Raw genomic sequence first — 459,073 nt, 5'->3', positions numbered from 1 at the left:
GGCAGGGCGCGCCCAGGCTGGGCACGTCATCCGGCGGCCGGCCGGTATGTCTCTCACCGGATTGATCCGGTCACGTCTTCGCCGGACGGCGGAGACTGAACGCAGCGCGGACAGATCACGAGCTTGGTGCCGAGGGTCCTGTCGTTCTCCGCTTCGATCTCGTCGTGGACGGCCCACCACGCCTCGGAGTACGGACGCAAGGTGGCGAGCACCTTCTCCCGCTCCTGATTGGGATTGTCCTGCGCAGGTGCGGGACTGGCAGCGCGCCGCTTTGTGGCGTGAGTGCGATTCGGATCCTTGCCGAGGCCGTCCCATGCGATCGGACGACGCTCCTGCGCCGGTGCGACCGCGCACCCAATGAGCGCTGCGCAAAAAGTGAGCAAGAAGAAGCCGTGTCGCATCATGCCGGGGCCTTTGGAGCGGTACGCGACACGCAAATTCCGCTTGGGAAGTATCGCATCGCGCCAGTTAAATGGAACTTAAGGGAAACGACGGCCGGCATGGCCGAATAAGGGATCATGATCTCGCATCACTTTGCGGGAGCAGTGAGGCCGCTTCGTGGAGAGGTGCGGCCCGCATCGCACAACAACTGGCGCAATAATAGGCTGTGAACTCAGCGTCAGAATCGCTAATCATTTCTTCATAAATTCTACAAACTGGGATGGGCGTGACTTGGAAGGGGAGCGACCGATGGCAGCGGCGCTACAGATCAACTTTGCACTCTGGGGTATGCTCATCTGCGCGAGCATGGAACTGGCGCAGATGATCCAGCGGTTCTTCTAGAACCGACGAAGCGTGTGACCGGCGCAATGTCGCCGGCGCGCTTGCCCGTCAGCTCACGAGCAATGCGATGAGCGTGAAGCTGACACTTGCGATGACGAGCATCGAGACGATGTAGTTGCGCGGTCGCGCCGTCCGGGAGGGCGTAGGTCGCCGCGGCTCTACGCCGTGCCGGTCGGGTTGCGACGGCGCGAGCGCGGCGTCTGCGCCCGAGCCGACATATTTCACATAGAGCTCGAGCAGCCGCAGCTCGGATGCGAGGTCCATCAGGCCCTCGCGGTCGCGTCGCGACAGCAATTCGAACTCGACGGTTTCCTCGGAGCTCAGTTGACCGAGAACGATCCGGCCCTGGTCCGACAGGCGGTAGCGAAAATCGATGGGTTGCATGGCGTGCGACCCGCTTGAAAATGAGCAATCTTGAAAAGGCAAAACCATACTAGTCTGTGACCACTGCTGAGATTGTGACGCCGCCGCGGCCTCAGTCTGGCCAAATTCATCATAGTCAGCAGGGAAATGCTGCAAACCGCGTAAATTGTGCAGCCATTGCAAAGCGCTTGAGCGGATTCAGCGGCCTCGGAGGGGGATTTTCACCGAACTGCCTAATCGCCGGACAATGGCGGGCTGATCGCGGTCACGCGCCGCCCGGGCGTCACCGGCAGCGCGGATAGATCGCGGCGAGGTCGCGCCCCTTCAGCAGCAGCAACCGCGAGGTGAGACCGCCGCGGCGGCTGATCCAGTCGCGCACCGGGCCGGGATAGGCGGCGAGCACCGCTTCGGATGCTTCCGGCTCGGCATAGATGCGCCCGCGCCGGTCGATCGAGCGCGCGGCGTGGAAGCCGAACACGGCGCGTTTGGTGACGCAGATGCGCTCGCCCGGCACGATGCTCAGCACCAGCGTGCAGGCGGACAGGCAGGGACCGTCGATCACCACGCGCTCGCCGCTCTCGCGCACCTTCTCGAACAGGTCGAGGAACGGCCCGACCTGTCCGCCCGGCGACTGGATGATGCGGATTTCGGCGGCAGCGGGCGTGGCGGCGACGAGCGCGGATGCGAGCATCAGGGCTTTGAGGGAGGTGACGCGTCGCATGAACTCTCCACCAACTCGGTTTCGTAGGGTGGGCAAAGCGTAGCGTGCCCACCGTCGGCACCGCAAATCCGGAAGAAGGTGGTGGGCCCGGCGCTTCGCGCCTTTGCCCACCCTACAAGGTTCTACCCGTTCCGCCGTTGCCCGCGCAGCGTCGGCAGGCCGATGCCGGCCGCATCGAAACCGCCATCGACGGCCAAAATTTGGCCGGTGATGTAGCTCGCGCGGCCTGAGCACAGGAAATAGATCGCGTCCGCGAGTTCCTCTTCCAGGCCGTAACGGTTGAGCGGAATGGCGTCGTGATAGTCGGCGCGGATCTCTTTGGTATGCACCTGCTTGGCCATCGCGGTGTCGACCGGCCCGGGAGCGACCGCGTTGACGCGGATGTTGAGCGAGGCAAGCTCGACCGCGAGCTGCTTCGTTAGATGGGCAAGGCCGGCCTTGCTGGTACCGTAGGCCGAGCGTAGCGTCGAGGCGCGCACCGCCGAGATCGAGGTGATGTTGACGATGGCGCCGCCGCCCTGCTCGCGCATCAGCGGCGCGGCCGCCTTGGTGCACAGGAACGGGCCGGAGAGATTGACCGCCATGATCCTGCTCCAGTCGGCGTCGCTGGTCTCCAGCACGGGCGCGAACACGGCGACGCCGGCATTGTTGACGAGGGCATCGAGCCGGCCGAAGCGGCTCATGACCGCGGCCATCGCAGCGCCCACGGCCGCTGCGTCGGATACGTCGCAGGTGATCGCCAGCGTGTTGTCGGGATCGTTCAGCGCGGCGGCCGCGCTCGCCTGTAGCTCGCCCTCGATGTCGAGCAGCGCCACGCGCCACCCTTCGGCGAGAAAGCGCCTCGCCGTCGCCAGACCGATGCCGCGCGCAGCTCCGGTGATGAGGGCGACTTTGGCGGAGGAGGAGGTCATGGTGCGGTCCTTTGCTCGGGACTGCGGCATGACAGTTTAGCCGACCCCGCGCAAGGGATCAGAACAAGGGATCAGGGCTTGGCGCCGACATATCTGAGGCGGTTTATGTCGGATTGTCCCTGCTCCGGGAATTCGAGCGTCGGCGTGACATGGCCGACGAGGATGCCGGGCGTCACGGCCGTCTTGATGTATTTCGTCTCGCCCGCGGCCAACTGGAACGTCACCGCGTTTTCGACCTCGGTTGCGGTCGTCACGGCGTATTTTCCCGGAGGGCGGTCGACAAAAGAGAACCCGCCTGGCACAGACCTGCCGACGACTTCATTGTTCATCCGGATCTCAGGCTGGACAGCCGACCCCGCAAATTCGCCCGGCCGGACGAAGTAGACGCGGCCAAAACCCGGCTTCAATGGCGGAAGCTGCGTGGGCGGTTCATCGAGGCCGCGCGGGCTCGCGCAACTTGCCAACAAAAATCCGACCAGCAAAAGGGGCAGCGCCCCAATCTTTGCTCTCATAGTGCCCCACCCCAAATCGACGGCAAACCACGAGCAATTGGCTCGCTGCTTCGTCATCCCCGGCGTCTATAGGCCATACACGTATTGATTGTGCAACCGTTTTTCGGTCGACAGGCACAGCAATGATGGATTGTCGATTGGGCACCTTGACGCGCTCGGGAGAGCATCGTGCACCTCCATCGTCACCCTGAGGCGCTTGCTCTGCGGCGCATCGCGCCGCAGAGCAAGCCTCGAAGGATGACGGGGAGAGAGGGGGTAGATCGAGCCTACGCCAGCTCCGCCGAGGCGCGCTGCATGTTGGTCGACATGTCCGCCGTCACGATGCTCTGCTCCTCGACCGCGGCGGCGGTGGAGGCGATGAACTCGTTGACGGCGGCGATCGCGACCTTGATCGCGGTCAGGGAGGTCGCGACGTCGCCGGAGATGGTGTTCAGCGCGTCGATCTCGGTCGTGATCGTATCGGTCGCCTGCTTGGCCTGGTTGGCGAGGCTTTTCACCTCGGAGGCGACCACGGCGAAGCCGCGGCCGGCTTCGCCCGCGCGGGCCGATTCGATCGTGGCGTTGAGCGCGAGCAGATTGATCTGGCTGGTGATGCCGGAGATCATCTCGACGATGCCGCTCATGGCCTGTGCGGCCGCGGTCAGCTTCTGGGCCTGGAGGTCGGCGGATTCGACCCTGGTCGTCGCGGCCTTGGACGTCTCGCGCGACTTCGCCATGGTCTCGGAGATCTCGCGGATCGAGGCGCTCATCTCTTCGCTGCCGGCGGCGACCGCATCGATCAGCCCGCGCGCATTGTCGGCTTTCTTGCGGCCGATCGCCTGCGCGGTGATGTCGGTGGCGTATTTCACCACCTTGTACGGCTTGCCGTTGAGGTCGAAGATCGGGTTGTAGGAAGCCTGGATCCAGATCTCGCGGCCGCCCTTGGCGATCCGCTTGTATTCGGCGGCCTGGTATTCGCCGCGATTGAGCGTGTCCCAGAACTGGCGGTAGGCGGCCGAGTTCTTCTCGTTCGGCTCGACGAACATGGAATGGTGCTGGTCCTTGATCTCGGCCAGCGAATAGCCCATCGCCTTCAGGAAATTCTCGTTGGCGGTGCGGATCGTGCCGTCCATGTTGAACTCGATCACCGCCTGCGACTTCTGGATCGCGGCGAGCTGGCCGTCATTGTCGGCCGCCTTCATCTTCTGCGCGGTGACGTCGGTCGCGAACTTCACGACCTTGAACGGCTTGCCGTTCTCGTCGAGGATCGGGTTGTAGGTCGCGAGAATCCAGACCTCCTTGGCGCCCTTGCCGAGCCGCTTGTATTCGGCGGCCTCGAACTCGCCGCGGTTCAGCTTGGCCCAGAACGCCGCATAGGCCGGGCTCGCGCGGTCCTCGGGCGTCACGAACATGGAGTGGTGCTTGCCCATGATCTCGTCGAGCGAATAGCCCATCGCGCCCAGGAAATTCTCGTTGGCGGTGACGATGGTGCCGTCCATGTTGAACTCGATCACGGCCTGCGCGCGATTGATCGCGGCGATCTTGCCGGAATCCTCCATGGTCTTGATCTTGTACGCCGTGATGTCGGTGGCGAACTTGATGAAGCTGACCACCTTGCCGTTCTCGTCGCGCAGCGGCGCGTAGGAGGCGTGGACCCAGACTTCCTTGCCGCCCTTGCCGAAACGCTTGTACTGCGTGGTCTGGAACTCGCCGCGGTTCAGGCTGGCCCAGAAGTCGCGATAGCGGGCGCTCTCGCGCTCCGCCGGGCTGACGAAGATGCTGTGATGCTTGCCCTTGATCTCGGCGAGCGTGTAGCCGCTCATCTTGAGCAGGTTCTCATTGGCATCGAGGATGGTGCCGTCGAGATCGAATTCGATCACCGCCTGCGACCGGTCGAGCGCCTCGACCTCTGCGATCGCATGTCTGACTTTCTTGCTTTGAAAATTGAACACGTGAGCTCCGCAATGTTTTTCGGTGGCAATTGGGAGAATCTGTTTCCCCTCAGGGAAAAAGTTGCATGCTCTTCTTGAGCATCTGTAAACCGTAGGAAAAACCTGTCTCGGCTCCGAAGCTCCACGTGCGTTTGCCATGTCTTTCAACTGACAGGCGTTCCCGTTTCATGTGCACGGCGAAGTTCATAGACGGGGCCGTATTTGTACGGAATGCATGCGAATTATTTTCCGCGTCCTGTTGCCGCAGTCCGCATGCGGTGTCGGCGCGGCCGTTCGGGAATCGTCTTGCATCAGGGGATGCTCGCCGCGGAGATGACGATGTCTGATGACCATGAGCGCGTGATCCGGAACCTGTTTGCCGCCTATCTCGCCAACGACCGGCAACGGGTGAGCGATGCGCTCGCCGACGATTTCCGCTTCACCAGCCCGTTCGACCACGACCTCGACAAGGCGGCGTATTTCGAACGCTGCTGGAGGGACACGGGCTGGATCGCGCGGCATGACATCGAGCGGATCTTCGTCCGGGGTGACGAGGCCTTTGTCACCTATTGCTGCCTGGCAACGGATGGCAGGAGCTTTCGCAACACCGAGTTCTTCACCTTCGCCGGCGGCAAGGTCCGGCGCATCGAGGTCTATTTCGGCGCCGCCCGGCAGGATGGCCGTTTCCTGCCGCAGCCGCGCTAGCGCGGCGGCCTTCCCGAATAATTTTCGTCACCATGTCGGTTCCTCGGACGTTCATTCGTCTTGGAGGTGAGGGCGGGCGGCTCTGCCGCCGCTCTCCCGACAGTGAAAAGTAGGGAACACCATGCGATTCATGATGCTGATGATTCCGCTCGGCTACGAGAGCGCCCCGGCGGACGTCCAACTCGATCCCGAGCGCGTCGCCGCGATGATGCGCTACAACGAGGCGCTGAAGGATGCCGGCGTGCTGATCACGCTGGACGGCCTGCATCCGCCCTCGATGGGCGCGCGCGTCTCGTTTGCGACCGGCGAGCCTGTCGTGACCGACGGTCCCTTCGCTGAGGCCAAGGAAGTTCTGGGCGGTTACTGGATGATCGAGGTCGCCTCGCGCGCCGAGGCGATCGCGTGGGCCAAGAAGTGCCCGGCCTCGCCGAACGAAATCATCGAGATCCGGCAAGTGCAGGAGATGAGCGACTTTCCGCCGGAGGTGCAGGTGGCCGCCGCCGGCTTCGACGATCTGAAGAAGTAGTCACAGCGGTCGCGAAGACATCGCGGCCGTCGTCAATCGATCAACAAGGAGAGAACCGATGAGCACCGAACACAAATTCCTCGCCGTCTATCTCGGCAGCGTGAGCGGCGAGAAAATGAAGGCCTGGCACGCGATGCCCGAGGCGGAGCGGAAGGCCCGGGAGCGCGAGGGCATGGCCGCCTGGACCGGCTGGGTCGAGAAGCACAAGGACGTCATCGTCGAGATGGGCGGCCCGCTCGGCAAGACCCGCAGGATCGACGGACGCGGCATCACCGAGATCAGCAACGCGCTGACCGGCTTCACCGTGGTGCGGGCCGCCTCGCAGGAGGACGCTGCAAAGCTGTTCGAGAACCACCCGCATTTTGCGATCTTCCCGGGCGAGGCGGTCGAGGTCATGCCCGTGCTGCCGATTCCGCAGATGTAGCCTTCCCGTGACCGTCATTCCGGGGCGGCTCGAAGAGCCGAACCCGGAATGACTGCGGAAAATACGGGTTAATCAAACCCGGCCTGCGCTAGTGACCTTCACGCCCGGCTCATGTAAAAGCCGTTCACATGAGCTGGCGCAAGGAGCAGCGCCGCGCCGAGCGCGGCTACCACCACGGAAATCTGAAGGAAGCCCTGTTGCAGGCCGCCCTCGGGCTGATCGCCGAGAAGGGGGCGGCCGGCTTCACCTTCGCCGATGCCGCGCGCATGGCCGGTGTCAGTGCGGCGGCGCCTTACCGGCATTTCCGCGATCGCGACGAGCTCTTGTCCTCGATCGCCCAGCGCGGCTTCGAGCAGTTCGAGGCGCGCCTCACTGCAGCCTGGGACGACGGCCGTCCCGATACGGTCACCGCGTTCGAGCGCGTCGGCAAGGCCTATCTCGCCTTCGCCCGCGAGGAGCCGGCGTTCTACAACGCGATGTTCGAATCGGGCCTGCCGGTCGATGCCAATCCGGCACTGCAGGCCGCCAGCGAACGCGCCTTCAACATCATCCGCGCCGCCGCCGAACGGCTTGCTGCGCTGGCTCCGCCCGGCACGCCGCGGCCGCCGGCGATGATGATGGCGCTGCACATCTGGTCGATGGCGCATGGCGTCGCCTCGTTGTTCTCGCGTGGCGATGCCGCGCGGCGAAAGCTGCCGATGTCGCCGGACGAGCTGCTCGAGGCCGAGGTCCTGATCTATCTGCGCGGGCTCGGCTTCCCGACCGACCGCCGACCGCCGGCCAACGGCGCCGAGCCGCCGCCGGTGCCGCCGGAGGCCTCCTCCGCTTCGGGGGTGCCACCCGGTGGTCCCTGGGGCAAGCCGAAATAAAGTTGCGCAAATAATCACGCGGGCGTGTCAGGCGGCCAGCTTGACAAAATCGCGGGATCGTCTAGCTATGTAAATGTTATTTACATTCACAACGGCGCTGGTGCCGTGATGGAGATGGGAAATGGCCTACACCGCTGATGTCAATCGATGGCGCGGCCCTTCGGATCAATACCAACAGTACGAGCGTCCCCGCATGCTCGACACGCCCTGGCATCCCGGCTGGATCGCCGTGACCATTCTCGGCTTCATCATCTGGTGGCCGATCGGACTTGCCCTTCTCTTTTTCACACTCGGGAGCAGAAGAATGTCGTGCTGGAGCCACCAGGATCGCTGGCAGAACAAGATGGAAAAGATGCAGTACAGGATGGACCGCATGCGCGACCGCATGGAGCGCCGCGGCTTCGGCTTCGGCTTTGGCTTCGGCCCGCCGTCCTCCGGCAACCGCGCCTTCGACGAATACCGCACCGAGACCCTGCAGCGGCTCGAGGAAGAGCAGCGCGAGTTCAAGGATTTCCTGACCCGTCTGCGTCACGCCAAGGACAAGGAAGAGTTCGACCAGTTCATGGCGCAGCACAAGACGCGCCCGACCCCGCCGCCGACCGACCAGCAGCAAGGCTGATCCGACGGTTCGCACCTCTCAAAGCCTTCAGGCGCATGCCCCCAAAGTCCTGATGGCCCCGAGCCGCCCGTCTGCGCAACCCGCAGGCGGGCGGTTTGGTTTTTAACCTCTCCCCGCTTGCGGGGAGAGGTCGACGCGCGGCGGGTGAGGGGGTACAGGTCTCTCGACGACCTCGCGTGCGGAGAGAGGTCCATCACCCGACCCTCCCAGCGCGAGCGAAGCTCGTCGCGGCCCCGTAAGAACGGGGAGAGGGAGTAGATCGACTCCCCGAACCGTCACACGGTTCACCGACACCAAAGACGCATGGATCTCCGCACCCGCCTGCTGATCGGCGTGACCGCCTTCGCGGTGCTCGGCTATGTCAGCTTCGTCTATGGCAGCTGCGCGCTCGATCCCGATTGCCACTTCCGCCTCTGCCCCGGCGGGCGCTCGCTCTGTGGTGTCGATCACGCACACGTGCAGGACCGCTAGAACCGATTTCGCGCCCGGCCCGACCAAGCCCTGACAGCGCCAACGGGCACCGCCATGACGAACGAAGGCAAGGAGATCATCCGGGACACTGCGCGACTTGAGCGCGCGGCGACGCTGTTCGATCGGTTCGGGGACTATATTCCGCTGACGATCGCATTCGTCAATCACTGGCCGACCGAGATCAAGTTCTATCCCGAATTCGTGGTCGGAAATGCCTGGAAGGTCCTTCTCAGCCTCGGCCTCTATCAACTCGCCGCGTTCGCGCTGCGGCGCGCCGTCAAGTTTGCGACAGCGGAGCTTGCCCCATGATCTTGCTGCGCGATTTCTTGCTCTTCGTCCTTCCGGCCCTCGTCGCGGCGGGCGGCTGGCTTTATACGCTCAGACTGCGCAGGCGGGCGCGGCCGGGCCGCGCGCGCGAGGGCACGCGTCCCGGCGGCAGCAGCGGTGCCGAAAAGTTCAGCGCACCGTGACGAGCTGCGCGCGAACCGACGTCAGGAAGTGCTCGTAGGCGTGGTCGACGATCTCGTTGAGTGATCGCGTCCGCGCGAACATCGCCCTGGCCTCGGTGAGAAACTCGTCGCGGGTCGGGATCTTCGGCAGGTGCAGATGCGTCAGCGCATCGACACCTTCGTGGGCGCGATTGAAGATGTCGTGCAGCGTCGGCAGTTGCAGCTGGGCGAGGTCAGCGCGGTGCAGCGCCGACGAGATCGCGTGCGCCAGAGCGTGAGCATCGAATCGTCCGGCAAGCTGGTGGGCCGCCCGATTGATGACCCGTGCGCCGAGCGGCTGCTCGTTGCGCAGCACCAGTTCGGGCGGCGCCTTCATGTTCCAGACGATGCCGAACCAGGACAGGACCTTCAGGATGTAATAGGTCACGTCGACTTCCCACCAGCGAAAGCCTTGTCGCACGCTGCTCTGGTAGGCGTGGTGATTGTTATGCCAGCCCTCTCCCAGGGTGAGTAACGCCAGCAGCCAGTTGTTGCGGGAATCGTCGCCCGTCACGTAGCGCTTGCGTCCGTGCACATGGGCGAGGGAGTTGATGCAGAAGGTGGCGTGATACACCAGCACCGTGCTCCACAGGAAGCCGACGATCAGACCCGACCACCCCGCAACCAGGAAGCAGAGCGCTGAAAGCACAACGGCCGGCAGCAGCTCCAGCCGATGCAGCCACATCAGCTCCGGATAGACCGTGAGATCACCGACTTTCACGAGGTCGGTGGCGTCATGCTGCCGGTAGAAAATCCAGCCGACATGGCTGTACAGGAAGCCGCGTTGGCGCGGCGAATGCACGTCCAATTCGGTATCGGAATGCAGGTGATGATGCCGATGCTTGGCCGCCCACCACAAGACGCTCTTCTGCGCGGTGCTTTGTGCGAGAACGGCCAGGACGAACTGAAACACCCGGCTGGTGGCAAAAGCCTTGTGCGAGAAATAGCGGTGGTAACCTGCTCCGATTGCGAACATGCGCACGACGTACAGCGAACCGCAGATCGCGACGGCCTGCCAGGTGACGCCCGACCAGATGGCGGCGAAGCAGCCGAGATGGACCAGCACGAACGGTATGGCGGAGGGGTACATGACGTCGTCGTGATGGTCGTCGGCGGGAGCGTTGGGCGACATGCTTCGGTGTGACCTCGAGTGGGGGGATCTCTGGAATTTGTCTCGGCAGCGCAGGAGGACGCCGGGTATGAAAAACCCGCGGATGGCGGACCACCGCGGGGGCTGGGACAGGATGCCTTGCGCGGACATCCCCGGCCGAAGCAGCGTCGGCCGAAACGCGATGGACTATATGGTTGCGGGTGCCTGGCATGCAAGCTCGTAGCCTCACGGGGACCTGCGGCATGTTGCGAGGCGTGTCACGCCTGCCGCCGGCGCGGCGTGGCGCGCGGGCTGCCCACGGCCTATATTCGACAGGTGAGAAGGATGGGGCGGCGATGATGGCGGCTGCGACCTCGATGAGCGACAGTCTCTGGCAGGACATACGCGATGAAGCGCGGCGCACGATGGCGGCCGATCCCGTCTTCGGCAAGTCCCTTGCCGATACAGTCCTGATCCATGGCGATTTTGCTGCCGCCCTGGCCGATCTGATCGGACGCAGGCTTGGCGGCTCCGCGGCGGAGCGGGCGCGTTTCACCACCTTTTCCCTTGACGCCTTTCGCAGCCAGCCGGACCTGATCGAGACCGCTGGCCGCGACTTGCAGGGCATCGCGCGTCGCGATCCCGCCATCGCCGAGCTGTTGCCGCCATTGCTGCATTACAAGGGCTACGTCGCGCTGCAAGCCTGGCGCGTCTCGCACTGGCTCTGGCATCGCGGCCATATCGATGCGGCGCTGCTGTTCCAGAACGAGGCCTCGAACGCCTTGCAGGTCAGCATCCACCCCGCCGCCAGCATCGGATCGGCGGTCTATCTCGACCACGCCACCGGCATCGTGATCGGCGCGAATGTGGTGATCGGCGACGACGTCACCATCCTGCAGAACGTCAGCATCGGCCGTCGCAGCGAGCTGCCGGCGCGTTCACCCCGCATCGGCCGCGGCGTCTACATCAGCGGCGGTGCGACCATCCTCGGCGACATCAGCATCGGCGATTTCGCCAAGATCGGCGCCGGCACGCTTCTGACGTCGGACGTTCCCGCCGGCTGCACCGCGGTCGGCAATCCCGCGCGATTGACCAACTGCCCCGAACCGGCCTCCGCGGCTTGAGGCGCCATCACGCCATCAGGCGGCGCGGCGATGGCTCTCGCCGCCATGGGGCGGCGTGACCGGCTCCGAGCTGGTCTGGCCCGGTGCATCCAGCACCGCAACGTGATGGCGATAGACCATCTCCCAGCCCTTCCATCCCGTGAACAGCAGGATGCTGACCACGATCAGCGACAGCACCACGCCCCAGGGCTTGATCGCGGCCTCGCTGCCTTGCGCATAGCGCAGATAGAAGTTGACCAGCGCCAGCACCACCGCCGCAAGATTGCCGACCATGTGGTACCAGGCATCGTTGAGACGGCGGATGCGGGGTTCATTCAGGAAATCGGTAAAGCCGGCAGCGGCGGCAACCAGCGCCATGATGATGCCGGCGCCGATCAGCCACATTGCAGCCCTGGCCCAGAAACCGTCGCCGGTTCCAATAAAGGCCAGATCGGCAATGGGCGCGCCGACCAGGAAGGCGACGGGGAACGGGATGATCATGGGGTGGAGCGGGTGATCGCCGATGGCGGCGGTCGTCTTGGGGTTGATGCTCATGGCAATGCCTCGCCAAAAGTGATTTTCCGGACAATTTTTGGGACGAGGGGAGGTTCCTCCGGTTGCACGGTGCACGCGGAACCGTCGTGCCCCGGGCGCAGCGCAGCGTCCCTTCGACAATGCGCTGCTGAGCCGGGGCCCATCTCGCCGCAGGTCGCGCGGTGCTCCCGCAGGGGGCAAAGCACTCCGCTTCGCGCCTTTGCCCACCCTGCGAGGTCTCTCAATACCCGGCCGCCAGCCCGCTGTTGCGGCGCGGATCGTTCGCACCGTAGTAGCGATTGTTGCCGACCTGCTTGCCGTCGAGCGACGGCGCGCCGACGATGATGACCGCGAGATGGTTCGCAGGTTGCGGCGGCCCGAATTTGTGGCCCATGCCCGCCAGAATCTTGCGCGTGTCCGGCGACAGCGCGTAGTTCTCGACATTGGTCAGGTCAGGCAGCCACTGCTGGTGGATGCGCGGCATGTCGACGGCTTCCTGCGCGTTCATGCCGTAGTCGATGGCGTTGATCATGGTTTGCAGCACGGCCGTGATGATGCGGCTGCCGCCGGGCGTGCCCACCACCATCACCGGCTTGCCGTCCTTGCTGACGATGGTCGGGCTCATCGAGGAGAGCGGCCGCTTGCCGGGCGCGATGGCGTTGGCCTCGCCCTGCACCAGTCCATACAGGTTCGGAACGCCAACCTTGGCGGTGAAGTCATCCATTTCATCATTGAGCAGCACGCCGGTCTTTGCCGCCGTGACCTTGGCGCCGAACCAGTCGTTCAGCGTGTAGGTGACGGACACGGCGTTGCCGTCCTTGTCCGCGATTGAATAGTGCGTGGTGTTGCTGCCCTCGTGCGGCTCTGTGCCCGGCTTGATGTCCTTGGAGACGCCGGCCTTGTTCGGGTCGATCACGGCGCGGATCTTGGCCGCGTAAGCCTTGTCGAGCAGGCGGTCGAGCGGATTCTTCACGAAGTCGGGGTCGCCGAGATAGCTGTTGCGGTCGACATAAGCGTGCCGCATCGCTTCGATCTGCACGTGCATGGCAGCTGCGGAGTGATAGCCCAGCTCCTTGAGCGGATAGCCTTCCAGGATATTCAGGATTTCGCAGATGATGACGCCGCCCGAGCTCGGCGGCGGTGCGGAAACCACGTGATAGCCGCGATAGTCGCATTCGACAGGTGCGAGCTCGCGCGTCTTGTAGCCGTCGAGGTCGTCCTGCGTCAGCAGGCCTTTGCCGGCCTGGCTGGATGCCACGATGGCGCTGCCGACCCAGCCCTTATAGAAGCCGTCGGTGCCCTTGGTGCTGATCTCGCGCAGGGTTTTCGCCAGCTCGGATTGCATCAGCCTGTCGCCCACGCCGAACGGCTGGCCGTTGTTGAGGAAGATGGCGCTGGATGCCGGGTCGTCCTTGAAATCGTCGGTTGCCGTGCGCAGCAGGTCGATGTCGCCCTGGTCGAGCACAAATCCCTGTTCGGCGAGCTGGATCGCGGGAGCGAGCAGGTCGGCGCGCTTCATGGTGCCTTATTTTTCGCGCGCATATTCCATACCCGAGACGGACCCCGGCACGCCCACGGCCAGATGGCCCTTGGTCGAGATGCCCTTGATGACGTTGCCGTCCTTGTCGAGATACATATTGGCCGTCGCCCCCTTGGGAGCCGTCTCGCGAAAATCGAGGAAGGTTTTGCGGCCGTCGGCGAGCTGAATCGTCATGAAGCCGCCACCGCCGAGATTGCCGGCCGCCGGATAGACGACGGCAAGGGCATAACCGACGGCCACAGCAGCATCGACGGCATTGCCGCCGCGCTTGAGCACCTCGACGCCCACCTGTGTCGCCAGATGCTGCGCGGACACCACCATGCCGTTTTCCGCGGCGACAGGCGCAACCGATGCCGCGCGCGCGGGACCGGATGTGACGAGACAGATCGATACGACCGCGGCGGTCATCCACCGCAGATTTGTTTGTGGCTTCGGCATGGGGAGTTCCTCAGGGCTGGCCGGTGCTGTCGGCACGTTGTTGTCCGCGCACGGACCCTATCAGCTCGCGGGCGCAGAGGGAGCACGAGGAGTGGTGACGCACGATGTCCGCCAAGGCGCACCCTGCGCTCCCTCCCCCCTTGCGGGGGAGGGCGGGGGAGAGGGGTGGCCCGGGAAACGGTGTTTATCGTGCGCCCGATTTCTTCGTCACACGAGGAGTCCCCGTGGGAACCCCTCTCCCTAACCCTCCCCCGCAAGGGGAGGGAACCGACCCTATTCGGGGCGGGCAGCTTTCACCCCGGCAACGCCACGCGGCATCCTGTCCCGCCCCGCCAGCCCCCATCCCCCTGCGCCGCCAGCCTTTCCCGCGGCCAAATTCGCCGCCGGTAACCCCGCATTAACCATCGGCGGGCTCTGGTAAGGGTGGACAGGCGTGCCCGGAGCCCGAAGTCAAGGCGTGGGGCCAAGGCCCCTTAGTTTTGACATCTTGGCAGGGAATGCAGGCGGCCGGCTTTGGACGAGCCCTGCACCCCAGAAAGACAAGGCTTTGAGCGGGCTTGCCGGCTGCGCGGTTGGCGCGGCGGTTGGGGAACCGGCAGTCATTTGCTGGCCGGGACATGAGGTTTAGAGATCGCCTTGAGAGGATACTGCTTATGAATCCGGCCGACGTGGCTCAGTCAGCCCTTCCGGTTGCCGCTTCCGCGGACGTATCGCTGATCGCGCTGTTCTGGCAGGCTCACTGGATCGTGAAAGCGGTGATGCTGGGACTTCTGTCCTGCTCGGTCTGGGTCTGGGCGATCGCCATCGACAAGATCTTCCTGTTTGCCCGTACCCGCCGCTCGATGGACCGGTTCGAGCAGGCCTTCTGGTCGGGCGAGTCGATCGAGGAGCTCTATCGCACGCTCTCGGCCAAGCCGACGCATTCCATGGCGGCCTGCTTCGTGGCGGCGATGCGCGAGTGGAAGCGCTCGTTCGAGAGCCATGCCCGCTCGGTCGCGGGCCTGCAGATGCGGATCGACAAGGTCATGAACGTCTCGATCGCCCGCGAGGTCGAGCGGCTGGAACGCCGCCTCCTGGTGCTCGCCACCGTCGGCTCCGCCGGCCCCTTCGTCGGCCTGTTCGGCACTGTTTGGGGCATCATGTCGAGCTTCCAGTCGATCGCGGCGTCGAAAAATACCTCCCTTGCGGTGGTAGCCCCCGGTATTGCCGAGGCGCTGTTTGCGACCGCCGTCGGCCTTATCGCCGCCATTCCTGCCACTATTTTCTACAATAAGTTCACGTCCGAGGTGAACCGGCAGGCCCAGCGGCTCGAGGGCTTCGCTGATGAATTTTCAGCCATTTTGTCCCGTCAGATCGACGAGCGGGGCTGACGGACGGCATGTATAGTGTGAAGGGCAATTTGGGCACGCGATCATGGCCATGAACGTTGCGAGTTCGTCCGGAGGCGGCGGGCGCCGTGGCCGGCGCAAGCCCGTCGTGGCCGAGATCAACGTCACGCCGATGGTCGACGTGATGCTGGTGCTGCTCATCATCTTCATGGTGTCGGCGCCGATGCTGACGGTCGGCGTGCCGCTCGACCTGCCGCAGACCCAAGCCAAGAGCCTCGAAAACAACGACCAGAAGCCGCTGCAGATGTCGGTCGACATCAAGGGCAAGGTCTTCATCAACGACGCCGAGATCGCGATCAACGAGCTGGTGCCCAAGCTGAAGGCGATCACGGACGCGCGCGGCGGGCTCGAGGAGCGCATCTATCTGCGCGCCGACAAGAAGGCGGATTACGGCACGGTGGCCAAGGTAATGGGCCTGTTGTCCGGTGCCGGATTCAAGAAGCTCGCCCTCGTCACGGAAGCGGATCAGGGGTCCTAGGCCGGTGAAGGTGAACGTCGACAAGACACTCGTTGCGTCGATTGCCCTCCACGTCCTCGTGCTTGGATGGGGGCTCGTCACCTTTAGCAGCAAGGCCTACATCGCTCCGGAGGAGTCGCTTCCGGTCGACATCATCTCCACCGATCAGCTCGCCAAGATGATGGCCGGGCAGAAGACCGGCAAGAAGGAAGAGCTGAAGCCCAAGGTCGAGAAGATCGCCGAGGCCAAGCCCGAAGAGGATGCCGTCGGCAAGGTCACCGAGAAGAAAGAGCTGATCAAGACCAACTCGCAGCCGGAGCCGCCGCCGAAGCCCGTCGAGAAGCCGGTCGAGAAGAAGCCCGAGCCGCCGAAGCCGGTTGCCGAGGCCAAGCCGAAGGAAGAGCCGAAGCCGCAGGAAAAGAAGCCTGATCCGGCCAAGGAAGATCCGATCGCCGAGCTCCAGAAGAAGCTGGACACCAAGAAGCCGCCGCCGAAGCCGGTCGAGCAGAAGGTTGCGGCGGTGCAGCCGCAACAGCAGCCGAAGCCCAAGGAGCGCAGCTTCGATCCCGCGCAGATCCAGCGTGACCTCGACAAGCGCGCCGCGACCCGGCACGAGCAGATCGGCTCGGCGCTGAATGCGTCGGCCTCGCTGGGAGCGGCGACCGGGACCGCGTCCAACAACGTCGCGACCTGGCGCGGTGCATTCCAGGGCGCGGTCAAGCGCTGCTTCACGCCCACCTATAACGGCCAGGACGCCGATCAATACGAGGCTGACATCGACATTCCCATGAAGATCGATGGATCGCTCGCATCCGAGCCCATCGTCGTTGCGGTGAGGGGACCGTCGCGGTCGATCGCCCAGGCGGTAGCCGAGAGCGCCAAGCGCGCCATCGTGCAGTGCCAGGTCTATTCGTTCATGCCGAAGCAACAGTACGAGAGCTGGAAGCTCATTCCGATGACTTTCGGCCTGAAAGATATGTTGTGACATCCGAACAAAAGAATTTTGCAATGAATGACGCCCTGTCGATCACCCGCCGCCGCTTCATGACGCTCACCGGATCGGCGCTTGCCATGCTCGGGGGCGGACATGCGTTCGCTCAAGGCCAGCCGCGACTGCGCATCGATCCCACCGAATTCCAGCCGATCCCGATCGCGATCTCCGGTTTCGTGCCGGGCTCGCCGTCCGACGGCGACGTCGGCAACGGCGTCACCCAGGTCATCACCAACAACCTGAAGCGCTCGGGCCTGTTCGCACCGATCGACCAGGCCGCCTTCATCGAGCGCATCAGCAATATCGACGTCGCGCCCCAATTCCAGAACTGGAAGACCATCAACGCGCAGGCCCTCGTCACCGGCCGCATGACGCGGCAGCCGGACGGCCGCCTCAAGGCCGAATTCCGCCTGTGGGACGTCGTCACCGGCCAGCAGCTCGCGGGACAGCAATATTTCACGTCGCCGGAATATTGGCGCCGCATCGCCCACATCATCTCCGACCAGATCTACGAGCGCATGACCGGCGAGAAGGGCTATTTCGACAGCCGCGTCGTGTTCGTCGACGAGACCGGCCCGAAGGAGCGCCGCGTCAAGCGGCTTGCGATGATGGACCAGGACGGCGCCAATGTGCGCTATCTGACCCGTGGCTCCGACCTCGTGCTGACGCCGCGCTTCTCGCCGAACTCGCAAGAGATCACCTACATGGAGTTCGGCCAGGGTGATCCGAAGGTCTATCTCTTCAACATCGAGACCGGCCAGCGCGAAATCGTCGGCAACTTCCCCGGCATGACCTTTGCGCCGCGCTTCTCGCCGGACGGCCAGCGCGTCATCATGAGCCTGCAGCAGGGCGGCAATTCCAACCTGTTCGTGATGGATCTGCGCTCGCGCTCGACCACGCGCCTCACCGACACGCCGGCGATCGACACGTCTCCGTCCTACTCGCCGGATGGCACCCGCATCTGCTTCGAGTCCGATCGCGGTGGCAGGTCGCAGATCTACGTGATGGCCGCGGGCGGGGGACAGGCGCAGCGCATCTCCTTCTCCAAGGACGACACCAACGCCAGCTATTCGACACCGGTGTGGTCGCCGAAGGGCGATTACATCGCCTTCACCAGACAGGGCGGCGGGCAGTTCTCGATCGGCGTCATGAAGCCTGACGGCAGCGGCGAGCGGCTGCTCACCTCCGGCTTCCACAACGAGGGTCCGACCTTCTCGCCGAACGGCCGCGTGTTGATGTTCTTCCGCGATCCCGGCGGCAACGGCGGACCGTCGCTGTACTCGGTCGACATCTCCGGACGCAACGAGCTGAAGGTGCCGACGCCGGGCTTCGCCTCCGACCCGGCATGGTCGCCGCTATTGTCCTCGACGGCTGGCCAATAAATCGCGCCTTCAGACGCGAGATGTTTCCGAAAAAAAGCGCCGATTTTTTCGCGTTCGGTGGGGAAAGCAAGCTTTCCTTCACCTTGTGCCCGGCAACGCTTGCCTAGTTGCTTGATATTTCAGCGGAATCGAGTTCGCAATTGCCGAAAAACAACTCGACTTTAACGATGTTCCCTCAGAAAGGCTTCACCTGGGCTGGGTAAAAGTACGCTCTAAACAGGACGCGTAATTAGCCAATGCAGCTGGCCGACCAGAAGCAGAGCGATCGAGACGAGCTGGAGCCGATACTCTACGCCGCTCTGATCAACTCTATGGTGCAGAATTTCTGGGCGATCTTCCTCGGCTCGGCCTCCGCGGCCGTGGCCGCGGTCATGACTGCGCTGAAGACCGGCGACGTCTGGCTGTGGCCGCTCGCATTTCTGCTGATCGCCATCGGCACTGCGCGCGCGTTCCAGATGCGCGGATACGAGAACCGCGCGCACCCGCTGTCGTTCGAAGAAGCCAAGCATCTGGAGCCGCGCTACTGGTTCGGCGCGCTCAGCTATGCGGCGGTACTCGGCATATGGTCCTTCGTCGTCATCTACAACAACGAGGATCCGGTGGCCGACATGCTCGCTGTCGCCATCGGCATCGGCTACACCGCCGGCGGCGCCGCCCGCAATTACGGCCAGCCCCGGGTGATCCAATGGCACGTCGCGCTCGCCTGCGGTCCGATGTCGCTCGGGCTGCTGCTGCACGGCGGCCCCTACCACGTCGGTCTTGCGATCCTGCTCATGTTCTTCTTCATCGGCTTGAAGAACATCAACCTCAGCCTGCATGCGATCTTCGTCAAGGCGCTGACCTCGAGCTTCCGCGAATCCGCGCTGGCGAGCCAGTTCGACACCGCGCTCAACAACATGCCGCATGGCCTGTGCATGTTTCGCGCCGACCGGCGCCTCGCGGTGATGAACCATCGCTTCGGCGAGCTGATGGGCCTGCCCGAGGACCTGGTCAAGCGCGGCGCCACCGCGGCCGACATCGTGTCGGCCTGCATCGCCGCCGGCTCCATCTCGGCGGAGAGCGGCAACCAGATCCTGGCCGAGATCGCCCATGCGCGGATCTGCGAGATCGTCACCGCCGATCCGGATCTTTCGCGCGGCCGTACCCTGGCCTGGACGTTCCAGCCGATGACCGGCGGCGGCACCGTGCTGCTGCTGGAAGACATCACCGAGCGCACCAACGCAGAAGCCCGCATCAGCCATCTCGCCCGCTATGACGAGCTCACCGCACTGCCCAACCGGGTCTCGTTCCGCGACGAGATCGAACGGCTGCTGGCCTTTGCCCACCACGCCGAACGGCTCTCGGCGCTGCTGTTCGTCGACCTCGACCAGTTCAAGCAGGTCAACGACACGCTCGGCCACCCCTGCGGCGACCAGCTCCTGTGCGCGGTCGCCAATCGCCTGCGCGAGATGCTGCGGCCCGAGGATTTCGTCGCCCGCTTCGGCGGCGACGAGTTCGTCGTGTTCCAGCAGAACATCTCGTCGGCCGAGGACGCCGCGAGCCTCGCCCGCCGCATCGTCGAGCGCCTGAGCGAGCGCTACCGCATCGACAATCACCTGGTCGAGATCGGCGCCAGCGTCGGCATCGCGCTGACCTCGCCGGACGGCAAGGTCAGCGCCGACACGCTGCTCAAGAATGCCGACATGGCGCTGTACCGCGCCAAGGCCGACGGCCGCGGCACCTTCTGCTTCTTCCGCGACGAGATGGCGGCGACCGTCGAGGCGCGCCGCATCCTCGAGCTCGACCTGCGCAAGGCGCTCGCCAACGAGGAGTTCGAGCTGTTCTACCAGCCGCTGGTCAACCTCAAGTCCGGCAAGATCACGACCTGCGAGGCGCTGCTGCGCTGGAATCATCCGGTGCGCGGCACGGTTTCGCCAGTCGACATCATCCCGGTCGCCGAGGACATGGGCCTGATCGTCGATCTCGGCCGCTGGATCCTGCGCCGCGCCTGCATGGAATGCATGAAGTGGCCGGAGAGCGTCAGCGTCGCCGTCAACTTCTCGCCGCAGCAATTCCACCAGCGCGACGTGCTGAGCGAGATCCGCTACGCGCTGGAGGTCTCGGGGCTTCCGGCGCATCGCCTCGAGATCGAGATCACCGAGTCCTCGCTGCTGCGCAACACCCAGCTCACCCACGATATCCTGTCGCAGCTGCATGCGCTCGGCGTGCGCATCTCGCTCGACGATTTCGGCACCGGCTATTCCAGCCTCAGCTACCTGCACAATTTCCCGATGCAGAAGGTGAAGATCGACCGCTCCTTCCTGGAAGGAATCGACACCGACCGGCCGCTGACGCTGCTGCGCGGCGTGGCACGCCTGTCGGCCGATCTCGGCATGGCGGTCGTGGTCGAGGGCATCGAGACCAACGAGCAGCTCGAGCTGATCAGCGCCGACGGCACCGTGTCCGAGGCGCAAGGTTATCTGTTCAGCCGTCCGGTCCCCGCCGTGCGGATGCGCCAGCTCCTCAACGCCTCGCATGGACGGCGCGGCGAGAGCCTGCTCCAGGTCGTGGGCTCGCGCTCCTTCGCCTGATTCCGCTTCCCGAAATCTCCCGTTGTTTCAACCTGTTGCCGCTACCGTAGTGCTACGGGGGTTAACCCTAACACTTCGATTGCTTTGCTTCATTGTTAAGAAGCTGTTAATAAACCATCACGCGCGTGGAAGTTGTCCCGCGCGGATGCGGTGTGCGGTGGCGGGTAAGGAGTTGGAATGCAGTCCTCAGCCAGAGCGATCATTTCGGCTGTTGGACGGGGTGCCGAGCTCCTGACCGACGTCGACTATCATCTTGCGGAAACGGCCGCGGAGAAGGAGGAGATCTACAATCTCCGCTACCGCGCCTATCTGCGCGAGGGTGCCGTCAAGGAATCTCCTGATACGCGCGTCACCGACCAGTACGACGAATTGCCGAACGCGTGGACCTTCGGCGTCTATCTCCGGGGCAAGCTCTGCAGCTCGGTGCGCATCAGCGTGCTGACCTCGGAATGGCGCCAGTCCACTTCGGCCGACGTCTTTCCCGATATCCTGCTGCCGCGGCTCGATCGCGGCGAGATCATGATCGACCCGACCCGGTTCGTCGCCGATCCCGACCAGGTCAAGCGCGTCCCCGAATTGCCCTATCTGACGACCCGGCTCGCCTACATGGCCTGCGAGCACTTCCATGCCGATCTCGGCCTTGCGATCGTGCGTCCGGAGCATCAGGCCTTCTACCGGCGGGTGTTCCTGCACGAGACCATTGCCGAGCCGCGGCTGGTCCCCGGTCTCACCAAGCCGTTCGGACTGATGGCGGCGGACTTCCCGACCTTCCGCAGGAAGGTGTTCGAGCGCTATCCGATCATGCGCTCCACCGCCTTCGAGCGGCGGATGCTGTTCGGGCGCGGCGGCCAGCGTCAGGTCCCGCAGCGGCGCGCGCTGGTCGCGGACGCCGTTCACGCCTGACCGAAGCACTCCGGCAGCGCAGGGCTCAGGCCCAAAATTCAAGCAAAGCCAGCGATTTTGCCGGCTAACGCGGCTTGCCTTCACCCTCGCGCCACATTTACAACCCATTAACCATGACGGTTGCTTTTCGCTGGTTGGGGGCATTTGACCGGCTGTGGCAAGGTTCCGTCAAGGTTGACGGAACGTTCGCTTAACCAACCCCCTGTAGACCGGACAGCAGTGGACTAACGTGAGCGTGGAGGCTCCGGAATGAAACATCCTATGCGTATCCTCCAGGGATTGAAGCTGGCCGCGGTGCTTGCCGTCGCGCTGTCGATGGGCGCCTGCGCCAACAAGAATGCTGCGACGGATGCGATGGCCAATGCGGCGACGCCGGGCAGCCAGCAGGACTTCGTCGTGAACGTGGGCGACCGCGTGTTCTTCGAGAGCGACCAGACCGATCTGACCCCGCAGGCGATCGTGACCCTGGAGAAGCAGGCGCAGTGGCTCCAGACCTATCCGCGCTACTCTTTCACCATCGAAGGTCATGCCGACGAGCGCGGCACCCGCGAATACAACATCGCGCTCGGCGCCCGCCGTGCCCAGTCGGTGCGTTCGTTCCTCGCCTCGCGCGGCATCGACCCGAACCGCATGCGCACGATCTCCTACGGCAAGGAGCGGCCGGTGGCCGTCTGTAACGACATCTCCTGCTGGTCGCAGAACCGTCGCGCCGTCACCGTGCTGAACGCGAGCTCCTGACGCTTCAGTCAGCCGCCGTTCATCTCCGGGAATAGATCATGCCGGCGCCCTCACGGGCGCCGGTTTCGTTTCAGCGATCTGTGACAGAAACCCCTTTGTAGCAGTCACATTTTTGGCGTACTCCACTTCAATGTGTGGCGCGTCGAAGGTTCCGTCGCAGGCCATTTCGCTTTCGTCGTCAGGGCAAGATGTCATCCAGATTTAAGGTTCTTACCGGCTCCGTGGCGACCGCCGCGCTGCTCTCCCTGTGCGCGCCCGTCCTGGCTCAATCGATCTTGGCTCAGACGGATGACGATCCCGAGATGCGGATCGAGCGGCTGGAGAACCAGCTGCGCCAGCTCACCGGCCAGAACGAGGAACTGCAATACCGCAACCGGCAGCTCGAGGAGCGCCTGCGCGCACTCGAGGGTGGCGCGCAAGGAGCGCCAGGGCAGCAGCCGGTCCAGCCCGGCGTCGCGGCCGTGCCGCCGGCGCAAGTTTCACCCTCTCAGGCCGCGCCGCCCTATCGCCAGCAGCAGGCCGTGCAGCCAGGCTACGAGCAGCCGCAGACCGCAGGCCCCGCGCCGATCGTTCAGGAGCAGCCGGCGCCCGGCGCGCCCGGTACGCGCCGCCGCGGCGATGCCTTCGATCCGAACCAGAATCCGAACGCGCCCGGCGCGCCCCGCGCCCTTGGCGGCGGACAGCAGCCGATGTCGGCGGGAGCCGGCGCGCCCGGCGGCCGCAACGCCGGCGACCCGCTCGATCTCGCCAATACCAGCCCGCGCTACCAGCAAGGCGTGCCGCCCGCGGCCCAGCCGGGCCATCCGCCGGCCCAGCAGGGCTATCCGGCGCAGGGTGGCGGCGCTGGCCTCACGACCTTGCCGCCCTCGGCGACGCCGCGCGACGAGTTCGACCTCGGCATCGGCTACATGCAGCGCAAGGACTATGCGCTGGCCGAGCAGACCATGAAGAACTTTGCGCAGAAATATCCGAACGACCCGCTGCTCGGCGACGCGCAATACTGGCTCGGCGAGAGCTACTTCCAGCGCCAGCAATATCGCGATTCCGCCGAAGCCTTCCTCGCCGTCACCACCAAATACGACAAATCGGCCAAGGCGCCCGATGCGCTGCTGCGGCTCGGCCAGTCGCTCGCCGCGCTGAAGGAGAAGGAGGCCGCCTGCGCCGCCTTCGGCGAGATCGGCCGCAAATATCCGCGCGCCTCCGCCGGCGTCAAAGCCGCGGTCGACCGCGAGCAGAAGCGGGTGAAGTGCTGACATCAGACGTTTGAGCCCTGCCAATGCGGATGGTGCTGCGCTAAACATCGCAACCATCCGCTGGCGATTGCTGGGCAGCGTCATGTCAGACGACGACAATTCACCGATCTCGGCGCGCGCGGCGAAGCAGCTTTTCGCCGGGTTGAAAAGCGCGCCGGCCCTGGTGCTCGCGGTCTCCGGCGGGCCCGATTCCGTCGCGCTGATGTGGCTCGCGGCACGCTGGCAGCGCAGCCTTGCGCGCGGCCCGCGTCTCACCGTCGTCACTGTGGACCACGGCCTGCGTCCGGAGGCGGCGCGCGAGGCGCGCGAGGTCAAGCGGCTCGCGGCCGAACTCGGCCTGCCGCACCGGACCCTGCGCTGGCGCGGCGCCAAGCCGAAGACGGGACTGCCTGCCGCCGCGCGCGAAGCCCGCTACCTGCTCCTCGCACAAGCGGCGCGCGCCGCCGGCGCGAGCCATGTGGTGACCGCCCACACCCGCGATGACCAGGCCGAGACGCTGTTGATGCGCATGCTTCGCGGCAGCGGGCTTGCGGGACTGTCGGCGATGGCACAGCTGACGGAACGCGACGGCATCGCGCTGGCGCGTCCGCTGCTCGACATCCCGAAGTCGCAGCTGATCGCGACCTTGAAGCGGGCGAAGATCGCCTTCGCCGACGATCCCACCAACCGCGACACCGCCTTTACCCGGCCGCGGCTGCGGGCGTTGCTGCCGCAGCTCGCGGCCGAGGGCGGCGACGCCAGAAACCTGGCGCGGCTCGCAGGCCGGCTGGCGCGCGCCAATGCGGCGGTGGAGGTGCTGACTGACGGTGCCGAGCGCTTCCTCCGCTTGAGGGATCGCGACGATGCGCCGCATGGGCCGGGCGTGCGAAGTTTCGACGGGACCGCCTTCGCCAGCCTGCCGGAGGAGGTCCGGCTGCGGCTCCTGCTGCGGGCCATCAACGCCCTCGGCCATGAAGGGCCGGCGGAACTCGGCAAGGTCGAAACTTTGCTGTCCGCGCTCGATCAGGCCTTGGCCGCGGGCTCCCGCGCAGCCGCAAATGGCCGCCCGGTCCTGAAGCAGACCCTTGCGGGAGCCTTGATCAGCCTTGCCCGCGGGCGTATTCACATCGCGCCTGCGCCGGCGCGGCGGTCCCAAAAGGGGACTTGAAGGGCGGAGAGGGCGGATCATGACACCGGCCGCTTCCGCATGCCACCGTCAGGACACCTTAACCAGGCAGGAAAAACCCCGCTTCGGGCGCCATTATTTCAGCGGGAATCGCTCTAAGATGGGCTAAATAGTCCCATCTCGTTCCCTTGGCAGCGACCGGGGCGGCACCTAAATTGTATGCGTCTAACGATGAGGATTCCTTGGGGATTTCCTCGAATAGCCCCAAGTAACTGGGTCGAGTAACTCCTGAAGGATCAGGGCCGCGATCCGCGCGACCACGAAGGAAGATCGATGAACGCCAATCTGCGCAACTTCGCCCTCTGGGTCATCATTGTCTTGTTGCTGTTGGCGTTGTTCACGCTCTTCCAGAATCCGGGTCAGCGCGCCTCCTCGCAGGACATCGCCTTCTCCCAGCTGCTGAGCGAAGTTGATCGCGGCAATGTGCGCGACGTCGTGATCCAGGGCCCGGATATCCACGGCACCTTCACCAACGGCTCCAGCTTCCAGACCTATGCGCCGAACGACCCGACGCTGGTGAAGCGCCTCTATGACAGCAAGGTCCAGATCACCGCGAAGCCGCCGGGCGACAATGTCCCCTGGTTCGTCTCGCTGCTGGTCTCCTGGCTGCCGTTCATCGCGCTGATCGGTGTCTGGATCTTCCTGTCGCGGCAGATGCAGGGCGGCGCCGGCAAGGCCATGGGCTTTGGCAAGTCGCGTGCAAAAATGCTGACCGAGGCGCATGGCCGCGTCACCTTCGAGGACGTCGCCGGCGTCGACGAGGCCAAGCAGGACCTGCAGGAGATCGTCGAGTTCCTGCGCGACCCCGGCAAATTCCAGCGCCTCGGCGGCCGCATTCCGCGCGGCGTGCTGCTGGTCGGCCCTCCCGGCACCGGTAAGACCCTGATCGCGCGTGCGGTCGCGGGCGAAGCCAACGTGCCCTTCTTCACCATCTCCGGTTCGGACTTCGTCGAGATGTTCGTCGGCGTCGGTGCCAGCCGCGTCCGCGACATGTTCGAGCAGGCCAAGAAGAACGCGCCCTGCATCATCTTCATCGACGAAATCGATGCGGTCGGTCGTCACCGCGGCGCCGGTCTCGGCGGCGGCAATGACGAGCGCGAGCAGACGCTGAACCAGCTGCTGGTCGAGATGGACGGCTTCGAGGCCAACGAGGGCGTGATCCTGATCGCCGCGACCAACCGTCCCGACGTGCTCGATCCCGCGCTGCTGCGTCCGGGCCGCTTCGACCGTCAGGTCGTGGTGCCGAACCCCGACGTCGTCGGCCGCGAGCAGATCCTGAAGGTCCACGTCCGCAAGGTGCCGCTGGCGCCCGATATCAACCTCAAGACCATCGCGCGCGGCACCCCGGGCTTCTCCGGCGCCGACCTGATGAACCTCGTCAACGAGGCTGCCCTGACCGCCGCCCGCCGCAACAAGCGGATGGTGACGCAGGCCGAGTTCGAGGAGGCCAAGGACAAGGTGATGATGGGCGCCGAGCGCAAGTCGCTCGTCATGACCGAGGAAGAGAAGCTGTTGACGGCCTATCACGAGGGCGGCCACGCCATCGTCGGCCTCAACGTGCCCGCGACCGATCCGATCCACAAGGCGACCATCATTCCGCGCGGCCGTGCGCTGGGCATGGTCATGCAGCTGCCCGAACGCGACAAGCTGTCGATGTCGCTGGAGCAGATGACCTCGCGCCTCGCCATCATGATGGGCGGCCGCGTCGCCGAAGAGCTGATCTTCGGCCGCGAGAAGGTGACCTCCGGTGCTGCCTCCGACATCGAGCAGGCCACGCGCCTCGCCCGGATGATGGTGACGCGGTGGGGCCTGTCGGAAGAGCTCGGTACGGTCTCCTACGGCGAGAACCAGGACGAGGTGTTCTTAGGGATGTCGGTCTCGCGCACGCAGAACGCGTCCGAGGCGACCGTCCAGAAGATCGACTCCGAGATCCGCCGCCTGGTCGAGGAAGGCTACAAGGAAGCGACCCGCATCCTCACCGAGAAGCATGCCGACCTCGAAGCGCTGGCCAAGGGCCTGCTCGAGTTCGAAACGCTCTCCGGCGACGAGATCGTCGACCTGCTCAAGGGCAAGAAGCCGAACCGCGAGTCCGTGCTCGAGCCGACCACCCCGCGCGCCTCCGCCGTGCCCCCGGCCGGCAAGTCGCGCCCGCGGCCCGATCCGGATCCCGGCCTGGAGCCGCAGCCGCAGGCCTGATAGCAGCGGCAGAAGACATCGAAAAACGCGGCGGCAACGCCGCGTTTTTTGTTTGTGGTGGCGCTTCCGGCTAGGGCAACCGAGCTATACTCGCCGCCAATTCCGTCATCCTGAGGTGCGAGGCATGGGACGCAGCGCGTCCCATGGGGAGCCTCGAAGGATGAACGGCCCCGATGCAGCTGGGCCGTCGCCCTTCGAGGGCCGCTGAAGGAGCGGCCACCTCAGGGTGACGGTGATAGATAGAAGCCTCGCTGCACGATCCGGTCATTGCGAGCGGAGCGAAGCAATCCAGGCTGCCTCCGCGGAAAGACTCTGGATTGCTTCGCTGCGCTCGCGATGACGCCGCAGCTAACGCGCCAGCGCGTGTGAATCCGGGCAGCCGACGAACGCATGCCAGGTCCGCCTGTTTTCATTTTCCTCGCACACCGGCTTGTCAACGTTGTTGACGGTAATTGCCCGGGATTGCTGTTCCGCGAACTTTTGGATGGAGTCTTCCAGCAACCAGCGAAGACCATCTTGAATGGTCCGTCGCAGAATAGGTTGGCCTTCGGCGCATGTGTGGCCGGCTGCACGAGCGGTGTCACTGCGCGCGATATGGACTCCCAAGGTGAATGGCGCCGTTGAAATTGCCATCGCCTGTACCGAATCCCTAACGACCGACAGCCGGCTACAGCGCGACGGCGACGATATCGTTGTGGCGGTGGAAGCCCGTCCGCCGCAGACGACCGGATCGATTGACTGAGCAATCGAGAAGATTGGGGGGGTGAAGTGCGTTAATCCAGCAGAGGAGTATCCCATGAAGTTGGCTCAAATATCAGCATTAGTCTTTTGCTTGCTCGGCGCTCCCGGGGTTGCGTTGGCCGCTGATGCCAAGGGCGACGTGGAGAAGGCTTACGCGGCTTGGGATGCCGCATTCAACAAGCACGACGCAAAAGCCATCGGTGCCTCCTATGTCGCGACGGCCAAACTGATGCCGCCGACACATCAGGTCGCATCGGGTCCTGCGGAGATCGAGAAGTTCTTTGACGGACTCTTCGCGAACGGTGTGACGGGTCACAAGTTGGAGGTGATCGATGCCGGCGGAGATGACAAGGTCGTGTTCGGCACAGCCAAGTGGAGTGCCACAGGCAAGGACAAAGAGGGCAAGCCCTCTCCTCTCGGCGGTTTAGCAATGCACGTATTCGAACGCCAAGCCGACGGATCGCTGAAATTGCGGTTGCAAACCTTCAACTAGGGTGATTGAGGCCAAATCGATCCGGCGGGGCGGTGGCCCTGCCGGACGCGATGGAAGCGTGGGCATGCCGACGCTTGCACCCCATGATTTCGTCATCTGGCCGCGGCCCCCCGCGCCGCGCCCGCATCCCGTCGCTCCAGAAAACGCAGCACATCCTCGTTGAACTGCTCCGGATCCTGCAGGAACGAGAAGTGGCTGACCTCCGGCTGGATCAGCAAACCGGCCCCCGGAATGTTCGCCGCCATGAACTCGGTGTTCTCGCGCTTGATCGCCTCGTCATGGTCGCCGTCCACGATCCAGGTCGGCACCTTGATCGCCGCGAGGTCCGAGGCCGTCCATTTCGGCTGGCTCTCCCACATCTTGGTGATCTCGTCGACGAAGCTCTTGTACTGCGTCGGCGTCGGCGAGAGGCGCTTGTATTCTTCGCCCGCCCGCGCGATGTAGGCGTTGAAGACTTCGCTCGCCGCAATGTCGGCAACGCCTGACGGATCGGAGTTCGCCGCGAAGGCGAACAGCCTGCTCACCCGTTCCGGATGCTTCATGGCGATGTCGAGGCCGATGATCGCGCCGTCGCTCCAGCCGACGATCGCCGCCTTCCTGATCTTCAGATGGTCGAGCAGTCCGATCACGTCCGAGGCCATCAGATCGTAGCCATAGGGCTCCTGGTTGCGGCTGCTGCGCCCGTGTCCGCGGCTCTCCATGACGATGACCTGATAATGCCGTTGCAGCGCGCGGACCTGGTGCCCCCAGTAATTGGCGTTGGCGAGACCGCCATGCAGCAACAGCACGGGCTCGCCCCGGCCGAACACCGCGTACCAGACCTTGATGCCGTTGACCGGCGCAAAGCCGCTCTGCGCCGCCTTGGGCAAGGTCGGCGTCGGCGGCAGGTTCAGCCATCGCGGCGCCGCGTGCGCCGCGCTGATCGAGACGGCGACGAGAAGTGCGACGAAGAGATTGCGAAATATCATGATGCGCCTTCCTGTTCGATCGTCGGATATTAGCGCATTGCGACGCCAGCGCGTCAGTCTCGAGGCAGCGTCGCACCGAGACGTGAAGACGGCAGCGCTCGCGGCCTTGCGGAGATGGATCATTCGTCGCGTTCCGCAAACAAACGACTCTTTCTGCATTTGAACGGCGACATCGCGTCGGGCCGCGCGTATCGGGCGCGTCGGGCTTGTCCGGCGCACCATGTCGATCCACTTCCTGCCGCACCGGCCGCCCGATGCACCGGCCCACATGATGGAGATCGACCATGACTGGATTCAAGACATTCGCTGCCGTGGCCTTGTTGTCGGCCCTGACCGCAACCAGCGCTTACGCGCAATCCGGTTTTGCGAGCAGTCACCCGGATACGTACGAGGCGGAGAACCCCAATCGCAACCTGAATGGCACGTTGACGCCGGCAGGCCGGCTGGGCCTCGAGTTGCCGGACGGCGCAGCTCCTGCGCAAGGCGTGGACAACGTGGTGGCTCGCGCGGATGGGTCGCGGTCCTGCGCCGAGCGCTATCGCTCCTTCGATCCGGCAACGGGCACCTATCTGGGCTTCGACGGCAGCCGCCATCCTTGCAGGTGATGAGACGCGCAAGTCACCGATCCGGATAGCAGGACGGAAGGTGGGCAATGGCGCTCTTGCGCCGTGCCCGCCATCTCCCGGCAATCGAGACAGATGTGATGGACACGCTGGCGCCTTGCCCATCCTCCGACCGCGACGGGCGTGCTTTGGCGAGTTGCAGACGGGACATTGGCCTGTCCGGAGCGGGGCGACCATGTCGCGGGCCTTTGCCCGGCATTTACCATCAGCCAATGTGCCAATTCCGGAACGCCGATTCATCCGCCATTAGCGTTTGTGGTTTAGCTCTGCTGCTGTCCGTCTTCATCGCTCCGTGCGGGCGAGCCGGGCAGGCGCTTCAGGACGGATAGCCGGCACGGCGCTCACCCAATGCTGATACGCAGCGGTCGCTTTCACCGGCTCTCGAATGGCAGACGTCAACGTCACCTCTGACATGATCGGCCGCGATCGCGCGGTCGGCGCGTCGAATTTCTGGGTCGAGATATTTTCGGTCGCCGTCTTCGCGTCGGCGGTGTCGGTGTTGCGGACGGGATTCGTCTTCGGTCTCACCAACAACCTCTACCATCTGCCGATCGTTGCCGGGCTCTACAACGAGCCACAGTATGCGGATGACGCATTCATCCAGTCGCTGCGCTATTTTGCGTCCGGTGTCTGGCTGATCCTGGGCGGCGTCGAGCGATATTTTGACAACGTTCCGCTGCTGTTCCTGATTCTGTTTCTCCTGTCCCGGCTGCTCAGCTTCGTCGGATTCCTGTGCTGTGCTTCGCTGCTGGGGATCACGGAACAACGCGACAGGATCGTCTTCAGCCTGATCCTCTGCTTCACCGCCTTTCTCGACGGCTACAGCTACGCCGGCTCCGGTGGCCTGTTCATCAACACCTTCACCCATTCGGAGATGGCGAATGGCGTGGCCCTGCTGGCGATCTATTTTGCCGCCCGGGGCCGCTTCACCGCGGCGGCGATTGCCGTTGGGATCACGTTCTTCATCAACGCCTTCTTTGCCGTCTGGCTCGTGCTGCCGCTCGGACTGATCGGGATACGTTTCCTGTCGCAGCGGAAGACGACAATCGGCGAGATATCGTCCCGCGTGCTGATCGGTCTCGTGCTGTGCCTGCCGCTCGCGTTCGCCGTGCTTTACGGGTTCCTCGCCAATCCGGAGTTCGGCCGTCCGTTCGGTATCGATTATGCCGACTTCCTCCGTCAGTACTTTCCTGGCCACATGTTGATCGACTCGCTGGCGCCAGGCGAAATCGTCGGCCTCCTGGGCGTCACCGCCATCGGAGCGCTCGCGTTGTTCTCGCTGAGACGGACCGCCGCGGAATTGCGGGTGGCCTGTTTGGGCGCAATCCTGGTCTATCTGATCGGCGTCGTCGTTCCCTTCGTCACGAGATCGCCGCTCATCCTCAACCTTCATTTCCTGCGATCGAGTACGGTCATTCATCTTCTGGCCGCGCTTGCGATCGCGGCATTGCTGACGAAGTGGTTGCGACGGGACAAGGAGGCGACCTTCCTTCCCGCTTGTCTCATCGTGCTGTTCCTGAGCTTCGACGGCTGGGCGGGCCTCGCCTTCGTCATTGCTGCCTTGACTTATGTTCTTCGGGCGGCGGGCTCGGGACCGGCGCCATCCCATCAGCGCACCATGGGTCATCTGGTGCTCGCCGCGACTGTTGTCCTCGCCTGGCCGCTCGCGATCCGGACCGACTTCAACTTCAACCGGATCTGCAACGAGGCCATCGAAGAGTGGGGCGCCGTCGGCGCATGGGCGCGCAACAACACGCCTTTGAACGCAATCTTCCTCACCCCAAGGCGGCCGGGACTTGACGGCTCGGAGGTGAGCACCGCCGACATGGCGCTCGATCGCGCCAGCGTCTTTGAATACGTCTCGCACCGCCGCATCTGGATCGATCACAAGCGCGGCGGAAGCTCGATGTGGATGCCTTCGTATTACCAGACGTGGCGAAGCAGGTTGACGGAAGCTGACAGCCTGAAGTCGCTCGACGAACGGCTGGCCTATGCGTCGCGCAATGGCATCGGTTATGTCATCGATATCTGCCAGAGTCCGGAAGTGCAGAGCGGCGCGCTCTATCGAACGAAGCGGCTCTGCGTATTTTCCGTGGGCGCGAGCGAGCCGGCTGCGCGGAAGGACGCTTCGTCGGTGACAGAGCGATCTCCCGGTTGAGCAGCCGGGCGTCGGGCGAGCCGAGGCGGCGAGCTTAACGGCGGATCAACGCGCAGCCCGTGGATATACACGTCACGGAGCCGTGGCGTCCTCGCGCACATGGATCACCGCGATATTGTCCGCATAGATCCGCTTCCAGCCCTTGAGGTGATCGAGGATCTGGGGTCCCGGTGCATCGGCGGCCAGCAGCGTCGCGTCGATCTTGTACTCCTCGAGCAGGCGGGGCAGCAGCTCGGGCTTCTTCCCTTCGGTCGCCTTGAAGAAGTCCATCACGAATTTCTCGCCATAGAGCTCGGCGCGGCCGTCGACGAACACCGGGATGTCGCGCCCGATCAGGTAGCCGCCGAACCTGTAGGCGTTGAAGATACGCTGCGCTCCACGCTTCTCGAGCAGGTCGGTCGCCGCGACCGGCGTCTGGTCCATCGTGAAGGTGAAGCGGTGGTGCGACATGAAGATCGAGGTCGAGGTCCAGCTTGCTGCCACGATCATCAACGCGCCCGCTGCAGTTACATACCGGGCAGGCCAGCTCTCACCCGTCTGCGCATCGGCTTGCTGCAGGGACGATGTCTCGCCGAGCGGCTTGGCCAGCACCAGCGGGACCAGGAAGGCAAAGGCCTCGATGCTCCGGACATGGCTGAGCGCCATCCAGGTCAGCAGCAGGATCATCAGGATGCGCGGCGGCGATAGTGTCAGGCCGCGATAGAGCCCGAGCGCGATCAGGCCGAGCAGCGCGCCTTCGAACGCGGTGAAGGATGCGAAGTTCGCGGGCGACCATTCGGAGATGACCGTCAGCAGCTCGCCGAGATTGAGGATGTTGGTCGCACCCAGCAATGTGCGCCAGCCATAGGGCGTGACACAGCACGCGGCCAGTGCGGCAACGCCGAACAGGAACCAGCGCAGCAGCAGCCGGACCTGCTTGCCGGATTCCAGGCCCCACAGCGCCACGAACGACATCGGGCCGATCAGCGCGAGGCCCAGCACGAAGCCGCCATGCAGGTTCGCCCACAGCGACATCAGCGGCAGCCAGTACCATGACGGCGTGCCCTTGCGATCGGCTGCCGCCATCAGCATGCCGACCCATGCGATCATCACGGGCAGCGCCAGCATGTGCGGGCGCGCCAGGATGTGGTGCAGCGACAGCACGACCGCCAGCATCGCGAACAGCACCGAGCGCGGCATCTCCAGATGCGCGTCGAGTAGATAGACGAGGATCGCCGCCGACAATGCGACCGCGGCCGCGGTGAGGATCACCGGACCAGCCCAGCCCCATTGCGTATAGGACAGCGCGAACGCGACCTGCGACAACCATGACGTCGAAACCCAGGGCGCCCCGGACCGCGTGAAGGAATAGAAGTCGGCGTAGGGGAGGGCGTGGTGGTCGAGGATCCATTGCCCGATCTTGATCTGCCAGAACGAGTCGGAGTCCTGAAGCAGCGTGTCGCCGACACAGAGGAAGAAGAGATAGGCGCCCGCTCCGACGCAGAGCGGCACCAGCGCACGCGCGCGGTTCTGTACTGCGATGCTGTTGGCAAAGGAAAGGGACATGCCGCCTCGTCGTCCTGCTTGTTCTTGTCGGATTGGCGAGCGGCATTGGACCACGGCGGTCATAACTTCGGGTAAACCGCGACCACTGTGTGAGGTCGTTACAAATTTAACGGATTGTTTTCAATTCCGATTTACCATCGGCGAATACTCGCAAACCGCTGTTTGTTTCCGCAGTCGAATTAACTGCGGCGCAATTCTTTGTCCCTAGGTTCGGTTCCATGGTCGGGCGGCGCTGGGAAGCCGAAGAGACCAGACCACTTGTAGCCTTGTGTACTTTTTGGGAGCACTCTATGAAGAACCTCGTTGCACGTTTCGTGAAGGATGAATCCGGCGCCACCGCCATCGAATACGGCCTGATCGCTGCCGGCATCGCGCTCGCGATCATCACCGTCGTCAACAACCTCGGCAGCACGCTGAACACCAAGTTCGGCTCGATCTCGTCCAGCCTCAAGTAAGGCCGAACGACCTGGGAATTCTGAGAGCCTCGTCTTCGACGGGGCTCTTTTCTTTTGGGGCGGAGATTTTGCGAGAGCTCGGCCTCAGCGATCAGGTCTCGTAGGGTGGGCAAAGCGCAGCCTGCCCACCATTACATGCGCGCCGCATGAGCACGCTGCATTCACAACGTCATTGCGAGCGCAGCGAAGCAATCCAGACTGCCGCGGCGGAAAGACTCTGGATTGCTTCGCTGCGCTCGCAATGACGCGGAGGCGTCAGATACTCGCAAGCTCTATCGCGGTTGCGGAGAGATGGTGGGCACGGCGCTATGTGCCTTTGCCCACCCTACGGCAGTTGCCCCGCTATTCCGCGAGGCTGGGCTGCCAGACCGGCGGCAGCGCGGCTGCGGCGGGCGCGGGCGCCGTGCGGGCGAGCCGTTCAACCCAGAACTTCGTCACCCAGATCGAGGCTGCGGCGAGCGCGATGCCGCCGGCGACGTCGATGAGGTAATGCGCGCCGATCGCCGGCGTCGCCGCGATCATCAACAGATTGAGCGCCGCCGCGATGCCGCCGATGCCGCGCACCGGCCACAGCGCCCACATGTAGAGCACGGCGGATGCGGCGTGAAAGCTTGGAAACGAGACGATGCCGGAGAGGAAGAACAGCCGCAGCTCGTGCAGGCTGCCGTCGCGCAGCGCGAGGATGTCGCGCAACTGACCGGCATAGACTGCGGTGTTGATCTCGGGGAAATGCGCGGCCGGCAATTGCAGCCCGTAATAGGTCCCGATCGCCGGCACCATTGCGGAGATGGCGATGGTGACCGCGAGCGCGAGGCTCATCGCGAGCATGAACACCTGCAGCCGCACATAACGTGCCGTCAGCGTCAGCACGACGGGCACGCCGAGCAGCGGCCATTTGATCAGTCCGTAGCCGCGGGCCAGGACGTCCGCCAGCCAGGGATGGTCGTTGACGAAGCGCGCGATCGGTTCGGGATCGAGGCCGAGCGCGCGGTCGATCGCCAGCAGCGCCTCGTCCTGGAGCGGCCAGTTCATCTTGCCCGCGACGTAGCTCAAAGGTCCGACGATGGCGCAGGTGAGAATGACCTGTCCGATCGTGCCGAGCGAGAACACCAGTTTCGGATCGGCAAGCTCGCCCTTGGTCAACTGGTGGCCACAGGCGATGCCGACCAGGATGGCCGCGATCGCCAGCGTGATGCTGTAGGCGACGGGCTCGAGGCTCAGACCGGTCGCGGGGAGGCCGATCGCCAGCAGGCCGCCCATGGCAACGATGGGAAGCCAGTTCAGGTTGAAGAGCCGCCAGGCGGTTCGGGCGTCCGAATCGAGCATGCTGCACCGAGCTGGGATCGCAGTCGGCGGTAAGGTCGCGGACCTGCTTTAAGATGACGGTAACAATCGTGGTTAGCCGTCTATCAACCCGCTCTCGCACTTTGCGCATTTGTCGCCTGCGGCTTTGGCGTGACGCTTTACGCAAATGCATCTTGTCTTCCTTCCTGAATAGTTGTTCAGTCCTTGCGGGGCGATTTGCAAGCGAATTGCGTGACGAAGCGTTCGGCCGCAGGGCGTGCGGACGGCGTGTGTGGGACAGGAAGCGCGCCATGGTTTATCGGCGGACGCATCAAGTGGTTAAGCGCCTTGCGGCCCGGCGCAGTGCGATACTGGCGGCGGCACGGGAGGCGGCGGCGGAAGGCGGGATGGCGGCGGTGCAGATCGCGCCGGTCGCGGTCCGGGCCAATGTCGCGGCCGGCACCGTCTATCGCTACTTCCCCTCCAAGGCCGAGCTGATCTCCGAATTGATCGCCGAGGTCTCCCGCGACGAGCTCGCGGCGATCCGCCGGGCGGCCGACGCCGCGCCGGGCCCGTCCTCGGCACTCGCGGCCGCGGTCACCACGGTGGCGGTCCATACCCTGTCGCAGCGGCGGCTGGCCTGGGGCATCCTGGCCGAGCCTGTCGATGTCGATGTCAGCGCCTCCCGGCTTGCCAGCCGGCGTGAGATCGCTGGCGAGATCGCGGCGAGGATCGATGCGGCTGTGCGTGCCGGTCATCTGCCGGCGCAGGATACCGCCCTTGCCGCCACCGCGCTGCTGGGGGCGCTGCATGAGGCTCTGGTCGGGCCGCTCGCGCCCGACAATCTCGAAGATCCCGTCAAGATGCGCGATGCGGTGCAGACCGTGACCCTGCTGGCGCTGCGCGCCGTCGGCGTCATGGACGCCCGCGCCCGTGGCCTCGTGGTCCAGCAGACGCTGCTGCCGACGACGAAGGCGCTGGTTGGGGCGTAAAATCGCGCTGCGACAGAGATGGCGCGCCGATCGCGCTCAGGTCATTGCCTGAGCGTGCCTTTTCGTGAAGCCCCAGCATGTCAGCCGGACCGGCCGGCTACTGTGCATGGGGTTGTTTTCCGACTTTTTTGTTTTGACCGCGCTGGCGGGCCTAAATGTTCGCGTCGCCCTCGGGGCCGACCGAGGCGATGCGCACCATGTTGGTGGTGCCGGGGATGCCCAGCGGCACGCCGGCGACGATGATCACGCGCTGGCCGGCGCGGACGAAACCGTCCCGGAACGCGATCTGGCCGGCGCGGCTGACCATATCGTCCTGGTCGCGCGCGTCCTCCGCCACCACGCAATGCACACCCCAGACGACGGCGAGCCGGCGGCCGGCGGCAATGTTCGGCGTGATCGCCACGACCGGCGGCTTCGGCCGCTCGCGCGCCACCCGCACCGCGGTCGAGCCCGAACTGGTCCAGCAGATCAGGGCCGGCAGGTCCAGCGTCTCGGCGATCTGCCGCGCGGCGTCGGCGATGGCATCGCCTGCGGTCGATTCCGGCGTCGGGCGCTGGGCGGTGATCACCGAGCGATAGGTCGGGTCGCGCTCGACCTCCTCGCCGATGCGGTTCATGGTCGAGACCGCCTCGACCGGGAATTTGCCGGCGGCCGATTCCGCCGACAGCATGATGGCGTCGGCGCCCTCATAGACGGCGGTGGCGACGTCGGAGACTTCGGCGCGGGTCGGCACTGGCGACTGGATCATTGATTCCAGCATCTGGGTCGCGATCACCACCGGCTTGCCGGCGCGGCGCGCCATCCGCGTCATCTGCTTCTGCAGGCTCGGCACGCGCTCCAGCGGCAGCTCGACGCCGAGGTCGCCGCGCGCCACCATCAGCGCATCGGAGGCCTCGATGATGTCGGCGAGGCGGTCGATCGCCTGCGGCTTCTCGATCTTGGCCATCACGGCGGCGCGGCCGCGGATCATCTTCTTGGCCTCGATCACGTCGTCGGCGCGCTGCACGAAGGACAGCGCGATCCAGTCGACGCCGGTGACCAGGGCAGCCTCGAGGTCGGCGCGGTCCTTGGGCGTCATCGCCGAGACCGGCAGGTCGGTGTCGGGCAGGCTGACGCCCTTGCGGTCGCTCATCTTGCCGCCGACCACGACGCGCGTCACCGCGTGCTCCTTCGAGGTCTCCTCCGCGATCAGCCGCACCTTGCCGTCGTCGAGCAGCAGCGCGTGGCCGGGCCTGAGCGCGGCCAGGATCTCCGGATGCGGAAGATGGACGCGCGTGGCATCGCCCGGCGCCTTGTCGGAATCGAGGGTAAAGGTCTGGCCGTTCTGGAGCTGGACCGCGCCTTCGGCGAAGGCGCCGAGCCGGAGCTTGGGGCCTTGAAGATCGACCAGGATGCCGATCGGGCGGCCGTAGCTGCTCTCGACATTGCGGATCGTCGCCACCAGCTCCCGCATCTTGTCATGCGGGGTGTGGCTCATGTTGATGCGGAACAGGTCGGCGCCGGCCTCGAACAGGCGGCGGATCATTGCGAGATCTGAAGAGGCAGGTCCCAGGGTCGCAAGAATCTTGATACGGCGAAGACGCCTCATGGCTTATTTCCGGAAGGGGGTGGCAGGCCGGGCGAGCCCGGGGGCGTAGCACCGGGCGGGACATTGGGCAAACCCGGAACGCCGCCCGGGCCAACCGGTCCGGGCAGGCCAGGCACGCGCTGCTGCGCCGGCTGTTCGTTGGCATCGGTGAGCTGCACCGTCCAGGCGCGCTGCTCGCCGGTATCGACTTCGAAATAGCCGGTGCGGTCATAGCCGCGTGCCAGGCAATCCTCGGTGCCGCGGATGGTGAATTCCTTGTCGCGCGAGCACATGAAGGCCTGGCCCGACCATTCGCCGCCGCGGTCATAGTCGATGGCGTAGATGTAGTAATAGCGGGCGACCAGCGTGCCCCGCAGCAGCGTCTCGCAGGAGCGGGACGAGATGTTCCACCAGCCCTCCGTGGTCCAGCCTTCGGCGTCCTTGTAGCCGAGCGCGATGCCGACCCGGCTCGAGGTGTTGTTGCAGAGGCGGAAATCGGCGGACGCCGGGCTGGCCCAGAGGCACAGCAGGGCGACCGCCAGCACCGGGACCAACCGGGCGAGCAGGCGAAGCGGGAAGCGGGGAGATTCGGCAATCATTGTTGCGGAAGGTATACCAGATCATTGACGATTTGGCGTAGGGCCGGGGAACTGCCCCAGGCCGCGCTTTGGCCCGTTTGCACCGCGATGTGGCAAAATCTGTGACAGGACCCCACCTGATCCCGTAAGGGTGACGATGTCTAAGGGCGAGCCGAGGGATCCAGCTATGGCAATCGACGACAAAACCAGAACGGAGCTCGAGGCGGCCGCTTTCCGGCGCCTGGTCGATCATTTGCGGAGCCGGACGGACGTCCAGAACATCGACCTGATGAATCTGGCCGGCTTCTGCCGCAACTGCCTGTCCAACTGGCTGAAGGACGCCGCAGACGCGCAAGGGGTCGCCCTGAGCAAGGACGAGAGCCGGGAGGCCGTCTACGGCATGCCCTACGAGACCTGGAAGGCGAAGCACCAGGGCACGGCCACGCCCGAGCAGCTCGAGGCGATGAAGAAGGCCCATCCGCACGGTCACTGAGAGGCCCCGGTCCGCATCGCCTGAGTCGCACCACACAACAGCTTTCTTCGAGCCGCCGCAGGAAGGTGTGGGCGCGCTGTGGACGAGCGCGATGCTTGCTTGAACGCAGGGGGGACGAACCCTAAGGGTTTTGCCAGCACGCGCGGTGGATGCCGGCGTCACCTCGTTTTGCCAGTTCCATTGGGAGTACCAAGATGGCCACCTCCGCCGCCGTCCGCGACGACGAACCCGCGACGAAATTTGCCAAGGACCAGCTCAAATCCATCATCGAGCGCATCGAGCGGCTGGAGGAAGAGAAGAAGGCGATCTCCGACGACATCCGCGACGTCTATGCCGAGAGCAAGGGCAACGGCTATGACGTCAAGGCGCTGCGCACCATCGTGCGCCTGCGCAAGCAGGACCCCAACGAGCGCGCCGAGGCCGAGACCATCCTCGAGACCTACATGCAGGCGCTGGGGATGCTCTGAAGGCGACGGGACCGCGCCTCACCCGTAAGAGTGCCTCGCCGGGCCGCAATTTGCGGAGGCCCGCGCTTGGGCAAAATCCGCGGGTCTGCTAGAGTGCTCGGTGAAGGGACCGAGCTATGGATGTGCCTGGACCAGAGCGCAGGCTCGCCGCGGTCCTCGCGGCTGACATGGTCGGCTTTAGTCGGCTCATGGAGGTCGACGAGGGTGGCACGCTCGCGCGCCTCAAGACCCACCGGATCGAGCTCATCGATCCGGCGATTGCCAAAAATCACGGCCGCATCATCAAGACGACGGGCGACGGCCTGCTCGTCGAATTCCATAGCGTCGTCGACGCCGTGTTGTGCGCTGCTGAAATTCAGAGCCGGATGGGGCGTCGCAACGCCGATGTCCCGCCGCCGCGATGGATACAATTCCGCATCGGTATCAATCTGGGCGACGTGATCGTCGATCAGAACGACATTTTCGGCGACGGTGTCAACGTCGCGGCACGGTTGGAGGCACTGGCCGAGCCTGGAGGCATTTGCATCTCCAGCGCAGTGCGTGACCAGCTGGGCCAGCGCCTCGATGGTGTCGCATTCGAGGACATCGGCGAGCAGAACGTCAAGAACATCGCGCGCGCCATCCGCGTCTACCGGATTCGATTGGAGGATGGGTCGGCAAGCGCGCCAGCCGGCACGACGGCCGCTGCAAAGGTGACCGGCAAGTCGAAGAAACCGTCAATCGCCGTGCTGCCCTTCGCCAACATGAGCGGCGATCCGGAGCAGGAGTTCTTTGCAGACGGTTTGACCGAGGACATCATCACCGAGCTTTCACGCTTCCACGACCTGCTGGTGATCTCGCGCAACTCGACCTTCGTGTACAAGGGAAAGTCGGTTAAGGTACAGGACGTCGGCCGCGAATTCGGTGTCGACTACGTCATCGAGGGAAGCGTGCGAAAGGCCGGGGATCGCGTCCGCGTCACCGTGCAGCTGATCGATGCGGAGACGGATCGGCATATCTGGGCCGAGCGCTATGACGGCGAGCTCAAGGACATCTTCGCCATCCAGGACGAGATGACCCGGGCGATCGCCGCCACGTTGCCCGGCCGTGTCGAGGCGGCGACGCACGATCGCGCGAACCGCAAGCCGACGGACAACATGGCGGCCTATGAATGCGTGCTGGCCGCGAAGGTCTTGCACCATCGCTCCAATCGCGAAGACAATGCGCGGGCGCAGCTTCTGCTCGACCGGGCGCTCGAGCTCGACGCGAACTATGCTCACGCGCATGCGTGGAAGGCGTGCGTCCTGGGCCAGACCTGGGTCTATAGCTGGTGCGCGGATCGCGACGCTACCTTTGAGCAGGTGGCTTCAGAGCTGGAAACCGCGCTGGGCCTCGATGACAATGACAGCGACGTCCATCGCATCCTCGCGGCACTCAATCTGAACCGCGACGATCATGATAAGGCCACTTACCATCAGGAACGCGCGCTCGCGCTCAACCCGAATTATGACCTCGTGGTGGTGCAGCAGGGCGAACTGCTGACCTGGCTGGGGAGGCCGGAGGAGGGCATCGACTGGATCAAGAAGGCGATGCGGCTCAACCCGTATCATCCGGAACGCTTCTGGAGCCATCTCGGGCGTGCCTATTACTGTGCCGAGAAATACGCCGAAGCCGCCGAAGCGTTCTCGCGGATCTCACGCCCCGATCACACCCATCATGCGTTCCTCGCCGGGATATTCGCGCAGATGGGCAATGCAGTGGCTGCCGGCGCGCACGCGGCCGAAGTTCTCAAGCGTGAGCCGGCATTTTCCGTCGCCAATCATCTTGCGACCCAGCATTACAAGCGGGAGGTCGATCGTCAGCGCTATGAGGCTGGCCTTCTCCGGGCGGGCCTGCCGACTTGATCTGGCGCACGGCGGAGACCGATTGCCGATCCATCGAGAGTGAGACTGTGACCGAGCCGATATTGCCGCGCGAGGTGAGCCGGGCCTTCGACGCCTTTCCGGCGCCGATGCGCAAGCGGCTCCTTCAGGTGCGCGATCTGATCTTTGCGACCGCCGCAGAGCATGAGGAGGTCGGCCGGCTCAGCGAAACCCTGAAATGGGGCGAGCCCGCCTATCTGACCGAAGAGACGGGCAGCGGCTCAACGATCAGGCTCGGCCGCCTGAAGGATTCCGATCACGCCGCCGTTCTGTTCAACTGCAAGACGACGCTGGTCGACACCTTTCGCGAGCGCTTTCCAGATCAGTTCGAGTATCGGCAGACGAGGGCTTTGCTGTTGCCGGTGGCGGGCAAATTGCCAAAGCGGGAGCTCGCCGTCTGCTTGTCGCTGGCGCTGACCTATCATCTGGATCGGCGGGGCGGGAAAGCGAAAATAGAAGCTGTGAACCTGTAGCCCGGATGAGCGAAGCGATATCCGGGATGTCGCAGCGCGCGCCGCTTTCCCGGATGTCGCTGCGCTCATCCGGGCTACGAGGCTAAGGTCGTGGATAGAGCGAGGGCTAACAGCCTCAGCGCAGCGCGGCCGTGCGCATGACGAACGACGTCGTCTCGAGCTTCGCGGTCGCGCTGCCCGAGAAGCTGTCGCAGGACAGGCCCGGCATGGGGTCCTCGGTGAAGCCCATCGCGATCACCGTCTGCGGCTTGACGAAATAGCCGCGCAGCGCCGCCGTATCGAGCTCGCCCATCAGCGTGACCGACATCGCGCGGCTGGCGCTCGGCGACAGCATCACGATCTTGAGCCAGATGCTCTCGTTCTTGGCCGCGGACAGGCGGGTCGCGGTCGCGACCATGCCGTCGACGCTCTTGCCGACCACACTGTTGATCTCGGTGGCGGGTGCCGCGCCGCGCGTGCCCGGACGGGCGGAGCGCGGGATCGGCGCGGAGGCGGCGACAACGTTGCTGCGGTCGACCGGGGAGGCGGCCGGCGCGTAAGCCAGCGCCTGAAGAGTTGCGCTAGACACGCTTGCGGTTGGCTGCGGATCGCTCGCTGAGGCAAGCGCCTGGCGGGCCTTCAGCGCCGCGACCTGGGCGGGCGTGGCCTGCTGCGGCGTGGCGGGGGCATCCCAGAAGCCGCGGGCATTGATGATGTCGGCCGGGGTCTCCGGCTTGGCCTCGGCAGGTTTGGCGGCGGGCTTGTCAGCCACGGGCGCGGGCTTCGGCTTGGGCGGCGCAACGAGCTGCGCATCGGCCGAGGCGAGCTGGAGGGTGGCGGCGACCTGCGGCTTGGCGCGCGGGGTCGGGACCGGGTCGGCCGGCTTGGCTGCGGCGGCGACCACCGTCGGCCCGGACGACTTCGCGGCCGGGGCCGGCGCGCCCTCGTCATCCTCGTCGCTGCTGCTGGCGGCGGGCGGCGCCGACTTGCTCTTGAACAGAGCGGCGAAGAAGTTCGGCTTGCTGGCGCCGTCATCGCCGCTGCCGCGACGCTCGATCTCGGCCCTGGCGAGCTCATAACCCTTCAGCGGCGTGCCGTCGGTCGGCAGATGCACCGTCTTCCCGTCCGGGAAGACGCGGGCGAGCTGGTCATGCGTCATGCGCGGCCAGTGCCGGATGCTGCCGGTGTCCAGATGCACGAAGGGCGAGCCCGAGGTCGGATAGAAACCGACGCCGCCGCGCTGCAGGCGCAGGCCGGCGAAGCGGATCTGCTCCAGCGGCACGCCCGGGATGTAGAAGTCCATCGCATGGCCCAGCATGTGCTGGCTGAAGCGCGCCACGCCCGAGGAGCGGCGGCGGAGCATGGCGTTGGTGGCGGGGGAGCGGTAGGAGGAGATGATCTGGATCGGCTGCTTGCCGTCGACGTCGCGGTAGACTTCCCAGAGGATGTCGAAGAGGTGACGGTCCATGACCGTCTCGTCCTGGGTGCGCCAGTCGCGCAGGAAATGGTTGAGCTGCTTCAGCGCGGCTTCGTCATAGCGCCCGTCGCGCTTGAAGGTGACCGTGAGGTCTTCGCCGGAATGGGTGTGGTGGAAGGAGAGGGTCTTGGTCTCGTTCAGCGCGGCGGCGTTATGGACCGAGCCGGCGGCAGCCAGCAGCAATACGGAAGCGAGGCCGATCCGAGATCCGACCTTCACTCCCGCATGGGACAACGACAGCACAGCAAGTTGGCGTGCAAGACCAGTCAGCACGAATGAGCCCACCCAGTCGACGAGCGTTCAAATGGACTCTCCCGCCAACCCCGTTAGCGCGCGAAAGAGGATGAACGCTTTCTTAAAGCAAGAAGGTTAATTCGAGGTTGACCTTCCCGCCCCCAAACCAAGTCAGGCTACAATCCTAAACGGTTGACTGTGGCAAAAAAACGCCCGCTGCCTGAGGGCAGGTCGGAGAATGGTTAACGTTAAGCGCCCCCATCTGGGGATGAGGGCGCTGATTTCATTGCAGAATTTCAGGAAATGAGGCGCCGGGCGGGCCTCAGCGGGTGAACACCCGCTGCGGCCGGCGGCCGACCGGAGCCGGCGGCGGGGTCGGGGCTCCGAACAGCCGCTCGAAGAAGTTCGGACCGGACGAGCCGAAGCCGCCGCCATTGTTGGCCACCGCAACGCCCGAGGGCAGGGTGGTCGCCGGGCGCGAATAGCTCGGCTGCGAGTGCGCGACGACGTTCTCGAGATCCTTGCCGCGGCCGTTCTTCAGGATGTTGATCATGGTCGCGTCGCGGCCATAGACGTCCTTGCGGATTTGCAGCTTGCCGGCGTCGTCCACGAACGCGGTCTGATAGGTGATGTTGACCGGGATCGGGGTGGGGAATTTCAGGTCGATCTCGCTCTTGCCGTACATGCTGCGCACGCGCTCGGGCGTGTACTTGTCGTTCGGCATCGCGATGTTGAGCAGCACGGAGGCGTACTGATCCGGGTTCTGGACGCGCATGCAGCCATGGCTGAAGGCGCGGTCTTCCCGGGCGAACAGGTTCTTGTCCGGCGTGTCGTGCTGATAGACCAGGAACTTGTTCGGGAAGTTGAAGCGGATGCGGCCGAGCGCGTTGGCTTCACCGGGCGGCTGCGAGATGTGCACCGAGCCGTCGCGGTTCTGCTCGAGCTTGAGGCCCATGCGCTGGAGCACGGTCGGGTCCTGCTGAAGCGCCGGCAGATACTCGTTGTAGACGATCGACGGCGGCACGTTCCAGGTCGGGTTGACCGTGATGTACTTCATCGTCTCGGTCAGCAACGGGGTGGCGTGCTGGCCGGGCTTGCCGGTGACGACGCGGGTGGTCCAGACCTGCTGGCCGCGCTGCATCACCTTCAGCGTGTAGTCGGGAATGTTGAGGATGACATAGGCATCGCCCAGCGCGGGCACGCCGAGGTCGCGCGGCAGCCAACGCCAGCGCTCCATGTTCACCAGCACGGTGTCGATCTGCTTGTCGCGCTTGGGGGTGTTGAGCGCCTTGACGGTCTTGTCGTCGAGGATGCCGGTCGGCTTCATCTCGGCGCCGCTCTGGAATTTGCGCACGGCTTCGGCGACCGCAGCGTCATAGCGGCTGTCGCTGGCGTTCTCGGCGATGCCGAGCTTGGCGCGCAGCTGCGGGACGCGCGGATCGTCCACGACGATCTCCGCCTGCTTCTTGCCGGCCGGGGTGTACTTCAGCGCAGGACCGTCGGCGATCTCGATCACCGGGCCGCTGCCCTGGCCGCGGAGCTCCGCGAGCTTGGCCTTCAGCTCCTTGTAGAGCTTGTGCGGCGGGTTGTAGCTGTCGAGCGCGGCGGACGCGTCAGTCGCGGTCGTGACCTTGGTGAGCACCTCGCTCGGATCGACCGGATGCTCGGGATAGAGGATGTCGCCGCTGACCTGCGACCAGTGCATGCGGCCGCTCTGGGCCTGGCGCGCATAGTCGAACATGCTGGCGGTGAGCTTCAGCTCGGCGTCGGCGAGCGCATCGGGCGTCGTGGCGGCGGCGAAATCCGGCGCCGGATAGTCGGCGGGATTGAGACCGTCGGAGGCCGCATCTTTGAGCCGCGCGATCACGCCCTTGGCAGCGGCAGTCAGGCTGCCGCCTTGTGTCCACACCGGCGCGAAGTCGCGGGCGCCATAAAACTTCTCGATCGCCGCGCGCTCGTTCTTGCGGTCGAAATGGCGCGAGGTCTTGGCGCCGATGATGTCCTTGAGCTTGTCGGCGACCGGCTGGTCGGCGGCGGGAACGTTGCTGGCAGCCTTGACCGGCTCGGCGGCCGGAGCCGCCGCAGTGGCAGGCGCTGCGGGAGCCGGCGGTGCTGTCGCAGTGTCAGCCTTGGCAGGCTCGGTTTTGGCAGGCTCAGATTTGGCCGTCTCGCTCTTCGGCGCCTCAGGTGCGGGCGTGGCGGCGACGTCGGACGGCTTGGTCTCGACCTTGTCGGGCGCGGGCGCGGCGTCCGCCTTGACGGGCTCTTTGGCAGTTTCCTTGGCAGGATCCTGCACCGTGGCGGTGGTGTCGAGCTTGATGTCGGAAGCGGTCGGGGGCGGAACGTTGGCGGGCTCGGGGCGCGGGATCGCGGCTTCGATCGCGAGTTCGGCAGCGCTGCTGCGCGCCTGATCCTGCGCCAGCGCCGAGCCGGCCGACACCGTGAGGAAGGTTGCCGCGACCGTCATCAAGACACGGTCAAAGCCTGCACGGTGGTTCAAACAGTCACGCATTGTGTCACACCCCTCGGGTGAACTGTTCCTCGTGGAACAGCTTCGTTATCGCCTAATTGAGTTTCGGCTAATCGCGCCGGCCTCTCGAAAGTCGCACGCCTGCACGCAACGATTCCCTACGCCAGACGATATACAGGCCCCGATTTTGCAGCCAGCGCTACCCGGGACAACTCACGACAAACTGACTTCAAGGGAGCCTCTTGGCAACGGATTGTGCGCTGGCCGCACGCGCTTTTCCCTCTGTCTGTCACTTCCAAGTCACGGTTCAAGCCGCCGTCGAATTTTGCCGTAATTCAACGGCTTGCGGTCGCTTCCCGGCCTCGCGCGAACGTGCGTTCGCATAAGGCTCAGTGCGTCTCCTCACCGCTTTTCCCGCCATGGCCGGGAACCCCGGCTTCGTCGAGTTTCCGGTAGAGGGTGGACCGGCCGATTTTGAGGCGGCGGGCGACTTCCGACATCTGTCCGCGATAGTGCGAGATGGCGAAACGGATGATCTCGTTCTCCATGTCCTCGAGCGGGCGGACGTCGCCGGTCGGCGTCAGCATCGACAGGTTTCCCGCCAGGGGAAGCGGCGCGATTGGTATGTCGCTACCCGACACCACCGAAGGCGCGGCGATCGGCTCCAGTATCAGCGGAGCGGTCGGGATGTCCGTTGCGCCATGCGGCTGGGCGGTGAGCAGGGGGAAGTCCGCGAGGCCAAGCTGGTCGCCGTCGCTCATCACCACGGCGCGGTAGACTGCGTTCTCGAGCTGGCGGATGTTGCCGGGCCAGTCGAGCTGGGCGAGATGCGCCACGGCCTCGCCGCTGATGCCGGTGATGGGGCGGCTCTCCTCGGCGGCAAAGCGCGCGAGGAAATGCCGCAGCAGATGCGGGACGTCCTCGCGCCGGGCGCGGAGCGAGGGGATCGTCAGCGGCAGCACGTGCAGGCGATAGAACAGGTCTTCGCGGAAGTGGCCCTGCTTCACCCGCTCCAGCAGCTTGCGGTTGGTCGCCGAGACGATGCGGACGTCGACCTTGACGGGCTTGCGGCCGCCGACCGCCTCGACCGCGCCTTCCTGGAGTGCGCGCAGCAGCTTGACCTGAGCGGTCAGCGGCAGCTCGCTGACCTCGTCCAGGAACAGCGTGCCGCCATGGGCCTCGACGAACTTGCCGGTGTGGCGTTCGGTGGCGCCGGTGAAGGCGCCCTTCTCGTGGCCGAACAGGATGGACTCGACGAGATTGTCGGGGATTGCGCCGCAATTGACCGCGACGAAGGGCTTCGCCTTGCGCTCGCCGCTGCCATGGATGGCGCGCGCGAACATCTCCTTGCCGACGCCGGACTCGCCTTCGATCAGCACGGGGATCGAGGAATTCGCCGCCTTCTGCGCCGCGCGCATGACCGGTGCCATCGCCTCGGCGCGGGTGATGATGTCGGAGAAGGTCAGCCGTCCTTCGCGGCTGTGACGGATGCGCTGCAATTCGCCTTTGAGCGCGGAGGTGTTGAGCGCGTTGCGCAAGCTGACTTGAAGCCGCTCCATGCCGACCGGCTTGACCACGAAATCGGCGGCGCCTGCGCGCATCGCCGAGATCACATTGTCGATGCCGCCATGGGCGGTCTGTACGATGACGGGTACGGAGAGGCCCGCTTCGCGGATCTTCGCCAGCACGCCCATGCCGTCGAGGCCGGGCATCACGAGATCGAGGATGACGCCGTCGATGGCGGGTGCGTCGGGGGCGGTGAGGGCGGCGATTGCGGCATCGCCAGACTCCACGACAATCGTTTCATAGCCGCATTTCTGCACCATGTTCTCGACCAGCCGGCGGGCTACAGCGTCGTCGTCGGCGATCAAAATACAGGCAGCCATGGTGTTCCCCGCACGCTACTACTATCTGTCTCGAATCGGGTCACTCTGGCCGAAGCCGATTAACGCACTCTTAAACCTTGATGCCCCAGCCCGTCGTCGCGATTGTTGAACACAGGTTTCCCACACAATGAATTCGCGCTCCAAGTCTGCCTTGAACAAGAAGTCTGCCTTGAACAAGCCCGCTCTCAAAAAGCCAGCCCTTCGCAAGTCAGCTACCAAGACATCCGTCGCCAAGAAATCGGCCGCCAAGGCAAAACCCTCCAAAGCTGCGAGCAAGACCGGCAAGCTTCCGGAGTGGAACCTCGCCGATCTCTATTCCGGGATCGATGCGCCGGAAGTGGCGCGCGACCTCGAAAAGATGGATGCCGATTGCGTCGCGTTCGAGACCGACTACAAGGGCAAGCTCGCGACAGGGACAGCAAACGAAGATGGCGGAAAATGGCTCGCCGAAGCCGTGCGGCGCTATGAGGCGATCGACGATCTCGCCGGCCGCCTCGGCTCCTATGCCGGTCTCGTCCATGCCGGCGACAGCGTTGATCCCAAGATTTCAAAGTTTTACGGCGATGTGTCCGAACGCCTGACGGCGGCGTCGACGCATCTTCTGTTCTTCGCGCTCGAGCTCAACCGCATCGATGACGATATTTTGACCCGCGCGATGCAGGCCCCGGAGCTCGCGTATTACCGTCCGTGGATCGAGGATCTGCGCAAGGAGAAGCCGTACCAGCTCGATGACAAGCTCGAACAGCTCTTCCTGGAGAAGGCGCAGACCGGCTATTCCGCCTTCAACCGCCTGTTCGACCAGACCATTTCCAGCCTGCGTTTCAAGGTCGGTGCGAAAGAACTGGCAATCGAGCCGACGCTCAATTTCCTGCAGGACCGCGACGGCGCCAAGCGCAAGGCAGCGGCCGAAGCGCTGGCAAAAACCTTCAAGGCCAATGAGCGCACCTTCGCGCTGATCACCAACACGCTCGCCAAGGACAAGGACATCTCCGACCGCTGGCGCGGTTTCAAGGACGTCGCGGATTCCCGCCATCTGAACAACCGCGTCGAGCGCGAAGTGGTGGATGCGCTAGTCGCCTCGGTCCGTGCCGCCTATCCAAAGCTGTCGCATCGCTATTACGCGCTGAAAGCGAAGTGGTTCGGTAAGAAGCGGCTGGCCTATTGGGATCGCAATGCGCCGCTGCCTTTTGCGGCGACCGACGTCATCGGCTGGCCCGATGCGCGCAACATGGTGTTGACGGCATATCGCGGCTTCTCGCCCGAGATGGCCGACATCGCGGAGCGCTTCTTCACCGATCGCTGGATCGATGCGCCGGTGCGTCCGGGCAAGGTGCCGGGCGCGTTCTCGCATCCGACCACGCCGTCGGCGCACCCCTACGTGCTGATGAACTACCAGGGCAAGCCGCGCGACGTGATGACGCTCGCCCATGAGCTCGGCCACGGCGTGCACCAGGTCCTGGCGGCGAAGAACGGCGCGCTGATGGCGCCGACGCCGCTGACGCTGGCGGAGACCGCAAGCGTGTTCGGCGAGATGCTCACCTTCAAGCGGCTGCTGGCCCAGACCAAAAACGCAAAACAGCGTCAGGCGATGCTCGCCGGCAAGGTCGAGGACATGATCAACACCGTGGTGCGGCAGATCGCGTTCTATTCCTTCGAGCGCGCGGTCCACACCGAGCGCAAGAATGGCGAGCTCACCGCGACGCGGCTCGGCGAGATCTGGCTGTCGGTGCAGGGGGAGAGCCTGGGGCCCGCGATCGAGATCAAGGCGGGCTACGAGAACTACTGGATGTACATCCCGCACTTCATCCATTCGCCGTTCTACGTCTACGCCTACGCCTTCGGCGATTGCCTCGTGAATTCGCTCTATGCCGTCTACGAGCACGCGGCCGAGGGCTTTGCCGAGCGCTATCTCGATATGCTCGCCGCCGGTGGCACCAAGCACTATTCCGAGCTGCTGCGGCCGTTCGGGCTCGATGCCAAGGATCCCAAATTCTGGGATGGCGGGCTCTCGGTCATCGCCGGGATGATCGACGAGCTGGAGGCGATGGGCTGAGAGGCGCGGGGTGCCTGAATTCAGGGCAGGATCGGCGCGCGGTATCTGCTGAACCCCGGTTTAGCAAAGCCAATTCCGCGCGCCGGATCCGCGATAATCGGGATTCCAAATGAGCCTATTTGCTGGGAAACCGGCCCTTCGTGCCGTTGCCCTGCCCGAAGCTTTGCGGTATCCCAGCCTAAGAATTGGACTTTCGACTGGGGACAATCCATGGCTGACCATAGCGAAGTGGCGTACACCACCGCCGACGGCAACGACTACGTTGCCCACGAGCAGACCTACGAGGGCTTCATCAAGCTCGTGAAGTACGGCACGGCCTCGGTCGCGCTCATCGTCATTCTGATGGCGATCTTCCTCACCTAAATCGACTTTTGGTGGCTGCCTCCATCTGCGGCGGCAGCTGCCCACAAATTTTGCAAACAAGCCGGTTTTAAAGCCGGTATGCAACGTTGCGGGAGTAACGCTACTTTTTTGTGCGTGCGCTGTCCCGCGCCGCCGGAGGACCTATGAAGATCGCCGTTGCCAAGGAAATTGATCCGTCAGAGCCGCGCGTTGCCGCTTCGCCTGATACGGTGAAGAAATTCAAGGCGTTGGGCGCCGAGATCGCCGTCGAGCCGGGCGCCGGCATCAAGTCGGGCCTGCCGGATTCCGAATTCACCGCCGTGGGTGCCACGGTCAGCGCCGATGCGCTGAAGGACGCCGACATCATCATCAAGGTGAAGCGCCCCGAGGCCTCAGAGCTTTCGCAGTACAAGCGCGGCGCGCTGGTCATCGCCATCATGGACCCCTATGGCAACGAGGCCGCGCTGAAGACGATGGCCGACGCCGGCGTCGCCGCTTTCGCGATGGAACTGATGCCGCGCATCACCCGCGCGCAGGTGATGGACGTGCTGTCCTCGCAGGCCAACCTCGCCGGCTACCGCGCCGTAATCGAGGGCGCCGAGGCCTTCGGCCGCGCCTTTCCGATGATGATGACTGCGGCCGGCACCGTGCCCGCCGCAAAAGTGTTCGTGATGGGCGTCGGCGTCGCCGGCCTCCAGGCGATCGCGACCGCGCGCCGCCTCGGCGCCGTCGTGACCGCGACCGACGTTCGGCCCGCGACGAAGGAGCAGGTGGAATCGCTCGGTGCGAAATTCCTCGCCGTCGAGGACGAGGAGTTCAAGAACGCGCAGACCGCTGGCGGCTACGCCAAGGAAATGTCCAAGGAGTACCAGGCCAAGCAGGCCGCGCTCACCGCCGAGCACATCAAGAAGCAGGACATCGTGATCACCACGGCGCTGATTCCGGGCCGGCCGGCGCCGAAGCTCGTCAGTGCCGAGATGGTCAGGTCGATGAAGCCGGGTTCGGTGCTGGTCGATCTCGCCGTCGAGCGCGGCGGCAATGTCGAGGGCGCCAAGGCCGGTGAGGTCGTCGACCTCGATGGCATCAAGATCGTCGGCTACACCAACGTCGCCGGCCGCGTCGCGGCCTCGGCCTCCAGCCTCTATGCGCGCAATCTGTTCTCCTTCATCGAGACCATGGTCGACAAGAAGGAGAAGAAGCTCGCCGTCAACTGGGACGACGAGCTGGTCAAGGCGACTGCACTGACCAAGGACGGCGCCGTCGTCCACCCGAATTTCCAGCCGAAGGTTTGAGGAGAGCCGTCATGGAGCATGCTGCACAGGTCGTCGACCCCTTCATCTTCCGGCTGTCGATCTTCGTTCTCGCCGTCTTCGTCGGCTATTTCGTGGTGTGGTCGGTGACCCCGGCGCTGCATACGCCGCTGATGAGCGTGACCAACGCGATCTCCTCGGTGATCGTGGTCGGTGCGCTGCTGGCCGGCGGCGTCGCCAATGTTTCGAGCGGCTCGGGCTGGGCGCGCGCCTTCGGCTTCGTTGCGCTGATCTTTGCCTGCATCAACATCTTCGGCGGCTTCCTTGTCACCCAGCGCATGCTGGCGATGTACAAGAAGAAGGCCAAGTAAGCGGCCACCTCGGGCTGATGGGATCAATGGGGACCTGAGATGAGCGCCAACCTCTCTGCATTTCTGTATCTCGTGGCGGGAGTGCTGTTCATCCTGTCGCTGCGCGGGCTGTCGAGCCCGGCTTCGTCGCGCCAGGGCAATCTGTTCGGCATGATCGGCATGGCGATCGCGGTCGCCACCACGCTGGCCAACCATCCGCCGGCGGACGGTCTCGCCTGGGTGCTGGTGATCGTCGGCATCGCGATCGGTGCTGCGATCGGCGCGGTGATCGCGCGGCGCGTGCCGATGACCTCGATGCCGGAGCTCGTCGCCGCCTTCCACTCGCTGGTCGGCATGGCCGCGGTGCTGGTCGCCGCCGGCGCGTTCTACGCGCCCGAGGCTTTCGACATCGGTACGCCGGGCAATATTCATCCGCAGAGCCTGGTGGAGATGTCGCTCGGCGTCGCCATCGGCGCGCTGACCTTCACCGGCTCGGTGATCGCGTTCCTCAAGCTGTCCGCGCGCATGAGCGGCGCACCGATCATCCTGCCGTTCCGCCACGGCATCAACATCGCGCTCGCATTGGCGCTGGTGTTCTTCATCGTCCGGCTCGTGCTCACCGGCGGCGCGTTCGACTTCTGGATGATCGTCATCCTGGCGCTGGCCCTCGGTGTGCTCATGATCATCCCGATCGGCGGCGCCGACATGCCGGTCGTGATCTCGATGCTGAACTCCTATTCGGGCTGGGCCGCGGCCGGCATCGGCTTCACGCTTGGCAACTCGGCGCTGATCATCACCGGCGCGCTGGTCGGCTCGTCGGGCGCGATCCTGTCCTACATCATGTGCCACGCGATGAACCGGTCCTTCATCTCGGTCATCCTCGGCGGCTTCGGCGGTGAAACCGCTGCGGCCGGCGGTGGCACCGGCGAGCAGAAGCCCGCCAAGCTCGGCTCGGCGGACGATGCCGCCTTCATCATGAAGAACGCCTCCAAGGTCATCATCGTGCCTGGCTACGGCATGGCGGTGGCGCAGGCCCAGCACGCGCTGCGCGAGATGGCCGACATCCTGAAGAAGGAAGGCGTCGAGGTGAAGTACGCCATCCACCCGGTCGCGGGCCGCATGCCCGGCCACATGAACGTGCTGCTCGCCGAAGCCAACGTGCCCTATGACGAGGTGTTCGAGCTCGAGGACATCAACTCGGAGTTCGCGCAGGCCGACATCGCCTTCGTGATCGGCGCCAACGACGTCACCAACCCGGCCGCCGAAGAGGACAAGACCTCGCCGATCTACGGCATGCCGGTGCTTCAGGTCTGGAAGGCCGGCACGGTGATGTTCATCAAGCGCTCGCTGGCGTCGGGCTATGCCGGCATCGACAATCCGCTGTTCTACCGGGACAACACCATGATGCTGCTCGGCGACGCCAAGAAGGTCACCGAGAACATCGTCAAGGCGATGTAATGCGGGAGGGACCGTGGCCATCAACAAGGAATGGCACCGGTCCCATCGCATGCCGCCCAAGGCAACGCGCGAGCAGCGCATCGCCTGGCACGCAGCCCACAAGGCGGCGTGCGGCTGCCGCGACGTTCCCGCCAGCATCCGGCCCGACGTCATGAAATTGCTGCGGAGCCAACGCAAGCCCTAGTCTGGATCGGGGGCCGGCCGCGCACATGATGACCATCGTCAAATGGACCCTCATCCTGCTCGTGACCGTCTATCTTGCCGGTCTCGTCATGCTGTATATCCGCCAGCGCGAGATGCTGTTTCCGATCCCGCCCGTCGGCCGCACCGCGCCCGATGCCGCAGGTCTGCCCGAGGCGGAAGAGCATGTCCTGACCACGTCCGATGGCGAAAAGGTCATCGTCTGGCACGTGCCGGCGAGGCCCGGCCGTCCCGTGATCCTGTTCTTTCCGGGCAATGGCGATTACCTCGCCGGCCGCATCGATCGCTTCAAGGCGATGACGGCTGACGGCACCGGTCTCGTCGCGCTGTCCTATCGCGGCTATGCCGGCTCGAGCGGCGCGCCGAGCGAAGAGGGGCTGCTGCGCGATGCCGCTTCCGCCTACGCCTTCACCACCGCCCGCTATGCCGCGGACCGAATCGTCGCATGGGGCTTCTCGCTGGGGACGGGCGTCGCGGTTGCAACCGCCTCCGAACATCCCGTCGGCAAATTGATCCTGGAGGCGCCGTACACCTCGACCGTCGACGTGGCCGCCGCGGCGTTCCGCTTTGTTCCGGTCCGCCTCCTGATGCGCGATCAGTTTCGCTCCGACCAGCGGATCGCGCGCGTCACGGTGCCGCTCTTGGTCATGCATGGCACCAATGACCTTGCCATTTCGATGGTGTTCGGGGAGCGTCTGTTCGCGCTCGCGCATGAACCGAAGCAGTTCGTTCGCTTTGCGGGCGGCGGACACGACAATCTCGATGCGTTCGGCGCGATCGAGACAGCGAGGCGCTTCATTGCTCCCTAGACGGTTTGCGACCTGGCGGGGCTGCGTGGTCATCGCCGCGCTTCTCGCGCTGGTGCCGCAGCCCGCATGGGCGGCGTCGGGGATCGACGGCGCGGCGATGCGCTGGCCCTATGCGCTGCCCTTTGCCGGCCTGTTGCTGTCGATCGCGCTCGGGCCGCTGCTGTTCGCAAAATTCTGGCACCATCACTACGGCAAGATCGCCGCGATCTGGTCGCTGCTGGCGCTCGGCTCGCTCGTGATCTTTGCTGGAAGCATGGCGACGCTGGCCGCGCTGGTCCACGCCATGCTTGCGGAATATCTCGGTTTCATCGTGCTGCTGTTCTCGCTCTATGTCGTGGCCGGCGGCATTCTCATCACGGGCGACATCAAGGGCACGCCGGCGGCGAATACCGGCATCCTCGCGCTCGGCACGCTGATGGCGAGCGTCGTCGGCACCACCGGGGCGGCGATGATCCTGATCCGTCCCTTGATCCGCGCCAACCGGCCGCGGCGCCACAATGCTCATGTCGTCATCTTCTTCATCATCCTGGTCGCCAATGTCGGCGGCGCGCTGACCCCGCTCGGCGATCCCCCGCTGTTCGTCGGCTTCCTGCACGGCGTCGACTTCTTCTGGACCACGCGGAACATCTGGTTGCAGACGGTGATCGTTGCCGGACTTCTGCTCGTGATCTTTGTCGCCGTCGACGTCTGGCGTTTCAGGAGCGAGCCGCAACTCAGCGACGCGGGGCCTGCCAAGGTGCGGATCCGCGGCCTCGTCAATCTGGTGCTGATCGCGGCGATCGTCGCCAGTCTATTGGTGTCGGCGATGTGGAAGTCCGGCATCGCCTTCGACCTTCTCGGAACGAAGCTGGAGCTGGAAGACCTCGCCCGCAACGCGGCGCTGCTGGCGATTGCGGCGCTGTCGGTGTGGCTGACGCCGGACGAGCACAGGCAGGCCAACGGCTTCACCTGGGAGCCGATCCGCGAGGTCGCAAAGCTGTTCGCGGGCATCTTCGTCGCCATCATTCCGGTCATTGCCATGCTCGATGCCGGCCATCACGGCGCCTTCGCCTGGCTGCTGTCGGCGGTCACGGCGCCGGACGGCACGCCGCGCGAGGTCGCCTATTTCTGGTGCACCGGGCTGATGTCGGCATTCCTCGACAATGCGCCGACCTATCTCTTGTTCTTCGAGCTGGCCGGCGGCGACCCGCAAGTGCTGATGCATGACCTGTCAGGCACGCTCGCCTCCATCTCCATGGGCGCGGTCTACATGGGCGCGCTCACCTATATCGGCAATGCGCCGAACTTCATGGTCAGCAGCATCGCCAGCGAGAACGGCATCGAGATGCCGAGCTTCTTCGGCTATCTGCTGCGCGCCGGCGCCGTGCTGATCCCGCTGTTCTTGCTGCTGACGGTCCTGCCAGTCGCGCCGATCCTGCACTGGCATTGAATCTGACTGGCGATTTGCTACTGCTGCGGTTGCACAACTGGAGCCAGTGGATGAGCGCGCATAGTCCGATGCCCCGGTCGGCCTGGATTTTCCCGGCGCTGGCCGTGCTGTTGTTCGTAGCCGTCAGCGCGACGGATTACGTCTTCACGCTGTCGCTGCCCGGGCTCGTCTTCGCCATCGTGCTTCTGGTCATCCTGTTCGGCACGGTGTTCGCCGCCGTTCATCATGCCGAGGTGATCGCCGAACGGGTCGGGGAGCCCTATGGCACGCTGGTGCTGACGCTCTCGGTGACCATCATCGAGGTGGCTCTGATCACCACCATCATGCTGGGCGAAAAGCCGGCGCCGGAACTGGCGCGCGACACCGTGTTCGCCGTGGTCATGATCGTCTGCAACGGCCTCGTTGGGCTCTGCATCTTCATCGGCGGGCTGCGCTATCGCGAGCAGGGCTTTCAGCTCTCCGGCGCCAACGTCTATCTCAGCGTCCTGTTCGCACTCGCGACCATCACCCTGATCATGCCGAATTACACGACCACCACGCCGGGGCCGGTCTATTCGAGCGTTCAGCTCGGCTTCGTCGATGTGGTCACGCTCGCGCTTTACGCGGTGTTCCTCTACACCCAGACTGTCCTGCACAAGGATTACTTCGTTGATGAACGGGCGGAGGGCGAGGGCGGGGCGGTGCACCTGTCGGTCGGAGCGCTCGCGCTCACCGTGGCGCTGCTCCTGGTCTCGCTGTTGGCGGTCGTGCTGCTGGCCAAGAAATTCTCGCTGGTGGTCGATGCGGTCGGCGCCAGGATCGGCGCGCCACCGGCCTTCGCCGGCCTTCTGGTCGCGCTGCTGATCCTGATGCCGGAGGGCGTCGCGGCCATCGCGGCGGCGCGCAAGAACGATCTCCAGAAGAGCATCAATCTCGCCCTCGGGTCCTCGCTGGCGACCATCGGCCTGACCATCCCCGCCGTCGGCGTCGCCACCTACGCGTTCGACAAGGAGCTCGAGCTCGGCCTCAGCGCCCAGGGCAGCGTGCTGTTGCTGCTGACCTTCTTCCTGAGCATGCTGACCTTCGGCACAGGCAGGACCAATGTCCTGTTCGGCCTGGTCCATATGGTGGTATTTGCCGTCTACGTGTTCATGGTTTTCGTGCCCTGAAGTGCTCCGTCCCAGGAAAGGTTCCCGATGCTTGCCGCCAAGTCCGACGTCCAGATCGACAACGAAGAGGTCCGGGTGACCGAGTGGCGGCTCGCCCCGGGCAGCGCGACCGGCCACCACACCCACGGGATGGATTATGTGATTGTTCCCGTCGTCGCCGGCGAAATGACCATCGTGGCGCCCGGCGGCGAGCGCTCGAAGGCGCAGCTTGCGGCCGGAAAATCCTATTTCCGCAAGGCCGGCGTCCAGCACGACGTACTTAACGAAACCTCAACTGAGATCGTGTTCCTTGAGATCGAGCTGAAGGCGTAGGATTACCCTTTGCCATCGATCCGTCGCAGTTGATCCCTTACAATTGCCCCAAAGTTCCCGCATCTGGTCGCGCGGGGAGTGGCCGAGAAATGCTGAAATACCTCGCTAAAATCTCGATGGATATCTTCCCCTCGGTGCTCGCGACGATCATCGGGGCCTACATCGTTAACCACTACATCAATGCCAAGCCGGCGGCGGATACCCCCACGGCCGTCGTTGCGCCTGCCGAGGCCGGCAAGGACGCCAAGCCGGCGGATACCGCCAGCCTTCCCGCACCCGGCGTCAAGGCCAAGGGTGTCTCCGAGAAGAGCGTCTCCGAGAAGAGTGTGACGGACAAGGCTGCGGCCGAGAAGCCTGCCGACAAGCCTGAGACCAAGGCTGCGGACACAGCTCCCGCCGAGACCGCCTCGCATGGCCGCCCGGCGCGCGAGAAGGCGGCCGCGAAGTCGACCCCGGCAGCCACCACCCCAGTGGTGGAGGCCAGTTCCGCGCCGGCCGCCGCATCTCCGGCTGCAGCCCCCGACGCCAACGATCTGGCGCGTGCCGCCATCGAGCGTCTTCGCAAGTCGCCTGAGGGCAAGGCTGCCGAAAAGGCTGCCGAAGCCAAGGCTGCCGAGACCAAAGCTGCCGAGACCAAGCCGGTCGAGCGGACCCCTGAGCCCGCGGTGCGCGAAGCCACCCGCGTCCCCGAGGCCCCGCGTGTCGTCACGACGGAGCCGTCCGCGGTCCGTCCGCTGCCGCCGCCGATCACAGTGTCTACGCCCTCACCCGAGGCGTATGGCAATGCCGGCTCGCCGCCGTCCTACACGGCCTCGGTTGGCAACGACGACCCGAACCGGATCACGCCGCCGGCTGACATTCCCGTGCCGGTGATCGCGCCGCCGCTCGACCTGCGCGCCGATGCCGGTGGGGCCATGCCTCGGCCGAAGAAGACCAACGTCGCGGACGAGATGCTGTCGGGCATGAAGTCGATGTTCCACTCCGTCCTGCCGAAGAGCTCCACTCCCGATTAAGCTGGCGCCTTCGCCGGGCTTGTCAGCCGCCGACGCGGGCGAGGCCGCTGCGGGCGGCGTCGTCGCGTGGACGCAGGGCAACCGCCTTGTTGTAGGACGCTACCGCCTTGGCCCTGTCGCCGAGCCGCTCATAGGCCTGTCCGCGCGCGGTCCAGACCTGGGCATTGTGCGGATCGGCCTCGGAGGCTTCATCCAGGTCGGCTGCGGCTTCCTTGACCTTGCCGAGCGCCAGATAGCTGGTGGCGCGGCCGAGCAGCGGCTCGGCCTTTTGCGGGTTGAGCCCGCTTGCCGCGCTGAAATCGGCGATGGCGAAATCGTGCTGGTTGTTGCCCTGGTAGATCAGCGCGCGGCCATAGAGCGCCTGCGCATTGTAGGGATCGAGCCCGACGGCGCGGTTGTACTCGTCCAGCGCGGCCGCGGTCTCGCCTGACTTGGCGAGCGACTGGGCTTTTGCCGTATGGGCCTGGGCTTCGGTGACGTTGCCGGCGCTGACCGCGCTCTCGGCGGTCGCCGCCGCCTTCGGCGCCTCCTGCGGCTTCTCCTTCTCCGGCATCAAGGATCCCAGGTCGAAGGAGCAGCCGCAGAGCGCAATTCCCATCAAAGTCAGCGCGAGCGGCTGGCGCAAGATCAGGCGTCGTCGCGCCAAGCGGCGCTCGGGGAGAGGGGAGGCCATCTACGGTTCGCTCGCGCTGGTTCCGCATCGGTAGTGCCCCATCCCAGAAAGGCACCGCTACAAAATAATAACGCGGGCTCTGGGCCCGCGTCATCGAAAACTGAAGTCTGGTAAATCCCGAAAGATCAGCGCGGTCCGCGCGGACCTGCACCCGGGCCGCCACGACCACCACGCTCGCCACCGGGGCCGGCGCCGAACACCGGCTTCGGCTTCATCGGCAGCAGGCCTTCGCGCTGCAGCTTCTTGCGGGCCAGCTTGCGCGCGCGGCGCACAGCCTCGGCCTTTTCACGGGCCTTCTTCTCGGAGGGCTTTTCGTAGTGACCGCGGAGCTTCATCTCGCGGAAAATCCCCTCGCGCTGCATCTTCTTCTTCAGCGCCTTGAGGGCTTGATCAACATTGTTATCGCGAACGAGAACCTGCACGCGGCATCCTCTTCAGTGGATCGGATTTGAATTCTGGTAAGTCAAAGGGGATGGCAAAAAGCCCGACGCCCTTAACCTTGAGCGCGCGGATGTATCAGACAAAACCTGAGATGTCCACCTGCCAAGAGGTCTTTCGGGCCAAGTTCAGCCATTAAATGAGGCGAAAATAGCCCTGCGTGGCCCTGATTTGGGCGGTTTGACGCCCTTGGCGGGGCCGCGACCGGAGCTTTGTTCCGGAATCTTTGAAATCAGGGGACGACAATGGATATGAAAAAATATGCGGCCGAAGCTATCGGCACCTTCTGGCTCACATTCGCAGGTTGTGGCAGCGCGGTGATCGCGGCCGGCTTCCCGCAGGTCGGAATCGGTCTGGTCGGCGTGTCCCTGGCTTTCGGCCTGAGCGTGGTCACCATGGCTTACGCCATCGGCCACATCTCGGGCTGCCATCTCAATCCGGCGGTCACGGTCGGTCTTGCAGCGGGTGGCCGGTTTCCAACCGGACAGATCCTGCCCTACATCGTCGCGCAGGTCGTCGGTGCGATCGTTGCAGCTGCGCTGCTCTATGTGATCGCCAGCGGCGCCCCGGGCTTCGACGTCACCAAGGGCTTCGCGTCCAACGGCTACGATGCCCATTCGCCCGGTCAGTACAGCATGATGGTCTGCTTCCTCACCGAGGTGGTGATGACGATGATGTTCCTGTTCATCATCATGGGCGCCACGCACGGAAGGGCACCTGCGGGCTTCGCGCCGCTCGCGATCGGGCTCGCGCTGGTGATGATCCATCTCGTCAGCATTCCCGTCACCAACACGTCGGTGAACCCGGCGCGCAGCACCGGCCCTGCGCTGTTCGTCGGCGGCTGGGCGCTGGCGCAGCTCTGGCTGTTCTGGGTTGCGCCGCTGATCGGCGGTGCGCTCGGCGGGGTGATCTATCGCTGGCTCAGCGAAGAGCCCACCGGCGTCGTCGCGGGCGTGAAGCCGGCGTGATCGCCAAGCGGGATTGCGGCCTTTGCTGCGGTCCCGCTCACTTCTCCTTGGCGGGCCGAACTTCGGTGACGTGGCCCATCTTGCGGCCGGGGCGCGGCGTGCCCTTGCCGTAGATGTGCACCGTGGCGCCCGGGACGGTCAGCCACTTCTCGTAGTCGTTGATCTCGTCGCCGATCAGATTGGTCATGGTGACGATCTCGCCGTGGCGCACCGGTTTGCCGAGCGGCCAGCCGGCAATGGCGCGGATGTGCTGCTCGAACTGCGAGACCGAGGCGCCGTCCAGCGTCCAGTGCCCGGAATTGTGCACGCGCGGGGCGATCTCGTTGACCAGCACCTTCGGTCCGGTGCCGTTGGCAAGCACGAACATCTCCACCGCCAGCACGCCGACATAGTCGAGCGCAGTCGCGATCTTGCTCGCGACGTTGCGCGCCTCATCCGCGAGCGCGTCCGGGATCGGTGCGGGCGCGCGCGATATTTTCAGGATGTGGTCGCGGTGCTCGTTCTCGGTCACGTCGAAACACTCGACGTCACCTGTGGCCGAGCGCGCGGCGATAACGGAGATCTCGCGCTCGTACGGGATGAAGGCTTCCAGGATCGCCGATTTGGTGGCAAGGCTGGTCCACACCTTGGCGATGTCGTCGCCGTCGCGGATGATGGCCTGGCCCTTGCCGTCATAGCCGAAGCGGCGGGTCTTCAGCACCGCCGGGAGGCCGATCCTCAGGATCGCCTCGCGCAGCGAGGTGACGGAGGTGACGTCAGCATAGGCCGCAGTGCCGATGCCGAGCCGCGTAACGAAATCCTTCTCGGCGAGCCGGTCCTGGGTGGTCTCGAGGATCTTGCGATTGGGCAGCACTGGGCGGCGCGCGTCCAGCACCATCGCGGCGGCCGCCGGCACGTTCTCGAATTCGTAGGTGATGACGTCGACGTCGTGGGCGAACAGCTCCAGCGCTTCGACGTCGGCATATTCGGCGCAAGTCGCGTTCAGCACGACGTCGAAGGCCGGCGAATCCGGATCGGGCGAGAACACCTGGCAGCGCAGGCCGAGCCGCGCCGCAGCCATCGCCAGCATCCGCCCCAATTGTCCGCCGCCGAGGATACCGATGGTGTCGCCGGGCTTCAGCTTCACCTGCTTTGCGTCAGTCACGCCTTGTCCTCCGGACGCTCGGCAACCGCGTCGGTCTGCGCCTTGCGCCAGGCGGCGAGGCGGCCGGACAGGGCCGGGTCGGACAATGCCAGCACGGCGGCCGCAAGCAGCGCCGCGTTGATCGCGCCGGCCTTGCCGATCGCGAGGGTGCCGACCGGGATGCCCGCGGGCATCTGCACGATCGAATAAAGCGAATCGAGGCCCTTGAGTGTCTTCGATTCGACGGGAACGCCGAACACCGGCAGTTCCGTCAGTGCCGCCGCCATGCCCGGCAGATGCGCAGCGCCGCCGGCGCCGGCGATGATGACCTTGTAACCCGCCGCCTTGGCGCCCTTGGCGAAGGCAAATAGCCGGTCGGGAGTACGGTGGGCCGAAACGATGCGGGTCTCGGCGGCGACGCCGAGCGCTTGAAGCGTCTCGGCGGCATGCCGCATCGTGTCCCAATCCGACTGGCTTCCCATGATGATGGCGATCGGCGCGGTCATGACGTCAATTGTGCTCGGGAAAACAGAAACATAGGCCAGATTAACGGTTCCGGCCGGCGGCTCGCAAGGCGGTGGCAAGGAGAAGGGAATGCACTATCCTGTCTTGGTGAATCCCCGCAAGCCTTCATTGAGCAGGATGCCCATGAAGAAACCAAAAAGGGCGAGCGCTGCGAAGGCCAAAAAGGGCCGGAAGACCAGCGCCGGCCGATCCAAAGCCGTCTCGAATCGCCCGGCCAGGCTGGCCTCGCGCAGCGCGCCGGCTGCCAATGACAGCAAAGCGACCATCCGAAACCTCAGGGGCAAGCTCAAGGCGGCCCTGCTGCGGGTCTCGGAACTCGAGGCGGCCGCCGACACCGACTTCCTGCTCGAGATTCCCAACCGGCGCGGCTTCGAGCGCGAGCTCACGCGCGCCATTGCCTACATGAAGCGGTATCGCGCCAGCGGCGCGCTGATCGTGCTCGATGTCGACCGGCTGAAGCCGATCAACGATTCCTTCGGCCATGCCGCCGGCGATAAGGTGCTCAAGGCGATCGTCGCGACGCTGACGCGGCAGGTCCGCGCCTCCGACGTGGTCGGCCGGCTCGGCGGCGACGAGTTCGCGCTGCTGTTGTGGAATCTCAATGAGACCGATGCCAAGGCGAAGGCCGCAACCTTCGAGCAGGCGATCGACGAATTGTCCTTCGACTTCCGCGGGCAGCAGGTGATGGCGGGCGCCTCCGCCGGAATCGCCTTGCTCGGTCCGCATTCCGATGCAGGCCGCGCCCTGGAGGAGGCCGATGCCGCCATGTATGTGCGCAAGGCGCGTCGCCGACACGAGCCGCGGATCAGGCTCATCAGCAGCTAGAGCATGATCCGGAAAAGTGTGAAGCGGTTTTCCGAAAAGATCATGCTCGAACAATAATTCCTTACAGCGTGGCGAGATCTTCCGGCACGTTGCCGAATTTGCGCAGCAGCGTCGCGTCGCCGAATTCGCCGGTCATGGGATCGCCGCTGCGACTGAAGGCGACCGCGCCGATATGGCCGGCACCGCGCGCCAGAATCTCGGCGCGCCGTAGCGCTGCCGATGAGGACTGACACTCCTCCGCCGCGCCTGCGACGGGGGATCCGTCGGCATCGATCAAAAAGGGCATTGCAACGTAATAGGTCACATCCGACATGGCGTTGCTCCAATGTTGAAAGTTAAGCGGCGCTGCTCTTGCTCCGCACCTTGCTGCGCGTGGTCTCGGGAATGCAGCCGGCGGAAATTGCCGCCTGCAATTCTTCGAGCTCCGCCTCCAGATATTCGTTGGCCATGATCAGCGCCTTGATGGTGCTGCGCAGATTGCCGTCGCACATCGCGATCGCTTGATCGCAGGCCTGTTCATAGTGGCTGTTGTCCAAAAGGGCGGGTGCCGGCATCTGCGTTGTCCTCGTGAGTTTTCCTTGGGCGTTTCCTGGGGGCGTCGGTCGCAGGAATGTTCCTATTTTGTTCTTTTTGAGTCAAGTGGATTCAGACGCGCGGGGAGGCGTCACGACAGTGCGGGACGCGATCAGGCGATGATGTCGGGCGTGATCTGGTCTTCGATGAACGCGATGCGGTCGCGCAACAACAGCTTGCGCTTCTTCAGCCGCTGTAACCGCAATAGGTCGGGGGCAGGCGATTGATGCAGTGCATCGATCGCGGCATCGAGATCTCGGTGTTCCTGCTGCAACCGGGTGAGCTCGGCTTCGAGCTCACGCTCGTCTTCATGGGTCATGTCTGCGGTGGCCGAAAACCGATAGGCGTGTGATCTGGGCTGTGGATGCCCTGTGGAAATTATCGTCCTTGCGCGGCGTGACCGCAAGCGATCTGCGACCATCGACCGCCGATCTCCCGCAACATATTTCTGCAAGTCGCTACGGCGCCGCGCAAGCGCATTGATATCATGGATTTTTTCCGCGCGGTTCCGTACTCACGCTTCATTACATATGTATTTTCAAAAATGACGGGGCGACGACGGATATCCATCGACAGAACGAATCGGTGATGTAGACTTCGCCGTCCGGATCGAATCCTGAGGTTCAACCCTACCGAGGAGGTTTCGAATGACAATTCAGGCACATCTTGTTGAATTGGAGCGGAAACACAAACTTCTCGAAAACGAATTGCACGAAGCTCTCGTGCACCTTTCAACAGACGACCTGCAAATTGTTGAGTTGAAGCGCCGGAAGTTGATGGTCAAGGACCAGATTGAGCGTCTGAAGCAAGGCGATACGCTCCACTAGTAACCCCCGTAACAGTGTTGAGTTGATCGCACCCTTTCAGGCAGGGATGAGAGCCTTTGCGCTCATCCCTGCTGCAAGGTGCGAGACCTCGCGCAATCATCGTTGCGCGTGGCCTAGATCTCTGCGAGCTCGGCAACGTGATCGGCGATCGCGAGCGAGGACGTCAGTCCCGGCGATTCGATGCCGAACAGATTGATCAGGCCTGCGACGCCATGATCGCGCGGCCCTTGCATCAAAAAATCCTGCGTGGCGACCGCCGGTGGCACGATCTTCGGACGGATGCCCGAATAGCTCGGCATCAACGCGCCGTCGGGCAGCGTCGGCCAGTACTTGCGGATCGCCGGATAGAAGCGCTCGGCGCGTGACGGGTCGACCTCGTAGTTGATCGTCTCGATCCACTCGACATCAGGACCGAAACGCGCCTGCCCTGCCATGTCCAGCGTCAAATGCACCCCCAGCCCACCGGGCTCGGGCACCGGATAGATCAGGCGCGAGAACGGCGCCCTGGCGCTGCAGCTGAAGTAGTTTCCCTTGGCGAGATAGGCCGGCGGAATCCGGTCCAGCGGCATACCCTCGATGTTGCGCGCGACCGTCGTCGCCGAGAGTCCCGCAGCGTTGACGAGGAGGCTGCATTGCAGCGTCATCGGCGCCTCGCCGCCGGCCTCGACTTCGATCACGCCAGCCGCCGCCTTGGCGCGGACCAGCGGGGTGTGAAACGCGAACGCCGCGCCGGCTTCCTCGGCCTCGCCGCGCAGCGAGAGCATGTAGGCGTGGCTGTCGATGATGCCGGTCGAGGGTGAGAGCAGCGCGGCGTCACAGGCCAGCGCAGGCTCCAGCGCGCGTGCGGCCTCGCCCGTGAGCAGCTGCATGTCGAGCACGCCATTGGCCTCGGCGTGCGCCTTGATCGATTGCAGCTTCTCGGTTTCCTTCGCGTTGGTCGCGACGATCAGCTTGCCGCAGTTCTTGTGGGGGATGCCGCGCTCGCCGCAGTAGCGGTAGAGCGCGTGCTTGCCGCTGACGCACATCCGCGCCATCCAGCTTCCGGCGCGGTAGTAGATGCCGGCATGGATGACCTCGCTGTTGCGCGAGGAGGTGATGGTGCCGATGGCCTCGGCTTCCTCGAGCACGATGACCTCGCGCCCGGCCTGCGCAAGCCGCCGGGCCACCGCAAGCCCGACGACGCCGGCTCCGATGACGATGCAGTCGACCTTATCCATGGTTGTGCAGGACGTCCGCTGGAAGCGCCGGTGGAATTGGACCTGAGAACGAAGGCTTGGGGCCGTTTTCCGTTAAGGAAGCATTTATCATGTCAGGGCAATTGCCGTATTTGGCGTCACATTTTTCTGTTGCACGTACAGGCGTTTACCCGATCCAAACCCGCGAGGCCAGACAATCCGACGTTGAAATCGCGGGTGGCTGATGGCTGAGAAGAACTGGCACGTGGGCAGCACGCTTCCGATTGCTGTGCAGGCCGTCGTGTGCCTGGCCAGCGCGGTCGCGCCTGCGCGCGCCTTTGCGCTCTCGGACGGACTCGCCCCGCCGAGCTACATCGGCCAGCTCGATCCCAACCTGATCTGGGAAGTCCTGATCGCGGGCATCGTCGTCTGTGCGTTCCTGGCCTCCGTCGCCTTGTGGGTCCATTCGGCGCTGCGCCGGACGAGGCGGCTGCAATTGCGGCGCAACGCCTTCGTCTCCTCCGCCATGAACAATCTCAACCAGGGCGTGGTGATGACCGATGCGCAGCGGCGCATCATCTTCTGCAACGACCGCTATCTCGATATTTACGGCCTGACCCGCTCGGACCTGTGGGCCGGCATGAACGGCTACGACATCCTCGAGCTCAGGCGCAAGCGGGGCGTCCTCGGCGGCATCTCGGACGACGAATTCTACGAGAAGGCGGCAAGCCCCAACGGCCTGATCACCGAGCTGCCCGACGGGCGGGCCATCCTGGTGAAATATTTCATCCTGCCGAACGGCGGATCGGTCGCAACTCATCTCGACGTCAGCGACCAGCGCAAGCTGTCGCGGCAGCTCGCCTCCACCAAGCAATTCCTGGAATCGGTGCTCGACCATGTGCCGGCCTGCGTGGCCGCCAAGAACATCGACGACGGTTGCTACATCTTCGCGAACAGCGCCTATGAGCGGTTCTGGGGACTGTCGCGGGACTACGCCGTCGGCAGGAATGCGCGGGAGCTGTTTGCGCCGGGCTCGGCAGCGAGCATCGAGGCGGCCGACCGGGCGGCGCTGGCGGCGCCGGATGGTCAATTCCGCAATGAATTCGACGTCGACCGCAGCGGCGAGCGGCGCATGGTGGCCTCGATCCGGATCGTGGTCCGCAACGAGAGCAACAAGCCGGAATTCCTGCTGCTGGTGTTCGAGGACATCACCGACCGCCGCTCGTTGTCGCAGGAGCTGGAGAGCACCAAGAAGTTCCTCGAGCTCGTCGTCGACAACATCCCGGTCGCGCTGATCGTGGAGCAGGTCAAGGACGGCCGCTATCTGCTCGCCAACCGCAGCGCCGAGACGATCCTCAACCGCCGGCGCGAGGAAGCCACGGGCCTGACCGCGTCCGACATCTTCAATCCCAAGGAAGCCAAGCTGATCATCGCCCGCGACGAGGCGGCGATCAAGAAGCGCGGGATGATCACCGAGGAGCATCCGATCTCCACCAAGGACGGCCTGCGGCTGTTCCTGACCCGCCGCGCCACCGTGCTCAGCGATGCCGGCGAGCCGCAATATCTGATCAAGACCCATGAAGACGTCACCGACCGCCGGCAGACCGAGTCGCGCATGGCGCACATGGCCTATCACGACGGCCTCACCGATCTGCCCAACCGCGCCGCCTTCCTGCAGGCGCTGACCCAGATGATCGAGGCCTGCGAAGGCACCGGCGAGGAGTTCGCCGTGCTTTGCGTCGACCTCGACGGGCTCAAGGAAGTGAATGACGTCTTCGGCCATGCGCTCGGCGACAAGCTCCTGGTCGAGGTGGCCCAGCGGCTGCAGGATTCCGCCCGCGGCGGCGTGGTGGCGCGCCTGTCCGGCGACGAGTTCGGCCTGATCATCGACGGCAAGCAGCCGGAAGCGGGCCTCGCACTGGCCCAGCAGCTCGGCGAAGCCGTCGCGCAGGAATTCCAGATCGACGGCCGGCCGGTCCGCGCCGGCGTCACCACCGGCATGTCGATCTTCCCGCACAATGGGGCTGATGGCGCCTCGCTGCTGGCCAATGCCGGCGCGGCGCTGTTCCGCGCCAAGCAGAAGTCGCGCGGCACCATCAGCCTCTACCAGCCGGAGATGGACCAGCAGATCCGCGATCGCCGCGTGCTGCACCAGGACCTCTCGATGGCGATCAAGAACGGAGAGCTTTCGCTCGCCTTCCAGCCGCAGGGGGCCGCGGGCCACAGCGTCGCCGAGAGCGAGATCATCGGCTTCGAGGCGCTGGCGCGCTGGCAGCATCCGGTGCGCGGCCAGGTCTCGCCGGCCGAATTCATCCCGATCGCCGAGGAGAGCGGCCTGATCGTCGAAATGGGCGAGTGGATCCTGCGCGAGGCCTGCCGCGAGGCGGCGTCCTGGCCGAAGCCGCTCCAGGTCGCGGTCAATCTGTCGCCGGCGCAGTTCATGCACGGCGACGTGGTCGGGCTGGTCCACTCGATCCTGATCGAGACCGGCCTTGCGCCCGGCCGGCTCGAGCTGGAAATCACCGAGGGCGTGCTGATCGAGGACTTCGACCGGGGTCTTGCCCTGCTGCGCCGCTTGAAGGCGCTGGGCGTGCGCATCTCCATGGACGATTTCGGCAGCGGCTATTCCTCGCTGAGCTATCTCCAGGCGTTCCCGTTCGACAAGATCAAGATCGACCGCGCCTTCATCACCAATCTCGGCCGCAACCCGCAATCGGCGGCGATCGTCCGCGCCGTGATCGACCTCGGCCACGGCCTCGAAATGTCGATCATCGCCGAGGGCGTCGAGACGCTCGAACAGCTTGCCTTCCTCGCCAAGGAGGGCTGCGACGGCGTGCAGGGCTATCTGCTCGGCAAGCCGCTGCCGATCGGTAAATATGCCGATCTCGTCGGCCGCGCTGAGACCATGGAGCTTGCGCTCAAGACCGGCTAGAGCGTCCTCGAGCAAAGTGGATGCCGGTTCGCGTCAAGAAAACGCGCCGAAACAAAAATCTGGAGCCCGTTCCGATTTCATCGGAGCGGAAATGGCTCTAGTGATGAGAGGGCTTCGCTCCTTCTCGACGGCTTCATGGCGGACTATGACCTTGCGATCATCGGCGGCGGCCTGAACGGTGTCAGCCTCGCGCGCGATGCGGCCGGCCGCGGCCTGCGCGTGATTGTGTTCGAGCAGGGCGATCTCGCCGGCGCCGCGTCGTCGGCGACACCGCGGCTGATCCACGGCGACCTCTCGGTGCTGGAGCGCCGCGGCTTCTGGCGGGTGCGCCGCGCGCTCGCCGAGCGCCGGATCTGGCTCGCCATCGCGCCCCACTTGGTCCGGCCGATGCGCTTCGTGATCCCCGCGCATTCCGAGGAGCGTCCGCCATGGCTGTTGCGCGCCGGCCTGTATGTTTATGACGGCCTCACGAACCGGGGCGGCCTGCCGCCGTCAGCGACCCTCGACATCACGCATCATCCGGTCGGCAACGCGCTGAAACGTCCGTTCGGCACGGCGTTCGAATATTGGGACTGCGTCGTCGACGATTCCCGCCTGGTGGTGCTCACGGCGCTGGATGCCGCCGAACGTGGCGCTGCGATCCGGACCGGGGCGCGCTGCGTGCGTGCCGATCGAACCGATACCTGGCGGCTCGCCGTGGTCGATCGCGGCTATCGGCGTATCGTCACGGCGCGGGCGCTGGCCAACGCCACCGGCGCCTGGACCTCGATCGTCGCGGACACCGTGCTGCGGCAGCCGCAGCCGGCGATGGTGGCCATGCAGATGAGCCAGATCGTCGTGCCGCGCCTGTTCGATTCTGAAAACGTCTACGTCTTCCAGCACACTGACGGGCGGCTGATCTTCGCCCGGCCCTTCGAACGCGACTTCACGCTGATCGGCACGGTCACCCATGCTTTCACCGGCGATCCCGCCATCGTCGCGATGCCCGGTGCCGAGGTCAGCTATCTCTGCGAGGCCGCCAGCCGCTATTTCCGTGAGCGCGTTGCACCGACCGACGTGGTCCGCACCGTCTCCGGCGTCAATCTGGCGCTGGCGTCCGCGCGCGGGCGCGAGGGCACGACGCTGTTCCATGCGCGCCGGCGCAAGGCGCCGCTGCTGACAATGTTCGGCGGCGATGTCACCACCTCGCGCCTCCGCGCAGCGCGGGCGGTGACGAAGCTGACCCCGTTCTACCCGATGTCGCCGCCCTGGACCGCCGGCGCTGCGCTGCCCGGTGGCGATTTCGCCTGGGACCGTTTCGACACGGAGATCGACCTCGCGCGTGACCGCTGGCGGTTTCTCTCGGAGCCGGAGGCCCAGCGCCTGGTTGCCGCCTATGGCTCGCGGTTGCCGGCGGTGCTGGGCGAGGCGAAGACCCGTGACGAGCTCGGCCCCGCTTTCGGCCCCGAGTTGACCGGCGCCGAGGTGCGCTATCTGATGACCCACGAATGGGCGCGTTTTCCGGATGACGTTCTGTGGCGCCGCTCCAAGCTCGGCCTGACCATGCCGACGGCGGATCGTGACGCGCTGGCGGCGTTCATGGCGAGGGTGAGCTAGGCAGTGCCGTAGCCCGGATGGAGCGAAGCGCAATCCGGGAAAGTCTTGCCAACGATGGACCGTCCCGGATTACGCTGACGCTCCATCCGGCTACAGGGCTGCAATGTACGAACGCCTATCTGGGACGATCTTCCCCTGTAACGGTTGAGCTAGGGCCAATCGGCCGCTAGCGTGCGGCGGAATCGGGGTTGGCAGGGACTATGGCGGAAGAGTTACCCGGAACGGACGTCGCGGCTCGAGCAGCCGCCGGAGATGCATATCCCGCGGCGGGGCAGCCGCTGCTGCGCATCGAGGGCGTCGCCAAGACCTTCGGGACGTTCCGGGCCGTCGATGGCGTGTCGCTCGATATCAAGGCCGGCGAGTTCTTCGCGCTGCTGGGCCCCAGCGGTTGCGGCAAGACCACGTTGCTGCGCATGCTTGCCGGCTTCGAGGCGCCGGACGGGGGACGCATCCTGCTCGGTGGCAAGGATATCGCGCAGGCGCTGCCGCACGAGCGCCCGATCAACATGATGTTCCAGAACTACGCGCTGTTTCCGCACCTGTCGGTGCGCGACAACATCGCCTTCGGCCTGAAGCGTGCCGGCATGACGCGCGCCGACATCGCCACGCGCGTTGCGGAAATGGTCGCGCTGGTGAAGCTCGGGGGCCTGGAGAAGCGCAAGCCCGACCAGCTGTCCGGCGGCCAGCGCCAGCGCGTGGCGCTCGCCCGCGCCCTGGCGCGCCGGCCGCAACTCCTGCTGCTCGACGAGCCGCTCGCAGCCCTCGACAAGAAGCTGCGCGAGAGCACGCAAGGCGAGCTGATGGAGCTGCAGCGCCGGCTCGGCATGACCTTCATCATCGTCACCCACGACCAGGAGGAGGCGATGACGATGGCGAGCCGGATCGGGGTGATGAAATCAGGCAAGCTCGCCCAGGTCGCGAGCCCGCGCGAGCTTTACGAAGCGCCGCGCTCGCGCTGGATCGCGGAGTTCGTCGGCGACATCAATCTGTTCGACGGCGAGTCCAAATTGCGCGACGGCCATCGTCTGGTCATTGGCACGCGTGATGCGGGTGCGCTGGTGGTGGCTGAACCGCGCGAGCCGGTCGGTGCGGGAAGGTTCGCGGTCGCGATCCGCCCCGAGAAGGTCAAGCTGTCGCGTCGCGGCCCGGTGAGCGAAGCCGGTCGTGAGACGGCGCTCAACCGGCTCGACGGCGTCATCGCCGACATCTGCTATCTCGGCGGCACCACCACCTACAAGGTGAAGCTCGATACCGGCGGGATGCTGCAGGCTTCGGTCGCCAACAGCGCACGCACCGACGTCGACGCGTACAGCCTGAATCAGAACGTCGTCGCCTGGTTCACGCCCGACGACTGCGTGGTGCTGCCGTCATGAGCTCCCGCCGTATCTTCGCACGGCCGGCGCGCTTCGCTGCGATCGTGCCCTATGTCTGGATGGCGCTGTTCTTCCTGGTGCCGTTCGCCTTCGTGCTCAAGATCAGCCTGTCGCAGACCGCGATCGCGCAGCCGCCTTACGAGCCCGTGTTCGACCTGACGGCGGGATGGGAGGCGTTGAAGGCAGCATTCGCTTCGTTGTCGGTCGACAATTTCAAACTGCTCGGTTCCGACGACATCTACGTGTTTGCCTATGTGCGCAGCCTGACCGTCGCCATCACGGCTACCGCCCTGCTGCTCCTGATCGGCTATCCCATCGCCTATGGCATGGCGCGATTGCCAAAACGCTGGCAGGCGGTGGCGATGGTGCTGGTGATCGTGCCGTTCTGGACCTCGTTCCTGATCCGCATCTATGCCTGGATCAACATCCTCCAGCACGACGGCCTGCTCAATCAGATCCTGCTGGCGCTGCATCTGGTCAGCCAGCCCGTGGTGTGGCTCTCCACCGACACCGCGATGTATATCGGCATCGTCTATTCGTATCTGCCGTTCATGATCCTGCCGCTCTACGCCACGCTCGCGAAGATGGAGCCGGCGCTGGAGGAGGCGGCCTCCGATCTCGGCGCGCCGCCGTGGCAGGTGTTCTGGCTCGTCACCTTTCCACTGTCGCTGCCCGGCGTCGGTGCCGGCGTGCTCTTGTGCTTCATCCCCATCGTCGGTGAGTTCGTGATCCCTGACCTCTTGGCGGGCTCCAGTTCGCTGATGATCGGCCAGACCCTGTGGCTCGAATTCTTCACCAACAAGGACTGGCCGGTCGCTTCCGCCGCAGCCATCGTGCTGCTGGTCGTGCTGCTGGTGCCGCTGCTCTTGTACGAGCGGCTGCAGAAGCGGCAGCTCGAACAGGGAAGGTAGGGCGATGCGCAAGGTCTTCCGCCTGTCCCGCTTCAACATCGCCTCGCTGGCGCTCGGGCTGGCGTTTCTCTATTTGCCCATCCTGATCCTCGTTCTCTACTCCTTCAACGCCTCGCGCCTGGTGACGGTGTGGGGCGGCTGGTCGCTGCGCTGGTATCGCGAGTTCTTCAATGACCGCGCCATGATCGAGGCGGCCTGGATGAGCCTGCGGGTCGCGGTCGCCTCCGCGACCATCGCCACGCTGCTCGGCACGCTTGCAGCCGTGGCGCTGTCGCGCGGCGAGCGGTTCCGCGGCCGCACCCTGTTCTCCAGCATGCTCTATGCGCCGCTGGTGATGCCGGAGGTGATCACCGGATTGTCGCTGCTCCTGCTGTTCGTGGCACTGAACGCCGAGCGCGGCTTCTGGACGGTGACGATCGCCCACACCACGCTGACGATGTGCTTCGTCGCGGTGGTCGTGCAGTCCCGTCTCGGCTCGCTCGATCGCTCGCTGGAGGAGGCGGCGATGGACCTCGGCTGCAACCCGGTCCGCGCATTCGTCGCCGTCACCCTGCCGCTGATCGCGCCCGCGATCGTCGCCGGCTGGATGCTGGCGTTCACGCTGTCGCTGGACGATCTCGTGATCGCGAGCTTCACCACCGGCCCCGGCTCGGCGACCTTGCCGATCCGGATCTATTCGGAGGTGCGGCTGGGAGTGAAGCCCGAGATCAACGCGATCTGTACGCTGGTGATCGCCCTGATCGCGGTCGTCATCGTCATCGCCTCGCTGGCTTCAAAGCTGTCGAGCTCGCAGGGCGAGAGCGCCGCGCCGCTGGAGCCGTCCGACGGACATGTGTGGTGCTCAGGCACCACCCGACATAGTTAACATTTCATATAGCTTATCTGGCTATCGTCGCCTCGCTTGGGGAAGAGGGGCGATGAAGCGGCTTTATATTGGTGTGGCCAGCACGGTTCTGGCGTTGCTCTGTCTTGCTGTTCGGCCGTCGGCCGGTGCGACGCAGATGGTGGCATTGCTGTACAACGGCTCGCCGCAGTCGCCGCAACAGATTGGCTCCGACGAATTCCGCCGCAAGCTCGGCGAGCTCGCACAGGGCCGCATCATTCTCGATGCACGCGCCGGCAACGCGCTGGGCAGTGAAACGGCGATCCTTGCCGCCATGCGCAGTGGTGTGGTCGACATGGCGACGCTGTCGGGCTCGGTGGTCAGCTCGGCCGTGCCGGAATTCGGCGTGTTCGACGTGCCGTTCCTGTTCCGCGATGCCGCGCAGGCCAAGGCGGTCGCAGAGGGGCCGGTCGGCGCTCTGTTCGCCAAGCATTTCGCCGACAAGGGATTGGTGCTGCTCGCGATCGGCAAGCAGGGCTTTCGCAACGTCACCAACTCGAAGCGGCCGATTCATTCGCCTGCGGACCTCCGCGGCCTGAAGATCCGCGTCCTGCCCAACGAGGTCTATCAGATGACCTTCAAGGCGCTGGGCGCCGAGGTCGTGCCGATGGAGTTCACGCAGGTGTACGCTGCGCTGAAGGATGGCCGCATCGACGGGCAGGAGAACCCGGTCATGACGATTGCCACCAGCCATCTCGAGGAGGTGCAGAAATACGCCAGCCTGACCGGGCATTTCTTCGCGCCGATCGCCTTCGTCGCCAACCGCGACGTGTTCCAGGCCCTGAAGCCCGCCGACCAGGCCGCCATCATCGCCGCGGCCAAGGCCGGTGCGGAAGCGACCTGGCAGAGTGGCGTCGCGGAGGAGACGAAGAAGCTCGAGGAGCTGCGCAAGGCCGGCATGGAGATCATCGAAAAGGTCGATCGCCAGCCCTTCATCGATGCCGTGAAGCCCCTGGAGCCGGAATTCGAGAAGCGCTTCGGCAAGGATCTGCTCGCCCGGATTCGGGCTACGCCGTAATCGTGCGGGAAACATCATGAACCTGTCATTGCTCCTGTCGCGCATCGGCATCCGCCCGCGCATCTTCGGCGGCTTCGCGCTGGTCCTGGGTTTCCTCTGCGTGCTGGCGCTGCTTGCCGTCATGCGGCTGTCCGAGATCGGCGGCACCGTCGGAGAGCTCGTCACCAGCGCCGATGGCGATGCCGGCATGGCGAGGGTGCACGCCGCGCTGCTCTCGTCGAATGTCACCGTCGAGAAATTCGTCCGCACGCGCAATATCGGCGATCGCGATAGCGCGATGAAGGCGATCGACGGCTTTGGCCAGACCTTTGATCAGGTCGATCAGCAATTCGCCCGCCTGCCGGCGATTGCCGCCGGCCGGAGCGCGCTGGTGGATGCGCTCGGGACCTATCGAAAATCCTTCACGGCGGTCGCCGCCGCCGTCGATCGTCTGCGCACCGCAAGCACCAAGAGCGAGGGACTCGGCGCCTCGGCAGGCCTCGACGTCGGCGCGATCAACGTCGCGCTTGCGAACCATCCCGACCGTCTGCTCCAGCCGCTGCGTCTGGCCGGCACGGTGGATGCGATGCGTGTCTCGGTGCTGCGTTTCACCATCACCCAGGCCCAGGTCGATGCCGACGATGCCGGGATGACGATCGGCTATGCGCTGGCTGCGGTCGCCGATAGCGAGGCGGAGATCGCCGATGCCGAGGCGCCGCGCCTGAAGAGTCTGATCGCGGCCCTGAAGAAGGTGCTTGCCGATCAATCGGCGACGCTGACGGAGCTGTCCGCCGCGATGAGCGAGCTGCGCAAGGCGCAGGCCGATCTCGTCAAATCCAGCAGCGCGATCGATGGCAAGGCGGCAGAGATCAGCCGGGCCCTCGGCGCGACGCGCACCGAGCAGAGCCGGCTGACGGCCGGATCGGTCGATCAGACCCGCAATCTCGTGTTCACGGTGGCCACTGCCGCGCTCGTCCTGGGCGCATTGCTGGCCTGGCTGATCGGACGCAGCGTGTCGCGCCCCATCGGCCAGATGACCTTGCGCATGCAGAGCCTCGCGGCGGGTGAGCTCGATGAGGCGATCCCGGGCGGCGAGCGCGGCGACGAAATTGGTCACATGGCCGGCGCGGTCGAGGTGTTCCGCCAGAGCGCGCAGACCGTCCGGCGCATGGAGCAGGACGCTGCCGCGCAGCGTGCCGCAGCCGAGACGGAACGCGCGGTGATGATGACGCAGCTCGCCGACCGCTTCGATCGCGGCATGGAGGGCGTCATTGGCGGCGTCTCGAGCCGTGCCGAGGAGATGGGGCAGAGCGCCGGAAGCCTCGCCCGCGTCGCCGAGCGCGGGCGCTCGCTTGCCGAGCAGGTCGCCGCGACATCGGCCCAGGCGTCCTCGAATGTGCAGACCGTTGCGGCGGCGACGCATCAATTGGCGGCCTCGATCAGGGAGATTTCCAGCCAGGTCGCACGCTCCGTATCGGTATCGGATCAGGCCAAGGAAGAGGCCTCACGGACCGAAGCGCTGATGCGGGCGCTGTCGGATTCCGCCGAGCGGATCGGTACGGTGGTTCAGCTGATCCAGGCGATCGCGAGCCAAACCAACCTCCTTGCGCTCAACGCCACGATCGAATCGGCGCGGGCCGGCGATGCCGGCAAGGGTTTTGCCGTGGTCGCCAACGAGGTGAAGAGCCTCGCAACCCAGACCGCGCGCGCCACCGAGGAGATCGCGGGCCTCGTCGCAGAGATCCAGGGCTCGACCGGACAGTCGGTTGCTGCGATCGGCCAGATCGGAAGAACCATCGCCGAGATGACGGAGATCGCGACGACGATTGCCTCTGCCGTCGAGGAGCAGGGGGCCGCAACCAGCGAGATCGCGCGCAATGTCGAGCAGGCCGCGAACGGGACAGCGGCGGTGACCGACCAGGTCGGCGCCGTCCGCACCGTGGCCGGCGAGACCGATGCCGGCGCCGAAGCCGCACTCACGGCCGCCTCGGCCTTGCAGGATCAGGCACGTGCGCTCAAGAAGGACGTGGCGGAGTTCCTGCAGACCGTGCGCAAGGCCGGATGATCAGCGCGACCGGGGGGCTCGTTTCGAGGCCTTTGTGCCGGTAGAGCGCGACCGCGTCGTGGTGACCGCGACGGGCCCGGCGTAGCGCGCGCGCACTGTGTCCTGGATAGCGGATCCAAGCTGGCGCAGCGCGAGGCTGTTGAGCGGAAACTCCAGCAGGATATGGATCAGGCTCAGCGCCAGCAGGAAGGTGAAGCCGAACGCATAGTCGTAGAAGTAGAGTGCGGTGGCCGCCGCGCTGGCGGCGGCCATTGCCGCCAGCCGCGCCTTCGGCACCTCGGCCCAGCGGATCACGTCGGCTTTGATGAACCAGTTGAGGTAGTGATAGGTGTAGACGAAGGCGAGCAGGCTGGTCAGCCTGGTGTCGAGCACGAGGCCGGGCACGCCGAACAGCCGGCCCAATGCCGGGCCGACATTGCCGAAATAGTCCTGCCCGACGCGGGCAAAGCTCGCGATCCGGATTTCGGCGGCCGGCGGCAGCAGCAGGATCGTGGCGATTGCGACGAGGTAGACCACCACCAGGACGGCCTGCACGCGGCTGCCGGACCGATAGGCGCCGAGCACCATGAAGATCAGCGTGAACAGCGAGACGTGGATCAGCGTCGGGATCAGGATTCCGATGACGGCGAGCGACGATCCGCTCGAATACATGATCGCGGACAGCGCGATCGCCACCATGAACAGCAGCATGCTCTCGATCGCCGTGGCGGTCGCCGCCAGCATGGCGCAGACGACCAGCGCGCCCCACATCGCGAAGCCGAACCACGAGGCGTTGTCGATCAGCGCCGCGACCACGGCGACGATGGCCAGGACCACCGCAATCCCGCGGTGAGGCAGATAGTACTTGCGATCGTGCAGCCACGAGATCTCGGTGAAATAATGCGCAGGGCCGAGCACGACATAGGCCAGCAGCAACAGCTCGAACGGCACCAGATAGGCGGCCGCGAGCGCCAGCAGCATCAGGCCGAGATGGATCGCGTCGTTGCTGCGCATGCTGCCGTGCCCCGTAACATTGGGGCACGGACGTTAGAGCAAGCGTGAACAACCCGCAATTGCCCGCCTTGTCGCTCAACCGCTGTGCTTGCGGCGACCCGATGCGTCCTGTCGCGTCAGGACTTCACCGCACCCGCCGTGAGCCCGCCCACCATGTAGCGCTTGAAGGCGTAATAGATCGCGGCCGGCGGCAGGGCGTAGATGAAGCCGGTGGTCATCAAGAGCTCCCACGGCGAGTCGTCGGCGGCGAGGAAGTTGCCGAGGGCCACGGGCAGCGTGATGTTGGTGTCCTTGGAGAGGAGCAGGAATGCGTAGAGATACTCGTTCCAGGCGAGCAGCACCGCATAGGTGCCGATCGCGACCAGCGACGGCATCATCAGCGGCACATAGACCAGGCGGAACAATTGCAGCGTGGTCGCGCCGTCCATGGTCGCGGCCTCGTCGAGCTCGACCGGCAGCTTGTCGGACGCCTGCTTCAGCACCCAGATCGCGTAAGGCGAGGCGATCGTCACCATGGCCAGTATCAGCGACCAGTGATTGTTGAGCAGGCCGTAATTGCCCATGGTCCGATACATCGGCACGGCGAGGAACGCCGCCGGGATGAAGTAGGTGAACAGCGCCAGATTCATCACCCAGCGGCCGCCCGGCACCTTGAGCCGCGAGATCGAGAACGCGGCGGCGGTCGCGATGAACAATGTCAGCGCGCCGGCCGACAGCGCGATCACGGTCGAATTCCAGAACTGGATCCAGAAGTCGCGCAGGAAGTAATGCTCCTGGTAGAACACAATGTGGAAGTTGTGCAGCGTCGGATGATCCGGCCACAGCTTGCCCGAGAACGCGTCCTCCTTCGGTGAGATCGCGAACAGGAACATGTGGTAGATCGGAATCATGGTCCAGATGAAGACCGGGATGCCGATCAGCAGCAGCTTGGCCTCGTTGCCAACTTCGCGGAGGGTGGGAAGCTTCATCGCGACAACCGTTTCATCATGAAATAGACCAGCGGCAGCACCAGTGGCATCGCGACGACGATGGAAGCCATCGCGAGCGAGAGCTGGTCGAGCCGGAGATAGCGGATGCCGAGCGTCGACAGCACATGCGTCAGGTCAGCCGGGCCGCCGCCAGTGAGCAGATAGACGCTATTGAAGTCCCCTAGCGTCCAGATCATCGAGAGCAGCGTGCAGGTGACATAGAGCGTCTGCATCGACGGCCAGGTGATGAAGCGGAATTTCTGCCACCAGCTCGCGCCATCCACCTCGGCGGCCTCGAACAGATCGTGCGGTATCGCAAGGCGTCCGGTGATCAGGATCAGCGTCCAGAACGGCAGCGATTTCCAGATGTGGACGCCGATCGCCATGGTCAGCGCCACCGTCGGGTCGTTCAGCCAGTTCGGGCCGTCGTCACCGGTGAACGAGAAGATGAGGTGGTTGATCACGCCCCATTCGGGATTGAGCATGAAGCGCACCGACAGGATGGTCGGGATCGACGGCACCGCCCAGGGCAGGATGAAGATCACCGAGAGCCATTTGATCCAGGTGCGCTGCTGGGCGAAGAAGCCAGACAGGAACAGCGCGATCAGCATCTTGATGTTGATGCCGATGACCAGGAAGATCAGCGTGTTGACAGCGGCGCGCGCGAAGATCGGGTCGTTGTAGAGTGCGACATAGTTCGCCGGCGCCCGCGCCAGCCACAGCCCGTAGCAGACGGGATAGACGACGAAGGCGAGGAAAACCAGCAGATAGGGCGCGAGCAGCAAGATGCCCCAGACCTGCGCCGGGGTCAGCCGCGACGACAGGGGCGGGCCGGGGAGTGCCTGATCGCCAGAGAGCGTGATCGCCATTCTTTTCGAACTCTTCAAAGAGATGCCGGCCGCGAAACGCGGCCGGTGTTGTTCTTATACCTCTCCCCGCAAAGCGGGGAGAGGGGAAGGATGATTTAGCCAGCGACCTGCTTGATGCGGGCGATCAGCTCGTCGACCGCCTTGTCCACCGGCACCTTCTCGCTGACCACGCGGTTCATCGCCTTGGCCCAGACGTTTTCGTTGTTCAGGATGGTGAACTTCCAGTTCTTGGTGAAGTCGAACGCGGCGGTGCCACCCTTGAACTGCGCATAGACCGCCTTGCGATGCCTGTCGGCCTGCCAGAACGGGCTTTCCTGGCTTTCCTTGGTCACCGGGAACCAGCGGCCAAGCGCACCCTCGATATAGGGCCGGATGTTCTCTTCCTGGAGCAGGAAGGCGATGAACTGCTTGGCCTCAGGCTTGTTCTTGGCCACGTTGAAGACCAGCCCGGTCTTGACGTCGGAGCGGTAGCGGATCGTCGTGCCGTCGGGCGCCTTCGGGAAGGAGGCGGTGATGATGTCTTCCTCATACGCCTTCTTGCCGGCCGCGCGCTGTTCGGGCGTTAGCGTCTGGTTGTTGGAGTCCTCGAACCATTTCGCCGCGATCGAGATCGTGAAGTTGTGGGTCATCACGATGGTCTTGTTGTGGAACGCGACGTTGTTGTCCGGATCCTTCCAGGTTGTGGAGGAGGGCGGGGTGCAGCCCTTGATGTAGGTGTCGGTGTAGTCCTTCATCGCCTTGATCAGGTTCTCGCGAACCGTGGGATCATCGACCAGCAGCTTGCCGTCGTCGTCGACCAGCTTGACGTGGTAGGCGTCCATGAAGGTGTAGAACGACTGGAAGGCGTCGGTGGATTCCACGCCCATCGGCTGGCCGACGGCGTAGATGCGCTGGCCGGTGGCCTTGCGGATCGCCGGCTGTACCTTGTCGCACCAGAACGTCCAATAGCCCGTCCAGTCGTTCGGGATGTCGCTCTGCTTGAAGCCGGCCTTGTCCAGCATGTCGTTCCAGATCTGGACGTGCATGCTCTGCTGCTTCAGCGGGAAGCCGTAATAGGCCTTCTTCTTGGTGACGTCGTTATAGAGGATCGACGCATCCAGCGTGTTCTGCACGAACCGATCCTTGATCGGTTCCATGACTTCCGAGAGGTCCTCGAGCTTGCCCTCATAGGCCCACTTGCCCTGCACCTGCACGTCGTAGGTGTCGGCATAGGCAACGTCCGGCACGGTCCCCGAATCGAGCGCGGCGACCGTCTTCGGAATCATGTCCTGGATCGCGTACTGCGACAATTCGACCTTGATGCCGGTCTTGGCCTCGAACTTCTTGATCGTCTCGATGAGCGCGTCGTCTTCGGACCGATAAAATCCCTTGCCCCACCAGACCGTAATCGTCTTCTGCTGCGCAAATGCGGGTGCAGCGGCTGCGAACAGCCCCGCCGCAGCGACCGCCAGTGTAACTGCGCCAATAACCTTGGATCTCACGTTTTTCTCCCTCAAACGGCCGGTGTTTTTAACCGGTCGTATAAAACACTAGCGCATGGCCGTCAGCCGATCTAGCGGCATGTTGTCAGACCTAGGTCGTGGGGTGTCGGGCGCGCGGAGATGCTTAATATATGCATCGATCCAATCGCCGCATCAATTCGCGGCAATCAATTCGGGTTCTGCGTTCCGGCATCGCCTGACCATATGCAACTCCGTACCTGCTTGCGACTGGCGAAGGCCCGGCTTGTAGGCGGTATGAGGACTGAACGCAACGCAGCCGGCTGGCCACACCACGCTGCTGCGGCCGCAGGACCCGAAATGCCTCTGAAAACGGCGGGGCTGATCCGAGGAACTCCCGGTCCGAAAGGGCAAGGTCTTGCACCGCTGCGCCGCCGAGCTATCAGCGTTTCGCCTTCCGGCCCGCCGAAACGACATTCGAATTTGCCTGAGTGGATCGGGACCGCGGCTTGCCTTGGCCGCTCGTCCGGGAAGGCGAGCGCCATGCCTCGAGCAGCATCTTGAGAAATTGGCTGGCATGAGGAGATAGTGTCGCCCCGCGCCTGCGCACGATTCCGATCGTCCGCGACACTTCCGGCTCGATCAGCCGAACCGTGTGAATGATCGGATGACCGGCTGCGGGCGTCGCGAGCCTCGGCAGCACGGCGATGCCGAGCCCCTCTTCAACCAGGCCAAGCGAGCCGGAGAGGTGGGCGACTTCATAGGACCAGTTCAGCTGCAGGCCCTGTCGCGCCAGCGCATTGTCGATCAACGCGCGGTTGCCGCTGTTGCGACCGACGGTGATGATTCGGTGCGACACAATCTCCGACCAACTGACCTGTTTGCGCGACGCCAGCGGATGGTCGTGACGGCAGGCGAGGACGAAAGGATCCTCAACCAGTTTCTCGAATTCAATTTCGGCATGCGAAGCACCGATGAAATTAATGCCGAAGTCGGCTTCTCCGCGCGCGACCGCTTCCAATCCCTCGTTGGCACCGATGTCCAGAATCCGGATGCGAATGCGCGGATACGCCTCGGCAAACCGGCCGATCGCACGCGGCAGGAAATAGAACACCGCTGTCGGCACCGCAGCCACCGAGACCAGGCCTGAACTTCGCGCGCCGATATCGTGGATGGCGAGCACCGAGGTCTCGAACTCGTCGATGAGGCGGCGCACCTTCGGCAGGAAGTCGCGGCCCGTCATGGTGAGATTGACGTGGCGCGTCGACCGTTCGAGCAACGGCGCACCGAGGCCTTCTTCCAGTTTCTGAATGCGCCGGCTCAGCGCCGGCTGCGACAGGTTCAGCGCCCTGGCGGTGCGGACGAAACTTCCCGTCTCCGCCACGGTGATGAACGCCTTGAGGTCGAGCAGTTCCGCATTCATGGCAGGCTCCATTATATCGATAACTGGAATAATACCTCAGATATTTGCATTTCACAAAAGAGTTCTGGCGGAGGATGCTCTGGTGCGAGCGAAGTTGTCGCCGAACGGAAGAACCCCATGAACGATCAGATTGCCATTCCCTGTGTGGTCATGCGCGGGGGCACCTCGCGCGGGCCGTTTTTCCTGGCCCGTGATCTACCAGCCGACCCCAAACTGCGTGACGCGATCCTGTTGTCCGTGATGGGCGGGGGACACGACCTTGGAATCGACGGGATCGGCGGCGCCAATGCCGTCGTCAACAAGGTCGCGATCGTTGGTCCGGCATCGGTGCCCGGCGCCGATGTTGATTACCTGTTTGCCCAGGTGCGGGTTCGTGAAGGCATCGTCGATACCTCGCCCAACTGCGGAAACATGCTGGCGGCGGTGGGGCCGTTCGCAATTGAAGCCGGGCTGATCGCCGCCGCCGCAGATCGCACTCATGTGCGCATCCACAATGTCAACACCGGCAAGCTGATCGATGCGACCGTTCCGACCCCCGCAGGGCGCGTGACTTACGACGGCGAGGCGCGGATCGACGGTGTACCGGGAACGGCCGCGCCCATCGAACTGTCGTTTCCCAACGCGGCCGGCGCACGCACCGGTCGTCTCCTGCCCACTGGACGGCCGGTCGATTGCATCGACGGGGTCGATGTGACCTGCATCGACGCGGCGATGCCCGTCATGCTGGTCCGCGCGGCGGATCTGGGACGGACCGGCCGTGAGGCTCCCTCGGACTTCGCCGACAGCGGCTTCCGCGCGCGTCTCGAAACTTTGCGCATCGAGGCCGGACGCCGGATGGGCTTTCCAGATTCCGCGACAATGGTGATCCCGAAGCCGGTTCTGATTGCGCGCGGGGGCGAGGCGACGCTGAACACCAGGTATTTCATGCCGCATGACTGTCACAACGCGCTGGCGGTGACCGGCGCTGTCGCGATCGCGACGGCATGCGTCACGCCCGGGACGATCGCGGCGGAGATGGTCGGACCACTGGCACCACCGGTGCCGATCACCCTCGTCCATCCCTCCGGCCAACTCGTGGTTCGGCTGGAGCCCGGCCCGGTTGCCAGGGTGCTGCGGACAGCTCGGCGCATCTTCGAGGGCCACGTCTTCGCCCGTCGATCGCACGTGCCTCATTCGGTGCTGGCGGCCTGAATCCCGCCGCTTCCGAAGCCATCACAAAAAATCAGAGCCATGGGAGAAATGAGAATGCACAAGGAAGCACTGGCAGGGCACCCGAACACCGAGGCTGGGAAGCCGTTCTACCGGATTCTCTATGTCCAGGTGCTGATTGGCCTCATGCTGGGTGTCCTTACGGGCCATTTCTGGCCCGAATTCGGTGCCGCGCTGAAGCCCTTTGGCGACGGCTTCGTCAAGCTGGTCAAGATGATGATCGCGCCGATCGTATTCTGCACCATCGTGAGCGGCATCAACAGCATCAGCGATTCCCGCGAGGTCGGCCGCACGCTGGTGAAGTCCATGGCGCTGTTCTACATGCTGACCGTGCTCGCCTTGCTGGCAGGGCTGATCGCCGTGTCGCTGATCCAGCCGGGCGTTGGCATGCACGTTGCGGTCAGCACGTTGGATCCGTCGGTGGCCGCGAAATTCACCAAGCAGGCAGGTGCGACCGGATTTGCGGACTTCATGCTGCACATCATCCCGCATTCGTTCTTTGGAGCGTTCGCCGATGGTGAAGTGCTGCCGGTGTTGCTGGTTTCCATCCTGATCGCCTTTGGCCTGAGCCGTGCCGGCGATGGCGGTGTTGTGGTGACGAAGGCGGTCGATTCGTTCTCACAGGTGCTGTTTGTGTCGTTCGGCTTCATCATGAAGCTCGCTCCGCTCGGCGCCTTTGGCGCCATGGCGTTCACGGTGGGCCGCTACGGCATCCGATCGATCGGCTCGCTCGGCCTGCTGATCCTGACATTCTATCTCGCCTGTTCGGTCTTCGTGGTCGTCGTGCTTGGCACGCTGGCACGGCTGAATGGCTTCAGCTTGTGGAAGACCATCCGCTACTTCAAGGAAGAACTGCTGATCGTGCTCGGCACGTCGTCGTCGGAGCCGGCGCTGCCTGGCGCGCTGCGCAAGCTGGAGCAGCTCGGATGCCGGAAAGGCGTGTCAGGACTCGTGCTACCGATGGGATACTCGTTCAATCTGGACGGCAGCGCCATCTATCTCACTTTGGCATCCATCTTCATCGCGCAGGCCTGCGACATTCATCTGTCGTGGGGGCAGATCGCGGCGATGCTCGGACTGATGCTGCTGACGTCCAAGGGGGCGGCAGGTGTCACCGGCAGCGGCTTCGTCGCGCTTGTCGCGACCCTCTCCGTCATGCCGGATCTGCCCGTGACCGGCGTGGCGCTGCTCGTCGGCATCGACCGCTTCATGTCGGAAGCGCGGGCGCTGACCAGCATGATCAGCAACTGTGTGGCGGCCATCACCATTTCGCTGTGGGAGGACGCCTGTGACCGCGAGGTGCTGGCCCGTGAACTCGGACAGAGTGGCACTCTCGAGGTCGCGGCCGGGGCGACGATCGGCGGAGAACCGGTGCTGCAGGAGAACAAGAGCTGGATTTCGACGCAATCGGCCGCTTGACCCCGAAGGGAGTGACATCGATCACTCTAGTTCGACTTGGCGTTTTCTTTGGCGTTCTCCGCCGTCGGCGATTCTGCCGGTGTGGGACGCTTGCCTGCGCCGGTGATGCGCTCGATCGCGGAGCGCACGGCATCGCTCCCCTTGCGGTCCTTCAGCATGTCGAGCAGGGGCGCGGAAGCCGGCGAGCGGCGGATCAGGCTTTCCGGATCGGGGAAGATCAGGGGATCATCCCAGGGCCCCTGCACCACGAAGGGCAATTCGAAGCCCGACGAACTGTTGAGGCTCGCCACGCCCTTCATGTCGTATTCGCGCGTCGGTACCGATGCGGTGCCGGTGAGCGTGATCTTCGCTGCCGGCCCCTCGACGCGGATGTCTTCGGCGGTGGCGACGCCGTCGGAGAATTTCACCGCGATGGTGAGCTTGTCGTAAGGGGTCGAGCCGCTACGGAAATTGCCGCCGCCCGACAGCGGCCGCCGCTCCAGCCGCTTCAGGAGCTGCTCGGCGTTGAAGCCCGCGATCGCGCCGTCATGTCCGGTGACCGTGGCACTGCCGTCGAGCGACTGCACGAGGCCGAACGGGCTCGAGCCGGAGGCAAGGAGGGAGACGTTGATGTTGCCGCGCCCGGACAGCTTGTTGAGGCCGAACAGCTCGGTTGCGCAGGCCTGCAGGTCGACGTCGGTGAACTGAAACTGCGCCTTGATGTCGGCGACGGTATCGGTGCGGGCGATGCCGAACGAACCCTTGGCGATGCCGCCATAGACCTGGGCCTCGCCCACCGAGAGCGCCAGCGTGCCGTTGCGCAAATTGGCGCCGATCGCGGTGCGGCCGAGCTTCGTCGGTCCGACGGTCAGCCGCGCCGCCGACAGGCGCATGTCGAGGTCGGTGGTCGACAGCCCGTTGAGATCGAACAGCTGCCTGTTCCAGTCGCGGGCGCCGCTCGCGAGTAGGCGGAAGGTCGAGATATAAGGTGTGAAGTCGAGCGCGTCGGCGGCGAGCGTCGCCTGCAGCGTCTGCCTTCCGTTATTGGCGTAGGTCATGACGCCCTCGGCGGTGTTGCCGTCGAGCTCGACATTGACATTGGTGAGCGCGATCGAGGCGCCCACCACATTGGCGCGCGCTTTCAGCGCGAAGCGGCCAAAGCCGCCACTGGCCGGCTGCGGCTGTCCGGTCCAGCGCAGCGCGTTGCGCAGGGACGGGCTGTCGATGGTGAGCGTGCCCTCCATCATCGGGCTGGTGCGGTTGGCGACGCTGCCGTCGAAGGCGAGCTTGAGCGGCGCGCTGGCGATCCGCGCCTTCAGGCCGGACCGGTCGCCCGAGAGGGCGGCGACGAAATCGGAGAAGCTGATCGAACCGTCGACCCGCTCGCCGCGCCAGTCGAACTGCCCGGTTGCGGCAAACGAGCGCGAGATCGACGGCCAGGCCAGCGACAGGTCGATGTCCTCGAACTTCTCGGTGGCGTGGGTGGCGGCGTCCTCGTAATTGAGCACGCCGTCCTGGATCCTGATCTCGGAGAACGACACCTGGTTGTCGGCCCCGGGCTTCATGGTGCGGGCAATGGTCTGGATGAAGGGCGTCCAGTTGCTCTCGCCGTCCGGCTTGAGGCTGACATGGATGCGCGGCCTGAGCAGCGTCAGGTCGGCGATCTCGAACCGTTGCAGCAGCAGCGGCAACAGCCGCAGATTGGCGGTGAGCACGTCGACATGGAGCGCGGGATCGCTGGTGCCGCCACCCTTCAGGCCGACGTCATGGAAGGAGATGTAGCTCGCCGGCAGCACCGAAATGTCGATGCTGCCTGCGACATTGAGCTCCAGGCCCGTGACGTCGCGGATCTGCGCCTCCACCGCCTTGCGCAGCGCGTCGCGGTTGATGAGCCATGAGGTCGCGACCAGGGCGATCAGCGCGACGCCGAGCAGCGCCGCGATCGGCGTCCCGAGGCGCTTCATTCCTTGGGCCATGGTCAATGGCATGTCCTGATCGGGTTGGTTGTTGGGTCCAGAAGGGCGGCCGGGAAACCTGCGCGCCCCACGCCCAAGGTCTGTTAGGCTACAAGTTTGGTCAGGTTACAAGTCTTGTTAGGTTGCAAGCCCTGATACGTTAAGTGCCGCAACTTGATGGGTTTTCTTGTCGCTTTCAAGGCCGCGGGCGGTTCTGCCCACGCCGTGGGCAGCTTCTACCACCGCCCCGCGGAGCGGAGAACCCCGTATCATTGACGGCTTTGGAGGATTTCGCCTAATAATCGCCGCCAATAAGGTGCGGCGGCTGCAAGCCGAAGGTTCAGTCGAGGTTTTTTGCATGAACAAGGTCTATCCCGACGCCAAGTCGGCGCTCGACGGCATTCTGAAAGACAACATGATGATCATGTCGGGAGGCTTCGGCCTCTGCGGCATTGCCGAGGAGCTGTCGGACGCGATCCGCGAATCGGGCGTCAAGGGGCTGACGGTCGTCTCCAACAATGCCGGCGTCGACGGCATCGGGCTCAGCCGCCTGTTGGAAACCCGGCAGATCAAGAAGATGATCTCGTCCTATGTGGGCGAGAACAAGCTGTTCGCCCAGCAATTCCTCGCCGGCGAGCTGGAACTCGAATTCAACCCGCAGGGCACGCTGGCCGAGCGCATCCGCGCCGGCGGCGCCGGCATTCCGGCCTTCTACACCAAGACCGGCGTCGGCACGCTGATCGCCGAAGGCAAGGAAGTGAAGGAGTTCGACGGCGAGAAGTACCTGATGGAGCGCGGCCTGTTCGCCGACCTCGCCATCGTGCACGCCTGGAAGGGCGACACCGCCGGCAACCTCATCTACCGCAAGACCGCGCGCAACTTTAACCCGATGATGGCGACCGCCGCCAAGATCACGGTGGCCGAGGTCGAGCACCTGGTTCCGGCCGGCGAACTCAATCCCGACCACATCCACACGCCCGGCATCTTCGTGAAGCGCATCGTCGAGGTCGGCACGGCCAAGAAGCGCATCGAATTCCGCAACACCCGCCCGCGCCCGAGCGCATGATCCGGAAAAGTGGACACCGGTTTTCCGATCAGATCATGCGCCGCTAGAGAATCGACTGGAGCTCAACAATGGCCTGGACCCGTGAACAGATGGCTGCGCGCGCCGCGAAGGAATTGCGCGACGGCTACTACGTCAATCTCGGCATCGGCATCCCGACGCTGGTCTCGAACTACATCCCCGACGGCATGGACGTCTCCTTGCAGAGCGAGAACGGCATGCTCGGCATGGGCCCGTTCCCCTATGAAGACGAGGTGGACGCGGACCTGATCAACGCCGGCAAGCAGACCGTGAGCGAGCTGCCCTCGACCTCGTATTTTTCGAGCGCGGATTCCTTCGGCATGATCCGCGGCGGCCACATGGACCTCTCGATCCTCGGCGCCATGCAGGTGGCCCAGAACGGCGACCTCGCCAACTGGATGATCCCCGGCAAGATGGTCAAGGGCATGGGCGGCGCGATGGATCTCGTCGCCGGCGTCAAGCGCGTCGTCGTGGTGATGGAGCATTCGGCCAAGGACGGCCCGAAGCTGCTGAAGCAGTGCAACCTGCCGCTGACCGGCGAGCGCGTGGTCGACATGGTCGTCACCGATCTCGCGGTCTTCACCATTGACAAGCACGGTGACGGCGGCATGGCCCTGATCGAGCTCGCCGACGGCGTCTCGCTCGACGAGGTCAAGTCCAAGACCGAAGCCGAATTCCGCGTCGCGCTGAAGAATACCTGAGAGAGTTGAAAGCAGCTGCCAAATGGCCGGGCTCGCCCGGCCATTTTCGTTTGACCTACGGGTGATCCACGATGAGCGCTCCTAAGAGTCGGTGAGGCAGGAGGTTCTCTCCTCATCCTCGGTGTCGTCCTGGCGAAGGCCAGGACCCATACCGCGAGGTCCATTGTTTCGCGGGCGGTGATCGTCCCGAACGACCAGCCTTCGCCAAACCTTGTTCGGTGGCTATGGGTCCTGGCCTTCGCCAGGACGACGTTAGAGAGGCTTGGCGCGCTGCCTCCACGTCGTCATTGCGAGGAGCTCTTGCGACGAAGCAATCCAGGCTGTTTCCGCGGAGAGATTCTGGATTGCTTCGCTGCGCTCGCAATGACGAAGCATGAGGCGCTGCCGTCGTTTTTCCAATTCAGGTGGCGGCCCCGCTACGACCTCGCCCGCACCTTGCCCCATCGCGCCGACACGTTCGCCATCCACGTCCGCTCCTCCCGCACCAGGCGGAAGCCGAGATTGGCGGGCGGCACGCCTTGAGCGCAGCCGCCGGCGCGGGCGTCGCGGATGAAGTCGGTGACATAGGCGCGGTGCGCGCCTTCGGCGACGCGCACGCCGCAATTCACGGTCGGCCGGCCGGCATGGCCGGCCTCGTCGACGCGCGAGCGCACGAAGCAGGTCGAGGTCCACTCCCAGACATTGCCGGCGAGATCTTCAATGCCGTGCTCGTTCACGCCGAACTTGCCGAACGGATAGGCCGCGGTGTCGAAGGGATCGCGCTCGGACTCGCGCTCATAGCGGCTGATCCAGCGCTTCGAGGGGTTGTCTGCGTCCACCGGCGCACCATCGTCCTTGAATCTGGAGCCCGCCGCAAACGCCCATTCCTCGTCACTGGGCAGGCGGTAGTGCTGGCCGGTCTTGCGTGACAGCCAGCCGGCATAGGCCTCGGCATCGTGCCAGCTCACCTGCACGGCGGGACGATCGATCGCGACCGTCACCCCGCGATCGAGCGCGCGGCAGGCGCCGTCCTGCACGCAAAGCTGATAGTCGAATGAGGAGACCTGGTTGCGCATGATATGCAGCGGCCTCGTGAACCGCATCGCGCGCAGCGGTGCTTCCGCCTGCTGCCCGCCACGCGTGAAATCGCCGGCCTCGCGATAGGAGGCATTGCTAGGCGCGATCCTGACGATCGCGGGCTCCGTCGCCGTGCCGTGGACCGCCATGTCCGAGACCAGGGGTGCCATCGCGATCGGCCCTGCGAGCCCGGCGGCGCAGGCGAGCAGCAGTTTCAGCTTGAATGCGATCAGCATGGTCGTCCCCCGAAAGGAAGAAGGGGCCGGTGATCACCGGCCCCTTTGTCGCGTCTAGTTGGTGGCGGCCGGGATTTCCGCAGGCGCCTTCACCTGCATCATCAGATCGTCGTTCCACTTGCCTTCGACCTTGAAGTGCGCGGTGGCGCCGAGATCGGCGGCTTCGATCAGATTATGCGTGACGTAGGCGTAGATGCCGGGCTGCTGGAATTTGTACAGCGCAGCTCCCGCCGAGCCGCCGCGGATGAACCAGGTCTCGAGCCCGACCTCGGGCGCATTGCCGAACTTGCCGGTCTCCCAGACATAGTCGCCATGACCGCCGATCAAATGCGGACGGCTGTCGCGATTGGCCTGCGAGTGCACGATCAGCACGTTCTCGCCGACATTGGCCGTCAGCGCGTTCTTGCCGGTGAGTGCGCCGACCTTGCCGTTGAACACGACATGGGAGGGCGTCAGCTTCTTCATCACCTCTTCGGTCTCGGTGAAGGCCTCGCCCGGCGACTCATAGGACTTGAAATTGCCCTTCTCGTCGCGCGGCACGTACATGTCCTGCTCGCCGATATAGTAGACCTTGTCGTACTTCAGCGCGTGGCCCTTGCCGTCATTCAGTCCCTCACGCGGCAGCACCATCACGGCACCGTTCATGCCGGAGACGACGTGCCAGGGGATCATCGGGCCGCCCGGCGCGCAGTGATAGACGAACACGCCGGTCTTGGTCGCCTTCCAGCGCAGCACGACCTGCTCGCCGGGATTGATCAGGGTGAGCGCGCCGCCGCCGAGCGCGCCGGTCGCGGAGTGGAAGTCGATGTTGTGCGGCATGGTGTTGGTCGCGGGATTGACCAGCGTCGTCTCGACGTAATCGCCCTCATGCACCACCATCAGCGGGCCCGGCATCGAGCCGTTGAAGGTCATGGCCTGGAAGGTCGTGCCCTTCTCGTCGATGACGACCTTCTTCTCCTCGATCGTCAGCTTGAACTCGATGATCTTGGGAGCCTGCTTGGTCGCTTGCTCGTGCGCATGCACGAACGGCGGAGCGACCAGCTCGACCTTCTGACGCGGCAGTTTGAGATCATCGGCGGCCAGGGTGGGTGTCGCCAGCATCAGGGCGGTCGCGGCGGCGCTGATCAATGCGGCTCTGCGGGTGAACATCGGAAGCATCCTTCATCTGAAATGGTCTTGATGACGGATGCAGTGTGCGCCTGTTGCGGCAAGAGTGTTTGCGCTGCGACAAGCTTCTGCCGGATTGGCCTCCGGTAAATTCCTTAAGAGGTGCACCGAAGCCGCATCGACGATGGCTAACGATCTCGCTGCGTCAGCGGCGCAAGCGGCAAGTCGTTCGCATGTTCAGTTGCATTCGGTCGTGAACGTATGGATGTGCTCGATCAGAGCAGGCGTATCGCCATCCAGACCGTGCCCCAGACCGCGAGCGACAACGCGGCAAAGACGGTGGCCATGATTGCCAGAACGCGCGCGAGATGATTTGCGCCGGTTGCGGGCGCAACAGGGACGGGACGGAAATCGTCGAAGCGCGGGATATGGCCGCGAATGCCGGCGAGCCAAAGAACGAGATCGAGCGCGAACGACGCCATGGCCTGTCTCCCAAGGGGGCGATGATTGAACGTCATCATCGACCAAATCAGGCGCCGGAACTTTGAGCGAGCGCAAGGTCGCTTGCCCGAAAACGGGTAATCCAATGCCATCCGGGATTTGCCGCGCCACGCTGCGGCATCGATTTACGAATGGGTAAGACATGAGATTAGATCTCGCAGCGAGCTACGGCGAAGAGAGATTGCCGCGCTATACGAGCTATCCGACCGCGCCGCACTTCTCGCCTGCGATCGGCGCCGATGCCTACGCCCGATGGCTGTCCGAGCTCCCTGCCGGTGCCAGCGCGTCGCTCTATCTGCACGTGCCGTTCTGCCGCGAGATGTGCTGGTATTGCGGTTGCCATACCCAGATCGTGCGGCGTGACGACTTGATTGCGGCCTATCAGCGGACGTTGCACAGCGAGATCTCCCAGGTCGCCGAAACCATCGGCCGCCGCATCAAGGTCGAGCACATCCATTTCGGCGGCGGCACGCCGACGATCATGGCGCCGGAGGCCTTTGCCGAGTTGATGGCGACCATGCGCCAGGCGTTCTTCGTGCTGCCGTCGGCGGAGATCGCGGTCGAGATCGACCCCAGGACCCTGACCGCCGACATGGTCGAGGCCATGCGGCTCTCCGGCGTCAACCGCGCCAGCCTGGGGGTGCAGAGTTTCGACCCCGTCGTGCAGCGCGCGATCAACCGCGTGCAGAGCTTTGAGCAGACGGCGTCTGTCGTCGACATGCTCCGGCGTGCGGGCATCGCAGGGATCAATTTCGACCTGATCTACGGGCTGCCGCATCAGACCGTCGCCTCCTGCCTCGAAACCGTGCGGCGTGCGCTCGAGCTCGCACCCGACCGCTTCTCGGTGTTCGGCTATGCGCACGTGCCGGCGTTCAAGAAGCACCAGCGCATGATCAACGAGGCGGTGCTGCCCGACGGCCTGGCGCGTCACGACCAGGCCTGCGCGATCGCCAATGCGCTGAAGGAGGCCGGCTATGTGCAGATCGGGCTCGATCATTTCGCCCGACCCGACGATGCCATGGCCGTGGCTTTCGAGGACCGGACCCTGCGGCGCAATTTCCAGGGCTATACCACCGACAAGGGCGAAGTCCTGCTCGGCTTCGGCGCCAGCGCGATCGGGCACTTGCCGCAAGGCTATGTCCAGAACGAGGTGCAGATCGGCGCCTATGCGCAAAACATCACCAGCGGCCGTCTCGCCACCGCCAAGGGCTACGGGCTCACCGACGACGACCGGCTGCGTGCCGACATCATCGAGCGCATCATGTGTGAGTTCAGCGCCGATCTCGGCGACATCTGCGCGCGCCATGGTGTCGAGGCCGGCCCGATGCTCAAATCGGCGTCGCGTCTGAAGCCGCTGATCTCGGACGGCGTCGTGAGGCTGGACGGCGACCGGCTCGCAGTCGCAAGCGACTCGCGCTTCCTGGTCCGCAGCGTCGCCGCCGCGTTCGACGCGCATCTGGATCCGGGAAAGCAGCTGCACAGCAGGGCGGTGTAGTTCGCCTCTGCCCGTAAGAACGGGGAGAGGGAGAAGCAGCAACCCAGCTTGCGCTCCAACAAAGAAACCGCCACCCGCTCCGCTATCGTCGCATCGGAACGGAGTTGTCCATGCCTTTTGGATCCGACGACCTGGTCGATGACATCATGCGCACGGCGCCGCACACTATCCGCGTGTTTCTTGCTTTCCGGCTGGCCTGCGTCGGCTGCCCGATCGCAACCTTCCACACGGTGGAAGACGCCTGCCGCGAGCACGGTGTCGACCGCGACAAATTCCTCGCTGCGCTCTGCGACTGCGTGCCGGCGTGAGAGATCCGGAGTTCGCGCGGGCGCGTGCGGATTCCCGGGTGAGGGTCAAGCTTCTGCCGCGAGCGGAAGCGCCCTCACCCCTATGCTCAGCGACAGCGGTGCGGCGCTCACGCCCCGCCGCTGTCGGGAGTCCGCTCCGCCAGCACGACGATCTTGTGCGGCTCGCGCAGGATGATGCGCTGACGGCCGCTCTCGACGAGACCCTGGCTCTCCCAGCCGCTCAGGATGCGGCTCACGGTGTGCAGGGTGGTGCCGGTCATCTGCGCGATGTCCTGGCGGCTGATCGGGAAGTCGATCTCGATGCCCTGGTCGAGCTTCTTGCCGGACTGCTTGGCGAGGCGCAGCAGGGCATGGGCGATGCGCTGCTCGACCTGCTGGGTCGACATTTCCAGGATGCGGGTATGGCTCTCCTGCAACCGCGCCCCGACGGTCTGGAGCGTATTGGCGGCGAGCGAGGGAAACCGCTCGATCAGCCGTGGCCAGGCCGAGGTCGGCCAGATCAGCACCACGCTGTCGTCGACAGCCATCGCGGTTGCCGGATAGCGCGTGGCTCCGATCGCCATCGCGAGCCCGAAGGTCTCGCCGGGTGCCACATAGCGCACCACGATCTGCTCGCCGGTCGGTGTGGTCTTGGCCGCGCGGACATGGCCGTGCAGCAGCAGGAAGAACGACTGCGCGTCTGCGCCCTGCTCGAAGATGGCGGTGTTCTTCGGGTAGCGCGCCGAACGGGCCTCGCGCAGGATCTCGTCCAGGGCGTCCGGCGCGACCCCGGCAAACAGCGGCAAATGCGCAACCAGCGATGTGTCGACCTTGGCCATTCTGCCTCCTTGGCGCTCCGAAGTGTGATGGCACCTGCAATCGTCCTGCAATTTGCGATAGCGCAAAACCGGCCGCCCGGGACGGCAGTATTTTTCCAAACGACGATCTGAATTGACAGGAGTTGCCCCATGGCTGGCGCCCGATCCCGCAATTTTGCGGGCTGGCCGCTGTTTGCGAACAGTTTTCGGCCTTTTTTCCTGCTCGCTGCCATCCAGGCCGGGCTGTCGATTCTGGCCTGGCTGCCGATGTTCTACGGTGAATTGTCGGTGACCTCGGCCTTCGCGCCGCGCGACTGGCACGTCCACGAGATGCTCTATGGCTTCCTGCCGGCTGTCATCACCGGGTTCCTGTTCACGGCGATCCCGAACTGGACCGGGCGGCTGCCGATCCAGGGGACCTCGCTCGGCGCGCTGCTGGTGGTCTGGCTGGCCGGACGCCTTGCCGTGACCTTGTCGGCCGATATCGGATGGGCCTTTGCGCTTGTCGTCGATGCCGCTTTCCTGGCGCTGGTCGTTGCGGCGGCGACGCGCGAGATCATCGCGGGCGGGAACTGGCGCAATCTGCCGGTGGTGGTGCTCGTGCTCATGCTGCTGGCCGGCAATGTCGGCTTTCATCTCGAAGCGCATTTCGAAGGCGCGGCCGATCTCAGCATCCGCGTCGGTGTCGGCGTGGTGATGCTGCTGATCGCGCTGATCGGCGGCCGCATCATTCCGAGCTTCACCCGCAACTGGCTGGTCAAGTTCAATCCTGGACGCCTGCCGGTGCCGTTCGGACGTTTTGACGGTGCGGTGATCGGAGCGAGCGCGCTGGCGCTGATCGCGTGGATCGCGGCGCCGCTGAACACGGTCACCGGTGTCGTGATGGCGGTGGTCGGCGTGCTGCATCTGGTTCGGCTTGCACGCTGGGCCGGCGACCGCACCACGCGCGAGCGGCTGCTGCTGATCCTCCATGTCGGTTACGTCTTCGTGCCGCTCGGCTTCATCCTGAATGCCCTGGCCGCCTTCGGCGAACTGCCGCCGAGCGCGGGCATTCATGCCTGGATGGCGGGCGCGGCCGGAACCATGACGCTGGCGGTGATGACGCGTGCGAGCCTCGGTCACACCGGGCAGGCGCTGACGGCTTCACCGGCTACGCAAGCCATCTATGTCGCGATCGTCGTCGCGGCGCTGGCGCGGGTCTGCGCAGTGGTCGTGCCTGCGCATGGTGATGTGCTGCTGCATGTCGCAGCCTTCGGCTGGGTCGCGGCATTCCTCGGCTTTGCGATCGCGTTCGGCCCACTGCTCGCCGGCAGCCGGTGGCGTGCCCTTGCCATCATGGGCGTGCCAGCTCCGGCACGCTGAACCTAAGCCGCGCTCGCCGAGGGGATATCCGCTGGCTCGGCCAGCGGCCGCACGCCCTTGCGCCATGCGGTGATGGTGCAGCCGAAGCGGCCGCGGAACCAGCGGGCCATCGCGCTTTGCGCGGAGAAGCCGAGCTGCGCGGCGATATCGGCCAGCGGCCGGTCGGGATCGTCGATCAGCTGGATCACGAGATCGGCGCGCTGCGCGTCGAGGATGGCCGAGAAGCTGGTGCCTGACGCGGCGAGGTGGCGGTGGATGGTGCGGCGGGTGCAGGCCAGATGCTCGGCCACGCGCTCGACGGTGCAGTCGCCACTGGCGAGCAGGGTCCGCACCACCTCGTCGACCTTTCCCTCCCAGCTTGCCGGCCGGGTCTCGATCGCCTCGATCCGCTTGCGCAGGTAATTCGCGATGAGGGGATGCGCGCTCGGGATGCGGCGCTCCATGTCGTGCGCCGACAGCAGGATCGCATTGTCATCGGCATTGAAGGTCACGCGGCAGCCGAAGAAGTCGCGGTAGCGCTTGCGGTCGTGCGGCGGCGGATAGTGCAGGTGCACTTCCTGCGGCCGCCAATCGCTGCCGAACAGCGACTGGATGATGCGGTGGACGCTGCCGAGCGCCATGTCGATCGATTGCCGCGGCGCGGTCGGCTGCCGGCCGCGCAAATGCAGCGTGACTTTCACCGTCTGCTTGTCGCTGGTGACGTCGAGCTTCATGCCGTCGTGATGGACATGGATGAAGCGCGAGAACGCCTTGATGGCTTCACCGACAGTCGCTTGTTCGCGCACGATCAGGCCGACCGCTCCGAAATTGGTGAGCCCGCCGCGCTCGGCGAGCCGCAAGCCGAAATCTTCAGCACCCGAGGCCTCTGCCGACAATTCGAGCAGACGGCGCAGGCTGGTCACGGCAATCGGCGTATCGGGCTTGTCCAGCACGGCCAGCGGCAGCCGCACCTTGCGCATCGTCTGCTTGGGGTCGAGCCCGACCGACCGGGCGACCTCCGCGTAATAACTCAAGCTTGCGCTGCGAATGAGGTCGGTCATGCGAACCGTTCCTGCCAGCCATTCCCGCAGATGTCCCCAAATGTAAAGTTTCTGTCCCCATCCGTCAAATCCCGGAACAGGACGGAACATACATAAGAGAAACCGAAGCACGGGCGTGAATGCCGTGCGTATGACGGCGGGCGCGACGGGGCCCCCGGCCGTCTCGGACCATTTGACCAAGACATTGCTGGATCGGGACTATGCCGGGGAACATGCTTTCCAAGGGTGAGGTATTCGTCATTGAAACTGACGCCGCCTCCCGCGAACAACTTTCCATCGCGCTCCAACAGAGCGCCTATGACGTGATCTGCTTCGCCGACGGGGCGTCCCTGCTCTCGGAAGCCAAGGCGCGGATGCCGGCCTGCGTGCTGCTGGAGATGCCGCCGGATCGCTCCGCCCTCGATGTGCTCAAGCGGCTGCGCGAGGAGAATTGCATGGCGCCGGTGCTGGTGACGTCTGCAAACGGCAGCATCGCCATGGCCGTCGATGCAATCAAGAGCGGCGCGACCGACTTCATCGAGAAGCCGTTCCGCACCCACGATATCGTTGACCGGATCGATGCCGCCATCGACGAGGTCGCGCAGCCCGGCGCGAGCCGGCAACGCTGGTTGCCTGGCTGCGAGCCCCTGACCGGGCGCGAAGGCGACGTGCTCGAGCATCTTGCCGCCGGTCTCACCAACAAGGAGATCGCCCGGCGCATGCACTTGAGCGCCCGGACGGTCGAAGGCTATCGCGCCAGCATCCTGAAGAAGGCCGGCGCCAAGAACGTGACCGATCTGCTTCGCCGAATCTTCGGCCAGGGCTCGCCCGCTCAGGTCTGACGGCCTCCGCCGCGGGGCGATGATACGTTCCGCGGCCATGGTGCCGCCGCAGCGGCGCCCCACGGAAACCCCAATCGAACCGGTTCCTTCGCTGCCGCGTCCAACCATGTTGGCGAGGCATTTGATCGCGCGTCCGGCTGGCGGCGCGGCGATATGGCAGGAGGGACTTTATGCGCATCACCGCAAGATGTTTGGCAACGACGAGCCTGGTTCTGGTGACCATGGCGGCGTCGTCGCCGTCATGGGCCGCCGATCTCGACGCCAATTCGGCGATCGACACGGTCACCGTCTATCCCGATGGCGCCACCGTCACCCGCGTCATCACGGTCGATTTGCCGTCCGGTGACTCGACGCTGGTGGCCAAGGACTTCCCGCTCGGTCTCGATGCCTCCTCCATCCGCGTCGAGGGGGAGGGGGGCGCAAAGCTCACCATCGGCACCATCGACGCGCGCCCGCCGCGCGCGGCGCCGGTCAATCTGCCCGAACTGGAAAAGCGCATCGAGGCCCTGAACGACCAGCGCGCCGATCTGCAGGGCGCAATCGACTCGGCCAACGCACGGCGCAAGTTTGCGGAGCATTTTGCGGAAGCCGCCCCCGTCGGCATCGGCGAGAAGGGCGAGGCGCGGCCGATCGCTGAATGGCGTACGGCCTTTACCGCAGTCGGCGACGAAATTGCGAGCGCCGATACCACAATCCGTGACGCCACGCGCAAGATGCGCGAGATCGACCGGCAGATCGCCCAGCTCGACGTCGAACGCAAGGCCAAGCCGCCGAGCAAGCTCGAGGTTCGCATGGACGTTGCCGCTACAGCCGCGACCAAGGCGACGTTGCGGGTGACTTACAATGTGCGCAATGCGCGCTGGCTGCCGCTCTACGACGCGCGGCTCGATACCGGCGCCAAGGACCGCAAGCCGCAGCTGGAGCTGGTCCGCCGCGCCGAGATCACGCAATCGACCGGCGAGGACTGGTCGAACGTGACGCTCGGCGTCTCCACGGTCCGCATCAGCCGCGGCGGCAGCGCGCCGGAGCTGAACTCGCTGGTCGCGCAATATCCGCAACCGCCGAGGCCGACGGCGCTCGGCACGGCATCGGACCTGGCGCGGCCCGCTCCGGTACAGCGTCAGATGCAGATTCCATCCTTCGCGGCCAAGGTCGCGGAGTCACCTGAGCCGCGCGAGCGTGCCGACGAACAGCAGGCTGTCGCCGAGATCGGCGACTTCCAGGCCACCTTCAAGATTCCCGGCCGCGTCAGCCTCGGCGCCGCCGAAGGGGCCAAGAGCCTGCGCATCGCTACGATGACCGTGCCCGCCGATCTCGCGGTGCGGGCGGCACCGGTGATGGATCCGACCGCCTTCCTCGAAGCCAGCTTCAAGCAGACTGACGACACCACGCTGCTGCCGGGCAAGGTCGCGATCTATCGCGACGGCGTCTTCGTCGGCCGCGGCAAGATCTCGGCGTCGGCCAAGGACGACATCGTGCGGCTCGGCTTCGGCGCCGACGACAAGGTCAGAATCGAACGCGCCGTGCTCAAGCGCAACGAAGGCTCGGCCGGTCTCTTGGTCACGACGTCGAAGACCGACGAACGTTCGTTCAAGACCACGATCCGCAACGGCCACGACTTCCCGATCAAGGTCGCGATCGAGGATCAGCTGCCGGTCAGCGAGAACGAGGACATCGTCGTCGAGATGTTGCCCTCGACCACGGCGCCGACCGCGAACAACATCCGCGACAAGCGCGGCGTGCTGGAGTGGTCGTTCGACGCCAAGCCCGGCGAGGCCCGCGACATCAACTTCGCCTGGCGCATCCGCTGGCCGAAGGACAAGGGCATGGTGATCGTGCCGGCGGGGTAGGGCGCTAGCCGCGAAGGAAGTGCGCTCCCTCTCCCGCTTGCGGGAGAGGGAGCGCACCTTCACCGGGGTGGCGCCGCCGCGCGCATCGACTGCGGCAGCACATAAGGCACGCCGTCGGCCTGATGGACGACGGCGTCGATCTCGAAAATATCGCGGATGATCTCGCGCGTGACGACCTCGGTGCGCGGGCCGTCGGCTGCGAGCCTGCCGCCGTTCAGCACGACCAGCCGGTCGGCGAAGCGGATCGCGAGATTGAGGTCGTGCAGGATCGCGATCACGGCGGTGCCGCTGCCGGCGCGGCGGCGCGAGGCTTCGACGAGGTCGATCTGGTGGCGCAGGTCGAGGCTCGAGGTCGGCTCGTCCAGCAGCAGAAGTCCCGGTCCATGCTTGGCCTCGCCGCAGGCAAGCTGCACCAGCACGCGCGCGAAATGGGCGCGCTGTTGCTCGCCGCCCGACAGCGTCGGCAATTGCCGCTCGCGGAAATGCGCCAGGCCCACCTCGTCCAGCGCGGCCTCGACGAGCCGGCCTGCCTCGCGCGGGCTGCGCTCGCCGGCGCCCATCAGCACGATTTCCTCGACTGTGAATGGGAAAGTGACGTTGATGTGCTGGGACAGCATGGCGCGGCGCGCGGCGAGCTCGCGCGGCGTGTAGCTGCCGATGTCGTGCTGCTTCAGCCGCACCTCGCCCGCGCTCGGACGGAGGTCGCCGGAGAGCAGCCGCAGCAGCGTCGACTTGCCGGCGCCGTTCGGGCCGACGATGGCGACCATCTCGCCGGCTTCAACCGTCAGGCCGACACCATCGAGCAATGTCGCGCGGCCGGCGCGCTTGCTTAAGGAGCGCGCCTCGATCACGGTGCTCATAGCGCGGCGAGCCTGCGCTGCCGCAGCAGGATGCCCAGGAAGACCGGTGCGCCGACGGCGGCGGTCAAAATGCCGATCGGCATCTCCGCCGGTGCCACGATGGTGCGCGCCAGCGTGTCGGCGCCGACCATCAGGATCGCGCCGAGCAGCACCGAGGCCGGCAGCAGTAGCCGATGCGCAGGACCAATGACGAGGCGCAGCAGATGCGGCACCACGATGCCGACGAAGCCGATCACGCCGCTGATCGACACGGCAACGCCGGTCATGGCGGAGACCATGACGATCGAGATCTTCTTGAGGCGCTCGACATCGACGCCGCCGTGAAAGGCGTCGGCTTCGCCAAGCACCAGCAGATCGAGACCGCGCGCGATGAAGGCGAAGGCTCCGAGCCCGATGACGAGAACCGGCGCGAGCACGGCGGCCTTGGTCCAGGTCGCGCCGCTCATGGAGCCCAGCATCCAGAACGTGATGTCACGCAGCTGGCGGTCGTCGGCGATGAACACGAGAAGCCCGATGCCTGCGTTGCCGATCGCGGTGATGGCGACACCCGCAAGCAGGAAGATCGCGATCGAGGTCCGCCCCGAGCGGCTGGAGATGCCGTAGAGAATGGCGGTGGTCGCCAGCGAGCCCGCGAAGGCGGCGAGCGGCAGCAGCTCGGTCTGCAGGAAGCGCAACGCCTCACCGAAGCGTGAATCCGTGAACACGATCGCGCTCGCGGCGGCGAGCGCGCCGCCGCTGGAGACGCCGACCAGGGCGGGATCGGCCAGCGGATTACGAAACAGTCCTTGCATGATCGCGCCGGCCGCTGCGAGCAAGCCGCCGACCATCGCGGTCGCGGCGATGCGGGGGATGCGGATCGACCACAGCACGAGCTGGTCGCGCGCGGTCATGGCATCGGCGGTCGTGTTGCTGGTGAAGCCCAGCGCGGCAGGCAGCCTGGAGAGCGGAATGCCGGCTGCGCCGACCGTCAGGGCGACGATGGCGGTGGCGAACAGCACCGCAAGCAGAAGAGGGATCGCGAACGATGCGGACCGACGTCCTGCATGTCGTCGCAGGCTCCGTGCCTCGGTCCCGACCGCCACGCTCATTGCCGGCAGTTCGCCGCCGACAGAGCCGACGTGAATGCGCCGCCCTCGGCCAGGGCCGGATAGAGCTTGACCGAGAGATCGCGCGCCGCCGCCGCCGTCCGCGGCCCGAAGCCGAGCAGATAGAGCCCGTCCATCGTGATGAAGCTCTTGTTGGCCGCGACCGGCGTCAACGCGAAGCCAGGATGCGTGTAGACCGCATCGGCCTGCAGCGAATCCTTGCCGCGCTCGATCGACAGCACGAATTCAGGCTTTGCGGCCACGATCGCCTCGTCGCCGATCACCTTGTAGCCGTCGTAATCATCGACCGCGTTGGCGGCGCCCGCGAGCTGGATGATCTCATCGGCCGCGGTCTTGTGGCCGGCGACCATCGCCCGCCCGTTCTGGAGCGACATCACGAACATCACGCGCACCGGCTTTTTCACCTTGGCGCGCAACGCGCGGAGCTGAGCGAGATCGGCACCGACCGCGGCGCTGAGGCACTCGGCGCGCGCATCGACGCCCATGGCGTGGCCGACCAGCTTGATCTTCTCGATCAATCCTTCCTCGGAGAAGGTCTCGGGCACCAGCACCAGCGGCACCTTCGCCGTCTCCAGAATGTCCATGGTCTCGCGCGGGCCCGATCCCTGGATCGCGAGGATCAGCGTCGGGTTGAGGCCGAGCACGCCCTCGGCCGAGATCTGGCGCATGTAGCCGACGTTGGGTTTGTCGTGCAGCGCGGCCGCCGGATAAAGGCTCGTGGTGTCGACGCCGACCAGCCGGTTTTCCAGTCCAAGCGCATAGAGGATTTCGGTGATGGCGCCGCCGATCGAGACCGTGCGCGCGAAGTCGGCGACAGTGACGTCGCGGTTGCGCGCGTCATGCACCGTGATGCCTGCGGCGTGCGCGCTGGACGCAAGCGCGAGGGTGCCAGTGAGCACGAGGTTTGCAAGGGTGCGACAAAATGTCATTGCAGGTTACTTCGTCAGGATCAGCTTGTTCTGCGAGGTCAGGCGAAGCCGATAGTTGTCCTCGCCATGTGCGATGATGATCTCGCGCTCATGCGCAAACAGCTCGCGGCTGTCGATCCGGCTTCCGCGCATGGTGAGAGTTCTCGTTGTTGCAGAAGGGCTTTGCGTCGGCCCTGCCGCATCGCCGCCATCGTCTCCTGATGTTGCCGACATATTGGGTGTGATGCGCTTTCGTAAATTCAGATGCTGCCTGCTTGTATAGGCGGCATCAGGCGCATTCCAACGGCGGCAATTTACAATTGATATAAACTGCAACCCGGCGTCATTGACCGTCAGAGTGTTGCCACGTAACCAAATATGGCAGCGGACGGCTTGTCCGCGCCTTGAGAAAATCAGCCAGCCAGTCGCCGCTTTAAGCGGGGCACGCCAGCCAGAAGACACCGAAACAAAAGTGAAGTGCAGGCTGGGGCTGATATGGCTGACGGGGCTAGGTATTCGCGCGCCCTGATTTTGGGCGCGTCGGTGGTTTCAATTGCGGCAGTGCTGCCGGCAAGCGGGTTTGCGCAGACCGCATCGCCGCAGGCTGAAAACGCGTCCCCGAAGCAGGCCAAGCGCAAGCCGTCCAAGCCGCAAGCCGCCCAGCAAGCAACGCCTGAAGTCCTGAATGCCCGCGCGCAGGCCGGTGGCGCTGCACCCGTTCAGACGCTCGACGCGATTACGGTTGCGGCAACGAAGATCGAGGAGCGTGCGATCGACTCGCTCGCGCCGGTCAGCACCGTGACGCTCGAGAAGATCCAGGGGCTCCAGCCGAACCGGCTGTCGGATATCTTCTACGCCATTCCCGGCGTGTCGTTCCAGGAGCGCGGCGACGATCCGGCGACAGTCATCAATATCCGCGGCTTGCAGGAGTTCGGGCGCGTTGCGGTGGTCGTCGACGGCGCGCGGCAGAACTATCAGCGCACCGGTCACAACGCCAACGGCTCCTTCTTCCTCGATCCTGAATTGATCGGCGGCGTCGACGTGGTGCGGGGCCCGACCGCGAACATCTACGGCTCCGGCGCGATCGGCGGCCTGGTCTCGTTCCGCACCAAGGACATCGAGGACGTGCTGCGTCCCGGCGAGCGCTGGGGCGTCGATCTCTCGGGTTCCTACGGCTCCAACAACAATCGCGGTCTCGGCTCGGTGTTCGGCGGCGTGCGCGCCACGCCCGACGTCGATATCTTCGGCGGCGCGGTCTACCGCACGCAAGGCAATTACAAGGACGGCAACGGCACCGAGATCGGCAATACCGGCAACCAGGTCGAGGCCGGCCTGATGAAGCTCAACGTCCGGCCCGCGCTCGGCCACGAGGTCAAGTTCGGCGCTATCTTCCAGGACTATCAATACGATATCGGCCAGTTCAACAGAGGGCCGGTGGCGACCGCAGCCCAGCGCGCGCTCTATCAGGGCTCGTCGGTCTACGCCTCCGACGCCAAGAACTACACCGGCACGATCACCTGGAATTACGCGCTGCCGAGCGACAATCTGTTCGACTGGCACATGTCGGTCTACGGCAATCGCGTCGATAACGACCAGACCAAGACCTATCACTATTCGACGTCGGGCGCGGCCTTGTGCGGCACCGGCAATTTCGGCAACAACATCTCCGGCTGTGTCGGCGACAAGCGTGGCTATGTCCTCAATACGTACGGCATCGACGCGAACAACACCACGCGCTTCAACGTCGGCGACTGGCGCAATGCACTCACCGTGGGCTTCGATGCCTTCCAGGATGACGTGATCACGACCGACAGCCGCGGCAACTCCAACATCACCACGCCGAGCGGCATCCGCACCGTGTCGGGCGGCTTCCTTCAGCTGAAGCAGAACTACGGCACCTGGTTCGAGGCAGTGAGCGCGATTCGCTACGACCGCTACGACCTGGAATCGGGCAAGACCAATGGCAGCGGCGACCGCTTCTCGCCGAAGATCACGCTCGGCGTCACGCCGGTCCCGGGCTTCCAGCCTTATGTGAGTTATGCCGAAGGCTATCGTGCCCCGTCGATCACCGAGACCGTGATCTCCGGCGCTCACGCGACCGGTGGCGGACCGGCTCTCTTCCCCTGTCCCGACGGCACCGTCGGCCTGTTCTGCTTCCTGCCCAACCCGAACCTCCGTCCCGAGGTCGGCAAAAACAAGGAAGTCGGCTTCAATCTGAAGTACGACAACATCTTCACCGCGTCCGACTCTTTCCGCGGCAAGATCAACCTGTTCCGCAACGACGTCAGCGACTACATCGACCTCGTCTCGTTCGGATTCGTGACGTTCCCGGGCGTCGGCTCGTTCGCGCAGTACTACCAGTATCAGAACATCGCGCAGGCCCGCATCCAGGGCTTCGAGGCGGAGACGATGTACGACGCCGGCAACTGGTTCGTCGGTGTCGCCGGCCACTACATCCAGGGCAAGAATGCAGTCACCAATGTCGGGCTCGCGACCATCACCCCGCGCAAGGTCGTCACGACCGGCGGTGTCCGCCTGCTCGATCGCACGCTGATCCTCACGGCGCAGTGGGCCTCGTTCGGTCCCAACAACGATGTGCCCGCTGGCTATCTGCCGGCGACCGGGTACGAGCTCGTCAACCTGTACCTGACCTACAACGCGACCAAGGACATCGTGCTCTCGGCGTCGATCGACAATCTCCTGAACCAGTACTACCGGCCTTATGCCATTCCCGGCGCCTCGGCCGACGGCACCACGCAGAACGACGTGCTGTGGTCGAGCCCGGGACCGGGCAGGGTCTACAAGGCCGGCATGAAGATCCACTTCGGAGGTGCGTAGGCCGGAAGGCGCCGCCACACCATGAACTTGCGCCGGGCCGCGCTGATGCTCCAGCGCGGCCTCAGTGCGTTTTCGTCTTGATAACGCGTTCGTCTTGATAACAAGGAGAGACCTTTATGTTCATCGCCATGAATCGTTTCCAGGTGAAGCTCGGCTCGGAAGCCGCGTTCGAGACCGTCTGGCGCACCCGCGAATCCTATCTCGGCAGCATGGCCGGCTTCGTCGAATTCCATCTGCTCAAGGGGCCGGTCGCCGAGGACCATACGCTGTATTCCTCGCACACGGTGTGGATCGACAAGGCGGCCTTCGAGGCCTGGACGCGTTCGGAGGAATTCCGCCGCGCGCATGCGCGTGCAGACAACAAGACCGGCGAAAGCCTCTATCTCGGCCATCCCAAGTTCGAAGGGTTCGAGGTCATCATGACCGAGCGCAAGGCGAACGCAGCCGCTTGAGACCGCGGCCGATCACGAAAGGAAGCCGGACATGCTGAGCACCGATCTCGCCGATCTCAAGGCATACATGGCCGACAATCCCGGCGCGGTGATTGAGGACGTTGCGCGCGAGCGCAAGGTCACACCGCGTGCGGTGATCGAGGCGCTGCCGCCGTCCATGGTGCGCATCGGCAGCGGCGAGCATTTCGCCGCTGCCATGCAGGACATCGCGGAATGGGGCGAGGTGACGCTGATCGTCCACACGGATGACGCGATCTTCGAGTTCACGGGCGCAATTCCCACGGGCGAGATCGGTCGCGGCTATTTCAACCTGATGCAGCCGAAGGGATTGCACGGTCATCTCCGCCACGAGCGTTGCGCGGCCGTTGCGTTCGTCGAGCGGCCCTTCATGGGCAAGACGTCCGCCTTCATCGCCTTCGTCAATGCCGCCGGCGGCATCATGTTCAAGGTGTTCGTCGGCCGCGACGAGACCCGCGCGCTGCGCAGCGACCAGCTGCTGCGGTTCCGTCAGCTCGCAGATCGGATCGTGGCGTAGTTTCTTTCTGTCGGGAGATCAGGATGCAAAGCAAGTCCAGACTTCGGCACGTGATCCTAACAGCCGCGCTGACGTTCGCGCCGGCACCGGCCTTCGCCATCGACGAGGCGTTGCTGCCGCGCAATCTGTCGCCCTGGGGCATGTTTCTCGGCGCCGACATCGTCGTGAAGACGGTGATGGTCGGCCTCGCCGTCGCCTCGCTGGTGACGTGGACGGTGTGGCTCGCCAAGAGCGTCGAGCTGCGCCGCAAGAGCACGCTCGCCGTAGCGCGCACGCGCGCGCTCGCAGGCAGGATGAAGCTCGCTGAGGCAGCGGAGCGGACCGGAGATGCGCACGATGCCGTCGCCCAGCTCATCCAGTCCTGCGCGAAGGAGGCGGAGCTCTGCGGCGGCATCATCGACGACGGCCTTCAGGAACGCGTGGCGCTGCGGCTGGAGCGCGTCGAGGCGGCGATGTCGCGGCAGATCGCGCGCGGCACCGGCGTGCTCGCGACCATTGGCGCCACCGCGCCCTTCGTCGGCCTGTTCGGCACGGTCTGGGGCATCATGAACGCCTTCATCGGCATCTCCGAGAGCCACACCACGAGCCTCGCCGTGGTCGCACCCGGCATCGCGGAGGCGCTGCTTGCCACCGCGCTCGGCCTCGTTGCCGCGATCCCGGCAGTGGTGATCTACAACCATCTGGTCCGCGGCATCGCCAATTATCGCGCGCTGCTCGGCGACGCCTCGGCGCAGCTCATGCTGCTGGTCAGCCGGCAGCGCGACCATAGGGAGTTCCGCCTGGCGCGGGCGGCGGAGTAGGCCATGGCTGCGAAGCTCGGCGCACGTTCGCTGCTCAAGCGCGGCGACCCCGGTGATCTCGACGTCACCCATGAGATCAACGTCACGCCGTTCATCGACGTGATGCTGGTGCTGCTGATCATCTTCATGGTGGCAGCTCCGCTCGCCACCGTCGACATCGGCGTCGAGCTGCCCGCGACCGCGGCCGAACCGCAGCCGCGGCCGGACAAGCCGACCTTCGTGACGGTGAAGCCGGATCTCACCGTTGCAGTCGGCGAGGACAGAATGACCCGCGATGGTCTCGTCAACGCGCTCGACGCCGCAACCAGGGGCCGTAAGGACGAACGCATCTATCTCCGCGCCGACAAGGCCGTGAGCTATGGCGACCTGATGGAGGTGATGAACACCTTGCGCAATGCCGGCTATCTCAAGGTCGCTCTGGTCGGCCTCGACGGACGCAGCTGATGGCCGCGAACGCCTTTGCCTTGCACGAACCGCCCGGCGGACGCGAAACCGCGCGCTGGGGCATGTCGGCGATGGTGATCGTGGCGTTGCATCTTGCTGTCGCACTGCTTGCGATGAATTGGCTGAAGCAGGTGCCGGACCAGGGCGTCAACATGCCGGCGATCCTCATCGACATGACGCCGGAGACGTCGGCGCCGCAATCGACGCCGCTGGATATCGCGCCGGGACCGGTGATGGAGCAGGCGGATGCGTCGCCGCCCGAGCCGGTGCAGCAGCAGGCGGTCGAAGAGATGCTTGCACCGACACCGCCGCAGGAAAAGCCGGATGTGGTTGCGCCGCCGGAGCAGAAGCTCGAGCCAAGTCCGCCGAAGCCTGAGCCTGCGAAAATTGAGCCCGTGGAGAAGCCGGCGCCGGTAAAGCCCAGGGTGGTGCGCCCCGACGCTCGGAAGCCGTCGGAGGCGCCGCCCGCTCCCCGCACCAGCGCGCCGCCGCGTGCGGAACGCCAGGCCCCGCTGGCCTCCGCCGTGAGTGCGGGCGCGGTCGCTTCCGCGATGGCGACCTATTACCAGCGCGTCCGGGCGCACCTGATGCGCTTCCACCAGTATCCGGCAAGTGCCAATGGTCAGAAAGGTGTCGTCAGGCTGGGCTTCACGCTCGGCCGCGGCGGCCAGGTGCTGTCCAGCCGCGTCAGCGGATCGTCGGGCGTTGCGGCGCTCGACGCCCAGGCCTCGGCAATGATGCGTCAGGCGCAACCATTTCCGGCGATGCCGCCCGAGATCACCTATGCGACGGTCCCCATCAACATCCCGGTGATCTTCGGGAGGTGACCGGGCTCCTCCCCCGCGCAAGGCGGGAGAGGAGAGAGCGGCGCCTTACTTCGCCTTCAGGAAGTCGGCGACTTCGAGCAGCATGAACTCGTCGTCATCGGCCTTGTTGGGGTCGCGGCTGGACGAGAACGGCAGATTGTTGTCGTTGCCGACGATGATGTGGGTGTCGTCGACGCGATCGACGTTCTCGATGGTGAAGAACGGGAAGGTGTAGACGCCGTCATTCAGCGGCTTCTTCGCCTTCTTGTCGGGGTCCTGGATCTTCATCAGGTCGATATAGCCGATCTTGCGCACGGGCTTGCCGACATTGGCGTCGGAGAGCTCGATCTTGTAGACGCGCTTGAACTTGGCGAGGTCGGGGAAGCAGTTCTCGCCGCGCTGGCCTTGCGGACAGGCCTTGTCGGCGGTGCCTTCGCCATTGTCGCGCTCGATGATGAGGCCAGCCGTCGGGTCGATCATGTTGAAGTCGCCGATGGCGTTGCCGTTCTGCTCGAACACATATTGCCAGTAGCGGCCGGTGAACTTCTCGGCAGCGACGTCGAATTCCAGGATGCGGGAAGCTTCCTTGCCGTCGACCTTCTCCCAGTCCTTCTTGTCGGCATCCCACAGCGGCCCCTCGAGCAGGCCGTAGAGGAACTTGCCGTCCTTCGACGCGGCGAAGCCCTCATAGCCCTTGGAGCGGCGGAGATTGACGTTGGTGTAGGTCGCGCCGGGCGCGCCCGGCGTCGCGACGGCCCAGTTGTCCGGCGAGCGCACCGGCTTGCCGTCGGCAACCGTCTCGAACACGGCGAGGATTTTTCCGGTCTTGTCCGCCTTCAGGATGTAGGGGCCGAACTCGTCGCCGATCCAGAATGTGTCGCCGATGATCTGAAAACCCTCGGTGTCGAAGTCCGAGCCGGTGAGGTAACGCTTCTGGGTGTCCTCATGCACGATGCGGAAGGGGACCTTCTTGTCGGGGTCGTGCAGGAAGATGGTCTCCTGGCGCTCGATCTTGCTGTTCGCCCAGTCCATCTTGTAGCGGTTCAGGTACAGCATCGAATCCGGCGAGTTCGCGCGTGCGCCCATGCCGTTGTCGGTGATGACCCAGTAGCTGCCGTCGGGCATGTGCTTGATGCCGGAATGGCCCTGCAGCGGCTGGCCCTTGAACGGCAGCGACACGCCGGTCGGACGCTCATAGGACTTGCCCATGACGGTGCCGAGCGCGTCGACGCGTTTTCCCGTGGTGTACTTGCCCGATGTCTTGAGATCGGCGGGCGCATCCGCCGGCGCGTCGATGAAGGTGGCGGCCGGCATCACCACGTGGCCGGCGAGCTTGGCCGGGAATTCGCCCTCGCTCTGCGCGAGCGCGCTGCTCGCGGTGAGAATGATCGTTGCGACGGTGCTGAGAAAAGTCGCGCGCATGTGCGTCTCCTGTTAGCGGACGCACGCCTTATGCGGATGGCATATTGCAGTTTTGTGAAACCGGGCGAAAGGCCGCAGGGCCCGGTTACTCCCTTACCGCGCGAGTGAGCCGCAGCGCACCGCAAGCGCTACAGCCGGCATCACACGCCCTCATAGACCAGCCTGGTGAAGTAGCCGGGATCGACTAAGAACTGCCCCCATATCGCGTCGAATGCGGCCGTGGGCTTGGCGGCAACAATCTCGTCGCGCGACTTTCCCTGTTTCTTGAGATTGCCGACATTGTCCCTGATCGCGACCAGCATGTCGCGGAATGCCTGCAGCTCCGCCTTGTTGCTGACGGGCTTGCCGTGACCGGGAATGATGATGGTGTCGTTGTTGGCCGCCGCCAGATTGGCGTCGGAGGCCGCGATCATGCCGTTGATGCTGCCGCCGGTCGAATAGTCGATGAACGGATAGATGCGGTTCCAGTAGGTGTCACCGGCATGCAGGACGTTCGCCTCGGTAAACATCACCGAAATGTCGCCATCGGTATGTGCCGGCCCATAGTAATTCATTGCAATCGATGCGCCGTTGACCTTGAGATGATGCTCCTTGGCGAACACCTGGGCCGGGACGGCGCTGGCGGGCAGGGCGAGGAAATTATAGTCCCAGTCCTCGACGCGCTGAACGACGGAGAGGTGCTTGCGGGTATTTTCGTGGGCGATGATCTTGGCGCCGGCCGCCTGCAGCCATTCATTGCCGTCGGCGTGGTCGAAGTGCCAGTGCGTATTGATGAGGTGCGCGATCGGCTCCTTGCCGAGCTCGGCCAGCGCCTTGCTGAGCTGAGGGCGCGAGACGCCGATGCCGGCGTCGACCAGAAGCTTGCCGTCAGCTCCCGTGAGGACGGCGATGTTGCCGCCGGATCCTTCCAGCACGCTGATATTGTTGCGCAGCTTGTAGGTCGTGATCGGGGACGTTGCTGCACTGTCCTTGATCACGCTGACGAGGCCTCGCGCCTCTGCGAAGGCCTGTCGCGGCGTGAGCCAGCCGGCGGTGGCAGCGAAAGCGCCGCCGACACAGCACAGACAAAAGCCCCGTCGGGACAACGAAGGAAGCTCTGGCGAATCCATGCAGTACTCGCTTTCCTCGATGCTTATTGGCGGCGCCAATGACCGAGCCGGCCGCAGCGACGGCTGGTAACACCAAAGAAGGCAAGCGATCTACCAAGATAGCACGATAAGCCGTGGTCGCGCGGACGCTGCTACTCCTTTACCGCACCTGTCAGGGACGACACATAGTAGTCCACGAACAGCGAGTAGAAGATCGCGACCGGCAGCGAGCCGAGCAGCGAGCCCGCCATCAGCGCACCCCATTGGTAGACGTCGCCGGTGACGAGCTCGGTCAGGATCGCGACCGGCACGGTCTTGTTGGCGCCGCTCTGGATGAAGGCGAGCGCGTAGATGAACTCGTTCCAGGACAGTGTGAAGGAGAAGATGCCGGCCGAGATCAGGCCGGGCACCGCCAGCGGCAGCGTGATCCGGCGCAGGATCTGGAGGCGCGTCGCGCCATCGACCAGCGCGCATTCCTCGAGCTCGTAGGGGATCGACTTGAAATAGCCGATCAGGAGCCAGGTGCAGAACGGCACCAGGAAGGTTGGATAGACCAGGATCAGGGCCAGCGGCGAGTCGAACAGACCGAACTGCACCACGACGGTGGCGAGCGGAATGAACAGGATCGAGGGCGGCACGAGATAGGCGAGATAGATGCCGAGGCCGACATAGGGACTGCCGCGGAAACGCAGGCGTTCGATCGCATAGGCCGCAAGCGTGCTCGCGATCAGCGACAGCGTGGTCGAGCCGATCGCGACCAGCATCGTCGTTTTCAGCCAGTGCGGATAGGCGGTGTTGAACAGCAGATGCTTGATATGGGCGAGCGTCGGCGAGGAGATCCAGAACGGGTTGTTATCCCGGTAGTTCATCAGCTCCGCGTTCGGCTTGAACGAGGTGATCGCCATCCAGTAGAACGGGAACAGCAGGATCAGCACGAAGCAGCCGAGCGGCAGATAGATCATCATCAGCCGCCGCAGCCCGGAATCCCAGGCCATGGTGTCGGGAGGGGCCTTGGCGACGGCGGAGCCTTGCGCGACGGTGTCAGTCATTGGCCTCTCCCTGTTGCCATTTGCGGCGCGCCAGGCCGAAATAGGAGAACAGCGTCGCGAACACCAGGAACGGGATCATCGACACCGCGATCGCGGCGCCTTCGCCGAGCTCGCCGCCGGCGATGCCGCGCTGGAACGCCAGCGTCGCCAAGAGGTGCGTCGAGTTCACCGGACCGCCGCGGGTGATGGCGTAGACGAGCTGGAAGTCGGTGAAGGTGAAGATGATCGAGAACGTCATGACGATGGCGAGGATCGGCATCATCATCGGGAAGGTGATGTAGCGGAAGCGTTGCCAGGCGCTGGCGCCGTCGAGCATCGCGGCCTCGTAGAGCGAGGGCGAGATGGTCTGCAGGCCCGCCAGCAGCGAGATCGCGACGAAGGGAATGCCGCGCCAGATATTGGCGGCGATCAGCGAGAACCGCGCCGGCCAGGGCGAGCCGAGGAAGTCGATATTGCTCGACTTCCAGTGCAGCACGTCGACCAGCAGATACGAGATGATCGAGAACTGCGGATCGTAGATCCACCAGAACGCCAGTGCCGAGAGCACCGTCGGCACGATCCAGGGCAGCAGCACGATGGCGCGCAGCACGCTCTTGAACGGGAAATGGTTGTTGAGCAGCAGCGCGAGCCAGAAGCCGAGCGCGAACTTCCCGAAGGTCGCGATCCCCGTGTAGAACACGCTGTAGAACACCGCGTTCCACCACAAGGGATCGGTCAGCAGATACTGGAAATTCTCGAGGCCGACGAAGATGCCGCGCCGGCCGATCGTGGTGTCGGTGAAGGCGAGCCAGACGCCGAGGCCGAGCGGATAGGTGAGGAAGACGGCGAGCAGCCCGAGCGCCGGTGCAAGGCACATCACGATCAGGAACGGCTTGTAGTCGAACAGCCGCACGATCCAGTTCGGCTGCCGCTGCGCCAGGGCGGGGGAGGAGAGGGTGGTCACGGACATCAGTGTGTTGCCCTGTTCTAGGCTTTCACCACGTCGTCATTGCGAGGAGCTCGCGACAAAATTGCGTAGCAATTTTGCGCTGTAGCGACGAAGCAATCCAGGCTGTCGCTGCTGGGACGGACTGGATTGCTTCGCTTCGCTCGCAATGACGGTCTCTATCTCTGCCGCCGGAAGTACCGCTTGCAGCGCTGCTCGGCTTCCGCAGCCGCGGCTTCCGGCGTGGCAGCGCCGGTGGCGACGGACGCGCACATCTGAATCAGCACATAATCGGCGCTGACCGCACCGGTCGCCGTCGAGATCGGGCCCTTGTAGCCGTCGTAGTAAGTGCTGTTCATCGTGTCCTTGAACAGCCTCACCTTGGGATCCTGCGACCACACGGCGGCCTCGGCATAGGCGGCCAGCGGCTGCGACCAGTAGCCCGAATTGGCATTGAGCCACGGCTCGTACTGGTCCTTCTCCAGCATGTATTGCAGGAAGGCCTTCGCGGCGTTGGGGTACGGGCTGTGCTTGAACACCATGGCGTTCAGCGTCAGGCCCGCCATCGGCGAGACTTTGGCCAGGCCCTTGGGCAACAGCTGATGCTCGCTGTCCTCGGCAATCGCCTTCGTCGCCGGGTCGTTCTTCAGCGAGAAATACAGCGAGACGCCGTTGGCGGTCAGGAAGATCTCCTGCGAGGAATAGGCGCGGTTGTTGCTGACGTCGTTCCACGATGGCGTTCCGGCGATGAAGGTCGGGTATACCTCCTTGACCCAGTTCAGGGCGGCGATCGTCTCCTTGCTGTTGATGATGACGTTACCTTCCTCGTCGAGCAGCGAGGCGTTGTGCGACCACAGCGCCCAGTTGGCGAAGCCGTTGCCGTCGCCCTTGGCGTTGCCGAGCGCGAAACCGGCCGGCTTGCCGGCCTTGTGCAGCTTGCGGCACAGGTCGAGAATTCCGGCATGGTCTTCCGGCACCTTGTCGAAGCCGACCGATTGCAGGGCCGATTTGCGGTAGATCAGGGGACCTGCGGTGGCGCCGAACGGCAGCCCGATCCAGGCATCGCTCTTGTTCTTCTTGCCGTAGCGTTGCGCCAGTGGCAGCCATCCCCCGTAGCGCTTGCCGAGATAGTCGGCGACGTCGGTGAGCTCGATCAGCTTGTCGATGTAGATGTGAGGCGCGTCGGAGAAGCCGATGATGATGTCGGGGCCGGCGCCGGAATTCGAGGTCACCGCGGTTTGCTGGTTGATGTCTTCCCAGCCGACGAAGTCGACCTTGACCTCGACCCCGGTGTCCTTGGTGAACTTCGCCGCATTGGCGCGGAACACGTCCTCGTCGGCCTGGACGAAGCGTACCGGGCGCAGCATGCGTAGCGATGCGCCCTTCTCGATGTCGAGCTTGGGAGCCGTGACATCGGCCGCTTTGATATTGGATGTTTGCGCTGCAGCACCGGTGGCCGCGAGCGTTGCAGCGGACAGGCCCAGCGCCAAGGCATCACGACGTGTGATGTCGCTCCTCATCAGTACCTCCCTATGTGTTCCCTTCCCGGCGTTGATCGCCGGTGAAGGGCCGTTTCGGTCTTCGGCGCTTGTTGCGCCGGCCGCCTAGCTGTTCGGTCCGCGGTCCATGCTGACGGGCTGCCAGCGGCGGAGCGCGGTGTTCTGCAGCACCGACGGGTTGACGCAGCTTACCGGCCACATGCCCTGAAGCACCAGTGACAATTCGTAGCCCACGCGGCGCTTGCGCGCCTCGTCGAACCGTGCCGAGGCCGAGGCGACATGGGCGGTCAGGGTCACGTTCTCCATGCCGAGCAGCGGATTGTTGTGCGAGGGCGGTTCCTTCTCCAGCACGTCGAGGGCGGCGTGCGCGATCCACCCCTCCTGCAGCGCCTTGATCAGGCTCTCCTCGTCCACCGTGGCGCCGCGACCGGTGTTGATGAAGATCGAGCCCTTCTTCATCTGCCGAAAATGCTTCTCGGTCAGCATGTGGTGCACCTCGGGTCGCGCGGGTGCGTGCATCGAGACGAAGTCGGATTGCGACAGCACTTCGTTGAGTGTCGCTGGGATCACGCCGTGGTCGTACATCAGCGTTTCCTGGATGAAGGGATCGTAGGCCATCATGCGCAGGCCGAAGGGCGCCGCGCGTTTCGCAACCGCACGCGCGACGCGGCCGAACGAGATGAAGCCGAGCGTCTGGCCCATCAGCCTCGGGATCTTGAGCAGCGCCGGCCGGCCCTCGGCCCAGCGGCCGTCGCGCGCCATGCGGTCCTGCTCGACCAGGCGGCGGAAGCCGGCGAGCAGCAGCATCATGGCGTGGTCGGCGACCTCCTCGATGAAAGTGTCGGGAATGTTGGTGACGGGAATTCCGCGGGCGGTGGCGGCCTTCACGTCGACGCTGTCCACGCCGACCGAGCCGAGCGTGATGACCTTGCAGCTCTGCAGGCTGTCGATGATGGTCTTGGTGATCGGGATGCCCTTGGCATAGATGGCATCGGCATCCTTGGCGGCGGCGATGAATTCGGCCTCGCTCGCGGGGGCTTCGACGATCTCGGCATCGATCGGATCGAGCGCTTCGCGCTCAAAGGAATAATCGCTGCCCGCGACCGTGAAGCTCGCGCCCTTCGGCGTCACCACCCTGTATTTCGGCATTTCCTGCTCCCGATTTGGTTTCTTGTTGTGACCCGGCCTTCTCCCGGGCGTTTGCGTCTTTTACGCGAAATCGAGGCAGGTGCGTACAATTGCCGGTTGTCCACACCGATGAAAATTGCCGGTTTTGCCGGCATCGTCAGGGCTTCTACGGAGGCACGTAAGTAACTTGCTAAGGGGTCTCACACTAAAGGTTGATTCAATTTCGATCGATTCACTCGCGTGCCCGTATCCTTTTTTGCCGGAGCTATCCCGTGAAGTTGAGCAATCTGAAGATCGCCCCCAAGCTTGGCATCCTTGTCGGCGTCACCTTGTTCGGCCTGTGCATCTCCGGAGTTCTCGCCGGTTATCTGATGAAGCGCGAGATGGTGAATGCGCGCATCGACCAGACCAAGGCGATCGTCGAACTGGCCCGCAACTACGCCGCGACGCTGATGAAGCGGGTCAATGCGGGCGAGATGACCAAGGACGCCGCGTTTGCGGAACTGCGCCGCTACGGCAACGCGATGACTTACGACAAGGGCTCCGGCTATCTGTTCGGCACCAGCTATGACGGCATCACGCAGCTTGCGCCCGATCCGAAGGTGATCGGCCAGAACCGCATGGATGTGGAGACGAACGGCCGCAAGCTGTCCCGCGAGATCATGGACGGCGTCAAGGCCAACGGTGAACTCCTGCTCTTCTACGAATACATGAAGCCCGGCCAGGAGAAGCCGATCCGCAAGCTCGGCTACGCGGTCGCCGTCCCCGGCTTCGAGATGTATCTCGGCACCGGCGCCTATCTCGAGGACATCGACGAGAAGATGGGTCCGGTCTACTGGCTGCTCGGCCTCGCCATGCTCGGCATCGTCATCGTCGCCGGCAGCGTCGCCTGGATGATCGGTCGCAGCATCAGCCGTCCGCTGGCGCTGCTCGGCACGCGCATGAAGGATCTCGCCGACGGCAAGCTCGAGGGTGAGATTCCCGGCGTCGGCCGTGGCGACGAAGTCGGCGCGATGGCCGCGACCGTCCAGATCTTCAAGGACAACGCGGTCCGCATCCGCGACCTCGAGAAGACCGAGGCGGACGCCAAGGAACGCGCCGCGGCGGAACGTCGCAGCGCGATGGAGGAGATCGCCAGCGACTTCGAGCGCAGCGTCAACGGCATCGTCCGCTCGGTCTCTTCGGCCGCAGCCGGCATGCAGAGCACGGCGCAGTCGATGACCGCGACCGCCAGCGACGCCTCCTCGCGTGCGGCAACGGTCGGCGCGGCTTCGTCCAAGGCCTCCGGCAACGTCGGCACGGTTGCCGCGGCGGCCGAAGAGCTGTCGAGTTCGGTTGCGGAAATCTCCCGCCAGGTGACGCGCTCGACCGAAGTTGCGAGCCGCGCCGTCAGCGACGCCGAGCGTACCAACGCCACGGTGCAGGAGCTCTCCACCGGCGCCGAGAAGATCGGCGAGGTGGTCAAGCTCATTCACTCGATCGCGGCGCAGACCAATCTGCTCGCGCTCAACGCCACCATCGAGGCGGCGCGTGCCGGCGAGTCCGGCCGCGGCTTCGCCGTCGTCGCCTCCGAGGTCAAGGCGCTCGCCAACCAGACCGCCAAGGCCACCGAGGAAATCTCCGCCCAGGTCGCCGCGATGCAGACCTCGACCAGCGATGCGGTCGCGGCGATCGGCGGCATCACCCAGACCATCGCGGAGATGAGCGAGATCACGGCGGGCATTTCCGCCTCGATCGAGCAGCAGGGCGAGGCGACCCGCGAGATCGCCCGCAACATCCAGTCGGTCGCCGCCGGCTCGAGCGAGATCAACGCCAATATCGGCAGCGTCACCTCGGCCGCGGAAGCGACCGGAGCGGCGGCCGGCGACGTGCTGACCAACGCCCGCGAGCTGGACAGCCAATCCGGCGCGCTGCGCAATGCGGTGGATGGCTTCCTCGCCAAGGTCCGCGCGGCGTAATTTCTTGCACTGAATTCGTAGGGTGGGCAAAGACGCGAAGCGTCGTGCCCACCTTTTCTTTTTGAGTTCGTCGCGACGTTTCCGTGGGCACGCTGCGCTTTGCCCACCCTACGAGACCTGTGCCCCCGGGGACAGTCATTCCGGGGCGATGCGAAGCATCGAACCCGGAATCTCGAGATTCCGGGTTCGCGCTGCGCGCGCCCCGGAATGACGGATCTCACTGCTTCTCGATCTTCGCGTTGGTGATCAGCCGTTCCCACAGCACCAGCTGCTCGTTCACGAACGTGCCGAGCTGCTCCGGCGTGCCCGAAAACGCATCCATGCCGAGCGTCGCGAGCTGGGCCTTGATCTCCGGCTTCTCGACGATCTTGCGGATCTCGGCGTTGAGCCGCGTCACGATCTCCTTCGGCATGCCGGCGGGGCCGAAATAGCCTTGCCACGACGAGATGTCGAAATCGGGCACGCCGGCCTCCTGCATCGAGGGCAGGTTCGGCACCAGCGGCGAGCGGTCCTTGGTGGTGACGGCGAGCGCGCGCAGCGCGTTGCCTTGAACGTGCGGCAGGCCGGTCAGGATGTCCACGAACATCATCGAGACGCGGCCGCCCATGACGTCGTTGAGCGCCGGCGGCGAGCTCTTGTAGGGCACATGCAAGAGGTCGAGCCCGGCATTATGCGCAAAGGTCGCGCCCGACACGATCGCCGAGGACGAACCCGAGGCGTAGCTCAGCTTGCCCGGATTGGCCTTGCCGTAGGCGACCAGCTCGCCGACGGTTTTGGCCGGGACGTCGGGATGAATGACCAGCATGAAGGGCAGGTCGCCGGTGCGCGCGATCGGGGTGAAATCCTTCACCGGATCGTACGTCAGGCTCTTGAGCAGATAGGGATTGGCCGAATGCGTGGTGTTGGTGGTCACCAGCAGCGTGTAGCCGTCGGGGGCGGCGCGCGCGACAAAGGTCGCGGCGATCATGCCGTTGGCGCCGGCCTTGTTCTCGATCACGATGCCGACGCCGAGCGCCTGCGACAGATGCTGCGAGATCAGCCGCGTCGTGGTGTCGGTGCCGCTGCCGGCCGCGAACGGCAGCACCAGCGTGATGTTGCGGCTGGGGTAATTGTCGGCCTGCGCGGTGGATGCGGCGGCGAGGCAGAGCGCGGCCGTGCCGATGATGCGCAGATTTCGGATCAACGCTGAAAGCATGTCTGGTCGTTCCCTCTTTTTTCGTTGGCGGGGAACCTAGCTTCTCTTCGCTGAAATCGGAAGGCGGGAGTTTGTCGTCCGCGCTGCGGAATTACTTCGCCGCCGCGCCCTGCCGCGAGGCGATCACGACGCCGGCGAGCACCAGGGCGTAGCCGATCAAGTGAAACGGCTGCAGCTTCTCGCCGAGCAGGACGATCGCCATCGCCGAGCCGAACACCGGCACCAGATGGAAGAACGGTGCGGCCCGGTTCGGGCCGATCAGCGCGACGCCGCGGTTGAAGAAGAGATAAGCCAGCGTCGACGGGAAGATCAGGATGTAGCCCAGCGTTGCCAGCGTCAGTGCGTCGAAATGCATGACACGGCCGCTCATTGCTTCCCAGATCGCGGTGGGCAGCAGCATCATCGCGCCGCAGCAGGTGGTGAAGGACAGAAAGGACAGCTGGTGGATCTTGGGCCGGCGCGGGATGACGGCGGAGTAGAGGCCGAACGCGATCAGCGAGTAGGCGAACATGAGATCGCCCCGGTTGAAGCTGATGCTCGCCAGCGTCGCGAGATCGCCGCGCAGGATGATGATCAGCACGCCGAGCAGCGAGATCGTGATGCCGGCGAGCTGCCCGCCGGTCAGCCGCACGCCGAACAGCACCAGCGACCACAGCGCCACGAACAGGGGACCTGCCGACTGGATCAGCAGCGCATTCAGCGCCTCGGTGTATTGCATCGCCCAGTACGAGATCGCGTTGTTGAAGGCGAAGCCCACCAGCGACAGGAACAGCATCAGCGGCAGGCTCCTGCGCAAAGCGGGCCAGTCGCGCTTCAGATGCGGCCAGGCGAACGGCAACAGGATCAGGAACACGCCGAACCAGCGGATCGTGGTCATCGTCAGCGGCGGCACATGCGCGCCGACATGCCGCGCGAGCACGATGTTGCCGGCCCAGAACAGCGAGCTCAGGCTGAGCAGCAGATAAGGCTGGTTGTTGAGCCAGCTGGCCGGATTGGCGGCCGGTGGCGCGGGCGAAGCGATCGTCATTGGTGTCGGATACAACTTGCGCCCGATCGCCGCCGTGGCACAAGTCACAGGGCCGCAATGCTACAATGCGCGAGTGAGCCGCGGAGCAGCGCCAGCGGTTAATATGTTGGACGCGTTCTTGATGCAGTGCGCTGATTCCCTCTCCCCCTTGTGGGCCTGTTGCGCTACGGCCTTTTGAGGCAGGAGACGTAGGGAGAGAGGGCTGTGTTGACGCCGATTGTCAGGCCGAGATCTGTACTTGGTGCCCTTGGCGGGCGTCTCAGGCGGCGAGCGCGGCCCAGCGCCTCATGTTGAACGCGATGGAGGCAAGCAGGACCTGCCCGCTTGCCTTCATGAGACCGACATAGCGGATGCAGGTCAGCCGCATGCGGCGTTTGAGAGTGGCGAAGGTGGTCTCGACCTGGGCTCGTCGGCGCGCGATGAGGAGGTTGTAGCGTTTGAGCCGAGGCGGTAGCTCCGGGTGATGTCGGTTGGGACGACGGGCGATGCGGGGCTTCTTGCCTTCCGCTTTCAGCCGAGCCCGTCGGGCATGGGTGTCGTAGGCTGCATCGGCCCACACCACGGCTTCATCGCCACGGATCAGTTCGTCGGCCGGCGTTGTGTCGTTGACATTGGCGGGCGTGGTCAGGACTGCGCGGATCAGGCCGGATCCCTCGTCGACACCCATGTGAGCCTTGTAGCCGAAGGTCGAACCACCCTTGCCCTGCCGCTTGGTAAACCGGGCATCTGGGTCGTTTGAGGGACGATCCTGCTTCGGAGGGGTTGACACCGCCTGGATCAAGGTCGCATCCAGCATCGTGCCGCGCTTGAGGATGACCCCGGCATTCTCGAGCTGGCGATCCAGCTCGCCAAACAGCTTCTCCAACAGCCCTTGTTCGACGAGCTGGTTCCGGAAGCGGTTCAGAACCGTGTGGTCGGGCGTCGCATCTTCGAGGCTCAAACCGACGAAGCGCTTGAACGACAACCGGTCGCCCAACGCTTCCTCGAGTTCGCGTTCCGAAAGACCATAGAGCGACTGCAACAGCACCGCACGAAACAGCACCAGCACCGGATAGCCTGGACGACCGGGGCTCCCTTCATCCCGCAGATGGCCGATCAGCTTCTCGAACCGGTACCACTTGACCAGGCCAGCCAGCCGATCCAGCGCTGCATTGGCGCCGGCCCCCTTCGGCATCAGTGCTTCCACAAAGCTCGGCTGTCCCGTCCGCTTAACCGCCATCGTCATCCCCTCAAGGCTTTGCCCTAGGGAATCACAACTGGCGAATTACGCAACAGGCCCCCTTGTGGGAGAGGGTGGCTCGCCGCGTAAGCGGCGAGACGGGTGAGGGGTCTCTCTCCGCGAATCCAATTCTCACTTGAGTGTGTGGATGGATACCCCTCATCCGGCGCTTCGCGCCACCTTCTCCCACAAGGGGAGAAGGAAGAGCAGAGCGCGCTTGTCGTGAGAGCTACGCCGCCTGCTTCCGCGACGCCGCGAACACGCCTGATAGCACCAGCGCGAAGCCGATGAAGTGGAAGGCCTGCGGGTGCTCGCCCAGAAACACCATCGCCATGATCGAGCCGAACACCGGCACGACGTGGAAGAACGGTGCGGCGCGGTTGGCGCCGATCAGGCGCACGCCGCGATTGAAGCAGAGATAGGCGAGGGTCGACGGGAACACCGCGACGTAGAGCAGGGTGAGCAGGTTCTGCGCATCGAGCTTCATCACCGGACGCGCGGAGAGCTCCCAGATCTCCAGCGGGATGAGGCATGCGGCGCCGGCACCGAAGGTGAAGGCGAGGAACGACAGGCCGTGCATCGCCGGCCGCTTCAGGCTCAGCACCGAATAGAGCGCGAAGATCAGAAGCGCGAGCAGGAAGATCAGATCGCCCTTGTTGAACTCGATGTTCGACAGCGTGGTGAAGTCGCCATGCAGGAGGATGGTCAGCACGCCGCACATCGACAGCAGCACGCCGAACGCCTGCGCTGCGGTGAGGCGGATGCCGAGGATGACCAGCGACCACAGCGCCACCAGCAGCGGCGCGGCCGACTGCAGCAGCAGGGTGTTGAGCGCCTGCGTGTGCTCCAGCGCCCAATATTGCAGCGTGTTGAAGGCGCCGATGCCGGTGATCGAGAGCGTGACCATCAGGCCGAGCCGCCCACGGATCGCGGGCCAATCCTGCACCAGGTGCTTCCAGGCGAACGGCAGCACCAGCAGGAAGGCGAGCAGCCAGCGCAGGAACGACAGCGTCACCGGCGGGATATGGCCGGCGGCGAGCCGTCCGACGATGGCGTTGCCGGCCCAGCACAGCGCGGTGACGCTGAGCAGCAGATAGGGCTGGTTGGCGACCCAGTTGTGACCGGATGTGTCGGCGCTCGTGGTCTGGCCGGTGGCGGACATAGCGGTTGTTGTGGCCCCATGCGCCGAGGCCCCGGCCCGGCGATGTCCGGGCCGGCTTCAATCGCCCGGCACGGTCCAAAGACACGGAAATCGCGGTTGCATCAACGGGGGGCGGATGCATCGCGCCCATGCCGTGGCGAAGGCGGCTTCTCACGCTTTGGTCGAAGCCCTGGCGCCGGCGGCAAAGGTTGCGAGATTTTAAGGGGATATCAAAGGCTTGGACCGGCCCCCGGACCTCGAAAAAGCCCCGTTCTTGCTTGCCTAGAGGGGCCGCTTCCTTTATCCGGTTGGCTGCCTTGCGTGCGAGCGGTCCTGGGCCGCGGATCGGCTGGGCGTCAGGCATGATCCCGGAAAAGTGGGCACCGGTTTTCCGCGAGGATCATGCCTCCTAAAGACAGATTGAACAGGGATTACCCGCGAATGGCCAACGTTGTCGTCGTCGGCGCCCAGTGGGGCGACGAAGGAAAGGGCAAGATCGTCGACTGGTTGTCGGAGCAGGCGGACATCGTCGTCCGCTTCCAGGGCGGCCATAACGCCGGCCACACGCTGGTGATCAACGGCAAGACCTACAAGCTTGCGCTGCTGCCCTCCGGCGTGCTGCGCGAGGGCAAGCTGTCGGTGATCGGCAACGGTGTGGTGTTCGATCCCGCCGCGTTCCTCGACGAGGTCACCAAGCTGCGCTCGCAGGGCGTCGCGGTCTCCCCGGACAATCTTCGCGTCGCCGAGAACGTCACCCTGATCCTGCCGCTGCACCGCGAGCTCGACGCCCTGCGCGAGTCCTCGAACGCGGCAACCGCGATCGGCACCACCCGCCGCGGCATCGGTCCGGCTTACGAGGACAAGGTCGGCCGCCGCGCCATCCGCCTGATGGATCTCGCCGACCTCAACACCCTGCCGCACAAGATCGACCGGCTGCTGGCGCACCACAATGCGCTGCGCCGCGGTCTCAACCTGCCGGAGTTCGACGGCAAGGAGATCCTGAAGGAATTGAGCGCGCTGGCGCCGCAGCTGCTGCCCTATGTCGAGACGGTGTGGCGCCTGCTCGACATCGAGCGGCGCGCCGGCAAGCGCATGCTGTTCGAGGGCGCGCAGGGCGCGCTGCTCGACGTCGACCACGGCACCTATCCCTACGTCACCTCGTCCAACACGGTGGCGGCGCAGGCGGCGACCGGCGCCGGCCTCGGACCGGGCGCGGTCGGCTATGTGCTCGGCCTGTGCAAGGCCTACACGACCCGCGTCGGGCAGGGCCCGTTCCCGACCGAGCAGGACAACGAGATCGGCCGCAAGATCGGCGAGCGCGGCCGCGAGTTCGGCACCAATACCGGGCGGCCCCGCCGCTGCGGCTGGTTCGACGCCGTGCTGGTCCGCCAGGCGGTCCGCACCTGCGGCATCAACGGTCTCGCGCTGACCAAGCTCGACATCCTCGACGGCTTCGATTCGATCGAGGTCTGCACTGGCTACAAGCTCGACGGCAAGGAGATCGACCATTTCCCGGCCGGCGAGGGCGCCCAGGCCCGGGTCGAGCCGATCTACGAGACCATCGAGGGCTGGAAGGAGCCGACCGCCAATGCACGGTCCTGGGCCCAGCTGCCCGCCCAGGCCATCAAATATGTCCGCCGGATCGAGGAATTGGTTGGGTGTCCGGTCGCGCTGCTTTCCACCAGCCCCGAACGCGAGGATACTATCCTGGTGCAAAATCCGTTTGAGGCTTAACGAAATCTTACCGGGACGCGCGTATAGTTGAGTAGAAATGGCTGATTACTATCCGCTGATCGCCCGCGCTATTGCCGCCCTGGACCCCAACGCTCCCGGCGAAAGCCGTCGCGCGCTCTATGAGCGGGCGCGCACGGCACTGATCGCGCAGCTCCGCAGCGTGCAGCCGCCGCTCTCCGAATCCGAGATCACCCGCGAACGGCTGTCGCTGGAAGAGGCCGTCCGCAAGGTCGAATCGGAGGCCGCCCAGCGCGCCCGCGACGCCTCGCGCCCCGGTGGTGGCGGCGGCCGCAGCGGCGGCAGCGGCAGCGGCGATGCCTTCCGCCGCGCCAGCACCCGTGCCACCGAGGCGGGCCCGCCCCCGTCCCAGCCGCGCACCCGTCCGGCCCCGACCCCGCCGCGGGCCGACCGCCCGTCCTTCAACGTCGATGACCAGGGCGATGCCCAGCGTCCGCCGCGCGCGCCGCGTTTCGACGCGCCGCGTCAGCCGGGGCCGCCTGCGCCGCCGTCGATGCCGGAGCCGCCGGCGCCGCCACCGGCCGGCCGCGATCGTGCGGGTGGGCGCCGTCCGCCTGATATCGGCCCCCCGCCGGCGCTGCCGCCGGCCCCAGGCGTGCGCGGCTTCCGCGACATCACGGCCGATGCCAACGATCTCGGCGGCGCGGCCGCACAGGCCAACCGCGCCGCGCGCCGCACCTACGCCAACGTGCCCTCGCCCTCGCCGGAATTCGACCGGCTCGAGCCGAGCCTGGAGAACCGCGCCGGCGAGCAGGACGCGCCCTATTCCTATGACGAGTCGATCGAGGAGGCCGAGCGCTACACGCCGCAGCCGCCTTCGCCGCGCCCGCACATCCCCGTCCTCGACCGCGACGCCAAGAAGCCCAAGCGCCGCGGCTCCGCGTTCCCGTTCAAGAGCGCGATCGGCGTCGGCATCGTGCTGATCCTGATCGGTGCCGGCATCCTCTGGGGCAGGCCGCTGCTCCAGACCGCCACCAACCTGTTCAAGTCCTCGCCGACCCAGGTGGTGGAGGCGCCCAAGGATAGCTCGCAGCCGCAGAGCAAGCCCAAGATCCCCGACCGCGTCGGCCAGCCCTCGGCGAGCGACCAGCCGGTTGCGCCGGTGGCGCAGAAGGTCGTGCTCTATGACGAGGATCCGTCCGATCCGAAGGGCAAGCAATATGTCGGCTCGGTGGTGTGGCGGCTCGAGCCGATCAAGGCGTCGGGCAACCAGAAGGCCGACGTTGCCGTGCGCGCCGAGATCGAGATCCCCGACCGCAAGTTCAAGATGACGATGTCGTTCCGCCGCAATACCGACTCCTCGCTGCCGGCGAGCCACACCGCGGAACTGACCTTCATCCTGCCGCCGGATTTTCCGGGCGGCAGCGTCTCCAACGTGCCGGGCATCCTGATGAAGTCGAACGAGCAGGCCCGCGGCACGCCGCTCGCCGGCCTCGCGGTCAAGGTCACCGACGGCTTCTTCCTGGTCGGCCTCTCCAATGTCGACGCCGACCGCGCCCGCAACGTCCAGCTCCTGAAGGAGCGTTCCTGGTTCGACGTGCCGCTGGTCTACGCCAACCAGCGCCGCGCCATCATCGCCATCGAGAAGGGCGCCCCCGGCGAGCGCGCCTTCAACGACGCCTTCGCGCAGTGGGGCGATTAGGTTTGCTCCGAGAGACCGCGGCCTGCATGGCCGGAGGCGTCGCCACACACTCCGTCATTGCGAGCGAAGCGAAGCAATCCAGAGTCTTTCCACGGTGACAGTTCTGGATTGCTTCGTCGCAAGCGCTCCTCGCAATGACGGCGGAGCGGCAGGCGTCGCCACCCCTCTTACTGCGCCGCCGCTTCCCGCTTCCGTGCCGCCGTAGCGGCCGCGTGCTCGCGGTCCATCACGGCGCGGCAGCCGGGGCTGACTTGGGCCTTTTTCCGCACCATGCAGGCGGTGATCCTGGGGATGTCAGGGATTTCACTCGAGCACAGCCGCATCGCATCGCCCGAGCACATCTGCTGGGCTTCTTGCGAGAAGGCGAGACTGGGTGATGTCTGGAGCGCGAAGGTGGTGGCGAGCGCGACGAGCGAAGCGATGGTCTGATAGCGTGTCATGAAGGATGGGTCCCCGAGTTCCGTAGGGCTTGAGCCGCTTGGTTTTGGGGCGCCGCACGCGGCTTGACCTGCCGCATGTCACAGCCTTCACGCCGGGATCCTGATCCCGCATGTGGTCGCTCGATTACTTGATGTCGAATCGAAAGTGCTGCGCCGCCCGAGCGAAGTATGCGCCATTGTCACGGGCCTGCAATGGTCATCGCAAAGGAATTCGCGATTGTTGCGCGCACGTCACGCAGCAAACGAGGTGGCGCGATCAGATCAGCCGGTCTGATGATGCGCTCGCCTGTTCCGCATCATCAGCACCGAGCGAAGCGGCATGTTCCTGGACCGCCGTGACGCCCTTCGCGGTGAGCTCGAACAGATCGCCGTCCTTCATCACATAGCCGTCGGCGATCAACTCGCCGATCTTGCCCTGCCTGTCGTCGGCGAAGGCGACGGACTGGCTGATGTCCCTGAGGATCGAGAGTTGTTCGTCGCGCAGCATGGCTTCACTCTCCGTTCGCAGGGGCGTTTTCGATCCTCACATGCCGTGGCTGGCGAACACCTTGCTGCATGCTTTCGACAGCTTGGCCCGGTTGGCCTGCAGGCAGCTCTGCACCGCGCCGTCATTGCCGAGTTCCTTGCGGCACAGCCGCGACGCATCGCGCGAGCAGGCGTTCTGCTCCTGCGGCGTGCCCATGTGGCCCTGGGCGAAAGCGGGCGCGCCCGGCAGGCCGCTCAGGGCGACCAGCGTGATCGTCGCCAGAATGAATTTATGGGACATCGGCGGCTCCAGTCCGACTGGGATGCTTCAGATCCCTGTCTGAACTCGTCGCCTTGCTACTTTGTTCCCCCTTCGAGGCGGCCGGCGCCCGCTGTTCAAGGTTCCCGCCGCGCTGCTATAACGGGGCGATGTGTGAGGGTATCTGATGAAACGCTATCTGGTGTTTGCGCTGGTCGGACCGTTCGTCGGCGGGTTCCTGCTGCTGCTGACGACGACGTATCAATCCGGCTATTGGACCCAGACCACACTCGGCGAGGTCGGCAAGCTGTTCGTGGTGTTCTTCAAGACCCTGCAATACAGCTATCTGTTCGGCTTCCTGCCCTCGCTGATGATCGGTGCGGTCGACGACATCCTGATCCACATCCGCCGGATCGGCCCCACCTTGCGGATGCTCCTCGTTGGCCTGTTCGCCTTCGTGCTGGCCTCGCTGACCTACAGCTCGCGCGGGCCGGATTCGGGTGTGGTGCAGTTCATTCTGTACGGCATGGTCGGCTTCGTGCCGTCGGTGATTTCCTCCTGGCTCGTGCATAGATATGTCGAGGAGCCGCAATCCGCGGCGGCACCGACCTGAACGCGCGGCGTTCGGGCGCGGCGCAGCAACCCCCGCGGCGTTGGCGCGTTTCCCTCAGGTTATGACCATGTCTGACGACGATATCCTTGCGCCCCGCAAATCCCGTTCCGGGAGCCATTCGCGCGCGACCTTTTCAGGCGCCGAGGCGCGCGGACCGATCATCGATCAGGAAGGGCACGAGATCCGGCCCGAGACGCTGGAGCAGGGATTTCGCGAGTTTCGCTTCGAGTTCGGCAAGGACAATCCATTCGCCGGAAATCCGTTCGGCAATCTGACGCGCGAGCAGCGCATCGCGCGGCTCGAGGCCATCGCAAAACTGCTCGACGTCGCCTTCATCCTGCCCGGCACCAAGATCCGCTACGGTATCGACGGGCTGATCGGGTTGATCCCCGTGGTCGGCGACATCATCACGACCGCGATCTCGCTATGGCTGGTGCGCGAGGCGAGGGCGCTGGGGGCGCCCTGGTACATCACCGCGCGCATGCTCGGCAATGTCGCGGTCGACGGCGTGGTCGGCATGGTCCCGTTCGCAGGCGATGCCTTCGACGTCATGTTCCGCGCCAACATGCGCAACGTCCGTCTGCTCCGCCGCTGGCTCGACAAGCAGCCGCGGATGTAAGAGGGCTCGCCACGATTCCATCTGGTCGACGATGCGCCGGATTTCTCTGCGCTCGCAATGACGGGGGAGAGAGGCAGCCCAAAAGCAAAAAGCGCGACAGCCTTTCGGCCATCGCGCCTTCAGCGCACATCGGAGTTTTGCGAAAACTTACGCCGCGTCGGCGTCGGTCTCGGCGGCCGGGGCCGGCCGGGGGCGGCGCGGCAGCGGGAAGGCTTCGCTCTCGTAGAGCGAGCGGATGCCGTTCTGGTCGAAGCGCGCTTCCTCGACCTGGAGATAGGCGCCGTTCAGCGAATCCGTCGGCAACTGCTCCATCGCGAACTGCACGGCTTCGGCCGCGGTGCCGAACCGGCGATAGGTGAAGCCGGCGCGCTTCTTCTTGCGGATCGCAGCGGGGAAGAGTTCGGCGGAAGTGTTGAAGTTGAACGGACGCAGTGGACGCATGGTCAAAGACCTCGTGATCTCTCTGGGGCTTTAAGCGCGTGGGGTTTGGGAGGGCAGCGGCCGCACTCGAGCGGGCCCGCCGCACATGTCATTTTCGCCCCCTAATATAGGCCGTTTTGACAGAAATGCGACCCCCGCGATGCGAGATGATGAATCAACGCATGGCAGCCCCGCAGCCGCATAAACATAAGTTATTTCAATGGCTTATATGGTTCAAACTTTGCCGGCAAGCAGCAGCACGATCAGCACCACCAGAACGACCCCGCCAATACCCATGCCGGAATGGCCGAGGCCATAGCCGTAGCCGCCGAACCGGCCGGACAGGCCGCCGACGAGATAGATGATCACCAGGATGATCAGGACGGTCCCAAGGGTCATGGCATCCTCCCTGGCGGCCCGCCGAAATGCGCTAATCGGCGCACCGCCAGGGGAGAAAAGCACATCGCGCCGCCGGGTTCCATGGGGGAACCCGGCGGCGCGCTGGGTTATTTAGGCTCGAGCTTCAGCGCCGCGGAGTTGATGCAGTAGCGCAGGCCGGTCGGCCCGGGGCCGTCGGGGAAGACGTGGCCGAGGTGGCCGCTGCACTTGGAGCAGAGCACCTCGGTGCGGATCATGCCGTGGCTGACATCCCGCTCCTCGTCGATATGGCTTTCGACCGCAGGCGCGGTGAAGCTCGGCCAGCCGCAGCCGGAATCGAATTTGGCGTCGGAATCGAACAGCACGTTGCCGCAGCCGGCGCAGACATAGGTGCCGGCTCGGTGGTCGTGCTCATATTCGCCCGTGAAGGGACGCTCGGTCGCCTTCTCGCGCAGCACCGCGTACTGCATCGGCGACAGCTCGCGCCGCCACTGCTCTTCGCTCTTGATGACTTTGTCGTCGGTGGTTTTCGCCTTGGTGTCGGGCATGGGTCTCCCGTTTCTTCGATGATCTTGCTTTCGATGATCTCGCGATCAGTTGGTGGCCTTGCTGGCATTCACCAGCGTCGGCTTCTCAATGTAGTTATCCGCGAACAGCTTTTTCAGGTTCTCGACCTTGGGCAGGTCGTTATAGGCGATGTAGGGCTGGTTCGGGTGCAGCGTCAGGTAATCCTGGTGATAGGCCTCCGCCGGATAGAACGCCTCCAGCGCGCCGACCTTGGTCACGATCGGCTTGCCGAACACCTTCGCGCCGTTGAGCTGGGCGATATAGGCATCCGCCACCTTCTTCTGCTCGTCGGAGGTGGTGAAGATCGCCGAGCGATATTGCGTGCCGATGTCGGGGCCCTGGCGGTTGAGCTGGGTCGGGTCGTGCACCACCGAGAAGTAGATCTGGAGGATCTTTCCGTAAGAGATCTTCTTCGGGTCGTACTTGATCTCGACCGATTCCGCATGGCCGGTCCGGCCGCCCGAGACCGTCTGGTAGTCGGCGGTCGCCTTGGTGCCGCCGGCATAGCCGGAGACCGCGTTGACGACGCCGGCGGTGTGCTGGAAGACGCCCTGCACGCCCCAGAAGCAGCCGCCGGCGACCACCGCGGTCTGGATGCCGCTCGCGGGCGCCGCGTCCACGGCCGGGGCGGGGATCACGACGGCTTCCTCGGCGGCCCGGGACGGCACGGCAAAGGCCAGTGTCGCGGCGGCGGTGGCGGCGAGCAGGGTCAGAAGGGCGGGACGACGCATGGCGGAGCCTCTTTGGCGGAAGGTTGCGACAGTCTAGGTCGGTTGGCACCGGGCGAACAGCCTGCCCGGCCGCATTCCAGTCACTGGAGATACGGGGATAGGGACCGATTGTTACGCCGGGATGGACACGAGTCTGTGAAAGCGTCTGCTTCAGACAGCCCGCTTGGCGAGGTGGGAACTCCGCGCTAGATGAAGCCGCGCGATCGACGATCGACCTGGAAAAATGGTGGCTGGAGCTGGCCTGATAACATGCTGCGCGTCGTTTCCCTGACCCTCGTCACCCTGATCGCCACCGTCGCGATCGCCCATGCAGATCAAGTCAGCGACGATCTCGCCCTCTGCCGCGACCGCCAGGCGGACATGCAGGCCCGCGCACCGGCCTGCGACAATCTGCTCAACGCCGATCGCCTGACCGGCAAGGACAAGGCCGTCGCGCTGTCCGTGCGCGGCAACACCCTGATCAACAAGCGCGACTACGTCCACGCCATCGAGACCCTGTCCATGGCCGTCGATCTCGATCCTGACTACGTCATTGCGCTCAACCTGCGCGGCCTCGCCTATGAGCGCAAGGGCCAGGACGACCTCGCGATGGCCGACTACAACCTCGCGCTCCAGAAGCGGCCGACCTACGGTGTCCCCTACAACAATCGCGGCGTGATCCAGCTGCGCCGGGGCGCCCTGCAAAGCGCGCTCGACGATTTCAACCTGTCGATCAGGTACACGCCGAAATTCCTGCTCGGCTGGACCAATCGTGCCCGCGTACGGACGCTGATGAAGGATTTCAACGGCGCGATCGCCGACTTTGCGGAAGCCGAGAAGATCGATCCGGCCGCGCCTCAGATCGTGAGCAACCGCTGCATCACCTGGGGCATGATGGGCAAGTTTGAGCAGGCCTTCGCCGACTGCAACGGCCTGATCCAGAAGCAGCCCCGCAACGTCTTCGCGATCAACAATCGCGCCGACGTTGCCATGATGAAGGGCGACCTCGATGCTGCGCTGAAGGACTACAACACGGCGATCGAGATCAATCCGAACAATATTCGTGCTCATTCCGGCCGCGGCCAGATCTACGAGCGGAAGAAGGATCTCGCCCAGGCGCGCGCCGATTACCGCGCAGCCGCCTATTCGCTGACGAAGTTCGACGAACCCGACGTGGCGCGCGCCCGCGCCATCGCGCAGGAGCGGCTCGCCGCGCTGACGCCGCAGGCCCCAGTGGGCGCGCCCAGCGGGCGCCGCGTCGCGCTGGTGATCGGCAACGGTGCCTACAAGAACGTGCACGCCTTGCCCAATCCGCCGCGCGACTCGAAATTGATCGCGAGCGTGCTGAAGGATGTCGGTTTCCAGACCGTGATCTCCGTCAGCGATCTCACCCGCGACAAGTTCTTCGACGCGCTGAAGACCTTCGCGGAGGAGGCGGAGAAGGCCGACTGGGCCGTGGTCTATTACGCCGGCCACGGCTTTGAGATCGGCGGCGTGAACTATCTCGTCCCCGTCGATGCCAAGCTTGCCGCCGACAAGGACGCCGAGACGCAGGCGGTCGCGCTCGAGCAGGTCATCGCCGCAGTCGGTGCCGCGCGAAAAATGCGTCTCGTGGTGCTCGATGCCTGTCGCGACAATCCGTTCGCGCCGGCCATGCAGCGCACGCTGTCGCTGAAGCTCGTCGACAAGGGCTTTTCCAACATCGAGCCCGGCGCCGGCTACATGGTGGTCTATGCCGCCAAGCACGGCGAGACCGCGATGGACGGCGACGGTGCCGCCAACAGCCCGTTCGCCACCGCGCTCGCCCGCGAGATCAAGGAACCGAAGGTCGAGATCCGAAAGCTGTTCGACATCGTCCGCGACGACGTCTGGGCCGCGACCAAGCACGAGCAGCAGCCGTTCACGTATGGCTCGCCGCCGGGACGGGAGGATTTCTATTTTGTTGCGGGGAAGTGAGGAATTGAGTTGCGGAGCAACAATTCGTCATTCCGGGGCGATGCGAAGCATCGAACCCGGAATCTCGAGATTCCGGGTTCGGCTCTTCGAGCCGCCCCGGAATGACGGGGTAGTGCCGTAGGGTGGGCAAAGCGAAGCGTGCCCACGCGTTTTTTGCTTAGGGAGAGAGATGGTGGGCACGGCGCGTTGCGCCTTTGCCCACCCTACGGCAGCGGCGCTTTAAACGACGATACTCAACCTTTTCGCCGCCCGCGTAATCCCCGTGTACAGCCACCTTGCCCGGCTCTCCCCAAACGCAAAACTCTCGTCGAACAGCACGACGTCGTCCCATTGCGAGCCCTGCGATTTGTGCACGGTCAGCACGTAGCCATAGTCGAACTCGTCATAGGGCTTGCGCTGCTCCCAGGCGATCTGCTCGATGCCACCCTCGAAGCAGTCGGCGCGCACGGACACCTTCGTCACCTTGTGCCCGAAATCCTCGTCCGGCGACAGCCGCATGGAGAGGATGCGCGATTTCGAGCGCGAGGTGTTGCGCGACTTCACGCGCCACAGGCCGCCGTTGAACAGGCCCTTCTTGCGGTTGTTGCGCAGGCACACCAGCTTGTCGCCGGCGACCGGGAACTGGTCCTCGATGTTCTGGCGCTGGCGCACCCGCATGTTGTACGCGCGTCGCGTGTTGTTGCGGCCGACCAGGACCTGGTCGGCGCCCATGACGCGGTCGGGGTCGAGCTCCTTCCGCGACACCACCTCGCTCTCGCCGTAGCGGCCGATGTCGAGCTCGCGGCCCTCGCGTACGTCCATCGACATCCGCACGATCGGATCGTCCTGGGCCTGGCGATGCACCTCGGTCAGCATCGCGTCGGGCTCCGAATTGGTGAAGAAGCCGCCGCCCTGGATCGGCGGCAGCTGCGCAGGGTCGCCCAGCACCAGCAGCGGACAGTCGAACGACATCAGGTCGCGGCCGAGCTCGGCATCGACCATGGAGCATTCGTCGATCACGATCAGCTTGGCTTTCGATGCCGGCGCGTCGTCCCACAATTCGAAGCTCGGCTGCTCCTCGCCGGATTCGCGGGCGCGGTAGATCAGCGAATGGATCGTGGAGGCCTCGTCGCAGCCCTTGTTGCGCATCACGAGGGCCGCCTTGCCGGTGAAGGCGGCGAATTTCACCTCGCCGTCCACGCCCTCGGCGATATGCCGCGCCAGCGTGGTCTTGCCGGTGCCGGCAAAGCCGAACAGGCGGAAGACCGGCGGCGTGCCGCCCCGTCCGGGCTTGGCTTTGAGCCAGTCACCGACGGCCTTGAGCGCGGCATCCTGATGCGGGGTGAAAGTGGCCATAGCTGTCTTGAGGAGGGGCGAAATCGGGGCGATTCGCCGTCCCCCAAAACTAACCATTCGCCCCAAGGGTTCAAGCGGGGCGAATCGAGTTGCCTGCGCCCCTACTGCCAGCCGGGAACGCCACGCATATCCGGCAGCTGGTGGGCGATGCCCTTGTGGCAGTCGATGCAGGTCTTTTCCTTGGTGAACAGGAAGCGCTGGTGCGCGACCGAGGCCCGCGGCGACTGTTTGGTGATGTCCATGGAATCGGCGCTGTGGCAGTTGCGGCATTCCAGGGAGTCATTGGCCTTGAAGCGCGCCCATTCATGCGCGGCGAGCTCGAGCCGGTGATCCAGGAATTTCTCCCGTGTATCGATCGTGCCGAAGATCTTGCCCCAGACCTCCTTGGAGGCCTGCATCTTGCGCGCGATCTTGTCGGTCCAGTTGTGCGGCACGTGGCAGTCCGGGCAGGTCGCGCGCACGCCGGAGCGGTTGGTGAAGTGGATGGTCGACTTCAGCTCCGCGAAGACGTTGTCCTTCATCTCGTGGCAGCCTGTGCAGAATTTTTCGGTGTTGGTGATTTCCAGCGCGGTGTTGAAGCCGCCCCAGAAGATCACGCCGGCCACGAAGCCCGCCAGCACCAGCGTGCCGAGCGCGAACACCGAGCTCGGCCGGGTCAGCACGCCCCAGAGCTCGAGCAGGAAATCCCAGCTTCGCGCGATGAAGCCGCGCTTGGACTCCAGCTTCTCCTTGGGCTCGTCAGCGGTCGTCGTCATCGCCGGCCACCCGGGCTTGCGCGCGACAGCAGCGTGTCGATGTCGGTAAAATCGTTGCTGACGGGCGGATTGGCGGTGTTCTGCGGCACGTGGCACTCGGTGCAGAAGAAGCGGCGCGGCGAGATCGAGGCCAGGAACTGGCCGTCGCGGTCCATGAAATGCGTGATCGACACCATCGGCGCCTGCGATTCCGCCGTGCGCGCCCGCGCGTGGCAGGACAGGCATTTGTTGCCGTTGAGGTCGATCTGGTAGCCGTCGATCGTGTGCGGGATGACGGGCGGCTGCTCCGGATAGTTGCGCACCTCCTTCTCGGACGTGTTGCGGTTGGGTAGCATCGGCGGCGCCGGGCCCTCGTCGTTGAGCGGCGCCGCGCCGCGCAGTCCCGAGGTCACCGTCTGCGCAGTCAGCGAGCTCGTGCCGGCGGCAATCGCGACCGCGAGCAGGGCGATACCAAATCGTTTCATCATGACAGGTTCACCCGCTCGATGCGCACGGCGCATTTCTTGAAATCGGTTTGCAGCGAGATCGGATCGGTGGCGTCCAGCGTCACCTTGTTGATCAGCTTGGATTCGTCGAACCAGGGCACGAACACCAGACCGCGCGGCGGCCGGTCGCGGCCGCGCGTCTCGACGCGGGCGCGGATGAAGCCGCGGCGCGAGACCACCTTCACCTCGTCGCCGCGCCGCAGCTTCATGTCCTGCGCGTCGTCGGGATGCATGAAGCAGACGGCCTCCGGGAACGCCTTGTACAGCTCGGGCACGCGGCGCGTCATGGTGCCGGAATGCCAGTGCTCCAGCACGCGGCCGGTCGAGAGCCAGTAGGGATAGTCGTTGTCGGGCGATTCCGCCGCCGGCTCGAACGGAAGCGCGAAGATGCGCGCCTTGCCGTCGGGATAGCCGTAGAACTGCACGTCGGTGCCCTGCTTGACGTAGGGGTCGCTGCCCTCGCGGAAGCGCCACTTCGTCTCCTGGCCGTTGACGACGGGCCAGCGCAGGCCGCGCTCTCGGTGATAGGTGTCGAACGGCGCGAGGTCGTGGCCGTGGCCGCGGCCGAACTGGGCATATTCCTCGAACAGCCCCTTCTGCACGTAGAAGCCGAACGCCTTGGCTTCCTCGTTGGAATAGCCGGCCTCGATCTCGGTCACGGGGAATTTGTCGACCTGGCCGTTCCTGTAGAGCACGTCGAACAGCGTCTTGCCGCGAACGTCCGGCTTCTTGGCGATCAGCTCCTCGGGCCAGACCTCCTCGATCTTGAAGCGTTTTGAAAATTCCATGAGCTGCCAGAGATCGGATTTGGCTTCGCCCGGCGCGGTGACGAGCTGGTGCCAGAACTGGGTGCGCCGCTCGGCGTTGCCATAGGCGCCTTCCTTCTCCACCCACATCGCGGTCGGCAGGATCAGATCGGCGGCGAGCGCCGTCACGGTCGGATAGGCATCCGACACCACGATGAAATTGTCGGGGTTGCGGAAGCCCGGATAGGTCTCCTCGTTGACGTTGGGGCCGGCCTGCAGGTTGTTGTTGACCTGCACCCAATAGGCGTTGATCAGGCCGTCCTTCAGCATCCGGCTCTGCAGCACGGCGTGTGCGCCGTTCTTGTCGGGAATGGTGCCTTCGGGCAGCTGCCAGATGTGCTCGGCATGATCGCGATGCGCCTTGTTGGTCACGACCATGTCGGCGGGCAGGCGGTGCGAGAAGGTGCCGACCTCGCGCGCGGTGCCGCAGGCCGAGGGCTGGCCGGTCAGCGAGAACGGGCTGTTGCCGGGCGAGGAGATCTTTCCGGTCAGAAGATGGATGTTGTAGACGAGGTTGTTGGCCCAGACGCCGCGGGTGTGCTGGTTGAACCCCATGGTCCAGAACGAGATCACCTTGGTCTTGGGATCGGCATAGAGCTCCGCCAGCGCCTCGAGCCGGTTCAGCGGCACGCCGGACATTTTTGCAGCCTTCTCCAGCGTGTAGTCCGAGACGAACTTGACGTACTCGTCATAGCTCATGTCGGTGGAGTCGTTGGCCTTGGCCGCGCCGGTCGCCTTCTTCTGCAGCGGATGCTCGGGCCTCAAACCATAGCCGATGTCGGTCTGCCCGCGCCTGAAGATGGCATGGGCGTTGACGAAGTCCTTGTTGACGCGGCCGGTCGTGATGATGTGGTTGGCGATGGCGTTGAGGATGTAGAGATCGGTTTGCGGCACGAACACCATGCCGATATCGGCGAGGTCGAACGAGCGGTGCTCGAAGGTCGAGAGCACGGCGACGCGGACATGCGGCGCGGACAGCCGGCGGTCGGTCAGGCGCGTCCACAGGATCGGGTGCATCTCCGCCATGTTGGAGCCCCACAGCACGAAGGCGTCGGTCGCCTCGATGTCGTCATAGCAGCCCGCCGGCTCGTCGATGCCGAAGGTGCGCATCATGCCGGCGACGGCGGAGGCCATGCAGTGCCGCGCATTGGGGTCGATGTTGTTGGTGCGGAAGCCGGCCTTGAACAGCTTTGACGCCGCATAGCCTTCCCAGATCGTCCACTGGCCGGAGCCGAACATGGCGACGCCGTTCGGCCCGCGCTTCTTGATCGCCTCCTTCCACTTCTGCTCCATGATGTCGAAGGCTTCGGTCCAGGACACAGGCGTGAAGTCGCCGTTCTTGTCGTACTTGCCGTCTCTCTTGCGCAGCATCGGCTGGGTCAGGCGGTCGTGGCCGTACATGATCTTGGAGAGGAAGTAGCCCTTGACGCAGTTCAGGCCGCGATTGACCTCGGCCTTGATGTCGCCATGGGTGGCGACGACGCGGTTGTCCTTGGTCGCGACCATCACCGAGCAGCCGGTGCCGCAGAAGCGGCAGGCGGCCTTGTCCCATTTCAATTCGCTCACCTCGCGCTCGGCGGCGAGGTTGGCGGCGAGCGCCGGCGCCGGGAGCCCGGCGGCGGCCGCGGCGATCGCGGCAGCCTCGAGCTTCAGCATCTGGCGGCGGTCGAGCTTCGGCGATGTCATGATGGCTCTTCCTGACTCAGGCGGTTTCGATGGCGTGGAAGACCAGCGCCGCGGAATAGACGTGCTGCAGCGACTGGATGGTGTTGAGCATGGTGCCGAGGCTGCCGGCATCGGGCGCTTCGGTGACCACGATAAGCTTGCCACGCGGATCGCGGGCGTGGATCTCGCAGCCGGGCATCGCCGCGATCTCGGCTTCCACCTCGGCGAGCCGCTCGGGGCGCGCCTGCACGATGATGCTGGCGATCTCGCAGCCCGGCGGCGACACGATGCGGTCGGCGCTGAGCACGCGGCCCGTGATCAGTGCACGGCGGTTGAGTTTGGCTCTGGTGACTCTGGCTTGGGCCATGATGCCTGTCTTTCGCTTGTCGAACGATCAATGCGCGGAGGTCGGCGGGCCGGGAGGGCCGGCAAACATCTGGTAGATCCAGACGCCGAGCCCATAGGAGCCGACCGTTCCGACCGCGAGGACGGGCATCACGACCGCGGTCAGGAACAGGAACGCAAAAATCTCCATGCGCTTACGGCGCACGCGCGAAGTCGTGTCGTCAGGGGCCGACATATTCGGTCTCTTCGGGATGGTATGGGAATCATCGGGACGGCATCCGGGCCGTTGCCTTGCAGCACTTTTGCTGCAATTGGGCCGCCGCGGCGTTGATCTGGATCAATCTCTCGACTTGCGCGGATGTCGCAGCGGCAGTGCCGGGACGTAGCGCGCCGCTCTGCGCGGGCGGGGAATCGTTCTCCCACGCCGCGGAATTGCGACCGCGTAGACAGCGCCGGATCACGCTCTAAGATGCGGTTAACAAGAACAATGCGGGAGAGGCGTCATGAAGTTCGGCATCTTCTACGAGCTGCAGCTGCCACGGCCCTGGGTGGCCGGCGACGAGCTCGCCCTCTACCAGAATGCCCTCTCGCAGATGGAACTCGCCGACAAGCTCGGCTACGACCACGCCTGGGTGGTCGAGCACCACTTCCTCGAGGAATACTCGCACTCGCCTTCGCCGGAATCCTTCCTCGCCGCCGCCAGCCAGCGCACGAAGCGCATCCGCCTCGGCCACGGCATCCTCCAGCTCACCACTAACCATCCGGCGCGCGTCGCCGAGCGTGTCGCGGTGCTCGACCTGCTCAGTAACGGCCGCTGCGAGTTCGGCATGGGCGAGAGCGCGTCCATCACCGAGCTCACCCCGTTCGGCCGCGACATGGAGACCAAGAAGGAGGTGTTCGAGGAGGCCGTCGCCGCGATCTTCCCGATGTTCAAGGACGCAGGCAGCGAGCATCACGGCAGGTATTTCGACATCCCCTTGCGCAACGTCGTGCCCAAGCCCGTGCAGAAGCCGCATCCGCCGCTGTGGATGGCCTGCTCGCAGCTGCCGACCATCGAGCGCGCCGGCCGCCACGGTTTTGGTGCGCTCGGTTTTCAGTTCGTCAGCGCCGATGCCGCGCATGCCTGGGTGCACGCCTATTACAACGCCATGACCAAGCGTCTGCGCAGATTGGCGGACTACGAGATCAACCCGAACATGGCGCTGGTCTCGTTCTTCATGTGCGCGAAGACGGATGAAGAGGCGCGCGCCCGCGCCGACGGCGCCACCTTCTTCCAGTTCGCGCTGCGCTACTACGGCGCCGCGCAAAATCGCCAGCGTCCCGCGCCCTACACCGTCAACATGTGGGACGAGTATAACAAGTGGAAGCGCGACAACCCGGAAGCGCAGGAGGCCGCGCTGCGCGGCGGCCTCATCGGCTCGCCCGAGACGATCCGAAAGAAGCTGAAGCGCTTCCAGTCTTCGCATATCGATCAAGTCATCTTGCTAAATCAAGCGGGCAAGAACAGTCACGAGCACATCTGCGAATCGCTGGAGCTGTTCGGCCGCGAGGTGATGCCGGAGTTCCAGAACGATCCGGCGCAGGCCGCGTGGAAACAGGGCGTGATGAGCGGAGAGATCAAGCTGGAAGAGATCGACACCGTGGCTTTTACGGATCGCTACGGCAAGCTCGCGATCAATGTCGCCCCAGTAAAAGCGGTGGCGGGATAGGCTGTTCGTTAAGTCATGCTGCTGACGCAATCTCTGTCTTAACCGGCGACAACGTAAAACACTGCGTGGGAACCAGTTTGGTTCGCACGACGGTTCCATGCCAAGGGGTTGGCGCGAACCCGTAAAAATCCGGTGCAAGCTTCATGAACGCGTGCGCGTTCGCTTGCGCTGTTTGCGGTGTCGGGAACCGGCGATCTAAAAAATCACAGGAGTTATGATGTTGTTCCGCTCGAGCGCCGCGCTTTGCGGCGCCCTGGTTGCGCTTGCCGTTTCTGTCAATGTTGCTCGAAGTGAAACGCGTGGGGGTCACGCAAACGCCGTCGTCGATGCCGCCTCCGGGGAGGCGGTCGTTGGCGCTGCATCCACCTACAATCCGTTCAAACCCGGCAAGGAGGAGGGCGGTCCGAAGACAGCCTCCGGCGAGCGCTATGATCCCTCCGACTGGGCGGCCGCGATCAAGACGACCTTGCGTCGGAAATTCGGTGGGGTGCTATTTGGTGCGAGGCCGAAATTTGCACTGGTCGAAGCCGTCGGCAAGAAGGTCATCGTCAAGATCAATGACGTGGGACCACTCAGGCCCGGCCGCATCATCGACTTCAACGAGCGGACGATGCGCCATTTCGATCCAAGCCTGGAGCGCGGAGTCATCAAGGACGTGAAAGTCAGCCCGCTTGCAGGGGACAACTGGACACTGGGGCCGGTGGGCTGATCATCCTGCGCGGAAGAGGTCGTGTACGTCGATCAGCGGGGCCACTTTGATGGCTCCCGCACCGCGGGTGACTTCCGACCCGCAACGGATGTGGCAGACATGAAAAGCTGGACGCGGGCGGTCTCGAGTCCTGAGCTTCGATGGCTCTGACAATCGCATCACGGACTGACGCGGTCGCCTCTAGCTCCTGCCGTACTGGTCTTGATCGTAGGACTGCAGGATCCGGACAAAATCAGCCATGCTGGATCGATCCAGGTTTTCGGCAAAAGCCGCAACCTCGGTATGGGATGTGGACTGGCTCCCTTGCCAAAACCGCATCAGGAGATCGGCGATGTTTCTCATGGCGTACTCTCTGCAGTTAGCCGTGCAGTTAGCTGTGGCAGTCCGCCTGGTCGAGGAAGGCCGGCGGGCATTACGCCGCCGACCCTGCTCCGCAACTGCCGGCCCGCGAGACCGGTTCCGTTGCCTTTCACTCTGGACTTATTGGTAGCATCGGGCCCTCGATTGGCGCCATTGCGCAGGGGTATGAAGGGGACATACCTAGGTAGGCTTAGGCTTGGACTGGTGAATCGGAATGGGTCGACCAGCTGCTTCCGTTGATGGCTCGCAGCCCACCTGCCAACCGCTTCTCAATGTTGGAAGCTCCGAACTCCTTTTGGGGGCCGCAAAAGAAGATGCATCGCGTTGCTACCGGGGCGCTGCTGGGCGGGCTTTGCATTCGGCCCACGGTTCCTCGCGACTCGCGCACAATGAATCCATGGCTCCGCCAGATTTGGGCCGCATGGCGGCCCATCTCGCCGAGAAGGGTCATGCCGGTGGGGGGCGCAACACCGGGAGTTTTCGATGTCCGGTCATTTGCGACTTTGTCAGGCGAGTTTAGTTCTCGTTGGGGTTCTGGCAGCGCAACCTGCGTTCTCCGACCCATTTGCCGATCTTTTCAATAGCCCGGCGCGCGAGCCGGCGGCGACCGCTCCGGCGCAGGCCGAATGCTTGTCGCGGCCCGGTAACTCGGCCGGTGCGGACCAGCACTGGGTCTATCGGCGAGACCAGGGCCGCAGATGCTGGTTCCTGACCGAGCGTGTCACCACGGTGAAAAAGCCGGCTCATCGTCGCGTGGCCCATCGCCGCGCCAATCCTGTCGAGAACGAAACTGCGCCGCCCAGGCGGCGGATCTCGGTCGTTGATGCGCGGGCCGAGTTGGAGCGCTCCACACCGGCAGCGAGCGTCGAGCCGCCGCAGCCTCCACGCGAGATCAAGGTCGCTGATGCTGCTTTCAATGTCGGTACGAGCACGACGCCCTTGATGCCGGCCGCTGCCGCTGCCCCTCTTCCAGCCGGCCAGCTCACGCCCGAGAACGCCGTGCCCGCCATGGGGGATGTGCAAAAGCTTGTAGCGCCCGCAAGCGACGCGGCCTCTATCCAGGTGCCACCGGTGAGCATCCGCGTTGCGGAGGCGGCCGACGAGGGCGGCTGGATGGCAACCTGGGTGGGCTTGCTGCTGATGGCCTTGGGTATTGGCTCTGTCTTAAGCTCGAGCCGCGCGCTGCGCGATATCGTGCTGTTGCGCCACTGAGCGAATTCGCGGCCCGGCGCTCGGTCTTCGGCGGACACTTGTCACGCCCGTCATCTCGTTTGCCGCATCCTGCATCTCGTCAATATTGCTTACGGTAATCCTCCGGAGTTGCTGTTTCGTCAAACGCGGTCTGGGATGCGGCATTCAACGCATCTCCTGTGGAGCAACGGCCGCGCTGCATTCGAGTCACAGATTGAGTTGGAGATGATCATGCGCAACATCGCACTGGTGATTGTATTCGTGAGCTCGCTGGCGGCTCCGGCATTGGCACAGAAGCCCGAGATTGAAGCGATCAATGCCAAATTTGTTGAATTGTTCAACAAGGGCGATTTCTCTGGCATTGCGTCGCTCTATAGCGCCGATGCGATCGTGCTGCCGCCCGGTTCTTCGATGGTGCAGGGTCGAGCAGCCATCGAGGGAATGTGGAAAAGCATGGCGGAGCAGGTCGGCGATCCCAAGCTCGCGACTGTTGACGTGAAGGCGCTTGGCCCTTTGGCGGCGCGCGAGATCGGCACGTTTGCTCTGAAGACCAAGGCGCCGACGCCGCAGGAAGTGACCGGGAAGTACGTCGTTGTTTGGGAAAAGGTCGAAAATGACTGGAAGCTCACCACCGACATATGGAACGAGGGCAAGTAGGCCGCTCGTAGGCGGGCTTGAGGCTGTGCCGACTTCCGTCGAAATCCCGTTGCTGCTATCCTTTCGCAAAACAACGGCTTGCGGGGGAAACGATGCGGTCTCGCGACACAGGCTCAGGCTTGGCGACGGGTGATGTCACGTCCGCGGTGCTCGCCATCGATCGCTCCGATTTCCCGAAAATCCTGATCGACACGCTGCGCCGGCAGGCGGATGTCGGCCATTGCATGGTGTTCGCGCTGGGCCGCGCGGGCGCCGCACGCTGCCTGCTCGATGCCGGCAACATCCCGATCGGCGGTGATCTCGGCGCGGCCTATGCCGGCCAGTTCCACGAATCCGATCCCAACCGCGACGCGTTGTTCGAAGGCGAGGGCGGCGCGCCGATCATGCTGCCGGCGTTCGCGCCGCGCATGTACGGCGCGCGTTACCGCAAAATCTTCTTCCAGGATTCCGGCATCGTCGACAAATGCGCGACCGCGATCTGGACCGGCGACACCTGCTTCTACGTCAACTTTTATCGCATCGCCGCGCAGGGCCGCTTCAGCGCCGCGCAGCGTGACCGGCTTGGGGCCATCGCGCCTGCGATCGCGGCGAGCGTCGCCCGCCATTTTCAGGAGACGGCAGCGCCGGATCAATCCCTCGCTGCCCTGTTCGCAACCCGCGCGCCGCTCACCGCTCTCACGCCGCGTGAGCGGGAGGTCTGCTGCCGCATCCTCGCAGGCTTCAGCTCCGAGGCGATCTCGCAAGGACTCGGTATCAGCCTGCATTCGACCCTGACCTACCGCAAGCGCGCCTATGAGCGGCTCGGCATCTCCTCGCAGAGCGAGCTGTTCGCGATTGTGCTGCGGCTGCTGACGCGCAGCCTGAACTAGGGCACTGGCAACCCTGCAGCCTCGATGAGCGCCTTGCTATACCGAAAGTCGCGACCGATAGGGCGCGGTCAGCAGCAGCATGAAAAGCGCTCTTTCGGCCTGGTACTTTGCGGCAGGTCGACTGGATTCCCGGCCCTGCATCACGACCGCGCCCTGGACGGTACAGACGTTCCAGGCCCATGTTCTTCGCCTGCGCCGCGCCAGGGTCACTTCGAAAATCGGAAATTCCGGTTTCACCATCCCCGCCGCTTCTCGTCAGGCGTCCAATCTGGGCGGAGTTGAACCCGGAGGGCTGCCTTGTGTCTTCACCCATTTGGGTGAAGAGAAGCCCTGCTCATACAAAGCAAAGCCGGTCTGGCCGGATAAGGTTGGATTCAATCTTTAAGAGGCAGCTTAGGGATGGCACCGAAGAGCGCAGCTGCGCTCTTCTGGTTGCGCGATCCCGTCTTGGCAAGCACTGCCTTGATCTGCGTGCGGATCGTTTCGCGACTTAGTCCGTGATGCGCCGCGATGTCGCCGATCGTCTGCCCTTGCGCGATTCCGCGCGCAACGCGCGCCTCGCTGGGGGTGAGATCGAACAGGCCACGAATGAGCGCCAGGCTCGGCGCCTGGGAGGCGGTGACCGGCGTCGCAACAAGGAGGCCAACCGCCCCATCGAACAGATCGCGCGCTTCACCCGGCATCGGAACGAGATGAAGGACCACCCGGTCAAGATCGCTTGTGCGACGCGCGGCGAAGGAGCACACGGCCTTGTCCGGCGAATCCAGTTGGGCGAGGCCAGCGCGCAGCAGGGTGTCGGCCGCGCGGTCCCTGATGGCGATCCGATCCTTCGGCAGCCAGTTCAGAACGTCCGTCATGGCTTCGATCAAGGCGTTCGCTGCCAGAACCCGTCCGGAGCGCGCAATCGCGAGGGCTGGCAAGCCGACAAGCGACAACGCCTCGGTCGCCGCCCGCATCCGGGTGAGACGCCAGCGCGTCGACAGCAGAGCTGCCCGCGCGAGATGGGGGCGAAACCGGTCGAGAAAATCGAGATCCTGCCGCGAAAAGGCGGGTCGGCCGGCCAGTCTTTCCATATGGAAGACGATGATCTCACCGGACGGGCTGCGGACCGCCGTCGCGCAGGCATGCTCGAAGCCCCACTTCTTGTTCCACTCCACCCGATAGGGATCGCGCTCCCATTCTTCCGGCGAAAACGCCTCATGCTCGCCGACGAAGCCGGGATGATCAAGCGCCAGGAGTCTCGGGGTCGTCTCCGTCCGGCTGGAGAGGTCGCTACGCAGGAATGCCGAGAATGCCTCACGGATCGACGGCGACGTCACGACACCATTCCAGACACCGGACCACTGATCGGAGTCCGAGGTGATCATGACCATGCCGTGCGCACCTGCGGCATGGGCGATATCTTCCAGAATGTCCGGCCAGAGCTCGGGAGCAGTCGCAGCCTCATGGATGCGGTCCACAATCTGCTCGAAATCGATGCCCGTCATTGTCCGCGACCCATCAGATTCGACCGGTTTTTCAGACGCGCGGCGCGTTTCCGTTCGAGCCTTAGCGCTTTGCTCGTCCAAAGCCCTTGATACCAACCCCCTTCAGCGGAACTCAATTGCTACTTTTTCCCGAACAGACCCTCGCAGAAGTCATGGTCATATTTTAACTATTTGAGAATCACAGGTTTTTCCCGGCGGCGCGCGATCCCGGGTCTGGAGGCACGGTCGCCGGTTAAGAATGGTTTGCAGCTAGCGAGCCGGCCTGTCCCAATCGCTGGGGACAGACGGCGGCCTCCGAAGGGGCTAGCCTTGGTGTCGAGGAGACGACAAGGGAGCCAGCCTTGAGCACCGCGCCGCGCATCGACATCGATCCTGCGTCGTTCTGGGCCGACCCCTATCCGATGCTCGCGAAGATGCGAAAAGAAGCGCCGATCGCCTTCGTGCCGCAGCTCGGCTCGACGCTGCTGACGAGCCGCGACGACATCTCGATTTCCGAGAAGCAGATCGACGTGTTTTCCTCGCACCAGCCCGCCGGCCTGATGAACCGGCTGATGGGCCACAACATGATGCGCAAGGACGGTGAGGCGCATCAGGTCGAGCGTCGCGCGATGTTTCCGACGATCTCGCCGAAGACGGTGAAGGTGCATTGGACCGCGCTGTTCCAGGCCCATGCCGACCGCATCATCGATCGCATCGAACCGGGCCGCATCGACTTCATGCGCGATTTCGCGCTGCCGTTCTCCGGGGAATGCCTGAAGTCGATCACCGGCCTCACCAATATCGGCTTTGAGGACATGGACGCGTGGTCGCAGGGCATGATCGAGGGCATCGCGAACTATGCCGGAGATCCCGCGGTCGAGGCGCGCTGCCACGCCGCGACATCGGGCATCGATGCCGCGATCGACGACATTTTGCCGGTGATGCGCAAGCATCCCGACCAGAGCATTTTGGGCGTGCTCCTTAGCTCGGGCATGCCGATGGAGAGCGTACGGGCGAATGTCAAACTCGCGATCTCGGGCGGCCAGAACGAGCCGCGCAAGGCGATTGCCGGCACGGTGTGGGCGCTGCTCACCCATCCCGACCAGCTCGATCTGGTCCTGCGCGGCGAAGTGTCCTGGCTGCAGGCCTTCGAGGAATATGCCCGCTGGATCTCGCCGATCGGCATGTCGCCGCGTCGCATCGCAAAGCCGTGGACTATCCGCGATGTCGCATTCGAAACCGACGAGCGCGTGTTCCTGATGTTCGGCTCCGCCAACCGCGACGAGAACCATTTTGAGCGCGCCGACCAGTTCGACGTGCGGCGTGACACCACCAAGAGCGTCGCCTTCGGCGCCGGCCCGCACTTCTGCGCCGGCGCCTTCGCTTCGCGTGCCATGATCGCCGACGTCGCGCTGCCGACATTGTTCGCGCGTGAGGGGCGTATCGAGATCGCCGATGACGAGCCTGTGCGGATCGGCGGCTGGGCGTTCCGCGGACTGCAGAATTTGCCGATGAGGTGGTCGCAATAGACCGGCTGGTGCCCTCCGTCCCGAGCACCCCGATCATGCCATTATGCTCCTGTTTTGCCCGACGGGTCAAACGAGCTTCGGATAATGCGTAAGTCATTGTCTTTGCATGCCCCGGCTACTGTGCATGGGGTTGTTTTGCGACTTTTTTGTTCAGGCCGTCAGGGCCTCGGACCGAATCCGGGCGGCTCTCACATTCGCGTGCGGAAAAATTCCGTCTGCATCGTCGCGGCCGCTTGAAAGATTAATCATGCACTCGGCCACACGCGCAGTGCTCGCATCGCTATTTTTCCGCATGTCTCGACACCTCCGGTAAGGAGCACCATCATTCCCGAACGCAGATGAACGGACGGCCGCATGCGGCCGGGAGTGTGGAATGCAGCGTCGGGACTTTCTGAAACTGTCGATTGGAACAGCAGCCGCCGCTGCCGTCGCGTCACCCGCCATCGCGCAAGGCGCGGTGAAGGAAATTCGTATCGGCTACCAGAAGAACGGCGTGCTGGTCATCACGCGCCAGCAGGCCGCACTGGAAAAGCATTTCGCGGCCCAGGGCATCGAGGTGAAATGGGTCGAGTTCTCCTCGGGCCCGCCGATGATGGAGGCGATGAATGTCGGCAGCGTCGATTACGGCGCCGTCGGCGATTCCCCGCCGGTGTTCGCCCAGGCCGCGGGCGCGGCGATCGTCTATGCCGCGGGACAGCCGATCACCAACGGCCAGGGCATCCTGGTGTCGAAGGATTCGCCGATCCGCTCCATCGCTGAACTGAAGGGCAAGCGCGTCGGCTTCACCAAGGGGTCCAGCGCCCACAACATCGTGGTGCAGACGCTGGAGAAGGCCGGCCTCACCTATGCCGACATCACGCCGGTCTATCTGACGCCGCCGGATGCCGGTCCCGCCTTCGCCAATGGCAGCATCGAGGCCTGGGCCATCTGGGATCCTTACTTCGCGATCGGCGAGACCAGGCAGAACGGCCGCATCCTGATCAATGCGCGCGAGGTCACCAAGGCCAACTCGTTCTACATCGCCAATCGCGACTTTGCGAAGAACCACGGCGCCATCCTGCAGCAGATCGTCGACGTCACCACCGCGACCGCCAAATGGGCCGAGCAGCATCGCGATGAAGTAGCAAAGTCCCTCGCCGCAGTCACCGGCATCCCCCTGGATATCCAGACCATCGCGGCCAACCGCTCGTCCTTCGTGGTCGGTCCCGTCACCGACGACATCGTCGCGACCCAGCAGGGCGTCGCCGATCGCTTCCACAAGCTCGGCCTGATCCCGAAGCCGATCGTCATCCGCGACATCGTCTGGCGCAACCCGGCAGCCTGATCGTGCCGACCGATCTTCCCGTCCAAAAAGGTCTGAACATGAAGCGCATCGTTCAACGCGTGATCGCAGCCATCGTCATGTCGATCGGTATCGTCGCGGCCGCCGTCGGCACGACCTACGGCTAGGGGCACATCCATGAGCCAATCCAGCGCCAACATCCTCTGGTTCCTGCCGACCCACGGTGACGGCCGCTATCTCGGCACCGGCATCGGCGGCCGCGAGGTCAATTTCAACTATCTGCGCCAGGTCGCGCAGGCCGCCGATCAGCTCGGCTATTTCGGCGTGCTGTTGCCGACAGGACGGTCCTGCGAGGATTCCTGGATCGTTGCTTCCGCAGTCGCGCCGTTCACCGAGCGGCTGCGCTACCTCGTGGCTGTGCGCCCTGGCCTGCAATCGCCGAGCGTGGCCGCGCGCATGACGGCGACGCTCGACCGCGTCACGGGCGGCCGGCTGCTGATCAATGTCGTCACCGGCGGGGATCCCGTCGAGAACAAGGGCGACGGCATCTTCCTCGCCCACGATGAGCGCTACGAGGTCACCCGCGAGTTCCTCAACGTCTATAGCGACCTGCTCGCCGGCAAGACCGTCAATGTCGAGGGCAAGCACATCCACGTCGAGGGCGGCAAGCTGTTGTTTCCCCCCGTGCAGTCGCCGCGCCCGCCGCTCTATTTCGGCGGCTCGTCCGATGCCGGCATCGACGTCGCCGTCGACGCCGTCGACAAATATCTGACCTGGGGCGAGCCGCCGGCCCTGGTTGCGGAGAAGGTCGCCAAGGTGAGGGAGGTCGCCGGCGCACGTGGCCGAAAACTCTCCTTCGGCATCCGTCTTCACGTCATCGTCCGCGAGACCAATGAAGAGGCCTGGCGCGCCGCGAATGAGCTGATCAAGCATGTCAGCGACGACACCATCGCCACCGCGCAGAAGAACTTTGCCCGCATGGACTCCGTCGGCCAGCAGCGCATGGCGCAGCTCCATGGCGGCAAGCGCGACAAGCTCGAGATCGCACCGAACCTGTGGGCGGGTGTCGGCCTCGTCCGCGGCGGCGCCGGCACGGCGCTGGTTGGTGACGCCCAGACGGTCGCGGCGCGGATCAAGGAGTATCAGGACATCGGCATCGATACCTTCATCATGTCGGGTTACCCGCATCTGGAGGAAGCCTATCGCTTCGCCGAGCTGGTGTTCCCGCTGCTCTCGCTGGAGCAGCCCAGCAACGTGACCAGATTGCACTTCAACGGCGGTCCCTTCGGCGAGACCGTCGGCAACGACTTCCGCCCGCATAAACAGGCATCGCAATCATGAGCCTCATCGGCAGCATCTCTACCCCGCGCAGCGTCCGCCTGCCGCGGGTTGACGGCCTGGTCCAGTGGATCGTGCCGCTCACCATCATCGCGATCTGGCAAATCGCCTGCGTCACCGGCTTCGTGCCGACGCGCGTGCTGCCGGCACCGAGCGATGTCGCGCTCGCCGGCTGGAAGCTGCTGCTCTCGGGCGAGCTCGTCCGCAACATCTGGGTGTCGTTCTGGCGCGCCTCGATCGGCTTTTTGATCGGCGGCAGCATCGGCTTCGCCTTCGGGCTCGCCAACGGCCTGTCGCAGCTCTCGGCCAAGCTCACCGACACCACGCTGCAGATGGTGCGCAACGTGCCGCATCTGGCGCTGATCCCGCTGGTCATCCTCTGGTTCGGCATCGACGAGAGCGCCAAGCTCTTCCTGGTGGCGCTGGGCGTGTTCTTCCCGATCTACCTCAACACGCTGCACGGCATCCGCACGGTCGATCCGCAGCTGATCGAGATGGGCCGGATCTACGGCATGACCGACGGCGAACTGTTCCGCCGCGTCATCTTCCCGGGCGCGCTGCCCTCGATCTTCGTCGGCATCCGCTTCGCGCTCGGCATCATGTGGCTGACGCTGATCGTGGCCGAGACCATCGCGGCATCATCGGGCCTTGGCTACATGGCGATGCAGGCGCGCGAGTTCATGCTGATCGACGTCGTCGTGCTCTCGATCCTGATCTACGCCCTGCTCGGCAAGCTCGCCGACAGCGCCTCCCGCGTGCTGGAGCGGGCGACGCTCTCCTGGCACCCCGCCTTCCAGAAACGTTGAGCAGAAATACTGGGAATCACATGCAGACAGCGCTTCGTACGTCCCTTCCCGAGACCGAGCTCGCCAGCCGCGCCAGTTTCGCCCCTCACGCCCGCGTCGTGCGCGAGGAGCGCCAAGAAGAACGCCAGGTGCAGACCAGCGGCCTGCCGCTCAGCATTCGCGGCCTGCGCAAATCGTTCGGCAGCAACGAGGTGCTGCGCGGCATCGACCTGCACATCCCCGCCGGCCAGTTCGTCGCCATCGTCGGCAAGAGTGGCTGCGGCAAGAGCACGCTGCTGCGCCTCATCGCCGGCCTGGACAAGATCGATGCCGGCAGCATCAGCTTCGGCCAGGATGTGCAGCCGGAGGACATCCGTGTGATGTTCCAGGAGCCGCGGCTCTTGCCCTGGGCCCGCGTGCTCGCCAATGTCGAGGTCGGCCTCGGCCGCGATCGCGCCTCAAAAGATGCGCATGCCCGCGCTGAGCAGGCGTTGACCGAGGTCGGTCTCGCCGACAAGCGCGACCAGTGGCCTTCGGTGCTCTCGGGCGGCCAGAAGCAGCGCGTCGCGCTCGGCCGCGCGCTGGTCTCCCGTCCGCGCGTGCTCGCCTTCGACGAGCCGCTCGGCGCGCTCGATGCCCTGACCCGCATCTCGATGCAGCGCCTCCTGGAGCGGGTCTGGCGCGACCAGGGCTTTACCGCGATCCTGGTCACCCACGACGTCTCCGAGGCGGTCGCCCTGGCCGACCGGGTGCTGGTGATCGAGGAGGGCCGGATCGCCCACGATGTCGTGGTTAACGCCGCCCGGCCTCGCGAACGGGGCTCGGCCGAGCTCGCGGGCCTCGAAGGCTCGATCCTGAGCCACCTTTTGTCGGCGGACGATCGTACCTAAATACAGGGGAACCCCATTTCGGGGACCATGCCATGAATGTAGTGCCCCGCGATCTCATGACTGAAATCCCCGTTTCGCCCGCCGATTTCCGCGGCGCCATGCGCCACCTCACCGGCGGGGTCAGCGTCATCACCGCCGGGCGGGGCAAGGACATCACCGGCATGACGGTGACATCCGTCACCTCGCTGTCGGTCGAGCCGCCGACCCTGCTGGTCAGCATCAACCGCGATGCCTCGTCCTTCCCGCTGATCAAGCGTCACGGCGCCTTCGGCGTGAACATCCTCAATGCCGACCAGCTCGACATTGCCGAGCGCTTTGCCGGCAAGGGCGGGCTGAAGGGTGCTGACCGCTTCGCCGGCGCCAAATGGGTGACGGCGGTCTCAGGCGTTCCGCTCCTCGTCGGTGCGTTGTCGGTGTTTGACTGCGAGGTCGAGGAGATCGTCGAGCGGCACTCGCACGGCATCGTCATCGGCCGTGTCAGGGACGTCAGGAACTCAACGCGCAACGCGGCGCTCGCTTATTGGCACGGCCAGTATGTGGCGGTCGACCAGGACGAGGACGCCGCAAGGCTCGCCGACGTCAGCGTTCCCGCGCGCACCCGGCGCGGCATTTGATCGCCGCCCGCAGGCGCCGGCTGGCCTTTTCGGCCTCATCGCTCTAGAAGCGCTGCTTCAGCCGTCCCGCCGGGACGGCCATGGAGCGGATCGATGAAGCGCGTCGCGACCCTAGCCTTCTACGCCATCGGCGCGCTCGCGGTCGCCTATCTCGCACTCTATGCCTACGCGATGTTCTCGGGACAGCCGATCGTGCCGGGCGATCCCATCCACATCTTCCGCAAGCCCGACGCGCCGAGTTATTCGTAGAACTCGGCAGGTCTCGTAGGGTGGGCGAAGGCGCGTCTGCGCCGTGCCCACGATTTTTACATGATGAGAGAGTTGGTGGGCACGCTTCGCTTTGCCCACCCTACGGCACTGAGTGTGTGGCGCTACCCCCTTAAAATCGCCAGCGCCAGCGCCTGCGCGCGCGGCACGATGCTGTCGATCTCGAGATATTCCTCCGGCGTGTGCGCGAGCCCGCCGACCGGGCCGAGGCCGCAGATGGTCGGCGTGCCCACCGCGGCGGTGAAGCCGGAATCGGCGCAGCCGCCGGAGAACTCGCCCTGCAGCGTAGTGAGGCCCACCTGTCTTGCGGCGGCCTGATAGCCTTCGAACAGCGTCTTCGACTCCGCGCTCTGCACCACCGGCACGAACTCGCCCTTGATCGTCAGCGTCGCGCTGGTGCCCGGCACGTAGGAGGTCGCGACGATTTTTTCGATCGCACCCATGATCCGCGCGCGGTCGGCCGGATCGATATAGCGCAGGTCGATCTGGCCTTCGGCGTAAGGCGCCGTCGTGTTGACGGACTGCCCGCCCGAGACGAGGCCGACATTGAGCGTGATGCCCTTGTCGAGATCGGTCAGTGCGTGGATCTGGACGATCTTTTGCGCGAGCTCGCCGATCGCGCTGACGCCCGCGGCGAAATTGGCGCCGGAATGCGCGGCCTTGCCGGTGATGGCCATGTGCATGAAGATGCCGCCCTTGCGCCCCGTCACGACATTGCCTGTGGGGCGACCCGGCTCGGAGTTGAACACGGCGCGCGCGGCCCGTCCCTCGCGCTCGATGATGGGGCGGCAGGCGGGCGAGCCGATCTCCTCGTCCGAAGTGATCAGCACCTTGATGGGATGCGGCGAGCCGCCGAATTTATGGAAGGCGGTCGCCACGAACACGTTCATGACGAGGCCCGATTTCATGTCGGCGACGCCCGGCCCATAGGCGCGACCATCTCGAATCGTGAACGGACGCCGCCCGGCCTCGCCCTTGCCGAACACGGTGTCGCGATGACCCATCAACAGCACCGGCTTCTCGTTGCTGCCGGGCTTTGCCACCTCGGCATGGATCGCATCGCCGAAAGTGGTGTTGGCCTCGCGCCGGACCGGAATGCCGTGCTCGGCAAAATGTCGCTCGAACCGCGCACCGACCGCATCGACGCCTTCCTTGTCATAGGATCCGGAATCGATGTTCACGACATCGCGCAAGAGATCGATCATCGCCTGCTTCTGCGATGCCAGCCAGTCCGTGATTTGAGCTTCAGACATATGTACCCTCGTGGTTCTCACGCAGGGTTATAGGACCTTGCGCAGGCGTGACATAGTCGCCGGATGCGGTGCGGCTATGTGTTCGGTGCTCCAAAAAGGCCGCTGGCCTAGCGGCTTGGCTGCGCCATTGCCTCCACACCGCGAAGCTGCGTCGCGAGGGTCAGCGCACCGATCTTCCGCCCCATGTCCTTGCCGACTTCGGTCGAGAAGCGGTAGTGAAAGCCGGCCCAGATGCGCGCATTGGAGACTTCGTCGCTATAGTCCTGCAGCCGTGACCATTTGCGCGTGACCCCGGGTGCCGTCGGGCTGGTCAGGGAGAACTCGCCAAAATCTCCGACCACGGTCTGGAGCACGGTCGAAATCGCGGCCGAGACGATGCAGTGCGCGCAGGGATATTCCGGATGCATCGGTGTGTCCCCGAGCGGCAGCCAGGAGGGATCGCGAGGCGTCGCGGCATTCGACGTCAGATCGGCGTTGCGTATGGCCGTGATCGGGCGCCAGAAATTGTAGTGATACTTCGCGTCGAACACGGCGACGATGGCATCGTTGCCGGTGATCGACGTCAGGGCGAACAGGCGGGCGCAGTCGACGAGATCCATTCCCTTGGCCGAAGCGGCCTGCCTCACGATGGGATTGTAGGTGCGGGCGCCGACGAAGAACCAGAATCGACCGATCGTCGTTTGCTCGGGCGTCCGGGTCGCGCTGCCTCGGCCGCCGACCTCGCGGATTTCGTTGACGTCCCTGGTCCAGACCTCTGAATCGAGCGCGGGCGGCGGTCCGGGGCGGAACTGCGATCCCGACGTCATGACCCAGGGCGTTGTCGCACCCGTGGTCGAGAAAAGCGGGACCACGGTTGGAACATAGGCGCCCGGCGTGGTCAGGGGCCGGTACGTTTCCACGGCGGCGCTGCCATCGTTCGCGCGAAGCTGGATGATCTGCACTGCCGCCTCTTTCCCGAGGGCGATGCCGGCGGTCTTGGACTCGCCATCGGCAATCGGCGCCAGCGCGTTCGTCAGTGTCGCATCCAGGTCCGGCTTGAGGTTCGGATAGATCGACAGCAGTACGTCGTGAGCCGCAACTGCCGCTGCAGCTTCCCGCGACGTCGAACGATCTGCGGACAACGAGATCTTGTATGGCGCATAGCGGTGCTCAATCGCGTTGACCGCCTCGAACATTGCAACGTGCATCAAGGACAAGGCGCGGCTGTGCGGCGCCGGAGGAATCTGTTTCTCGGCAGCAATCGCGTCGGCCTTGGCATTCCAGTCCATGATCACGTCGGCGCGCGCCAGCGGCGCCGAGGCTGTGATCAGCGTTGCAATCAGCGACAGGCGGGAGATCGTCCACAAAGGGTATTTCATGACTTGCCCTTTCGATTTGAAGGCCTTTCGCGAAGGCGGACGCGGCATCCAGCCGACATCTCACTCCAGAATTCTACCGATCCCGATGCGCATCGATAGTGAACTGCTTCACTCGCGGCGGCGCGATAATCGCGCTCCAAATGGGTAGGCTTGGCTTACCGTTCGCGCCGCATTACGGAGTTGGATATAGTCGAAACTAGCTGCCAGTTGGACGTGCCGAGGTCCGCAGCTCCATTTTCAAGGCAGCTCGCGCGCTGTCGGCAGGCTGTGCCTTGCTCTCGCTCGGAGAGCTCCGTCCAAAACTACAGGTGTTGTCGCTCTAACTTCGACGGAGAGAAACCATGCCGCTGTTCATCTCGTACGTCTCATACTCAAACGCGGGCATCAAGGGAATGGTCGACAAGCCGATCGATCGTACCTCAGTCATCGGTGCGCTGGTCGAAAAAGCCGGCGGAAAGCTCCAGGGAGCTTTCATGACGACTGGTCAGCACGACGCAGTGCTCGTCACAGAGTTTCCCGACGGCTCCGATGCAATTGCGATTGGAATGGTTGCCGCCGCCAGTGGCGCTGTCTCCAAGATCGAAACCGTGCGCGCCTGGAAGATGGGTGAATTCAAGAGCATCGCGGAAAAGGCCGCGAAGCTTGCAAGCTCCTACGTCCCGCCGGGCAAATAGTTCGGACAGATCGCGACATGATCGGGCCCGGAACGCTTGCGGCGCTCCGGGCCTTTTCGCAGACGTCGAGCTTGAAGATCAGGGCTCACCCCATCATCGGCACGCGCGGATACTCACCCGGCGTGCCCGCGGGCGGGATCGGGATGCCGCCGTCGGCGTATTCGTTGAGCTTGTTGCGCAGCGTGCGGATCGAGATGCCGAGGATATTGGCGGCATGGGTGCGGTTGCCCAGGCAGTGCTTCAGCGTCTCCAGGATCAGGTCGCGCTCGACGTCGGCGACGGTGCGCCCCACGAGCGCGCGCGTCACCTGCTCGGCGGCCATGGTCGCGTGCGCCACGGCCGGCGCGGTCTTGGCGAGATCGAGCCGGTCGCCGTCCGGGGTGATGATCGCGTCCGAGCCGATCTCGTCGCCCTGCGCCATCAGCACGGCGCGGTGCATGGTGTTCTCGAGCTCGCGGACGTTGCCCTGCCAGCGGTTGGTGGAGAGCACGCGGCGCGCCTCCGCCGAGAGCGGGCGCATCGGCACGCCGTTGGCCTCGGCATATTTCTTCACGAAGTGCTGGGCGAGCTCGAGGATGTCGGCGGGACGCTCGCGCAGCGGCGGAATCTTCAAGTTCACGACGTTGAGGCGGAACAGCAAGTCCTCGCGGAACGTGCCCTCACGCACGGCCTCAGCCAGGTTGCGGTTCGAGGTCGCGATGATGCGGATGTCCACTGGAACCGGCTTGGTGCCGCCGACGCGGTCGATCACGCGCTCCTGGATGGCGCGCAGAAGTTTTGATTGCAGGCGGACGTCCATTTCGGAGATTTCGTCCAGCAGCAGCGTGCCGCCGGTCGCTTCCTCGAACTTGCCGATGCGGCGGGCAACGGCACCGGTGAAGGCGCCCTTCTCGTGGCCGAACAGCTCGGACTCCAGCAGGTGCTCGGGGATCGCGGCGCAATTGATCGAGATGAACGGACGCTTGGCGCGGGCCGAGCGGGTGTGGACGTAGCGCGCCAGCACTTCCTTGCCCGTGCCGGACTCGCCGGTGATCATCACCGAGGCGTCGGAGCCCGCGATCTGCTGCGCGAGCTTGATCACCCTGGCCATGGCTTCGTCGCGATAGACCAGCTCGCGGGAATCGTTGGCGACGGCGGCCAGCACCGCAGCGATCAGCTCCGGATCCGGCGGCAGCGGGATGTATTCCTTGGCGCCGGCGTGGATCGCGGCGACCGCGGCGCGGGCGTCGTTGGTGATGCCGCAGGCGACGATCGGAGCGTGGATGTGCTCGGCTTCCAGCCGCATCACGAGGTCGCGGATGTCGAGGGCGACATCGACCAGCAGCAGGTCGGCGCCCTTGCCGCCGCGCAGCACGCGCATCGCCTGCTCGTGATCCTCGGCATGGGTCACGGTGGCGCCGTTCTCCATCGCGATCTTGGTGGCGGTGGTGAGCTGGCCCTTCAATGTGCCAACGATGAGAAGCCGCATGTCAGTCTCCTGTCCGTCTGGTCGCGCTATTGCGCGTCATCACGTGCGTTCGGTCTTGATGATTTCGGTCATGGTCACGCCGAGCTTGTCCTCGACCAGGACGACCTCGCCGCGGGCGACCAGCTTGTTGTTGACGTAGATATCGATGGCCTCGCCGACGCGGCGGTCGAGCTCGAGCACGGTGCCGGGTCCGAGCTTCAAGAGCTCGCTGACGTCCATCTTGGAGCGACCGAGCACGGCCGAGACCTGCACCGGCACGTCGAACACGGCTTCGAGGTCGGCCGCGGCGCGCGCCGCATATTCGTCCTCGGTGTAGCCGACATCGGTGCCGGCAGGCGGCATCGGGCCGTTGAGATCGGGTAGCGGGACCTGTCCGTCGGTGTCGCTCATGGCTTAGCTCCCCCTCCGGGACGCGATATAGCGTCCGACCATGTCGTCGATCTTGGCCGCGATGGCGCCGCGCTCCAGCACGACACCGCCATCGGCCCATTCGATCCGGCAGTCGCCGGTGGCAATTTCCGGCTCGGCCAGGATCACCAGCCGGCCTTCGAAGCCGCTCTGCTTGGCGAGCCGCTCGATCTTCTCGCGCGCGTTGTCGTAGAGCGAATCGTTGATACGGACGACGAGATGCGGCGTCGCGACCAAATGCGAGAAGCAGTCCTTGACCAGCGCGACGATCTCGCCGAGCGGCTCGGCGGCGACGAGGTCGGCGCACAGCTTGCGCGCCACCGCGACCGCGACGTCGACCGCCTCGGTCTCCATCTTGGATTCGATGTTGCCGATGCCGGATGCGATGCCCCGGATCGCGATGTTGATCTCCTCCATGGCGAGCGCGACGCGGCGGTCGCTCTCGGCCTTGGCCTCGCGCTGGCCGGCGGCAAAGCCGTCCTGATAGGCGCGCGCCTCGGCTTCCGCGATCTTCTGGGCGATCTCGGCGGCGGTCGCGGACTTCTCGCGCATCGTCCGCTCGGGCGCCGCGAAGTCGGTATCGAACAGGAATTTTGCCGGAGCGGCCATCAGTACACCAGCTCGTCGTCGGCGCGGTTCTTGGTCAGCATGATCTCGCCCTTGGCGGCGAGGTCCTTGGCGAGGTTGACCAGCAGCGCCTGGGCCTCGTCGACGTCGCGCAGGCGGACCGGGCCCATTGCCGCCATGTCGTCCTGGAGCATCTTGGCCGCGCGCGAGGACATGTTGCCGAAGAAGAAGTTGCGGACGTCCTCGTTGGCGCTCTTGAGCGCGACGCCGAGCTTGTCCTTGTCGACGTTGCGCATCAAGGTCTGGGCCGAGCCGGAATCCAGCTTCACGAGGTCGTCGAAGGTGAACATCAGTGCCTTGATGCGCTCGGCCGATTCCCGGTTCTCCTCTTCCAGCGAGGTGATGAAGCGGGTTTCGGTCTGGCGGTCGAAATTGTTGAAGATCTCCGCCATCACCTCGTGGGCGTCGCGCCGGCGGGTCTGCGACAGGTTGGACATGAACTCGGTGCGCAGCGTCTTCTCCACGCTCTCGATCACCTCCTTCTGGACCGCCTCCATCTTCAGCATGCGGTTGACGACGTCGAGTGCGAGTTCCTCGGGGAAGATGCCGAGCACGCGGGCGGCGTGCTCCGGCTTCAGCTTCGACAGTACCACCGCGATGGTCTGCGGATATTCGTTCTTCAGATAATTGGCGAGGACCTCTTCCTGCACGTTGGAGAGCTTCTCCCACATGTTGCGGCCGGCGGGGCCGCGGATCTCGTCCATGATGCCGTTGACGCGCTCGGGCGCCAGATATTGCTGGAGCAGCCGCTCGGTGGCGTCGAAATTGCCCATCAGCGCGCCGGAGGCCGACATGCGCGAGACGAACTCGAGCAGCATGTCCTCGACGGTGTCGACCTCGACGGTACCGAGCGTCGACATCTCCAGCGAGAGCTGTCGCACCTCGTCGTCGTCGAGCAGCGACCAGATCTTGCCGCCATATTGCTCGCCGAGCGCCAGCATCAGGATCGCGGCGCGCTTCGGTCCCGCCACCGTTTCGGCCTTGCCCGTGCGGCTGCCGGCACGCTGGCCGAGCGTGGAGATCACGCTGGTGATGTCGTTGGAGTTGGCGTTCTGCAGATTGCCGGCCATGTCAGTTCACTTCTCGATTATTTTGCGGGTTCGGTCAGCCACTGGCGAATGATGGCGACGGTTTCGTTCGGGTTGCGCTCGGCGAGCTCGCCGACGCGATGAACTGACTGGGCGTGGACCTGGCCCTGAATGGTGGCGACGTCGATCGCGCTCGCGGCGCCGCTCGGCAGGAGCGGCTGGCCGGCCGGCGCGGCCTCTTCCGAGGCGGAGGGGCCGGCGAGGACGCCGGAGATGGCGGCGGCAACTTCGTCAGAGGCGAGGATGCGCTTGACCAGCGGGCGGATCACCATGAACATCACGACGAGGCCGAGCAGCATCATTACGCCGAGCTCGAAGAAGTACATGACGTCGTCCTTGGTGAACTGCAGCATGCCGAGGAAGCCTGAGGGTTCACCGATCGGGGCGGTGGAGGGGGCGTCGGCGAAGCGCAAATTGACGACCTCGACCTGGTCGCCGCGCTTCTGGTCGAAGCCGATCGCCGAGCGCACCAGGGTGGCGATGCGGTCGAGCTGCTCCTTGGTGCGGTCCGTGTAGGCGAGCTCGCCCTTGTCGTTCTTGGTGTAGATGCCGTCGACCAGCACCGCGACCGAGATGCGGTTGACCCGGCCGGCCTCGGTCACCTCGGTCTTGGTGGTGCGGGAGATCTCGTAATTGTTGGTCTCCTCGGTCTTCTTGCTCTGGTCCTTGGCCGCGACGCCGTTGTTCTGCTGGTTGCCGGGCAGCTCGTTGTTGACGGTGACCTGGCCGTTGTTGTCGGCGGTCATGCTGCTTTCTTCGCGAGTCTGGCTCGAGCGCAGCACGCGGCCCTCGGGGTCGAACTTGTCCGAGGTCTGGGTGATCTTGTTGAAGTCGAAATCGGCGGAGAGCTGGACGCGGGCGCGACCCGAACCGACCACCGAGGAGACGATGTCCTCGACCTGCTTGCGCATCCGCTTCTCGAAGGCGGTGCGGCGTTCGTCGCCGAGCGCCTGCTCCGGATCGGTCTGGGCGCCGTCGGCGAGCAGCTGGCCGGCCTCGTCGACGATCGAGACGCGCTGCGGCTTCAGGCCGTTGACGGCGGAGGCGACGAGGTGGCGGATGGCGCGGATCTGCTGGGCTTCGAGCGAGCCGCGGACCCGGACCACGATCGAAGCCGACGGCTCCGGCGCCTCGCGGGCGAACAGCGGCCGCTCCGGCAGCACGAGGTGGACGCGGGCGGCCTGGATGCGGTCGATGGCGCGGATGGTGCGGGCGAGCTCGCCTTCCAGCGCGCGCAGATGATTGATGTTCTGGACGAAGGAGGTCGTGCCGAGCGCGTCCGACTTGTCGAACACCTCGTAGCCGACGCCGCCGCCCTTGGGCAGGCCGCCCTCGGCGAGCTTCATCCGCAGACGCGTGACCTTGTCCTTGGGCACCATGATGATGGAGCCCTCATTGCGGATCTCGAACTGGATGCCCTGGCGTTCCAGGTCCTTGATAATACTGGAGGAATCTTCGACGCTGAGGTCCGTGAACAGCGTCGTCATCTGCGGCGTCGTGACCCGCATGATGACGAACGCGAAGAAGCCGATGAGCGCGGCGGTGACCGCGATCATCGCCCCGAACCGGGCGGCACCGATACTTTTTAAGAAGTCCGCAAGACCTTGCAAGCAACCGCCCCGAAGCTTCGACCCGCTACCGAGCGGCCGACTGGGCAATTATTGCCTAGGGGATGGTTTCGATATGGTTAACGAAGGTTAAGAGGTCGGACAAAAGTCGCCCCAAAAGCAAACATGAAAAAAATCGGCCTCGCTGGGCGAGGCCGATTTTCGTCAAAAGCCGCAGATTTCCGGATCGCTTACTGGCGATATTGCTGGATGCGGGTGGTGCGAAGACCCGCCAGACCGTGCTGGTCGATGGAAAACTGCCAGGAGAGGAATTCGTCGACCGTCAGGGTGTAACGGCTGCAGGCCTCCTCGAGGGAGAGAAGTCCGCCACGCACAGCGGCGACGACCTCGGCCTTGCGGCGGATGACCCAGCGTTTGGTGCCGGGTGCGGGCAGATCTGCGATCGTCAGCGGACTGCCGTCCGGCCCGATGACGTATTTTACCCTCGGGCGATGGGGTTCTGTCATGGCGTACTCACAAACTCTCAACCACTGAACTCACGCAGTAACCGTAACCCCCGCGGCTTAAAAATCCGCTAAGCCTAAGGCTTCAATACAATTCTCGTTGAAACTTGCGGGAACGCGGCCGGCCTGGCGGGCGAAACAGCATGGTTCGGGCCGGCCAGGCGGGCAGAAGATAAATACTTTACTAACAAACTGGGGCTGCGCGGGACGTCGCGGGACCCCTCAACCGTCGTCCTGGCGAAAGCCAGGACCCATTACCCCAGGGAGTAGTTGCTGCGAAGACTCGGGGTCACGTCCTCGCGTTAAAAACGACTTTCGGTGGCTATGGGTCCTGGCTTTCGCCAGGACGACACCGAGAATGTGCTAACGGCCGTACCCTCAATTGCTCGTCGCAATAATGCTCTTCACCTGGCTCAGCGTGTAGCTGGCGCCGTCGATGGTGAGCAGCGGCGGCGACTGCGTCAGGTCGACCGACGACACCGTGCCCTGCACCTGCGCGGCGATGCCGACATTGTTGTTCGCGACGTCCTTGCCGGTGGCCGAGATCGTGTACTTGCCGTCGGGCCATTGCGTGCCGTCATTGCCCATGCCGTTCCAGGTGAAGGGAATGTCGGTGCCGGCGGAGGCGGTGTATTTGCCGGTGAACACGGTCTGGCCGCTGGCATTGGCGACGGTGATGTCGACGGTGGAATCGGACGGCACGTTGAGATGCCAGGTCGCCGACGAGTTCTTCATGGTCGCGGTCGAGCCGTCGACCAGCGCGGTCTTGCCGACGAAGCCCAGCGCCTGGGTGGCCTGCGTGGTCTGCTGCAGGGTGACGAGCTGGGCCAGCGAATCGTTGGTCTTGAGCTGCTGCTCGACGCCGGCGAACTGCACCAGCTGCTGCGTGAACTGGTTGGTGTCGAGCGGATCGAGCGGGTTCTGGTTCTGCAGCTGCGTCGTCAGCAGCGTCAGGAAGGTCTGGAAGTTGCCGGCGAGCGTCGAGCCCGTGCTCGAGCTCAGGCTCGAGTTCGAGGACGATTTCGGGATGTCGGTCGTGCCGGAGACGACGGCGGGCGCGGTGGCGGCATTCGTGGTGGTCATTGGCGAATACTCCTCACACTCTGATGTCGACGCCGCTGCTCGATCCGAGCATGCGGCCGTAGCCGCGCCCCACGGGCGCTGCGGGAACGCTGTCGTCCTCGCTGATGATCAGCCGGCGGGCATTGCCGCTATTGTCGTTGTTCTGGCCGGACTGCTGGCCCGACGAATTCTGGTCGCGCAGGCTGAAGGAGAGCCCGTTGCTGCTGGTCTTGAAGCCGGCATCGTCGAGCGCGCGCTGCAATTGCGGCGCGTCCTGCCGCAGCATCTGCAAGGTCTCCGGCTTCTCGACGGTGAGATGCGAGGTGACCTGGCCGTTGCGGTCGACATTGATGCGGACGTCGATACGGCCCAAGTCGACCGGATCGAGGCTGATGTCGAAGCGCGTTTTTCCGGCACGCGCGGCCGCCGCGATCTCGATCGGGACGGCGTTGATCGGCACCGCCGCGGAGGTCGCCGCGGTCGCGGTCAACGTTGCGGTCGAGGCGGTCGCGGCCGAGGTCGTCGTGGTCAGCGGGGCCTGCACCGCGGAGGCGGCCTGCGCGCTCGTGTCGACCTGCGCCGCGACAGCCTGAGCGCCCGCATGCGCGTGCGTGTTCGTCGCCGCGGGCGCCGCGTCGATCGAGCCGGCCTTCAGGTCGGCCTTCGTCTCGGTTGCGCCGCCATCGGCCTGCGGCTTGGCGGCCTGTGCATGCGCGGCGTTGGCGGCTGTCGCACTCGCCGGCGTGAGCGCGGCGTTCGCCTTGCCCGCGTCCTGGCCGATATTGGAGACGTCGCTTGCGCCGGCGGCGGTCGCGGCAGCCTTGAACGAGGTCTTTGGCGTGCCCTGGTCCACCGCGGCGATCAGCCCGCCATTGGTCTTGGCCTCCGTCGCGGTGCCCTCGGTGCCGTCAGTCGCGCCGGTGGCGGCGCCGGCCAGCGTCGCCGAAGTGTCGGCATCGACTTTCGCGCCGGCGGTCTTGGCGCTCTTGTCGCCGGGCGTCGCGGTGTCGGTCTTGGTGCCGGCGATCTGCGCCGCGGTGGAGGCGCTGGCGGCGATGCCGGCGGCGGCGATCGTCAGCGGCGAGGCGGCGGCATCGCTGGCCTGGCTTGCGGCCGCATTCGGATCGACCGGCACGACAGGCGCGGGTGCCGCCACCACGATCGCATTGGGATCTGGCGCAGCAACTTGCGTCGCGTCGACTTGCGCGGCGGCCGCCGCGCCTGCGGCTGCGAGCGCGTCGGTGGCATCCGCCTTGTCGCCCTTGGTCTCCTCGGACTTGTCGGCCGATTTGGCGTCGGAGGCCTCTAGCTTGTCCTTGGTCTTGCCCGTCTTGGCGGGATCCTTGACCTGATCGTCCGTGGCCTCGCTCTTCGCGGGCGCGGACGAATCGGTGTCGTCGCTGGCCTTGCTCTGCGCGGAGGCGTCTGTGGAGGCGGTGTCGCGCGAGCTGCGGTCGGAGGCGGAGGACGACGAGGTGGAATCGGTCCGGCGCGGCGCGGTGTCCTGGGCCGGCGCGTTGTTGCTGATCGCCTGGGTGTTGCTGTCGACCAGCGAGCCAAAGGAGTCGCTCGGGGACGTGTCGTTGTGCCCTTGCGAGCGCGCAGGCTTCTGTTGCGCGCTCGAAACCTGGACGCTGGCAGCTATATCTGACGAAACACCGACCACAGGCGACCTCTCGGAAACATCTTCGGCTTGAGGGTAGCAAGGAGCGGGCCAGCCTCCTGAATGCAGATTTAATGTAATGAAATCAATATATTGTCAGATTGGTGCCTGCGCTGCGAGGAGCGCAAAAGCCCCGCCATTTCTGCCGCCCCGGCAAGAATTGCCCTAAGCTTGAGGCCGGCGTGATTGCTTCACCGGAATGCGGCCTATATTAAAGAGGCAGCTCTCAGCCGCTTTCGACCGGGCAAGTCGCGCCCCCGCGGGAACCGAAGTTCCCCGGGACCGTTCATGCCCCGGTCAAAGGCAAATTGCGGATCGCCGAACGCCGCCGTCACAGCTTAAGAACCCATGCTCAACAGTCTGGATCTCGAAGGTCGTCCTGAGGACACCAGGGTCGTCGTCGCCATGTCGGGCGGTGTCGATTCCTCGACCACGGCTGCGCTGTTGAAGGCTGAAGGCTACGACGTCGTCGGCATCACGCTCCAGCTCTACGACCACGGCGCGGCCACCCACCGCAAGGGCGCCTGCTGCGCCGGCCAGGACATCCACGACGCCCGCGACGTCGCGGCCAAGCTCGGCATTCCCCATTACGTGCTCGACTACGAGGACCGTTTTCGCGAGTCGGTCATCGACAATTTCGCCGACTCCTATGCTCTTGGCGAAACGCCGGTGCCGTGCATCGAGTGCAACCGCAGCGTCAAGTTCCGCGATCTCCTCAAGACCGCGCGCGAGTTGGGGGCGCAGGCCCTCGCCACCGGCCATTACGTCGCCTCGCGCCGGCGCGACGACGGCTCGCGCGCTCTGGTCTGCGCGGCCGATGCCGACCGCGACCAGAGCTATTTCCTGTTCGCGACCACGCAAGAGCAGCTCGACTTCCTGCGCTTCCCGCTCGGCGACATGACCAAGCCCGAGACGCGCGAGCTCGCGCGACGCTTTGGCCTGTCCGTCGCCGACAAGCACGACAGCCAGGACATCTGCTTCGTGCCGACCGGCCGCTACACCGACATCATCACCCGCCTGCGGCCGAACGCGATGGACCCCGGCGACATCGTCGATCTCGACGGTCGCGTGCTCGGCCAGCATCACGGCATCGCCAATTTCACCGTCGGCCAGCGCCGCGGCCTCGGCATCGCCTCCGGCTCGCCGCTGTTCGTGGTGCGGCTCGACGCCGCCAATCGCCGCGTCGTCGTCGGCCCGCGCGATGCGTTGAAGATGCACAGCATCAGCTTGCGCGACGTCAACTGGATCGGCGGCGGCGACATCGACCGCGCGATCGGCAATGGCCTGGAGATGTTCGTGCGCGTGCGCTCGACCCGCTCGCCGCAGCCGGCCTGGCTGCGCGGCGGCAATGGCCATTACGAGGTCGAGCTCGTCGCCGGCGAAGAGGGCGTCTCGCCCGGCCAGGCCTGCGTGTTCTACGATGCGCCCTCGGGCCAGGCCCGCGTGCTCGGCGGCGGTTTTATTCAGAGCGCCGCGGCGAAGGTCGCAGGCCACACGTCACGCCCGCTCGCGGAAGCCGTGCGCGGCTGAACTTGCCGAGATCGGCCCCGCCTGCTACCGCGAAGGCAGTGCACCCCCTCTCCCGCTTGCGGGGGAGGGTTGGGGAGTGGGTCTCTCCACCGGCGATATTTCGCGAGCGGCAAGAACCCTCACCCGGCACTGCGTACCGACCTCTCCCGCAAGCGGGAGAGGCGCTAGACCAATTTCGGGCTGACTCCGATCTCACCAATGATCATTTCTCTTGAGAGTTTCGCGTAAGGGCAGGGGGCATGGCAGCAGACATCTCGCGGGCCGGGGTCGAGAAGGCCTATGGCCGCTGGGCGCCGGTCTATGATCTCGTGTTCGGCAAGGTCTTCGACGCCGGACGGCAGTCGACCATTGCGGAAGCCGACCGTATCGGCGGCCGCATCCTCGACGTCGGCGTCGGCACCGGCCTGTCGCTCTCCGACTACGCGCGCACCACGAAGATCTGCGGCGTCGACATCTCCGAGCCGATGCTGCGCCGCGCGATCAAGCGCGTGCGCGAGGAGAAGCTCGACAATGTCGAGGTGCTCTCGGTGATGGACGCGAAGAACCTCGCCTTTCCCGACAATTTCTTCGACGCGGTGGTCGCGCAATATGTCATCACCGCCGTGCCCGATCCGGAAGGAACGCTCGACGAGTTCGTGCGCGTGCTCAAGCACGGCGGCGAGCTGATCCTCGTCAACCACATCGGCGCCGAGAAGGGTCTTCGCAAGCTCTCCGAGCTCGCCTTCGCCCCCATCGCCCGCCGCCTCGGCTGGCGCCCGGAATTCCCGTGGGCCCGGCTCGTCAACTGGGCCGCCAAACACGGCGGGGTCACGCTCACCGAGCGCAGGCCGATGCCCCCGATGGGGCATTTCTCGCTGATCCGCTACCGCAAATCGTGATCGCGCCGCGGGAACACGCGCCAAGGCCGGCGCGTTTTCCTCCCATGCGCACGACATCAAACATCATATTGGCGGGCCTCCTGATCGCTGCCGCAGGCAGCGCGATCGCGCAGGCCCCGCCGCTACCTGCGACGCCGCCGCAACAGACCGCGCCGCCATCCCCGCAACATGCGGCCAACTGCACCCCGCAGGACCGCCCGAACCGTCAAGCCGACGGCACCACCACCGGCCAGTCCCGGGAACCGCTCGGCGACAAGCTGGCCAAATCCGATGGCGTGCTCTGCCCGCCCGCCGGCGTCGACCCCGACATGCACGCCCCGGCCCCCGACTCCGGCGCCAACACCCCGGTGATCCCGCCCCCGGCAGCCCCGGCGGCGACCCGAATGTGAGGCCGAAATAGGCGGTTTCCTCCTTCATCTCTCCCCGCCTGCGGTGAGAAGGCCGGAGCGCATCGCAGATGCGATCCGGGTGAGGGGACTCTCCGCGAGTCTGGTGCCGGAAATTCCACGAATCTGGCGAAAAACCGTCGTTTCCCGCCGACTTGTCCCGCCGAAGCCTCGGCGAAAGCGGAAGCTTTTAGCGAAGGCGGATTGACTTCCCGCCGCCCCCTTCCTTATATGCCGCGCGTTCGCGAGATCGGCTTTATTCGCCGCCGCGATCCCTGTGGCGGGGTAGCTCAGCTGGTTAGAGCACGGGAATCATAATCCTGGGGTCGGGGGTTCGAGTCCCTCCCCCGCTACCATTGAAAAACAATCCTTTTTGCCCCTTTTTCAATCTCAGAAAAACTTCGTACCACGTTTGGTACCACGTAATTCCGCTTCCTCATCGCCATCCGCGCGGATAACCGCTTGCTTCCTCAGAGGCTTGGCAAAAGTACGTTCTACCCCCTAGAGGGGTTGTCCGACGGATTCGGACAGAGCGATCGCTGGGGGGGTGAATCATGACTGATGTTTGGTTGGTGCGCCGCAGTCCTTGGGGGCAACAACAGGACGACGCCAGAGGCGAGTTTGACATCGACTACGGTCGCGTCGTCCACTCGGGATCCTTCCGGCGCCTTCAGGGCAAGACCCAGATTCTCAATCTCGGTGACAGCGATTTCTACCGCACCCGACTGACCCACTCGCTGGAAGTCGCTCAGATCGCCGGTGGGGTCAGCCGTCAGCTCGCCAAAACATACCCTGATCACCCAGCCATCCCGCATCTGCCGCCGCTGAGCCTCATCCAGACCGCGGGCTTCTGCCACGATCTCGGGCACCCCCCCTTCGGACACGGTGGGGAAGTGGCGCTGAACTATTGCATGCGCAGCGCCGGCGGCTTCGAAGGCAACGGACAAACTTTAAGAATCCTTGCGAGGCTGGAGAACTTCTCGCGCGAGCAGGGGGCTGATCTCACGCGCCGATCCTTGCTGTCCATCCTCAAATACCCCGCGCCGTTTTCGAAGGTTTCGAACGGAGAGATCAAGCCCACTCTCGACGAGAGAGCGACCACGATCCGGATTCTCGACCGGACCAGTTGTAAGCCACCCAAATGCTACTTCGATTGCGAAAACGACGTTGTCGACTGGATTCTGGAGCCGTTGCCACCTGGCGATCGCATGTTGTTTCGAGAGTTCGATCCGGTGCAGGGCAAGCACGGGAAGGCGCGGCATAAGTCGTTCGATTGCAGCATCATGGACCAATCGGACGACATCGCCTACGGCGTGCACGACCTTGAGGACGCAGTCGCGCTCGGGCTCGTAGACGAGAGGGACTTCCGCGAACACGTCAGCGAAGAGGCGAGCGCCCCGTTTCTGGAAGCCTTGAAGCTCAAATACGGCGAGGAATGCGGCAACGACGTATACGGTTATTTCGTTTCGAAGCTGTTCTCCGGCGGCAATTGGCGAAAGCGCTTCATCGGTCGCCTGGTGCATCACTTCGTGACGAACGTCGAGATCGTGACGCTCGAACAGTTCGCCGAGCCTCTCGTTCGATATCGCGCGCGTATCAAGGCACCACAACGCAAATTCCTGGACGCCTTGCAGGATCTCATCGAAAAGAAAGTGATCTTCAGCGCGAACGTCCAGCACTTGGAGTACAAGGGACAGAAGCTTGTGGTTTCGGTATTCGAAGCGTTTCAATCCGACCCGAAGCAGCTGCTTCCGTCGGACGTCTATGCACGCTACGAGCCCGAGAAGAACGTACGCGTGATTTGCGACTACGTCGCCGGAATGACCGACGATTTCCTCCTGAAAACCTATGACCGATTGTTCAGTCCCCGGATGGGATCCGTCTTCGACAGGCTTTGAGGGGTAGGTCCTTAGGCCCTATTGACCGCAGTCGCCGTCATGACGGGCGCTACCGCCAAAAGGTCCAGCGAGAACGGTCATGCATATTTTTGAATAATCTTCGCAATCGCTTCCATGGCCCATCGGGCGCGCGATGTCGTTGCCGCCCGGCGGATGTTTTCTAACCAAGGCTCGAGGGAGGTATCCCGCACGTCGGCGTAGGCCTTTTCGATTTGGGCTCTAAGCTTCCTGTGGTCGAACAATATTACGGTCTGGGAATCCCGCTCAGCGCACTCGGGCCGGAGCTGTTAGTCCCCCGTCGAGCCAACTGAGGCCATCCCGTCGGAGAAAAGGCTGTCTCCAGACGTATCTAAGGCCGATAGCGTCGGTGGGACGCCCCCAAGGCAATCCGTGCCTCGCCGATCGCCGCTAACGCCGACGGCGGCAGGCCGATGTCAGAAACCCGGCTGTCGCCGGCAGCTAGGACACGTCCACGGCCGACGCAGCTGCCTCGAAACGCTCCCGAGTGGATGCGGCAAGACGACCGAGGCGGAAGTGCTCCTGCATTCCGCGGATGACGTCTTCGATATCCTCCAATCCGCCGTTTCGGAGCGCTGCGGCCAGGCCGGCCAGTTCGGGGAGCGGGATGTCGCCATGGTCGCGTCCCTCCGGTCCTCTGTAGGGCGCTTTGTCGCCGGCGACGGCATCCTGCGGCCAGACGATCTGGCGGGCTCCTTCCTTCGTCGTCGGAAACCGCTCGCGGCCTAGCGATGCGAGCACGATCTTCTGGACCGTTTCGCCCGATCTCATGAAGCCGTGCGCCCGCGCGATCCGATCGACGAGAACGTCAAGATAGATCGGACCTTCGATTGCCACGACGTGATCGACCATGCTCCGTAAGGTTCCGCGGTAGCCGACATCGTAGAAACGGTCTCGATCGGGGGTGGCCACCGCGCTTGGGTCGGCCTTTGCGTAGCTCGTCAAAGGCGTCGGCTCGGCAATCCTTTGCGCACCGGATGGACCACGCGCGTAAAGTTTAGCGGGCTCTGTCTCTTGGCGGTCGTCGTTCGCCGGTTCCGGTGGCATTTCGCTTTCGCTGGTTGTTGTTTCAGCTTCCCCACTCGGTATTTCCGCGCGATTCGCTTCGCGCGATTCATTCTCCAGGGGAGCTGGCTCCGTCCGCGAAGAGGATACTTCCTCGAGCTCGACGATCGGCCGCGAAGCGCGATCCGCCTCGAGATCCGCTAACAGTTTTGCGTGGATTTTCTCCGCCGCCGTGCTCGAATCCATCCACCATTCAGTGCTCCAGATACGACGGATTCGCCACCCTAGATCCGTCAACACCATTTCGCGCAGACGGTCGCGATCCCGAGCGGTGGCCGATCGATGATATGCCGCGCCATCGCATTCGACGCCCGCGAGGTACCGTCCCGGGAAATCGGGATGAACGACGCCGAGGTCGATCCGGAAGAAGGACACGCCCACCTGGGGATGGATTTCCCAACCTCTCTCCTGCAGGGCCCGCATCACGGCGTCTTCGAACGGCGATTCGGTATCTCCTCCCGTCGGAGAGAATGCCTCTGCGATAGCCCGCGCGCCGTTCTCGGCGAATTCGAGGAAGTGCTTGAAATCGATCACGCCCTTCGCCCCCGTGCGACCGAGGTCGATTTGCTCCGGGCGCAGCGTCGCAAACACCAGCAGTTCTCGTCGTGCGCGGGTCACGGCGACATTGAGCCGACGGTGACCGCCCTCGCTGTTCAACGAAGAGATCTGGGCGGTGACGCGCCCGGCCTTGTCCGGCCCTACTGCCACGGAAAATATGATCACATCCCGTTCGTCGCCCTGTACGTTCTCGATGTTTTTAACCAGGATGGGCTCCCTGGTTAGGTTTCGGTCGAAATGCGGCTCGAGCGACGGGTCGGAGCGACGCGCTTGATCGAGGAGGTTTTCGATCAACCGCTGCTGCTCGCCGTTGAACGTGACGACACCGATCGAATGGGTTGATGTCCTGAGGCGTCGGACGACCTCGGCTACCACAGACTCGGCCTCCTTCCGATTGACCTTCGCGCCACCGCGTTCGTACACGCCGCCCTCCACGTGAACGTACCGAACCGCCGTGTCGCGTGTGACGGGGGAGGGGAATGTCGTCAATTCCCCGCGGTAATACTTGACGTTCGAGAAAGCGATCAGGCTTTCGTGTCGACTCCGATAGTGCCACGACAGACGCATGCTTGGAATGTTCGACGCGAGGCACTCGTCGAGTATGCTTTGCTGGCTTTGTACGACAGATCCGTCGTCGTCCTCGTCATCGACCCCGCGTTGTCCGACATTGGTCGGCGGAAGTTGTTCCGGGTCGCCTACGATGACGACCTGACGGGCGCGCGCGATCGCGCCGATCGCGTCCCAGACGGGGATCTGCGAGGCTTCGTCGAATATGACGACGTCGAACGGCTTGGCGTCCGCAGGCAGATATTGCGCGATCGAGAGCGGGCTCATCATTACGCAGGGCGCGAGCTGGGTGAGCACCGTCGGCAAGCGACCGAACAGCTGCCGCAGGGGCATGTGTCGAGCTTTCTTGTTGATCTCACGCGCCAGCGTGCCCCACTCGGGATCCTTTCCGAAATTCGTCTGTGTCGGAACCGCGGCGCCGATGCGAGCCTTCACGATGTCTCTGGCGAGCTCTCCGATTTTCTTGTCGGCCGCGATAAACGCCTCGATCGTCGCTTCGTGCTTCTCGGCCAGAAAGCCGCTAAGAACCTCGTCTTCATTCACTATGGTTTCGGCAACCCAACGCGCGTAGGCGTAATCGAAGACACCGGTGAGGGCATCGCCTTCAACGGCTCCGTTCTCAACCGCGTCGACGAGAGGGGACAATCCAGCTGCGCGGGCCGTACGGGCAGCCCACCTCCAGGTCGCCCATTGGGGCGTCTTGACGGTATTGGATTTCCAATTGGCGGTCTTCCGACGAAGTGCCTCGATCCAGCCGGTTTCGATCGCGACGATGTCTTCCGGCTCGTCGAGCCCGATGCACGTCCCCAGCTCCTTGGACGTCCGATGCATGAGCGGAAACGCTTTGTACATCGCTTCGAACGCATGCCGCACATGACCACTCGGCCGAAAGCGTGAGCCGTCGCGCAGCAGCAGGTCCTGTACATGCGAAAGCAGCCGGTCCGATGTCATGCCTTCGACGGGGTAGGCATCCGCAGCACTCCGGACACTACTGGACCAGTCGATCAACGCTTGAAAACGAGTCGCGTCGGTTTGTGGACCGCGCCAGAGGCGTTCCATGCCGCGGAAGCGAGGCTTGATGTCGTCTATTTCGCGTAGCAACAGCGCGATTTCCTGAAGCACCACGATGTCTCGCCCGATGTCATCGGGTACTTCGACGGGGCAGTACGACTTCAGCGTCAGCCTGACCTTCCTTTTGCGGCTGCCTCGAACGATGACGTTGGAGGCGCAGGCCTCCGTCCAATCGCGTTCGAGAGTCGACAAATCCAGCAGCGCTGCCCTCAGGTCGTATTGAACCGTCAGCTCGGACCTTTTCCCCTCGAAGCGAGCCAGGACATCGGCGAGATCGTAGAGCGCGCTCACGCGTTCGGGCGCATCTGCCGAAAGAAGAAGCGACCCGTCCGCGGCATCGGCGTGCAGCAACAGAGAGACCAACTTGATCAAGTGCGGCAGCAGACCGTCGTCGTTCGCGGCGGCGTCCAGCCCCAGAGAAGTCGCTAGATCGTCGGCCGCCGTCTGCACTTCCTGGAGCGCGAGATGGAGCCGGTCGACCAACTGATGAAGCGACTGAACCCAGGCCGGGCTCCATTTGGTCTGCTCGATCCCCTGGAGAGGATGACCGACGGGATCTCCGACGGCCTCGAGTGCGGTTCTGATGTCCGAACAAAGCTCTCGCATACGAGCGAGATCTTCCGGCGAATGTACCGTGCCGGCCGGCCATGCCAGCCCGACGTCCGGGAAGCGCTCGCGATCGGCGATGACCCGTCCGAAGGCTTCGTAAGCCGTCATTCCGTTCTCTCGGCGGCGGTGGAGCGCAGAGACCAACTTGTTCAGTTGGTCCCGTCTCCGTTTCAGCTCGCCGGCGGCAGCCGACCAATGTTCCTCGGTGACGAGATTGCGTTCGCGCCAGGCCGTAGCAAGCTGCTCGAGCACGCTCGATTTCTGCGCCTTGGTCGAATGAACCTCGAGACAGTAGTGGCCCAGCCCGATCGCCTGCATGCGCTGCCTCACGACCTCGAGTGCCGCGGTCTTCTGCGATACGAAGAGCACAGTCTTCTGGTGTGCCAGACAGTTCGTGATCATGTTCGCGATAGTTTGGCTCTTGCCCGTGCCCGGCGGCCCGAAAAGCACGAAATCACCGCCGCGCTGAGCCGCGACGACGGCCGCGGTCTGGGAGGAATCAGCCGACAGCGGCGTAAAAAGCTCGGCCGGTTCCACGACCCGATCGATATCCTTGCCGGCGACGAACGTCGTTCCTGAGCCTTCGTAGGTGTGGGTGGGTGTATCTATCAGGTGCCTGACCACCGGATTGCGCTTCAACATTTCCGACCGGTCGACCAGGTCCTTCCACATCAGGTATTTCGTGAAGGACAGTGTCGCCAAGGTCACCTGCTCCGTGACCTCCCATCCCTTGATGCTTTTGGTGTGTCGCCTGATCGTTTTCCAGATGCCAGTGACGTCCACGCCGGTCGCGTCCTCCGGCAAATCTTCCTCGACTTCCGGAATCGGAAGGTCGAAATCCTGTTGCAACATCTGCAACAGGGTGGGGTTGAACCGGGCTTCGTCCTCGTGCAGTGCCAGCCGAAAGCCGGAACGCACGCTCTTTCTCTCGAGTTGCACGGGGACGAGGATCAGCGGCGCGCGGTAAGGACCCGCGCCGTCCTGAGGAGTCCATTTCAGGAAACCGAGGCAAAGGTAGAGGATGTTGGCGCCGCCTTCTTCGAAGGCAAGGCGGGTCGCCCTGTACAGGTCTGTCAGTCGGCCTTCCAGCTCCGTCTCGGCAACGGCCGCGTGCAGTTCGCCGCGCATCAAGGCATCGCGGATGAACTCCTTGCGGGCGTCGTCCTGAAGGCGCTGGGCGAGCAGAGCGGGATCGCGCCCGTCGCTACCGTCCAGCACCTCGGACCGTCCGAGCAACTTGAAGCGATCGCCGATCGAAAGCTTGTCCTCGAGCGCCGCCGCGTCCGGACATTCGATCGTTACCGTCGATTTCGTATCCTTGAAGTTCAGAAGGCGGTTTCTCAGCGTGAGATCCAGAAGGTTGCGCTTCCAGAGCTCGAGCCGGTCCAAGTTCCTTTCTGCCAGGGGCTCGCGCGGCTTATCCAGGTCTTCTTCGAACTTGGGGATCTCTCCGACTTCATGCGAAACGGTCGGAGCGCCCTCGGCGGGCGTGATCGACTCGCCCGAAATCGACAGATCGAGCGGTCGTATCTTCGCGCTTCGCGCACGCTTGACGTCGATGGCGAGCTCGAACTGCGAGGACGCGTCTTCGGTGACGAGTTTCGCGCCGGCGTCGACCGCTTGTTTGAAACGGCCGGGGTTCGATCCGGTCAGGAGCGTCGGCTCGATCAGCACCATTTCTTCGAGCTGCACGCGCTTGCGCAGCATCTGCGGATCGTCGACGACCAGACTCGAAAAGTCCTCATCTAAGAGCCACAGACCGACGAAAGCATGGCCTTCGATCAAAACCAGGACTGGATTCAGGCCGGCTTGCTCCAGACAAGACGCGTAGAGCAAACTTAGATCGAGGCACGTCCCGACCTTGCGAGATAGAATCTCGCTCGGCCCGCGGATCTGCTGACCCGATCGTTCGAAGCTCCGTGGAGGCAGAACGTAGGCGATAGAGTGGGACACCAGAGCGGCCCAGATCGCGTCGGCCATCTCCCAGGCTCTTGCCTTAGTTTTCTTGCGATAACCATCCAACGCATCGTCCCGACCTGCCGCCGCGAGCTTGCCGGAGGCTTCCCGCAAAATGACGTCGACACTCGGGTCGGTCGCTCTGACGAACGCGGCCAACAGTTCCGGCGCGGTATTGACGCCACCCCAATGCGAAGGCGGAAGCAGGTTAAGCTCGACGATCTCCTCCGCGAGCGTTTCGCCGCCGGACTCGACCCGGAAACGTAGCTGCGCCCGACGCGACGCGTTGACGTTGGCCAAGAAGCCCGGATCGAGCTTCACATCCAGGCCGCGGAGGTGATGGGTAGCCCCGTCGGGGATGCGGTCGATCCGCCATACGCCGGGCGTCAAGAATGCTGGTTCCGCTACAAGATGCACGGAGAGATCGGACAAATCACGCCCGGCACTGTTACCGATTGCAAGCTCACGAACGATCGGAACGGCATTCTGATAGAAAGCAATGTTCGCGTTGTCGGAGGCCGTGCAATCGATCTTCAGTTTGCCGACGGCATCACGCTCGATTTCAATCCCGTCCATTCACCGCCCCCCGCAGCACCCGCGTCTTGAATCACTCTCCTGGAAATCCAGCGATTCGGTCGATACGCCGGTCACCTCCGGCTCCAACACCGGAATATAAGCGAGATCGGCTGCGGAATTCGAGCAAAACTAAAGACTTAGGTCTCGTTTCTAGGCCGGTTTTGCACCGGAACGAGCCCGGAGCAGAGTAGAGAGAAGCACTGCCGATGTGCGTCGCAAGATTTGCTCGACGTCGTCATCGTTCCCGACGGCATTCCATCTGCCGAATTCGCGCGTGTAGCGAACCTATCAGGATTCACGGACGCGTCTGGCAGACCCGAAAACTTCGACCGGGCAGTACATCTCGGGTCTTGGCTTGCACCGCCAGGAGGATCGATGGCCTACGCTCGTTTCCTACGCGACTCTCGCGGTGACCTTGATCGCCAGTTCCCTTACGCCCTTAATCGTACCGTCGGTGCCGCTCCGCATCATGGTCACCGTGTCTCCCATGGCGAGCCGATCGAGATGGTCTTCCCGGATATTAAACGAGGCCCTCCTATCGGATCTTTGCACACCTAGCGGAACTATGCACAGAAGACGCCACCGCCAAGTTGGCGCTCGTACTCCCGTTTGATCAAGCGCCAGCAAGGACAAGAGGTCTGTGCCAATCTGGGTGCATCCCGAATGAGGATGTGAGCCCGCTTCATTTCGATGAGTCCCTCCCTCCTGAGTAGAACCAGGCAATCCGTCACTCCCGCACGACGAACTCCGAGAAGCTGGGACAACACCTGGTGGGTGAGCGGGACGTCGTCAGATTGAAGAGCATCACGTGCAAGCAGAAGCCATCGCGAGAGGCGCTGCTTCAACTGATGAGCGCTATTGCATGCGCCTGATTGAACCGTCTGAACGAACACCAACCCGACATAGGTGTGCACCACGGTGCGAAAGTGTGGCAAGTCAGCAAGGGCGCGCCGGAACTGGTCCACCCCCAACCGATATGCTGCACCTGAAACAAGCACACTACGGCGGTGCAATGGCTGCGCGTTACGCGTCAATGCGAGGGGAGCTCCGACGAATCCTTCTGAGCCGGTCAGCCATACCTCGACGAACCTTTGGGGGCCCACCTTGGCCCCGACCGCGACAAGCCCAGTCTCCACAAAATAGATGTGCTGCATGCGAACGCCGTATCGGTGGAGCACTTGGCGTTTCGTGAGAAGCACCTCTTCTGACAGCGATAGAACGTGGTCAAGTTCGTCACCTGGAAGTAGACGCAGCAATCTGTTGCGAATCTTGTCTGGCATCGAGCGTACGTTAATAGCCATGATTCATCTGTGTGCGCCCAAGTGTACGTTTTCGTACAAACAGATGAAAGCACCCTGCGGCATTTGGGCCGATCTGCCGCCCCGATGATGTTACATGAATCGCGCTTGCCAGCGTTCAATTTCGGCGAATAAGCATTCTCGTTGAGCCGGAATACTAACGTGAGGTAGTTTTCGATGCCGATTTCCCGTGACGCGATCGCGCTCTTCATTGATGGTGCCAGCCTTCACCTAACCTCGACAACGTTAGGGTTCGACATCGACTACAAGCGTCTACTCAGTGAGTTCCAGAGCCGCGGAACGCTGCTTAGGGCTTTTTATTACACAGTGGTTACTCAGGACGAATCCTCTCCTATCCGCCAGTTGATCGATTGGCTGGACTATAATGGCTACACTGTCGTCACCAAACCGACCAAGGATTTCGTGGACGCGTCCGGCCGCCGCAGGCTCAAGGGCAGCATGGCGGTCGAGTTGACGGTCGACGCTATGGAGCTTTCTGCCCATATCGATGAAATGGTCCTCTTCTCAGGCGACGGCGACTTTCGCTACTTGGTGCAAGCGATGCAGCGTCGCGGTATCCGTGTGACGGTCGCATCCACTATCAGCACTCAGCCTTCCATTGTCGCCGATGAGCTGCGGCGGCAGGCGACATCGTTTCTCGACCTGAGGGAAATACGGACCAGGATCAGTCGCGTTTCTTTGTACGCGAAGCCAGCGCGAGCCTAGAGCGAGTCGGTTGGGTAACTGGCGGCGGCAGCCGCCTCTCGGTCAGGCTGAACTAGTCGTAAAAGCCTACGGGCCGGTTCGCCAAGGCTTTTACGTCCAGTCCACGGCGACGGCTGCGCGAGGTGCTCGGCATGGATGTCGGCCCTCCGAGGCGGAGACGTTCTGGACGGCGTTCCTGCGCAACCTGGCGCGGCGGGGGATTGCGCGGCGTCAAGCTCGTCGTCTCCGACGCCCATGAGGGATCAAAGCCACGGTCGGAAGGGTTCTCAATGCCACCTGGCGGCGCTGCCGCGTCCACTTCATGCGCAACGCGCTGGCGCATGTCGGCAAGAGCGGACGGCGCGTCGTCTACGCCTTCATCGCCACTGCGTTTGCCAGGACGATGTGGAGGCCGCACGAGAGCTGTGGCGGCGCATCGCCGACCAGCTACGCCCCAAACTAAGCTCGCGGCGTTCCTCGACGAGCCAGAGACCGCTCGCCTACATGAGCTTCCCGGGCGCGCACCGCGCGAAGCTACTCGACCGATCCGCTCGCGCTGCGGCTGCACCAATCGTCGCCGCATTCCAAGGAGGCGGGTTGAACTTGCCGGGAAAATCCGATCTGCTCCACGGATGGGACGGTGCTCGCAATCGCGAACGCGGTTCGGCATTTGGATGTTCTTCGCGAGAGGTCGAGCGCCTCGCCTTTACGCGCCGCCTTTTAACTTCGCCGCCAGAACGGTTCAAAGTGAACCTTGGTCATCCGAGGAGTCTGGTTCGGCCCGCTGCTGCGCGGAAAGGCGAACGACCGGTAGATGCCAACCATGTCTGATCGCCATGAAGCGGAGTCCGAAACATAAAGCCGCTCCGCTCAACGCCGTGAAGCTATAGGGGAGTCTCAGCATATCGCCAAGGACGACAATCGACCCGCCCGCAAGCGCTGCAACGGCATACAGATCAGAACGCAGCACCTGTGGAATCTCGGCGAGAAGAACATCGCGCATCATGCCTCCGCCGATGCCGGTCAACATGCCCAGAAGAGCAGCCGTGAGAGGGTTAAGTCCGAAATCGATCGCCTTCTGCGCACCGGAGACCGCGAAGAGCGACAGCCCCGCTGCATCAAAAAGGAGGACGGGACTGCGCAGCTTGTCGACGCCGGCATACCAGAAGAAAGTGATGAGCCCAGCCAAGACCGAAACCATCAAATATCGTCCATCTATCAAGGCAGCCGGCGGCACCGCACCGATCAGGAGGTCGCGAGTAATCCCGCCGAAATTGCCGGCAACGAAGGAAAGGACGAGAATGCCGAAAATGTCGAGGCGGCGATTGACCGCCGCTACCGCTCCACTGATTGCAAAGACGAAAGTCCCAACCAGATCGAGGATATGCACGAAGGTTTCGACGGCGATCATGCGGCTACCACTCGAGAAAGATAAAACATCGAATTGCAGGCTTCAACCGACTCCACAAGCGCGCTGCGCAAGCAAGAAGCGGGCGCACACCGCAACGTTCCCGCGGCCTTTCGCGGACCTCCGACCAAACGACGTCAGGGTGCGCCGAGCCAGGCCAACGCGCCGACGACCAGCGCCTCGACGCCGGTTTCCAGAGTTGGATGCACGACCGGCGCGAATTGCGGGCTGTGATTGACCGGCAGTTCATTCAGCTTGCCCGCCGCCCTGGCCTCGGCATAGAGTTTTGGATCGTCGCCGCCTACGAACCAGAACACTGAGGGCACCTGCCATGCGGTGCCGAAGCAGCCAAAATCCTCGCTCGCCGGCGCGGGCCCCGTGTGCCTCACCCGATCGGCAGAAAAATAGTCGCGAAACGCCTCGGCAATGCGGTTACTCGCGGTTTCGTCATTCACGTTGAGCGGGTAGCGGTCGAGCGGCGTGATCTCCGGCTTGCGCAGGGCGCCCGAGGCTTCGGCCTCTGCATTGACGATCCGTTCGATCGCAGCAAGAACGTGCTTACGCACGCCGGCATCGAACGTCCGTACATTGAGTTTGATGACGGCGTCGCCCGGAATGACATTTTCTTTCGTGCCGGCTTGCAACACGCCTACGGTGACCACCGCCGCGTCGTTTGCGGCAACCTCGCGGGACACAACCGTCTGGAGCCGCAGGACGACGGATGCCGCCATGACGACGGGATCGATGCTTGCCTGCGGCATCGAGCCATGCGCACCGCGGCCGAACAGACGGATTTGTAGACTGTCTGCCGCGGACGTGATCGGTCCGGCGCTTCCAGCGACGGTGCCGGCCGCGCCGACCATGACATGCTGACCAAGCACGACATCGGGTGTGGGGAAGCGTTTAAGCAGGCCATCGTCGATCATCGCCTGGGCGCCTTGCGCGGTTTCCTCGCCCGGTTGGAAGACAGCCATCAACGTGCCCTTCCATGCATCCCGGGCCTGTGACAGCAATGTCGGCGCTCCGACGAGCCAGGCTACATGCATGTCGTGGCCGCACATATGGCCGACCGGGCACTGCATTCCCTTCGGCATCCTTCGCCTTGACCTTGCTGGCATAGGCAAGCCCAGTGCTCTCCGCGATGGGCAGCGCATCCATGTCGGCGCGCAGCATCACTGTCGGCCCTTTGCCGTTGCGAAGCAGCCCAACCACACCCGTCCCGCCCACTCCTTCCGTTACCTCGAAGCCTGCTTTCCTGAGTCTGTCGGCGGCCATACCGGCCGTTCGCTTCTCCTGCATCGACAGTTCGGGATGGGCGTGAATGTCTTTGTAGAGAGCTTCAAGATCGGGCAGCAACGGACCTGTATCCGCGAGAACGACGGAAGCTCTTTTCGGGTGGGTATGCGCCATCATGACGGGGCCTGTTCACGATTGGCGATTCCCGAACGTGGAACCGCGGGGACCGACAGCAATCATGATCGGTGATGGCAGGCGGCGGTGGCAAGATAGAATCCGCCGATCAACTGATCGTGTGATCTACGCACCAGTCGCCCGCCTTAGTTCAGATGACAAACGGTTTTCCCTGGCAAATGATACGGCGCTCGTCGCATGGCTATTGGCTGGCCATTTCGTCGAAACAGGAGAGCTCCATGACCAGACACAAGGTCGGCTATCTCATCGGCAGCCTCGCCAAGCAATCGATCAACCGCAAACTCGCCAAAGCGCTGGTGCGACTGGCCCCGCCTGAACTCGAAATGTCAGAAATCTCCTTCAAGGAGCTTCCGCTCTATAGCTATGACTATGATGCTGACTATCCGCCGGTCGGCAAGACGTTCAAGGATGCCATCGCGGCTGTCGATGCGGTGCTGTTCGTTACGCCGGAATACAATCGCTCGATACCGGGCGGGTTGAAGAATGCGATCGATTGGGCGAGCCGCCCTTACGGCACCAATTCATTTGCTCGGAAACCGTCGGCAGTGATCGGTACGTCGCCAGGGGCCATCGGCACCGCTGTCGCCCAGCAGAACCTGCGCAGCGTGCTCAGTTTCTGCAATTCACCTCAGATGAACGCCCCGGAGGCTTACATCCAGTTCACGCCGGGCTTGATCGGCGACGATGGCGAAGTCACCAATGATGCGACTGCCGAATTCTTACGAAATTTCATGGCGGAATTCCATGCCTTCATTGCCAGGGTCCGTTCCGTTTTGCCAAGAGACGCGTAGGCTCCTGCTGTCGTCAACGACATCTAAGGTGCGCCAATCTGCATTCGGAGGTGGCTGAACCGGACGCCCAAAAGTCCTTATTCTTGGCAACGGAGGAGGCGGCAAGTGTCTGGCTTGGCATCTGGCAAGATCGGCCAGCACGCGCGGTTGTGGAACAACGCAATGGCGGGATCACGTCCTACTCGGTATGAGCGATGCCATCCTGAGCCGACCACGGCAGAAGGCCTGGTCACATAAACTGTTCTCGGAGTGCCGAGCGTCGAATGGATGGGCGCGAGTCAGGAGGGAGCGTTATATCGGTCGATGAAATCCGGAGCATTGAAAGTCTGCGATAGGAAATGGATAGAGGCCAGATAGAACGCCAGTAACAAGACGTGGGCGACATAGATTTGTCCCGCGCGTCGCATGATCCGCGCTGCTCCGAAACCGAAACCGCGCTCACAGCTTCGCCTGGCATAGACGGTAACGGACGTATAGCCGAGAATGAGAACAAACAAGTCGGCGCCGTCGCTGAAGCCGTACTTTCGGAATGTCAGCCAGGCGAGCACACTGCTCGGAATATGCCCGAGTTACATCGCCCAGTTTGTGGGCCCGCGAAATAGGTCCAGGCGCAAATCCCGCTGCGCAGGTGGGGAGAAATGGCGACGACCCGCGCTGACGTCCGTGCCGCGTCTCCAAGATCGCGCTCGCCTCTTCGACCTGCGGCATCAGCCGATGATAGTCCTGCGACAATGTCAACCGCCATGTCAAAAGACTGCTGGCCGTAAAATTAGCTTCCGCACCGCCTTGGCGAATCCATCATCCTCATTGCTATCCGTAACTGCGTTTGCTTGAGATTTCACCTCGTCGCTAGAATTCCCCATCGCAATGGAAAAGCCGCTCTCGCGAAACATGAATACATCATTCGGCATGTCCCCGATCGTGGCAATCTGGCGAGGCTCAATATCGAAGAATTTGGACAAGGTGATCACGACCATTCCCTTGTTGGCCTTCGGGTGAGTCACATCAAGATAGTAGGGCTGAGAACGAGCGGCGCTTGCAGTCTTGCTCAGAGCCCGTTGAGCCAATTCTTCGCAATCGGCCACCAGTTTAAGATCATCGGAGACGCCAACGATCTTCACAGCCCGAGCCAAATGTTCGTTGCTAAAGGATGCCACGACTGTCGCATCAAATTGTATCGTCGACGTCTCCCGCGCAACATGGGGAGCGTTCTTGTCGCGGATGAACCAGCCATCGGCCGTGTAGATCCAAGCATCGAGATGATGGTCGAGCATCAATTGGAGGGTCTGCCTCGCTGTCGCGCCATCGATCGTGTGGCTCTCGATGAGGGAGAGATCGGGGTTAACGAACACGCCGCCGTTGAAGCCCGCAATTGGTCCCTGCAGATTGAGCGGTTCGATAAGCATGCTCATTCCGCGTGGGGGGCGCCCGCTGGTGATGGCAAGCACAAGGCCGGCATCATGCAGCTCCGCAGCTGCTGCTTTTGTCGCTTCGGTGAGCTTCTTGTCGCGGGTAACCAGTGTCCCGTCTACGTCGGCCAATAGCAGACGGATGTCGCGCTGCCCGTTCACAACATCTGTTCCGATGGCTTGACGTTCTAGACGCTCGTTTCGGTCGAGTAGGGGTAGTCGTTTGGTCTGCTGGAACAACATATGGCAGCGGGCCCCGTCGGCGTTGAGGTTTGCGCGCGTGATCAATTTTCGCTGGTCGCTGCTTATCGCCATCCGCGCGTCGCCTTGTTAGGCTTTAGGATCTCTCCTGCATGGACGTTAGACAAACGAATTATACTGACACCTAAATGCAGTTTTTCGGTTGAATGGATGGGCGTATGTCAAAACCATCGTTACCATCGTTCGCATTGGCGAAGCTGGAGAATGTGCCTATCGCGGCAGTCGACGGGATCATCATGCCGAAGGAGCAGGGGTTCATCGCCGCGTGCAAGGTCGGCAGCGAGCAGCTACTTTTCTTCAGCGCAACCGACTACCAGAAGCGCGACGGTCGAGACAGCCACGCTCAGCATCAGCAGGATCAACCCCAGCCCAAGCGCCAGCGGAAGGTCGCCCTTGCTGGTTTCGAGCACTATCGCGGTCGTCATCGTGCGAGTGAAACCGTGTATGTTGCCGCCCACGATGATGATGGCGCCGACCTCGGCGATGGCACGCCCGAATGCGGCTAGGAAGGCTGTCAGCAGCGATGGTCTTCCGAGTGCGAACAGCAAGGCGACGCTGCGCAGGACCGACAAACCGTCGGTACGTGCGAGGTCGCCGTACTCCGCCCAGAGCAATGTGGACGATCGGTGCACGAGCGCGACCACGATCGGCGCGCCAAGCAGCGTTTGGGCGATCACCATGGCAGTAGGCGTGAATAGTAGCCCCGCAGTTCCCAAGGGCCCCGAGCGCGAAAGGAATAAGTAGAGCCCGAGACCCACCACGACCGGAGGCAAACCGAGTAGCGCGTTGGCAAAGACGATGAACACCTGCCTGCCCGGGAAGCGGGCGATTGCAAGCCAGGCGCCGACGGGAGCGCCGATCGCCAGCGCGACGATGCTGGCCGTTAGGCTGACGCGCACCGACAGAGCGACAATGTCGAGAAGCTCAGGATTGGTCTCGCCGATCAGCGAGGCGGCGGCGCGGATCGATCGTGCGAAGTCGTTCATCCCTCGCGCTTCAATGCTTGCCAGAACGTGTCTGCGCCGGTGAATGCGGCATCTCCCGCGGATCGTTGCGGTTCGACGAAGGGCTGCACCGCTCCGCTCTGTTTTTCGCCGCCGCAGACATCCTCCCCGGCGACCACAATGGTGTCGAGGTCAGTGGCGAGCCTTGGCGTGGATTCATTCTCGATTTCGATTGCGACACCGACGGCAATCGAAGTGACGCAATGGTTGCGGAGCGCCATCGAAAGGGGCGTACTCTCTTCGCCGGACATGGTGAGTTGATCGAGGGTCGTCTCGCATCCACGCGGCCTGGGCTCGGGCGTGATCTGGAAGCTCAGCGAGCGCCGCCTGAACGAAGGATCGCCCCTCTCCGGTTCGGCGGTACGCCGGCAAGCCATCGTCATTCGATAGCAGAGCGCGCCCGTCACCTGCTTCGGCAGCGAGATGTGACATGAAGGAGATCCGGAACGGACCGGTGAGGGCGGCAGCGAGCACACAAGAGACCTTCGCCACGATCTTCTCCCTGGCCCAATGTGACGTCGCCGCAACACCCACCTTCATTTCATTGAGCCAATCTCGACCGATCAGCGTCCGCCTCGATCGCGAACGACGACGATCTATCTTCCAGTGACGTTAGACAAACGAATTTTGTTGCCAGTTCAGTGCATTGTTATCGAGCGTAAGTTGCTGCGTTATCCTTAGGGATTTCGCAGCACGCGTGCATCGAGCCAGATTATTGCATTCGAGGTTCAAAGGCGCGATGATTGAGATCAGATCTCGCAACGTTCGCGTGAGGGTGAATGAAAGACTTTTGGCTTTCTTGCGGTCACCACTTGACGGATAGAGACGGCGGTGGCGGCTTGCTCATAACTGATGAGCTTTTGAAGGCTTATCTGGCGCGACCGGAACTGATTCCGCCGCCCGAGGCATGTCTGGCTGAACATACCTTGTATGCCGCGGTACTTTCCGATCCGCGCCGCCGCGTCAGAGACGAAGAAATTGCAGCGCTGCTCGACGCCGACGCGCGAGAGAACTGGAGCCTCATCATCGGCTTTCGCGATCGTCTTCTGCAGCAGAGAACGCTGGAAGCTGCCTACTTGGATCTTGTCCGTCGCGACGTCGGCAAGACGCCACCCCTGTTTCTAAACCAGCTGGTTCAGCTGATCCTCCGCAACGCCCTCGACGGTTGCAATGATCCATTTGTGCTTCGAGCCGCTGAATTGTTGTTTCGTCGGCAACGGCTGACGGTACGTGAAGGTGCGTTGATCGCCGCCGATGAGGAGACCATCGCCGGTACCGAAAGCGCACCGTTGTCGCCGCTGATAGCCATGCTCGAGTCCGCGGCGGAATCGTCGATCGACGTCATGGCTGAGGAGTCTGCGCATACTTACTGGGAGCGTAGCGATGCTTTTGACATGGCGCTCGACCTTACCGGTGGTCGGTCCGGATTGGCAAAACTCGGTGAGGTGATGGTGAGCTGGATCAAGCATATGCTCGCGATCGACGTCGAGATCGAGCCGCTGACGGAACTGCACGACGTCAGATTTAGTTGGTATCTTGGTCTTGATGCGGTGGGGACGCAAGTTGGCGATACCTTGTGGAATGCCGGTTCGCTTGACCCGAGGAGCGAAGCGAGCATCGTCGGCCTGTACCGGCTGACGTTCCACGACCGCACGATGATCGTCGACAACATCGGGTCGGAGCCCGTCTATCTGATCCTGGCCATGACACCCGATAAAATGCTCCATATGAAACCGCAGAACCTGCTGGTCGGCCTGCCGATCCGACATCTCGAACCGACAAGTTGAGCCAATTTGAGGTTTCCGGCCACGAGGTTCGGGCCGTTGCCAGCCCGGTCGGCCAGGCACCAGCGGTGGACTCACGCAATATTCATTCGATGACGATACGCGGTGCGGGCTTATTGGCCCGTCCCGTCGACAGCGCCAGCCAGACGTGACGGGCGATCCCGATGTAGAGCTTGGCGTGGACGCTCTCGGGTTCCGTTGCAACGATCGGGCGCCCCTCATCCGACGTCATACGAATTCGAATGTCCAGGGGTATCTCTCCCAGGAAGGGCACACCGATCCGTTCGGCCTCGATCCGTGCGCCGCCATGGCCAAAGATCGGCGATACGTGGCCACAATCGGGACAGCAAAAGCTCGACATGTTCTCGATAATGCCGAGCAATGGCACATTGACCTTCCGAAACATTGCGACGCTGCGCCTTGTATCGATTAACGCAATGTCCTGCGGCGTCGAAACGATAACCGCGCCTGCGAGCGGCGTCTGTTGTGCGATCGTGAGTGACGCATCGCCGGTGCCGGGCGGCAGATCGATGACGAGCACATCTAGATCTCCCCATGCGACTTCGTCCAGCATCTGGGTGATGGCCGATATCACCATCGGCCCACGCCAGATCATTGCGAGGGCTTCTTCGACGAGAAAGCCGACCGACATGACTTTCACGCCGAACCTCTCCATCGGCTCCAGTGTGCGCGCCCCGATCAGCCGCGGCTTGCCACGCAGCCCGAATAGTTTTGGCTGCGAAGGACCGTAGATGTCCGCATCGAGTATGCCGACCTTCAGCCCGTGCGCGGCGAATCCAAGCGCGAGGTTGCACGACGTCGTGGACTTTCCGACACCGCCCTTACCGGAAGCGACTGCAACAATATGTTTGATACCTGGAATACCGATTGGCTTCGAAGTCGCGCGTCCCCTTGCTTGGGTCTCGGTAACGGACATGCCGATTCTCCTGACGGACCGGCAGCCTATTTGAAGGCCTTGTTGGTCGGATTGTCCTTCCCCGCCTCGGGACGCAAATAATCATCGGTGGTCACGGTCGGCGGGCGCGGCGCCGCGTGAGGGTCGAAACTTTCGTTGACGACGGCTTCGACGCGGCAGTTCTCGCACATCTTCACGACATCAATCCGCCGTGCATTGACGCCGGCAAACATCCAATGCGTTTGCTCAAGTTTGGCGACCACGCGTTCGATTGTGCTTTTCGTGCCGAAGGGCTTGCCACAAGCGATGCATTGGAACGGATCCTCTTCCTTCAACACCCGCTTCGGAGCGTTCCAGGCACGGAAATCCAGTTGCGGTTGCAGTGTTATGGCGTCCTCTGGACATGTCGCCTCACACAGCCCACATTGAACGCAGATGCTCTCGGTGAAAAGGAGCATTGCGCGGTCCGGATTGTCCGACAGTGCGCTGGTCGGGCAAGCGGCCACACAGGAGTGACAGAGTGTGCAGCTCTCATCATTTAGCAGCACGCTCCCGAACGGGGCAAGGGGCGCAAGGGCCACGGTATCGACCGGCATTGGTGCCGCGAAATGCAGCTCGCGAAAAACCGTTTCGATCAGGCTACGCTTGGCGCCACGCGGAATAAAGCTTGGAGGCTTTTGGCTTGCAACACCAACAGGCGCTGCATCCAGCGCCGATCGGAGTTGATCGGGGTCATCGGACTCGATGATGCGCACCAGACCATCACCGAAGCCGAGCGCTGCGACGATAGTCTCCGACGTCTCGACAACCCGTCGCAGGCCAAGAGAATCGTGACGAGCCCGTGCACGTGTCAGCAACGCGACGCCGACTGCGCCGTAAGCGAACGACGCAGCGATCGTCTCGGTCCCGACCTGCGTGACTTCGTTGACCCGGAGTGGAAGCACGTTCGCCGGCAGGCCGTCGCCAAAGCGCGCCAGCGCGTCGATGAGCGGCGCGCCGTGATCAGCATCGTGAAACAGCACGACGGCATTGACGCCGCCAGCCTTGCGGTAGACTTGCACCAGCGTGCGTAATCGTCGGATCAGCGCATCTGCGGCCGGCAGTGCATAGGATGCCGCTCCCGTTGGGCACGCCGCGGCGCAGGACCCACAGCCTGCGCAGATGGCGGGGTCGATTGCCACCGCGTTGCCGTCTGTCGTGATCGCGCCAGTGGGGCACAGGTCGAGGCAGCGGGTACAGCCTGTAATTCCGGAGCGCGAATGGGCACAGAGCGAATCGTCAAACTCGATGAAGCGCGGCTTTTCGAAACTGCCGACCAGATGGCCGGCGTCCGCGATCACTTTTTCGACCGCGGCGCGATCACGGGGATCGGCTCGCAAATAGCCCGGCCGCAATTCGTGGGCGGGAAACATCGGCGGGTCACCGCTCAGATCCAGCACGAGGTCGCAGGTCGAAACTGCGCCATCTCGCGGAACTCCGAATTCCAGCCGGCGGCGCGACGAAGGCGCAGGGAATGCATAGTCGTCGATCGTGAGCTCGAATTGACCAAGATGCCCACGCCCATTGCGCACCCTTCCCCTCACGATCGGAAACTCGTTTGAGGGGGGAGGTGGCGCGTCCGCAGGCTCAGTCAGGACCACTGTGATGTCGAGGCGGTCGGCGAGCCGGCGCCCCACCTCGATCGCCACTTCGTCGCGGCCGTAGATCAGAGCGACGCCGTTGCTCTCGAGCATCACCGCCGCGACCGGTGACCAGTCTTCGGCTGCCGCCGCAATCAACGCTGCGGTCTTCGGACCAGCCGCGGCCGCATCCTTCGACCACCCCGCGGTTTCTCGAATATTGACGAAGGTAAGCGCTGATGAGGAAGCTAGATATTCGGCAATCTCGCGGAACAACGATGCTTCCTGGGTGCAGGCGACGGTAACAGGTACACCATCAATGATCGCCGCCTTGAACCGGTCGATCTCGAGGCCGCAGAGTTGGTTCGCCTGAGCAATCTGGCCCGCACAGCCGCGGCCAATTGCCTGCGCGTCGAGCGGCATGGTCTTCTCGCAGGTGCAGATCATCAGATGAGGTGTGGTATCACCCATCATTTCCTCGCGCGGTGCCGGTCCTTACAACGGACATGGCTAGACATCCATGACCTGATGAGACCTTTTTGGGGAGCTCGTCTGCTTGACGTCGGTATCTTACCTGCCCAGATAAAGCCCACAGGACGTTTTGCAATGGAGCCGCGACGTTTGCGACTATCGATCAATTGGCACCAAGTAGGATGGATCGCATGATGTTGCGAGTCAACGAGGCGGAGCGGGTGCTCGACCTGCCTCCCGGTTTTAATTCCGTCTTGTTGCGTGAGAGTGGTGACGCGTTTGCCCATGGCCTCGCGATTGCGGCCCAAGCCGGCGCTGGAACGCTGATTTCGGTCGGGCGCTACGATCTCGTTGAACTTGGCGTCGTGCTGGAACCTTCCGAACCACTCCTATCGGCGCGGCGTGCGCTGTTTGTCGGAATGAATGCGATCGCGGACGCCATCGCGGCGTATTGTCCGCCCCAGCGGGAGGTCACTTTTACCTGGCCCGATTCAATTTTCTTCGCTGATGGACTGTTGGGGGGACTGCGTCTCGGTTGGCCCAAAGACTGCGCCGAAACCGACGTGCCGGCCTGGCTGGTGCTAGGCGTCATGCTGCGCGCGGTCGATCTCAGTGTCGAGCCCGGGGCGATGCCAACCACGGTGTCGCTGATGGGAGAAGGTTTCGAGATGCTTCACACCGATGCAATCGTAGGAAGTTTTGCGCGACATTTACTGATTGGCTTCGATCAATGGACCGAAACTGGCTTTGATTCTGTCGCCAGCGCCTATCTTGCCCGTCTATCCAAGCGCAAAGCCGGCGAGCGGCGAAGCATCGATCGCAATGGCGACCTTCTCGTTAACGCACCGCTCGATATGGGCGCCGCGGATCGGGTCAGTCTTCTTGACGGGCTCGCGCGCGTAGCGTGGTATGATCCCGGCCTTCGCAGCCCCAAAGCTTGCTTGAGAATAAAATGCTGAAGCTTCCGCGCACCATCAGGCTCGACCCTTCGGATGACTTTGTGTTTGAACGCGCAGCCGGCCCAGGTGAGTGGGCGGTGTCAGGGGCCTTCGTGTTCGGGGACTGCGATGATCCAACCGCTCTCGGCCAGAAACAAAGGGTAGCTCTGCGCTCGGGCTTCCTTGGTATCGAAAGCCTCGGCTGGTCGACGCTCGCAGTCGTAACCGAGGCCACCGAAGCGGAAATGCAAGATGCTGTTGACCGACTCGCCACGCATCTCCTGGTCCAATTCGGCGCGCCAGATCTTTCGGCAGCTCTCATTGCGGCCGAAGAGGAGGTCGCGTTTGCAGCGTCGCTCTGCGATCATTCGCCGCAGACGCTGCTCGCTGTCCAGCGAAGCGTCGAGAATGGCGAACTGCGGGAGCGGTTCCGCACATTGAAGCCGCGGCAGTCAGCGCCGGGAGCCGATCGGCTGCATGCGTATACGCGCCCCTTCACTTTCCTGGAGATCGAAGACGAAGAGGTATCCACCGACAAAGTTGATCTTGTCGCTTTGATGAAAACCGATCGCACTTGAGAAGCGCCACCGATTTCAACGGCGTAAAACACCTCAAACGTTTTCACGCTCACGAGGGTTCTCGGTGAACATCCCGTCAAACAATCGAACCGCTCGCGCCGGCGCTACACTTGCCTTGAACTAGTTCATCCCGACGAGATTGTATCCGGGGTCGCCGACGCGTGCGCCGCTCGTCGAGAATGCGACATCGACCGTCTTCTGCTGCGCATGGAGGACATAGAACGCTCCAACTCCGATCGCTGCCGTGCAAATCACTGCCGCAATAAAAGCCTTCATGACGCTACCTCCAGAGATGATACTTCAACAAGGTAGTGCGAGCAGGATGCAACGCAAGAGAGGTTAATTGTCATCCTTGCCTGCTTCGAAAAGCTTGCCCGTCCTGACTGTTGTCGGAGCTGCGATATGACCCAGACGATTACTGATCCGCCTAGACCCGTTGAAATACGCCTTGCGAAGGATCGGCGAACGTTAATTGTTGTGTTCGACGATGGTGCATCGTTCGAGCTTTCCGCCGAATTATTGCGCGTGACAAGTCCCTCTGCCGAAGTCCAGGGTCATTCTGAGCCCGAGCGCAAGACGATCGGCGGCAAGCGAAACGTTGGCATCCTTTCAGTCGATCCTGTCGGCAACTATGCGATACGCCTTGGCTTCGACGACATGCACACGACGGGATTATTTTCTTGGACATTCTTGCATGAACTAGGGCGAGATGCCGGTCGGCTATTCCAGGCGTATCTGGATGACCTTGCGGCGAAGGGGCTCAACCGTGACACGCCGGACGTCCGTTAGCTGTTCGGTTGCGAGTCTCTAGCCCACCTTTGCAAATTTGCTTGTCCCACCCCATTTGGGGATAATTCGCTCCGGAACAGGAGACAAGCATGCCGGACATCGCATCTCAGTCGAGCACGCGGGAACTCGCACAAAGACGCAGGGACTTATCACCGAGCGCTGAAGTGGCGTTCCAAAATTTCAGCCAAACCGTTTTCGCGGACGGCGCACTGTCTGCCAAGGTCAAGCAGATCATCGCCGTCACAGTGGCCCATGTCACGCAGTGCCCCTATTGTATCAAGGGACATACGAAGGTGGCGCTACGGCACGGCGCCTCGCAAGAAGAATTGATGGAGGCGATCTGGGTCGCCGCTGAAATGCGAGCGGGAGCGGCTTACGCCCACTCGGTTCTGGCAATCGAGGAAATGAAAGATGAAGAGGGCCGGGACAAGAAACCTGGGACGGCAGCGGGTGTTTGAGGGGCGCGCGGAGTTGGATTGTCGGTATGTCACTGATCGACCGCCGCCCTGCTCGCCACGAGATTCCAGCAAGATCCCATTGATTGACATTCCAAGGATGCGAACGTTGTAACCGAGAAATCGACGATGTCGTTCTCGTCTTGGTGGTCACGCTTGGAAAGGTGCCGGTATGGAATCTCAGTATCCTGATCGAGCCTCCGCTCCCGAATCTGGAAGCTGCCGCGTCAACGGGCTGCCGCCGCTCCTGCGGATCCCCGTCGGCATCGTTGTCGAACGATCCAAGGCAAATTCGCAGTGGAGCGAATTTATCTGGCGCCCGATTGCCGTGCTTGGCGGCGTCCCGGACGTAGATCCGTGGACGCAGCTTGGGAGCGGGGAAGAGACCGTCACCCTCTACGCCGGTGCGGCCGAGATCGAGCTTTACCGCACTGAAACGGAAAACTACCGCAATAATCTTGCCTCCTCGTCTCCCTCAGTATGGGTTGCGCTGCTCTCAACCGCCGGGGCCCCCCCGTATGAGATTGCCGCCGTCACGGCGGATCCCGCTGAGGGGGAGGCTTTGACAGAGCCGGGCCAGGGGATCGTGGAAGCCGTACCGATGCCCGGCTCGGTGCGAGATGCCATTGCTTCGTTTGTCGCCGAGCATCATGTCGAGCGGGCCTTCGTGAAACGCAAGCGCAATCGTCCGGATCCGGAAGCGCTGGCACGACCCGGGCCGCAACCCGGGAGCGGCGATGAGTAACGATCAGAATTTTCTGGCGCGGTGGTCGCGTCGCAAGCGGGGCGTGGCTTCGGACCAGGGCAAGCAATCAAAGCAGATCGATTTCTCTGATGATGTGACGCCCGAAGCCGCGTCCGCCTCTGTTGCGTCGGGCGAAAACAGATTGCCATTCGATCCTGCGAGTTTGCCGGCAATTCAATCCATTGGTGTCGAATCCGATATCCGTGCGTTTCTCGAAGCGAGGGTGCCTGACGACATGGCACGTGCGGCGCTTCGTCGCGTGTGGTCATTAGATCCTGCGATCCGCGACTTCGTGGGCCTGTCGGAGAACTCGTGGGACTTCAACGCACCTGGCGCGATCGCTGGCTTCGGACCAATCGACGGGAAGGACGTGGGACGGCTTTTGTCTCGGCTCTTGGAAGAACCCGATACCAATATCGTTTCGGTGCATCCACCTGTCATCTCAGCGTCGACGGATGATTTGCCGGAGTCGGCAGACGTATCCAGTCCGGCCGGGCGTCACGCAACAACCAATGCGGAAGCGCTGGCATCCGTTTCGCCCAAAGCTCAGGCGTCGGACTTCGAAGAGATCGACGTCTCGAACGAACCGGCCCGTCCCGGCAGAGACGTTGCTCCGAAAGCGGAGTTGTCACCATCAGAAGGTCTTTCGCAAATCTCGCGCCGAGGTCATGGCGGCGCTTTGCCGCAGCTGCGGAAGAAGCGGACGGACACACTCGACAGCGAGTGAACCCGCAATCCCTGGAGCGAGCGGCAATAGCCGCCAGGCCGCGATCGCAAGCCGTCATCTGAGAGCTTCGGCGGATCCGTATCAAGAGCTCACGAGCATCTTCAGCGTCTTCGATAGTTCGCCGGCACTCCCCTGCCGGGCAATGCGCGTGAAAAGCGGCAGGCTCGGCGCATTGGAGCTCGGTTCTTCGCTAACAACAAGGAAACTGTACTCAATTCTCAATAAAATTCGATTGTCCGATGTGTTTCTTGATGAGACGTTCGCCGGCGTCGAATTGCTACGCATGCCAATCATGCAAGATGATTTGCAGAAGCGGGCTGCGGGACGGGCGCACTCCGCATTTGATGAGAGGCTAACGAGATGGTCGTACATGCCCACTCCGGCGCACCGACGAAGGGAAATGAAAGCGATGATTCGAGGCGTCCAGGAGGTGTGGGAGCCGTTGGTGGTGCTCTCGCATCCTCAGAGCTGATCGTGGCGCCTCATTCTCCCGCACCGAATTCGTCTCATGCTCGGCAGCGTCCGTTGTCGGTCGAGTCCGTGATGGATCTAGCAGGCAAGATCTTGTGGCCGGAAACGAGTAGCGAACAGCCCGTGAAGATCGACGACGTCGATGCGAGCCGCGCTCAAGAATATCTACTCCTCGCCACGTTGCTGAGCCATCCGCCGGACGAAGCCATGCTCGCCCGAATTTCCAGCCTCAGCGGTGATACCACCTCGCTTGGCCTCGCGCATCTCGCGCTTGCGCAGGCGGCGGGCAACGCAAGTGCGGAGCGGATCGCGCGCGAATACTTCACTCTCTTCATCGGCGTTGGACGCGGTGAACTGCTGCCCTACGGCTCATACTATCTCACAGGTTTTCTCAACGAGCGTCCGCTGGCTCGGCTGCGCGAGGATCTCCGTGCGTACGGCGTCGAACGCGCCGAAGGACAGACGGAGCCGGAAGACTACGCTGCCACGCTTTGCGAGATCATGGCCGGGATGGTCAGCTATCAGTTCCCGGTAACCGATAGAATGCAACAGCAATTCTTCGAGAAGCATCTCGGCCCCTGGATTGGTCGCTTCTTCGCTGATTTGGAGTGCGCCGAGGCAGCTGAGTTCTATCGTCATTTGGGTGCGCTCGGTCGGCTCTTCATGGAGACCGAGGCAGAAGCGTTCACGCTGCTCGCGTGATCGGAAGTGCGAAAAAGGAGGACGTGGTGATGCGGACGATTGACAAAATGTCGCTCGGACGTCGTCGATTCCTTCAAGCGCTTGGCGCCGGAGTTGCGGTCGGCGCCGCGCCGCCATTTGCTCTAGAGGCGAAGGCCGATAGCGAGAGCAACGATGAGAAACGGAAGTCGCGCTACAAGAACAGCGATCACGTGAAGACCTATTATCGCGTCAACCGATATCCAGGCTAAGGGAGGCGACCGTGCTGATCAAGAGAACCGAACGCGAAAAGCGCCGCGGCTCGCTCGCCGACTTCGGTGGATCGAACGAGCATCTCGATCGTCGCACCTTCCTGCGCCGCTCGGGCCTAGCCGCTAGTGGTCTCGCTGCCTTGGGCGCCTTGCCGCTCACGGGCGTGCGCCAAGCGAAAGCCGGTCCGCCGGCCGCACCGGGCGCTGCGGTCACCATCCACAAGAACATCTGTACGCATTGCGCCGTTGGCTGCACGGTTACTGCGGAAGTATCCAACGGCGTATGGATCGGCCAGGAACCGAGTTGGGATAGCCCGATCAACAGAGGTTCGCATTGCGCCAAAGGCGCTTCGGTCCGTGAGCTGGTGCACAGCGAGCGCCGGCTGAAATACCCGATGAAACTTGTCAATGGTGAGTGGACTCGCATCAACTGGGATCAGGCCATTGACGAGATCGGCAACAAGATGCTGGAAATTCGCCGAAAATCCGGACCGGAATCACTCTATTGGATGGGCTCGGCGAAATTCTCCAACGAAGGCGCGTATCTCTTCCGAAAGATCGCGGCGTTCTGGGGCACCAACAACAACGACCATCAAGCGCGTATCTGTCATTCGACCACCGTCACCGGTGTAGCCAACACCTGGGGCTACGGCGCGATGACCAACAGCTTCAATGACATCCGCAACTCCAAGACCATGGTTTTCATGGGCTGCAATCCGGCGGAGGCACACCCGGTCTCGCTGCAGCACATGCTTGAAGGCAAGGAGCTCAACAGGGCGAACTTCATCGTCATCGACCCACGGCTGACGCGCACCGCCGCTCATGCGAACGAGTATGTCCGCATTCGTCCCGGCACCGATATTCCCGTTCTGATGGGAATGATGTGGCACATCTTCAAGAACGGCTGGGAGGACAAGGAATTCATCAAGCAGCGTGTCCACGGTTTCGAAGATGCACGCAAGGAAATTGAAAAGTGGAATCCGGAAGAAGTCGAACGCGTCAGCGGGGTGCCCGGCGCGCAGCTTGAGCGCGTTGCAAAGTTGTTTGCGACCGAAAAGCCGTCGACCCTGCTCTGGTCCATGGGCCAGACTCATCACACGGTCGGTACCGCGAACGTTCGCGCCAGCTGCATGTTATTGTTGGCGACCGGTAACGTCGGCAAGCCGGGGACCGGCGCCAACATTATCCGCGGCCATGACAATGTGCAGGGCGCGACCGACATTGGTGTCGATACCGTAACGACGCCGTTTTATTACGGTCTCAGCGAAGGTGCATGGAAACATTGGAGCCGTGTCTGGGAGGTCGACTACGACTATTTGGTCTCCCGCTTCGATTCAAAAAAGATGATGGAAACTGCGGGCATTCCCCTGACGCGCTGGTTTGATGCCGTTCTTCTGCCCAGGGATCAGGTTGATCAGAAGGACAACGTGCGAGGCATGTTCGTGCAAGGACACGCGAGCAACAGCATCACGCGTATCCCGGAATCAATGAAGGCGTTGCCGCAGCTCGATCTACTGGTCGTCGCCGATCCGCATCCCACCACCTGGGCTTCGCTCGCTGTGGGCGCCGGGCGCAAGGATGACATGTACCTCCTGCCGGTTTGCACCCAGTTCGAAACCTCCGGCTCGCGCGTTGCCTCCAATCGCTCGCTGCAGTGGGGCGAACCGATCGTCAAACCCAGCTTCGAGTCCAAGGATGATTATCAGGTTCTGTACTTAATCGCGAAGAAGCTCGGCTTCGCCGACCAAATGTTCAAGAACATCAAGGTTGAAGGCGACCGTCCGATTCCCGAGGACGTCCTGCGCGAAATGAATCGGGGAAGCTGGAGCACGGGCTACACCGGCCAATCGCCGGAGCGGCTGAAGGCGCACATGAGGAACCAGCACAAGTTCGATCTGGTGACGCTGCGAGCGCCCAAGGACGATCCGGAGGTCGGCGGCGACTTCTACGGTCTGCCCTGGCCATGTTGGGGCACGCCGGAGCTCAGGCATCCCGGCTCCCCCATCCTCTACAACAGCGACGCTGCCGTCATGGACGGCGGAAATGGATTCCGTGCGCGTTTTGGAGTGGAGCGCAACGGCCAGACGCTGCTTGCCGAAGGTTCATATCTGCCGGGTTCGGAGATTAAGGACGGCTATCCGGAATTCACGATGGGCGTTTTCAAGAAATTGGGCTGGGACAAGGATCTTACGGCTGAGGAACTGGCGACCATCGAAAAAGTCGCAGGCAGCCCCGGCAATATTGATTCGGTGTCATGGTCGACCGATCTTTCCGGCGGCATCCAGCGCGTCGCGATCAAGCACGGTTGCTCGCCTTACGGCAACGCGAAGGCGCGGACGGTCGCCTGGAATTTGCCGGATCCGATCCCGGTGCACCGCGAGCCGATTTATTCGCCGCGCGTCGATTTGATCGCGCAATATCCGACGTTGCCTGACGCGAAGCAGTTCAGACTGCCGAATATCGGGTTCTCGGTACAAAAGAGCGCGGTCGACAGGGGCATTGCCAAGGCGTTCCCGCTGATCGTTTCCTCGGGGCGCCTGGTCGAGTACGAAGGCGGCGGCGAGGAGACCCGCTCCAACAGGTGGCTCGCCGAGTTGCAGCAAGACATGTTCATCGAGATCAGCCCCGCGGATGCGGCCGAACGGGGAATCAAGGATGGCGGCTGGGTCTGGGTCACGGGAGCCGAGAACAGCGCCAAGGCGAAGATGAGAGCGCTGGTGACCGAGCGCGTCGGCAAAGGCGTGACCTGGATGCCCTTCCATTTCGGTGGCTGGTTCGCCGGCGAGGATCTGCGATCGAGATACCCGCAGGGCTCCGATCCGATCGTGCTCGGCGAAAGTGCCAACACGATCATGACCTACGGCTATGACCCCGCAACCGGCATGCAGGAGCCCAAGGTCAGTTTGTGTCAGATCAGTGCGGCTTAAGGAGACGATGCCATGGCTCGTATGAAATTCCTCTGCGACGCCGACCGTTGCATCGAGTGCAACGCCTGCGTGACCGCTTGCAAGAACGAGCACGATGTCCCGTGGGGAATTAACCGCCGGCGCGTCGTGACCATCAACGACGGCAAACCGGGCGAGAGGTCCGTCTCGATGGCCTGCATGCATTGTACGGATGCCCCATGCCAGGCGGTATGCCCGGTGAACTGCTTTGTCACCACTGATGATGGCGTCGTCCTACACTCCAAGGATCTCTGCATCGGTTGTGGTTATTGCTTCTACGCTTGCCCGTTCGGCGCGCCGCAATATCCCCGCGTCGGCAACTTCGGCTCGCGCGGCAAGATGGACAAGTGTACCTACTGTGCCGGAGGCCCCGAAGCGGACGGCTCGAAGGAAGAGTATGCGAAGTACGGGGCCAATCGGTTGGCCGAAGGCAAACTGCCGCTTTGCGCCGAGATGTGCTCGACAAAATCGCTGCTCGCCGGTGATGGCGAGATCATCGCGCAGATCTACAAAGAACGCGTGATGAAACGCGGTTACGGCTCTGGCGCCTGGGGCTGGAAGACCGCGTATCGCGAGACCGTCGCATCTTGATCCTAGCGCGGCGGTCACGGCTTGGCTGCGTTCGAGACGAGCCTCAGGAGGATATGAGATGATGGTTGTTGCCACCAAATTCCGCGTCATCGTTGGAGCGCTGGCATTCCTCGTAATAGCGTTTGGCGCGCAGTCCGCGAGCGCACAGCAACCAACGTCGGTCAACCCTCAGGCGAGCGCAGTGAAGGAAGGTCAACTATTCCAAGAGCAGAATCGTATCTCTGGTCGCTGTACCATACCTGATCAGAAGGCCTGCACGATCGAGCAGCCTGCCGGTCGAGATTGGCGCCATTTCCACGAGGTGACGCTGCGCTGGATCGGGAGCCTCGTCATCATCGGTATTCTGGCCGTTCTCGTTGGCTTCTATCTCTGGCGCGGCATGGTGAAGATCGAGAGTGGGCGATCGGGCCGTACCGTCGTGCGGTTCAATGGCTTTGAACGGTTCGTGCACTGGGTGACGGCCACCTGTTTCATCATTCTCGCCCTTTCGGGGCTCAACATAACCTTCGGCAAGCCGCTACTGTTGCCTCTCATCGGCCCGGAGCCGTTTACAGCCTGGTCGCAATCGGCAAAGTATGCCCATAACTATCTAAGCTTTCCATTCACGATCGGTGTATTCTTGATATTTCTCATGTGGATCGCGGGAAATATCCCCAATCGGGTCGATGTGGAATGGCTGAGGAGGGGTGGCGGCATCGTCGGTCATGATCATCCGCCGGCTTACCGGTTCAACGCTGGTCAGAAGATGATCTATTGGATCGTCGTTCTCGGTGGCGCCGCTGTGGCTGCTAGTGGCTATGTCTTGATGTTTCCATTCTATGGGACCGACGTCGCCAGCATGCAGGTCGCTCAGATTGCTCACGCCATCGTCGCCGTGTTTTTCGTGGCTGCTATGATCGGGCACATCTATATCGGTACAGTGGGCATGGAAGGTGCGTTCGAAGCGATGGGAAGTGGCACCGTCGATGTAAATTGGGCCAAGGAACACCACAATCTGTGGCTTGAGGAAGAGCAGGCGCGAACCGGACCGAACGAGAGCCAGCGGCAGTCGGCCGCCACTCCGGCGGAATAGCCGCGAGAAGAACGTTGCGGCCCTCATAGGTCTTAGCGCAACGCCGTCGAATACTGCGGCCGTCGACTACTCGGTTGAAGCCGCGAAGAGATCGAGGGCGACGAGCCTCTAGAAGGACCAAGGGACCATGACCGTGACGAAGACTACGACGGATGTCTCTGCCGTCAAACAGCTTTGGCGTCGGAAAGGAGTTCCTCAAGCCACTGATCGAGGCCGCTGTGCAGGAGATGCCCAAAGCCGATGTTTGAGCGCTATCAGCCGTCGGAGAAGGCGCTGGTTGCGGCTTTCGCCGAGATGTACGTGCAGGGGCGTCTCGACCCGGAAGGAAGCAGGTCATCGAAGACCTGGTCGGCCAAGCCTTCTTGTCAGCGATCAGCGCGATCGACAAGCGGCTGGATGCCTCTGAAAGCCTCCTACGAACGCGGGCTGAGAGAGCCATTTCCCTATCTGATCCTAGACGCCCGTTACGAGCAGATCCGGGAAGATAGGATCATTGCCAGCCACGCGGTGCTGATCGCGATCGGCGTCGACGGGGAAGGCCGGTCCACGTGCTCGCGGTCGACCTCGCCAGCCGGAGAGCTCGATCGAGCTGGAAAGAGTTTTTGGAAGGGCTTGATTCTCGTGGCCTTGCATGAGTCGAGTTCGTCGTCTCCGAAGACCATTTGCTTATGGAAGGCAATCCCCGAAGTTCTCACCGGTGTGTTCTGGCAGCGCGGTTATGTTTCGTCGACCTTGCGCGGCACATAGTTGAGCGCATTGCGCAGGAAGTGCGCCGGCTGACGCCTCGATCAATTCGCCATCGACGAAGGCTCAATGACGATTGCCTGCTCGAGTTGCACTGGATGTACGATCGGCGCGACCTCTCGGAGGTGCGGCGCGATATGGCGGCTTGGCTCGCCAAATGGGGAGGCAAATCCCCCAAGCTCACCGGCTGGGTAAGAGAACATCGGCGAGGCTCTCACCTACTTCCGGCCTGCCGCCAGCGCACCGCAGGCACATGAAGTCGACCAACATGTTGGAGCGCTTCAATGAGGAGATCCGGCGGCGGACCTACGTGGTTCGGCCTTCCCCAATGCCGAGAGTTGCTTGCGGCTGGTGCGCGCTTCACCGCCGAGCACCACAAGACCTGGCTCGAGGATCATCGCTGCCTAACATGAACCTGCTGAAGGAACACAAGGAGGCACTACGCCAGGCGGCCTGACAACGCTCAGGCCCACCAAGGGGATGCGCGCCAGCCCTTCCGCCGCAGTCGCTCACCCGGTGCGCTTCTGGGTGAGGCCAGCGACGGCGGCTCCGAGGGAATGACTCAACCGGCCCCATGATCGATTTTGCTGAACTTGACGCACAGAACTGCTCGGTCATTTCTTCGGAGTGACGCCGTCGTTACGATCGTTGGGGCGAGGCTGCATTCCGGGCGGCGAATCCCCCTGGGGGCTCGATGCCGGCGTACCGCCGGACGTCGTATCAATAGGCCCAGGATGACCTTGTGGCTGAGGTTGGTTCGGCGCAGCTGTAGTCGGGTTACTGGCGGCCGAGTTAGCGGCCGGATTGTCGGTGGGATCAGAATTGGAAGATGACGTTTGTGCAAGCGCGACATCTCCAATAAGCGCAGCGCCTACCACCAGTATCGCTGTTCCGCGCATATCGTTCCTTCCTCCTTGGTTGTTATGACAACCGTTGCGGCAGCCTCACGTTCCGTGTCTCGTCTCGCTTCGGGTGTGCTGGCTTGACCAATGCCTCAATGCCCTTTGTCGATTTGCTGAATTGTGGAGGCCAGCATGCCGTCGATCAAGCGGAAGCCGGCGATGCCGCGGTTCAGCCATCAGCCGCTCCTTCCCTTTTTCATTTTGCCCCCGAAACGTTCAAGGGTGCGAGGTGAGACAACTTGACAATAACTTTCTCACGCGTGGCGCGACGAGGCCACCCACCATGTCACCTTGAGCCTCGCCAATGGTCTCAGGCGAGACATATGTTGCTCGCGGCACGGTAGTCTTCGGCGGCTCGTATATTCGCAAAGCCGCCGCCAAGCGCTTCGGTCGCCGCCACCTCCGTTGGCGAGTAAACTTAGTTCGGATCGGTAGAATCCAGATTCTAACGTTCGCCATTCCCTGCTGAAGATCGTTCCCGGTCGTGAACACGCGGATCGCTTCGCCGAAGGTGTCTGGCTGCTGATCCATGGCTGGTTCTTTCCTTTAAGGACCAAGTAAGTCGCGGGACCCTCCCACGCGGATCGATCATCGGCTAACCTGCTTGCCATCTGCGGCGAATTGTTTCAGGTATGCGATGACGTCCGATATTTCCTGACTTTTCTTCAGGCCAGAGAAGATCATCTTTGTGCCAGGCACGACTGTGGTCGGCGCCCGGAGATAAGCGGCTAACGTCCGCTCGTCCCACACCAACCCTGAGTTCTTATTCGCCGATGAATAGCTATAGTTTGGGTATTGCCCGGCCGGCCGGCCAACGACTCCATTCAGCACTGGCGCAATTCCATTTTGAGCGTTAGGGCCGATCTGATGACAGGCCATGCATTTCTTAAAGACCAATGCACCGGCGTCCGGGCTGCCCGAAGGGGGGATGGCAGCAGCCTGGCCTCGCGCTGACGCGGCTGCGATAAACATAAGCGTAAGCACCAGCGTCGAGATTGGGTTCAACTTCTTCGTCCTCGACAGTCCCGACCGCCAACCTTTATTGCGCGGATTGAGTGTCTGTTGCCGGCTAGTCAGGGCCGCGCGCGGTCGCTCGTTTGGTGAGCGCTACCCTCCCATTGAGTAGTAGAGCAGACAAACGAATTTCATTGACATTTGTCCTCATTGATTATGCTATGAAACCATGGACATCGAGCTCGCCAGAACTTTCATAGAGATCGTCTCCACGGGGAGCTTCATCAAAGCTGCCGACCGGTTGCATGTCGCACAAACTACGGTTAGTGCACGTGTGCGCCTCCTTGAGCAGCAGCTCGGACGCCCCCTTTTCGTTCGCAATAAGGCCGGCGCAAGCCTTACCCCGGCCGGTGAACAGTTCCTCCGCTACGCTCCGACATTCGTACAGTTGTGGCAGCGCGCAAAACAGCAGGTCGCGGTACCTGAAGGACACCGCGCAGTTCTGACGGTTGGAAGCGAGGTCAGTTTGTGGCAGCCGCTTCTGCTCGAATGGGTCAGAAAGATGCGGCGCTCACACCCAGACATTGCGCTTCGCGTGCACGTTGACGTTCCTCAAGATCTAATCACGCACGTAGCGGCCGGACTCGTGGACATCGCGATCATGTACGCGCCGCAGCATCGACCTGGTCTGGAGATCGACCTGCTAATCGAGGAAGAGCTCGTACTGGTAACAACCGACCCCAGAACATATCGCGCAGATGATCCCGGATATGTCCACGTCGAATGGGGACCGGATTTTTCGCTTCATCACGCGGTAAGTTTTCCGGATACGACCCCCAGCATGGTGGCCAACCTTGGTCCTCTGGCCCTTGACTATGTTCTGCGGGAGGGGGGGTCCGGCTACTTCCGAATGCATGCCGTTCAGCCTCATCTAGCAACAGGGAAACTCCATCTGGTCCCTGGTGCGCCTCACTTCTCTTTCCCGGTCTATGCAACGCACTCGACGAACGTGGATGCGGCTACATTGGGTGCAGCGCTCACAGTGTTGCGCTCGGTCGCAAAATTGGAAGCAAAATAACCGACGCTTGCCTGATAGTCATCCTCAGCTCGAGATGATCAAAGACATCTTTCGTGTTGCGCCAGTCGAGGATATTCGCAGTGTGAGCAGCGTGGACGACAACGAGCGCGGTCTCTTCAACCGGCGCATCCGCCGTCCGGCGATGGGTGCGGCTCTCAGCCAATAGTCTTTTCCAAGGTCGCGCCTGTGCATTGCGATGTGGTTCGTCTTACCGCGTTGGATCTCGTATACGGTACATCCTGGTCGGCGCGGTATACCGCGATCAAGCGAATCAGAGAGCGATTGTAAGCCGAGGCGCCGGCGAGCACCGGAAGCGGGGTCACCCCGATCAGCAATTCGTCGCGGTTTCTGCGGTCACGGTGACGCTGTCAGCTGGTCACATCCAGGGATCGATCATCGTCAGACCGGCGGCATTGCACGCACTCCTGTCGCGCGGTACTACGGCGAACCATGCGCGGCGGCGTCGCGGCGAGGTAGCCCTCGGGTGTGGGCAAGCCTCTTCTGGCGCGCGCCTTCGGCGAGTTTGGCATAGCGCCGCGCCGCGGCGGGTTCGAAGGGCAGAATGCGGACGGCGAACAGATCCAGCACGCCGTCGAGCGCAGCTGCCAGCCTGTCCTTACACCGCGCCACACAGAACGCATCAGTAAGAGATCGTGCTGGACTTCCGCGACAATTTCCAAACATGGAGCATGAACGTTGTCCTCAAGTCACAGGCAAATTCGTTTGTCTGGAGTAATCGTTCGGCTCACGATGGGCAGAGCCTAAGGCCAGTTGATCTTCAATGAGGTCCAAAGGTGTTTCGCGGCCGAAGCTCTCTCGCTAAACGGCAGCGGTCCGAAACAACCGAGTGAGAGGATCGACTTGTCGATTGCCGGTGCATCTTGCGAGACGTGACCTCATCATTCTGCACCGCTCGTCAGTCTACGTAAGTTCGGGAACTTTTGTGCTCACGGACCATCCAATGAACTCCATCATGTGAGCCAAGGCCTCGCTTCGACCGCCTTAGAGGGAATGCCGATGAATCCAAAGGTGCATATTCTGAACCGAGAAGTGCCGCAACCGGAGACCCAAAGGCCAAGTCGAGCGGAAGTCGAGGCAGCGGTACGGACCATCATCCGATGGACCGGCGAGGATCCCGACCGAAACGGCCTGGTCGAAACGCCGGCTCGCGTGACCCGTTCGTTGGAGGAATCCTTCTCGGGCTATGGCCAGGATCCGGCCGAGATTCTGGAGAAGACCTTCGAGGAGATCGAGGGGTACGACGAGATGATCGTCCTGCGGGACATTCGCTTCGAAAGTCATTGCGAGCACCACATTGCACCTATCATCGGCCGGGCCTGGGTGGCCTATATCCCGGATGGGCGCGTGGTCGGGATCTCCAAGCTCGCCCGCGTAATCGACGTATATGCCAAGCGCCTGCAGATTCAGGAGCGGATGACGGCGCAAATCGCCAACACCATAAACGATGTGCTTAAGCCGCGGGGCCTTGGCGTAATCATCAAGGCAACGCATCACTGCATGACCACCCGCGGCGTGCACAAGCCCGGCACCGATCTGGTCACCAGCCGAATGTTGGGCTGCTTCCGCGACAGCACCCTGACACGCCGGGAGTTTCTCGGCATGGCCGCTTGATGGCGGCCTTTGAAGGAGCGAAACTGGTGGAAGAAAGAGCAAAGCCCATTGGGCCAGACCTTACGGAAGGCATCGCGCTGAGCATGTTCACGAGGGAGACCCTGCTCGGGCATGTAGGCGATCAGGATGTTTTGTTAGTACGCTCCGGCATAGAGATATTTGCCATCGACGCCCATTGCAGTCACTATCACGGACCCTTGGCCGAAGGGCTCGTGGTCGGCGAGAGCGTCCGCTGCCCCTGGCACCATGCCTGTTTCGATTTGCGGACCGGCGAAGCAATCCGCGCGCCGGCACTCACCCCGGTCATGGTCTGGCAGGTCGACTACGAGGGAGATCGCATTTTCGTTCGGAGAAAGCGCGAACAGTCTAAGGCGCGCGGTAAGGGACCCGTTGATACACCGGACCGGATCGTGATCGTCGGAGGCGGCGCGGCCGGCTTCGGTGCGGCGGAGATGCTGAGGCGGCAGGAGTTCCGCGGCAGCATTGTCATGCTGAGCAACGATACCGTGTCGCCAGTCGATCGCCCGAACCTATCAAAGGAATATCTCGCTGGCAGCGCGCCCGAAGAATGGTTGCCGTTGGGTTCAGGCAGCTTCTATGCTGAAGCCGGTATCGATCTGCGGCTCAATACGGAGGTTCTCTCGATCGATACCAAGGCGCGCTCCGTCGTCGTCGCAGGTGGCGACGATATTCCCTTCGACCGCTTACTGCTCGCGACAGGTGCGGAGCCGATGAAGCTTCCGATCCCGGGCGCTGACCAACCGCACGTCCATACGCTGCGTTCGCTTGCGGATTGCCGGGGGATCATTGCATCTCTGAACGCCGCACGCCGCGCAATCGTGATCGGTGCGAGCTTCATCGGCCTCGAGGTTGCGGCGGCATTGCGTGCAAGAGATGTCGAGGTCCACGTGGTCGCGCCGGAGCGACGGCCGATGGAGCGCGTGCTTGGACCCGATATGGGGGAGTTCATACGCGCGCTGCACGAAGCGAAGGGCGTTATCTTCCATCTCGGTGATACCGTAGCCGAGATCGATGGCAATTGCGCGAAACTGAAAAGCGGCGGCGTGTTGGAGGCCGATGTTGTGGTCGTCGGCGTCGGCGTGCGCCCGCGACTCGATCTAGCTGAACGGGCTCGTCTTTCGCTGGAGCGCGGAGTTAGGGTGAACGCCTATCTTGAAACCAGCGTTGCGGGCATCTATGCGGCGGGTGATATCGCGCGCTGGCCCGATCCGCATTCGGGCGAAAATATCCGGGTTGAGCATTGGGTAGTGGCGGAGCGTCAAGGGCAAACCGCTGCTCGGAACATGCTAGGACAGCGTGAGGCATTTGAGGCGGTGCCGTTCTTTTGGAGTACGCATTACGACGTGAGGATCAACTACGTGGGACATGCCGAGACGTGGGATGAGATTGCTCTCGACGGTAGCATCGCTGCAAGGGACTGCCTATTGCGATACAAACGCAGAGACCGCGTGCTTGCGGTCGCTTCGATGTGCCGCGACCTTGTCAGCCTACAGGCTGAACTAGCCATGGAGCGAAACGAGATGCCCTGACACGACCTGGCCTGTTACCGCCACCATCTCCGCTGTGCCGCGCTTCAAGCCGTTTCAGGGCCATTCAGCTTGTAGAGCTTCGCGCAAAGATGTTTCTAATCCGCGACTTTGCGGCCGCGCAATGCCGCAGCTAACCCTTTCCGACCGTAGGAGCCGGCATCGGTGGCCAGCCACGAGCGATCAAGATCCGCATTTGTGTTCGCAGGCGGGGGCAGCTTGGGTGCCATTCACGTCGGCATGCTGCACTCGCTGCGAGTCGTGGCATTGCCGCCGACATGGTCGTTGGCTCAAGCGTCGGCGCGCTAAATGGCGCCTATTATGCGGGTAATCCAACGGTCGAAGGGATTCAACGACTGGATACGATCTGGCGTGGATTGCGCCGGAGCGATGTATTTCCGCTAACGTGGCGGACCACGATGGGTCTTCTGTATCGGAGGGACTTCCTTGTTTCGTCGGATGCGCTGCGCCAGCTGGTCGACGACAATCTCGGCTACCGCAATCTGGAGGATGCAAAGATCCCGCTGCACATCGTTGCGACCGACATCTTGACGGGCGGGACCGTCGTGATGTCGGACGGTCCAGCAGCGCGAGCCATCATCGCAAGCGCCGCCATTCCGGCGGCTTTTGAGCCAGTGTACTTCAACGGCCTCCATCTTGCAGATGGGGCAATATCGAGTAACACGCCGGTCACCGTAGCGGTTGCGAGGGGCGCGAGGCGCCTGATCGTTCTTCCTACCGGCTACGCCTGCGCTCTGCAGCAGCCGCCAGCCGGGGCCGTCGCAAATGCCTTGCATGCACTGACCTTGCTGATCGGGCGCCAACTAACGAACGAGTTACAGGGCCTTGATCATAGCATTGATTATTTTGTGGTGCCGCCGCTTTGTCCGCTGACCCAAACGCCGTATGATTTCTCGAAGGCCAGCGAGCTGATCGAACGGGCCGCGATGAGCACCGAAACTTGGCTTTCCGAAGGAGGTCTCGACCGTCCCCGCGTTCATGCCCAATTGAGCACGCACAAGCATGAGCACCGGCATAGGCACAGGCATTAGGTCACCGAATGCGGCCGCCCGAGAAAGAGAACCGAGTCATAGTCCTCGTCGTCGCGGTTTACCAAAGAGCGATCACGGACTGGCGAGATCTGGTCGTTTCACTTTCGGGGAACGCCCTCACGTTCTGCTGCTGATCGACGTGACGATGGTGCCCCTCAGTCCTTTTGGTCGATGCCGCGGAACTGGTGCTCTTCGCAGGATCAGCTACTCAAAAGACGCTGAGGTTTGGCGTCTCTTGTCGGGGCGGCGCTGCTAGGTAGCGTGACGAGAATAGGCGGAGGCATGTATGTGATGTACTCTTTGCTGGGATCTCCACCGCGCTGCGCCGCTTCTTACACTGCCGCTGCCATGGCCCGTGCGACGGTGGCGACTGCAGGTAGCCTGCTGCATGTACCCTCATCCGCGCCCGCGATTGCCGGGTGGCACTTTGTTTCGGACTACGCCAGATGGCCATACGCCGGGAATGAGGTGGCGCCAAGATGCGACGCGGGAGGGCAGTTCAGTCTACAGTCGCAGAATTTACCGACTTGTTCCAAGAGCAAAACAACGCGGTATTCTCACCCGCGCAAGGGGAAGTGCATAAGAGATCTACGATCAAGATCACAGGGCGATTGATTGCGGCCGCGCGCGGTCTCGCGGGAGTCAGTCGGGAGGAGTTTGCCGGAGCTGCTGGGATCCCGGTTGAATGGATAGCCCTCATGGAGGTGAGCGGCAGCGCCTGGCTCAACTCAGAAAGCGATGCCGAAGCTGTAATCCGCGCCTTCGAGAGGTTTGGGGTCGTTGTTATCGATGAGGATGCCAGTATGGGGGCCGGCGTTCGATTGAAATTCACTCGCCAGGACGTGAAACAGATCAGTCGGCTGGAAAGCGAAGGTGGTATCGTGCGCTCAGACGACGCGCCATGACAATTCAGATGGATAATCTGGGCTGCGGGGCTGTGATTCCAGCCGAAGATCCGATGGCGGCGCCTGGTTCAACTCCGGCCGCGCGAGCGGTTCGAGACTTTCTGACGTCAGGCAGCGTCATCATTAGCTTATCAACGGCAAAACTTCGCTCATCCCGCGCCAGATCATATCGACGGCGACATACAGGATGACGAGTAATCCCGCATACGCGATCCATCGATGCCTGTGCAGGAGCCGGGCTATATAACCCGCCGCAATGCCCATCAAGGCAACTGATAGAGAAAGTCCAATGATCAGAACGGTGAGATGCTCTCGAGCGGCGCCTGCAACAGCCAGCACGTTATCGAGAGACATTGATACGTCGGCCACGATGATCTGACTTGCAGCCTGAGCAAAGGACTTGCGCGGAGCACGATCGGAAATTGTCCTGTCATCGTTGACGTCCATAGTGCTCATTGTTTCGATTGCGTCTTTAGCGGAGAACCGCAATTCTCGGAACACCTTCCAGCTCACCCAGAGCAGAAGAATGCCGCCAGGGAGCACGATTCCTACGATCTGAAGCAATTGAGACGCCGCCGCAGCCAGTGCTATGCGCAGGATTGTCGCCGCGATTATACCGACCAGCACAGCTTTCGTGCGTTGCTGCAGCGGCAATCCCGCCGCGACCAATCCGATGACTATGGCGTTGTCACCGGCCAAGACCAAGTCGATCACTACGACTTGAAGAAGTGCCATGACCTCGTTTGAAATGAAGTGGAGCATGGCCGCGGTTTCTGACTTCCGAATGAGGAAGGCGCGATCAGGTCTGTTGGACTGGTTGATGCGTCACAACGATCGAATAGCTACGATGAGAATGATCAGAGCTCCAGCACTCGTTGAGGCTCGCTAAGCCAGCCGCAAATCCGATGAACGCAAACGCGCCCGAAGCATCCCACATGGTAATGTCGGCACCCTGACGATCGGATGACAAGCGCCAGGCGGCCAATGCGACGATGGCCGAGTTCGCAACCGCGATTACACTCATCGATCCCAGCCTAAGAGGTTTCGAGTCACAGGCGCAAGGCCGCCAAGTGGAATCGCGACCGCGAGCAAAAGAACCGCGGGGACAAGATACTGGAGCTTGGTCTGCAGGATCGTTGCGAGACGGCCGCCATTCTGCTTGGTAGACATGATGCCTCCGCAACGCTCTCATCGCCGATGATGCCCAGATCGAGGAGAAGCGTTAGGAGAGAGGTAGGTGTGATGCGTAACTCAGACAAAGGAATTCAATTGACGCTTTGCTGCAACTATATTGTTCTTGGAAAAGGCGAGGCAGGATAATGCAGCGTGCCGTCTGGCAGTAGGACAGCGCCTCGAGTCAGAGATGCTTGCACGACCCGATAGTTCGTCAAAATATGGAACACCGTCTCGCCCTCCGTGATGAGATAGTCGGCAATGATCCTTCGATGGCACCGCCACCAGACGGCCTCGGCACACATTATTGCAGATGTGGTGCAATGTCCAAGTTTGCGCAGCCTGGCGAGGCCGCACCGAAATTCATCGCTCATCGCATAGTCTGCAAAATTGTGAAAGCTACGATTGTTCCAAAATGCATTCACGGTCGCCGCAACGTCTAGTCTTTTGCCGCGGAGGCCCCCGAGCCCGGCGATATGTTCATAGCCGATATCCAGTTCGGACAACGCGCGAGCAAGGCGCGCGGCATTGTACTGCGGGTTGCAAAGGGAACGTGGAACGCTTCGAACATCGACGACGAGCCTGACCTCTTGCGATCTCAACAGGCTCACGAACTCGCCGAGGGAGCGCGTCGAGTGCCCGATTGTAAAAAAACGATGCGCCATGCTCAATATCTTCGGTCCCGATTACTCCACTCCTTCAACTTTCATCGCGCGCAGTTGACAGCCTCCTCGCTTGCACTTCAAGAACCGCGAGGCTGCGCTCCTTTCCCTGCTCGGTCCATTGGATCGACTGTCCCGGCCCAAGACCAATCAGCGCAATTCCAACTGGACTTAGCACTGAAATGCAGTGGCTGTCTTGAGCCTCCTCCGGGAAGACAAGTCGAGCTTTGCGAATTCGTGCATCTCGATGATCCACGAATTTCACGTCACAGCCGAGCCTTACGACCGAACTCGGAGCAACATCGTCTGGCGCAGCATCCGCGCGCTCGATCTCCTCGCGAAGAAAGCAAGCAACTTCTGTCGCCGGCGCGGAGCCAATCAACGCGAACAAACGCTCTCTGTCCGAAGCCGTCAATAGGATGGAGGGCCTTTGCTTAACGCGATCGCGCTGGAAGTCGTCCATGATTGTCGCTCCACCACGTTTTCAAGCGTCTTCCGGACCCCGCGAAGGTGACGAACTCCACTTACACAAGATCCAACCGATAGATGACGTTCGCCCAGCGAAGATGTGGTCGGCCACCGTGGTAGGAAGGCGACCGAGAACGAGACGCTCATGGGATGCGTCGGCCAAGCAAGATCTCTCTCAGAACGACAGCGTCGTTATGAGCTCTATCATGAGCTGCAAAGACGAGTGTAATCCGCCCTCCTTGGGCGAGAGCGCGCAGTTCGCCGAGCCGATCGCGGTGCTGATGTAGCTCTTCGGAGTAGCGGCGCCGAAACTCGTGCCATCGAGCGGGGTCGTGCCCGAACCACCTCCGCAGGGCAGTGCTCGGTGCGATGTCCTTGGCCCACAGATCAATCGCGGCATCCACTTTCCTGATACCGCGGGGCCAAAGTCGGTCGATCAGTATTCGAGTGCCGTCACGGGGGAGAGCGGTATCGTATGCCCGCTTCATCTTGATGTTCTGCGCAGCAATCGTCCTGCCCATCGATCCTCCTCCCGCATCTCAATTAATCTGTTGCCATCCCGCGCGATGATCGTGTAACGGCCGGGTTCTGTGCAGCTTCGCTGACTACATCTATCGGAGCGCCGGAGTTCTTGATCTCCCGCTGCATGCTGTTTCCCGAAATGGCGATTGACATAAATAGGATTCCCGCGACGACCCAAAACGTCAATCTGCCGCTACCGTCGTGCGCCCAGGGTGGGGTAGGGCGGCGACGAGCATGTGACGGCAGAAGATCGATCAAACGAACCGCTATGATGCTCGCCTCCGACGGGGACCATTGCGCGCTATCCGACTTCCAGATCGTGGCAGCAAGGCTGTTTGCTGCCTGAGCCCTAGACAGCTGGGACAGACGGGACGCCTCCTGCCAGGGATCGATGTTCTGACGCGCGAGCAGGGACACGACGCTCAATGTCATCTCATCGGTCTCGCAAACCGAAGCGAACAAGAAAGCGTCATACTGGGATTCGCGACGAGATAGTTCAGTCATACTACGCTCCCACTTTTCGAAAAAATACCCAATTGACGAAGGGCGCGACGTCGCGGCGCTATAGAGCCTCTGATACTGCGCGCGCCATCAGCAGCGCCTGACAAATGAGACTCGTGACAATTCATATTCATAGAATTGTCTAGCTCCGTTGAGCCTTCGATGCTGAAGCATCTCTCCTTGTCCGCTCCGGGAGGCCGAACGAGCTTGCTGAGCGAGTAATCTTGGGGGGATCGCTTGCTGGAAATGTACCCTCCAGCTCCTCATCCAATTCGTGGTCGATTTCTCGCTTTGTTCGCTGTGTGAAGGAGTCTCTTGCAGTCATCACGAAATCTCCGTCGTCTTCATGCATGCGGGCGCACGATTTGGGGGGCCTTCGGCGCCGATTGTTCGATCCAACATTGCCTGAAGCGTTTGCCTTTGCAGATCCACGCGGAAGATTCGAGGAATCATGAAGGTGGACTGATCGAGCTAGGTGACCAACGTTTCGAGCTGCTCGACTTGCTTGCGATGTAGCAACAGCAAATACATAAGCTTCGCATTGAGTTTTGAATCGAAGATGTTCAGGATGGCTTCCTCGATCATGTCCGCCAACCTAGCCTGATTGTGACTTGCAAAACCGATCCGTCTTCGGAGGCTGCAATCGGTGCTGGGAAGAGCGGTTGTCGTGTTGCGAGGAAGTATGTTAGCTGCTCCTCTGGCGACAAGTTCCTTCTTGAGGAGGACGCAAATTGCCCCCTGACCCAATTCGGCTTCGAGGGCGATGTCTGCAACATGCGAATCTGCCGCGTGTCCGATCGCCGCATATGCAGTGATGCCGATGCGTTCACTTTCAAGAAGAAGCTTGAGGAAATTTATTATCTCCTCTTTGGACCAATAGCCAAAATATCTGGGGTCGGCGTCGCTCATCCTTCGAGGAGTTGGCGCGAATTGTTGGATCGTGTCGTCTGAGTGCGCTTGTTGGGGTAACCGAGAGTTCGGCATGATTTTTTGTTTCCCTGCGAGAAGAGATGAGGATCTTCAGTCTTTTGACTCTTTGGATTGTCTATTTCATCGCCTGCCGTGCACAACTACGCGTCATTCGCTCAGTTTCTACAAGCGAAAGTTATTGTCATTTTGCATCAAGAATGTTGGTGGCGTTGGAGGAGTTATAGTGCAGTTCGCGAGCAGCCCTCTTCGACCGCATACGCGAATGAACATTGCACCGGACCTTCGCTCCCATTCTTTGGACGGTCTACTCGCGGCCTGAGCCGGGTGGAGGCATGACGCCTGATCACTCGTTGAATGTTCGTCCAACAATGAGCAGTCAGGGCTTTTGATTTGTTGGCAACAGCGCCGATGAGGTTTCACGTCGGATCGATCTGGGTCAAGAAAGAAGACCAAGCCTGGCTATAGAACCAAGATCGTCGCTGCAGAAACTGACAGGGTGGGCTTCTCCAGCAGGCGAACCACGCCGCCGCCGGGCGGACGTGTAACGCACGCGCTAAGCGGATCGAGTAGGCGGTATTGCAAATCGGCATCGGAAAGGCGACTTTCCGGCTTGTCGCAGGCCCGCTCGAGATTGCAAGCGATGCGCCGTTAGACATCGTCGATCAACGAGCGACGTCTGCGATCAGAACGTCGAATTTCCCTCGGACGCCCTCAGTGTTCGTCGCAACAAGGACGATCACGACGACGAGCAGCACTTCACTCATACGCTCGTCGTCCGTGTCGAAGGTCAGGAAAACTTCTCCGCAAACTGCTTTGCTAAAGCATCGGCAGTAGCATCTGCGATCTGATAGATGTGGCTTTTCATTTCTTCCCAAGTGTGAGCCTCGGCATCATACTTGTGATCCTTCAGCTGCTGGATCTGCTGGATGTGATGACCGCCGTGCGCCAAAAGAAGATTGTTCACTGCGTCCTTCGGTAAATAGGGGTTTGCTTTGCTCAGGAGGGTGGCAATCTCCTCGGCGTTCGACGTCAGTGTCTGAGTTGCCGCGCCTTGCTTGGCAGCGTCGCTTGCGACGGTCGCCACAAGATAGGCCTTTACGGCACTATAATGCCCCGCGAGGAGCTTGAAGAAGGCGTCCTTGGCCCCCGCTCCGTAGAATGGCTCGATGCTTGCGGCGATGGACCGGGCGTTGGCCACGGCTTGTTGCTCTGCAGTTTTTGCGACATCGTCCTGCTTTTCGATCGTGGCGAGTGAGACCGCCCTTACCCAGAAGATGTGCCCGATCCAAAGATCTCGAAGCATCGCTGCGGTCTCGAACGTTTTATCGGTTCGAGCCTTTCTCTTGGCGGCGTGAGAATGTCTGCTCGCCGCGGATGCGCTTCCGGAGAGCGGCACGAGCGCTGCGATAGCGGCACCGACGGCTAAAAGCTCCCGACGATCGGCGACCTGTCGTACTACGTTTCGTGACATTGAAGCCTCCTTGGGCGATTCTGTACCGCTTTGCTTGTTTGTTTGAAGGCTTGTATTTCATCAGAGATGAGATCCCGCAAACGAATTTCATTGTCATTTCAATACAAGATCCGTGCAGTTCTGATGCAAAAGCACGTCGCTGAAGCCTTCAGTTGTGTCGTTTCGAAATGCGACCGCAACGCAGACGTGCTGAGTATCGCAGCGGGTGCAAAATCGAGATCGGCATTGCATGAAGGGCTGCATAAGGCTCGCTCACTGGGCAGCACAGCGATCCGCGACGGCACTGAGGCGCGACGGGCCGATCGGTCGCTAGGCCCACCTCTTCGACACGACCGCCTAGCCGGCGGTACCGCCGGTCGCAAACCCGGGGAACAGCATCATGCCACCGTCGATGAACAGGGCCAGGCCCGTGACGTAGTCGGCCGCATCGGAGACGCGCCAAGCGACTGCCTGGGCAACATCGTCGGGCTCGCCTATGCGCTTGTAGGGCACAAGCGTCATCGGATTTTCGCAGGCCTCCTTGGTCTCCCAGGCGGACCGATTGATGAGCGTCCGAATGGCGCCCGGCGCCACGCCGTTGACGCGGATGACACTCCTGGGCGACGCTTCGCATCATCTGCATGACGCCGCCTTTGGATGCCGCACAGTTCGCGTGCCCAGCCCAGGGTATCTCCTGGTGGGCAGAGGTCATGCGAAAGAGCTTGCCGGCGGCCGAGATGTCCTTCACGACACCGCGTCTCCTGAACTCGCGGACGGATTCCCGGGCACAGAGGAACTGGCCGGTGAGATTGACGCTGAACCTTATTCCACTGCTCGATGGTCATGTCGTGAAAGGGTTCGTCGCGCTGCAATCCGGCGTTGTTCACCACGATGTGCAGCGTCCCGAAATGATCAATCGCCCGAGCGAACATCGAGCGGACATCCTCCTCGTTGCTGACGTCCGCATTAATCGCGATCGCTTTCCGGCCACCGGCCTCGATTTCATGGACGACCTTATCAGGCGCGGCGGGATCCACGACGTAATGACGACAACATCCGCGCCCGAGGCGGCCAGTCCGAGCGCGACCGCGCCGCCGATCCCGGAGTTTGCGCCCGTCACCAGCGCAGGCTGGCCCTCCAGCACAACCGGAAGCGTACGTGTGGGCGCGAGCGCTCGCCAGGACCGACTGGAGCGGTCGCGGCGGTCGAGTTCACTACCATCGCTACCTTCTGAGCGGAGCCCGCCCTTCCTTGCCCTTATCGGGAAGGGCCTTTTTGCCGCCGCGGTGCTCCGACGGCTTTTCGCAGTGCGTGAGGTTGTGGGCGGTGTTGAACAGCGCGATGTGGGAGAAGGCCTGCGGAAAGTTGCCGACGAGGCGCCGCCGCGAGGTGTCGTACTCCTCGGAGAGCAGGCCGACGTCGTTGCGGAGCGCAAGAAGCCGCTTGAACAGCGTCTTGGCATCCGCGTCACGGCCGATTAGATGATACGCATCTGCCCAGCCAGAAACTGCAAGCCAAGTACATGACTTCGCCGGGCGGGAGACCGTCCTTCGTCGCACCCGTATCGTACCGCCGCACCAAGCCGTCCGCGAGCAGCTCGCGTTCTATCGCGTAGATGGTCGCGATCACGCGCGGATCCTCGGGCGGCAAGAAGCCGACGGCCGGTACCAGCAGCAGGCTCGCATCGAGCTGCGGTTCGCGGTAGACCTCGACGAACGTCTGGCGCCCTTCATCGTAGCCGTGCCGGCATACGTCTTCGTGGATCGCGGCGCGCTGCGGCCTCCCACTCCTGAACGGCCCATGCATGTCGAATTCGGCGGCCGATTTGATCGCCCGATCGAAGGCGACCCACGCCATGATCTTCGAAAAGGTGAAGTGCTTTGCTCCGCCCCGAACCTCCCAGAGGCCTTCATCCGGCTCTCTCCAGATACGCTTGAGATGGTCGAGCAAGGCGCATTGGATCGCCCAGGCCCGCTTGTTCTCGCGGAGTCCGCCGCGGCGAGCCTGGTACAAGGCGTCCACAGACATCGAGCTGAAGCTGAGTTTGCGCCACGTTTCCGATCCGGACTGGTTTCGTCATTGCCCGACAGCCACGGGATCTCCCATTCGGTCAGGCGGCGCTCGCCGGTGACCACGTACATGATCTGAAGTTGCTTGGGACTTCCCGCGACAGCCCAGACGAGCCAATCCCGCCAGGCGCGCGCCTCGTCGTAGTAATCAGCTCCCCCGAGAGCCAAGAGCGTCAGCGTGCCGGTCGCGAACCCAGCAGAAGCGGTAATCCCAGTTTCTTGGCCCCCCGATCTGCTCCGGGAGGGGCTTCGTCGCCGCGGCAACGATGCCGCCGCTCGGCCCGAACGTCAGCGCCTTCAGCGTGATGAGGGATCGCAGAACCGCCTCCGAATACGGCCCCGCTGCCTTGCAGCGGCTGGACCAGTCGCGCCAGAGGGCTCCGCCTGTTTCAGGAGGGCCGCGGGGTCTTCCCGGGTGTTAGGATCCTGGTAGGAAATTTGGTGCGAGAGAACGAAAGCCACGCGCTGGGGCCGGTGTGACTGAAAAGGAGCCGACGGTCTTCATCGCTTCGCCGCGCATGGTCACGTCGGTCCTGAGGATCAGCATCGACTCCCCGACGACCATGCTGACCGCGCCATCCTCAAGCCGGCTCACCCATGGCACGCCGGCCCCGTAGTCGAAGCGCGCCACCAGCTCGCTGTGCATCTCGACCTTGCCCTTGATGCCTTCGACTGATCTGACGACCTTAGACAGGTCGGTTTTCGGCGGCATGAAATCGCTGATGCGGACGCTGCCTTGGTCAGTCTCGAAGATTGTTTCCAGGATCAGAGTGCCGGGGCGATAACGCCGCTCGGCCGCAGAGCGGCCGGCCGGAGACAGTTTCCAGTAGCCGTTCTGCCCATCGCCGAGCAGCTTCGCGAAGCAGCTATCCGAATCGAACCGGTGAAGACTCAGCCAATCGATCGAACCGTCGCGCCCGACCAGAGCTGCAGTCTTGCAATCGCCGAGCAACGCATAGTCTTCAATCTTGGCCATTTGGACACCCGATACCCCAAATGGATGTCCTGTCCTCCGGTTCCATTCCCCGCCTGCACTTTCGACGGGAGAATCATCAGAACGCGTCAGGGACAGGGGTGACGCTCTCCATCGTATCCCAGATAGGTGCCTGAGCCCGGATCGTAGGAGCGATAGCGCTGCGCGCAGTAGGCGTCGGCATTTGCACGCGCTTGGCTATTTGCGATCGCGCTGCCGACGATCGCGCCGGCGGCCAGCCCGCCCAGGACGGCCGCGCCGTTACCGTAGTAGCGGGGTCCGTGCCAATGATGGTGCCGGTACGGCCCGTGCCAATGCCGATACTGAATCTGCTGCACGCTCGGCCCAGGACCGGTTGTCGCTGTCGGCATCAGGGGGGCGGCGATTGTCGATGAAGCAGCCGACGAGAGCATCGCCCCGGCGGCCGCAACGACGATGAAAGTTCTGCGTCGCGTCATGTCGGGCTCCGTGTTGTTGAGGATGTTGGAGCAACAGCGGGTTGCCCGCTCCGTTCCGAAAACACGGGGCCCGGCGTCAGAGAGTCGCAGAAAATGAAATCTTCGTAAGGCGCGCACACCACACCGCTCGCTCCGCAGCCCGACGTCTAGCTGCTTCTCTGCAGAGAGCTACGGCGCCGACCAAAAGTCAGTCATGATGTCTCGCCCTCCTTCTCCTTGCGCATTGACGTCCAGTTGGTCCATTGGCCGGCAGGCGTGAGCCATTGTGCCAGCCTTGTTCGAGTGCGCAGCCACGTTGATCCTCGAGCGCGTTGATCGGCATTGAGCTCACTGGCTGCGTCAAGCCGGCCATCCGCGCTGACGAAGTGTCCACTCGTGGCCTGATTGCCAGCTCATTTTCCCGGCGAGGCCTCACATCAAAAATATCGATATTAAGTGGTGGTACTTTTCGTTTGTCAAAAATGATCTCGGGCATACGTTGCTAACAACGTTAGCGTATCGATCGTTGCATCGGCGAGGCGCGAATAGGCGGAGGCCGAGATGATAAAAGAATCGGGGAAACTTGAGCTGGTGACTTCCATGCTCAGAACGCTAAGCCAAGTCGTGGACGCTCGGTTGCTGTTGACTAATTCAGAGAGTCTCGACAGCGATCGGTTGTCGCTACTGCCGCGAGTTGTCAATGAAGGACGCCTGCAGCCACAGCCAATACCTGTTCGCCGATGGCTTGGAGGATGCACCCGTCATCGCGCCTGACGCATTCCAGGCGGCCGGCTTCGGGCGAGTGCCTGTGCGTGAACGTGTTCCATAATGGCCGGTGCAGGCGGCGCCTCAGACCTTGGCAGTCAATGCACTAGCCGAGCAGCGTACCAACCAGGGAGATTGCGCCATGTTTCAAAAATTGCTCCTGGCCTTCGACGGCTCACCCGATGGTCGCGAAGCTCTGGCCCAAGCCGAAACGTTGGCATCAGCTTGCGGGGCGACCGTTCATCTCCTTGCGATCATAGACCCGACCGAAAGCATGCTGATCGTGGAGGCAATGTCTTACATTCCAGACAATCAACGTTTTGTACTCCAGTCAGTGCTTGACGAAGGCGTAAGGCGTTTGCGACGCGCTGGATGCACTGCAACCAGCGAAATTAAGTATGGCAAGCCAGCGGAACAGATAATTCTGTCCGCCAGAGAAATGAACGCGAACTTGATTGTCGTGGGTCACCGAGACCAAGGGACGCTTGCACGTTGGTTGAATGGATCGGTCGGCGAATCCATCTTGCATCAACCGCCATGCAGCGTCCTCATCGCGGTAAAGCCTGAGCAACCGGCGATTAACGTCACCCCGATTCGGCAACTGAAGGCGCGGGGGAAGGGATGAACGCTATACCGAAAGTCCCTGGTCTCGCAGCTCTTTTGCTGGTTGCTGCAGCCTTTACGATGCCATCGGACAGGGGCGTTGCAAAGGACATCGCCCTAGGGGCCTCTGTACAGCTGACGGGGCCCGTGGCCAACACGGGCCGCTACTATCGAGACGCCTATCAACTTGCGATCGATCGAATTAATGCCCTCGGCGGCGTCAAGGTCGGCAATGAAGCGCACAAACTCACGCTCAAGCTTTACGACAATCAGTCTGACGTGAACCTCAGCGTGCGCCAGTACACTCAGTTAGTTTCTCAGGACAAGGTCGATTTTCTGCTGGGACCATTCGCCAGCAATTTCGCAATAGCGGATTCCGCAGTGTCCGAGAAATACAAGATTCCAATGGTCCAGGGCGGCGGTGCGTCTGACCAGATCTTCTCGCGCAAGTTCAAGTACATCTTTGGAACGCTTGCACCGGCCAGCAACTATTTTGGTTCGACAGTAGAGATCTTGAAGGGACTTGATCCCGCGCCTAAATCCGTCGCGCTGCTATATGCGGACGACGCTTTCGACGTTTCGGTGGCGGAGGGTACTCGGCCGAAATTGAAAAAAGCAGGTCTGACGTTAGTCATGGATGAGCGCTACAGCACAAACGCTACGGATTTCAGTTCTCTCTTGTCGCAGATCAGGAGCAAGAACATCGATGCGGTGCTGGTCGCCGGCCACGAAACCGAGATCCTGAATTTCGTGCGGCAGGCGAAGAGCCTTGCGGTCGCGCCGAAGATGTATTCCTTCACGGTTGGCGTTCCGAGCGAGGATTTCCGCAAGGCGTTGGGCAAGGATGCCGATTACGCTTTTGGCATGACGGCCTGGCTGCCTTCGACAGACCTGAAGGACCGCTGGTTCGGCGATGCCGCGCAGTTTGCCGCCGTCTACAAGGCGAAGTTCGGATATGACCCGGATTATCATGCCGCCTCCGGCGTCGCCGACGTGGAAGCTTTGGTACAGGCCGTCGAAATGGCAGGCACGATCGACCCGGAGAAGGTGCGGAACGCACTCTCGAAAGTGAAGTTCGACAGCCTGTATGGCCCGATTGCGTTCAATGAGAACGGCCAGATCGATCTCCCCCAGACGGTCATCCAGGTCCAGGGCGACGGCTTGGCCGCGATTTACGGCGTCAATGGCAAGATCGCGCAGCCACGATATCCGATGCCGGCCTGGAACGCGCGTTAGGCAGATTGCACGAGCGGTCGGCAGAGAAGAGGACGATGTGGACCTGCTCGCACAAGTGTTGGTCAACGGAATACTCTTAGGCGGTTTGTACGCCGTAATGGCGCTCGGTCTCGCCCTGGTCTGGGGCGTGCTCAATATCGTCAACCTTGCGCATGGCGCATTCATCATGCTCGGCGGCTATGTATCCTGGTACCTGTACACTTATGCCGGCATCGACCCCTTTCTGGGGTTGCCGCTGACTGCCGTGGTGATGTTCGCGGTAGGGTACGGCGTGCAGCGGGGTCTTTTGAACCTGATCGTCAGGGCCCCGATGTTCAACACTCTGCTGGTGACCTTCGGGATCGAGGTCGTGCTCACCTATTTGGCTCAGTTGGCGTTTTCAGCCGACTTTCGCGCCATCAACCCGTCCTCTGCCGGCAACAGCATCGCCTTGGGAACGGTGGTGCTGCCGGTGTCGCGTCTTCTGGCGTTCGGCATTGCCATCGTGTTGACGGTCGGCATGTGGCTCTTCTTGCTGCGCACACGGCTCGGACGTGCGATCCGCGCCACCGCGCAAAATCTGGTTGCGGCCCGGCTCTACGGCGTGGAGCCCCGACACCTCTACGCCATGACGTTTGGAATCGGGATTGCGCTGGCTGGCGCCGCCGGAGGCCTCTACGGAACGGTGTCGCAAATCAACCCATATATCGGCGCGGCGCTGACGGCCAAATCCTTTGCCATCTCGATCGTCGGCGGACTGGACAATCCGATCGGCGTGATCGTCGGCGGCTTGTTCCTGGGAATCCTGGAGTCGCTGACCGCGCTCTATATCGGATCGACTTTCTCCGACGTGGCAAGCTTCGGCGTGCTGGTGTTGGTGCTGATCGTGCGCCCCAACGGCCTGCTCGGGAAGGCGGCATGAAGATGGCACGCACCATGCTACTTGTGGCCGCGCTTGCCGTCTTGGCGGCGGTGCCGTGGTTCGGTTCGGACGTGCTCATCCAGTTCGGCATCAATGCCCTGCTTCTGGCGGTTCTGGCGCAGGGCTGGAACGTCATTGGGGGCTATGCGGGCTATGCCTCCTTCGGCAATTCGGTTTTCTACGGGCTCGGCAGCTACGGCGTGGCCATCGCGATGGCGCAGTGGCAATTGCCTTTCGGGGTCGGCCTCCCGTTCGGCGCGGCGCTTGCGGTTGTGTTTGCCGTGCTCATCGGGATGCCGGTGCTGCGGCTGAGGGGGCACTACTTCGCGATCGCGACGCTGGCGCTCGCCCAGGTCATGGCCGCGATCGTCTCCAACGTGAAACTGGCCGGGCGGAACGTCGGACTCGTCTTGCCGCCCCTCAACAACGACCCGCTGTTTTACGAGTTGTCGCTGCTGCTGCTCGTGCTCGCGACGCTGACCGTCTACTGGCTGACGCGCAGCCGCTTCGGCTTTGGATTGATCGCTATCCGCGAAAACGAGGAAGGCGCGGCGGTGATGGGTGTCAATACGACCCTCTACAAAACCGTGGCTTTCGCCATCTCTGGCGTATTCAGTGCGCTGGCGGGCGGCATTCACGCCTACTGGGTTACGTTCATCGACCCGGAAAGCGCATTCGATATCGGCCTGAACGTCAAGATGATCATCATGGCGGTATTTGGCGGCCCCGGGACGGTTTTCGGCCCCGTCGTCGGGGCGCTTTCGCTTTCGGCGGTCTCCGAGCTTCTGTCGAGCGAGATCACCAGTCTCGCGGGCCTGTTCTTCGGCGTTGTGGTCGTCGCCGCGGTCGTCTTGATGCCGCGGGGCCTGGCCGACGTGCTGCGGCGCTTTCGCAGCACGGGCTGGCGTTACTTCGCCGAAAATATTCGGAGCCACCAGCTATGACGGCGATGCTCGAAATCAGCCACGTCACCCGGCGCTTTGAGGGCCTGGTCGCCGTCGACGACGTCAGCTTCATGCTGCTGCGTGGCGAGATCCTCGGCCTGATCGGTCCGAACGGTGCAGGCAAATCCACGCTGGTCAGCCTGATAAGCGGAACGCTGGCTCCTAGCTCCGGCGACGTCCTCTTCGAAGGAAGGTCCATTGTCCGCTTGCCTGCATATCGCCGTGCGAGACTGGGGATAGGCCGAACCTTCCAGATCATGCGTCCCTTTCCCGGTTTATCGGTTCTGGACAACGTCGCCGTGGGGGCACTGTTCGGACGGAGAGGCGGACAGATCCAAATGTCGAAAGCCCGCGAGCAGGCTCGCGCTCAGTTGGATTTCGTCGGACTGGCCAAAAATATCGATCAGCGCGCCGACGAATTGGGGGGGGGCGGCCGCAAGCGGCTCGAGCTGGCAAAGGCGTTGGCAATGAAGCCGAAGGTTCTTCTGTGCGATGAGGTCATGGCGGGTCTCAATCAGGTAGAGATCGAAGACGTGATCGAAGTGATCCGCAAAGTTCGCGACGAGGGGATCAGCGTCCTTGTCATCGAGCACGTCATCAAGGCAATCAGGACTCTGTCGGATCGGCTGCTGGTGCTGAATCATGGCGTGAAGATCGCCGAGGGCGATCCGGGCCGCGTTCTGTCGAACCAAACGGTCGTCGAGGCCTATCTCGGCAAGAGGCGGGCATGAAATTGGACCCGGCAGCAGTCCCGCTGCTTGACGTGCGCGGAGTAAGTGCGGGCTACGGCGGAATGCCGGTCTTGCAGGATGTAACCCTGAAGATCTACACGGCCGAGGTCGTGGCGCTGGTCGGCAGCAACGGAGCGGGCAAGACAACTCTGCTGCGCGCGCTCTCGCGCGTGCTTCCCTGCCAGGGTGGCATGACCTTTAATGCCCGGGACCTCTTGCCGATGACGTCCGACGGTGCTTTTAGAGCCGGCCTCGTGCAGGTTCCTGAAGGTCGTCAGCTCTTCGACCGCATGAGCGTACGGGACAATCTGTTGATGGGCGCTTTCATCCGTGATGACAAGGCTGCAATAGGTCGTGACTTGGACAAGATGTACGCACTATTTCCGCGCCTGGCGGAGCGGCGCCGTCAGCTCGCTGGTAGCTTGTCGGGAGGCGAACAGCAGATGTGCGCGATGGCTCGCGGATTGATGGCCGCTCCAACCCTCCTCATGATCGACGAGATGAGTTTAGGACTGGCGCCCGTCATCGTAGAGCAGTTGATGGAGGTGCTGGCGACGATCCGCAGGGAGGGCGTGACGATTCTATTGGTTGAACAGGACGTCAACCTGGCTCTGTCGATTGCCGATCGAGGTTACGTCATGGAAACCGGTCATATCGTTCGCAGCGGACTTAGCGAAAAACTCATAGGCGATCCTGAAGTCCGACGTGCCTATCTCGGGCTTTGAGGCGTAGCTCGGGACGGAAAGCCGTCCGGATTAGCGTCTGTCCGATTCATGTCGGCCGCGTGGACACACGCATCAAGTATGAGGAAGGCAGGTAGAGTGGCTGGTCCTGCCTAAACGGGAAATCGAGATGACTAAAGAAGACGCGATCAATAAACTTAAGTCACTTCAACTAGGCGGCGATGGTTGCAATGTGCACGCGAACGCTGAGACCGTTCTCTGCGAATTCCTCGATGCAGCCGGCCATGGAGAGATCGCGCGCGAGTTCCGGAAGATTCGTGAGATGTATCCGGTGGTGACCCCTAGATACGTCAAGCCGTCTTGGCGATCATAGAGATAGGCAAACGGCCGAGCAAGAATCGTCTGTGCCGGAATTGTCGGCTGTCAAACAATCATCACCAGCCGTTGACGCCAACCGCATCCGGTTGCCGGCGCAATGATCCATAGGCGAACTGTTTCAGTTTATGGTCGTGCCTGAAGTCGCGTTGCGTGGTACCTGCAACGGCTCGTTTAGACTGAGCATCAGGTGCGGTTCGCCGATGACGCGAGGGGCAGCATCGCTTTTATATGCCGCGAAGCCAAGCGTGTTCTGGCGCGATGCTGAGACATGTCTTTAGACCCTTCCAAGGCACAATCGGTGTTGATTCGTAAATAGGTAGCGGACATGGCAGCGCCGGTCCGATGATCAGGAATCGTGCACTCAAACGACAATTAAATTCGTTTGTCGCGAGCATCCTTCGATGAGACAGAGACAGCAGGGTTGCTGTGGCAGCCGATGTGACGGTCATCGAGCTGAGATCCTTCGTCTGAAGCGCCATTGCAGCATTCGATCCTTGTATCAGTCGCGGGTGAACCGCTTGATTGGAGCTGGTGATCCGACCATGTCGAGAGTTGCCGACGCGCGCGAGAGAGATCACGCATATCCAAGCGGCTGGCGCCGCTACCTTTACTCAACCAATCACAAAGACATCGGCACGATGTACTTCGTGCTCTCAATCTGCGCAGGTCTGATCGGCGGACTCATTTCAGTTATGATTCGGATCGAATTGCAGCAGACCGGCCTGCAGATTTTTACGAATTCGCATACCTACAACGTATTCGTGACCGGCCACGGCCTCATTATGATTTTTTTCACGCTCATGCCGGCGATGATGGGTGGATTCGGAAACTGGATGGTGCCGCTGATGATTGGCGCGCCGGACATGGCGTTTCCGCGCATGAACAACATATCATTTTGGCTGCTGCCGTCGTCGTTTGCGTTACTTATAGTCTCGATGTTCGTCGAAGGTGCCCCTGGCTCGGACGGAGCTGGTACTGGATGGACGCTCTACGCGCCATTGTCGACCTCTGGCCACCCGGGGCCAGCCGTCGATTTCGTGATCCTGTCCATGCATCTCGCGGGCGCCTCGTCCATCCTCGGCTCGATAAATTTCATCACCACGATTTTCAATATGCGGGCGCCGGGCATGACCTTGCATAAGATGCCGCTGTTCGTATGGTCGGTCCTCGTGACGGCGTTCCTGTTGTTGCTGTCGCTGCCTGTACTCGCCGGCGCCATCACAATGCTTCTCACTGACCGCAATTTTGGAACGACCTTCTTTGCGCCCGAGGGCGGCGGAGACCCGGTATTGTATCAACATTTGTTCTGGTTCTTCGGTCATCCCGAGGTTTACATAATGATCCTGCCGGGCTTCGGCATCATTAGTCACGTCGTTTCCACATTCAGCCGAAAGCCGATCTTCGGTTATCTAGGAATGGTTTATGCACTGCTTGCTATTGGGGTTATCGGATTTCTAGTCTGGGCCCATCATATGTATACCGTCGGGATGTCCAGTAGCGCCCAAGCGTATTTTGCTTTGGCCAGCATGGTGATCGCTGTTCCAACCGGCATCAAGATCTTTTCGTGGATAGCCACCATGTGGGGCGGCTCCATAACGTTTAGAACGCCGATGCTGTGGGCAATAGGTTTCATCTTTGTGTTCACGGTCGGTGGGGTGACCGGTGTTGTACTCGCCAATCCCGGCATCGACAGGACGTTACAGGATACATACTACGTTGTTGCGCATTTCCATTACGTGCTGTCGCTTGGCGCGGTGTTCGCCATCTTTGCGGGCTGGTATTACTGGTTTCCGAAGATGACCGGATACATGTACTCGGAGGCTCTTGGCAATCTGCACTTCTTGCTGACATTCGTCGGCGTCAATTTGGCATTTTTTCCGATGCATTTCCTCGGCTTGTCGGGAATGCCGAGACGAATTGCAGATTATCCCGATGCATTTGCAGCCTTCAACCAGATCGCGTCGATCGGGTCGTATATCTCCGCAGCTGGATTGGTCACGTTCTTCGTTGGCATGATCTTAGCGTTCGTCCGGAAAGAGAAGGCTGCTGGCAATCCGTGGGGACTTGGCGCGACCACGCTGGAGTGGACGTTATCTTCTCCGCCGCCGTTTCATCAGTTTGAGGTCTTGCCCCGAATTGAATAAGAGGATTCACGAGCGCTGCAAATGATCCTTTCCGAGGAGCAATTTGCGTCGAAGACTCCTCGAACCCAAGTCAACGATGCCCTGTCATTGCGTCTAACCGCCGACCGTTTAGCTGTTAGTCAAGAGCGCGCGCCAGTGCGATGGACAAGGCGAGACCATGTCCCACTCATGCAACGTGAAAAATGCAATCAAGCGTCAATAGATTTCGTTTGTCTAATGGCCTTGCAAGAGGGAGCTTCAAGCCCTGCCGAGATGCGAAGCCGCATACGCGAAGACAAGTGGAGAGTAACGTGATCAAGGACGTTCTGGTGACCATTCCGCCGCGCGATGTGCCATCGCCCGCACTGGACTATGCCGTAACGTTAGCCAAAACGTTCGATGCGCACCTCACTGGCGTTGCATTTGTGCAGGACGCCGCCTTCGCTGGAGCGTTGTTTGATTGGGCTCCGGCGATTGTTCTGGAGGAGTATCGCCGAGAAATGGAAGCCGCCGCTGAAGTCGCCAAAATCCGGTTTGAGGAAACATGCCAGCGGGAGGGCCTCTCCGCCGAGCCGATAGTTCTAAGTGCAGGAGCGGTCAGCCTGCCTGAACGCCTTGCGTACGCGGCGCGAAGGTTCGATCTGACGATCCTCCCTCAGGCTAACGATGAGGACGAACGGTCAGGAGACGCGATGATCGAGGCGGCCTTGCTGGGATCCGGCCGTCCGGTCTTGATCGTTCCCTGTTTCCAGGACGGCGAAGTCAAGTTCGATCGGATTCTTGTTTGCTGGGACGGCAGCCGCAACGCCGCGCGCGCTATAGCCGACGCGATGCCGTTCCTGACAAGGGCCAGACGGGTTGAAGTGGTAACCGTTGCAGCGAATGGGAAACGAGACGACGGCATCGCCGGATCACACATAGCGCATCATCTTTCTCGACATGATGTAATTGTCGAAGTAGGGAATATTGTTGCTAATGGGCAAGATGTGTCGCGCAGGATCCGTTCTCACGCGGCACAACAGTCGGCAGATCTGATTGTTATGGGTGGCTATGGTCATTCGCGGCTGCGCGAGTTCATTTTAGGCGGGGTGACGCGCGACATGCTCAGTTCGGCCAATGTTCCAACCCTAATGTCGCATTGAACTGCTGCAATCTGGGCGGCTGATCAAATGTTTCAGGAGTTCGCGTCGGACTGAAAGTGCGTTTCTCGAGGGTCTCGACACGTGTGTTACGCCGGCGGATTGCGCGCGCTTTTCGATGGAAGTCAGGGGTGGTCACGCGCGTGGCGAATGGCCCGACCCATGGAGTGGGCGCACTTCACTGGCGGCCCGACTCCTCAGCGGCTGGTTTGATCTCCGCTTAGCGGCCGCAAGCTCCGAATAGGAGCCTGCCATCATCCCGCGCCGTCTGATAAACGTATTGAATTCCAGGCAAAGGCTTGGCTTCATATTCAAGCGTCTCGTGCTCTCTCATTGAGCAACGTCACCAGACTGGCCTGCTCTAAGGCAGCGTTCGAATGTGATCAATTTGAGGGCTCAGCTTCACCGGTGCCGATACTCGGCTCTTTCGACCGAGAGGAAACTCAAATGAAAACTGTAGTGTCAACCCGGCAAGTACATCCGCGGGACCGACTTCGATTTTTTGGCACAGCGTGGCGTGCAAGCAGATCGTGGATTACGATTGTTGGCCAGAGACCCGGATAGGCTTCAACGCCGAAGTTCGAGTCGGCTCGCTTGGTCGCCTGAACCTTGTGCAATTCCATAATTCGCCGGCAACCATTGGCGGAGCGGTGCAATTGTGTAAACGACACGCGGATGCCCCTCCGCTGCATCGCCTTGACGAAGGGCTGGAACGCGGCGTTGCCTTAAAGGAGCATTATCTCATCCTGCTGCTCCGCGAAAAGCCATTGCGTCGACTGCGAGGTCAACGTGGAAACTGCCGCCTCTGACCTTGCGTTGTCCATTGGCGTCCAGACCAGCAGTCGCCGAATGCGGACCCATGCCTGATTGCCCTAAAGCAAAGGGCGAAACTAGTGCCGCTGCGCTCAGGGCCAAGACGCTCTAGGAAAGGCTGGGCAAATCGCCAATGACGTCAATAGATGCGGCCACGAGCGCTGCAACGGGATACAGATCCGAACGCCGAGGTCTCTTCCGGCTTCGCCGAGAGACGGGTAGGCTCCCAAAGTGTCGGTCGAAGATATCTGCGGAGCACTACCACGTTCGGAAGAACCTTTTTCAAGTTTCAGCACGAAATTTGGGACAGCTATCTTTTGTGTCGCGTCTGAAGCTTTTTCACTTCAGCCAAAGTCGGATCCCGTAACCAAGCGTGGCCGCGGTGGTTACACCGGCCATCCATAACATCACGAACCATAGCAAGCGCTTCCAAAACGGATCGTCGGTCAATGGTAGCCCTCGTGATCCACCTTGCCCCGAAAAGTCCAGTACGAATAGGCAGTGTAAGCAAGGATTGTTGGAATCAGAATGCCTGCTCCTATCAGCATGAAAAGGAGGCTGGACCTTGGTGCAGCCGCGTCATCGATACTGACCCGACTAGGAACGATATTAGGGAAAATGCTTATGCCAAGTCCCGCCATGCTTAGTGCGAACAATGAAAGCCCCAAGACGAAGGGGAGGCGTTCGTACCTTCGTGTCAGGCTCACCGCGAGCGCTACCGTTACGATGGCAACGAGTAGCGGGACCTGGGCGGTGAATAGCACATTCGGCCAAGCAAACCAGTGTTCGTAGTATGCCTCTTCGAGGAATGGAGTGGCGAGACTGACGGCGCCAATGCAGATGACCGTTACGATCCCGGATATCCGGGCATGCCGGAAAGCGTGTTCCTGCAGCGATCCTTCCGTTTTCATAATCAGCCACGTCGAGCCAAGCAGGGCATACCCAGCGACGAGGCTAACGCCAGTTAGAACGCTGAAGGGAGATAGCCAGTCCCACCAGCCGCCTGAATACTGACGTCCCTCCACAGCAACGCCCTGCAGGAGCGCTCCTAGCGCGATACCCTGCGCGAAAGCGGCCAGCATCGAACCACCCGCGAATGAGAAGTCCCAGATCTTCTGATGACGAACGTCGCGCCAACGGAATTCAAACGCGACGCCGCGAAAGATCAGCGCGAGCAGCATTGCAACGATGGGAGCATAGAGGGCGGGCATGATGATGGCATATGCAAGTGGAAATGCGGCCAAAAGTGCGCCGCCCCCCAGCACCAGCCACGTCTCGTTGCCATCCCATACTGGAGCCACCGAATTCATTGCCAGATCGCGGTGGCGTCCTGGCTGAAGAAACGGAAACAGAATTCCTATTCCAAGATCAAACCCGTCTAGTACGACGTACGTGAATATCGCAAAGGCGAGGATGAATGCCCAGAGCGTCGCAAGATCCATGGTCAAATCCTCTTTGCTCCGATGGTGCGGTCTGGGTCTATCGCCGAAGCTGGCGTTATGCCTGCAGTTCGGATAGGCACATCGCCGCTTTCCAGGCCGGGCTCGGCCATTGCAGGCGCATGTGACATCAACCGCAGAATATACCAGGCCCCTACGGAGAACACGGCGAAATAAACCACAATGAATGCGAGCAATGAGGAGGCAACCGCGGGTGCATCAAGCGGTGATGCAGATTCGGCGGTTCGGAGAAGCCGGTACACGGTATAAGGCTGCCGTCCGACCTCGGTGGTCACCCAGCCGGCGATGACCGCCACGAAGCCGGCCGGTCCCATTGCGACCGCGAAAAGCAGAAGGATGCGCCACTCGTAAAGGCGGCCGCGTATTCGTGCGAGAAGCGCAAGGCCTCCGAGCGCTATCATCAACAGCCCGAGGCCGACCATGACGCGAAACGACCAGAAGACGATGCCCACCGGCGGCCACTCCTCGCGGGCAACCGTTTTCAAGCCCTCAATGGGCGCAGTAAAACTGTGGTGCAGAATGAGGGAGCCGAGCTTTGGAATGGCCAATGGGTATCGCACCGCTGCCGCCTCCCGGTCGGGAAAGCCGAAGAGGTACAATGGCGCCCCACCTGGATAGCTCTCAAAATGACCTTCGATCGCCATAATCTTCGTTGGTTGATGCTTGAGAGTGTTGAGGCCATGAAAGTCGCCCATAACAGCTTGGATCGGAGCAACGCTGACAACCATACCCATCGCCATCGAGAACATCACCCGGGCACCCGCATTGTTCGGCGCCCGCAGGAGGTGCCAAGCACCCACTGCGCCTACGACCAATGCGGTGGTAAGGTAAGCGCCCAGTACAGTATGAATGAGGCGGTACGGAAAGGATGGATTAAAGATGATTTGCCACCAGTCCGTCGGTACGAACTGCCCCGAGCTGCTGATTGAATGTCCGACTGGGGTCTGCATCCAAGAATTGGCGGCTATTATCCAAAACGCAGAAAAAAGCGTGCCGGCAGCGACCGCCAATGTAGCCGCGAAGTGTAGCCCTTTACCGACCCGAGTCATGCCGAATAGCATGATTCCAAGAAAGCCCGCCTCCAGGAAGAAGGCCGTCAGCACCTCGTAGGCCATCAGTGGCCCGACGATGGGGCCCGCACGGTCGGAGAAGACCGACCAGTTGGTTCCGAATTGATATGTTAGCACAATACCGGAAACCACGCCCATTGCGAAGGAAAGTGCGAATATCTTGATCCAGTAGTGAAAAAGGTCGAGAAAAATCGCGCGCCCGCTCCATAGCCACAGCCCCTCGAGCACAGCTAGATAGCTCGCCAGCCCGATAGTGAACGCCGGGAAGATAAAGTGAAACGATACGGTGAAAGCGAACTGGATGCGGGCCAGCAGGAGTGCATCGAAGCCCTCAAACATAGCGATCTCCGTTCATGTGCAGCCGGGGCATTTCAATGTAGCACAACCTGTGTTGCTCACCCAGATGAGTCCTTCTTCAAACCTTACGTCAACGCAAGCGGCACGAGCATAACGCCGAAGGGACCAACGGCAGGCGATTGGTGCTGGAATCGCCTTCTCGTTCAATGTGAATGTGCATCCGCTATAAAGCGCGAGTCTACGGACTGACTGATGCAATGCGCTCGCAGCTTCGCCATCTTGATTGTTCCACAACCGGGGAACTGAAAGCGTATGAGAAGGTCCCATCCAGATCAGGCTCACTGAGTGTTCACCACCAATTTCGCTCGGAGTTGATTTATAATGCGGCTACTGTGACCCCGCTGGTGTTGATTGAGAGCGAGCGACCGATCATCGCTTGCGATCGCCAAAAGCGGAGATTTCGTGATGCCAAGGGAAAGTGAGACGCGCGAGCAGCGCGAAAAGCGAGAACTCGACGAAGAGTTGGATCGACAGCTGGAGCAGACCTTTCCGGCGAGCGATCCACCCAAAATCACGCGCAGTCGACCCAGACAAGCAGCGCCAAAGCTAAGCGACAAGGAGCGGGGAAGCGGCTAAAGCCTGCGGACCGTCATGACCTTTTTGCGGCACAACATATCGCCGCCGCAAGTTGTTCAGGGAAGTTGCGCTCGAACCGCTTTGAACGCCTAAACGAATTGTCGCACTGGATGCCTCGGATGTTACGCTCCGCGACAACTTTGATCAGCATGGTGCGAGCTGGCTCGGATCAAGGGCGTATTGGCAGTTGGGGAGCGTCAGCGAGCATGATGCCGAGGAATTCGACCTATCGACGACATGCCGGCCGCTCGCGATGTCGCCAGAGGAATGCAAGTGGCGTCAGCGGCGCCAGCGGATCGCGAGCCAATTAGTGCGTGCTTTCGCCGCAATGGATGCGTTGCCACCAAGGCCTATATTTGACTTACCATGATCTACGCGGTCGAGCTAACGTTGAGCGGCCGGCGGACGCTCGCACTCAAGCATCTGGCTGGACGATAGAACACGATGCCGTCCGGATGCTCCTCTTCATCAGATTGACTGCTTGATAGCTTCCATCCGAAGCTCGCCTCGCCTTATCCAACAAAGGAGTGTGGTGATGCCTCTACCTTTCATCTCCTTGACCGCGTCCGACCATCCGCGCCTTAAGAAGCTCGCGTGCCTCAGTGCGGAGCGAGGCGAGAATAATGCAACATTTCTGCTTGCTGAGATCAAACGTGCTAACGTCGTCTCGGATGACGCTCGTCAGATTCAATCACTTGTGACAATGGGATCTTGGGTTACGTACTGGACCAATCGTGGTATTCGACGAAGGACGGTTCAATTGGTTTGGCCTGAAGACCTCACCTCCGATCCAAGTCAAGTCTCCGTTCTGTCGAGCTTAGGCGCGGCGCTGGTCGGCCTTCGGACGGGAGACCAAATGCCATACTTCGCCGCGGGAGACATGGATATCATCAGAATCGAGAACGTCACCCGACCGGAGCCGAGTTCTGGTCGCTGCGGTGGTCCGCCCTCAAGCGTTGATGGACCAATCCTTCGATGACGATTCGAGATGGATGGCGTAAGCCAAAAAGAGAGGATCCGATCGAAGGACTGCGATAGGCACTTGTCGCGGCGCCGTTCATTCTCATCAAATCGTCTGGCGGTCGCCAGCCGGCGTCCGTCTTGCAGAATCGGATAAGCACATGCTTGCTTCGAAAGAGGCGCCTGCAGAACTAGTCCGCAGTGCTCCTCGCGCTGTCGGTGGGTCCGCTCTTTGAAGTGACCGTCGCTCCTGAGTGAATAACAGAGACCTCGTCCACCTTGTCCTTGTAGTTTGAGAATACAGCGGTTGCGAGCAGAAAGCCCCACCAAAGTACAAGGCAGAACAGCATTCGCCCGTGGGTCTCCGAAACGCGGATCGGAAAAGAGTCCCGTTCGGGCGAGGGAAGTAGCTCAATCAGCCGCCGCGCGACCGCGTCTTTCTGCGAGGAATTCCAATTCTGTGCGGATGCTCGGTCGAGCATCGCCATCAATCGCGCCTTTGCGTCCGTCTCCTTCATTGTCTCAAGACGGGTTGCCTCCGCCCAAGGATCAACATCCAATCGTGTCAACGCGGAAATGACGCTAACCTGAGTTCCATTGCGATCTTCGCAGATCACTGCATAAAGGAAGTCGTCGTATCTAGACGATGGCGCGACGGTGGTGCGGCTCTCCATCTGGACCCTCATTAAAGATCATCCGAAGTAAGTCGGATGTCATTCCGCTTTGCGGCGGACGCGAACAAGCATGCTTTGCTCGACGCACGGAGCCCTCGCCTAGTTCTGCTTGGCCTAGCCTGCGATGGCCGTCGCGCCCCTCCTTGCTCAGTGTCCTTCTTCTGCTATCAAGGACAAGCGAAAATAGTTGCCAGGTCGCATCAAAGAAATTGATAGAGCTAAAACTAGGGCGTCGATCAAAGCGATTAGGTGTTCTGCTTGCTGCATGGAAGGGCAGGTAGTGTTCGGTCCGTCCGCCCAAATAGGAAAAGTCGCGCGTGGCGTGACCCGTCCTCGTCCATTCGATGCAATTGGCGCCGAGATAGCCGTCCATTTTGATTGGTGCCAAATCAACGGTTAGTCTGCGAAACGATCGTCGACGAACCTAATGTCTATCACAGCGCATGCTGGGCCAGTTCTGAGTGTAGAGCTTAGCGGGAGGAACCACCAGAACGTTCGCGTCCGCTGCGGCAGTTGCTCGCAGAATCCGTCAAACGGGCAGCCTTTAACCACGATGGGACTGCATCCAAACTCTCGCAGCTCCGACATAGAGCGATCTGCTCAGTTAACACTCGTCGTGCCTCGCGCTCGTCTATGCTGACCAGGTCTGTTGGCTGATCGTCATCCACAACATGGACGAGATGCAGCTGATCACCGCCGAGCGCGCTAGATGGCCTGCCGCAACGCGCGGTTCGAACAGGTCGAGAAATCGGTCGCAGCAACGACGTTCAGAACAGGATCCTCATTTATGAGAACGTGTCCTCTGCAACGCCGATTTCTTTGCCAAAGCACGATCGGCTGAGCAGACGTTCAGGCTGCGCCGTTAGCTCGCGTGCGTCCTGCGGAAATCCTGGCTCGGACTGCCGCTAAGGCCATCCAATCGCGAAGAAGTCCTTTGTCATGCCTCGAATAGGAGGTCCTGCGCCGAAGGTCTTCAAGTGTATCGCTGGGATGACTGCGCTCAAAGTCCTCGCGGATCAAGCTTTCGAGGAAGGCACGTTCAGGTTCGTCCACCGGATCTACATACTGATGGGAAGTGCTCAACACGTCGCAGGTCACCAATCTTCGTCGGCGTGACTTGTCCATCGACGCCGGCGAGCGAAGGCCTCCCGGAATCCGTCGGGATCGGATAACCAGACGAACAATACCCACAAAGTTAGAATTACGAGCGTTACAAATACAGACATGCGGATCTCCGGCCTGAGCTGTTGGAATCATGAGTGTCGAGCCCGGACGAATATTCACTAGTCCGGACAATCGGACCGATTTTGCGACTGACCCCCGGTCAACTCGTTCTCGTAGCGCGTTCGCCATCAATAGCTCTATCGGGAAGAAACAACGCGGTCTCAAGCAAGCTGGGGCTCGCGGACCCTAAGGACGGTCAATTGCCGAAGCTCGCCGGTTCGTGTCTCCCACGTGATTGAGTTTCCGGCGCTAAGACCGATCAGGGCGGCGCCGACGGGTGTCAAAACCGAGATCCTTCGAAGGGAGATGTCCGCATCGCCCGGATAAACCAGCGTCATCACCTGAACGCTCCCGGTGGCGTCGTCGCGGAACTGCACCTCGGAGCCCATGCAAACGGTCTGTTTAGGACGACCGTCAGCAAGGACGTGTGCGCGAGCAAGCTCATCCGCAAGTACAGAGGCTGCGTCCGGCGTCTTGTTCTCTACCGCTCGCACGAGTAGCGAAAGCCGTTCGAAATCGTTGGCTGTAAGCGTTATTGGCGGCTTGATCTCAACGCTCATCGTCGCCTTTGGCAGTGTTGACGTCATGTTTCATCTCCGTTTTTGCAACTAGCACTTCAAGCAGTGGCCAGACCCAGATCTATCGTTGCCGCCTAGCGCTGGCGCTGCCTAGTCTCCACTTGCCGTGGGACCGCCGGCAGGACCAATGTTATGCAGTTCGTCCGCGAGTTGGGGAAATCATGGAGTCGATCGTGCAGAACGCTCGATTTGCTCATGAGTGTGTGACGCGAGTTCTCTGTTCATGGCCTACTGCGTCTCCCAGCGGATTGATCGGATTGGAGTGGGCGCACGCGCCAGGCCTCGGAAGGAAAACTCGCCAGGCATCTGCGGCTCGCCACCGTAGGGCATCCGCTTTGCTCCACCTGCCCCGAGCTCGAGCGCGGTGGCACGGCACCGAGCTCGGGGCTAATTTCCCGCGATTAGATGACCTGCGTAACGCAGGCCTCTACGAACTCTTGCACAGCTCAATGTCATACACACAGACCTAGGCATTCGCTGCACGAAGTCAAATGCGGCATTTCGCCAGGACAAGGTGCTCTCGAACGGACGCGGTGATGCTACGCTCTGTAATCAAAAGAATCTCCTGTCGTTCGACGGTTCGCCCGATCTCCGCCAAGCGCTGGCTCAAGCGAAAAGCCGAGCTGTGATAGGAATGTTTATCTGCTTGCGATGATAGTCCCGTCCAACAGCAAGTCTACCGCCGAAGCCATGTCTGTCATTCCCCGACGATCAAAGAGTTGTAGTCCATACGGGCGAAGCGCGAAGCGTTGTAGATAGACAGCGGGCGAACTCAATACGGCAAACTAGCGGAACAGCGAATTTCGTCGGTAAGGAAGATGAATACCGGTCTTATCGCGGTTGCCCATACGCATCAGGACGGGCGCGCTTCTTCACGGATCGCTTGGTGAATAGATCATGCACGAACCTCCGGGCAGCCTGCTGATCGCCGTAAAGTCCGAGCGTAGCGCGACCAGCGTCAGGTTAATTCGGTCTGAAGGAGAGAGGTGCCATCACTCCCGCGGAAGGTGCGGACGTGTTGAGGGCACGGCGGTCAAGCGCGAACGACGCTCCGTTGATGAGTTGTTCGGCTGAAGTTGGAACTGGACAGCTTGAAGCCGCTCAGAGACAATCCACTCGGTCTTAGGGCTCGTGCCGTTTCCTGAAGGGATCGGCCGCATCGTCGTGACCGCTGCGACTGCTGAAAAACATTAGTGCCATCAAGCCGCATCCCACGAGAAGCGAAAAGAATGTGCCGAGGCCCAAGGCGATCCAACCGTGCTTATCCATCACGACGTCGCCAGGGGCGTTCCATACTGCCATCGCCCACCCGCCCGTCAGGATAAGCAAGGCGGCCAGAGCTACGATAAGAGCGATCCGGCCAAGACTAAGGCTTTGCATTGGTGGCCCATTTCCATTCCAGCACCGCCAGGTGAGCTGAAACATCAAGCGAACGATGCGTTCTTCAGGCGTGCGCACTCAACAACGGCGTCTGACGACCTCAGTTTCTCGCGCATGGATGCAACACGCAAACGAATTTTATTGGAGTATGAGTGCAAGTTTCATGATCGATAGATCGTCTATATCCTATTGGTCCGGACCTTCGTGAGGATCGTCCCAACGCGAAGATGAGCTCAATACATCAATTGTTTTGATCCTGATGGGCAAATCTTTTCGCTTGTAGAACGCGCGCGTGATGCGAAAATTGCGCAGCCGGATAGGACAGGACTCCGAGAAGATGAATATCTTTGATGATCAGCACCAAGCAGCACTTCCACCGATCACTATCTCAGAGGCCGATCGGGAGAAGCTGTATGCCGTTGCAACTACCGCCCTGGCGAATAGTCGCGGGACGGCCGCCGCTTCAAACGTACTAAGGGAAATCGAGCGAGCGACAATTGTCCCTGATGATCAACTTCCACCAAATGTTGTGGCCGTCAACTCACATGTGGAAGTACGCGACAACATCGCCGGCGCCAAGAGGCGAATAGTCCTTGTGCTCCCAGGCGACCGGTCTAACCAACCAAACGCCGTTTCGGTGCTGAGCCCGCTTGGGGCAGCCTTGATCGGACTATCGGAAGGCTCCTCGGCCGAATGGTGTACCGCAAGCGGAGACCGAAGCAGCATAACTGTCCTTGGTTGCGAGCCAGGTCCGGAGCGATCGTCTGTCTCTCAATTCGCATGGGCATTTCCCCAACAGAACTGACTAGAAATCATCGGGGAGCTGCGCGGCCGATGAGTGCAATGCAGAATGTTTAGGGGTCGGTCGGCGCATTGGACATTAAGGCAAGCATCACGTGATGGTGCAGCTCGTTGTACCCATTCGTTCGTCACCAGCCGGTGCGACAAAGGGTGAACCGGATACGGATTGACACCGATGCCTAGCTGTCCTTTTCTCTATTATTGATGCTAATCATCGGCGAATAAAGTCGAAAGTTGCGTAATGGCAAATGTCTCCGGCATACCTCAACCGACACGGCCGGCGGGTGTCCTAATTTCAGCTCTCGTCACCCTAGCGACGGGAGCTGCGGCCGAGCCAGTGTTTCCCGATCTTCCGGCCACTATCCTGTGCTACGCTCAAGCAGATCAGAGTTGGCGAGTTGGGTATCTCTCCAGGGTCGACAAAAGTGGCGATGCTCTTTATGTCACGGCCGACAGAAGGCTAAGCATTACGGTCCATGCCAATGGCGTCGTAGCGGTTCCCACTAACAGGCCGCCGGTCACCGACTGCTATGGCAAGACCTTGGATGAGTTGCGCTCTAGCGGTCGGCTCACAGAGCCTCAGCGCGCCAAGTAAGATGACGTCGTCACTGCGCTGAGCTCTGAGCCGGCACCGCTGGTCGCGCAAATCGGCTTGGTGCCGTTAGCGAACGGCCGCGAGGTCGCTGATCTTGTGCAAACGCTCGGCGCCGAACATAATTAGAGCCTTCGCGGCTGTCACCGCAACAAACGCGCGTGACAAGACCCGCCCCTCCGAGCAGTATTGGTGCAGCCACGCGGTGAAATTTGGCCTGAATGGCGGCACCCAGCGCGCAAGTGCGCGCTGGTCATCGCCGGGCTGCCGCCGCTGCCCGGGTTCATCGCCAAATTCGCACTACTGCAGCCCTGATGATGGGGCTGCTATTTCCGGTGTAACTGGCACCCTCGTCGGGACATAAAAGAGTGAGACGGAATCCGCAGGGCCGCATTTTCGATATCCGAGGTTGTCAAGCCGTGATCGAGCCGAGCCTTACGTATTGATCCGCAATCCATGCGGAGGCGCAAGGTCCAGATCATGGACCGCAACTTCCTATTCAGGTGCCCTCGCATCGGCAGACGGATCACAAGGGGGAGTTTCGCACGTCTGTGTGGCGGGTCTTGCCTGGTCCATTTCGTCAACAGCGCCACCGGCAAGCTGCTGGCTGATGACAGCTTCGACCGCTTGGCGCGAGCGCCTGCGGGTCGGAGGAACGACGAGAACGTCCACGTTCACGGACCGCAACACTTCTTCTGTGACGCTGCCAATCAACGCTCGGAGCAACCCAGATCGGCCGTGAGTACCCAGTACGAGAATGTCCGGCCGCTTTTCCGCTAAAGCGCGCGAGATTACCTGCATGGGCGCGCCCTCGTCGACCCTGAGCGACCATCGCTGGGTGGCGAACTCATTGGCCACGAGAAAAGCGCTCATGTCCTCCATCGCGCCGTGACGCTGGCTATCGACATATCCACTGATGACCTCGGCGCTCGCACCAGAGCTGAGCAATCGTCTCTTCGCCACCGGCGAGAAGGCGTGAAGAAGCGTCGCTCCGTCTTCCAAAAGCCCGGCGGACAGGCCGAAGCGGATCGCATCGGCCGATGTCTCCGACATGTCGACCGGCACCAGAACCCGTTCGTAGCGCCGCTGGGCTTCGTTGTTCACCATCAGCACGGGATACTTTCCTCCGCGGATGACGCGCTCGATGGTGGTGCCCGTAAAGATGTCGCGCAGAAACTGCTTGCGATGGGCGCCCATGACGATGAGATCGGCGCCGACTGAGGCGCTCGCGCGCAAGATCCCATCGAAAGGGTGCCCCCTGATCACAGTCGCATGGCAACGCGTGTCGGGCAGCTCGGGCATCGACCCGATCTGCTCTGTCAGGACGCGCTGAGCCTCGCGCTCTTCCATGCGGGCCAGCTCGGCGGGCAGGTCTTCATCGACGACGTGAACGAGGTGCAGCTCGGCACGGCGGGCGCGAGCGATAAGCCCGGCCTGGCGCAGAGCGCGATGAGAACGCGTGGAAAAATCCGTCGCAGCGACGATGATCATGTCAGAACCCTTGTATTGGCCCACCTAGCCGAGGCGGTCTCGACGAGGCGGCGATTTGATTGCTTAGGCCCGCTCATGACGCGGCCACGCACAGGCGGCCCCGAGATCCGGAGTGCAGCAGCGTGTCGCGGTCGAAAACCGTAGGAGCGGGAGCGCGAGGTGACGAAGCACCTTTCAGCATCACCCTTCCGGATGATGCGGTATCGGGGGCGGACGGCGCGCAAAGGCTGTGCGGAATCCGTCCGGATCACAGATCCAGATGAACAGGATCCACGAGGTCAGGACGAGCAGTGCGAAAAAGACAGACATGAAGAACTCCCGGCTTGCTTGGAATCGCTGAGTTGCCGCGCCCGGGCGATACACATCGCCCGGGTCACATGCCGATTTGCAGCCGGTTCTCCTGAATGTCTGGTCGCACTTTGGTCATCATGTCCTCTATTGGGAATACCGCAGATCTTCGAGCGGCACCGCAAGATCAGTTCGCCGGCGCATGCCGACGACCGGCCTGCTGAAGTCGCGGCGATGTGCACGCGGTCCAGCATCATGCCTACAATGGACCTAAGCATGCCCCGCGGCAGATCAATTGCGACATTTAGCCGGCCTTGCCGGTGGGAGCGTCGCCCGGAACCCTCGCGTGGGGCTGCACCCGGCCTGCGGGTTCGCCCAGCTGTGCCCCTTCCGCGGTGTCGCGAAAGCGGGCTGCGCCGACCAGAATGGTCAGCGCCATCGGAGTAGTGACGGCGCCGAGCACAACGATCAGGATCTCGTGCAGCACCGGCCTGCTCTCCAGGACCGAAAAGTACACCATCGAAGCGGCCGCGATGAAGACGGTGCCGAGCGTTGTTCCGAGCGTCGGCGCATGGACCCGCTCGTAGAACGTGCCGAGCCGCAAAAGGCCCAGCGAGCCGATGAGCGTGAAGGCAGCGCCGGTCAAAAGGAAGACCGCTGTGAGGACGGCAGCCCAAGGCGGCAAGTGCTCGATGCCGTTCATTCTATCACCTCGCCGCGAAGGAGGAACTTGGCGAGCGCCACCGTCCCAACGAACCCGAACAGGGCCATGGCCAGGGCAGCCTCGAAATAGAGCGCCTCGCCGGTTCGAATCCCGACCGTCAGAAGCAACAACATCGCGTTGACGGACAACGTGTCGAACCCGAGAACGCGATCCTGCGCGCGCGGTCCAAGGAAGATGCGCAAAGCGCCGCAACCGATCGCCAATCCCAGCAACACCTGTGCGCCCAGGAGCGAGTAGGTTAGCATGAGCTGGCTCATTCGAGTATCTCCAGCAGATGACGTTCGTAACGGTCCTTTATGGTGCGGATCCACTCCTCTTCATCGACGAGGTCCAGAACGTGGATGGTCAGCGCCCCTCTTTGGGCGTCGAAATGCACCCACAACGTCCCCGGGGTCGACGTAATGATGCAGGCGAGCGAGGCCAGCCCGTAGGGGTCGCGCATGTCGAGCGGAATCTCGACAAAACCCGATCTGCGCTGTGGCCGTCCGAAACCGAGAACGATCCGTCCCACCGCCAGGTTCGAGCGGACGATGTCCATCGCAACCAGTTGCAGCAGCCGCAGAATGACGCCGGGTCGCCTGACCCGCACAGTCGGCAATTCCAAGATGGTCAGAATCCGTCCGCCGACGAGCGCGAACACGCAGCCAAGCAGGATGTGCCCGAAGGTGACCGCTTGATTGAGCAGCAGCCACAGCGCGAGCAGGCAGAAGCTGACAATGGGAAAGGGCAGCAAGCGTGTCATTTGCCCTCCGCTTGTCGGCTGCTAGAGCCGGTGTGCAGGACGTCGCTGATGTAGTCGGCCGGCGAGTGGAGGGAATGCGCCGCGGCCTGCATGAAGCGGATCACGGGGCCGGCCCAGACGGTTTGCGCAGCACAGATGAACAGCAGGAACATGATCGGCGCCATCTCGATCACGCGCACGCGCGGCACAGTGCGATCGGGCGAGGCCCAGAAGATGCGGAGTCCCGCGCGTGCCATCGCGACCAAGGTCGCGAAACCCGAGAGGATCAGCACCGCGAGCAGAGCCCATCCGCTGCCGGGAATGGCGCCCCCCGGCTGACCGGGCGGATGCAGCGCCGCCGCGAGCAGCGCAAACTTGGCGATGAATCCGGACAGCGGCGGCAGGCCGGCGATCACCAGCGCACAGCCGATGAAAGCGAGGCCGAGCAATCCCATGGTGGCCACGATCGCGATGCCGACGTCCCCTTCGGCTTCGTCTGTCTCGTCCTCCTCTCCATAAGCTTCCCGCGTGACAGCGATCATGTCCGCTCCAGCTTCACGGCCGCGCTCGACGAGCTCGACGAGGAGGAAGAATGCGCTGATGCCGACCGTCGAGCTGACCAGGTAGAAGAGCGCTCCACTGGTGACGCCGACCTGTCCCATCCCCGTGGCGGCGAGCACCGTTCCAGAGGATATCAGCACTGAGAAGCCTCCGAGTCGGCCGGTGTCTTGCGAGGCCAGTGTGCCGATGGCTCCGAACAGGATCGTCGCCAAGCCGGCCAACAACAAGAACTCCCTGCCGAAGCCGGCCGATGCGCCGGCGTCCTCGCCGAAAAGCAAGAGCGACAGGCGCAGCACGACGTAGACGCCAACCTTCGTCATGATCGCAAAGATCGACGCCACCGGCGGACTTGCGGCTGCATAGGCGGTCGGCAGCCAGAAGTTCAGGGGCCACATTCCGGCCTTGAGCAGGAAGGCGACCGCCAACACGCCCGCACCTGCTTCGAGCAAGCCGCGGCTCTCCGCTGCGACCGCCGGCACGCGTGCCGCGAGATCGGCCATGTTGAGCGTTCCGGTCACGCCGTAGATCAGGCTGACCCCGATCAGAAACAGCAGCGAGGCGGCGAGGTTGACGACAATGTAGTGCAGCCCTGCCTTTACCCGTGCAAGGCCGGATCCGTGCAGCAGAAGCCCGTATGACGCCGCCAGCAACAACTCGAAGAACACGAACAGGTTGAAGAGATCGCCCGTGAGGAAGGCGCCGTTGAGGCCCATCAGCAGGAACTGAAACAGCGGATGGAAATGCGCGCCTGCGCGGTGCCAGCGTGCGAGGGAGTACACAACTGAGGCCAGCGCGAGGACATTGGTCAGCAGCAGCATTAAAGCCGACAGCCGATCGAGCACGAGAACAATTCCGAACGGCGCAGGCCAATTTCCCAGACGATAGACGTCCCTTGTGCCGGCATCGGAGATTCCGAGCAGGATGGTGGCAATGCAAACGAGGGCAACGGTTGCGCCGACGTTGAGACCAGCGACGATCGAGCGGTGCTTCTCTCCATTGAGCAGCAGCATGCCGGCACCTGCCAGCAGGGGCAGGATGATCGGCGCGATGACGAGACCCGAGACGCCGCTCACGCTTCCGGCTCCTGGCCGTCGACATGATCGGTCCGGGCCAGGCCGCGGGATGCCAGCAGCACGACCAGGAAGAGCGCGGTGGTCGCGAAACTGATGACGATTGCAGTCAGTACAAGCGCCTGCGGGAGCGGATCGGCATACCGCGCAGGATCTCCGGCCTCCTTTGCGATGAGCACCGGAGCCCCCGTCCGCACTCGCCCCATGGCCACGATGAAAAGATTAACCGAGTAGGAAAGCAACGACAGCCCGATGATAACCTGAAAGGTGCGCGGCCTGAGGATCAGCCAAACGCCGGACGCGGCAAGCGTACCGATACCGATTGCGAGCACGAACTCCATCAGACCAGTTCCTCCTTCGATGGCTCACTGGCCAAGCCTCGGCCGCTCTGAGGCGGAACTGCGTAGCGACGCAGGGATTGATGCGCGATCGCGATGAGCATCAGCACCGTGGCGCCGATCACGAGTGAGAACACGCCGACGTCGAAAAGGAATGCGCTCGCCGTGGGGACGCGGCCAACCAGCGGCAGCTCGGCATACGCAAAGTACGAGGTCAGAAACGGATATCCGAAAACGCAGGCGGCTGCCCCCGTGCACCCAGCGAGCAGAAGCCCGATCCCCATCCAGCGTACCGGTATGACGTGCAGACGAGTTTCCACCCATGTCGTGCCGCGAGCCACGTACTGCAGGATAAACGCAGTCGCCATGGCGACGCCGGCCACGAAGCCTCCGCCCGGAAGATCGTGTCCGCGCAACAGCAGGAAGACCGCCACGACACCGATCACGGGAAACATCAGCCTCATCATCAGCGACGCGGTCTCCGTGGTGTCCTTGGCGGTGTCACCCTTCTGTCGGTCGGGACGCGCCTCGTCGTGGCTGTCCTGGGCGTGCTGCTGTTCGGGAACGGGGATGCTCTCCGGCGCCGGACGGAAGCGGCGCAACAGCGCGTAGACGGTGAGCGCAACGACGGCGAGGACTGTGATCTCACCCATTGTGTCGAATCCGCGGAAGTCCACCAAGATGACATTGACCACGTTGGTTCCGCCACCTTTGGTATAGGCGTTCTCGACGAAGTATCGCGATATGCTGTTCGTATCGTGATGCTGCATGGCTGCAAACGCGAGCGTCGCCAGCCCGACGCCGACGGAGAGCGCGGTCGCGAAGTCGCGCACGCGGTGCCATCGAATCCTGCCGGCTGGCGCTTGCGGCCCGGCCGGCGCGATACGTTTTGGCAACCATCGCAAGCCGAGTAGCAGGAGCACTGTCGTGACCGTCTCGACGACGATCTGCGTCAGCGCGACGTCGGGAGCCGACAGCCATACGAAGGTGACGCAGGTCACGAGACCGGCAGACCCGAGCAGGATCAGCGCGACGACGCGATGGAATTTGGCCTCGATCGCGGCGCCGACCGCGCAGGCGGCGCCGACCGTCCAAAGCAAAGCGAACGCAAGGTCAAATGTAGCCCGCATGGGATCCGCCAGCGGGACGCCGCGCGAATAGAGCGGCAGCAAGGCGGCGAAGAACGCCGTACCGGCCAGGACTCTCAATTGTGGCTGGAGACGTCGCGTCCCGAGCTTGCTCTCGAGCCAGCGTGCAAGACGCCAGGATAACGTCACCATCATCCAGTCGAAGATCTGCTTACCGCTGAACCGGCCGAGCAGGGGCGGCCCCTCGTTGGCGAGAAGGTAGGAGCGCAGCATCACATAGACGACGACTCCGCCGACCATTGCCAGGATGCTCATCAGCAATTCGGGCGTGAAGCCGTGCCAGATCCTGAGACTGTACTCCGGCATGTTGGAACCGAGCACCGCGCCAGCAGCGGTGTCGAGGACCGGTGCCACGGTCAGCGCAGGAACGATGCCAACCACGACACATACCAGCACGAGAAGCTCGGCCGGGAGCCGCATCAGGAGGGGCGGCTCGTGGGGGGTGCGCGGAAGACCGACGGGAGGGGGTCCGAAGAATACGTCACGAATGAACCGGAGAGAATAGGCAACGGTGAAGGTGCTCGCCGCGGTGACGATGTAGGGAAGCGCTTGATCGACCAGTGAATTGTCATGGACTTCGATTGTTTCGGCGAAGAACATCTCTTTCGAGAGAAAGCCATTCAGCAGCGGCACGCCGGCCATCGACCCGGCCGCGACCATGGCCAGCGTCGCCGTGATCGGCATGAATGCGTAGAGACCGCTCAAGCGCCGAATGTCGCGCGTGCCGGTTTCGTGGTCGATGATGCCGGCAGCCATGAACAGCGACGCCTTGAAGGTGGCATGGTTCATGATGTGAAAGATCGCTGCTATTTGCCCGAACGGCGTGTCCAGTCCCGTCAAGAGCGTGATCAAGCCGAGATGGCTGATGGTCGAGTAGGCCAGGAGCCCCTTCAGATCCTGCTGGAACACTGCGAGGAATGCGCCAAGGAGAAACGTGATCAAACCGGCCGATCCCACCAGCCATAACCACTCGTTCGTTCCGCCCAAGGCGGGCCAGAGACGGACCAGAAGAAAGACGCCCGCCTTCACCATCGTTGCCGAGTGCAGATAAGCGGATACCGGAGTCGGGGCCGCCATCGCGTGCGGCAGCCAAAAATGGAAGGGAAATTGTGCGCTCTTGGTGAGGGCGCCGAGCAGAACCAGCACGAGCGCGGGAACATAGAGCGGATGCGAACGAATCGCCTCTCCTGACGCCAACACCTTGTCCAGGTCGTAGCTGCCGACGATGTAACCGATCAGCAGGACACCGGCAAAGAGACAGAGTCCGCCACTCGAGGTGATCACCAGCGCCATCCGTGCGCCGTCCCTCGCAGCCGAATTGTGATGCCAGTAGCTGATCAGCAAGAACGAAAACAAGCTGGTCAGCTCCCAGAAGAAAACGAGCTGGAGCAGATTGCCGGAGAGCACGATGCCCAACATCGCCCCCATGAAGGCGAGCAGAAGGGAATAGAACCGCGGAACGGGATCGCTAGGCGACATGTAATAGCGGGCATACAGCACCACCAGAAAGCCGATCCCCGTGACCAGCATCGCGAAAGCCCAGGCGAAGCCATCAAGTCTTAGTGCGAATGCAAGCCCAAGTTCGGCAATCCACTCCGTGCGCCAATCGACGATGCCTCCATTCGTCACGCTCGGATAAGCCGCAGCCATGAGGCAAAAAACGGTGAGTGCGACGCCGCCGGCGAGCCATGCCTCGGCGGTGCGCGCATTGACCCGCAGGAATGCCGCAATGAAACTTCCGGCGAACGGAAGGACGAGAACGGCAAGGAGGAACATTTGCGTTCGTTGCCCCCAGCGCGAGGTGAAGGGTTTACACTCGTTGCTTAGCCGAGGCGGATGAATATCTCTACTGTCATGTGGCGTTCATGCGGATCTGACGTGGAAGCTGCCTGACGACTGCCCGGCGTTCGCTCTGTATCTGGCGGCTCAGATCCAATGTGGGAAAGTGCCGACCAAGGCGGCAACTGCGGCCGCGAGAGCACCAAGCAAAGCGTAGAAGCCGCAGAGGGCAATTATCCGCAAGGCATTTATCCCGACGGCCTGAGTCTCCTGGGCTTGGTTGAACTCGGAGCAGGGGGGCACGTAAGGCGGCCCTTCGTGGTTCCAACGTGGCTGAAAGGGATCGAATATAACTAATCCCTGCCGAAATTCGTCTCACATCCACGTCAATTCAGTGCCCAGACGGACAGACGTGGGACTTCGCTGATGCGCGTCTTAGAAAATTTGACTATTCCGAGGCCGACAGTTTCAAAGCGAACCGCCCTCGAGTGCACATTTGTCAGCGTTCCACCTACCACTATTATCGATGAGAACTGATAACATTTTTCGTTTGCAACACTCGCACAATGGACGACAACTCAGGAGGCTCCATAGAGACCCCGAACGCGGACAATCGCAAAGAACGCAATGCCTCTGCCGCTCGAAGATTTCACCAAGCATGCGATGGGTGCCCCCACACTCACCGCGCCCCAACTGACATTCCTCCTTTTGGCAGTCATTGTCTGCCTAGGCATTGCCCTCGTGTGGATCCTTTGGGAGATCGAGCACGGTGCGACTCCGCGACACAATAGACATCGGTCGGATTAGGCTACAGCCAATCGCAACCCGGCAACGAGCTGATTGGATACATGGGGGAGCGATGGCACCCCGTCGCACCCGCGCTCTCTCTTCGGTGCCCGACTAGTCTTCGCGCCCGACCTTGAGCACGGTGAGCTCGCGCCTTTCGCCCGCTCTGGTACGGAACGAAATCGTCTGATTGACCGAAAGTCCCAGAAGTGCGGCCCCGACGGGCGTCAGCACGGACACACGTCGGCGTGCAATATCGGCATCAAGCGGGTAAACGAGAACTATTTCTCGAATCTTTCCGGTCTGTTCATCCCGAAATTTCAGCTTACTGCCGAAACTGACGATATCGGGACGCAATTTATCTGCCGGAAGGACATGCGCTCGGTCGAGTTCCTCGCGAAGATATTCGCATACCTTGGCCATCGGCCCGCTTGCCATTGACGAGAGCGCCGATAGTCTGGCGAAATGATCGGCATCGATGGCAATCGGCGGTCTCATCTCAGCTGTTCTGTCGCGCTGCATTCCCACTCCTTGATCGAACGATCCAGCTCTGCCAGCACATCGCTCCTAAGCCGCGTGAGGGCCGCCGTCATCGGGCTCCCGAGAGCCAGTGGAAGCCCGACCGACGATGCGGCGGGGGCGCAGCGGAAACAACAAGGGTGCGCCGGCCGGTGCCAGGACGCCCTCGACAATGACGGAATGAAGCCCGCCCTCGATACTGAAGAACTTCATACGCTGTCCAACGCTCATTCCGAGAAGCGCCGCACCAAGCGGCGAGAGGACCGATAGTTCTATCAGCCCGTTCCTAAGGTCGCGCGGGCACACCAAGATTTTGCTTTCAGACTGCCGACTACCATCGACTCTGTAGGTTACCCACTCGTTGAGACACACGGCACCGTCCGGTACCTGGTTGATTTCGAACACGACGGCCCGACGAATCTCCGACATCAAGAAGCTTCCGACCGGGTGACGTTCTTTCACCGCATCACCGGCCAAGCGTTCAAGGCGCGCATGGTCTCGTCGCGGTATTACGATCGAAGGCAAGTGCTCGGTGGTATCGACTCCGATGTTTGACATCGCACAAATTCCTCAGTTTTCATGAGTGGGTGAGACGCCTTGGTCCACGTCTTGGCGCTCAGAAGAGGCCAGACAGATGGTTCGCATCCTACGGGTGAGATCGATCAGATTATTCGCGTGCTGCCCCAGCGCGCCGAGCTGATTTCGATAGTACGCGTCTGAAACCTCGATCGCCTCCATTCCGGTTTTGGCGCCTGCAAGTCGGACAAGATATGCAAATGACTGCAGCATGTTGTTGCCGGCCAGTTGCACCGTTTTGCGACTATGGTCCGCAATGGTCGCAACTGCGTCGTTCGCGGTGGTCATGTACAATCGCCCGATCTCTCTCGCCTCTATCATCGCCTGACTCCTTGTTAGCTCGATCGTACGACCAGCTTCTGGTCGCCAACTGAGCAAGCTTCGTATCGAGGCACACCTTCGCCACAGGCTCATGTAAACGAGCGCGGCGCGTGCTACGCAGGATGGATTGTTATGAAAATAGTTATGCCCGGGCAGCCATTAAGGCCGCCCGGGTCACTTGCCAATTTGCAAGTGGTCCTCGACGCAATACCGTTGATCTAGCGCAATGATAATCATGCCAACATACTTGGCGCGACGCTCCGCGAAATCAAGATACTGCGCTGCTGCGCGCCGTTTTGTCGCGAACTGCTTCGTGCAGTCGTACCTAGACAGCTCAACCTCAGCGAAATGAGCCGCGATGAGATACGGGCTTGAATTCCCATCGCGGATCATCTCTTTCTGCCCGCTTACGGGCTGTATCAACAACCAACGAGACTGCTCCTGTCTGACATCCAGACAGAAAAAGGGCCGGTCGATATCATGCGAACTTGCGACAAACAGCTTCACTTGCTTTGGCCGAACTCAATCTTAGGCACGCATGCGACTTCTGCCCCGCTGCCGCATTGGATCTGAGTCGCCCAACCCAGCGTTTTCATTGCATCGAATGGTCAAATAAGATCGTTTGTCGTCGAGGGCGGCCCAGCTTTCCGGGGGAAGAGCACCATGACCAACTCTGGACAGAGGGGTCCTGAGCGACCGTCCATAGTTCTAACGAGAATGGACCGACAAAAGCTGCTCAGGCTGCTTCAAGACTTGCCTACGAGGAGCGTCGATACGGACCTCCTCGAGAGGAGAGTGATCGCGCCGATATAGTTTCAGACACCGCCGCATGGAATTCGGCCGTTAGGCTCGGATGCCAGGTGAAGTTCGCGAGTTTGGAACCTCACATCTTCGTCGCCGCCGTCTCGTTCTTCCGGACGAAACCAGAACCCTCACTGCATCTCGGTTCTAAGTCCGATCGGCACCGCCCTCATTGGACTTGGACCTGGGCAGTCAATTCAATGGACCGAGCGTCGTCGGGAACGAAGCCTCGCGGTGCTTGAAGTGGTGCAGAACGCGAGCGAGGTCGCGATCCGGTTTTCCTAGGGTTAAACGACGCGTGTCGAGATTTTCGGCACGGCGCGCCGAATTACGACCTCGCCGTACTGCGCATCAGAAGCGCGCGCATTTTGCCGCCAGCAGTCGCGATCGACAGCTCCGCTGATCTCAAGGTCGGCCAGTTTGCGTTCGCGATAGGCAACCCCTTCGGGCTCGAGCAGTCGATGTCCAGCGGCATTATCAGCGCGCTTAAGCGGCGCCTACCGACCAGCAGCGGGCGCGAGATCGCGAACGTGATCCAGACCGATACCGCCATCAACCCCGGCATTCGCGGCCCACTGCTCGATTCCGCCGGCCGCTTGATAGGGGTAACGACCGCGATCTGTCGCCATCGGGGGGTCCAAGGCCGGCATCGGCTTTGCCGTTCCGGTCGACATAGTCAACCGGGCTGTCCCCCGAACTAATTCGCTATGGCCGTCACCGCTGCTCACGGCAAGCTGGTGTGTCGCCTCTCTGACCTCACCGATCGGATTGAGCAGATCGGGATCGGCAAGACCGTGCACCTCAGCCTGAGACGTGATGGCGAGCGCGCGATGCCAATATCGACGTCGTCGACATCGGCATCAGTAAATTGTGATAATCGGGCGGACATGACGAGCCTGTTCTTCCATGTGAGCCGCGTAGTTGGAGAGTAGCGGCTCCCCTCCGCGTCAATTTCAGTCGGAGTGACGATACGAGAACACAAAGATGGCTAGACTCTTAGTGCGCGCTTTCGCCGCAATGTTGGCCCCGCGATCCGGGACTATCTTAACACCATGACGATTTTATTCGACATCGATCCGCGCATAGCGCGGCTCTGTCCCCACGCTGGTCGCCTGCAAGCACGCGTTTAGCCGGACGGCAAATCGCGCCGTCCGGGCTCTCTTCTCATCAAAATTGTGGTTTTGCGGCTTTCTCTCCGGGGGCCCAACTTGCCATAGCAGGAGTGCGCCGTGCTGCCTCTTCCGAAGATCGCCTTGTCTGCCGCCGATCATCCTCGTCTCGAGCAACTCGCGCGCGTAGCCACTCAGCGAGGCGATATCAGTGCGATGCTCCTGATGCTGGAGATCAACCGCGCTGAGATTGTCCCAGGCGATGCCATCGATCTGCAGTCAGTCGTAACGATCGGATCCTGGATCACCTATTGGACGAATTGGGCCGTCCCGCGAAAGACGGTCCAATTAGTCTGGCCGGAAGACTGCACGTCCGACCTTGCCCAGGTATCCGTTCTATCGCCATTGGGGGCTGCATTGATCGGCCTCCACGTCGGCGACCAGATGCCGTACTTCGTCTCGGGCTGCATGAACGTAGTCAGGATCGAAAGCGTAACAGGCCCCGATACCAACGTAGTACCGCTGGTTCGTCCAGGCAGGTCCGATGACAATGAGCCAATGGATGATGATCCAGGGCCTACCGCCGCCTGATCGAGGAGTCACCATGTGTCAGAATGAGCGCAGGATTGATCACGGTACAGCACGCGGCGGAAGGTCTTCCGGTTGGCACCATATGATAATGTTCTCGATAGGTCTGCGCATATCGCGGCGATGCTTGCATACAGGCCGCGTCCGAGCAGAAGCTTAGCCGGACGGTCCTCCGGATACCTTCATCAAGCAGCTCTAGTGTGTGGCTCTCCCACGCGGCGAGTTCAAACAAGGAGGCATGTTGTGAATAACCACTATATCGCAGACATCACCCTTCCCGCGTCCGACCACAGTCGCTTGGGACGACTCGCGCGTGCGGGTGCAGATCGAGGCGACGTGGACGCACGTTTCTTGCTGAGCGAGATCGACCGTGCGGAAATCGTCCCTGATCGCGCAGCCAGATTGGACAGCATCGTCACCATGGGTTCGTGGGTGACGTTCCGCATCGACTGGAGCTTCCCTCGCGAGACGAGGCAACTGGTGTATCCCGAAGACTACACGTCCGAGCGAAGCCAAATCAACGTGATGTCACCGTTGGGCGCCGCGATGGTGGGGCTGAAGGTCGGAAGCGAAATCCCCTTCCTTACCAATGGGCGGACCAAAGTCGTCAGAATTGAAAGCGTCCGTCGAGCTGATCCGAATGATGTTGTGGGGGTCCTGTTTAGCAATCCAGTCTTCCGGGGCAAGAAGCTCTTTGATGACGATGACCCCGGACCACCAGCAGCTTGGGAAAGGAGAGAAGGCAATGTCCAAGACTAATCGCAAGGACAAGCCTGGAATCGGGTTGCCAGCCATCACGGTGTTGGAGGATGAGGCCAGGCGCCTAAACGCTCTGGCCAGTTCGAGCTCGGCACTCTTCCCGCGCGTGGCGCATTTCCTTGCTCGGGAGATGGAGCGTGCAAGCGTGGTGACGGACAATTCCGATCTGCGCGGCGTTGTCCGCATGGGCTCACAGGTGCGCTATTGCGATAATACCACGGGTGATGTGCGGGAGGTGGTGTTGGTGTACCCGCACGAAGCAGACATAACATTAAAGCGCATCTCGGTCCTTACGCCGGTCGGAGCTGCGTTGATCGGCCTGTCGGTTGGTCAAAGCATCGAGTTTCAAACCCCAGGCAATAGCAAGCGGTCCCTGACCATACTAAGTGTGTCCCACTGAAGGAAGCATGATGTGCGTGACGTTTCAACTAAGCAGGCCGCGCTAACGGTCATCAGTATCACAATCGTTCTTGCTGCGCTGCTCTACCTTGCGACTTTTTTCAAGGCTTGAAGGTCCAACCGCTAAGGTGGTCGTCGCCTCTCTCGACTTCATGATCGAGTTGAGACACCCGCCGTCACGAATTGTGCCAACTGCGGTTTTCCGGCGCCGGATGGGAAGAATGAGCGATCCGAAATATGACGATAACCATTCCGAATCCGCTTGTTCGAAAGCAGGAGCTTCCGAAGAACTTGAATGATAGGCACTGCCCGAGCATTCCGTGTTCGCTCGCGCTCATTTCCAGAGCCGCTCACTTCAAAGCCGAAGCCGCGCCTTTTCCATCGTCTCGGCATATGTGCAGCGGATGGATGTGTTCCCGAGGCCTGAACTGACGCGAAAGGATGGCGAGGCCCGGAGTGCCTAGGAGTCCGGGACCTCGCGACCGGAACGACGCGGAGGCCGTTCGGTGTGAGCAAGACACTAACGATGTTCGTTCTGTTCGCCTTGAGGCAGCTCAAATTCCCGCGACGTGTCCACCGCGGCGACCGCCGTCGCTCGGTCGTGCTGGAGATTCACGGCTTGCGTCACGCCGAACAGCTCGCCGGTCAGCTCCGCGGGAGGGCGGCGGCATTTCCCGATGGACGATGGCCTACTTCCCGACGGCGCCGACTCGCTGTTGGCCGCGCTCGCGCCGATGGTCGCCGGTACGGAGAACCTGCTGCCTTGGCGAGTATCGATTTCGGTATCCAGTTCGCGATCGAAAGATCGCGAAGCGCTGCGCTTCGGGCATCTTTCGATGGGTGCCGACTACCACCATTGATGATTGTACTTCCCTGTCATCACACGCTATGTCTCGATCGAGGAAAGGCGGCGGGATGGATCTACCGAGAAATGGGACGGCGTGGGGGCGGATCGGCCGAGGAAGGATACGATGCACAAGATCGGCGACAGGCTAAATCTCGGCGCGGGTGATCTCGTCGGTCATCTGAACTGTCGGTATCTTACAGAACTCGACTTGGAAGTAGCGTATGGCCGGCTGGGCAAGCCGCGTGTCTGGGATCCTGTCCTGGAGACGCTCGCCGAGCGCGGTGCGCTCCATGAGCGGGGCTACATTGATCACCTCGAGGCAAGTGGATTGAGGACGACCATGATCGATGGCGTAGGCATAGATCGAAGCGCGGTCGCGGCGACCACCGACGCGATGGTCCGGGGGGATCCAGTCATCGTGCAGGCAGCCCTTCACGGAGGTATCTGGAGCGGACGAGCTGACGTACTCCTTCGCATCGAGCGATCGAGCGGCCTGGGCGCCTGGTCCTACGAAGTGATCGACACCAAACTTGCACGCGAGACCAAGGGCAACACCGTCCTGCAGATTTCGCTCTATTCCGATCTGCTCCGCGAAATGCAAGGTCTGGAGCCCGAGTCGGCGTACGTCGTAACTCCGGGTACGAACTACGTACCCGAGCAGTATCGCATCTCCGACTATGCCGCCTACTATCGACACGTGCGGGCGAGCCTGGAGAGGGCAGTTTCGGACGGCGAGACCGCGTCGGCCTACCCCGAGCCGATCGGGCACTGCGAAATATGCCGGTGGCGGCGTCACTGCGACGAGCAAAGAAGGGCGGACGATCACATGTCGCTCGTCGCAGGCATCAGCAAGTCCCAGATCGGCGAACTGGAGCGGCGCGGTATCGACACCACCGCGGCGCTGGCCAGGATGCCGATACCGCTTGCCTGGCGCCCGGATCGCGGTGCCGCGAAGAGCTTCGAGAAGGTCCGCGACCAGGCGCGGATACAGGTAGAAGGCAGGAACGCGAGAAAGGTCCTGTACGAGGCTCTTCCTCCGACGCCTGGCTTCGGGCTGGCGCGCCTGCCGGAGCCGTCTCCCGGCGATATCTTTTTTGATTTCGAGGGCGATCCGTTCGTCGGCGACGGCGGTCTTGAGTTTTTGTTCGGGTACCTGTTCGCCGACGAACAAGGCGGCGAGACGTACGTCGGTGATTGGGCCTCCAACCGGCAGCAAGAAAGGGCAGCTTTCGAGCGTTTCATCGATTTCGTGATGGAGCGCCTGAAGAAATACCCCGGGCTTCATATCTATCATTTCGCGGCCTACGAACCGGCGGCGTTGAAGCGACTAATGGGACGCTATGCGACGCGGGAGAACGAGGTCGACGATCTGCTCCGCGCCGAGATATTCGTCGATCTGTTTTCGGTCGTGCGCCATGCGATCCGCGCGAGCGTCGAAAGCTATTCGATCAAGAAGCTCGAACCTCTCTATTCGTACCACAGAGCCGTCCCGCTGGAGGAGGTCGGAGCGACGATGGCGCGGACACAGGCCCGGCTCGAGATGGCCGACGCGGCGGCGATTCCGGAAGAGGATAAGGCGGCCATCCGGGGCTACAACCAGGACGACTGCGCGTCGACAAAGGCCCTGCGGGACTGGCTCGAGATTGTACGCGCGGATCTCGTCTCCGGCGGAACCGAGATCGGCCGCCCGGAGGCCTCCGAGGCGGAGATCGGCGCCGAGCTGGACGAACGCCAGAGAAAAGTCGCCGCACTCGTGGTCCGACTTACCGAAGGCGTGCCTGATGACGTAGCCGATCGAAGCCCACAGCAGCAGGCGCGGTGGCTGTTGGCGTACATGTTGGACTGGCATGGACGCGAGAAGAAGTCGGTCTGGTGGGAATACTTCCGCCTCCGCGACCTGTCGGCTGAGGATCTTCTCCACGAGCGGGACGGTCTGTCGGAGCTCACGTTTCTCGATGCGCGGGGCGGGACCGCCAAGGCTCCCGTTCACCGGTATTCGTTCGCGCCTCAAGATACGGACATCCGGGCCGACGACGATCTCAGGAGCCCCGGCGGCGACAAATTCGGGCGTGTGGTCGCCATTTCCCTCGACGACCGTACCATCGACATCAAGAAGCGCGCCGATACGGCTGGGCTGCATCCCGCAGCGGTTTTCGCGCACAACTTCGTCGACACGCAGGTGCTCGCGGACGCCTTGGTGCGGATCGGCGAATACGTCGCCGACCACGGAATCGAAGGTGAGGGTGGTTATCGGGCGGCGCGGGACCTTCTGATGGCGGTCGCTCCGCGTCTTCGGACCGGACAGCTGCGGACCGACGGCGAAACCGCGCTTGAGTCGGCCGCCCGGATTGCCGTCGATCTCGACGAAAGCGTGTTCCCGGTGCAGGGACCGCCTGGCGCGGGCAAGACATTCGCCGGGGCTCGAATGATCCTCGCACTCGCCAAGGAGAAGAGGACGGTCGGTATTACGGCCAACTCCCATAAGGTCATCCGGAATCTCATCGACGAAGTAGGAACGGCCTCGCGCGAGCAGGCCTTCGCCGTCGATTGCATTCAGAAGCTTTCCGAGATGGAGGACGATGGACCGGGCCTTCGGTTCACGACCGACAACGGAGCTTTCCTCGATGCCTTGAGCACCGGCGGTAGCGTCGGTGGCGCGACCGCTTGGTTCTGGGCCAGACCCGACGCTGCGGAAAGCGTCGACGTGCTCTTCGTCGACGAGGCGGCCCAGATGTCGCTGGCGAACGTACTGGCCGTGTCCCAAGCCGCCCGGAGCATCGTACTGTTGGGAGATCCGCGTCAGCTCGAACAGCCGATCCAGGGCGGCCATCCAGACGGCGTCGATGTCTCTTCGCTCGATCATATCCTCGGTCCGCACGCGACCGTGCCGCCGGATCGCGGCCTCTTCCTGGCGGAGACCTGGCGATTGCATCCGCTCATCTGCTCATTCAATTCGGAGATGTTCTACGAAAGCCGATTGCAGCCGCGTCCGGGCCTCGAAAACCAGGCGATCAGGTCGACCGGAAGGCTGCAAGGTGCGGGGCTTCGTTACCTTCCGGTGACCCACGAAGGTAATCAGAGTTCGTCGCCCGAAGAGGCCGAGAGCATCCGTGGTCTCGTCGACGAAATCCTGCGGTCGGGAACGACATGGATCGATCGGGCCGCCGTGGAGCGGGCGGTGGGGCGCGATGACATCCTCGTCATCGCCCCCTACAACGCGCAGGTAGCCGAAATCCAGGAGCGTATTCGCGGCGTCCGGGTCGGGACCGTCGACAAGTTTCAGGGCCGGGAAGCCCCTATCGTGATCTACTCGATGACGACATCGAGCCACGGCGATGCCCCGCGGGGCATGGAGTTCCTCTATAGCAGCAACAGGCTCAACGTCGCGACATCGCGCGCGAAGTGCATCTGCGTGGTGGTGGCGTCGCCGCGCCTGTTTGGAGTCGAATGCCGCACGCCTCGTCAGATGGCGCTCGCCAATGCCTTCTGCCGGTACCTGGAAATGGCAGAAACAATCTGAGATCTGATCACAGGGCCGTTCGGAGCCGCCCGGAGCGGCCCACGGTGCGACTCAAACTACAGGGAATCGTCCCGATGCTGCTCGGAGGTACGAGACTAAGTCGCCTCCGGCTGCCTATCGAGATGAAGTCGGGCCAGTTGAAACGCGCGCCGCTGTGGCTCCAGGAGGGGTCTTACGCAGAAAGCGCTGAATGATCTCTCTTCCGATCGCCTCCGCAAGCTGACCTGCCTCCTCGTCCTTAAAGTATCGGCCGGATTGGCTTGGGCGACATGCCACAGGCTTGCCAAATAGGAATCGGTCTTGCCCACCAAATCATCAGACGATAGATAACGCGGCCTCGGCTCAGCGCGTTGCCATTCGATGCGAGCTCGATCGGATTGTTCCTGATCGAGCGATGCGACCACGGGACAATGTCGACGGAGTAGCTTCTGGGGACGCCGACCACGCCGATGACTTCTTGGTGAAAATCGGAGCCCTCTACTGCACGCCAGAGGACATAGGAGGCGGCCTCGGCGTCGCTCGCGAAGTGGCCATGCGGATCGGCCTCGTACCTGCAGATCGCGAGCGCGCCGTCGTCGCTGCGCTGCGCGAGCAGCCATCCTTCGAGCGCGCTCACGTCGCCGTGGCCGGCATATTCTTCGATCGCGGAGTAGTCGATGTCCAAATGCGACTTGAGGGCCTCGTAGTCCCGGATCCCGCGGATATTGCGGACCACTTCCCTCAGTCTAACCCCGGGCAAGGAGGCCGCGAGCAGCTTGGCTTCGCGCTCCATGTCTTCGGGAAGGTTGTCGGCGCATACTCCTTCGAGATACTCTATTATCGTCCATGCGAAGCGCAGGCGCATGTCGTAGTTCACGATCCGACGGATCTCGAAGGTTTCCCAATCTACTCCGGTCTGCGGCATGAGCGTCAGTCTCCATTCGGCCGGCGGTGCGGCGCGCGCTCAAACATGATTTCGCCCTGCTTGTCGGTCTCCATCATGAGGCGCAACAAATCGGGAGCTTTCCGGCTGCGGTTCGCCGTCCGGGCTTTCCTGCACCATTCAGGCAGGCTTCTGCTCACGGAAAGGCCGTGCGATTCCGGATCTTCAATCGCCGCGAAATTTGCGTTGAGCAAACTGTCGAGCAGGTCGTCTTTTCCGCTTCCGACGCCGGCACCATGATGCCGTCGACATCGATATCGACCTTGACGAGGCGAGCCAAGCGTCGGTCGAACGCGAACCGGCAGGACCGTTCCACGTCGATAGAACGGCCGGCCGCCTCTTGAATTCTCCAGATGTGCGTCCAGCCGGGGCCGACATCAGGATCGGCGACGATATATCTGGCCATGCTTCTGGTCCTTCCTGGGCGTGTGCGGGTTGCTGCTCGGCTGACCGTCAGTCTCGGCCCGGCTGGGCGGTGCTTGCATCGGGAATGCCGCGGTCTTCGTCTTCTAACGGCGCGAGAAGCTTGCCCATCATCTCGATGAACAGGTGGAATTCCGGAATCGCTTTCCGAAAGATATCGAGCCGATCGACAGTAATCTGCCCCCCGCAGATATCTTCGAGATTGGCATAGCGCCGGCTATCCTTGTCGGTCTCCTCGATCGCCCCACGACTGACGATGGTCCCGCCAGACTTGGAGTACTCGATGGTCGCGTTCGTCATTGTTAGATCCTTCGTGTCATGGTTCGGCGGAAGTCGGACAGCGTGCGGACGGCGCTGGTTGGGTCCTGATGAACGCTGGTCATGGGCGGCGCCGCGAAAGCGAGATAGGCAGCCGAATAGAGGCCTCCATGGGCCCGGACATCGTTCATGCGGAAGTAGCGCGAAGAAATCGGAACCGCATTATCCGTCCGCGACTTGGAACGGTTTTCAGCGGGCATCGGCTTGGGATTGTCGTAACTCTTCATGTGCTCTCTCCTCGCGGGACCTCGTATGCGTCAGAACAGCGTCGGCTCGTCGTCACCGGCCCGCCTGCTGCGACGCCTACGCCTCGCCGTCGGTGCACGCGGTGCAGCCCAGTGCTGGCACCACGCCAGGTGGTGCGCAATCGGCACGCTGTACACGTAGCTCACCATGGGCGGCAGCCGATCGTTGAAGAAATGCTGCCGGGCATGTCGGGCGAGAAGACCGCGTTCGACGAGCAAAGACAGCGTCTTCTTTGCGGCCTTGGGCTCAGCACCTGCGGCTGCGACGTCGAAGGCTTTCCTGGCCGAGGCGGGAAGACCTTCGCAGGGGTGAGGAAAGAGTAGCGGCATGTCAGACTCCGATCCGCGGGCGGGCGGCGCTGAGCCGCTCGCGACAGGCGTCGAGGTCCGCGAAGGCCTCGGCGAGTCGTCCTGCGCGTACACCTTGCCCGTGACCTTCGTCGTGAGCGCCAGCGCGTCCGCTTTGCGGACGCCTTGGATGGACGGATCGGGAAGACCCTTGGCCCAGAGTCCCACCGCCATTCGCATGAACGAGATGGTGAAGGGATCGAGAGAGGGCCTGTCGTCGGACGTCATCAGTTCGTTCGACTGCATGTCGCGGTGCCTCCTATTCATCGTTTTCCTCATCGCCCCGTCGTTTTCCGCGCTTTGCGAGCCTACGCCTCTTCTTCCGATCGGCTTGCGCTGCGTCGAGGCTTCGCTCGTGTTCGCGCTGCTTCTCGATTCTCGATCTCGTCTTGTCCTCGATTTCCTTGGCATGACGCTCGTGCGCTTCCCGGGTAATCTTGGTCGAAACCTTTGTTTTGCGTTCCAGCTCGTCGAACGAGTAACCTAGGCGCCGCGCATTAAGGGTCATGGTGAGAATGTACCCACGAAGATTGGCGTTGTGCGCCTCCAGCACCCGCACGCGCGCGCGCAAGTTTCGTTCTATGTCCCGCTTGGACGGAAGCTCGTCGATGCTCGTGATTTCGCCGAGCCGGATGCGATCGTTCTTCGCGGTCACTCTCTCGACGATGGCGCGTTTGCGAAGCGCGACGATCGAGAACTCCTTGCCGATGATGCTCGGGCACGCCTCTTTGATCGCCGGGAACTTTACCTTGCTCGTCTGTTCGTCGATCCATCCGAGAATGAGCTCGATATCGTTCGGCTCCAATTTCTTCTTTTCACTCATGTCTGCCAGTGTTCCGGCATCCGCTCGACATTCGTGGCCCGAAAGGCGTGCATGACCTTTTCGGCGATCTCGGCCTCCGTCTCGCGGACGTAACCCTTGACGGCAGTGATGGACACGTGCCCCGTCCATTCCCTGAGCTGGGCGAGCGAGATGCGGCCGGATCCGACGATCGTGATCAGCCAGCGGCGGAATGCATGCGGCAACACCACGATAGGATCGCCGTTTGCCTCCCGGCTATCGTAGCGGCGGAACACGGAATGGGCGTACTTCGATCCACGCATCCAAACGCGCAACTGGTCGATGGTGATGGGCCGCACAACAGGCATGAAGGTCTGCCGCGCCGTCGCGAAGAAATGCTCCGGAAAAAGGAACAGCGTCTCGGACAAGGGCTGCGGGAGACCCCTTCCGGGACGATGCATTTCGGCGACCACGCGCTTCAGATCGCTGCTTGCGATGCAGCGTGGCCTGACCGCCACTCCCATCTTCCGCAGCCAGCGCCGCAGCTCGGTCACCGGAAGCGCTGCGGAGAGTTCAGCGCAGGTGAAGTATGGGCCGGGGTGGTTGCGAATGAAGTCGGCTGCCGCGGAGTGAAGTTGCCGCGTACGGGACCAGCCGGCCGGCGTGCGGGCGAGCCCTTCTTCGAGGTCGACGCGCGCCACGGCCTCTTCCAGGACCGGCACCTCGTGTCTCCCGAGCCAGTCGGTCATCTGTTGCCGCGACTTCCACAGCGGTTCGGCCAGATCCTCGACCGGCATCAGCTCGCGATCCCTCAACGGAGCGGGCAGCCAAGCGCCGGCGCCGGATTCGTAATGGCGGGCGATCTCGCGGGCAGGCGCCGAGAGGATCTTAGCTGTGGCGATGGCGTCTCTCACGATCGGAACCACCTCCGAAATGATCGCCTTGTGATCGTACCGCTTGTTCTTGACGTCGTAGAAGGAGAGGCCGTACTTGCGGAGTCCGGGATCCGCGGCGTCGTACTCGGCGGCCGAGGTCTCGCGCCCGTCGACGAAGAAGCGTTCGCAGTGGATGCCGAGCTGAAGGCCCTCGATGCCCCGCAGCGTCGTCCACTGAATGACCTTCACCACGCTCATCATGGCGACGTCCGAAAGCGAGCGGGCTTCCGAGTCGATCCGGGCGAGGGCCGAGAACACCGCCGGACTCGGCAGGGACGCGTCTTGGGAGTTCGCCGAGGTTTCCTGCGTCGGTGCAGGTACGCTCGGTTCGTACTCGATCTCATCCCAAGTCAGACGGTACACGTTGCAAACATGGGCGATCGTGTAGAGATCGAACGATAGACAGTACCGCGTGTGGTCGGAATATCCTTCCGTCCACTCGGCGTCTTCGAAGTCCGAGGTCGTCAGCTCGGCGGGCGACGAGACGCCGCGCTGTTGGAGAGGTTCGTACAGGCACCGGGCTGCGCGCATGATGCGATCGTAGGTCGGCGGACCGTGATGCTCCTTGTGCTCAAGCAGCCGCACCAAGCTCTTGACGAAGTTTGAATATGCCGGCGCGAACGGCGCACGCAATTTCGCTTCGTTTTCGGCTTCTTCGCCGCCGGGCAGCTCCGTGAACCACAGTGCATGCGCTTCGCGCGAGACCGTCGCCTTGGCGTCCGCGATGATCCATTGCACGGCGTCGAAAACGAGGTCGGTACCGAATGCGCCGCACGATCGTGCGGCGGCTTCCATCTGAGTGAGATTCAGTTCCGGATCAGGGCCCATGTCGCGCCTTGCGAGCGCGATGGGGAGCGGTCGGCGGAGCCGTTCGCCGCGCGTCGACCGGTTATGTCTTCCGTGGACTTCAGTCATCATTCGCCCCGAGCCTGACCTTCCGGAACTTCAACGCGATTCCGTCGGGCGAATCCTCGAGTGCGGGAGCAACCGGCACGTACGATTCGCCAAGACCGACGAGCCGGTCACCGAGCGCCCTCTGGACTTGGTCGAGAACCAGTATGCCTTCTGCGGCGTAGTGACCGATGTGACGCGTGCTCTGGTGACCGCCGATGAGGGCGATGACTTCGGCGGGCAGTCCATGCCGCTGGGCTTCGGTCATCACGGTGCGTTTGCCCGTGCGCGCAGTCATGTGGATCGGGTCCGCTCCGACCAGGCGGCACAAGGCGACGACGGTTTCACGGAGCAGGACGGAGACTTCGTTAGCCGTCATGTGCAATGCATACTGGCGTTCCGGGCAATTTGCCGCTGCGTGGCTAGGCTTCGGCCCCGAACGCATAAACAGCGGCACGGCGACACCATCGGGCAGCCCAATGCTGCCGTCTGGCCAGACCATCGCCGATGCGAGTTCGGCGTTCCGCGCAGCCAACAGGCGCATGTCGCACGCGAGATGGTTGTCAATGGGAAGGCCGCGCAGCTCGGACCGCGGCTTACTGTGCCCCTTCTTATGCTGCGCCACTCCGAACTTGGGTCCTTCGTGGCTATTCGACAGGTCGGCACCGCGCGCGAGCGACATCGGGTCGGCGTTGGGACCGAGGGCGAGCGAGTAACCGAGCGCTACCCGACCATCGAGGGGCAGCGCGGCGCGGTGCAGAGCCAGTTGCCGGCGCAGGAATTCGTACTGTGCGGAGGGGAGGGGAGGATTGCGTCCCTGATCCGCGCTCGCTGTGCGATGCGCGCCGATCTTCACCGAGTCCATGACCTCAGACGAGTCGCGATCGAAGCCGCGCAACCGGACACTGCAGCGGTAGAACTTCCGGAAGCGATTGATGCTTGCCTTGTCGTGCGGGATCAGCGCGCGAAGTTCGTCGAAGGCAGCCTCAGTCAGGGCCGGCAGTTGTGCGGAAGGGCATTCCAGGAGCGGTTTGATGCTTCCATTAACGAAGTCGCGAACGCAGGAGGCAGCGCCGGTACGCACCATCCGGGTCGCGTAGCGCTTGGCTGCGTCGACGACGTGCGTCGGCAAGTCTTTCGTTGGGGTCCAATCGATGATGAACTGCTTTGCGCCCTTATAGAGGGTCCAGACGTCTCCGCTGACGTCGACGTCATAGCCGCCCTTCGCTCTCACGATCATGACGGGAGCGCCTCGACCATGTTCGCTTGGCTGCGCAGCCAGGCGTCGGTCGCACGTTCTGCCTCCATGTTCGCGTAGCGATCGAGCATGATCGAATGGGGTTCCCAACCGAACATGTTCTGGGCGACGCGGGAAAGGTCCAAACCGCTCTCCCGGGCAGCCTTCACCAACTCGTCCGCGCGCGAATTGCGGAGCCGGCCGGGCGACAGATCTGCCGGCAGTTTGTCCGGAAACGTCTCGCGGAGCAGGCGAAGCCGATCGTAAAGGACAGTGGAAGAGAGCCTCCCGCCGCGAGCGCTGACGAAAATGTACGGGCACTCCTTGAACCGCGCCAATCCTTGGAAATTCCCTCTTGCCTTCAGGCGCTCGCCGATGAGGGGACGGTGATTGTCGATGAGATCCTGCAGCAGGTCCGCGCACCAGGGAGGAATGCGCAGATAGCGCGGCGACTTCTTGAGCGAGACCGGCATTCCGGAACGGTCGTATCTCAAATCGGTCGGGAGGAGGCGCAATGCTGCGCCACCCTCTCGGTCAACCAGATCGGTGACCTGATACAACAGGACTTCCCGGGCGCGGTGCCCGAGGAGGCGATACAGTACGAGGATCACGAACAGCATCTGACGATCGACGCCCCACGGATTGAGCGGGTGCGCGGGGTGGATGACCTCGTCCAGGAATTTAAGTTCGGCCGGCTCCAAACCCTTCCGCGGATCTGACGCCGCCGAGATCATCTCTTCTACGAACTGTTGTTCGACGTCAGCGATGACGTCGCGCGCGTGCGCGTGTTGGAGAGCATCCCGCCGCAGCTCCCGGAGCGAGAGCTTGAGCACGAAGACGATGAATTTCTTGGCAATGTCGACGCGGTTCATCCATTCGACGTCGCCGACGTGGAGGGCCGTGGACCGACCGGACTCCGCGTCGGCACCGCGGATGGCTGCCGTGCGAGGGCCGACAAACTGCAGGGCTGCGATAATATCGATGACGTGATGATCCCAGAGTCCGTCACCGGTCAGGATCGAATCCAAAAGCTCGACACGACGAGCTTTGAGCAAATCCAGGACATTCGCGATCGTCCACGCCATTTTGTTCAAACGGCTGACCGAGAGCTTGCGGTGGCCCGCGAGAAAACGCGTCACGATACTGAGCGGCACGCCGTCGACGCCCTCGACCGTCACGAACGGCTCGAAGCCCGGCCCAGAGCGAAGCACTCTGGCGGTGTGGAGCTGCGGGGCGCCGTAAGGGCGCATCGGGGCCGAAATGGAGACCATGACTGGACTCCTATTCTGAGGTTGTTGTAGAGTCAACAACACTCAAAGTGTATTCCCCATGTGCCGATAATCGGGCCTAAGCTGCTAAAATGAGCGGAAAGAGCAGTCTGAGGGGCGCGAAAGGCGCCCGAATGGCTTGGGCGGAGGTCGCCCGAGCAGCCAGCGAGGCGCTAGAAGAAGCAGGCTCCTCGGCGTCGATGCGATCCCCTGCCTTGGCCGAACTCGCGGCAACATCCGGCTACTCGGCAGCCGTGCTCATGCGACAGATCCGGTTGAGGACCTGGATCGAGGCCAAGGCCGCCGAGCTCGACGTTGACCCGAAGGCATACATGGACGCCGGCTTTGCCGGACTAGAGGCGGTGATGATGATCGACCGCCACGAGCCGGGGCGTACGCGACGGCTGCTCGACGCGGTCGTCGCCGGAAACGTCACCGTCGAATCCTTGAGGCGGGATCTGCGATCGCTGGTCGGCGAAAAGCGCCTCAAGGATTCGCACGATCGGGACGCGCTCTCTGCCGCGCGGCACGAGCGTCGCCGCCGGGTCAAGCTGGCGATCGAGACCGGCGGTCACGGAGCGGGCAGGGGAGAGCTGCTGACGGTCCGGCCGGTCTGGCGACGGACGGATGGCTCGGAGGCGGAACACGGCCCGATCTGCAGGTTCACCTGGTGGCGCCCGACGACGGACGGGCCGGAAGGATTCGACCTGATGCACTTGCCGGCGGGCACGGCCGGGCGGGCGGTGGACGACCGCATCGGCCGCGCCATCGCGACGTCGACGTCGTTCTGGATCTACCAGATCGTGCTCATGGAGCCGACCCCGTTCCTGCCGCGCATCGTGGAGGCGATCGACTGGGCTCGGCTCCGGCATGTCGGCATATATATGGCCACCCTCGGACCGCCCGGATCGCAGACGGTTTCCATCGCCCAAGAGCGGGCTGCCGAACCCGGCTCGATCACTGACCGGGTCGAGGATTTTCTGCGCGCCGTGGCGCGCCGCTGAACCGGTGGTAAACCCGTCCGCTTCCGGCGAGTTCGGCGCTACGGCGGCGCTTTGTCCCCAAGGAAACGGCGGATTCTATGAGGCTGCCGAAGGCTCCGCCTCTACAGGGCCGCTCCGCCCAGGCGACCGAGGGCCTCGTCATCCTCGGCAGTGAGGGTCGGAGAGCCGAACGCCGAGGCGTCCATCGCGGCTTCGAATTTCAGGAAGGATTCGTTGGCCAAGCGGAGCCGTTCCGGCAGGTCGCTCTGACTGGCGGCTTGGCGGCAGAGGCGAACGAGCGCGTCGAACCTGTCTGCGGAAGTCGCCGCAGCCGTCGGGTCCCGAGCCGAAACCTGGGCGAAGTGGCCTCGGATCTCGGTCCAAACGGGGTCTTCGATGTCCTTCAAAGCTCGGTGAGCGCAGCGGTAGATGGCGTCGAGCTGCACCGCCGTGTGGTCGAGGCGCACCATCTCGGGCGTCAGCACCTTGATCACGGAGTCCGAAGGCCGGCCTGCCGGCGGGACCTCGCTGTCGGCACGCCGGAAGTTGCCGCGCATGAACAGGACTTGGGCATGGGCCCAACCGCCGACGTCGAAGGGAAGCCCTGTGGCGGTAGGCTCGATCGAGCGATCGGCTCCAACGTTGGCCACGCCGGCGAGGAGGTATTCGTGGTGCGGATCGCCGAGATAGACCGGCTCGCCACCGCGCACGAAGGCCTTCCCGCCCCAGACCAGCAGGTCCTCCACCCGCCGCTGCGCCAGCGCGATCATCTCTTCCTTGTTGTCCTTTTTCCAGACGCGCACGATCGGAAGCGCGGTATAGGGTACGAGGTCCTCGAAGGGGTCGATGCCGTGGGAGTTGCGGAGTGCCAGAAGATCCCAGGCACCATCCGCGAGGTGGCGCCTAAGCCCCTCGTCGTCGATGCCGTGGCTCCGATCGAGCTGAAAGGGCGGGCGGTGGAACTGCCTGCGGACGTCGTCGGTGAACGGGCTGAAGGGCCACCACAACGCACCGTCGCAACGTAGGATCTGGGTCCCGCCATCCGAAGGGTGGTTCTCCCGGCGCGACCGCCCGGAGGAAAGACGGAAGGCGACGCGCGCTTCGTCCGCCGCGGGAGTCCGGAGTTCGGCTCCTATCGTCTCGCTGACGTGGACGGTCCTCAATTTTCTTCCCCTGCGCGGAATCAATTCCGCGCTCCAGGGGAGCAGGACGTCCACGACTCTCCTGGTGACTTCGGGCATGCACGATCCGTTGCTCGCGACCTCCGGAGTGTCTACGGGACGCCTCAGCTGGTCCCGTCCGGATGAAAACTCAACGCCGAAGAAGCCGGAGGGCGTTACCCGCCAGCTCCCGCGATCAGCAAGCCGCGCCCCATTGTCCGGCGCGCGCTTCGCCGAGTTCGCCCAGCGCGGCGTCGTCCTCCGGCGCGACCGGGAAGGAGCCGAGCGCTGCGATCTCGTCCGATTCCTCGAAGGAGAGGAAGCATTCGTAGGCCTCCTCCATCTCCTCCGGCAGATCGTTCCGCTCGGCGGCGAGGCGGCAGAAGCGCAGGATCGCGTGGTACCGGTCGGCGGATGTCGTGGGGCGCTTCGGCCCGCGGGCCGATACCTCGGCGAAAAGCCCGCGGAGGTCCGTCCAGAGCGGATCCTTGTCGGCCTTCAGCGCGCGGTCCACGGCGCGATAGATGGCGTCGAGCCGCACCGCGGCGCGGTCGAGCTTGATCGCCTCCGGCATCAGGACCTCGATGAGGTCCTCGAATTTCGAGCTCCTCCGGGAGATCAGAGAGCGATTGGCCTCGGCAAGCGCCCGCTGGTCGGCAGCTTGAAACTTGCCGGCCATGAACGCCCGCTGTCCGTACTCGAAGCAGCCGACGTCGAAAGGCAGGCCCTCGGCATAGGGATCGACCGACCGGTCCGCACCGATGCCGGCCATGCCGTCGTCGGAATGGGCATGGCCATCATTGAAGGGATGCTGGACGTAGACGGGCTCGCCACCTCTGACGTAGGCGCCGTCCTTCCAGATCATCAAATTCTCCGACGCCCGGCGCTGCGCCAGAGCCTTCATCTGCGGCCTGTTGTGCTCCTTGCAGATCCGTATCCGCGGCAGCTCGGAAAAGGGTACGAGACGGGGGTAGGATCGGATGTCCTGGAAACTGGCCAGCGCCAGGAGATCGCCGGAGCCGTCGGCGAGCTTTTTCAGAAGCCGGTCGGCGCCGATGTAGTTATCCCGATTCTTCCTGAAGAACGGCGAGCGCACGTCTTCGGTGAACGGACTGACCGGCCACCACAACGCACCGTCGCAGTAGACGACGTCCATCTTGCCCTCCGGAAGGATACCCTCCCGGCGAGAGTGAAAGGTCGAAAGACGGAAGGCGACGCGTGCCTCGTCCGGCGCCGGCGTACGGATCTCGGCGTGCACGGTCTCGCATACGTGGACGGTGCGAAACTTCCTGCAGGCGTACGGGATCACTTCCGCTTTCCACGGCACGAGTATCGGGACGGGCTTCTTGGTCACTTGATCGGGCATCGACCATGCATCGCTCGTGTCGCCGACGATGTCCACCAGCTGGCTAGGGTTTTCCCCGCAACCAGGCAAAGACGCGGCGCAAAAGGAAGAAGCCGGCGGTGCTACCCGCCGGCTTCGTTGATCATCGCTTGCTTTACTGTACCGGAATCCGACCGCTACATCTTTAGTGGTCACTTTCCGACAGTAAAGCAAGTTGTGCCCGCCAAATAGGGACCTTTTCAATCGGCGCAAAAACCGTAAGGCAAAAAACCGTAAAGCATTTGTTTTTAACCCACCTTGCTGACACGGGGAGATGCTAACCGCGACGATCCGATGTCGCCAATGAAAACAGCACAGTCGAGCTCGCTAAACAAGGAGGCCCGCTGCGTCGGGCGAGGAGGGACGGTAAGTCATCGGCGGCGCCGGTCTGTCTTCTTCGGTACCTCACGGATCACGATCTCCCCGAACATCTTCTCCTCGATAACCTCCTCCATTGGGCCCGCCTCGTCGCTCTTAACCCGATAGACTTTACTGGGGACCGTAATCCTGGACCCGATCGGCTTCCTCTCGATCGTCGTGATGAGTGCAATCATCCCCGACTTCGTTTGCTCGAGCCGTGCCTGAAATGCCTCGATTGTCTCCACCCGGCAACGGAGGGTGTCGAGAAGCGCCTTATGCGTTCCCCGGCTTGAATCAAGCGGCAGAAGAGCTCGAATCTCGTCCAGGCTAAAGCCCGCCTCCTGCGCCGTCTTGATCAGGTCGAGGACGCCGGCTGCCTCCGGCGGATAGCGCCGGTAACCGTTTGGCCGGCGTTCGATGTTCGTCAGCAGGCCTTCCCGCTCGTAGAACCGGATGCGCGAGTGACTGAGGCCCGTCCGGCGGGCAAGCTCCCCGATAGTCATCATCGATCTCCTCGGGAGAGTTTAAACCCTATACCTAACTCAAAGGTTAGAGTCGTCAGCTCAAAGGCAATTTGAACTGATTGCGCTAAGACCGTGAGTGACATCGCATCCCAAACATGCGGAAGGCGGAGTTCAGATCGATCGCTGAGATCGCCCAGGGATGGAAGAGGTCGGGATAGGATTCGACAAGCCTCGCCCGCCAGCCGGAATCGCATCGCTGGGCCATCGTCATGCCTCCCCGCGATCGAGAGGCCCGACGTCGTCGATCCGGACGAAGGCGTCGGTGTCGAAGTCGTAGCGGGCGGCGACCACGACCCGCAGCCGGCCCCGCACCGTCACCTGGTCAGGTGCACGTTCTCCATCTCGGGCCGGACCGCGGTACAGCCGGCCCCGCGCGCCGCAGGTCTCGCAGACGCAGCGCGCCTCGGCGAGGTCGACCGCGGCGCGGACCGCCGCCTCGTTCGCCACCGACAGCCGGCCGCCCCAGCGGATCCGCAGGGCGCCCTGCCGGCCGCGGATGCTCTCGAAGCGGAAGCTCTCGCCGAACGAGAGGGCGGCGGCGATGCGGACGGAGCAGCGGTCGACGACGCCGGCCAGCCCGGGCACAATAGATACGATGGACAAGATAGACATATTTGAAATAGGTCTATCGAGCCGAGGATGTTTCGGGGCTTTCGGGGGTATTTCGGGTGCCGATCGGTGTGAAAATCGGCCGCGCGGCCGTCCGGGGGCTTGCCGCCCTCCGCTTCCCGTGGAATTTCCTTCCCGATCCAACAGCGTACGGACAACGGACCGATGGCGGAAAAGAAGAAGGCCGGCAGGCCGGGACGCAAGCCGCCGGCGGGCACCAAGAAGCAGCTTCTCACCTCGATGGATCCGGAGATCATCAAGAGGATCAAGTCGGCGGCCGCGCTGAGGGACACGACGGCCTCGCTGGTGATGGAGCAGGCCGCCGCCGAGTGGCTCGATCGGCATCACGACGGGAAGAAGTGAGATGCGCGCGGGCAGCCCGCTGTCGCCCGTGGTCGGAAGCCTAGACGTCATCCGGCGGCTCGGTATTGCCGGCGCCGAAGTGGCGTTTCGGCGGAAGCCGCCTTACATGCGTACCGTGCCGCCCGCGGATCGACGGGTGTGATCGACAGAGCCCGTCGAGGGCCGTTTTGGAATACGGGGACCGGAATGCTCTTCATCCATCTGTCCGACATCCATTTCCGCAAGACGGAGGTCGGACAGCCGGACGATCCGAACAAGGCGTTGCGCAGCGACATCGTCGAAGACGTCAAGCGCATGCGAATGGACATCGGCAAACCGGCCGACGGCATCTGGTTGACGGGCGACGTCGCCTTCGCCGGGCAGGCGGAGGAGTACGACTTCGCCTATCGATGGCTCGAAGAGACGCTTTGTCCAGCCGCGGGGTGCCGGATCGAGAACGTGTTCGTCATTCCGGGCAATCACGACGTCGACCGCAAGATCGAGGCCGGGCCCGCTCAGGTCATCGCAAGGCAGGCGCTCCGGAACAAGCCGGCGGACCAGCTCGATGTCGAAATAGGCAGGTGGATGCGCGACAAGCTCTCGGCCAACCTGATCTTCGGGCCGATCGACAACTACAACCGCTTTGCCGCCAAGTTCCTCTGTCCTCTGCGGGCTTATGTGGACGGCGCCGGCGAACCGAGCGAGGCTCCGGCAAGGCCCTATGCGACGCGGGACCTGACGCTCGACGACGGATCGACGTTGCGCCTGTGGGGCTTCAACACGGTTTTGGTGTCGGATGCGTCCGACGCCGAAAACACCATGCTCGTCGATCCCGCGGCCGCGCAGATCGAGCATGAAGACGGGGTGTGCCATGTCGTCATGGCGCATCATCCGTTCAATTGGATCAAGAACAAGCGGGCCTTCGAAGACCGCTGCAATCTGATGGCAAAGATCCAGTTGTTCGGCCACGAACATACCCGGAGGGTCGAGGAAGCGAGGCGGCACCTCCGGATCCGGGCGGGCGCGATGCATCCTGAAAAGGACCAGCCGGACTGGAAACCGGGCTATAACTGGATCGACGTATCGGTCGCGACCTCGTCAGGCAAGCGGCGGCTGAAGGTGAGGCTTTGGGTACGCCAGTACGAGGTCGATAGCTTTCTGGCGGTTCCGGATCCGGATCACAATCCGGTTTGGGAGAACAGCTACGATCTGCCGCCCTGGTCCGCTCCGGAGGCGCCCGCCGCGGCCGTCGAAGCACCGGCCGGCGAACATAAGGAAACCAGGCGGGAGCCGCAGATCATGCCCATATCAGCGCCGCCGCCGCCGTCGATCAGAACCGTGACCATCAAGCTGTTCAAGCTCAAGGAGCACGAGCAACGCCGGCTGATCTCGCACATGAAGCTCGACCGGCCGGGTGACAGGGATCTGAAGGATTACGAGATCGCGATCGCCGCCGTGAAACGGAGCCAGGAGCAGGGCACCTTGGCCGAGATGGACCGGCTGATCGAGGGGATGTTGGCAGGGGGAACGCTCGCATGACGAAGTTCGATTTCATCAGGGCATACAGGGATCTCGATGCGGGGGCGGGGCGCGAGCTCGTCGAGGCGCGGCAGAAGAGCTTCGACAAGCTCGCGGCCGCCTTCGAGGACATGTCCCAGACTTACGAGCTTTGCCGGCTCGCGTTCCTCTGCGATCCGCCGGCCGCGCTGGACTGGTTCGAGCAACCGATGCGCGAATTCGATCCGCATTTCGTGCTGAAGAAGGATTCCCAGGAGGCCGGCCGGATGGCCACCCTGCTGCTGAGGAAGGACATGCTGGAATTCGGATCCTACATTCCCTTGGCGGTGCTGACCTCCTCCTATTGCGGCAGGCGGCATTCCGCCGACGACGGCGTGACGACAAGACAGGCGGCGGCCGCATTTCAGGCAGCCGTCCGCACCCATCGCGTGACCGGCGGCCGCGAACTGCCGGCGCCTCCGGAGCTGGCCGCGGTCAAGGACCTGGAAGCGCTCGCCCAGCTGAACCCGGTTCCGGGCGCCAACGTCCAGGGCGCTGTGGCCGCGGCGATGACGTCGGCCGACGAAGCCATCGCCGCCCTGTCCCAAAACGTGGAGAGTTCGCTTTCGACGACGAGGTCCGACGTGACGCGCCTGGCCGAGGAGGTCGACATGCTGTGGTGGCATATCGGCGATTGGCACGAACTGCTTGGCGCGCCGCGATCGGCCGTCGCGGCCCCCGCGAGGACGATGGTCTCGGGCATCGAACTCGGCGCGATGGTCCGCCAGCTTCCCGGTCCCTTCGGTGCCCACGGAATCCTGCGCCGGACCGCAGGGAAGGACGGCGACGCGAAAACCACGTTGCGGGCTGCCGTCAAGGCGCTCTCCCGCGAAGAGGCCGGAAAGCTCGCGGCCGAATTCCCGGCGGGTGCCCAGGCCCTGTTCCCCGTGCACGCGGCCATCCGGATGGCCGCGGTCGGCGAGACCTGGGAGACCGAATTGGCCAAGGCCTTTCCGGACGTCGCAGGCGTCGAGGTCTCCCAGTTCGAGATCGGAGTTCAGGCCTTCCGCGAGCGCGCGCTGATCGCGCAGGATGGTAGTACCCGATGAACGCCGGCGCACCCATCTGTGGCCAGCCGGGCTGCAATGTCGGGTCGGACGGCAAGTGCAAGCTCCGGCACGATCCGGTCGAGAGCTGTCCCAACTACGCCGTGGAGGTCGAGGACGCGGTCGAGACCGAGGTCCCCGACGAGCCGCGGGCCCCGCCGCCGGTCCCGATCTGGTCGAGCGACAAGTTGTCCCCGGCGGAACTGTCCGCTTTGTCGCGTCGCCGCAAGCTGCGGGTGGTCGCGCTCGTCGGGGAGGAGAAGGTCGGCAAGACGACGCTGCTGACCTCGATATTCGAGATGTACTGCAAGGGGCCGTTCGCCGGTCTCACCTTCGCGGGAAGCGAGACCTTGCTCGGGTTCGCGAAGCTGCACTCGTTCGCGCTCCTCAGTTCGGGCCGATCGTCGCCGACGGTACCGAGGACGAGCCGGCGCGACGGGCTGAGCTTCTTCCATCTCGCGCTCGCCCGCGCCTCGGGCGGCACGATCGACCTGGCTATCGCGGACCGCTCGGGCGAAAGCTACGCCGACGCCCGCGCTTCGACCGATCTGATCGGAACGCTGACCGAATTCGACCTGGCCGATCGGATATGCTTCCTTCTCGACGGTGCGCGGCTCCGCTCCAAGGACGACAGGGTCGCCTACACCCGCAACTTCCGCCAGATGATCAACGCGCTGAACGACAACGGCGCGCTCGCTCACGCGAAGGACATCGAGCTCCTGTCGACCAAGCTCGACGTCTCGCGCGGAGGAGATGCGGCCGACGTCGGATACGGGGACGAGTATCGGGCGCGCATCGTGTCGGACTTCCGGGCTAAGGGCCTGCACATGTCCTCGCACGAGATCTGTGCGCTGCCGAAGGCGGATCGCACGGTCGGCATCGTCGGTCTCGACGATCTGGTCGCTCGTTGGACCTCGCCAGCCCCGCCGCCGGACGTGGCGCCCCGGCCGATCGCGGACGCGCCTCGCCAGATTGACCGCATGCTCTCGAAGGCCTGAGGAGATTCGCCGTGGACGCCCGCTACATGGTTTTCGGATTCCAGCATACCGGAAAGACGACGTTCGCCGCCGCGTTGTGGCACCAGGTCGACAGCGAGGAGATTCCGAACGCCCTCACCAAGGGCAAACACGCCGGTCAGTTCGCCTATCTGGGCGAAATTGCCGAAGCGTGGGCCGAGGGTTACGAGGTCGAGCGCACCAGATCGAAGCAGGTCGAGAAGATCCGGATCAATCTCGTGCATGCCAGGTCCGGCGCCGACGTCGCGCTCGAATTCGACGATCTTTCCGGCGAAACCTTCGAGAAAGCATTTTCCCAGCGCTTCTGTCCGGAGCCGTTCGTGGAGCTCGTCAAGGGCGCGCGCGGCATGCTGCTGTTCGTGAGCGCCGATCGGCGCAACGACGATTCGGTGACCATTCTCGACGCGTTCGATGCCGACGAGGAGGAGGCCCAGGCCCCGGATCCCAATCTTTGGGAGCCGGAGAAGACGCCGCTGCAGGTGCAGCTGGTGGACCTGCTGCAGTGTCTCAGGCGCGAACCGTTCTCGACCGCGCCGATGAGGGTGGCTGTCGTGGTGTCCGCCTGGGATCTGGCGCCCGAGGGCGAGACCGATGCCGCCAGATGGCTGAAGGACCGCTATCCGCTGCTGTCGCAGTATCTGGAGAATTCCGACGGCGTGACCGACGTCAGGGTTTACGGGGTGTCGGCTCAGGGCGGCAGGCTTTCAAAGAAGAGCGCCGGCCCCGGGCCCGATCGCGACCGGCTGCTCGCGACGCTGCCCGCCAGCGAGCGGGTCATCGTCGTCGGTCCCGGCGCGACGAAGCACGACATCACGCGCCCTCTCCTGTGGCTCGCCGGATTAGAGGCCGCGCGTTGAACGCGACGGCACCAGAGATCCTCGACCAGGCGCTGTTCGGCTACGCGGACGGCCACCGCCAGATCGCGTCGTCGCTGCGGCTGCCCCCGAAGGATCTGTACCTACTGAGCATCGCGACCGATCTCGCCGGCGGCGCGCGTCTCGGCGACGACGAGAGCTATCTGAGCGGGCTCCCGCTGCCGGAGTCTCGTCGGTACGCTGTTTTCCGAACTTGGGCGGCGCCCGAGATGCCGCGCCCCGGCTGCGTCTGGAGCCACGTCGTCCTCCTTGGTCAGAAGACGACCGCGTCTTTGGCGGCCTTCTCGACGCTGCTGCCGCTTTTCCGGCGGCCCGACCGGAGCCGCACCGACGAATACGGCGAACCGTTGGGGCCGATCGACATCGGCTCCGGCAAGGCCGCCGCCGTCTCGCCGATCGCCGAGATCATCGAGACATACTACGCCGGCAAGCGCGTCGTGCTGCCACCGTCCGGATCCGCCGCCGACCTCGAGGAGGCGGTGCTCGCGGTCTGGTCGCAGCAATGGCCTCGCTTGCGGGCGACGTACTCCTTCTGCACCGCCGCCGTGAAGGAGCATCGCGGTGTCGACGCGAGCGATTACGACGTGCAGGTGGCCTCGCCGGCCGAACCCCGCTCCGGCGGTTTCGCGGACTGGGTGGCGTTCGCGGCGTCAGACGCGGCCCAAAACCGCGTGACCCCTCTTCGAAGGTTTCTTTGGCGTTACGGTCGCGACATCTCCAATTCCCGTCGAAGCTACCGGATGCTCGTCGAGCTCTTCGAGGGGTGGGGCGACGCGGACGAAATGCCGATGGAGGCCGCCGCGGAGGTGTTCGAATCCTTGGTCGACCCCGCCGAAGGCGCGATCCTCAAGCGCGACGTCATGGGGCTCGGCACGACTTCTCCGCGGCTGATAGCGTCCATTCCCGCGACGGACTTTCTCCGCCTGATGACTTCGGAATCCTTGCCCGAGGCGCCCACGGACGCGCAGGTCGCGCGCAGGTTGGCGGGCCTGAAGCCCTCGCAAGTCGGCGTCGTCGCGCGGCTGTACGACCTGAACCGGGAATCGCTCTCGCCATGGAAGGAGACGATCCTCGACGCTGTCGTCGAGCACGTCGACAGATCGACGATTCTTTCCGACTTTCCGGAATCGATGTTCGACCACGTGCTGCTGGCCCGGGAGGATCTCGTCGATGCGGACACATTGAGCAAGGTCGGCAACGATGCGCTGCTTGGCTTTCCTAGAGACTCCGAGGCTCCGGTCGCGAGCCGCTACGTTCTCCCGGAATTGCTCCGCCGGAATATGGGAGACGCGGAGAACCGGATCATCGCCGAGAATCCGGACGTCGTCTTTCGTCACGCAACCGGAGCTTACGCCCGGGGAAGTCTCGAAGGCTCCTGGTTGCAGTCGTTCCCGTCGTTTGCGGAGACGATACTCAAGGGCTCCTGGCTCGATCGGGCGACGTCGACCAGCGAGCTCGCCGCGGCGCTCGCCATCCTGCGGTATCCGCGATGGCTGTCGAAGTCGTCGGAAGAGATCTCCCGACGCCTCGCCGAGATGAACGACGACGCGCAGGGACCTGATCGCCTGAACATGCAGGCGGCGCTGCTGCGCGCCGCGATCGACGAGTCGTCGAGCCAAAGCTGGCGCCTCATCGTCCAAGTCCTGCCGCAGCTTCGGCCGTCAATCGTTCGTGGCCAGCTTCCGGCATCGGCCCATGCGTTCCTGAAGGACGATCTGCCGCACTTCTACTCCGCCGGTTACTGGGACCTCGACAGGCGCATCCTGCTGAGCCTGCAGAACCTGTACGGCAGAGTGCCGAATCCTTCGGCGTTGGACCTGCTTTCGTTGTCGCAGGCCGACCGGAAGATCGTGTTGAACGAGGAGTTCATTCCGAGAAACCCATTCTCGAAGTTGTGGGACATCTTCTAGCCGCGCGCGGAGCCGTCTCCCATCGCTCCATCGTCCATCCCCGGAAGATGCGCCGAAACCGGTCCCGACTCGATCTCGCATTAGCGTTCCTCGGCCGACTGCGTCGCCGACGGTGCCTCGACGGGATTTGAACGCACGCGATGCCCGAATCGTCCGATCGGAGCTTTCGCGCCGCTATGGGTCTTTGGCGATCGAACGTTCGAGGTCCATGAACTCTCCGGTCGTACCAACCGGCACGCCCCCGCCATTCCTCTACCGAAGAGCCGAACGTGCCTGCGGCGATCGGTACCCGAGCGAGAGGGTTGTGTACCGCGTACATCGGCAGGCTCGCTCCGCATGCACGATCCCGCGAGAAGCCGATCGCAGCGCTGACGTCGGCATAGGCCGGATCGACGAACGGCGTCGTGGCGACCGGCGATCCGTTGGCGTTGCGGATGGCGAACCGCTCCGATACGTGACCGCCACCGATCTTGCCGGTGTCACGGTCGACCAGAAAGGCCAAAGGCCCGACGGGCAGGACCGCTTCGACGACGTGCGGCAATCGCGAGATACCGTGGTCGAGCGGCATCGCCCCCAGTTGAGCTCCACCGATGGCTATGACGTAGGCTTCGCCGTCTTTGACTACGCCGTCCTTTCGATAGCACTCGTTCCGCTCTTCGGGCGGACTGGACTCTTATGTTCATGATATGTTCTAGTTCGAGATGACCGACAGACCAGCAAGCTGGCGCATGCCGACCCGAAAGCAGATGGAACGGATGGCCGCCGCCGTCGGCAGAAAGGCACCTGCCACGCCCGGACCGGCGCCGAGCGACGACCTGCCGCCTGAATACTGGCAGGCGCTTCTAGACGACCCTCGCGCCGACGGGGCCAATCCGGTCCACCGTGCATCCGGACGCGCCCTGCGGCTGGACGAAATTCCTCAGCATTTGCTGAGGGTGAGTTGCCGGCGCTGCGGCCGTACCGTCGAGACCCAAAAGGCCGATGCCATCCGGCTGTACGGGCAGGTCGCGATCTGGCGGGATGTCGGCCAGCGCCTGCTGGACAACACGTGCACGATCCGGACAGGTCGCCATGAGGAAGACGGCTGCTGGCCATCGTACGACGTCTAGCCGGCAGACGGCCCATGGCACCCAAGCACCATCCGACACCGCTATCCGGAGGCGACCGAAAGGCGCTCAGCAAGGAGCTGGGGAGGGCACGCGCGATGACAACGATCCTCGCTGCGCAGTCGGCGGAGGCTCGGGACAAGGGGGAGGCTCTGATCCGGACCGCGGACAAGCTGGCGTGCGAAAGCTGGAACGAGCGCATGTGGGCCGACGGCGGTCCGATCGACCCGTCGCCGACTGTCGACCAGGCGATCAACGGTGGCTATCCTTGGCTCGAAATCGAATGCTCGAGATGCAAGGCGAACGTGAGGTCGACATGGCCGCTCTGCGCCATCCGCCCACGACGGCCGTCCATGATCTCGCGAGTAGGCTCCGGTGCAGCAAGTGCGCAAAGGCTGGTCGCCGACCGCCCGCGACGCTGCTACAGCTCTCGCAGCGAGCCCGACATCAGGACCCGGAAGCCTGAATGTGCTGGTGTGGACGGCCTCTCATCCCCACGGTTCTATGGCGCTCTGGCGTCATAGCTAGATGAGAGGAAAGTCTGATGAATCTTCCCATTCGTATCGGTATGGACACTTCCAAGTCGGTCTTCCAGCTTCACGGTGTTGACGAGAACGAGGCAGTAGTCGTCCGGCGGCAGTTTCGGCGAGCCGAGATGATCCGCTACTTCGAGCGCCTTCCGCCGGTCCTCGTCGCCATTGAGTCCTGCGGCAGTTCGCATCACTGGGCGCGCCTGCTGCAGTCGTTTGGTCATGAAGTGAAGCTGATCCCGCCCCAATATGTGAAGGCTTACGTAAAGCGCGGCAAGAACGACGCGGCCGATGCCGAGGCGCTGTGCGAGGCGGTCACCCGGCCGAGTATGCGGTTTGTACCGGTGAAGTCAAAAGAACGGCAAGCGGCCTGCATGTTGATGACCGTGCGGGAACGCCTGGTCAGCGTGAAGTCGCAGCTTTCTAATGCCTTCAGGAGTTATGCGGCTGAGTTTGGCATCGTTGGCCCCGCCGGTCGGCAGAACGTCACGGCACTTATCAAGCGGGTGCTCGAGGATGACAACTTACCGGAAATGGCGCGGGATCTCTTCCGCCTTCAGGCGGAGGAGTATGCCGCGGTCGAAGCCCGCCTGGCAAAGATCGAAGCCAAGCTGATGAAGTGGCATCGTGAGGATGATGTCAGCAGGCGGATCGCGACGATTCCTGGCGTCGGTCCGATTGGGTCGTCCATGCTAAGCATGAAGGCGCCCCCGCCGGAGACGTTCAGATCAGGCCGCGACTTCGCGGCTTGGCTCGGACTGACCCCCAAGGATCACTCAACTGGCGGCCGGCAACGATATGGCGGTATCACAAAGGCCGGAGATTCAATGCTCCGATCGACGTTGATTGTCGGCGCGACCGCGCTGCTGAGGCACATTCGAAAGGGCCGTCATAAGCCGACACCCTGGCTCACTTCGCTGCTGGAGCGAAAGCCGCCGAAGTTAGTCGCGGTGGCCTTAGCCAACAAGTTCGCCCGTATCGCCTGGCGCTTGATGATATCGGGTGGCGTGTACAACCGGCCGGTAGCCGCCATGCCCATCTGATCTGAACTCAGTGTACCGGCCGAGATTGCTCGCCGGATGACCCACGAACTTGCAGGACGCAGTAGATGGAAGGACCGATCGGTCAATACGCGCGAGCTTCCGTAGATTACACTGGCATCACGAATGTCGCCTATGTGCTTGGAGCGTGCGTAGCGAACACCATCTTGGCCAGCGGGCTTTGTCCGCGCAAACAGGCCGGACATCTGATAGCAAGCGATCTGGCCAGAAGTCTGCTAAAATCCTGACAAGCGGGGGGGCCGTCCACATCTGTAACCTATACTCGATCACCACCAACCAGGCCGCCATCAGCGCGCTGTTCCGTGTCGTCAACCGCTACGTCGGCAACCTGGCGCCGATGCCCGGCGTCTTTCCGGACTACAAGGCACCAATCGTTCGCAATGGCGCCGAGGGCCGGGAGTTCGTTACCGCGCGCTGGGGCATGCCGTCGTCGTCGAAGGCGCTCATGGACGCGACGAAGAAGCGCGCTGAGAAACTGCAGGCCAAGGGCAAGCCGGTGGATTTCAAGGAATTGCTCCGGATGGAGCCCGACGGCGGCACGACCAACATCCGGAACGTGACGTCGAAGCATTGGACTCGCTGGCTAGGGCCGGAGCACCGCTGCGTCGTTCCCTTCAATTCGTTCAGCGAGTTCAACAAGGCGGAGGGCGGCGACATCTGGTTCGCGCTCGACGAGACCCGCCCGATCGCCTGCTTCGCCGGCATCTGGACCACCTGGACGTCCGTGCGGAAAGTGAAGGAAGGCGAGACCACCAACGACCTCTACGCCTTCCTGACGACGGAGGCCAACGCCGAGGTCGGCGCGATCCATCCCAAGGCGATGCCGGTGATCCTGACAACGCCCGACGAGGTCGAGACCTGGATGACCGCGCCGTCAGAAGAAGCCCTGAAGCTGCAGCGGCCCCTTCCGGACGGCACGCTGCGGATCGTCGCTCGCGGCGTGAAGGAAGATCCCGCGCTGGCGACGTAGCGTTCTGCACAGGCGCCACGGAACACGTGGACAAGCCTCAGCCCCGCCGATTGCGAATCCCTGACCCGTGCTAACCGCCCGGAACGACCGAGAGGGCGGAAGGATTCGTCCCGGCAGGAGCGATCTCGATGCTGATGACCAGGGACAGACGGCCGGCGATCCGGACGCTACGCGGCTGGGCGATCTTCGTGCTGCAGGAGGCGGGCGCCATCCGCGAATGCGAGGAGCACGGTTGGATGCAGGACCGCGCCGATCCGCATGCCCGCGAGCACGCCTTCGACGTCGCACGCCGGGATCCGCCGGCAGGCATCCCTCCGGACAAAGCCGTCGCCGAAATTCGCGATGTCCTGAATTCCATCGGCGACACCTGCCCGGAGTGCCCGCCGGATTGCGACTAGGCGGCTTCTTCTTCGCTGCCGGCGCGGAACATCGAGGGCGACCGCATGCGAGCGATTTCCTGCCACGCCATCGCGAGGCCGATCCAGCGTTGCCGTTCCGGTCCATCGATTGCCGCGGCCAGCTTCATCGCCGCTTCGGCTTCGCGCTCGGGGTCATAGTCGCTGTCCATCGAGCCGAAATCTAAGCCGAAATCGTAAAGAATCACGCGAAGTGAGGTCCGTAGCAATCCGGTGCGCTGCGCCATGACGCGCACTCCGGATCCCTGCGATGCTTGCGCGAGCCGCGTCCGGAGCGGTCAGAAGATTCCGAGAAGAGCAAAGACCGCAACCTCGCCCAGGAAGGCAAGGGTCATGATCACCACTGTGAGAAACACATGACCTACTGGCATTAGGGGCATCGGCATGCCTCGCGTGTCCTGCGCCCCTGCCGTGAACACATACGGCATGAAAAAGTTGCGGTTCCGCGGTCCGAGTTCCCGATATAGCGTCCCCGGCAGGGCAGGCCCTTCAAACCGGGGCTGATCATGCGAGTTCTCGAACTGTCATGCTGGTGCGTGACCGCGACGGGTGTAGTCGTGGTGGTCGCTGTCTTGGCGCTGCTCTGAATTGAGTCCAGTCCCAAGCCGTGAGGCGCGACTGACCGGTCGCGCCGGCGCGAACGGTTACTCTCGTTGACCCGCGGAATCAGCGTTCGGAGTCGTGGGCGGCGATTCGCTCTGCGGAACTCTGCCGATGCCGCAACAGACCGGCCTCGAAAATGTGACAAGATCGAGGACCACGGCATGCGGAGCCCGATCTCCATCGACGCCCACCAGAGCCGCGCGATCGCGGAGGAGATTGGCGAGCGGCTGCGCCCGCTGCTTCGGGTCGAGAGCGATCTTCCGCCTTCCCTGAAATCTGCGCTGGAGCGCCTCCGAGCGTCGGAGACGGAGCAGCCCGGCTAAGGCGGACGCACCCGCACCCGGACGCGTAGCCCCGGCCGGAGTCGTTCGTAGGCGATTTCCCCCTCCAGTTGCTGGGCGAGGAGCTGGACGATCCGCGAGCCCACCCCGCCCGGATCGGCTGCGTCCGAAAGACCGACGCCGTTGTCGGCGACCGAAAGTTCGATGCCGTTCCCGCTCGAGAACGAGACGACGATGTGACCCGGCCTCTCGCCGGGAAACGCATACTTCAGGGAGTTCGTGACAAGTTCGTTCGTGATCATGCCAATCGCGAGCGCATGGCTGTTCGGCAGGGAGAGGTCGTCGCAATGCATCTGGAAGGCAACCGGCCCCGACGGAGCCAAGGCCTGGAAGACCTTCTCCACCACCTCGCTCAGAAAGTAGCGCATATTGACCGACCGCGAGTCCTCCTTGATCGAGAGATGGTCGTAGACCTCGGCCATCACCTGTAGCCGTCGTGCGGTGGTCTCCAGCGCGGCCGCGACCTCGGGCCCGCCGTGCCTGGCCTCCAGCCGGATCATTCCGCCGAGGATCGCAAGATTGTTCTTCGTCCGGTGCGCCATCTCCTGCAGCAGCACGGTCTTGGTCTTGTCCGCGAGCGCGACCCGCCGGAGCTCGGCGCGCATAAGTTCGGCGACGGTCGCCGTGCCGGCCGCAGTGATCGCGAAGAGCGCGTTCGTCGCGAGGAAATCGATGCCGAAGCTGTTTGCGTAGCTAAGATATAGGCCGACGCCGACCGCGATGATCGCGGCGAAGATTCCGGAGCCGCGATCGAAGATCAGACCGGACAGAAAGACGCCGGGGAGCAGCAGGAAATGGCCGGGCATCCCGGTCTGCATCTGGAGCGCCATCTGCAGGCACGGCGCAGACTACCATGACGCATGCGGAGATACCGTACCGGACCGGGCTCGGAAGCCGGTGCTCCAGAACCAGCGGATAGAGCCTGTTCATGGGGTCAAAAACCGCGCCTGTCGCCGTCTACTGTGCCAGCCCGTGCGTCGCCCTGGCAAGCGGAATGAGGCAACGCGACTGTGGTTCGCGCTCGTTCCATTATCCGGATTGGCCTCGACTACGGAACCTTGCGCGAAGCGGAATATTTATCCGACTCAGCCTTATGGAGTGGAGCGGTGTTCATCGTAATCGGTGCAAATGGTCGTGTCGGATCGGACGTGGCGTCGACGTTGCTGAATGCGGGTCGGCCGGTCACGGCAGTGCTTCACACCAGCGACAGCGCTGCCGGTTGGCGCGAACGCGGCGCACACACTGCGGTCGTGGACGTACGCGACCGCGATGACTTACGTGAGGTGTTCAGAACTGGCACGCGCGCTTTCCTGCTCAACCCGAACGCCAATGTCTCGAGCGACACCGATCGTGAGGAACATGCTAATGTTCGGAGCATCGTCGCGGCGCTCGAAGGATCCGGGCTCGAGAAGGTCGTGGCCGCATCCACCTATGGCGCCCAGCCGGGCGAGCGCTGCGGCGATCTCAATGTCCTCTACGATTTCGAGCAGGCGCTTGCCGCACAACCGATACCAGCGACCATCCAGCGAGGCGCCTACTACATGAGCAATTGGGACGGGCTGCTCGATGCGGCGAAGGACGGCGTGTTGCCGACCATGCTGCCGGGAGACATGAAGATCCCGATGGTCGCGCCTGCCGATCTCGGCAAAGCGGCCGCGCGCCATCTGCTGGAGCCGCCCGGCGATCAGGATGTGCATTACGTCGAAGGACCCGACCGGTATTCGCCGCAGGATGTCGCGGACGCCTTCGCGGCCGCGCTCGGCAGTCCGGTAAAAGTCGAGGTCATACCGCGCGATCAATGGATCGCGGTTTACAGGAAGCTGGGCTTCTCTGCCGCAGCGGCCGAGTCCTATGCGCGAATGACCGCGGTCAGCGTCGATAGCGGCTTTGCCATGTCGGAGCCCTTCGAACGCGGAAAGACCACGCTCGAAGACTATGTCGGCGCGCTTGTCGCCAAGTCGCGCGGCTCACACGCTGCGCTAGGGGAGTAGTGTTACAGCGCAAAACTGCAGTGCCGGGCGTAGCCTGCCGTCTGCGTCGCAGAGAAGCATGCGGGCTGTCCGCCCCGCCGCCTTGGCCAGCAGACAATTTTGGCTTTGTGCTGAACGACAAGGAAAAGGGACTAGCGTGTCAGCCCCTTCTCATACGCAAGGAGGCGCTCGGTCAGCCCTTCCGCATTCGATAATGCGACGAGATGACCACCAGGAATTTCCTCCACCTCCTTTCCGAGCCTTTCACGCGCGACACGCCGTTGAAACTCGATCGGGAAAAAGCGGTCGTCTCGTCCGGCAAGAACATGAATGGGGACGTCGGGCCAGCGCTCGAAGCGACAGGGTTCGCGGAAGATGGTCTCGGCTTCCTGGCGTGGTTGCTCTGGGCCGGTGCGAAGCACGTCCTGCGGCACGTCGTGCAGAAAGTACGTTGCTACGTCGAATTCCGTCGCATAGCCGCGCAGCGCCGCAGCTTGCTCCCTCGCCTCGACCGCTCCAGTTGCGTCCCACCACGCGCCAGCGGTCTCGCCCGGCTTTGGAATCATCGCGTTGACGAACACGACCATCCGCACCGGGACGCGGGCGCAAACAAGGGGCGCGGTGAAGCCCGCCAGCGACTGAGCGACCAGAACAAGGTCGCTTCGTTCCGCGATCGCACGGATGACGATGTCCGCATATATTGCGAGACCGGCGCGCCTGTCATCGCCTGGTAGATCGACCGCGATGGGTTCATGCCCCGCCGCGCGAATGAGCGGCACGGCGCGGTGCCAATACCAAGCTACGCCGCCCGCCCCGGGGATAAGGACGAATGATGTCATTTGGGTTCTCCTCCGTTGCTGCCGGATTCGATGCGCAATATGGGAGGCTTTCTTGATGAAGATTGATCCTGCAATGCGTTGGTTCATTGCCAAATCGAAATCGAGGGGACCGAGTCTGATCGTTCGGCTTAGGGCCATTTTCGACGATTTCGGCGGGGATCGTTAGTTGATATCCGCTCCTGTGCGTAAGCGCGGACCAAGGGCCGCGCCAAGAGAGTTCTACGCCGACTTCCGCTGCGGCCTGGCTGCCGGCTTCTTCGCCGCCGCCTCCTTAGGCTTCTTGCCGGCGATCGGCATCAGCATTTCCTTCTGACCGGCCGCCGCCTTACGCGGCTTTTTGGCCGACTTCTTCGGAGCCTGGGCCGCGGCGCCGCCGACGCTCCGCCGCAGCGCCTCCATCAGATCGACGACGTTGCCCGTAGCCGGCTTGGATTTCGGCGTGATGGGCTTGCCGGCGCGCTTCTGGTTGATGAGCTCGATCAGCGCGGTCTCATAGTGATCCTCGAACTTCTCCGGCTCGAACCGACCCGCCTTCTGGTTCACGATGTGCTTGGCCAGATCCAGCATGTCTTTTGTCAGCTTCGCAATGCCTGGATTTCCTCCCGCTCGTTCGGCCCAGGACTTCATCGTTAACCCGCCCGGCACCCCAGCGAAATCAGCCACGCGGGCTCGAAGGTGTCCGAGATGCCACAGTGACGAGGCCGGCCGGCTGCGCCGTCCGTCTGTGAAGCGGGGAGCGAGGTGGAGCATGTCTATTTCCCTCACAATGGCCGCATGATGTTGAGCAACGAAAACATGAATGTTCAATTGCCCAATGACGGCCAGCAGGATTCCCTCAGCCGCTTTCGGTGGCGGTCCATAGCGACCGAAGAGGCGCTGTGGGCACGCACGGAATAGCCGCTGGTGCAATCGATGTGCACGGCAGCTTTGCACGATTCAGTAGCGCCCCTGGCTACTCATGCAGGCCATCCACGACATGGTAGGGCACGCCCGCTCGGTTGAGCTCGCGCACGCGGGACTTTGATAGAAGGCCCGGCAGGAACCGGGCCTTCTCTTCGTCACCAGCCGTACCAGTAGGGATAGACCGGCGGATAGTAGCGGTCTACCCGATACGGGCGGCCGTAGTAGTAGGGTGGCGGGCCGTAGACCGGTCCATAATAGACCGGGGGTGCGGTGGCGGCCGCTAGTGTTCCAGCGAACAATCCGAGAGCAAGCCCGGGGCCGATACCCGGACCGCCCCAGCCATGGTGACGCCAATGGGCCGAGGCCGGCGCAACCGATCCGATGAGGAGCGTTGCCGCCGCGACCACTGCAAGAGCAAGCTTTCTCATGTCCCTTTCCTCAACTTCTTAAGCGCTCTGCGCGCTTGCCTCCTGGTCATGCTCCAATGAGCCGAACCGCGGTTCGGCTATACATTGAATTAGAACCCTCCGGGGCGAGTTCAAGTGACTCGTTGACCAGAGATCTTGGCGACGATGGCGGACCGACGACCAGTATCCAGAAGGTCTTCGCTTGCTCCGACCTTCTCAATGGCAAGACCGTTGATACGGGCTGCCGACCGGCAGCATGGGGATCCGATAAGCGCAAAGCTTGGTGCTGGGCCCCAGCACGCCCTTGGTGATGGCAAGAGAGTCGAGAGTCAGGGCGAGGCGAGGCACATTGCAAGCACAGCACGGCGGCGAAAAGCACAAATTAGAGTGACGTTAAACCACCCGGAGGCCTTCCTTCGGCATCTCCCGGATCAGCAGGTCAATCTCACTCTGCTCCAGCGTCTCCTTCTCGAGGAGCTTTTTTGCCGCGCGGTCCAGGATCGCACGTCGCGTGTTCAGTATTCCTTGGGTGCGCTGGAAGACCTGATCTACAATATCCTTTACCTCACGGTCGACGGCTGCGGCGGTCTCCTCCGCGTAGCCGCGCTCGTGAACTCGATAAGGCTGGTCAGGACCTGCGAGAAAATTACCGGGCTCGCGGTCATAGGCAACGCTGCCGAGTTTCTCAGACATGCCATAGCGTGTCACCATGCTCCGTGCGATGTCGGTCACCCGGCGCAGATCGTCGGCCGCTCCCGTCGATAGATGACCAAAGACTATCAGCTCAGCCGCACGGCCGCCGAGCAGCACGGCCATTTTGTTTTCCAGCTCCTCCTTGGTCATCAAGAATCGGTCCTCGATCGGCCGCTGGATGGTGTAGCCGAGTGCGCCGACCCCACGGGGTATAATCGAGACCTTGTGCACGGGATCAACACCGGGCAAGGAAAGTGCGACCAGCGCGTGGCCCATCTCATGAAATGCGACAATCTCGCGTTCCTTGGGATTGAGCAGCCGGTTACGTTTTTCCAGGCCGGCGACCATGCGCTCCACTGCGTTACTGAAGTCGCTCATGCTTACCGCCTCGGCGTCGCGGCGCGTTGCCAAGAGCGCGGCTTCGTTGACAAGGTTAGCTAGGTCGGCGCCGGTAAATCCCGGCGTCAAAGCTGCAACCCACTCCGGATCGACATCGGCGGCGAGCCGCGCCTTTTTCATATGGACCTTGAGTATCGCGATACGCCCCTTCTTGTCGGGACGATCGACCAAGACCTGACGATCGAAGCGGCCGGCCCGTAACAGCGCGGGGTCAAGGATTTCAGGCCGATTGGTTGCCGCAAGAATGACCAGACCCGACCGAGAGTCGAAGCCGTCGAGCTCGACAAGAAGTTGGTTGAGCGTCTGCTCCTTCTCGTCGTGCCCTCCAGCAAACGGGCTGATGCCGCGCGCTCGGCCGAGCGCGTCGAGCTCGTCGATAAAGATGATTGCCGGTGCCTTTTCGTGTGCTTGCTGGAACAGATCACGGACCCGTGCCGCGCCGACACCAACAAACATCTCGACGAATTCTGAGCCCGAGATCGAGAAGAACGGGACCTGGGCTTCGCCTGCGACTGCCTTTGCCAGCAAGGTCTTGCCTGTGCCAGGCGGACCTACAAGCAGCACACCTTTCGGCATGCGCCCACCAAGCCGACCGTAGTCGGCGGGATTCTTTAGGAAATCGACTACCTCGCGAAGTTCATCCTTGGCTTCATCGACGCCCGCGACATCGGCAAACGTCACGCCGGTGTTGGACTCGACATAGATCTTGGCCTTGCTCTTGCCGATCGCCATCAGCCCGCCGCCGAGGCCGCCTCCTTCAGCCATGCGACGGCCGATGTACCACCACAGCGCGACGAATAGCAGTACGGGCATCACCCAGGAGAGGAGGTCGCGCAGGAAGGTGCTCTCGATTTGACCGGTGAACCGGACGCTATACTTCTCGAGTTCCTGCGCCACGTCCTGGTCGACACGCGTAGTCACAAATCTCTTTTGACCGCCCGGCAGCGGCTCCTTGAGCGTGCCCTGGAGGGTGCGATCGGAAATACCGACGGCATCGACTTTCCCCTGATGCAGCAATTGCAGGTATTCGCTGTAGGGAATGACGGCAACTTGTGTGGCCGTTGCGATGAAATATTGGATGAAAAAGACCGCGAAGATGGCGGCGATAGCATATCCGACATTGAAGCGAATTTTGTTGGTCATGCAGAAACTCGATGCAAAAGCTCCGGGAGCAGCTTCCCCCAACGCCCGGCCAATGGGCGGTTAGCGCGGCACTCAACAAACAACTTAGGCACGCGTTGGTTTCAACGAAGACCGGACGAAGCCGTGGGCGCCTCCTCCGTCGGCGATGGCGGCCGTGCGCTGCTGCAGCGTCACGCCGCGCTGCTCTCGCGCATCGAGCAGCAGTTCGGCGTGCCGCGGCGCGCAATCGCTGATCTCTCCGAAGCTCAAGCGCGAGGGGGGCATCAGGTTTCACTCGGCTGCGAGGAGCCGAGCACCTCGAATACCGTCAAAAATGAATTGGACCGCGAGGGTCGCCAGCACAATGCCGGCGAGCCTCGCCAACACGTTGGCGCCGGTGGCCCTCAACACCCGGTGCAAGACGTCCGTGAAAATCATACCGAGATAGGTTAGTAGAAGGCAAAGCAGCATAGCTGCCAGCACAATCATCGCGCCGAGGGGATCACCGGCGGCCTGCCCCATCAGCAGAACAACCGCGTGAGGCCGGCCGGTCCGGCGATCACCGGAAATGCCAGGGGGAAAATCGCGATGTCGCCGGGCGCCATTGCCTCACGCCGCTCGAGCGCGGTGAGCGAGGACAGGCCCGAGGGATGGGCGAAGATCATCTGGATGGCCTGCAACAACAGCAGGATGCCGCCCGCAACTCGAAATGCATCCAGAGAGACCCGCAGCGCGGCCAGCACCCGGTTGCCGAACAGTGCAAATCCGAGCAGGACAATTCCGGCGATCAGGACGGCCTGCCAAGCCAGACGAAACCGCTCGGGCCGGTGAACACCCGCCGTCAGGCCGCCGAACACGATCGCGGTATCGAGGGGTCCGATCGCCACAAACAGGGTTGCAAAGGCGGTGATGGTGAAATCAGTGAGCATGACGGGCTTACCCCGAAATTGCCCCCCGGCGGACTTGCCTTGGGGAAGCCGGCGAGCGCCTTGTTCCGGCGCTCAACGGAGAAGTTCGGATCGCCGATTGGGCCTGCGGCCGGTATGTCTGTTGAGCGGTCCTTTGCGCGGTCTTCTCAATCCTTCCGGAAGAGAAAAATCATCCACCCGGCCGTTGTCGCCTGAGGCCCCGGGCGGCGCCTTTCGCGCGAGAATCTGCCGACCTGGTTGCCGCTGCACACCGTCGTTCACTGTGCCGGGTGAGCGGCATTTCTCGCGCATGCCGGCGAGCAGGCTCCTTGCCCAAGATCCCATTCCTGCGAAGGACGCGTCTTTCGGCCAACCCTCCATACTCACCCCGCTCAATCGACTTCAGGCAGCGGTCTGCTTCCGCGCGGCCTCCATTCTTCGGAATAGCTCCAGCCACCGCTGCTCTTTTGGAGAGAGCGGTAGATCGGAAGGCCGCCAAGCCGGCTTGTCATCGAGCGGAAACTCAGCATCCAACAGTTCGAATTCGGTCGTCTCCTCGGGGGTAAGGCCCGCAAGGACTCGGCGACGCTTCTTATCAAGCGTGTACATGCACGCAGTCAGCGGCACGGCTTCTTCTCTGCTTGGCGCAACGGCCGACTGAGAAGCCCTTGGCGTGTTCGCTTTCATTGCAGCACCCATCATCGTTGATCTCGCGGACAACAAGCTTGGCCCGCAAATGGCGCAGTCGCGCAGATAAATGCGAAGGGAGGCTGGCAGCAACCTCCCTTCGCCGAGCATCAAGCCGTCACACGCGGATGGCTCTGGTGCAGTTGCCAGAGGCGCAGGGCAGCAACAGCCGCCACCAGGATTCCGGCGATGACGTGGAGCGGTGTCACCGTTGCCTTGGCCGAGAAGAGCAGCACCCACGGCGACACGGCGACCCAGGCGCCGGCGGCAAGTGCCATCCACTCCTGCCATTCGGCGAAGATCGCCAGCGCTACTACGGCCAGCCCAGCGATCAGGACGCCGCTCAGCCAGGCATTCCAGTTTGTGGGACTTTCATCGGCGAACCCGAAGGCCCACGGTGACACGAACAAGCCCAGGCCTATTACAAGGTTGATCACATCCGTGATCATGTCCTTTTTCCAGACGGTGTTCATGGTTGTAACTCCCTACATTGGCTCCTTTCCATTCGCTCTGTTTCCACAGATTAGTCGCCTCGAGGTCGCTTGACCTGTCAGTGCCACCGGCGGGGCGAAAGCCCGAGGGGCTCCCGCCCGTGCCGCGGTTACTTGCTGTTGATGGCGATCTGTTTCACCTTCTGCTGCGCGGTCGGTAACTTCGGCAGCGTCACGGTGAGAACGCCATTCTTGAACGACGCCTCGACCTTGTCCTGATCTACATCGTCGACCGGGATGGAACGCTCGAAGCGCCCATAGTAGCGCTCGCTAAAGCGGCGCTCCTTGTCTTCGGTCTCGCTCCTCTTCTCCCCGCTGATGGTCAACAGGCCGTCCCTCAGTTCGAGGTTGACGTCCTTCTCTTCGAGACCGGGAAGTTCAGCGATGACTTTGACTTCGTTCCCGGTCTCGTTGACTTCGACGTTCGGCCACCCCATCGCCTGAGAGCTGAACGGAGCGACATCGAACGAGCGGAAAGCGTCGTCGAACAGTCGGTTCATCTCGCGGTGAAGGGCGAGGAACGGATTGGCTTCATTGCGGTGCAGGCTCACCTCTCGAGAGCCGTTATTCCGCGGAATGAGATCGCGTAGTGCCATTAGTTATCCTCCTTTCTGTTCTTCATGTTCACTGGACAGAGCTCCGCCGCGCGCGGCCAAGCCGCGCACAGGCGGTTCGACAGCCTCGAACGGGCCTCCGTCAGGCTGTCTGCTTCTGTTCGACTTCCTGGTTGTCGTTGCTGGCGGTTTCGATCGCGATGCGACGCGCCTTCATCGCCTCCGGCAGTTCCCGAACTAGAGTGATCGTCAGCATGCCGTTTTCGAAAGTCGCATCCTTGACCTGGACATAGTCCGCCAGGTTAAAAACGCGCCTGAACGGCTGCAGGGAGATTCCCTGGTACAGGTAGTCGCGATTACCCTTGTTGGGCTCGCGGCCCTCGACGGTCAGCGTCGATTGCTCGGCGGTGATGGTGATCTCTTCCGGGCTGAAGCCTGCCAGCGCCAGCGTGATCTGGTACTGGTTCTCGCCGGTACGCGCGATGTCGTACAGCGGATAATCGTCGCTGTCGTCCGGAGTGTTGCTGACGAAGTCGAACAGGCGGTCGAATCCGACACTCGAACGCCAGAACGGGGACATTTCGAAAGTTCTCATAACCACATCCTCCCTTGAGCAACATGGATAGAGGCAACGCCGGGACTTCCGGCGGTCTCGGCCGGACCCTGACGGCATCCGGCGCCTCACATTTGGCACCACAAGAACTAGAAGGGTCTGGGGTGACTTCAAGACCGAACCCGAGCACAAATTTGCATTTTTCCGCCGTCCTGGCCCGACCTCGAGAGACCGCGCGCATCGCACCAACGCCAGCCGCGGGTGGTCACGTTTGGCGCTGCGCAACAACCCGCGCGAGCCGCCATGACGAAGCTCTCACCTCTTGACGCCTCTTGACGCCGCGCGGGGCTTCCCTACGGCGGACAGCTAGACGACTACGCCAGCACAAGCTTTACCGTCACGCCGTGAGAACTTCGGGCGTCGTGCCGCGATGCCGCTCTGACGCCCGGCCCAATAGCCAAGAAGCCGAACTCGCACGATACCGGGCGGGCCCAGTTGCGTCTTCCGCGCCAGCGCCCCGGTCGGCAGGGCCCGTGCTCCGCGCTATCTGGTTGGTTGGCTTTCAAAATCTCGAAGGAACAAATCGCCGGCTTCGACATTCTGTGGACGCCGCCGGCATGACGCGCTCGGGCGCCGTTTCCGGGCCCAAGCCATGCTCGGTAGCTCGAAACCCACTTCGCTCTGAGGAGGAATTGGAGTGAGCACCCTTTCGGTTCTATCGAATCTGCCCGCGATCCATTCGGATGGCGGGCTCTCCCGCTACCTCGCCACCATTCGCAAGTTTCCGCTGCTGAGTGCGGCCGATGAAGCCATGTACGCGCGCCGCTGGCGCGAGCACGGCGATCGCGAAGCGGCCTATCGCTTGGTCACAAGTCACCTCCGGTTGGCCGCCAAGCTCGCGCTGCGGTATCGCGGCTATGGCCTTCCCGTCGCCGACCTGATCTCGGAGGCGAATGTCGGCTTGATGGTGGCGGTGAAGCGCTTCCAGCCCGAGAAAGGCGTTCGGCTCGCGACCTATGCGATGTGGTGGATCAAGGCGGCGGTCCACGAATACATTCTCAGGTCCTGGTCGCTGGTGAAAATAGGCACCACTGCAGCCCAGAAGAAGCTGTTCTTCAACCTGCGAAAACTCAAGAACCGGATTTCTGCAAGCGAGGACGTCGACCTGTCGCCGCAGCAGGCCGAATATATCGCCGGCGAACTGAAAGTAGCTCCGCGTGAGGTCGTCGAGATGAACGGGAGGATCCGGGGTGACACTTCGCTCAACCTGCCCATGACTCGGGAGGACGGGTCCGAGGAAATCCAGAACTGGCTGATTGATCCGGCCCCAGACCCGGAAACGCTGCTATCGGAAGCGGAGGATAGCAATCAGGTAAGGAGCGCGCTGCATGACGCGCTCGCTCTCCTGACTCCCCGCGAGCGCCATATCGTCGGCGCGCGATTCCTGACCGAACAGCCGAAGACCTTGGAGGAGCTCTCCGCCATTTTCGGCGTGTCACGCGAGCGCGTCCGCCAGATCGAGGTTCGCGCACTACAAAAGATGAGGGCCGCACTCCGGGCTCGCTTAGATGGATTGCCTCCTGGCTTTCCCCGCGGATGGAGGCCCCCGTGCGGCGCAGCGGCTATTGCGGAGAGTCAGAAATGAGGATTGCACAGATTGCCCCGCTATTCGAGAGCGTCCCGCCCCGGCTCTATGGGGGAACGGAGCGGGTCGTTTCCTGGCTGACCGAGGAGCTGGTCCGACAGGGCCACCAAGTGACGCTGTTCGCGAGCGAGGATTCAATCACCTCCGCCGAGCTCGTTCCCTGCACGCCTCGCGCGCTGCGCCTCGACCCCGACGTCCGCGACGCTCTCCCGCACCAGATGATCATGCTCGACAAGGTGCGCGAGCGCGCCGACGAGTTCGACATTCTCCACTTCCACTCCGACTATCTGCATTTTCCGCTGTTCCGATCGGAACGCGGCAGGACACTGACCACGCTGCACGGCAGGCAGGATCTTCCGGATCATATGCCGTTCTACCGCCGGTTTGCGGACATGCCGCTGGTTTCAATTTCGAATGCGCAACGATCGCCGCTTCCAGGGGCGAACTTCGTGGCGACGGTCTATCATGGCCTTCCGCTCGATCTGCACATTCCGAGCTACAATCCGAAAGGCGGCTATCTGGCGTTTCTCGGCCGGATCTCACCGGAGAAACGTCCCGACCACGCCATCGCAATCGCGCGGGCGGCCGGCCTTCCTCTCAAGATAGCTGCGAAGGTCGACAAGGCCGACGACGCCTATTTCCGCGGTGTCATCGCCCCGATGCTGGACGAGCCGGGAATTGAGTTCATCGGCGAGATCAATGAGAACGCGAAGAGCGAATTTCTCGGCGAAGCGGCAGCGCTGCTTTTTCCGATCGACTGGCCGGAGCCCTTCGGCCTGGTCATGATCGAAGCCATGGCCTGTGGCACGCCGGTGCTTGCCTTCCGCTGCGGATCGGTCCCGGAAATCGTCGAGGACGGACTGACCGGACGCATCGTGTCCGACGTCGATGAGGCAGTGCCGGCCATTCCCGGATTGCTGCAACTCGACCGCAGGGGCGTCCGTGCCCGGTTCGAGGAACGTTTCTCCTCCGTCCGCATGGCGGCGGAGTACGGCCGGATCTACCAGAGGATGCTTCGCGGGCTTCCGACGCCCAGCTCCGGTCATCGGCACTCGCTGCGCGTTCGGCCGCCCTCCACTTACACGGCCTCAGAAGCGCCGCCCTCGGCCGCGTAAATTGAAGGGACGGACCTGCGGAGTTGCGGAAGCCGGCAAGCGCCGCCGCCGCCCCTCTGGAGTGGCTGCCCCCAAGCGTGCCTCAAACTTTGTCGCGGAAACTTCTGCCGGCGTAGCGAAAATTTTTCGATAGCCCTCTTGACGGCATTCTTGCCGCGCCTAAGTCGATTTTGCCGGAGGGCCGGTTACGGCCCCGGTTCTGATGACATCGCTGAATTGTAGGGAGGATGTGCATGCATTTCCGTCCATTGCATGATCGCGTGCTGGTGCGACGCATCGATGCCGAGGAGAGGACTGCCGGCGGCATCATCATTCCGGACACCGCGAAGGAAAAGCCGCAGGAAGGCGAGGTTATCGCCTGCGGACCGGGCGGCCGTAACGAACAGGGCCAATTGGTGCCGCTCGACGTGAAGCCTGGCGATCGGGTCTTGTTCGGCAAATGGTCCGGTACGGAGGTCAAGATCGACGGCAAAGAACTTCTTATCATGAAGGAGAGCGACCTTCTGGGCGTGGTCGAGAAGACCTCCGCGTCGAAGAAGGCCGCTTGAAGCGCTGACAGTCATTGAAGGGGAAAGGAGAGAACGACATGGCTGCCAAGGAGGTAAAATTCTCAACGGAAGCTCGCGACCGCATGCTGCGCGGCGTCGATACGCTGGCAAACGCTGTCAAGGTGACACTCGGGCCGAAAGGCCGCAACGTCGTGATCGAGAAATCCTTCGGCGCGCCGCGCATCACCAAGGATGGTGTCACGGTCGCCAAGGAAATCGAGCTCGAAGACAAGTTTGAGAACATGGGCGCGCAGATGGTCCGCGAGGTGGCGTCAAAAACCAGCGACATCGCCGGCGACGGCACGACGACCGCGACCGTGCTGGCGCAATCGATCGTCAAGGAAGGCGCGAAGTCCGTTGCTGCGGGCATGAACCCGATGGACCTCAAGCGCGGCATCGACCTCGCGATCGAAGCGATCGTCGATGATCTCCGATCGCACGCCAAGAAGGTCACCGCGAACGACGAGATCGCCCAAGTCGCTACGATCTCGGCGAATGGCGACACCGAGATCGGCCGCTTCCTCGCAGAGGCCATGCAGAAAGTCGGCAATGAAGGCGTCATTACAGTGGAGGAGGCAAAGAGCCTCAATACGGAGTTGGAGGTGGTCGAGGGCATGCAATTCGACCGCGGCTACATCTCGCCCTATTTCGTCACCAATGCCGAAAAGATGCGAGCCGAGCTCGAAGACCCCTACATCCTGATCCATGAGAAGAAGCTGTCCGCACTGCAATCGATGCTGCCGCTGCTCGAGTCGGTGGTGCAGTCGGGCAAGCCACTGCTGATCATCGCCGAGGACATCGAAGGCGAGGCGCTGGCGACGCTGGTCGTCAACAAACTGCGCGGAGGGCTGAAGATCGCAGCCGTCAAGGCACCGGGCTTCGGCGATCGCCGCAAGGCGATGCTGGAGGACATCGCGACCCTCACCGGTGGCACAATGATCGCCGAAGATCTCGGCATCAAGCTCGAGAATGTCACGCTCAACATGCTCGGGCGGGCCAAGAAGGTGGTAATCGACAAGGAGAATACTACCATCGTCAACGGCGCCGGCGCCAAGAAGGACATCGGGGCGCGCGTCGCCCAGATCAAGCTGCAGATCGAGGAGACGACCTCGGATTACGATCGCGAGAAGCTGCAGGAGCGGCTTGCCAAGCTCGCCGGCGGCGTGGCCGTGATCCGGGTCGGCGGCGCCACCGAAGTCGAGGTCAAGGAGCGCAAGGATCGCGTTGACGACGCGATGCATGCGACGCGCGCCGCTGTGGAAGAAGGCATCCTGCCGGGCGGCGGGGTGGCGCTATTGCGCGCGCTCAAAGCGCTTGAACGCGTCAAGACCGCCAACGCCGACCAAAAAGCCGGCGTCGATATCGTGCGGCGCGCGATCCAGATGCCGGCCAGGCAGATCGTCGAGAATGCCGGAGAAGACGGCTCGCTGGTGGTCGGCAAGCTGATTGAGAAAAGTGACTACAATTGGGGCTTCAACGCGGCGACCGGCGAGTACCAGGATCTGGTGCGGGCCGGCGTGATCGATCCGGCCAAGGTGGTTCGCACGGCCTTGCAGGATGCCGCGTCTATCGCCGCCCTCCTGATCACCACCGAGGCGCTCGTCGCCGAGAAACCGAAGAAGGCGGAAGCCCCGGCCGCGCCGCCGATGGACTTCTAGCTTGGCGGACAAGCCAACGGACTATCTCTCGAACCAGGAAAGGACACATCGACAATAGGAGCTTTCAGATGAGCAGAAATCTTCAGCGAAGGCTGCGTAGGAATGGAGCGGCGGATGGAGCAGCGGCCGTGCACTGGCTGATGTTCACCCTGAGCTGCACCACGATCGCCTGGATCAGTCTTTTTCGAACGATAGGAGGATGAGATGATCGCCGATCACACCATCATCTCCGCTCGGGCAGAGAAATCCCAGATGGTCCCCGCGCAACGCCTGGTGCGGCGGATACTCACGGCGTCCATGACTGCGCTACTCATGCTGCCGTCGCTGGCGGCCTGGGGAACGGATCGTATGCCGGGCAAACCTGGTTCGGCCGACGCCTTCGAAAGGAAGATCGCGCTCCCGCCGATTCCCCATCTCGAGTCGATGCCATGGATGACGTGGAATGCGGGCGTGAACACCCTGAAGGTCGATACGCTGAGACCGCCGCAGACGCCACATTGGCTCGCGCCGGCGCCACGGGAGTTCACGGCACCGTCGTTCAGCTCTTGATGGCGTGAGCGAACGATCCCGCTCGCCGACGGCACGGGGCGAGGCGCAAGCTCGGTAAAATGATCAAAATCATGAGGGCCGGGGTGCCGGCTTTCAGCCGCAGCGGGAACCGTCGGGGACGAAGGTGATCTGGACGGCTGGGGCATGTGCCCGGGCTCGCCACACATGCTTTGCGATCTAGCAGGCCGCCGGCTCACCATGGCTCGGCTTTGCCTGAACTTGGGGTGGTCGCGCGACCAGGGGCGTTCGGGATGGTTTCACAGTGTGTCTCATTCGCAGCCGCTGCGGCAACGCGGACCGGGCCTCCGCAATCTGACCCAATCATACCGACATCCCCCGAAAAGACCCCGAATCGCGTCTTTTTCCGATACCTCGGGGCGTCTGCCTCGGTATTGTGCGACACGCCGGATTGTCCGAACCGCCAACCTTTTCGAGAAGTGATGTTTCAGGACGCATCCGATCTGGCAACCATGGCCGAAGCCTTGAGCCGCTCGCCCGACTACCGGGTCCTGCGGCGCCTGGTTGCCCGACCGACCTACATCCCAACTGCGGGACTGGAGGTCAGGACCGGCATTCTTCTCGACACCGAGACCACCGGCCTCGATTGCGCCAAGGACGAGATCATCGAGCTCGGGATGGTCAAGTTTGATTACGCGGCCGACGGGCGGATACTCGGCGTCAGAGACACGTTCTCCGCCTTTAACGAACCGAGTGTGCCGATCTCCGCGGAAGTGACGGCACTAACGGGCATCACTAACGAAATGGTCGCGGGACACAAATTTGACGATGCCGCCGTCACAGCCTTCGTCGAAAGCGCGGCCATCACGATCGCGCACAACAGCGGCTTCGACAGAAAATTCGCCGAACGCTACTGGTCCGTGCTCGAGCACAAGGCCTGGGGCTGCAGCATGAGCGAGATCGACTGGCGCAAACATCGCTTCGCGGGCTCGCAGCTCGGCTATCTCCTGAACGGAGCTGGCTACTTCCACCAGGCGCACCGGGCAGTCGACGATTGCCACGCTTTGCTGGAGGTTCTCGCTTTCGAACTGCCGACGACCGGATCGCCGGCGCTCGCGCTCCTGCTTGAGACCGCACGACGGAAGACCCTGCGGGTCTGGGCGGAGCAGTCGCCGTTCGAACTCAAGGACTCGTTGAAACGCCGCGGCTATCGCTGGAACGACGGCAGCGACGGTCGACCGAAGTCCTGGTACATCGACGTTACTGAGGCCGCGTTCGCCGACGAGATCGCGTTTCTGCGGACCGAGATCTATCTCCGCGATGCCGATCCGAGGGTCCAGGAATTGACCGCCTTCTCCCGCTTCTCGACGAGGATTTAGCGTGCAACCATTCGCGTCGCGACGTGCCTTATCGACCCGATTCGGGTTATGCCAAATGAGCAAGGATTAAGAAGATGGCGTTCACGCTGAACGATGCATTCCGAGTGCTGCGCGCGCGGGGTGTAACCGAAATGAAGGTCGGCCTGCCGGAGAACGAGATCGTCGAGGGGCCAACCGATGGCTGGGCCTACTATAGCTACGGAAAGGAGTTCTATTTCTGCGTCGATGCCGACGGGAGCGTCGTCGGGGGCCGGGAGGCATTCGAAAAAAAGGTGAGCTTGCTGAAACCTAGGAAGCGCACGGCCGTCCGAGCGAATTCCCGGAGCTAATCCTGTTCGAAGCCGAATTGCCCGATGTCGTTCTAGGTTGCGACTACGATCGGCCGAGTAAGTCATATGACCCGACGTGCAGTTCGGAGGTCACGAAAGATCCACCCCGACCTCGCGAATGCAGAGCGAGCATGACATCTCAGGTAAGCCAATCGCCGCCACGATCCGTGGCCAGGACACCAGGACAGGCAAGATCGCATGGCGACGCTCTCGCTCAACACGGATGGCGAGCTCGTGGAAGGACTCTGACGAGCTACCACCGCATAATGTCGACGGTCGCCCTTGGCTCGGGGCCCTAACACAATGATTTCTTTTAGCGATTTCGGAATCGGCGAGCCGCAGTTCAGTTTCGGCGAGCCGATCGCGCGGATTTGAGACATCCTCGGGGCCGCCTTGTTGAAGCGCAGGAACTCACAATGCGTCGTCCTCAGTTCATTGCCGAGCACGCTCAGGATGCGCGCGGCCTGTTAGGCCGGCTCATTGCCTTCATCATGGCTCGCGAAACGTGGCGCGAGAATTTGCGCGTGATGGATGCGCTCCGCATCGGTACGGCGGACCATGTCCTCGATATCGGATGCGGTCATGGACGCAGCTTGACGGAATTGGCCGCGCGGGCTCCTCAGGGGCGCATCAGCGGGGTGGATCCTTCCCAGCTGATGGTCGAGATCGCGACGCAACGAAGCCGTTCGCTGATCGAAGCCGCTCGCGTGAAGGTCGTTCTTTCGGGCGTGGAGCTGCTACCTTTTCACGATGATGCCTTCGACAAGGCGCAGTGCGTGCACGTGCTCTATTTCTGGAAGGATCTCGGGAGGTCGCTGCGCGAGATCGCACGTGTGCTGAAGCCAGGCGGCCGGTTAGGATTGCTGTTCCGGACGAACGCTGACCCGAAGGCTATCGCATCGTTCCCGCCGGAAATCTACCGTTTTCCCGCCTTGGCGGATGTATCGACGGCGCTGGAACATGCGGGTATGGATGTCGATGTTGTCGGGGATGGCGCCGTCGAACCCGCTCTTGTGCTGGCGACCAAACGGCTCAACTGAGCCGAAGCGATCAGACGGCGGCGATAGTGGCGAGACCTGTGACCACTTCGTCGATCTCGTCGACCGTAGTGTACCTGCCCAGGCTAAAGCGGATCGCTCCCATTGCGACCCTTTCGGGCACGCCCATGGCCGCGAGAACGGGCGAAAGCTCGATCTGCCCAGAATGGCACGCCGAACCCGTCGATGCCGCCACATCGCGCAACCGGCTTAAGATGTCCGCGCCGATCATGTCGACGAACGACACGTTGAGCGTATTGGGCAAGCGATGCGTGGGATGGCCGTTGAGCGCGACCCCATCGCCGAAGCTATCCTGTAGCGCCTGCCAGAGGCGATCGCGCAGGGTCTGAATGCGGCTCACGGGTGCGAGGTCGGCGGCGATCGCACAAGCCGCCCCGAGCCCCGCTGCGAGCAAAGCGCTCTCGGTGCCGGCACGGCGGCCAAATTCGTGGCCGGCGCCGTGGATCACCGGCTCGACCTCGGTGCCTCGCCTAAGATAAAGCGCGCCAACGCCCTTCGGGGCGTAGAGCTTGTGACCGGCGATCGTCAGCATGTCGACGCCGAGCTCGTCCACCTTGGTGGCGATCTTTCCGACCGACTGGGCTGCATCGGTGTGGAAGGGGATTCCGTGCTGCCGCGCAATCGCGCCGATTTCCGCGATCGGCTGGACGGTTCCGACTTCGTTGTTCGCGTGCATGATGCTGATCAGGGCGGTCTGCGGAGTAATTGCGCGGCGGACATCCTCAGGATCGACCAGGCCTGTCCCGTTTACCGGGAGATACGTGACCGAACCGCCGAGTCGCTCGAGAAACCGGCAGGGTGCGAGAATCGCGGGATGTTCGATGGCCGAGGTGATGATGTGCGCCCCGCGGCGGTTCGGCGCGAAGAACGTGCCCTTGATGGCCAGATTGTTCGCTTCGCTGCCACCGCTGGTGAATACGATCTCGTCGGGTGCCGCGCCGAGCAGTGCGGCCACCTGGCCGCGAGCCCGATCCAACCCGGCCTTCGCCGGCGCGCTGGCCCAATGCCCGCTGGACGGATTGCCGAACGCATGGTCCAGGAAGGGGCGCATCGCCTCCGCCACGACCGGGTCGATCGGTGTGCTCGCGTTGTAGTCGAGATAGATCTGCCGCATTGTCGCCGTCACTTGTCTTCCTGGGGGTGGTTGAGCCGCAGCCATGGCAGTTGCTCATTGGCGAAAAAGTGCTTGCCAGGTCGCAGCTCCGCTGCCCGGTCGAAGGCGCCGACGTGGTAGTGCGTCTCCGTCGGGAAATGCACCGTGGCGCAGGTCAGCGTCGAGCCGCAGCGGGAGCAGAAGCCGCGCGTGGTCCCTGGCGATGACTTGAACGTGGTGATGGTGCCCTCGATCACCGTGACAGCGTCGTTCTCGAACCCGACGAACACGCTGACGGGGGCGCCGGAATGGCGGCGGCAGCTATCGCAGTGACACCAGAAGACTCCTTTCGGCCGGCCTCGCGCCTCGAAGCGCACCGCCCCGCAGAGGCAGCGTCCTGCAAAGGTGTCGTTCATTGTCGCGCTCCGTGCCCGCCGTTCATGACGACGAATACGATCGTCCCCGATACGAACGTGAGTGCACCTATCGCTCCGATCGCCCAAGCCATACCGAACAGGTCAGCGATGATGCCGGCCGACAGCGCCCCGATCGCGTATCCAAGATCGCGCCAGAAGCGGTAGACGCTCAGCGAGCGTGCGCGCCAGCTCGGATGGGAGGCGTCGGAGACGGCGGCGATCAAGCTCGGGTACACCATGGCGGTGCCGAGCCCGAGTAGCAGGCTGCCGACAAGCCACCATTCGAAATGGCTTGTCGCAGCCGTCACGAATAGACCCGCGGCCTGCACCCACATGCCGGCCACGATCAAGCCCTTGCGGCCCCAACGGTCGGAAAGAGGGCCCGTGGCGATCTGCAGGATGCCCCAGGTGGCCGGATAGACGGCCTTCAGAATGCCGATCCGATCGACGTGGAGGCCGAACGAGGCGAAGAACAGCGGGAAGATTCCCCAGCTCATGCCGTCATTGTTAAGGTAGGTAGACTGCCCGCCGTCGGCCCAACCCGGACGCGGGCTTTTTGTGAGTTGAGTTGCGTGGCAAAGCGTACAAAGGCGCCTCGGGCCGAAAAGACCGAGGGCCCTACAATGCCGGGGTTCATCGAACCCCAGTTGGCGACCCTGAAGATGAAGGCTCCTTCGGGATCTCTATGGATTCACGAAGTCAAATACGATGGCTACCGCATCCAGCTCCGGATCGACGGTGACGACCGGCGGGCCTACACGCGCAACGGCTACAACTGGGTCAACAAGTTCTCGAGGATCGCCGGAGCCTTCGACATCGAAGGACAGGCCATCGTCGACGGCGAGGTCGTCGTCATCCATGATGGGCGCACGAACTTCTCAGAGCTACAGGCGGATCTCGGCAGAGGCGATCAGGATCGCTTGCTTTTCTTTGCGTTCGATCTGCTCTGGCTGGACGGCAGAGATCTGCGGAAAGAGCCGCAAATCGAGCGGAAGAGGCTGCTCAAGGATCTGATCGAGGAGCACGACCTCAAGGAGCCCGTCCTCCATAGCGAACACCACGAAGGAGACGGCCAGGCGCTGTTCGCTGCGGCCACCAAGTTGAATTACGAAGGAATCGAGAAGGAGGCTGCCTACGGCCCCAATGTCCAGCATCTTGAGGACTTTCGCGCAGCCCAGAAGCTCGAGAGCTCTCTCGATCGCCGGCCAAGTGACCGCTCCGGCGGTCGCCTTACTCCGGGTGCGCGGCAAAGCGCCGACCGGGAGGCTGGCTGAATGCCTTCGCTCGATGCTCGCGGTGTGGCAAGTCTCCTGCGAGAGTACGCGCAGCGCACCGCCTTGCGAGGCGGCAACACGCCCGCAATCTGCCGCAAGTGCTACGTGCACCCGGAAGTCCTGAACGCCTACATGTCCGGTGACCTCGTCAAGATGATCGAAGCCAAGATCGCGCAGAAGTTCAAGCGCCAGCACGCCAAGCTCACTTCCGACGAGATCATGGTGCTGGCATTTCTGCGCAAGCGTCTCGATTGTCTGAAGGGCTACGCCTGAGCTTCCGCTCGCAGTCGGCATAGTTGTGGTACGGTTCCGAAGTGCGCTCCCGATTTTCGGGAGAGCCGCGCGACCTGCTTGGGCCAGATTGAGCGGAGGAGATCGTCATCCCCGCTCAGGAGATCATTGTCCTGAATCCTTTGGAAACTTAGTCGGTTCTACATCCGCATTTGATGGAGCATTCGCTACGCGCCAGCGGTCCCAGCGTCACTCGGCAGCAGCTTGGGCTGCGGGAGATCCGGCGCGCGCTCGCAGCAGCATCATCGCGGCCAACGCGCTGAGGCTGAGACTCGCGGTGACCACGACGACGCCTCTGCCCAGCGGTTCGATCAAGAGCCCGATCGCGAGTGGAGCCAGCGCCTGGGCGATGCGCGACGGGGCGCCGATCAAGCCGAGCCTGTACGCGTAGTTCTCAGGCCCGAAGATGGTTAGTGGCAGCGTCCCCCGGGCGATTGTGAGGATGCCGTTGCCGGCGCCGTGCAACAGGGCGAATGCCGCTGCGACGCCCCCGCCGAACAGCCCGATAAGGGCGGCACCGATCGGATGGGTGACGCAGGCGAGCCTGGTCGAGACGAGCGGATGAAAGCGCCCCAGGACACTCGCCTCCATGATGCGGGCCGCGACCTGAGCGGGTCCAATCATCATGCCGGCGAAGACGGCCTGTGCCGGCGTCGGGCCGAACGCCTCGACGATGCGCGGCAGATGCGTCGCCATGGCCGACGTCACCGTCCAGGCGGCGGCGAACGCGAACGACAGCAGCACCATCGTCCGATCGATCGCGATTTGCGGCTTAACCGTCGGTCCCGCCGTGATCGCTGCCTGCTGCGGCCGGGGCAACATCAGATTCAAGGCAGCCCGAGCACGATGTGCGCCGCGGCCCATGCGAAGCAGGTTTCCCGCCAGCCGATGGTCTCGAGGCCGAGCGAACTGAGCGGCCACCCGACTGTGCTGGCAAATCCGGCGATCAGCGTGATCCCCGTGATCGCGCCGCGGGCGTCGCTGCCGTAGATGCGCCCGAGCGCGCCGAAGGCCGCATCGTAGAGGCCGAGATCCATGCCGACGCCGAGCAGTAGCCAGGCCGCCGACATGCTCCATACCGAGCCCGATGTGCCGAGGAGTGCGAGCCCAGCGGCGAGAACGACATTAGACGCGCAGAGCATTTGCCGGCCGCCGACGCGGTCGATCTGGCGACCTACCCGCGGCCCGAGCAACCCGGAGATCACCAGTGACGCCGAGAAGGCAGCGAAGAACCAGTTGCTGGAAATGCCGAGATCGCGGGCGATCGGATCAGCCAGGATTGCCGGCAGGTAGTAACTCGATCCCCAAGCGAGCGTCTGGGCCGTCCCCAACGATACGACGACACCAAGTCGGCCACGATCCACCTGCGTTCCCCCGTTTTTGTAGCCGCTACCCGGCGACCGCGTCCGCTTTTCGTTGTCCAGCGCGAGCCCACAAAAGCGCGAGCGGTCCCACCGAAATCCCTACGGCGAGCACGACGAAGACCAGCGACCATCCATCCGCATCCTGAGGGCCGCCGGCAAGATCGAGCGCCAAGCCCGTGCCCCATGCGCCCGCCGCCGAAAGCCCGAAGCCGACGGTGGAGTGAAGAGCCATCGTGGCCCCGCGGTGATCGCGAGTAGCCGCCGCCGACATGCCGGCGGTCAGCGCGCCGGAATCCGCAGGTACGGTCAGTCCGTACGCGAGCAGCAGGAGCGCGAGGACCCAGGCCGGCGCGCTCACGTTCGCTCCAAGGAGCAGAGCCACCGCCGCCGAGCCGATCATCACGATCGTGATGGCGCGATGACGGCCGAACTTCAGCGCCGCTTCGTTGCCCAAGATGCTGGCGGGCATGGACAGGATGGCGAAGAAGAAGCTCACCATGACGGGCGAGAGCCACGAAGGGGCGCCCTGATGGCCGATCACGAAGGTCCAGAATCCGACGAGCCAGGTCCGGATCCCGTAGAGTTCGAAGCAATGAGCGCCATAGCCGAGGATGTAACCGAGCGCGTCGCGGTTCGCGAAAACGGGTTTAAAGTCCAGTAGGCGCCCCTCCTTCGGCTCCGGCCGCCGCGCGTCTATCAAGAGACACGCGATCACCATTGCGACGGGTCCAACGCCCGTCAGAACGAACGCCCAGCGCCAGCCCCATCGGTCGGCTATGACCTGGGCAAGAAGGAAGGAAAGGCCGACGCCAAGCGAGAAGCTCGAGGTGTACAGCGTGACCGCCCGCGAGGTATCGCCGGCTGGGAGACGGTCGGTGAGAGCCTTAAGGCCTGGCATGTACGCGCCGGCGAACCCGAGGCCTGCAAGAGCCCAGATGGCGGTCCCGGACCAAAAACCCTGCGCGAACGTTCCGAACGCAACCGTCGCCAGTCCGCTTACGATCGAGCCGCACAGCAGGACCAGACGCGCATCGATCCTGTCGGTGAGCGTCGTCAGGACCGGGACGGCGAGCATGTAGCCGAACGCGTAGCCGCTCGCCATGAGTCCGCCCTCCGCGGCGCTCAGGCCCCAAGCCGGCATGAGATGCTGGGCGAGATTGGCGGACAGAGCGACATGCGGTAGCAAATTCCCGATCTGTCCGAGACACATCGCGACGATCAGGGATCGGCCGCTCAGGCCTGCGCTTCCAGCGTTCATCTGCCCTTCCGCCCGGCTACGAACATCCGCAGCCGGCACCGCCTGCCTTCTTCGCGCTCTCATCCGCCGCGCAGCACGCGCTCGCATCCTGCTTCGCGGGACCGCCGCAGCATCCGGATGCACCGGCGCCGCTCTCTACCCCGCCGCGCGTGCACACCCCGGTCTCCGGCAATTCAAGCTCGACCCGCGCAGCAGCTTCCTTGTCGCCGGCGATGTCGGCCGCGATCGAGCGGACCTGTTCGTAGCCCGTCATCATCAGGAACGTCGGGGCGCGTCCGTAAGCTTTCATGCCGGCCAAGTAGAAGCCCCGGTCGTCCTGTTCAAGCTCGCGCGCGCCGTGCGGGCGCACGGTACCGCAGGAGTGCTCGTTCGGATCGATCAGCGGCGCCAGCGCGACCGGCGCGTCGATCGCCGGATCGAGCCGCAGCCGGATCTCGCTCAAGAAGCCGAAATCGGGCCGAAAACCCGTCGCTACCACTAGCTCGTCGGCGACAATGCTGCGTCCGCCGCAGGCCGACGAGGTCGCGATCCGGAGCCGGCCATCTGCCTGCGCGATGGCGGCGACCGGAAAGACGGCCTCGACCTGGACCTGCCCCGAAGCGACGAGGGCTGCGAAGTGCGCACCCAGCTCGCCGCGGGCTGACAGCTTGTCGTTCGCGCCGCCACCGAAACTCTTTTCGGGATCGCCGCTGCGGAGGACCCAGATGGGCCGCGTGCCGGGATCTTCCTGCGCGAGGGCGACCAAATCGGTCAGCGTGCCGATGGCCGAGTGCCCGCCGCCGAGCACCGCGACGGTCTTCCCCGCGTACCGGCTGCGATCCTTGCCCAGCACATCCGGCATGCCGTAGGCGATCCGCGATGCGGCCTCGCGCTCGCCGATGGCCGGCAGTCCGCCGGCGCCGGCCGGATTCGGCGAGGCCCAGGTGCCGGATGCGTCGATCACGGCGTCGGCGCGCAGCGCCTCAGGGCCCTTGCCATTCTGATACCGGATCTCGAAGGGGGCGGCTTCGCGCCCCTTCGTCTTCGCCTTGTCGAAGCCGACGCGCCCGACCGCCGTGACGCGGCTGTTCGTCCGGATCACGTCCCGCAGCACGGTCCGCGTCGCAAGCGTCTCGATGTATTGTTCGACGAACTCCCCGCCGGTCGGATAGACTTGAGGGTCCGGCGAATTCCAGCCGGTCGGCGCCAGCAGGCGCGCGGCCGCCGTATCGACGTTGTACTGCCAGGGCGAGAAGAGCTGGACGTGCTGCCACTGCCTGACCGAATGGCCCGCCTCGGGGCCTGCCTCCAGCACGATCGGCATCATGCCACGTTCGAGGACGTGAGCCGCGGCCGCAAGGCCGACCGGTCCGGATCCGATGATCGCCACCGTCTTTGCACCGACGCTCATCTTTCCTCCTATTGTTCTAGCACTATCGAAAAATACGGCAAAAAAATCTACGCCGCGGGCCTGGACGCAGCGCCGCACTCGGCTTCTTCGTCGCAGCATTCGGCGACCAGGAAATCGACCAGCCCGCGCATGGTGTCGTACTCGGCGTGGCAGACCAAGGTCGTGCCTTCGCGAACTTGATTCACCAGGCCGACGGCAACCAGACCCTTCACATGATGGGACAGCGTGGAGGCCGGGATCTTCAGCCTCTCCTGCAGTCGTCCGACCGGCAGGCCCGCATGGCCGGCGCGAACGAGCGTCCGATAGATCTTCAGCCGGGTCGGATTGCCCAGAGCTACCAAGCGTGCCGCCGCATCATCTATCTTCATGCTCCGATAATGAGCTTGTCGCGATATTCTGTCAAACGTTATTTCTAGAATATTCGAATTACAAAGTGGGCCGCTTGTTTTGCTTGTGGCCCGATGGCGAAGTTCTGATTGGCTCAAATATGGTCTGCTGATCCGGGCAAACCGGAAGTGGCACGGCGCCGTTCAAACCGGCGCTTTTGACCCTTAGCAGACTCACACAGGGCGCTTCACCATTGGGGATAGCGAGCGCTATCTTAGTTGCTTGACGTTTGCGCCAGCGCTTTATCAATAGCGGACCGTAGTTCTGTGACCAAGCAGGGCTTTGTCACAACCTTTATGCCCGTGAATGCATCCGGCACGCCCGACGATCCATAACCGCTGACGAAGAAGAAAGGCTTGCCTCGCTCGGCAACGGCCGAGGCAACAGGTTCTACTGTGTCGCCGCCGACGTTAATGTCCAGGATCGCGAGATCGAACTCGGCTTTACTAGCCAACGCGACGCCGTTCTTGATATCGCCCGCTTCTGCGACGACCGAATGCCCGGCCTCTTCGATCATGTCGACCAACATCAGGCGAATAAGAGCTTCATCTTCGACGAGGAGAACTGAAGCAGGCACTTCGCGACCTCAGGCGGGCCCCGTCTGCTGTGAGCCTGCGTTTAGGAGCTGGGAAACAGCCGCAACCACTTGCGCCGGCGCGAATGGTTTCTGAAGCAGAATGCTGTTTGGTACACCGAGTACGGGCCATTTATCGGCGGCCCCGCCCGTCATGTAAACCACGGGAAAATGCGGATCGATCTCCCTCGCAGCTCTTGCGACGGCCCAACCATCCAGTCGTCCGAGCAAGTTGACGTCAGTGACGAGAGCGCGATAGGGCACAAGGCCGCCCTTCAGAAGCGTGACGGCTTCCTCGCCCGTCTTCACGGTAGCGATTTCGAAACCACCCTCGGTCAGGGCATCATCAACGATAGCTTGGATAGCGTCCTCGTCTTCGATGACCAGGACGATTGGAAGTTCCGCCACCACGCGCCCCTGCTTTGCCTGCTATGTTACAAATGCACACATCGCGTTTCGTTCCAGAGCTGGAACGGCCGGTGGGGCGATGTCGGAGCGACGCCAGGGCAACTCGGCAAGGGGAACCTGGTTCGCAGGCACAGACCGCACTGTGAGGCGGTGTTGCGGCCGGTCAATTCGACCAAGCGCGTTCCATCTTCTCAAGCAGGTCTCTGAGATCATCGACATATTCCTGAACGATTCATCGCCGCTCGCGCTCGCGAGCGGCCGCTCGGGCAGCCTTGTCGCCGCATGAAAGAGCGTCACGACAAGCGTCTTCGGAAGCGGAGCAAACTAGTCCGCAAGCAAATGGAGCCCCGCCTAAGCGGAGCTCCTCGAATTTGTCTGCCGGTACAGGCATTTATTTGCTCGAACCGGCCCCCGACGGCGCTCCGGGCGACGTGCTCTGATTTGCGCTCGGCTGGTTTGCGCTCGGCTGGCTGGATGTGGACGAGCTTCCACCTTGCGAGGGGGACTGCCCTGTCGTGCTCGATTGACTGGGTCTGCCCTGCCCGGTGGTCGACGACGGCTGGTTCTGCGCCTGACCGGAATTCTGGTTGGCCGTCTGACCAGTCGCGTTCTGCTGGTTCGACAGCTGGCCCGTCTGATTCTGAGCGGTGCCGGACCCTGTCTGGCCCTGACCCGCGGGGGGCTGGGTGCCGGTGGAGGTCTGGGTACCGGGCGAATTCTGAGCGCCGGTCGACGAAGACTGCGACTGGATAGTCTGGCTCGCCTGCTGGCTTAGCCGGCCGGAGACGCCAAGCGACGACACGGTGCGCATGTCGATGCTGCCGGTCACGGCGATGCCTTGCTGACGCTGGTAGACAGTGATGGCCTCGCGGGTCTCCGGGCCCCAGATGCCATCGGCTTCGCCATGCAGCAGGCCACGCTCGATCAGCACGCGCTGGATGACGCGGATGTCGTCCGGCGGAAGATCGACCACCGCCATGGTGCTGGCTCCGCTGCTTGCGCCGCCACCATGGCTGGCCCCGGCGAAGCGTGCGCGCGGACCGACAGGGACCACGTCGACGATGCGACGGTCTCGGTCGACGATCACGACCTCGTCCTCCACGACGAAGAAGCTGTCGTCGCGGTAGGCCGGGAAGACGTCGATCAGCGCTGGGTAGGTCGAGACCGAGGCTATGGTAACGCTCGAGGGGACCGAGATGCCGGCGCGAACCTGGAAGTTGATCGAGCTCGCGTTGACATGCGGAACGTTGCCGGCCTGCAAGACCGACTGCTGCAGCGTCGTGCGCTGCTGCGCCGTCACGTTCTTGCCGCTCTGGGTCTGGATCTGACCGTCGGCCGCCGTCCGGGTCTGATCCTGCGTGTTGGTCTGGCCCTGCGCAGCGCTCTGGTTTGTGCCGGTGCTGGAATTGCGGTCCTGAGCGCTCTGGCCCGATCCGCTCTGCTGACCGCCGGCCTTGTTGTCGGCCTTGTTGTCCGCCTTGCCCTTGTCCTGCGTGCGGTCATCCGTCCGCTGCGTATTGTCGCGCTCGGACTTGCTGTGACCGGCCGCCTGGTCCTTGTCCTTTTGACCGTGTTGCTGCGCGCGCTCCTTGCTGCTGTCGCGCTCCTTGCTGGAGTCCTGAGACTGCCGCGCGTTGTCTCGATCGGAGTCGCGCCCCTGACCCGCCGTCTGACCCTTGCTGCTGTCGCGCTGGCCCTCGGCGCGGCCACGTTCTTGCGTGCCCGACTCGTCGCGTTGCGCGCGGTTGGACTCGCTGCCGCGTGCAGAAGAGCCTTCAGCCCTACCGCTCTCGCGGGATTCCGCCCCGCGGCCCTGCGTCGCACCCTCGTTGTGGAAAGCGCCTTCCCTGCTGGCCGCACCTCCGGATTGTCCGGCCGCCGACATTCCCTTTTCGCTCGCTGCACCGCCGGCGCCACCCGCACCGCTCACGCCTTGCGCCGAGGCAAAGCCCACGCCCGCAAGCAGCACCGCCGTCGTGACCAGAAACTTACTCTTCACTCTCTTCATCATCGAAATCTCCTCCTCTATGTTCGATTGCTTTCCGGACGGGCTGACACAAGTCCAAGCCTCCTCGCTTTGCGAGGGTCCGCCACCGGGCAACCGAGCGAGGGTGCAATCGTTCCTTGACCATGCGCCTCCAGCGCGCTTCGGCGGGTCGGCGCTGCCACTGCGCGGAGGTCGAGCACGTGAACCGACGTTTATCTAGATGAATAGCGCCCGCCATACCTCAACGACGGTCGGCGATGAATTCCACAGGCGTGCCTTTCACAACGCTCGCAGCGGCACGCTCGGCATCCCAATTGGTAAGGCGCACGCAACCGTGGGATTCCGCCTTCGAGACCTTTCCAGGCTCCGGCGTGCCATGGATTCCGTATCCTTCGGCCGACAAGCTGATCCATATGGTCCCGACGGGATTGTTGGGGCCGGGCTTGATCGTGAACGGCTTGTCGGAACGCACGCCCTTGAAGTGGTAGTCCGGGTTGTAACGATAGGTCGGATTGCGGCTGACCTCGGTCACCTTGAGCGTACCCGATGGGGAGGGCTTCTCTTCGCTTCCGACGGTCGCCGGATAGAAGCCGATCAGGGCGTTCGACTTGTCGTACAGCTTCACGGTCTGCCGCGTCTTGTCCACTTCGATCCTGTCTGCTTTCGGCGGCTCACCGCTCTCTCCGACGCCAGTATCCACCACGACGATGGATTCGCCAGCGCGATCGAACTTCTTACCGGGGTTGAGTGCTGAGAGTAGCTGCTCGCTCATGTGGAACTTCTCGGCGATGGCCTCTCGAGGACTGGTGTAGCCGAGTTTCGGAATGTCTTTCATGTCCTCCATCTTCGAAGGAAGCTTTTCAAGGAAGGGACCAGCCACGTCCTTCTCGCTGATCGTGTAATCGGAGGTGACTGGCCGCTCGTCGGCCCGTAACGCCTTCCACGCTTCCTCCGTCGGCCGATCGGCACTTGGCAGCTGCTGTGCCTCCGCGTGCGCGCGCAAGGCCTTTCTCGCGTTCTCTCCGAACTTGCCGTCGATCTCGCCCGGCGAAAAGTGCGCCCTATCGAGCAGCACCTGCAGCCGGACGCCCGCGGGCGTCGCTTTGTCCTTGGATAGCGACTTCTTCGATGGCTCGGCCGAATTGATCGCGTCCGGGTTCAATTCGGCGCTCGAGGCCTGACCAGCGGCGAGCACCGCGACCAAAACCAGCGACAAGTTTACCGCCCGAGACCACATATGCTGTCCTTTCATTTGGCCGATGCTCTCTTAACGATAGGGGCCGCGGCTTCCGCGCCGTCGACCAGCTCGCGATACTTGTCTTCGTACTCCCGCGCCATGCGACTAGCCGCGAAACGCTCCTCGAAGCGGGCGCGAATCCTGCTCCGATCCAGCCGGTCGACTTTCTTGACCGCTTCGATCGCCTGCGCCTCGCCGTCGACGATGAAGCCGGTGATCCCGTCCTCGACGACTTCCGGCACCGATCCGGAGCGGTACGCGATCACGGGCGTACCGCATGCCATCGCCTCGATCATGACGAGTCCGAATGGCTCCGGCCAATCGATCGGAAACAGGAGCGCGGCGGCCCCGGCCAGGAAAGGCTCCTTGCGGGCTTCGTCCACTTCGCCGACGAGTTTGATTTGCTCGCCATCGATCTCGGGCTCCAGCCTCTTCTTGAAATACGCCGTCTCCGCCCGGGGTATCTTGGCCGCGATCCGCAGCGGCATCCCGATCGCGCGGGCGATGTGTATCGCATCTTCCGGTCCTTTTTCCGCCGTCAGCCGTCCGAGAAAAGCCAGGTACGAACCGCTCTCGAACGATGCTCGAAACTGGTCCTTGGGAAGCCCATGGTGGATCGTCGCGATCCAGTTCGCGTCAGGAATCGGGCGGCGCTGGTTGGCGGAGATGGAGACGAAGGGGGCCTCCGGAAAATCGCCGATCACATCCGCCAAGCCCGGAAGGTCGAGCCGCCCGTGCATGGTCGTCAGAAAGGGCACGCCGGTCCGCCTCAGGACCGGCAGCGGCAGCCAATCGACATGGGAGTGGATGACGTCGAAGTCGCGCGCGCGCTCGGCGACGGCTTCGATGAGCAGCGCGCAGGCGGCGTTCGGATCGACGCCCCGCCGCCCCAGGCGCAGCGCGCGCGGCCAAACCGCATGGAGCTTACCCTTCGTCCTCGAATCCCCGCTTGCGAACAGGGTGACGTCGTGTCCGAGTTCGACAAGTTCGTCCACCAGCCAGGCGACCACTCGCTCCGTGCCACCATAGAGCTTCGGAGGAACGCTCTCAGCCAATGGTGCAAGCTGGGCTATCCGCATCGTCACGCACCGAACACGATACGCAAGCCGATAACGACGACCGCGGAGATGAGAAACGAAATTCCGAGCAGCGTCCAGCCGGGCCTTGTGCTTCCGATGGCTGCGCGTGCGACGAGCACTTTCATGCACGTCAACATTCGTCTCTGGGAAGCCGGTGCAGGTAAGCTAACCCGAAGGTGGCGAGTTCCTCAGTGTCGCTCTGTCGCTCTTCCCATCTCCGATGCAGGTGGCGCTCCATGAGACAGCGTCGGCCATCATGAGCGTCGACACCGGGGTGCCGTGCCTGATACACCGTCCAGACGGTCTCCGTGGCATTTTTCAAGATGACATCGTCGACCATCTTTTCGCTCCCGGTGACCGATCCCGATCGCTGGCAACTCAAGACTGTCGGCAAAGTTTCCGGTTTTTCCCGGTCATCCGCTTCGTCCGTACAAGGCGCCCGTTCAGCACGCTTTGGCGGGGGCCCGCTCGCGTGCCGCACGACGGCGCTGCAGGCGCTGGCTTCGGCCGGAGCGCCTGGCGGCAAGAGGTGGAGACGCCGCTGGGTCTGAAGCCGGCGGCTCCACGGCGGGCGCAACGCTCTCCGTCCGCATCTCGGCAGGCTTTGCTTCCATCAGTTCGAGCACCGCACGACCCTTCTCGGTGATGCGCCATCCGCCGTTCAGACGCTCGACCAAGCCATGCGAGAAGATATCGAGCTCCGAAACGCGAGCGGCGAGACGCTTGGTCCGATCGGACCAGTCCCGCCCGCTCGTCGCCAGGATCGCCATGTCGCGCTTGAGGTCCGCCATGACGGCGAATCCATCGGGATAGCTCACCAGGATCTTGAGCACGGTGACCTGGAAGTTCACCCCGCCTTGCTCCGCCTATCGCCACATCGTCGGCGCGTCGTGGAGGGCCTCGCGTCCCACTTGCTTCAGCCTCTCCGGCGAGATGTCGCCATTGTTTGCCGCTTCCAGGATCCTTGAAGCCACGTGGGTGCGTGCCTCCGTTTCATGACGGGAGACGTCTTCGCAGACTTCATCGAATACGGCGCGCAAAAGCGCCGTCGTTGTCGGATCGAACATGGGAACCCCCAACAGAAGATTTAGCTTACCGCAGAAGCGATCCGCGGCGAATTCAACAGTGTTAACGCGCGGCCGTGAAGCAGGCGCAGCGAGACAAACTTCTGGAACTTCCGCGACGCAACAGTAACTGAACCCAATCTGGACCTTACTGTTGTGGCCCAAGCTCGATGCTCTTGAGTGAAGCTGCCCCGGCGCCGAGCATCCATTGCCCGCTCGCCGAAACCATTGCCATTTTCTTCCGTTGTCGGCGGGGCGTTCGAACAACGTGAAAGGATGCTGGATGAAGAAGATTGCAATGTCGGCGCTGATGGTCGGCGCCCTCGGTCTGGCCTCGGTCGCCACGACGTCTCCTGCCGAAGCCCACTGGCGAGGCGGCTGGGGTGGGTGGGGACCGGCCATCGCCGGCGGCCTGGTTGCGGGCGCCGTCATTGGCGGTATTGCCTCCTCGGCATATGGCTGGGGACCTGGCTATGGTTACTACGGTGGCCCCCGCTATTATGGGGCCGGCTACTATGGCGGCCCCTATGCCTACGACTACGGATACAACGAGCCCTATCGTTGGGGCGGCGGCTACACCACGACCTACTACACGGCGCCCGTGTCCTACGGTTATCGCTATCGCCGCGTCGTTCGTCCGGCCTACGCCTACTATCGCGGGTCTTATCCGGTCGTTCGCCATCACTGGCATCGGCACCACCGCCACTGGTGAGTGCAGCCGATCCGCATGCAGGAAGGCCGCGCTATCGGAGGCGCGGCCTTTTCCTTGCGGCTAAAGGGCCAGCGTCCCGTCACCACCATCCGCCAGCAAAGGGGTCGGGCCGCTCGAAGGCAAGACGCCTGTCTAATGTCCGTTTCTGCAGCTTTGCCGAGCGCTTCGGATGCGGGCGGGCCGCTGCGGAGGCCCGCATAGGCGCCTCTTTCCTTACCTCGGCCGGCGGCTCTACCGGCATCGCGGCCATGGCCTCTCGCACTTGCTGCCGGGGTTCGTCAGGGAGCGGATCAGTCTGCGCGATGATCGGCACGTCAGTGCGCGGGGTGGTGTCGAAGACGATCCTCTCCGGGAGGCTCCTCGCCGATTTTATCCTGATGGTGGTCCTGTCGGGATCTGCCACGGCCGCGGCTTCGACGGGAGCCGGCAAGTACCGATCCGCAGCGAAGAGCAGCGCCAGCAACAACCCGCCGACGAAGACGAAATAACGGATGATCGGCATGAACGGCCATTCGCAAATGAGAAATCAGATATCGGCGGCGGCCGGATCGGTTTGGCGGGCCGCTACGTTCAGCGACCCGCCAAAAGCTTAGTCGATTTCCTGGACGACCGTGCGGGTCGAGGGATCAACCAGCATCACGCGCTCGCCCGAATAGACATAGCGGAACTTGGTGAGCGAAGGACCCCAGTCGGCCGGCACCACCTCGAGCTCGACTTCGCGCGGCACAGGCTGGCCGACCACGATCTTCTGCTGGACCGGACGAACCTTGTGCTCGGTCACGTAGGTGCGGATCTTGGTGCGGTATTCCGGCTCGATCTGCACGGCGGCCGCGTGACCGGTGCCGGTGGTGGTGACGACCGTCGACTGCGCCATCGCGCCCGTGGAGATCAGCGCGGCCATGGCCGTCGTCAGTAGAAGCTTGTTCATCTTGTTCTCCTCGCCGCCAGATGCGGCATGCGAGAACCCGCGAATGATGGCAAGGTTCCGGAAGGATAGTTGCCACATATTCCCGGACCTCGGAGGCGCGAGCACAGAGGCGCGCACATCGTGCAGGAAATTGTCGATCAAGGATTGGATCGAGCCCGAGCGAGGTCCGCGAAGCGCTCGGTGCCGTTCATCGCTTCTGCAGCACGGTCGAGAGCGTCGAGGCGTCATTCAATATCGAGAAGACCTCGCGGGAAGACAGATGCGCGGCGGCCTCCTCGAAAGTATCGCTGGCATCGACCTTGGCGCGCCCGACCACCAGGTTCGCGTCAACCGTGTCAGGCCGGACGGCGCGAGGAGGCGCCAGCTGAGCGACGTGAAAGGCCAGCAACTCGGAGTCTTCGCGTAGCGCCATCAGAGCGGGTTTGATGCCGACATCCGCCGCCGCGCTCAATTCGTTGGCCCGGCGCAAGACTGACGGCGGCTCCCGGTCTTCAGGGGTGGCAAACAGTTCGCCGGAGGCGGGCTTGGCCGTCAGCGCACCGATAGGCACCGCGAACAGCAGCCCGACGATAACCGGCGACATCCAGAGCAGAAGCGGTAGCGAAACAGCGTAAGCGCTTGCGGCCATCGCAACGCCGCACAAGGTCGGGACTCCGTATTTCCGATACAGCTCCCGGCGCTCCACCGTACCGTCATCGCGCCTTTGCGTCTGCCAGCCGGCATCGCGGCCGGCCAGAATCTCGACGACCGCGATCGACTGAAAAATCATCATCACGGGCGCCATCAGCGCGGATACGACAACCTCGGCTAGAACCCCAGCCGAGGTCCGCAACGCGCCGCTGAATTGGCGCCTCACCGAGCCCCGCGTCCAAATGAGGGCCAGACTGAGCAGCTTCGGCAGCAGCAGCAATCCCATCGTGGCGACGAACACCCAAATGGCGAGCACTGGATCCTGGGCCGGCCATGTCGGAAAGAGGGAGAAACCCTTGGGAAAATACTCCGGGCGCACGAACCGAGCCTGCAGCGAGATCAGCATCCCCAGCAGCAGGAAGAGCAGCCAAAGCGGCGCGGTCAAATAGGCTCCTACGCCCACCATGAAATGCAGGCGCGACACCCAGTGGAGACCGCGAGCGGGCACCACGGCGAGATGCTGAAGATTGCCCTGGCACCACCGCCGATCGCGCGCCGCGAAATCGAGCAGCGAGGGCGGCACTTCTTCGTAGCTTCCGCCGAGGGTCGGCAGCATGTAGATGCCCCAACCGGCCCGCCGCATCAGCGCGGCCTCAACGAAATCATGGCTGAGGATGTGCCCTCCGAACGGCTTGCGCCCCCGAAGCTGCGGCAGCGCCGCCGCTTCCGCGAACGCCTTCACCCGGATGATCGCATTGTGGCCCCAGTAATTGCCTTCCGAGCCGTGCCACCAGGCGACGCCGGCGGCGATCATCGGCCCGTACAGCCGGCCCGCGAACTGCTGGACGCGGCTAAACAGACTTCGGGCATTGACGACCATGGGGAGGGTTTGGACGAGCCCCGCGGTCGGATTGGTCTCGATGGCATGGACCAACCGGACGATGGTCTGTCCGCTCATGAGGCTGTCGGCGTCGAGCACGATCATGAAGTCGTAGACGGCGCCGAACCGGGTGATCCACTCGGAAATGTTGCCGGCCTTGCGCGCCGTGTTGTCGGCGCGGTGACGATAGTACAGCCGCGACGTCCCGACAGCCTGTCGCAGCGCGAGCAACGCTTTCTCCTCGGCGACCCAGATGTCCGGATCGGTGCTGTCGCTCAGAACATACCAGTCGAACAGCTCCCCGTGAGAGGTCGCCTCCAAGGATTCGATGATCGCATGGAGCCGCGCCGTCAATCGGTGCGGGTCTTCGTTGTAGGTAGGAAGCAGCATGGCGGTGCGGCTTGCGATCGAAGGTAGCTCCGCATCTACCGCGTCCGGACGACGGGTCAACAGCACGAAGAAGCCGACGAGCGCGGACGCGAACGAGAAAGCCACCCAGGCGAGCAGAACGAGGAACAGCACCAGCACCATTGCTTCGAGGACGGTGACGCCGCCGACCTCCAGCACGCGATACATCTCAAACCCGCCAGCCCCCGTGAGTGCCGCGGTCGCGAGCAGAATGAGGCCGCGTCGCCAGGCCATCGCGGGGCCCACTGCCGCAGGAACGCGGTCGGGGACCCGGCTTTTTGCGAGGTCGCCAGGAGCCATCGGAAGCGGGGACTCGCCGGGCAACAGCCGCTGCTTCGTAATATCGCCGGCGACCGGGCGGGGCGCCGTGTTCAAGGTGCCCATCGGTAGACCCAGACTTCCGACAAGGGCTTGTCGCCCTCGGTCAGAAACGCCCGCAGCTCGATCGGCTCTCCCTTCACCTGGCACTGGAAGCTCAGCCGCCAGCCACCGGTGTAGGGATTGGGCTGCGTGACGATGTTCTTCAGCTCTGACTTCTCCGCTGTCACCACGCCTTTGACGCCGGCCGGATCGATGCCCTTCAGGTTCTCGCCGACAAGATCGAGGACGAAGAGGCGGGCGTCCTCGCCCCGCGCCCCTATCCCGCTCCGCGTGAAGCGGGCCAGCGAATGCGGCTTCGGACTATCCGGCCCCCAATGCAGCCGATAGGTGTAGTTGTGTTCGCCCTTGGCCTGCAGCGGGTTCTTCGGCCGCCAGAACGCGGCGATGTTGTCGTGAACCTCCTCTTTGGTCGGGATCTCGAACAGCGTGACGCCGCCCTCGCCCCAATCGCCGATCGGCTCCACCCAGAGGCTGGGGCGCTTTTCGAAGCTGGACTCGATGTCCTGATAGGCGAAGAAGTTTCGCTCCCGCTGCATGAGGCCGAAGCCGCGCGGATTGAGATCTTGGAAAGTGCTGATCTGGAGGTCGCGGGGATTGCTGAGCGGCCGCCACAGACTTTCGCCCTTGCCGTTGAAGATCGCGAGACCGTCGGAATCGTGGACGGAGGGCCGGAAGTCGTCGATATCGTTGCGGTCGTTCGGACCATAGAAGAACATGCTGGTCATCGGCGCGAGACCGGCGCGCGGCAATTCGAGCCGCGGATAGACCGACATTTCGACGTCGAATACCGTCGTCTCCCCGGGCCGGACGGTGAAGCGGTAGCTCGCCGCGCAGCTTTTGCTGTCGAGCAGTGCATGGATGACCATCGAAGTCGCACCCGGCGCCGGCCGCTCGAGCCAGAAGGCCTTGAAGAGCGGAAATTCCTCGCCCTTGGCCTCGCCCGTATCGATTGAGAGCCCCCGTGCGGATAGCCCGTATGTCTGCCCCTTGGCCACGGCTCGGAAATAGCTCGCGCCCAGGAAGACGCAGACCTCGTCGTAATAGTCGGCGCGATTCAAGGGCGCGTGGATGCGGAAGCCGGCGAACCCGAGGTCAGCGTCCTCGAACGCCGGAACCTTCTCGCCGAAGGAAAAGTCTGCCTTGCGGTACTTGATCTCGGCGACCTTTCCGTCCGCGACCTCGAAGATGTTCACCCTGTTCTTGTAGAAAAAGCCGCGATGGAAGAACTGCGCTTCGAACGGGAGATTCTTGCCGCGCCAGAGGGCACGTTCAGGCAAAAAGCGGATCGATCGGTACTGATCGTAGTCGAGATCCTTCAACCCGCCGGGCAGCTTCTCGTCGGGCGCCTCGAACGGCTTGCTTGCGATCGCACGGGCCAGATCCCTAACCGTCGATGGGCCGAAGGCGTCGTCCGACGCAGCGGCGAAGCCGCTGCGCGAAGCGAACAGCAACGCCGGCAACAAAGCCGACCCTCGAACAAGTTGGCGTCGGTTCACGTGCACTCCTACTCGCTACTGCTGCTGCCGCGGCCAAGCAACGACCACCATGCCCGTGAGTTCCACGGCCTGCCCGTCACCGTCCTATCGAAAGATAGGACTCGTCTCTCGAGTTCCGGAGGTACGTACTTCCAGCATCATCGGCCGAGGCTTTGCCCGTAGGCGTCGGTGGCTGAGAGACCGATTGCGCTCCCGCCTGCACCACGTGGAGCACAACCAGGCCGATTACGCGCTCGTTCGCAGACATCCCCATTCCGCCCGAAAAGCAGAACGTTCTGGAGTTGGCCTTCAGGGCCGCTCTCCGAAAACTCGAACTCGTCGATCGCGACGATCCCTTTTGCGCCATCGTTGCAAGGAAGATGCTCGAACTTCATCAGCGCGGAGTGACCGATGCGGTCGCGCTCTCCGAGCTGACCATTCGAGAAATCGGTATGCAGCAGTTCAACTCAGCGTCGGCGCGCGACGCAAATGCCCGGCTAGAACGCCGCTAACACCCATCGGAGCGTAGCTTTCGTCGCCGCATCGCGCAGGTGATCGGCCAAGGGCACACCTATGTTTCGAGAGCCACGTCCTTCTATCCTGACGACCTACCTGTACGATGTTGCGGGGGGGCCCGAACGCCCTGCGCGGTATGGGGGCCGCAGCGATCAACCAGCCGCCTGCTCGGCGGCGCGGCGGGCCCGTCGTCCGGTCGTCTTCACACGCTCGTTCGCCGTCTTTTCCGCTTTGGCGCGCGATTCGCATTTCTTCCGCAGGTCTTCGATCTCTTCGTCCGTGAGATGCTCGATGCCGACAAGCGAGTTTCGCGCCGCCCCGACGCGGATCAATTCGTCGAGCTTGACCTGCATGGCGGCGCTGTCGCGGTTCTGGGAATTCTGAATGAGGAAGACCATCAGGAAGGTGACGATGGTGGTGCCGGTGTTGATGACCAGCTGCCACGTGTCCGAGTAGCCGAACAACGGACCGGTCACTGCCCAGATGACCACCACCAGGGCCGCGAGCACGAAGGTCGACGCGCGCCCCGCAGCCTGCGAGATGCGGGTAGCAAACTCGCCGAAGAAGTGGGCGGTGCCGCCTTGCTTTTTCTTCCGTCTGTCGATCATGAGACCTCCGACGACGTCAGAACGGGCGAAGGCGTTCGCGGGTTCCCACAGGTCTTGAGGCACCAGCCGAAAGTATGAGCGTTTGTGCCGGGATCTCCCGGAACTGGAGGGCAAACCTTCCGGTTGGCACCGAGCATGCCTCGAATCGAAGACTACGCCCTGATCGGCGACTGTGAGACTGCGGCTCTGGTCGGGCGCGACGGCTCGATCGATTGGCTCTGCGTCCCCCGCTTCGATTCGGACAGCTGCTTCGCGAAGCTGCTCGGCGATGAGCGGAACGGATACTGGAAGGTTTGCCCCGAGGCTCGTTGGACCAGCGAGCGACGCTACCGCCCGGGCACCTTGGTCCTCGAGACGATCTTTACGACCGACCAAGGTCGCGTCCGCCTCATCGATCTCATGCCACCTAAGACGGATCTGTCGAAGATCGTCAGAATCGTCGAAGGTTTGGGGGGCGAGGTCGAGATGCGCAGCGAACTCGTCGCGCGCTTCGACTACGGGACCAGCGTACCTTGGGTCAGCCGCCTCGAGGACGGCGCGGTCAGCATGGTCGCGGGCGCGTCGATGCTGATGCTCAGGACCGGGGTGCCCATGCGCGGCGAAGCCATGAAGACCGTGGGCTCCTTCTCGGTCGCGCGCGGCGAAACCGTAGCTTTCGTCCTCTCCCATCAGATTTCCTACCAGGATCCCGCCGCCCCCGAAGATCCCGCTGCGCTACTGCAACAGGCGCAGGATTTCTGGCGCGATTGGTCCAGCCGCTGCAAGACGGCAGGGCCATATTCGGAGGCGGTCCAGCGATCCCTGATAACCCTCAAGGCGCTGACCTTCGGACCCAGCGGCGGCATCGTCGCCGCGGCCACGACCTCGCTGCCCGAGCAGATCGGAGGCCCCAGAAACTGGGACTACCGCTTCTGCTGGGTTCGTGACGCCACGTTGACGCTTCTGGCCCTGATGGGCGCGGGATTCTTCGGCGAGGCGCGCGCATGGCGGGATTGGCTCGTCCGGGCCGTCGCTGGAAGTCCGCAGCAACTCCAGATCATGTACGCGGTGACCGGCGAACGCAGGCTGACCGAGCGGGAAGTCCCGTGGCTTTCCGGATATGAGAACTCGAAGCCCGTCCGGGTCGGAAACGCTGCGCACACGCAGCTTCAACTCGACGTCTACGGCGAGTTGATGGACGCCCTCTACCAGGCCCGCCGCGGCGGGCTGCGCGAGAACAAGCGCGCCTGGGCGGTCCAGTGCGCGCTGCTCGACCATCTCAAGAGCATCTGGAGCCAGCCGGACGAGGGCATATGGGAGGTCCGGGGCGGCGCGAAGCACTTCACGTATTCGAAGATCATGGCGTGGGTCGCCTACGATCGGGCTATCAAGTCGGCTGCCGAATTCGGCCTGAAGGGCCCGGTCGAGGAGTGGGAAGCGCAGCGTGCCGCGATCCACGACGAGGTGTGCCGGCAGGGTTACGACAAAGAGCGCAAAACCTTCGTCCAGGTCTACGGCGAGCCGCAGCTCGACGCGAGCTTGTTGCTGATCCCGGCTGTCGGCTTTCTGCCACCAGAGGATCCTCGCGTGATTTCGACGATCCAAGCGATCGAACGCGAATTGCTCCAGGACGGTTTCGTCCGCCGCTACGATACGGGTGCGACAAAGGATGGTCTTCCGCCGGGGGAGGGGATGTTTCTGGCCTGCAGCTTCTGGCTGGCCGACGCCTACCATTTGATCGGCCGCGACGCCCACGCCAAGGCATTGTTCGAGAGGCTTCTCGCGCTTCGCAACGATGTCGGCCTGCTATCGGAAGAATACGACATTTCGCGCCGGCGCCTGGTCGGAAACTTCCCGCAAGCCTTTTCTCACATCGCGCTCGTCAACACCGCCCACAATCTCACCCACCGCGAAAAGCCTTCGGAGCACCGCGGCAGCAAGAAGGCGCTTCCCAGCAAGGGAGAGGAAGCCGCGGGCTCCGACTAGGAGGTCCACCATGGCAGTGAATTCAACCGACCCGGCCGCTCCAGCAAGTCCTGGCGAGCGCTCGCGACCGCCGGTCCGCTTTCCCGTGACACTGGAGGGGCAGCCTGCGCTGGTGACCGGCGCCAACTCAGGCATCGGCCGCGCCGTCGCGCTGGGATTGGCCGCATCCGGGGCGGACGTCGTCGTCAACTACGTCGTGGATCCCGGATCGGCCGAAGAGGTCGCGCACGAAATCGAAGCGCGGGGCAGGAAAGCGATCGCGATCGAGGCGGATGTCAGCAACGAGGATGACGTCCGCTTGATGTTCGCCCGCGCCATCGATCATTTCGGCACGCTGCACGTCGTGGTGAACAACGCCGGCCTGCAGCGCGACGCCCCCTTCCACGAAATAACCCTCGATCAGTGGAACAAGGTGATCGGCGTCAATCTGACCGGTCAGTTCCTCTGTGCGCGCGAGGCCGTGCGCGAATTCAAGAGACGCGGCATCGTCGGCGGAATCTCGGCCGCCGCCGGCAAGCTCGTCTGCATGAGTTCGGTCCATCAGGAGATACCGTGGGCGGGACACGCGAACTACGCGGCGTCGAAAGGCGGCGTCATGCAGATGATGAGGAGCATCGCGCAGGAAGTCGCCCCGCTCGGCATCCGTGTCAACGGCATCGCACCCGGCGCCATCAGGACGCCCATCAATCAGGCCGCTTGGGAGACGAGGGAGGCGTACAAAAGCCTAATGACGCTGGTGCCTTACAAGCGCATCGGAGAGCCGGACGACATCGCGCAGGCGGTCGCCTGGCTCGTCTCCGACGCCGCCGACTACGTCACCGGCGCCACGCTGTTCATCGACGGAGGCATGACCCTATTCCCCGGATTCGCAAGCGGAGGATAAGCCGCAGGGTCATGAACCGCCGGGCGCATCGCTCACGCACCAACTGGAGGATCTGACTTTGGCAAACGGCGCACGCGCAATGGCTGCAGGCAAGATCGCGCGCAAGATGGCGCGCGCTTTGGCATCGGTCCTGAAGCGCCGCTCGGTGGCGAAGAAGGCAAGTAAGACGCGGGAGAAGAGCGCAAGCCAGGTCTCGCCACCACCGGGACGCGAAATTTAGCTGAGGCTCCGATGCCCATCTGGTTGACCGCCGGCCTTTGGGGGTTGCTTGGTGCCTCATCGCTGCTCCTGGGAGCAGCTGTCGCATTCGTCCTCAGAATGCCTCGTTACGTTATCTCCCTAGCCGCGCGTCAGATACTCGCACGTGCGGCCTTCCGTGGAGCTTCAGCGGTGCCATCCCGAGACGGGCGACCAAGTGCATCAGGACCCGTTCACCAGCGCCAGATGTTAGAGAGGCTCACACTTCTCGATTACGCCTTAGCGCGCGTCTGCCAATTGCCAGGGCCACGCCAATATCAGCTTTCCGGTACAGCAGATAACGCCCGCGTTTGGTGCGCGGCGGCAATAATCCTTCGGCTTGCATTCGGCGAAGCGTACGCAGGGAAATACTGTAAGCCTGCGCAATTTCCGTAATGGAAATCCAAGGCGAATTCTGAGCGGCGTCCTTGGCTCGCTTCACTTCATCGGACTGTTCAAAGTCATTCATGACGCACCTGGCAGCTCTTGAACTCCGCCCAGACTGATATTGACCGCTTAACTAGTTCAATCAGTTTTCGGAGAAGTGGCGCGCAACCACATCCGCAGTTCTTGCCGAGAGACCTTTTTGTCTTCGAGGACAGGCGCCGAGACAACAATTGCCGAAGCGACGAGGCGGTTTGCAGGCAAAAAACGCGGTATTCAGACGGGGTCTAAAAGCAGATCAGCGTGTCTCTACCCTCGCACTTCCCGATTTGTCACACTCTGTGTCCCCGGTGTGTCTCGGAGCTTTCGTGTCCGGATCGAGACAATTCCTCTTTACTAGGTGAGCTATAGGGCCACAATAAAACTGGGTCAGTTGTCACCGCCCCCTGCAAGGAGGCGAAGATGAATGGACCACTGATCCTGAGCCAAGCGCGCACCCGGTTAGCTGAACTGATCGAAGCGTCGAACCCGGCAATTCCTGACCCACTGGCTGTGTCGCCATGGGTCGCCATGTCGGCGCTTCAAAAGGCCGTGCGCCGTGGCGAACATGCACTAGCCCAACGCGCAGCGGCGACATTGCTCCGGGTTGCACCGGAAAAGCTCTGGCGACGATTGGGAGCAATCGCCTTCGAGGATGTGGGGGTCGCCAGTTTCGATACTGTGTTCAACGTGACCTGCGCGCTCGGTGGAAAGCGCCTGCGCGGCCAATGGGGAGGAGAGTGGCGGACGGCAGACACGCTTGTCCAGCTGCTCTCGGAGGCACCGAAGTGCCGCGCGGCCGATGATGTGCTGATCGCTGCTGAGCGACACCCAAGGTATCGTCGCGCTCGACACGCACTTGCGGCTAAATCGGTGGACGAGCTAATTCGTATCGCGACGGGTAGGGCGGAATGGCCGGTTCGGGCGATCGCGGCGTGGTTCGCGGTCGGCACTGATCGACGTCCTTCGCCATATATGGAGAAGCGGCGCGGTGATCCGGCCGCCCTCTTCGATGCTTTGCGAGAATTGGGCTATCCGCACACGGTCGCCGCGATTTCCTGGGAAGGCTTCCGGAGGATCGGCGAAGTGCTTTGCCCATTCGTCGCCCTGCTTGCCGCTGAGGCCGCTACGATCCGTGGACAACTACAATCAGATGACCTGCCACCCGAGAGCAGCATTCGAGGCGTCCCGGGTTGGGCCTACGACATCTATTGTCGTGAGGGTCGCCAAGCCCTTCAATGTTTTCTGCGGACGGATGCTCCTGCTGCAACATGGGTTCGCCAGCACGTCCCTCGTGAACGATGGGTGGCGTTTCTTGGCGATGTTCTTTTTCGGATCGAGGGTGGGCTAGTCAAAAACCGTCTTTCCTGGCCGACAGGATGTCTCCTCCGGAAGCTGGCGGATGAGGAGTGCTACGGCCCACCAGAGATTTTCGCGTTAATGCGGCTTGACCTGCCGAGGCTTAACCAGGAGCGCGCAAATGTTTGCTGATCTCGCGGGCTCAAGTGAGCAACTGGGCAACTGCTCGAATTCTGCACTTCGTCTAACTCGTGATAATCCCCCTTTATCGGAGGTTACACCGACCCTTTTTGATCGTTTTGAAGGTCGAATGCAATTAGTTGCACTTGCAACTAAGACGTCTACAGGGACGCGGTTTTTTATCGAAAGCAGCGTGTCGGCCAATAGTCGGCGTGCGTACGAAAGCGACCTCCGGGAATTTCAACGGGGTGGCGGTACCATACCTGCTTCCCCGGAAACCCTGGCAGAATATCTTGCACGCAACGCAGCAAGGCTGAGTGTGGCGACCTTGGTGAGACGACTAGCCTCGATCTCGAAGGCCCACCAGGTGCACGGGGTACCCAACCCAGCCCAGTCCCCACTCGTCAGGGCGACTTTGCGAGGCATCAAGCGGACGAGGGGCTACGCCCAACATCAGGCCAAGCCCCTGCTACGGGAGGAGCTAATGCGGTTGCTGGACGCGACTGGGGGCAAGCGCAAGGACCATCGGGATCGCGCTCTCCTCCTGACGGGTTTTGCCGGTGCACTCCGCAGGTCCGAGCTGGTCGGATTGAACGTCGGTGACGTCGAGAACGTCCGCCAGGGCATCATCCTGCACCTGCAACGGTCGAAAACCGATCAGGAGGCCCAAGGTCAGAAAATCGGAATTCCGTTCGCCCGTGGGCGCTGGTGTCCGGTCGCCGCCTTGGAAGCCTGGCTGGCGATCTCAGGGATTTGCGAGGGCCCGATCTTCCGTCCCATAGACCGGCATGGCCATGTTCATGATTGGCGGCTGTCCTGTGATAAGAGACCTATTATTGCGCTTACAACACGAATTGCGATGAGATTTTGAAATGCGGGTATTACTCGGCTTGTTGTCTTTGCTCTGGGCTACTTCCGTCCTGGCCAATGAGGTGGACTGCCTACTTGACGTTCAAGGGACACGGTACCTGGATGGCGTCTGTAACGGCGAGTTTCACCAAGGCGGGAGCTTTACTCTCGGCTTTGGTGGCGGCAGCCCATACTTTATTTCAGTCAAGCGCAACCCGAACGGCACGGCAACGGCCAACTGGAATGGAACGCCCGGGCGAAGTAGTGCCGACTACCCACTCGGCACGTTGACCCGGTCGGGCCCTTGCTGGGTTGGAGAGCAGGCGAGAGCTTGCGCCTGGAAAATCGGCGAGGAGCGTTGGTTTGTAGATCAATCGTCGCGCAGCCCACCAGAATTGCCAGCGGCGACGCAGCAGCCCAACGAGAAGCCTACCAGCACGCAGATTGGGGCCTGGACCGTCTCAAAAAACTTGCGCGACGATGCCAGCGGAGCGACCATAGCGGCTGCGGTGCTTACAAACCTTGAAGGATATAGGGTCGCGCTGTTTCGCGGTATCAAAGACCGCCCTATTCAAATTGGATTGTCGCTTCCCCGAGGATCATTCGAGCAGACCGTCAAAGCGGGTCGCGTAGCGGCGTACAAATTGGACGACAAAGATGTAGAATTTCTAGATACAACGGGCATCCGCGGAAGCGTGACACGTACATTGACGACAGGACAGGCAGTAACGTCTGTAATATTTTCTGGAGAGGGTCCAATTCCAGCTACGGGGATGCTGAGGGAAATCCTGACTGCTCGTCGCATGGTGGTGCGCTTCTATACTGACCATAACTCTTATCTGGAGACTGCCTTCGACTTGGCCGACGTAGACCGCGCAGTCCAAGCTGCACTCTTCTAATCGCGGACGCGCCGGGCAAGATTACCGCAGCGGCTGATGAATATGGACGTTGGCGCGCCTTGGCGGCGAAAACCCGTTGTTCAGGCGGCCAAATTGGTGGGAAATTTTGCAGGCATTCTTCTTGGAGTGAATTTCGCTTACGGGAGCAAATCGCGATGAAATGTCAGCGAGCGATGGGAGAAGTAATCAGTACGGCCGCTCGTCCAGCAGTATGGGTGCTGCTCGTAGCCATTTCGTCTGGCCCAGCAGTAGCCGAAACAGGTAACGAGGGCCCCGCCGCGCTGGCTGCTTCCGCTTCCGTCAACAATGCCGTTTTTCCCTCAGCAGTTGATCCGAGATACGCGCAGGAAACTCCGGCCAAGGCACGCATGCACACTTGCGTGGATCAGTACAACGCGAACAAGACAAACAACGCGAACGGCGGATTGAAGTGGATCGAACGGGGCGGCGGCTATTACAGTCAATGCAATAAGCTGCTGGGGGGAGTTTCACCTAGTCCTGCTCCCGTGCAAATGGGTGGCGGGAGATCGCTAGACGGCGAAGAACCCGACGAGCGTTACACTGCTAAAGCCAGAGGGGCATTCTATAAAGTGGGAGACGACCCTGCGAACCAAGGCAAAGCAGATGACGAAAACCATTTTCCATGTGTTTATCGCAATAACGAAAAACTCTTATGTCCCAATACTGAGAGGATTGCGTTCGAGAAGCAATATAGGACCAAGGACTTCGATTTTCTTGTAATTTCTACGAGCTTCTCTGGAACAGGAAGCCGCTGGTGGGACTGGAAGCTCATCGTTGAAGACGGAAAACAGGCCCTCATCAAGCCTCTCGCCGAAGATTGTCTCGCCTGCGACATCCGTGTCGCGAAATTGAACTTCCAATCAAATGAGATCGTGTTCATTCATCGCCAAGCGAAGCAGCTGCAAACTGTGACCTTCCGCGCTGGTCAATTCACGTTGCGCAAAAGTAAGCTCGATCCTCAAGAGCCATTGGACGAAGACATATGTGGCGACCTTTTAGGTAGATACGAGGAATGCAGAAGCGCGGAACGAAATACGTCGGAATGCAGCATGGCTCAGGCCAACTCCGGTCATTTTAGTCTGTTGCGAATAGAGGATCGGTACGCCGGGATTTCATACGACGGCATGCAACAGATGTGCAGAGCCGCCTGCTCAGGCGGCGAGGCCATGGATAACAAGGCTTTCATGAAGAAGGTCTGTCGGCGGTGACGTATCGCGGAGGACATTTGCCGCGCAACTGCTCTAACATCGCGGCTTCGATAGCTCGGGGGGCGGCAGTGGCAGAAATAGGAATGGGCTATGGCAGCGAGTGTCATCTCTTGCGTTACCTCGGGCGGCATCGAATGTTGCTGGAAAAGCGCATCCTTGAGACTACCGGGGCAGAAGTAGCTTCCTGGCTCGATTACCCTTTCGATCGAAGCAGGACATGGCTGGACGGTGAACTGAAGGGACTGGAGTTTCTTCCTCCAGGGGACCCCATCCACGATGTCTGGAAAGAGGTGTGGCCGCAGCGAGGAAATCCGCCAAATTGGGATGCCGTCGCTCAGATCAAAGCAAATGGGCTGACCGAGTGGCTCTTGGTGGAAGCGAAGGCCAACACCCAAGAGCTTCGATCCTCCTGTCAGGCCAGCCCTTCCGGTGGGCTTCCTCTAATTAGGGCCACCTTGTCCAGAACAAAGGTCGCGCTCGGCGTGGCTGCCGACCGCGATTGGCTTAACGGCTACTATCAATATTGCAACCGTCTCGCTGTTCTTGAATTTCTAAATCGGCATAACGTACCGGCGCGATTGTTGTTCGTTTACTTTACCGGTGACAAGGGAGACGCGGCGCGCATATGCCCCGCCGACGCCGCGGCTTGGCATTCTGAATTATTGAGACAGAATGTGCACGTCGGGCTTGCCGCGAACCATCCTTTGGCGGACAGAATTCATCGTCTGTTTCTCAGCGTGTCAGGCGAGAGCTGATCTAGATCAGATGAAATCGTGTATTTCAGGCATGCTTATCGTTCCGGAGGACACTTGAACGCACTTCTCTGTCGAGTTGGCGCTGACACTAGCCCAGGTGGCGGCGGTTGGAATGGTCCTGTTAATGGTGTTACCCGCAAGTTCGTCTATGTGCCCATTCCAGAAAGCCGCTCTGTTCATCCCGGGTTGGAGCGACCGTATGCCTCACTAAACGCATCGCTCTCAGCGTTTGGCGTTGAACTGCCGGGTCATCTAAGATTGCAGCAGATGCACCTGGATCCCGATTTCGATCACTTGACCTATGGCGATGTCGGGGAAAGAGCCAAGCAGCTCAAAGCAAATCTTAGTCGAGGGGACGTGCTCGTCTTCTATGCTGGTCTGCGGGATACCTTGCAGCCAGGTCCCCTTGTATATGCCATTATCGGAGTTTTTGTAGTTGACGAGTTCGCGCTGGCCATCAACATCTCGCCCGAGGCTCGGCACCAAAACGCGCATTCTCGTCGAGTTATCGACCCTAACAATCTGGACCTCATCGTTCGAGGACGACCACTCGTATCAGGTAGGTTGGATCGATGCTTACCAGTCGGAGAATTTAAGGATCGAGCTTACCGGGTGCGATCTGATCTAATCGAAGCCTGGGGCGGCCTGTCAGTAAAAGATGGATATCTTCAGCGCAGTGCTCGTTTGCCGCGATTTTTGAAACCCGAACGCTTTTGCAACTGGCTGAAGGAACAGCACACGGTTCTCGTTCAAGCAAACAATTGATCGCGAAAATGCCTCGTGTCTATTTTTATAAACTCACAGTTGATAGCGGCGCCGCTCCCTGCGTAAAGAACGGCATTCTCTCGCTTGCAATATGCAAGCCGACGATCCGCGCTACCGCTCAGGTAGGTGACTTGATTTTTGGCTTCGCCGCAAGCTCGCTATACAGCGACAACTGCCTGATCTACGCCGCGCGGGTCACTCAGGCACTTCATGAGGGCCGATATTTCGTCGATGAGCGTTATGCCAGTCGAGACGATTGCATCTACTACCTCAAGCAGGGTCGATTTCAGCGTCGCAAGGACGCCAAGTTTCACGACAAACCTACAGACCTCAGGCACGATCTGGGTGACTTTCCAGAGTATTTGCGCGCGAATGTCCTCTTGAGCAATGACTTTCGATACTTTGGGAACGCCGCTACCGACATGTACAAGGCTCGCTTTCCGACAGTTGCGTGCGCGGTGACGGAGCTTGGACGGGGCCAGCGCGTGAGGCTCGAACCGGCTCTACGTCTGGAATTCGAGAAAATGAAGAACTGGATTTGGATGACGACGCCCGAAAAGGTAGTTGGCCGCCCGTCCAATGCCTCCCGTCCAGGCGTTTGTCACCGCACAAAATCGTGCCACATGGTCTGAAGCGCGGGCACTAGCAGACAGCATACTTCTGCCAGGTCGAGACATCGCCCGCCAGTCCGAGCTTTCTTCAGCCATCCAACCCTAAAGGGAACCTGAATTAAGGTGCTCCGTATGAAATCGCCTCGGTGTAGGGGTGTTGAGGGCTTCCAATCCACTGCGGGGGGCTTCTCTCGTGGCGCAGGCAAATCGATTGGATCTGGGCCTGATGAATTTGGTAGTTGATCCGGCTTGCCGCCCGGAACCCCGGTGTCCTGGCGGGCGAATTTGGTGGGTTTTGGAGATGCACCGAGAGCCTGCGGTCCTCTCACATCGAGAGCGGCGAACCTAAACGAGCAATGGCTGCATCGCTGTGATGCTTTGATTGGTGAACACTCGCAAGGAAGTTTGATATGCGGAAAGCGTAAGCCTGAGAGTTTTGAAATATTGATCTCTTAGCGCTGGCTAAGGGCCGGGTGTTTTCATCTGAATAAACGTGCCTGAGAAAACGTGTCTTGCTCGCCTAATACCACCATCTTAACCTGTGGTTGAGGCTTCTAGCCTAGTTTTCACATTTTAGCACGTGATACGAGTATTTGACGTATGACAATAGAGGACCTAACGGACCCGAGCGCGGTACTTCGTGCACTCGAAGAATTCCGGGGGCTCGGTCAACGCCATTTTCTTAAGAAGTACGGTTTTGGTTCATCCCGTGGGTGGATGCTGGTAGACGCCGATGGGCACGAATACGACGCCAAGGCGATCATAGGCGCGGCGCACGGCTACCAGTATCCCAGCCGAGGTCCTTTGGCTCAAAGTGAATTTCACGGGGGGCAACCAACAGCTCGCAAATTGCGAGAGTTAGGTTTTAAGATCATTGAGCCGACAACCCGGCGCAATCCAGTTTGGACCAGAGAGGAGCTAATTCTCGCGCTCGAACTTTACCTGCGACACCGCCCCTCATTTCCGGATGACAAGCACCCGGACGTGATCGAGCTGTCCGGTCTTCTAAACCGTCTCGCACGCACAACGACCACGAGCAGTGAGGAAAGTTTCCGAAATGCGAATGGCGTGGCGATGAAGTTGCAAAATTTCCGGCGTTTAGATCCCTCCGAAAAGGGAAAAGGCCTTTCGGGAGGGGGAAGGGGCGAGGTGGAGGTTTGGACCGTTTTCGCAGAAGAACCTGAGCGGCTCCGCTCGGCAGCGAAGGCAATCCGGGCCGCAGTGGTCGGTATTCAGAATTTTCCTAACCCCGAGCCAGAAGGGGAGGATGCCGAAGAGGGCAGAATACTCACCCGTTTGCACCAAATTCGCGAGCGCGACTATCGGATTGTGGAGCGTCGAAAGCTGCAGGCACTACAGGCGAACGGAGCACTTCACTGCGAGGCGTGCGGTTTTAACTTCAGTCTGAAATACGGTGATCGAGGCAACGGCTTCATCGAATGTCATCATGCCAAACCAGTTTCGGAGCTGCAGCCTGGAGAAAAAACCAAGCTCAATGATCTGATCCTTCTTTGCGCAAATTGTCATCGCATGGTGCATAGTCGTCGCCCTTGGCTCTCGTTAAACGAGCTAAGACAGATCATCACTTGAGGCTAATGATGTTTGAGGTGGGTGCTTTGAACCATGACGCCATTGGCAGACCGCCCGTCGCTTGGCGACGATCTTTGGTCGCTACGCGCCGGGCTCGAAAACAGGATAATAGTCTCCGCCGATGACATCCGATCAGTCAGGTTGGAAGGGCCCGCTATTGCCTGCTCCATCCCTACACCTGAGCGCACCACAGGCCGCTACGAGACAGGTGGAGGCCGCGATAGACGCGTTTGGGCTTGGTGCATTCGATGTAGCCCTGACGCTCGCCGGGGCAGCCGAGGGAATGATCAGCCGAGACGGACTTCACATGTTCTCGTGGCTTCGAGAGAACCCGCGCGCCCAAGAGCGGTTTCCAGAAAGAAAGGAATGGATTGCGCTGCTGAACCGGGAGCGCGATTGGCTCAAACATGGTGGTGATACGCAAATGGAAATCGAATGCGCGCCTGCCGCATTCATGATCGCAAGGGCTGCATCAAAATTGGAAGTCTGGACGCCGAAAATGGAGGCGTTCAGGGCTTGGCTGATGAAGCACGTGGAGGAGATTTAACCGAGAGGAGGTAGTTGTGTCTCAAGTATCAACTATCGAAGGCGCACACACCTATCACGCGCTGTACCGCGCCGTCCACGCGGCGCATACTGAGGCGCCCCATATTTGGACTGTTAGTCATTGCACTCGAATATTGACCTCAATCATGTCCGCGAAGCCGTTCGCATGGCACGTCGTAGGCGTCACAGAAGCCGCGTTAAGGAAGTTCCACGAGCTGAATTATCGATATGAAGCGAGGCAGGGTCTGACACGAGCACACTTGAGGCCCCGCATCGAGACTGTAAGGGAATTGTTAGGCCGCAGCGAACCAATGCCTCAAAATGAGTTCATCGAATATTGGTTCGCGCACGACAGAACGGTCCTGTGTGCAAGAGGCGAGAACAAGGCAATCATTCCGAAGTACATAGAAATCGAAAACCACGACGGATCGTTGTTTTCATCAACCCGGATCGCGTGGCGACACGGGAAAAAGGAGCGCGAATTGTTAGAAGCGCTTTACAATCGGCTCAGCGGTTAATTGGCGCCGCCCTATGGCTAGACGGGTCGCCGGGACGTTCAATGCCTTTGTGCGCTCACGCGGTTACCCGCCCCAACATAAGCGGCCGTTCTGAGCATATTTCGCCATCGCAAACCTACGGCTCAGCACGAACTGGGCGCCCTGGGTGAGATCACCTGGAATGCGGCGAAGACCCACGCTCTCGCGGGGAAATTGCTAAAAAGTTTCGAAATCCCTGTCGGTCATCCTATCTTGCTAAAAATTCAGCGCCGATCAGTTGCCAGCAGTGTTCGCACATGAAACTACCTTGGTTCGGAAAACAGTGCATTATTTGCCTCCAACCTGGACTTCTATCGGAAGAGCACGTGATCCCGAGTTCCCTCGCTGGCGATCTAACGTGCGATTTTGTCTGCAAACCCTGCAATAGTGTCTTTGGATCGACCTTTGAGGCAAGGGCAAAGGCTGATCCCGCAATCCGTTTAGCAGTCGCAAATCTGAGGGGCGAACTCCCTGCCGCGACCTATCAGCTAATTGAGGAGGGACAAGAATGGATTGCTCAGAGTGGTCCGATCCGCGCCCGCGCGACGTACCGCGCGGGAGAATTGATGCCGAAGACCTTTCAGCATGTTGATGGGTCCCTAATGGTGCCAACTAAGGACGCTGTTGGTCACATTGAGCGAATAGCGGCGAGGCGTGGATACGACATCGAAATTGTACGGGCCGCGTCAGCGCGCCTAACGAGCATACCCGAGCAGACGAAGGTCGAGCTATTGCCCGGCCTTATCATCATAAATTGGGCGACGGACAAAGCCGAGCCAGATTTAGGTGGTGGCTCAGTGAACGAGCTCGTGCTGGTTAAGATCGCGTTCGAGTTTCTTGCTCTCCTATCAGGAACGGCGATTTGCAATGACACTGCACACCTAAATGAAATTAGGGGTGTGTTGAAAGGGAGTGGCGATACAGCCGCCTTTAGCGTCGAGCGTTTGTTAGCCCCAACCTATGCACCATTTCACGGGCTGTGCTTCGAAGGAAACAATCCCCATGCAATGGTACAGGTGCGATTGTTCGGAAGACTGGCTTTTCGTATTCACTTCTACCACTTGGCCTTAGATGCACCGAAAGCCGTATACACTCATGATCTAAAGACCGGCGAGCACGGTTTTCGTCAATTGTAACTGATGGGCCCACGAACAAAGCGAAATAGGCTGATATTCACTGAGTGTTTCAGCGTCCCTGGGCTCTTTACTCAGGACGTCTTAGGCCTACCGTCTCCCGATCATTTTTCATTTACGGGCTTTGCCATGTACCGCATTGCTTTGATCCTGGGGCTGCTGATCAGTCCGGCCGCCGCTCAGCAAATTCCTGACGCCGAGGCCATCAAGCTGCAGACGCTTGGCTACAAGGCCGAGATCGACATTCGTAAGCACTTCGAGAGCAAGCACATGAAAGTGACGGCCGTAGAGATGATCTGGGCCTGCAATTTTAAAGACGTTGAATGTACGGCGAACACCAAATTCAAGTTTACGGGCCGCGCACTCGTGGTACTGCCCAGGGGTAATCGCCAGGTAGCCGACTGCGAGGCGACAGTCACCCCGGAAGAAACCGACATCGGTTTTTCCTGCCAGTTGTTCAAGCAAAATTTTCGATTTAACAAAGACGAATGCGCCGTGATGGCGGAGTATTTTCGCTACTGCGCCACAGAGGATCCGATTAATGACGTCAAGTGCTACCCTGCTGACGTCATGTACCCCGGGCTGCGCTGGGGCCACAACAGCCTCCTCGCGATCGCGCAGCGGCATCATCTTCCCTACGGCCTGAACACGGTCGAAGAGGGTGTGTTCGACGGTCTGTGCAAGAAGGTGTGTCAGCAGAAGACGAGCGCCTTACAGGCACTGCGCAAATTCTGTCCTCGGACCAAGCTGTAGCACCATCCGGCTTCAAAATTGGCACTTGCGGTGTAGTCGCCGAGAGACACTGATGTGTGGCGGCAGATGCTGCATTGCATATCTCTGTCAGTCGAAGCTACGGCCCGCCAGTTCGCGCTTTTTTTGGCCTTCCAACCATTCATGGCTTCTGAAACTAAGGCGCTCAGAACGAATTCGCCTCGGTGTAGGCGCTGTTGAGGGCTCCTTATCCCAAGCGGGACCGGATTTCTCCCGTGGCGCAGCCGAGCCGGGTGGCTGCAAATCGTTGATGAATTTGGAAGTCGATACGAGCTGGCGGCGAAAACCCGCTGCTTTGGCGCTCGAGTTTGGTGGAACTTTTGAAGACGGTTTTCGGGGGGCCGGAGCTTGGCGCTCATTGCTCACCGGAACTCCTACTTCTGGACCTGATACAGTCAAGTGGTACAATAAGCGTGCAAGTCGGCCGAGGCCGCTCGCTAAGGCTCTGATATCGCTAAGGATAGGATTTCGGGAAACTTCTCCCACTCTCTCCGCCATGTCCCGCTGCATTTGTGCCGAGACATTTGCAAGCCGAAGGACTTATGCGACCTTTTTTTCCAGTTATTTCGCAGCGCGCCCGGTAGCAGTGCGTCTTCCTCTGGCTCTGAGTACGACCCTTCCGCCGTTGTCTCGAACCGGCCCGAGTTCGCGGTTGTAGATGCCGTCGATCAGGACTGTGCCCCGCCGCGGCGTGCGTTGGTCGACGAGGCGCTTTGGCACCATGTCGACGACATTATCCGGCGATTGGGGGCGTTTCGAACTGGCCATGTGTACGACCTTAATGATGGTAGGAGTCCGAGCTACAGCGCGACGCCCGTGTGTCCATCGCTAAATGTCAGCTTCCGGAATTGCGGAGGTATCATCGCGAGCCGCGAGTTCCGGCAAGTCGAGCAAGGGGATCTTAGGCATGGCCCTACCGGCGATCGCCTGAAGATCGCCCACCATGCCCACGGTCGACTCGATGACGGCGATGATCTGCGTCTCGCGCTTCGCCCATTGCCTGCTCACGAACTTGCGCTCCTTGTCCAGGTCGTCGCGCATATCGTTGAACTTCTCCACCACGGCTTCCACGCGCTGCCGAAACCGGATGCCCGTCAGGTATTGATAGATCTGCTCGACTTTGGTCTTTTGGCCCTGCTGCACCAAGCGTGAACCGTTCACGTCGAGCACGGACTGCCTCAAGGCGATCGCCACCGGCAGCGCGCAGCGCGGATGCGTTACCCATACGCCGTCGATGAAATCGAAGTGCTCGACATGTTTCGGAAGAGCTTGGGAAACGATCAAGGCGACATCCGCGCCCGAGCGACGCTGATCTTCCCGCAATTTCGCCAACCAACCGTCGCTCCAGATCTTAGTGCGTTTCGATTCCCAGATGATGGTGCCCGCTCGCTGTCCGATAGCACCATTGACCTGCTGCAGGATATCTGCCCCCAGCTCACCTTTGCCGATCGCCTCGATCAAATCCGACGGAAAACGTGTGGCCAGAAGGTCCTGCAGATCCAGCTCCAGGGCCTCTCCCTGCGATTGCTGGGATCCTTGCTCGGCCCTGCGCTTGAGACCTTCGATTGTCCGCGCCATCGAGCCGATGGTCTGCTCCCGTTCGAGGAGGCGCAGGCGAACGGATTCGTCGGCCTCCTGCTTGGCCTTCGCCCGGATATCGTCGACGGAGGCCTGCACGCGCCGTTCGATCGTCAGCTCGAGCTCTCGCTTAGATTCGTCGAGCTCGCGCCCTTTGCGGAGAAGCTCGGCATGATCCCGCTGCGCCTCGGCGACCTTGGCGTCGTTGATCTCGAGCGCGTGGCGAAGTCCGGCAGCTTCTTCCTCTTTGGACTTCAGCTGCGCCGCAACCGCTTCACGCGCCTTCTTCGCTTCGGCAGAGACGATTACCGCTCGTTCGCTCTCCAGCCGATGTCGGACCTGGTCATCGATCGCTTCGCGAGCCTTGGCCAGGTCGTCGCGTTCACGCCGGAGCAGATCGAGCTTCTGAGCGACTTCGGTGTCCTTCTCTGCGAGCTGCTTCTGGAACCTCGTGCGGGTTTCTTCTATCAGCGGCGCAGCCAGCGACTCCGTCAACCGGATAGGATGATTACAATTGGGGCAGTGAAGGACCGGCTCGTGTGGGACGGGAGTTGTAGCCTTGAGGTTCATCGGGATTTCCTGCGTTAGTTGAAGTCGTCGTTAGAAGGGTGAAGCTATGCGGTCAGTCGGAGCGTGGTGACGGAGTTTTTTGACGTCGTTCTCGACATCTCCGCTTCGTGAAAGCGCGGCGCGGGATGTGCTGTCGGACCGCCCGCTTCTTCCTGCGCAAGATGAGGCGGAGAAGGTCCTGTCGTGCGAGCCGCCAGGATGTGGCAAGGGCATGCTGCCCGTCCCGTCGAAGGGTCTGAATGAGAAAATGCCGCGCTTCCGTCGCGCCAACGAGAGCGCTTCTCAAAAGACAAGTCATAAGCAGATCGCGATCTCCAGCCAGGGAAGGACGTCGAGCAAGAAGACTGATCGCCTCCAACGAGGAGCCGGATAGGGCATCCCTCAAGCCATGCCTCACCAATGCAAACCGGTTCAGCAGCACCACCAAGACGCGAAGATCCAGATCGTCGAAGTCGTCCGCTGCTCGCGTCCGCCACCAGTGGAGCGGGTCTGCGCTCGGCCTTGCGACCGCATCGGAACCTGACCGATGGACTGAGTGCCGCGCGGAGGGATTCGAGCCACTCATCGGGCGCCTGATGTCGTCCGTCATGCCTCGACCTCAATGGTGAAGGACGGGTCGAAGGCGGCGATCTCGCCCGCATATCCGCAAGGATTTGAGATCAGCCGAGTGCGGCCGCGAACGAAATCTACCGGGTAGTGAACGTGACCCGAGATCCAGTGGTCGGGCTGAAAGCGATCAATCAAATCATCCAGGCGTGAGGCGTACGCAGCCGAGATCAGTTCCGACCGGTCGGACGGCGCGACGTGGTCTAGAGTCGGCCCGGTGTGGGTCATTACGATCGTTGTACCGGCGTGATGGCGCGCGAGCTCCGCCTCTAGGCAACCCAGGATCCGGAGGCGTCCGAAGGAGGCCAGGCCATCCTCCAGGAAATGAACACCCAACTCGCGGGCGCATGCGCGTCCTTCGGCGAGCTGCTCGAAGTACGCACCGTGATAGAATTCATGATTGCCGGCGCAGGTCACGATTTCCACTTGGGGATAGGCTGCGCGCATTTCCCTGATGGCGCGCTGCAGCCCCTCGCAGGTGTCGCCGGCGATCAGCACAATATCGGTGCCAGGAACAAGCGGGGGGAAGCCGCGGGCGCCGGGATAGCCGATATGCAGATCGGATGAGATCTGAAGCTTCAGCTTCATCGTTCGTCGTCGCGCCGGAGGAGGGCAACGGGAATGGAACGACGCCCGTAGCTGCGCCGGGCGAGATAGATGTTATATACCTTCCAAGATGTCGAAAGACGGGTTCGACTGCGCCACGGCAACGGCATCTGCTCCAGCCGGCTGGAGAGAACGAGGGCGGCAGCCGGATTCACAAAAGCGCAGTTCAAGAGCGCCGTCATAACCAAGTCGACGTGTGGACCGATGCGAGCGGGGATCGTCGTCTTGAGAGCCAGACTGCAGGCCGTCGCTACGTCGCCCTCAAGGGCGGACCTCAAGTCGCCCATAGTCGTCATGACGCTGCGAACACAGGAAGAGACCTCATCCTGCAAGCGGTGATCGAACATTTCGGCGGGCAGCGACCGCCAATACGTCAAGACAGCGGGCCAGCTTTCGTGTTCATCGGCGGAGACGGTCTTGTTCATTTGCAATACTCCATCGCTCGCGCGGGAAGCCGCACTTCGCCGCCGATGCGGCAGACATTGAGAGATTTCGGGTGTCGTTATGCCTGCGCGCGGACCAACCGGGGCGCGAACAGCAGGCTCATCCGGGACGTGCGTGCCGCGGAACTTCCGGGGCGATGCGGAGGATATGAGAACGGCTAGGAGCGCCTAATGCCAAGCGAGCCAGAACCAACAAATGGGCGAAGTTCTTGCCGGTCCGTGAGGCTGAGCGTCGGGCGCCATAGAGCGTGACGCTCAGACGCAAATGACGCTCTCCAATTGGGGGGAGTGGGCGTTCGCCTCGCGACGGGCCGTGCGGGGATTCGAAGGCCGAACAAAATCGATGATCAAAAGGCGAAAGGAAAGGACTACGGGAATGCGAACCGTACATCAGAAGACCCCCGCCGTTGGCACCGACCGGAGCACGCGGGAATCATTCATCCGCACCAAGCTCTCGCTGCGCGAGATCCTGGTGGAACACGTCCGCCGCCGAATCGCTTCCATGGCGACGATCACGGACGTCATCTCCGTTTTCGAACCATCGATGGGATGGTGGGCGAGACCCTTGCCGCGCAATTGAGCGAGACGCAGGTCGTCGTGGCGCTTGAGCACTGCGGGCGCAACCGCGCGCGAGCGGAGTCCGACGAGGTGCAGGATGGCGGCTTTGCATTCCATCAGGGTCGCCTCCGAGAAGTTGGAGCATTCGTGTTCATCAAAAAATATGGCAAAATTGTGTTGTCGGTGACATTTGATCTAACGCCGCTATCGGCGTCGGTACCTGAAGACGTTCGGGATGCAGGTCAGCGTCGGCGGAAAAGCAGCATTCAAGCGTCGCGTGGTCCCGCGCAGATCCGGAATGCAAGTCATCGCCCCGCGTCCATCTGACGCGAATCTAAGACTTGGTATTCCCATGCAAACACCGGCGCATGTGCGAGGAAATCCTTGGAAACGAATCCTTGAACTCTGGACAGCCGGCGGTCAGCGCTTCAAGGATTGAGGCGGACCTCAGACGGATGGCTGCACTTGGCTCGAGGCGAGATACGCCCGCTTCTTTCACCGGCTATGATCAGGCGTGCCCGCAAGCTTGCGGGCATCAATCAGGCGCGACTGGCTTCGCTTGCAGGCATAACGCGAAAGACCGTGGTAGCCGTCGAAGCCGCGCTTCCCGAGAAACCGGACGCCAGACGCCGCGCTGTGCTAGAGAAGATCCGATGGGTGTTCGAGCAGGGGTTCGAGCTTGAGTTTACGTTCGCGGAAGGGGGAATGGTCCGGAAGAAGCTGATCGAGAAGACCTAGGCGACGGAGTCTTCGAGATGGCAGACGGCATAACGGCGTTGAAGACGCTTCGACCTTTGGCGGATCGATACGACGAAATGGCCCAAACGCCGACCAGAGACGAAATATCGGCCGCGGTCTTCGCCAAGGCGAGGTCGGGCGAACTGAGACTGCCGCACGCGGTGATCGAAATGCGCCACGCTCTCAGATTTATCCGACCCGAACTCGCGAAGATGTTCAAGCCGACCACGCGGCAGGTGACGGATATCGAGCGCGCACGGCTGCGGCGACCTTGCTGCCGTCGTCTTCTGATCCCCGGCGCGGTAGCGCGCGGGCGCTGTGCGCAACTGAGGATCGCACGGCAAGGCAGTCTCGTTAAACTGGTTGCCGCGAAGAAAAGTTAGCTTCCCCATTTCGGGTTTTCCACGCTTCCGAGGCGGTTGAATGTGGAATTGACTCGCTTACGCCGGTTCTGCCTGCAAACACTATCGACGTGTTCCCGAAACCTGTGAAATTGAGAGGCAGCATGGCAAAGAGCAGCATGGCGAAGAAACGAAAGCTCGAGACGTTTACCTCGGTAGGCTTCACGGCGAGGGGGGTCCGCATCATTTTGCCCAAGACTGATTATCTTTCACCGATGTATTCGCGCAAGCAGATAAGGGCCATTATCGCCGATCTCCAGGCCGCTCTCGACGACGACTTGTTCTACTCGTGATCGCAACCTACGTGCTCCATCAGCACGACCATATGGGATCGGCCCAACATTTCGATCCTTCGGGCGGGAGGCCGCCGCCGCGAAGGGGCCAAGCGCATCAAGAAAGGAAGAAAGCCTCCGCTAGTCGAAAGGAGATGCTGATGTCCATCGCCGGCAAGAAGCCCGCGAAGTAAGCACCGGGAAAAAGCCGGCAGCGAGAGCGCAGCGCACGCCTGCTTAAGAGCGGAGAGCGTCAGGAGAAGACGCCGCGGCGATGACGAAGGCCTTCGGGCTTCTGGACGGTCACGACCGTATGGAGCTTGTTGCCGGGGTTCGATGAACCACCGGCCAATACCAGCCGTCCGGTCCCAGGACTCTCATCGCGTCCCGGATGCTCTCGATCTCGGAAGCCGAAAACCCGTCTAGCAGCTCCAAAGCCGGCTTCCCGCATTCCAGCCGCGTACCGGCGAGCTCGACGAGAAACCATTCGCCCGACGATTCGGTGCCGCAGGGGCCGTCACCGAGGGCCCCGCGTTTGATGAGATGCGTCCAGCGATCCGCCGCTCGCACCTTCGCTTCGATCCGCTGCTCTTCCAATTGCTTCAGCAGCAGCGAATCGAGGCCCAATGCGATCGCCCGCTCGGCCGCCTCGATCAAGTCGACATTCTTGCCCGCGACGGAGATGCCACCTTCGAACACTTGAACCGCCGAGGAGCAGGCGCGCCAAACGTCGCCGTCGAGGCGAAGCAGTACGCCGCGTTCGTCGTCTGTACCGACGTAGAATACGTCGGGAGCAAGCCAGGAGGCCGGACGGATCGTAAAAGTCGGAATCTGGCGGGCCCCGAGCGATCCTTGTGGGTTGAAGTTGGGCTTGTTCGATCGTCCGCCACCGGCGAATGTCCCCAAGCGTTCCATCGTGATCTAAGCGTAAAAACGAGGGGCGCAATCGACGGATCGCGTGCGGGGATAGCTCGCAAGGATTCACTTTTTCCAGGAGGTTGAAACGTCACGTAAAAAAAAATCTGAAGAAAAAACATCGACAAGGGACGGCGGGCGAGTTTTCAAGGACGTCCGCTGTCGTACAGCGCCGGAGGCGCGATCGCGCCGCGTCACTCTGGATAGCGCCCGCCGGCGGCGAAGTAGGCCCTCAGGAGCGCCTCGCTCCACTTTTCCATCGCGGCGGTCTTCTCCGGTATGCGCTGGGCCTGGAAGTACCAGCGCTTGCCGGTCCGTCCGACGCGGTCGAGTTCGTCCCTGCGGTCGCCCGCGATCTCATGGCCGATCATCAGCGATGCGGTGCCTGGCGGCAGTTCGGTGTGATCGAGGATGAAGTCGCCGAGCGTGGAGCGGATGATGTGCATGGAGAAGAGCGGAATTCCGCGCAGCACGTCGCGGTGGTTGCCTTGGCGCAACCCCCTAAGGCTGCGGAGGTGGTTGGCGAGTGCGGATCCCGAGACCGCGACATCGCCGATGCTTGTCACGCGGGAGGCGAACACCCATTTGCTGACGCGGGCGATCGGCTTCTTGCGCTCGGCCGCCGCCTTCTTCCAGTCGCGCATGCAGCAGTCGATGATGTGCAGACCCAATGGGGGCATGGGCAGTGTGAAGTCGTTCTGGGCCTTCATGACTTCGGCTTGCCAAGTAGCGAGTCCCCAGCCGGCCTTGCCGTTCGGATCCTTGTATTGGACGTCTTCAAGGGCGATCCAGGTGCCCGAACCGCGCCGATGCCCGGTCAAAGCGTCCCACCACAGACCCCAGCGAACGGAGGGTGAGACCCGCGCATTGCCGGTCCGGCAAGCGCAGAACCGTTCGTGTTCGGCCAGAAGCTGGCCAAGGTGTTCAACCTTGAAGTTCTCCTTCTTCTTCTGCAGTGCGGTCTGCCTTTGCCGCTTCGCCCTCACTTCCTTGTCCGTGCGCTGCCGCTTCTCGGCAGCCAGCCACCATCGGCGTCCCGTCAGGCCACTTTCCCGCCGCTTGTATGTCGCGGCCCAGGTGAGAGCCGCCTGGGCGTACGCGCGAAATTTGCGGTAGGCAGTGAAGCCGCCGGTTTTTCTCCCGTGTAGTTTCGCCTGGACCCCCTCGAACCATTCCTCGTCGAGGTCGGCTAGTCGCTTGTTCTCGTGCTCCGACACTTCAGGCCGAGCGAAGAGCAAGCGGGCGTCGTTCTGAGTGTCTTCGGAGGGAAAGATCGGCTTGCCGGACGCGTCCTCCCTCATCTCCCCAAGATAGGTGCGATACTCCGTGACCAGTTTGCCCCAGGTCCATCCTGGCGTTTCCGGGGCGATCTGGGTCTGGGGGCGTTCGTCCAATTCGGCCCACTTCTTTCGCGCCAGCTTTTGAGCGTCCCGCAGTCCAAGGAACCCATCGCTTGCTGCGTCCACACGCCGGCGGGACTCCGGGATGTTCGCCGCCTTGGCCGGTGGGATCGTGGAACCGATTTTGACCGTGCGGGTCCGCGTCTTGACCAGCCAGGAAGCGGCATGACCGCGGACCCGAAGGACCCAGTAGGGCTGCTTGATATCGTAGTAGTCGAGGAGCTTGGTCTTGCCCTCGACGGCTAGTTCGATCGCCTCCGCGACGATCTCCGCTGTCATTTCCACGCGACGCGATGCCACTTTGCTTCCCATAAACCGAAGAATTCGGAGGTACGTACCACATTGGTACCGTTGAAGTCCAAAAATCTCGTCGGCAGAAAGGCGCCGAGGAGCGTTTCAGAGCGTTTTTTTCTAATTATTTGCGGTGAAAATGCTGTACGAACGCGCCAGACTACAAGAGGCGAGATATCATAATCCTGGGGTCGGGGGTTCGAGTCCCTCTCCCGCTACCACCTTTCCCCACACTCCTTTGACGTGGTTGGGATAGGCCTTTTCCCCGAGCAGGGCATTTAGCCGGCCTGCTATCTCCACGGCTACACCACCTGGGCGCGCTGGATCGCGGAACACAGTGACCCTCTCGACCAGGTCTCTGATGGCTTCTGCGGCCTCTCCGTCGCCCGCACGGGCACCTTTTGCTAGTGCTCCTTCAAGCCGACCGAGTTGATCCTCGTATCGTTTGAGGATGGCCGGATGCGGCGCGACTTCCTTCAGGGCAAGCGGTTCACTTTGCAACTCCTCGGATATCCGCTTTCGTTTGGCATCCAGCGCGGTTGATCGCGGTCCGAGAATAGACGGATCGCCATGTCCTTTTGCGATCGCATCCACCAGTCGTTCGATTTCCCGGTTCAATTGCCCAAGCTGCTGCTCAAGGCGCTGCCGCTTTGCGTTTGATGTAGCTGCGAGGCGCTTCCGCTCCTCTACATATGTGCGCACGTACTCCGAAAGAACGTTCGGCGCACGCAATTCGGCCTTTAGCCCGCTGAGGACTGCAGTCTCGACCGTGTCTAAATAGAACGTCTTGGCGTCAGGACACGTGCCACTTTCGGTAGCCGCTGAGCAGCGAATCCGAACGCGCCCCGATTTGTCCCGTCCATTCGTTGCCATACCCGAGCCGCATGAACCGCAATGGAGTAAGCCAGATAGCATCCGACGGGGCCGACGTTGATGGCTGGGGTGGCCGTGGCTGCGCTCCCCTTTGCGTTGCTGGGCAGCTGTGAACAACTCTGGACTGACAATTGCAAGATGCGGCACTTCAGCAATCTGCCAATCACTCCTCGGATTCGGTCGTGACAGGCGCTTTCCCGAGTCGGGATCTTTCACCATCCTGACCTTGTTCCAGACGAGGCGCCCTACATAAAGCTCGTTCTGCAGAATTCCGGCGCCACGCTGAACGTTGCCATTGATAGTTGAAGCATTCCATGCGCGCCCTCGCGGAGGTGATACCCTTTCCTTGTTGAGATCGTGTGCGATCTCGCGAGGCGTTCGACCGTCCACGTATTCCTGAAAGATGCGCCGGATCACCTGTGCCTCGGTCTCGAGGACGACCCGTTCGCCGCTTTTTCCGGCAACCGGGGCGTATCCGTATGTCAGGCCACCTCCAGCCAAACCTTGCTTGACCCGCCCTGCTAGGCCACGACGCACCTTGTGAGCGTTGTCTTCACGATAAAGTTGTCCGACCAAGCCGCGAAGGCCGACCAGCACGGTGTTGACAACACCTTCGTGAACCGCCCGGATCTCGATTCCGAGAAAAGTCAGCCGCTTATGGATGCCTGCGAGATCCTCCATGTCGCGAGAAAGACGATCGAGCGCTTCGACGATTACTACGTCAAAGGATCTCTCCCGCGCTTGGTCAAACATCCGAAGAAGGCCTTCGCGTCCCATGACTGAGCCACCCGAACGGGCTCGATCCTCATAGGTGCTGACAACAGTTAAGCGTTCGCGTTCTGCATAGCTCTGACAAAGTGAAAGCTGATCCTCAATCGATCTCTCGTTCTGTAGATCGGTTGAGAATCGAGCATAGATCGTCGCTCTTTTCCTTATCGCTTCGATCGATGAGCTGTCTTTCATGATCTTCCCTCGCGGCCACACGGGCAAGTACTCGCGCGAGACGTAAGATCGCCTTGTCTGGATTCGTCTGCAAGCAAAAGTTGCGATCGGCTTCCCGCACGATCGAACCTTTAGGCCATCGCTCTGCTCAACGAGGTGCACGCACCTGCGCTGGGGCCAGTCAACAAGACGTGGGGGGAACTGATCATGTCGAGCATCCTGCTCGGATGAAAACTTAGTGCAACGGCCGCTATTAACTCGTCGTACAATCGGATGCCCAAGCGAAGAAAAAGAGAGGAGCCAATGGCTTTGCTTGCGCGGAATTGATACCGTCAAAGCGCACGCCCTCTCCATCTACCGAATACCTGAGTGGAAACTCCGGGCCTCGCCAGAGCTCTATTCCGGCCATCGATTTCGCCATCACCTTGGCGTGATTAGAGCCAGTAGCTAGACCTTAGGCCAGGGTGGGGTTCAACGGTCCTTAGGCAGGTCTATCCAGGCGAGCGGAAATGGCCTGTGAGGGGGAGCCCACCGATCAAATCTGGCAGGTTCCTCGCGGGACCGGTTTCGAAGATACACAGGAAAGACCCTCATAGGGCGCAACCGCAATAAGCATATGGCCAGGTACGATTTTCTGTCGAATTTTTGTCTCAGATGAAGGGCCCATATACTATAGCCAATTCTGCGAAATGCCTTCAGGTTCTGACATTTTGATATTCCTGAGAGTTGGCCGGTGGCTTCACGTTGATGCGGCGCGAATCAGATCCGTGCCTACTGTGAACAAGCCAGAAGCTCCTCATTGCCCCTCGCGATAAGCGGCGTCAGGCTTGGATGCGGGGCAGGAGTGGTCGGCACAACGACTCGTTTTCACTTCAATTTCTTCTTGGTAACCAGCTCAACCGACCAAATCTGGTGGGTGCCTTGCGGGACTTCTCTACGATAAAAAGGCAGAACGCCCCGGGCAGCCGCCCAAGGGTGCTAGGTGGCAGCGTTGCAATACCGTGACGCTGGCGAGCGAAGTGGCGCACGTGATAGGGACAGCGCTTTCCAAGGGCCTCTTCGACGAGCGCCGAGTCACATCGTCATTTAACTTCGCTGGCAGCGCGGAGCCGGTAGTTTCAGAGCTTTGAACAGCGCGAGCGCCGGCCCGCGCTGCCTCCCCTCTTGTTCTAGACCTTCCGGGCTCAGAATACTTCAAAACATTAACAGGTGAGCCATGCCCGATCCCTGCCCGCCGATTCCTGTCAGCCAGAGCCTTGAGACGCTGAAAGGCGGGCAGCCAGTTACGCTGCGCTGCGTCACTCTCGCGATCTGCTGCATAAGTGGGCGGACACGTTCCTTGGCAAGCGACATCATGAGCCGAGGCGGCTGCCGAACGATACTTGGCGCCGCTGAGATCGGTTCTGTCACCAATGGACAATGTCTCTGATCTCGATCTGCGACGTCGATTTGCGCCCTCTTAGATCGACAGGTCACAGCTTCCTTGACCCGGCTAAGCTGCAGAGGACGCCGAATTATGCTGGTGCCGCCAAACGCCGCCGATTGATGCGCGCCTTTGCGATCCGGCAGGCGAGCGGATCTTTGCAGCACACCTTTCCGATCATCGTCGCCAAACAAAATCTGGCAGATCCTAAGGCCGACGAGGGCCGGCAGCGCACTTCTCTTCCGCGCCTAGTTCCGCAGCCGATCCCGCATTCACAATTTGCCATATTCCCGGTTATTCCGCCGAGTCCCGACGAAGCAAATGGTGGCATAGCGTCGACGCACCGGCAGACGCGACTTTCAGACCTGTGCTGAGCACAGATAACATCAAGACCGATCGCCTCCCAGCCTCACAAGTTGAGGCCGCGCCAATTCTCGCAATCCATCGCGAAAGATCCTACCAGACTCCGGAGCCACGCGCTGACAGTACGCAAAAGGCCCGGCTGCATTGCGGCACGCATAGCCGTTATCGCGTTGCTGGCGTAGCTTCATTTTGGGAACGAAAGCGGTTCGGTCGACCGCGAGAGAAGGAATTGACCGATGCTTAGTGATAAGAAGGGCATGGATGCTTGCGCCTCTCTACAGAGCTCTGCTTGACAGCGAGCTGTTCGCCGCGAACTTCATCGCGCAACTGCGCTCCCTAACGGCAGGAGCTTGCTGCAGACGCCAGCTCGAGGGACAAACGCCTCTAAGCCAATGCTCGCCGCCGCAAGCCGTGGTCGTCGTACCTTGGTCTCTCGCAAGCAAAGGGAGCGTGGAGGTGCTGGGGAACGAGAGGTTCGCCAGAATCGCAAACAGCGCCGGGAGCTATATCGGCGCGACAAAGCCGCGGTGTAGTGAGGGGGCTCCAATGCTTGTACGCAAAGATGCTCTGCAACGGCGTAACGGAGCGCCTGATACCCCGAACCCGGTATGAAGCGTGCTGCCATCGTAAAGGTCAGAAGCTCACGATGGGCGGCATGAGCGACATCGCTGCGGTCTCGTTACCGGCCGCGTCTTCGCTGGCGCTCGACGCTGAGACATTGGTTTATGAACCGACGCGAACTGAGAACCTTGCTGAGGTGACGACGAAACCCGATGTCGCAACGCAGTGGAGACAGCGTCGCGGCAGTGTCACGCCCGCACCGATTTTCGAGCCGGGGACTGCGTCATTGGTGCCGAAGAATGTTGACAAGCAGAATACTATCGCTGCGCCAATCGACGATGCGCGAACCGTCATCATAGTGGGTGGCAAGTGATCCAGGGGTGCGCAAGATCGCTCCCACAGGTAGCGCTAGGCGGTCGGCGCAAACCGCCCTCCGCTTGTCGAGGAGCTGCCTCAAGTCTCGTTGCCAGCTCGCGCCATCCGCGTTGTGACGAAATGCTGGGCTGGCCGATGCTTTAGGGGGCGCTCGGATTTATTTTACTCACGGCAGCTGAAACCGAGATGTGGCGAAATAGCGGCGACCCCGGCGTCGTCTGATCGTTCGGGAGGACTGAGCGGCGTTAACTCGCCCGGTCGTCAAGTTTGACCAACAGTTTCTCCATTGCTGTGCATCACCACTAATGCTGGTAGGTCACCCGACGCCGCTCTCTTGCTAAACTCCCACCGCCCTGAGGCGACGGGCCTCACGGGAAAGTCGGGTGGGTTAGCCTTGTGATCCCCGAGGCTGACTATTGAGCCAGCGGCACATGATAGGGACAGCGCCTTCCTTCCTCCAATGGAGGGTGCCGAGTCATGTCGCCCCTAGGTTCCCGGCGAAGCGGATGCGGCAAAATAGCGCATTTATCCACCGTCCCCCGGTGGACATAGGCGCCGAGTCGCATCCGCGCTGCTTTCTCTCGAACTCGCCAATTGCGTCTAGTTTTCGCATTACCGGCTGATCGCCGCGATCGAGCTCAGTAACGCATTTTGACAAATCGGGACCCAATCGTCCTCGACACGCGAAACCAGCGACCTGGTAAGCGGCGCGACGTATTCGGGTTCGAAAGCAACAGATGCGCGATCCGAATGGCCAATCCTGCCACGGTCGAAGAGCCGCACGAGCCGGGGGCGTGAGGTCATAGCGACGATCAGTCGCAAACGTGCAGTGGATTGGCTGAGCGTCAATCCGGCGCGTAGCCCCGGTGCGGCTGCCGCTGATCGCAAGCGCGCCGAATGGCTATTGGCCGAGGCGTAAACGTCGATATTGCTGCCGACGGCAAGCGGCCCACATGGCTTTTCGTTTTGTAAATTGCTTCGCAGCCGTGTCAGCTTTCGGTAAGCCTGCCCCGATAAAGAATCGTTGGGTTTAACGGGGGCGTGGCAGGGACAGCGCATGAGCTGAAGGACCACCATGTGCCGAGTCACGCTTCCGTTAAGCTCATTGCACTGCGGATGCGGCAGGATAGTGCCTCATGAGCCCCCAGACCGTCAGGCGCCGAGCCGCGTTCGCATCGCTTCCAACTCACGGATTAGTTCTCGTTCTGTCGATTTTGCTCGTTTTGCGAGCGATAAAATTCCGATCAGCTTCTTGCCGCCACTTCAAGCTGAGTTCGGAACAGTAGCTGGGTGGCCGGGGCAGCGGTGCCCCTGTGTGCGCGTTGGGGGACAAGCGCTGAACCAAGTTCTGCTAAGCTCAACTGGCAGTGCGGGCGGGGTAGGGACAGCGTCTGCTCCAGCGCAACCAACGACGCCGAATCGCGCTCGCACTGCTTCCGATAATCATCAGCAACACTCAGAGATTGCCTGGCTGCATTCCGTCCGCTGTTGTCTTGATGCAATTGTCTCCGCCCATGTGTGGCGACTACGGCGCCGACACCTCTCCGATTCTTCAATGCGGTACTCCCTGGCGCGGCTTTCGAGGTCTTGGATAATCTCTCCAACGGACTGCTTCTATCGCGGTTCGAATTTACTCCGCCAACATTTTTGCGTCTCTCATGTGCGTTTGGCCTATCATTCTTGTTTATGCAATGCGCACGTGTCTGGACATGCTGGTGTCTCCAGTTTCTTCAAGGCAAAGATCCGGCTACCCAGCTTGGAGAGTCGCCGATGAGGACGGGACCGACCGATTTTGGTAGGTGGCCTTCGTTACTTCTCGAAGATACAGCTTGGTAGCCCTTGAGAATTTGAGCCTCTCAGCAAAGGTGGCCAGCCCCAGTCTTTGGACCGGGTTGCCACGAGCGCTTGCGACACCTGCCCACAGGGCGGCTACAGGCCAACAAATGCATACTATCGAGCGGCATATCGCGTCCCTGCGGTCGCAAGCGCTTGCGGTGCTTGTGTCCAATCAGGTCCGTGCCGCCGATCAGTCGCTGGGACTATCAGATCGCAAGGTCGCGACATTAAACATCGACGAAGTTCGGGCGATGCTAGCCATACTGGATTGCATGAAACCCAACCTGCGGCCCAACGAAGCACGGCAGATCGCCGCGCGCATACGCGCGCTTTTAGAGGAGCCGCCTGGGTGTCAGCCGGTTCGGGTCGGATGTCTGTGAGACCACTAGTGTGAGCTTTCGGTAAGCTGTCCAACCGGTCCTGAACGAGGGAGAAAAGTTGTCAAAGCTTTAGCCCACTCCCGGAGGATCGATGGGCACCCATAAGGATGCACCTCTGACGCCGAAGGCTGAGAGGCCATGGCGCGGAGCGTCATCGTAGATGACCTGACAAAGGGTGCACTTTGATATTTCGGCGAAGTCCGTCGCCAAGTGGGTCAAGCGTTCCGCGAGGCAGGCGTCGATGGACCGTGATCGCTCCACAAGACCTCTTTCATGTCAAGCCAAACCCTGCCTACCACATGCGCCGAAGGAGTGCGACGACAGCGCCACACAAGCAAATAGATCGCAACCGAGGCCGGCTTGTCGCCGGCGACCACCAGCCCTATCCAGCGGCGGCTAGGATTGAGCCGATTGCGTCCGGCCGAGTCGGTGCGGCGCTATGAACGTGAACATCCCGGCGACCTGATCCAACGAAATCAAAACAAGCTCTGCAAGTTCAACCGTGTAGGCCATCGATCAACATGTGGCGGAACCGACAGAGCAGCCTGCGGCTCGCCGCGAAGAGCCTGGCGGACATTATGTCGAAATCTGTCTCGACGATGCCTCCCGAAATTCCTTCAGAAAGGTGATGAAGAGCGAGCGACACGGCAGCGCCGTGGTCCTCCTCAAGGCTGCATTCGCCACAAGCCTCCGCATCAAGGTCACCGCGTCATGACCCTGGCTGTGTGAAAAGCCGCGAGCGGCTGAGATTCTTCCGTTTCCTGATGAGGGATAAGGATGGGACGCTTCGTTGAAGGCGCGGACAGATCCCAGCTGACGCTCTTGCCGGAATGTCTGGAGAATTGGGTAAGCGAGGGACAACGCGGTCCGTTATCGATGTGTTTGTCGAGGCGCTCGATCTGCACAGACTGGGTTTTGAGCGTGTGATCGCCTCGGAGGCGTGCCGCAATATCGAGCTGATGTAGCTGATCGGCCGCCTGGCTCCCGATCATAAGACGATCGCCCAATTTCCGGAAGGACAATGGTGCGGCGATCCGGAAGGTTTGTGCGAAGTTCATTGCACTATCCGGCAGACCGGCCTGTTGCAGACACCAAGCGTCGCAATCGACGGCGGCAAGTTCAAGGCGGTGAACAACCGCGACCGCAACTTCACGCATGCCAAGATGGTGAGGCGGAAGGCGCAGATCGAGAAAGCGTCGGTCGATATCTGCGTCAACTCGATAGCGCCGATCGGCAGGAGCCATCGGAAGCGATCAGCATCAAAATGATGAGGATCAAGGAAAAGATCGCTCGGCTGAAGCAGGAGATGAGCCCCCTGGGAGTGCTTGAGCGCAGATGTGCGCCGCCCCGCGGCGCTTTGTGCGGCAGCCTACGTCGGCTCAACGCAGCTGATCGACAATGTAATACTGGGTTGCCAACTCGGTAGCGCTATGCGTGGCGCAAACCGCGCGCAGCATATTGAGCGGCAAGGAATGCTCAAGGCACTGCTCGGAAAAGGGGCGTCGAGCTAGTAGCCAAGGGCCAACTCCGAGGCGACTTTGTTTAGCGACCTAGCGAAGCGATAACGCGTGCGTACGGAATATTGTGGGGACGAGAACTTTGTGTCCTGCAACATCACGAGTTGCGCAATGGCGATCAGCGACCAATTCGACAAACGTTGGTATAGTGCTTTGCAGCCCAGGCTATATCACCCATTTACCTTTGTAGAGTTGAGCACCCGTCAGATCGTTTGTACTTTCGATGTTGAACCCGGATCATTCGGTCTGCGGGTCAGTGCGAAACCTGATGCCTTGCTATAAGTCGTTGAGTTCCGATCAGGTGTCGCACCTTTGGCCGATTGCACGCAAAAAGACAGGGGCTTTATAGAAGGTGCCATCGAGGTCGCGATCTGCCATCAGAGCAACGGAATAACATTCACTCGAGCGACCAAGATGGAAGCGAAGGATCGGGCGTTCGAGCTCGCGAGCACGTGAGCCCTTGGGGTAGCCAATAGCACGTCCCTCATACTGGGGGCTCTAGCACAGCCGCCGCATTGTGATCATTGCCGCTTGAATTTGCATCCCACTCTTCAAACGGGTCGATATGGCATTTACTGAGCTTTTCATCAGACGTCCGGTATTGTCTATTGTTATCAGTTCCTTGATTATGCTGATCGGCTTGCGCGCGGCCACCGTACTGCCGATCAGGCAATATCCCAAGCTATCCAATACGGTCGTCACTATCACAACTTCCTATCCTGGCGCCTCCGCCGACCTGATCCAGGGGTTCATCACCACTCCCCTGGAGCAGGTAGTCGCGTCCGCTGAGGGCGTCGACTACATCAATTCCTCGTCTGTGCTTGGTATCTCGACCATCAGAGTCTACATCAAGCTCAATTTCGATCCCAACGAAGCGCTTACGGAGGTGCTCTCTAAAGTCAATTCAGTCAAATATTTAATCCCGAAGGAATCAAACGATCCGGTCGTCACTAAGTCGACCGGTCAGGCCACCGCTGTCATGTATATCGCCTTCTCCAGCGAGGAACTGGCGGCCAGCGCGATCTCCGACTACCTCTCGCGCGTCGTGCAACCCGTGATGTCAACCGTCGACGGTGTCGCAGCGGCAGACATCCTGGGGGGGCAGAGTTTTGCGATGCGGCTATGGCTCGATCCTGGGAAAATGGCAGGGTACGGCGTGTCGCCAGCCGAAGTTTCGGCTGCAATCGCGGCTAACAACTTCCAGGCCGCGGCCGGCCAGACCAAGAGCTATTTCACTATCTCCGATGTCACGGCAAACACGGATCTGCGGAGTGTCGATGAATTCAAGCGCATGATCGTCAAAGCCAATGACGGTGGTTTTGTGCGCATGGAGGACATTGCGGTAGTCGAGCTTGCCGCGCAGACCGCAGACACTAGCGTCGCAATGAACGGCGAGCACGCGGTCTTTATCGGCGTTCAGGCGAGCCCGCAAGGCAATCCGCTAAACATAGTGCGAGGCGTTCGGGCGCTGTTTCCAGAAATGGAGCGTAACCTGCCGCCATCAATGAAGATGAAAGTGGCCTACGACTCCACCAAATTCATTCAATCGTCGATCGATGAAGTGGAGAAGACGCTCATCGAGGCCGTCGTGATCGTGGTGGTAGTAATCTTCCTATTCCTGGCCTCGCTGCGGTCGGTCATCATTCCGGTGATTACTATTCCGTTGTCGCTCGTCGGTGTCTGCAGCATGATGCTGGCGCTGGGGTTCTCATTCAATCTCCTGACTCTCCTTGCGATGGTCCTCGCGATCGGTCTCGTGGTCGATGACGCGATCGTGGTGGTGGAGAACATTCATCGCCATTTAGAAGAAGATGCGCCGCCACTACAGGCTGCCATAAGGGGCGCGCGCGAAATCGTCGGCCCCGTAGTCTCCATGACGATTACCTTGGCTGCGGTGTATGCCCCAATCGGATTTCTCGGCGGCCTCACTGGTGCGCTGTTCCGCGAGTTCGCGTTTACGCTAGCGGGAGCTGTGATCGTGTCGGGCGTGATCGCTTTGACGCTGTCGCCGCTGATGTGCTCGCTCTTCCTGAGGCGCGCTGACGGGGGGCGGTTTGAAAGATTTGTGAATCGCGGGCTCAGCGCCATCACACGATGGTACGGCAACAAGCTCGACCGCTCGCTCGACTATCGTCCGATTACCGGCCTGTTTGCGCTGACTATCCTGGGCCTCGTCGGCTTTCTCTATTTGCATACTCCCAAGGAACTCGCACCCGAGGAGGATCAAGGTATCGTATTCGCTCTAACCAAGGCGCCGAAATATGCCAATATCGATTACCTCGACTATTACGGCGCCAAGCTCGAACACGCGCTCCAGAAATTTCCAGAGACTGATTTGAGCTTTGTACTCAATGGCGTTAGCGGCCAGCAGACTGGCATAGCCGGCATGCTGCTCAAGCCATGGGACGAGCGCAAGCGATCATCCATTGCACTAAAGTCCCTTGTCCAGACCGAGCTGTCCAAAATCGAAGGCATTAACGCGTTTGCGTTTAGCTTGCCGCCGCTTCCTGGCGGTTCGGATGGCCTACCAGTGCAGATGGTGATCAATTCGACGCTGGGCTTCCAATCCGTCTACGAGGAGATGTCGAAGCTGAAGGATGCCGCGCGGAAGAGCGGTCTGTTCATGGTGAGCGACTCCGACCTCGAGTTCAACCAGCCGGTGGTACGAATCAAGGTTGATCGATCCAAGGCCAACGAGCTTGGCATCACCATGCAGACAGTCGGTAACGCGCTCGCCACTCTACTTGGCGGAAACTACGTCAACCGCTTCAATCTACAGGGCCGCTCCTACCAGGTGATCCCGCAGGTGCCACGCGAGGAACGCCTGGCGCCGCAAGCAATCGGGAGCTATTATGTGAAGACTGCGACGGGCTCGATGCTCCCGTTGTCTACCGTAGTGTCCATCGAGGCTGCAACCGATCCGAACGCGCTCACACACTACAACCAGCTCAACTGCGCGACCTTTCAGGCCGTGCCGATGCCCGGCGTCACGATCGGGCAGGCCGTGGACTTCCTGGAAGCGGAGGCGAAGAAACTGCCCGCAGGCTTCAGCCACGACTTCCTCGCCGACGCCCGCCAATATGTGCACGAGGGCAACCAACTGGCCATTACCTTTGCATTTGCACTCATAATCATATTCTTGGTGCTTGCGGCGCAGTTTGAAAGTCTGCGCGATCCCCTTATCATCCTGATCAGCGTGCCGATGGCAATCGTCGGCGCGTTGATCCCGCCATTCTTTGGCTGGGCGACGATGAACATCTACACCCAGGTGGGACTGTTGACCCTGGTCGGGTTGATTTCCAAGCAAGGCATCCTGATGGTTGAGTTCGCCAATGAGCTGCAGCTCAAGGAGAGACTTGACCGTCGCTCGGCTATAGAGATGGCGGCGCGCGTCCGACTGCGTCCAATCTTGATGACAACTGCGGCAATGGTCGCGGGCTTCATACCCTTGATGACCGCAACGGGAGCTGGCGCTGCGAGCCGCTTCTCGATCGGGCTCGTGCTCGTCGCGGGAATGTCCATAGGCACGCTGTTCACGCTCTTCGTGCTGCCGGCGGTCTATGTCGCGATCGCGTCCGATCATCGTGCCGATGCGAGCTCCGGCCGCGCGAAGATCGCCGCCGAGCGCGACCTCACCGGCGCTGCTGATGCTCAGATGGTCAAGCAATGACGATAAAATCAATCCAGCTTCGCTCAGTGTAGTGAGCGAAGCAGCCTCCGAGCGCTTCACGCTCCCTTACGCGTCGAGATCTTCACGCCCGTGGTGCCGAGCTTGGCGACCATCAGGTGCTCGGTGAAGAACACGTGGGTGATCCGCGGCTGCTCCGCTAAGGTGAACTACAAAAATCGATCTCGCCGAGGAGAAGAGAATTCATGCTCTCTCGTAAAAGATGGCGTTACCACTTACGCTACGGGCTCTAGAACGACAACTATTTGCTTCCGTCTGACGCGCGTTGCGTTGCTAGCTGAAAAAGATGACGCTGGTTTGAACCCTTTAGGACTAATTGACACGAGTTCAATTCCCTGGACCAACGGGTCGAGAACGGTCGTCGTCAGGGGCTCGTATACATGACCGACGCAGGTCATCATTGAGTCTTCGTCAATGTCTACGTCCTTCTCGTCAATCTGAAGGGCGTGCCGGCGGTTTGAGACGAGTGTTTCCCATCTTGCTTCTCTTGCCGGGCCTTGCGCGCGCCGGCCATGCCTTGACCTCGCTCCGGCCGGGCTGGATCAAATTTTCCCACACGATTTTGGCCCTGATCGTGCTGCAAGCTGCGGGTTGACGCCGCCCTATCGAGGCAAGCTGGCGGATCCGCCTGCCATTCGGGTGGATGCTGGGTATCCGCTCGTTCGGTGACGACTATCTGCGGCCCTCCCTTATCGATGTTGTTTAATAATCAGGGCTGGCTAAACACGAATTCCGCGCCGGCCTAGCCCTGGACTCGCGTGGTAGAATGAAGCGTGCCCCCCTTCGTCTACTATCACCTCGGCTCGTTCCCGAGAGCGGCAGCTTGCTCTATGTTTTTATACCCATTGTCATGCTTGACATCCTGCTGGGCTCCTACCTCATGCGTCGGCTGCATCCGGAGATATTTCGACGGATCTGCTTGAGCTTTGATGCGGGTGCGCGCGCGCTGTCGGTTGGTCACTGGTGATGATCGAGCTCGATCTAATGCAGAGCACCTGGGCTTATAACGTGAGGGCGGCGATACTGATGGATCTGTACCTGCTACACTTGCTCATTCCTGCCCACAGTCCGATTTGGTTGGAGCGACGGTCTCGGCGAACTGCGGATATAGGCGCTCGAACGATGCCGGCGGGCACCTCGGTATCGAATGTGCGCGCGTCGTGGACCTGAGCGACGCTGCCTCTTCCGCGGCGCGAATGATGTCATGAAAGCTACCTGGCCGCCCGAAACCAGGAATAATCGAATATCAAGAGTATGGACCGACATTGACGACTTGCGCGTGATAGCGGTCTTGTATTGGTCCCGTGAGTCAGCGCCGCTACTCGTCATGAGAGCTCCCGATTGTGCAAGAGCTGTCGAAAAACTACGGCGGTGTTCGCGGCAAGTACACAGTGGCGTCCGGCGCCGTTGGCTTTGCGGGGTTTGTAGGCTTTACGACAAAGCCACAGTTAGGGGTTGCGACTCCGGTTGTCGCAGATCAGCAAAAACTGTCACCCTCTTATGGCCAGCTTAACCGGGAAGGAATAAGCGAAACACCGTATCCACGGGCTCGACGATCACCGCCCGCTCGCCTAGTGACGAATCCAGTGATTTCTGTGACGGCATTGCATTTGCAGGGATAAAGAACGCCAGCTTGAGGCCATCATAGTCGATAGCGTCGCTAGCAGGCGACGCACGCAGGATGAGGGGCGTCGCGCTCGCGAGCCCGTTCTCTCAGGAGCGCCTGTGATACTGTCTGCTAATTGGTCTGCCGACCTGCTTGGGACACGGCTCGCATTTTTTGTGGCCGGATTCGGCCTCGCGGCGTGGGGGCCTTTGGTGCCACTCGCTAAGGTGCGGATCGCGGTCGATGACCGCACGCTTGGTCTTCTGCTGCTCTGTCTCGGAACGGGATCCGTTGTCGCGATGCTTTTGACCAGCGTATTGAATGCGCGGTACGGCAGCAAGCCCATTATCCTCGGGGGTGGACTTGGACTCGCAATCATGCTGCCGTGCCTTGCAATTGCCGACACACCTGTCAGGCTCGGTGCTTCGCTGTTTGCTTTCGGCGTTTCACTCGGGTCGATTGATGTAGCCATGAACATTTATGCGATTGAATTGGAGCGCGACACGGGCCGTCCATTGATGTCTGGCTTCCACGCCCAGTACAGCATTGGGGAATTCACCGGCTCTGCCGCCGTGACCTCGTTCCTGTCGCTGCAGCTTGGCCCGCTTTTTTCGACGTTGGTCTGTTCGGCGTTAATGACGATCGCGATTGTATCGGCCTGGCCGGGGTTGCTCGCGGCGGGGGCGGGGCAGCAGGGGCAATCGTTTGTTTTGCCCCATCGCAGTGTGCTGCTAATAGCTGTGCTCGCGGCCATCACCTTTCTTGTCGAAGGTGCAATGCTCGATTGGAGCGCTTTGCTTCTCATTGAACGAGACCTTCTCGCGGAAGCGCACGGGGGCATTGGTTGTATGCTCTTCTCAATCGCAATGGCCGCAGGGCGTCTCAGCGGAGATGCCGTGGTGGCGCGAATCGGAGACCGTGCCACGTTGTTACTCGGGACTCTGCCGATCGTAACAGGCTTCTTGGCTGTGGTGGCCGCGCCAGTTGCGTTGATTGCTATGGCGGGGTTCCTGCTTATTGGATTGGGTATTTCAAATGTTGTACCTGTACTTTGTCGACGCGCCGGCAAACAGAAAATGATGCCAGCAGGCGTTGCTATCGCGGTCATCACGACGGCCGGCTATGCGGGTATACTCGTTGGGCCTCCGGCATTGGGCTCGTCGCACACATGTTTGGCTTGCGCTTGGCGTTTGGGATGTTGGGCGCGCTCATGTCCATCGTTACGCTGTCAGCGAGGATGATGATGACAGACCATCGCTAAGGCGTTGGCCGAGAGGAAAGGGACACCAGTACGCTTCCGGCTAATGACCGTCCAGCGGTCGCCGCTTAGCGGCTTAGAGACGATGAGCTCTCACTTCATGGCAGCAGGATCAATCATGGCCATTCTCCGTTTCCTGCAAGTGGCTGGCTGCGTCGTAGGTAGGATACACCGCGTCACTTGGGTTCTTGGCGTCCGACCGAGCCCGGTCATTGACAATAACGCTTGTCAACTGCGAAGCAAAGTTGGTCGTTACGTGAGCGGCAAGTCCGCTAGGCTGGACATTCACCGCCGATTGATAGCTAGGATTGGCCCGTTATTCCGGCCAGGCAGATCACTCTGGTGCCGTCCATCGCTGTCGGTGCGATACGCCCGGTATGCGAGCTGAATGCCGTCCTCAAGCGAGGTCGTGGCGCGCCAGCCGAGCCCGGACAGCCGCCCGACGTCGAGCAGCTTGCGCGGCGTGCCGTCAGGGCGCGACGTGTCGAATCTGATCTCACCGCGAAAACCGATGGCGGCCGCGACCATGAGTGCTAACTCGGCGATGCTGATGTCCTCGCCGGTACCGATATTGATCAGTTCCGGCGAGGAATAGGTCTTCATCAGATGGATGCAGGCGTCGGCGAGATCGTCAACGTAGAGAAATTCGCGGCGCGGCGTGCCGGTACCCCAGACAACCACGCTCTTCGAGCCCGCGAGCTTCGCCTCGTGGAAGCGGCGGACCAGGGCGGCAACTACATGGCTGTACTCGGGATGATAATTGTCGCCGGGACCGTAGAGATTGGTCGGCATCACGCTGATGAAGTCGGTGCCATACTGCCTGCGATAGGCCTCCGCCATCTTGATGCCGGCGATCTTGGCGATCGCATAGGGCTCGTTGGTCGGCTCCAGCGGGCCTGTCAGGACCGAGTCCTCGCGCAGGGGCTGCGGCGCGAGCTTCGGATAGATGCAGGACGAGCCGAGGAACATCAGCTTCTCGGCGCCGCTTTGCTGCGCGGCCTGGATCACGTTCGCCGCGATCGCGATGTTGTCGTAGATGAACTCGGCGCGCAGCGTGTCGTTGGCTACGATGCCGCCCACCTTCGCGGCGGCGAGGAATACGACCTGCGGGCGCGCCTTTGCGAACCAGTCGAACACGGCGGCCTGGTTGCAGAGGTCGACCTCACGCCGGTCCACCGTGACGAGCTTGACGTCCTCGCGCGCCAGCCGGCGCACCAGCGCGCTGCCAACCATGCCACGATGGCCGGCGACATAGACGCTCTTGCCGGTCAGGTCAAATGCAGCGCTTGCCATGGACCGCGTCCCGTTTCGCCTCGGCGAGGTCGCTCGCCATCATCTCCTCGACGAGCTGGGCAAAGGTCCGCTTCGGCTTCCAGCCGAGCTTCTCGCGCGCCTTGCTGGCATCCCCGACCAGGAGATCGACCTCGGTCGGCCGGAAATAGGTCGGATCGATCTTCACCACGGTCTTGCCGCTCTTGGCGTCGACGCCGGTCTCATCGACGCCCGTGCCGCGCCATTCGACTCGGCGGCCGACCTCCGCGAAGGCAAGCTCGACCATCTCGCGCACCGATCGGGTCTCGCCGGTGGCGAGCACGAAATCGTCCGGTTTGTCGGCCTGAAGGATCATATGCATGCCCTCGACGTAGTCTTTCGCGTGGCCCCAGTCGCGCTTGGCGTCGAGATTGCCGAGATAGAGCGTCTGTTCGAGACCGACCTCGATGCGGGCGACACCACGGGTGATCTTGCGGGTCACGAAGGTCTCGCCGCGAATCGGACTCTCGTGATTGAACAGGATGCCGTTGGCCGCGAACATGCCATAGGCTTCGCGGTAGTTCACTGTGATCCAATAACCGTAGAGCTTGGCCACGCCATAAGGCGAGCGTGGATAGAACGGCGTCGTCTCCTTCTGCGGGATCTCCTGCACGAGGCCGTAGAGCTCGGAGGTCGAGGCCTGGTAGAACAGCGTCTCCTTCTCCATGCCCAGGATGCGGATCGCTTCCAGGAGGCGTAGCACGCCGATCGCGTCGGCATTGGCGGTGTATTCGGGGCTCTCGAAGCTGACGGCGACGTGGCTTTGAGCTGCGAGATTGTAGATCTCGGTGGGGCGGATCTGCTGCATGAGGCGGATCAAATTGGTCGAATCCGTCATGTCGCCGTAGTGCATCAGGAACCGCACGTTGCCGGCATGCGGATCCTGGTAAAGATGATCGACCCGCGCGGCGTTGAACGAGGACGATCGGCGCTTGATCCCATGCACGGTGTAGCCGAGACCGAGCAAATACTCAGCGAGATATGCGCCGTCCTGCCCGGTGACGCCCGTAATTAGCGCAATGCGCCGCTTTGAGTCCTGAGCCGGCATGGTCTCTCTTGGTTGCGCCGCAAAGAGCCTCGCTGTGAAACACAATTTCGAAGCCGTTTCTCGAAAAATCTAGATGTGCTCGCGCGCTCCACCCGCAATTAAAGGAACGCGATCGTTAGCTCCAGTCATACACATCATGCAGGAATGCACACCATATACATTGATTTATATTTGGACTGAAGGATGCCAACACATTGAGCGTCAAGAATCCAGCCCAGTAACCCTAGCCGCGCGGATCCTAAGGCGAGATGAATGGGAAAACGCCCTTACGCGCGCCCAGGACGCGCTTACCTCTCGGCGATGTTTCCAATGAGAGAGGAGCGACGGTTCTGTGCTCCTTATCTATCCTCAGGCGCACGTGTGCATTCGCGTGGTCTCCTCATGGCGTGGGAGAGCGACAAGCTGAGGTCACATTCGTCAATGCATTTGTTGGAATGACGGCATGCAAGTCAGCACACAGCCAAGGCTGCTCATAGAGCCGCGGTCTACAAAGCGCTGTTAGCTTCCGAACAGAACACGCAGTCTTCTAGGTCGACTCATCAACCATGATCGGCGCCGTTGCCTATATCCAACCGCGGCAGGCAGGGGACGGTCGACGCAAGGCAAAGTGAGAAAGAATAGCAAACGTTGGTATAGATGGTCGAACGTTTCGATATCGAGAGCTTACTTTCGTACAATGGAGCTTCGACGGCAATCCTTTAACCTTGACCGAGCGTAAGTTGCCTCGGTTCGAGTATGATAAGTCTGTTAAACCCGCGCCGGAAAAATGTCTCCAGTAAGACAGGACAATTCAAGCTAGAGCTGCTGCGCCGTTTGTACTCGATCGGCGGACGAAGCGATGATGGCTGAAAGAGATCTAACTCACGCTTGTGAATGCGGCGGCGATACAGGGGGGCGCGAAAATCGAACTTGACACCTGTTACCATCCGGCAAGCGAATTTCATGACCGGGTTCCTGTAGGGGGACGTCGGATCCTTAAACTTGGGCTGCATTGATCGATATGTGTGGAATTGTTGGCATTTTGGGGCGTGGTCCGGTCGTTGGGCAGTTGGTCGCGTCGCTCAAGAGATTGGAATATCGTGGCTACGACTCCGCAGGCCTCGCGACTCTCGAAGGTCTCCGTATCGAGCGCCGCCGCGCTGAAGGTAAGCTGAGAAACCTTGAGGAGCAGCTGCGGTATTATCCGCCGTCGGGTCATACCGGCATCGGTCATACCCGCTGGGCGACTCATGGAAAGCCGACCGAGAGCAATGCTCACCCGCATGCGACGGAAAATGTCGCGGTCGTTCATAACGGGATCATTGAGAATTTCCGCGAGCTGCGAGCCGAACTGGAGCGGAATGGTGCCCATTTTAGCTCAGAGACAGACACGGAGGTGGTGGCGCATCTCGTCGAATCTTATCTCAAGAAGGGTTACTCGCCGCAGGATGCGGTACAAGCCTCGCTGCCGCGGCTGCGCGGTGCCTTCGCCCTGGCATTCCTTTTTAAGGCCCACGATGATCTTTTGATCGGTGCGCGTAAGGGGTCGCCCCTTGCGATCGGACATGGTAACGGCGAAGTATATCTAGGATCGGACGCGCTCGCGCTCGCGCCTTTGACCGACACCATCACCTATCTTGAAGACGGCGACTGGGCCGTGCTTACGCGCACGACGTGCGTGATTTATAGCGCAAACGGATCTGTCGTCGAGCGGGAAACTTCAAAGTCTGGCGTATCGTCACTCCTTGTGGACAAAGCGAATTATCGCCACTTCATGGCCAAGGAAATCCACGAACAGCCGACAGTGGCCGGCAAAACATTGGCGCATTATCTCGACACGACGGCCAAGCGCGTCGCCCTGCCGCTCACATTGCCGTTCGACTTTAAATCCATTCAGCGCATCTCAATTACCGCGTGCGGCACCGCAAGCTATGCTGGGCACATCGCCAAATACTGGTTCGAGCGGCTGGCGCGCTTGCCTGTCGAGATCGATGTAGCGTCCGAGTTCCGCTACAGGGAGGCGCCATTGAGCCGGGGCGATCTCGCGATCGTCATCTCGCAGTCGGGCGAAACCGCTGACACGCTAGCTGCGTTGCGATACGCCAAGGACCAGGGCGTGCACACGATTTCTGTGGTCAATGTCCCGACGTCGACGATTGCGCGGGAGAGCGAAACCGTTCTGCCGACGCTGGCGGGGCCAGAAATCGGCGTCGCCTCCACCAAGGCATTCACCTGCCAGCTGATGGTATTGGCCGCGCTTGCCGTCGCAGCAGGCAAAGAGCGTGATAAACTGTCTGAGATCGATGAAACGAAGCTTGTGCGTGAGCTTATCGAAGTGCCGCGGTTGATTGCTGCGGCACTGTTGATTGAACCGCAGATCGAGAAGCTCGCGCGTTATATCGCCGACACAAGGGACGTGCTCTATATCGGTCGTGGCACATCGGCCCCCCTGGCGCTGGAGGGCGCACTCAAGCTGAAGGAAATTGCCTATATCCACTCAGAAGGTTATGCCGCCGGTGAGCTCAAGCACGGACCGATCGCACTGATAGATGAGGCAGTGCCTGTGGTGGTGATCGCGCCTTATGACGAGGTCTTCGGGAAGACCGTCTCGAATATGCAAGAAGTGGCGGCTCGGGGCGGCAAGATCATCCTGATCACCGATTCGAAGGGAGCTTTGGAAGCGACGGTGGACACACTCATGACCATTGTGCTGCCAGAGATGGTCGCAAGCTTTACGCCGATGGTCTATGCCATTCCGGTTCAGCTCTTGGCTTACCATACCGCGCTCGTAAGGGGCGCGGACGTGGATCAGCCGCGTAATCTAGCAAAATCGGTGACTGTGGAATGAGGCGGCAGTAATTATTGGAGCATTGAGGCCACTAATGGAGTGGGCGAGCTCAAGGAGAACGATCCCAGTATCAACAGGTCAATCATAGACCGATCCAGCTCGATGAGCAGAGTCGGTCCTGCTTGCGTCATCATCGTCAACCGACCAACGCCAACGGGCGTGAGCGTTACCTTCCTGTCGTTCGAGCGGAACGGTCGATAAAACGTGGGAATTACGTACAATTGGGAGATCCAAGTCGGCTCTCGGTCACCCAACCTGCTATCTGCTTTGCAGGGGCCAAATCAGCCTGAAGCTCGGTCCACAAAAGTGACTCTCTAACTCATCCTCCCACCTTGCCGAAGCCGACGAGCAAGTCGGTGCACACAACAACTTCGGGCCGCTCTGTCGCGGCTTATTCACTGGCAGCGTATACGCGCGACAACGGACTTTTCCCGATTGCCAGCATCCGCCCCATGTTGGGCACGTTGAGCATGCACTTCGCCCCTAGCGACGATCGCTTAGGATTTAGCAGTCCAGTTTGCCGCTTCGGCGGGTAGCAGCGGCTCACTCAATACTTATTTCATACTGAACGCGCCTCAGGAGCGCTGGACGAACCTAACGGAGTGCCACGAGCTCTATTGCGCTGGCCACTTGATTGAAGCGGGTGTCGCATCCTTTCAGGGGACTGGCAAGCGGCGGTTGCTGGAGGTCGTTTGCAGGCTTGCTGACCACCTCTGCACAGTTTTCGGCCCAGAGCGCGATCAGTTGCACGGCTATGATGGCCATCCGGAAATCGAACTTGCGTTGGCACGCCTCTACGAAGCGACAAAGGAGCAGCGATATCTCACGCTAGCCAATTATTTCGTGGAGCAACGCGGCACGGAGCCACACTTCTACGACATTGAGTACGAGAAGCGCCAGCAATCCTGCGTCCCCAAATCCGACGGCACGCCTTGGATGATAAAAAGCAAATCGTATAGCCAAGCGCACTTGCCGCTTTCGGAGCAGCGGACTGCAACCGATCATGCGGTGCGTTTTGTATACCTGATGACGGCAGTAGCTCATCTCGCGCGTCTGCGTCAGAACGAGCAGCAGCGCCAAACTTACCTGCGGCTATGGCAAAACATGGTCCAGCGCCAGATCTATATTACCGGAGCCATCGGCTCGCAAGGCGCCGGCGAAGCGTTCAGCAGCAATTACGATTTGCCAAATGATACGGCGTACACGGAAAGTTGCGCGTCAATTGGCCTGATGATGTTCGCGCGCCGTATGTTGGAGATGGAACTGGACGGGCGCTATGCCGACGTGATGGAGCGCGCGCTCTTCAATACCGTTCTCGGCAGCATCGCGTTCGACGGGCGTCACTATTTCTATGTTAACTCGCTCGAAGTGCATCCCAAAACGCGGAGGTCTAATGGCATCTACAATCACGTCTCGCCGGTGCGACGACGCTGGTTGGGCTGCGCGTGCTGCCCACCGAACATCGCACGCCTTTTCACATCGATTGGCCACTACATCTACACGCCCAGCACCGACGCGCTCTATGTAAATCTCTACGTTGGTAATAGGGTGGCAATATCCGTCGACGGGCATGCGCTGCGGTTGCTCATAAGCGGCAGCTATCCCTGGAGAGACCGGGTGGAAATCGCCGTCGAATCTGCGCCGCCAATTGCCCACACGCTCGCCCTGCGCCTGCCGGAATGGTGCAGCGCGCCGCAGGCGAGCGTGAACGGCGAGCCCGTGAATTGCGAGCCGCGCAAGGGATATTTGCACATTCGCCGAACGTGGCGGCAGGGAGATCGCGTCAAACTATCGCTGCCAATGCAAGTGCGTCGATCGAGTACATCCGCGACAACCCCCAAGAGTACTCCGACGTCAAAAGGTGGAAGAAGCTATTTCCTGGACACCACGGGACTACCTCTACTGTGGATTTTCGAGTCGTTCATCCGCTTGTCGAGAACGCTGGCGATATCCTGCTCGAGCACCAGCTTCGAATGGACGGCGAACAGCCGCTGCTCAATTCGCGTCCGGCTAATCCGGAAGCAAGAGCCGGTGCGGCAAAGATGGGATTCGTCGAGGTTGACGCCGACAACATGGTTCTCGACCCAGAGAAGTCAGACAAGTGGGTAAGGAATAGCGACGGCGAATGGCAACGAAAAGGCGCTCCTGCGCGATATCTTTCCAAAGCTGACGACAGTGAAGGTAGTGATACCGAGATCCCAGCGAGCCGCTCAGCATACGATTATGAGGATGATTTTATGTGACCATGGATCACCCGTGATTGGGCCCGATGGAGTAGACTAATCTAGCCTGCTCCGGGCTCCTCTGTGCTTATAGCCTTTTCGGCTGAGAGTTCCTCTGAGTTGGCTCAGAAGACTGCCCCCAGAGTGCTCCTTGGGCCGGCGGTTGCTGAGTTGTTTGAGCGTTGGAAGTAGGGGGCTCACAATGCTCGCTGCGGCGAGGACCTGCATGGGGCGCCACCAAAGTGCGCCCGGCCGCCGATGGGCCGGGCCTGTTGCGCCGAGCACGTTGGACGGCTTGGAGGCAGAAGTCTTCTACAGAGGACGGCCTACGAAGTAGTAAGCGCGTCGCGCCTGCCGTAAGTCGGTGGGCAAGGAAATGCACAGCGAAGCGGCGCCCGATAGGCAAGACGGCCGGCATGCGTCAACGGACCTAACGACGCCGTGAGCACGAGCATCGTGCAGCGCTCTTTCACCAGAAAAGCCTCAACACAACACGCGAGGTGGTTGTCCTAGGCGAAGCGTCGTTATCATCGTCACTGCAGTCGGGCTGCGAACAGCCAATCTCTTGCTTTGTCGAGCGCTCTCGCGCCAGCTCCACTCTGCAATGGAGTATATAGCCTCGATGCAGACAAGTTAAGAAGTGCTTAGGGTCGTCGATTGCTTTGGGCGAGCATTACGTTGAACGTCGACCTACAGAATGAGTCGGGCTAGCGTACCCTTCCGGCCCTCGCAGCGAAAACGTTGTTCTGCACCAATGTAGCCCGCCCGGCGATAGTCGGTAAAGCATGGACATGGCAACCAATTGGCCTCTCGCTCGCGTTTTAGAGCAAGTAGCGTGTTTGACCGCGAAGAGGTTAATCGGTGGCGAGATCGACACGTGGGGCGTTTAGATCGACATCAATTCAAGCCGCAGGTTGATTGCATCAGATGCCGCCTCGGCCGTCATACGCGTTCAGTGCGGTGTCGAGGCACTCGATTAAGGCTTGTCCGGCAAAGGGTTTGGCGAGGAAGCCAATAGCCCCGGCGCGCAGCGCTGACGCGCGCACGCGGTCGTCGGGGAAAGCGGTAATGAAAATGAATGGTGCGTCGTAACCACGTGTCCGCATCTCTGCCAACAGCTCCAAGCCGCTCATAGCCGACATCTGCACATCGGTAATGACACAGGATGTCTCGTCCAATTGCGGGGACCTCAGGAGTTCCTCGGCCGACGCAAATATTTGGGCGATGTAGCCACGCGATTTCAAAAGATTATCTGTCGCCGCACGGACTGAGGCGTCGTCGTCAACGACGGAAATCAAAGGCGTGGGCAAGACGAGCCCTCCTGAAGGAAGAATAGCGGCTGCAAGCATTAGCCACCTTCAGCGAAAAGTGGGCTCGACTGATGAAATTGTAAAATCATGCTTGGGTTTGTTCAGAACGATTGGCGCGAATTCCCAGCGTCTCAGTCATTCTGATCAAGTCGGCCAGCGACCGTGCACGCATCTTTTTCATGACGTGTCCCCGGTAGATCTTGACCGTGATCTCGGCGAGCCCAAGCTCGGCGGCTACCTGCTTGTTCATCAGGCCGGCAGCGACCAGTTTCATCACCCCCTGCTCGCGCGGGCTTAAGGTCTCAAATAGAGACTGCAGGTTCGCGACGATCTGCTGAGCCTCCCGTCTTTTGCGATCGCGTTCGGTCGCCGCAACCACGGCATCAAGCACTTCCTGATCGCGAAATGGTTTGCTGAGAAAATCGACCGCTCCTTCCTTCATGGCTCTGACGGTCATGGGAATGTCGCCATGGCCGGTAATAAAAATGATCGGAATATGTATGTTCAACCTCGCTAGCTCGGTCTGGTAGTCAAGGCCGCTCAAGCCCGGCAGCCGGACATCAAGAACTAGGCAGCTGATAACGTCCGGGATTGTGCTCTGCAGCATTTCGCGAGCCGATCCGAATGCAATGACGTCCAACCCTACCGATTGAAAAAGGTTCGTAAGCGAGCGACGCATGGAGATGTCATCCTCGACGACGAAGACCATCGCCTTTGTCGAGGTCTTGGCGTTGCTGCCTTCACTTGGCGAGTCAAATCGTGCTGTCACGAGACGGCCTCCTTATGCAGCGGCAGGGCAAACTGGAACGTCGCGCCCGGTCCATTTTTGTGGACCATTGACAGTCGTCCTCCATGAGCTTCCACGATCGACCGGCAGATCGAAAGACCCATTCCAAGGCCAGTCGATTTGGTGGTGAAGAAGGGATCCAAGACGCGGTCCGCGTCGTTCTCGGCGATGCCGACGCCGCAATCGGTCACGGCAAGCTGGACGTGCCCCACATCGTCCTTCGACGATTGAATCAGCAGTTCGCGCGTCCGGTCTGTAACTGCGTCCATGGCCTCAATTCCGTTCATCACCAGATTGATGATCACCTGTTGTAGCTGAATCCGATCGCCGAGGATCGTAGGCAGCCCTGCCGTCAACTCAGTTCGTAACGTGACTCGGTGACTCGCCAGCTCTCGTGTTACCAACGCAATGACGTCCTTAACAACCTCATTGATATCGAGCGGCACCATCTCAATCTCGCCCTTCTTCGCGAGCGCGCGAACACGACGGATTACCTCGCTTGCCCGGATTGCGTCTTCGATGATCCACTCCACCGAAGAGCGCGCGGCGGGAAGATTAGGAGCTTCCCGCCCCATCCAACCGAGGCACGCATCGGCGTTGCTGATAATAGCGGCGAGTGGCTGGTTTATTTCGTGGGCGATCGAAGTTGTCAGCTCTCCTAACGTCGTTACACGCGTCACATGCGCAAGCTCCGCCTGTGCCTTTCGTAGTTCTTGTTCGGCTTGATCGGCGCGAATGGTAGCGGTGATGTCAGTGCTGACGCCACGGTAGCCGAGAAAATTCCCCTTTCCATCGAAAAAAGGCTTGCCGCTCGTGCGGACGTAGATCGGAGAACCTGTCCGATTCACGGTGCGGTAGACGAGATCCCGAAACGGAAGATGGGCCTCCAACGTCGCCCGATGCTGCCGCCACTTCTCAGGTTCCTCGTCGACGTCGCACGCTATGTCCCAGCGAAGCAGGCCCATCAATCCTGTCGCCAAAATTCCCGCAGCACTGGTGTGCTCGGATAAGTGAGTGACCTGATGATCCGGCCCGGTCTCCCAGAGCCAGTCGGAAGCTGTTTCGGCGTAGTCGCGAAAGCGCTGTTCGCTTTCGCGCAGCGCGCCAAGTGTGTTTTCCAGTCGATCCCTAGCTGCGTGTTGCTCGGTCACATCCATATGGGTTCCGATCAGCTCGCTGACGTTACCATCGCTGCCGACCGCCACGTGCGCAACGGAGTGTATGCGTCTTATCCCGCCATCTGGTAGAAGGATACGAAAGTCATATTCGAACCGTTCCTCCTCGTGTTCAATCGCCTGGCGTTGCACCTCCTGTAACAGTGGCAAGTCTTCCGGATGGATGCGCGATCGAATAGTGTCTATCGAAACCGGCTCTTGTGGGTCAAATCCAAACAGGCGATCGACCTCAGCGGAGCGATAAATGAAATCTAGAGCGTGGACGTCCCAGGACCAGCTGCCTGTGTGAGTGAGATGCTGGGCTTCGGCCAGATAGGCCTCGCTGCGGCGCAGCTGTTGTTCTGCTCGCCTCGCCGCCGTAACATCCGTAGCCGCCCCAACAAACTCGACCTCACCAGAGGCTGTCCTCGTCGCTCGTGCCTGCGCATGGATGTGCTTTACCGAGCCGTCCGGTAGCAGAAGCCGGTATTCGTGCTCGAAATCGCTCAGGTCTCGCATCGCGCGATCGATAATTTCCTTAACCGAAGCCCTATCATCTGGATGAGTGCGCTCAACGACGAGCTGCGGCCCCGGCGGCACTGTCTCTGGATCTAATTGGAAAATCCGAAATGTTTCCCTTGACCAGAAGGCTTCGCCCGTAGTGGGGTTCCAGCTGAAGCTGCCTGTGTGACTCAACTCCTGCGCCTGGGCCAAATGTGCTTCGCTCCGCTGCAGGGCAAGTTCGGTCCGCCTTCGCTCCGTGATATCTTCGCAGGCGATAAGGACAATGGGCTGCTGATCGCCCCAGAGCATGGCTTTGGCGTTTTCACGCACCCACAACACCGAGCCGTCCTTCCTGACTTTCTGGACGTCCCACGTGCGCGTTTGTCCGACATCCTCAAGGCACGTCCGAACGCATTCGCGAACGAACGCGCGATCCTCCTCGAGAAATACGTCCAGCACGGATCGACCGATCAGTTCAGTACGAGGATAGCCTAGTTGTGTCGCGCCGAGCGTATTGACGTTGAGGACAATGCCGGCTTCATCGACCATGAAGTACATGGCCGGATTGTGCTCGAAGATGGCGCGCCAGCGTTTTTCGCGATCCTCCAAATCGGCCGCACTCCGCTGAAGCTTGGCCGCAACCACACGCGCAGCCTCTCTTTCCTGGCGGAGCTTTCCGATCAGGTGCGCTCCCACAATCGAGGCGATAAAGAATGCAACAACCACCGGCAGATCTTGGGGGTCATCGATTCGCAGGCTGAACGCCGGCGGCGCAAAGTAGTAAGCGAGAGCAGCGATGGCTACGATGCAAAGCGCGGACGACGCGATGAAGCTGCCCATCAACGAAAACAGCAATACCACTAACAAATAGGCGAACGCCGTCGCTGCGAAATGCGCGTGAACGTACAAGCAAGCCAGTGTTACCACGGCCAGCGCTATGCTGCCGATGGTAAACTGAGAGGCTGAACGTTCTAAACTGCTGATCGGGCTACGCATTTTGATGCCGTCCGGCTTGTTCTCCGGCGGGAGACCTATAACATTTTAGGCAAAAATAGGGCAATACTCGGCACCAGCACCCGCTGGTGAGCGGTTCCGCTCGATTGCTTGGTGGTGAACTGAGCACGCGCCGAGAAAAATTGCATCACAGACGTACGTATAGTTGTCCTAAACCTTTCAATATGGCGCTCTGACACGCCTGCAATCGATGCTCAGATGTCTGCTTTCCTCCGCTGCCGATAACTCCGGGCAGGCGCTCCAGGCTGCAGCCGAGGATAACTCCCTTACCCCGCCGCACGAGGACAGCGGCTGCAGTTCAGTCGAGACGTTGAGCAGGAGCAATCGGGCGCCCCTCGCCGAACCGGAAAGAACAAAGACAAGCTGCCGGACCACTCATCTCGCCGGTGCGATCGGTCATGCGGAAAGAAAGCGCAATGGTGATGTGCCGAGATATGAAGGCGAAGTTACGCGAAGCTTTGTATGTCCTAGGGCCATCACGCCGCGGTGCGGGGGACTTTTCTCCGGGTCGTTGGCCGGAATCGAGCGCGCGCAGCGACGCCGAACCGACACTAGCCGTCTGCGGGTCGCCACGGCTCTGCGAGGTGCCATCTAATCCGTGCTGATCACACACCATCTGATCTAATGCGGCAGCGCGGACCGTAACAAGGGATGATGTGTTGTGTGCAAGATCGCTACCACTCGTTGGTCGGACGAGGCAAGCGCAGTGACCGCGCACATGCGATTGTAGGCAAAGCAACACCTAGTTCGTCAGGCTGGACACGTTCTGTCACAGTCCTATTATCTTGCACGGCAAATGTCGCAGAAGCGTTCAGATGGCCGCAAGCTTGACGGTGAAGACGCCCTTGAAAATGACTGTTAAAAAAAAGCGACTCTTTTGCTCGGCGGGCCCTTCTCAGGGCGGCTGCCGGGGGCGAGGCGGGGCAAGGGCTGGCGCACTGGAGATAGCGCGTGAAAGTTCCGGCTCGTGTCAAGTCAGCTGTCTCGGTTCGAACTACGAGAAATGTCGCTGCGCTCGCATTCGACGCGTCTTTGAATGGCGGCGGTTAGATCCGAGACTATCTCATCGTGTGTCGATAGTGGTGGAAACGTTGGGCTGGTTGAGCCGAGCTTGCAGCGTCGCGTGCTCGAGCTCGTCCTCCCACCAGGACACGAACACGGCGGCGATGCCATTGCCGGTGATGTTAGTAAGGGCGCGCACCTCGCTCATGAACTTGTCGATCGAAAATACGATTGCCATACCCGGCACCAGCGCTGGGTTGACCACCGACAACGTCGCAGCGAGCGTGATGAAGCCCGCGCCGGTGACGCCGCTTGCTCCCTTCGACGTTAGCATCGCCACGAGCAGGATCGTGAGCTGCTGGCCAAAGGTGAGATCGACCCCGAGTGCCTGGGCAATGAACAATGTCGCAAGTGTCATATAGATATTGGTGCCGTCGAGGTTGAAGGAGTAGCCAGTTGGCACCACCAGGCCGACCACGGGCTTGGAGCAGCCCAGCCGTTCCAGCTTCTCCATTAATTGCGGCAGCGCGCTTTCAGAGGACGATGTGCCGAGCACGATCAGAATCTCGTCCTTGATATAGACGATGAACTTGAAGATTGAAAAGCCGACGAGGCGCGCGATCAAACCGAGCACCACCACGACAAATAACGCCGCCGTCGCGTAAAACAGCGCGATCAGACCGATCAAATTGCCGAGTGCTGCCGGCCCGAACTTGCCGATAGTGAAGGCCATGGCCGCGAAGGCGCCGATCGGAGCCGCTTTCATGATGATAGCGATCACGCCGAACACCGCGTGCGCGACGTCGTCAATCATGCCTCGCAGCCGCTCCCCACGGTTTCCCAACGCCATCAGCGAAAAGCCGAATAGGATCGCGAACAGGAGAACCTGCAGAACATCGCCGCGGGCGAAGGCGCCGACCACGGTATCGGGAATGATGTTGAGAAAGAAATCGACGGTCTTCGAGGCTTCCGCCTGCTTGACGTAATTGGCGACCGCCGCAGCATCCGGCTTGACCGCAAGGCCATGACCGATTTGGACCAGATTGCCCATAAGAAGGCCCAACACCAAGGCAAAGCTGGAGACGATCTCGAAATAGACCAGCGCCTTGACGCCGACGCGCCCGACTTTCTTCGCATCCTGAATATGCGCAATACCAGATGTGACGGTGCAGAAAATAATCGGCGCGATCACCATCTTGATAAGCTTGATAAACCCGTCACCGAGCGCCTTGACCCAGTCGTTGGTCGCGACAGACGGCCATAGGCTGCCGACCATGGCGCCAATCAAGATCGCGATCAGCACCTGCACGTAGAGAATCTTATACCAAGCTTGCGACGCGCGTGCGGGCGCCGCAGTTGCCATGGTGGTCATGACGCTTCCTTCCCGAATATACTCGAATGTGAGCCGCCGCGTCATTGAGAGACGACAGCGTCATACGAGACTCATCATTTTTAGCCGTTTCCGATTGAAGACGGTTCCGAGAGCCGGTGGCGTCGTTCCAAAGGCAGGCGTTTAGTTGCGTTATCCTTTGTCGTTAAGCAAGATATGCACCAGTTGCCCAAAGTGCGCCCGATTAAGCAGTCTCGGACAAACCGTCTGTCTCCGGGCGGCATCGGTCTGAGTGCTTGGCTCGCGTTCGCGTGGAACAAAAAGTTGCAGCGAGACGCGTAATTGGTCAGCTGAGCGCATTAGCGGAGTCCCGTCTCGGGATGGTAGCCGGCGCGTGATCGATATGCGCCAACTGCTGAGATGGATGCAACAGTAGAGGACATTGGTAAAATTGATAGTTTGGATTGTACTCATCCACGCGATGGAAGCCTGGTTTGGGAGCTCGATTGCGCGGCGTAATTTTGAATCGATGCACGGCCTTGTCGCTGGCGGCAAAGCTCGTTCGTGCACGAGGCATTTGTCTCTAGGCCTGTGCCAACGACGCATTAGGCAGGTTGATCGAGAGGCGGCCTTCGCTCTCGGCCCGTCAGCGCCTTTTGCCGCGTCGCAGAAGCGGCGTCACGATGATTACTCAGCTAGATCGTTCGCGCTCTGCCAAAGGGCAGGCTTCCTGCGATCCTTTCCACTACCGGCCCGGCGAGTGCGCCGTTTGAGCCACCGACAAATCACATAGGCATCTCTGGTGGCGTCAAATTCTGCCGCTCCGTTGCGAGGCCGTCGCTGTCTACTCGGCAACAGAGATGCCAGAAATCTGACATAGCGTTAGGTTCACGCCACAGCGACGTCGAGGTCTGTGCGAATTTCCCCCATCTTGCGCATAGCGCGTCCCGCAGTTCGGCCGCGGCATAGGAATTGCTGATTTCAAACGAGGAGGTGCCGCGGTCTGGATGGAAGCGGCCCTGTCACAGGAGTTGCCGATGAGGCTTGCGACGCTGCTCTTGCTCGTAAAAACGACGCGCGTGAATGTGGCGGCCGCCATGAAGTGCGGCGCGACAAAAAGGGGATCCGCGTCACATACCTGGGCGAGCTGGACGTGCAGGCGATCACCGGGCCGGTAAGACGACCTGCTTTCACTCTTGGGCTGACGCACATGGATGTATTTTCGGCAGAGATTGCGCAATCCGTTGCGCTCACGATTGAGCTCGCCAGCGTAACGACCGTGATCCTCCTCTTGATTGGTGTGCCCCTCGCTTGGTGGCTAGCGCGCTCAAAGACGCTTTTGAGCGAGGCGGTGACGACGATGATCGCCCTGCCGCTAGTGCTACCGCCGACGGCTCTCGGCTTTTGCTTACTCGTGTTGCTCGGCCCAAACGGACCGGGTGGCGTTCTCGCCTCTTTGTGGGGCGAGCGCACGCTCGCTTTTACCTTCGCGGGAATCGTGATCGGATCGGTCCTCTCGGCGCTGCCGTTGGTGGTGCAGCCGATCCGTAACGCCTTTGTTGCGATAGGAGGTCGCCAGTTGGAAACTACGGGGCGCGTTTCGTCGTTGTGCGCCCTCATTACCATCAGGGGGCCGCTGGCGCGATTGGAGTTTGTTAAAGCCGCCGTGGTTGGCTTTTCTCATACGATCGGCACATTCGGAGTCGTGATGATGATCGGCGGCAACATCCCTGGGCGCACGAAGGTTTTGTCAGCCTACGTCGTAGACTACGTCCAAGCATCGCGCTGGCGCGAGGCGAGTGTGGTTGCCGGCGGTATGGTGATGTTCGCCTTTGTGGCAATCTTCACCTTAGCCCTCATAGACAGACACTGTGCCAGGAGAGGCAACGAACCGTCTTAGGTTCGCCGGCTGGACATATCCGATCACGACCGAGCAGTAGTATTGCAAGCCGGATCCATCAATCTTTGCGAGGCTACAATGAACAAGCTTGTTATGGCCGCTGCGGTTGCTGGAATTGGCTTCAATTCAGTGCACCCCGCGCCTCTGCCCGAAGCGACGGCCCAGGACCTCGGCTTTTCTCAGCAGCGCCTCGCCAAGCTCGACGAGTTCTTCGCTCGCGAAATCGCTAGTAAACGCGTGCCGGGTGCGGTGGTTGCAATCGCCAGGGACGGCAAGCTGATTCACTACAAGGCGTATGGGCAACTCGATCCTGCAAAAGGAACGTCGATGCGGCTCGACGCGATGTTCGGGCTTGCGTCTATGACCAAGCCGATGGTGGCCGTTGCGGGACTTATCCTCATGGAGCAAGGTCGCCTGCCTCTACGGGCCAGGCTTACGGATTATTACCCGGAATTCGCAAACATGAAGGTGGGAGTGCCACAGCATGTCGGCTCATTGGAATTTCAAACGCAGAGTTCTCCGATCTACATCCACGATCTCTATCGCCACACATCCGGGCTCACCTACGGTGTGCCCCCTGACAGCTCAGACCAAGTGGCGCGGCTCTATCCCGATTTCGCCGCTCCGCCACTAAGGGGCGATAAGCAGGCGTTCATCGAAACCATTACCAAGCTGCCGCTGGCGCACCAACCGGGTACGGAATTCGAGTACGGCTTCTCGACCGATGTGCTGGGAGCTGTCGTGGAACAGGTCAGCGAACAGCGATTGGGCGACTATCTTGCCAGCAATCTGTGGAAGCCCATCGAGATGCAGGATGCCACTTTCCATTTGTCTGAATCGCAACGCGAACGCCTCGCACGTCCATTTCCAGCCGACCCGCTTACGGGAAAGCCACAAGACATCGAGCTCCTCGAAAGTTCGACGAAGTTTGACTGCGGGGGAGCCTGCGCATTTGCGACAGTCGGTGACTACGTGCGCTTTGGACAAATGCTGCTCAACGGCGGGGAGCTCGATGGGCAGCGCATTCTCGGTCCGAAGACGGTGCGCCACATGATTTCCGACCACCTCGGGGCAGAGATCAAAAATAAGGTCGCCAATGTGGAGGCGCACCGTGCCGGTTTCGGCTTCGGGCTCGGAGTAGCTGTACGTATAAACGAGGGTCTCTCGGCGGTTCCGGGTAATCCAGGTGAGTTCACTTGGACTGGCGCCTACGGCACACAATTTTTCTGCGACCCAAAGGAGCGTCTCGTCGTGGTGGTCGGAACGGCAGCACCCGGAGAAATCCGGAAGTATTACCGCGAACAAGTCCAATATATCGTCTATGCTGCAATAATCCGATAATCCGCTTCTGGCCGAAAGGCTCGGCCAACCGTTTTGGGTGGTCGGCAGACGTGCTGCTACGCATCGATGTCGACTGAAGTCGGCGCCGTTACCTGATATCCGCGTTTGGCGCGGGTCGCGCCAGTGCTTCAAGAACGAGATTGCCTCCGCTATCGCGAAGAAGCGATGCGCCAAGACGATCGCGAATTGCTATCGATCGGCTCGCGCGACGAGCGCTCGTGATAGCTCTCCAGGCTCTCGCTTACATCCTGCAGCGATGCCGTGCGGCGCGGCACTTTGAATCAAAGGCAGATTGGATCGATCAGACCTAAAAAGCGACGGCGGTGTGCGCACCGCGGCTCGCCTTCGTCGCTCGACAGGCGCTTTGGTACAGACTGCTTGCGCGGTTGCGACTATGAGCGGATTAACGCCCCATTGGCCAGCAATCGTCAAGTCTGACTAAGACTGGAGGGCAGTCCAGTGCCCGTCAACTGCACCAATTCCATTGAACGACCGGCGCGACGCGTGAGTGTCGCGGTCGTGCAAACGCGAGCAAGACGTAGTCGCCGTGCAGTAGTGAACCATCGTGCTGCTCTGTTGAAGTGCTCACATGGACGTCCAAAACCGGACACCATTGGCATGACACACCAATCGCGCAGCTTGTGGTTCGCTGGCTGCTTTCGACAGTCCGCAGATCTCGAAGCGGTGACATGGTATCTGTCAAATGTTTCGCTTCGGTGGCTTGGTTCTTGCTGAACGTCAGTAATTCGCTATGGCCGACGACAACTCACATGGAACGCTTGATGGGTGGCGCAACGGAAACGTTCTACAGCGTGATCAGACGTCAGGGTATGACGCGCCGTAGTTTCCACAAATTCTGCAGTTTGACTGCCGCGAGCTTGGGACTTGGTCCGCTCGCCGCAAGCAGTATTGCCAACGCCCTGGAGACCAAACCGCGTTTGCCGGTTATTTGGCTGCACGGGCTCGAGTGTACCTGCTGCTCGGAAAGCTTTATCCGCTCGGCCCATCCCTTGATCAAGGACGCGCTGCTGTCGATGATTTCACTCGACTATGACGATACGATCATGGCGGCGGCGGGACACCAGGCCGAAGCCATCTTGGAGGAAACTCGTGCCAAGTACAGAGGCAGGTATGTGCTCGCCGTCGAAGGCAATCCACCGCTGAACGAGGGTGGCATGTTCTGCATTGACGGCGGCAAGCCGTTCGTTGAAAAGCTCAGGTCCATGGCGGAAGAGTCCATGGCGATCATCGCTTGGGGCACGTGTGCGTCTTGGGGATGCGTGCAAGCGGCCAAGCCCAATCCAACTGGCGCGGCCCCGATCGATAAGGTGATCACCAACAAGCCGATCATCAAAGTGCCCGGGTGCCCGCCTATCGCAGAGGTCATGAGTGGCCTCGTGACTTTCATCACCACGTTCGGAAAGCTTCCGGAGCTCGATCGCCAAGGGCGCCCAAGTATGTTCTATTCCGAGCGCATTCACGACAAGTGCTATCGGCGTTCCCATTTCGACGCTGGCCAATTCGTCGAGGAGTGGGACGATAAGTATGCACGCAAGGGTTATTGCCTGTACAAGATGGGCTGCAAGGGACCAACCACCTACAATGCCTGTTCGGCCCTTCGGTGGAACGGCGGCGTTTCATTTCCGATTCAATCCGGCCACGGCTGCTTTGGCTGCTCCGAAGACGGCTTCTGGGATAAGGGGTCATTTTACGACCGACTCACAACCATCAAGCAGTTCGGGATCGAGGAGAACGCCGACCAGATCGGCCTGGCCGCTGCCGGCGTAGTTGGGCTAACCGTCGCTGCCCATGCAGCGGTCACCGCCGTGAAGCGGTTGACCCACAAGCCGGATCGCGCAGCCCACAAAAGCAAACCGAGTTGAGGAGGGGGCGACGGTGGCCGTCCAGACACCGAATGGGTTCAATCTTGATCGTTCAGGCAGGCGAATCGTCATCGATCCGCTGACGCGGATCGAAGGCCACCTGCGTGTCGAAGCCAATGTCGATTCCGACAATGTGATCCGCAATGCGGTCTCAAGCGGGACGATGTGGCGTGGCATCGAAGTCATCCTGCGCGGGCGCGATCCTCGCGACGCCTGGGCGTTCACCGAGCGGATTTGCGGGGTCTGCACCGGCACCCATGCGCTCACCTCCGTGCGCGCGGTTGAAAATGCACTAGGAATTGCGATTCCGGAGAATGCCAATTCGATCCGCAACATCATGCAGCTGTGCCTGCTCGTGCATGATCACCTCGTACATTTCTATCACCTGCACGCGCTGGATTGGGTCGACGTGGTCTCCGCGCTCAAGGCCGATCCGAAGTCCACCTCGGCGCTCGCGCAGTCTATCTCGCCCTGGCCGCTGTCGTCCCCTGGCTATTTTAAGGATTTGCAGATCCGGCTCACCAAATTCTTCGGATCAGGACAACTCGGTCCGTTCAAGAATGGCTATTGGGGGCATCCGGCCTACAAGCTGCCACCGGAAGCGAACCTGATGGCTGTAGCGCATTATCTGGAAGCGCTGGACTTCCAGAAGGAGATCGTCAAGATCCAAGCTATCTATGGTGGTAAGAACCCGCATCCGAACTGGCTGGTCGGTGGCGTGCCCTGCGCGATCAACATCGACGGACCCGGTGCGGTGGGTGCGATCAATATGGAGCGACTGAACATCGTGGCCTCGATCATCGAGCGCTCGATCGAGTTTGTCGAGCAGGTCTACCTGCCCGACATTGCCGCGATCTGCTCGTTCTACAAGGACTGGCTCCATGGCGGCGGACTTTCAAGCAAGAGCGTGATGTCCTATGGCGACATCCCCGAAAACGCAAATGACTGTTCCGCCAAAAGTTTCAAGCTGCCGCGCGGGGTCATTCTTGGTGGCAATCTCAAGGAGATACTGCCGATCGACCATGGTGATCCCGAGCAGATCCAGGAATTCGTCGCGCATTCATGGTACAAATACCCGAGCGATTGCTGCGGGCTGCATCCCTGGGACGGTATCACCGAGCCGCATTTTGAACTTGGGCCAAAACTCAAAGGCAGCAAGACAGATATTAAGGAACTCGACGAAGGCGGCAAGTATTCCTGGATCAAAGCGCCGCGCTGGCGCGGCCACGCCATGGAGGTCGGGCCGTTGGCGCGTTACATCATCGGTTATGCGCAAGGCAAAGCCGAGTTCAAGGAGCCGGCCGAGAGACTGCTCAAGGGGCTCAATCTTCCCCTGACTGCGCTGTTCTCGACGCTTGGCCGTACTGCGGCGCGGGCGCTCGAATGCCAGTGGGCGGCGCATCAGATGCGTTATTTCCAGGATAAGCTGGTAATCCACATCAAGGCAGGCAATACGGCAACTGCCGATGTGAGCAGGTGGAAGCCGGAAAGCTGGCACAAGGAGGCCAAGGGCTACGGGTTCAGTGAGGCCCCGCGCGGTGCGCTTGGGCACTGGATCAAGATCAAGGGCGCCAAGATCGACAATTATCAATGTGTCGTGCCGACGACGTGGAACGGATCTCCTCGCGATCCCAAGGGCAATATTGGCGCTTTCGAAGCCTCCCTGATCGGTACGCCGATGGTCGATCCGCAGCGGCCTCTGGAGATCTTGCGCACGATCCATTCCTTTGATCCGTGCTTGGCTTGCTCGACCCACGTGATGAGTCCTGACGGCCAGGAAGTGGCCTCAATCAATGTTCGGTAACGACATTGGGGACAGAGCTCGGAAGCTCTTTGCCGCCGTCGATGCGAAACCCACTGAATGGAGCATCGGCATTGCCATCAGTTACGCGCCGGTGCGACTGTGGCATTGGGTTAATGCGGCGGCCATACTGATGCTGAGTTTAACCGGCTATGTCATTGGAACCGGGACACCGGCGATGTCGGGAGAGGCAAGCGGCAATTTCCTGTTCGGCTATATCCGCTTTGCTCATTTCTCGGCGGGATATGTGCTCAGTATCGGCTTTCTTCTGCGGATCTACTGGGCTTTAATCGGAAACGCGCATGCCATGCAGATCTTTTGGGTGCCGCTCTGGCGCAAGTGCTTATGGCGAGAGGTGTACCACGAGATTCGCTGGTATGCGTTCCTTACAGTTGAGCCCGAGAGGCCCGTCGGGCGCAACCGTCTTGCTCAGCTCGCGATGTTCTTCATGTTTACGCAGACGATCACGTTCATGGTCGTCACAGGCTTTGCACTTTATGGGCAAGGTGCCGATACTGACAGCTGGCAGTACAAGCTGTTCGGCTGGGTATTTTCAATTTGGCCGAACAGTCAGGACGTCCATACCTGGCATCATCTCGGCCTGTGGGTGATCGTGACCTTTGCGCTGGTCCATATCTACGCGGTGGTCCGGGAAGACTCATGGCGCGCCGGAGCATCTCTTTGATATCGGGTGAGCGCGGTTTCGCGATTGACTGGGAAGCAGATGCTGAATCCGAAAGACAAGAAAAGGATCCTGGTGCTCGGCATCGGCAATATCCTGTGGGCCGACGAGGGATTCGGCGTGCGGGTGGTCGAGGAGTTTCATCGCCGCTACGCCACCGATGACAACGTAACCGTCCTCGATGGCGGCACACAGGGGCTCTACCTCGTCAGTTTTCTTGAGCAGTCCGATTGCCTGATCGTGTTCGATGCCATCGATTATGGATTGCTGCCCGGGCAGTTGAAGCTTGTGCGAGATGACGAAGTGCCAAAATTTACCGCCGCCAAGAAGGTGAGCCTGCATCAGACCGGCTTTCAGGAGGTCTTGAGTGCGGCCGACCTGCTTGGCCGCCGCCCGCGAGAGCTCGCTCTCATCGGCTGTCAGCCGCTGGACCTGGAGCACTGGGGCGGTCCGCTGACCACCCCGGTACGCCTTCAGATTGCGCCTGCGATTGAACTGGCTTGCAAACTCCTGGCGCAGTGGGACTCGCCGGCAAAGCCGCGGACCGCGCCGCTGCCTGCATCAGAACGGCTGTTGGCGAACAATATCGACCATGCAAACTATGAGATCGGGGCGCGGCCGATCTAGCGGCCCGAGACTGACCATGTGCCTTGGCTTGCCAATGACGATTGTCGAGACCGACGGCATCACGGCGCTGTGCGAGTATGGCAATGAACGGCGGCGCGTCTCGATCTTGCTGCTCTCCGACGCCTCGGCCGGCGCCAAGGTGCTCGTTCATATCGACAGCGCGGTGCGGCTTTTGACCGAAAATGAAGCGAGGCTGATCTCGGAAGCACTTCACGGGCTTGAGGCCAGCCTCAACGGCCAGGACTGCGATCGCTTCTTTGCCGACTTGATCGGTCATGAGCCGCAATTGCCGGAGCACCTACGCTAGCAGCTCCCCTCGCCGGTTGCGCCGACCAGGCTTGCTCACGAATCGCATCCCGTCGCACGTAACCTTGCATCGAAATGTCAGGTTTCGAGCCGTTGCTTCGAGCGCGGGTCGCGGCCAGACCGTGATTGGCATACGCCTTGCTAGCAGAACCGAACATTTTCAGGAAGGCGTGTGATGAAATTGCAGCCGTCGAAACATGGTCTTGCGCGGCCCGCTTGGTACGACGTGGAGGGCGTCAGCGTCGATGCGCGCCTGGTCGTGCACGCTCCCGTGAGAACGGCCGTGATGCAGCTGCCGGCGGCCGATCCCCTATATTTGCTCCGGATCATCCACGTCGCACTCCTACTTCCTAAGATGGTCAAGGCGTTTCGGCGGCGCCTGCAAGGTGCAGTGCCTGCGCGCGGCGTAGGTGGCGAACTGGTTGGGTGGCTCGGCCGCGTCCCGGTACCGATGGTTCGGCCACACGCCGGCAACGCTTGTGTCGGCAAGTGCATTGCCTCTCGATGCAGCCAACGGAACATCGCATCATGAAAACGGCGATCCGCGTTGTATCCGCCGACGCCGACGGGACGGCGAGTGACCTCGCTACGGGCTTTCGAAGTCTCGATGTATTCTATAGCGGGTTGACGAGCGCGAGTGCGCTCGCCAAGCGCGCTTGGCGCGAGGGCGACGAGCTTGCAAGGAACTACCCAAATGCCATGGCGCTGCTATCGAATGCCGCTGCTGCTGTTGGCAGCCAGAGAAGCTGCGCTCGGACACAACTGTACGGACTCGGGAATCTCAGCGATCCCGAGCGCAAGCTGATTGGCGAAGTGCTCGGAGAAGGTGAGGTCGCCGGCGTGGTTGCGCTGCCAGATGGCTCTTTCGCGCAAATCCGGGAGTCTGCGCTTGCGGGAATCTGGCGCGTGCGCATCGGGAGCGAGCCGGCGCACGAATATCTTGAGGTCGGAGCGATCCCGCAGATTGTCTTCCGCGCCGCAACTGACCTGACGTCCGCCGATCTTGCGATTGGCGCGGCGCCGGATGGCGCGATGAACGTGCAACCGGTGCTCGCCGAAATACGCGAGCGGGCGCGCGTCTGGCGCTTTGGGATGCGCACGCATGTCATCAATCTCACCTTGCTGCCGATGAGCGTTGTCGACCTGACATTCCTGCAGCAAAGCGTGGGCAATGGCCCGGTCCAACTCATCTTCCGTGGCTACGGCTCGTGCCGAGTGCAGGCGACCGGGATCAGGAACGTCTGGTCGGTGCAGTTCTTCAGTTCTACGGACAACATCATCCTTGATACGCTGGAGGTCGGCGGCGTGCCGATTGTTGCGTTGGCTGCCGACGAAGATTTCCAGGACTCGGCCGAGCGCATGCAGGAAATCATTAAGGCGTATTTCACATGAAGACCTTGGAGAATGTTCGGTGTCGGGTGGGACCCCCTAGACGGCGCGGACGCAGCGACCGCCGGCATACCTCGCGCAGGAAGTTGGTGGAGCGGTGCTCATGAGCCTCGCTGCCCTAAACAAAATCGATGTCACCGTATCGCTAGCTGCCGACGTAGTCGCCGCGATCGAGATCCAGCCGCGAGTCCGGCCGCCGCTGGCGCGACTGTTTGCTGGCAAACAAGTCTCGTTGCTGCTCGAGGTGCTGCCGCGGCTCTTTGCGTTGTGTGCCGCTGCGCAGCAAATTGCACTGCTGTCCGCGATCGAGACGGCGCGCGACCAAGTGGCCACCCGCACAACAGAACAGCATCGTATTGCGCTTATCGTAATCGAGCGCATCGCGGATTTGCTTCGGGGCCTGTTTGTCGGACATGTTGCGCAAGACATCGCCAGTGCGGCGGCAATCCGCGTTCTTATGCGGAGAATGTCAGCCCTTCTCGGCAGCGCCCAGCCAGCCTGGGGCTCCGCTCAATGCGAAGAAACAGCGCGGATCGTGGCTGCGCTGAACGCTCTCGGCATGTCGAATGAGCGGGACGCGGTGAGGTCCGGTAGCCCATTGGCGCTTCGCATTGCAGCGCTTGATGAGATCGACCTGAAGTCAATTCCGGCGGGGCACTCGTTCCTGTCCGTTGCTGACGACCTCAACATTATTAAACGGCTGCTCGTGGATGGCGCGACATTTTGCTATTGTCCGGATCTTGACGGACATGTGCCCGAGACGGGCCCATGGGCGCGCCGAGTGACGCGTGATCGGCTCTCGCCGAGCCCCACCGGTGCGGCCGAGCGGCTGAGGGCCAGAATTGCTGAAGCGCTCCGGTTATGTGCGTGGCTCAAGGCCGGTGCTCAGATTGACTCGGCGGAGCATGGGATTATCGAAAGATATAAGTTAGGGCCCGGCCGTGCCGCGGCCGCGGTCGAATGCGCCAGGGGGCGTCTCTACCACGCGGTTGAGCTTGATCCTCAGGGCCGGATATCCCGCTTCGAATTCCTTGCGCCGACGGAGTGGAATTTCCACCCGCGCGGACCGCTTGTCCGCAGCCTGCAGGGCGCGGTGCTGACGGCTAGACGGCGTCGGGATGCAGTCGATGCGGTGATTGCATCGCTGGATCCGTGCGTCGGGTTCACTCTCAATTTTCGCGAAGTTGGCGATGCATGAAGTGGCGATTTGTCTTGGCATCATTCAAATCGTCGAGGAGGAGGTGCGTCACCGATCGTTTTCGCGGGTGCGGAGTGTCTGTCTAGAGGTCGGAGCGCTGAGTCATGCCGCGCCGGAAGCGATCAGGTTCTGCTTTGCTGTCGTCGCGACGCGGACTGTTGCCGAGAGTGCAGTCCTTAATATCGTCGAACTGCCAGGTGCTGCCTGGTGCATGAGCTGTTCGAAGAGCGTCGAGATTGCGCGACGCGGTGAATGCTGTCCTTGCTGCGGCAGCTATCAGTTGCAGGTAACCGCGGGCGAACAGATGCGCGTGAAAGAGCTGGAGATCGATTGATGTGTACCGTTTGCGGCTGCACCGAAGAGACGCCATCGACCAAACGCGCCAAAGCGCATGATGCGGAGAGCCATCAGCGATACGATGCCCACGTGCTGGACGATTGCGATCGCCATCGTGCCTATCCGCATGGCGACCAAGGCCCGCAGCGTTCAAACCATGCAGGCGATAGTCATAGTCGCCATCCCTCTGCCCATCACCAGGCTCATGGTGGGCAGGCGCTTCTGAGTGGCGGCGCTGGCCCGGCTGGCTTGAAGGTCGCGGGCAAGAGCAGAGAGCGGGTCATTCAGATCGGGCGCGATATTCTTGGCAAGAATAATGGAATTGCGGCGGACAACCGCGCGCTCTTTGTCGCCGAGGACCTGCTTGTACTTAATCTTTTGTCCAGTCCCGGTGCAGGTAAAACGACGCTGCTAGTCCGCGGTGTGTCTGAGCTCAAGCGTAGCCGGCCGGTCGGGGTCATCGAAGGCGACCAGCAAACCTCGAACGATGCCGAACGCATTCGGGCCGCCGGCGTGCCAGCCATTCAAGTCAACACCGGCAAGGGTTGCCATCTCGACGCTGCGATGATTGCCGAGGCTTATCGTCGCTTGCCGCTGCTCACGGGGGGTATTCTCTTCATCGAGAACGTCGGTAATCTGATCTGTCCCGCAGCCTTCGACCTTGGCGAGGCTTGCAAGATTGTAGTGCTGTCGATTACCGAAGGTGAAGACAAGCCGCTCAAATATCCTGATGTGTTTGCCGCTTCTTCGCTCATGGTGATTAACAAGATTGATCTGGCCCCGCTGCTTGATTTCGATTTGGGAAAGGCGATCGAATACGCGAGACGAGTCAATCCCAAGATCGACGTGCTTGTAGTGTCGGCGCGTACGGGCGAGGGTTTTGGCGCGCTGTACGCCTGGATCGATAGACAGGCGGGGCAGCAGAGGCGCGCCCTAGAGGACACGAGGCGATGAGAGCCCTAACCACCTGCGACCGAACGCGGCTGCGCGTGCGCGTGAGTGGGGCCGTGCAAGGGGTTGGCTTTCGTCCTTACGTCTATGGACTCGCCACGCGCTACGGATTGGCGGGGTTCGTCATCAATGGCCCCGAGGGCGTTACGATCGAAGTCGAGGGCCACCGGACGTCGGAGTTTGTCGCCACGTTGCCGCTCGAGGCGCCTCCATTGGCACGCATCGACCACATCTGTGTTCGGGAAACTGCGGGGCTCGGGGCGAAAGGCTTTTTGATCGGCACGAGCGAAGGCGGCAAATTGTCAACGCAGATCGTTGCTGATGCTGCTGTCTGCCGGCAATGCCTCAGCGAGCTGTTCGATCCACAAAATCGGCACTACCATTACCCCTTCATCAGTTGCTGCCATTGCGGCCCACGCTACACCATCGCCGAACGGCTTCCGTACGACCGCCGCAACACCGTGATGGGGGCTTTTAAGCTGTGCGCCGCCTGCGCGGCCGAATATGCCGATCCGGCGAGCCGCAGGTTTCATGCGGAGGCGATCGCGTGTCCGACATGCGGGCCTCGGCTCAGCCATGGGATCAGCGCCATTGTCGCGGCTATCGCGGCGGGAGAAATAGTGGCGATAAAGGGGCTGGGGGGATACCAGCTTCTTTGCGATGCGCGTAACCAGGACGCCGTGCAGCGTTTGCGCAGGAGAAAGCAGCGCCTTCAGAAGCCGTTCGCGGTTATGGTAGATTCCATAGAGCGCGTCAGCGCCATCGCGGAGGCTAACGCGCCCGAGCTTGCGCTGCTCGAATCCGTAGCACGTCCCATCGTCCTTCTTCCTTCGCGCAACAATTTGGCGCCCGCCATAGCTCCTGGCTTATCGCGAGTGGGTGTCATGCTGCCTGTAGCGCCGCTGCATCACCTCATCCTTCATGCGCTTCGCTCGGCAGAAGCATATGCGGGCACCGGCCCGGTCATCGTCGCCACCAGTGCCAATCTTTGCGGCGAACCGCTCCTGATCGACAACGCGCAGGCGCTGCGGCGGCTGGAGAGGATCTCCGATCTTATCGTGACCCATGATCGCGATATAGTGACGCATGCTGATGATTCCGTGGTGTCGGTGGTGGCTGGCCGGCCGCAATTCATTCGTCGTGCCCGCGGCTATGTTCCCGAACCGATCAGGCTTGCGAAGTCGGTGCCGTCCGTGCTCGCCGTCGGCGGCGCACTGAAATCGACCGTCACCATCACGCGGGACAACGAAGCGTTCGTCTCCCAGCATATTGGCGATCTGGATACGGCCGAAGGCATCCGCGCGTTCGAGGAGACGATCCGACACCTTACATCGAGCCTTGATGTAGAGCCTGTCGCCATCGCCCATGATCTGCATCCTGATATGGCTTCTACCCGGTTTGCGGAAGCAAATGGCCGCGCGCTGGTCGCTGTCCAGCATCACCACGCACACGCCGCCGCAGTGATTGCCGAGCATGGCCATGCGGGACCTGCGCTTGCCCTGGTGCTCGATGGCCATGGCCTTGGCTCCGGGGGAGGAAACTGGGGTGGCGAGCTATTGTTGTGCGAAGGGACGGGGTGCCGACGCATCGGGCACTTAGCGCCCCTGCAAATGCCTGGTGGAGATCGTGCAGCCCGCGAGCCGTGGCGCATGGCCAGCGCAGTATTACACGCGCTCGGCCGGGGTAACGAAATCGGGCCGCGCTTTGCGTCGCAACGGCAGGCTGGATGTGTGTCGGCCTTGCTCGAACAGCCGGGCGGGGCCACCACGACCAGTGCGGGCCGGTTGTTCGACGCCGCAGCGGCGCTGCTGGGGATTGCGAGTTTGCAGAGCTATGAGGGCGAAGCGGCGATGAAGCTCGAGGCGCTTGTGCGGCGGACTGCGGTTCTCGAAGCCGGCTGGACGATCGATGGCGGCGTGCTGTCGCTTCGTCCGCTGTTTGCGCGGTTGATTGCAGATGACATTGACCCGGTGGGCGGAGCCGGGCTGTTTCATGGCACCTTCGCCGCTGCCTGCGTTGACTGGGTCACGCGGTCTTCGCGGACAACGGGCGTTAATACCGTCGTTCTGAGCGGCGGCTGCTTTCTGAACGCGGCGCTGGCGGATGAAATCCCGCGCGGTTGCAGCGCGGCCGGCCTTACCCCGCTCGTGCCACGGCGGGTGCCGCCCAATGATGGCGGTTTGAGCCTTGGCCAGGCCTGGATTGCTGCTCTGCAGATATCTCAACAGTCGTCCGTCAGGGGAGGATCAACCTGAGATGTGTCTTTCGGTTCCGGCAAAGATTGCGAAGATTCTTCCCAACGACATGGCCATAGTGTCCATCGATGGCATCAGCCTGGAGATATCGATTGCTCTCGTCGACGAGCTCGAGGTCGGCGATTGCGTCCTTGTCCATGTTGGCTATGCGCTGGCCAAGATCGATCCGACGGAAGCCGAGCGCACGCTGGAGCTGCTGCAGGAGCTAGGCAGCGCAGGGGAACGTCGATCATGAAATATGCCGACGAATTTCGCGACAAGGCCATCGCGCAGGGAATTGCGCGTGCGATTGGCGCCGAGGTTAGTTCGCAAAGAGCCTATCGGTTCATGGAATTCTGCGGCGGGCACACTCATGCGATCTCCCGATATGGCCTGGAGGATCTGCTGCCCGCGAACGTCCGCATGATCCACGGGCCCGGTTGTCCGGTCTGCGTTCTGCCCGCCAGTCGAATCGATATGGCGATCCGGCTTGTCGACCGACCAGAGGTCACTCTGTGCGTCTACGGCGACCTGATGCGCGCGCCTGGGTCGCAAGGACAGTCCCTGTTGCGAGCTAAAGCGCTCGGCGCAGACATTCGGATGATCTACTCGACGCTCGACGCTATCCGGCTCGCCGAACAGGCGCCGAGCCGCGAGGTGGTCTTCTTTGCCATCGGATTTGAGACCACGACGCCCCCGACGGCGGTGATGATCCGAATTGCCGAGAAGAAGCGGCTGAAGGGCCTCAGCGTGTTCTGCAACCACGTGCTTACACCCTCTGCGATGCACAGCATTCTCGAGAACCCCAAAATCCGCGACACCGGCGGGGTTCCAATTGACGGCTTCATCGGGCCTGCACATGTCAGCACCATTATCGGTACGCAGCCTTACGAGCCCCTGGCGGAACAATTTGGCAAGCCGATCGTGATCGCGGGATTTGAACCGCTCGATGTGATGCAGGCGATTCTGATGCTGGTGCGGCAGGTGAACGAAGATCGCTACCAGGTGGAGAACCAATACAGTCGTGCGGTGACACGTGAAGGAAATCGGCGCGCCAAGGACGAGGTATCGCAGATATTCGAACTGCGCGAGCAGTTTGAATGGCGTGGGCTCGGACTCGTACCCAACAGCGGAATGAAGCTGAAACCGGCTTACGCGCAATTCGACGCGGAGGCGCGTTTTGCGATCCACGACCTGCGTGTCGCAGACAATCCGGCGTGCGAGTGCTGCGCGATCCTGCGTGGCGCCAAGCGGCCGGTCGAGTGTAAGCTGTTTGGAACCGTCTGCACGCCGGAAACTCCCATAGGGTCCTGCATGGTATCATCGGAAGGCGCTTGTGCGGCGTATTGGACCTATGGCCGAGTTCGCGATGAACAGTTGAGGCGGACGTCATGAGCGTAAAGGGCTATCAACGCAAGCTCGACCTCGAGAACGGACGAGTTGATCTTTCCCACGGATCCGGGGGCCGTGCCATGGCACAGCTGATCTCCGGCCTTTTCCACCAAGCCTTTGGTAATGAATGGCTCGCCCGCTGCAATGATCAGTCGGCGTTTGACGTTGCGGCAGGCAGGATGGTGATGACGACCGACGGCTATGTGGTCTCGCCGCTGTTCTTTCCGGGCGGCAATATCGGGTCACTGGCTGTGCACGGCACGATCAATGATGTCGCGATGTCCGGCGCTCGTCCCCTCTATCTGTCGGCCAGTTTTATCATCGAGGAGGGCTTCCCGTTTTCTGATCTGAAGGCGATCGCGGATTCCATGGGCGCGGCAGCGCGCAGTGCCGGCGTTTACATCATTGCCGGAGACACCAAGGTCGTCGAGCGCGGCAAGGCGGATGGTCTGTTCATCTCTACGACCGGGATCGGGATTGTGGCCGATGGGCTCGATCTCTCCGCCGACAAGGCAATGGTCGGGGACCGTGTGCTGGTCTCCGGTAGCCTCGGCGATCATGGAGTGGCGGTCATGTCAAAACGCCAGAATGTCGCTTTTCAAACCGAGGTCGTCTCGGATTCCGCAGCGTTGCATAAGCTCGTAGCGGTCATGGTTGCCGCCGGCGGTAGCGGCATCCGGGTAATGCGCGACCCCACGCGCGGTGGGCTTGCCGCAACCCTCAACGAGATTGCGCATCAATCCGAACTCGGGTTCCGTCTGCAGGAAGCATCCATTCCGGTGAAGCCGGCGGTTGCGGCTACCTGCGAACTCCTTGGACTCGATCCCATCCATGTCGCCAACGAAGGCAAGCTCGTTGCGATCGTCGCGCCTGATTTCGCCGATGCCGTGCTTGCAGCCATGAAGGCGCACCCGCTCGGGTCCGACGCAGCTGATATTGGCGAAGCGGTGGCTGACAATCGGAAATTCGTGCAGATGGCGACCAGCTTCGGCGGTCGACGAATCGTCGACTGGTTGTGGGGCGAACAATTGCCCCGGATCTGTTAACACGCCGCGCATCGTCCAGCTTTTTGCAAACCGAGCTTATGATCAATGGTCGTGAGCCATCACCCATCACCTTCCATTACTCATTAGCTCTGAAACGATCTCTTTAGATGGGCAATCTGTCCAACCGGCAGACTGCGACTTCGCTCTTTAGGCGCGCTGAATATCGGTTGTTAGCTTTTCCACGAGCCGAGAACGCAATTCGAAACGATTTATCGCCATCGCGCAGTTTCGATGGCTAAGCTCAGCGAGCATGGTCACACGATCCGCTCGGTACCCGTGGGTTTGAAATCCTGCGAAGCTTGACAAATATCGTTGAATTTCTGCGCCGTTTTGATGGCTGCGTCGCAATATCGCTGCGTGCTTCCGATTAGAAAGGCCCTCTAGGCAGGGAGTTTTCAAATGAAGGTCGGAGTCCCCAAGGAAATCAAGGCGCATGAATATCGCGTGGGCCTTACCCCGGGAGCTGTCCGCGAATACGTGGCAGCAGGCCACCGCGTGATGATCGAGACCAATGCCGGCGCTGGCATTGGTGCAACCGATGACGATTATCGCATTGTTGGCGGAACGATTCTACCTTCCGCGGCTGAGGTATTCGCATCGAGCGAGATGATCGTAAAGGTTAAGGAACCTCAGCCGTCCGAGTGGTGTCAGCTGCGGGAAAATCAGATTCTGTTCACTTATCTGCATCTGGCCCCCGACCCGGATCAGGCCAAGGGCCTCCTGAAATCTGGATGCACTGCGATCGCCTACGAGACCGTAACTGATCCGCATGGTGGTCTTCCGCTGCTGGCGCCCATGAGCGAGGTCGCGGGTAGGCTTGCGATCGAAGCGGCGGGCAGCGCCCTGAAGCGGAGTGCAGGAGGACGAGGGCTGTTGATCGGTGGGGTGCCCGGTGTTCAGCCTGCCCGAATCGTGGTGATCGGAGGTGGCGTCGTTGGTACACACGCGGCACGCATGGCGGTTGGTCTGGGCGCAGAGGTGACCATCATCGACCGTTCGATACTCCGGCTCCGCGAGTTGGACGAGCTATTCGAAGGACGCGCTCGCACCAGATTTTCGACTATCGACTCTGTGGAGGAAGAGGTATTTGCGGCGGATGTGGTGATTGGTGCGGTGCTCGTTCCAGGTGCGAGCGCGCCGAAGCTGGTCCGCCGGAGCATGCTGAGCTCGATGCGCAAGAGGGCGGTGCTCGTGGACGTCGCTATCGATCAGGGCGGCTGCTTTGAGACATCGCACCCAACCACGCACGCTGATCCTACTTACGAGGTGGATGGCATCATTCATTATTGCGTGGCCAATATGCCCGGGGCCGTGCCGCTGACCTCGAGCCAGGCCTTGAACAACGCGACGCTGCCGTTTGGTTTGGCTCTGGCCAACAAGGGCTTTTCCGCCGTCCTCGAAAATCCGCATTTGCGCGCAGGCCTCAACGTCCATCGGGGCCGGCTAACTTACGAAGCGGTGGCCGAAAGCCTCGGGCTCCCCTTCTCACCGATCGATCAGGCTGCAGCCTGATCCCAGAGGCCCTATGGGCGTTTCCTCCCTGACTTAGGCCACCCTTCGGGGTGGCTTTTTTTCGGCTCCATCGATCTGCTGACCGGCGCCGGCATGCGTTTCGAACTTGTAGCGAAGCGGAGGATCACCAGACGGACGCCTGGCTTCGTCCCCGCACGACGACAGGCAATGTACTTTCGGTCCATACAGCGCATATGAATGCAGGTTTTGCCAGGTAATCCAAGGCAATTGAGAATGCGTCCTGCGGTCCGCTGCGGGGCCCGCGATCACCGAACCTACTTTGTCTGGCCCGATCGCCGCGTTTCTGATTGTCTGGGGAGAGGCCAACTGGGCCGGTGATGACTGCACAGGTTACCGTGGTGCTGTCGCCGAAGTCGCCGCTGCCCGGTGAGTGAAACCATCAAGATGCGGCTCGGGGTCGACCTGACACACCGGCGGAGAAGCTTTTTTGAAGTCGCGCGGCGCATCCATCATCGCCGCGGCACAGCGGCCTTAGAAAGGATCGCAGATCGTTCCCGAGGCTGGCGAACGCGGTTAACCTGATCGCTGACTGCCGTGAGAGCGACCCTGCGCAAACCACGGATCGAGCTCAAGCTACTGTCATGCGCGGTGTAGGATTTGCGACACCGTGTCGAGACGGCGACTTGCGTTCTCGAAAATAGCCCAGACAAAATCAAGTTAAACTGTCTGGCACAAGACTTGAACGCCAGAGACCGTCCCGCAACTTTGGCTCATGGAATCGCAGTGATGGCCTACAAGATAATCGCATCCCAGTGCACCGTCTGCGGTGCATGTGAGTTCGAATGTCCCAATGCCGCGATCAACCTGAAGAACGACATATATGTGATCAATCCGACCCAGTGTACTCAATGTGAGGGGCACTTTGACGCGCCACAATGCGCCGTCGTTTGCCCGGTGCCCGATACGTGCGTGCCGGCATAGGTGGAGTGGCCGATGAGAGAAGCTCGGGCGCGAACATGATGAAAACGCGATCGACAGCCGCCTTTTGGATCTGTCTTCTGTTTCTCTCACTCGCTGGCCCGGAGTCGGCGGCAACTTGCGCGATCGGGTCAGATAGATTGCGGCGGAATCCTCGCCAGCGGGAGTTGTCGTTGCGCGAGTGGAGCGGGCAATGGTAGCCGTACAAGAGACGGTCGAGCGCGTGAAGCGCATCGACGTCGACCAGTATCGTTATGGGTTTGAGACCCTGATCGACTCCGAGAAGGCCCCGAAGGGGATCTCGGAAGCGATCGTAAAATTCATCTCGCAGAAGAAGAACGAACCCGCCTGGATGCTCCAGTGGCGGCTTGAGGCCTATCGGCGCTGGCTGACCATGACCGAGCCGACATGGGCCCGCGTCGACTATCCCAAGATCGACTTCCAGGACCTCTATTACTACGCAGCGCCGAAGCCGAAGAAGTCGGTCTCGTCCCTGGACGAGGTCGACCCGGAGATCCTGAAGACCTACGAGAAGCTCGGCATCCCCTTGCGGGAAGTTGCCATGCTCGAAGGCGTCGAGCCCAAGGTGGGCGAGGAAGATCCGGCGCGCCGCAAGATCGCGGTCGATGCGGTGTTCGACTCGGTCTCGGTTGCGACCACCTTCAAGGCCGAGCTGAAGAAGGCCGGCGTGATCTTCATGCCGATCTCGGAGGCGATCCGCGAGCACCCTGAGCTGGTGCAGAAATATCTGGGCTCGGTGGTTCCGACCTCGGACAATTTCTACGCGACGCTGAACTCGGCGGTGTTCTCCGACGGCTCGTTCGTCTACGTGCCGCCGGGCGTGCGCTGCCCGATGGAGCTGTCGACCTATTTCCGTATCAATGAACGCAACACCGGCCAGTTCGAGCGCACGCTGATCATCGCCGACAAGGGCTCCTACGTCTCCTATCTCGAAGGCTGCACCGCGCCGCAGCGCGACGAGAACCAGCTGCACGCGGCCGTGGTCGAGCTCGTCGCGCATGACGATGCCGAGATCAAGTACTCGACGGTGCAGAACTGGTATCCCGGCAATTCGGAAGGCAAGGGCGGCATCTACAATTTCGTCACCAAGCGTGGCGACTGCCGCGGTAACAATTCCAAGATCTCCTGGACCCAGGTCGAGACCGGTTCGGCGATCACCTGGAAGTATCCGAGCTGCATTCTTCGCGGCGACAACTCGCGCGGTGAGTTCTACTCGATCGCGATCTCGAACGGCTTCCAGCAGGTCGACTCGGGCACCAAGATGATCCATCTCGGCAAGAACACGTCGAGCCGCATCATCTCCAAGGGCATCGCCGCCGGCAAGTCGCAGAACACCTATCGCGGTCTCGTCACCGCGCACCGGAAAGCGACCGGCGCGCGCAACTTCACCGCCTGCGACTCGTTGCTGATCGGCGACAAATGCGGCGCGCACACCGTGCCGTATATCGAGGCCAAGAACTCCTCCGCGACGTTCGAGCACGAGGCGACGACCTCGAAGATCTCCGAGGACGTGCTGTTCTACTGCATCCAGCGCGGCCTCAGCCAGGAAGAGGCTGTCGGCCTGGTCGTCAACGGCTTCGTCAAACAAGTTCTGCAAAAACTGCCGATGGAGTTCGCAGTGGAGGCCCAGAAGCTAATCTCGATCTCGCTCGACGGATCTGTCGGATAACCAAACCTCCCGCGAGCCCCCTCGAAGGCGGCTCGCCGGACGACATTTCAGGGATCAGACCAGAATGGCGCTACTCGAAATCCGAGATTTGCATGTTGGTGTCGAAGACCGCGAAGTTATTCGCGGCCTCGATCTTAACGTAAATTTGGGTGAGGTGCACGCGATCATGGGGCCGAACGGCTCCGGCAAGTCGACGCTCTCGCATGTTATCGCCGGCAAGCCCGGTTATGAGATCACCGGTGGACAAATCCTGTTCAGGGGCGAGAACCTGTTGCGGATGGAGCCAAATGAACGCGCCGCCAAGGGCGTGTTCCTGGCATTCCAGTATCCGGTCCAGATCCCTGGCGTGACCACCATGAACTTCCTGCGGGCGGCACTGAACGCCCAGCGCAAGGCGCGGGATCAACAGGAATTCTCCACCCCCGAATTTCTGAAAAGAATCCGCGAGGTGGCCGGTTCGCTCAACATTCCCCAGGACATGCTCAAGCGCGGCGTCAATGTCGGCTTCTCCGGCGGCGAGAAGAAGCGTAACGAAATTTTGCAGATGGCGTTGTTCGAGCCGGGTCTGTGCATCCTTGATGAGATCGATTCCGGCCTCGACATCGACGCGCTGCGTATCGTCGCCAGCGGCATCAACACCTTGCGTTCGCCGGAACGAGCGATGATCGTGATCACGCACTATCGGCGGCTTCTCGACCATATCATGCCGGACGTTGTGCACGTGATGTCGAAAGGGCGGATCATGAAGAACGCCGGCAAGGAACTCGCGCTGGAGCTCGAGGCTTCTGGCTACGCCCAATTCGAAGACGCGGCCTGACGGCTCTAGGGACTCCGATGAAGCAGGTTTTGCCCAAAGCCGACCCCGAACGCGCAATTGGCAATGTTTTCGCTGCGGCGCGTGGACGGCTGCCTGGTGCAGGCCTTGTCCCCCAAATCCGGGCGAGCGCATTTGAGGTCTACGAGCGTACCGGCCTTCCGCATCGGGGCATGGAGGACTGGAAATACACAGATCTGCGCGCCCTGATCGGCGGGGTGCTGCCACTCGCTCCGCGACCGGATACGGAGGCGCTGGTGCGCGCAAAGGTGTCGGCCGAGCGAGTATCGGTCGATCAGGCGGTCAAACTGGTTTTGGTGGATGGTATATTCGCGCCGGAGCTATCCGATCTCGGCAGGCTGAAAAATCAAGTTGTTGTGCGGTCGCTGCGAGAGGTTCTGGAGAATTCGGCCCCTGGCGACATGGCAGGTCTGCTGCTGTCGACGACGAGCGATTCCGCTATCTCGCTAAACGCCGCAATGGCGACAGATGGCCTGGTGATTACGGTCGTCGACGGCAACGCGGTGAAGCGTCCAATTCAAATCGTTCACGTCGCAACCGGAGTGTCGGTGTCCACCTTTACACGCTCGTATCTACAGCTTGGTAAAGGAGCGCATGCGGCCATCGTGGAAAGTTTCGTCTCGGCTGAACGCGCGAGCGGCTATCAAGCCAACGATGCGATAATCGCCCTGGTTGGTAACGAGGCGAGCCTTTCGCATATCCGCGTCGCAGCCGCTGCCTCTGACGCCGTGAATATCTCGTCTGCGATCATCGCAGTCGGCGCCAGGGCTAAGCTCGACCTCTTCAGCATGACCTGCGGCGGCTCCATCAGCCGCTATCAGGGATTCATCAAGCTGGCTGGCGAGGGAACCAAGGTCTCGGCGAATGGCGTTAATCTCATCAGGGACGAGCTTCACGCCGACACAACGATGGTGGTAGACCACGCCGTGCCACATTGCATCAGTCGGGAGAAGTTCCGCGCGGTCATCGACGATTGCGGCCGCTCGGTATTTCAGGGCCGAATTGTCGTTCGTCCCGCCGCCCGGAAGACAGATGCCAACCTGACGACGCGGGCGTTGCTCCTATCCGACCAGGCCGAGGCCGACAGCAAGCCGGAACTTGAAATCTTGGCTGACGACGTGACCTGCGGCCACGGAGCGACATCGGGTGCGCTGGACAACAGTCTTGTATTCTATCTGCGCGCTCGGGGGCTATCCGAGAAGGATGCGAAAATGTTGCTGATTAAAGCCTTCGTTGGCCAGTCGATTGAGGAGATCACTTCTGAGAATCTGCGCGATTTTGTGACAGCTCAAGCTGAACACTGGCTGCAGGCGGGGCGATGAGCGCACATCCCGCCGTGAGCAATGGCGGTTACGACGTCAACCGTCTACGTACGGACTTTCCTGCGCTCGCCATGACGGTGTACGGCAAGCCGCTTGTTTACCTTGATAACGCTGCATCCGCGCAAAAGCCCAACGCGGTGCTTGACCGTATGATGCAAGTGTACTCCAGCGAATACGCCAACGTTCATCGCGGCTTGCACTACCTCGCTAACGCGGCGACCGAGGCGTATGAAGGCGCCCGTACCAAGGTGGCGCAGTTTGTGAACGCGCGTTCAAACGAAGAGATCATCTTCACTCGGAGCGCCACGGAAGCAATCAATCTGGTCGCCCAGACTTTTGGGCGTGAACGCATTACCCCGGGTGATGAGATCGTTCTCTCGATTATGGAACACCACTCCAACATTGTGCCATGGCACCTTCTCAGGGAACGACTCGGTGCAGTGATCAAATGGGCGCCAGTGGATGATGAGGGCAACTTCTTGCTCGATGATTTTGAGCGGCTGCTGACCCCGCGCACCAAGATGGTTGCAATCACACAAATGTCGAACGTGCTCGGCACGGTATTGCCGGTGAAAGAGGTGGTGAGGATCGCGCATGCTCGTGGTATCCCGGTGCTGGTCGACGGCTCGCAAGCTTGCGTCCACCTGAGCGCCGACGTCTGCGACATGGATTGCGATTTCTACGTCATGACGGGCCACAAACTCTATGGTCCGACGGGGATCGGTGTGCTTTACGGCAAGTCTGAGCATTTGGCATCGATGCCGCCTTTCAATGGCGGCGGGGAGATGATCCGCGAGGTCTCGCGTTCCGGCGTCATTTATGGTGATCCGCCACACCGGTTCGAAGCGGGTACGCCGCCGATCGTCGAAGCCATCGGTTTAGGGGCGGCTATCGATTACATCAATTCAATAGGCAAGGTGCAGATCCGCAGGCACGAGAGCGTACTGCTCGCTTACACCCAGGAGAGGCTGGCGGAGATCAATTTCATGCGCATGATCGGGACCCCGGCCGACAGGGGACCGATCATTTCCTTTGATATGAAGGGAGCGCATGCGCATGATGTTGCCACCATCATCGACCGCGCCGGTGTTGCGGTGCGGGCGGGAACCCATTGTGCGATGCCGCTGCTTGAGCGCTTCGGCGTGCTGGCAACGTGCCGTACGTCCCTCGGACTTTACAATACACGCGAAGAGATCGATGTGCTCGTGCGTGCGCTAATCAAGGCGCGGCAGCTGTTCTCGTGATTCGGCGAGCCAACGCTGGATGAGGTCATGCACCTCATCGCATCGCAGCAGGTAAGCACCTGTCGGTCGCGGCAAGCATAGATAGCATTGGCAGGCCTGTTTGGGCCAACCGCTCTTGCGGCCGGTCTTCCTGTGCAGGGCCTTCGGCGAGCGCGATCGCAGAGTACTGCGATCGCGGACACGCTCGAGAATTGGGCGGGGCAGGCGATTTCACGCATAGGCAGCCTTGTTTCATTTCGAACAGGGCCAAACCGAGAGTTTTCTCTGCCCAAAGCTAATGTCGGATTCGCAACAACACCCCCCGTCACCGCAGGAGGCTCGCTAAGCGATTTTGTTTGCTATGTTTTTTGGTGCTCAAGAGACGCTGGCATGCTCGTTGCTAAAGTCTTGCTCAAGAAGTCGCCCTCGCAACAGCTAACCTTTGAAGGACATCAGATGAGTCTCGCCACGACCCAGAGCATCGCAGAAATCAGGGCTCGCAACAAAGAGCTGATCGAGGAGGTGCTGAAGGTCTATCCGGAGAAAACCGCGAAACGGCGTGCCAAGCACCTCAACGTTCACCAAGCCGGCAAGTCAGATTGCGGGGTGAAGTCCAACATCAAATCCATACCTGGCGTGATGACGATCAGAGGCTGCGCCTATGCAGGGTCAAAGGGAGTGGTCTGGGGACCGATCAAGGACATGGTCCATATCAGCCACGGCCCGGTCGGCTGCGGTCAGTATTCGTGGGGCTCGCGACGCAATTATTACGTTGGCACGACGGGCATCGATAGCTTCGTGACCCTGCAGTTCACCTCGGACTTCCAGGAAAAGGATATCGTGTTCGGTGGCGACAAAAAGCTGGTCAAAATTCTTGATGAAATCCAGGAGCTGTTTCCGCTCAACAACGGCATCACCATCCAATCGGAATGCCCGATCGGATTGATTGGTGACGACATCGAGGCCGTGTCGAGAGCAAAATCCAAGGAATATGGCGGCAAGACCATCGTGCCGGTCCGTTGTGAGGGGTTTCGGGGCGTGTCGCAGTCACTAGGCCACCACATTGCCAACGACGCGGTGCGCGATTGGATTTTCGACAAGCCCGAGTCCGATGGCAAACCAACGTTTGAGCCGACGCCGTACGATGTTGCGATCATCGGAGACTACAATATCGGCGGCGACGCCTGGTCATCGCGAATTCTACTAGAGGAGATGGGCCTGCGGGTGATCGCGCAGTGGTCTGGCGACGGTTCGCTAGCTGAGCTCGAGGCAACGCCGAAGGCAAAGCTCAACATTCTGCATTGCTACCGTTCCATGAACTACATCTCACGCCACATGGAAGAGAAGTTCGGCATCCCCTGGTGCGAGTACAACTTCTTCGGACCTTCAAAGATCGCAGAGTCGCTGCGCAAGATTGCGGGCTATTTCGACGACAAGATCAAGGAAGGTGCCGAGCGGGTGATTGAAAAGTACCAACCGCTGGTGAACGCCGTGATCGCAAAATATCGCCCGCGCCTGGAGGGCAAGACGGTGATGCTGTACGTCGGCGGGCTCCGTCCGCGTCATGTGATTGGCGCATACGAGGACCTCGGGATGGAAGTCATTGGTACCGGATACGAGTTCGGTCACAACGACGACTATCAGCGCACAGCTCAGCACTACGTAAAGGACAGCACGCTCATCTACGATGACGTCAATGGCTACGAGTTCGAGCACTTCGTCGAAAAGCTCCAGCCTGACCTCGTCGGCTCGGGCATCAAGGAAAAATACGTTTTTCAAAAGATGGGTGTGCCGTTCCGGCAGATGCACTCCTGGGACTATTCGGGCCCATATCACGGCTATGACGGTTTTGCCATCTTTGCGCGCGACATGGACATGGCCATCAACTCGCCGGTCTGGAAGAAAACGAAGGCCCCCTGGAAGGAAGCTTCGAGAGCCAAGCTCCTGGCTGCAGAATAAACCAACTCATCGCGCTCTGTGGGAAGCCGGGGCGACACCAATCTCGATAGTGAAGGACTTCAACAATGGCGCAGAGTGCCGAACACGTGCTCGATCATCTCGAGCTGTTCCGCGGTCCAGAATACCAGCAGATGCTGGCCAAGAAGAAGATATTCGAGAATCCTCGCGATCCCGCCGAGGTCGAACGCATCAAGGAATGGACGAAGACGGCCGAATATCGCGAAAAGAACTTTGCGCGGGAGGCGCTAGCGGTAAATCCGGCCAAGGCATGCCAACCGCTTGGCGCCGTATTCGCCTCTGTTGGCTTTGAGGGCACGCTGCCCTTCGTCCACGGCTCGCAAGGCTGCGTGGCCTACTACCGCAGCCATCTGTCGCGGCACTTCAAGGAGCCTTCTTCCTGCGTCTCCTCGTCGATGACGGAAGACGCTGCCGTATTCGGCGGCCTGAACAACATGACCGACGGGCTCGCGAACAGCTACAACATGTACAAACCCAAGATGATTGCGGTCTCGACGACCTGCATGGCCGAGGTGATTGGCGATGACCTCAACGCCTTCATTAAGACGTCGAAAGAAAAAGGCTCGGTGCCGGCAGACTTCGACGTGCCATTCGCCCATACGCCGGCGTTCGTCGGCAGCCACGTCACCGGTTATGACAATGCGCTCAAGGGCATTCTGGAGCATTTTTGGGACGGTAAGGCCGGAACAGCGCCGAAGCTGGAGCGCAAGCAGAACGGGGCGATCAACATCATTGGTGGGTTCGATGGCTATACCGTCGGGAACCTTCGCGAGATCAAGCGCATCTTGGCGTTGATGGGCATCCAGCACACGATTCTCGCGGATAATTCCGAAGTCTTCGATACTCCGACAGACGGCGAATTCCGGATGTATGACGGAGGCACGACGCTGGAAGATGCGGCCAACGCGGTTCACGCCAAGGCGACGATTTCCATGCAGCAGTGGTGCACCGAAAAAACACTGCCATTCGTGGCTGAGCATGGCCAGGACGTCGTATCCTTCAACTACCCGGTGGGCATATCCGCAACGGATGACTTTATCGTGGCGCTGTCACGCATCAGCGGCAAGGAGATTCCCGAGCAACTCGCGCGAGAACGTGGCCGCCTGGTCGACGCCATCGCTGACTCCAGCGCGCATATCCATGGCAAGAAGTTCGCGATTTATGGCGATCCGGATCTTTGCTATGGGTTGACTGCGTTTCTGCTCGAGCTCGGCGCCGAACCGACCCATGTGCTGTCCACGAATGGCAGCAAGGCATGGCACGAAAAAATGCAGGTGCTGCTTGCAAGCTCGCCATTTGGGCAGGGCTGCCAAGCCTATCCGGGCCGAGACCTCTGGCACATGCGCTCACTCCTGTTCACTGAGCCAGTCGATTTTCTGATTGGCAACACCTACGGCAAGTATCTGGAGCGCGACACTGGAACGCCACTGATCCGCATCGGCTTTCCGGTTTTTGATCGGCATCACCATCACCGCTCCCCCCTATGGGGCTATCAGGGCGGCCTGAATGTGCTGGTGAAGATCCTGGACAAGATCTTCGATGAGATGGACAAGAAGACAAACGTTCTTGGCAAAACTGACTACAGCTTCGACATCATTCGTTGATGAGCGACCGTGGCGCGTGCCATCGCCCAATAACTCGGCGATGGCACAAGCACACGACCGTTGACCATGCAATTAGTTTGCGCTGAGAGGAAAAGGGATGACTTCACTAGCGGCCACGGTCCAGAAGATTTTTGACGAGCCGGGCTGCGCCAAAAACGGCAGTAAGTCGGAGGCTGACCGCAAGAACGGCTGCACCAAACAACTGCTGCCGGGTAGCGCTGCTGGTGGCTGTGCTTTCGATGGCGCCAAGGTTGCGCTGCAGCCGTTCACCGATGTCGCTCACTTGGTGCATGGTCCGATCGCGTGCGAAGGGAATTCCTGGGACAATCGCGGCGCGGCGTCATCAGGCTCGAATCTGTGGCGCACCTCGTTCACAACAGATTTGAGCGAAACCGATATTGTATTCGGAGGCGAGAAGCGGCTCTGTAAAGCGATCAAGGAGATCATCGACAAGTGCGACCCGCCCGCCATCTTCGTCTATCAAACCTGCATCCCGGCGATGATCGGCGACGACATCAACGCAGTTTGTAAGGCAGCATCGCAAAGGTTCGCAAAGCCGGTGATCCCGATCAATTCCCCGGGCTTCGTCGGCTCGAAGAACCTCGGTAACAAGCTCGCCGGCGAAGCATTGCTCGACCATGTGATCGGGACGCAAGAGCCGGACTACACCACCCCGTGCGATATCAACCTGATCGGGGAATACAACCTTTCGGGAGAGCTCTGGCAAGTGAAGCCATTGCTAGACGAACTTGGGATACGGATTCTCTCCTGCATCTCCGGCGATGGCAAGTATCGCGAAGTCGCTTCATCCCATCGCGCGCGGGCGGCGATGTTGGTGTGCTCAAAGTCCATGATCAACGTCGCACGCAAGATGGAGCAACGCTACGGGATTCCTTTCTTCGAGGGGTCGTTCTACGGTATTCAAGATTCGAGCGAATCGCTGCGTCAGCTTGCGCGCTTATTGGTTGAGCGGGGCGCGCCTGCAGATCTGCTCGGGCGAACTGAAGTGGTGATCGCGCGCGAGGAAGCGTGGGTCCGGGCTGCGATAGGGCCGTACAAGCCACGATTTGAAGGCAAGAGGGCGTTGTTGATTACCGGCGGCGTCAAGTCATGGTCGATCGTTGCGGCACTCCAGGAAGCTGGGCTTGAGTTAGTCGGGACCAGCGTCAAGAAATCAACCAGGAATGACAAGGAGCGCATCAAGGAGCTCATGGGGCGGGATGCCTACATGATTGAGGACATGACTCCGCGCGAAATGTATAAGATGTTGAAGGACGCAAAAGCGGACATCATGCTGTCGGGCGGCAAGTCGCAGTTCGTCGCGCTGAAAGCGGCGATGCCCTGGCTCGATATCAACCAGGAGCGTTGCCACGCCTATATGGGCTATGTCGGAATGGTCAAGCTGGTGGAGGAGATCGATAAGTCGCTCTCCAGTCCGATGTGGGAGCAGCTACGTCGACCGGCCCCATGGGAGGCATTGGCCAAGGCGATGGAGCAGATGCCATCGCCGGTGGCCGCGATCGCGTGCGATCCGGCGCTCGCCGAAGCCGCGCGCCGCGCGAGGAAGATCTGCGTGTGCAACGCGGTCGATTTAGGCACGATTGAGGATGCAATCTACGCGCACGGCCTGAGCAGCGTCGCAGCAGTGAGAGAGCATACCAATGCGGTCGGAGGCTGCTGCCGGAGACGCATCGAAGGTATCTTGGTGTCCGACCCATCTGTCATGCGACAGGCCGCAGAATAGGGAGGCGTCATGGCCATCGTCACGGCGCCGACGAAAGCCTGCGCTGTCAACCCGCTGAAGATGAGTCAGCCGATCGGCGGCGCATTCGCCTTCATGGGGCTGCGCGGGGCGATGCCGCTTCTGCACGGCTCCCAGGGATGCACATCCTTCGGGCTCACGCTTTTCGTCCGGCATTTCAAAGAGGCAGTACCGCTGCAGACCACCGCGATGAGCGAGGTCGCGACCGTACTCGGCGGTTATGAGAATCTCGAGCAGGCGATACTGAACATCTACAACCGTACCAAGCCAAAAATCATCGGAATCTGCTCGACCGGTGTCACCGAGACCAACGGCGACGATGTGGATGCCTACCTCAAGCTAATCCGTTGCAAGCATCCCCAACTCGCAAAGTTGCCACTGGTGTATGTCTCGACGCCTGATTTCAAGGGCGCGTTCCAGGACGGCTGGGGGAAGGCTGTGGCACGCATTGTAGAGGTGCTGGTGGAAGGGCCCGGCGCCAATGGACTGCGGGACCCATTGAAAGTGAATGTTCTGCCGGGATGTCACCTCACGCCCGGCGACATTGATGAACTCCGTGTCATACTGGAAGATTTCGGGTTGTGCCCGTCCTTCCTCCCTGACGTAGCAGGATCGCTCGATGGACATATCCCCGATGAGTTTACGCCAACGACCATCGGCGGCATCGGCGTCGACGAAATTGAGAGCATGGGCCGCGCCGGATGGACGATTGCAATCGGGGCGCAGATGCAGCGTGCGGCAGAGGTCATGCAGGTCAAGACCGGCGTGCCTTTTCGTATCTTCGAGCGGCTGTGTGGTCTCTGTCCAAACGACGAATTCATGACGTTCTTGAGCGAGATCAGCGGCCGCCCCATACCCTTGAAATATCGGCGGCAGCGCGGTCAGCTCGCCGATGCAATGCTGGACGCGCATTTCCATATTGGCGGTCGCAAAGTTGCTATCGGCGCTGAGCCAGACCTTCTGTTCGATGTGTCCGGCATGCTGCACGACATGGGCGCGCAGGTGACAGCGGCCGTGACGACCACTCAGTCGGAGGTGATCGGGCGGATCAAGGCCAAGGAGGTACTCATTGGCGATCTCGAGGATCTGGAAGGGCTTGCCAAAACACACCATTGCGACCTGCTGATCACGCATTCGCATGGCAGACAAGCGGCGGCTCGGCTGAAATTGCCGTTCTATCGCACGGGTTTTCCGATGTTCGATCGACTTGGGGCGGGACACCAACTATCCGTGGGCTATCGTGGTACCCGCAATCTGATCTTTGAAATCGCCAACCTCGTGATCGCGCACCGCGAGGAAAACGATCAGCCTACACCCGATAGATGGCGGACTGCGGCCGGTCTGCCACGATGCTCGGGGTATCGCAGCTCCACCGGCGCGGCTGGGAGGTCGGTTGCATGAAGGTCGCGTTTGCCACTCAGGACATGAGTCGGGTCGATGCCCATTTTGGTTGGGCAAAGAATATCGCAATCTACGACGTCGCGCCTGGCGGGCACGTGTTTCTCAAAGCGATTGAGTTTGAGGGCGACCTTAAGGAAGACGGCAACGACGATAAGTTGGCGCCAAAGATCGAGGCGATCAAGGATTGCGCGATTCTTTACGTCGCCGCCATCGGCGGTGCCGGGGCTGCGCGAGTGGTGGCCAACAAGGTTCATCCTATCAAGGTGAACAAACCAGAAAGCATTCTGGTGTTGCTCGAAAAACTCGAGCGCGTATTGAACGGCACGCCACCCCCCTGGCTACGCAAGGCCATGGCAAAGGACCGACGGCGTACGTTCAAGTTCGACGAATGAGGTGATATGACCGCTAAAATAGAGCAGCAGGGCAGCGCCGTCGACGCGCCATTCCTCAAGGAGTTGATCAAGATTTGGCGTGCTCAGGATACCAACGGAGCCTGGGAGGCAAAGAGTGATCTTGACCTGCTCGAACCATATATCTTGGACAAGCAGAAAAGGCGCGCATTGCCGATTATCGGTGATCCCGATCCCGATACACTGTGGCGGCTTAAGCTGTTCTTCGATGCGGTCGCGCTCTCGATCGAGAGGGAGACCGGCGGGATGATCCAGCCGATTCTGGATCTGCATCATGAAGGCTTCGGCCGCATGGTGCTTATCTCAGGCCGGCTGATCGCCGTGAACAAGCAGCTGCGCGATGTGCATCGCTTTGGATTTGATAGTTTCGTAAAGCTCGCGCAGGAGGGCGACAAATATGTCAGCGACGGAATCGACCTAATTCGGAAATTTCCTCAGGTGGCGAACTATTGGGGATACTCATGAGCGATCGTGAAACACTAAAGGCCGAACTAAGGAAAGTATCCGCCAAGGCAATACAGGCGAAGATGGATCTGCACGACCTTTCCGAAGAATTGCCCATCAACTGGAATTCGATCATGTTGGTGGCGCAGAAGGCGTACGATGCCTATGCCGAACTTGAGCGCAAGGGCCTCGACTTGAAGGCGCTTGAAAAGACTTAAAGGGGCAATGCATGTCGTTTCAAACACGAGACGGACGCGACTGGACGCCACAATACCTGATCTCGATCGATCCAAAGAAGTGCATCGGCTGTGGCCGCTGTTTCAAGGTGTGCGGTCGAGATGTCATGACGTTGAAAGGAAGCAGCCAGGAGGGCGAACTTGTCGAGCTCGATGACGACGAGGACGATGAGATCGAAAAGAAGATTATGGTTCTGAATGATCAAGGCGCCTGCATTGGCTGCGGTGCATGCGCCAGGGTTTGCCCGGCCAACTGCCAGACTCACACTTCAGCCGTACCTGAAGCGGCGTGAGCGAACACACTCGTCGTGTTGCGGCAGGTGAGATATAGGTGAGGAAAGGTGGAATTTTGATCAGGTGAACTGGTGATGAGGACGGCGCGCCAGAAGGATCTCGATTAAACATCGAATAGCAAGATCGAGCGAGCTGAAGGGTAAGCATTGCCTGGTGATGGTTGTGCGCGGCTATGGTATGTCGGTACAGTAGCCGTCGCTCACAAATCACTCGTCTCCAAGGTCCGCCCTTTCGTTAGAAGGCGAACCGCGCCTCCCGCAGCGCTAAGTAGATCGAAGTGCCTGTCATGATGGAGTCCGAAGAGCATAGTGCAAAGCAGGTAGCCACTGCGTCGGCCGATTTGGTCCGAGGGAATGCTGTGCATGTCTGCTTGCGATCAGCAGAAGCTTACTTGTCCGCCGCACCGCCGATCGTGGACAATGATGCTGCCTAGATGGTCGATTCTATTTAGAACGTGATGTGCCGGGAACACATTAGTTGGTCTTTTTGCGCACGCCCGGTGGCGGACGACATTTCGCTGCCCAGTACGCAGGCGTTGCGATAGAGCACGCAGACATCGAGAGCACATCGCAAATCAACACGGATCACTTCGCACGCAGGTCTCTAATTGTCGTTGCGCGGGTACCTCGTCGGGCCGGGTGCCCATCTGCTGATAGGAACCTGGCAGTCATTATCATTAGTCGTCGGTCTCTTTGACGGACCGGCAGCCGACGATCTTACGTGCGATTCCACCCACAGATCGCGGCTTGTCGCAGCGACTATCTGTAACTCACAGTGCGTCGGGTAGTCGCGCCGATGCGCGCAGAGTACTTTGGTCAGGTTGTGGTCAGCTAGGAATTCTATCATGGCCAGCAGAGCTTGGGCGGCACGAGCTCAATTGCGTGCAACTTTGCCGATAGGAGAGCGCTCTCATGTATGGCAGAAGCGTAGGCTCATCCAGCCAGTTCACAACCGGTAACCAAACTGACGATTCCTCAGAAGGGGGAGATAGTCCCCGGTTTGCGGAAACAGTTGCAGGAATGGAGCGAGGTGGGTCGTCATCAGAACCAGCGGCGTCATACTCTCTCGTTTCCGAACCACCCATTAGAGAGATCGACCGAAAGTCCTTCTTGCGCGGCGTTGAGAGATTCTTGCGAAATGATATCAGGTACATCGCCGCGAACCCAGAAGAGTACTCAGACTTCGTCTCCCAGAAGGCTGAGCGCACAGCGACGGTTGCTGGAAGTTACGCCAACACCTACGACGATCCAAATAAGCCAGCACGATTTTACAGCTACCAGTTGGGCCACGAAATTGTCGGGCTTCTAAGAGCAGGAGGCCCGGCTCTGATTAAAGGAGACCAGTTTCAGCAGCAGTTTGGGCGCAACGATATCACATCCGTCGTAGATCTTAGGGTGACTCATCCGCTTGTCGAGAACGCTGGCGATATCTTGCTAGAACATCAACTGCGAGAGGACGGGGACCATCCGCTGATCTTGTCGCGGCCGGCCCTAGCGGGCATGGAACCTCGTCTAGCGGACATGGGTTTTGTTCACGTGGGTCGTAACCACTGGGTGCTTGATCCTCACCAGCGCCCCGATGTATGGGCGAAGAACGAGAACGACGAGTGGCAGCGCGTAGGCAAGCCTACGAAGTATCTTTCCGAAGATGGCGGCAGTAATGTCGGTCCTCAGAGAAGCTACCAAACGGACTCGTCGGACGATGACCCTTCATTTTACTTGGAGCGCGCTCTTACGGAGATGCACATGGAGTAAATTCGCTGCAATAGCAGCAACGGGCCTGAAATGACGGACATTTGACCGTTCTATCCCGGCTCAACGGTCTTGCTCCAAAGGGGGCGCACGCTCGCTGCGTCCCCCCGCCGGCTCAAACGTCCGTTCAACCTTTCTCTGAAGGCGCTTACGAAGTTACGGTGGGATGCGATCTGAGGGGGCGTAACGGGGGCTCCCTGCGGAGTGGCCATCAACGAGCAGCAACGACCGGCCACCGCAGGCAGCTATCCGGCCAATGGTGCAGAGGGCTTGGACCCGAAAGCTGCAGCTGCAACGACCTTCATGGAAACGGCCGCAAGTCCCAAATTGTCGAACTGCTTCTGAATTATGCGTCGGGTAATTGGGTGAGTCAGCAATGGGGGCTCGCGCGTTGGATTGCCACAGACACTATCAGCCCGGCACTTGTACGATTCTTGCAGGTTGATTGCACAGCGACAATGAAAAGCGTCTTGCAATGAATGGGTGATAAATGAAGCCAAATCCCATCTACGCGATCTGCAACTTTAAGGACATTCCGAGCCGCCAGGCCATGGGATTCCACCTTATGATCGTCGATGATGACGGCAATCACCAGCCGTGGTCCATCATTGTTGTGCGCTGGGGCAAAAAGGTGCTTGGCTACGCTAACAAATGCCCGCACAGCGGCGTCAATTTGGACTGGGAGCGGAACGAATTCCTCGATCCATACGGCATCCGGCTGATGTGCGGCAAGCATGGTTCGACCTTCGAACTCGGCACCGGCCGGTGCGTCGAAGGTCCATGTCAAGGCGGAGCCCTCACGCCGATCGCGTTGGCAGTTCTGGATGATGATATCTGCGTCGTTGGTGTGCATCTTGTCGAAGACGATGCATCGGCCAACAACTGAAGTCCGCGCTCAGACCGGCCGGTTCTCGTTGCGGTTTTTCACGGGCTCCATCCTCTTTAGTCCGTCCTCGTACGAGATCTCCTCATAAGACAGGTCGAGATCCTTTGCGGCATCGAGGAGGTAATCAAGCTTGCCGCCCGGATCGAGCTTCTTGATTTCGTCCTTGTTGAGCCCGACCAGGTCCATCATCTCCTTCCAAACCGTGGATTCATCGCACGGTAGGACGTGGAAGCGAATGTCTCCGAACCTCACTCGGTACTTCGCCAGTAAATCAATGTTGTTGCAGAAAATGAAGTAGCTGCCGGTTGGGCTCAAGGCGCCATCAAGGACGGTCGTGACGTCAGCGAGATACGCGAAGGAATGCAGGTAGCCGGCCAGCACCGGAATAGTGCATTCGCCGTCCTGCGCGATCGTCAACACCTGCTCAATCGAATAGTCGGGCGGCCGTTTTTCGTCCGCGACCTGAGTCTGGAATTTTAGCGCCACGTCGCCGCGAAAGCCGAACCGGCCCGGCTTGGTAGTCCCGCCTTTGAGTACGGCATTGAGCAAGCGGCCCTCCTTCTCAAGTCTGCCGAGTGCGGTGTTCTCGATTGCAGTCATTAAACTCTTCCTCGATCTAAGCTCTTCACCGACGGCTTGGCCGGTGCTAGATGCGATGCAAATTGCTTGCCGTTGCATGAGTAGGGGCCTTCGCCGTAGCTTAGAACGAAAACGCGTCAGTGGCTGCGCTCGCATCAAGGAGCCTTGTCGGGAACGCGACATCCGTTCCAAAGCCAACAGGCGCGATCCGAAAAAGGGAGCATCATCAAGCGTCTGCGCGCTGGCACGTGACTTGCCCTTAGCAGCGAGATCCAAGCTGATGAGGGAAAGCCGTGATTAACCTGACGGATAGCGCAGTGAATGCAATCAAGAGCGCGATTTCATCGTCGACGCACCCGACCGGCGGTCTGCGCGTCATGATCGAAGCAGGCGGCTGCAATGGATTCAAATACAAGATGGGTCTGGTCGAAGAACCGAGACCTGGCGACACCGTGATCAAGTGTGACGGGCTGAAGGTGTTCGTCGATAACAAGAGCTGTGAGCATCTGATCGGCACGACCATTGATTTCGTGATCGCAACGGAGAGTTCTGGCTTTACTTTTCACAACCCGAATGCCACCGCGAACTGCTCATGCGGAAAATCGTTCAGCTGATGAAACAAATCGTCCAGCTGCTGAGGAGAAAACATCGAAGCATACCGGCCGAACCGGGAAAACTAAGGCAATCGTCGTCCACTGCGACAAATCGAGAGCGTCGCCTTCGCGGCGCAGTCGAAGAGATCCGCCCCAATCTGCAACGCGTCGGTGGCGACTGTCACCTGATCGGGATCGATGGCAGCAGAGCCATGGTCAGGCTGACCGGTGCCTGCACGTTGTGTAAGCTTTCGAGCCTGACGCTGAAAAGCGTTCGCGCGCGGCTGGTGAGTAAACTCGGCGAATTAGTTCGCCTGATTCCCGTCGCCGCTGCAGGCGAGGTAGTGGATTGAGCGAAAATCGAGTGCCGATTTACCTCGATAACAATGCAACGACGCGGACCGACCCATCGGTCTTGCAAGCCATGTTGCCGTTCTTCACCGAGCAATTCGGCAATGCCTCGTCCACGCATGCCTTTGGCAGCGAGGTCGCAGTCGCTGTGAGGCAGGCCCGGCTGAGCTTGCGGGGCCTGCTAGGGAACGCATACGATCGTGAAATCGTTTTTACCTCGGGAGGGACCGAGGCCAATAATGCCGCGATCCTCTCTGCGCTTGCGACACAGGAAGACCGCGACGAGATCGTCACCACCTCAGTTGAGCACTCCGCTGTTCTTGCGCTAACCGAGCAATTGACGACAAGAGGAGTCAAGACACACATCGTACCCGTAGATGCGCGCGGCCGGCTCGATATTGAGGCGTTTCGCGGCGCACTCGGGCCACGCACAGCGATTGCCTCGGTTATGTGGGCCAACAACGAGACCGGAACGAAGTTTCCCGTGCGGTTTCTTGCCGGGTTGACCCGTGAGGCGGGCGCGCTGTTTCACACTGATGCGGTCCAGGCCATCGGTAAGGTGCGCGTGAACCTAAAGGACAGTGCCATCGACATGCTCTCGCTATCCGGGCACAAACTGCACGGTCCCAAGGGGATCGGCGCGCTATATTTGCGCACAGGGACAAAATTCCGGCCGCTGATCTGCGGCGGATCACAGGAACGAGGGCGTCGCGGCGGGACTGAGAATATTCCCGGCATTGTCGGCCTGGGAAAGGCCGCCGAGCTTGCCGCGGAGCGGCTCGAATCGGAGCGCGTGCGCATTTGCGCGTTGCGCGACCGCCTTGAGCATGGAATTTTGCAAATTGGCGAGTGCGTTGCGCTCGGCGATCTCAGCAATCGATTAGGGAACACGGCCAATATTGCTTTCGATCGTCTCGAAGGCGAAGCCATCGTCCACCATCTCAATAGAGCGGGCATTGCCGTGTCGCTCGGATCAGCCTGCAACGCCGGCTCAATGCAGCCATCGCATGTTCTGCGTGCCATGCAGGTGCCGGCGTGGCGGATGCGTGGCGCGGTGCGCTTTTCTCTGTCGCGTGAAACCTCCGTCGCGGAGGTCGATGAGGTCGTGTGCGCAGTGTCCGACATCGTGGCTCGCCTGCGCGCCACCTCCGCCGTCGCAGTCAAGGAGTAGACTCGTGAAAATCATGATCCGCCGGTCTCCGGACGCGGGCCTGTCGATCTACGTGCCAAAAAAGGATCTCGAAGAGCCAATCGTTGAATCCGAGTACGAGACGCTATGGGGCGGCTGGATCAAAGTAGCTAATGGCTGGGTGCTCGATTTACCTGAGATGCCGAGCGGCACACGGTTACCGATCACAATCAACGCTAAAAAACGGGGCGAGAACGGGGACGATCCGTGAGGCGCCCTCACAGATCGACTTTGTCGATGCTGCCGATGCAAAGGCGACGCTCGTGGACATCGCTGCCGGCCTGAGGGCCGCGAGCGTCATTCCCTATCTCGGTCCTGGCATCGCCGAAATTCTGCAGATCCGATATGCCGACCACGCCAGAGGCGTTGGCCAGCTTCTTCGCGAGCAAGGTTGCGCTGCCGCGGCGAGCTAGGGCAATGCGTGGGCCTCGGCGCAGCATATCGAGATCAGCAAATACCGGTCCGCCGTGACGGCATTGGTGACGCAGGCCTTCGCTGAGCCAGTCGAGCCGACGCGGTTGGGCCATCATCTTGCGTCCCTATCCCTGCCCGTCATAGTCGACGCGTGGTATGATGCCGCCATGCGCGAGGCGGTGGGTAATCGCGATGGGGCGAAGTGCAGGTATCACCCGCATCGGCATTGGCGAGGATCGTTGGTATCGTTTTTACGAGTCACTTGGCCAAGAGGTCGACAGTTCCGTCGCCGGCAGCTGGGGGACGGTGTTGTACCAGCCGCACGGCAGCGTGCAGCCGGCCAACAACTTCCTTATCTCCCTGGCTATGTCGAGGCGTCGACCGAAATCGACATTCAGGCACCAAATTCCGGACATCGTCAAGGAAAGGCGAACCGGACAGACCTTTCTCTTCATCTGCTGTCGCTTCAACGACCAGCTCTTGCGTGGCTATGCCCGGAAGACCATCAAGCGAAGTCGGCCGACACCCACTATGCGATCGTTGATGCGGACGCGCTCTCTCGCAACGAGCTCCGCTTTCTACTCGAGCAGGGCCTTACACCGCTTGCGATTGGGCTCCCTTGCGCGGTTGAGATACTGATCACCCATTAGCGTCCTTGTGAAGCCCGAATCCCCCAGCTCGTATCGACTTATTTGCGAGAGCCGCAACGCGAAAAGACACGTTCAGATGGAGCCGGGTTAGGGCGAGCTCAGCGCGAGAATGAATGAGCAGGCCACGGCGCGCTGTGTGAGAATGACGACGTATCTGTCGCACTGACAACAAGTGCATCATTGCATGTTCTTACATGCGCCAGCGCCCATAGTTTCCGCTAACTCGTTGGCGTATGGCTGCAATTCCATCGTCGCCGCCATGGCATGCAAGTTGCTCCCCAGTTTCTTGAGGCTCGCTCACGGACGGTCCTGGGAGGCCGATGATGCCTGCAGGGAAAATGAAAATGAATGCGGTCGTCGGACGCGGAAAATATGTCAAAGCGGCAGTGGATGGCGGCAAGATGAAGCCCGCCGCGGAGTATAAGGGCTGCCGCGCTTCGGCCAACACCGGGCAGGCGAGCTGCGGATCGCAGGCGGGGCCAGGCGATCTACCGATCGAAATCTGGGAAAAGGTCAAGAACCATCCCTGCTATAGCGAAGAAGCGCATCATCATTACGCCCGCATGCATGTCGCGGTCGCGCCTGCCTGCAACATCCAGTGCAACTACTGCAACCGAAAATACGACTGCGCCAATGAATCGCGTCCGGGTGTGGTGAGCGAGAAGCTCACGCCCGAGCAGGCGCTAAGAAAAGTGCTCGCGGTCGCGACCACTATTCCGCAGATGACGGTCCTTGGCATCGCTGGTCCCGGCGACCCTCTGGCCAATCCAGCAAAGACGTTCAAGACCTTCGAGCTGGTCGCCAAGGCGGCTCCGGATATCAAGCTGTGTTTGTCAACCAACGGACTGGCTCTGCCGGATCATATTGATACCATCGCCGGGTCCAAAATTGACCACGTCACCATCACCATCAACATGGTCGATCCCGAAATCGGCGCCAAGATCTATCCGTGGATCTTCTTCAACCACAAGCGCTACACCGGCATCGACGCGGCAAGGATACTCACCGATCGCCAGCTGCAAGGCCTCGAGATGCTGAGCGAACGGGGTATCCTGTGCAAGGTCAACTCGGTGATGATTCCAAACATCAACGACGACCACTTGGTCGAGGTCAACAAGGCGGTGAAGTCGCGCGGTGCCTTCCTTCATAATATCATGCCACTGATCTCAGCGCCTGAACACGGCACGGTATTTGGCCTCAACGGTCAGCGCGGACCAACTGCGTGGGAATTGAAGGCGCTGCAAGATGCTTGTGAAGGGGAGATAAAAATGATGCGGCATTGCCGCCAGTGCCGCGCCGATGCGGTCGGTCTACTCGGGGAGGACCGCAGCGCAGAGTTCACCACCGATCAGCTCATGAAAATGGACGTCCAATATGACTTGGAGATGCGCAAGGGTTATCAGGACGGGGTAGAGGATGAGCGCGCCGCCAAAGTCGCGGCCGCCCAAAAGGAGCTTACGGAATTTGCCGGAGAGATGAGCGCGATCACTCTTCTAGTGGCCGTCGCAACCAAGGGCTCAGGGTTGATCAACGAGCACTTTGGGCATGCAAAGGAATTCCAGGTTTACGAACTTTCTACATCCGGCGCGAAATTCGTCGGCCACCGCCGCGTGGATGTTTACTGCCAAGGCGGTTATGGTGAGGAGGACAGGCTTTACGCCATCATGGGTGGCATCCATGACTGCCATGCGGTCTTCGTGTCAAAGATCGGCGGCTGCCCGAAAAGCAATCTGATCAAGGCGGGGATCGAGCCGGTCGATCAATACGCCCATGAGTTCATTGAGAAGTCGGCGATCGCCTGGTTCAAATCCTATCTGGACAAGGTGAAACGCGGGGAGATCCAGCACGAGCAGCGCGGCGACGCCGCGATCCGGCAGGGATCTCGGATCTCTGCAGCGTAAAGGGGGAATATGTGCCATTCAAGATCATCGCCTCGCAGTGTACGAGCTGCTCAGCCTGCGAACCCCTATGTCCGAACGATGCCATCTCGGAGAAGAGGGGGAGCTTTGTCATTGAAGCGGCGAAATGCACTGAATGTGTTGGCCATTTCGACGAGCCGCAATGTGTCGCCGCCTGTCCGGTCGACAATACCTGCGTGGTTGACACATCCCTGCCTCGCTACCAGGCGCCAGCCTAAAGCGTGAGGCCCATGAGTGGCATGCCAGCAGCTGGAAATGAAAGCGTCATAAGCTTCGTGCTGCGCTCTGGCGGCGGCGCAGTTGCCGACGTTCGGTCCTCCATGACGGACGAGGACTGCGCCGGATTGCCCTGCGATCGTGCTGTATCTGGTCGGCAGCACGGGCTTGGCGGGCATTTCATTCCGCGCGGTGGTCCAAAGGCGCTTCGCGATGCCGAGAGTGGCCTTCTCGGCAGCGCTGCTATCGTCGATGTGACTGACGATGCCGCGTGAGGATGAAGTGAATGCAGAATCTCGCCTGCGGGGGCCGAAGCGGCTCCGCGCACCCCTAAAGGAGCGATGCATGAGAGGCGATACATGAACAGCATCGTTCGCGACAGCGACGTCGTCGAGCTCAATCAGCCGCCTGTCTACAGCTTTGGCCAAAAAGTGCGAGCCAATCGCACCATCCGCAATGATGGCACCTATCGCGGCAAGGAGATTGGCGACGTTTTAGTCAAGAAGGGAGAGGTGGGTTACGTCGTATCGATCGGCACGTTCCTGCAGCAATTCTACATCTACGGCGTCGAGTATCTGGAAAGCGGCTACCGCGTTGGCATGAAGCGCAAGGAACTGGAGTCGGTGGACGCCTGCGAGGAGATCGATGATCTGCCATTGCCGGAGGAGTTATGACGCCAGCCGGCTTTCCGAAATATCGACGTGGCCAGCGGGTCAAGACCGCAGTCGACCTCATCAATGACCACTCATTTCCCGATAGGGAGCCCGAAGGAGTCTTGCTTGCCGCCGGAGCGACCGGTGAGATCATCAACGTCGCGATCCATACCGAAGCGAACGTGCCGATCTACATTGTCGATTTTGGTGAGCAGCTGCTCATCGGCTGCCTTGAAGAAGAAATCACAGTGCTTTGAATGGAGGCTTTCGCCATGAATGCTGCGCTGATGAGAAAGGTAAAGGCCGGGCTGGTGCCTCACCCCAACGAGCTCGATCGTAAACGGATCGAGCGCGGCTTGAGCTCGCGCAAGCGCTATCTCTACGTCTCGCCGAACGTGACGCCGGTGAGGGGCGGTTACCTCGTCGAGAGCCCCTGTTGCTCGCGCAACATCGACGAGGATGGCGCACTCATCGATGTCGCGCTGATTCATTATGATGCCGTGAGCGGGATCTGGAAGCTGTTTCGCAAGAACCACGCGCGCGGAATCTGGGAATTTTACAGCCTTTACCATCGGTTGACTTCTGCAATCGACGAATTGAATGCGGATCCGGAGCGTCTGTTTTGGCAATGATGCCCCGCCTTTCACGAGCCACAGAGGAGCCACGATGGCGCTCACCGCGGAGGAATTGATCGAAATCGAGCGGCTGCTTGCAGCCGATGGCGCCGAGAAGGGTTCGTTTGTCGAGCTGCAGCGCCGCTTTCCGCAGCTTGCTTGGGTGCGCTGTGATGCGTCGGATGTGGCGGACCAGCCGTTCCGGCAGTTTCCGCGTTTCGACCTTCATCTGATCGATGGATCGGATCACTGCGTGCAGATTACGGCCGATCCGACGCGGGCGACCGGCATAGTGTTGGCCAAAAGGAATGTTGGGCGGTGAGCACTGAACTGGCAGAGTATCGGCTTGATGGCGCGCACACTGTGGAGGAGAATGCATCATTCATTCCACTGTCCGATCCCGATATCACCTTTGCCGAGCTCTCTGCCGTGGAAACGCTGCTGTGTTCGCCGCAGATCTCCAACGGGCAGATTACCGCGGCGTTTGAGCACGCTTTCGCCGCCTATCTTGGTCGCAAATATGCTGTTGCGGTCTCGAGTGGTACCATAGGGCTCCTCCTTGCGCTGAGGGCGTTCGGCATTGGTCCCGCGCACGAGGTTATCGCCTCGCCCTACTCCTTTCGTGAGACCGCGCATGCCATCAGTCTCGCAGGCGCACGAGCGGTATTTGCAGAAATTGACTATTGGTCGGGAGCATTAGTCCCAGCGAGGGCCGAAGAGCGCATCACGGCCAATACGCGGGCGATTGTCGCCGGCAATCCCAACGGTCATCCAGCGCCATGGTCGGAGCTGCGCGCGGTCGCCCAGCGCCATCAGCTGCTGCTTTTGGAGGATTCCACCGAGGCGATCGGATCGAGCTACAAGGGTGAGCTCGTCGGCCGGTTTGGCGACATCGCGGTGTTCGACTTTGCTCAGCCGCTGGCCCTAACCTGTGGTGAAGGCGGAATGGTTGTGACCGATGATATCGACATCGCGCTCGGCTTGCGTCGGCATCGCGCCCATCGCCTGGACGAGCGCTCTTCCGTTGTTGTCGGTAGCACGGCGCCTTATCAGGCCGGCATGAGCGATCTCACGGCTACCTTGGGCCTAGCGCAGCTCAAGCGTCTCGATGAAATCCTGGAGCGGCGTCGGTTCGTCGAGCAGCTATATAACGCGCATATGCAATCATTTGAGGGCATCAAGCCGCCTTATGTTGGCCCCGATGTGGTCGAGGTAAACTGGTTGCTTTATCTCGTTCATCTGGGGACGCGCTTCACGCGATCGGGGCGCGACGCCATTATCGATGATCTGCGCGGCGCGCAGGTTGAATCCACCGCCTATAGCCAACCGCTACACTTGCAACAACACTACTTTGACTTCGGCTATCGGCGTGGCGATTTCCTGGTTGCGGAAAGAATCGCAGATCGCGCTCTTGCCCTTCCGTTCCACACCCATCTCACGAACAAGCAGATCGAGTTTATGGTGGAGACCATGAAAGATGCGTCGATAAACGTGGGAGCGGGTGCCGCGATTTACTAAGATGATCGTCATCCACGACACGGAAGAACGAGGGTTGAATGGCGGTGAGCGTGGTATTTCTCATCGCGAGAGATGAGCAACGGACGGAGGATACGTCCTTTGTGGCAGCGTTGTCGGATAGCATGGCGGGAGCGCGCCGGATGCCGCTGGAGGTATGCACTTGTCTTAGAGCAGCAAGAGAAATGCTCCAAGCGAGCGCGAAGAAGCCCTTCTCGATAGCAGAGAAGGCGGCGCGTCCAAGGCTGGCATGAGAGCCTACGCGCCAAGGTGCCCAAAACTAAGCACATCACAGTCGAGATTCTCGGTGTCCGTTCAGGATCTTTAGAGTTCTCAAAACAGGTTATCGGTATGAACTCGCAACAAGTCATCATCCACGTCCGCTTCGCTCCGAACGGAAGGGTGATCCAAATCAGCGAGCGTCCGGCGAAGCTCACGCCGAACCAGTGGTTTGACGTCCTCAACGCCCGTGCCAGCTCGGCTTATCGGGCGCTCGCTCGTGGCCGTGGGATTTTTCAGCTGAGCCGGACTGCGATCGAAGCCTTCAAGCAGGAAACTGCGAGGCCGGGATGAGCGAACCTGTAATCGGCAACCTGATGAGCGGTCACATCGAGGTTTTTGTCGTCTGTCCGGCCGATGCCATCGAGCGGAGTGGGGCCATGAGCTTTAGCCTGTCGCGGATTGACGATAAGGGCGAGAGCCGGCCGTTTCCGATTATTGTGGTGCGCACCTTCGGCAATGACTATTTTGGTTACGTGAATCGTTGTCCGCATGAGAACGTCTGGCTGAATATCGGCTCCGGTACGTTTTTCTCGGCAGACCGCTCCTTTCTTAGATGCGGCCGGCACGGTGCAAGATTCGAGGTCGACACAGGGATGTGCATCGACGGCCCCTGCGATGGCCAATCGCTTGAGCCGGTAGCGCTCGCCGTAATCGAAGGTGACGTCTGCCTGTGCGGCGTCAAGCTGCTCGAGGACCACCGGTTTGGCGACCCCTTCGGGGACAGCGACGAAACCATGGATGTCACGATCCATCCGGACTAACGGGCCTATCGCTTTATTGTGCTCAAGCTGCCTTAGGGCGCTTTGCCCTCGCCGTTGTTCGCGTGAGCGTTGGTAGATGCGTGTCACAGCTTTTGATGACGGGCACCTCGTCGGATTGCGGCCTTGCACTCCACGACCTGCGCAGCACCAGCAAGCTGCTCTTGCGCTGGCTCGTCAAATCGAGCCGGCAGCGGGACATGCCTCCTACCGCCGTGGATATGTTTGAGGGGAAATGCCCCCGGCGGCTGGAAGTTCGCCGAGGGCATCGTCTGGGCGTGGAGAATGGCGGGACCCAGACTGACAGGATCGTTTGGGGATGAGGAATGACGATCCTGTGTCAGAAGGCCGGTCGGTGCAGCTGGCGTTATTGCCGGCGTTGCAACTGCCATGCCAAACCTCGGCTTGTGCGACGCTCTTAGCGAATGGCGCCACCATCGTCAGTAAGGGCCGGTTAGAGCGTGCTCGTTGTTCCGCATTTCCGGCTGCAAGCGCGCGTCTTGACGCGTATCGTGTGAAGCGTGATCCCCATTTTGGACCGCTGAATTGCGTTTTAACGTTGCTGCCGATGGGGATGCGACCGGCTTGGTCTGCAGCCTCAAAGGTGGCTCGGCGTTCATCCCTGCCTCTTTGGGCTCTCGCGACGGGCGCGATCTGTTGAGCAAACGATGGATGGGCAGCGGCGGAGCGCAGCGTCCAGCTTCAGGGCGAAAAAGATGCTGTAGGCTCGCGCGGTCAATGCGGCCAGCCGCTCACTCATGGCAGAACACGGCGCTCGATCCGCCGCACGATCTTCGAGCTCCTCGCTAGGCGGCTCGAGGGTCATGAAGATCGCTGCTCATTCCAAGATACGATAGCGCAAGAGCTGGACCAAATAACCGAGCGTCTCGGTTGTTCTGCGTACGAACTGCAGAAGGTTGAACGGGAGGTCAAACGCTAAGCGAGGTTTGTCGTGGCCGAAACAGAGGCGAACAACATTGTCGTAACCTTCGCAACAATCGTGAGTCGCGCAAAGCAAGGGATCGTTGCGGAGGCGAACGTTACGCATCTGGTGTGCAACTTGCTTTGGAGAAGTTGGATGGTGAGCAAGCGGGAGCAGAAAGATCGTGATGATGGCTGAAGAGATTGGTGCTGATCATGGAGGCTGCTCTGGACGCCAAGATATCTATCGCTGATCGTCGGCGACGACCATCACTATGGCGCCCGCTCATTTTGCCTGCTTTGGCGAGCGCGTGTGGGAATCATTAGCATTAATTGGTCTATGCGGCGTTTAGTCGTAAGAGATTGTTGGGGGCGATGTGCTCGCATCTCGTCTCTTCTCAGATGAAGCCCATTGATCACAGGATAGGCGCATGAACTCAGAAACCGAATTCGAGCTTCCTCAACTTTATAGACATCATGTCTTTGCCTGCAACACGCAGCGTCCGCCAACTCATCCGCACGGCAGCTGTGGCGCCTCCGGCGCACAACCCCTATGGGATCGAATGGCCAAGGCGATCGAAGCGCAAGGCCTCAACGATATTGGCTTCACGATGGCGGGCTGCCTTGGCTTTTGTAACTCTGGTCCCTTGATGGTCGTCTATCCCGATGGAGTGTGGTATCGCGCGTCCACGCCTGAGGATGTCGACGAAATCGTAAACTCCCACCTCGCGCAAGGCAAACGTGTCGACCGCCTTGTCATGGTGTTAAAGCGAACCTAACGGCTCGATTAGCGGCCACTTGCCAAGGCTAGCAAGCATCGACTGCTAGCGCGGCGATGAGCTGGCCGCTCGGAGGTCAGATCGTCTGAGATAGAGCGTAGCCATCACGCCGCGGATTTGAGAACAGCAAGTCATTGACGTTTTCGCGGCGTGCCGCCTTTCTTCTCCGGCCCAAGCGGCAAATGGCGGCCTTTGCAACGCGCGTGCTGGGTCGATTTGTTTGTGTACCGTCACCGCTTGCCGCGCGACCCGGAGTTCACAGCGAGAGCAGTGCTGGGCTCCCCGCGTCTCGCGAGATAACGCGTACTTGACGCGTCATCTCGCTCTGTTTGCACCGCGGCGAGGTTAGGGACGCGCTCGATGAGCTCGCCGCGTCCGGTTTGATCAAACGGATCCCCTGAAATGGACCCCGATTTGGGACCAGAGGCTTAGTTGGAAAAAGGCCGCTCCGTCTGATAGACGGAGTGAGCAATAACGAAGAAGACGAGACGCAAGATCGACGCGGCACTGAAGGCAAAGATCGCGCTGGAGGCGGTGCGGGAGCAGGCGATGGTGGCCGATTTGGCCCAGCGCTACGAGGTTCACCCGAACCAGATCTATGCCTGGAAGAAGCAAGTGCTGGAAAAGGCGGCCCGGGCCTTTGACGCGGGTGTCGGGCGGGAGCGCGAGGACGCTCGCGAACGTGAGATCGAGAAGCTGCACGCCAAGATAGGACAACTGACAGTCGAGCACGATTTTTTAGTGCGGAGGTCCGGAAGATGAGCACGCCGGACCGTCGAGCAATGCTCGATCGCGCCGATAAGGCGCTGTCGATCCGCCGGCAATGCATGTTGCTTGGCATCGCGCGCTCTGGCGTCTACCGGCCGCCGCGGCCGGCCAACGACAACGACCTTGCTCTGATGCGGCGGATCGACGAGCTGTTCACCGCCTGGCCGTTCCTGTGGGCGCGGCGAATGACCGCGATGCTGAAGACGGGCTTCAGGACAATCGCAAGCGCGTGCAGCGCTTGATGCGCAAGATGGGCATCGCGGCGCTGGGACCGAAGCCCGAACACGACGAAGCCGGCGCCGGGCCACAAGATCTATCCCTATCTGCTGCGCAACATGACGATCGACCGGCCGAACCAGGTGTGGGCGGCCGACATCGCGTATTTGCCCATCGGCCGTGGCTTTCTTTATCTCGTTGAAGGGCTATGCCGACGGTCGCGAGGCCAAGGCAGGAATCGCAAACTGGATCGCCTTCTACAACGGTCGTCGCCTTCATCAGGCACTCGGCTATCGCGCGCCGATGGCGGTCTGGCGCGAACGGATGCAGGCTGCGAAGGCTGTGGACATGATGGACAACGCTGACGCGTTGGCCACATGCCCACAGCAACAGCAGCAGACAGGGTTTCTCGCAGCGTGATAGAAACGGATCAGGAACGGTCAGTTTCCAACTAACAAACCTGTTCAAGCGGTCCCGCTCCGCGGATCCATTTCACCCCTTTCTGATCCTGTTCTAGCGTCAGAACTTGTAAGTGACGCCGCCGCTGACGAGCCACGGGTCGATGTTGGCGCGACCGGTGACGGCAATCGCATTGTTTACGGTCGCGGAGTACTCCGGCCGCAGCCATAGCTTCTTCACGTCAAAGTTGAGGCCCCAGTGCCGATCAAGCATGTAATCGAAGCCGAATTGGACCGCCGCGCCGAATTGGTTGCTGATGCGCAAATCCGTAACGGCAAGGCCAGCGAGCGACGTATTGGCAGCCGATTGGTTGAAGAATGCGGTGTAGTTGATGCCCGCGCCGATATAGGGCTTGAGCGCGCCGAAATCGGTGAAGTGATATTGCAGGGTCAGTGTTGGCGGCAACAGCCAGGCTTTGCCGATATCGAGGCCAGTGAGCGCGCCATTGCCGCTGATGTGATGGCTAGTTACGCCGAGAATGAGTTCGGCGGCAACGTTTCTCGTGAAGAAATAGGTGATGTCGAGCTCGGGTATGACTTGATCGCTGATCGAAAGCCCAGAACTTGGTGAGGACAGCGAGGGCACCCCGGCGACGCTGACTGAGCTGCCTTCGGTGTCCGGCAAAACGCCAAGTACGCGCAGGCGGATCATCCATGGATTGAAGGGTTCGATCGGGGGCGCTTTATAGTAGATCGGCGCCTGGCCCAGATCTGCAGCCCGTACCGGGATGCTGACCAACGAGGTTGCTAGCGCGAGGAGTGACGCCCTCGTCAGAACTGTCCTTGTTCTCATCGAATTCTCCATTCCAAAATCCGCGCGAAGAGCCGCGCGATATCTCTGTCACACACCGGGAAGGGCGGAGGATTTGATGCCGATCAAGATGGAAGCGAGCAGAGCGCAATTATGCCGCTAAGTTGCATAATGATCACTGCCGCGCAGGGTCGAGATCTGTTCTGATCCTTATTCAATTCAAGAGAGGCGCGTCTGTTCAAGAAGCCGCATCTCGGATTGTTGCTCTGATCCAATCCAGGCCGCGGACATCATGCGCGACAAAGGCTGCACCTGTCACCGCCTCTCACAAGAGCGAGAAGCGCGGCGATCGAGCGCAATATAGACGATGCCCCTTACGGGCAGCCACTCGCGCGGGCCGTCTCAGCGAAGGTCCCGTCGCTTATTGCCCGTGAAGGAAGCCGGAGTGGGAAACGTCATCCTTACTTTATTGATCGACTGGGGGCCGCTCCTTCGTTTCCTCAGGCCTGCGCACAACGCCTGGGGTTTGCTTCGTGCAAACACCCCTCGAGATCATCTTGCGTCTTGCGGCCAAGCAGCGACAGCACGGGCTCATGATCGAGCCCGGCACATCGTGCCCCGTCTACGTCGATCAGCGGTCGTCGTATCAGGAGCGGATCGCCCACCATCAATGCGAGTGCGCTTGCCGCGCCGATAGTATCGGGATTGAGTTCGCCTGACTTGATACGTGCCGCAGCTCGGTTGAACCAGGAGCCGACGGGCATATTGCCGAAGAAGCTACGTAATTCCTCCGCATCCCATGGCTCCTTCAAGATGTCTTGAGCGATCACGTCGTGGCCGGCGGACTTCAGCGCTTGAATCTGACGCGCGTTAGTGGCGCAGCCGGGTTTCTGATAGAGGATGATTGTCGCCACGATATACCTCTGTAGGCGCGCTGAGCTGAACGATTGGCACGGCGCGGCTGCTTCGGGAGCCTCTTCAATTTCTTGCCGATCACCTCCAAAGTCCGCGCACCAAGCGCCGTACCATGTATGCAACCTCGCCGCTGGTGCGCGAGATTGCGGGCCAGCCGGCATATTCACTGTCGTCGAATCGGAGCAAGTTCCGTTCCACACGTGAGGGCATCGGAACAGGTCGCGCAAATCGGCTTTTCGCGTTGATCGTTGTGGTCGTTGTGGTCGTTGTTAGTTTTCTGACAGCCGCGCAAATCCTGTTAGATCTAAAACAGCCAGGGCCTTACTCACCGGCTAGTTGGTTTTCAGAAACGTAATCAGAAGCTTAAGGAGCGCGGTCAAGCGTTGGCACGGCGGTTGCTAATAGGCGGTAGCAACACTGACTGAGGGCTGAGTGCACGCCGACGCGTAAGACGAGCGATGCGCTCCTTCCCTTGAACCCGTGTGCCCCCGTTTCTGAGAGAGAAACAAGCTCGCGCGCAAGAAGCGCAACTTTTGGCAAATCGGTTGATGGAGAACAACATGTCTTCACTGAGACAAATCGCGTTCTACGGGAAGGGCGGCATCGGCAAGTCGACCACTTCGCAGAACACGCTGGCGGCGCTGGCCGAGATGGGTCAAAAAATCCTGATTGTAGGGTGCGACCCGAAAGCGGACTCGACCCGCCTGATTCTGCACGCTAAGGCGCAAGACACGATTTTGAGCCTTGCAGCGAACGCCGGCAGCGTGGAGGACCTCGAGCTCGAGGACGTAATGAAGGTCGGCTACAGGGACATTCGCTGCGTGGAGTCCGGTGGTCCTGAGCCGGGTGTCGGCTGCGCCGGCCGCGGCGTCATTACCTCGATCAATTTCCTGGAGGAGAACGGCGCCTACGAAAACATTGACTATGTCTCATACGACGTGCTCGGCGACGTCGTTTGCGGTGGTTTTGCGATGCCGATCCGCGAGAACAAGGCGCAGGAAATCTATATCGTGATGTCCGGTGAAATGATGGCGATGTATGCCGCGAACAACATTTCCAAGGGGATCCTGAAATACGCAAACTCTGGCGGCGTGCGGCTGGGCGGTCTGATCTGCAATGAGCGGCAGACGGACAAGGAGTTGGAACTGGCGGAAGCGTTGGCCAAGAAGCTAGGTACTCAGCTGATCTACTTCGTGCCGCGCGACAACGTGGTGCAGCATGCCGAGTTGCGCCGCATGACGGTGCTCGAATATGCACCCGAGTCCAAGCAGGCCGATCACTATCGCAATCTTGCGACCAAGGTTCACAAAAATGGCGGCAAAGGCATCATCCCGACTCCAATCTCCATGGACGAGCTCGAGGACATGCTGATGGAGCATGGCATTATGAAGCCCGTGGACGAATCCATCATCGGCAAGACCGCCGCCGAACTCGCGGCCTCGTAAAGGCCGCGAGTCGCGGCCTTGCGAAGGTGCGCGACGAATGCCGGTCTCCCTCACCGACGCATCCCGGGAGGCCGGCATTCTGACGATCGATCTTGACCAAAACCAGGATGCGGCAGGGAAAACCTGACTGCTGTGGAACCCTCAAAATATGGTCGAAGCGCAATACCTTCCGTTCATGGCTGCTTGTGCAGTTGATGCCAACAGCCAGATACACATGGGAATTGCAACCTACCGTCTGCTCACCGGTGTGCCTCCTGCAGATGCCGATATTGCCATTGACAGCAATTTCGATCGCCATGTCCTGGCGTCTATCTTGGCGGCTGCCACAATGGATGGTGGCTCCCTTCCCGAGAAGGCCGGCCTGTCCGGCCTTGAACTGGCGGCCTTGCTGGAGCAGTGCTTTCCCTCGCTTGAGATCAAGCTGGCGGAGCAGCTCTCGGTTTTTAAGTGCGAAGGGGACGAAGAGATCGCAATGCTGCGCGATCTCTTGCTCAAGCAACGCTCGACGGAACGGGATATCGGCCACTGGCTGGCTGCGATGATAGCGCGGCGCGCCATTGAGCCAGGCCATCTTTGGGAAGCTCTCGGCTTGCGCAATCGCGGCGAACTCTCCCGGCTGCTGAGCCGCCATTTCGCGCCGCTCGCCGCGCGCAATGTCAACAATATGCGCTGGAAGCGCTTCTTCTACCGCATGCTTTGTGAAAATGAAGGCCTCGCGATGTGCACGACACCTGTGTGCAACCAATGTGACGACTTCAACATCTGCTTCGACGAAGAAAGCGGTGAGAGCCGGATGGCTGAGCGCCGGCGCGATTGTCTGTTGCAGGCGGCTCGGCCGGTCGTTGCCGGCGGCTGGCCTTCTGAACCGCCACAAGGGTCCGCGATCGCACCATCATCGGGGAAAGCCTCGCAGGATTCGGTAAGCCGCGCGGAAGGTTGAGGGCGCGGCTGACGCCGTTTCGAGCGAGTGACCATGTGTCCAAGGCGGCGGCGGGCTTAAGTGCTCCGCAACAATTCTCACATCCTGGCAGGCCGCAACTGCATTAAAGTTCGAACTCGGCGGGGCAGTAGGCAAGGCGCCCGCTTCATAGGCCTGTCGCATTTACGACAATCCATTTGCTGAAGCTTAGGTAGGTCAAACAATGAGGAGCTCTCGCGTGATTGCCGCTAGCACCGCCGCAAAATCGTCTTGGTCCGACCAGGTGCGTGCCAAGCCCACCGTGCTCAACGACACGACATTACGCGACGGTGAGCAGGCACCTGGCGTTGCGTTCACCACAGAGGAAAAGCTAGCGATCGCGCAGGCGCTGGCGCGGGCCGGAGTCACGGAGATCGAGGCCGGAACGCCGGCGATGGGCAACGAGGAGATCGCCGCCATTCGCGCCATTGTCGAAGCAGATCTTCCGCTGACCACCATAGGCTGGTGCCGGATGCGAGAATCGGATGTCGACGCGGCGATCGAAGCAAAGGTGTCCATGATCAATATGTCGATCCCGACCTCCGATGTCCAGATCGCGGCCAAGCTAGGTGGTCATCGCGACCTGGCGCTGGAACGGATGAAACGATTGGTAGGCTATGCCTGTGCGCGCGGACTTGAGGTCGCCGTCGGTGGTGAGGACTCCTCCCGCGCCGACATCGATTTTCTCATCAGACTGATGGCAACTGCAAAAGCCGCGGGCGCGCGTCGCTTTCGTATTGCAGATACGCTCAGTGTGCTCGATCCCGACGCAACCTACGTGCTGGTCAGGAATTTGCGTGCGACCACCGATCTCGAACTCGAATTTCACGGTCACGATGATCTCGGACTCGCAACCGCCAACACGCTCTCCGCTATCAAGGCCGGCGTGAGCCACGCCTCAGTGACCGTCATCGGGTTGGGCGAGCGGGCCGGAAATGCCCCGCTCGAGGAAATCGCGGTCGCACTCAAGCAGCTCTACGGGCGCGAGACTGGCATCATACTTCCGGAGCTCGGGAACGTCGCCGCGGTGGTAGCAGGCGCGGCCGCACGTGCGATTCCTGTGAACAAGGCCATCGTCGGAGAGCATGTATTTACGCACGAATCCGGCATTCATGTCGATGGCCTTTTGAAGGATCAACGCACCTATCAATCGCTTGATCCTGTTTTGTTTGGTCGCAGCAACCGCTTTGTGATCGGCAAGCATTCCGGACTTGGGGCGATCACCGCGTTACTCGATGAACTGCAGCTCGTCGCCAGCGCCGATGAAGCCACACAGATTCTGTCGCAAGTCCGCAAATATGCCATTGAGTACAAGCGGCCGGTCGAACGCGAAACCGTGGCGGCGATCTGGCGCGACGTGTGCGGATGCCTGGCAACCCACCCCGCGTGAAAAGCCGTGTCCAGCAGCGTTTGCGTAAACAGACGCGCCGCAAGGATGGCGTCCGATATCGCTGATGGGCCCGAACGGCGTCCTGCTTTTCGCACGTCAGATCCCCTGGCGCGATCTCACCTCCAGATCTTACTTCCCGTTCCGCCATACATGCTGCGATCTCCTACCCAATGGCGAGCCGCCCCGCACTGCCAATCGGCGTGTTCTCGCGCTGAGTTCCGGTCCGGCGACCGTCCTGACTAGCGTCAGCCTCGATCGTGGTCTGGCCATTGATCCCGCCAGCAGTCAACAGGCGCCACCCCATCTCAAATCCGAAGGAGAATTTTCCATGATCAACTCATCCCCGGCAATCGGTATCCTCGATCGGCTCAGCAAGGCCTCATCGGCGGAGGATTTTTTTTCGCTACTTGGCGTCGATTACGATCCTAAGATCGTGAATGTCGCGCGCCTTCACATCTTAAAGCGCATGGGACAATACTTTGCAGAAGAGCAATTTGCAGGTGCCGCAGAGCCGGAAATCAGAGCTCGGTGCAAGGCGATGCTGGAGCGGGCCTATGCCGATTTCGTGGCATCGTCACCGATCGACCAGCGAGTGTTCAAGGTTTTGAAGGAGGCGGCCGCAGACCCTAAGAAGGCGGCGGCCTTTGTCCCATTGAGCGAGCTGAAGTGATCTAGCGTTCCACTGCAAGGTGTGCCCGACGGGGCACCGTGGCAACCCGATGTGCGGCCTTCGTCTTTATCCGGGTCAACTCTCTGCAGCTATCACCCGAGCGGCGGCTGTCGTATTCCCGACCCATGTTTGGACTGTTCGTGTCCACGGTACCAGCGGATATTTCAAGTGTCTGCCAAACCATTACTTTCGACTGACTTTCACTGTTTTTTGCAACTGGTACGACACTTGCTGTTGTCCTGCCTATCCGATCATCGATGCCGACAGATGGTAGTCGTCCGAGATGAGATTGAAGGAAGACTTATGATGCTGCTTTTAGTGCCTGCCGAGCCCTGCGCCATCATCTCGTGGCCTACGATCGCGCCAGGTCCGTTCGAAACGGTCTTTGACACGATCAAAGCTCCGTATGGACGGTGAGATGGTGGTCAATGGATAAGTCGCCCGTTCGCGCTACACTCGGAGAGGGTATGCCCAGCGTCGTCCGGATCAAGTCGGCCCCGGATTCCGCTCAGATTTGTATCCATCTCATGGCGGATAGCAACATGCGTCAGGAAGAGGGCCAACGTGGGCCCATACGGGCTGTCGGCGCTGGAGGCTCGGCATGGATCGCGTGACAGGTGCGTTGCCAGGATCGCGCTCGTCGTCACAGTCAATGTGGAGCTGGTGGGCCGAAAGTGAGGCGCAGGTATTGCGCAGCGAACGGACTCGCCAACTCAGGCATGGAAGCGACCGGTCACAACCACCGCGGCGCCCTGGCCGCTGCGGTGGCGCTCGTCGAACCTGGCGCGCAAGCGTCCAGTGTGGAAGACCGCTCCAAATCCGGCCGGACCGATACGTCTATCGCGACGACGCCTCTTGTTGTGCGGCCGGTCGGATCAAGCAGGGGCAGAGCAGCCGGCCCTTCGCTGACCGAAAGTGATCTTCAGTTATCGAAGCCAAAAAGCAAACCTGTGGCGCGGGCGCGCCTATCTTTGAGGGGAATTTAGATTATGAGCAATGTCACCAGAACGGCCATGCCGGCGGCGGCCGGTCGCGCAGGGGCCAAAAAAGAACTGCCGGAGCACTTTAAGGCCTACAAGCACGTCTGGGTCTTCGTCGAGCTGGAGCGCGGCCGGGTGCATCCGGTCTCCTGGGAGCTCATGGGGGCGGGCCGCAGGCTGGCCGACAGGCTAAAGGTGAATCTTGCTGCTGTCGTTATCGGTCCGGAGGGGCAGCACACACGTAACGCCGCGCTTGACGCATTTTGCTATGGCGCCGATATGGCCTATCTCGTGAGCGACAATGTTTTGTCGGATTACCGCAACGAATCCTACACCAAAGCGCTAACCGAACTCGTCAACACCTACAAGCCCGAGATCCTACTGTTGGGGGCGACGACGCTCGGTCGCGATCTCGCAGGTTCCGTGGCGACGACTCTGTCGACGGGGCTCACAGCCGACTGCACCGCGCTGGACGTCGACGCCGATGGTTCGCTGGCGGCGACGCGTCCGACCTTTGGCGGCTCGCTGCTCTGCACGATCTATACCTTGAATTATCGTCCGCAGATGGCAACCGTCCGCCCGCGGGTCATGCCGATGCCTGAGCGCGTCGTACGCGATGCCGCTCGTATCATCGTCCATCCGCTCGGTCTCGTGGAAGATGACATTGTCACGAAGGTATTGTCGTTCCTACCCGACCGCGATGCAGAGACCTCCAATCTGGCCTATGCCGATGTCGTGGTTGCGGGCGGCCTGGGACTGGGATCGCCTGAGAACTTTCGGTTGGTGCGCGAGCTCGCAACTCTGCTTGGCGCTGAATATGGCTGCTCGCGTCCTCTCGTGCAAAAAGGGTGGGTTACGTCTGACCGGCAAATCGGCCAGACGGGCAAAACCATCCGGCCGAAGCTCTATATTGCCGCCGGCATTTCCGGCGCGATCCAGCACCGGGTTGGCGTGGAGGGTGCGGATCTGATCGTCGCCGTCAATACTGATAAGAACGCTCCGATCTTTGACTTCGCCCATCTCGCGATCGTCAGTGACGCCATTCAATTGCTACCGGCGCTGACGGCCGCATTTCGCGCTCGGCTTTTGCCGAATTCGCGCGCCCGGATCGCTGTCTAGAAGGAGATGATAATGATTGAAGAGAGATTCGATGCGATCGTGGTCGGAGCCGGTATGGCCGGCAACGCGGCGGCATTGACCATGGCCAGACGCGGCATGAAGGTGCTGCAGCTCGAGCGCGGCGAATATCCCGGATCGAAGAATGTGCAGGGCGCCATCCTCTATGCCGACATGATGGAAAAGCTGGTCCCCGAGTTTCGAGAGGAGGCGCCGCTCGAACGTCACCTGATTGAGCAGCGGTTCTGGATGATGGACGATCGCTCCCATGTTGGCATGCATTACCGTTCAGACGACTTCAACGAGGAACGGCCGAACCGGTACACGATTATACGCGCCCAGTTTGACAAATGGTTCTCTTCCAAGGTGCGGGAGGCTGGCGTGACCTTGCTGTGCGAGACGACCGTCACCGAGCTCGTACGGGGCGAGCGTGAAAGGATCGTCGGTGTTCGTACAGATCGTCGAGACGGCGAAATACATGCCGATGTCGTCGTGCTGGCCGAGGGGGTCAATGGCCTACTCGGGACGCGCGCGGGCCTACGCGCGCGACCGAGACCCGACAACGTTGCGCTCGCGGTGAAAGAGATGCACTTCTTGCCCCGCGAGACTATCGAGGCGCGCTTCAATCTCAGGGGCGATGAAGGCGTCGTGATCGAGGCGGCCGGTACCATTTCCCGCGGCATGACCGGAATGGGTTTCATCTATGCCAACAAAGAGTGCATTTCGCTCGGCATCGGTTGTCTCGTCGCCGACTTCCAGCGCACGAGCCAGACGCCCTACGGCCTGCTCGATCAATTCAAGCGTCACCCCTCCGTGGCGCCCCTGATAGCAGGGTCCGAAGTCAAGGAGTATTCGGCCCACCTCATCCCTGAAGGCGGGTACAAGTCGATCCCGCAGCTTTATGGGGAAGGCTGGGTCGTAGTGGGCGATGCGGCCCAACTCAACAATGCCGTTCATCGTGAGGGTTCCAATCTCGCGATGACTTCCGGCCGCATCGCCGCCGAAGCGATAGGTCTCGTGAAATCGCGCGGCGAGCCGATGAGTGCAGCAAATCTATCGATCTACAAGAAGATGCTAGACGATTCCTTCGTCATCAAAGATCTGAAGAAGTACAAGGATTTACCGCCCCTAATGCATACCCAGTCACAAAACTTCTTTCTCACCTATCCGCAGCTAATCTCCAAGGCGATGCAAAACTTTGTGCGCGTCGATGGTACGCCCAAGGCTGAGAAGGAGAAGGCGACCCTGAAATCCTTTGTCAGGGCGCGGTCGTGGACAGGTCTGTTCGGTGATGCTTGTCGTTTTGCCCGGGCCTGGCGCTGACCGCGACAGTGTGAGCCCAACGATGGAAGGTCAAAGCATGAATGTCGAATCTCTAGTGCGCGTCGAAGACAAGCTGTATTACAACCGCTATCTTGTCGACATCGGTCACCCTCACGTCAAGGTCCGTGCGCACACGACACCATCGCCGCAGCTACTTGCACTTTTGAAAGCCTGCCCCGCGCGATGCTACGAGCTCAACGACGATGGCCAAGTCGAGATAACAGTTGACGGCTGCATCGAGTGCGGTACCTGCCGCGTCATCGCCGAGCCCACCGGCGACATCGAATGGAGCCATCCGCGCGGCGGATACGGGGTACAATTCAAGTTTGGGTGATGGTGAAACAGGGCCGTGGTGCGAGTTAGGCGATAGGGTCTCACCGCATCAGTGGCGCATTCCGCGTCACTTGCGCGGCGGCTGGAATTCGAGCAAGACACTCTTCGTGGGGACGCTGCACAAACCATGGCGTGCAGATGGGTCGCTTGTGCGGGAGCCGCGAAGGACTGGTTGTGGCGTTACTGAGTGGCGCCACAATGCAGTCGATCGGATGGCAGAGGAAGGATCAGCCCCTCGCATGAGAGGGTCAGCCGCTCGCCTGAGAGGGGTTGGGCCCAGCGGCCTCGATTGCGATCGCCACTGACTGCATGATCGCGGCAAAGCGCACGGCGGTCTGGATCGCGTCGGAATTGACGCCCGCGGCTCTCAGTGTCCTTTCATGGGCATCGATGCAGGCACCGCAGCCGTTTATGGCGGAGACCGCAAGCGACCACAGCTCGAAATCGGACTTGTCCACGCCGGGATTGCCGATCACGTTCATACGCAGTCGTGGCGGCATCGCTTTGTATTCGGGGTTGGAAACAAGGTGAGCGAAGCGGTAATAAACGTTGTTCATCGCCATCAAGCTGGCTGCGGCTTTCGCTGCGGCGATCGCCACAGATGTCATCACAGTGGACGCAGCCGATTCCATCGCGGCAATCAGGGCTGCATTGCGGGTGGCAATTGCGCTCGCCAGCAGCAGCCCGTATTTTCGTTGCGACGAAAGCGTCTCATCGGCCACCAAGGAGGTCAAGTTAAGCCTGACATCCTTCGCGAAATCGGGAATCGTGTCGCTTAGTTGTTCGATCGACGACATGCTGCCTCAAGCAACTTTCAAGGTTTCGCCGCCGATTTCGCGGTTGCAAGGACAGAGCTCGTCGGTTTGCAGCGCGTCCAGAACGCGGAGAGTGTCCTTAGGACTGCGGCCGACACTGAGATTGGTCGCATAGACGTGCTGGATCGTATTTTGGGGGTCAACAACAAAGGTGTAACGATAGGCAACCCCTTCGGGTGAACGCACGCCAAGAGCATCGACGAGCGTTCCCTTTGTGTCGGCAAACTGCCAGATTGGCAGTTTGTGCAGATCGACATGTGAGCGGCGCCAAGCGAGCTTGCAGAACTCATTGTCAGTCGAACCACCCAGTACAACCGCATCGCGGTCGGCGAATTCCTTGGAAAGGCGGGCAAACTCAGCGATCTCTGTCGGGCAGACGAAGGTAAAATCCTTGGGATAGAAGAAGATGATCTTCCATTTTTCTGGAAAGCTCGCTTCGGTCAGCGTCTCGAATGCACTCTGTCCTCCTTCTTCGTGCGCTTGAAAACCGGGCTTCACGCCTGTGATTTCGAATGGCGGCAACTGACTTCCAATTCCGAGCATGCTGTCCTCACAAGTTTGCTTTTTGTAGAAGCTGAGTTCACTGTTGAAGCAAGCTATATGCCATCCGTTCTCAGCAGCGGAGTCTTGCGGCTTTGATGCAGGCAAGCTCGGGTGCTTGGAGCGTCGATCGGCGAAAATCCGTAGCCAAGCGCTTCCTTGCCAAAGCTCATGAAAACAGTCTTGCTTTGCGCAATCGCCTGAGATGTTCGCCTGCAAGCGTCTGGTCAAAGCCCGTTCTGCGTCCCTCGAGAGCACTACCTCATCTCGCCATCAGTGTGCCAAGTGGCTGTCGGCCTGCCGAGATCTAATGCAAATATTGAATCTGACGAAGCGCGAGGTTCGTAGCATCTGACGTAAACAAGAGCGGCTGTATCGCGGCGTGAATAGCTGCGCGCGGCGATCACTCTGAAGCTTCATGATCACAAGGAGAGACCTCAAGGTCTCAAGATCTTAGGTGCATTGGGTATGTGGCTGTGCAGGACCGCCCCGGTTTGTCGCGGATGTGAGGACATTCGCGTGAAGAAGTGAATGCGAATCAGAACTGTCAGTTGCAGGCATTAAATCCCGCTAGGTCTTCCAACGGCAATGGATCAGCCCAATTTCGATTCCAATGTGCCGTGTGCGACCTTGCCCGGGAGTAGTACGCGAACGCCATTGCTCTTCCGATGAGGCAAGTTGGCTTTCGTTTCTCTTGGACTGTTTTCTGTTTTGATCGAGGCCACTCAGGAGCGGGTGCTCTGCTGCAGCAGGCAAGATTGGTCAGGTGTGAGAAATGCACGAGCTCGGAGCGGCGTGCGATGGGGGTCTCTTTTGTTCAGGCATCGATCTGATCGGCCGGCTTTCTTGAGCTGGAGTCTCTGTGGTCGGTGCACCGGAGTGTGAGCTCTGGGGCGGCGGCTACGAAGAATTATGTCATCTAGGGAGAGTGGTATGGAACCGGGTTATAACGATCCGAACTATTGGATGCGTTGGTACGCCGGGCAACAAGAGCTGCAGCGTGCGCGGCAAGGGGCCGATGCCGAGCCTGCAGATCAAGATGGCTTCGAGCAGCAGTTGGGTGAGCTGCAACTCCGCTCTGCTGAGGAGAGTTCGCCTCCGGCGAGTTCCCCCGAGGCTCCAGCCGCCCGGTCGCGTGAAAATATCCAGCGTACGGACATTGGTGGTTCGATGCGGATGCCGCCCAGGTCCAACCTGCGCGACAATTCCTCCAGTAGTACGCGTTACAGCGTCGATGTTGCGCACGCTTATCTCGGCTCGGGCGCAAGCGATTACCAATCTGACTTGCGGGGCAGGCCATTCAGGAGCATGCGCTACACAGCGCCGTCGGAGGCACAACCGGAGGCGCGGGCCAGGGAGAGCAAGTACCGTGGAGTGTTCTCGCGGGTCAAATCAGGGCTCGGCAAGGTCTTTGGAGGAAGTCGCCGGGAGAAGTCGTCGGGCGGCGACGCCGTCTATTCAGAGCTCCGCATGGATTTCGCAAAGCGCAGTCGACCGTCCGAAGAGGACCTGGAGCTGATTGCAAGAGTTCAAGACAGCATTGGGTAGCGCGCACCGTAAGACCAAGACCATTGAGAACTACGTGACGGCACTTCGAATGTTCAGCGAGTTCCTCCGACCCAAAGGCATCACGCTAAAGGACCTGCTTGGCAACGCTGATCGGCTGGCCGCCTATAAAGATGAATTTATGAAGGTGGCGAGCGCCAATAGCAGGAACTCTGTGGGGGGAGCATTGGCAACACTCCGGAATTTCCAGGCTGGAAATCCCATTCCGCCCCCAGCTTTTGTGAATACGCGAGAGCAACCGATGCATCCCCAGATGAGCGGATGATCCGCCAGTTCACGGAAAGTCAAAGACTACAGAATTTCTCCCGATGGTACCAGAGGCCGCGGGACTGGAAAGGTCCCGGCTGCTACGATCAAGTCCAACGTGCAGGCGCTCAACACGTTTGCTCGTTGGCTCCGAGCACAGAATAAAGGGCCATTGGCTCTTCGGGCGTTCAATGAACCAAGGTCGCTCGCCGCCGACATCGACGAGTACGTTGAAGCTGGCGGCGATGATCGAGACCGCCTCAGTGCGGCGCTGTCTCATCTGTGCAGGATCGGGGCTGACGGGCTCCAAGCTGTCGGTGCCGGGGCCCGCCTGATGGGACGCTGAAACATTGTCGGCTCATCCGGAGGACATCTCCACGATCGATGACGTTTTGACCGACGCTCTGTCCAACCTTGGATCTGACGCGACCAAGAAGGAGAAAGCCGCCGTTTCGACGATGGTTTACCGCCTACGCTCTTTCAGTGACTGTCTTCAAAGGGAGGGCAGGCGGAGCATCATGGACCGAATCGGCGGCAATCCTGCGCAGCAATCGTCATTGAACGCAGATTATGCGGCGTTCAGTAAAGCCACAAAGCGGACGGCCCCACTCGATCCATTTAGAGAATACCTAGGTATCGAGCCCCAACAAGGATTTCGCCCTTACGACGACGACGCCCGCCTCATTGAGGGCCTCGCCGACGAAGAGCTATGCAAGCTCGACCCGGTTCCCAGCACAGGAGAAAAGCCATTCAGGATACTGCCTCGGCGCAGCGCAAGTTCAGTGACTGGCTCCGCGCAGAGGGTAGGGAGAGCATCGCGAGCCGAATCAACGGCAACAATGAGCAGCAACGCTCGCTGGATGCAGACTACAGGCTTACGTCGAAGCCAAAGGGAAATCTGGCGTGCCTCTCAAGAAGCTCAGGCAGTATGCGCAAGTCGTCGAGGCAAACAGAGCGCTGGGTGTACCCTCTCCTCAGCAAAGAGCAGGCTCGGACTCAACCTCCATCCCGACCTGGATGCGAGATTTGCCGACGCCGCCGTCCGAAAGTGAGTGGCCGCCGATGGTAGGCCCGTTTGGGCAGGCCAGCAGGCAGGAGCCGGCTGGGTCGAGCTCAACTTGGTCCCCACAAGTGCCGACCTATTTCGACTTTCCCAACGCCGAAGGGTGAGCCAGCTCGGTCCTCAGGCATCTATCGGGGTCTCGGTTCTTTGGTTGACCTGTCCGTCCACACCGCAGGACATGCGTGACGATGCCCAGTCAGGGCTGGTGCAGAGCCCTGCCGGGAGACCTCCGTTCTTCATCGGGCCATCAGGCGTACCCCAAGAGCTGGAGGATATCGGACATCTCGTCGGCGAGGATTGGCAGCATGGCTCACAGCCGGTGCCGGATTTCCTGCTCGATGTACTGGACAATAAAATGCTGTTGCCGAGTTCGCGAATGGCTCCCCAGCCGGTCTCCATCAACGGGGAGACCTATTCTATCACGTTGGGTCCGCGAGGACGCCGGGACGCTCAGCTGATCCATCATGCTGGCCCATCCTCGGCTCCTAAGGCCAGGGTCGGCGGTTCGGCTGCGAGTGCCTCTGCTGGCGACCGCAGCGGGCGGATGCTCGGAGCCAGGGACTGGCTGGGCGACGAGCATATCCAGGGAGACTACGAACTCCTGGCGCAGGAGTCGTGGGTGAGCAATCCAAATCTTGCCTCTCGGACCCGATTTGTAGATTCTCTCATGGCCTTTCGGGTGGGCCAGGGTACCAACGCCGACGCGCTATCCGCATTCCATCAGATTGTCGATGATCCCAATGGTAACGACACAGCCGACTTTCTGTTCGTGCCGGTGAATGACGCCAGCACTATGGACCTCGATGACCGCGGGTCCCATTGGTCGTTGCTGCTGGTGGACCGCCGCGATCGCAATAATCCGTTCGCCGACCACTACGACTCCGCCCGGGGACGCAATGACAGACCCGCAGCAATGCTCGCAGCGCGGGTGGGAGCCTGAGACAACCTGCAAAACGCCCTCATACGCCAGCAGAGGAACGGCTACGATTGCGGTGTCTTTGTGCTCGACGGTACGCGGGCGCTGGCCAGGCGGTTAGCGGGAAGACGTCAGCCAGACCTGAACCTAAGCAATCTCGTCGTCGACTAGCAGGCACTGCAGAACCGACTGAGGGGTTGATATCGGCGGAACAAGCAGCTGGTTGAACTCTCGCCATAGGAGGTCCGCAATCTGCAGTTCGCAAAGCATCGCGGTGGCCAGAGCGTGAGAGCGGACGCAAGAGCTAGGGCTGTTTTCGGAGGCGGCGAAAGAGCCCGATGGGCGACTTCGGAGACGACGTGGTCGACAGTCTCACTGTCGTCATCAAGCGATCCGGTATCATCGTCCCCAAATAACCGCAGCTGGGGCTGAAGGTGCGCCCCCGGCGCGTTGAGATCTCGCACCACCACTGCTCCAAGGATTCACGATCACAAGGCAGCAGCGTGCCAACCCCCGCGGTGAAGGTTCGCCAGTCGGCAAGGCATTTTTTTGGAACGGCTGTCAGGACTGGTACGCCTCGCGTGATCGCGTCAACGAATTCGGCGCGCAGGCCCCGGCCAGCGGCTTCTTGTTTGGCGAATTTGTTGACCACGAGAAGATCGATCTTGTTGCGAAGTGCCTTGGAAACGACAGCTGCGGCCTCGGCGAGCCCATTTGTATCGAGATTACAGGACGTAGCTCCGCTGCCGAGTGGCTGGGAAATCGAGATCTCTTGTCCTGTCGCGACGTCGATTGCGAGCATGACGTGCGTGCCATTTGCGGACCTCGCGTGTCGCTGCACGATGCCGCCGATGCGTACACCTTGCTGCGCGATATTCTGCGCAAAATCAGCGAGTAGCCTATCCACATCGTCTTTTGGACGGTAGAGAATAGCGCCCACACTATTCGGATCTATCTCATCCAGTTTATCGATCACGGCCGGGTTCCTGTTGATGTGTTTCTCGTATCGGGGCATATCTGTCGAACGCTCTCATGCGGATCGTGGCAGGCGTTGCAAGCACCGCTCGGCAGCCGCGAGCGGAACGGCGCGCGCGACCTCCGCAAAAACGTTCGCTCCATTGCTGAGCCGTAGCGCATCAAAGGAGCGGCGCGTAATGCGCGCCAAAAGCGGCACGCCAGAACGGCCAGTTTCAAGAGCCAGGACCAAGGTGACCTACGCCTCATCGAACGGCAGAGAGGCTTTGATGCGTGCCGGAAATACATTGAGGATAGAGCTTGCCCGTGGGGGCTCGCACGCGATGCTGACATCGCCGGCTGCGATGCGCAGCCGCAGCTGCGCGCCCGGTCTAAGCGGCACTCCAGGTATCAGAAGGCGCGCCCCGTTGAGGCGGAGCATGATCAGCCCATAGCGTCCGTCATAGCCGCCGACCAAGGTATCAAGACAGACTGCCGCTTCGCCGCGCCCAGCTAGCGCCGGATCGCTCTGAACGACATTGAGCGGCCCGGCCGCAGTCACGACGCCATCTTTCATCATGACAAGATGATCGGCAAAACGCTCGATATCAGCGATATCATGGGTGATGTAGATCATCGGCAATGGGAGCTTTTCCCGCATGCGCTCGAGAAATGGCAGGATCTCGCATTTGGCGGAGCGGTCGAGCACAATGAGTGGATCGTCCAGCAAAAGTAGCTGAGGCTGGCCCAACAGCGCGCTGCCAAGGGCAAGGCGCTGTCGCTCGGCCGCGGAAAGATGTGATGGCGAACGCTCGAGCAGCGGCGACAAGGCGAGCAATTCGACCACTCCATCAAAATCGATTAGTGTTGGTGTCGATTTTGACGCCTTGTATAGGAGGGTACGCCGTACAGACCAATGCGAAAGAGGAATTGGTGGTCGGAATACATATGCGAGGGGACGCAGATGAGGCGGTCGAAACGTCGTCTCGTTCTGCCAAATCTCTCCATCGACCGCACAAAATCCGCTGGGCAGACGTTGCACGCCAGCGATGCAGCGCGCGAGTGTGGTCTTGCCGCATCCGGGCGGACCAAAAATCGCTGTGACGCCTTTGGCTGGTAGACTGAATTGCGCATCAAGCGGAATGTTTCCGAGAGAGTCGTTGAAGGCAACCTCAATATAGCCCGTTTTTGCTTCTCGCATGAACCTACGCCTGTGCTGTATCTTCCTGTGCAGGTCACGAGCACAATCGCTGCAGATAATCCGGCCTGTGCCGCTCACGGCGTCTCTGCTCGCCTGAGGGCACAAACTGCGGCGGCGGACTGCAGATCTGTGTTAAGATCAGACGCTTCTTGAGCATCTCCGCGCCGTGAGGATCGTGACAGTCGGACGCTTCCCAGTGCGGTTGCCCATGAGAGGCAAAGCGCCTGTCCCTTAGCGCGGAGTATTCAGCCTGCTTCGCCTGCCCGGCGCCTTCTGTTGAAGGTCCAAATCGCGACGCTTGAGAGGTTTGGCGGTAAAGATGTCGGCTCAGGCCAGAGCTGAATACTGGCTCGGAGCCGAAAGTCCGCATCAAGGATCCCACGGCTTTGCTAGACGATTTGACGTTTGCGCCGGAAGCCACAGTCATGGCTTCTGCATTCTCGGGTGCGAGCAGCATCAAAGCCAGATCGATCAGGATGAATCGGATAAATCTCATTGAAACTCCGGCTCCCCGCGCCCCTCCCTTGGCGGGGAATGGTTGATCCATACCCAGCAATCCGCGTGCCGTTTCAAAGAATATCTGCGCGTCTTGCGGCAAGGGAGGTTTTGTATCCGTCTCCACCCGACATCTTAAATCGCCACCTCTTATTGTAGGACTGTGGACGCTCGCGTCACCATGCGCACAATGTAGGAGCTACCACATGGAAGCTGAGGATGATCCATCGGCTTTTGGATTGGGGATGGTGCTTTGGCGAACATGCGGCCGTAAAACTCGTCAATGTAGGACAAGTGCATGCCATCCGATCTGGCGCCGTTCCGATCTGTGCGGAGGAAAAGTCGGCGGCCGGCCGCTTGGAGAAAGGGCTGATGTGAGATGATATGCGGTGCCCGCGAGCTACGGCAGAACGTCTTCCTAGCAGCACGGGTTGCCGACGCATTTCAGGGCGCGCGGGCCTTCGTTGCCTCGCGAGTCGACGCAGGATTGAGCTGCCCAAGACGGATGACTTAACCGGTCCCTAAGGAACTCTGGCGTCGGCGACGGGTTCGGGCTTGAGGCCCGCAACTCGAGCCTGTTGAATGCTCCGGCTTGGACCGCCTAGGGTGTCGCTATCGTGAAGACCTATTTGTCTAAGGAGGGCTTTGGCGTTGCAATGGTGCGCGTGGGCAGTATCGGGTACTCGATCTTCGGCAGCTGCCCGGTGAGCGAATTCAGAAAGGCGACAATCTCGTCAGTTTCTTCATCGCTGAGCTTTGCTCCAAGCTGAACCTCACTCATGACGCCGACCGCTTGCTTAAGACTCCAAACCTGACCAGAATGAAAGTAGGGGGGGCGCAATGCGACGTTGCGCAACGGCGCCGAGCGGAAAACATACTCGTCGCCGAGATCCTTAGTGACGGCAAAACGACCCTTGTCCTCCTTTGGAAGCAGGCCTTCGGCTGGCCTCTTAACGACGCCGAAGCGAAAATAATCCTGTCCACCGACGTTAATTCCGTTGTGGCAAGAGGAACATCCCTTTTCGATGAATAGCTTTAGCCCGGTTTTCTGCTGATCGCTGAGAGCATATTCATCGCCCTCGAGGTACTGATCGAAGGGGGCGGCGGGAGTAATCAAGGTTGCCTCGAAAGCCTCGATGGCCTTGGCGAAATTTTCAAACGTAACGGGCGCCACTTCGTTTGGAAAAGCCTTACTGAACATAACGACATAATCGGTCATTGAATTCAATGTTTTGAGCACGTGATCGGGCGTCGCATTCATTTCGACGCTGGCCTGGACAGGGCCTGCGGCTTGCGCCTTAAGATCCGCCGCTCGCCCATCCCAGAACTGCGCCACGTTGAAGACTGCGTTATAGACTGTTGGCGCACGACGTGACCCCAGCTGCCAACGATGACCAATCGACCTCGGGCCGGCATCTACCCCGCCCGTCCCAAGGTTATGACACGTATTGCAGCTAATAACCCCGCTCGCCGATAGCCTCGAATCGAAAAACAAGGATTTGCCAAGTGTGACCTTTTCATGGGTGATAGGATTGTCCCTCACCGCTGGAGCGGCTGAGGGAATTGGCTCGAAAATCCGCTTGGCGACGCGCGTCAAATCCTCATTGGCGCCTGCGGCGGAGGAAACCAGAATGGCTGAGGCCACAACACTTAACCTACCGGCCCTGGAAAGCTCGCGTACCGCTATTTCCCTCATGTGATGTCTCGCTTTTCTCCTAGATCGTGGAATCGCAAACATAGCGCTCCGTCCGCGTCCGCCCGCAGAACGACGCGCAGCAGTCAACGAATGGTGTCTTCCGTATGCTGGGCTAGGCTGCACCCAGGCCGACGCTCCGCCGGTGCTAAAGCAACCGGTGTGCCAGGGGCTCAAGGTCGAAGCCTGCTGAGCTGGTTCCAAGCAATTGCGCACTGTGAATTGCAGCGAGCGGCTCGAGGATGTCGAATCGACGGTAAGGTGCGACGAATCATCATCCAGCCACAGAAATCCTGGCCTGTCGGTCCGAGCCTCCGTGCTTCTCGGAAACTCACCCGTACGGCACTCTTTGACTCTGCAGGTCAGCTGGCTGAGACCGCGAACAAAGCGAGCTGCGCCGGCGCAGCTTCTCGCTGCTCGCCTCGATGCGTGCGCTTTGAGCCTTCAACCCCCACACTAAGCTGATCGCCACCAACATCAGTGACGTTCCTAGCCGCGGGGCAGTCGGTCAGGCGTGTAGTTGTCAGAAGTTCGTCCTACTGCCACCAATGTGGGTATGCCCGTCTCAGCACGTATTCACACGTGCCGGACGCTCAAAGTGCTTGAATCGACCGTGGCGTCAGGTTGTAGGCATTGCGAAGCAGAACGCCACGGAGGAGACAGCATCGCCACACATGCGCTAAACGGCCGATCTTTGTCGTACCTCCGTCTTCGCAATAAGCGTGTTGCGCGTGGTGGGACGATGATTCGGAGGCCGTAATCATTGCGGCTGGCCCGCAACAGGCGCGATCATGGCTGCCGAGGCGCGCAATCCGGCAAACAGATTACGCTCGCGGGGCAAGGAATAACAGTGAAGGATATGCGGCTTAAGACAGGTTTGGTGAATCAAGAGCGACGAATGAGCTGGATTTGCAATGCGCATTGCTGTGCATCCGCCCTCGCTGCGATCGTGATCGCGATCGCAGCTACGTGGTGCACAGAACAAGCTCGTGCGCGAGATCGTGGGGCCGAGCAAGTCTTAATGTCATGCAGACTAGACCTGATGCGCTTCTGTGACCGCTTTAGAGGGCTTAGCGATGTGGAGGTAGCCGTCTTTTGCCTTAGGGACAATTTCAAGAATTTACGCAGCGAATGCCGCCGCATGATGCCAATTGCGGCGGAGAGAAACGAAGGACCAAGACGGCGTCTCAATAGGCTTCCGGTCGTCCTCCATCGAGAGTGAAGGCGTCCGAGTGGCAGTCGCAGAAATTGAGCGACAGTGAGGTGTTCAGACCTGCGGGCCAGAGTTTGGCCAGCGTGGCCGAAAGTCGATCGGGCTGAAGCATCAGCCTGCCGGGCCGCAGTTCATCTATCCGGGGGCCGAGCTCCGTGGATCGATTGGCCCCGATCAGCGATCGATGTGCGCCCACGCGTACTACGAGATTGCAATGCGCTCTGAACTTCAATTTCGCACTGAAGCAGTTGCGCTCTTCAGCGCTGCAGCCATCCGCCGACTTTGGGCCCGCCTCGAGATTGCCATCGGCTTGGTCCCATAGCTGGTCGGAAGGACAATCTGGGTAACTGCGGTGGCTACGGCCGACATCTGCAGGAATCGTGCCGCCCATCAATCTATGGTCGGCAATCAAGTATTTTCCGGGCAGGTGGCTAAGTCGGCTACAACTGGCAAAAGATCGCTGGAACCTTAGCGTTGGAGGGTGTTCCGTCGTGGTCTTCTTCAGGTTTCTCAGCTGGAGAATAGCCTGGTTTCGGCTCCCGGGCTCAAGATACAGATAGAGCCAGGAGACCTCTTTTGTTATCCGCCGATCGACTTCCCGAAGGAACTGCCGTTACGGCGTTGTCGATGGGCGCTTCAGGGGAATCAGTTTGCCCGATCGTGATGCTCCTGGCCGAATACCGTTTCGGGCTCAAGGGTCAAAGGAAACGCCGTCGACAGGAGCCGTTCAAAGGCGGAAAGTTGTTCAACCAGACGATTCTCAACGGCCGTGCGCTCCGCGGCAGGTAGGTCCCGTTTAAGGAGTCGACGGCACCGCCAGATTTCGCTCCGCAGCGATCTGATCTCACTTAATGCAGCATCAATTGAAGTCATCACAGATGCTTCGTCCCTGGAGTATCAAGCATAGCGATAGTCATCGAGCGGCCATTCGTTGGCTCCGCATTCCTGCCGAATAATTGCATCCGAGAACATGCGACTTCCCCGCCTGTTCTTTCGGCGAGCAAAGACGCCCAGTCCACTGAAGATTCGTATACCGCAATTCATGCGTTCGCGTCCCGTTGAGAGCGCCATCGAAGATTACTCATAGGCCGGGACGAATAGATGGCGAGCAGATCGGGTTCTCAAGTAGCCCTTGTGCAACGTAGGCTGTCGATGTCCGTGCCACGAGATCGATAGGCCTTTCGCAGCATCACACTCGAATCCAGATCGCGAAACATGCCGTAGTTCCGTCGGATCCATTGATGCAGCTCGGTTGACCAGTCCTTCTCGTTGCGCAGATATCCAGTGAAGGAAAAGCTAACCCGGTCGATATATCTCTTGAGGAACATTGGAAGCGCGGGAATCCGAAGCACCCGCTCGCCATCCATCGCTTCAGGCAACTCGCCACGCAGCACGAATTCATTGTGGACGGTGACCAGCGACGCCGGCGGAATTCGGCGCCGCAGCATTTCATAACCTCGAAAGGAGATGCGGTCAGCGCCCGCGACGAAGAGGATGATGGGGGCGACATAGCAGCGCGCCGTCTCCTTCATGAACCCGATCTCTTCGCACATCCTGAAGAATTCGTCGAAGGCGTGAAAGCCGAGATCGATCACCTTGGCTACCCGGTCGTGGATAATAAGAGGGTCCATCAGCTGCATCTTGCCATAAGTGTCGATCACATCCGCAGTCTCCGTGATGTTGGGGAGGTAGTCGAGCAACGACGGCTCTTTCAAGTTGACGTCAAACGACAGCGCTGTGCCGTTTTTCAGCAGCAAGAACTCGCTCATGGCCCGAGCGATGAGAGTTTTACCGACCTGCGGGCTAGGAGAGCAAATGATGTAGATGGGAGTTGCTAACATAGCCAGCAGATCAATTTCGTTTCGTGCGTGGGCCCGACCGAGCTCGGCGAATATGCGGCTACTTCTCGCCGGCTCGGGTGGCGGACTTGGCGCCGGCCAATTCCGTCAAGTTGATGCGATCAAATTCGCTCCAGACATTTGCCAGCCAGTGCCGGACATAACCGCGCAGCACGAAGGAGTTGTTCGCGGGTTCATCGTTCCGCCCCTTGTTTGCGACGAAGTCTATGAATGGGACTGATGCGACTTCCACCTGCTCATAAGCCATCTCGTTAAGCTTCGGTATGACCAACTCAGTCGCATGTTTGATGCGGTGAAAATAGGAATTATAGGTCGCTTGATCCCACTGGAAGAATTGAGTGTCGTTGATGAAGTTCTTGACTAGGTAGTACTTTGCGCCGCTCATGAAGGTCGCGGTCTCCGCGATCTCGTCCAGCGAAGCGATGGATGATCCCAAGATATGGAACACGGCGAATGTTATCTGGCCAGACCGCGCCGAGTCCAGAAATCCGATGTCGCGCAAGGAAGCCAGCGCAGAAGAAAGTAAGCCTGCGCGAGCATCAATGACAGTGACGGACAGCCCTGAGTTCAGGGTGTCGAAGATCTTCATCTGGTCCGCTGTCGTCGTCATGTCAACGATCTCGGTGATCTCGGGATAAAAGCGCTTCAGCGTTCCCCGCGGCGACTCCGTGTCGAATGCGCGTGTTTGCACGTTGTTGACGCTGAAGTAGTCCAGTAGCGTTCGTGATACGGTCGTTTTGCCGACTCCTCCCTTGTCCGCACCTACCACAATTACAACTGGCTTCACCATGGAAATCTCCTGAGACACTCGCTATAGCCGTCGCGAACTGCGCAACCGGCGCGTCTCTGCTTTGGGTGCGAACATGGCAGAAAGAAGGGCCAATGAACCTTCGGATGCGAGAGCTCTGCAACCGATGAACATTGTCAACATCAAGCGAGTGACGTCCTTAGATTGCAACGACGATGCAGGTCGAGAATGGGGAGTAAATCACTTGTAGTGGTGATCTACGTGAGGTTTGTAAGCGGCTGGCCAAGAACCAACGTTCTGCCTGTGATGATCGTTGCGATTGCCATAGGTTATCTATCGGCGCCGCCATCTAGATGGGCATGAAGCTACCGAATCTTACGTAGCGTCAGATTGCGAAGTCGCGGAAGAAATAAAGGCGGTGCTACGCAATACGACTATGGCTTGACGAAATCATCAAAGGTCTGCTGGATCAGATCGTCCGACTTTTCGGCGGACAATGACCCTCAACGACCGAGCTCTCGCTCTGCTGAAGAATATCGAGATATGCGAGCGCTGAAACGGGTAGCTGACGCAAATAGCAAGCAAGCATCTGTTCGCGTCGAGGCGAGATTATCGTCTCCTGGAGATCGAGATCGAGAGGTAAGGGGGGTACGCCCGGCGGCGCGACATCGGTGATGAAGCGACATCGAGGACGCTCCGTCAAAAGAAGCCGGGGTCGAGCGAATGGGACCGGCGATCCTTCCCTCGGGCACAGATTTCACTGATGACGCTGCGGGAAGCTGCAGATGGCCTGGCGCGTGTGCGCTCTCGGTGGGCCGCTTCCTTGGGTGCGGCGGACGGTGTACGTTACCGTTTTGAAGCTCCCACTCTGATCACCCTTTCGATTTACTAGGTGCGCCCGCCTGAAATGGAATGCGAGGGCGCGTCCATTTCTCGCTTCTTCTGGTCGGTCGCGCTTTAGATAGTTGCTCTGCATATTCGGCCTCGGCGTAAAGCGACGCCATGCTTGCCTTCATATGGGGCAACCACCGGAGCGTTGCCAGACACCCCTAGAGTGTGCGCTGGAAGGGCGCGCCAGGGTACATAACGCCCGCCTGCGGGCTTAACGCAGATCGAGCACACGCCGAAGGCGGCCGAAAGTAGCGATCCTCTGGCGCTGCGAAGAGCTCCGATCCGACCATGGAAATGAAAAGAATTAGGAGCAAGCCATTTGGTAACTGGTTATCTCCACGTCTGAGGTATTGCCAATGGCAGGACGACAGTGCCTTAACTTAGGCTTCGCTGGGACCCTTTTCTATCTAGCATTTGGTTGCCCTGAAGACTTCAACCCGGACTGCTTGTTTGGCAACTCGATTGAGCAGAAACGGTGCTCGAGCGGCCGCATGGTAACTGTCCACGAGCGAATATCTCCGCGAGCTAAAGGCGGTCAGCTAGACGCACTTTGTGCGCAACAGCCACGCGCTTGATAAGCGCCTGGGCTGCTAGAAGGTCAATTCGGTGGCGCCGTCGGAGCAGCGTCTAGCTGCAGGGCGCCTGGCGGCGGGGTGGTAGCCGATGGCATGGTGGTCGGCTGCGCTGCGTCCTTTGGGGAGCGGCCGACAATAATTGTGAGCAGACCATCGCCCCACAGCCGCCGCGCTGCTCTCTTGGCGTCTGCCAACGTCACCCCATCGACCACGGCGTTGTGCTTTTCGAAATAGTCGATGGGCAGCTTGTCAAGCTGCTGCTGCAGCAGCGTCCGCGCAAGCTTTGATGATGTGTTGAGAGCCAGCATTTGCGAGCCCTTCAGGTAGGACTTTGCATCATCGAGTTCCTGCTGAGTCGGTCCCTCCTCGGCGATGTGGCGGACCTGCTTCTCGATTTCTTCGACCGTTTCCTCGGCACGATCGGCGCAGGTGCCGCTATTGCCGAGAAACATGGCTGAATGATCCAGCCAGACCAGGTTCTCACGAACCGAGTAGGCTAGTCCGCGCTTCTCGCGGACTTCGCGGAACAAACGCGACGTCAGGCCGGCGCCGCCGAGGATGTGGTTGACGACATAGGCGGCCATGAAATCGGGCTCTCTGCGACGGACGGCTGGACCGCCAAAAGTCACTACTGTCTGCGGCACGTCGAGCGGAATAAAGACCCGCTGCGGGGGCTTTGCTGCGACGACTTCGGGAACCGGTACCGCTTCCGATTCGGTCGGCAGGCTGCCAAAGGTCTTGTCGAGCAGTTTGCAGAGGACCTCTGGACGGACGTCGCCGACCACCGCAAGTTTTAGCGTGTCTTTTGCGAGCACGCGTCGCACATAGCCCTTGAGATCTGCGATCGCGATCTTCGGCACGCTTTCCAACGAGCCGCCGGCTGGGCGAGCATAAGGATGATCGCTAAAGGCGACTTCGAGGAACTTGCAATGGGCCAGCGACGACGGATCAGTCGAGTCGTGCCGAAGGCGCGCAAGCACAGTGGCACGGATCCGATCGACATCGGCAGCGTCGAAACGGGGCGAGGTTAGCGCCATCCGTAAAAGGTCGAAGGCTTCGTCTGCGTTGTCCTCAAGCGTGCGCAAGGAACCGCGGAAGTGATCATGGGTCGAGTGAAAATGCAGATCAATGGCGCGATGGTCGAGCCGATCATGGAAGGTCTTGAAGTCAAGGCCGGCGGAACCTTCCTTGAGCAGGCCAGCAACCATTTGGCTTACGCCAGGTTTTTGTTCGGGGTCCTGAGTCGCGCCGCCGGTGAAGGCAAATTCCATCGTGATCAACGGGACAGTGGAATCCTGCACGAACCAGGCTTCTATACCGCAAGACGAAACCAGGCGCTCGATCCCGGTCCGGGCAAGCGTCCTCGTGGCGGCAAGCGAACTGGGCGAAGCGAGCATCGCGATTGGGAGCGAGGCTCCCCCAAGGAGGACCTCACGTCGTGTGTACGAATGGATCATTAGAGCTTCTCCCCGTGTTTTGGGGTGGACTCTTTGATGAGAGAGCCGGTCACGGATCGTTTCTTGTCGAGCCATTTCGGCGCGGCCTCGTGCACCTGCTGTGCACCGACCGCGCGGATGCGGTCGGCCCAGCTCCGAATATCGTCGACGGATAGTCCCGTTGTCAGGCCGCGGCCATACCAGCGGGCTAGCATTTCCTGATTGTCCTGGACATAGGTTACCTGCGCGATCAGCCGCGTCTTGACCCTATCGAGATCTTCGGTGCTCGCGGGATTACCCGCAATGTCGGCCGTTACCTCGTCGATGGCGCGCTCGATCTGGCTGAGTGTGACGCCAGGTTTCGGTAGGGCAAAAATCGCGAATAGCGAGGGATCGAGCGCGGCAGAGTGGTAGCTCGCTCCGGCAGTGACCGCGAGCTGCTTTTCGACCACCAGCGAGCGATAGAGATATGAGTTGACCCCGCCGCCCATTAACTGCTCGAGCACGGCAAGCACTGGACCCTCGCCGGCGGCCGCGGTGCGAGCCGATGGCACAAGATAATAGCGGTGCAGGGCTGGCTGCTCCACGCGGGCGTCGGCCAACGTCACTGTGCGCGGCGCGGCCGGCGTCGGCTCCTGCGGCCGCAGGCGTTCCAGGGGAATTGATGCTTGCGTGGGGATGCCGCCAAATGTCTCCGTCACCATCGAGCGGACTTCCTTAGGGGCGACGTCGCCAGCGACAATCAGGATCGCGTTGTTCGGTGCATAAAAGCGCTTGTAGAAAGTAAGCGCATCCTCTCGGGTAAGCTTTTCGATTTCGTGACGCCACCCGATAATGGGGCGACCGTAGGGGTGGTTGAGGTAAAGCGCCGCCGTCATCTGCTCGGCGAGACGCGCACGCGGATTGTTGGCGATGCTCATATTGAATTCCTCCAGCACGACGTCGCGCTCGCAAAGCACGTCCTCATCTTTGAGAATGAGACCGGTCATGCGGTCGGCTTCAAATTCCATCATCTTGCCGAGGTGCTCGCGCGGCACGTGCTGGAAGTAGCTGGTGTAGTCGAGCCCGGTGAAGGCGTTCTGAGTGCCGCCGGCGCGCAGGACGGCCTTGGAGAAGGCATCCGCCGGATGTTTGGAGGTGCCCTTGAACATCAGGTGTTCGAGGAAATGCGCAAGCCCCGATTTGCCAGGCGGCTCGTCGGCCGAGCCGACCTTATACCAGATCATCTGAGTCACAACCGGTGTGCGATGATCCGGGATCGCGAGCACCTGGAGGCCGTTCTGAAGCGTGAAGCTAGCGGGTCGATCCGATCTGACCCTGTCGGCAAAGACGCTCTCCTCTTCAGGTAGATATAAGTCAGTGCTATCATCCATCCTGTGCTCGACCGCCGGCGCGGTGAGCGTCGTCGAGCCGGAGGTATTAGCGGCGGTCCCTCCTGCCTTGGCGGTGACCGAAATCAGATTCCTCATGGTATCGCCTTTCATTCCATGCTGACCACGTTCATGGCAGACAAATCCGATAAAGCGCGGAGCCGCTCGTTTCGCCAAACAGCAGAGCAAAGACCGGGCCAGTTGCTGGCGTGGCGTACTCACGGCCGCGCGCACATCAAACTGGAGACAAAACAGAACTGCCACCTACATCCTGGCAAAAGGTGAACCGTCGACATGTCGTGAACACGACATTTACGCACGACGCGTCAAGAAAACCCGGCGTTAACTGGCAGAATGGAAAACTTGAAGAGCGGTATGACGTCGGACCAAGTTTCACGTAGGCTCGCGGTTACAGATCTCGCTCTACACGATGAGTGGCTTGGCAATATTTCTCATGGTCGCGAGGCGGGAGCCGGCGAGCAGCTCCCTGGAGTACACTGCGCCGAAGTAGTCCAGGACGAAGGTGCCAGAATAGCGTAGAGTATCGGCCGCGGGGATTAGGTTATCAAGAATTGTGCCGACTTGGCCGATGCGATCGCGATAGCGCGAGCGGATAACATTAACGGCGTTCATCGAGTGGACCGCCTCGTCGGTAATTACCTCCTGCAGCCAATGATGGAACGTCTTGTTTCCAAGGGCCTCATAAAACGGTTTTTCTGCTGCATAAGCGCGACAAGTGCACATCTCATCAAATACGATCATAACCATTAGGGAAAAGTCTTCCTTCAGGTGTTCAACGATCGGACCAAAATCATGAGATCGAGCCTCCAATCTCTCCCGAAGAGTCTTTTCGGGTCCATTAGCGACAAGTTCAATGATCCGGGTGAGTCCGTCGGTGTGGCGCTCTTCGTCAATCGCCCAGGCGTTGAAGAATGCAGCAGCTTCATCGGAAGCGATAAGAGTCTCGCCACTAATTCTTGTTTCAAGTGCCGGACGTCATATTCCGTGTACAGATCAGGCCACAATTTGTCCCAACGTGCGCGGACAGCTGACGGCTCGGCGGTGAACATCGTTGGTGTAAGAGCATTGAATAATTCTTTCGGACTCCAATTCCGTTGAAATGGCGTGATCATCCGAGTGCCTCTAAACGCGTAGGGATGCGAGCGCGCCGGCGCACAATTGATGTGATCCGTTCGCTCGTGTCAGCCGTACGCTCGCAGAGCATATGTTACAAACAAGCGGCCGTCGTCTCCTTGTTTTGGTAGGCTGATGGCCAGCGGTCGTTCGGCTGGCTGAAGCGTCCCCTTGAATGGCGCAGTAGCCTTTTGTGATCCACACGGCCGCAAAACCGAGGACACTTGTCGTTGCTCGTTGCGGTCTAAAACGGCCTCACTTAACCTCGCAAGGGGCGCTCTTTCGGCCCGCCATGCCGACAGGCACGATAGTTTCAGCAAATTCACGACGCCGCCGAATTCACGGGTAGGACTGCGGCACGTTTTGACAGTCAGCGTCACACGTGGCATCCGTATCAATCGGGTGTGGACCAATGGGTGGTAGTCTGCGTCCCAGTGGATCCCGAACGTTAGCCTCGTTCCCATAGCTCTTTAATTGTCGGCAGTTGCAGCGATACTACTTCCCACGAGTATCGATGAGTATCTCTGGCCTTCTTCAATTCTGCTAAATTCTCAGTGAAATACCTGTGCACTCCCGCCGCGCCAGCGCACCGCTAAATCAAGTAAACGGAGCTACGGAAGAGACTCGGAAGGTTATGCGATAAGCTTACGCTACCTGGTAGATTGCCTAGGGTTGCGTGTTTGCGAGGATCCGTCGCTAAGCTGCATTTCGGTTGTCGACCGGCGAGGTAAACAACCGCTCAATCTCGCTAGCTCCGATGAGACTGAGAAAGTCCACAGTTGTGTGCCGTTTGCTCTTTATGGAGGCGAAAGGATGGCGACAAAGCACCGGCTCTCTGTCTTTCAAATCACCAATAAACGGATTGCTCAAATTAGTTAGTGAGGATTCCAAAGGGAGGCCAGTTCACAGTCATCCTGATTAAGATTGCAGGCCGAAACGTGCCTCGCTCGCGCTAGCTCCAACGGGGTGCAGAGGCGCCCTGATGGAGCACTGCCGAGCCAGGTTTTATGTGGATGTGGCTCCTTGTGGAATACATTCATTATCGGCCTCCGTCATGCCGGCAAGGTTCTGCCAACCATTCACGGCTTCCACTCCAACCGCTAAGGGATCGAAAACGGTTTTTGAGTAAGTTCTTGCCCGGGATAGCAGGGGAGGAGATCCACATATGAGCGGAGCGGCCGTTATGGAAAACGTGCGCCGCTATCGCGCGATAGCTTCGTTGTGCCGTCAGTCCGCCGCATTTCGGCCAATCCAACGGGACTCATTGCTAGCGCAAGCTGCAGAGTGGGAGGAACGCGCGATCGCAGAGATCGAGAGATACTTCAGTTGTTCTGCTGCACGTCCTGCTTGATTACGCTCGACGATGAAAGTATCCACCATCTGGCCAATAGGTCGGATCATGAAAGGCAATGTTGGCCAAACGATCCAGTCGCGCAAGCGCCGCGCTGAGAATTAATAGGCGGGAGCTTCGAATAGAACGCTCGAACAGCTTCATCATCTCCGCCAGCACATCCCGGGACCTCGTCGAACCACCGGATAGCTCAGCTCTGTGGATTGCTTTCGCCCTCGTCGACGCTGTGCCAAGCGCGCCGCTACGTCGCCCGGAGGGATGATGCGTTCGCATTCGGCAAGCAGGACTCCTTGGTTGGGCACCGTTCGTCGCGGTGGCGTGCAAACATTAAGCCCTAAAGCCGACCCTAAGAGGGGCATGCCGAGTAAATCTGCTAGCCGCGGGGAGCTCAGATGTGTTCAATGATCGCCTGATGAATGTCCGCGCGCGCTAGACAGCCGGAAGATCCGATGTTGCGCCGCGCAAGGAAAACGGAAACTCCGGCTTATCAAAAGCGCAACTCCGCCGTCCCCTGCGGATGCAGAAATCATTGATCAAGAATTATATGGCGAAGAGCATGAGATGCGAGGCTGACCTCCCCAAAGTCGATCTGGCCAATGACTCCGGTTATCTTCGTGGAGAGCCTATGCGCTCTACATAAAGTCATATTCATCATCATACGGATCGTTCGAGGGCTTTGCCGCACTCTCGGTACACCTGGCATTGCCGCTATTGTGTTCAGTTGCGGCAAGAGACAAAGGCGGTTTGCCCGCTCGTTGCCATTTGCATCCTTTGTTTTTCCATTTGTCCTCGTTCTTGGTGGGATCAAGCACCATCATCGGGTCACTTAACTCAACAAGCCAAACGCTGCTGCGCGGGCTTTCGCTCACGGATTGAAAGAGTGAGAGAGGACGAGCGGTTAGTGCCGTCGATCCGGAGCTGATGTTCAAGCAAGACATCGCCCGCGTTATCGACAAGCGGGTGAGTAGCCCGGAAATCTATTATTGAGGCGAGTTCATCTCACGCAGGAAATTTTTCGCGCCAATCATTTTTGCGCCTGAACAGCTCGCCTCGGGCGACCTACGGCTTCCGTTCTCAGGAGCCCGGCTCTCTCGTTCCCGAGCTGATAGGTGAAATATCGCGCTTCCTCCACCCAGACTTCGTGCCGAAGCAAAACGCCATGTCCCCTGTGCGTTGAGCCTTTCGAGACACCCGAGCTAGAGTATCGCTGCTGATTCGCAGCAATATGCTCTCTCCGCCATAAAACTCTCCCAGCTTGTTCCCGAATGAAGATCTTGAGATCTCAACCACCGGTGGCTCGTTCACCGGCGCGTATGGCCGGACTGCAGTCGAAAATGAATCAGAGGAGAAACTCGATGGCGCCGAATTCAGGAATGAGAGTATATCCAGCGAATCTTTGGGCGATACGCGTAGTGCCGGTCATTAGTCGCGCGCGTTCTCATTGATATCGGATAAATTGCTGGTGCGCTGAAACATGAAGCCTCTCATTTGTATCGACGAGGTCGCGGGGGCCGCCGCCGATTGAGTGTTCCGCGTTGATGGTAAGCCTAGCTGTCGGAATCTGACTGCTAAGCATCAAGACGTTACCATTCCGATCCGCTCCCACATTGGCTCGTTCGAGATAGCGCCGAGAAGTACCGGCCGTCTGCCTGCGGTGGTGGGTTGGCGACGCCGGTCTCTGTCTTACCTTCAAGGGCGAGGGACAGTGTGAAGTTATTCCGCAGCATCGGGTTTGCGGGTTCCGCTGCGAGAGCCTGGCGGTAGAGTTCTTGGGCCTCCCGATGTCGGCCCTCGTGATCGAGAGCAACTGCTTTGGCATTCAATGCGCGCAGGTCGCCAGGGGCTGCCAATAAGATCCCGTCGAGCACCTCAAGCGCATCATTCGGGCATTTGCGTGCCAGCAAAGCCCGCGCAAGAGGAATCGCGGCATCAACATTGTCCGGTCGTTGCTTCAGCGCATCGCGCAAAGCCTTCTCGTCACTATCCCGACCGAGGGCGTGGGCGATGCGCTCGCGCATACCAGGATCGACCTCCTTGGCCCCGACCAGTTCTGCCGTGGACGTCGGTTGCTGTGAAAGACCCGACTTGTGCGAGTTAGCGCAACCTGCGAGCAGCACGATGGCAAGCATGGGGGGAAAGGCCGAGCACGAATGGCGACGAAAGTTCCGCCGGCGCCGCAGAACATTAACCTTACATGAATTCATAAGCGACCTCACGACCCCCAAACCTGTGCTCGTCAGCCGGCCGCAGGGAGGAGGTCACGATGCCCGCCTGTAGGAGTCTTGTCCTTGCTAGGCGCAAGTTTGACGGAGCCAATCGGCTGGACGGTGAAATCCGAGGCGAGATCCTGATAGGAGAGAACAGGTAGGTCTATTCCATTGCGGGTGAGAAAGCCGCGGACGAAGCGCCGGATATCCATCGAGCCCAGGATAACTGGCTGGTTCTGACTACGTGCGATGCTCGAATGGATCTGGCGAAATTGTGCAAGTAGCATCTCGCTTTGCCGATCCTCCAAAACGAGGTAGGGACCGACAGCGGTCTCGCGCACCGCACCTCGCACGATATCCTCGGTCTCACGCTCGACGATAAAGGCCGCCACAACACGATGGGCGTTGGCATAGCGGTGACAGATCTGCCGCTTCAGAACGGAGCGCACATATTCGGTGAGCAGTACGGCACTTTGCTCCCGTTCGCTCCACTCTGCAAGCGCCTCCAGAACCAAACGGGTGTTCCGGATCGGGATGCCCTCGTCCAGCAAGCGACGTAGCACATCCGCGATGCGAGGGATCGGCGTCGTGCGCAGCACCTCCTTCACCAGATCGGCATATTCCTGCTCCATCCGGCTAAGCAGCTGACGCGTTTCCTGAATGCCCACCAGGCGCTGTGCATAGCGTGTCAACGTCGACTGGACGCGCAAGGCGATGATTTCGCTCGGACGGTGGTGCCCTATTCCGGCAGCTTTGAGAGCGGGCGCATGGCCTTGTTCGATCCAGATCCGATTCGTGTCTGGGTCCTGCCAAAAGGGGATCCCGCTTAGTTCAATATTCGCCACGTCGTCGTTAAGTAAGAGTTGTGTCGGGTCAATGGCGCCCTCTTCCACCGGCACTCCTTCGACATCCACCCGGAATTGCGATTGGGCGAGGTGCTGTGCGCTTTGGGCGGGAATGCGTGGAATTGTGATGCCAAGATCAGCTGAAACTAGTGCCGAAACCCGTGCGACGCACTGCTCGAGTTCCCCTACGTCGATTGCCTGCATCAGGCTCGGCGCTAGCAACAGCGTAATCGGAAGTGCCTCCGCGGGCACGGTTTGCTTCTGACCTTGTGGGGAAGCGGGAGCCGAACCGGTGGGACCGGCGCCGGCCTTGAGAGCAGTCTTGCCCTCTTGCACGCCAACCTTGAGAAAGCTGGCAGCGGAGAACAGCGCGGCCAGTATGACAAAGGGAGGCAAAGGGAAGCCAGGAACGAACCCCATCACAAGCAAGACACAGGAGGCCAAGCGTAGCGCTTGTGTGCTGGCCGTAAGTTGGTTGACGATATCGGCGCCGAGATTGAGTCTGGAAGGACCGTTGACACGAGTGACGATGGTTGCGGCTGTAATTGACAGCAGCAGGGCCGGAATCTGCGAAATGAGCGCATCACCGATCGTCAGGGTGGTATAATGATGCATCGCCTCCTCGAGGGACATGCCCTTGGAGAGCGATCCGATCGTGATGCCACCCAGCATGTTGATGCAGATGACTATTAGTCCGGCTATGGCATCGCCCTTCACGAATTTCATAGCACCGTCCATCGCGCCGTGCAGTTGGCTTTCTCGCTCCAGCGCGCCGCGCCGGCTGCGGGCTTCGTGCTGATCGATATGGCCGTTGCGCAGCTCCGCGTCGATCGCCATCTGCTTGCCCGGCAGCGCATCGAGCGTGAAGCGCGCAGATACCTCCGCCACCCGTTCGGCGCCCTTGGCGAGAACCATGAACTGCACCATGGTCACAATCAGGAATATGACAATGCCCACGGCGATGTTGCCGGATATGACAAATTCGCCGAACGTATGAATGATGCTGCCGGCATCGCCCTCGGCGAGGATCAGTCGCGTCGTTGCAACGGTAAGAGCGAGACGAAAGACGGTGGAGATCAGGATGACGCCCGGCAGGGACGAAAAGTCGAGCGGCGTGTTGAGATACAGGGCTACCATCAACAGCAATATGGCAAACCCCAGATTGAAACCGATCAGCATATCGATCATGACGATCGGGATCGGCATGATCATCATTCCGATCGCAAGAAGAAGCATCAGCGCGACCATCAAATCCGGGTGAGCCGGCGCGCGCGTGATGAGATTTCGTAGAAGGTTGGCCATGAGAAGCCTTATTGTTGTTTGATTGCAGCTGTGCTGCCCCGCAACAAAACATAGCGTTTGAAGACGGCTTGCGCTTCGGTCATGCGGCCAGCGTGGCGCAGGGCGTGGCTGCGCATCAGCATCAAGGGCGGACACGAAGACGGCTCGTCATCCAGTTTGTCAAGCCTGTCCAATACCGACAGTGCTTCGTCACCGCGACGCTCCGAGATGAGAGCGTAGGCCAGTATGCGGAGCAGGCCGATGTCTTGAGACTGTTCGTGAGCGACCAGCCGCAACAGAGCCAGGCTCTTGGCGCTCTGTCCGCACGCAAGGTAGACATAAGAAAGCACGCAGAGCAAATCTCGCTCCGGCCCGGAGATCAGCTCGATAGCGCCGGCTTCGGAAACGATCGGCGGCTGCGTAGATGTGAAGTGTTGCACTTTGTCTGGCACGACCATTGCTAGCCTTTGATCAAGCCATTGTGACTCTGCCGGAGCAGGATTAAACGTTGCAGCTCGAGTTGCAGAAGGGCGGCCCCTTCACGTGGCACCAAATCCTCTGGCGCCGCTGATAGCGTATCAGCCAAACGCTCCAGGAGAAGGCTGTGTTGCTCTGGACGCAGAACATGCGAATGACGTAAGCGCGGCGTCACGAAGGAGAGCAGGCTGTGCGCAAGATTGGGCTCATTAAGCCAAGAGAGTTCCGAGCTTGGCTCGATCTGACCTGGCGGGGCGCGCGCCTCGTCTAGATTGATGCGCGAAACTGCATCGATCGAACTGAGCTCGAGCGCGCTCTCGATCGTGACGTCCACCAACCGATCCAGCACGTCACTGTGACGAGAAAGTGAGGTGTGGCTCTTAGGATCATTGCCACGCGTCCGGTCAATCCCGATGGACTTGGCTCGAGAATTGACCGGCGTGTTGGCAGATGCATGATGATCAACGTTTGGCCCCTGAAAAGAGGTGCCGGGCTCGACGGGATTGGGGGGCAGCCTAGTCATGGCACTTTGCTTCCTTACCTGCGGCCTAAAACGTTAATAGGGTAGAGTGGCAAGCCGGCCATCCCGGCTCAGCAGAACACGCCCTTCCTCGATCCCGTAGACGGTCCATCCATTGCTTAAGAGCGCGCCGACGAAATACTTTTGACCAGCAATGACAATATAAGGGTCGCTCCCGCGCCAAACAGCTTGGACCCCAATTGCGGGAGGCGTCTTCTCATCCTTGATAGCCACAGCATTGACGAGCGTATAAGCGCCATTGCTATTGTGATCAAACCGCTGCTGGACGTCTCGCCATGTGGCGAGCGAGGCGGGCGTAACGGTGCCATCGGCGGTGACAACGCCCGCCCCAGAGCCGACCTTGATGCCGACAAGGCCCGCTCTGTCAACTTCCTCTTGCAATCGTTCGGCAGCTGCATCGGTGGCCAGAGCATCAGGAGCGCTGAGCGCCAGCTTGGGCGCAATGTCCGGAGCAGGGGACGACGGACTTGACGCCACGGTGGTGTCGGTCTGGACAAAACTGGGTGAGACTGCGCCAACCGCGGCAGAGCTGATCAGGACCAAAGCAAGAAAGACGAGCGATATATGCCGGCGGTCGATGGAGCCAGCTTGTTTGTAGTCCTCGATCGTCCAGCGAATGGACATCGCCCCGGCATGCAAAACGACAGGAAGAGGGACAACAATGGATTCGTTTGGTAAAACAGTCTCGTGCCCCTCGATCCTAACGTCCCTCGCAAGGGCCTCGATCTCGATTGAATTGGAATGGGGGGTGACACGAAGATGGTGCGGTTCGAGGCCTTGTTCGACGAAGATCAAATCAGCATCGAGGCTGCTGCCAATCAGACACGATCCGACCCCCACTTTACTTGTCAGCCCGGAGTAACACCCCGACAACACTTCGAAATGCGGGCAATTTGGTTCATTCACGGTCGGTTTCCTGAACAGCGAAAGGAACCGTACGGCAAAACCGTACGGCCCGTGCGACTTCACAGACTAAGCAGCCGGTGAAAGTGGGGCGGCGACGTCGCCCCATCTCATCCCTTACTGCACCCGCTCATCGGCCGCTTTCTTGACGGTCGAGAGCTCGGTCGAGACGACGCGAAGTTCCACATCCCTCTCAGCAGCCTTTGTGCTGGTCAAAGTCAGGGCGGCGATTTGCCGTTGGAATGCCGCCTCTCCAGCAGCTTCAGCAGCGGTGGAAGCGGCTGCAGCAGTAGCGGTGCCGGCTGCTCCACCTGCAGTCGAGGTATGAGACGCACCAACATTTTTAGACATACTATTCTCCTGTGTGCTCGAATTTCGCCGCGACGTGCGGCTCCTATTTCCTAACGTTGCAACATGCGACGTCAGGAATCCTCCTCTGTCTCGGCCATGACATCGTCGAAATGGCTCATTGCACTATTCGCAACTTGGAGAGCAGCGGCTCCCAAAGCGGCGCTGAACGCTTGCTGCATAGCGGCTTCGTGCGAGTTGCCACCCGGAGTGGACGCGCCGCCGTTTACGGGAATGCTTGCATCAGGCGATCGGGCATGATCGTCGCGCTCGCCAGGCTTCTGAGATCCTTTTTTGCCGCCGCTTTTGCCGCCAGCCGCATGGAGGTCAGCATCAACGTGCCCAGCGGCGCTAGAGCTCGTAACGCGCATCGGGTTCTCCTATGTCAATTCGATCGTGCCAATGGAGGCAGTTTCCGCTCTCCACTATGCAAGTATTAGCTTTCGACAAGCTGACGAGTCGTAGAAATGCAATGAGCTGATGGTCGATCGTCATTATACGTCTTCACCAGCCGACCGTATTTGAACAAGTTGCCCGCGAAAGCTGGAGATCAGATGGTTAAGACCAACAATCGTTTGTGAAGCTTGATCGGGTGAGCACGTTGCTCATCGTTTCGAAAGCTTCAATAGCGGAATACCAAAGCCACCACTAACAAAAACGTTTTGAGGCCGACATGCTGTAATCTCGGGCTCACGTCCCTTGCGATGCCTCCGAGCTCTGTTGACAATTTGCTTGCAGTCAGGCGAAGCGGCATGGAGCTTGACCTGGTCGGAGCGAGGCGGAAAGCCAGAGTGACGGCCGATTCAGCGGCCAAGAGCGGTCCCTCGGTCCTGGCGGGCCCATAGCAGATCCGTCAATCGCGACCTACTTTCAGGGAGACCGAGCAGAAGCCCACCAGTCGAGAAAGAGCCCTTCGGCCTTCTACCGCTCTGGACCAATGTGCTCTCGATCCTTGCGCAATCGGCAGGCTCCGCGGCTGCGGCCGACTGTCGCGTAGTGTTAATGCATCGCGGTCTCGAGTGCGGCCAGCATAGCTTGTACGCAGTGAAGAGCCGAAATAAGTTCCTCGGATTCGGGGGCGGTCTCAAGTATGCTGGTAGAGCTTGCGCGACCTACTGCTCGGCAGAGAGGCCCAACCGCGCGGAGGCCGCGCAAGCTCATTACCGTTTCCAGCGTGATCCTGAGAAGATAGCGTCGCTCCGCCTAGGCGTTAGCGCCTGCGGCTTGCAAGCGCTCGGATTCGATGCGAGCCTTTAGGTTATTCAGATAATCCTCCGCGTAGGACTGGGCCACCGAAACAGGCAGGTTGATGCCGGCCGTCGCGGCTTCTTGAATTGCCTGCTTCACCAAGCCTTCTCGCATTGCTAATTTGACCTCAGGTCCGGCGATGCAGCCCACCGCCTGTGCCGCAAGGCTCAGCCCGGCTTCTTCCAGCGCTTGCTTTATGTTGCCACCACTGATGGCAGTATGAAGAAGATTTGCGGCTTGCGCCTCGGCTTCGAGCACCATCGACGCCAGATCGGCCAATTCACCCAAGCCTGGAATCAAGCCAAGTACACCGACTGCCGTCGCGGCCCAGTCGAATACCTTAGAGCCAACTTTGAGCACGTCATTAAGTGCGTGCATGAAGGCGCCACCGTTCTTTTTGGGAGACTTGATGTCGGGCTGGTCTGCCATGCCCATCGTCATGTCCGCGACAGCGTCCTGCTCGGCAGGCGTTCGGACGGCATGCGTCTTCACTTGGTGAACGGTGCGGTTCGCACCCGACATGTTGTTGAAGAACTGGTTGAAGTCGCTGTTGCTGATGTTGCCGGAATCGACCGTATGGCCACCACCGAAGTCGAAGAACTTGTGGTGGGTTTTGTAGCCCGTAATCGCGTTGTTCATCAACCCGAACAACACAGGATCGGAGAGCAGCTGGGAGGCCGCCTTTCGCACCTCAGGCGCGAGGCTCTTATCATCGACCATGCTCGCCAGCTTTTCCCGGGTCAGGTCACCCTTTCCGAAGAAAGCGTTTTTGTTCTTGCTGATCGTATTGAGCGTATCGAGCTCGGCTTGCGTGAGATTGATCGATGATGAAGCAACCTGCAGGAAGTCCTCTTTGTGGACCTTGTCTATCGAGCCACCGTACAACTGCTTCCATTCATCCGGGTGGTCGAGGAAGTATTGAGCGGCCGCGAGGACCTGTGGCGGGCATTTGCCGGTTTTAGCTTCGCCGTCGACGATCCGCTTGAAATCCGCAAGGCTCAGGTTCTTAGGCAGGTTGTCGGCATAGCGATAGAGCTCGCGCAATGCATCGGTCTGGGTCATAACCGATGGCTCGCCATTCCGGGTGCCGTCGGAAGGGATGTAGTTTTGCGTATAGCTCTCTGCCCGCTGCTCCTGGAAAGCAGCAACCTGAGGGTGGTGATCGGAGAAGCCGGAGAGATCACCTGCTTTGATCTTCCCGCCGCAGCGGCCGTCACCTTGCGAGCCTATCGCATAGAAGAGCTCTGGGTCCTGTTGCAACGCCTCGATCGCCGCCTTTAGATCCGGCGGTGTGGAGGGATCGTTGGCCAAATCTCCAAGAGATTTCCAATCCAGCGGGCATTTGTCTTTGTGTCGGTTCAGCACCGACACAATCTCCAGCTCGGCATCAGTCAGTGTGCCGCTGTTCCACGTGATCCTGGAGCTTTGTACGGGTGCCTCTGCAATCTTCGGGGCGCTCTCAGCGGAGGAGGACTCCGCGGAGGATGTTTCTGGGGCCTGCTGACATGCGTCCAGTGCGGCCTTGATCTCCGGCGGAAGGATGTTCCGCACCTCCTGCGTGAGTTCCTCCGTCAGCTGCTTGACCGAGTCTGCAGCCGGCGGATCCTGTGGAGTGGAACGGTCATCGGCATTGTCTTTCAACGAGAAACTAGCCAGCATCGCCTCGAAGTTTGAAAGATCCCGCGCCGATGAGGGTCCGGGGGCCAGACCGGACAAACTCGAGCTGGCGGTTAGCGATAGGTTGTTGACTGACATTATACGTCCTCTGATTTGAGATCGCACCACAAGCCGGTCATGTGGCGCAGCCCGAGAATCGCGTCGAACAACGAGCAAGAAACACTCGCTTCCGATTGCTCAGTGCGCCCCCAGCGCTCGGTTCCGCTACAATCTATAGGCACATCGCCGTCTAGATATTCACGCCACATGGTAGGTTCGATTAGCTTTCCAAAAGCTGACGGCGCCCAGAGGTTTCACAACGAGACGCGCAATGATGGTGTGCGAGGCGGTGATGGGTTCTCGATATCGGAATCGGCTTGCTTGTTATGCTCGATCGCTCGCCTCCGGGCCAACTAGGTCGATTAGCGAGGCCGTGTCTGCCGCTCTGCAGATGGTCACGTGCGCTGATTCGTGAAACAACGTCGCAGGTCTCTGCAGCATCCTATGGTGAAATCACCCACGCGTAGCGACCTCGCGCCTGCGCCCAACGAGAGTGTTGGCGCTTGCTTAGATACTCGAAAGAGTCCGACGGTATTGTGCGGACCCTATTGCCCCGAGCGGATCGAAGCTCAGCTGCACTCCGCATTCTTCATGTCATCATGCTTAGCCGATTGGCGAGTGTTCGCTCGAACCTACGGGTCAAAGGCAAGGGTCCAGCGACGGTTTGAGACGAATAACACCTTCTTCTCGCCATTCCGCCGTGTGAGGCACACCCAGGATGGTGAACGTTGTTGTCCGGACACCCCTGGTAGGTTTGAGATCGCAGCTTCTTAGCATTTCGATCTGAGCGGGCGTAGCTGTTTGGCCAGTGAAGACCCAGTCGTCCTTGGCGCGACGACCGTTCGCCATGGCGAAATCTCCAATTTCCGGCGGAGCAACCCCTGCGTGCAATGTGGGCCCGGCTTGAGACGGTCCAGCGTGAGGTGACCCGGCCCGCATGAACCAAGGCTCAAGATCTTGCCAAACTCCGAGATCGGAGGCGTCCGCGCGGTGTTGAGCGATCGGCTGTTGGGAATTGGACCGCTCGCCGCCGCTCAATGATGGCTCGACACGCGATGCTGCCTCCGAGTTCCTGCCCAATTAGGCCCTGGCTGTATTCGGGTATTTCATGCAATGCCATTAGTTCACGCTCAAACTCCCTTGGACCGGCGGGCGATGAGGACGAGTGGGACGCTGGGCTGTTGTCCGCCCGGCTTAGCGCGTCGAAGTCCATCCTGTTCCTCCTTTTGGACAACGGAGTGGCTTTCATTCTTATGCGACGAAGCTCATTTGCATTACGGACTTCATGCAGTTGTTCAAAAGCTCGCATGAGGCGCTAAAGTGGCAAAGCACGCTCACCGATGCTGCTGGCTAGAATTCTGGTTCGCATCAGTGGCTCCGGTTTGGACGTTTATTGCGCCACCCTGCGGCATCGGCCATCTACACATCCGCGCTCTGAAAATGCAGCAGTAGCTTTCGAAAAGCTGACAGAGGGCATAAGCAGACGCATTGCATCTCTTCCAGGCCATCCATTGCCATCAGGTCATTTCTTACCTGCATCAGGTGTGTGAACCACGCCGTTTTGATGTGGTGCCTCCGGCGAAGGAGCATCGTTCGGTCGTCCTTCTCGAATGACCACGCTGGAGGGTCCCCGAAACAGCATCAAAACCGACTCGTGCGGCTTTTCGGTACCGCTCGGGCTTCGCCGTGCCTGTGCCTCCGCCGCAAGTCCTTTTACTGTTTGCTCCACAAGCGCGACAAAGCGGGGTGGGCCGGAGGCGAAGACGAGGCCATCTCCCGGTACGGGTCTCACGATGTAACGCTCGTCGGAGATGTTGAGCGCATCGAGTGCCGCCTTGAACGCATCAAAGCTGATTGGACTCAAGACCAAAAGGCGGCTTTGCGCCTCATGCGCATCGGATACGTAGAGCACCAGCCCATCGTAGTACCATTGAAGATTGTAGAGATTAATCAACCGTTCGAGGAACTCTCGCGGTGGGAGATCCGGCATTCGCCCGCGAATTCGCCCCTTCACCCCGGTGCTGACATTGACCCTGATCTTTAGGTTGTTGCCGAATTCCTGCAGTGCCGCCCCGAGGTCCTGATCCAGAACTGTGTAACTATAAGGCGTCGATGGCAGCGCCAGGGGAGCGCCGAGCGCCTCGACGACGCCAAAGCAAATGAAAACACCAGCGTAGAGAACTTTCGTCAAGATGTGCAGCCTTGTGGATGGGATGAGCATTCCAGCTATTTTTGCACTTGAGAACAAGCACCGGAATTCGTCCAAAAATGTGGAAGCCGATGCTTCGTCCCAGATTGGAAGCGACCCGTGATCATTAGATGACAGATGCTCGTCAGTTTTTGGTCAGCTTGCTTCTCCAAGGTGCGGCCCTTCGTGTGAACGAACGGCTCATCTCACCACGTGACAGAAATGAATTCCTCCATGCTGTTTGGCGTTACGTCGATCTCTGCCAACTCCGTCGAGTGTGCCTCCAACGGCTGTTCGCCGGCACACGCTCAGTTTGGCGAGAGTCTTGCGCAGGCGGCCTCGAACCAAGGTGTCGCCTCTTCTGTGACCGAGCACGCGCCAGCTCCATCGCTGCCGGAAGTGCAGCGCGCAGTGGCGCCGGCGAGCCCGCTAGGCGATCGCGTCCTTCAGAGCATTTCTGCTATTCACCAGGGCAAACCATTTCCGTCGGGTGCAGTTTCGCCGGCGCTCGTCGGCGAGCCTGATCCTACCAAGAATCTGCAGCTTGGGCCGGCCGCGCAACCGGTCTTGCGTGTGCAGCAAGTGGAGGTACATCCAGTGGGCAAACCGGAGGGTGCGGATCATTTCGACTCGGCGCTGACGAATCTGCGGGATGTTTACAACGGCGTCATCCAGGTTTCGCTCATCTCCAAGGGGACAGGTGCTGTCAGTTCATCCCTGAATAAGCTTCTATCGGCGGGCTGAGTGGGCCGTTGGCTGTCTTGACGAAAGACAAGATCGGTAATGGCCGGCCCGCAAGAAAGCGGCTTGATGCTCTCGTCCTGTTGCTGCTTTCGCTGACCCTCGCCGGTTGCAAAGCTGATCTGTATACCAAAGTTCAGGAGCGTGAAGCCAACGAGATGCTTGGGCTGCTCCTGAGCAAGGGCGTCGATGCCGTCCGTGTCGTCGGTAAGGATGGGACCAGCACAATTCAGGTGGAAGAAAGGCAGCTCGCCTACTCAATCGAGGTGCTGAATGACCATGGCTTGCCGCGCCAATCCTTCAAGAGCCTTGGTGAGGTGTTCAAGGGGGCGGGCCTCGTTGCCTCTCCGGTTGAGGAGCGAGCCCGCTACGTCTACGCTCTCAGTGAAGAATTGTCTCGCACGATCAACGATATCGATGGGGTTCTCTCCGCCCGTGTTCATGTCGTTCTGCCGAAGAATGATCTTTTGCGACAGGATGCAACCCCGTCCTCGGCGTCCGTTTTCATTCGACACGCCTCCAACGCGAAGCTCTCAGCCTTGCTGCCGCAGATCAAGATGCTCGTCGCCAATAGCATCGAAGGTCTATCGTACGACAAGGTGACGGTCGTGTTCGTGCCGGTTGAGCGAGCTCAGCATGAGGCCTCCGTTGTGCCAGCGGCAGCTTCCGCGGAACCAACCAAATTCGTCGCAACTCACATTGCGATCGGTGCAGGAGGTGTGCTCGCCGCGTTGGGCATTCTATCTTACGTACTGCTGAGCACACGTGGGCGACAGCTTCGTCAATCCTGGCGCAAAGTGACAAATCTCGGCAGAGGTGCCAGCAAGCCAGCGGTCCAGTCCGCCGGCAAAAAACTGTCCTCCGATCCGAAATAGGCGGCAAGCAGGTCCGTATCGATGGCATCCACTGATCCAAATCATTCACTCAACCCGCATCCCGATCGCGTGCGCGAGCTTGCCGCTTTGATTCATCCCGGCCGGTTTTCCGGCCATCTTGATGGGCTCCTGTCGGCCGCCACAGTGCTGCAGTTGCAGAAGTCTCCGAGACTGCAGCAAAGACTGGTCGAATTGCTAATGGGCAGTGAGCTGGTCTCGAACGGAACCGACTGGGGTAAGGACGTTCTGCTCGGGCATGATCCGCGTCGGGCGGCCCTGCTCGCCGGCAGTATCTGGCATGCGCGTTCGGTGCTCAAGCTTGTGTCAAAGCACGATGTAGCGATTCTGATCGAAAATATTGGTGCCGAAGCTCATGCTTTCGCAATCCGACACTTATCCAGCGCCGTCGCAACC

The 459,073-nt window shown here is 61.5% G+C and carries 425 protein-coding genes, 1 tRNA gene and 13 pseudogenes (1 of these 439 cut by a window edge); 240 read left to right on the top strand and 199 right to left on the bottom strand.

The features are described from left to right. Positions 1-53 precede the first annotated feature (53 nt). From QA649_RS38715 to QA649_RS38690, 6 genes are all read right to left on the bottom strand, one after another. Positions 54-404 (bottom strand): hypothetical protein, encoded by a 351-nt coding sequence (locus QA649_RS38715; RefSeq protein WP_283021737.1) that lies wholly within the window; start codon positions 402-404, stop codon positions 54-56. A 427-nt stretch (positions 405-831) separates the two neighbouring features. Continuing rightward, entirely contained in the window at positions 832-1,167 is a 336-nt protein-coding gene (locus tag QA649_RS38710; RefSeq protein WP_018641609.1) for a hypothetical protein, read from the bottom strand. Positions 1,168-1,429: 262 nt separating this feature from the next. Continuing rightward, a complete protein-coding gene (locus QA649_RS38705; protein ID WP_283021736.1) occupies positions 1,430-1,867 on the bottom strand; it encodes a hypothetical protein in 438 nt (145 codons plus the stop codon). A gap of 122 nt (positions 1,868-1,989) precedes the next feature. After that, the gene (locus tag QA649_RS38700; protein ID WP_283021735.1) at positions 1,990-2,778 is read right to left on the bottom strand and encodes an SDR family oxidoreductase; all 789 of its coding nucleotides are present in this window, start codon (positions 2,776-2,778) and stop codon (positions 1,990-1,992) included. Between the two features lie 71 nt (positions 2,779-2,849). After that, positions 2,850-3,347 (bottom strand): DUF2846 domain-containing protein, encoded by a 498-nt coding sequence (locus QA649_RS38695; RefSeq protein WP_283021734.1) that lies wholly within the window; start codon positions 3,345-3,347, stop codon positions 2,850-2,852. A gap of 209 nt (positions 3,348-3,556) precedes the next feature. Then, entirely contained in the window at positions 3,557-5,221 is a 1,665-nt protein-coding gene (locus QA649_RS38690) for a PAS domain-containing methyl-accepting chemotaxis protein (RefSeq protein ID WP_283021733.1), read from the bottom strand. Positions 5,222-5,539: 318 nt separating this feature from the next. On the opposite strand from QA649_RS38690, the gene QA649_RS38685 reads away from it, so the two are divergent. The 8 genes from QA649_RS38685 (at position 5,540) to QA649_RS38650 (ending at position 9,284) form a co-directional block, all read left to right on the top strand. Further along, positions 5,540-5,905, top strand: coding sequence for a nuclear transport factor 2 family protein (locus tag QA649_RS38685; RefSeq protein WP_283021732.1), 366 nt, complete (start codon positions 5,540-5,542; stop codon positions 5,903-5,905). 121 nt (positions 5,906-6,026) lie between these two features. Beyond that, a complete protein-coding gene (locus QA649_RS38680; RefSeq protein WP_283021731.1) occupies positions 6,027-6,431 on the top strand; it encodes a YciI family protein in 405 nt (134 codons plus the stop codon). A 58-nt stretch (positions 6,432-6,489) separates the two neighbouring features. After that, a complete protein-coding gene (locus tag QA649_RS38675; RefSeq protein ID WP_283021730.1) occupies positions 6,490-6,855 on the top strand; it encodes a hypothetical protein in 366 nt (121 codons plus the stop codon). 128 nt (positions 6,856-6,983) lie between these two features. Next, a complete protein-coding gene (locus tag QA649_RS38670) occupies positions 6,984-7,724 on the top strand; it encodes a TetR/AcrR family transcriptional regulator (RefSeq protein WP_283021729.1) in 741 nt (246 codons plus the stop codon). Positions 7,725-7,845: 121 nt separating this feature from the next. Beyond that, a complete protein-coding gene (locus QA649_RS38665; RefSeq protein WP_283021728.1) occupies positions 7,846-8,343 on the top strand; it encodes a DUF2852 domain-containing protein in 498 nt (165 codons plus the stop codon). Positions 8,344-8,646: 303 nt separating this feature from the next. Beyond that, complete coding sequence (locus QA649_RS38660; protein WP_283021727.1) at positions 8,647-8,814, top strand: hypothetical protein; 168 nt, start codon at positions 8,647-8,649, stop codon at positions 8,812-8,814. A 54-nt stretch (positions 8,815-8,868) separates the two neighbouring features. Further along, positions 8,869-9,123: a hypothetical protein gene (locus QA649_RS38655; RefSeq protein WP_283021726.1), complete on the top strand. Its 255-nt coding sequence runs from the start codon at positions 8,869-8,871 to the stop codon at positions 9,121-9,123. Further along, positions 9,120-9,284, top strand: a complete 165-nt coding sequence (locus QA649_RS38650) for a hypothetical protein (RefSeq protein ID WP_283021725.1) — start codon at positions 9,120-9,122, stop codon at positions 9,282-9,284. The genes QA649_RS38655 and QA649_RS38650 overlap by 4 nt, the downstream gene beginning before the upstream one ends. On the opposite strand, the gene QA649_RS38645 is transcribed toward QA649_RS38650, so the two are convergent. Continuing rightward, a complete protein-coding gene (locus tag QA649_RS38645; RefSeq protein ID WP_283021724.1) occupies positions 9,271-10,434 on the bottom strand; it encodes a fatty acid desaturase in 1,164 nt (387 codons plus the stop codon). The two genes, QA649_RS38650 and QA649_RS38645, sit on opposite strands and share 14 nt — an antisense overlap. A gap of 314 nt (positions 10,435-10,748) precedes the next feature. On the opposite strand from QA649_RS38645, the gene QA649_RS38640 reads away from it, so the two are divergent. Beyond that, on the top strand, positions 10,749-11,516 hold the full coding sequence (locus tag QA649_RS38640) for a serine acetyltransferase (RefSeq protein WP_283026199.1): 768 nt from the start codon (positions 10,749-10,751) through the stop codon (positions 11,514-11,516). 15 nt (positions 11,517-11,531) lie between these two features. On the opposite strand, the gene QA649_RS38635 is transcribed toward QA649_RS38640, so the two are convergent. Together QA649_RS38635 and ggt are read right to left on the bottom strand one after the other, a co-directional pair. After that, positions 11,532-12,050, bottom strand: a complete 519-nt coding sequence (locus QA649_RS38635; protein WP_283021723.1) for a DUF2231 domain-containing protein — start codon at positions 12,048-12,050, stop codon at positions 11,532-11,534. A 220-nt stretch (positions 12,051-12,270) separates the two neighbouring features. Then, positions 12,271-13,977, bottom strand: a pseudogene (ggt, locus tag QA649_RS38630) (gamma-glutamyltransferase). A 683-nt stretch (positions 13,978-14,660) separates the two neighbouring features. Here ggt and tolQ point away from each other — a divergent pair. The 10 genes from tolQ (at position 14,661) to ftsH (QA649_RS38580) (ending at position 27,050) form a co-directional block, all read left to right on the top strand. Next, entirely contained in the window at positions 14,661-15,377 is a 717-nt protein-coding gene (gene tolQ, locus QA649_RS38625; protein WP_018641591.1) for a protein TolQ, read from the top strand. Between the two features lie 43 nt (positions 15,378-15,420). Then, positions 15,421-15,873: a protein TolR gene (tolR, locus tag QA649_RS38620; protein ID WP_283021722.1), complete on the top strand. Its 453-nt coding sequence runs from the start codon at positions 15,421-15,423 to the stop codon at positions 15,871-15,873. A 4-nt stretch (positions 15,874-15,877) separates the two neighbouring features. Continuing rightward, the gene (locus QA649_RS38615; protein ID WP_283021721.1) at positions 15,878-16,837 is read left to right on the top strand and encodes a protein TolA; all 960 of its coding nucleotides are present in this window, start codon (positions 15,878-15,880) and stop codon (positions 16,835-16,837) included. 23 nt (positions 16,838-16,860) lie between these two features. Beyond that, complete coding sequence (gene tolB / locus QA649_RS38610) at positions 16,861-18,225, top strand: Tol-Pal system beta propeller repeat protein TolB (protein ID WP_283021720.1); 1,365 nt, start codon at positions 16,861-16,863, stop codon at positions 18,223-18,225. Between the two features lie 236 nt (positions 18,226-18,461). Further along, on the top strand, positions 18,462-20,795 hold the full coding sequence (locus QA649_RS38605; RefSeq protein WP_260388467.1) for an EAL domain-containing protein: 2,334 nt from the start codon (positions 18,462-18,464) through the stop codon (positions 20,793-20,795). Positions 20,796-20,972: 177 nt separating this feature from the next. Further along, positions 20,973-21,698, top strand: coding sequence for a hypothetical protein (locus tag QA649_RS38600; protein ID WP_283021719.1), 726 nt, complete (start codon positions 20,973-20,975; stop codon positions 21,696-21,698). Positions 21,699-21,947: 249 nt separating this feature from the next. Further along, entirely contained in the window at positions 21,948-22,436 is a 489-nt protein-coding gene (pal, locus tag QA649_RS38595) for a peptidoglycan-associated lipoprotein Pal (protein WP_018641585.1), read from the top strand. Positions 22,437-22,624: 188 nt separating this feature from the next. After that, on the top strand, positions 22,625-23,689 hold the full coding sequence (gene ybgF / locus QA649_RS38590) for a tol-pal system protein YbgF (protein ID WP_283021718.1): 1,065 nt from the start codon (positions 22,625-22,627) through the stop codon (positions 23,687-23,689). Between the two features lie 82 nt (positions 23,690-23,771). Next, positions 23,772-24,836: a tRNA lysidine(34) synthetase TilS gene (gene tilS, locus QA649_RS38585; protein WP_283021717.1), complete on the top strand. Its 1,065-nt coding sequence runs from the start codon at positions 23,772-23,774 to the stop codon at positions 24,834-24,836. A 291-nt stretch (positions 24,837-25,127) separates the two neighbouring features. Next, entirely contained in the window at positions 25,128-27,050 is a 1,923-nt protein-coding gene (gene ftsH / locus QA649_RS38580; protein WP_018641582.1) for an ATP-dependent zinc metalloprotease FtsH, read from the top strand. Positions 27,051-27,398: 348 nt separating this feature from the next. Here the strand turns inward: ftsH (QA649_RS38580) and QA649_RS38575 are convergent, their stop codons facing one another. Beyond that, positions 27,399-27,683 (bottom strand): hypothetical protein, encoded by a 285-nt coding sequence (locus tag QA649_RS38575; protein WP_283021716.1) that lies wholly within the window; start codon positions 27,681-27,683, stop codon positions 27,399-27,401. A 163-nt stretch (positions 27,684-27,846) separates the two neighbouring features. Here QA649_RS38575 and QA649_RS38570 point away from each other — a divergent pair, with 163 nt between their 5' ends. Beyond that, positions 27,847-28,284 (top strand): nuclear transport factor 2 family protein, encoded by a 438-nt coding sequence (locus QA649_RS38570; protein ID WP_283021715.1) that lies wholly within the window; start codon positions 27,847-27,849, stop codon positions 28,282-28,284. Positions 28,285-28,376: 92 nt separating this feature from the next. Here the strand turns inward: QA649_RS38570 and QA649_RS38565 are convergent, their stop codons facing one another. Next, the gene (locus QA649_RS38565) at positions 28,377-29,252 is read right to left on the bottom strand and encodes an alpha/beta fold hydrolase (protein WP_283021714.1); all 876 of its coding nucleotides are present in this window, start codon (positions 29,250-29,252) and stop codon (positions 28,377-28,379) included. A gap of 284 nt (positions 29,253-29,536) precedes the next feature. On the opposite strand from QA649_RS38565, the gene QA649_RS38560 reads away from it, so the two are divergent. Continuing rightward, positions 29,537-29,857 carry a BA14K family protein gene (locus tag QA649_RS38560; protein ID WP_283021713.1) on the top strand — a complete coding sequence of 107 codons (321 nt, stop codon included), beginning with the start codon at positions 29,537-29,539 and terminating at the stop codon, positions 29,855-29,857. A gap of 403 nt (positions 29,858-30,260) precedes the next feature. After that, positions 30,261-32,033: a DUF6798 domain-containing protein gene (locus QA649_RS38555; RefSeq protein WP_283021712.1), complete on the top strand. Its 1,773-nt coding sequence runs from the start codon at positions 30,261-30,263 to the stop codon at positions 32,031-32,033. A gap of 72 nt (positions 32,034-32,105) precedes the next feature. On the opposite strand, the gene QA649_RS38550 is transcribed toward QA649_RS38555, so the two are convergent. Next, positions 32,106-33,578: a hypothetical protein gene (locus QA649_RS38550; RefSeq protein ID WP_283021711.1), complete on the bottom strand. Its 1,473-nt coding sequence runs from the start codon at positions 33,576-33,578 to the stop codon at positions 32,106-32,108. A gap of 290 nt (positions 33,579-33,868) precedes the next feature. On the opposite strand from QA649_RS38550, the gene QA649_RS38545 reads away from it, so the two are divergent. Continuing rightward, positions 33,869-34,033, top strand: a complete 165-nt coding sequence (locus QA649_RS38545) for a Flp family type IVb pilin (protein ID WP_018641576.1) — start codon at positions 33,869-33,871, stop codon at positions 34,031-34,033. Between the two features lie 342 nt (positions 34,034-34,375). On the opposite strand, the gene QA649_RS38540 is transcribed toward QA649_RS38545, so the two are convergent. After that, on the bottom strand, positions 34,376-35,359 hold the full coding sequence (locus QA649_RS38540; protein WP_283021710.1) for a phosphatase PAP2 family protein: 984 nt from the start codon (positions 35,357-35,359) through the stop codon (positions 34,376-34,378). 269 nt (positions 35,360-35,628) lie between these two features. Here QA649_RS38540 and QA649_RS38535 point away from each other — a divergent pair, with 269 nt between their 5' ends. Further along, complete coding sequence (locus QA649_RS38535; protein WP_026311776.1) at positions 35,629-36,309, top strand: TetR/AcrR family transcriptional regulator; 681 nt, start codon at positions 35,629-35,631, stop codon at positions 36,307-36,309. 151 nt (positions 36,310-36,460) lie between these two features. Here the strand turns inward: QA649_RS38535 and pyk are convergent, their stop codons facing one another. Both pyk and QA649_RS38525 read right to left on the bottom strand, forming a co-directional pair. Continuing rightward, a complete protein-coding gene (gene pyk / locus QA649_RS38530; RefSeq protein ID WP_283021709.1) occupies positions 36,461-37,897 on the bottom strand; it encodes a pyruvate kinase in 1,437 nt (478 codons plus the stop codon). Continuing rightward, on the bottom strand, positions 37,894-38,475 hold the full coding sequence (locus QA649_RS38525) for a DUF1036 domain-containing protein (RefSeq protein ID WP_018641573.1): 582 nt from the start codon (positions 38,473-38,475) through the stop codon (positions 37,894-37,896). The genes pyk and QA649_RS38525 overlap by 4 nt, the downstream gene beginning before the upstream one ends. A gap of 166 nt (positions 38,476-38,641) precedes the next feature. Here QA649_RS38525 and QA649_RS38520 point away from each other — a divergent pair, with 166 nt between their 5' ends. The 4 genes from QA649_RS38520 (at position 38,642) to QA649_RS38505 (ending at position 41,788) form a co-directional block, all read left to right on the top strand. Continuing rightward, positions 38,642-38,947 (top strand): DUF1244 domain-containing protein, encoded by a 306-nt coding sequence (locus QA649_RS38520; RefSeq protein WP_283021708.1) that lies wholly within the window; start codon positions 38,642-38,644, stop codon positions 38,945-38,947. A 194-nt stretch (positions 38,948-39,141) separates the two neighbouring features. After that, positions 39,142-39,414 carry a DUF2312 domain-containing protein gene (locus QA649_RS38515; protein ID WP_018641571.1) on the top strand — a complete coding sequence of 91 codons (273 nt, stop codon included), beginning with the start codon at positions 39,142-39,144 and terminating at the stop codon, positions 39,412-39,414. A gap of 116 nt (positions 39,415-39,530) precedes the next feature. Beyond that, positions 39,531-41,297, top strand: a complete 1,767-nt coding sequence (locus tag QA649_RS38510) for an adenylate/guanylate cyclase domain-containing protein (protein ID WP_283021707.1) — start codon at positions 39,531-39,533, stop codon at positions 41,295-41,297. A 47-nt stretch (positions 41,298-41,344) separates the two neighbouring features. After that, positions 41,345-41,788, top strand: a complete 444-nt coding sequence (locus tag QA649_RS38505; protein ID WP_283021706.1) for a DUF1801 domain-containing protein — start codon at positions 41,345-41,347, stop codon at positions 41,786-41,788. A 115-nt stretch (positions 41,789-41,903) separates the two neighbouring features. Here the strand turns inward: QA649_RS38505 and QA649_RS38500 are convergent, their stop codons facing one another. The 3 genes from QA649_RS38500 to QA649_RS38490 form a co-directional block, all read right to left on the bottom strand. Continuing rightward, the gene (locus QA649_RS38500; RefSeq protein WP_283021705.1) at positions 41,904-43,529 is read right to left on the bottom strand and encodes a DUF882 domain-containing protein; all 1,626 of its coding nucleotides are present in this window, start codon (positions 43,527-43,529) and stop codon (positions 41,904-41,906) included. A gap of 271 nt (positions 43,530-43,800) precedes the next feature. Further along, a complete protein-coding gene (locus tag QA649_RS38495) occupies positions 43,801-45,990 on the bottom strand; it encodes a L,D-transpeptidase family protein (RefSeq protein WP_283021704.1) in 2,190 nt (729 codons plus the stop codon). A gap of 347 nt (positions 45,991-46,337) precedes the next feature. After that, entirely contained in the window at positions 46,338-47,834 is a 1,497-nt protein-coding gene (locus tag QA649_RS38490) for a sigma-54 dependent transcriptional regulator (protein WP_283021703.1), read from the bottom strand. Between the two features lie 127 nt (positions 47,835-47,961). Here QA649_RS38490 and QA649_RS38485 point away from each other — a divergent pair, with 127 nt between their 5' ends. The 11 genes from QA649_RS38485 (at position 47,962) to QA649_RS38435 (ending at position 58,199) form a co-directional block, all read left to right on the top strand. After that, on the top strand, positions 47,962-49,887 hold the full coding sequence (locus tag QA649_RS38485) for a M3 family oligoendopeptidase (RefSeq protein WP_283021702.1): 1,926 nt from the start codon (positions 47,962-47,964) through the stop codon (positions 49,885-49,887). A gap of 210 nt (positions 49,888-50,097) precedes the next feature. Next, entirely contained in the window at positions 50,098-50,250 is a 153-nt protein-coding gene (locus tag QA649_RS38480; RefSeq protein WP_008136857.1) for an aa3-type cytochrome c oxidase subunit IV, read from the top strand. 143 nt (positions 50,251-50,393) lie between these two features. Continuing rightward, positions 50,394-51,521, top strand: coding sequence for a Re/Si-specific NAD(P)(+) transhydrogenase subunit alpha (locus QA649_RS38475; RefSeq protein WP_283021701.1), 1,128 nt, complete (start codon positions 50,394-50,396; stop codon positions 51,519-51,521). 11 nt (positions 51,522-51,532) lie between these two features. Next, positions 51,533-51,850 (top strand): proton-translocating transhydrogenase family protein, encoded by a 318-nt coding sequence (locus tag QA649_RS38470; RefSeq protein ID WP_283021700.1) that lies wholly within the window; start codon positions 51,533-51,535, stop codon positions 51,848-51,850. 39 nt (positions 51,851-51,889) lie between these two features. Then, positions 51,890-53,287 (top strand): NAD(P)(+) transhydrogenase (Re/Si-specific) subunit beta, encoded by a 1,398-nt coding sequence (locus tag QA649_RS38465; protein ID WP_260388486.1) that lies wholly within the window; start codon positions 51,890-51,892, stop codon positions 53,285-53,287. Between the two features lie 13 nt (positions 53,288-53,300). Beyond that, positions 53,301-53,471 carry a hypothetical protein gene (locus tag QA649_RS38460; protein WP_283021699.1) on the top strand — a complete coding sequence of 57 codons (171 nt, stop codon included), beginning with the start codon at positions 53,301-53,303 and terminating at the stop codon, positions 53,469-53,471. A 28-nt stretch (positions 53,472-53,499) separates the two neighbouring features. Continuing rightward, entirely contained in the window at positions 53,500-54,297 is a 798-nt protein-coding gene (locus QA649_RS38455) for an alpha/beta fold hydrolase (RefSeq protein ID WP_283026198.1), read from the top strand. Then, positions 54,251-55,726 (top strand): sodium:proton antiporter, encoded by a 1,476-nt coding sequence (locus QA649_RS38450; RefSeq protein WP_283021698.1) that lies wholly within the window; start codon positions 54,251-54,253, stop codon positions 55,724-55,726. The genes QA649_RS38455 and QA649_RS38450 overlap by 47 nt, the downstream gene beginning before the upstream one ends. 50 nt (positions 55,727-55,776) lie before the next feature. Beyond that, positions 55,777-56,874, top strand: coding sequence for an ionic transporter y4hA (locus QA649_RS38445; protein WP_283021697.1), 1,098 nt, complete (start codon positions 55,777-55,779; stop codon positions 56,872-56,874). Positions 56,875-56,901: 27 nt separating this feature from the next. Next, complete coding sequence (locus QA649_RS38440) at positions 56,902-57,186, top strand: cupin domain-containing protein (RefSeq protein WP_283021696.1); 285 nt, start codon at positions 56,902-56,904, stop codon at positions 57,184-57,186. An 89-nt stretch (positions 57,187-57,275) separates the two neighbouring features. Continuing rightward, positions 57,276-58,199: a hypothetical protein gene (locus QA649_RS38435; protein ID WP_283021695.1), complete on the top strand. Its 924-nt coding sequence runs from the start codon at positions 57,276-57,278 to the stop codon at positions 58,197-58,199. Between the two features lie 22 nt (positions 58,200-58,221). On the opposite strand, the gene QA649_RS38430 is transcribed toward QA649_RS38435, so the two are convergent. Together QA649_RS38430 and rpsU are read right to left on the bottom strand one after the other, a co-directional pair. Further along, complete coding sequence (locus tag QA649_RS38430) at positions 58,222-58,872, bottom strand: tetratricopeptide repeat protein (RefSeq protein WP_283021694.1); 651 nt, start codon at positions 58,870-58,872, stop codon at positions 58,222-58,224. A 125-nt stretch (positions 58,873-58,997) separates the two neighbouring features. Then, on the bottom strand, positions 58,998-59,294 hold the full coding sequence (gene rpsU, locus QA649_RS38425; RefSeq protein WP_027545547.1) for a 30S ribosomal protein S21: 297 nt from the start codon (positions 59,292-59,294) through the stop codon (positions 58,998-59,000). 261 nt (positions 59,295-59,555) lie between these two features. Here rpsU and aqpZ point away from each other — a divergent pair, with 261 nt between their 5' ends. Beyond that, complete coding sequence (gene aqpZ, locus QA649_RS38420) at positions 59,556-60,278, top strand: aquaporin Z (RefSeq protein WP_283021693.1); 723 nt, start codon at positions 59,556-59,558, stop codon at positions 60,276-60,278. 37 nt (positions 60,279-60,315) lie between these two features. On the opposite strand, the gene QA649_RS38415 is transcribed toward aqpZ, so the two are convergent. Together QA649_RS38415 and purE are read right to left on the bottom strand one after the other, a co-directional pair. Beyond that, positions 60,316-61,422, bottom strand: a complete 1,107-nt coding sequence (locus QA649_RS38415) for a 5-(carboxyamino)imidazole ribonucleotide synthase (RefSeq protein ID WP_283021692.1) — start codon at positions 61,420-61,422, stop codon at positions 60,316-60,318. Then, positions 61,419-61,907 carry a 5-(carboxyamino)imidazole ribonucleotide mutase gene (gene purE / locus QA649_RS38410; protein WP_283021691.1) on the bottom strand — a complete coding sequence of 163 codons (489 nt, stop codon included), beginning with the start codon at positions 61,905-61,907 and terminating at the stop codon, positions 61,419-61,421. Before purE ends, QA649_RS38415 begins: the two co-directional genes overlap by 4 nt. Positions 61,908-62,049: 142 nt before the next feature. Here purE and QA649_RS38405 point away from each other — a divergent pair, with 142 nt between their 5' ends. Next, on the top strand, positions 62,050-62,751 hold the full coding sequence (locus tag QA649_RS38405; protein WP_283021690.1) for a GGDEF domain-containing protein: 702 nt from the start codon (positions 62,050-62,052) through the stop codon (positions 62,749-62,751). Between the two features lie 61 nt (positions 62,752-62,812). Here the strand turns inward: QA649_RS38405 and QA649_RS38400 are convergent, their stop codons facing one another. The 3 genes from QA649_RS38400 to QA649_RS38390 all read right to left on the bottom strand — a co-directional run bounded on the left by QA649_RS38400 (position 62,813) and on the right by QA649_RS38390 (position 63,643). Beyond that, positions 62,813-63,064 (bottom strand): hypothetical protein, encoded by a 252-nt coding sequence (locus QA649_RS38400; protein WP_018641549.1) that lies wholly within the window; start codon positions 63,062-63,064, stop codon positions 62,813-62,815. A gap of 22 nt (positions 63,065-63,086) precedes the next feature. Continuing rightward, a complete protein-coding gene (locus QA649_RS38395) occupies positions 63,087-63,305 on the bottom strand; it encodes a hypothetical protein (RefSeq protein ID WP_018641548.1) in 219 nt (72 codons plus the stop codon). Positions 63,306-63,436: 131 nt separating this feature from the next. Further along, positions 63,437-63,643, bottom strand: coding sequence for a DUF465 domain-containing protein (locus QA649_RS38390; protein WP_018641547.1), 207 nt, complete (start codon positions 63,641-63,643; stop codon positions 63,437-63,439). A 328-nt stretch (positions 63,644-63,971) separates the two neighbouring features. Here QA649_RS38390 and QA649_RS38385 point away from each other — a divergent pair, with 328 nt between their 5' ends. After that, positions 63,972-64,151, top strand: coding sequence for a DUF465 domain-containing protein (locus tag QA649_RS38385; protein WP_025034152.1), 180 nt, complete (start codon positions 63,972-63,974; stop codon positions 64,149-64,151). Between the two features lie 113 nt (positions 64,152-64,264). Here QA649_RS38385 and QA649_RS38380 read toward each other — a convergent pair whose 3' ends face one another. Continuing rightward, positions 64,265-65,368, bottom strand: a complete 1,104-nt coding sequence (locus tag QA649_RS38380) for an NAD(P)/FAD-dependent oxidoreductase (protein WP_283021689.1) — start codon at positions 65,366-65,368, stop codon at positions 64,265-64,267. 202 nt (positions 65,369-65,570) lie between these two features. On the opposite strand from QA649_RS38380, the gene QA649_RS38375 reads away from it, so the two are divergent. The 7 genes from QA649_RS38375 to QA649_RS38345 all read left to right on the top strand — a co-directional run bounded on the left by QA649_RS38375 (position 65,571) and on the right by QA649_RS38345 (position 76,083). Beyond that, positions 65,571-68,258, top strand: coding sequence for an EAL domain-containing protein (locus QA649_RS38375; RefSeq protein WP_283021688.1), 2,688 nt, complete (start codon positions 65,571-65,573; stop codon positions 68,256-68,258). 135 nt (positions 68,259-68,393) lie between these two features. Next, the gene (locus QA649_RS38370; RefSeq protein WP_283021687.1) at positions 68,394-69,854 is read left to right on the top strand and encodes a glycerol-3-phosphate dehydrogenase; all 1,461 of its coding nucleotides are present in this window, start codon (positions 68,394-68,396) and stop codon (positions 69,852-69,854) included. Positions 69,855-70,054: 200 nt separating this feature from the next. Beyond that, complete coding sequence (locus QA649_RS38365; RefSeq protein WP_283021686.1) at positions 70,055-71,227, top strand: ABC transporter ATP-binding protein; 1,173 nt, start codon at positions 70,055-70,057, stop codon at positions 71,225-71,227. Next, on the top strand, positions 71,224-72,138 hold the full coding sequence (locus QA649_RS38360; protein ID WP_283021685.1) for an ABC transporter permease: 915 nt from the start codon (positions 71,224-71,226) through the stop codon (positions 72,136-72,138). Before QA649_RS38365 ends, QA649_RS38360 begins: the two co-directional genes overlap by 4 nt. Before the next feature lie 4 nt (positions 72,139-72,142). Continuing rightward, positions 72,143-73,003: an ABC transporter permease subunit gene (locus tag QA649_RS38355; RefSeq protein WP_283021684.1), complete on the top strand. Its 861-nt coding sequence runs from the start codon at positions 72,143-72,145 to the stop codon at positions 73,001-73,003. Between the two features lie 136 nt (positions 73,004-73,139). Continuing rightward, positions 73,140-74,039: a TRAP transporter substrate-binding protein gene (locus QA649_RS38350; RefSeq protein ID WP_283026197.1), complete on the top strand. Its 900-nt coding sequence runs from the start codon at positions 73,140-73,142 to the stop codon at positions 74,037-74,039. A 16-nt stretch (positions 74,040-74,055) separates the two neighbouring features. After that, positions 74,056-76,083 (top strand): HAMP domain-containing methyl-accepting chemotaxis protein, encoded by a 2,028-nt coding sequence (locus tag QA649_RS38345; RefSeq protein ID WP_283021683.1) that lies wholly within the window; start codon positions 74,056-74,058, stop codon positions 76,081-76,083. Here QA649_RS38345 and QA649_RS38340 read toward each other — a convergent pair whose 3' ends face one another. The 5 genes from QA649_RS38340 to QA649_RS38320 form a co-directional block, all read right to left on the bottom strand. Beyond that, positions 76,084-77,076 carry a hypothetical protein gene (locus QA649_RS38340; protein WP_283021682.1) on the bottom strand — a complete coding sequence of 331 codons (993 nt, stop codon included), beginning with the start codon at positions 77,074-77,076 and terminating at the stop codon, positions 76,084-76,086. It lies immediately after the preceding gene. 116 nt (positions 77,077-77,192) lie between these two features. After that, positions 77,193-78,044, bottom strand: coding sequence for a carbohydrate ABC transporter permease (locus QA649_RS38335; RefSeq protein ID WP_283021681.1), 852 nt, complete (start codon positions 78,042-78,044; stop codon positions 77,193-77,195). Then, positions 78,041-78,913, bottom strand: a complete 873-nt coding sequence (locus tag QA649_RS38330; protein ID WP_283021680.1) for a sugar ABC transporter permease — start codon at positions 78,911-78,913, stop codon at positions 78,041-78,043. Before QA649_RS38330 ends, QA649_RS38335 begins: the two co-directional genes overlap by 4 nt. Before the next feature lie 95 nt (positions 78,914-79,008). Next, on the bottom strand, positions 79,009-80,394 hold the full coding sequence (locus QA649_RS38325) for an ABC transporter substrate-binding protein (RefSeq protein WP_283021679.1): 1,386 nt from the start codon (positions 80,392-80,394) through the stop codon (positions 79,009-79,011). Between the two features lie 400 nt (positions 80,395-80,794). Further along, positions 80,795-81,775: a LysR family transcriptional regulator gene (locus QA649_RS38320; RefSeq protein WP_283021678.1), complete on the bottom strand. Its 981-nt coding sequence runs from the start codon at positions 81,773-81,775 to the stop codon at positions 80,795-80,797. A 117-nt stretch (positions 81,776-81,892) separates the two neighbouring features. Between QA649_RS38320 and QA649_RS38315 the strand changes: the two genes are divergently transcribed. Together QA649_RS38315 and dctA (QA649_RS38310) are read left to right on the top strand one after the other, a co-directional pair. Continuing rightward, a complete protein-coding gene (locus tag QA649_RS38315) occupies positions 81,893-82,966 on the top strand; it encodes a 4-oxalomesaconate tautomerase (RefSeq protein ID WP_283021677.1) in 1,074 nt (357 codons plus the stop codon). A 54-nt stretch (positions 82,967-83,020) separates the two neighbouring features. Beyond that, positions 83,021-84,403 (top strand): C4-dicarboxylate transporter DctA, encoded by a 1,383-nt coding sequence (gene dctA, locus QA649_RS38310; protein ID WP_283021676.1) that lies wholly within the window; start codon positions 83,021-83,023, stop codon positions 84,401-84,403. A 26-nt stretch (positions 84,404-84,429) separates the two neighbouring features. Here the strand turns inward: dctA (QA649_RS38310) and QA649_RS38305 are convergent, their stop codons facing one another. Beyond that, complete coding sequence (locus QA649_RS38305) at positions 84,430-86,358, bottom strand: AsmA family protein (RefSeq protein ID WP_283026196.1); 1,929 nt, start codon at positions 86,356-86,358, stop codon at positions 84,430-84,432. A gap of 337 nt (positions 86,359-86,695) precedes the next feature. Between QA649_RS38305 and QA649_RS38300 the strand changes: the two genes are divergently transcribed. Together QA649_RS38300 and QA649_RS38295 are read left to right on the top strand one after the other, a co-directional pair. Beyond that, the gene (locus QA649_RS38300) at positions 86,696-87,403 is read left to right on the top strand and encodes a CoA transferase subunit A (RefSeq protein WP_028178645.1); all 708 of its coding nucleotides are present in this window, start codon (positions 86,696-86,698) and stop codon (positions 87,401-87,403) included. Between the two features lie 68 nt (positions 87,404-87,471). Beyond that, on the top strand, positions 87,472-88,122 hold the full coding sequence (locus tag QA649_RS38295) for a 3-oxoacid CoA-transferase subunit B (RefSeq protein WP_211407130.1): 651 nt from the start codon (positions 87,472-87,474) through the stop codon (positions 88,120-88,122). 416 nt (positions 88,123-88,538) lie between these two features. Here the strand turns inward: QA649_RS38295 and QA649_RS38290 are convergent, their stop codons facing one another. The 3 genes from QA649_RS38290 to QA649_RS38280 form a co-directional block, all read right to left on the bottom strand. Then, positions 88,539-89,414 carry an SUMF1/EgtB/PvdO family nonheme iron enzyme gene (locus tag QA649_RS38290; RefSeq protein WP_283021675.1) on the bottom strand — a complete coding sequence of 292 codons (876 nt, stop codon included), beginning with the start codon at positions 89,412-89,414 and terminating at the stop codon, positions 88,539-88,541. A 54-nt stretch (positions 89,415-89,468) separates the two neighbouring features. Beyond that, positions 89,469-90,563: a copper-containing nitrite reductase gene (gene nirK / locus QA649_RS38285; protein WP_283021674.1), complete on the bottom strand. Its 1,095-nt coding sequence runs from the start codon at positions 90,561-90,563 to the stop codon at positions 89,469-89,471. Between the two features lie 233 nt (positions 90,564-90,796). Next, positions 90,797-91,003: a hypothetical protein gene (locus tag QA649_RS38280; RefSeq protein WP_283021673.1), complete on the bottom strand. Its 207-nt coding sequence runs from the start codon at positions 91,001-91,003 to the stop codon at positions 90,797-90,799. A gap of 161 nt (positions 91,004-91,164) precedes the next feature. Here QA649_RS38280 and hemN point away from each other — a divergent pair, with 161 nt between their 5' ends. Together hemN and QA649_RS38270 are read left to right on the top strand one after the other, a co-directional pair. After that, positions 91,165-92,517: an oxygen-independent coproporphyrinogen III oxidase gene (hemN, locus tag QA649_RS38275; RefSeq protein ID WP_283021672.1), complete on the top strand. Its 1,353-nt coding sequence runs from the start codon at positions 91,165-91,167 to the stop codon at positions 92,515-92,517. 110 nt (positions 92,518-92,627) lie between these two features. Beyond that, complete coding sequence (locus QA649_RS38270) at positions 92,628-92,825, top strand: DUF1858 domain-containing protein (protein WP_283021671.1); 198 nt, start codon at positions 92,628-92,630, stop codon at positions 92,823-92,825. A gap of 107 nt (positions 92,826-92,932) precedes the next feature. Here the strand turns inward: QA649_RS38270 and QA649_RS38265 are convergent, their stop codons facing one another. After that, positions 92,933-93,643 (bottom strand): Crp/Fnr family transcriptional regulator, encoded by a 711-nt coding sequence (locus QA649_RS38265; protein ID WP_283021670.1) that lies wholly within the window; start codon positions 93,641-93,643, stop codon positions 92,933-92,935. A 129-nt stretch (positions 93,644-93,772) separates the two neighbouring features. Between QA649_RS38265 and QA649_RS38260 the strand changes: the two genes are divergently transcribed. Then, the gene (locus QA649_RS38260; RefSeq protein WP_283021669.1) at positions 93,773-94,984 is read left to right on the top strand and encodes an NnrS family protein; all 1,212 of its coding nucleotides are present in this window, start codon (positions 93,773-93,775) and stop codon (positions 94,982-94,984) included. A 2-nt stretch (positions 94,985-94,986) separates the two neighbouring features. Here the strand turns inward: QA649_RS38260 and QA649_RS38255 are convergent, their stop codons facing one another. Beyond that, positions 94,987-96,024 (bottom strand): AraC family transcriptional regulator, encoded by a 1,038-nt coding sequence (locus QA649_RS38255; RefSeq protein WP_283021668.1) that lies wholly within the window; start codon positions 96,022-96,024, stop codon positions 94,987-94,989. Between the two features lie 200 nt (positions 96,025-96,224). Between QA649_RS38255 and QA649_RS38250 the strand changes: the two genes are divergently transcribed. Both QA649_RS38250 and QA649_RS38245 read left to right on the top strand, forming a co-directional pair. Continuing rightward, on the top strand, positions 96,225-96,845 hold the full coding sequence (locus QA649_RS38250) for a response regulator (protein ID WP_283021667.1): 621 nt from the start codon (positions 96,225-96,227) through the stop codon (positions 96,843-96,845). 170 nt (positions 96,846-97,015) lie between these two features. Then, a complete protein-coding gene (locus QA649_RS38245) occupies positions 97,016-98,695 on the top strand; it encodes a mucoidy inhibitor MuiA family protein (RefSeq protein WP_283021666.1) in 1,680 nt (559 codons plus the stop codon). Between the two features lie 59 nt (positions 98,696-98,754). On the opposite strand, the gene QA649_RS38240 is transcribed toward QA649_RS38245, so the two are convergent. Genes QA649_RS38240 through QA649_RS38225 form a run of 4 tightly spaced genes read right to left on the bottom strand, consistent with a single transcriptional unit; the run spans position 98,755 to position 101,803 of the window. Continuing rightward, a complete protein-coding gene (locus QA649_RS38240; RefSeq protein ID WP_283021665.1) occupies positions 98,755-99,555 on the bottom strand; it encodes a heme ABC transporter ATP-binding protein in 801 nt (266 codons plus the stop codon). Next, positions 99,552-100,643, bottom strand: a complete 1,092-nt coding sequence (locus tag QA649_RS38235; protein ID WP_283021664.1) for an iron ABC transporter permease — start codon at positions 100,641-100,643, stop codon at positions 99,552-99,554. Before QA649_RS38235 ends, QA649_RS38240 begins: the two co-directional genes overlap by 4 nt. Next, the gene (locus QA649_RS38230) at positions 100,640-101,590 is read right to left on the bottom strand and encodes a hemin ABC transporter substrate-binding protein (RefSeq protein ID WP_283021663.1); all 951 of its coding nucleotides are present in this window, start codon (positions 101,588-101,590) and stop codon (positions 100,640-100,642) included. The genes QA649_RS38235 and QA649_RS38230 overlap by 4 nt, the downstream gene beginning before the upstream one ends. A 6-nt stretch (positions 101,591-101,596) precedes the next feature. After that, positions 101,597-101,803, bottom strand: a complete 207-nt coding sequence (locus QA649_RS38225; RefSeq protein WP_283026195.1) for a hemin uptake protein HemP — start codon at positions 101,801-101,803, stop codon at positions 101,597-101,599. A gap of 261 nt (positions 101,804-102,064) precedes the next feature. On the opposite strand from QA649_RS38225, the gene QA649_RS38220 reads away from it, so the two are divergent. From QA649_RS38220 to QA649_RS38195, 6 genes are all read left to right on the top strand, one after another. Continuing rightward, positions 102,065-104,407, top strand: coding sequence for a TonB-dependent hemoglobin/transferrin/lactoferrin family receptor (locus QA649_RS38220; RefSeq protein ID WP_283021662.1), 2,343 nt, complete (start codon positions 102,065-102,067; stop codon positions 104,405-104,407). A 116-nt stretch (positions 104,408-104,523) separates the two neighbouring features. Further along, positions 104,524-104,859: an antibiotic biosynthesis monooxygenase gene (locus QA649_RS38215; protein WP_283021661.1), complete on the top strand. Its 336-nt coding sequence runs from the start codon at positions 104,524-104,526 to the stop codon at positions 104,857-104,859. Between the two features lie 31 nt (positions 104,860-104,890). Then, the gene (hutX, locus tag QA649_RS38210) at positions 104,891-105,394 is read left to right on the top strand and encodes a heme utilization cystosolic carrier protein HutX (protein ID WP_283021660.1); all 504 of its coding nucleotides are present in this window, start codon (positions 104,891-104,893) and stop codon (positions 105,392-105,394) included. Positions 105,395-105,417: 23 nt separating this feature from the next. Continuing rightward, positions 105,418-106,194, top strand: a complete 777-nt coding sequence (gene exbB / locus QA649_RS38205) for a tonB-system energizer ExbB (protein ID WP_283021659.1) — start codon at positions 105,418-105,420, stop codon at positions 106,192-106,194. Between the two features lie 3 nt (positions 106,195-106,197). Then, a complete protein-coding gene (gene exbD / locus QA649_RS38200; RefSeq protein ID WP_283021658.1) occupies positions 106,198-106,638 on the top strand; it encodes a TonB system transport protein ExbD in 441 nt (146 codons plus the stop codon). Beyond that, complete coding sequence (locus QA649_RS38195; protein ID WP_283021657.1) at positions 106,638-107,465, top strand: TonB family protein; 828 nt, start codon at positions 106,638-106,640, stop codon at positions 107,463-107,465. Before exbD ends, QA649_RS38195 begins: the two co-directional genes overlap by 1 nt. Before the next feature lie 45 nt (positions 107,466-107,510). Here QA649_RS38195 and QA649_RS38190 read toward each other — a convergent pair whose 3' ends face one another. From QA649_RS38190 to QA649_RS38165, 6 genes are all read right to left on the bottom strand, one after another. Further along, entirely contained in the window at positions 107,511-108,866 is a 1,356-nt protein-coding gene (locus tag QA649_RS38190) for an esterase-like activity of phytase family protein (protein WP_283021656.1), read from the bottom strand. A 140-nt stretch (positions 108,867-109,006) separates the two neighbouring features. Further along, positions 109,007-109,975: an MBL fold metallo-hydrolase gene (locus QA649_RS38185; protein ID WP_283021655.1), complete on the bottom strand. Its 969-nt coding sequence runs from the start codon at positions 109,973-109,975 to the stop codon at positions 109,007-109,009. Between the two features lie 131 nt (positions 109,976-110,106). Then, positions 110,107-111,003, bottom strand: a complete 897-nt coding sequence (locus tag QA649_RS38180; RefSeq protein ID WP_283021654.1) for a carbohydrate ABC transporter permease — start codon at positions 111,001-111,003, stop codon at positions 110,107-110,109. Continuing rightward, positions 110,996-111,952 carry a sugar ABC transporter permease gene (locus QA649_RS38175; RefSeq protein WP_260388523.1) on the bottom strand — a complete coding sequence of 319 codons (957 nt, stop codon included), beginning with the start codon at positions 111,950-111,952 and terminating at the stop codon, positions 110,996-110,998. The genes QA649_RS38180 and QA649_RS38175 overlap by 8 nt, the downstream gene beginning before the upstream one ends. A 155-nt stretch (positions 111,953-112,107) precedes the next feature. Then, positions 112,108-113,448, bottom strand: a complete 1,341-nt coding sequence (locus QA649_RS38170) for an extracellular solute-binding protein (RefSeq protein WP_283021653.1) — start codon at positions 113,446-113,448, stop codon at positions 112,108-112,110. Positions 113,449-113,532: 84 nt separating this feature from the next. Beyond that, on the bottom strand, positions 113,533-114,576 hold the full coding sequence (locus tag QA649_RS38165) for a C-terminal binding protein (protein WP_283021652.1): 1,044 nt from the start codon (positions 114,574-114,576) through the stop codon (positions 113,533-113,535). 251 nt (positions 114,577-114,827) lie between these two features. On the opposite strand from QA649_RS38165, the gene QA649_RS38160 reads away from it, so the two are divergent. Then, positions 114,828-116,513, top strand: coding sequence for a methyl-accepting chemotaxis protein (locus QA649_RS38160; protein ID WP_018641505.1), 1,686 nt, complete (start codon positions 114,828-114,830; stop codon positions 116,511-116,513). 217 nt (positions 116,514-116,730) lie between these two features. Here the strand turns inward: QA649_RS38160 and QA649_RS38155 are convergent, their stop codons facing one another. The 4 genes from QA649_RS38155 to QA649_RS38140 form a co-directional block, all read right to left on the bottom strand. Continuing rightward, the gene (locus tag QA649_RS38155) at positions 116,731-117,708 is read right to left on the bottom strand and encodes a tripartite tricarboxylate transporter substrate binding protein (RefSeq protein WP_283021651.1); all 978 of its coding nucleotides are present in this window, start codon (positions 117,706-117,708) and stop codon (positions 116,731-116,733) included. 91 nt (positions 117,709-117,799) lie between these two features. Beyond that, a complete protein-coding gene (locus QA649_RS38150; protein WP_283021650.1) occupies positions 117,800-118,735 on the bottom strand; it encodes a DMT family transporter in 936 nt (311 codons plus the stop codon). Positions 118,736-118,994: 259 nt separating this feature from the next. Continuing rightward, positions 118,995-119,960, bottom strand: coding sequence for an IS5 family transposase (locus tag QA649_RS38145; protein WP_283020138.1), 966 nt, complete (start codon positions 119,958-119,960; stop codon positions 118,995-118,997). Between the two features lie 223 nt (positions 119,961-120,183). Then, positions 120,184-121,116, bottom strand: coding sequence for a DMT family transporter (locus tag QA649_RS38140; protein ID WP_283021649.1), 933 nt, complete (start codon positions 121,114-121,116; stop codon positions 120,184-120,186). Positions 121,117-121,536: 420 nt separating this feature from the next. Between QA649_RS38140 and QA649_RS38135 the strand changes: the two genes are divergently transcribed. Next, entirely contained in the window at positions 121,537-122,829 is a 1,293-nt protein-coding gene (locus tag QA649_RS38135) for an adenylosuccinate synthase (RefSeq protein ID WP_283021648.1), read from the top strand. Between the two features lie 37 nt (positions 122,830-122,866). Beyond that, positions 122,867-124,489: a hypothetical protein gene (locus QA649_RS38130; RefSeq protein WP_283021647.1), complete on the top strand. Its 1,623-nt coding sequence runs from the start codon at positions 122,867-122,869 to the stop codon at positions 124,487-124,489. Positions 124,490-124,656: 167 nt separating this feature from the next. Here the strand turns inward: QA649_RS38130 and QA649_RS38125 are convergent, their stop codons facing one another. The 3 genes from QA649_RS38125 to QA649_RS38115 all read right to left on the bottom strand — a co-directional run bounded on the left by QA649_RS38125 (position 124,657) and on the right by QA649_RS38115 (position 125,695). Beyond that, positions 124,657-124,929: a hypothetical protein gene (locus QA649_RS38125; protein WP_283021646.1), complete on the bottom strand. Its 273-nt coding sequence runs from the start codon at positions 124,927-124,929 to the stop codon at positions 124,657-124,659. A gap of 256 nt (positions 124,930-125,185) precedes the next feature. Beyond that, positions 125,186-125,416 carry a hypothetical protein gene (locus QA649_RS38120; RefSeq protein WP_283021645.1) on the bottom strand — a complete coding sequence of 77 codons (231 nt, stop codon included), beginning with the start codon at positions 125,414-125,416 and terminating at the stop codon, positions 125,186-125,188. A gap of 36 nt (positions 125,417-125,452) precedes the next feature. Continuing rightward, positions 125,453-125,695, bottom strand: coding sequence for a cysteine rich repeat-containing protein (locus QA649_RS38115; RefSeq protein ID WP_283021644.1), 243 nt, complete (start codon positions 125,693-125,695; stop codon positions 125,453-125,455). Between the two features lie 145 nt (positions 125,696-125,840). Between QA649_RS38115 and QA649_RS38110 the strand changes: the two genes are divergently transcribed. Together QA649_RS38110 and QA649_RS38105 are read left to right on the top strand one after the other, a co-directional pair. Continuing rightward, a complete protein-coding gene (locus tag QA649_RS38110) occupies positions 125,841-126,266 on the top strand; it encodes a DUF5413 family protein (protein ID WP_018641498.1) in 426 nt (141 codons plus the stop codon). Positions 126,267-126,327: 61 nt separating this feature from the next. Then, positions 126,328-126,885: a DUF4112 domain-containing protein gene (locus QA649_RS38105; RefSeq protein ID WP_283021643.1), complete on the top strand. Its 558-nt coding sequence runs from the start codon at positions 126,328-126,330 to the stop codon at positions 126,883-126,885. A 147-nt stretch (positions 126,886-127,032) separates the two neighbouring features. Here QA649_RS38105 and QA649_RS38100 read toward each other — a convergent pair whose 3' ends face one another. The 4 genes from QA649_RS38100 to msrA all read right to left on the bottom strand — a co-directional run bounded on the left by QA649_RS38100 (position 127,033) and on the right by msrA (position 128,981). Then, positions 127,033-127,326: a hypothetical protein gene (locus QA649_RS38100; protein ID WP_014492502.1), complete on the bottom strand. Its 294-nt coding sequence runs from the start codon at positions 127,324-127,326 to the stop codon at positions 127,033-127,035. A 213-nt stretch (positions 127,327-127,539) separates the two neighbouring features. Next, positions 127,540-127,704 (bottom strand): DUF3309 family protein, encoded by a 165-nt coding sequence (locus QA649_RS38095; RefSeq protein WP_018641496.1) that lies wholly within the window; start codon positions 127,702-127,704, stop codon positions 127,540-127,542. 107 nt (positions 127,705-127,811) lie between these two features. Further along, positions 127,812-128,231 (bottom strand): peptide-methionine (R)-S-oxide reductase MsrB, encoded by a 420-nt coding sequence (msrB, locus tag QA649_RS38090; RefSeq protein ID WP_283021642.1) that lies wholly within the window; start codon positions 128,229-128,231, stop codon positions 127,812-127,814. 45 nt (positions 128,232-128,276) lie between these two features. After that, positions 128,277-128,981, bottom strand: a complete 705-nt coding sequence (gene msrA, locus QA649_RS38085) for a peptide-methionine (S)-S-oxide reductase MsrA (RefSeq protein WP_283021641.1) — start codon at positions 128,979-128,981, stop codon at positions 128,277-128,279. 249 nt (positions 128,982-129,230) lie between these two features. On the opposite strand from msrA, the gene QA649_RS38080 reads away from it, so the two are divergent. Then, a complete protein-coding gene (locus tag QA649_RS38080; RefSeq protein ID WP_283026194.1) occupies positions 129,231-130,916 on the top strand; it encodes a caspase family protein in 1,686 nt (561 codons plus the stop codon). A 219-nt stretch (positions 130,917-131,135) separates the two neighbouring features. Here the strand turns inward: QA649_RS38080 and QA649_RS38075 are convergent, their stop codons facing one another. From QA649_RS38075 to napE, 6 genes are all read right to left on the bottom strand, one after another. Beyond that, positions 131,136-132,251: an ATP-dependent RecD-like DNA helicase gene (locus QA649_RS38075; RefSeq protein WP_283021640.1), complete on the bottom strand. Its 1,116-nt coding sequence runs from the start codon at positions 132,249-132,251 to the stop codon at positions 131,136-131,138. Positions 132,252-132,352: 101 nt separating this feature from the next. Further along, on the bottom strand, positions 132,353-133,006 hold the full coding sequence (locus QA649_RS38070; RefSeq protein ID WP_018641491.1) for a NapC/NirT family cytochrome c: 654 nt from the start codon (positions 133,004-133,006) through the stop codon (positions 132,353-132,355). Next, positions 133,003-133,473 (bottom strand): nitrate reductase cytochrome c-type subunit, encoded by a 471-nt coding sequence (locus tag QA649_RS38065; RefSeq protein ID WP_283021639.1) that lies wholly within the window; start codon positions 133,471-133,473, stop codon positions 133,003-133,005. The genes QA649_RS38070 and QA649_RS38065 overlap by 4 nt, the downstream gene beginning before the upstream one ends. Then, the gene (gene napA / locus QA649_RS38060) at positions 133,470-135,983 is read right to left on the bottom strand and encodes a nitrate reductase catalytic subunit NapA (protein ID WP_283021638.1); all 2,514 of its coding nucleotides are present in this window, start codon (positions 135,981-135,983) and stop codon (positions 133,470-133,472) included. The genes QA649_RS38065 and napA overlap by 4 nt, the downstream gene beginning before the upstream one ends. Positions 135,984-135,999: 16 nt before the next feature. Next, positions 136,000-136,329 carry a chaperone NapD gene (locus QA649_RS38055; protein ID WP_283021637.1) on the bottom strand — a complete coding sequence of 110 codons (330 nt, stop codon included), beginning with the start codon at positions 136,327-136,329 and terminating at the stop codon, positions 136,000-136,002. A gap of 27 nt (positions 136,330-136,356) precedes the next feature. Next, positions 136,357-136,542, bottom strand: a complete 186-nt coding sequence (gene napE, locus QA649_RS38050; RefSeq protein WP_018641487.1) for a periplasmic nitrate reductase, NapE protein — start codon at positions 136,540-136,542, stop codon at positions 136,357-136,359. 268 nt (positions 136,543-136,810) lie between these two features. Between napE and QA649_RS38045 the strand changes: the two genes are divergently transcribed. Further along, positions 136,811-138,016 carry an LLM class flavin-dependent oxidoreductase gene (locus QA649_RS38045; protein WP_283021636.1) on the top strand — a complete coding sequence of 402 codons (1,206 nt, stop codon included), beginning with the start codon at positions 136,811-136,813 and terminating at the stop codon, positions 138,014-138,016. 214 nt (positions 138,017-138,230) lie between these two features. Continuing rightward, a complete protein-coding gene (locus QA649_RS38040; protein ID WP_349254055.1) occupies positions 138,231-138,725 on the top strand; it encodes a septal ring lytic transglycosylase RlpA family protein in 495 nt (164 codons plus the stop codon). A 180-nt stretch (positions 138,726-138,905) separates the two neighbouring features. On the opposite strand, the gene QA649_RS38035 is transcribed toward QA649_RS38040, so the two are convergent. Continuing rightward, the gene (locus tag QA649_RS38035; RefSeq protein ID WP_283021634.1) at positions 138,906-139,067 is read right to left on the bottom strand and encodes a hypothetical protein; all 162 of its coding nucleotides are present in this window, start codon (positions 139,065-139,067) and stop codon (positions 138,906-138,908) included. A gap of 501 nt (positions 139,068-139,568) precedes the next feature. Between QA649_RS38035 and QA649_RS38030 the strand changes: the two genes are divergently transcribed. From QA649_RS38030 to QA649_RS38020, 3 genes are all read left to right on the top strand, one after another. Next, positions 139,569-140,297, top strand: a complete 729-nt coding sequence (locus QA649_RS38030; protein WP_283021633.1) for a hypothetical protein — start codon at positions 139,569-139,571, stop codon at positions 140,295-140,297. A 210-nt stretch (positions 140,298-140,507) separates the two neighbouring features. Beyond that, positions 140,508-140,933, top strand: a complete 426-nt coding sequence (locus QA649_RS38025) for a DUF4440 domain-containing protein (RefSeq protein ID WP_283021632.1) — start codon at positions 140,508-140,510, stop codon at positions 140,931-140,933. A 92-nt stretch (positions 140,934-141,025) separates the two neighbouring features. Then, complete coding sequence (locus QA649_RS38020; protein WP_283021631.1) at positions 141,026-141,802, top strand: helix-turn-helix transcriptional regulator; 777 nt, start codon at positions 141,026-141,028, stop codon at positions 141,800-141,802. A gap of 36 nt (positions 141,803-141,838) precedes the next feature. Here QA649_RS38020 and QA649_RS38015 read toward each other — a convergent pair whose 3' ends face one another. Then, on the bottom strand, positions 141,839-142,042 hold the full coding sequence (locus QA649_RS38015) for a hypothetical protein (protein WP_283021630.1): 204 nt from the start codon (positions 142,040-142,042) through the stop codon (positions 141,839-141,841). A 134-nt stretch (positions 142,043-142,176) separates the two neighbouring features. Then, positions 142,177-143,289, bottom strand: coding sequence for a helix-turn-helix transcriptional regulator (locus QA649_RS38010; RefSeq protein WP_283021629.1), 1,113 nt, complete (start codon positions 143,287-143,289; stop codon positions 142,177-142,179). A 341-nt stretch (positions 143,290-143,630) separates the two neighbouring features. Between QA649_RS38010 and QA649_RS38005 the strand changes: the two genes are divergently transcribed. The 8 genes from QA649_RS38005 to QA649_RS37970 all read left to right on the top strand — a co-directional run bounded on the left by QA649_RS38005 (position 143,631) and on the right by QA649_RS37970 (position 149,955). After that, on the top strand, positions 143,631-144,797 hold the full coding sequence (locus tag QA649_RS38005; protein ID WP_283021628.1) for a cytochrome P450: 1,167 nt from the start codon (positions 143,631-143,633) through the stop codon (positions 144,795-144,797). A gap of 373 nt (positions 144,798-145,170) precedes the next feature. Then, complete coding sequence (locus QA649_RS38000; protein ID WP_283021627.1) at positions 145,171-146,121, top strand: sulfonate ABC transporter substrate-binding protein; 951 nt, start codon at positions 145,171-145,173, stop codon at positions 146,119-146,121. A gap of 2 nt (positions 146,122-146,123) precedes the next feature. Next, positions 146,124-146,246: a hypothetical protein gene (locus tag QA649_RS37995; RefSeq protein ID WP_283021626.1), complete on the top strand. Its 123-nt coding sequence runs from the start codon at positions 146,124-146,126 to the stop codon at positions 146,244-146,246. 10 nt (positions 146,247-146,256) lie between these two features. Then, entirely contained in the window at positions 146,257-147,420 is a 1,164-nt protein-coding gene (gene ssuD, locus QA649_RS37990) for an FMNH2-dependent alkanesulfonate monooxygenase (protein WP_283021625.1), read from the top strand. After that, a complete protein-coding gene (locus tag QA649_RS37985; protein ID WP_283021624.1) occupies positions 147,417-148,223 on the top strand; it encodes an ABC transporter permease subunit in 807 nt (268 codons plus the stop codon). The genes ssuD and QA649_RS37985 overlap by 4 nt, the downstream gene beginning before the upstream one ends. A 20-nt stretch (positions 148,224-148,243) precedes the next feature. Further along, positions 148,244-149,092, top strand: a complete 849-nt coding sequence (locus QA649_RS37980) for an ATP-binding cassette domain-containing protein (RefSeq protein WP_283021623.1) — start codon at positions 148,244-148,246, stop codon at positions 149,090-149,092. 32 nt (positions 149,093-149,124) lie between these two features. After that, a complete protein-coding gene (locus tag QA649_RS37975; protein ID WP_283021622.1) occupies positions 149,125-149,706 on the top strand; it encodes a flavin reductase family protein in 582 nt (193 codons plus the stop codon). Between the two features lie 93 nt (positions 149,707-149,799). Then, a complete protein-coding gene (locus QA649_RS37970) occupies positions 149,800-149,955 on the top strand; it encodes a hypothetical protein (RefSeq protein WP_283021621.1) in 156 nt (51 codons plus the stop codon). A 122-nt stretch (positions 149,956-150,077) separates the two neighbouring features. On the opposite strand, the gene QA649_RS37965 is transcribed toward QA649_RS37970, so the two are convergent. Together QA649_RS37965 and QA649_RS37960 are read right to left on the bottom strand one after the other, a co-directional pair. Continuing rightward, positions 150,078-151,226, bottom strand: coding sequence for a M20 family metallopeptidase (locus QA649_RS37965; protein ID WP_283021620.1), 1,149 nt, complete (start codon positions 151,224-151,226; stop codon positions 150,078-150,080). A 107-nt stretch (positions 151,227-151,333) separates the two neighbouring features. Further along, positions 151,334-152,584, bottom strand: a complete 1,251-nt coding sequence (locus QA649_RS37960) for a vanadium-dependent haloperoxidase (RefSeq protein ID WP_283021619.1) — start codon at positions 152,582-152,584, stop codon at positions 151,334-151,336. 341 nt (positions 152,585-152,925) lie between these two features. Here QA649_RS37960 and QA649_RS37955 point away from each other — a divergent pair, with 341 nt between their 5' ends. Then, positions 152,926-153,258: a GYD domain-containing protein gene (locus tag QA649_RS37955; RefSeq protein WP_018641469.1), complete on the top strand. Its 333-nt coding sequence runs from the start codon at positions 152,926-152,928 to the stop codon at positions 153,256-153,258. An 85-nt stretch (positions 153,259-153,343) separates the two neighbouring features. Here the strand turns inward: QA649_RS37955 and QA649_RS37950 are convergent, their stop codons facing one another. The 8 genes from QA649_RS37950 to QA649_RS37915 all read right to left on the bottom strand — a co-directional run bounded on the left by QA649_RS37950 (position 153,344) and on the right by QA649_RS37915 (position 161,648). Then, on the bottom strand, positions 153,344-154,726 hold the full coding sequence (locus QA649_RS37950) for a sigma-54 dependent transcriptional regulator (RefSeq protein WP_283021618.1): 1,383 nt from the start codon (positions 154,724-154,726) through the stop codon (positions 153,344-153,346). Positions 154,727-154,765: 39 nt separating this feature from the next. After that, positions 154,766-155,116 (bottom strand): flagellar motor switch protein FliN, encoded by a 351-nt coding sequence (fliN, locus tag QA649_RS37945; protein WP_247552955.1) that lies wholly within the window; start codon positions 155,114-155,116, stop codon positions 154,766-154,768. A 3-nt stretch (positions 155,117-155,119) separates the two neighbouring features. After that, on the bottom strand, positions 155,120-155,743 hold the full coding sequence (locus tag QA649_RS37940; RefSeq protein ID WP_283021617.1) for a FliH/SctL family protein: 624 nt from the start codon (positions 155,741-155,743) through the stop codon (positions 155,120-155,122). Beyond that, positions 155,743-156,831, bottom strand: a complete 1,089-nt coding sequence (fliG, locus tag QA649_RS37935; protein WP_283021616.1) for a flagellar motor switch protein FliG — start codon at positions 156,829-156,831, stop codon at positions 155,743-155,745. The genes QA649_RS37940 and fliG overlap by 1 nt, the downstream gene beginning before the upstream one ends. A 17-nt stretch (positions 156,832-156,848) precedes the next feature. Next, the gene (fliF, locus tag QA649_RS37930) at positions 156,849-158,459 is read right to left on the bottom strand and encodes a flagellar basal-body MS-ring/collar protein FliF (RefSeq protein ID WP_283021615.1); all 1,611 of its coding nucleotides are present in this window, start codon (positions 158,457-158,459) and stop codon (positions 156,849-156,851) included. A gap of 188 nt (positions 158,460-158,647) precedes the next feature. Then, positions 158,648-158,923 carry a DUF1153 domain-containing protein gene (locus QA649_RS37925; protein WP_002714638.1) on the bottom strand — a complete coding sequence of 92 codons (276 nt, stop codon included), beginning with the start codon at positions 158,921-158,923 and terminating at the stop codon, positions 158,648-158,650. A 375-nt stretch (positions 158,924-159,298) separates the two neighbouring features. Further along, on the bottom strand, positions 159,299-160,003 hold the full coding sequence (locus QA649_RS37920; protein WP_283021614.1) for a flagellar hook capping FlgD N-terminal domain-containing protein: 705 nt from the start codon (positions 160,001-160,003) through the stop codon (positions 159,299-159,301). Positions 160,004-160,016: 13 nt separating this feature from the next. Continuing rightward, positions 160,017-161,648, bottom strand: coding sequence for a flagellar hook-length control protein FliK (locus QA649_RS37915; RefSeq protein ID WP_283021613.1), 1,632 nt, complete (start codon positions 161,646-161,648; stop codon positions 160,017-160,019). Between the two features lie 345 nt (positions 161,649-161,993). Between QA649_RS37915 and mnmA the strand changes: the two genes are divergently transcribed. From mnmA to QA649_RS37890, 5 genes and pseudogenes are all read left to right on the top strand, one after another. Continuing rightward, complete coding sequence (mnmA, locus tag QA649_RS37910) at positions 161,994-163,175, top strand: tRNA 2-thiouridine(34) synthase MnmA (protein ID WP_260388558.1); 1,182 nt, start codon at positions 161,994-161,996, stop codon at positions 163,173-163,175. Positions 163,176-163,414: 239 nt separating this feature from the next. Then, a complete protein-coding gene (locus QA649_RS37905) occupies positions 163,415-164,053 on the top strand; it encodes a methyltransferase domain-containing protein (protein WP_283021612.1) in 639 nt (212 codons plus the stop codon). 44 nt (positions 164,054-164,097) lie between these two features. Further along, positions 164,098-164,453: pseudogene (locus QA649_RS37900) on the top strand (hypothetical protein). 265 nt (positions 164,454-164,718) lie between these two features. Further along, positions 164,719-164,795, top strand: a tRNA-Met gene (locus QA649_RS37895). Between the two features lie 198 nt (positions 164,796-164,993). Then, complete coding sequence (locus QA649_RS37890; protein WP_283021611.1) at positions 164,994-166,337, top strand: anti-phage deoxyguanosine triphosphatase; 1,344 nt, start codon at positions 164,994-164,996, stop codon at positions 166,335-166,337. 459 nt (positions 166,338-166,796) lie between these two features. Here the strand turns inward: QA649_RS37890 and QA649_RS37885 are convergent, their stop codons facing one another. Next, complete coding sequence (locus QA649_RS37885) at positions 166,797-172,757, bottom strand: DUF3320 domain-containing protein (protein ID WP_283021610.1); 5,961 nt, start codon at positions 172,755-172,757, stop codon at positions 166,797-166,799. A gap of 1,475 nt (positions 172,758-174,232) precedes the next feature. Between QA649_RS37885 and QA649_RS37880 the strand changes: the two genes are divergently transcribed. Together QA649_RS37880 and QA649_RS37875 are read left to right on the top strand one after the other, a co-directional pair. Next, complete coding sequence (locus QA649_RS37880; RefSeq protein ID WP_283021609.1) at positions 174,233-174,781, top strand: NYN domain-containing protein; 549 nt, start codon at positions 174,233-174,235, stop codon at positions 174,779-174,781. A 116-nt stretch (positions 174,782-174,897) separates the two neighbouring features. Then, positions 174,898-175,313, top strand: a pseudogene (locus tag QA649_RS37875) (transposase); the annotation flags it as partial. Between the two features lie 189 nt (positions 175,314-175,502). Here the strand turns inward: QA649_RS37875 and QA649_RS37870 are convergent. Then, positions 175,503-176,171 carry a trimeric intracellular cation channel family protein gene (locus QA649_RS37870; RefSeq protein ID WP_283021608.1) on the bottom strand — a complete coding sequence of 223 codons (669 nt, stop codon included), beginning with the start codon at positions 176,169-176,171 and terminating at the stop codon, positions 175,503-175,505. A gap of 134 nt (positions 176,172-176,305) precedes the next feature. Continuing rightward, a complete protein-coding gene (locus QA649_RS37865) occupies positions 176,306-177,181 on the bottom strand; it encodes an amidohydrolase (protein WP_283021607.1) in 876 nt (291 codons plus the stop codon). Positions 177,182-177,212: 31 nt separating this feature from the next. Here QA649_RS37865 and QA649_RS37860 point away from each other — a divergent pair, with 31 nt between their 5' ends. After that, positions 177,213-177,653 (top strand): hypothetical protein, encoded by a 441-nt coding sequence (locus QA649_RS37860; protein WP_283021606.1) that lies wholly within the window; start codon positions 177,213-177,215, stop codon positions 177,651-177,653. A 164-nt stretch (positions 177,654-177,817) separates the two neighbouring features. Beyond that, positions 177,818-178,390, top strand: coding sequence for an NADPH-dependent FMN reductase (locus tag QA649_RS37855; RefSeq protein ID WP_283021605.1), 573 nt, complete (start codon positions 177,818-177,820; stop codon positions 178,388-178,390). Between the two features lie 746 nt (positions 178,391-179,136). On the opposite strand, the gene QA649_RS37850 is transcribed toward QA649_RS37855, so the two are convergent. From QA649_RS37850 to QA649_RS37840, 3 genes are all read right to left on the bottom strand, one after another. After that, positions 179,137-180,114 (bottom strand): Cof-type HAD-IIB family hydrolase, encoded by a 978-nt coding sequence (locus QA649_RS37850; RefSeq protein ID WP_283021604.1) that lies wholly within the window; start codon positions 180,112-180,114, stop codon positions 179,137-179,139. A gap of 233 nt (positions 180,115-180,347) precedes the next feature. After that, entirely contained in the window at positions 180,348-181,046 is a 699-nt protein-coding gene (locus tag QA649_RS37845) for an ABC transporter permease (RefSeq protein ID WP_283021603.1), read from the bottom strand. Then, positions 181,043-181,315 carry a hypothetical protein gene (locus QA649_RS37840; protein ID WP_283021602.1) on the bottom strand — a complete coding sequence of 91 codons (273 nt, stop codon included), beginning with the start codon at positions 181,313-181,315 and terminating at the stop codon, positions 181,043-181,045. The genes QA649_RS37845 and QA649_RS37840 overlap by 4 nt, the downstream gene beginning before the upstream one ends. Before the next feature lie 528 nt (positions 181,316-181,843). On the opposite strand from QA649_RS37840, the gene QA649_RS37835 reads away from it, so the two are divergent. After that, a complete protein-coding gene (locus QA649_RS37835) occupies positions 181,844-182,851 on the top strand; it encodes a DUF6352 family protein (protein WP_283021601.1) in 1,008 nt (335 codons plus the stop codon). Between the two features lie 82 nt (positions 182,852-182,933). Here QA649_RS37835 and QA649_RS37830 read toward each other — a convergent pair whose 3' ends face one another. Both QA649_RS37830 and QA649_RS37825 read right to left on the bottom strand, forming a co-directional pair. Beyond that, positions 182,934-183,785, bottom strand: coding sequence for an Mrp/NBP35 family ATP-binding protein (locus QA649_RS37830; protein WP_283021600.1), 852 nt, complete (start codon positions 183,783-183,785; stop codon positions 182,934-182,936). A 26-nt stretch (positions 183,786-183,811) separates the two neighbouring features. Then, positions 183,812-185,854, bottom strand: a complete 2,043-nt coding sequence (locus QA649_RS37825; RefSeq protein WP_283021599.1) for a 4Fe-4S binding protein — start codon at positions 185,852-185,854, stop codon at positions 183,812-183,814. Between the two features lie 191 nt (positions 185,855-186,045). Here QA649_RS37825 and QA649_RS37820 point away from each other — a divergent pair, with 191 nt between their 5' ends. Both QA649_RS37820 and QA649_RS37815 read left to right on the top strand, forming a co-directional pair. Then, positions 186,046-186,813, top strand: a complete 768-nt coding sequence (locus tag QA649_RS37820) for a biotin/lipoate--protein ligase family protein (protein ID WP_283021598.1) — start codon at positions 186,046-186,048, stop codon at positions 186,811-186,813. Beyond that, positions 186,807-187,370, top strand: coding sequence for a DUF6505 family protein (locus QA649_RS37815; RefSeq protein ID WP_283021597.1), 564 nt, complete (start codon positions 186,807-186,809; stop codon positions 187,368-187,370). Before QA649_RS37820 ends, QA649_RS37815 begins: the two co-directional genes overlap by 7 nt. 120 nt (positions 187,371-187,490) lie before the next feature. Here QA649_RS37815 and QA649_RS37810 read toward each other — a convergent pair whose 3' ends face one another. Continuing rightward, on the bottom strand, positions 187,491-187,646 hold the full coding sequence (locus tag QA649_RS37810) for a hypothetical protein (RefSeq protein WP_283021596.1): 156 nt from the start codon (positions 187,644-187,646) through the stop codon (positions 187,491-187,493). Between the two features lie 126 nt (positions 187,647-187,772). Here QA649_RS37810 and QA649_RS37805 point away from each other — a divergent pair, with 126 nt between their 5' ends. The 4 genes from QA649_RS37805 (at position 187,773) to QA649_RS37790 (ending at position 190,086) form a co-directional block, all read left to right on the top strand. Then, on the top strand, positions 187,773-188,159 hold the full coding sequence (locus QA649_RS37805) for a DUF971 domain-containing protein (protein ID WP_283021595.1): 387 nt from the start codon (positions 187,773-187,775) through the stop codon (positions 188,157-188,159). 89 nt (positions 188,160-188,248) lie between these two features. After that, entirely contained in the window at positions 188,249-188,617 is a 369-nt protein-coding gene (locus QA649_RS37800) for a carboxymuconolactone decarboxylase family protein (RefSeq protein ID WP_283021594.1), read from the top strand. Between the two features lie 169 nt (positions 188,618-188,786). Further along, on the top strand, positions 188,787-189,359 hold the full coding sequence (locus QA649_RS37795; RefSeq protein ID WP_283021593.1) for a DUF3305 domain-containing protein: 573 nt from the start codon (positions 188,787-188,789) through the stop codon (positions 189,357-189,359). Continuing rightward, positions 189,352-190,086, top strand: a complete 735-nt coding sequence (locus QA649_RS37790) for a DUF3306 domain-containing protein (RefSeq protein WP_283021592.1) — start codon at positions 189,352-189,354, stop codon at positions 190,084-190,086. The genes QA649_RS37795 and QA649_RS37790 overlap by 8 nt, the downstream gene beginning before the upstream one ends. 81 nt (positions 190,087-190,167) lie before the next feature. Here QA649_RS37790 and QA649_RS37785 read toward each other — a convergent pair whose 3' ends face one another. After that, on the bottom strand, positions 190,168-190,458 hold the full coding sequence (locus QA649_RS37785; protein ID WP_283021591.1) for a hypothetical protein: 291 nt from the start codon (positions 190,456-190,458) through the stop codon (positions 190,168-190,170). 222 nt (positions 190,459-190,680) lie between these two features. On the opposite strand from QA649_RS37785, the gene QA649_RS37780 reads away from it, so the two are divergent. The 7 genes and pseudogenes from QA649_RS37780 to QA649_RS37750 all read left to right on the top strand — a co-directional run bounded on the left by QA649_RS37780 (position 190,681) and on the right by QA649_RS37750 (position 197,249). After that, positions 190,681-191,259: a molecular chaperone TorD family protein gene (locus tag QA649_RS37780; protein ID WP_283021590.1), complete on the top strand. Its 579-nt coding sequence runs from the start codon at positions 190,681-190,683 to the stop codon at positions 191,257-191,259. A gap of 29 nt (positions 191,260-191,288) precedes the next feature. Next, positions 191,289-191,489: a twin-arginine translocation signal domain-containing protein gene (locus QA649_RS37775; protein ID WP_283026193.1), complete on the top strand. Its 201-nt coding sequence runs from the start codon at positions 191,289-191,291 to the stop codon at positions 191,487-191,489. Between the two features lie 11 nt (positions 191,490-191,500). Next, on the top strand, positions 191,501-194,416 hold the full coding sequence (locus tag QA649_RS37770; RefSeq protein WP_283021589.1) for a formate dehydrogenase subunit alpha: 2,916 nt from the start codon (positions 191,501-191,503) through the stop codon (positions 194,414-194,416). Between the two features lie 12 nt (positions 194,417-194,428). Further along, entirely contained in the window at positions 194,429-195,025 is a 597-nt protein-coding gene (gene fdh3B, locus QA649_RS37765) for a formate dehydrogenase FDH3 subunit beta (protein ID WP_283021588.1), read from the top strand. A 58-nt stretch (positions 195,026-195,083) separates the two neighbouring features. After that, a complete protein-coding gene (locus tag QA649_RS37760; RefSeq protein WP_283021587.1) occupies positions 195,084-196,097 on the top strand; it encodes a formate dehydrogenase subunit gamma in 1,014 nt (337 codons plus the stop codon). Positions 196,098-196,337: 240 nt separating this feature from the next. Then, positions 196,338-196,844 (top strand): transposase, encoded by a 507-nt coding sequence (locus QA649_RS37755; protein ID WP_283021586.1) that lies wholly within the window; start codon positions 196,338-196,340, stop codon positions 196,842-196,844. Between the two features lie 154 nt (positions 196,845-196,998). Beyond that, positions 196,999-197,249, top strand: a pseudogene (locus QA649_RS37750) (transposase). A 1,082-nt stretch (positions 197,250-198,331) separates the two neighbouring features. Here QA649_RS37750 and QA649_RS37745 read toward each other — a convergent pair. After that, positions 198,332-198,748 carry a cytochrome c family protein gene (locus QA649_RS37745; protein WP_283021585.1) on the bottom strand — a complete coding sequence of 139 codons (417 nt, stop codon included), beginning with the start codon at positions 198,746-198,748 and terminating at the stop codon, positions 198,332-198,334. A 178-nt stretch (positions 198,749-198,926) separates the two neighbouring features. On the opposite strand from QA649_RS37745, the gene QA649_RS37740 reads away from it, so the two are divergent. The 6 genes from QA649_RS37740 to QA649_RS37715 all read left to right on the top strand — a co-directional run bounded on the left by QA649_RS37740 (position 198,927) and on the right by QA649_RS37715 (position 204,911). After that, complete coding sequence (locus QA649_RS37740) at positions 198,927-199,775, top strand: LysR family transcriptional regulator (RefSeq protein ID WP_283021584.1); 849 nt, start codon at positions 198,927-198,929, stop codon at positions 199,773-199,775. A gap of 34 nt (positions 199,776-199,809) precedes the next feature. Then, positions 199,810-199,941, top strand: coding sequence for a hypothetical protein (locus tag QA649_RS37735; RefSeq protein WP_283021583.1), 132 nt, complete (start codon positions 199,810-199,812; stop codon positions 199,939-199,941). A gap of 851 nt (positions 199,942-200,792) precedes the next feature. After that, a complete protein-coding gene (folE, locus tag QA649_RS37730) occupies positions 200,793-201,407 on the top strand; it encodes a GTP cyclohydrolase I FolE (protein ID WP_283021582.1) in 615 nt (204 codons plus the stop codon). Further along, positions 201,407-202,957, top strand: coding sequence for an FAD-dependent oxidoreductase (locus QA649_RS37725; RefSeq protein ID WP_283021581.1), 1,551 nt, complete (start codon positions 201,407-201,409; stop codon positions 202,955-202,957). Before folE ends, QA649_RS37725 begins: the two co-directional genes overlap by 1 nt. Positions 202,958-203,232: 275 nt before the next feature. Further along, positions 203,233-204,006, top strand: coding sequence for a patatin-like phospholipase family protein (locus tag QA649_RS37720; protein WP_283021580.1), 774 nt, complete (start codon positions 203,233-203,235; stop codon positions 204,004-204,006). 527 nt (positions 204,007-204,533) lie between these two features. Further along, a complete protein-coding gene (locus QA649_RS37715; RefSeq protein WP_283021579.1) occupies positions 204,534-204,911 on the top strand; it encodes an XRE family transcriptional regulator in 378 nt (125 codons plus the stop codon). A 123-nt stretch (positions 204,912-205,034) separates the two neighbouring features. Here QA649_RS37715 and QA649_RS37710 read toward each other — a convergent pair whose 3' ends face one another. The 11 genes and pseudogenes from QA649_RS37710 to QA649_RS37665 all read right to left on the bottom strand — a co-directional run bounded on the left by QA649_RS37710 (position 205,035) and on the right by QA649_RS37665 (position 214,117). Then, complete coding sequence (locus tag QA649_RS37710) at positions 205,035-205,673, bottom strand: YjbE family putative metal transport protein (RefSeq protein WP_283021578.1); 639 nt, start codon at positions 205,671-205,673, stop codon at positions 205,035-205,037. Positions 205,674-206,197: 524 nt separating this feature from the next. Continuing rightward, positions 206,198-206,749: a DUF488 domain-containing protein gene (locus tag QA649_RS37705; RefSeq protein ID WP_283021577.1), complete on the bottom strand. Its 552-nt coding sequence runs from the start codon at positions 206,747-206,749 to the stop codon at positions 206,198-206,200. 34 nt (positions 206,750-206,783) lie between these two features. Further along, positions 206,784-207,209: a GreA/GreB family elongation factor gene (locus QA649_RS37700; protein WP_283021576.1), complete on the bottom strand. Its 426-nt coding sequence runs from the start codon at positions 207,207-207,209 to the stop codon at positions 206,784-206,786. A gap of 148 nt (positions 207,210-207,357) precedes the next feature. Beyond that, positions 207,358-207,702 carry a DUF488 family protein gene (locus QA649_RS37695; RefSeq protein ID WP_349254088.1) on the bottom strand — a complete coding sequence of 115 codons (345 nt, stop codon included), beginning with the start codon at positions 207,700-207,702 and terminating at the stop codon, positions 207,358-207,360. A 55-nt stretch (positions 207,703-207,757) separates the two neighbouring features. Next, the gene (locus QA649_RS37690; protein WP_283021574.1) at positions 207,758-208,240 is read right to left on the bottom strand and encodes a hypothetical protein; all 483 of its coding nucleotides are present in this window, start codon (positions 208,238-208,240) and stop codon (positions 207,758-207,760) included. A 468-nt stretch (positions 208,241-208,708) separates the two neighbouring features. Continuing rightward, positions 208,709-209,146 (bottom strand): hypothetical protein, encoded by a 438-nt coding sequence (locus tag QA649_RS37685; RefSeq protein ID WP_283021573.1) that lies wholly within the window; start codon positions 209,144-209,146, stop codon positions 208,709-208,711. 808 nt (positions 209,147-209,954) lie between these two features. After that, positions 209,955-210,638 carry a hypothetical protein gene (locus tag QA649_RS37680; protein ID WP_283021572.1) on the bottom strand — a complete coding sequence of 228 codons (684 nt, stop codon included), beginning with the start codon at positions 210,636-210,638 and terminating at the stop codon, positions 209,955-209,957. Between the two features lie 336 nt (positions 210,639-210,974). Then, positions 210,975-211,211 carry an SDR family oxidoreductase gene (locus tag QA649_RS43025; protein ID WP_349254054.1) on the bottom strand — a complete coding sequence of 79 codons (237 nt, stop codon included), beginning with the start codon at positions 211,209-211,211 and terminating at the stop codon, positions 210,975-210,977. Next, entirely contained in the window at positions 211,136-211,654 is a 519-nt protein-coding gene (locus QA649_RS37675) for an SDR family NAD(P)-dependent oxidoreductase (RefSeq protein ID WP_349254053.1), read from the bottom strand. Before QA649_RS37675 ends, QA649_RS43025 begins: the two co-directional genes overlap by 76 nt. 186 nt (positions 211,655-211,840) lie before the next feature. Next, positions 211,841-213,662 (bottom strand): annotated as a pseudogene (locus QA649_RS37670) (glycoside hydrolase family 15 protein). Positions 213,663-213,748: 86 nt separating this feature from the next. Beyond that, the gene (locus QA649_RS37665) at positions 213,749-214,117 is read right to left on the bottom strand and encodes a BA14K family protein (RefSeq protein ID WP_283021571.1); all 369 of its coding nucleotides are present in this window, start codon (positions 214,115-214,117) and stop codon (positions 213,749-213,751) included. A gap of 886 nt (positions 214,118-215,003) precedes the next feature. Here QA649_RS37665 and QA649_RS37660 point away from each other — a divergent pair. The 8 genes from QA649_RS37660 (at position 215,004) to QA649_RS37625 (ending at position 223,602) form a co-directional block, all read left to right on the top strand. Next, on the top strand, positions 215,004-215,486 hold the full coding sequence (locus tag QA649_RS37660; protein WP_283021570.1) for a universal stress protein: 483 nt from the start codon (positions 215,004-215,006) through the stop codon (positions 215,484-215,486). A 59-nt stretch (positions 215,487-215,545) separates the two neighbouring features. Continuing rightward, a complete protein-coding gene (locus tag QA649_RS37655) occupies positions 215,546-216,700 on the top strand; it encodes an amino acid ABC transporter substrate-binding protein (protein WP_283026192.1) in 1,155 nt (384 codons plus the stop codon). A 37-nt stretch (positions 216,701-216,737) separates the two neighbouring features. Next, complete coding sequence (locus tag QA649_RS37650) at positions 216,738-217,601, top strand: branched-chain amino acid ABC transporter permease (protein WP_247355846.1); 864 nt, start codon at positions 216,738-216,740, stop codon at positions 217,599-217,601. After that, positions 217,598-218,545: a branched-chain amino acid ABC transporter permease gene (locus QA649_RS37645; protein WP_283021569.1), complete on the top strand. Its 948-nt coding sequence runs from the start codon at positions 217,598-217,600 to the stop codon at positions 218,543-218,545. Before QA649_RS37650 ends, QA649_RS37645 begins: the two co-directional genes overlap by 4 nt. Beyond that, a complete protein-coding gene (locus QA649_RS37640) occupies positions 218,542-219,276 on the top strand; it encodes an ABC transporter ATP-binding protein (RefSeq protein WP_283021568.1) in 735 nt (244 codons plus the stop codon). The genes QA649_RS37645 and QA649_RS37640 overlap by 4 nt, the downstream gene beginning before the upstream one ends. Next, a complete protein-coding gene (locus QA649_RS37635; RefSeq protein WP_283021567.1) occupies positions 219,273-220,001 on the top strand; it encodes an ABC transporter ATP-binding protein in 729 nt (242 codons plus the stop codon). The genes QA649_RS37640 and QA649_RS37635 overlap by 4 nt, the downstream gene beginning before the upstream one ends. An 878-nt stretch (positions 220,002-220,879) precedes the next feature. Next, positions 220,880-222,481 carry a cytochrome c oxidase subunit I gene (ctaD, locus tag QA649_RS37630; RefSeq protein WP_283021566.1) on the top strand — a complete coding sequence of 534 codons (1,602 nt, stop codon included), beginning with the start codon at positions 220,880-220,882 and terminating at the stop codon, positions 222,479-222,481. Between the two features lie 290 nt (positions 222,482-222,771). Beyond that, positions 222,772-223,602 carry a universal stress protein gene (locus tag QA649_RS37625; protein ID WP_283021565.1) on the top strand — a complete coding sequence of 277 codons (831 nt, stop codon included), beginning with the start codon at positions 222,772-222,774 and terminating at the stop codon, positions 223,600-223,602. A 1,256-nt stretch (positions 223,603-224,858) separates the two neighbouring features. Here QA649_RS37625 and cydB read toward each other — a convergent pair. The 16 genes from cydB to QA649_RS37540 form a co-directional block, all read right to left on the bottom strand. Beyond that, the gene (gene cydB, locus QA649_RS37615) at positions 224,859-225,854 is read right to left on the bottom strand and encodes a cytochrome d ubiquinol oxidase subunit II (protein WP_283021564.1); all 996 of its coding nucleotides are present in this window, start codon (positions 225,852-225,854) and stop codon (positions 224,859-224,861) included. Between the two features lie 2 nt (positions 225,855-225,856). Then, positions 225,857-227,281, bottom strand: a complete 1,425-nt coding sequence (locus tag QA649_RS37610; protein ID WP_283021563.1) for a cytochrome ubiquinol oxidase subunit I — start codon at positions 227,279-227,281, stop codon at positions 225,857-225,859. A gap of 1,745 nt (positions 227,282-229,026) precedes the next feature. Further along, on the bottom strand, positions 229,027-229,509 hold the full coding sequence (locus tag QA649_RS37605) for a hypothetical protein (protein ID WP_247355837.1): 483 nt from the start codon (positions 229,507-229,509) through the stop codon (positions 229,027-229,029). Positions 229,510-230,894: 1,385 nt separating this feature from the next. Then, positions 230,895-231,320: a nucleoside diphosphate kinase regulator gene (gene rnk / locus QA649_RS37600; protein ID WP_283021562.1), complete on the bottom strand. Its 426-nt coding sequence runs from the start codon at positions 231,318-231,320 to the stop codon at positions 230,895-230,897. 1,113 nt (positions 231,321-232,433) lie between these two features. Continuing rightward, positions 232,434-232,691, bottom strand: a complete 258-nt coding sequence (locus tag QA649_RS37595; RefSeq protein ID WP_283021561.1) for a hypothetical protein — start codon at positions 232,689-232,691, stop codon at positions 232,434-232,436. A gap of 1,888 nt (positions 232,692-234,579) precedes the next feature. After that, positions 234,580-235,575 carry a universal stress protein gene (locus QA649_RS37590; RefSeq protein ID WP_283021560.1) on the bottom strand — a complete coding sequence of 332 codons (996 nt, stop codon included), beginning with the start codon at positions 235,573-235,575 and terminating at the stop codon, positions 234,580-234,582. 592 nt (positions 235,576-236,167) lie between these two features. Further along, the gene (mnhG, locus tag QA649_RS37585; protein WP_283021559.1) at positions 236,168-236,566 is read right to left on the bottom strand and encodes a monovalent cation/H(+) antiporter subunit G; all 399 of its coding nucleotides are present in this window, start codon (positions 236,564-236,566) and stop codon (positions 236,168-236,170) included. Next, on the bottom strand, positions 236,563-236,844 hold the full coding sequence (locus tag QA649_RS37580) for a K+/H+ antiporter subunit F (RefSeq protein WP_283021558.1): 282 nt from the start codon (positions 236,842-236,844) through the stop codon (positions 236,563-236,565). Before QA649_RS37580 ends, mnhG begins: the two co-directional genes overlap by 4 nt. Further along, the gene (locus tag QA649_RS37575; RefSeq protein WP_283021557.1) at positions 236,841-237,329 is read right to left on the bottom strand and encodes a Na+/H+ antiporter subunit E; all 489 of its coding nucleotides are present in this window, start codon (positions 237,327-237,329) and stop codon (positions 236,841-236,843) included. The genes QA649_RS37580 and QA649_RS37575 overlap by 4 nt, the downstream gene beginning before the upstream one ends. Then, on the bottom strand, positions 237,326-238,942 hold the full coding sequence (locus QA649_RS37570) for a monovalent cation/H+ antiporter subunit D (RefSeq protein ID WP_283021556.1): 1,617 nt from the start codon (positions 238,940-238,942) through the stop codon (positions 237,326-237,328). Before QA649_RS37570 ends, QA649_RS37575 begins: the two co-directional genes overlap by 4 nt. Beyond that, the gene (locus tag QA649_RS37565) at positions 238,939-239,280 is read right to left on the bottom strand and encodes a Na+/H+ antiporter subunit C (RefSeq protein ID WP_104463919.1); all 342 of its coding nucleotides are present in this window, start codon (positions 239,278-239,280) and stop codon (positions 238,939-238,941) included. The genes QA649_RS37570 and QA649_RS37565 overlap by 4 nt, the downstream gene beginning before the upstream one ends. Beyond that, the gene (locus tag QA649_RS37560) at positions 239,280-242,201 is read right to left on the bottom strand and encodes a monovalent cation/H+ antiporter subunit A (RefSeq protein ID WP_283021555.1); all 2,922 of its coding nucleotides are present in this window, start codon (positions 242,199-242,201) and stop codon (positions 239,280-239,282) included. The genes QA649_RS37565 and QA649_RS37560 overlap by 1 nt, the downstream gene beginning before the upstream one ends. A gap of 903 nt (positions 242,202-243,104) precedes the next feature. Then, positions 243,105-243,512, bottom strand: a complete 408-nt coding sequence (gene rnk / locus QA649_RS37555; protein WP_283021554.1) for a nucleoside diphosphate kinase regulator — start codon at positions 243,510-243,512, stop codon at positions 243,105-243,107. 45 nt (positions 243,513-243,557) lie between these two features. Beyond that, on the bottom strand, positions 243,558-244,067 hold the full coding sequence (locus tag QA649_RS37550; RefSeq protein ID WP_283021553.1) for a GreA/GreB family elongation factor: 510 nt from the start codon (positions 244,065-244,067) through the stop codon (positions 243,558-243,560). A gap of 12 nt (positions 244,068-244,079) precedes the next feature. Then, a complete protein-coding gene (locus QA649_RS37545) occupies positions 244,080-244,373 on the bottom strand; it encodes a phasin family protein (protein WP_283021552.1) in 294 nt (97 codons plus the stop codon). A 207-nt stretch (positions 244,374-244,580) separates the two neighbouring features. Further along, positions 244,581-244,913 (bottom strand): hypothetical protein, encoded by a 333-nt coding sequence (locus tag QA649_RS37540; RefSeq protein ID WP_283021551.1) that lies wholly within the window; start codon positions 244,911-244,913, stop codon positions 244,581-244,583. 432 nt (positions 244,914-245,345) lie between these two features. Between QA649_RS37540 and QA649_RS43020 the strand changes: the two are divergent. The 7 genes and pseudogenes from QA649_RS43020 to QA649_RS37505 all read left to right on the top strand — a co-directional run. Beyond that, positions 245,346-245,399 (top strand): annotated as a pseudogene (locus QA649_RS43020) (hypothetical protein); the annotation flags it as partial. 51 nt (positions 245,400-245,450) lie between these two features. Beyond that, positions 245,451-246,081, top strand: a pseudogene (locus tag QA649_RS43015) (trypsin-like peptidase domain-containing protein); the annotation flags it as partial. A gap of 355 nt (positions 246,082-246,436) precedes the next feature. Then, a complete protein-coding gene (locus QA649_RS37525; protein ID WP_283021550.1) occupies positions 246,437-246,907 on the top strand; it encodes a GreA/GreB family elongation factor in 471 nt (156 codons plus the stop codon). Positions 246,908-247,147: 240 nt separating this feature from the next. Beyond that, the gene (locus QA649_RS37520; protein WP_283021549.1) at positions 247,148-247,663 is read left to right on the top strand and encodes a GreA/GreB family elongation factor; all 516 of its coding nucleotides are present in this window, start codon (positions 247,148-247,150) and stop codon (positions 247,661-247,663) included. Beyond that, positions 247,650-248,063, top strand: a complete 414-nt coding sequence (rnk, locus tag QA649_RS37515; protein WP_283021548.1) for a nucleoside diphosphate kinase regulator — start codon at positions 247,650-247,652, stop codon at positions 248,061-248,063. Before QA649_RS37520 ends, rnk (QA649_RS37515) begins: the two co-directional genes overlap by 14 nt. Positions 248,064-248,739: 676 nt before the next feature. Continuing rightward, entirely contained in the window at positions 248,740-248,922 is a 183-nt protein-coding gene (locus QA649_RS37510; RefSeq protein ID WP_283021547.1) for a hypothetical protein, read from the top strand. Positions 248,923-249,033: 111 nt separating this feature from the next. Next, positions 249,034-252,429: a TM0106 family RecB-like putative nuclease gene (locus QA649_RS37505; protein WP_283021546.1), complete on the top strand. Its 3,396-nt coding sequence runs from the start codon at positions 249,034-249,036 to the stop codon at positions 252,427-252,429. Between the two features lie 238 nt (positions 252,430-252,667). Here the strand turns inward: QA649_RS37505 and QA649_RS37500 are convergent, their stop codons facing one another. The 9 genes from QA649_RS37500 to QA649_RS37460 form a co-directional block, all read right to left on the bottom strand. Next, positions 252,668-253,333, bottom strand: coding sequence for a hypothetical protein (locus tag QA649_RS37500; RefSeq protein ID WP_283021545.1), 666 nt, complete (start codon positions 253,331-253,333; stop codon positions 252,668-252,670). Between the two features lie 154 nt (positions 253,334-253,487). Further along, positions 253,488-253,757 carry a hypothetical protein gene (locus tag QA649_RS37495; RefSeq protein WP_283021544.1) on the bottom strand — a complete coding sequence of 90 codons (270 nt, stop codon included), beginning with the start codon at positions 253,755-253,757 and terminating at the stop codon, positions 253,488-253,490. A gap of 47 nt (positions 253,758-253,804) precedes the next feature. Beyond that, a complete protein-coding gene (locus tag QA649_RS37490) occupies positions 253,805-254,074 on the bottom strand; it encodes a hypothetical protein (protein WP_283021543.1) in 270 nt (89 codons plus the stop codon). Between the two features lie 2 nt (positions 254,075-254,076). Next, positions 254,077-254,319, bottom strand: a complete 243-nt coding sequence (locus QA649_RS37485; protein WP_283021542.1) for a hypothetical protein — start codon at positions 254,317-254,319, stop codon at positions 254,077-254,079. A 30-nt stretch (positions 254,320-254,349) separates the two neighbouring features. Beyond that, positions 254,350-254,931, bottom strand: a complete 582-nt coding sequence (locus tag QA649_RS37480) for a hypothetical protein (RefSeq protein WP_283021541.1) — start codon at positions 254,929-254,931, stop codon at positions 254,350-254,352. Positions 254,932-254,944: 13 nt separating this feature from the next. Continuing rightward, positions 254,945-255,508: a hypothetical protein gene (locus QA649_RS37475; RefSeq protein WP_283021540.1), complete on the bottom strand. Its 564-nt coding sequence runs from the start codon at positions 255,506-255,508 to the stop codon at positions 254,945-254,947. Beyond that, complete coding sequence (locus QA649_RS37470; protein WP_283021539.1) at positions 255,505-257,229, bottom strand: hypothetical protein; 1,725 nt, start codon at positions 257,227-257,229, stop codon at positions 255,505-255,507. Before QA649_RS37470 ends, QA649_RS37475 begins: the two co-directional genes overlap by 4 nt. A 79-nt stretch (positions 257,230-257,308) precedes the next feature. After that, a complete protein-coding gene (locus tag QA649_RS37465; protein ID WP_283021538.1) occupies positions 257,309-258,532 on the bottom strand; it encodes a hypothetical protein in 1,224 nt (407 codons plus the stop codon). Then, complete coding sequence (locus QA649_RS37460; protein WP_283021537.1) at positions 258,529-259,800, bottom strand: hypothetical protein; 1,272 nt, start codon at positions 259,798-259,800, stop codon at positions 258,529-258,531. Before QA649_RS37460 ends, QA649_RS37465 begins: the two co-directional genes overlap by 4 nt. Positions 259,801-260,012: 212 nt before the next feature. Between QA649_RS37460 and QA649_RS37455 the strand changes: the two genes are divergently transcribed. Continuing rightward, positions 260,013-260,801: a hypothetical protein gene (locus tag QA649_RS37455; protein WP_283021536.1), complete on the top strand. Its 789-nt coding sequence runs from the start codon at positions 260,013-260,015 to the stop codon at positions 260,799-260,801. Between the two features lie 101 nt (positions 260,802-260,902). Here QA649_RS37455 and QA649_RS37450 read toward each other — a convergent pair whose 3' ends face one another. The 4 genes from QA649_RS37450 to QA649_RS37435 form a co-directional block, all read right to left on the bottom strand. Further along, positions 260,903-262,021 (bottom strand): hypothetical protein, encoded by a 1,119-nt coding sequence (locus tag QA649_RS37450; RefSeq protein ID WP_283021535.1) that lies wholly within the window; start codon positions 262,019-262,021, stop codon positions 260,903-260,905. A gap of 115 nt (positions 262,022-262,136) precedes the next feature. After that, positions 262,137-263,306 carry a hypothetical protein gene (locus QA649_RS37445; RefSeq protein WP_283021534.1) on the bottom strand — a complete coding sequence of 390 codons (1,170 nt, stop codon included), beginning with the start codon at positions 263,304-263,306 and terminating at the stop codon, positions 262,137-262,139. A 389-nt stretch (positions 263,307-263,695) separates the two neighbouring features. Then, complete coding sequence (locus tag QA649_RS37440; RefSeq protein WP_283021533.1) at positions 263,696-264,187, bottom strand: MerR family transcriptional regulator; 492 nt, start codon at positions 264,185-264,187, stop codon at positions 263,696-263,698. A 228-nt stretch (positions 264,188-264,415) separates the two neighbouring features. Beyond that, on the bottom strand, positions 264,416-264,811 hold the full coding sequence (locus QA649_RS37435) for a hypothetical protein (protein ID WP_283021532.1): 396 nt from the start codon (positions 264,809-264,811) through the stop codon (positions 264,416-264,418). A gap of 171 nt (positions 264,812-264,982) precedes the next feature. On the opposite strand from QA649_RS37435, the gene QA649_RS37430 reads away from it, so the two are divergent. From QA649_RS37430 to QA649_RS37380, 11 genes and pseudogenes are all read left to right on the top strand, one after another. Continuing rightward, positions 264,983-265,180 (top strand): hypothetical protein, encoded by a 198-nt coding sequence (locus tag QA649_RS37430; RefSeq protein ID WP_283021531.1) that lies wholly within the window; start codon positions 264,983-264,985, stop codon positions 265,178-265,180. Between the two features lie 186 nt (positions 265,181-265,366). Further along, on the top strand, positions 265,367-266,698 hold the full coding sequence (locus tag QA649_RS37425) for a metallophosphoesterase (protein ID WP_283021530.1): 1,332 nt from the start codon (positions 265,367-265,369) through the stop codon (positions 266,696-266,698). Further along, complete coding sequence (locus tag QA649_RS37420) at positions 266,695-267,765, top strand: GTPase-associated system all-helical protein GASH (RefSeq protein ID WP_283021529.1); 1,071 nt, start codon at positions 266,695-266,697, stop codon at positions 267,763-267,765. The genes QA649_RS37425 and QA649_RS37420 overlap by 4 nt, the downstream gene beginning before the upstream one ends. After that, entirely contained in the window at positions 267,762-268,760 is a 999-nt protein-coding gene (locus QA649_RS37415; protein ID WP_283021528.1) for a hypothetical protein, read from the top strand. Before QA649_RS37420 ends, QA649_RS37415 begins: the two co-directional genes overlap by 4 nt. Before the next feature lie 11 nt (positions 268,761-268,771). Beyond that, positions 268,772-269,635 (top strand): hypothetical protein, encoded by an 864-nt coding sequence (locus QA649_RS37410; protein ID WP_283021527.1) that lies wholly within the window; start codon positions 268,772-268,774, stop codon positions 269,633-269,635. After that, entirely contained in the window at positions 269,632-271,563 is a 1,932-nt protein-coding gene (locus QA649_RS37405) for a hypothetical protein (RefSeq protein WP_283021526.1), read from the top strand. The genes QA649_RS37410 and QA649_RS37405 overlap by 4 nt, the downstream gene beginning before the upstream one ends. 701 nt (positions 271,564-272,264) lie before the next feature. Beyond that, positions 272,265-272,672 carry a hypothetical protein gene (locus tag QA649_RS37400; RefSeq protein ID WP_283021525.1) on the top strand — a complete coding sequence of 136 codons (408 nt, stop codon included), beginning with the start codon at positions 272,265-272,267 and terminating at the stop codon, positions 272,670-272,672. 14 nt (positions 272,673-272,686) lie between these two features. Next, a pseudogene (locus QA649_RS37395) lies at positions 272,687-273,135 on the top strand (hypothetical protein). Positions 273,136-273,213: 78 nt separating this feature from the next. After that, positions 273,214-274,242: an IS110 family transposase gene (locus tag QA649_RS37390; RefSeq protein ID WP_283019331.1), complete on the top strand. Its 1,029-nt coding sequence runs from the start codon at positions 273,214-273,216 to the stop codon at positions 274,240-274,242. Between the two features lie 265 nt (positions 274,243-274,507). After that, complete coding sequence (locus tag QA649_RS37385; RefSeq protein WP_283026190.1) at positions 274,508-275,230, top strand: SOS response-associated peptidase; 723 nt, start codon at positions 274,508-274,510, stop codon at positions 275,228-275,230. Positions 275,231-275,358: 128 nt separating this feature from the next. Then, positions 275,359-275,628 (top strand): hypothetical protein, encoded by a 270-nt coding sequence (locus QA649_RS37380; RefSeq protein WP_283021524.1) that lies wholly within the window; start codon positions 275,359-275,361, stop codon positions 275,626-275,628. Here QA649_RS37380 and QA649_RS37375 read toward each other — a convergent pair. Further along, positions 275,625-275,873 (bottom strand): hypothetical protein, encoded by a 249-nt coding sequence (locus QA649_RS37375; RefSeq protein ID WP_283021523.1) that lies wholly within the window; start codon positions 275,871-275,873, stop codon positions 275,625-275,627. The genes QA649_RS37380 and QA649_RS37375 overlap by 4 nt on opposite strands. 537 nt (positions 275,874-276,410) lie before the next feature. On the opposite strand from QA649_RS37375, the gene QA649_RS37370 reads away from it, so the two are divergent. Next, positions 276,411-276,572 (top strand): hypothetical protein, encoded by a 162-nt coding sequence (locus QA649_RS37370; RefSeq protein WP_283021522.1) that lies wholly within the window; start codon positions 276,411-276,413, stop codon positions 276,570-276,572. Here QA649_RS37370 and QA649_RS37365 read toward each other — a convergent pair. Further along, positions 276,569-277,420, bottom strand: coding sequence for a sensor histidine kinase (locus QA649_RS37365; protein WP_283021521.1), 852 nt, complete (start codon positions 277,418-277,420; stop codon positions 276,569-276,571). The two genes, QA649_RS37370 and QA649_RS37365, sit on opposite strands and share 4 nt — an antisense overlap. 228 nt (positions 277,421-277,648) lie before the next feature. Here QA649_RS37365 and QA649_RS37360 point away from each other — a divergent pair, with 228 nt between their 5' ends. Then, entirely contained in the window at positions 277,649-278,581 is a 933-nt protein-coding gene (locus QA649_RS37360; RefSeq protein WP_283021520.1) for an NmrA family NAD(P)-binding protein, read from the top strand. A 131-nt stretch (positions 278,582-278,712) separates the two neighbouring features. On the opposite strand, the gene QA649_RS37355 is transcribed toward QA649_RS37360, so the two are convergent. The 10 genes and pseudogenes from QA649_RS37355 to QA649_RS37310 all read right to left on the bottom strand — a co-directional run bounded on the left by QA649_RS37355 (position 278,713) and on the right by QA649_RS37310 (position 286,158). Continuing rightward, the gene (locus tag QA649_RS37355) at positions 278,713-279,399 is read right to left on the bottom strand and encodes an alpha/beta fold hydrolase (protein ID WP_283021519.1); all 687 of its coding nucleotides are present in this window, start codon (positions 279,397-279,399) and stop codon (positions 278,713-278,715) included. A 219-nt stretch (positions 279,400-279,618) separates the two neighbouring features. Continuing rightward, positions 279,619-279,981 (bottom strand): annotated as a pseudogene (locus QA649_RS37350) (Ku protein); the annotation flags it as partial. A gap of 476 nt (positions 279,982-280,457) precedes the next feature. Then, positions 280,458-280,730, bottom strand: a complete 273-nt coding sequence (locus tag QA649_RS37345; protein WP_283021518.1) for a hypothetical protein — start codon at positions 280,728-280,730, stop codon at positions 280,458-280,460. Between the two features lie 372 nt (positions 280,731-281,102). Continuing rightward, on the bottom strand, positions 281,103-282,944 hold the full coding sequence (gene ftsH / locus QA649_RS37340) for an ATP-dependent zinc metalloprotease FtsH (protein ID WP_283021517.1): 1,842 nt from the start codon (positions 282,942-282,944) through the stop codon (positions 281,103-281,105). A 270-nt stretch (positions 282,945-283,214) separates the two neighbouring features. Then, entirely contained in the window at positions 283,215-283,412 is a 198-nt protein-coding gene (locus QA649_RS37335; protein WP_283026189.1) for a MarC family protein, read from the bottom strand. Positions 283,413-283,444: 32 nt separating this feature from the next. Further along, on the bottom strand, positions 283,445-283,852 hold the full coding sequence (locus tag QA649_RS37330) for a MarC family protein (protein WP_283021516.1): 408 nt from the start codon (positions 283,850-283,852) through the stop codon (positions 283,445-283,447). A gap of 381 nt (positions 283,853-284,233) precedes the next feature. Then, a complete protein-coding gene (locus QA649_RS37325) occupies positions 284,234-284,533 on the bottom strand; it encodes a hypothetical protein (RefSeq protein ID WP_283021515.1) in 300 nt (99 codons plus the stop codon). A 95-nt stretch (positions 284,534-284,628) separates the two neighbouring features. Continuing rightward, on the bottom strand, positions 284,629-284,991 hold the full coding sequence (locus QA649_RS37320) for an SPW repeat protein (protein WP_283021514.1): 363 nt from the start codon (positions 284,989-284,991) through the stop codon (positions 284,629-284,631). Positions 284,992-285,119: 128 nt separating this feature from the next. Next, positions 285,120-285,605, bottom strand: coding sequence for an Hsp20/alpha crystallin family protein (locus QA649_RS37315; protein ID WP_283021513.1), 486 nt, complete (start codon positions 285,603-285,605; stop codon positions 285,120-285,122). 100 nt (positions 285,606-285,705) lie between these two features. Continuing rightward, entirely contained in the window at positions 285,706-286,158 is a 453-nt protein-coding gene (locus QA649_RS37310) for an Hsp20 family protein (protein WP_283021512.1), read from the bottom strand. A gap of 655 nt (positions 286,159-286,813) precedes the next feature. On the opposite strand from QA649_RS37310, the gene rpoH reads away from it, so the two are divergent. From rpoH to QA649_RS37270, 8 genes are all read left to right on the top strand, one after another. Next, a complete protein-coding gene (gene rpoH, locus QA649_RS37305; protein WP_283021511.1) occupies positions 286,814-287,761 on the top strand; it encodes an RNA polymerase sigma factor RpoH in 948 nt (315 codons plus the stop codon). Next, positions 287,758-288,876 (top strand): glycosyltransferase family 4 protein, encoded by a 1,119-nt coding sequence (locus QA649_RS37300; RefSeq protein WP_283021510.1) that lies wholly within the window; start codon positions 287,758-287,760, stop codon positions 288,874-288,876. The genes rpoH and QA649_RS37300 overlap by 4 nt, the downstream gene beginning before the upstream one ends. Before the next feature lie 233 nt (positions 288,877-289,109). Continuing rightward, positions 289,110-289,424, top strand: coding sequence for a co-chaperone GroES (gene groES / locus QA649_RS37295; RefSeq protein WP_283021509.1), 315 nt, complete (start codon positions 289,110-289,112; stop codon positions 289,422-289,424). A 38-nt stretch (positions 289,425-289,462) separates the two neighbouring features. Then, entirely contained in the window at positions 289,463-291,082 is a 1,620-nt protein-coding gene (gene groL, locus QA649_RS37290; RefSeq protein ID WP_283021508.1) for a chaperonin GroEL, read from the top strand. A 204-nt stretch (positions 291,083-291,286) separates the two neighbouring features. Continuing rightward, positions 291,287-291,631, top strand: coding sequence for a hypothetical protein (locus QA649_RS37285; protein ID WP_283021507.1), 345 nt, complete (start codon positions 291,287-291,289; stop codon positions 291,629-291,631). A 440-nt stretch (positions 291,632-292,071) separates the two neighbouring features. Further along, positions 292,072-292,968 (top strand): 3'-5' exonuclease, encoded by an 897-nt coding sequence (locus QA649_RS37280; protein WP_283026188.1) that lies wholly within the window; start codon positions 292,072-292,074, stop codon positions 292,966-292,968. 74 nt (positions 292,969-293,042) lie between these two features. Further along, entirely contained in the window at positions 293,043-293,297 is a 255-nt protein-coding gene (locus QA649_RS37275) for a hypothetical protein (protein WP_283021506.1), read from the top strand. A 416-nt stretch (positions 293,298-293,713) separates the two neighbouring features. Then, positions 293,714-294,337, top strand: a complete 624-nt coding sequence (locus QA649_RS37270) for a class I SAM-dependent methyltransferase (protein WP_283021505.1) — start codon at positions 293,714-293,716, stop codon at positions 294,335-294,337. Between the two features lie 10 nt (positions 294,338-294,347). Here the strand turns inward: QA649_RS37270 and QA649_RS37265 are convergent, their stop codons facing one another. The 3 genes and pseudogenes from QA649_RS37265 to QA649_RS37255 all read right to left on the bottom strand — a co-directional run. Continuing rightward, complete coding sequence (locus QA649_RS37265; RefSeq protein ID WP_283021504.1) at positions 294,348-295,469, bottom strand: cysteine desulfurase family protein; 1,122 nt, start codon at positions 295,467-295,469, stop codon at positions 294,348-294,350. An 8-nt stretch (positions 295,470-295,477) separates the two neighbouring features. Further along, a complete protein-coding gene (locus QA649_RS37260; RefSeq protein ID WP_283021503.1) occupies positions 295,478-295,864 on the bottom strand; it encodes a GFA family protein in 387 nt (128 codons plus the stop codon). After that, positions 295,861-296,370, bottom strand: a pseudogene (locus tag QA649_RS37255) (MFS transporter); the annotation flags it as partial. The gene QA649_RS37260 and the pseudogene QA649_RS37255, both read right to left, overlap by 4 nt. 117 nt (positions 296,371-296,487) lie before the next feature. Between QA649_RS37255 and QA649_RS37250 the strand changes: the two are divergent. Further along, the gene (locus QA649_RS37250; protein WP_283021502.1) at positions 296,488-297,138 is read left to right on the top strand and encodes a hypothetical protein; all 651 of its coding nucleotides are present in this window, start codon (positions 296,488-296,490) and stop codon (positions 297,136-297,138) included. Further along, the gene (locus QA649_RS37245) at positions 297,139-297,411 is read left to right on the top strand and encodes a hypothetical protein (RefSeq protein ID WP_283021501.1); all 273 of its coding nucleotides are present in this window, start codon (positions 297,139-297,141) and stop codon (positions 297,409-297,411) included. A gap of 207 nt (positions 297,412-297,618) precedes the next feature. Here QA649_RS37245 and QA649_RS37240 read toward each other — a convergent pair. The 11 genes and pseudogenes from QA649_RS37240 to QA649_RS37190 all read right to left on the bottom strand — a co-directional run bounded on the left by QA649_RS37240 (position 297,619) and on the right by QA649_RS37190 (position 308,180). Next, a pseudogene (locus tag QA649_RS37240) lies at positions 297,619-298,793 on the bottom strand (MFS transporter). 25 nt (positions 298,794-298,818) lie between these two features. Continuing rightward, positions 298,819-300,003 carry an MFS transporter gene (locus QA649_RS37235; RefSeq protein ID WP_283026187.1) on the bottom strand — a complete coding sequence of 395 codons (1,185 nt, stop codon included), beginning with the start codon at positions 300,001-300,003 and terminating at the stop codon, positions 298,819-298,821. 64 nt (positions 300,004-300,067) lie between these two features. Continuing rightward, complete coding sequence (locus QA649_RS37230; protein ID WP_283021500.1) at positions 300,068-301,441, bottom strand: NAD(P)-binding domain-containing protein; 1,374 nt, start codon at positions 301,439-301,441, stop codon at positions 300,068-300,070. A 47-nt stretch (positions 301,442-301,488) separates the two neighbouring features. Continuing rightward, complete coding sequence (locus tag QA649_RS37225) at positions 301,489-301,809, bottom strand: metalloregulator ArsR/SmtB family transcription factor (protein WP_283021499.1); 321 nt, start codon at positions 301,807-301,809, stop codon at positions 301,489-301,491. A gap of 233 nt (positions 301,810-302,042) precedes the next feature. Next, a complete protein-coding gene (locus QA649_RS37220) occupies positions 302,043-302,405 on the bottom strand; it encodes a response regulator (protein ID WP_283021498.1) in 363 nt (120 codons plus the stop codon). A gap of 9 nt (positions 302,406-302,414) precedes the next feature. Then, on the bottom strand, positions 302,415-302,810 hold the full coding sequence (locus tag QA649_RS37215; protein ID WP_283026186.1) for a response regulator: 396 nt from the start codon (positions 302,808-302,810) through the stop codon (positions 302,415-302,417). Positions 302,811-303,201: 391 nt separating this feature from the next. After that, positions 303,202-304,821, bottom strand: coding sequence for a peptidoglycan-binding protein (locus QA649_RS37210; protein ID WP_283021497.1), 1,620 nt, complete (start codon positions 304,819-304,821; stop codon positions 303,202-303,204). A 217-nt stretch (positions 304,822-305,038) separates the two neighbouring features. Next, positions 305,039-306,034: a L,D-transpeptidase family protein gene (locus tag QA649_RS37205; RefSeq protein WP_283026185.1), complete on the bottom strand. Its 996-nt coding sequence runs from the start codon at positions 306,032-306,034 to the stop codon at positions 305,039-305,041. 11 nt (positions 306,035-306,045) lie between these two features. After that, positions 306,046-307,113 carry a glycosyltransferase family 4 protein gene (locus QA649_RS37200; protein WP_283021496.1) on the bottom strand — a complete coding sequence of 356 codons (1,068 nt, stop codon included), beginning with the start codon at positions 307,111-307,113 and terminating at the stop codon, positions 306,046-306,048. Positions 307,114-307,556: 443 nt separating this feature from the next. After that, on the bottom strand, positions 307,557-307,964 hold the full coding sequence (locus QA649_RS37195; protein WP_283021495.1) for a hypothetical protein: 408 nt from the start codon (positions 307,962-307,964) through the stop codon (positions 307,557-307,559). A gap of 15 nt (positions 307,965-307,979) precedes the next feature. Next, complete coding sequence (locus QA649_RS37190) at positions 307,980-308,180, bottom strand: hypothetical protein (RefSeq protein WP_283021494.1); 201 nt, start codon at positions 308,178-308,180, stop codon at positions 307,980-307,982. 280 nt (positions 308,181-308,460) lie between these two features. Between QA649_RS37190 and QA649_RS37185 the strand changes: the two genes are divergently transcribed. Then, complete coding sequence (locus tag QA649_RS37185) at positions 308,461-308,889, top strand: hypothetical protein (protein WP_283021493.1); 429 nt, start codon at positions 308,461-308,463, stop codon at positions 308,887-308,889. 79 nt (positions 308,890-308,968) lie between these two features. Here the strand turns inward: QA649_RS37185 and QA649_RS37180 are convergent, their stop codons facing one another. The 4 genes from QA649_RS37180 to QA649_RS37165 all read right to left on the bottom strand — a co-directional run bounded on the left by QA649_RS37180 (position 308,969) and on the right by QA649_RS37165 (position 313,612). Continuing rightward, the gene (locus QA649_RS37180) at positions 308,969-309,391 is read right to left on the bottom strand and encodes a hypothetical protein (RefSeq protein ID WP_283021492.1); all 423 of its coding nucleotides are present in this window, start codon (positions 309,389-309,391) and stop codon (positions 308,969-308,971) included. A gap of 87 nt (positions 309,392-309,478) precedes the next feature. Next, a complete protein-coding gene (locus tag QA649_RS37175) occupies positions 309,479-309,817 on the bottom strand; it encodes a DUF1236 domain-containing protein (RefSeq protein WP_283021491.1) in 339 nt (112 codons plus the stop codon). Between the two features lie 187 nt (positions 309,818-310,004). Continuing rightward, positions 310,005-312,119 (bottom strand): glucans biosynthesis glucosyltransferase MdoH, encoded by a 2,115-nt coding sequence (mdoH, locus tag QA649_RS37170; protein WP_283021490.1) that lies wholly within the window; start codon positions 312,117-312,119, stop codon positions 310,005-310,007. Then, entirely contained in the window at positions 312,107-313,612 is a 1,506-nt protein-coding gene (locus QA649_RS37165; protein ID WP_283021489.1) for a glucan biosynthesis protein G, read from the bottom strand. The genes mdoH and QA649_RS37165 overlap by 13 nt, the downstream gene beginning before the upstream one ends. Positions 313,613-313,893: 281 nt before the next feature. Here QA649_RS37165 and QA649_RS37160 point away from each other — a divergent pair, with 281 nt between their 5' ends. Beyond that, the gene (locus QA649_RS37160; protein ID WP_283021488.1) at positions 313,894-314,103 is read left to right on the top strand and encodes a hypothetical protein; all 210 of its coding nucleotides are present in this window, start codon (positions 313,894-313,896) and stop codon (positions 314,101-314,103) included. A gap of 156 nt (positions 314,104-314,259) precedes the next feature. Here the strand turns inward: QA649_RS37160 and QA649_RS37155 are convergent, their stop codons facing one another. Next, on the bottom strand, positions 314,260-314,715 hold the full coding sequence (locus QA649_RS37155) for a low affinity iron permease family protein (protein ID WP_283021487.1): 456 nt from the start codon (positions 314,713-314,715) through the stop codon (positions 314,260-314,262). A 135-nt stretch (positions 314,716-314,850) separates the two neighbouring features. Between QA649_RS37155 and QA649_RS37150 the strand changes: the two genes are divergently transcribed. The 3 genes from QA649_RS37150 (at position 314,851) to QA649_RS37140 (ending at position 317,783) form a co-directional block, all read left to right on the top strand. Next, a complete protein-coding gene (locus QA649_RS37150) occupies positions 314,851-316,680 on the top strand; it encodes a glycoside hydrolase family 15 protein (RefSeq protein WP_283021486.1) in 1,830 nt (609 codons plus the stop codon). 10 nt (positions 316,681-316,690) lie between these two features. Beyond that, positions 316,691-317,563: an SDR family oxidoreductase gene (locus tag QA649_RS37145; protein ID WP_283021485.1), complete on the top strand. Its 873-nt coding sequence runs from the start codon at positions 316,691-316,693 to the stop codon at positions 317,561-317,563. 79 nt (positions 317,564-317,642) lie between these two features. Next, positions 317,643-317,783, top strand: coding sequence for a hypothetical protein (locus tag QA649_RS37140; RefSeq protein WP_283021484.1), 141 nt, complete (start codon positions 317,643-317,645; stop codon positions 317,781-317,783). A gap of 237 nt (positions 317,784-318,020) precedes the next feature. Here the strand turns inward: QA649_RS37140 and QA649_RS37135 are convergent, their stop codons facing one another. Beyond that, positions 318,021-318,269 carry a helix-turn-helix domain-containing protein gene (locus QA649_RS37135; protein ID WP_283021483.1) on the bottom strand — a complete coding sequence of 83 codons (249 nt, stop codon included), beginning with the start codon at positions 318,267-318,269 and terminating at the stop codon, positions 318,021-318,023. A 377-nt stretch (positions 318,270-318,646) separates the two neighbouring features. Here QA649_RS37135 and QA649_RS37130 point away from each other — a divergent pair, with 377 nt between their 5' ends. From QA649_RS37130 to QA649_RS37080, 11 genes and pseudogenes are all read left to right on the top strand, one after another. Next, positions 318,647-319,714 (top strand): hypothetical protein, encoded by a 1,068-nt coding sequence (locus tag QA649_RS37130; protein ID WP_283021482.1) that lies wholly within the window; start codon positions 318,647-318,649, stop codon positions 319,712-319,714. Between the two features lie 472 nt (positions 319,715-320,186). Beyond that, positions 320,187-320,573 (top strand): hypothetical protein, encoded by a 387-nt coding sequence (locus QA649_RS37125; protein WP_283021481.1) that lies wholly within the window; start codon positions 320,187-320,189, stop codon positions 320,571-320,573. A 1-nt stretch (position 320,574) separates the two neighbouring features. After that, positions 320,575-321,450, top strand: a complete 876-nt coding sequence (locus QA649_RS37120) for a hypothetical protein (protein WP_283021480.1) — start codon at positions 320,575-320,577, stop codon at positions 321,448-321,450. A 308-nt stretch (positions 321,451-321,758) separates the two neighbouring features. Then, a pseudogene (locus tag QA649_RS37115) lies at positions 321,759-321,941 on the top strand (hypothetical protein); the annotation flags it as partial. A gap of 872 nt (positions 321,942-322,813) precedes the next feature. Continuing rightward, positions 322,814-323,434 (top strand): hypothetical protein, encoded by a 621-nt coding sequence (locus tag QA649_RS37110; RefSeq protein ID WP_283021479.1) that lies wholly within the window; start codon positions 322,814-322,816, stop codon positions 323,432-323,434. A gap of 54 nt (positions 323,435-323,488) precedes the next feature. After that, a complete protein-coding gene (locus tag QA649_RS37105) occupies positions 323,489-324,199 on the top strand; it encodes a hypothetical protein (protein ID WP_283021478.1) in 711 nt (236 codons plus the stop codon). 8 nt (positions 324,200-324,207) lie between these two features. Further along, complete coding sequence (locus tag QA649_RS37100; RefSeq protein ID WP_283021477.1) at positions 324,208-324,831, top strand: hypothetical protein; 624 nt, start codon at positions 324,208-324,210, stop codon at positions 324,829-324,831. 579 nt (positions 324,832-325,410) lie between these two features. Then, positions 325,411-326,400, top strand: coding sequence for an HNH endonuclease (locus tag QA649_RS37095; RefSeq protein WP_283021476.1), 990 nt, complete (start codon positions 325,411-325,413; stop codon positions 326,398-326,400). Positions 326,401-326,521: 121 nt separating this feature from the next. Further along, a complete protein-coding gene (locus QA649_RS37090) occupies positions 326,522-326,947 on the top strand; it encodes a hypothetical protein (RefSeq protein WP_283021475.1) in 426 nt (141 codons plus the stop codon). A 1,101-nt stretch (positions 326,948-328,048) separates the two neighbouring features. Continuing rightward, positions 328,049-328,618, top strand: a complete 570-nt coding sequence (locus QA649_RS37085; RefSeq protein WP_283021474.1) for a hypothetical protein — start codon at positions 328,049-328,051, stop codon at positions 328,616-328,618. 126 nt (positions 328,619-328,744) lie between these two features. Continuing rightward, positions 328,745-329,368 carry a hypothetical protein gene (locus QA649_RS37080; RefSeq protein WP_283021473.1) on the top strand — a complete coding sequence of 208 codons (624 nt, stop codon included), beginning with the start codon at positions 328,745-328,747 and terminating at the stop codon, positions 329,366-329,368. Positions 329,369-330,214: 846 nt separating this feature from the next. Here QA649_RS37080 and QA649_RS37075 read toward each other — a convergent pair. The 3 genes from QA649_RS37075 to QA649_RS37065 all read right to left on the bottom strand — a co-directional run bounded on the left by QA649_RS37075 (position 330,215) and on the right by QA649_RS37065 (position 333,171). Beyond that, on the bottom strand, positions 330,215-331,534 hold the full coding sequence (locus QA649_RS37075; protein ID WP_283021472.1) for a DUF2130 domain-containing protein: 1,320 nt from the start codon (positions 331,532-331,534) through the stop codon (positions 330,215-330,217). A gap of 585 nt (positions 331,535-332,119) precedes the next feature. Beyond that, a complete protein-coding gene (locus tag QA649_RS37070) occupies positions 332,120-332,728 on the bottom strand; it encodes a metallophosphoesterase (protein WP_283021471.1) in 609 nt (202 codons plus the stop codon). Then, positions 332,725-333,171, bottom strand: coding sequence for a hypothetical protein (locus tag QA649_RS37065; RefSeq protein WP_283021470.1), 447 nt, complete (start codon positions 333,169-333,171; stop codon positions 332,725-332,727). Before QA649_RS37065 ends, QA649_RS37070 begins: the two co-directional genes overlap by 4 nt. Before the next feature lie 567 nt (positions 333,172-333,738). Here QA649_RS37065 and QA649_RS37060 point away from each other — a divergent pair. From QA649_RS37060 to QA649_RS37045, 4 genes are all read left to right on the top strand, one after another. Then, positions 333,739-334,074 (top strand): hypothetical protein, encoded by a 336-nt coding sequence (locus QA649_RS37060; RefSeq protein ID WP_283021469.1) that lies wholly within the window; start codon positions 333,739-333,741, stop codon positions 334,072-334,074. A 138-nt stretch (positions 334,075-334,212) separates the two neighbouring features. Continuing rightward, positions 334,213-334,485 (top strand): helix-turn-helix domain-containing protein, encoded by a 273-nt coding sequence (locus tag QA649_RS37055; RefSeq protein ID WP_283021468.1) that lies wholly within the window; start codon positions 334,213-334,215, stop codon positions 334,483-334,485. Between the two features lie 17 nt (positions 334,486-334,502). Then, positions 334,503-334,868 (top strand): hypothetical protein, encoded by a 366-nt coding sequence (locus tag QA649_RS37050; RefSeq protein WP_283021467.1) that lies wholly within the window; start codon positions 334,503-334,505, stop codon positions 334,866-334,868. Between the two features lie 122 nt (positions 334,869-334,990). Then, positions 334,991-335,179, top strand: coding sequence for a hypothetical protein (locus tag QA649_RS37045; RefSeq protein ID WP_283021466.1), 189 nt, complete (start codon positions 334,991-334,993; stop codon positions 335,177-335,179). 282 nt (positions 335,180-335,461) lie between these two features. Here QA649_RS37045 and QA649_RS37040 read toward each other — a convergent pair whose 3' ends face one another. The 3 genes from QA649_RS37040 to QA649_RS37030 all read right to left on the bottom strand — a co-directional run bounded on the left by QA649_RS37040 (position 335,462) and on the right by QA649_RS37030 (position 339,600). Continuing rightward, complete coding sequence (locus QA649_RS37040) at positions 335,462-336,064, bottom strand: hypothetical protein (protein ID WP_283021465.1); 603 nt, start codon at positions 336,062-336,064, stop codon at positions 335,462-335,464. Between the two features lie 203 nt (positions 336,065-336,267). After that, positions 336,268-337,773: a hypothetical protein gene (locus QA649_RS37035; protein WP_283021464.1), complete on the bottom strand. Its 1,506-nt coding sequence runs from the start codon at positions 337,771-337,773 to the stop codon at positions 336,268-336,270. 168 nt (positions 337,774-337,941) lie between these two features. After that, positions 337,942-339,600 (bottom strand): recombinase family protein, encoded by a 1,659-nt coding sequence (locus QA649_RS37030; RefSeq protein ID WP_283021463.1) that lies wholly within the window; start codon positions 339,598-339,600, stop codon positions 337,942-337,944. Positions 339,601-340,998: 1,398 nt separating this feature from the next. Here QA649_RS37030 and QA649_RS37025 point away from each other — a divergent pair. Both QA649_RS37025 and QA649_RS37020 read left to right on the top strand, forming a co-directional pair. Then, entirely contained in the window at positions 340,999-341,376 is a 378-nt protein-coding gene (locus QA649_RS37025) for a hypothetical protein (protein ID WP_283021462.1), read from the top strand. Between the two features lie 644 nt (positions 341,377-342,020). Further along, positions 342,021-342,299 carry a hypothetical protein gene (locus tag QA649_RS37020; RefSeq protein ID WP_146006638.1) on the top strand — a complete coding sequence of 93 codons (279 nt, stop codon included), beginning with the start codon at positions 342,021-342,023 and terminating at the stop codon, positions 342,297-342,299. Positions 342,300-342,913: 614 nt separating this feature from the next. Here the strand turns inward: QA649_RS37020 and QA649_RS37015 are convergent. Then, positions 342,914-343,378, bottom strand: coding sequence for a hypothetical protein (locus QA649_RS37015; RefSeq protein ID WP_283021461.1), 465 nt, complete (start codon positions 343,376-343,378; stop codon positions 342,914-342,916). Between the two features lie 1,840 nt (positions 343,379-345,218). Next, entirely contained in the window at positions 345,219-345,761 is a 543-nt protein-coding gene (locus QA649_RS37010) for a hypothetical protein (protein WP_283021460.1), read from the bottom strand. An 838-nt stretch (positions 345,762-346,599) separates the two neighbouring features. Between QA649_RS37010 and QA649_RS37005 the strand changes: the two genes are divergently transcribed. Continuing rightward, a complete protein-coding gene (locus QA649_RS37005) occupies positions 346,600-349,704 on the top strand; it encodes an efflux RND transporter permease subunit (protein WP_283021459.1) in 3,105 nt (1,034 codons plus the stop codon). Positions 349,705-351,447: 1,743 nt separating this feature from the next. After that, positions 351,448-352,569: an MFS transporter gene (locus QA649_RS37000; RefSeq protein ID WP_349254052.1), complete on the top strand. Its 1,122-nt coding sequence runs from the start codon at positions 351,448-351,450 to the stop codon at positions 352,567-352,569. Between the two features lie 302 nt (positions 352,570-352,871). Here QA649_RS37000 and QA649_RS36995 read toward each other — a convergent pair whose 3' ends face one another. Together QA649_RS36995 and gmd are read right to left on the bottom strand one after the other, a co-directional pair. Further along, a complete protein-coding gene (locus QA649_RS36995; protein WP_283021458.1) occupies positions 352,872-353,879 on the bottom strand; it encodes a GDP-L-fucose synthase in 1,008 nt (335 codons plus the stop codon). Further along, positions 353,860-354,945, bottom strand: a complete 1,086-nt coding sequence (gmd, locus tag QA649_RS36990; RefSeq protein ID WP_100233602.1) for a GDP-mannose 4,6-dehydratase — start codon at positions 354,943-354,945, stop codon at positions 353,860-353,862. Before gmd ends, QA649_RS36995 begins: the two co-directional genes overlap by 20 nt. A 1,000-nt stretch (positions 354,946-355,945) precedes the next feature. On the opposite strand from gmd, the gene glmS reads away from it, so the two are divergent. After that, entirely contained in the window at positions 355,946-357,772 is a 1,827-nt protein-coding gene (gene glmS / locus QA649_RS36985; protein ID WP_283026184.1) for a glutamine--fructose-6-phosphate transaminase (isomerizing), read from the top strand. Between the two features lie 561 nt (positions 357,773-358,333). Beyond that, on the top strand, positions 358,334-359,881 hold the full coding sequence (locus QA649_RS36980) for a beta-L-arabinofuranosidase domain-containing protein (RefSeq protein WP_349254087.1): 1,548 nt from the start codon (positions 358,334-358,336) through the stop codon (positions 359,879-359,881). A 1,036-nt stretch (positions 359,882-360,917) separates the two neighbouring features. On the opposite strand, the gene QA649_RS36975 is transcribed toward QA649_RS36980, so the two are convergent. The 4 genes from QA649_RS36975 to dctA (QA649_RS36960) all read right to left on the bottom strand — a co-directional run bounded on the left by QA649_RS36975 (position 360,918) and on the right by dctA (QA649_RS36960) (position 367,137). Continuing rightward, positions 360,918-361,304 (bottom strand): response regulator, encoded by a 387-nt coding sequence (locus tag QA649_RS36975; protein WP_246785527.1) that lies wholly within the window; start codon positions 361,302-361,304, stop codon positions 360,918-360,920. Positions 361,305-361,389: 85 nt separating this feature from the next. Continuing rightward, complete coding sequence (locus tag QA649_RS36970; RefSeq protein WP_283026182.1) at positions 361,390-362,013, bottom strand: response regulator transcription factor; 624 nt, start codon at positions 362,011-362,013, stop codon at positions 361,390-361,392. Between the two features lie 56 nt (positions 362,014-362,069). Beyond that, on the bottom strand, positions 362,070-364,745 hold the full coding sequence (locus QA649_RS36965; protein WP_283021457.1) for a PAS domain-containing protein: 2,676 nt from the start codon (positions 364,743-364,745) through the stop codon (positions 362,070-362,072). Positions 364,746-365,826: 1,081 nt separating this feature from the next. Then, entirely contained in the window at positions 365,827-367,137 is a 1,311-nt protein-coding gene (dctA, locus tag QA649_RS36960; protein ID WP_283021456.1) for a C4-dicarboxylate transporter DctA, read from the bottom strand. Between the two features lie 1,168 nt (positions 367,138-368,305). On the opposite strand from dctA (QA649_RS36960), the gene QA649_RS36955 reads away from it, so the two are divergent. From QA649_RS36955 to QA649_RS36805, 31 genes and pseudogenes are all read left to right on the top strand, one after another. Then, on the top strand, positions 368,306-368,995 hold the full coding sequence (locus QA649_RS36955) for a molybdenum ABC transporter permease (protein ID WP_167406943.1): 690 nt from the start codon (positions 368,306-368,308) through the stop codon (positions 368,993-368,995). Between the two features lie 78 nt (positions 368,996-369,073). After that, entirely contained in the window at positions 369,074-370,336 is a 1,263-nt protein-coding gene (locus QA649_RS36950) for a serine hydrolase domain-containing protein (RefSeq protein WP_283021455.1), read from the top strand. Between the two features lie 782 nt (positions 370,337-371,118). Then, entirely contained in the window at positions 371,119-372,219 is a 1,101-nt protein-coding gene (locus QA649_RS36945) for a hydrogenase small subunit (protein ID WP_157329712.1), read from the top strand. Between the two features lie 13 nt (positions 372,220-372,232). After that, positions 372,233-374,023 carry a nickel-dependent hydrogenase large subunit gene (locus QA649_RS36940; RefSeq protein WP_283021454.1) on the top strand — a complete coding sequence of 597 codons (1,791 nt, stop codon included), beginning with the start codon at positions 372,233-372,235 and terminating at the stop codon, positions 374,021-374,023. A 4-nt stretch (positions 374,024-374,027) separates the two neighbouring features. After that, positions 374,028-374,725: pseudogene (gene cybH / locus QA649_RS36935) on the top strand (Ni/Fe-hydrogenase, b-type cytochrome subunit); the annotation flags it as partial. Between the two features lie 19 nt (positions 374,726-374,744). Then, positions 374,745-375,329: a HyaD/HybD family hydrogenase maturation endopeptidase gene (locus QA649_RS36930; RefSeq protein ID WP_100233593.1), complete on the top strand. Its 585-nt coding sequence runs from the start codon at positions 374,745-374,747 to the stop codon at positions 375,327-375,329. A gap of 16 nt (positions 375,330-375,345) precedes the next feature. Then, positions 375,346-375,636 (top strand): HypC/HybG/HupF family hydrogenase formation chaperone, encoded by a 291-nt coding sequence (locus QA649_RS36925; protein WP_100233592.1) that lies wholly within the window; start codon positions 375,346-375,348, stop codon positions 375,634-375,636. Between the two features lie 527 nt (positions 375,637-376,163). After that, positions 376,164-377,027 (top strand): hydrogenase expression/formation protein, encoded by an 864-nt coding sequence (locus QA649_RS36920; RefSeq protein WP_167406933.1) that lies wholly within the window; start codon positions 376,164-376,166, stop codon positions 377,025-377,027. Between the two features lie 100 nt (positions 377,028-377,127). Continuing rightward, positions 377,128-378,222, top strand: a complete 1,095-nt coding sequence (locus QA649_RS36915; protein WP_283021453.1) for a hypothetical protein — start codon at positions 377,128-377,130, stop codon at positions 378,220-378,222. After that, complete coding sequence (gene hypA / locus QA649_RS36910; RefSeq protein WP_100233590.1) at positions 378,215-378,556, top strand: hydrogenase maturation nickel metallochaperone HypA; 342 nt, start codon at positions 378,215-378,217, stop codon at positions 378,554-378,556. Before QA649_RS36915 ends, hypA begins: the two co-directional genes overlap by 8 nt. Then, positions 378,556-379,512 carry a hydrogenase nickel incorporation protein HypB gene (gene hypB, locus QA649_RS36905; RefSeq protein ID WP_283021452.1) on the top strand — a complete coding sequence of 319 codons (957 nt, stop codon included), beginning with the start codon at positions 378,556-378,558 and terminating at the stop codon, positions 379,510-379,512. The genes hypA and hypB overlap by 1 nt, the downstream gene beginning before the upstream one ends. Continuing rightward, entirely contained in the window at positions 379,509-381,764 is a 2,256-nt protein-coding gene (hypF, locus tag QA649_RS36900) for a carbamoyltransferase HypF (RefSeq protein ID WP_283021451.1), read from the top strand. Before hypB ends, hypF begins: the two co-directional genes overlap by 4 nt. Position 381,765: 1 nt before the next feature. Beyond that, entirely contained in the window at positions 381,766-381,999 is a 234-nt protein-coding gene (locus tag QA649_RS36895) for a HypC/HybG/HupF family hydrogenase formation chaperone (RefSeq protein WP_100233588.1), read from the top strand. Then, positions 381,996-383,138 carry a hydrogenase formation protein HypD gene (gene hypD, locus QA649_RS36890; protein ID WP_283021450.1) on the top strand — a complete coding sequence of 381 codons (1,143 nt, stop codon included), beginning with the start codon at positions 381,996-381,998 and terminating at the stop codon, positions 383,136-383,138. Before QA649_RS36895 ends, hypD begins: the two co-directional genes overlap by 4 nt. Beyond that, complete coding sequence (gene hypE, locus QA649_RS36885; RefSeq protein ID WP_283021449.1) at positions 383,135-384,181, top strand: hydrogenase expression/formation protein HypE; 1,047 nt, start codon at positions 383,135-383,137, stop codon at positions 384,179-384,181. The genes hypD and hypE overlap by 4 nt, the downstream gene beginning before the upstream one ends. Before the next feature lie 399 nt (positions 384,182-384,580). Next, positions 384,581-385,693, top strand: coding sequence for an alanine dehydrogenase (ald, locus tag QA649_RS36880; RefSeq protein ID WP_157329597.1), 1,113 nt, complete (start codon positions 384,581-384,583; stop codon positions 385,691-385,693). 747 nt (positions 385,694-386,440) lie between these two features. Continuing rightward, entirely contained in the window at positions 386,441-386,635 is a 195-nt protein-coding gene (locus QA649_RS36875) for a 4Fe-4S binding protein (protein WP_091956552.1), read from the top strand. A gap of 190 nt (positions 386,636-386,825) precedes the next feature. Further along, positions 386,826-388,322 carry a Fe-S cluster assembly protein SufB gene (sufB, locus tag QA649_RS36870; RefSeq protein ID WP_283021448.1) on the top strand — a complete coding sequence of 499 codons (1,497 nt, stop codon included), beginning with the start codon at positions 386,826-386,828 and terminating at the stop codon, positions 388,320-388,322. A 64-nt stretch (positions 388,323-388,386) separates the two neighbouring features. Continuing rightward, positions 388,387-389,139 carry a Fe-S cluster assembly ATPase SufC gene (sufC, locus tag QA649_RS36865; protein ID WP_283021447.1) on the top strand — a complete coding sequence of 251 codons (753 nt, stop codon included), beginning with the start codon at positions 388,387-388,389 and terminating at the stop codon, positions 389,137-389,139. A 17-nt stretch (positions 389,140-389,156) separates the two neighbouring features. After that, on the top strand, positions 389,157-390,479 hold the full coding sequence (gene sufD / locus QA649_RS36860; protein WP_283021446.1) for a Fe-S cluster assembly protein SufD: 1,323 nt from the start codon (positions 389,157-389,159) through the stop codon (positions 390,477-390,479). Next, a complete protein-coding gene (locus QA649_RS36855) occupies positions 390,476-391,723 on the top strand; it encodes a cysteine desulfurase (protein ID WP_283021445.1) in 1,248 nt (415 codons plus the stop codon). The genes sufD and QA649_RS36855 overlap by 4 nt, the downstream gene beginning before the upstream one ends. A gap of 435 nt (positions 391,724-392,158) precedes the next feature. Next, positions 392,159-393,661, top strand: coding sequence for a nitrogenase molybdenum-iron protein alpha chain (nifD, locus tag QA649_RS36850; protein ID WP_283026181.1), 1,503 nt, complete (start codon positions 392,159-392,161; stop codon positions 393,659-393,661). Between the two features lie 65 nt (positions 393,662-393,726). After that, a complete protein-coding gene (gene nifK / locus QA649_RS36845; protein ID WP_283021444.1) occupies positions 393,727-395,283 on the top strand; it encodes a nitrogenase molybdenum-iron protein subunit beta in 1,557 nt (518 codons plus the stop codon). A 97-nt stretch (positions 395,284-395,380) separates the two neighbouring features. Next, positions 395,381-397,027, top strand: a complete 1,647-nt coding sequence (nifE, locus tag QA649_RS36840) for a nitrogenase iron-molybdenum cofactor biosynthesis protein NifE (protein WP_283021443.1) — start codon at positions 395,381-395,383, stop codon at positions 397,025-397,027. Between the two features lie 9 nt (positions 397,028-397,036). Continuing rightward, positions 397,037-398,446 (top strand): nitrogenase iron-molybdenum cofactor biosynthesis protein NifN, encoded by a 1,410-nt coding sequence (gene nifN / locus QA649_RS36835; protein WP_283021442.1) that lies wholly within the window; start codon positions 397,037-397,039, stop codon positions 398,444-398,446. Continuing rightward, positions 398,443-398,838, top strand: a complete 396-nt coding sequence (gene nifX / locus QA649_RS36830; RefSeq protein WP_283021441.1) for a nitrogen fixation protein NifX — start codon at positions 398,443-398,445, stop codon at positions 398,836-398,838. The genes nifN and nifX overlap by 4 nt, the downstream gene beginning before the upstream one ends. Positions 398,839-398,844: 6 nt before the next feature. After that, complete coding sequence (locus QA649_RS36825) at positions 398,845-399,321, top strand: NifX-associated nitrogen fixation protein (RefSeq protein ID WP_100233575.1); 477 nt, start codon at positions 398,845-398,847, stop codon at positions 399,319-399,321. Then, positions 399,318-399,518, top strand: coding sequence for a CCE_0567 family metalloprotein (locus tag QA649_RS36820; protein ID WP_283021440.1), 201 nt, complete (start codon positions 399,318-399,320; stop codon positions 399,516-399,518). The genes QA649_RS36825 and QA649_RS36820 overlap by 4 nt, the downstream gene beginning before the upstream one ends. A gap of 11 nt (positions 399,519-399,529) precedes the next feature. Beyond that, on the top strand, positions 399,530-399,829 hold the full coding sequence (fdxB, locus tag QA649_RS36815) for a ferredoxin III, nif-specific (RefSeq protein ID WP_283021439.1): 300 nt from the start codon (positions 399,530-399,532) through the stop codon (positions 399,827-399,829). Positions 399,830-400,960: 1,131 nt separating this feature from the next. Next, a complete protein-coding gene (locus tag QA649_RS36810) occupies positions 400,961-401,584 on the top strand; it encodes a host specificity protein (RefSeq protein ID WP_283021438.1) in 624 nt (207 codons plus the stop codon). Positions 401,585-402,071: 487 nt separating this feature from the next. Continuing rightward, a complete protein-coding gene (locus QA649_RS36805; RefSeq protein ID WP_157329607.1) occupies positions 402,072-402,467 on the top strand; it encodes a Rieske 2Fe-2S domain-containing protein in 396 nt (131 codons plus the stop codon). A 9-nt stretch (positions 402,468-402,476) separates the two neighbouring features. Here QA649_RS36805 and QA649_RS36800 read toward each other — a convergent pair whose 3' ends face one another. Next, entirely contained in the window at positions 402,477-403,067 is a 591-nt protein-coding gene (locus QA649_RS36800) for a hypothetical protein (RefSeq protein WP_283021437.1), read from the bottom strand. Positions 403,068-403,339: 272 nt separating this feature from the next. On the opposite strand from QA649_RS36800, the gene QA649_RS36795 reads away from it, so the two are divergent. Genes QA649_RS36795 through nifT form a run of 4 tightly spaced genes read left to right on the top strand, consistent with a single transcriptional unit; the run spans position 403,340 to position 405,390 of the window. Then, on the top strand, positions 403,340-403,660 hold the full coding sequence (locus QA649_RS36795; RefSeq protein WP_283021436.1) for an iron-sulfur cluster assembly accessory protein: 321 nt from the start codon (positions 403,340-403,342) through the stop codon (positions 403,658-403,660). Further along, positions 403,639-403,992, top strand: a complete 354-nt coding sequence (locus tag QA649_RS36790) for a NifU family protein (protein WP_245452377.1) — start codon at positions 403,639-403,641, stop codon at positions 403,990-403,992. Before QA649_RS36795 ends, QA649_RS36790 begins: the two co-directional genes overlap by 22 nt. After that, on the top strand, positions 403,989-405,161 hold the full coding sequence (nifS, locus tag QA649_RS36785; protein WP_283021435.1) for a cysteine desulfurase NifS: 1,173 nt from the start codon (positions 403,989-403,991) through the stop codon (positions 405,159-405,161). The genes QA649_RS36790 and nifS overlap by 4 nt, the downstream gene beginning before the upstream one ends. Before the next feature lie 4 nt (positions 405,162-405,165). Further along, on the top strand, positions 405,166-405,390 hold the full coding sequence (gene nifT / locus QA649_RS36780) for a putative nitrogen fixation protein NifT (protein WP_254124909.1): 225 nt from the start codon (positions 405,166-405,168) through the stop codon (positions 405,388-405,390). A gap of 7 nt (positions 405,391-405,397) precedes the next feature. On the opposite strand, the gene QA649_RS36775 is transcribed toward nifT, so the two are convergent. After that, a complete protein-coding gene (locus QA649_RS36775) occupies positions 405,398-405,709 on the bottom strand; it encodes a hypothetical protein (protein WP_283021434.1) in 312 nt (103 codons plus the stop codon). Between the two features lie 878 nt (positions 405,710-406,587). Here QA649_RS36775 and nifB point away from each other — a divergent pair. The 13 genes from nifB to QA649_RS36710 all read left to right on the top strand — a co-directional run bounded on the left by nifB (position 406,588) and on the right by QA649_RS36710 (position 415,304). After that, positions 406,588-408,144, top strand: a complete 1,557-nt coding sequence (nifB, locus tag QA649_RS36770) for a nitrogenase cofactor biosynthesis protein NifB (RefSeq protein WP_167406931.1) — start codon at positions 406,588-406,590, stop codon at positions 408,142-408,144. Positions 408,145-408,155: 11 nt separating this feature from the next. Next, a complete protein-coding gene (locus QA649_RS36765; RefSeq protein WP_100233567.1) occupies positions 408,156-408,380 on the top strand; it encodes a 4Fe-4S binding protein in 225 nt (74 codons plus the stop codon). A 357-nt stretch (positions 408,381-408,737) separates the two neighbouring features. Beyond that, positions 408,738-409,052, top strand: a complete 315-nt coding sequence (locus QA649_RS36760) for a nitrogen fixation protein NifZ (protein ID WP_100233566.1) — start codon at positions 408,738-408,740, stop codon at positions 409,050-409,052. Beyond that, the gene (locus QA649_RS36755; RefSeq protein WP_100233565.1) at positions 409,049-409,288 is read left to right on the top strand and encodes a nitrogen fixation protein NifZ; all 240 of its coding nucleotides are present in this window, start codon (positions 409,049-409,051) and stop codon (positions 409,286-409,288) included. Before QA649_RS36760 ends, QA649_RS36755 begins: the two co-directional genes overlap by 4 nt. 15 nt (positions 409,289-409,303) lie before the next feature. Then, positions 409,304-409,663: a DUF3024 domain-containing protein gene (locus tag QA649_RS36750; RefSeq protein WP_100233660.1), complete on the top strand. Its 360-nt coding sequence runs from the start codon at positions 409,304-409,306 to the stop codon at positions 409,661-409,663. Positions 409,664-409,697: 34 nt separating this feature from the next. Then, positions 409,698-409,967 (top strand): hypothetical protein, encoded by a 270-nt coding sequence (locus QA649_RS36745; protein ID WP_100233564.1) that lies wholly within the window; start codon positions 409,698-409,700, stop codon positions 409,965-409,967. A gap of 41 nt (positions 409,968-410,008) precedes the next feature. Next, positions 410,009-411,163, top strand: a complete 1,155-nt coding sequence (locus tag QA649_RS36740; protein ID WP_283026180.1) for a DegT/DnrJ/EryC1/StrS family aminotransferase — start codon at positions 410,009-410,011, stop codon at positions 411,161-411,163. A 348-nt stretch (positions 411,164-411,511) separates the two neighbouring features. After that, positions 411,512-411,733: a hypothetical protein gene (locus tag QA649_RS36735; RefSeq protein WP_135174588.1), complete on the top strand. Its 222-nt coding sequence runs from the start codon at positions 411,512-411,514 to the stop codon at positions 411,731-411,733. Next, positions 411,730-412,203, top strand: coding sequence for a Rieske 2Fe-2S domain-containing protein (locus tag QA649_RS36730; protein ID WP_283021433.1), 474 nt, complete (start codon positions 411,730-411,732; stop codon positions 412,201-412,203). The genes QA649_RS36735 and QA649_RS36730 overlap by 4 nt, the downstream gene beginning before the upstream one ends. Before the next feature lie 1,349 nt (positions 412,204-413,552). After that, on the top strand, positions 413,553-413,900 hold the full coding sequence (locus tag QA649_RS36725) for a (2Fe-2S) ferredoxin domain-containing protein (RefSeq protein ID WP_100233561.1): 348 nt from the start codon (positions 413,553-413,555) through the stop codon (positions 413,898-413,900). Between the two features lie 534 nt (positions 413,901-414,434). Further along, complete coding sequence (locus QA649_RS36720; RefSeq protein ID WP_283021432.1) at positions 414,435-414,662, top strand: transposase; 228 nt, start codon at positions 414,435-414,437, stop codon at positions 414,660-414,662. Next, on the top strand, positions 414,659-414,910 hold the full coding sequence (locus tag QA649_RS36715; RefSeq protein WP_283021431.1) for a hypothetical protein: 252 nt from the start codon (positions 414,659-414,661) through the stop codon (positions 414,908-414,910). The genes QA649_RS36720 and QA649_RS36715 overlap by 4 nt, the downstream gene beginning before the upstream one ends. A gap of 154 nt (positions 414,911-415,064) precedes the next feature. Beyond that, on the top strand, positions 415,065-415,304 hold the full coding sequence (locus tag QA649_RS36710) for an integrase core domain-containing protein (RefSeq protein ID WP_158237592.1): 240 nt from the start codon (positions 415,065-415,067) through the stop codon (positions 415,302-415,304). A gap of 99 nt (positions 415,305-415,403) precedes the next feature. Here the strand turns inward: QA649_RS36710 and QA649_RS36705 are convergent, their stop codons facing one another. Both QA649_RS36705 and QA649_RS36700 read right to left on the bottom strand, forming a co-directional pair. Continuing rightward, positions 415,404-416,147 carry an OmpW family outer membrane protein gene (locus QA649_RS36705; RefSeq protein ID WP_283021430.1) on the bottom strand — a complete coding sequence of 248 codons (744 nt, stop codon included), beginning with the start codon at positions 416,145-416,147 and terminating at the stop codon, positions 415,404-415,406. A gap of 446 nt (positions 416,148-416,593) precedes the next feature. Then, positions 416,594-417,007, bottom strand: coding sequence for an ArsC/Spx/MgsR family protein (locus QA649_RS36700; RefSeq protein WP_283021429.1), 414 nt, complete (start codon positions 417,005-417,007; stop codon positions 416,594-416,596). 561 nt (positions 417,008-417,568) lie between these two features. Between QA649_RS36700 and nifH the strand changes: the two genes are divergently transcribed. The 7 genes from nifH to QA649_RS36665 all read left to right on the top strand — a co-directional run bounded on the left by nifH (position 417,569) and on the right by QA649_RS36665 (position 425,224). Further along, positions 417,569-418,453, top strand: a complete 885-nt coding sequence (nifH, locus tag QA649_RS36695; RefSeq protein WP_100233658.1) for a nitrogenase iron protein — start codon at positions 417,569-417,571, stop codon at positions 418,451-418,453. Between the two features lie 148 nt (positions 418,454-418,601). Further along, positions 418,602-419,393: a nitrogen fixation protein NifQ gene (locus QA649_RS36690; RefSeq protein ID WP_283021428.1), complete on the top strand. Its 792-nt coding sequence runs from the start codon at positions 418,602-418,604 to the stop codon at positions 419,391-419,393. 220 nt (positions 419,394-419,613) lie between these two features. Beyond that, positions 419,614-420,801 (top strand): homocitrate synthase, encoded by a 1,188-nt coding sequence (gene nifV / locus QA649_RS36685; protein ID WP_100233657.1) that lies wholly within the window; start codon positions 419,614-419,616, stop codon positions 420,799-420,801. A gap of 328 nt (positions 420,802-421,129) precedes the next feature. Further along, complete coding sequence (nifW, locus tag QA649_RS36680; protein ID WP_283026179.1) at positions 421,130-421,471, top strand: nitrogenase stabilizing/protective protein NifW; 342 nt, start codon at positions 421,130-421,132, stop codon at positions 421,469-421,471. Positions 421,472-422,460: 989 nt separating this feature from the next. After that, complete coding sequence (locus tag QA649_RS36675) at positions 422,461-423,570, top strand: electron transfer flavoprotein subunit alpha/FixB family protein (protein WP_100233554.1); 1,110 nt, start codon at positions 422,461-422,463, stop codon at positions 423,568-423,570. Between the two features lie 12 nt (positions 423,571-423,582). Continuing rightward, positions 423,583-424,890 carry an FAD-dependent oxidoreductase gene (locus tag QA649_RS36670; RefSeq protein ID WP_283021427.1) on the top strand — a complete coding sequence of 436 codons (1,308 nt, stop codon included), beginning with the start codon at positions 423,583-423,585 and terminating at the stop codon, positions 424,888-424,890. A 37-nt stretch (positions 424,891-424,927) separates the two neighbouring features. Continuing rightward, complete coding sequence (locus tag QA649_RS36665) at positions 424,928-425,224, top strand: ferredoxin family protein (RefSeq protein WP_100233553.1); 297 nt, start codon at positions 424,928-424,930, stop codon at positions 425,222-425,224. 247 nt (positions 425,225-425,471) lie between these two features. Here the strand turns inward: QA649_RS36665 and QA649_RS36660 are convergent, their stop codons facing one another. Together QA649_RS36660 and QA649_RS36655 are read right to left on the bottom strand one after the other, a co-directional pair. Further along, complete coding sequence (locus QA649_RS36660; protein WP_283021426.1) at positions 425,472-426,020, bottom strand: carboxymuconolactone decarboxylase family protein; 549 nt, start codon at positions 426,018-426,020, stop codon at positions 425,472-425,474. A gap of 6 nt (positions 426,021-426,026) precedes the next feature. Further along, positions 426,027-426,581: a peroxiredoxin gene (locus QA649_RS36655; RefSeq protein WP_100233551.1), complete on the bottom strand. Its 555-nt coding sequence runs from the start codon at positions 426,579-426,581 to the stop codon at positions 426,027-426,029. A 930-nt stretch (positions 426,582-427,511) separates the two neighbouring features. On the opposite strand from QA649_RS36655, the gene QA649_RS36650 reads away from it, so the two are divergent. The 3 genes from QA649_RS36650 to QA649_RS36640 all read left to right on the top strand — a co-directional run bounded on the left by QA649_RS36650 (position 427,512) and on the right by QA649_RS36640 (position 430,393). Beyond that, entirely contained in the window at positions 427,512-428,126 is a 615-nt protein-coding gene (locus QA649_RS36650) for a hypothetical protein (RefSeq protein ID WP_283021425.1), read from the top strand. Further along, complete coding sequence (locus tag QA649_RS36645) at positions 428,098-428,409, top strand: site-specific integrase (RefSeq protein WP_146006634.1); 312 nt, start codon at positions 428,098-428,100, stop codon at positions 428,407-428,409. The genes QA649_RS36650 and QA649_RS36645 overlap by 29 nt, the downstream gene beginning before the upstream one ends. Positions 428,410-429,631: 1,222 nt before the next feature. Continuing rightward, a complete protein-coding gene (locus tag QA649_RS36640) occupies positions 429,632-430,393 on the top strand; it encodes a Ulp1 family isopeptidase (RefSeq protein ID WP_283021424.1) in 762 nt (253 codons plus the stop codon). A 280-nt stretch (positions 430,394-430,673) separates the two neighbouring features. Here the strand turns inward: QA649_RS36640 and QA649_RS36635 are convergent, their stop codons facing one another. The 10 genes from QA649_RS36635 to QA649_RS36590 form a co-directional block, all read right to left on the bottom strand. Next, a complete protein-coding gene (locus QA649_RS36635) occupies positions 430,674-431,345 on the bottom strand; it encodes a DUF2478 domain-containing protein (protein WP_349254051.1) in 672 nt (223 codons plus the stop codon). A gap of 54 nt (positions 431,346-431,399) precedes the next feature. Further along, positions 431,400-431,543: a TOBE domain-containing protein gene (locus QA649_RS36630; RefSeq protein ID WP_283026178.1), complete on the bottom strand. Its 144-nt coding sequence runs from the start codon at positions 431,541-431,543 to the stop codon at positions 431,400-431,402. Between the two features lie 39 nt (positions 431,544-431,582). Further along, the gene (gene modC / locus QA649_RS36625) at positions 431,583-432,524 is read right to left on the bottom strand and encodes a molybdenum ABC transporter ATP-binding protein (protein WP_283021423.1); all 942 of its coding nucleotides are present in this window, start codon (positions 432,522-432,524) and stop codon (positions 431,583-431,585) included. Between the two features lie 1,120 nt (positions 432,525-433,644). Then, positions 433,645-434,715 carry a cytochrome-c peroxidase gene (locus tag QA649_RS36620; RefSeq protein WP_283021422.1) on the bottom strand — a complete coding sequence of 357 codons (1,071 nt, stop codon included), beginning with the start codon at positions 434,713-434,715 and terminating at the stop codon, positions 433,645-433,647. 1,184 nt (positions 434,716-435,899) lie between these two features. After that, positions 435,900-436,337, bottom strand: coding sequence for a hypothetical protein (locus QA649_RS36615; RefSeq protein WP_283021421.1), 438 nt, complete (start codon positions 436,335-436,337; stop codon positions 435,900-435,902). Positions 436,338-437,046: 709 nt separating this feature from the next. Further along, positions 437,047-437,766, bottom strand: a complete 720-nt coding sequence (locus tag QA649_RS36610) for a hypothetical protein (RefSeq protein ID WP_100233313.1) — start codon at positions 437,764-437,766, stop codon at positions 437,047-437,049. 58 nt (positions 437,767-437,824) lie between these two features. Next, a complete protein-coding gene (locus tag QA649_RS36605; RefSeq protein ID WP_092302639.1) occupies positions 437,825-438,574 on the bottom strand; it encodes a hypothetical protein in 750 nt (249 codons plus the stop codon). Between the two features lie 1,447 nt (positions 438,575-440,021). Beyond that, positions 440,022-441,395: a pitrilysin family protein gene (locus QA649_RS36600; RefSeq protein WP_167406919.1), complete on the bottom strand. Its 1,374-nt coding sequence runs from the start codon at positions 441,393-441,395 to the stop codon at positions 440,022-440,024. A 59-nt stretch (positions 441,396-441,454) separates the two neighbouring features. Next, entirely contained in the window at positions 441,455-442,807 is a 1,353-nt protein-coding gene (locus QA649_RS36595; RefSeq protein WP_100233415.1) for a pitrilysin family protein, read from the bottom strand. 420 nt (positions 442,808-443,227) lie between these two features. Beyond that, positions 443,228-443,572, bottom strand: a complete 345-nt coding sequence (locus QA649_RS36590; protein ID WP_283021420.1) for a hypothetical protein — start codon at positions 443,570-443,572, stop codon at positions 443,228-443,230. 1,531 nt (positions 443,573-445,103) lie between these two features. Here QA649_RS36590 and QA649_RS36585 point away from each other — a divergent pair. Next, positions 445,104-445,289, top strand: coding sequence for a hypothetical protein (locus QA649_RS36585; protein WP_283021419.1), 186 nt, complete (start codon positions 445,104-445,106; stop codon positions 445,287-445,289). A gap of 632 nt (positions 445,290-445,921) precedes the next feature. On the opposite strand, the gene QA649_RS36580 is transcribed toward QA649_RS36585, so the two are convergent. The 9 genes from QA649_RS36580 to QA649_RS36540 form a co-directional block, all read right to left on the bottom strand. Next, complete coding sequence (locus tag QA649_RS36580) at positions 445,922-446,218, bottom strand: hypothetical protein (protein ID WP_283021418.1); 297 nt, start codon at positions 446,216-446,218, stop codon at positions 445,922-445,924. A 654-nt stretch (positions 446,219-446,872) separates the two neighbouring features. Beyond that, positions 446,873-447,418, bottom strand: a complete 546-nt coding sequence (locus tag QA649_RS36575; RefSeq protein ID WP_283021417.1) for a tetratricopeptide repeat protein — start codon at positions 447,416-447,418, stop codon at positions 446,873-446,875. 107 nt (positions 447,419-447,525) lie between these two features. Then, complete coding sequence (sctV, locus tag QA649_RS36570; RefSeq protein WP_283021416.1) at positions 447,526-449,643, bottom strand: type III secretion system export apparatus subunit SctV; 2,118 nt, start codon at positions 449,641-449,643, stop codon at positions 447,526-447,528. Positions 449,644-449,651: 8 nt separating this feature from the next. After that, positions 449,652-450,080, bottom strand: a complete 429-nt coding sequence (locus QA649_RS36565) for a histidine kinase (RefSeq protein ID WP_283021415.1) — start codon at positions 450,078-450,080, stop codon at positions 449,652-449,654. Between the two features lie 2 nt (positions 450,081-450,082). Then, entirely contained in the window at positions 450,083-450,622 is a 540-nt protein-coding gene (locus QA649_RS36560) for a hypothetical protein (protein WP_283021414.1), read from the bottom strand. Positions 450,623-450,655: 33 nt separating this feature from the next. Further along, on the bottom strand, positions 450,656-451,546 hold the full coding sequence (locus QA649_RS36555) for a hypothetical protein (protein WP_100233416.1): 891 nt from the start codon (positions 451,544-451,546) through the stop codon (positions 450,656-450,658). Between the two features lie 114 nt (positions 451,547-451,660). After that, positions 451,661-451,894, bottom strand: a complete 234-nt coding sequence (locus tag QA649_RS36550; protein WP_100233319.1) for a nodulation protein NopA — start codon at positions 451,892-451,894, stop codon at positions 451,661-451,663. A gap of 1,200 nt (positions 451,895-453,094) precedes the next feature. After that, complete coding sequence (locus QA649_RS36545) at positions 453,095-454,798, bottom strand: HrpF/NolX family T3SS translocon protein (protein ID WP_283026177.1); 1,704 nt, start codon at positions 454,796-454,798, stop codon at positions 453,095-453,097. A 1,579-nt stretch (positions 454,799-456,377) separates the two neighbouring features. Next, positions 456,378-457,076, bottom strand: a complete 699-nt coding sequence (locus QA649_RS36540) for a secretin N-terminal domain-containing protein (protein ID WP_283021413.1) — start codon at positions 457,074-457,076, stop codon at positions 456,378-456,380. 189 nt (positions 457,077-457,265) lie between these two features. Here QA649_RS36540 and QA649_RS36535 point away from each other — a divergent pair, with 189 nt between their 5' ends. The 3 genes in view from QA649_RS36535 to QA649_RS36525 are tightly spaced (at most 21 nt apart) and all read left to right on the top strand, a layout consistent with a single transcriptional unit that may run on beyond the window. Beyond that, positions 457,266-457,787, top strand: coding sequence for a nodulation protein NolB (locus QA649_RS36535; protein WP_283021412.1), 522 nt, complete (start codon positions 457,266-457,268; stop codon positions 457,785-457,787). A 17-nt stretch (positions 457,788-457,804) separates the two neighbouring features. Beyond that, positions 457,805-458,659: a type III secretion inner membrane ring lipoprotein SctJ gene (gene sctJ / locus QA649_RS36530; RefSeq protein WP_283021411.1), complete on the top strand. Its 855-nt coding sequence runs from the start codon at positions 457,805-457,807 to the stop codon at positions 458,657-458,659. Positions 458,660-458,680: 21 nt separating this feature from the next. After that, positions 458,681-459,073: the 5' portion of a nodulation protein NolU gene (locus tag QA649_RS36525; RefSeq protein WP_283021410.1), read on the top strand. The gene runs 228 nt beyond the window's last position; only the first 393 of its 621 coding nucleotides appear in the window; the start codon lies at positions 458,681-458,683; its stop codon lies off the right edge, out of view.

The sequence above is a fragment of the Bradyrhizobium sp. CB1717 genome (assembly GCF_029714325.1).
Classification (GTDB): Bacteria; Pseudomonadota; Alphaproteobacteria; order Rhizobiales; family Xanthobacteraceae; genus Bradyrhizobium.
This window is presented reverse-complemented; position numbering and strand designations above follow the sequence as displayed.

Coding starts and splice junctions, on each gene's coding strand:
- QA649_RS38715 (WP_283021737.1), bottom strand. CDS start 404: ATGATGCGACACGGCTTCTTCTTGCTCACTTTTTGCGCAGCGCTCATT.
- QA649_RS38710 (WP_018641609.1), bottom strand. CDS start 1,167: ATGCAACCCATCGATTTTCGCTACCGCCTGTCGGACCAGGGCCGGATC.
- QA649_RS38705 (WP_283021736.1), bottom strand. CDS start 1,867: ATGCGACGCGTCACCTCCCTCAAAGCCCTGATGCTCGCATCCGCGCTC.
- QA649_RS38700 (WP_283021735.1), bottom strand. CDS start 2,778: ATGACCTCCTCCTCCGCCAAAGTCGCCCTCATCACCGGAGCTGCGCGC.
- QA649_RS38695 (WP_283021734.1), bottom strand. CDS start 3,347: ATGACGAAGCAGCGAGCCAATTGCTCGTGGTTTGCCGTCGATTTGGGG.
- QA649_RS38685 (WP_283021732.1), top strand. CDS start 5,540: ATGTCTGATGACCATGAGCGCGTGATCCGGAACCTGTTTGCCGCCTAT.
- QA649_RS38680 (WP_283021731.1), top strand. CDS start 6,027: ATGCGATTCATGATGCTGATGATTCCGCTCGGCTACGAGAGCGCCCCG.
- QA649_RS38675 (WP_283021730.1), top strand. CDS start 6,490: ATGAGCACCGAACACAAATTCCTCGCCGTCTATCTCGGCAGCGTGAGC.
- QA649_RS38670 (WP_283021729.1), top strand. CDS start 6,984: ATGAGCTGGCGCAAGGAGCAGCGCCGCGCCGAGCGCGGCTACCACCAC.
- QA649_RS38665 (WP_283021728.1), top strand. CDS start 7,846: ATGGCCTACACCGCTGATGTCAATCGATGGCGCGGCCCTTCGGATCAA.
- QA649_RS38660 (WP_283021727.1), top strand. CDS start 8,647: ATGGATCTCCGCACCCGCCTGCTGATCGGCGTGACCGCCTTCGCGGTG.
- QA649_RS38655 (WP_283021726.1), top strand. CDS start 8,869: ATGACGAACGAAGGCAAGGAGATCATCCGGGACACTGCGCGACTTGAG.
- QA649_RS38650 (WP_283021725.1), top strand. CDS start 9,120: ATGATCTTGCTGCGCGATTTCTTGCTCTTCGTCCTTCCGGCCCTCGTC.
- QA649_RS38645 (WP_283021724.1), bottom strand. CDS start 10,434: ATGTCGCCCAACGCTCCCGCCGACGACCATCACGACGACGTCATGTAC.
- QA649_RS38640 (WP_283026199.1), top strand. CDS start 10,749: ATGATGGCGGCTGCGACCTCGATGAGCGACAGTCTCTGGCAGGACATA.
- QA649_RS38635 (WP_283021723.1), bottom strand. CDS start 12,050: ATGAGCATCAACCCCAAGACGACCGCCGCCATCGGCGATCACCCGCTC.
- tolQ (WP_018641591.1), top strand. CDS start 14,661: ATGAATCCGGCCGACGTGGCTCAGTCAGCCCTTCCGGTTGCCGCTTCC.
- tolR (WP_283021722.1), top strand. CDS start 15,421: ATGGCCATGAACGTTGCGAGTTCGTCCGGAGGCGGCGGGCGCCGTGGC.
- tolB (WP_283021720.1), top strand. CDS start 16,861: ATGAATGACGCCCTGTCGATCACCCGCCGCCGCTTCATGACGCTCACC.
- QA649_RS38605 (WP_260388467.1), top strand. CDS start 18,462: ATGCAGCTGGCCGACCAGAAGCAGAGCGATCGAGACGAGCTGGAGCCG.
- QA649_RS38600 (WP_283021719.1), top strand. CDS start 20,973: ATGCAGTCCTCAGCCAGAGCGATCATTTCGGCTGTTGGACGGGGTGCC.
- pal (WP_018641585.1), top strand. CDS start 21,948: ATGAAACATCCTATGCGTATCCTCCAGGGATTGAAGCTGGCCGCGGTG.
- ybgF (WP_283021718.1), top strand. CDS start 22,625: ATGTCATCCAGATTTAAGGTTCTTACCGGCTCCGTGGCGACCGCCGCG.
- tilS (WP_283021717.1), top strand. CDS start 23,772: ATGTCAGACGACGACAATTCACCGATCTCGGCGCGCGCGGCGAAGCAG.
- ftsH (WP_018641582.1), top strand. CDS start 25,128: ATGAACGCCAATCTGCGCAACTTCGCCCTCTGGGTCATCATTGTCTTG.
- QA649_RS38575 (WP_283021716.1), bottom strand. CDS start 27,683: ATGGCAATTTCAACGGCGCCATTCACCTTGGGAGTCCATATCGCGCGC.
- QA649_RS38570 (WP_283021715.1), top strand. CDS start 27,847: ATGAAGTTGGCTCAAATATCAGCATTAGTCTTTTGCTTGCTCGGCGCT.
- QA649_RS38565 (WP_283021714.1), bottom strand. CDS start 29,252: ATGATATTTCGCAATCTCTTCGTCGCACTTCTCGTCGCCGTCTCGATC.
- QA649_RS38560 (WP_283021713.1), top strand. CDS start 29,537: ATGACTGGATTCAAGACATTCGCTGCCGTGGCCTTGTTGTCGGCCCTG.
- QA649_RS38555 (WP_283021712.1), top strand. CDS start 30,261: ATGGCAGACGTCAACGTCACCTCTGACATGATCGGCCGCGATCGCGCG.
- QA649_RS38550 (WP_283021711.1), bottom strand. CDS start 33,578: ATGTCCCTTTCCTTTGCCAACAGCATCGCAGTACAGAACCGCGCGCGT.
- QA649_RS38545 (WP_018641576.1), top strand. CDS start 33,869: ATGAAGAACCTCGTTGCACGTTTCGTGAAGGATGAATCCGGCGCCACC.
- QA649_RS38540 (WP_283021710.1), bottom strand. CDS start 35,359: ATGCTCGATTCGGACGCCCGAACCGCCTGGCGGCTCTTCAACCTGAAC.
- QA649_RS38535 (WP_026311776.1), top strand. CDS start 35,629: ATGGTTTATCGGCGGACGCATCAAGTGGTTAAGCGCCTTGCGGCCCGG.
- pyk (WP_283021709.1), bottom strand. CDS start 37,897: ATGAGGCGTCTTCGCCGTATCAAGATTCTTGCGACCCTGGGACCTGCC.
- QA649_RS38525 (WP_018641573.1), bottom strand. CDS start 38,475: ATGATTGCCGAATCTCCCCGCTTCCCGCTTCGCCTGCTCGCCCGGTTG.
- QA649_RS38520 (WP_283021708.1), top strand. CDS start 38,642: ATGGCAATCGACGACAAAACCAGAACGGAGCTCGAGGCGGCCGCTTTC.
- QA649_RS38515 (WP_018641571.1), top strand. CDS start 39,142: ATGGCCACCTCCGCCGCCGTCCGCGACGACGAACCCGCGACGAAATTT.
- QA649_RS38510 (WP_283021707.1), top strand. CDS start 39,531: ATGGATGTGCCTGGACCAGAGCGCAGGCTCGCCGCGGTCCTCGCGGCT.
- QA649_RS38495 (WP_283021704.1), bottom strand. CDS start 45,990: ATGCGTGACTGTTTGAACCACCGTGCAGGCTTTGACCGTGTCTTGATG.
- QA649_RS38490 (WP_283021703.1), bottom strand. CDS start 47,834: ATGGCTGCCTGTATTTTGATCGCCGACGACGACGCTGTAGCCCGCCGG.
- QA649_RS38485 (WP_283021702.1), top strand. CDS start 47,962: ATGAATTCGCGCTCCAAGTCTGCCTTGAACAAGAAGTCTGCCTTGAAC.
- QA649_RS38480 (WP_008136857.1), top strand. CDS start 50,098: ATGGCTGACCATAGCGAAGTGGCGTACACCACCGCCGACGGCAACGAC.
- QA649_RS38475 (WP_283021701.1), top strand. CDS start 50,394: ATGAAGATCGCCGTTGCCAAGGAAATTGATCCGTCAGAGCCGCGCGTT.
- QA649_RS38470 (WP_283021700.1), top strand. CDS start 51,533: ATGGAGCATGCTGCACAGGTCGTCGACCCCTTCATCTTCCGGCTGTCG.
- QA649_RS38465 (WP_260388486.1), top strand. CDS start 51,890: ATGAGCGCCAACCTCTCTGCATTTCTGTATCTCGTGGCGGGAGTGCTG.
- QA649_RS38455 (WP_283026198.1), top strand. CDS start 53,500: ATGACCATCGTCAAATGGACCCTCATCCTGCTCGTGACCGTCTATCTT.
- QA649_RS38450 (WP_283021698.1), top strand. CDS start 54,251: ATGCGTTCGGCGCGATCGAGACAGCGAGGCGCTTCATTGCTCCCTAGA.
- QA649_RS38445 (WP_283021697.1), top strand. CDS start 55,777: ATGAGCGCGCATAGTCCGATGCCCCGGTCGGCCTGGATTTTCCCGGCG.
- QA649_RS38440 (WP_283021696.1), top strand. CDS start 56,902: ATGCTTGCCGCCAAGTCCGACGTCCAGATCGACAACGAAGAGGTCCGG.
- QA649_RS38435 (WP_283021695.1), top strand. CDS start 57,276: ATGCTGAAATACCTCGCTAAAATCTCGATGGATATCTTCCCCTCGGTG.
- QA649_RS38430 (WP_283021694.1), bottom strand. CDS start 58,872: ATGGCCTCCCCTCTCCCCGAGCGCCGCTTGGCGCGACGACGCCTGATC.
- aqpZ (WP_283021693.1), top strand. CDS start 59,556: ATGGATATGAAAAAATATGCGGCCGAAGCTATCGGCACCTTCTGGCTC.
- purE (WP_283021691.1), bottom strand. CDS start 61,907: ATGACCGCGCCGATCGCCATCATCATGGGAAGCCAGTCGGATTGGGAC.
- QA649_RS38405 (WP_283021690.1), top strand. CDS start 62,050: ATGAAGAAACCAAAAAGGGCGAGCGCTGCGAAGGCCAAAAAGGGCCGG.
- QA649_RS38400 (WP_018641549.1), bottom strand. CDS start 63,064: ATGTCGGATGTGACCTATTACGTTGCAATGCCCTTTTTGATCGATGCC.
- QA649_RS38395 (WP_018641548.1), bottom strand. CDS start 63,305: ATGCCGGCACCCGCCCTTTTGGACAACAGCCACTATGAACAGGCCTGC.
- QA649_RS38390 (WP_018641547.1), bottom strand. CDS start 63,643: ATGACCCATGAAGACGAGCGTGAGCTCGAAGCCGAGCTCACCCGGTTG.
- QA649_RS38385 (WP_025034152.1), top strand. CDS start 63,972: ATGACAATTCAGGCACATCTTGTTGAATTGGAGCGGAAACACAAACTT.
- QA649_RS38380 (WP_283021689.1), bottom strand. CDS start 65,368: ATGGATAAGGTCGACTGCATCGTCATCGGAGCCGGCGTCGTCGGGCTT.
- QA649_RS38375 (WP_283021688.1), top strand. CDS start 65,571: ATGGCTGAGAAGAACTGGCACGTGGGCAGCACGCTTCCGATTGCTGTG.
- QA649_RS38370 (WP_283021687.1), top strand. CDS start 68,394: ATGGCGGACTATGACCTTGCGATCATCGGCGGCGGCCTGAACGGTGTC.
- QA649_RS38365 (WP_283021686.1), top strand. CDS start 70,055: ATGGCGGAAGAGTTACCCGGAACGGACGTCGCGGCTCGAGCAGCCGCC.
- QA649_RS38360 (WP_283021685.1), top strand. CDS start 71,224: ATGAGCTCCCGCCGTATCTTCGCACGGCCGGCGCGCTTCGCTGCGATC.
- QA649_RS38355 (WP_283021684.1), top strand. CDS start 72,143: ATGCGCAAGGTCTTCCGCCTGTCCCGCTTCAACATCGCCTCGCTGGCG.
- QA649_RS38350 (WP_283026197.1), top strand. CDS start 73,140: ATGGTGGCATTGCTGTACAACGGCTCGCCGCAGTCGCCGCAACAGATT.
- QA649_RS38345 (WP_283021683.1), top strand. CDS start 74,056: ATGAACCTGTCATTGCTCCTGTCGCGCATCGGCATCCGCCCGCGCATC.
- QA649_RS38340 (WP_283021682.1), bottom strand. CDS start 77,076: ATGCGCAGCAACGACGCGATCCATCTCGGCCTGATGCTGCTGGCGCTC.
- QA649_RS38335 (WP_283021681.1), bottom strand. CDS start 78,044: ATGAAGCTTCCCACCCTCCGCGAAGTTGGCAACGAGGCCAAGCTGCTG.
- QA649_RS38330 (WP_283021680.1), bottom strand. CDS start 78,913: ATGGCGATCACGCTCTCTGGCGATCAGGCACTCCCCGGCCCGCCCCTG.
- QA649_RS38320 (WP_283021678.1), bottom strand. CDS start 81,775: ATGAATGCGGAACTGCTCGACCTCAAGGCGTTCATCACCGTGGCGGAG.
- QA649_RS38315 (WP_283021677.1), top strand. CDS start 81,893: ATGAACGATCAGATTGCCATTCCCTGTGTGGTCATGCGCGGGGGCACC.
- dctA (WP_283021676.1), top strand. CDS start 83,021: ATGCACAAGGAAGCACTGGCAGGGCACCCGAACACCGAGGCTGGGAAG.
- QA649_RS38305 (WP_283026196.1), bottom strand. CDS start 86,358: ATGGCCCAAGGAATGAAGCGCCTCGGGACGCCGATCGCGGCGCTGCTC.
- QA649_RS38300 (WP_028178645.1), top strand. CDS start 86,696: ATGAACAAGGTCTATCCCGACGCCAAGTCGGCGCTCGACGGCATTCTG.
- QA649_RS38295 (WP_211407130.1), top strand. CDS start 87,472: ATGGCCTGGACCCGTGAACAGATGGCTGCGCGCGCCGCGAAGGAATTG.
- QA649_RS38290 (WP_283021675.1), bottom strand. CDS start 89,414: ATGCTGATCGCATTCAAGCTGAAACTGCTGCTCGCCTGCGCCGCCGGG.
- nirK (WP_283021674.1), bottom strand. CDS start 90,563: ATGTTCACCCGCAGAGCCGCATTGATCAGCGCCGCCGCGACCGCCCTG.
- QA649_RS38280 (WP_283021673.1), bottom strand. CDS start 91,003: ATGGCGTCGTTCGCGCTCGATCTCGTTCTTTGGCTCGCCGGCATTCGC.
- hemN (WP_283021672.1), top strand. CDS start 91,165: ATGAGATTAGATCTCGCAGCGAGCTACGGCGAAGAGAGATTGCCGCGC.
- QA649_RS38270 (WP_283021671.1), top strand. CDS start 92,628: ATGCCTTTTGGATCCGACGACCTGGTCGATGACATCATGCGCACGGCG.
- QA649_RS38265 (WP_283021670.1), bottom strand. CDS start 93,643: ATGGCCAAGGTCGACACATCGCTGGTTGCGCATTTGCCGCTGTTTGCC.
- QA649_RS38260 (WP_283021669.1), top strand. CDS start 93,773: ATGGCTGGCGCCCGATCCCGCAATTTTGCGGGCTGGCCGCTGTTTGCG.
- QA649_RS38255 (WP_283021668.1), bottom strand. CDS start 96,024: ATGACCGACCTCATTCGCAGCGCAAGCTTGAGTTATTACGCGGAGGTC.
- QA649_RS38250 (WP_283021667.1), top strand. CDS start 96,225: ATGCCGGGGAACATGCTTTCCAAGGGTGAGGTATTCGTCATTGAAACT.
- QA649_RS38245 (WP_283021666.1), top strand. CDS start 97,016: ATGCGCATCACCGCAAGATGTTTGGCAACGACGAGCCTGGTTCTGGTG.
- QA649_RS38240 (WP_283021665.1), bottom strand. CDS start 99,555: ATGAGCACCGTGATCGAGGCGCGCTCCTTAAGCAAGCGCGCCGGCCGC.
- QA649_RS38235 (WP_283021664.1), bottom strand. CDS start 100,643: ATGAGCGTGGCGGTCGGGACCGAGGCACGGAGCCTGCGACGACATGCA.
- QA649_RS38230 (WP_283021663.1), bottom strand. CDS start 101,590: ATGACATTTTGTCGCACCCTTGCAAACCTCGTGCTCACTGGCACCCTC.
- QA649_RS38225 (WP_283026195.1), bottom strand. CDS start 101,803: ATGTCGGCAACATCAGGAGACGATGGCGGCGATGCGGCAGGGCCGACG.
- QA649_RS38220 (WP_283021662.1), top strand. CDS start 102,065: ATGGCTGACGGGGCTAGGTATTCGCGCGCCCTGATTTTGGGCGCGTCG.
- QA649_RS38215 (WP_283021661.1), top strand. CDS start 104,524: ATGTTCATCGCCATGAATCGTTTCCAGGTGAAGCTCGGCTCGGAAGCC.
- hutX (WP_283021660.1), top strand. CDS start 104,891: ATGCTGAGCACCGATCTCGCCGATCTCAAGGCATACATGGCCGACAAT.
- exbB (WP_283021659.1), top strand. CDS start 105,418: ATGCAAAGCAAGTCCAGACTTCGGCACGTGATCCTAACAGCCGCGCTG.
- exbD (WP_283021658.1), top strand. CDS start 106,198: ATGGCTGCGAAGCTCGGCGCACGTTCGCTGCTCAAGCGCGGCGACCCC.
- QA649_RS38195 (WP_283021657.1), top strand. CDS start 106,638: ATGGCCGCGAACGCCTTTGCCTTGCACGAACCGCCCGGCGGACGCGAA.
- QA649_RS38190 (WP_283021656.1), bottom strand. CDS start 108,866: ATGCGCGCGACTTTTCTCAGCACCGTCGCAACGATCATTCTCACCGCG.
- QA649_RS38185 (WP_283021655.1), bottom strand. CDS start 109,975: ATGGATTCGCCAGAGCTTCCTTCGTTGTCCCGACGGGGCTTTTGTCTG.
- QA649_RS38180 (WP_283021654.1), bottom strand. CDS start 111,003: ATGACTGACACCGTCGCGCAAGGCTCCGCCGTCGCCAAGGCCCCTCCC.
- QA649_RS38175 (WP_260388523.1), bottom strand. CDS start 111,952: ATGTCCGTGACCACCCTCTCCTCCCCCGCCCTGGCGCAGCGGCAGCCG.
- QA649_RS38170 (WP_283021653.1), bottom strand. CDS start 113,448: ATGAGGAGCGACATCACACGTCGTGATGCCTTGGCGCTGGGCCTGTCC.
- QA649_RS38165 (WP_283021652.1), bottom strand. CDS start 114,576: ATGCCGAAATACAGGGTGGTGACGCCGAAGGGCGCGAGCTTCACGGTC.
- QA649_RS38155 (WP_283021651.1), bottom strand. CDS start 117,708: ATGCTTTCAGCGTTGATCCGAAATCTGCGCATCATCGGCACGGCCGCG.
- QA649_RS38150 (WP_283021650.1), bottom strand. CDS start 118,735: ATGACGATCGCTTCGCCCGCGCCACCGGCCGCCAATCCGGCCAGCTGG.
- QA649_RS38145 (WP_283020138.1), bottom strand. CDS start 119,960: ATGACGATGGCGGTTAAGCGGACGGGACAGCCGAGCTTTGTGGAAGCA.
- QA649_RS38140 (WP_283021649.1), bottom strand. CDS start 121,116: ATGTCCGCCACCGGCCAGACCACGAGCGCCGACACATCCGGTCACAAC.
- QA649_RS38135 (WP_283021648.1), top strand. CDS start 121,537: ATGGCCAACGTTGTCGTCGTCGGCGCCCAGTGGGGCGACGAAGGAAAG.
- QA649_RS38130 (WP_283021647.1), top strand. CDS start 122,867: ATGGCTGATTACTATCCGCTGATCGCCCGCGCTATTGCCGCCCTGGAC.
- QA649_RS38125 (WP_283021646.1), bottom strand. CDS start 124,929: ATGACACGCTATCAGACCATCGCTTCGCTCGTCGCGCTCGCCACCACC.
- QA649_RS38120 (WP_283021645.1), bottom strand. CDS start 125,416: ATGCTGCGCGACGAACAACTCTCGATCCTCAGGGACATCAGCCAGTCC.
- QA649_RS38115 (WP_283021644.1), bottom strand. CDS start 125,695: ATGTCCCATAAATTCATTCTGGCGACGATCACGCTGGTCGCCCTGAGC.
- QA649_RS38110 (WP_018641498.1), top strand. CDS start 125,841: ATGAAACGCTATCTGGTGTTTGCGCTGGTCGGACCGTTCGTCGGCGGG.
- QA649_RS38105 (WP_283021643.1), top strand. CDS start 126,328: ATGACCATGTCTGACGACGATATCCTTGCGCCCCGCAAATCCCGTTCC.
- QA649_RS38100 (WP_014492502.1), bottom strand. CDS start 127,326: ATGCGTCCACTGCGTCCGTTCAACTTCAACACTTCCGCCGAACTCTTC.
- QA649_RS38095 (WP_018641496.1), bottom strand. CDS start 127,704: ATGACCCTTGGGACCGTCCTGATCATCCTGGTGATCATCTATCTCGTC.
- msrB (WP_283021642.1), bottom strand. CDS start 128,231: ATGCCCGACACCAAGGCGAAAACCACCGACGACAAAGTCATCAAGAGC.
- msrA (WP_283021641.1), bottom strand. CDS start 128,981: ATGCGTCGTCCCGCCCTTCTGACCCTGCTCGCCGCCACCGCCGCCGCG.
- QA649_RS38080 (WP_283026194.1), top strand. CDS start 129,231: ATGCTGCGCGTCGTTTCCCTGACCCTCGTCACCCTGATCGCCACCGTC.
- QA649_RS38075 (WP_283021640.1), bottom strand. CDS start 132,251: ATGGCCACTTTCACCCCGCATCAGGATGCCGCGCTCAAGGCCGTCGGT.
- QA649_RS38070 (WP_018641491.1), bottom strand. CDS start 133,006: ATGACGACGACCGCTGACGAGCCCAAGGAGAAGCTGGAGTCCAAGCGC.
- QA649_RS38065 (WP_283021639.1), bottom strand. CDS start 133,473: ATGATGAAACGATTTGGTATCGCCCTGCTCGCGGTCGCGATTGCCGCC.
- napA (WP_283021638.1), bottom strand. CDS start 135,983: ATGACATCGCCGAAGCTCGACCGCCGCCAGATGCTGAAGCTCGAGGCT.
- QA649_RS38055 (WP_283021637.1), bottom strand. CDS start 136,329: ATGGCCCAAGCCAGAGTCACCAGAGCCAAACTCAACCGCCGTGCACTG.
- napE (WP_018641487.1), bottom strand. CDS start 136,542: ATGTCGGCCCCTGACGACACGACTTCGCGCGTGCGCCGTAAGCGCATG.
- QA649_RS38045 (WP_283021636.1), top strand. CDS start 136,811: ATGAAGTTCGGCATCTTCTACGAGCTGCAGCTGCCACGGCCCTGGGTG.
- QA649_RS38040 (WP_349254055.1), top strand. CDS start 138,231: ATGATGTTGTTCCGCTCGAGCGCCGCGCTTTGCGGCGCCCTGGTTGCG.
- QA649_RS38035 (WP_283021634.1), bottom strand. CDS start 139,067: ATGAGAAACATCGCCGATCTCCTGATGCGGTTTTGGCAAGGGAGCCAG.
- QA649_RS38030 (WP_283021633.1), top strand. CDS start 139,569: ATGTCCGGTCATTTGCGACTTTGTCAGGCGAGTTTAGTTCTCGTTGGG.
- QA649_RS38025 (WP_283021632.1), top strand. CDS start 140,508: ATGCGCAACATCGCACTGGTGATTGTATTCGTGAGCTCGCTGGCGGCT.
- QA649_RS38020 (WP_283021631.1), top strand. CDS start 141,026: ATGCGGTCTCGCGACACAGGCTCAGGCTTGGCGACGGGTGATGTCACG.
- QA649_RS38015 (WP_283021630.1), bottom strand. CDS start 142,042: ATGGTGAAACCGGAATTTCCGATTTTCGAAGTGACCCTGGCGCGGCGC.
- QA649_RS38010 (WP_283021629.1), bottom strand. CDS start 143,289: ATGACGGGCATCGATTTCGAGCAGATTGTGGACCGCATCCATGAGGCT.
- QA649_RS38000 (WP_283021627.1), top strand. CDS start 145,171: ATGCAGCGTCGGGACTTTCTGAAACTGTCGATTGGAACAGCAGCCGCC.
- ssuD (WP_283021625.1), top strand. CDS start 146,257: ATGAGCCAATCCAGCGCCAACATCCTCTGGTTCCTGCCGACCCACGGT.
- QA649_RS37985 (WP_283021624.1), top strand. CDS start 147,417: ATGAGCCTCATCGGCAGCATCTCTACCCCGCGCAGCGTCCGCCTGCCG.
- QA649_RS37980 (WP_283021623.1), top strand. CDS start 148,244: ATGCAGACAGCGCTTCGTACGTCCCTTCCCGAGACCGAGCTCGCCAGC.
- QA649_RS37975 (WP_283021622.1), top strand. CDS start 149,125: ATGAATGTAGTGCCCCGCGATCTCATGACTGAAATCCCCGTTTCGCCC.
- QA649_RS37970 (WP_283021621.1), top strand. CDS start 149,800: ATGAAGCGCGTCGCGACCCTAGCCTTCTACGCCATCGGCGCGCTCGCG.
- QA649_RS37965 (WP_283021620.1), bottom strand. CDS start 151,226: ATGTCTGAAGCTCAAATCACGGACTGGCTGGCATCGCAGAAGCAGGCG.
- QA649_RS37960 (WP_283021619.1), bottom strand. CDS start 152,584: ATGAAATACCCTTTGTGGACGATCTCCCGCCTGTCGCTGATTGCAACG.
- QA649_RS37955 (WP_018641469.1), top strand. CDS start 152,926: ATGCCGCTGTTCATCTCGTACGTCTCATACTCAAACGCGGGCATCAAG.
- QA649_RS37950 (WP_283021618.1), bottom strand. CDS start 154,726: ATGCGGCTTCTCATCGTTGGCACATTGAAGGGCCAGCTCACCACCGCC.
- fliN (WP_247552955.1), bottom strand. CDS start 155,116: ATGAGCGACACCGACGGACAGGTCCCGCTACCCGATCTCAACGGCCCG.
- QA649_RS37940 (WP_283021617.1), bottom strand. CDS start 155,743: ATGGCCGCTCCGGCAAAATTCCTGTTCGATACCGACTTCGCGGCGCCC.
- fliG (WP_283021616.1), bottom strand. CDS start 156,831: ATGGCCGGCAATCTGCAGAACGCCAACTCCAACGACATCACCAGCGTG.
- QA649_RS37925 (WP_002714638.1), bottom strand. CDS start 158,923: ATGACAGAACCCCATCGCCCGAGGGTAAAATACGTCATCGGGCCGGAC.
- QA649_RS37920 (WP_283021614.1), bottom strand. CDS start 160,003: ATGACCACCACGAATGCCGCCACCGCGCCCGCCGTCGTCTCCGGCACG.
- mnmA (WP_260388558.1), top strand. CDS start 161,994: ATGCTCAACAGTCTGGATCTCGAAGGTCGTCCTGAGGACACCAGGGTC.
- QA649_RS37905 (WP_283021612.1), top strand. CDS start 163,415: ATGGCAGCAGACATCTCGCGGGCCGGGGTCGAGAAGGCCTATGGCCGC.
- QA649_RS37890 (WP_283021611.1), top strand. CDS start 164,994: ATGACTGATGTTTGGTTGGTGCGCCGCAGTCCTTGGGGGCAACAACAG.
- QA649_RS37885 (WP_283021610.1), bottom strand. CDS start 172,757: ATGGACGGGATTGAAATCGAGCGTGATGCCGTCGGCAAACTGAAGATC.
- QA649_RS37880 (WP_283021609.1), top strand. CDS start 174,233: ATGCCGATTTCCCGTGACGCGATCGCGCTCTTCATTGATGGTGCCAGC.
- QA649_RS37870 (WP_283021608.1), bottom strand. CDS start 176,171: ATGATCGCCGTCGAAACCTTCGTGCATATCCTCGATCTGGTTGGGACT.
- QA649_RS37860 (WP_283021606.1), top strand. CDS start 177,213: ATGTCGTGGCCGCACATATGGCCGACCGGGCACTGCATTCCCTTCGGC.
- QA649_RS37855 (WP_283021605.1), top strand. CDS start 177,818: ATGACCAGACACAAGGTCGGCTATCTCATCGGCAGCCTCGCCAAGCAA.
- QA649_RS37850 (WP_283021604.1), bottom strand. CDS start 180,114: ATGGCGATAAGCAGCGACCAGCGAAAATTGATCACGCGCGCAAACCTC.
- QA649_RS37845 (WP_283021603.1), bottom strand. CDS start 181,046: ATGAACGACTTCGCACGATCGATCCGCGCCGCCGCCTCGCTGATCGGC.
- QA649_RS37840 (WP_283021602.1), bottom strand. CDS start 181,315: ATGTCCGGCGAAGAGAGTACGCCCCTTTCGATGGCGCTCCGCAACCAT.
- QA649_RS37835 (WP_283021601.1), top strand. CDS start 181,844: ATGAAAGACTTTTGGCTTTCTTGCGGTCACCACTTGACGGATAGAGAC.
- QA649_RS37830 (WP_283021600.1), bottom strand. CDS start 183,785: ATGTCCGTTACCGAGACCCAAGCAAGGGGACGCGCGACTTCGAAGCCA.
- QA649_RS37825 (WP_283021599.1), bottom strand. CDS start 185,854: ATGGGTGATACCACACCTCATCTGATGATCTGCACCTGCGAGAAGACC.
- QA649_RS37820 (WP_283021598.1), top strand. CDS start 186,046: ATGATGTTGCGAGTCAACGAGGCGGAGCGGGTGCTCGACCTGCCTCCC.
- QA649_RS37815 (WP_283021597.1), top strand. CDS start 186,807: ATGCTGAAGCTTCCGCGCACCATCAGGCTCGACCCTTCGGATGACTTT.
- QA649_RS37810 (WP_283021596.1), bottom strand. CDS start 187,646: ATGAAGGCTTTTATTGCGGCAGTGATTTGCACGGCAGCGATCGGAGTT.
- QA649_RS37805 (WP_283021595.1), top strand. CDS start 187,773: ATGACCCAGACGATTACTGATCCGCCTAGACCCGTTGAAATACGCCTT.
- QA649_RS37800 (WP_283021594.1), top strand. CDS start 188,249: ATGCCGGACATCGCATCTCAGTCGAGCACGCGGGAACTCGCACAAAGA.
- QA649_RS37795 (WP_283021593.1), top strand. CDS start 188,787: ATGGAATCTCAGTATCCTGATCGAGCCTCCGCTCCCGAATCTGGAAGC.
- QA649_RS37790 (WP_283021592.1), top strand. CDS start 189,352: ATGAGTAACGATCAGAATTTTCTGGCGCGGTGGTCGCGTCGCAAGCGG.
- QA649_RS37785 (WP_283021591.1), bottom strand. CDS start 190,458: ATGTACGACCATCTCGTTAGCCTCTCATCAAATGCGGAGTGCGCCCGT.
- QA649_RS37775 (WP_283026193.1), top strand. CDS start 191,289: ATGCGGACGATTGACAAAATGTCGCTCGGACGTCGTCGATTCCTTCAA.
- fdh3B (WP_283021588.1), top strand. CDS start 194,429: ATGGCTCGTATGAAATTCCTCTGCGACGCCGACCGTTGCATCGAGTGC.
- QA649_RS37760 (WP_283021587.1), top strand. CDS start 195,084: ATGATGGTTGTTGCCACCAAATTCCGCGTCATCGTTGGAGCGCTGGCA.
- QA649_RS37755 (WP_283021586.1), top strand. CDS start 196,338: ATGTTTGAGCGCTATCAGCCGTCGGAGAAGGCGCTGGTTGCGGCTTTC.
- QA649_RS37740 (WP_283021584.1), top strand. CDS start 198,927: ATGGACATCGAGCTCGCCAGAACTTTCATAGAGATCGTCTCCACGGGG.
- QA649_RS37735 (WP_283021583.1), top strand. CDS start 199,810: ATGATCAAAGACATCTTTCGTGTTGCGCCAGTCGAGGATATTCGCAGT.
- folE (WP_283021582.1), top strand. CDS start 200,793: ATGAATCCAAAGGTGCATATTCTGAACCGAGAAGTGCCGCAACCGGAG.
- QA649_RS37725 (WP_283021581.1), top strand. CDS start 201,407: ATGGCGGCCTTTGAAGGAGCGAAACTGGTGGAAGAAAGAGCAAAGCCC.
- QA649_RS37720 (WP_283021580.1), top strand. CDS start 203,233: ATGGTCGTTGGCTCAAGCGTCGGCGCGCTAAATGGCGCCTATTATGCG.
- QA649_RS37710 (WP_283021578.1), bottom strand. CDS start 205,673: ATGCTCCACTTCATTTCAAACGAGGTCATGGCACTTCTTCAAGTCGTA.
- QA649_RS37705 (WP_283021577.1), bottom strand. CDS start 206,749: ATGGCGCATCGTTTTTTTACAATCGGGCACTCGACGCGCTCCCTCGGC.
- QA649_RS37700 (WP_283021576.1), bottom strand. CDS start 207,209: ATGGACGACTTCCAGCGCGATCGCGTTAAGCAAAGGCCCTCCATCCTA.
- QA649_RS37695 (WP_349254088.1), bottom strand. CDS start 207,702: ATGAAGCGGGCATACGATACCGCTCTCCCCCGTGACGGCACTCGAATA.
- QA649_RS37690 (WP_283021574.1), bottom strand. CDS start 208,240: ATGACTGAACTATCTCGTCGCGAATCCCAGTATGACGCTTTCTTGTTC.
- QA649_RS37685 (WP_283021573.1), bottom strand. CDS start 209,146: ATGAGCGACGCCGACCCCAGATATTTTGGCTATTGGTCCAAAGAGGAG.
- QA649_RS37680 (WP_283021572.1), bottom strand. CDS start 210,638: ATGTCACGAAACGTAGTACGACAGGTCGCCGATCGTCGGGAGCTTTTA.
- QA649_RS37665 (WP_283021571.1), bottom strand. CDS start 214,117: ATGACGCGACGCAGAACTTTCATCGTCGTTGCGGCCGCCGGGGCGATG.
- QA649_RS37660 (WP_283021570.1), top strand. CDS start 215,004: ATGTTTCAAAAATTGCTCCTGGCCTTCGACGGCTCACCCGATGGTCGC.
- QA649_RS37655 (WP_283026192.1), top strand. CDS start 215,546: ATGCCATCGGACAGGGGCGTTGCAAAGGACATCGCCCTAGGGGCCTCT.
- QA649_RS37645 (WP_283021569.1), top strand. CDS start 217,598: ATGAAGATGGCACGCACCATGCTACTTGTGGCCGCGCTTGCCGTCTTG.
- QA649_RS37640 (WP_283021568.1), top strand. CDS start 218,542: ATGACGGCGATGCTCGAAATCAGCCACGTCACCCGGCGCTTTGAGGGC.
- QA649_RS37635 (WP_283021567.1), top strand. CDS start 219,273: ATGAAATTGGACCCGGCAGCAGTCCCGCTGCTTGACGTGCGCGGAGTA.
- ctaD (WP_283021566.1), top strand. CDS start 220,880: ATGTCGAGAGTTGCCGACGCGCGCGAGAGAGATCACGCATATCCAAGC.
- cydB (WP_283021564.1), bottom strand. CDS start 225,854: ATGGATCTTGCGACGCTCTGGGCATTCATCCTCGCCTTTGCGATATTC.
- QA649_RS37610 (WP_283021563.1), bottom strand. CDS start 227,281: ATGTTTGAGGGCTTCGATGCACTCCTGCTGGCCCGCATCCAGTTCGCT.
- QA649_RS37605 (WP_247355837.1), bottom strand. CDS start 229,509: ATGGAGAGCCGCACCACCGTCGCGCCATCGTCTAGATACGACGACTTC.
- rnk (WP_283021562.1), bottom strand. CDS start 231,320: ATGACGTCAACACTGCCAAAGGCGACGATGAGCGTTGAGATCAAGCCG.
- QA649_RS37595 (WP_283021561.1), bottom strand. CDS start 232,691: ATGCAAAGCCTTAGTCTTGGCCGGATCGCTCTTATCGTAGCTCTGGCC.
- QA649_RS37590 (WP_283021560.1), bottom strand. CDS start 235,575: ATGATCATCGTCGCTGCGACGGATTTTTCCACGCGTTCTCATCGCGCT.
- mnhG (WP_283021559.1), bottom strand. CDS start 236,566: ATGAACGGCATCGAGCACTTGCCGCCTTGGGCTGCCGTCCTCACAGCG.
- QA649_RS37580 (WP_283021558.1), bottom strand. CDS start 236,844: ATGAGCCAGCTCATGCTAACCTACTCGCTCCTGGGCGCACAGGTGTTG.
- QA649_RS37575 (WP_283021557.1), bottom strand. CDS start 237,329: ATGACACGCTTGCTGCCCTTTCCCATTGTCAGCTTCTGCCTGCTCGCG.
- QA649_RS37565 (WP_104463919.1), bottom strand. CDS start 239,280: ATGGAGTTCGTGCTCGCAATCGGTATCGGTACGCTTGCCGCGTCCGGC.
- QA649_RS37560 (WP_283021555.1), bottom strand. CDS start 242,201: ATGTTCCTCCTTGCCGTTCTCGTCCTTCCGTTCGCCGGAAGTTTCATT.
- rnk (WP_283021554.1), bottom strand. CDS start 243,512: ATGCAGCGCGACAGAACAGCTGAGATGAGACCGCCGATTGCCATCGAT.
- QA649_RS37550 (WP_283021553.1), bottom strand. CDS start 244,067: ATGTCAAACATCGGAGTCGATACCACCGAGCACTTGCCTTCGATCGTA.
- QA649_RS37545 (WP_283021552.1), bottom strand. CDS start 244,373: ATGACCACCGCGAACGACGCAGTTGCGACCATTGCGGACCATAGTCGC.
- rnk (WP_283021548.1), top strand. CDS start 247,650: ATGTCCAAGACTAATCGCAAGGACAAGCCTGGAATCGGGTTGCCAGCC.
- QA649_RS37510 (WP_283021547.1), top strand. CDS start 248,740: ATGGACGATGGCCTACTTCCCGACGGCGCCGACTCGCTGTTGGCCGCG.
- QA649_RS37505 (WP_283021546.1), top strand. CDS start 249,034: ATGCACAAGATCGGCGACAGGCTAAATCTCGGCGCGGGTGATCTCGTC.
- QA649_RS37500 (WP_283021545.1), bottom strand. CDS start 253,333: ATGCCGCAGACCGGAGTAGATTGGGAAACCTTCGAGATCCGTCGGATC.
- QA649_RS37495 (WP_283021544.1), bottom strand. CDS start 253,757: ATGGCCAGATATATCGTCGCCGATCCTGATGTCGGCCCCGGCTGGACG.
- QA649_RS37490 (WP_283021543.1), bottom strand. CDS start 254,074: ATGACGAACGCGACCATCGAGTACTCCAAGTCTGGCGGGACCATCGTC.
- QA649_RS37485 (WP_283021542.1), bottom strand. CDS start 254,319: ATGAAGAGTTACGACAATCCCAAGCCGATGCCCGCTGAAAACCGTTCC.
- QA649_RS37480 (WP_283021541.1), bottom strand. CDS start 254,931: ATGCAGTCGAACGAACTGATGACGTCCGACGACAGGCCCTCTCTCGAT.
- QA649_RS37475 (WP_283021540.1), bottom strand. CDS start 255,508: ATGAGTGAAAAGAAGAAATTGGAGCCGAACGATATCGAGCTCATTCTC.
- QA649_RS37470 (WP_283021539.1), bottom strand. CDS start 257,229: ATGGGCCCTGATCCGGAACTGAATCTCACTCAGATGGAAGCCGCCGCA.
- QA649_RS37465 (WP_283021538.1), bottom strand. CDS start 258,532: ATGATCGTGAGAGCGAAGGGCGGCTATGACGTCGACGTCAGCGGAGAC.
- QA649_RS37460 (WP_283021537.1), bottom strand. CDS start 259,800: ATGGTCTCCATTTCGGCCCCGATGCGCCCTTACGGCGCCCCGCAGCTC.
- QA649_RS37450 (WP_283021535.1), bottom strand. CDS start 262,021: ATGCCCGAAGTCACCAGGAGAGTCGTGGACGTCCTGCTCCCCTGGAGC.
- QA649_RS37445 (WP_283021534.1), bottom strand. CDS start 263,306: ATGCCCGATCAAGTGACCAAGAAGCCCGTCCCGATACTCGTGCCGTGG.
- QA649_RS37440 (WP_283021533.1), bottom strand. CDS start 264,187: ATGACTATCGGGGAGCTTGCCCGCCGGACGGGCCTCAGTCACTCGCGC.
- QA649_RS37430 (WP_283021531.1), top strand. CDS start 264,983: ATGGCGGAAAAGAAGAAGGCCGGCAGGCCGGGACGCAAGCCGCCGGCG.
- QA649_RS37425 (WP_283021530.1), top strand. CDS start 265,367: ATGCTCTTCATCCATCTGTCCGACATCCATTTCCGCAAGACGGAGGTC.
- QA649_RS37420 (WP_283021529.1), top strand. CDS start 266,695: ATGACGAAGTTCGATTTCATCAGGGCATACAGGGATCTCGATGCGGGG.
- QA649_RS37415 (WP_283021528.1), top strand. CDS start 267,762: ATGAACGCCGGCGCACCCATCTGTGGCCAGCCGGGCTGCAATGTCGGG.
- QA649_RS37400 (WP_283021525.1), top strand. CDS start 272,265: ATGACCGACAGACCAGCAAGCTGGCGCATGCCGACCCGAAAGCAGATG.
- QA649_RS37390 (WP_283019331.1), top strand. CDS start 273,214: ATGAATCTTCCCATTCGTATCGGTATGGACACTTCCAAGTCGGTCTTC.
- QA649_RS37380 (WP_283021524.1), top strand. CDS start 275,359: ATGCTGATGACCAGGGACAGACGGCCGGCGATCCGGACGCTACGCGGC.
- QA649_RS37375 (WP_283021523.1), bottom strand. CDS start 275,873: ATGGCGCAGCGCACCGGATTGCTACGGACCTCACTTCGCGTGATTCTT.
- QA649_RS37370 (WP_283021522.1), top strand. CDS start 276,411: ATGCGGAGCCCGATCTCCATCGACGCCCACCAGAGCCGCGCGATCGCG.
- QA649_RS37365 (WP_283021521.1), bottom strand. CDS start 277,420: ATGGCGCTCCAGATGCAGACCGGGATGCCCGGCCATTTCCTGCTGCTC.
- QA649_RS37355 (WP_283021519.1), bottom strand. CDS start 279,399: ATGACATCATTCGTCCTTATCCCCGGGGCGGGCGGCGTAGCTTGGTAT.
- QA649_RS37345 (WP_283021518.1), bottom strand. CDS start 280,730: ATGAGAAAGCTTGCTCTTGCAGTGGTCGCGGCGGCAACGCTCCTCATC.
- ftsH (WP_283021517.1), bottom strand. CDS start 282,944: ATGACCAACAAAATTCGCTTCAATGTCGGATATGCTATCGCCGCCATC.
- QA649_RS37335 (WP_283026189.1), bottom strand. CDS start 283,412: ATGATTGTGCTGGCAGCTATGCTGCTTTGCCTTCTACTAACCTATCTC.
- QA649_RS37330 (WP_283021516.1), bottom strand. CDS start 283,852: ATGCTCACTGATTTCACCATCACCGCCTTTGCAACCCTGTTTGTGGCG.
- QA649_RS37325 (WP_283021515.1), bottom strand. CDS start 284,533: ATGATGGGTGCTGCAATGAAAGCGAACACGCCAAGGGCTTCTCAGTCG.
- QA649_RS37320 (WP_283021514.1), bottom strand. CDS start 284,991: ATGAACACCGTCTGGAAAAAGGACATGATCACGGATGTGATCAACCTT.
- QA649_RS37315 (WP_283021513.1), bottom strand. CDS start 285,605: ATGGCACTACGCGATCTCATTCCGCGGAATAACGGCTCTCGAGAGGTG.
- QA649_RS37310 (WP_283021512.1), bottom strand. CDS start 286,158: ATGAGAACTTTCGAAATGTCCCCGTTCTGGCGTTCGAGTGTCGGATTC.
- QA649_RS37300 (WP_283021510.1), top strand. CDS start 287,758: ATGAGGATTGCACAGATTGCCCCGCTATTCGAGAGCGTCCCGCCCCGG.
- groES (WP_283021509.1), top strand. CDS start 289,110: ATGCATTTCCGTCCATTGCATGATCGCGTGCTGGTGCGACGCATCGAT.
- groL (WP_283021508.1), top strand. CDS start 289,463: ATGGCTGCCAAGGAGGTAAAATTCTCAACGGAAGCTCGCGACCGCATG.
- QA649_RS37285 (WP_283021507.1), top strand. CDS start 291,287: ATGATCGCCGATCACACCATCATCTCCGCTCGGGCAGAGAAATCCCAG.
- QA649_RS37280 (WP_283026188.1), top strand. CDS start 292,072: ATGTTTCAGGACGCATCCGATCTGGCAACCATGGCCGAAGCCTTGAGC.
- QA649_RS37275 (WP_283021506.1), top strand. CDS start 293,043: ATGGCGTTCACGCTGAACGATGCATTCCGAGTGCTGCGCGCGCGGGGT.
- QA649_RS37270 (WP_283021505.1), top strand. CDS start 293,714: ATGCGTCGTCCTCAGTTCATTGCCGAGCACGCTCAGGATGCGCGCGGC.
- QA649_RS37265 (WP_283021504.1), bottom strand. CDS start 295,469: ATGCGGCAGATCTATCTCGACTACAACGCGAGCACACCGATCGACCCG.
- QA649_RS37260 (WP_283021503.1), bottom strand. CDS start 295,864: ATGAACGACACCTTTGCAGGACGCTGCCTCTGCGGGGCGGTGCGCTTC.
- QA649_RS37250 (WP_283021502.1), top strand. CDS start 296,488: ATGCCGGGGTTCATCGAACCCCAGTTGGCGACCCTGAAGATGAAGGCT.
- QA649_RS37245 (WP_283021501.1), top strand. CDS start 297,139: ATGCCTTCGCTCGATGCTCGCGGTGTGGCAAGTCTCCTGCGAGAGTAC.
- QA649_RS37235 (WP_283026187.1), bottom strand. CDS start 300,003: ATGTGTCTCGGACAGATCGGGAATTTGCTACCGCATGTCGCTCTGTCC.
- QA649_RS37230 (WP_283021500.1), bottom strand. CDS start 301,441: ATGAGCGTCGGTGCAAAGACGGTGGCGATCATCGGATCCGGACCGGTC.
- QA649_RS37225 (WP_283021499.1), bottom strand. CDS start 301,809: ATGAAGATAGATGATGCGGCGGCACGCTTGGTAGCTCTGGGCAATCCG.
- QA649_RS37210 (WP_283021497.1), bottom strand. CDS start 304,821: ATGATGAAGAGAGTGAAGAGTAAGTTTCTGGTCACGACGGCGGTGCTG.
- QA649_RS37205 (WP_283026185.1), bottom strand. CDS start 306,034: ATGTGGTCTCGGGCGGTAAACTTGTCGCTGGTTTTGGTCGCGGTGCTC.
- QA649_RS37200 (WP_283021496.1), bottom strand. CDS start 307,113: ATGCGGATAGCCCAGCTTGCACCATTGGCTGAGAGCGTTCCTCCGAAG.
- QA649_RS37190 (WP_283021494.1), bottom strand. CDS start 308,180: ATGTTCGATCCGACAACGACGGCGCTTTTGCGCGCCGTATTCGATGAA.
- QA649_RS37185 (WP_283021493.1), top strand. CDS start 308,461: ATGAAGAAGATTGCAATGTCGGCGCTGATGGTCGGCGCCCTCGGTCTG.
- QA649_RS37180 (WP_283021492.1), bottom strand. CDS start 309,391: ATGCCGATCATCCGTTATTTCGTCTTCGTCGGCGGGTTGTTGCTGGCG.
- QA649_RS37175 (WP_283021491.1), bottom strand. CDS start 309,817: ATGAACAAGCTTCTACTGACGACGGCCATGGCCGCGCTGATCTCCACG.
- mdoH (WP_283021490.1), bottom strand. CDS start 312,119: ATGGGCACCTTGAACACGGCGCCCCGCCCGGTCGCCGGCGATATTACG.
- QA649_RS37155 (WP_283021487.1), bottom strand. CDS start 314,715: ATGATCGACAGACGGAAGAAAAAGCAAGGCGGCACCGCCCACTTCTTC.
- QA649_RS37150 (WP_283021486.1), top strand. CDS start 314,851: ATGCCTCGAATCGAAGACTACGCCCTGATCGGCGACTGTGAGACTGCG.
- QA649_RS37145 (WP_283021485.1), top strand. CDS start 316,691: ATGGCAGTGAATTCAACCGACCCGGCCGCTCCAGCAAGTCCTGGCGAG.
- QA649_RS37140 (WP_283021484.1), top strand. CDS start 317,643: ATGGCTGCAGGCAAGATCGCGCGCAAGATGGCGCGCGCTTTGGCATCG.
- QA649_RS37135 (WP_283021483.1), bottom strand. CDS start 318,269: ATGAATGACTTTGAACAGTCCGATGAAGTGAAGCGAGCCAAGGACGCC.
- QA649_RS37130 (WP_283021482.1), top strand. CDS start 318,647: ATGAATGGACCACTGATCCTGAGCCAAGCGCGCACCCGGTTAGCTGAA.
- QA649_RS37125 (WP_283021481.1), top strand. CDS start 320,187: ATGCGGTTGCTGGACGCGACTGGGGGCAAGCGCAAGGACCATCGGGAT.
- QA649_RS37120 (WP_283021480.1), top strand. CDS start 320,575: ATGCGGGTATTACTCGGCTTGTTGTCTTTGCTCTGGGCTACTTCCGTC.
- QA649_RS37110 (WP_283021479.1), top strand. CDS start 322,814: ATGTTGCTGGAAAAGCGCATCCTTGAGACTACCGGGGCAGAAGTAGCT.
- QA649_RS37100 (WP_283021477.1), top strand. CDS start 324,208: ATGCCTCGTGTCTATTTTTATAAACTCACAGTTGATAGCGGCGCCGCT.
- QA649_RS37095 (WP_283021476.1), top strand. CDS start 325,411: ATGACAATAGAGGACCTAACGGACCCGAGCGCGGTACTTCGTGCACTC.
- QA649_RS37090 (WP_283021475.1), top strand. CDS start 326,522: ATGACATCCGATCAGTCAGGTTGGAAGGGCCCGCTATTGCCTGCTCCA.
- QA649_RS37085 (WP_283021474.1), top strand. CDS start 328,049: ATGCCGAAGACCTTTCAGCATGTTGATGGGTCCCTAATGGTGCCAACT.
- QA649_RS37080 (WP_283021473.1), top strand. CDS start 328,745: ATGTACCGCATTGCTTTGATCCTGGGGCTGCTGATCAGTCCGGCCGCC.
- QA649_RS37075 (WP_283021472.1), bottom strand. CDS start 331,534: ATGAACCTCAAGGCTACAACTCCCGTCCCACACGAGCCGGTCCTTCAC.
- QA649_RS37070 (WP_283021471.1), bottom strand. CDS start 332,728: ATGAAGCTGAAGCTTCAGATCTCATCCGATCTGCATATCGGCTATCCC.
- QA649_RS37065 (WP_283021470.1), bottom strand. CDS start 333,171: ATGAACAAGACCGTCTCCGCCGATGAACACGAAAGCTGGCCCGCTGTC.
- QA649_RS37060 (WP_283021469.1), top strand. CDS start 333,739: ATGGTGGGCGAGACCCTTGCCGCGCAATTGAGCGAGACGCAGGTCGTC.
- QA649_RS37050 (WP_283021467.1), top strand. CDS start 334,503: ATGGCAGACGGCATAACGGCGTTGAAGACGCTTCGACCTTTGGCGGAT.
- QA649_RS37045 (WP_283021466.1), top strand. CDS start 334,991: ATGGCAAAGAGCAGCATGGCGAAGAAACGAAAGCTCGAGACGTTTACC.
- QA649_RS37030 (WP_283021463.1), bottom strand. CDS start 339,600: ATGAAAGACAGCTCATCGATCGAAGCGATAAGGAAAAGAGCGACGATC.
- QA649_RS37025 (WP_283021462.1), top strand. CDS start 340,999: ATGTCTCTGATCTCGATCTGCGACGTCGATTTGCGCCCTCTTAGATCG.
- QA649_RS37020 (WP_146006638.1), top strand. CDS start 342,021: ATGAGCGACATCGCTGCGGTCTCGTTACCGGCCGCGTCTTCGCTGGCG.
- QA649_RS37015 (WP_283021461.1), bottom strand. CDS start 343,378: ATGGTGGTCCTTCAGCTCATGCGCTGTCCCTGCCACGCCCCCGTTAAA.
- QA649_RS37010 (WP_283021460.1), bottom strand. CDS start 345,761: ATGGCTCCTGCCGATCGGCGCTATCGAGTTGACGCAGATATCGACCGA.
- QA649_RS37005 (WP_283021459.1), top strand. CDS start 346,600: ATGGCATTTACTGAGCTTTTCATCAGACGTCCGGTATTGTCTATTGTT.
- QA649_RS36995 (WP_283021458.1), bottom strand. CDS start 353,879: ATGGCAAGCGCTGCATTTGACCTGACCGGCAAGAGCGTCTATGTCGCC.
- gmd (WP_100233602.1), bottom strand. CDS start 354,945: ATGCCGGCTCAGGACTCAAAGCGGCGCATTGCGCTAATTACGGGCGTC.
- glmS (WP_283026184.1), top strand. CDS start 355,946: ATGTGTGGAATTGTTGGCATTTTGGGGCGTGGTCCGGTCGTTGGGCAG.
- QA649_RS36970 (WP_283026182.1), bottom strand. CDS start 362,013: ATGGTCTTCGTCGTCGAGGATGACATCTCCATGCGTCGCTCGCTTACG.
- QA649_RS36965 (WP_283021457.1), bottom strand. CDS start 364,745: ATGCGTAGCCCGATCAGCAGTTTAGAACGTTCAGCCTCTCAGTTTACC.
- dctA (WP_283021456.1), bottom strand. CDS start 367,137: ATGACCACCATGGCAACTGCGGCGCCCGCACGCGCGTCGCAAGCTTGG.
- QA649_RS36955 (WP_167406943.1), top strand. CDS start 368,306: ATGGATGTATTTTCGGCAGAGATTGCGCAATCCGTTGCGCTCACGATT.
- QA649_RS36950 (WP_283021455.1), top strand. CDS start 369,074: ATGAACAAGCTTGTTATGGCCGCTGCGGTTGCTGGAATTGGCTTCAAT.
- QA649_RS36945 (WP_157329712.1), top strand. CDS start 371,119: ATGGGTGGCGCAACGGAAACGTTCTACAGCGTGATCAGACGTCAGGGT.
- QA649_RS36930 (WP_100233593.1), top strand. CDS start 374,745: ATGCTGAATCCGAAAGACAAGAAAAGGATCCTGGTGCTCGGCATCGGC.
- QA649_RS36925 (WP_100233592.1), top strand. CDS start 375,346: ATGTGCCTTGGCTTGCCAATGACGATTGTCGAGACCGACGGCATCACG.
- QA649_RS36920 (WP_167406933.1), top strand. CDS start 376,164: ATGAAAACGGCGATCCGCGTTGTATCCGCCGACGCCGACGGGACGGCG.
- QA649_RS36915 (WP_283021453.1), top strand. CDS start 377,128: ATGAGCCTCGCTGCCCTAAACAAAATCGATGTCACCGTATCGCTAGCT.
- hypA (WP_100233590.1), top strand. CDS start 378,215: ATGCATGAAGTGGCGATTTGTCTTGGCATCATTCAAATCGTCGAGGAG.
- hypB (WP_283021452.1), top strand. CDS start 378,556: ATGTGTACCGTTTGCGGCTGCACCGAAGAGACGCCATCGACCAAACGC.
- hypF (WP_283021451.1), top strand. CDS start 379,509: ATGAGAGCCCTAACCACCTGCGACCGAACGCGGCTGCGCGTGCGCGTG.
- QA649_RS36895 (WP_100233588.1), top strand. CDS start 381,766: ATGTGTCTTTCGGTTCCGGCAAAGATTGCGAAGATTCTTCCCAACGAC.
- hypD (WP_283021450.1), top strand. CDS start 381,996: ATGAAATATGCCGACGAATTTCGCGACAAGGCCATCGCGCAGGGAATT.
- hypE (WP_283021449.1), top strand. CDS start 383,135: ATGAGCGTAAAGGGCTATCAACGCAAGCTCGACCTCGAGAACGGACGA.
- ald (WP_157329597.1), top strand. CDS start 384,581: ATGAAGGTCGGAGTCCCCAAGGAAATCAAGGCGCATGAATATCGCGTG.
- QA649_RS36875 (WP_091956552.1), top strand. CDS start 386,441: ATGGCCTACAAGATAATCGCATCCCAGTGCACCGTCTGCGGTGCATGT.
- sufB (WP_283021448.1), top strand. CDS start 386,826: ATGGTAGCCGTACAAGAGACGGTCGAGCGCGTGAAGCGCATCGACGTC.
- sufC (WP_283021447.1), top strand. CDS start 388,387: ATGGCGCTACTCGAAATCCGAGATTTGCATGTTGGTGTCGAAGACCGC.
- sufD (WP_283021446.1), top strand. CDS start 389,157: ATGAAGCAGGTTTTGCCCAAAGCCGACCCCGAACGCGCAATTGGCAAT.
- QA649_RS36855 (WP_283021445.1), top strand. CDS start 390,476: ATGAGCGCACATCCCGCCGTGAGCAATGGCGGTTACGACGTCAACCGT.
- nifD (WP_283026181.1), top strand. CDS start 392,159: ATGAGTCTCGCCACGACCCAGAGCATCGCAGAAATCAGGGCTCGCAAC.
- nifK (WP_283021444.1), top strand. CDS start 393,727: ATGGCGCAGAGTGCCGAACACGTGCTCGATCATCTCGAGCTGTTCCGC.
- nifE (WP_283021443.1), top strand. CDS start 395,381: ATGACTTCACTAGCGGCCACGGTCCAGAAGATTTTTGACGAGCCGGGC.
- nifN (WP_283021442.1), top strand. CDS start 397,037: ATGGCCATCGTCACGGCGCCGACGAAAGCCTGCGCTGTCAACCCGCTG.
- nifX (WP_283021441.1), top strand. CDS start 398,443: ATGAAGGTCGCGTTTGCCACTCAGGACATGAGTCGGGTCGATGCCCAT.
- QA649_RS36825 (WP_100233575.1), top strand. CDS start 398,845: ATGACCGCTAAAATAGAGCAGCAGGGCAGCGCCGTCGACGCGCCATTC.
- QA649_RS36820 (WP_283021440.1), top strand. CDS start 399,318: ATGAGCGATCGTGAAACACTAAAGGCCGAACTAAGGAAAGTATCCGCC.
- fdxB (WP_283021439.1), top strand. CDS start 399,530: ATGTCGTTTCAAACACGAGACGGACGCGACTGGACGCCACAATACCTG.
- QA649_RS36805 (WP_157329607.1), top strand. CDS start 402,072: ATGAAGCCAAATCCCATCTACGCGATCTGCAACTTTAAGGACATTCCG.
- QA649_RS36800 (WP_283021437.1), bottom strand. CDS start 403,067: ATGACTGCAATCGAGAACACCGCACTCGGCAGACTTGAGAAGGAGGGC.
- QA649_RS36790 (WP_245452377.1), top strand. CDS start 403,639: ATGCGGAAAATCGTTCAGCTGATGAAACAAATCGTCCAGCTGCTGAGG.
- QA649_RS36775 (WP_283021434.1), bottom strand. CDS start 405,709: ATGATGGCCCAACCGCGTCGGCTCGACTGGCTCAGCGAAGGCCTGCGT.
- nifB (WP_167406931.1), top strand. CDS start 406,588: ATGAATGCGGTCGTCGGACGCGGAAAATATGTCAAAGCGGCAGTGGAT.
- QA649_RS36760 (WP_100233566.1), top strand. CDS start 408,738: ATGAACAGCATCGTTCGCGACAGCGACGTCGTCGAGCTCAATCAGCCG.
- QA649_RS36755 (WP_100233565.1), top strand. CDS start 409,049: ATGACGCCAGCCGGCTTTCCGAAATATCGACGTGGCCAGCGGGTCAAG.
- QA649_RS36750 (WP_100233660.1), top strand. CDS start 409,304: ATGAATGCTGCGCTGATGAGAAAGGTAAAGGCCGGGCTGGTGCCTCAC.
- QA649_RS36745 (WP_100233564.1), top strand. CDS start 409,698: ATGGCGCTCACCGCGGAGGAATTGATCGAAATCGAGCGGCTGCTTGCA.
- QA649_RS36735 (WP_135174588.1), top strand. CDS start 411,512: ATGAACTCGCAACAAGTCATCATCCACGTCCGCTTCGCTCCGAACGGA.
- QA649_RS36730 (WP_283021433.1), top strand. CDS start 411,730: ATGAGCGAACCTGTAATCGGCAACCTGATGAGCGGTCACATCGAGGTT.
- QA649_RS36725 (WP_100233561.1), top strand. CDS start 413,553: ATGAACTCAGAAACCGAATTCGAGCTTCCTCAACTTTATAGACATCAT.
- QA649_RS36715 (WP_283021431.1), top strand. CDS start 414,659: ATGAGCACGCCGGACCGTCGAGCAATGCTCGATCGCGCCGATAAGGCG.
- QA649_RS36705 (WP_283021430.1), bottom strand. CDS start 416,147: ATGGAGAATTCGATGAGAACAAGGACAGTTCTGACGAGGGCGTCACTC.
- nifH (WP_100233658.1), top strand. CDS start 417,569: ATGTCTTCACTGAGACAAATCGCGTTCTACGGGAAGGGCGGCATCGGC.
- QA649_RS36690 (WP_283021428.1), top strand. CDS start 418,602: ATGGTCGAAGCGCAATACCTTCCGTTCATGGCTGCTTGTGCAGTTGAT.
- nifW (WP_283026179.1), top strand. CDS start 421,130: ATGATCAACTCATCCCCGGCAATCGGTATCCTCGATCGGCTCAGCAAG.
- QA649_RS36675 (WP_100233554.1), top strand. CDS start 422,461: ATGAGCAATGTCACCAGAACGGCCATGCCGGCGGCGGCCGGTCGCGCA.
- QA649_RS36670 (WP_283021427.1), top strand. CDS start 423,583: ATGATTGAAGAGAGATTCGATGCGATCGTGGTCGGAGCCGGTATGGCC.
- QA649_RS36665 (WP_100233553.1), top strand. CDS start 424,928: ATGAATGTCGAATCTCTAGTGCGCGTCGAAGACAAGCTGTATTACAAC.
- QA649_RS36660 (WP_283021426.1), bottom strand. CDS start 426,020: ATGTCGTCGATCGAACAACTAAGCGACACGATTCCCGATTTCGCGAAG.
- QA649_RS36655 (WP_100233551.1), bottom strand. CDS start 426,581: ATGCTCGGAATTGGAAGTCAGTTGCCGCCATTCGAAATCACAGGCGTG.
- QA649_RS36650 (WP_283021425.1), top strand. CDS start 427,512: ATGGAACCGGGTTATAACGATCCGAACTATTGGATGCGTTGGTACGCC.
- QA649_RS36640 (WP_283021424.1), top strand. CDS start 429,632: ATGCGTGACGATGCCCAGTCAGGGCTGGTGCAGAGCCCTGCCGGGAGA.
- modC (WP_283021423.1), bottom strand. CDS start 432,524: ATGCGAGAAGCAAAAACGGGCTATATTGAGGTTGCCTTCAACGACTCT.
- QA649_RS36620 (WP_283021422.1), bottom strand. CDS start 434,715: ATGAGGGAAATAGCGGTACGCGAGCTTTCCAGGGCCGGTAGGTTAAGT.
- QA649_RS36610 (WP_100233313.1), bottom strand. CDS start 437,766: ATGTTAGCAACTCCCATCTACATCATTTGCTCTCCTAGCCCGCAGGTC.
- QA649_RS36605 (WP_092302639.1), bottom strand. CDS start 438,574: ATGGTGAAGCCAGTTGTAATTGTGGTAGGTGCGGACAAGGGAGGAGTC.
- QA649_RS36600 (WP_167406919.1), bottom strand. CDS start 441,395: ATGCTCGCTTCGCCCAGTTCGCTTGCCGCCACGAGGACGCTTGCCCGG.
- QA649_RS36595 (WP_100233415.1), bottom strand. CDS start 442,807: ATGGATGATAGCACTGACTTATATCTACCTGAAGAGGAGAGCGTCTTT.
- QA649_RS36590 (WP_283021420.1), bottom strand. CDS start 443,572: ATGGTTATGATCGTATTTGATGAGATGTGCACTTGTCGCGCTTATGCA.
- QA649_RS36585 (WP_283021419.1), top strand. CDS start 445,104: ATGAGCGGAGCGGCCGTTATGGAAAACGTGCGCCGCTATCGCGCGATA.
- QA649_RS36575 (WP_283021417.1), bottom strand. CDS start 447,418: ATGCTTGCCATCGTGCTGCTCGCAGGTTGCGCTAACTCGCACAAGTCG.
- sctV (WP_283021416.1), bottom strand. CDS start 449,643: ATGGCCAACCTTCTACGAAATCTCATCACGCGCGCGCCGGCTCACCCG.
- QA649_RS36565 (WP_283021415.1), bottom strand. CDS start 450,080: ATGGTCGTGCCAGACAAAGTGCAACACTTCACATCTACGCAGCCGCCG.
- QA649_RS36560 (WP_283021414.1), bottom strand. CDS start 450,622: ATGACTAGGCTGCCCCCCAATCCCGTCGAGCCCGGCACCTCTTTTCAG.
- QA649_RS36550 (WP_100233319.1), bottom strand. CDS start 451,894: ATGTCTAAAAATGTTGGTGCGTCTCATACCTCGACTGCAGGTGGAGCA.
- QA649_RS36545 (WP_283026177.1), bottom strand. CDS start 454,798: ATGCTGGCTAGTTTCTCGTTGAAAGACAATGCCGATGACCGTTCCACT.
- QA649_RS36540 (WP_283021413.1), bottom strand. CDS start 457,076: ATGCTCATCCCATCCACAAGGCTGCACATCTTGACGAAAGTTCTCTAC.
- QA649_RS36535 (WP_283021412.1), top strand. CDS start 457,266: ATGAATTCCTCCATGCTGTTTGGCGTTACGTCGATCTCTGCCAACTCC.